Source organism: Neisseria weaveri, assembly GCF_900638685.1.
GTDB classification, from domain to species: Bacteria; Pseudomonadota; Gammaproteobacteria; order Burkholderiales; family Neisseriaceae; genus Neisseria; species Neisseria weaveri.
Window position 1 is genome coordinate 115344 of sequence record NZ_LR134533.1, and the last position, 461373, is coordinate 576716.

447 protein-coding genes, 8 tRNA genes, 1 other RNA gene, 4 pseudogenes and 1 CRISPR repeat array (1 of these 461 cut by a window edge) are annotated in these 461373 nt (G+C 49.5%); of the genes and pseudogenes, 209 read left to right on the top strand and 251 right to left on the bottom strand.

Translation table 11 applies throughout. The annotated features are described in order from the left end of the window. Together EL309_RS00605 and EL309_RS00610 are read left to right on the top strand one after the other, a co-directional pair. Window positions 1-418 carry the end of an acetylornithine/succinyldiaminopimelate transaminase gene (locus EL309_RS00605; protein WP_004284636.1) on the top strand. 770 nt of this gene lie to the left of the window's left edge, so 418 of the gene's 1188 nt are visible here — the last part of the coding sequence; its start codon lies off the left edge, out of view; the stop codon is at window positions 416-418. Window positions 419-533: 115 nt separating this feature from the next. Further along, window positions 534-1217: an SIR2 family NAD-dependent protein deacylase gene (locus EL309_RS00610; protein ID WP_004284634.1), complete on the top strand. Its 684-nt coding sequence runs from the start codon at window positions 534-536 to the stop codon at window positions 1215-1217. A 142-nt stretch (window positions 1218-1359) separates the two neighbouring features. Here EL309_RS00610 and EL309_RS00615 read toward each other — a convergent pair whose 3' ends face one another. The 6 genes from EL309_RS00615 to EL309_RS00640 form a co-directional block, all read right to left on the bottom strand. Then, entirely contained in the window at window positions 1360-1890 is a 531-nt protein-coding gene (locus tag EL309_RS00615) for a hypothetical protein (protein ID WP_232014423.1), read from the bottom strand. A gap of 21 nt (window positions 1891-1911) precedes the next feature. Continuing rightward, window positions 1912-3051 carry a glycerate kinase gene (locus EL309_RS00620; protein ID WP_040669963.1) on the bottom strand — a complete coding sequence of 380 codons (1140 nt, stop codon included), beginning with the start codon at window positions 3049-3051 and terminating at the stop codon, window positions 1912-1914. 9 nt (window positions 3052-3060) lie between these two features. Further along, a complete protein-coding gene (locus EL309_RS00625; protein WP_004284631.1) occupies window positions 3061-4323 on the bottom strand; it encodes a GntP family permease in 1263 nt (420 codons plus the stop codon). A gap of 78 nt (window positions 4324-4401) precedes the next feature. Continuing rightward, window positions 4402-4989, bottom strand: a complete 588-nt coding sequence (locus tag EL309_RS00630; RefSeq protein ID WP_004284630.1) for an RICIN domain-containing protein — start codon at window positions 4987-4989, stop codon at window positions 4402-4404. Window positions 4990-5080: 91 nt separating this feature from the next. Then, complete coding sequence (locus EL309_RS00635) at window positions 5081-5299, bottom strand: hypothetical protein (RefSeq protein ID WP_004284629.1); 219 nt, start codon at window positions 5297-5299, stop codon at window positions 5081-5083. Window positions 5300-5339: 40 nt separating this feature from the next. Further along, window positions 5340-6287, bottom strand: a complete 948-nt coding sequence (locus EL309_RS00640; RefSeq protein WP_004284628.1) for a class I SAM-dependent methyltransferase — start codon at window positions 6285-6287, stop codon at window positions 5340-5342. Between the two features lie 335 nt (window positions 6288-6622). Between EL309_RS00640 and EL309_RS00645 the strand changes: the two genes are divergently transcribed. Further along, window positions 6623-7978 (top strand): DEAD/DEAH box helicase, encoded by a 1356-nt coding sequence (locus EL309_RS00645; RefSeq protein ID WP_004284627.1) that lies wholly within the window; start codon window positions 6623-6625, stop codon window positions 7976-7978. A 106-nt stretch (window positions 7979-8084) separates the two neighbouring features. On the opposite strand, the gene EL309_RS00650 is transcribed toward EL309_RS00645, so the two are convergent. Next, window positions 8085-10517, bottom strand: coding sequence for a right-handed parallel beta-helix repeat-containing protein (locus EL309_RS00650; protein WP_232014424.1), 2433 nt, complete (start codon window positions 10515-10517; stop codon window positions 8085-8087). Window positions 10518-11340: 823 nt separating this feature from the next. On the opposite strand from EL309_RS00650, the gene EL309_RS00655 reads away from it, so the two are divergent. The 27 genes from EL309_RS00655 to EL309_RS00785 all read left to right on the top strand — a co-directional run bounded on the left by EL309_RS00655 (window position 11341) and on the right by EL309_RS00785 (window position 33199). Then, the gene (locus tag EL309_RS00655) at window positions 11341-12861 is read left to right on the top strand and encodes a helicase HerA-like domain-containing protein (protein WP_036494142.1); all 1521 of its coding nucleotides are present in this window, start codon (window positions 11341-11343) and stop codon (window positions 12859-12861) included. A 387-nt stretch (window positions 12862-13248) separates the two neighbouring features. Continuing rightward, window positions 13249-13533 carry a PBECR3 domain-containing polyvalent protein gene (locus tag EL309_RS00660; protein ID WP_004284620.1) on the top strand — a complete coding sequence of 95 codons (285 nt, stop codon included), beginning with the start codon at window positions 13249-13251 and terminating at the stop codon, window positions 13531-13533. 102 nt (window positions 13534-13635) lie between these two features. Continuing rightward, entirely contained in the window at window positions 13636-14052 is a 417-nt protein-coding gene (locus EL309_RS00665) for a phage virion morphogenesis protein (RefSeq protein WP_004284618.1), read from the top strand. 197 nt (window positions 14053-14249) lie between these two features. After that, complete coding sequence (locus tag EL309_RS00670) at window positions 14250-15308, top strand: phage protease (RefSeq protein ID WP_004285300.1); 1059 nt, start codon at window positions 14250-14252, stop codon at window positions 15306-15308. A gap of 102 nt (window positions 15309-15410) precedes the next feature. Further along, window positions 15411-16220: a Mu-like prophage major head subunit gpT family protein gene (locus EL309_RS00675; protein ID WP_004284616.1), complete on the top strand. Its 810-nt coding sequence runs from the start codon at window positions 15411-15413 to the stop codon at window positions 16218-16220. 66 nt (window positions 16221-16286) lie between these two features. After that, entirely contained in the window at window positions 16287-16667 is a 381-nt protein-coding gene (locus tag EL309_RS00680; protein ID WP_004284615.1) for a hypothetical protein, read from the top strand. Window positions 16668-16670: 3 nt separating this feature from the next. Continuing rightward, a complete protein-coding gene (locus tag EL309_RS00685; RefSeq protein WP_004284614.1) occupies window positions 16671-17099 on the top strand; it encodes a gp436 family protein in 429 nt (142 codons plus the stop codon). Next, complete coding sequence (locus EL309_RS00690) at window positions 17083-17733, top strand: DUF1834 family protein (RefSeq protein WP_004284613.1); 651 nt, start codon at window positions 17083-17085, stop codon at window positions 17731-17733. Before EL309_RS00685 ends, EL309_RS00690 begins: the two co-directional genes overlap by 17 nt. Then, window positions 17730-17927 (top strand): DUF2635 domain-containing protein, encoded by a 198-nt coding sequence (locus EL309_RS00695; protein ID WP_004284612.1) that lies wholly within the window; start codon window positions 17730-17732, stop codon window positions 17925-17927. The genes EL309_RS00690 and EL309_RS00695 overlap by 4 nt, the downstream gene beginning before the upstream one ends. Window positions 17928-17929: 2 nt before the next feature. After that, window positions 17930-19339: a phage tail sheath subtilisin-like domain-containing protein gene (locus EL309_RS00700; RefSeq protein WP_004284611.1), complete on the top strand. Its 1410-nt coding sequence runs from the start codon at window positions 17930-17932 to the stop codon at window positions 19337-19339. Window positions 19340-19403: 64 nt separating this feature from the next. After that, on the top strand, window positions 19404-19781 hold the full coding sequence (locus EL309_RS00705) for a hypothetical protein (RefSeq protein WP_004284610.1): 378 nt from the start codon (window positions 19404-19406) through the stop codon (window positions 19779-19781). A gap of 6 nt (window positions 19782-19787) precedes the next feature. Next, window positions 19788-20216, top strand: coding sequence for a hypothetical protein (locus tag EL309_RS00710; protein ID WP_004284609.1), 429 nt, complete (start codon window positions 19788-19790; stop codon window positions 20214-20216). Beyond that, window positions 20216-20371 (top strand): hypothetical protein, encoded by a 156-nt coding sequence (locus EL309_RS10750; protein WP_004284608.1) that lies wholly within the window; start codon window positions 20216-20218, stop codon window positions 20369-20371. Before EL309_RS00710 ends, EL309_RS10750 begins: the two co-directional genes overlap by 1 nt. Window positions 20372-20428: 57 nt before the next feature. Continuing rightward, on the top strand, window positions 20429-21016 hold the full coding sequence (locus tag EL309_RS00720) for a hypothetical protein (protein WP_004284607.1): 588 nt from the start codon (window positions 20429-20431) through the stop codon (window positions 21014-21016). A 92-nt stretch (window positions 21017-21108) separates the two neighbouring features. Further along, entirely contained in the window at window positions 21109-23205 is a 2097-nt protein-coding gene (locus EL309_RS00725; protein WP_004284606.1) for a phage tail tape measure protein, read from the top strand. After that, window positions 23202-24533 (top strand): DNA circularization protein, encoded by a 1332-nt coding sequence (locus EL309_RS00730; RefSeq protein ID WP_004284605.1) that lies wholly within the window; start codon window positions 23202-23204, stop codon window positions 24531-24533. The genes EL309_RS00725 and EL309_RS00730 overlap by 4 nt, the downstream gene beginning before the upstream one ends. Then, on the top strand, window positions 24523-25668 hold the full coding sequence (locus EL309_RS00735; RefSeq protein WP_004284604.1) for a phage baseplate assembly protein: 1146 nt from the start codon (window positions 24523-24525) through the stop codon (window positions 25666-25668). Before EL309_RS00730 ends, EL309_RS00735 begins: the two co-directional genes overlap by 11 nt. Continuing rightward, complete coding sequence (locus EL309_RS00740; protein WP_004284603.1) at window positions 25665-26333, top strand: phage baseplate assembly protein V; 669 nt, start codon at window positions 25665-25667, stop codon at window positions 26331-26333. Before EL309_RS00735 ends, EL309_RS00740 begins: the two co-directional genes overlap by 4 nt. Before the next feature lie 101 nt (window positions 26334-26434). Continuing rightward, window positions 26435-26782 carry a phage GP46 family protein gene (locus EL309_RS00745; RefSeq protein ID WP_004284602.1) on the top strand — a complete coding sequence of 116 codons (348 nt, stop codon included), beginning with the start codon at window positions 26435-26437 and terminating at the stop codon, window positions 26780-26782. Window positions 26783-26795: 13 nt separating this feature from the next. After that, entirely contained in the window at window positions 26796-27851 is a 1056-nt protein-coding gene (locus EL309_RS00750) for a baseplate J/gp47 family protein (RefSeq protein ID WP_004284601.1), read from the top strand. Then, window positions 27848-28411: a YmfQ family protein gene (locus EL309_RS00755; RefSeq protein WP_004284600.1), complete on the top strand. Its 564-nt coding sequence runs from the start codon at window positions 27848-27850 to the stop codon at window positions 28409-28411. Before EL309_RS00750 ends, EL309_RS00755 begins: the two co-directional genes overlap by 4 nt. A 3-nt stretch (window positions 28412-28414) precedes the next feature. Next, complete coding sequence (locus EL309_RS00760) at window positions 28415-29713, top strand: tail fiber protein (protein WP_004284599.1); 1299 nt, start codon at window positions 28415-28417, stop codon at window positions 29711-29713. A 12-nt stretch (window positions 29714-29725) separates the two neighbouring features. Further along, window positions 29726-30463, top strand: coding sequence for a hypothetical protein (locus EL309_RS00765; protein ID WP_004284598.1), 738 nt, complete (start codon window positions 29726-29728; stop codon window positions 30461-30463). 1 nt (window position 30464) lies between these two features. Beyond that, on the top strand, window positions 30465-30737 hold the full coding sequence (locus tag EL309_RS00770) for a hypothetical protein (protein ID WP_004284597.1): 273 nt from the start codon (window positions 30465-30467) through the stop codon (window positions 30735-30737). A 2-nt stretch (window positions 30738-30739) separates the two neighbouring features. Then, window positions 30740-32035, top strand: a complete 1296-nt coding sequence (locus EL309_RS00775) for a hypothetical protein (RefSeq protein ID WP_004284596.1) — start codon at window positions 30740-30742, stop codon at window positions 32033-32035. A gap of 142 nt (window positions 32036-32177) precedes the next feature. Continuing rightward, window positions 32178-32291: a Com family DNA-binding transcriptional regulator gene (locus EL309_RS00780; protein ID WP_004284595.1), complete on the top strand. Its 114-nt coding sequence runs from the start codon at window positions 32178-32180 to the stop codon at window positions 32289-32291. A 71-nt stretch (window positions 32292-32362) separates the two neighbouring features. Then, window positions 32363-33199 carry a hypothetical protein gene (locus tag EL309_RS00785; RefSeq protein ID WP_004284594.1) on the top strand — a complete coding sequence of 279 codons (837 nt, stop codon included), beginning with the start codon at window positions 32363-32365 and terminating at the stop codon, window positions 33197-33199. 145 nt (window positions 33200-33344) lie between these two features. Beyond that, window positions 33345-37522: a CRISPR direct-repeat array (repeat unit 32 nt; unit sequence GTTTCAACACACAGCCGCCCGAAGGCGGCTGT). Between the two features lie 190 nt (window positions 37523-37712). Here EL309_RS00785 and cas2 read toward each other — a convergent pair. From cas2 to EL309_RS00865, 16 genes are all read right to left on the bottom strand, one after another. Then, complete coding sequence (gene cas2 / locus EL309_RS00790; RefSeq protein WP_004284045.1) at window positions 37713-38006, bottom strand: CRISPR-associated endonuclease Cas2; 294 nt, start codon at window positions 38004-38006, stop codon at window positions 37713-37715. A gap of 78 nt (window positions 38007-38084) precedes the next feature. Further along, window positions 38085-39098: a type I-C CRISPR-associated endonuclease Cas1c gene (gene cas1c, locus EL309_RS00795; RefSeq protein ID WP_004284046.1), complete on the bottom strand. Its 1014-nt coding sequence runs from the start codon at window positions 39096-39098 to the stop codon at window positions 38085-38087. Between the two features lie 175 nt (window positions 39099-39273). Beyond that, window positions 39274-40065 (bottom strand): hypothetical protein, encoded by a 792-nt coding sequence (locus EL309_RS00800; RefSeq protein ID WP_004284048.1) that lies wholly within the window; start codon window positions 40063-40065, stop codon window positions 39274-39276. 36 nt (window positions 40066-40101) lie between these two features. Continuing rightward, a complete protein-coding gene (cas4, locus tag EL309_RS00805) occupies window positions 40102-40710 on the bottom strand; it encodes a CRISPR-associated protein Cas4 (RefSeq protein ID WP_050793676.1) in 609 nt (202 codons plus the stop codon). Between the two features lie 108 nt (window positions 40711-40818). Next, the gene (cas7c, locus tag EL309_RS00810) at window positions 40819-41682 is read right to left on the bottom strand and encodes a type I-C CRISPR-associated protein Cas7/Csd2 (protein WP_004284050.1); all 864 of its coding nucleotides are present in this window, start codon (window positions 41680-41682) and stop codon (window positions 40819-40821) included. Between the two features lie 18 nt (window positions 41683-41700). Beyond that, window positions 41701-43584 (bottom strand): type I-C CRISPR-associated protein Cas8c/Csd1, encoded by a 1884-nt coding sequence (gene cas8c / locus EL309_RS00815; RefSeq protein ID WP_004284051.1) that lies wholly within the window; start codon window positions 43582-43584, stop codon window positions 41701-41703. Beyond that, window positions 43581-44255, bottom strand: coding sequence for a type I-C CRISPR-associated protein Cas5c (cas5c, locus tag EL309_RS00820; protein ID WP_040669839.1), 675 nt, complete (start codon window positions 44253-44255; stop codon window positions 43581-43583). The genes cas8c and cas5c overlap by 4 nt, the downstream gene beginning before the upstream one ends. Window positions 44256-44363: 108 nt before the next feature. Next, window positions 44364-47057, bottom strand: coding sequence for a DEAD/DEAH box helicase family protein (locus tag EL309_RS00825; RefSeq protein WP_004284054.1), 2694 nt, complete (start codon window positions 47055-47057; stop codon window positions 44364-44366). After that, window positions 47054-47215 carry a hypothetical protein gene (locus EL309_RS10630; protein WP_004284056.1) on the bottom strand — a complete coding sequence of 54 codons (162 nt, stop codon included), beginning with the start codon at window positions 47213-47215 and terminating at the stop codon, window positions 47054-47056. The genes EL309_RS00825 and EL309_RS10630 overlap by 4 nt, the downstream gene beginning before the upstream one ends. Beyond that, on the bottom strand, window positions 47205-48281 hold the full coding sequence (locus EL309_RS00830; RefSeq protein WP_004284057.1) for a virulence RhuM family protein: 1077 nt from the start codon (window positions 48279-48281) through the stop codon (window positions 47205-47207). Before EL309_RS00830 ends, EL309_RS10630 begins: the two co-directional genes overlap by 11 nt. Then, window positions 48278-49978 carry a site-specific DNA-methyltransferase gene (locus tag EL309_RS00835; protein WP_004284058.1) on the bottom strand — a complete coding sequence of 567 codons (1701 nt, stop codon included), beginning with the start codon at window positions 49976-49978 and terminating at the stop codon, window positions 48278-48280. Before EL309_RS00835 ends, EL309_RS00830 begins: the two co-directional genes overlap by 4 nt. 5 nt (window positions 49979-49983) lie before the next feature. Further along, window positions 49984-52293 (bottom strand): AAA family ATPase, encoded by a 2310-nt coding sequence (locus tag EL309_RS00840; RefSeq protein WP_004284059.1) that lies wholly within the window; start codon window positions 52291-52293, stop codon window positions 49984-49986. Between the two features lie 2 nt (window positions 52294-52295). Next, window positions 52296-52481 carry a hypothetical protein gene (locus tag EL309_RS00845; RefSeq protein ID WP_081463199.1) on the bottom strand — a complete coding sequence of 62 codons (186 nt, stop codon included), beginning with the start codon at window positions 52479-52481 and terminating at the stop codon, window positions 52296-52298. Between the two features lie 229 nt (window positions 52482-52710). Then, entirely contained in the window at window positions 52711-55605 is a 2895-nt protein-coding gene (locus EL309_RS00855; RefSeq protein WP_004284062.1) for an SNF2-related protein, read from the bottom strand. Window positions 55606-55694: 89 nt separating this feature from the next. Beyond that, window positions 55695-57989 (bottom strand): CRISPR-associated helicase/endonuclease Cas3, encoded by a 2295-nt coding sequence (locus EL309_RS00860; RefSeq protein WP_004284063.1) that lies wholly within the window; start codon window positions 57987-57989, stop codon window positions 55695-55697. Window positions 57990-58017: 28 nt separating this feature from the next. Then, the gene (locus EL309_RS00865; protein WP_004284064.1) at window positions 58018-58287 is read right to left on the bottom strand and encodes a hypothetical protein; all 270 of its coding nucleotides are present in this window, start codon (window positions 58285-58287) and stop codon (window positions 58018-58020) included. A 42-nt stretch (window positions 58288-58329) separates the two neighbouring features. On the opposite strand from EL309_RS00865, the gene EL309_RS00870 reads away from it, so the two are divergent. After that, window positions 58330-58524, top strand: coding sequence for a hypothetical protein (locus tag EL309_RS00870; RefSeq protein WP_036494370.1), 195 nt, complete (start codon window positions 58330-58332; stop codon window positions 58522-58524). A 321-nt stretch (window positions 58525-58845) separates the two neighbouring features. Here the strand turns inward: EL309_RS00870 and EL309_RS00875 are convergent, their stop codons facing one another. Both EL309_RS00875 and EL309_RS00880 read right to left on the bottom strand, forming a co-directional pair. Continuing rightward, window positions 58846-59325, bottom strand: a complete 480-nt coding sequence (locus EL309_RS00875; RefSeq protein ID WP_004284067.1) for a DUF3465 domain-containing protein — start codon at window positions 59323-59325, stop codon at window positions 58846-58848. 50 nt (window positions 59326-59375) lie between these two features. Then, window positions 59376-60176, bottom strand: coding sequence for a hypothetical protein (locus EL309_RS00880; protein WP_004284068.1), 801 nt, complete (start codon window positions 60174-60176; stop codon window positions 59376-59378). A gap of 105 nt (window positions 60177-60281) precedes the next feature. On the opposite strand from EL309_RS00880, the gene EL309_RS00885 reads away from it, so the two are divergent. From EL309_RS00885 to EL309_RS00895, 3 genes are all read left to right on the top strand, one after another. Continuing rightward, window positions 60282-60533 (top strand): NGO1151 family protein, encoded by a 252-nt coding sequence (locus EL309_RS00885; RefSeq protein WP_004284069.1) that lies wholly within the window; start codon window positions 60282-60284, stop codon window positions 60531-60533. Window positions 60534-60635: 102 nt separating this feature from the next. After that, entirely contained in the window at window positions 60636-61424 is a 789-nt protein-coding gene (locus EL309_RS00890; RefSeq protein WP_004285521.1) for a basic amino acid ABC transporter substrate-binding protein, read from the top strand. 213 nt (window positions 61425-61637) lie between these two features. Continuing rightward, entirely contained in the window at window positions 61638-62591 is a 954-nt protein-coding gene (locus EL309_RS00895; protein ID WP_004284072.1) for a nucleoside hydrolase, read from the top strand. A 109-nt stretch (window positions 62592-62700) separates the two neighbouring features. Here the strand turns inward: EL309_RS00895 and recC are convergent, their stop codons facing one another. Together recC and rpe are read right to left on the bottom strand one after the other, a co-directional pair. Further along, window positions 62701-65901 carry an exodeoxyribonuclease V subunit gamma gene (gene recC, locus EL309_RS00900; protein ID WP_050793677.1) on the bottom strand — a complete coding sequence of 1067 codons (3201 nt, stop codon included), beginning with the start codon at window positions 65899-65901 and terminating at the stop codon, window positions 62701-62703. Between the two features lie 138 nt (window positions 65902-66039). Next, the gene (gene rpe / locus EL309_RS00905; RefSeq protein ID WP_172795931.1) at window positions 66040-66723 is read right to left on the bottom strand and encodes a ribulose-phosphate 3-epimerase; all 684 of its coding nucleotides are present in this window, start codon (window positions 66721-66723) and stop codon (window positions 66040-66042) included. A 230-nt stretch (window positions 66724-66953) separates the two neighbouring features. Between rpe and EL309_RS10755 the strand changes: the two genes are divergently transcribed. The 4 genes from EL309_RS10755 to ygfZ all read left to right on the top strand — a co-directional run bounded on the left by EL309_RS10755 (window position 66954) and on the right by ygfZ (window position 70886). Next, window positions 66954-67415: a Spy/CpxP family protein refolding chaperone gene (locus tag EL309_RS10755; RefSeq protein WP_232014425.1), complete on the top strand. Its 462-nt coding sequence runs from the start codon at window positions 66954-66956 to the stop codon at window positions 67413-67415. A 137-nt stretch (window positions 67416-67552) separates the two neighbouring features. Next, the gene (locus tag EL309_RS00915; RefSeq protein WP_004284078.1) at window positions 67553-69178 is read left to right on the top strand and encodes a CTP synthase; all 1626 of its coding nucleotides are present in this window, start codon (window positions 67553-67555) and stop codon (window positions 69176-69178) included. A 342-nt stretch (window positions 69179-69520) separates the two neighbouring features. After that, a complete protein-coding gene (locus EL309_RS00920) occupies window positions 69521-69886 on the top strand; it encodes a YkvA family protein (RefSeq protein ID WP_004284080.1) in 366 nt (121 codons plus the stop codon). A gap of 139 nt (window positions 69887-70025) precedes the next feature. Continuing rightward, entirely contained in the window at window positions 70026-70886 is an 861-nt protein-coding gene (gene ygfZ, locus EL309_RS00925) for a CAF17-like 4Fe-4S cluster assembly/insertion protein YgfZ (RefSeq protein WP_004284081.1), read from the top strand. A gap of 137 nt (window positions 70887-71023) precedes the next feature. On the opposite strand, the gene EL309_RS00930 is transcribed toward ygfZ, so the two are convergent. The 9 genes from EL309_RS00930 to dapF form a co-directional block, all read right to left on the bottom strand. Next, a complete protein-coding gene (locus EL309_RS00930) occupies window positions 71024-71284 on the bottom strand; it encodes a GNAT family N-acetyltransferase (RefSeq protein ID WP_004284082.1) in 261 nt (86 codons plus the stop codon). 77 nt (window positions 71285-71361) lie between these two features. Further along, on the bottom strand, window positions 71362-72108 hold the full coding sequence (gloB, locus tag EL309_RS00935) for a hydroxyacylglutathione hydrolase (protein WP_004284083.1): 747 nt from the start codon (window positions 72106-72108) through the stop codon (window positions 71362-71364). Window positions 72109-72148: 40 nt separating this feature from the next. After that, window positions 72149-72685, bottom strand: coding sequence for an NUDIX hydrolase (locus EL309_RS00940; protein ID WP_040669842.1), 537 nt, complete (start codon window positions 72683-72685; stop codon window positions 72149-72151). A 79-nt stretch (window positions 72686-72764) separates the two neighbouring features. Next, complete coding sequence (gene bioA / locus EL309_RS00945) at window positions 72765-74057, bottom strand: adenosylmethionine--8-amino-7-oxononanoate transaminase (RefSeq protein WP_004284086.1); 1293 nt, start codon at window positions 74055-74057, stop codon at window positions 72765-72767. A 122-nt stretch (window positions 74058-74179) separates the two neighbouring features. Then, complete coding sequence (gene radC, locus EL309_RS00950; protein WP_004284087.1) at window positions 74180-74854, bottom strand: RadC family protein; 675 nt, start codon at window positions 74852-74854, stop codon at window positions 74180-74182. Between the two features lie 150 nt (window positions 74855-75004). After that, window positions 75005-75487 (bottom strand): hypothetical protein, encoded by a 483-nt coding sequence (locus EL309_RS00955; RefSeq protein WP_004284088.1) that lies wholly within the window; start codon window positions 75485-75487, stop codon window positions 75005-75007. A 168-nt stretch (window positions 75488-75655) separates the two neighbouring features. After that, on the bottom strand, window positions 75656-76588 hold the full coding sequence (gene cysK / locus EL309_RS00960) for a cysteine synthase A (RefSeq protein WP_004284089.1): 933 nt from the start codon (window positions 76586-76588) through the stop codon (window positions 75656-75658). 110 nt (window positions 76589-76698) lie between these two features. Next, window positions 76699-77298, bottom strand: a complete 600-nt coding sequence (locus EL309_RS00965; RefSeq protein ID WP_231987951.1) for a hypothetical protein — start codon at window positions 77296-77298, stop codon at window positions 76699-76701. 125 nt (window positions 77299-77423) lie between these two features. Next, window positions 77424-78275, bottom strand: a complete 852-nt coding sequence (gene dapF, locus EL309_RS00970; RefSeq protein ID WP_004284091.1) for a diaminopimelate epimerase — start codon at window positions 78273-78275, stop codon at window positions 77424-77426. A gap of 559 nt (window positions 78276-78834) precedes the next feature. Here dapF and EL309_RS00975 point away from each other — a divergent pair. Both EL309_RS00975 and EL309_RS00980 read left to right on the top strand, forming a co-directional pair. Then, the gene (locus EL309_RS00975) at window positions 78835-79158 is read left to right on the top strand and encodes an energy transducer TonB (protein ID WP_004284093.1); all 324 of its coding nucleotides are present in this window, start codon (window positions 78835-78837) and stop codon (window positions 79156-79158) included. Window positions 79159-79335: 177 nt separating this feature from the next. Then, complete coding sequence (locus EL309_RS00980) at window positions 79336-79818, top strand: hypothetical protein (protein ID WP_004285532.1); 483 nt, start codon at window positions 79336-79338, stop codon at window positions 79816-79818. Between the two features lie 236 nt (window positions 79819-80054). Here EL309_RS00980 and EL309_RS00985 read toward each other — a convergent pair whose 3' ends face one another. The 16 genes from EL309_RS00985 to sdhC form a co-directional block, all read right to left on the bottom strand. Then, a complete protein-coding gene (locus EL309_RS00985; protein WP_004284096.1) occupies window positions 80055-80795 on the bottom strand; it encodes a toxin-antitoxin system YwqK family antitoxin in 741 nt (246 codons plus the stop codon). A 1-nt stretch (window position 80796) separates the two neighbouring features. Then, window positions 80797-82140 (bottom strand): aldehyde dehydrogenase family protein, encoded by a 1344-nt coding sequence (locus EL309_RS00990; protein ID WP_004284097.1) that lies wholly within the window; start codon window positions 82138-82140, stop codon window positions 80797-80799. Window positions 82141-82366: 226 nt separating this feature from the next. Beyond that, on the bottom strand, window positions 82367-82627 hold the full coding sequence (locus EL309_RS00995; RefSeq protein ID WP_231987952.1) for a hypothetical protein: 261 nt from the start codon (window positions 82625-82627) through the stop codon (window positions 82367-82369). A 2-nt stretch (window positions 82628-82629) separates the two neighbouring features. Next, window positions 82630-83040: a phage holin family protein gene (locus EL309_RS01000; protein WP_004284099.1), complete on the bottom strand. Its 411-nt coding sequence runs from the start codon at window positions 83038-83040 to the stop codon at window positions 82630-82632. A gap of 236 nt (window positions 83041-83276) precedes the next feature. After that, entirely contained in the window at window positions 83277-83588 is a 312-nt protein-coding gene (locus EL309_RS01005; protein ID WP_004284100.1) for a DUF883 family protein, read from the bottom strand. Window positions 83589-83839: 251 nt separating this feature from the next. Continuing rightward, window positions 83840-85363 (bottom strand): acetyl-CoA hydrolase/transferase family protein, encoded by a 1524-nt coding sequence (locus tag EL309_RS01010; RefSeq protein WP_004284101.1) that lies wholly within the window; start codon window positions 85361-85363, stop codon window positions 83840-83842. Between the two features lie 279 nt (window positions 85364-85642). Beyond that, entirely contained in the window at window positions 85643-85930 is a 288-nt protein-coding gene (locus EL309_RS01015; protein ID WP_004284103.1) for a hypothetical protein, read from the bottom strand. A gap of 95 nt (window positions 85931-86025) precedes the next feature. Next, entirely contained in the window at window positions 86026-87459 is a 1434-nt protein-coding gene (lpdA, locus tag EL309_RS01020) for a dihydrolipoyl dehydrogenase (RefSeq protein WP_004284105.1), read from the bottom strand. 130 nt (window positions 87460-87589) lie between these two features. Then, window positions 87590-88777 carry a 2-oxoglutarate dehydrogenase complex dihydrolipoyllysine-residue succinyltransferase gene (gene odhB, locus EL309_RS01025; protein WP_004284106.1) on the bottom strand — a complete coding sequence of 396 codons (1188 nt, stop codon included), beginning with the start codon at window positions 88775-88777 and terminating at the stop codon, window positions 87590-87592. Between the two features lie 62 nt (window positions 88778-88839). Then, window positions 88840-91671, bottom strand: coding sequence for a 2-oxoglutarate dehydrogenase E1 component (locus EL309_RS01030; RefSeq protein ID WP_004284107.1), 2832 nt, complete (start codon window positions 91669-91671; stop codon window positions 88840-88842). A 224-nt stretch (window positions 91672-91895) separates the two neighbouring features. Continuing rightward, window positions 91896-93179, bottom strand: coding sequence for a citrate synthase (gene gltA, locus EL309_RS01035; protein WP_004284109.1), 1284 nt, complete (start codon window positions 93177-93179; stop codon window positions 91896-91898). Between the two features lie 112 nt (window positions 93180-93291). Then, the gene (locus EL309_RS01040; protein WP_004284110.1) at window positions 93292-93540 is read right to left on the bottom strand and encodes an FAD assembly factor SdhE; all 249 of its coding nucleotides are present in this window, start codon (window positions 93538-93540) and stop codon (window positions 93292-93294) included. Window positions 93541-93542: 2 nt separating this feature from the next. Next, window positions 93543-94250 (bottom strand): succinate dehydrogenase iron-sulfur subunit, encoded by a 708-nt coding sequence (locus EL309_RS01045; RefSeq protein WP_004284112.1) that lies wholly within the window; start codon window positions 94248-94250, stop codon window positions 93543-93545. Window positions 94251-94263: 13 nt separating this feature from the next. Further along, the gene (sdhA, locus tag EL309_RS01050) at window positions 94264-96027 is read right to left on the bottom strand and encodes a succinate dehydrogenase flavoprotein subunit (protein WP_004284113.1); all 1764 of its coding nucleotides are present in this window, start codon (window positions 96025-96027) and stop codon (window positions 94264-94266) included. Continuing rightward, window positions 96024-96371 carry a succinate dehydrogenase, hydrophobic membrane anchor protein gene (sdhD, locus tag EL309_RS01055; protein ID WP_004284115.1) on the bottom strand — a complete coding sequence of 116 codons (348 nt, stop codon included), beginning with the start codon at window positions 96369-96371 and terminating at the stop codon, window positions 96024-96026. The genes sdhA and sdhD overlap by 4 nt, the downstream gene beginning before the upstream one ends. After that, window positions 96365-96742, bottom strand: a complete 378-nt coding sequence (gene sdhC, locus EL309_RS01060) for a succinate dehydrogenase, cytochrome b556 subunit (protein ID WP_036494297.1) — start codon at window positions 96740-96742, stop codon at window positions 96365-96367. Before sdhC ends, sdhD begins: the two co-directional genes overlap by 7 nt. A 767-nt stretch (window positions 96743-97509) precedes the next feature. Between sdhC and EL309_RS01065 the strand changes: the two genes are divergently transcribed. The 3 genes from EL309_RS01065 (at window position 97510) to EL309_RS01075 (ending at window position 101094) form a co-directional block, all read left to right on the top strand. Beyond that, window positions 97510-98487 (top strand): malate dehydrogenase, encoded by a 978-nt coding sequence (locus EL309_RS01065; protein WP_004284118.1) that lies wholly within the window; start codon window positions 97510-97512, stop codon window positions 98485-98487. Window positions 98488-98832: 345 nt separating this feature from the next. Further along, window positions 98833-100500: an FMN-binding glutamate synthase family protein gene (locus tag EL309_RS01070; RefSeq protein ID WP_004284120.1), complete on the top strand. Its 1668-nt coding sequence runs from the start codon at window positions 98833-98835 to the stop codon at window positions 100498-100500. 102 nt (window positions 100501-100602) lie between these two features. Next, a complete protein-coding gene (locus EL309_RS01075; protein ID WP_004284121.1) occupies window positions 100603-101094 on the top strand; it encodes a peptidylprolyl isomerase in 492 nt (163 codons plus the stop codon). A 107-nt stretch (window positions 101095-101201) separates the two neighbouring features. Here EL309_RS01075 and trmA read toward each other — a convergent pair whose 3' ends face one another. Beyond that, the gene (trmA, locus tag EL309_RS01080; RefSeq protein WP_004284122.1) at window positions 101202-102302 is read right to left on the bottom strand and encodes a tRNA (uridine(54)-C5)-methyltransferase TrmA; all 1101 of its coding nucleotides are present in this window, start codon (window positions 102300-102302) and stop codon (window positions 101202-101204) included. 197 nt (window positions 102303-102499) lie between these two features. Between trmA and dut the strand changes: the two genes are divergently transcribed. The 7 genes from dut to EL309_RS01115 all read left to right on the top strand — a co-directional run bounded on the left by dut (window position 102500) and on the right by EL309_RS01115 (window position 108979). After that, window positions 102500-102952: a dUTP diphosphatase gene (gene dut / locus EL309_RS01085; protein WP_004285445.1), complete on the top strand. Its 453-nt coding sequence runs from the start codon at window positions 102500-102502 to the stop codon at window positions 102950-102952. A gap of 269 nt (window positions 102953-103221) precedes the next feature. After that, window positions 103222-104346 (top strand): ABC transporter substrate-binding protein, encoded by a 1125-nt coding sequence (locus EL309_RS01090; RefSeq protein WP_004284127.1) that lies wholly within the window; start codon window positions 103222-103224, stop codon window positions 104344-104346. Between the two features lie 123 nt (window positions 104347-104469). Continuing rightward, window positions 104470-105543, top strand: a complete 1074-nt coding sequence (locus tag EL309_RS01095) for a FecCD family ABC transporter permease (protein WP_004284129.1) — start codon at window positions 104470-104472, stop codon at window positions 105541-105543. Window positions 105544-105554: 11 nt separating this feature from the next. Continuing rightward, the gene (locus tag EL309_RS01100; RefSeq protein ID WP_004284130.1) at window positions 105555-106787 is read left to right on the top strand and encodes an ABC transporter substrate-binding protein; all 1233 of its coding nucleotides are present in this window, start codon (window positions 105555-105557) and stop codon (window positions 106785-106787) included. Window positions 106788-106799: 12 nt separating this feature from the next. Continuing rightward, window positions 106800-107567, top strand: coding sequence for an ABC transporter ATP-binding protein (locus tag EL309_RS01105; RefSeq protein ID WP_004284131.1), 768 nt, complete (start codon window positions 106800-106802; stop codon window positions 107565-107567). A 71-nt stretch (window positions 107568-107638) separates the two neighbouring features. Beyond that, window positions 107639-108067, top strand: coding sequence for a pseudoazurin (locus tag EL309_RS01110; RefSeq protein ID WP_004284132.1), 429 nt, complete (start codon window positions 107639-107641; stop codon window positions 108065-108067). Between the two features lie 69 nt (window positions 108068-108136). Then, a complete protein-coding gene (locus tag EL309_RS01115) occupies window positions 108137-108979 on the top strand; it encodes an ATP-grasp domain-containing protein (protein ID WP_004284133.1) in 843 nt (280 codons plus the stop codon). Window positions 108980-109055: 76 nt separating this feature from the next. Here EL309_RS01115 and EL309_RS01120 read toward each other — a convergent pair whose 3' ends face one another. The 12 genes from EL309_RS01120 to hppD form a co-directional block, all read right to left on the bottom strand. Further along, the gene (locus EL309_RS01120; protein ID WP_004284134.1) at window positions 109056-109820 is read right to left on the bottom strand and encodes an ABC transporter ATP-binding protein; all 765 of its coding nucleotides are present in this window, start codon (window positions 109818-109820) and stop codon (window positions 109056-109058) included. Further along, window positions 109817-110818 carry a FecCD family ABC transporter permease gene (locus EL309_RS01125; RefSeq protein WP_004284135.1) on the bottom strand — a complete coding sequence of 334 codons (1002 nt, stop codon included), beginning with the start codon at window positions 110816-110818 and terminating at the stop codon, window positions 109817-109819. Before EL309_RS01125 ends, EL309_RS01120 begins: the two co-directional genes overlap by 4 nt. A gap of 17 nt (window positions 110819-110835) precedes the next feature. Then, the gene (locus EL309_RS01130) at window positions 110836-111636 is read right to left on the bottom strand and encodes a heme/hemin ABC transporter substrate-binding protein (RefSeq protein WP_004284136.1); all 801 of its coding nucleotides are present in this window, start codon (window positions 111634-111636) and stop codon (window positions 110836-110838) included. 13 nt (window positions 111637-111649) lie between these two features. Beyond that, the gene (locus tag EL309_RS01135; protein ID WP_004284137.1) at window positions 111650-112684 is read right to left on the bottom strand and encodes a hemin-degrading factor; all 1035 of its coding nucleotides are present in this window, start codon (window positions 112682-112684) and stop codon (window positions 111650-111652) included. A 464-nt stretch (window positions 112685-113148) separates the two neighbouring features. Next, complete coding sequence (locus EL309_RS01140; RefSeq protein ID WP_004284139.1) at window positions 113149-114330, bottom strand: acetyl-CoA C-acetyltransferase; 1182 nt, start codon at window positions 114328-114330, stop codon at window positions 113149-113151. Between the two features lie 88 nt (window positions 114331-114418). Then, window positions 114419-115048 carry a 3-oxoacid CoA-transferase subunit B gene (locus EL309_RS01145; protein ID WP_004284140.1) on the bottom strand — a complete coding sequence of 210 codons (630 nt, stop codon included), beginning with the start codon at window positions 115046-115048 and terminating at the stop codon, window positions 114419-114421. A gap of 2 nt (window positions 115049-115050) precedes the next feature. Further along, window positions 115051-115749, bottom strand: a complete 699-nt coding sequence (locus tag EL309_RS01150) for a CoA transferase subunit A (RefSeq protein ID WP_004284141.1) — start codon at window positions 115747-115749, stop codon at window positions 115051-115053. 62 nt (window positions 115750-115811) lie between these two features. Continuing rightward, complete coding sequence (maiA, locus tag EL309_RS01155; RefSeq protein ID WP_004284142.1) at window positions 115812-116453, bottom strand: maleylacetoacetate isomerase; 642 nt, start codon at window positions 116451-116453, stop codon at window positions 115812-115814. Between the two features lie 49 nt (window positions 116454-116502). Beyond that, window positions 116503-117891, bottom strand: a complete 1389-nt coding sequence (nhaC, locus tag EL309_RS01160; RefSeq protein ID WP_004284143.1) for a Na+/H+ antiporter NhaC — start codon at window positions 117889-117891, stop codon at window positions 116503-116505. 153 nt (window positions 117892-118044) lie between these two features. Beyond that, entirely contained in the window at window positions 118045-119046 is a 1002-nt protein-coding gene (locus tag EL309_RS01165) for a fumarylacetoacetate hydrolase family protein (RefSeq protein WP_004284145.1), read from the bottom strand. Window positions 119047-119133: 87 nt separating this feature from the next. Next, window positions 119134-119679 carry a VOC family protein gene (locus tag EL309_RS01170; protein WP_004284146.1) on the bottom strand — a complete coding sequence of 182 codons (546 nt, stop codon included), beginning with the start codon at window positions 119677-119679 and terminating at the stop codon, window positions 119134-119136. Window positions 119680-119788: 109 nt separating this feature from the next. Further along, window positions 119789-120874 carry a 4-hydroxyphenylpyruvate dioxygenase gene (gene hppD / locus EL309_RS01175; RefSeq protein WP_004284147.1) on the bottom strand — a complete coding sequence of 362 codons (1086 nt, stop codon included), beginning with the start codon at window positions 120872-120874 and terminating at the stop codon, window positions 119789-119791. Between the two features lie 170 nt (window positions 120875-121044). Between hppD and EL309_RS01180 the strand changes: the two genes are divergently transcribed. Continuing rightward, on the top strand, window positions 121045-121971 hold the full coding sequence (locus EL309_RS01180) for a LysR family transcriptional regulator (protein ID WP_004284148.1): 927 nt from the start codon (window positions 121045-121047) through the stop codon (window positions 121969-121971). Window positions 121972-122212: 241 nt separating this feature from the next. Here EL309_RS01180 and EL309_RS01190 read toward each other — a convergent pair whose 3' ends face one another. The 4 genes from EL309_RS01190 to cmk form a co-directional block, all read right to left on the bottom strand. Beyond that, complete coding sequence (locus EL309_RS01190) at window positions 122213-123220, bottom strand: IS5 family transposase (RefSeq protein ID WP_126382060.1); 1008 nt, start codon at window positions 123218-123220, stop codon at window positions 122213-122215. Between the two features lie 248 nt (window positions 123221-123468). Next, the gene (locus EL309_RS01195; RefSeq protein ID WP_004284360.1) at window positions 123469-123780 is read right to left on the bottom strand and encodes an integration host factor subunit beta; all 312 of its coding nucleotides are present in this window, start codon (window positions 123778-123780) and stop codon (window positions 123469-123471) included. A 10-nt stretch (window positions 123781-123790) separates the two neighbouring features. Then, window positions 123791-125476, bottom strand: a complete 1686-nt coding sequence (rpsA, locus tag EL309_RS01200; RefSeq protein ID WP_107727273.1) for a 30S ribosomal protein S1 — start codon at window positions 125474-125476, stop codon at window positions 123791-123793. A gap of 161 nt (window positions 125477-125637) precedes the next feature. Beyond that, window positions 125638-126297, bottom strand: a complete 660-nt coding sequence (gene cmk / locus EL309_RS01205) for a (d)CMP kinase (RefSeq protein WP_004284356.1) — start codon at window positions 126295-126297, stop codon at window positions 125638-125640. A gap of 114 nt (window positions 126298-126411) precedes the next feature. Between cmk and aroA the strand changes: the two genes are divergently transcribed. Continuing rightward, window positions 126412-127710, top strand: a complete 1299-nt coding sequence (aroA, locus tag EL309_RS01210) for a 3-phosphoshikimate 1-carboxyvinyltransferase (RefSeq protein WP_004284355.1) — start codon at window positions 126412-126414, stop codon at window positions 127708-127710. 881 nt (window positions 127711-128591) lie between these two features. Here aroA and EL309_RS01215 read toward each other — a convergent pair. Together EL309_RS01215 and EL309_RS01220 are read right to left on the bottom strand one after the other, a co-directional pair. Beyond that, window positions 128592-128891: a hypothetical protein gene (locus EL309_RS01215; RefSeq protein WP_004284354.1), complete on the bottom strand. Its 300-nt coding sequence runs from the start codon at window positions 128889-128891 to the stop codon at window positions 128592-128594. Window positions 128892-129154: 263 nt separating this feature from the next. Beyond that, window positions 129155-133642 carry a DUF4332 domain-containing protein gene (locus EL309_RS01220; protein ID WP_004284352.1) on the bottom strand — a complete coding sequence of 1496 codons (4488 nt, stop codon included), beginning with the start codon at window positions 133640-133642 and terminating at the stop codon, window positions 129155-129157. Window positions 133643-134403: 761 nt separating this feature from the next. On the opposite strand from EL309_RS01220, the gene EL309_RS01225 reads away from it, so the two are divergent. Next, entirely contained in the window at window positions 134404-134679 is a 276-nt protein-coding gene (locus tag EL309_RS01225; protein ID WP_036494799.1) for a helix-turn-helix domain-containing protein, read from the top strand. A gap of 294 nt (window positions 134680-134973) precedes the next feature. Here EL309_RS01225 and panC read toward each other — a convergent pair whose 3' ends face one another. The 15 genes from panC to lon all read right to left on the bottom strand — a co-directional run bounded on the left by panC (window position 134974) and on the right by lon (window position 150228). Continuing rightward, window positions 134974-135810: a pantoate--beta-alanine ligase gene (gene panC, locus EL309_RS01230; protein WP_004284347.1), complete on the bottom strand. Its 837-nt coding sequence runs from the start codon at window positions 135808-135810 to the stop codon at window positions 134974-134976. Window positions 135811-135897: 87 nt separating this feature from the next. Further along, window positions 135898-136689, bottom strand: a complete 792-nt coding sequence (gene panB / locus EL309_RS01235) for a 3-methyl-2-oxobutanoate hydroxymethyltransferase (protein WP_004284345.1) — start codon at window positions 136687-136689, stop codon at window positions 135898-135900. Window positions 136690-136925: 236 nt separating this feature from the next. Beyond that, window positions 136926-137570: a deoxynucleoside kinase gene (locus tag EL309_RS01240; protein WP_004284344.1), complete on the bottom strand. Its 645-nt coding sequence runs from the start codon at window positions 137568-137570 to the stop codon at window positions 136926-136928. Beyond that, window positions 137567-138097 (bottom strand): 2-amino-4-hydroxy-6-hydroxymethyldihydropteridine diphosphokinase, encoded by a 531-nt coding sequence (gene folK / locus EL309_RS01245; RefSeq protein WP_004284343.1) that lies wholly within the window; start codon window positions 138095-138097, stop codon window positions 137567-137569. Before folK ends, EL309_RS01240 begins: the two co-directional genes overlap by 4 nt. A 14-nt stretch (window positions 138098-138111) precedes the next feature. Continuing rightward, entirely contained in the window at window positions 138112-138483 is a 372-nt protein-coding gene (locus tag EL309_RS01250; RefSeq protein ID WP_004284342.1) for a SirB2 family protein, read from the bottom strand. 57 nt (window positions 138484-138540) lie between these two features. Then, a complete protein-coding gene (locus tag EL309_RS01255; protein WP_004284341.1) occupies window positions 138541-139107 on the bottom strand; it encodes a tRNA (mnm(5)s(2)U34)-methyltransferase in 567 nt (188 codons plus the stop codon). A gap of 18 nt (window positions 139108-139125) precedes the next feature. After that, window positions 139126-139683 (bottom strand): nitroreductase family protein, encoded by a 558-nt coding sequence (locus EL309_RS01260; protein ID WP_036494803.1) that lies wholly within the window; start codon window positions 139681-139683, stop codon window positions 139126-139128. 114 nt (window positions 139684-139797) lie between these two features. After that, on the bottom strand, window positions 139798-140139 hold the full coding sequence (locus EL309_RS01265; protein WP_004284339.1) for a DUF4298 domain-containing protein: 342 nt from the start codon (window positions 140137-140139) through the stop codon (window positions 139798-139800). Window positions 140140-140175: 36 nt separating this feature from the next. After that, complete coding sequence (era, locus tag EL309_RS01270; protein ID WP_004284337.1) at window positions 140176-141099, bottom strand: GTPase Era; 924 nt, start codon at window positions 141097-141099, stop codon at window positions 140176-140178. A 78-nt stretch (window positions 141100-141177) separates the two neighbouring features. Continuing rightward, entirely contained in the window at window positions 141178-141897 is a 720-nt protein-coding gene (gene rnc, locus EL309_RS01275) for a ribonuclease III (protein ID WP_004284334.1), read from the bottom strand. A 343-nt stretch (window positions 141898-142240) separates the two neighbouring features. Beyond that, window positions 142241-143224 (bottom strand): signal peptidase I, encoded by a 984-nt coding sequence (lepB, locus tag EL309_RS01280; RefSeq protein ID WP_004284332.1) that lies wholly within the window; start codon window positions 143222-143224, stop codon window positions 142241-142243. Further along, window positions 143224-145017 (bottom strand): translation elongation factor 4, encoded by a 1794-nt coding sequence (gene lepA, locus EL309_RS01285; RefSeq protein ID WP_004284331.1) that lies wholly within the window; start codon window positions 145015-145017, stop codon window positions 143224-143226. The genes lepB and lepA overlap by 1 nt, the downstream gene beginning before the upstream one ends. A 298-nt stretch (window positions 145018-145315) precedes the next feature. Further along, the gene (locus EL309_RS01290; protein WP_004286083.1) at window positions 145316-147157 is read right to left on the bottom strand and encodes a SurA N-terminal domain-containing protein; all 1842 of its coding nucleotides are present in this window, start codon (window positions 147155-147157) and stop codon (window positions 145316-145318) included. Window positions 147158-147322: 165 nt separating this feature from the next. After that, window positions 147323-147592 (bottom strand): HU family DNA-binding protein, encoded by a 270-nt coding sequence (locus tag EL309_RS01295; RefSeq protein ID WP_004284329.1) that lies wholly within the window; start codon window positions 147590-147592, stop codon window positions 147323-147325. Between the two features lie 188 nt (window positions 147593-147780). Next, window positions 147781-150228 (bottom strand): endopeptidase La, encoded by a 2448-nt coding sequence (gene lon, locus EL309_RS01300; RefSeq protein ID WP_004284328.1) that lies wholly within the window; start codon window positions 150226-150228, stop codon window positions 147781-147783. 214 nt (window positions 150229-150442) lie between these two features. On the opposite strand from lon, the gene EL309_RS01305 reads away from it, so the two are divergent. The 12 genes from EL309_RS01305 to fghA all read left to right on the top strand — a co-directional run bounded on the left by EL309_RS01305 (window position 150443) and on the right by fghA (window position 161059). Beyond that, window positions 150443-150712 carry an HP0495 family protein gene (locus EL309_RS01305; RefSeq protein ID WP_036494805.1) on the top strand — a complete coding sequence of 90 codons (270 nt, stop codon included), beginning with the start codon at window positions 150443-150445 and terminating at the stop codon, window positions 150710-150712. Window positions 150713-150714: 2 nt separating this feature from the next. After that, window positions 150715-151338 carry a lipoyl(octanoyl) transferase LipB gene (lipB, locus tag EL309_RS01310; RefSeq protein ID WP_004284326.1) on the top strand — a complete coding sequence of 208 codons (624 nt, stop codon included), beginning with the start codon at window positions 150715-150717 and terminating at the stop codon, window positions 151336-151338. An 80-nt stretch (window positions 151339-151418) separates the two neighbouring features. Continuing rightward, window positions 151419-152204 carry a metallophosphoesterase family protein gene (locus tag EL309_RS01315; protein ID WP_004284325.1) on the top strand — a complete coding sequence of 262 codons (786 nt, stop codon included), beginning with the start codon at window positions 151419-151421 and terminating at the stop codon, window positions 152202-152204. After that, window positions 152201-153187 carry a lipoyl synthase gene (gene lipA, locus EL309_RS01320; protein ID WP_004284324.1) on the top strand — a complete coding sequence of 329 codons (987 nt, stop codon included), beginning with the start codon at window positions 152201-152203 and terminating at the stop codon, window positions 153185-153187. Before EL309_RS01315 ends, lipA begins: the two co-directional genes overlap by 4 nt. A 114-nt stretch (window positions 153188-153301) precedes the next feature. Continuing rightward, on the top strand, window positions 153302-154348 hold the full coding sequence (gene recA, locus EL309_RS01325) for a recombinase RecA (RefSeq protein ID WP_004284322.1): 1047 nt from the start codon (window positions 153302-153304) through the stop codon (window positions 154346-154348). 133 nt (window positions 154349-154481) lie between these two features. Then, window positions 154482-155957, top strand: a complete 1476-nt coding sequence (trpE, locus tag EL309_RS01330; RefSeq protein ID WP_004284321.1) for an anthranilate synthase component I — start codon at window positions 154482-154484, stop codon at window positions 155955-155957. Between the two features lie 113 nt (window positions 155958-156070). Further along, the gene (locus tag EL309_RS01335) at window positions 156071-157216 is read left to right on the top strand and encodes a 5-(carboxyamino)imidazole ribonucleotide synthase (RefSeq protein ID WP_004284320.1); all 1146 of its coding nucleotides are present in this window, start codon (window positions 156071-156073) and stop codon (window positions 157214-157216) included. Between the two features lie 208 nt (window positions 157217-157424). Further along, a complete protein-coding gene (locus tag EL309_RS01340) occupies window positions 157425-157907 on the top strand; it encodes a GNAT family N-acetyltransferase (protein WP_004284318.1) in 483 nt (160 codons plus the stop codon). A gap of 113 nt (window positions 157908-158020) precedes the next feature. Then, entirely contained in the window at window positions 158021-158647 is a 627-nt protein-coding gene (gene upp, locus EL309_RS01345) for a uracil phosphoribosyltransferase (RefSeq protein WP_004286090.1), read from the top strand. Window positions 158648-158773: 126 nt separating this feature from the next. Further along, window positions 158774-159091, top strand: coding sequence for a DUF2322 family protein (locus EL309_RS01350; protein WP_004284316.1), 318 nt, complete (start codon window positions 158774-158776; stop codon window positions 159089-159091). Window positions 159092-159269: 178 nt separating this feature from the next. Further along, complete coding sequence (locus tag EL309_RS01355; RefSeq protein WP_372513002.1) at window positions 159270-160061, top strand: DUF4198 domain-containing protein; 792 nt, start codon at window positions 159270-159272, stop codon at window positions 160059-160061. Between the two features lie 164 nt (window positions 160062-160225). Continuing rightward, window positions 160226-161059, top strand: coding sequence for an S-formylglutathione hydrolase (fghA, locus tag EL309_RS01360; protein ID WP_004284314.1), 834 nt, complete (start codon window positions 160226-160228; stop codon window positions 161057-161059). Window positions 161060-161261: 202 nt separating this feature from the next. Here the strand turns inward: fghA and EL309_RS10635 are convergent, their stop codons facing one another. From EL309_RS10635 to EL309_RS01370, 3 genes are all read right to left on the bottom strand, one after another. After that, the gene (locus EL309_RS10635; RefSeq protein WP_004284313.1) at window positions 161262-161438 is read right to left on the bottom strand and encodes a protein MIGRI; all 177 of its coding nucleotides are present in this window, start codon (window positions 161436-161438) and stop codon (window positions 161262-161264) included. 77 nt (window positions 161439-161515) lie between these two features. Further along, window positions 161516-162052 carry an NADPH-dependent FMN reductase gene (locus EL309_RS01365; RefSeq protein WP_004284312.1) on the bottom strand — a complete coding sequence of 179 codons (537 nt, stop codon included), beginning with the start codon at window positions 162050-162052 and terminating at the stop codon, window positions 161516-161518. A gap of 152 nt (window positions 162053-162204) precedes the next feature. Beyond that, window positions 162205-162744 (bottom strand): DUF924 family protein, encoded by a 540-nt coding sequence (locus tag EL309_RS01370; RefSeq protein WP_193777298.1) that lies wholly within the window; start codon window positions 162742-162744, stop codon window positions 162205-162207. Between the two features lie 227 nt (window positions 162745-162971). Here EL309_RS01370 and EL309_RS01375 point away from each other — a divergent pair, with 227 nt between their 5' ends. After that, complete coding sequence (locus tag EL309_RS01375; RefSeq protein ID WP_004284309.1) at window positions 162972-163166, top strand: hypothetical protein; 195 nt, start codon at window positions 162972-162974, stop codon at window positions 163164-163166. Window positions 163167-163209: 43 nt separating this feature from the next. On the opposite strand, the gene trpS is transcribed toward EL309_RS01375, so the two are convergent. Further along, window positions 163210-164220 carry a tryptophan--tRNA ligase gene (gene trpS / locus EL309_RS01380; protein WP_040669893.1) on the bottom strand — a complete coding sequence of 337 codons (1011 nt, stop codon included), beginning with the start codon at window positions 164218-164220 and terminating at the stop codon, window positions 163210-163212. 272 nt (window positions 164221-164492) lie between these two features. Here trpS and clpB point away from each other — a divergent pair, with 272 nt between their 5' ends. From clpB to EL309_RS01395, 3 genes are all read left to right on the top strand, one after another. Then, window positions 164493-167066, top strand: a complete 2574-nt coding sequence (gene clpB, locus EL309_RS01385) for an ATP-dependent chaperone ClpB (RefSeq protein ID WP_004284307.1) — start codon at window positions 164493-164495, stop codon at window positions 167064-167066. Window positions 167067-167193: 127 nt separating this feature from the next. Then, a complete protein-coding gene (locus EL309_RS01390) occupies window positions 167194-170103 on the top strand; it encodes an NACHT domain-containing protein (protein WP_004284306.1) in 2910 nt (969 codons plus the stop codon). Further along, entirely contained in the window at window positions 170034-171209 is a 1176-nt protein-coding gene (locus EL309_RS01395) for a hypothetical protein (RefSeq protein WP_126382064.1), read from the top strand. The genes EL309_RS01390 and EL309_RS01395 overlap by 70 nt, the downstream gene beginning before the upstream one ends. A gap of 39 nt (window positions 171210-171248) precedes the next feature. Here EL309_RS01395 and EL309_RS01400 read toward each other — a convergent pair whose 3' ends face one another. Continuing rightward, on the bottom strand, window positions 171249-172136 hold the full coding sequence (locus tag EL309_RS01400; RefSeq protein WP_004284304.1) for a LysR family transcriptional regulator: 888 nt from the start codon (window positions 172134-172136) through the stop codon (window positions 171249-171251). Between the two features lie 116 nt (window positions 172137-172252). Between EL309_RS01400 and EL309_RS01405 the strand changes: the two genes are divergently transcribed. The 3 genes from EL309_RS01405 to ygiD all read left to right on the top strand — a co-directional run bounded on the left by EL309_RS01405 (window position 172253) and on the right by ygiD (window position 174207). After that, window positions 172253-172663, top strand: a complete 411-nt coding sequence (locus EL309_RS01405) for a DoxX family protein (RefSeq protein WP_004284303.1) — start codon at window positions 172253-172255, stop codon at window positions 172661-172663. Window positions 172664-172712: 49 nt separating this feature from the next. Continuing rightward, the gene (locus EL309_RS01410; protein WP_004284302.1) at window positions 172713-173318 is read left to right on the top strand and encodes a nitroreductase family protein; all 606 of its coding nucleotides are present in this window, start codon (window positions 172713-172715) and stop codon (window positions 173316-173318) included. Between the two features lie 103 nt (window positions 173319-173421). Continuing rightward, complete coding sequence (gene ygiD, locus EL309_RS01415; RefSeq protein ID WP_004284301.1) at window positions 173422-174207, top strand: 4,5-DOPA-extradiol-dioxygenase; 786 nt, start codon at window positions 173422-173424, stop codon at window positions 174205-174207. Window positions 174208-174320: 113 nt separating this feature from the next. On the opposite strand, the gene EL309_RS01420 is transcribed toward ygiD, so the two are convergent. Then, window positions 174321-174707 (bottom strand): MliC family protein, encoded by a 387-nt coding sequence (locus tag EL309_RS01420; protein WP_004284300.1) that lies wholly within the window; start codon window positions 174705-174707, stop codon window positions 174321-174323. A 109-nt stretch (window positions 174708-174816) separates the two neighbouring features. Here EL309_RS01420 and EL309_RS01425 point away from each other — a divergent pair, with 109 nt between their 5' ends. Continuing rightward, window positions 174817-175710 (top strand): pirin family protein, encoded by an 894-nt coding sequence (locus tag EL309_RS01425; protein ID WP_004284299.1) that lies wholly within the window; start codon window positions 174817-174819, stop codon window positions 175708-175710. Between the two features lie 174 nt (window positions 175711-175884). Here the strand turns inward: EL309_RS01425 and EL309_RS01435 are convergent, their stop codons facing one another. Further along, on the bottom strand, window positions 175885-176892 hold the full coding sequence (locus EL309_RS01435) for an IS5 family transposase (RefSeq protein WP_126382066.1): 1008 nt from the start codon (window positions 176890-176892) through the stop codon (window positions 175885-175887). 141 nt (window positions 176893-177033) lie between these two features. Continuing rightward, window positions 177034-177441 carry a Cd(II)/Pb(II)-responsive transcriptional regulator gene (gene cadR / locus EL309_RS01445; RefSeq protein WP_004364961.1) on the bottom strand — a complete coding sequence of 136 codons (408 nt, stop codon included), beginning with the start codon at window positions 177439-177441 and terminating at the stop codon, window positions 177034-177036. Between the two features lie 95 nt (window positions 177442-177536). Here cadR and EL309_RS01450 point away from each other — a divergent pair. The 5 genes and pseudogenes from EL309_RS01450 to EL309_RS01475 all read left to right on the top strand — a co-directional run bounded on the left by EL309_RS01450 (window position 177537) and on the right by EL309_RS01475 (window position 181849). Continuing rightward, a pseudogene (locus EL309_RS01450) lies at window positions 177537-178432 on the top strand (cation transporter). Window positions 178433-178435: 3 nt separating this feature from the next. Further along, window positions 178436-178948, top strand: a complete 513-nt coding sequence (gene lspA / locus EL309_RS01455) for a signal peptidase II (RefSeq protein ID WP_040669628.1) — start codon at window positions 178436-178438, stop codon at window positions 178946-178948. A 21-nt stretch (window positions 178949-178969) separates the two neighbouring features. Continuing rightward, window positions 178970-180259: an ISL3-like element ISPpu12 family transposase gene (locus EL309_RS01460; RefSeq protein ID WP_004283026.1), complete on the top strand. Its 1290-nt coding sequence runs from the start codon at window positions 178970-178972 to the stop codon at window positions 180257-180259. A 105-nt stretch (window positions 180260-180364) separates the two neighbouring features. After that, window positions 180365-180808: a GNAT family N-acetyltransferase gene (locus EL309_RS01470; protein WP_004284298.1), complete on the top strand. Its 444-nt coding sequence runs from the start codon at window positions 180365-180367 to the stop codon at window positions 180806-180808. 108 nt (window positions 180809-180916) lie between these two features. After that, window positions 180917-181849: a cation diffusion facilitator family transporter gene (locus EL309_RS01475; RefSeq protein WP_004284297.1), complete on the top strand. Its 933-nt coding sequence runs from the start codon at window positions 180917-180919 to the stop codon at window positions 181847-181849. A 126-nt stretch (window positions 181850-181975) separates the two neighbouring features. Here EL309_RS01475 and EL309_RS01480 read toward each other — a convergent pair whose 3' ends face one another. The 6 genes from EL309_RS01480 to mltB form a co-directional block, all read right to left on the bottom strand. Further along, complete coding sequence (locus EL309_RS01480) at window positions 181976-182518, bottom strand: DUF924 family protein (RefSeq protein ID WP_004284296.1); 543 nt, start codon at window positions 182516-182518, stop codon at window positions 181976-181978. 91 nt (window positions 182519-182609) lie between these two features. Continuing rightward, window positions 182610-182930, bottom strand: coding sequence for a DMT family transporter (locus tag EL309_RS01485; protein WP_004284295.1), 321 nt, complete (start codon window positions 182928-182930; stop codon window positions 182610-182612). 192 nt (window positions 182931-183122) lie between these two features. Beyond that, window positions 183123-184199: a peptide chain release factor 1 gene (gene prfA, locus EL309_RS01490; protein WP_004284294.1), complete on the bottom strand. Its 1077-nt coding sequence runs from the start codon at window positions 184197-184199 to the stop codon at window positions 183123-183125. A 273-nt stretch (window positions 184200-184472) separates the two neighbouring features. Further along, a complete protein-coding gene (locus EL309_RS01495) occupies window positions 184473-184808 on the bottom strand; it encodes a YbaB/EbfC family nucleoid-associated protein (RefSeq protein ID WP_004284292.1) in 336 nt (111 codons plus the stop codon). Window positions 184809-184938: 130 nt separating this feature from the next. Further along, window positions 184939-187245: a DNA polymerase III subunit gamma/tau gene (gene dnaX / locus EL309_RS01500; protein WP_004284291.1), complete on the bottom strand. Its 2307-nt coding sequence runs from the start codon at window positions 187243-187245 to the stop codon at window positions 184939-184941. A 213-nt stretch (window positions 187246-187458) separates the two neighbouring features. After that, window positions 187459-188532, bottom strand: coding sequence for a lytic murein transglycosylase B (gene mltB, locus EL309_RS01505; RefSeq protein ID WP_004284290.1), 1074 nt, complete (start codon window positions 188530-188532; stop codon window positions 187459-187461). 202 nt (window positions 188533-188734) lie between these two features. On the opposite strand from mltB, the gene EL309_RS01510 reads away from it, so the two are divergent. From EL309_RS01510 to trpD, 3 genes are all read left to right on the top strand, one after another. Next, on the top strand, window positions 188735-189493 hold the full coding sequence (locus EL309_RS01510; RefSeq protein WP_004284289.1) for an endonuclease/exonuclease/phosphatase family protein: 759 nt from the start codon (window positions 188735-188737) through the stop codon (window positions 189491-189493). A gap of 143 nt (window positions 189494-189636) precedes the next feature. After that, a complete protein-coding gene (locus EL309_RS01515) occupies window positions 189637-190221 on the top strand; it encodes an aminodeoxychorismate/anthranilate synthase component II (RefSeq protein WP_036494844.1) in 585 nt (194 codons plus the stop codon). A 74-nt stretch (window positions 190222-190295) separates the two neighbouring features. After that, the gene (trpD, locus tag EL309_RS01520; protein WP_004284287.1) at window positions 190296-191339 is read left to right on the top strand and encodes an anthranilate phosphoribosyltransferase; all 1044 of its coding nucleotides are present in this window, start codon (window positions 190296-190298) and stop codon (window positions 191337-191339) included. 296 nt (window positions 191340-191635) lie between these two features. Here trpD and bfr (EL309_RS01525) read toward each other — a convergent pair whose 3' ends face one another. Continuing rightward, complete coding sequence (gene bfr / locus EL309_RS01525; RefSeq protein ID WP_036494846.1) at window positions 191636-192109, bottom strand: bacterioferritin; 474 nt, start codon at window positions 192107-192109, stop codon at window positions 191636-191638. Between the two features lie 31 nt (window positions 192110-192140). After that, the gene (gene bfr, locus EL309_RS01530) at window positions 192141-192605 is read right to left on the bottom strand and encodes a bacterioferritin (protein ID WP_004284285.1); all 465 of its coding nucleotides are present in this window, start codon (window positions 192603-192605) and stop codon (window positions 192141-192143) included. Window positions 192606-193066: 461 nt separating this feature from the next. On the opposite strand from bfr (EL309_RS01530), the gene typA reads away from it, so the two are divergent. The 3 genes from typA to trxB all read left to right on the top strand — a co-directional run bounded on the left by typA (window position 193067) and on the right by trxB (window position 196666). Then, window positions 193067-194878 carry a translational GTPase TypA gene (typA, locus tag EL309_RS01535; protein WP_004284284.1) on the top strand — a complete coding sequence of 604 codons (1812 nt, stop codon included), beginning with the start codon at window positions 193067-193069 and terminating at the stop codon, window positions 194876-194878. A 124-nt stretch (window positions 194879-195002) separates the two neighbouring features. Further along, window positions 195003-195569, top strand: a complete 567-nt coding sequence (locus EL309_RS01540; protein ID WP_004284283.1) for a hypothetical protein — start codon at window positions 195003-195005, stop codon at window positions 195567-195569. 149 nt (window positions 195570-195718) lie between these two features. After that, on the top strand, window positions 195719-196666 hold the full coding sequence (gene trxB, locus EL309_RS01545) for a thioredoxin-disulfide reductase (protein ID WP_004284282.1): 948 nt from the start codon (window positions 195719-195721) through the stop codon (window positions 196664-196666). Between the two features lie 128 nt (window positions 196667-196794). Here the strand turns inward: trxB and EL309_RS01550 are convergent, their stop codons facing one another. Both EL309_RS01550 and EL309_RS01555 read right to left on the bottom strand, forming a co-directional pair. Further along, entirely contained in the window at window positions 196795-197307 is a 513-nt protein-coding gene (locus EL309_RS01550; protein ID WP_232014426.1) for a hypothetical protein, read from the bottom strand. Between the two features lie 42 nt (window positions 197308-197349). Next, window positions 197350-199269: an ATP-binding cassette domain-containing protein gene (locus EL309_RS01555; RefSeq protein ID WP_004284278.1), complete on the bottom strand. Its 1920-nt coding sequence runs from the start codon at window positions 199267-199269 to the stop codon at window positions 197350-197352. Between the two features lie 277 nt (window positions 199270-199546). Between EL309_RS01555 and betT the strand changes: the two genes are divergently transcribed. From betT to cysW, 3 genes are all read left to right on the top strand, one after another. Continuing rightward, window positions 199547-201538, top strand: a complete 1992-nt coding sequence (gene betT / locus EL309_RS01560; protein WP_004284277.1) for a choline BCCT transporter BetT — start codon at window positions 199547-199549, stop codon at window positions 201536-201538. 156 nt (window positions 201539-201694) lie between these two features. Continuing rightward, window positions 201695-202531, top strand: a complete 837-nt coding sequence (gene cysT, locus EL309_RS01565; RefSeq protein ID WP_004284276.1) for a sulfate ABC transporter permease subunit CysT — start codon at window positions 201695-201697, stop codon at window positions 202529-202531. A gap of 99 nt (window positions 202532-202630) precedes the next feature. Further along, complete coding sequence (gene cysW / locus EL309_RS01570; RefSeq protein WP_004284275.1) at window positions 202631-203491, top strand: sulfate ABC transporter permease subunit CysW; 861 nt, start codon at window positions 202631-202633, stop codon at window positions 203489-203491. 49 nt (window positions 203492-203540) lie between these two features. Here the strand turns inward: cysW and EL309_RS01575 are convergent. The 4 genes and pseudogenes from EL309_RS01575 to EL309_RS01590 form a co-directional block, all read right to left on the bottom strand. Further along, window positions 203541-203732 (bottom strand): annotated as a pseudogene (locus tag EL309_RS01575) (ABC transporter six-transmembrane domain-containing protein); the annotation flags it as partial. 116 nt (window positions 203733-203848) lie between these two features. Further along, window positions 203849-205615 (bottom strand): ABC transporter ATP-binding protein/permease, encoded by a 1767-nt coding sequence (locus EL309_RS01580; protein WP_004284273.1) that lies wholly within the window; start codon window positions 205613-205615, stop codon window positions 203849-203851. Between the two features lie 151 nt (window positions 205616-205766). Next, entirely contained in the window at window positions 205767-207986 is a 2220-nt protein-coding gene (locus tag EL309_RS01585; protein ID WP_040669875.1) for a TonB-dependent siderophore receptor, read from the bottom strand. A gap of 107 nt (window positions 207987-208093) precedes the next feature. Then, entirely contained in the window at window positions 208094-208390 is a 297-nt protein-coding gene (locus tag EL309_RS01590; RefSeq protein ID WP_004284270.1) for a hypothetical protein, read from the bottom strand. A 133-nt stretch (window positions 208391-208523) separates the two neighbouring features. Between EL309_RS01590 and EL309_RS01595 the strand changes: the two genes are divergently transcribed. The 7 genes from EL309_RS01595 to EL309_RS01630 all read left to right on the top strand — a co-directional run bounded on the left by EL309_RS01595 (window position 208524) and on the right by EL309_RS01630 (window position 217878). Continuing rightward, complete coding sequence (locus EL309_RS01595; RefSeq protein WP_004286118.1) at window positions 208524-209597, top strand: sulfate/molybdate ABC transporter ATP-binding protein; 1074 nt, start codon at window positions 208524-208526, stop codon at window positions 209595-209597. Between the two features lie 451 nt (window positions 209598-210048). Beyond that, window positions 210049-211689: an ABC transporter substrate-binding protein gene (locus EL309_RS01600; protein WP_004284264.1), complete on the top strand. Its 1641-nt coding sequence runs from the start codon at window positions 210049-210051 to the stop codon at window positions 211687-211689. A gap of 405 nt (window positions 211690-212094) precedes the next feature. Next, complete coding sequence (locus tag EL309_RS01610) at window positions 212095-213108, top strand: ABC transporter permease (RefSeq protein WP_004284261.1); 1014 nt, start codon at window positions 212095-212097, stop codon at window positions 213106-213108. Window positions 213109-213130: 22 nt separating this feature from the next. After that, entirely contained in the window at window positions 213131-214036 is a 906-nt protein-coding gene (locus EL309_RS01615; RefSeq protein WP_004284259.1) for an ABC transporter permease, read from the top strand. Beyond that, a complete protein-coding gene (locus EL309_RS01620) occupies window positions 214036-215034 on the top strand; it encodes an ABC transporter ATP-binding protein (protein ID WP_004284258.1) in 999 nt (332 codons plus the stop codon). The genes EL309_RS01615 and EL309_RS01620 overlap by 1 nt, the downstream gene beginning before the upstream one ends. After that, complete coding sequence (locus EL309_RS01625; protein WP_040669871.1) at window positions 215031-216005, top strand: peptide ABC transporter ATP-binding protein; 975 nt, start codon at window positions 215031-215033, stop codon at window positions 216003-216005. Before EL309_RS01620 ends, EL309_RS01625 begins: the two co-directional genes overlap by 4 nt. Window positions 216006-216474: 469 nt before the next feature. Next, window positions 216475-217878 (top strand): SLC13 family permease, encoded by a 1404-nt coding sequence (locus EL309_RS01630; protein WP_004284254.1) that lies wholly within the window; start codon window positions 216475-216477, stop codon window positions 217876-217878. Window positions 217879-218001: 123 nt separating this feature from the next. On the opposite strand, the gene EL309_RS01635 is transcribed toward EL309_RS01630, so the two are convergent. The 3 genes from EL309_RS01635 to EL309_RS01645 all read right to left on the bottom strand — a co-directional run bounded on the left by EL309_RS01635 (window position 218002) and on the right by EL309_RS01645 (window position 221354). Next, complete coding sequence (locus EL309_RS01635; RefSeq protein WP_004284253.1) at window positions 218002-218967, bottom strand: tRNA dihydrouridine synthase; 966 nt, start codon at window positions 218965-218967, stop codon at window positions 218002-218004. Between the two features lie 107 nt (window positions 218968-219074). Then, a complete protein-coding gene (hemF, locus tag EL309_RS01640) occupies window positions 219075-219980 on the bottom strand; it encodes an oxygen-dependent coproporphyrinogen oxidase (protein WP_004284252.1) in 906 nt (301 codons plus the stop codon). A 99-nt stretch (window positions 219981-220079) separates the two neighbouring features. Beyond that, a complete protein-coding gene (locus EL309_RS01645) occupies window positions 220080-221354 on the bottom strand; it encodes a NupC/NupG family nucleoside CNT transporter (RefSeq protein WP_004284251.1) in 1275 nt (424 codons plus the stop codon). Between the two features lie 213 nt (window positions 221355-221567). Between EL309_RS01645 and EL309_RS01650 the strand changes: the two genes are divergently transcribed. From EL309_RS01650 to purE, 15 genes are all read left to right on the top strand, one after another. Continuing rightward, the gene (locus tag EL309_RS01650) at window positions 221568-222011 is read left to right on the top strand and encodes a peroxiredoxin (RefSeq protein WP_004284250.1); all 444 of its coding nucleotides are present in this window, start codon (window positions 221568-221570) and stop codon (window positions 222009-222011) included. Window positions 222012-222025: 14 nt separating this feature from the next. Further along, window positions 222026-222610, top strand: a complete 585-nt coding sequence (locus EL309_RS01655; RefSeq protein ID WP_004284249.1) for a GNAT family N-acetyltransferase — start codon at window positions 222026-222028, stop codon at window positions 222608-222610. A 21-nt stretch (window positions 222611-222631) separates the two neighbouring features. Beyond that, a complete protein-coding gene (locus tag EL309_RS01660) occupies window positions 222632-223099 on the top strand; it encodes a methylated-DNA--[protein]-cysteine S-methyltransferase (RefSeq protein WP_004284247.1) in 468 nt (155 codons plus the stop codon). Between the two features lie 81 nt (window positions 223100-223180). Further along, a complete protein-coding gene (gene xerD, locus EL309_RS01665) occupies window positions 223181-224053 on the top strand; it encodes a site-specific tyrosine recombinase XerD (RefSeq protein ID WP_004284245.1) in 873 nt (290 codons plus the stop codon). Between the two features lie 188 nt (window positions 224054-224241). Further along, window positions 224242-224985 (top strand): tRNA adenosine(34) deaminase TadA, encoded by a 744-nt coding sequence (tadA, locus tag EL309_RS01670; RefSeq protein WP_193777296.1) that lies wholly within the window; start codon window positions 224242-224244, stop codon window positions 224983-224985. Between the two features lie 173 nt (window positions 224986-225158). Next, window positions 225159-226049, top strand: coding sequence for an NAD(+) kinase (locus tag EL309_RS01675; RefSeq protein ID WP_004284241.1), 891 nt, complete (start codon window positions 225159-225161; stop codon window positions 226047-226049). A 158-nt stretch (window positions 226050-226207) separates the two neighbouring features. Next, window positions 226208-227560: a bifunctional 3,4-dihydroxy-2-butanone-4-phosphate synthase/GTP cyclohydrolase II gene (gene ribBA, locus EL309_RS01680; protein WP_004284240.1), complete on the top strand. Its 1353-nt coding sequence runs from the start codon at window positions 226208-226210 to the stop codon at window positions 227558-227560. Window positions 227561-227779: 219 nt separating this feature from the next. Further along, window positions 227780-228661 (top strand): DMT family transporter, encoded by an 882-nt coding sequence (locus EL309_RS01685; RefSeq protein ID WP_004284238.1) that lies wholly within the window; start codon window positions 227780-227782, stop codon window positions 228659-228661. A 62-nt stretch (window positions 228662-228723) separates the two neighbouring features. Then, complete coding sequence (locus EL309_RS01690) at window positions 228724-229047, top strand: DUF2185 domain-containing protein (RefSeq protein WP_004284237.1); 324 nt, start codon at window positions 228724-228726, stop codon at window positions 229045-229047. A 56-nt stretch (window positions 229048-229103) separates the two neighbouring features. Further along, window positions 229104-229574, top strand: a complete 471-nt coding sequence (gene ribH / locus EL309_RS01695) for a 6,7-dimethyl-8-ribityllumazine synthase (protein WP_004284236.1) — start codon at window positions 229104-229106, stop codon at window positions 229572-229574. A gap of 88 nt (window positions 229575-229662) precedes the next feature. Further along, window positions 229663-230100 carry a transcription antitermination factor NusB gene (gene nusB / locus EL309_RS01700; protein WP_004284234.1) on the top strand — a complete coding sequence of 146 codons (438 nt, stop codon included), beginning with the start codon at window positions 229663-229665 and terminating at the stop codon, window positions 230098-230100. Between the two features lie 93 nt (window positions 230101-230193). Continuing rightward, entirely contained in the window at window positions 230194-230379 is a 186-nt protein-coding gene (locus EL309_RS01705) for a DUF3460 family protein (protein WP_004284233.1), read from the top strand. 11 nt (window positions 230380-230390) lie between these two features. Then, window positions 230391-231059, top strand: coding sequence for a class I SAM-dependent methyltransferase (locus tag EL309_RS01710; RefSeq protein ID WP_004284231.1), 669 nt, complete (start codon window positions 230391-230393; stop codon window positions 231057-231059). Between the two features lie 14 nt (window positions 231060-231073). Then, entirely contained in the window at window positions 231074-231748 is a 675-nt protein-coding gene (locus EL309_RS01715; RefSeq protein ID WP_040669869.1) for a tetratricopeptide repeat protein, read from the top strand. A gap of 73 nt (window positions 231749-231821) precedes the next feature. Then, window positions 231822-232310 carry a 5-(carboxyamino)imidazole ribonucleotide mutase gene (gene purE / locus EL309_RS01720; protein ID WP_004284228.1) on the top strand — a complete coding sequence of 163 codons (489 nt, stop codon included), beginning with the start codon at window positions 231822-231824 and terminating at the stop codon, window positions 232308-232310. Window positions 232311-232572: 262 nt separating this feature from the next. On the opposite strand, the gene ribF is transcribed toward purE, so the two are convergent. Further along, window positions 232573-233502 carry a bifunctional riboflavin kinase/FAD synthetase gene (gene ribF / locus EL309_RS01725; protein ID WP_004284224.1) on the bottom strand — a complete coding sequence of 310 codons (930 nt, stop codon included), beginning with the start codon at window positions 233500-233502 and terminating at the stop codon, window positions 232573-232575. Window positions 233503-233813: 311 nt separating this feature from the next. On the opposite strand from ribF, the gene EL309_RS01730 reads away from it, so the two are divergent. After that, window positions 233814-234563 (top strand): amino acid ABC transporter permease, encoded by a 750-nt coding sequence (locus tag EL309_RS01730; RefSeq protein WP_036494849.1) that lies wholly within the window; start codon window positions 233814-233816, stop codon window positions 234561-234563. Window positions 234564-234629: 66 nt separating this feature from the next. On the opposite strand, the gene EL309_RS01735 is transcribed toward EL309_RS01730, so the two are convergent. The 4 genes from EL309_RS01735 to lysM all read right to left on the bottom strand — a co-directional run bounded on the left by EL309_RS01735 (window position 234630) and on the right by lysM (window position 239361). Continuing rightward, window positions 234630-235901: a tetratricopeptide repeat protein gene (locus EL309_RS01735; protein ID WP_232014427.1), complete on the bottom strand. Its 1272-nt coding sequence runs from the start codon at window positions 235899-235901 to the stop codon at window positions 234630-234632. Window positions 235902-236320: 419 nt separating this feature from the next. After that, window positions 236321-236494, bottom strand: coding sequence for a tetratricopeptide repeat protein (locus tag EL309_RS01740; RefSeq protein ID WP_004284217.1), 174 nt, complete (start codon window positions 236492-236494; stop codon window positions 236321-236323). A gap of 161 nt (window positions 236495-236655) precedes the next feature. Further along, on the bottom strand, window positions 236656-238695 hold the full coding sequence (gene recG / locus EL309_RS01745) for an ATP-dependent DNA helicase RecG (RefSeq protein WP_004284215.1): 2040 nt from the start codon (window positions 238693-238695) through the stop codon (window positions 236656-236658). A 189-nt stretch (window positions 238696-238884) separates the two neighbouring features. Continuing rightward, window positions 238885-239361 carry a peptidoglycan-binding protein LysM gene (gene lysM, locus EL309_RS01750; protein ID WP_004284214.1) on the bottom strand — a complete coding sequence of 159 codons (477 nt, stop codon included), beginning with the start codon at window positions 239359-239361 and terminating at the stop codon, window positions 238885-238887. 172 nt (window positions 239362-239533) lie between these two features. Between lysM and EL309_RS01755 the strand changes: the two genes are divergently transcribed. Then, window positions 239534-240214 carry a sulfite exporter TauE/SafE family protein gene (locus tag EL309_RS01755; RefSeq protein WP_004284213.1) on the top strand — a complete coding sequence of 227 codons (681 nt, stop codon included), beginning with the start codon at window positions 239534-239536 and terminating at the stop codon, window positions 240212-240214. Window positions 240215-240276: 62 nt separating this feature from the next. On the opposite strand, the gene EL309_RS01760 is transcribed toward EL309_RS01755, so the two are convergent. Beyond that, window positions 240277-241086 carry a sulfite exporter TauE/SafE family protein gene (locus EL309_RS01760; RefSeq protein WP_036494852.1) on the bottom strand — a complete coding sequence of 270 codons (810 nt, stop codon included), beginning with the start codon at window positions 241084-241086 and terminating at the stop codon, window positions 240277-240279. A gap of 89 nt (window positions 241087-241175) precedes the next feature. After that, window positions 241176-241922 carry a CDP-diacylglycerol--serine O-phosphatidyltransferase gene (gene pssA, locus EL309_RS01765; protein ID WP_004284211.1) on the bottom strand — a complete coding sequence of 249 codons (747 nt, stop codon included), beginning with the start codon at window positions 241920-241922 and terminating at the stop codon, window positions 241176-241178. Between the two features lie 157 nt (window positions 241923-242079). On the opposite strand from pssA, the gene EL309_RS01770 reads away from it, so the two are divergent. The 3 genes from EL309_RS01770 (at window position 242080) to rarD (ending at window position 244459) form a co-directional block, all read left to right on the top strand. Continuing rightward, the gene (locus EL309_RS01770) at window positions 242080-242928 is read left to right on the top strand and encodes a mechanosensitive ion channel family protein (RefSeq protein WP_050793678.1); all 849 of its coding nucleotides are present in this window, start codon (window positions 242080-242082) and stop codon (window positions 242926-242928) included. Window positions 242929-243042: 114 nt separating this feature from the next. Next, a complete protein-coding gene (locus EL309_RS01775; RefSeq protein ID WP_004284208.1) occupies window positions 243043-243381 on the top strand; it encodes a carbohydrate porin in 339 nt (112 codons plus the stop codon). A gap of 178 nt (window positions 243382-243559) precedes the next feature. Continuing rightward, window positions 243560-244459: an EamA family transporter RarD gene (gene rarD / locus EL309_RS01780; RefSeq protein WP_004284207.1), complete on the top strand. Its 900-nt coding sequence runs from the start codon at window positions 243560-243562 to the stop codon at window positions 244457-244459. A gap of 74 nt (window positions 244460-244533) precedes the next feature. On the opposite strand, the gene EL309_RS01785 is transcribed toward rarD, so the two are convergent. Next, window positions 244534-245421, bottom strand: a complete 888-nt coding sequence (locus EL309_RS01785) for a chorismate mutase (protein ID WP_004284206.1) — start codon at window positions 245419-245421, stop codon at window positions 244534-244536. A 219-nt stretch (window positions 245422-245640) separates the two neighbouring features. Between EL309_RS01785 and EL309_RS01790 the strand changes: the two genes are divergently transcribed. Together EL309_RS01790 and mnmC are read left to right on the top strand one after the other, a co-directional pair. Next, a complete protein-coding gene (locus tag EL309_RS01790) occupies window positions 245641-247797 on the top strand; it encodes an AsmA family protein (protein ID WP_004284204.1) in 2157 nt (718 codons plus the stop codon). 101 nt (window positions 247798-247898) lie between these two features. Continuing rightward, a complete protein-coding gene (mnmC, locus tag EL309_RS01795; RefSeq protein WP_193777295.1) occupies window positions 247899-249494 on the top strand; it encodes an FAD-dependent 5-carboxymethylaminomethyl-2-thiouridine(34) oxidoreductase MnmC in 1596 nt (531 codons plus the stop codon). A 47-nt stretch (window positions 249495-249541) separates the two neighbouring features. Here mnmC and EL309_RS01800 read toward each other — a convergent pair whose 3' ends face one another. Then, a complete protein-coding gene (locus EL309_RS01800) occupies window positions 249542-249928 on the bottom strand; it encodes a DUF4124 domain-containing protein (RefSeq protein ID WP_004284202.1) in 387 nt (128 codons plus the stop codon). A gap of 167 nt (window positions 249929-250095) precedes the next feature. Between EL309_RS01800 and guaB the strand changes: the two genes are divergently transcribed. The 4 genes from guaB (at window position 250096) to ftsB (ending at window position 253880) form a co-directional block, all read left to right on the top strand. Continuing rightward, on the top strand, window positions 250096-251559 hold the full coding sequence (gene guaB / locus EL309_RS01805) for an IMP dehydrogenase (RefSeq protein WP_036494826.1): 1464 nt from the start codon (window positions 250096-250098) through the stop codon (window positions 251557-251559). A gap of 116 nt (window positions 251560-251675) precedes the next feature. Further along, a complete protein-coding gene (locus EL309_RS10640; RefSeq protein ID WP_036494828.1) occupies window positions 251676-251954 on the top strand; it encodes a hypothetical protein in 279 nt (92 codons plus the stop codon). 354 nt (window positions 251955-252308) lie between these two features. Next, window positions 252309-253595: a phosphopyruvate hydratase gene (eno, locus tag EL309_RS01810; RefSeq protein ID WP_004284196.1), complete on the top strand. Its 1287-nt coding sequence runs from the start codon at window positions 252309-252311 to the stop codon at window positions 253593-253595. A 9-nt stretch (window positions 253596-253604) separates the two neighbouring features. Beyond that, on the top strand, window positions 253605-253880 hold the full coding sequence (gene ftsB, locus EL309_RS01815; RefSeq protein ID WP_004284194.1) for a cell division protein FtsB: 276 nt from the start codon (window positions 253605-253607) through the stop codon (window positions 253878-253880). A 391-nt stretch (window positions 253881-254271) separates the two neighbouring features. On the opposite strand, the gene EL309_RS01820 is transcribed toward ftsB, so the two are convergent. Both EL309_RS01820 and EL309_RS01825 read right to left on the bottom strand, forming a co-directional pair. Continuing rightward, window positions 254272-255984 carry a proline--tRNA ligase gene (locus EL309_RS01820; RefSeq protein WP_004284192.1) on the bottom strand — a complete coding sequence of 571 codons (1713 nt, stop codon included), beginning with the start codon at window positions 255982-255984 and terminating at the stop codon, window positions 254272-254274. Window positions 255985-256505: 521 nt separating this feature from the next. Further along, window positions 256506-257015 (bottom strand): DUF1841 family protein, encoded by a 510-nt coding sequence (locus EL309_RS01825; RefSeq protein WP_004284190.1) that lies wholly within the window; start codon window positions 257013-257015, stop codon window positions 256506-256508. A gap of 128 nt (window positions 257016-257143) precedes the next feature. Between EL309_RS01825 and ssrA the strand changes: the two genes are divergently transcribed. Then, window positions 257144-257505, top strand: a transfer-messenger RNA (tmRNA) gene (ssrA, locus tag EL309_RS01830). Window positions 257506-257701: 196 nt separating this feature from the next. Next, window positions 257702-257778: transfer RNA gene (locus EL309_RS01835), tRNA-Pro, on the top strand. Window positions 257779-257874: 96 nt separating this feature from the next. On the opposite strand, the gene EL309_RS01840 is transcribed toward EL309_RS01835, so the two are convergent. From EL309_RS01840 to thrS, 8 genes are all read right to left on the bottom strand, one after another. Beyond that, window positions 257875-258630: an ADP-ribosylglycohydrolase family protein gene (locus EL309_RS01840; protein ID WP_004284189.1), complete on the bottom strand. Its 756-nt coding sequence runs from the start codon at window positions 258628-258630 to the stop codon at window positions 257875-257877. 211 nt (window positions 258631-258841) lie between these two features. Continuing rightward, window positions 258842-259147 carry an integration host factor subunit alpha gene (locus EL309_RS01845; protein WP_004284187.1) on the bottom strand — a complete coding sequence of 102 codons (306 nt, stop codon included), beginning with the start codon at window positions 259145-259147 and terminating at the stop codon, window positions 258842-258844. A gap of 73 nt (window positions 259148-259220) precedes the next feature. Next, window positions 259221-261581, bottom strand: coding sequence for a phenylalanine--tRNA ligase subunit beta (pheT, locus tag EL309_RS01850; protein WP_004284184.1), 2361 nt, complete (start codon window positions 261579-261581; stop codon window positions 259221-259223). A 147-nt stretch (window positions 261582-261728) separates the two neighbouring features. Then, a complete protein-coding gene (gene pheS / locus EL309_RS01855; RefSeq protein ID WP_004286158.1) occupies window positions 261729-262718 on the bottom strand; it encodes a phenylalanine--tRNA ligase subunit alpha in 990 nt (329 codons plus the stop codon). A 286-nt stretch (window positions 262719-263004) separates the two neighbouring features. Beyond that, window positions 263005-263361, bottom strand: a complete 357-nt coding sequence (gene rplT, locus EL309_RS01860) for a 50S ribosomal protein L20 (RefSeq protein WP_004284179.1) — start codon at window positions 263359-263361, stop codon at window positions 263005-263007. 12 nt (window positions 263362-263373) lie between these two features. Further along, window positions 263374-263571, bottom strand: coding sequence for a 50S ribosomal protein L35 (rpmI, locus tag EL309_RS01865; protein WP_004284178.1), 198 nt, complete (start codon window positions 263569-263571; stop codon window positions 263374-263376). A gap of 139 nt (window positions 263572-263710) precedes the next feature. Then, window positions 263711-264235: a translation initiation factor IF-3 gene (gene infC / locus EL309_RS01870; protein WP_081463201.1), complete on the bottom strand. Its 525-nt coding sequence runs from the start codon at window positions 264233-264235 to the stop codon at window positions 263711-263713. Window positions 264236-264249: 14 nt separating this feature from the next. Next, entirely contained in the window at window positions 264250-266163 is a 1914-nt protein-coding gene (gene thrS, locus EL309_RS01875) for a threonine--tRNA ligase (protein WP_036494831.1), read from the bottom strand. 225 nt (window positions 266164-266388) lie between these two features. On the opposite strand from thrS, the gene tgt reads away from it, so the two are divergent. Continuing rightward, entirely contained in the window at window positions 266389-267507 is a 1119-nt protein-coding gene (gene tgt, locus EL309_RS01880) for a tRNA guanosine(34) transglycosylase Tgt (RefSeq protein ID WP_004284173.1), read from the top strand. A 75-nt stretch (window positions 267508-267582) separates the two neighbouring features. Here the strand turns inward: tgt and EL309_RS01885 are convergent, their stop codons facing one another. After that, a complete protein-coding gene (locus tag EL309_RS01885; RefSeq protein ID WP_040669865.1) occupies window positions 267583-267825 on the bottom strand; it encodes a glutaredoxin family protein in 243 nt (80 codons plus the stop codon). A 146-nt stretch (window positions 267826-267971) separates the two neighbouring features. Here EL309_RS01885 and EL309_RS01890 point away from each other — a divergent pair, with 146 nt between their 5' ends. The 5 genes from EL309_RS01890 to EL309_RS01910 all read left to right on the top strand — a co-directional run bounded on the left by EL309_RS01890 (window position 267972) and on the right by EL309_RS01910 (window position 274946). Further along, on the top strand, window positions 267972-269102 hold the full coding sequence (locus EL309_RS01890) for a M14 family metallopeptidase (RefSeq protein WP_040669862.1): 1131 nt from the start codon (window positions 267972-267974) through the stop codon (window positions 269100-269102). 325 nt (window positions 269103-269427) lie between these two features. Continuing rightward, window positions 269428-271446 (top strand): site-specific recombinase, encoded by a 2019-nt coding sequence (locus tag EL309_RS01895; protein ID WP_040669859.1) that lies wholly within the window; start codon window positions 269428-269430, stop codon window positions 271444-271446. Between the two features lie 11 nt (window positions 271447-271457). Then, window positions 271458-272750 (top strand): paraquat-inducible protein A, encoded by a 1293-nt coding sequence (locus EL309_RS01900; protein WP_004284167.1) that lies wholly within the window; start codon window positions 271458-271460, stop codon window positions 272748-272750. Between the two features lie 34 nt (window positions 272751-272784). Further along, a complete protein-coding gene (pqiB, locus tag EL309_RS01905) occupies window positions 272785-274428 on the top strand; it encodes an intermembrane transport protein PqiB (RefSeq protein ID WP_004284166.1) in 1644 nt (547 codons plus the stop codon). Continuing rightward, window positions 274428-274946, top strand: coding sequence for a PqiC family protein (locus EL309_RS01910; RefSeq protein WP_126382068.1), 519 nt, complete (start codon window positions 274428-274430; stop codon window positions 274944-274946). Before pqiB ends, EL309_RS01910 begins: the two co-directional genes overlap by 1 nt. Before the next feature lie 67 nt (window positions 274947-275013). Here the strand turns inward: EL309_RS01910 and EL309_RS01915 are convergent, their stop codons facing one another. Then, window positions 275014-276006: a Fe(3+) ABC transporter substrate-binding protein gene (locus EL309_RS01915; protein ID WP_004284163.1), complete on the bottom strand. Its 993-nt coding sequence runs from the start codon at window positions 276004-276006 to the stop codon at window positions 275014-275016. Between the two features lie 180 nt (window positions 276007-276186). Here EL309_RS01915 and EL309_RS01920 point away from each other — a divergent pair, with 180 nt between their 5' ends. Beyond that, window positions 276187-277800, top strand: coding sequence for an ABC transporter permease (locus EL309_RS01920; protein WP_004284162.1), 1614 nt, complete (start codon window positions 276187-276189; stop codon window positions 277798-277800). Beyond that, the gene (locus EL309_RS01925) at window positions 277800-278834 is read left to right on the top strand and encodes an ABC transporter ATP-binding protein (RefSeq protein WP_004284161.1); all 1035 of its coding nucleotides are present in this window, start codon (window positions 277800-277802) and stop codon (window positions 278832-278834) included. Before EL309_RS01920 ends, EL309_RS01925 begins: the two co-directional genes overlap by 1 nt. A 301-nt stretch (window positions 278835-279135) precedes the next feature. Here EL309_RS01925 and ileS read toward each other — a convergent pair whose 3' ends face one another. From ileS to EL309_RS01945, 4 genes are all read right to left on the bottom strand, one after another. Then, entirely contained in the window at window positions 279136-281916 is a 2781-nt protein-coding gene (ileS, locus tag EL309_RS01930; RefSeq protein ID WP_004284160.1) for an isoleucine--tRNA ligase, read from the bottom strand. 285 nt (window positions 281917-282201) lie between these two features. Next, window positions 282202-282615, bottom strand: coding sequence for a YidB family protein (locus tag EL309_RS01935; protein ID WP_004284157.1), 414 nt, complete (start codon window positions 282613-282615; stop codon window positions 282202-282204). 449 nt (window positions 282616-283064) lie between these two features. Then, on the bottom strand, window positions 283065-283523 hold the full coding sequence (gene ruvX, locus EL309_RS01940) for a Holliday junction resolvase RuvX (RefSeq protein ID WP_004285111.1): 459 nt from the start codon (window positions 283521-283523) through the stop codon (window positions 283065-283067). Next, the gene (locus tag EL309_RS01945; RefSeq protein WP_004285110.1) at window positions 283516-284064 is read right to left on the bottom strand and encodes a YqgE/AlgH family protein; all 549 of its coding nucleotides are present in this window, start codon (window positions 284062-284064) and stop codon (window positions 283516-283518) included. Before EL309_RS01945 ends, ruvX begins: the two co-directional genes overlap by 8 nt. A 281-nt stretch (window positions 284065-284345) precedes the next feature. Between EL309_RS01945 and EL309_RS01950 the strand changes: the two genes are divergently transcribed. From EL309_RS01950 to grxD, 6 genes are all read left to right on the top strand, one after another. Continuing rightward, a complete protein-coding gene (locus EL309_RS01950) occupies window positions 284346-285677 on the top strand; it encodes a murein hydrolase activator EnvC family protein (protein WP_004285108.1) in 1332 nt (443 codons plus the stop codon). A gap of 153 nt (window positions 285678-285830) precedes the next feature. Then, window positions 285831-287312, top strand: coding sequence for a S41 family peptidase (locus EL309_RS01955; protein WP_004285107.1), 1482 nt, complete (start codon window positions 285831-285833; stop codon window positions 287310-287312). 161 nt (window positions 287313-287473) lie between these two features. Then, complete coding sequence (gene purN, locus EL309_RS01960) at window positions 287474-288100, top strand: phosphoribosylglycinamide formyltransferase (RefSeq protein WP_004285106.1); 627 nt, start codon at window positions 287474-287476, stop codon at window positions 288098-288100. Between the two features lie 99 nt (window positions 288101-288199). Next, window positions 288200-288871, top strand: a complete 672-nt coding sequence (locus EL309_RS01965) for a DUF3108 domain-containing protein (protein ID WP_004285935.1) — start codon at window positions 288200-288202, stop codon at window positions 288869-288871. Between the two features lie 196 nt (window positions 288872-289067). Then, the gene (locus EL309_RS01970) at window positions 289068-290324 is read left to right on the top strand and encodes an RsmB/NOP family class I SAM-dependent RNA methyltransferase (RefSeq protein WP_004285103.1); all 1257 of its coding nucleotides are present in this window, start codon (window positions 289068-289070) and stop codon (window positions 290322-290324) included. A gap of 19 nt (window positions 290325-290343) precedes the next feature. Further along, complete coding sequence (gene grxD / locus EL309_RS01975; protein ID WP_004285102.1) at window positions 290344-290652, top strand: Grx4 family monothiol glutaredoxin; 309 nt, start codon at window positions 290344-290346, stop codon at window positions 290650-290652. 323 nt (window positions 290653-290975) lie between these two features. On the opposite strand, the gene EL309_RS01980 is transcribed toward grxD, so the two are convergent. Further along, window positions 290976-291051, bottom strand: a tRNA-Thr gene (locus tag EL309_RS01980). A gap of 226 nt (window positions 291052-291277) precedes the next feature. On the opposite strand from EL309_RS01980, the gene EL309_RS01985 reads away from it, so the two are divergent. Together EL309_RS01985 and EL309_RS01990 are read left to right on the top strand one after the other, a co-directional pair. Then, on the top strand, window positions 291278-292069 hold the full coding sequence (locus EL309_RS01985) for a polyamine aminopropyltransferase (RefSeq protein WP_004285101.1): 792 nt from the start codon (window positions 291278-291280) through the stop codon (window positions 292067-292069). 73 nt (window positions 292070-292142) lie between these two features. Further along, window positions 292143-292787, top strand: a complete 645-nt coding sequence (locus EL309_RS01990; protein WP_004285100.1) for an alpha/beta hydrolase — start codon at window positions 292143-292145, stop codon at window positions 292785-292787. A gap of 151 nt (window positions 292788-292938) precedes the next feature. Here the strand turns inward: EL309_RS01990 and waaF are convergent, their stop codons facing one another. Then, window positions 292939-293964 carry a lipopolysaccharide heptosyltransferase II gene (gene waaF, locus EL309_RS01995; RefSeq protein ID WP_004285098.1) on the bottom strand — a complete coding sequence of 342 codons (1026 nt, stop codon included), beginning with the start codon at window positions 293962-293964 and terminating at the stop codon, window positions 292939-292941. A gap of 142 nt (window positions 293965-294106) precedes the next feature. Here waaF and hemC point away from each other — a divergent pair, with 142 nt between their 5' ends. The 4 genes from hemC (at window position 294107) to EL309_RS02015 (ending at window position 298476) form a co-directional block, all read left to right on the top strand. Then, window positions 294107-295042, top strand: coding sequence for a hydroxymethylbilane synthase (hemC, locus tag EL309_RS02000; protein WP_004285097.1), 936 nt, complete (start codon window positions 294107-294109; stop codon window positions 295040-295042). A 67-nt stretch (window positions 295043-295109) separates the two neighbouring features. After that, window positions 295110-295829, top strand: a complete 720-nt coding sequence (locus tag EL309_RS02005) for a uroporphyrinogen-III synthase (RefSeq protein ID WP_004285096.1) — start codon at window positions 295110-295112, stop codon at window positions 295827-295829. Then, window positions 295826-297280 carry a uroporphyrinogen-III C-methyltransferase gene (locus tag EL309_RS02010; protein WP_004285095.1) on the top strand — a complete coding sequence of 485 codons (1455 nt, stop codon included), beginning with the start codon at window positions 295826-295828 and terminating at the stop codon, window positions 297278-297280. Before EL309_RS02005 ends, EL309_RS02010 begins: the two co-directional genes overlap by 4 nt. Continuing rightward, window positions 297277-298476, top strand: a complete 1200-nt coding sequence (locus EL309_RS02015) for a heme biosynthesis HemY N-terminal domain-containing protein (RefSeq protein ID WP_004285094.1) — start codon at window positions 297277-297279, stop codon at window positions 298474-298476. Before EL309_RS02010 ends, EL309_RS02015 begins: the two co-directional genes overlap by 4 nt. Before the next feature lie 82 nt (window positions 298477-298558). On the opposite strand, the gene ilvA is transcribed toward EL309_RS02015, so the two are convergent. Next, window positions 298559-300082 carry a threonine ammonia-lyase, biosynthetic gene (gene ilvA, locus EL309_RS02020; protein WP_004285093.1) on the bottom strand — a complete coding sequence of 508 codons (1524 nt, stop codon included), beginning with the start codon at window positions 300080-300082 and terminating at the stop codon, window positions 298559-298561. A gap of 473 nt (window positions 300083-300555) precedes the next feature. Between ilvA and EL309_RS02025 the strand changes: the two genes are divergently transcribed. Together EL309_RS02025 and hemA are read left to right on the top strand one after the other, a co-directional pair. After that, entirely contained in the window at window positions 300556-301785 is a 1230-nt protein-coding gene (locus tag EL309_RS02025; RefSeq protein ID WP_004285091.1) for a D-alanyl-D-alanine carboxypeptidase family protein, read from the top strand. 204 nt (window positions 301786-301989) lie between these two features. Continuing rightward, entirely contained in the window at window positions 301990-303243 is a 1254-nt protein-coding gene (hemA, locus tag EL309_RS02030) for a glutamyl-tRNA reductase (RefSeq protein ID WP_004285090.1), read from the top strand. 109 nt (window positions 303244-303352) lie between these two features. Here hemA and EL309_RS02035 read toward each other — a convergent pair whose 3' ends face one another. Then, window positions 303353-303577 (bottom strand): YdcH family protein, encoded by a 225-nt coding sequence (locus EL309_RS02035; RefSeq protein WP_004285089.1) that lies wholly within the window; start codon window positions 303575-303577, stop codon window positions 303353-303355. A 218-nt stretch (window positions 303578-303795) separates the two neighbouring features. On the opposite strand from EL309_RS02035, the gene EL309_RS02040 reads away from it, so the two are divergent. From EL309_RS02040 to EL309_RS02065, 6 genes are all read left to right on the top strand, one after another. Further along, window positions 303796-304560, top strand: coding sequence for a nitroreductase family protein (locus EL309_RS02040; RefSeq protein ID WP_004285087.1), 765 nt, complete (start codon window positions 303796-303798; stop codon window positions 304558-304560). 365 nt (window positions 304561-304925) lie between these two features. Then, window positions 304926-306176 carry a serine hydroxymethyltransferase gene (gene glyA, locus EL309_RS02045; protein WP_004285085.1) on the top strand — a complete coding sequence of 417 codons (1251 nt, stop codon included), beginning with the start codon at window positions 304926-304928 and terminating at the stop codon, window positions 306174-306176. 421 nt (window positions 306177-306597) lie between these two features. Further along, window positions 306598-307155 (top strand): transferrin-binding N-lobe domain-containing protein, encoded by a 558-nt coding sequence (locus tag EL309_RS02050; protein ID WP_004285084.1) that lies wholly within the window; start codon window positions 306598-306600, stop codon window positions 307153-307155. A 6-nt stretch (window positions 307156-307161) separates the two neighbouring features. Beyond that, the gene (locus EL309_RS02055; RefSeq protein WP_004285083.1) at window positions 307162-308352 is read left to right on the top strand and encodes a transferrin-binding protein-like solute binding protein; all 1191 of its coding nucleotides are present in this window, start codon (window positions 307162-307164) and stop codon (window positions 308350-308352) included. Window positions 308353-308392: 40 nt separating this feature from the next. Next, a complete protein-coding gene (locus EL309_RS10820; protein ID WP_050793688.1) occupies window positions 308393-309193 on the top strand; it encodes a TonB-dependent receptor plug domain-containing protein in 801 nt (266 codons plus the stop codon). Between the two features lie 17 nt (window positions 309194-309210). After that, window positions 309211-311154 (top strand): lactoferrin/transferrin family TonB-dependent receptor, encoded by a 1944-nt coding sequence (locus tag EL309_RS02065; protein WP_164717525.1) that lies wholly within the window; start codon window positions 309211-309213, stop codon window positions 311152-311154. A gap of 80 nt (window positions 311155-311234) precedes the next feature. On the opposite strand, the gene EL309_RS02070 is transcribed toward EL309_RS02065, so the two are convergent. The 6 genes from EL309_RS02070 to EL309_RS02095 form a co-directional block, all read right to left on the bottom strand. After that, window positions 311235-312776 carry an L-lactate MFS transporter gene (locus EL309_RS02070; RefSeq protein WP_004285080.1) on the bottom strand — a complete coding sequence of 514 codons (1542 nt, stop codon included), beginning with the start codon at window positions 312774-312776 and terminating at the stop codon, window positions 311235-311237. Window positions 312777-313148: 372 nt separating this feature from the next. Continuing rightward, window positions 313149-314630, bottom strand: coding sequence for an aldehyde dehydrogenase family protein (locus tag EL309_RS02075; RefSeq protein ID WP_004285078.1), 1482 nt, complete (start codon window positions 314628-314630; stop codon window positions 313149-313151). Between the two features lie 274 nt (window positions 314631-314904). After that, complete coding sequence (gene ilvC / locus EL309_RS02080) at window positions 314905-315918, bottom strand: ketol-acid reductoisomerase (RefSeq protein WP_004285075.1); 1014 nt, start codon at window positions 315916-315918, stop codon at window positions 314905-314907. Window positions 315919-316232: 314 nt separating this feature from the next. Next, a complete protein-coding gene (gene ilvN / locus EL309_RS02085) occupies window positions 316233-316724 on the bottom strand; it encodes an acetolactate synthase small subunit (protein WP_081463209.1) in 492 nt (163 codons plus the stop codon). Then, window positions 316721-318502: a biosynthetic-type acetolactate synthase large subunit gene (gene ilvB / locus EL309_RS02090; protein WP_004285070.1), complete on the bottom strand. Its 1782-nt coding sequence runs from the start codon at window positions 318500-318502 to the stop codon at window positions 316721-316723. The genes ilvN and ilvB overlap by 4 nt, the downstream gene beginning before the upstream one ends. A 382-nt stretch (window positions 318503-318884) precedes the next feature. Next, window positions 318885-318960: transfer RNA gene (locus EL309_RS02095), tRNA-Arg, on the bottom strand. A 254-nt stretch (window positions 318961-319214) separates the two neighbouring features. On the opposite strand from EL309_RS02095, the gene EL309_RS02100 reads away from it, so the two are divergent. Beyond that, a complete protein-coding gene (locus tag EL309_RS02100) occupies window positions 319215-320039 on the top strand; it encodes a c-type cytochrome (protein ID WP_004285069.1) in 825 nt (274 codons plus the stop codon). Between the two features lie 120 nt (window positions 320040-320159). Continuing rightward, on the top strand, window positions 320160-321260 hold the full coding sequence (locus tag EL309_RS02105) for an anhydro-N-acetylmuramic acid kinase (RefSeq protein ID WP_004285067.1): 1101 nt from the start codon (window positions 320160-320162) through the stop codon (window positions 321258-321260). A gap of 131 nt (window positions 321261-321391) precedes the next feature. On the opposite strand, the gene EL309_RS02110 is transcribed toward EL309_RS02105, so the two are convergent. Beyond that, on the bottom strand, window positions 321392-322768 hold the full coding sequence (locus tag EL309_RS02110; protein ID WP_004285066.1) for an FAD-binding oxidoreductase: 1377 nt from the start codon (window positions 322766-322768) through the stop codon (window positions 321392-321394). Between the two features lie 93 nt (window positions 322769-322861). Beyond that, window positions 322862-323164: a hypothetical protein gene (locus tag EL309_RS02115; RefSeq protein WP_004285065.1), complete on the bottom strand. Its 303-nt coding sequence runs from the start codon at window positions 323162-323164 to the stop codon at window positions 322862-322864. A gap of 508 nt (window positions 323165-323672) precedes the next feature. Here EL309_RS02115 and EL309_RS02120 point away from each other — a divergent pair. Further along, window positions 323673-324152, top strand: coding sequence for an FKBP-type peptidyl-prolyl cis-trans isomerase (locus EL309_RS02120; protein WP_004285061.1), 480 nt, complete (start codon window positions 323673-323675; stop codon window positions 324150-324152). Between the two features lie 102 nt (window positions 324153-324254). Here EL309_RS02120 and EL309_RS02125 read toward each other — a convergent pair whose 3' ends face one another. The 3 genes from EL309_RS02125 to EL309_RS02135 form a co-directional block, all read right to left on the bottom strand. After that, window positions 324255-324740 (bottom strand): DMP19 family protein, encoded by a 486-nt coding sequence (locus tag EL309_RS02125; protein ID WP_004285060.1) that lies wholly within the window; start codon window positions 324738-324740, stop codon window positions 324255-324257. Window positions 324741-324806: 66 nt separating this feature from the next. Then, window positions 324807-325976 carry a lipopolysaccharide assembly protein LapB gene (lapB, locus tag EL309_RS02130; RefSeq protein ID WP_004285059.1) on the bottom strand — a complete coding sequence of 390 codons (1170 nt, stop codon included), beginning with the start codon at window positions 325974-325976 and terminating at the stop codon, window positions 324807-324809. Between the two features lie 5 nt (window positions 325977-325981). Next, the gene (locus EL309_RS02135; protein WP_040670101.1) at window positions 325982-326317 is read right to left on the bottom strand and encodes a LapA family protein; all 336 of its coding nucleotides are present in this window, start codon (window positions 326315-326317) and stop codon (window positions 325982-325984) included. Between the two features lie 335 nt (window positions 326318-326652). Between EL309_RS02135 and EL309_RS02140 the strand changes: the two genes are divergently transcribed. From EL309_RS02140 to EL309_RS02155, 4 genes are all read left to right on the top strand, one after another. Then, entirely contained in the window at window positions 326653-327582 is a 930-nt protein-coding gene (locus EL309_RS02140; RefSeq protein ID WP_004285056.1) for a branched-chain amino acid transaminase, read from the top strand. Between the two features lie 194 nt (window positions 327583-327776). Further along, on the top strand, window positions 327777-327962 hold the full coding sequence (locus EL309_RS02145; protein ID WP_004285920.1) for a zinc-finger domain-containing protein: 186 nt from the start codon (window positions 327777-327779) through the stop codon (window positions 327960-327962). A gap of 67 nt (window positions 327963-328029) precedes the next feature. Then, complete coding sequence (locus EL309_RS02150; protein WP_004285055.1) at window positions 328030-328377, top strand: hypothetical protein; 348 nt, start codon at window positions 328030-328032, stop codon at window positions 328375-328377. 292 nt (window positions 328378-328669) lie between these two features. Continuing rightward, window positions 328670-329266: a transferrin-binding protein-like solute binding protein gene (locus EL309_RS02155; protein WP_004285054.1), complete on the top strand. Its 597-nt coding sequence runs from the start codon at window positions 328670-328672 to the stop codon at window positions 329264-329266. Window positions 329267-329328: 62 nt separating this feature from the next. On the opposite strand, the gene EL309_RS02160 is transcribed toward EL309_RS02155, so the two are convergent. From EL309_RS02160 to hisD, 5 genes are all read right to left on the bottom strand, one after another. Then, window positions 329329-330690 (bottom strand): PFL family protein, encoded by a 1362-nt coding sequence (locus EL309_RS02160; RefSeq protein ID WP_004285053.1) that lies wholly within the window; start codon window positions 330688-330690, stop codon window positions 329329-329331. 12 nt (window positions 330691-330702) lie between these two features. Further along, window positions 330703-330975, bottom strand: coding sequence for an ACT domain-containing protein (locus EL309_RS02165; protein WP_004285918.1), 273 nt, complete (start codon window positions 330973-330975; stop codon window positions 330703-330705). A gap of 87 nt (window positions 330976-331062) precedes the next feature. Beyond that, entirely contained in the window at window positions 331063-332265 is a 1203-nt protein-coding gene (gene trpB, locus EL309_RS02170) for a tryptophan synthase subunit beta (protein ID WP_040670098.1), read from the bottom strand. Between the two features lie 73 nt (window positions 332266-332338). Next, window positions 332339-332971 (bottom strand): phosphoribosylanthranilate isomerase, encoded by a 633-nt coding sequence (locus EL309_RS02175; RefSeq protein ID WP_004285049.1) that lies wholly within the window; start codon window positions 332969-332971, stop codon window positions 332339-332341. Window positions 332972-333254: 283 nt separating this feature from the next. Next, window positions 333255-334565, bottom strand: a complete 1311-nt coding sequence (hisD, locus tag EL309_RS02180) for a histidinol dehydrogenase (protein WP_004285048.1) — start codon at window positions 334563-334565, stop codon at window positions 333255-333257. 338 nt (window positions 334566-334903) lie between these two features. Here hisD and EL309_RS02185 point away from each other — a divergent pair, with 338 nt between their 5' ends. Further along, window positions 334904-335242, top strand: coding sequence for a hypothetical protein (locus EL309_RS02185; protein ID WP_004285046.1), 339 nt, complete (start codon window positions 334904-334906; stop codon window positions 335240-335242). A gap of 55 nt (window positions 335243-335297) precedes the next feature. On the opposite strand, the gene EL309_RS02190 is transcribed toward EL309_RS02185, so the two are convergent. The 7 genes from EL309_RS02190 to EL309_RS02220 all read right to left on the bottom strand — a co-directional run bounded on the left by EL309_RS02190 (window position 335298) and on the right by EL309_RS02220 (window position 340535). Then, complete coding sequence (locus EL309_RS02190) at window positions 335298-336560, bottom strand: NYN domain-containing protein (protein WP_004285045.1); 1263 nt, start codon at window positions 336558-336560, stop codon at window positions 335298-335300. A 54-nt stretch (window positions 336561-336614) separates the two neighbouring features. Next, complete coding sequence (gene hisG / locus EL309_RS02195) at window positions 336615-337268, bottom strand: ATP phosphoribosyltransferase (protein WP_004285044.1); 654 nt, start codon at window positions 337266-337268, stop codon at window positions 336615-336617. Between the two features lie 61 nt (window positions 337269-337329). Beyond that, on the bottom strand, window positions 337330-337995 hold the full coding sequence (locus EL309_RS02200; RefSeq protein ID WP_004285043.1) for an SCO family protein: 666 nt from the start codon (window positions 337993-337995) through the stop codon (window positions 337330-337332). 132 nt (window positions 337996-338127) lie between these two features. Beyond that, the gene (locus tag EL309_RS02205) at window positions 338128-338640 is read right to left on the bottom strand and encodes a TPM domain-containing protein (protein ID WP_004285042.1); all 513 of its coding nucleotides are present in this window, start codon (window positions 338638-338640) and stop codon (window positions 338128-338130) included. Further along, window positions 338640-339506, bottom strand: a complete 867-nt coding sequence (locus EL309_RS02210; protein ID WP_232014428.1) for a TPM domain-containing protein — start codon at window positions 339504-339506, stop codon at window positions 338640-338642. The genes EL309_RS02205 and EL309_RS02210 overlap by 1 nt, the downstream gene beginning before the upstream one ends. 54 nt (window positions 339507-339560) lie before the next feature. After that, window positions 339561-339881, bottom strand: coding sequence for a YnfA family protein (locus EL309_RS02215; RefSeq protein ID WP_004285040.1), 321 nt, complete (start codon window positions 339879-339881; stop codon window positions 339561-339563). A 63-nt stretch (window positions 339882-339944) separates the two neighbouring features. Then, window positions 339945-340535: a LemA family protein gene (locus tag EL309_RS02220; RefSeq protein ID WP_004285909.1), complete on the bottom strand. Its 591-nt coding sequence runs from the start codon at window positions 340533-340535 to the stop codon at window positions 339945-339947. Between the two features lie 484 nt (window positions 340536-341019). On the opposite strand from EL309_RS02220, the gene rfbD reads away from it, so the two are divergent. Next, window positions 341020-341880, top strand: a complete 861-nt coding sequence (gene rfbD / locus EL309_RS02230) for a dTDP-4-dehydrorhamnose reductase (RefSeq protein ID WP_004285907.1) — start codon at window positions 341020-341022, stop codon at window positions 341878-341880. Between the two features lie 76 nt (window positions 341881-341956). Here rfbD and EL309_RS02235 read toward each other — a convergent pair whose 3' ends face one another. Together EL309_RS02235 and EL309_RS02240 are read right to left on the bottom strand one after the other, a co-directional pair. Then, window positions 341957-342685: a cytochrome c biogenesis CcdA family protein gene (locus EL309_RS02235; RefSeq protein ID WP_004285036.1), complete on the bottom strand. Its 729-nt coding sequence runs from the start codon at window positions 342683-342685 to the stop codon at window positions 341957-341959. A gap of 12 nt (window positions 342686-342697) precedes the next feature. After that, on the bottom strand, window positions 342698-343078 hold the full coding sequence (locus EL309_RS02240; RefSeq protein WP_004285035.1) for a thioredoxin family protein: 381 nt from the start codon (window positions 343076-343078) through the stop codon (window positions 342698-342700). Between the two features lie 634 nt (window positions 343079-343712). On the opposite strand from EL309_RS02240, the gene EL309_RS02245 reads away from it, so the two are divergent. From EL309_RS02245 to EL309_RS02255, 3 genes and pseudogenes are all read left to right on the top strand, one after another. Beyond that, window positions 343713-345713 carry a transferrin-binding protein-like solute binding protein gene (locus tag EL309_RS02245; protein WP_193777305.1) on the top strand — a complete coding sequence of 667 codons (2001 nt, stop codon included), beginning with the start codon at window positions 343713-343715 and terminating at the stop codon, window positions 345711-345713. Window positions 345714-345834: 121 nt separating this feature from the next. Further along, a pseudogene (locus tag EL309_RS10830) lies at window positions 345835-346323 on the top strand (TonB-dependent receptor plug domain-containing protein); the annotation flags it as partial. A gap of 341 nt (window positions 346324-346664) precedes the next feature. Further along, window positions 346665-348572, top strand: coding sequence for a lactoferrin/transferrin family TonB-dependent receptor (locus EL309_RS02255; protein WP_004285032.1), 1908 nt, complete (start codon window positions 346665-346667; stop codon window positions 348570-348572). 266 nt (window positions 348573-348838) lie between these two features. On the opposite strand, the gene EL309_RS02260 is transcribed toward EL309_RS02255, so the two are convergent. From EL309_RS02260 to EL309_RS02275, 4 genes are all read right to left on the bottom strand, one after another. Next, window positions 348839-348923 (bottom strand) — tRNA-Leu (locus tag EL309_RS02260). 162 nt (window positions 348924-349085) lie between these two features. Then, window positions 349086-349170, bottom strand: a tRNA-Leu gene (locus EL309_RS02265). A 106-nt stretch (window positions 349171-349276) separates the two neighbouring features. Beyond that, window positions 349277-351490, bottom strand: a complete 2214-nt coding sequence (locus EL309_RS02270) for a RelA/SpoT family protein (RefSeq protein ID WP_004285031.1) — start codon at window positions 351488-351490, stop codon at window positions 349277-349279. 241 nt (window positions 351491-351731) lie between these two features. Then, window positions 351732-354092, bottom strand: coding sequence for a penicillin-binding protein 1A (locus EL309_RS02275; RefSeq protein WP_004285029.1), 2361 nt, complete (start codon window positions 354090-354092; stop codon window positions 351732-351734). A 180-nt stretch (window positions 354093-354272) separates the two neighbouring features. Between EL309_RS02275 and pilM the strand changes: the two genes are divergently transcribed. The 7 genes from pilM to aroB all read left to right on the top strand — a co-directional run bounded on the left by pilM (window position 354273) and on the right by aroB (window position 361010). Beyond that, window positions 354273-355355: a type IV pilus assembly protein PilM gene (pilM, locus tag EL309_RS02280; protein WP_004285028.1), complete on the top strand. Its 1083-nt coding sequence runs from the start codon at window positions 354273-354275 to the stop codon at window positions 355353-355355. 1 nt (window position 355356) lies between these two features. Then, complete coding sequence (locus tag EL309_RS02285) at window positions 355357-355938, top strand: PilN domain-containing protein (RefSeq protein WP_004285027.1); 582 nt, start codon at window positions 355357-355359, stop codon at window positions 355936-355938. A gap of 2 nt (window positions 355939-355940) precedes the next feature. Continuing rightward, window positions 355941-356576 carry a type IV pilus inner membrane component PilO gene (locus EL309_RS02290; RefSeq protein WP_004285026.1) on the top strand — a complete coding sequence of 212 codons (636 nt, stop codon included), beginning with the start codon at window positions 355941-355943 and terminating at the stop codon, window positions 356574-356576. 21 nt (window positions 356577-356597) lie between these two features. Further along, entirely contained in the window at window positions 356598-357137 is a 540-nt protein-coding gene (locus EL309_RS02295) for a pilus assembly protein PilP (protein ID WP_036494688.1), read from the top strand. A 21-nt stretch (window positions 357138-357158) separates the two neighbouring features. Next, a complete protein-coding gene (gene pilQ / locus EL309_RS02300; RefSeq protein WP_036494673.1) occupies window positions 357159-359327 on the top strand; it encodes a type IV pilus secretin PilQ in 2169 nt (722 codons plus the stop codon). A 62-nt stretch (window positions 359328-359389) separates the two neighbouring features. Further along, window positions 359390-359923, top strand: coding sequence for a shikimate kinase (locus tag EL309_RS02305; protein ID WP_004285023.1), 534 nt, complete (start codon window positions 359390-359392; stop codon window positions 359921-359923). A gap of 4 nt (window positions 359924-359927) precedes the next feature. Then, a complete protein-coding gene (aroB, locus tag EL309_RS02310; protein ID WP_004285022.1) occupies window positions 359928-361010 on the top strand; it encodes a 3-dehydroquinate synthase in 1083 nt (360 codons plus the stop codon). 107 nt (window positions 361011-361117) lie between these two features. Here aroB and EL309_RS02315 read toward each other — a convergent pair whose 3' ends face one another. Continuing rightward, window positions 361118-361876: a TatD family hydrolase gene (locus EL309_RS02315; RefSeq protein ID WP_172795974.1), complete on the bottom strand. Its 759-nt coding sequence runs from the start codon at window positions 361874-361876 to the stop codon at window positions 361118-361120. A 77-nt stretch (window positions 361877-361953) separates the two neighbouring features. Continuing rightward, window positions 361954-362865: a Dyp-type peroxidase gene (locus EL309_RS02320; RefSeq protein ID WP_004285020.1), complete on the bottom strand. Its 912-nt coding sequence runs from the start codon at window positions 362863-362865 to the stop codon at window positions 361954-361956. 483 nt (window positions 362866-363348) lie between these two features. On the opposite strand from EL309_RS02320, the gene EL309_RS02325 reads away from it, so the two are divergent. Beyond that, window positions 363349-364140: a Cof-type HAD-IIB family hydrolase gene (locus EL309_RS02325; protein ID WP_004285019.1), complete on the top strand. Its 792-nt coding sequence runs from the start codon at window positions 363349-363351 to the stop codon at window positions 364138-364140. A gap of 296 nt (window positions 364141-364436) precedes the next feature. Further along, a complete protein-coding gene (gene pta, locus EL309_RS02330; protein WP_004285018.1) occupies window positions 364437-365942 on the top strand; it encodes a phosphate acetyltransferase in 1506 nt (501 codons plus the stop codon). 438 nt (window positions 365943-366380) lie between these two features. Here pta and EL309_RS02335 read toward each other — a convergent pair whose 3' ends face one another. From EL309_RS02335 to EL309_RS02405, 15 genes are all read right to left on the bottom strand, one after another. Continuing rightward, window positions 366381-367154 (bottom strand): DNA adenine methylase, encoded by a 774-nt coding sequence (locus EL309_RS02335; RefSeq protein WP_040669604.1) that lies wholly within the window; start codon window positions 367152-367154, stop codon window positions 366381-366383. Next, window positions 367127-367312 (bottom strand): Com family DNA-binding transcriptional regulator, encoded by a 186-nt coding sequence (locus EL309_RS02340; protein ID WP_331852467.1) that lies wholly within the window; start codon window positions 367310-367312, stop codon window positions 367127-367129. Before EL309_RS02340 ends, EL309_RS02335 begins: the two co-directional genes overlap by 28 nt. 168 nt (window positions 367313-367480) lie before the next feature. Beyond that, on the bottom strand, window positions 367481-367906 hold the full coding sequence (locus EL309_RS02345; protein WP_004283006.1) for a hypothetical protein: 426 nt from the start codon (window positions 367904-367906) through the stop codon (window positions 367481-367483). A gap of 67 nt (window positions 367907-367973) precedes the next feature. Further along, a complete protein-coding gene (locus tag EL309_RS02350; protein WP_004283005.1) occupies window positions 367974-368744 on the bottom strand; it encodes a hypothetical protein in 771 nt (256 codons plus the stop codon). Between the two features lie 59 nt (window positions 368745-368803). Next, window positions 368804-370363, bottom strand: a complete 1560-nt coding sequence (locus EL309_RS10765; RefSeq protein ID WP_004283004.1) for a phage tail protein — start codon at window positions 370361-370363, stop codon at window positions 368804-368806. Then, window positions 370363-370941, bottom strand: a complete 579-nt coding sequence (locus tag EL309_RS02360) for a phage tail protein (RefSeq protein ID WP_004283003.1) — start codon at window positions 370939-370941, stop codon at window positions 370363-370365. Before EL309_RS02360 ends, EL309_RS10765 begins: the two co-directional genes overlap by 1 nt. Continuing rightward, complete coding sequence (locus EL309_RS02365) at window positions 370934-372076, bottom strand: baseplate assembly protein (protein ID WP_004283002.1); 1143 nt, start codon at window positions 372074-372076, stop codon at window positions 370934-370936. The genes EL309_RS02360 and EL309_RS02365 overlap by 8 nt, the downstream gene beginning before the upstream one ends. After that, the gene (locus tag EL309_RS02370; RefSeq protein ID WP_004283001.1) at window positions 372067-372444 is read right to left on the bottom strand and encodes a GPW/gp25 family protein; all 378 of its coding nucleotides are present in this window, start codon (window positions 372442-372444) and stop codon (window positions 372067-372069) included. The genes EL309_RS02365 and EL309_RS02370 overlap by 10 nt, the downstream gene beginning before the upstream one ends. 90 nt (window positions 372445-372534) lie before the next feature. Further along, a complete protein-coding gene (locus tag EL309_RS02375) occupies window positions 372535-372831 on the bottom strand; it encodes a hypothetical protein (protein ID WP_004283000.1) in 297 nt (98 codons plus the stop codon). 15 nt (window positions 372832-372846) lie between these two features. Next, window positions 372847-373107 (bottom strand): hypothetical protein, encoded by a 261-nt coding sequence (locus tag EL309_RS02380; RefSeq protein ID WP_004282999.1) that lies wholly within the window; start codon window positions 373105-373107, stop codon window positions 372847-372849. 70 nt (window positions 373108-373177) lie between these two features. Continuing rightward, the gene (locus EL309_RS02385; RefSeq protein ID WP_004282998.1) at window positions 373178-373780 is read right to left on the bottom strand and encodes a phage baseplate assembly protein V; all 603 of its coding nucleotides are present in this window, start codon (window positions 373778-373780) and stop codon (window positions 373178-373180) included. Further along, a complete protein-coding gene (locus tag EL309_RS02390; protein WP_004282997.1) occupies window positions 373761-374852 on the bottom strand; it encodes a phage late control D family protein in 1092 nt (363 codons plus the stop codon). Before EL309_RS02390 ends, EL309_RS02385 begins: the two co-directional genes overlap by 20 nt. A 1-nt stretch (window position 374853) precedes the next feature. Beyond that, window positions 374854-375072: a tail protein X gene (locus EL309_RS02395; RefSeq protein ID WP_004282996.1), complete on the bottom strand. Its 219-nt coding sequence runs from the start codon at window positions 375070-375072 to the stop codon at window positions 374854-374856. Next, window positions 375069-375965 carry a phage tail protein gene (locus EL309_RS02400; protein WP_004282995.1) on the bottom strand — a complete coding sequence of 299 codons (897 nt, stop codon included), beginning with the start codon at window positions 375963-375965 and terminating at the stop codon, window positions 375069-375071. The genes EL309_RS02395 and EL309_RS02400 overlap by 4 nt, the downstream gene beginning before the upstream one ends. Then, complete coding sequence (locus tag EL309_RS02405) at window positions 375965-378631, bottom strand: phage tail tape measure protein (RefSeq protein WP_004282994.1); 2667 nt, start codon at window positions 378629-378631, stop codon at window positions 375965-375967. Before EL309_RS02405 ends, EL309_RS02400 begins: the two co-directional genes overlap by 1 nt. 36 nt (window positions 378632-378667) lie before the next feature. On the opposite strand from EL309_RS02405, the gene EL309_RS02410 reads away from it, so the two are divergent. Further along, the gene (locus EL309_RS02410) at window positions 378668-378883 is read left to right on the top strand and encodes a hypothetical protein (RefSeq protein ID WP_004282993.1); all 216 of its coding nucleotides are present in this window, start codon (window positions 378668-378670) and stop codon (window positions 378881-378883) included. A 3-nt stretch (window positions 378884-378886) separates the two neighbouring features. Here the strand turns inward: EL309_RS02410 and EL309_RS10700 are convergent, their stop codons facing one another. From EL309_RS10700 to EL309_RS02535, 26 genes are all read right to left on the bottom strand, one after another. Further along, on the bottom strand, window positions 378887-379024 hold the full coding sequence (locus EL309_RS10700) for a GpE family phage tail protein (protein ID WP_004282992.1): 138 nt from the start codon (window positions 379022-379024) through the stop codon (window positions 378887-378889). A 22-nt stretch (window positions 379025-379046) separates the two neighbouring features. Then, the gene (locus EL309_RS02420) at window positions 379047-379352 is read right to left on the bottom strand and encodes a phage tail assembly protein (RefSeq protein WP_004282991.1); all 306 of its coding nucleotides are present in this window, start codon (window positions 379350-379352) and stop codon (window positions 379047-379049) included. Window positions 379353-379492: 140 nt separating this feature from the next. After that, window positions 379493-380011: a phage major tail tube protein gene (locus EL309_RS02425; protein WP_004282989.1), complete on the bottom strand. Its 519-nt coding sequence runs from the start codon at window positions 380009-380011 to the stop codon at window positions 379493-379495. 10 nt (window positions 380012-380021) lie between these two features. Further along, entirely contained in the window at window positions 380022-381419 is a 1398-nt protein-coding gene (locus EL309_RS02430; RefSeq protein ID WP_004282988.1) for a phage tail sheath family protein, read from the bottom strand. Between the two features lie 4 nt (window positions 381420-381423). Continuing rightward, window positions 381424-381924 (bottom strand): Gp37 family protein, encoded by a 501-nt coding sequence (locus tag EL309_RS02435; RefSeq protein WP_004282987.1) that lies wholly within the window; start codon window positions 381922-381924, stop codon window positions 381424-381426. After that, a complete protein-coding gene (locus EL309_RS02440) occupies window positions 381924-382373 on the bottom strand; it encodes a gp436 family protein (RefSeq protein WP_004282986.1) in 450 nt (149 codons plus the stop codon). Before EL309_RS02440 ends, EL309_RS02435 begins: the two co-directional genes overlap by 1 nt. Further along, complete coding sequence (locus tag EL309_RS02445) at window positions 382373-382672, bottom strand: hypothetical protein (protein ID WP_004282985.1); 300 nt, start codon at window positions 382670-382672, stop codon at window positions 382373-382375. Before EL309_RS02445 ends, EL309_RS02440 begins: the two co-directional genes overlap by 1 nt. 2 nt (window positions 382673-382674) lie before the next feature. After that, complete coding sequence (locus EL309_RS02450) at window positions 382675-383010, bottom strand: DUF2190 family protein (protein ID WP_004282984.1); 336 nt, start codon at window positions 383008-383010, stop codon at window positions 382675-382677. After that, a complete protein-coding gene (locus EL309_RS02455) occupies window positions 383003-383278 on the bottom strand; it encodes a Gp49 family protein (RefSeq protein ID WP_004282983.1) in 276 nt (91 codons plus the stop codon). Before EL309_RS02455 ends, EL309_RS02450 begins: the two co-directional genes overlap by 8 nt. 83 nt (window positions 383279-383361) lie before the next feature. Next, window positions 383362-384300, bottom strand: coding sequence for a hypothetical protein (locus tag EL309_RS02460; protein WP_004282982.1), 939 nt, complete (start codon window positions 384298-384300; stop codon window positions 383362-383364). A 22-nt stretch (window positions 384301-384322) separates the two neighbouring features. Continuing rightward, on the bottom strand, window positions 384323-385435 hold the full coding sequence (locus tag EL309_RS02465; protein ID WP_004282981.1) for a hypothetical protein: 1113 nt from the start codon (window positions 385433-385435) through the stop codon (window positions 384323-384325). A gap of 230 nt (window positions 385436-385665) precedes the next feature. Then, window positions 385666-386013 carry a Mor transcription activator family protein gene (locus EL309_RS02470; RefSeq protein WP_004282979.1) on the bottom strand — a complete coding sequence of 116 codons (348 nt, stop codon included), beginning with the start codon at window positions 386011-386013 and terminating at the stop codon, window positions 385666-385668. After that, window positions 386013-386483 (bottom strand): gp16 family protein, encoded by a 471-nt coding sequence (locus EL309_RS02475; protein WP_004282978.1) that lies wholly within the window; start codon window positions 386481-386483, stop codon window positions 386013-386015. The genes EL309_RS02470 and EL309_RS02475 overlap by 1 nt, the downstream gene beginning before the upstream one ends. Before the next feature lie 73 nt (window positions 386484-386556). Continuing rightward, on the bottom strand, window positions 386557-386829 hold the full coding sequence (locus EL309_RS02480) for an HU family DNA-binding protein (RefSeq protein WP_004282977.1): 273 nt from the start codon (window positions 386827-386829) through the stop codon (window positions 386557-386559). Between the two features lie 61 nt (window positions 386830-386890). Continuing rightward, on the bottom strand, window positions 386891-387061 hold the full coding sequence (locus tag EL309_RS10645) for a hypothetical protein (protein ID WP_004282976.1): 171 nt from the start codon (window positions 387059-387061) through the stop codon (window positions 386891-386893). Between the two features lie 2 nt (window positions 387062-387063). Continuing rightward, on the bottom strand, window positions 387064-387672 hold the full coding sequence (locus EL309_RS02485) for a DUF3164 family protein (protein ID WP_004282975.1): 609 nt from the start codon (window positions 387670-387672) through the stop codon (window positions 387064-387066). Then, window positions 387662-388117 carry a hypothetical protein gene (locus EL309_RS02490; RefSeq protein WP_004282974.1) on the bottom strand — a complete coding sequence of 152 codons (456 nt, stop codon included), beginning with the start codon at window positions 388115-388117 and terminating at the stop codon, window positions 387662-387664. Before EL309_RS02490 ends, EL309_RS02485 begins: the two co-directional genes overlap by 11 nt. Continuing rightward, on the bottom strand, window positions 388101-388595 hold the full coding sequence (locus EL309_RS02495) for a hypothetical protein (protein WP_040669594.1): 495 nt from the start codon (window positions 388593-388595) through the stop codon (window positions 388101-388103). The genes EL309_RS02490 and EL309_RS02495 overlap by 17 nt, the downstream gene beginning before the upstream one ends. 1 nt (window position 388596) lies before the next feature. Beyond that, a complete protein-coding gene (locus EL309_RS02500; RefSeq protein ID WP_040669593.1) occupies window positions 388597-388812 on the bottom strand; it encodes a hypothetical protein in 216 nt (71 codons plus the stop codon). Next, on the bottom strand, window positions 388800-388985 hold the full coding sequence (locus tag EL309_RS02505) for a hypothetical protein (protein ID WP_004282971.1): 186 nt from the start codon (window positions 388983-388985) through the stop codon (window positions 388800-388802). Before EL309_RS02505 ends, EL309_RS02500 begins: the two co-directional genes overlap by 13 nt. Next, window positions 388982-389233, bottom strand: coding sequence for a hypothetical protein (locus EL309_RS02510; RefSeq protein ID WP_004282970.1), 252 nt, complete (start codon window positions 389231-389233; stop codon window positions 388982-388984). The genes EL309_RS02505 and EL309_RS02510 overlap by 4 nt, the downstream gene beginning before the upstream one ends. Before the next feature lies 1 nt (window position 389234). After that, window positions 389235-390374 (bottom strand): ExeA family protein, encoded by a 1140-nt coding sequence (locus tag EL309_RS02515; RefSeq protein WP_040669609.1) that lies wholly within the window; start codon window positions 390372-390374, stop codon window positions 389235-389237. Then, window positions 390374-392152, bottom strand: a complete 1779-nt coding sequence (locus EL309_RS02520) for a DDE-type integrase/transposase/recombinase (protein ID WP_004282968.1) — start codon at window positions 392150-392152, stop codon at window positions 390374-390376. Before EL309_RS02520 ends, EL309_RS02515 begins: the two co-directional genes overlap by 1 nt. A gap of 2 nt (window positions 392153-392154) precedes the next feature. Continuing rightward, window positions 392155-393024, bottom strand: a complete 870-nt coding sequence (locus EL309_RS02525) for a DUF3102 domain-containing protein (RefSeq protein ID WP_004282967.1) — start codon at window positions 393022-393024, stop codon at window positions 392155-392157. Window positions 393025-393103: 79 nt separating this feature from the next. Continuing rightward, window positions 393104-393391 (bottom strand): helix-turn-helix domain-containing protein, encoded by a 288-nt coding sequence (locus tag EL309_RS02530; protein ID WP_040669587.1) that lies wholly within the window; start codon window positions 393389-393391, stop codon window positions 393104-393106. Beyond that, window positions 393378-393611: a DNA-binding protein gene (locus tag EL309_RS02535; protein WP_040669584.1), complete on the bottom strand. Its 234-nt coding sequence runs from the start codon at window positions 393609-393611 to the stop codon at window positions 393378-393380. Before EL309_RS02535 ends, EL309_RS02530 begins: the two co-directional genes overlap by 14 nt. Before the next feature lie 171 nt (window positions 393612-393782). On the opposite strand from EL309_RS02535, the gene EL309_RS02540 reads away from it, so the two are divergent. The 17 genes from EL309_RS02540 to EL309_RS02615 all read left to right on the top strand — a co-directional run bounded on the left by EL309_RS02540 (window position 393783) and on the right by EL309_RS02615 (window position 404040). Then, complete coding sequence (locus EL309_RS02540) at window positions 393783-394433, top strand: XRE family transcriptional regulator (protein WP_040669581.1); 651 nt, start codon at window positions 393783-393785, stop codon at window positions 394431-394433. A 124-nt stretch (window positions 394434-394557) separates the two neighbouring features. After that, window positions 394558-395352: a hypothetical protein gene (locus EL309_RS02545; RefSeq protein ID WP_004282964.1), complete on the top strand. Its 795-nt coding sequence runs from the start codon at window positions 394558-394560 to the stop codon at window positions 395350-395352. A gap of 57 nt (window positions 395353-395409) precedes the next feature. Next, window positions 395410-396432: a hypothetical protein gene (locus tag EL309_RS02550; protein ID WP_004282963.1), complete on the top strand. Its 1023-nt coding sequence runs from the start codon at window positions 395410-395412 to the stop codon at window positions 396430-396432. A gap of 85 nt (window positions 396433-396517) precedes the next feature. Beyond that, a complete protein-coding gene (locus EL309_RS02555; RefSeq protein ID WP_040669579.1) occupies window positions 396518-397018 on the top strand; it encodes a glycoside hydrolase family 108 protein in 501 nt (166 codons plus the stop codon). 3 nt (window positions 397019-397021) lie between these two features. Continuing rightward, window positions 397022-397198 (top strand): hypothetical protein, encoded by a 177-nt coding sequence (locus EL309_RS10650; protein ID WP_164717526.1) that lies wholly within the window; start codon window positions 397022-397024, stop codon window positions 397196-397198. Then, window positions 397195-397446: a hypothetical protein gene (locus tag EL309_RS02560; RefSeq protein WP_004282959.1), complete on the top strand. Its 252-nt coding sequence runs from the start codon at window positions 397195-397197 to the stop codon at window positions 397444-397446. Before EL309_RS10650 ends, EL309_RS02560 begins: the two co-directional genes overlap by 4 nt. Beyond that, window positions 397433-397843, top strand: coding sequence for a hypothetical protein (locus tag EL309_RS02565; RefSeq protein WP_050793666.1), 411 nt, complete (start codon window positions 397433-397435; stop codon window positions 397841-397843). The genes EL309_RS02560 and EL309_RS02565 overlap by 14 nt, the downstream gene beginning before the upstream one ends. Next, window positions 397824-398045 carry a hypothetical protein gene (locus EL309_RS02570; RefSeq protein WP_040669574.1) on the top strand — a complete coding sequence of 74 codons (222 nt, stop codon included), beginning with the start codon at window positions 397824-397826 and terminating at the stop codon, window positions 398043-398045. The genes EL309_RS02565 and EL309_RS02570 overlap by 20 nt, the downstream gene beginning before the upstream one ends. Continuing rightward, window positions 398042-398254, top strand: a complete 213-nt coding sequence (locus EL309_RS02575) for a TraR/DksA family transcriptional regulator (RefSeq protein WP_004282955.1) — start codon at window positions 398042-398044, stop codon at window positions 398252-398254. Before EL309_RS02570 ends, EL309_RS02575 begins: the two co-directional genes overlap by 4 nt. Window positions 398255-398257: 3 nt before the next feature. Beyond that, window positions 398258-398581 (top strand): hypothetical protein, encoded by a 324-nt coding sequence (locus EL309_RS02580; protein ID WP_004282954.1) that lies wholly within the window; start codon window positions 398258-398260, stop codon window positions 398579-398581. Continuing rightward, window positions 398578-398895, top strand: coding sequence for a hypothetical protein (locus EL309_RS02585; RefSeq protein WP_004282953.1), 318 nt, complete (start codon window positions 398578-398580; stop codon window positions 398893-398895). Before EL309_RS02580 ends, EL309_RS02585 begins: the two co-directional genes overlap by 4 nt. A 1-nt stretch (window position 398896) precedes the next feature. Further along, window positions 398897-399442, top strand: a complete 546-nt coding sequence (locus EL309_RS02590) for a DUF3486 family protein (protein ID WP_004282952.1) — start codon at window positions 398897-398899, stop codon at window positions 399440-399442. Further along, complete coding sequence (locus tag EL309_RS02595) at window positions 399439-400941, top strand: terminase large subunit domain-containing protein (protein ID WP_004282951.1); 1503 nt, start codon at window positions 399439-399441, stop codon at window positions 400939-400941. The genes EL309_RS02590 and EL309_RS02595 overlap by 4 nt, the downstream gene beginning before the upstream one ends. A gap of 1 nt (window position 400942) precedes the next feature. Further along, the gene (locus EL309_RS02600; RefSeq protein WP_004282950.1) at window positions 400943-402439 is read left to right on the top strand and encodes a DUF935 domain-containing protein; all 1497 of its coding nucleotides are present in this window, start codon (window positions 400943-400945) and stop codon (window positions 402437-402439) included. Beyond that, window positions 402436-403341 carry a phage head morphogenesis protein gene (locus EL309_RS02605; protein WP_004282949.1) on the top strand — a complete coding sequence of 302 codons (906 nt, stop codon included), beginning with the start codon at window positions 402436-402438 and terminating at the stop codon, window positions 403339-403341. Before EL309_RS02600 ends, EL309_RS02605 begins: the two co-directional genes overlap by 4 nt. Before the next feature lie 2 nt (window positions 403342-403343). Further along, complete coding sequence (locus EL309_RS02610) at window positions 403344-403553, top strand: hypothetical protein (RefSeq protein ID WP_040669567.1); 210 nt, start codon at window positions 403344-403346, stop codon at window positions 403551-403553. Next, window positions 403546-404040, top strand: coding sequence for a phage virion morphogenesis protein (locus EL309_RS02615; protein ID WP_004282947.1), 495 nt, complete (start codon window positions 403546-403548; stop codon window positions 404038-404040). The genes EL309_RS02610 and EL309_RS02615 overlap by 8 nt, the downstream gene beginning before the upstream one ends. 190 nt (window positions 404041-404230) lie before the next feature. On the opposite strand, the gene clpP is transcribed toward EL309_RS02615, so the two are convergent. The 4 genes from clpP to EL309_RS02635 form a co-directional block, all read right to left on the bottom strand. Then, a complete protein-coding gene (gene clpP, locus EL309_RS02620) occupies window positions 404231-404854 on the bottom strand; it encodes an ATP-dependent Clp endopeptidase proteolytic subunit ClpP (protein WP_004282946.1) in 624 nt (207 codons plus the stop codon). 103 nt (window positions 404855-404957) lie between these two features. Beyond that, window positions 404958-406268, bottom strand: coding sequence for a trigger factor (gene tig / locus EL309_RS02625; protein ID WP_004282945.1), 1311 nt, complete (start codon window positions 406266-406268; stop codon window positions 404958-404960). A gap of 133 nt (window positions 406269-406401) precedes the next feature. After that, window positions 406402-407298, bottom strand: coding sequence for a DUF1853 family protein (locus tag EL309_RS02630; RefSeq protein ID WP_004282944.1), 897 nt, complete (start codon window positions 407296-407298; stop codon window positions 406402-406404). A 69-nt stretch (window positions 407299-407367) separates the two neighbouring features. After that, window positions 407368-408174 carry an RNA methyltransferase gene (locus EL309_RS02635; protein WP_004282943.1) on the bottom strand — a complete coding sequence of 269 codons (807 nt, stop codon included), beginning with the start codon at window positions 408172-408174 and terminating at the stop codon, window positions 407368-407370. Between the two features lie 198 nt (window positions 408175-408372). Between EL309_RS02635 and EL309_RS02640 the strand changes: the two genes are divergently transcribed. After that, window positions 408373-409161 carry an inositol monophosphatase family protein gene (locus EL309_RS02640; RefSeq protein ID WP_040669554.1) on the top strand — a complete coding sequence of 263 codons (789 nt, stop codon included), beginning with the start codon at window positions 408373-408375 and terminating at the stop codon, window positions 409159-409161. Window positions 409162-409259: 98 nt separating this feature from the next. Here the strand turns inward: EL309_RS02640 and nadC are convergent, their stop codons facing one another. Together nadC and EL309_RS02650 are read right to left on the bottom strand one after the other, a co-directional pair. Further along, window positions 409260-410135, bottom strand: a complete 876-nt coding sequence (gene nadC, locus EL309_RS02645) for a carboxylating nicotinate-nucleotide diphosphorylase (protein WP_004282941.1) — start codon at window positions 410133-410135, stop codon at window positions 409260-409262. 21 nt (window positions 410136-410156) lie between these two features. Next, window positions 410157-411098 (bottom strand): NUDIX hydrolase, encoded by a 942-nt coding sequence (locus EL309_RS02650; RefSeq protein WP_004282940.1) that lies wholly within the window; start codon window positions 411096-411098, stop codon window positions 410157-410159. Window positions 411099-411291: 193 nt separating this feature from the next. On the opposite strand from EL309_RS02650, the gene nadA reads away from it, so the two are divergent. From nadA to EL309_RS02670, 4 genes and pseudogenes are all read left to right on the top strand, one after another. Further along, window positions 411292-412410, top strand: coding sequence for a quinolinate synthase NadA (nadA, locus tag EL309_RS02655; RefSeq protein WP_004282939.1), 1119 nt, complete (start codon window positions 411292-411294; stop codon window positions 412408-412410). Next, window positions 412410-413917: pseudogene (gene nadB / locus EL309_RS02660) on the top strand (L-aspartate oxidase). The gene nadA and the pseudogene nadB overlap by 1 nt, the downstream one beginning before the upstream one ends. Window positions 413918-414085: 168 nt before the next feature. After that, the gene (locus EL309_RS02665; RefSeq protein WP_004282938.1) at window positions 414086-415222 is read left to right on the top strand and encodes an aminotransferase class V-fold PLP-dependent enzyme; all 1137 of its coding nucleotides are present in this window, start codon (window positions 414086-414088) and stop codon (window positions 415220-415222) included. Window positions 415223-415413: 191 nt separating this feature from the next. Beyond that, window positions 415414-416094, top strand: coding sequence for an epoxyqueuosine reductase QueH (locus EL309_RS02670; RefSeq protein WP_004282936.1), 681 nt, complete (start codon window positions 415414-415416; stop codon window positions 416092-416094). Window positions 416095-416178: 84 nt separating this feature from the next. Here EL309_RS02670 and EL309_RS02675 read toward each other — a convergent pair whose 3' ends face one another. Next, entirely contained in the window at window positions 416179-417627 is a 1449-nt protein-coding gene (locus EL309_RS02675; RefSeq protein WP_004282934.1) for a phospholipase D-like domain-containing protein, read from the bottom strand. A gap of 236 nt (window positions 417628-417863) precedes the next feature. Between EL309_RS02675 and trpA the strand changes: the two genes are divergently transcribed. From trpA to EL309_RS02690, 3 genes are all read left to right on the top strand, one after another. Next, window positions 417864-418652, top strand: a complete 789-nt coding sequence (gene trpA / locus EL309_RS02680) for a tryptophan synthase subunit alpha (RefSeq protein WP_004282932.1) — start codon at window positions 417864-417866, stop codon at window positions 418650-418652. A gap of 32 nt (window positions 418653-418684) precedes the next feature. Further along, on the top strand, window positions 418685-419554 hold the full coding sequence (gene accD / locus EL309_RS02685) for an acetyl-CoA carboxylase, carboxyltransferase subunit beta (protein ID WP_004282930.1): 870 nt from the start codon (window positions 418685-418687) through the stop codon (window positions 419552-419554). A gap of 119 nt (window positions 419555-419673) precedes the next feature. Next, entirely contained in the window at window positions 419674-421020 is a 1347-nt protein-coding gene (locus EL309_RS02690) for a DUF2868 domain-containing protein (RefSeq protein ID WP_040669550.1), read from the top strand. Between the two features lie 61 nt (window positions 421021-421081). Here EL309_RS02690 and EL309_RS02695 read toward each other — a convergent pair whose 3' ends face one another. After that, window positions 421082-421333 (bottom strand): hypothetical protein, encoded by a 252-nt coding sequence (locus tag EL309_RS02695; RefSeq protein WP_126382074.1) that lies wholly within the window; start codon window positions 421331-421333, stop codon window positions 421082-421084. Between the two features lie 291 nt (window positions 421334-421624). On the opposite strand from EL309_RS02695, the gene EL309_RS02700 reads away from it, so the two are divergent. Both EL309_RS02700 and EL309_RS02705 read left to right on the top strand, forming a co-directional pair. Beyond that, on the top strand, window positions 421625-421879 hold the full coding sequence (locus EL309_RS02700) for a helix-turn-helix domain-containing protein (RefSeq protein WP_004282923.1): 255 nt from the start codon (window positions 421625-421627) through the stop codon (window positions 421877-421879). 192 nt (window positions 421880-422071) lie between these two features. Next, window positions 422072-423406, top strand: coding sequence for a DUF3482 domain-containing protein (locus EL309_RS02705; protein ID WP_004282922.1), 1335 nt, complete (start codon window positions 422072-422074; stop codon window positions 423404-423406). Window positions 423407-424424: 1018 nt separating this feature from the next. Here the strand turns inward: EL309_RS02705 and EL309_RS02710 are convergent. Next, entirely contained in the window at window positions 424425-424889 is a 465-nt protein-coding gene (locus EL309_RS02710; RefSeq protein WP_004282919.1) for a winged helix-turn-helix transcriptional regulator, read from the bottom strand. A gap of 131 nt (window positions 424890-425020) precedes the next feature. On the opposite strand from EL309_RS02710, the gene EL309_RS02715 reads away from it, so the two are divergent. The 5 genes from EL309_RS02715 (at window position 425021) to EL309_RS02735 (ending at window position 430278) form a co-directional block, all read left to right on the top strand. Then, window positions 425021-426277, top strand: coding sequence for a D-amino acid dehydrogenase (locus tag EL309_RS02715; RefSeq protein WP_004282918.1), 1257 nt, complete (start codon window positions 425021-425023; stop codon window positions 426275-426277). Window positions 426278-426503: 226 nt separating this feature from the next. Beyond that, window positions 426504-427562: an alanine racemase gene (alr, locus tag EL309_RS02720; RefSeq protein WP_004282916.1), complete on the top strand. Its 1059-nt coding sequence runs from the start codon at window positions 426504-426506 to the stop codon at window positions 427560-427562. A gap of 121 nt (window positions 427563-427683) precedes the next feature. Then, window positions 427684-428427 carry an NYN domain-containing protein gene (locus tag EL309_RS02725; protein ID WP_004282914.1) on the top strand — a complete coding sequence of 248 codons (744 nt, stop codon included), beginning with the start codon at window positions 427684-427686 and terminating at the stop codon, window positions 428425-428427. Between the two features lie 43 nt (window positions 428428-428470). Continuing rightward, window positions 428471-429607, top strand: a complete 1137-nt coding sequence (gene dapE / locus EL309_RS02730; protein ID WP_004282912.1) for a succinyl-diaminopimelate desuccinylase — start codon at window positions 428471-428473, stop codon at window positions 429605-429607. A 188-nt stretch (window positions 429608-429795) separates the two neighbouring features. Further along, on the top strand, window positions 429796-430278 hold the full coding sequence (locus tag EL309_RS02735) for a YbhB/YbcL family Raf kinase inhibitor-like protein (protein ID WP_004282910.1): 483 nt from the start codon (window positions 429796-429798) through the stop codon (window positions 430276-430278). 60 nt (window positions 430279-430338) lie between these two features. On the opposite strand, the gene EL309_RS02740 is transcribed toward EL309_RS02735, so the two are convergent. The 10 genes from EL309_RS02740 to dnaQ form a co-directional block, all read right to left on the bottom strand. Next, a complete protein-coding gene (locus EL309_RS02740; protein WP_004282909.1) occupies window positions 430339-431613 on the bottom strand; it encodes an O-acetylhomoserine aminocarboxypropyltransferase/cysteine synthase family protein in 1275 nt (424 codons plus the stop codon). A gap of 459 nt (window positions 431614-432072) precedes the next feature. Next, window positions 432073-433158 (bottom strand): beta-N-acetylhexosaminidase, encoded by a 1086-nt coding sequence (nagZ, locus tag EL309_RS02745; RefSeq protein WP_004282906.1) that lies wholly within the window; start codon window positions 433156-433158, stop codon window positions 432073-432075. A 175-nt stretch (window positions 433159-433333) separates the two neighbouring features. Beyond that, on the bottom strand, window positions 433334-433735 hold the full coding sequence (locus tag EL309_RS02750) for a VOC family protein (RefSeq protein ID WP_004282904.1): 402 nt from the start codon (window positions 433733-433735) through the stop codon (window positions 433334-433336). A 114-nt stretch (window positions 433736-433849) separates the two neighbouring features. Then, complete coding sequence (locus EL309_RS02755; protein ID WP_193777275.1) at window positions 433850-435331, bottom strand: DegQ family serine endoprotease; 1482 nt, start codon at window positions 435329-435331, stop codon at window positions 433850-433852. Between the two features lie 222 nt (window positions 435332-435553). Then, window positions 435554-436195, bottom strand: a complete 642-nt coding sequence (nth, locus tag EL309_RS02760) for an endonuclease III (protein ID WP_004282899.1) — start codon at window positions 436193-436195, stop codon at window positions 435554-435556. A gap of 138 nt (window positions 436196-436333) precedes the next feature. After that, window positions 436334-436993, bottom strand: coding sequence for a thermonuclease family protein (locus EL309_RS02765; RefSeq protein ID WP_004282895.1), 660 nt, complete (start codon window positions 436991-436993; stop codon window positions 436334-436336). Window positions 436994-437111: 118 nt separating this feature from the next. Beyond that, on the bottom strand, window positions 437112-437780 hold the full coding sequence (gene rpiA, locus EL309_RS02770; RefSeq protein ID WP_004282893.1) for a ribose-5-phosphate isomerase RpiA: 669 nt from the start codon (window positions 437778-437780) through the stop codon (window positions 437112-437114). 79 nt (window positions 437781-437859) lie between these two features. Continuing rightward, window positions 437860-438339 (bottom strand): 2-C-methyl-D-erythritol 2,4-cyclodiphosphate synthase, encoded by a 480-nt coding sequence (gene ispF, locus EL309_RS02775; protein WP_193777274.1) that lies wholly within the window; start codon window positions 438337-438339, stop codon window positions 437860-437862. 73 nt (window positions 438340-438412) lie between these two features. Further along, window positions 438413-439102, bottom strand: a complete 690-nt coding sequence (gene ispD, locus EL309_RS02780; RefSeq protein ID WP_193777273.1) for a 2-C-methyl-D-erythritol 4-phosphate cytidylyltransferase — start codon at window positions 439100-439102, stop codon at window positions 438413-438415. Further along, window positions 439093-439818, bottom strand: a complete 726-nt coding sequence (gene dnaQ, locus EL309_RS02785; protein ID WP_004282887.1) for a DNA polymerase III subunit epsilon — start codon at window positions 439816-439818, stop codon at window positions 439093-439095. The genes ispD and dnaQ overlap by 10 nt, the downstream gene beginning before the upstream one ends. A gap of 288 nt (window positions 439819-440106) precedes the next feature. Between dnaQ and EL309_RS02790 the strand changes: the two genes are divergently transcribed. The 3 genes from EL309_RS02790 to gap all read left to right on the top strand — a co-directional run bounded on the left by EL309_RS02790 (window position 440107) and on the right by gap (window position 442966). After that, window positions 440107-440577 carry a hypothetical protein gene (locus EL309_RS02790; protein WP_004282886.1) on the top strand — a complete coding sequence of 157 codons (471 nt, stop codon included), beginning with the start codon at window positions 440107-440109 and terminating at the stop codon, window positions 440575-440577. 267 nt (window positions 440578-440844) lie between these two features. After that, window positions 440845-441531, top strand: coding sequence for a pseudouridine synthase (locus EL309_RS02795; protein WP_040669558.1), 687 nt, complete (start codon window positions 440845-440847; stop codon window positions 441529-441531). 403 nt (window positions 441532-441934) lie between these two features. Beyond that, window positions 441935-442966, top strand: a complete 1032-nt coding sequence (gene gap, locus EL309_RS02800) for a type I glyceraldehyde-3-phosphate dehydrogenase (protein ID WP_004282883.1) — start codon at window positions 441935-441937, stop codon at window positions 442964-442966. Between the two features lie 133 nt (window positions 442967-443099). Here the strand turns inward: gap and EL309_RS02805 are convergent, their stop codons facing one another. The 14 genes from EL309_RS02805 to glyQ all read right to left on the bottom strand — a co-directional run bounded on the left by EL309_RS02805 (window position 443100) and on the right by glyQ (window position 455947). Continuing rightward, window positions 443100-443798 carry a M48 family metallopeptidase gene (locus EL309_RS02805; RefSeq protein WP_004282882.1) on the bottom strand — a complete coding sequence of 233 codons (699 nt, stop codon included), beginning with the start codon at window positions 443796-443798 and terminating at the stop codon, window positions 443100-443102. 14 nt (window positions 443799-443812) lie between these two features. After that, window positions 443813-444544, bottom strand: a complete 732-nt coding sequence (locus EL309_RS02810; RefSeq protein ID WP_004282880.1) for a lysophospholipid acyltransferase family protein — start codon at window positions 444542-444544, stop codon at window positions 443813-443815. 34 nt (window positions 444545-444578) lie between these two features. After that, a complete protein-coding gene (gene gmhB, locus EL309_RS02815) occupies window positions 444579-445139 on the bottom strand; it encodes a D-glycero-beta-D-manno-heptose 1,7-bisphosphate 7-phosphatase (RefSeq protein ID WP_004282878.1) in 561 nt (186 codons plus the stop codon). 29 nt (window positions 445140-445168) lie between these two features. Further along, window positions 445169-446182 (bottom strand): UDP-glucose 4-epimerase GalE, encoded by a 1014-nt coding sequence (gene galE / locus EL309_RS02820; protein ID WP_004282876.1) that lies wholly within the window; start codon window positions 446180-446182, stop codon window positions 445169-445171. A 51-nt stretch (window positions 446183-446233) separates the two neighbouring features. Beyond that, window positions 446234-446779 (bottom strand): dTDP-4-dehydrorhamnose 3,5-epimerase, encoded by a 546-nt coding sequence (rfbC, locus tag EL309_RS02825; RefSeq protein WP_004282875.1) that lies wholly within the window; start codon window positions 446777-446779, stop codon window positions 446234-446236. 21 nt (window positions 446780-446800) lie between these two features. Further along, on the bottom strand, window positions 446801-447670 hold the full coding sequence (gene rfbA / locus EL309_RS02830) for a glucose-1-phosphate thymidylyltransferase RfbA (protein WP_004282874.1): 870 nt from the start codon (window positions 447668-447670) through the stop codon (window positions 446801-446803). Further along, entirely contained in the window at window positions 447667-448737 is a 1071-nt protein-coding gene (gene rfbB, locus EL309_RS02835; protein ID WP_004282873.1) for a dTDP-glucose 4,6-dehydratase, read from the bottom strand. Before rfbB ends, rfbA begins: the two co-directional genes overlap by 4 nt. Before the next feature lie 21 nt (window positions 448738-448758). Further along, window positions 448759-449550: a glycosyltransferase family 25 protein gene (locus tag EL309_RS02840; RefSeq protein WP_004285871.1), complete on the bottom strand. Its 792-nt coding sequence runs from the start codon at window positions 449548-449550 to the stop codon at window positions 448759-448761. A gap of 18 nt (window positions 449551-449568) precedes the next feature. Continuing rightward, a complete protein-coding gene (locus EL309_RS02845) occupies window positions 449569-450489 on the bottom strand; it encodes a glycosyltransferase family 8 protein (protein WP_004282871.1) in 921 nt (306 codons plus the stop codon). A 12-nt stretch (window positions 450490-450501) separates the two neighbouring features. Then, window positions 450502-451518, bottom strand: a complete 1017-nt coding sequence (locus EL309_RS02850) for a glycosyltransferase family 2 protein (RefSeq protein WP_004282870.1) — start codon at window positions 451516-451518, stop codon at window positions 450502-450504. A gap of 31 nt (window positions 451519-451549) precedes the next feature. Beyond that, a complete protein-coding gene (locus EL309_RS02855) occupies window positions 451550-452383 on the bottom strand; it encodes a glycosyltransferase family 25 protein (protein WP_232014429.1) in 834 nt (277 codons plus the stop codon). A 95-nt stretch (window positions 452384-452478) separates the two neighbouring features. After that, complete coding sequence (gene glyS / locus EL309_RS02860; RefSeq protein ID WP_004282868.1) at window positions 452479-454539, bottom strand: glycine--tRNA ligase subunit beta; 2061 nt, start codon at window positions 454537-454539, stop codon at window positions 452479-452481. A gap of 45 nt (window positions 454540-454584) precedes the next feature. Beyond that, the gene (locus EL309_RS02865) at window positions 454585-455025 is read right to left on the bottom strand and encodes a restriction endonuclease (RefSeq protein ID WP_004282867.1); all 441 of its coding nucleotides are present in this window, start codon (window positions 455023-455025) and stop codon (window positions 454585-454587) included. Between the two features lie 16 nt (window positions 455026-455041). Beyond that, window positions 455042-455947 (bottom strand): glycine--tRNA ligase subunit alpha, encoded by a 906-nt coding sequence (gene glyQ / locus EL309_RS02870; protein ID WP_004282866.1) that lies wholly within the window; start codon window positions 455945-455947, stop codon window positions 455042-455044. 158 nt (window positions 455948-456105) lie between these two features. Between glyQ and EL309_RS02875 the strand changes: the two genes are divergently transcribed. After that, window positions 456106-456687, top strand: a complete 582-nt coding sequence (locus tag EL309_RS02875) for an OmpA family protein (RefSeq protein ID WP_004282865.1) — start codon at window positions 456106-456108, stop codon at window positions 456685-456687. Window positions 456688-456964: 277 nt separating this feature from the next. Here the strand turns inward: EL309_RS02875 and EL309_RS02880 are convergent. The 4 genes from EL309_RS02880 to EL309_RS02895 all read right to left on the bottom strand — a co-directional run bounded on the left by EL309_RS02880 (window position 456965) and on the right by EL309_RS02895 (window position 458544). Then, window positions 456965-457041 (bottom strand) — tRNA-Asp (locus EL309_RS02880). Between the two features lie 12 nt (window positions 457042-457053). Then, a tRNA-Val gene (locus tag EL309_RS02885) sits at window positions 457054-457129 on the bottom strand. 148 nt (window positions 457130-457277) lie between these two features. Then, window positions 457278-457880 (bottom strand): GTP cyclohydrolase II, encoded by a 603-nt coding sequence (gene ribA / locus EL309_RS02890; RefSeq protein ID WP_004282856.1) that lies wholly within the window; start codon window positions 457878-457880, stop codon window positions 457278-457280. After that, window positions 457873-458544, bottom strand: a complete 672-nt coding sequence (locus EL309_RS02895) for a hypothetical protein (protein WP_036494212.1) — start codon at window positions 458542-458544, stop codon at window positions 457873-457875. The genes ribA and EL309_RS02895 overlap by 8 nt, the downstream gene beginning before the upstream one ends. Before the next feature lie 167 nt (window positions 458545-458711). Between EL309_RS02895 and EL309_RS02900 the strand changes: the two genes are divergently transcribed. Next, window positions 458712-458796: transfer RNA gene (locus EL309_RS02900), tRNA-Leu, on the top strand. Window positions 458797-459270: 474 nt separating this feature from the next. Here EL309_RS02900 and fabG read toward each other — a convergent pair. Together fabG and EL309_RS02910 are read right to left on the bottom strand one after the other, a co-directional pair. After that, entirely contained in the window at window positions 459271-460032 is a 762-nt protein-coding gene (gene fabG, locus EL309_RS02905) for a 3-oxoacyl-ACP reductase FabG (RefSeq protein ID WP_004282859.1), read from the bottom strand. 173 nt (window positions 460033-460205) lie between these two features. Continuing rightward, window positions 460206-461240: a hypothetical protein gene (locus EL309_RS02910; RefSeq protein ID WP_004282860.1), complete on the bottom strand. Its 1035-nt coding sequence runs from the start codon at window positions 461238-461240 to the stop codon at window positions 460206-460208. Window positions 461241-461373: the final 133 nt, after the last annotated feature.

Here is a 461373-nt window from a genome sequence, read left to right on the forward strand (position 1 = left end):
CGACAAAATCGCGCCCAGCTTCGGACCGGGTACTCACGGCTCCACATTCGGCGGCAACCCTTTGGCTTGTGCCGTCGGCAGCCGTGCTTTCGATCTGATTCACAACGAAGCGACGTATCGGAATATCGAAAAACAAAGCGAAAAACTGCAAACCGGCTTAGCAGAACTCGGCAAAGAAACCGGCTTATTCCAAACCGTTCGCGGTAAAGGCCTGCTGATCGGCTGTGTATTAGCCGAAGGTTACGAAAATCAGGCAGCAGTGCTAACCCAAGTTGCCCTAAAACACGGATTGATGGTTCTGGTTGCCGGCAGCAATGTTTTGCGTCTTGCCCCCAGTCTGCTGCTCAACAACGAAGACGTTGAAGAAGGCTTGATACGTTTACGTGCGGCAATGACAGATTTCTTAAGCGGACATTAAATTGTGCTTAACAACAAAGGCCGTCTGAAAAAACATGATTTTTTTCAGACGGCCTTTTCCCGCATTGTCGGATTCGGAATAATATATTTGTCTTAATTTATATAGGGCTGTAGTGATGAAAACATGTGTCATATTAAGTGGAGCCGGCATCAGTGCCGACAGCGGCTTACAGACTTTCCGCGATACCGGCGGTTTGTGGGAAGGCTATCGGATTGAAGAAGTCTGCACGCCGGAAGCGTTTCAAAATCAGCCGCAAAAGGTGATTGATTTTTATAACCTCCGCCGCGAACAAGCCGAAGCTGCCGAGCCGAATGCGGCACATTTGGCTTTGGTTGAATTGGAACGGCATTACCAAGTCGAAATCGTTACACAAAACGTAGACGACCTTCACGAGCGCGCCGGCAGCAAACATGTACTGCATTTACACGGCGAATTGAACAAGCTGAGAAGCTGTACCGATGAAAGCGAAATTATCGCCTGGCGCGGCAAGCAAAACCCGACCGACACCGACAGCCGAGGAAATCCGCTGCGTCCGCATATCGTTTGGTTCGGTGAAGACGTACCGTTGTTTCCACAAGCAGTGGAAACCGTTGCCCGTGCCGATATTTTGATTATTGTCGGCACGTCTTTACAGGTTTATCCCGCCGCCTCCCTCATGCATTACGCCAAACCGATGGCAGAAATCTATTTGGTTGACCCCAAGCCGCAAACCCGGCTGCCGCATATTGAAGTGATTTCCAAAACGGCTGCCGAAGGCGTGCCGGGTCTGGTGGAATATTTAATCTCAAAAGCAGGCTAACCGACCTGCCAACACAGCAGGTAAACTTTTGGCACATTAACGCGCTTACCGTTTCAGCTGCCGTTATCCGGTACTATCCGCATCAGTGAAGCCTTTTTCAGACGGCCTTATCAACACGGCTCAAGGCCGTCTGAACATTGATTTATCTCCGTCTGAAAGCAAACAAACCCGTATTGTCGACATCCAGCACATAACGTCCGTCTTGAACGGCGGCATAAGTGTCTTTATCCGATAAAGGCTGCAACCCGGCATGGGCAAGCAGGTAGGCCGTTACCGCATCGGCATCTGCCACGACATTATCGGCCAAAGCACGGAAAGCGGTATGGCAAACACCGCCGGCAGGCCAGCCCAGTTTTTTGCCGTCGTCCGCATATTCCATACATTTGCCGCCGAGAGACTCGGCATTATCCCTGTGCTCCCCGGTCAAATCGATAAAATTTTCGTCAGACAAACCGTTGATAGCAAAGCGTACTACAGCTTTTCCGTCTTTTGAAAACTCAGACTGCAGGCTAACCGGCATACGATTCATCACCACCGCTTCATCTATATATTTGACGGTAAACGCAGGCTTGGGCGGCACCGCTTCTTGTGCCGCAGGCTCTCCGCTTTGGCCGCAGGCACACAACCAAGCCGACATTGCGACAACACCCAGTTTTTTCATTATTGCATTCATATTTCCAACCGTTTCATAACATTATTTCGATAACTTCATATCCAACAAACGTGCAATATTGCCGGCCGCGGATTGAAGATTTGCTTCCGCCTGTCGCAATGCCGTTTCCAAACCTCCGGCCGTACGGATAATCGGGAAAACCGCATCAATGCCGTGCTCGTAAACCACCGCATAATCATCGCCCAGACTGCCCACCAAAGCAATGACAGGCTTGCCAAACTGCTTGGCCGCACGGGCCACGCCCACAGGTGTTTTACCTTGAATACTCTGCGCATCCATACGCCCTTCGCCGGTTATCACCCAATCTGCATCTTTAACCTGTTCCGCCAGCCGGACGGCTTCGATAACAATCTGCACACCGGATTTCAATACCACATTCGGCAACAGTTGCAAACCTGCGCCCATGCCGCCTGCCGCCCCCGAACCGGGCGTATCGGCAATCTCCAAGCCGGTATCGCGGCGCACTACTGCGGCAAAATTCGACAAAGCCGCATCCAGCCGCGCCACCATATCAGGGGTTGCGCCTTTTTGCGGTCCGAATACCGCCGAAGCACCGTTATGACCACACAAAGGATTGCCGACATCACAAGCCACTTCAATATGCACATTTTTCAGACGGCCGTCCAAACCGTTTAAATCGATATCGGCCAACTCCGACAAAGCTGAGCCACCACATGCAATAGGCATACCGTTTTTATCCGTCAGCACCGCACCCAAAGCCTGCAACATACCTGCCCCGCCGTCATTGGTGGCACTGCCACCAATGCCTAAAATAATTTTATCGACACCCAAGTCCAAAGCCGCAGCAATCAGCTCGCCGGTTCCGTAACTGCCGGTCAGCATAGGATTGCGTTTTTCAGACGGCACCAGATGCAGCCCCGATGCGGCGGCCATTTCGATCACCGCCGTTTTACCGTCTCCTGAAACACCGAATACGGCTTTAACTTTATCACCCAACGGCGCACACACTTCAACTTCATGCAATACGCCGCCTGTGGCATCCGTCAACGACCGAACCGTGCCCTCTCCACCGTCTGCCATCGGAATTTTGACATATTCCGCGTCCGGCCACACCGTTCTCAAACCCGCTTCAACCGCATCGGCCACTTCCGCCGCGCTTAGACTTTCCTTAAACGAATCGGGCGCAATCACTATCTTCATCGCACTATCCTATCCGAACATACCGTAAATCAGTGTCGATACCGATGCCATCGTCAAACCGACCAAACTTTCATAAGGAATCAGCTTCAAACGCTCTTTCATATCCATAGACACACTGCCGCCGGTAGCATGAAAAAACGAACCGTGCGGCATATGGTCGAACACGGTTGCACCAGCGTGAATCATCGCCGCACCGGCCAATGCACCCACACCCAACTCCAATAAAGTGCCGCTGAATACCTGCGACGCCACCACCGTACCGGCAGTTGTCGAAGCTGTTGCCAGCGACATCATCGCACCCGAAACGGAAGCCAATAAATAAGCAGGCAAACCTAATGCCGTCAGCAGCTCAATCAACACATTTTTCAAACTCGAATGCGCGATTATGCCGGCCAAAGCCCCCGTACCCAGCAGCATAATGGCAACAGGTGCCATTTTTGCCAGCCCGCTTAACGCATAATGATTGGCCTGCTTCCATTTGCCCATCGCCAACACGCCAACCAATCCGCCCGCCGGCAACGCCACCAAAGGATCAATTTTAATGTCGGCCAGCGGACGCAGAGCCAGCAGCACAATAGCCGTCAACGGCGCGGCAACCGCTGCCAAAAAAGACGGCAAATCCTGCCTGTTTTGCCAAGACACTTCCCCGCTGCCGACTTTACTGCCCTTGCCCGACAAACGTCCGGCCAAAACATAGGTTACCGCCAATCCCAACAGCGCAGGCACCATGCCCGCCGCCATTACCGAAGTCAACGGCACTTGAAACGTATCCGCCGCTGCAATCGCATTCGGATTCGGCGATATCAGATTGCCTGCTTTACCGCCGCCAATCATGGCCAGCAACACAGCCTGCTTGGATAAATCGACTCTTTGCGCCAAAGCCAAAGCAATCGGTGCGGCAGTAATCACGGCAACATCGACAAACACGCCGACTGCCGTCAACATCATCGCAGCCAATGCCAACGCCAGCAGCGCGCGCTTTTCACCGAGTTGCTTCACAATCGTTTCCGCAATCACAACGGCCGCACCCGATTCAATCAGCACACCGGCCAACACGCCCGCAGCCAAAATCCTCATGACCGCCGTAGTAATGCCCTGCGCTCCCTGTATCATCAGCGCGACGGTTTCTGCCAAACCCGCTCCACCGACCAAACCGCCGACCAATGCGCCCAACATCATGCCGTAGGCAGGAGAAACTTTTTTCAATATCAGGAAAATCGCAAGAACCAGTGCGGCAACGGCACCAAATGCGGAAACGGAAATTTCAGTCATGATTGCAGTGATACGGTAACAAAATGAAAAACAAAAAACAGACGGCCTCAATCTTGAAGAGGCCGTCTGAAAAATCAATTAAGGTCTGACAATATAGAAGTCTTGGCCGCGGCTGCCGTCACAACGGTGCATACGCACTTGGCTGCCGTATTTGCCCGCATCCAAACATTTACCGTTCAAACGGCTGCGGATAGTGCGGCCCTCGCGATACCATTTCTGATTGTCGCCGCCGTGGCATTGGTAGGCAATCACTTCCGCCCCGTTATGGCCTTTGTCGCCGGCCACATCCAAGCACAAACCTTCCACACGGATGGTGTTGCCGACGATGCTGAAGCGTTGATTGCTGTCACCGTGACAAGAGTAGGCAATCAAACCTTTGTAGCCGCTGCGGCTGCGGTCGAGACATTTACCGCTGTCGGTTTCGATCAACACGGTTCTGCCCGTATTCGGCAAACGGCGTTCCGAATCACGTTCGCTGCTTCTGCGGTCTTCGTGCCTTCGTTCATCATACTTGTTGCGCTCATCGCTTTTCCTTTCAGGAAAACGGTCGCCCACATCGATACGGTAGCTGCCGTTCGGATCGACATAAATGCCGCCGTTCGGATCAACGTACACACAGCCGCCGACTAATGCCGCCGAAACCAATAAAATACTTTGCAATTTCATGATTGCTCCTTTCCTGATAAAACCTGCTGATTTTTCAGACGGCCTCCCGCTTATACAACCTTCCATACCTCCGGAAGGCCGTCTGAAAATATTAATCGCCAATGTAGCGTTGCGGATAACGCGCCGGCAAAGGCTGCGCCTCCTGATAAATTACGGTCGAGCCGGCCGGTGCATGGACAGTAATATTTTTATTGACCGTCGTTTGCCGCTGCACCGGCCAATCCACCACCGCCACACGGCCGTAAGGGCTTTCCGCATAAACGCAGCCGCCGAGCACCGCCATACCAATCACACACCAAACCATTTTCATACTTTCCCGTCTCACCGCTTTAATCAAGGCCGTCTGAAAATCAGGGCTTATGCCGTATTTCCCAACACTGATGAATCTTTTTATTGCGGAAATCGTCCGGAACCGATTGTTTGGAAACATCTTTTACCGAATATTTTTCCGCCACGCCTGCACACAATTCAAAGCTGCGCAGATTATTGGAAAAAAACAAAAGGCCGTCTGAATCCAGCAAATCCATCGCACCGTCTATCAAACGCGTATGGTCGCGTTGGATGTCGAGAATATCGAGCATTTTTTTGCTGTTGGAAAAACTCGGCGGATCCATCACAATCAAATCAAACCGTTTGCCTTGTTCATAGGCCGTCTGAAGATACTGAAACACATCCGCCCTTATGATTTGGTGCTGTTCCGTATCGATTTGGTTCAATTCAAAATTACGCTTGGCCCAATCTAAATACGTATTGGATAAGTCTACCGTTTCACTGCTTACCGCACCGCCTGTCGCCGCATAAACAGTAAAACTGCCCGTGTAGGAAAAAAGATTGAGAAAACGCTTGCCCGAAGCCGTCTCACCGACTCTTTTACGGGTATTGCGGTGATCGAGAAACAGGCCGGTATCAAGATATTTATCCAAATTCACCCAAAATTTACGGCCGTTTTCCGTCACAATAAAATCTTCGCCCTGCTTACCGGTTCTTTCATACTGCTGCGTCCCCTTTTGACGCTCGCGGCGTTTGAAATGAATTTGCTCAGGTGCGAACCCGGTTACAAACGAAACCGCTTCCAGCACTTCAGCCAACCACGCTTCGTATTCTTCAGGCTGCATCAGCCAGCCGGTATCGTATTCCTGCAAGTGAACCTGGTCGCCGTAAACATCAACGGCAAAAGGAAACTGCGGAATATCACGGTCATATATGCGCCATGCTTCGATATCGTTGCGGCGCGCCCACTTCAGATAATGCTTGATGTTTTTGCCCAAGCGGTTGGCAAACGGTGTAATGTCGGTCATGCTTTACTTTCAGACGGCCTCGGTTTAATCAAAACGCGCATTTTACCGCACTTAACACCTTTACGCTTGACCGTTTGGACACAACTCTTTATTATCCAGGCTCGTCTTTATTGAAGCCATCGTCTTCAGCCAACCCTTAAACGGTTTTCCCCGTTCTTTCTTTTAAACATCAGTTTAAATAAGTCTGACTTGCAGGTTGTCGCCGATGTTAACCACAAGCACCATGCTTGCGACAACCAACGTTATCTCCGCCGTCGCGGACTGCTTTTTCCGTTCCATTGCTTCAGGCTGCCCGATAGCGGGCAGAATGCGTTGTTGTTCCTTTCAGGAAAACCATGTCGATCAAATTTGCCGACTTAAACTTAGATAAAAACATTCTTTCCGCCCTAACAGCAGCAGGTTACGAATCCCCCACTCCCATTCAAGCCCAAGCCGTACCCCACGCTTTAAACAACCGCGATATCATGGCTTCCGCGCAAACCGGCTCCGGCAAAACCGCGGCTTTTCTACTGCCGACCCTGCAACACTTGACCAAACGCAGCGACAAACCCGGCAAAGGCCCGCGCGCGCTGGTGTTGACGCCTACACGCGAATTGGCGGCGCAAGTTGAAAAAAATGCGCAAACCTATGCCAAAAACATGAAATGGCTGCGTACCGTTACCTTAGTCGGCGGTTCATCTTTCGGCCCGCAAATCCGCGCATTGGACCGCCCGGTTGATCTGATTGTTGCCACACCGGGACGCCTGATGGACCATATGCGCAGCGGCCGTATCAGCTTCGACCGCTTGGAAGTGCTGATTTTGGACGAAGCCGACCGCATGCTGGATATGGGTTTCATCGACGACATTGAAACCATCGTCGCCGCCACACCCGAAAGCCGTCAAACCTTATTGTTTTCCGCTACTTGGGACGGAGCGGTAGGCAAGCTGGCCCGCAAATTAACCAAAAATCCGGAAATTGTCGAAATCGAACGCGTTGACGAGCAAGGCAAAATCGAAGAACAGCTGTTGTATTGCGACGATCTCCGCCACAAAAACCGCCTGCTTGACCACATCTTGCGCGATGCCAACATTGACCAATGCGTTATCTTTACTTCTACCAAAGTCATGAGCGAACAGCTGGCAGACGAGTTGTACGAAAAAGGCTTTTCCGCCAACTGTCTGCACGGTGACATGCCTCAAAGCTGGCGTAACCGTACATTGATGGATTTGCGCAAAGGCCGCTGCAAAATCTTGGTCGCCACCGATGTTGCCGCACGCGGTATCGACGTCCCCACCATCACGCATGTGATCAACTACGACTTGCCCAAACAAGCGGAAGACTACGTTCACCGTATTGGCCGTACCGGACGCGCCGGACGCACGGGCTTAGCCATCACGTTTGCCGAAGTTAACGAATACGTCAAAGTACACAAGATCGAGAAATATATCGGCCGCAAACTGCCTGAAATGACCATCGAAGGCATGGAGCCGACCCGCAAGCGCAACAAAGCCGGCGCCGGCAAACCGAAAGGTAAAGGCAACTGGGGCGGCAAAGGCAGTTACGGCGACCGCAAACCCGGCGATAAAAAATTCGGCGGCAAGCCCAAAGGCGAAGGCGGTTTCGGAAAAAAACCGGCCGGCGGATTCAAAGGCAAAAAGAAAACTTCCGGCAGCGGAAGTTTCAGCAAACCGTCCAGAGCACCTAAATAATCGGGTTTAGCGGTTTTTAATTTACCCATTAAAAACAAAGGCCGTCTGAAAATTCAGACGGCCTTTTATCAATCTCAACAACAATACAATCGAGTATTCATCCGGATTACATCAAATTGCCACTGTGCTGGTCCATCGCCGCATCATGCATTTTTCCTGCCGATACACCGCCATATTGATAAGCCTCGTTTGATGTATCCACCGCATCCGCTTTATCGACATCGACCGGTTTTTCTTTGGAAGACAACCCTAAAGAAGAAGTGACTTTTTTAAAGAATCTCGAGCCGATGGAAACTTTCGGCGGATCGACTTCTACACGGATACCTTTATTAAACTCACCGCTAGTCAGGGTTTTTACGAAAGACATCAGTTTGGATTCGTTATGGCTGTTGCCGTTGACACTCGCATCTAAGTTTTTAAAGGTGGTCCAACCGCGATACATTTTGCTGCGGTCGGTAATCAAGCTGTTGTCTTGCACAACCAAATGCGCCAATTCGCCTTTGGTTACGTCGCCGTTCACATTTAAAATCGGGTGATTCAACTTGCCATGTATCTCAAACTTATTGTTGCTGATATCGTAATGACGGGCATTGCCGTTTAAATGAAGCCCTTCCGAATATCCTTGCGAATCTTCCGAAATATTGATGTGGTTTCGCTTAAAGTTAACCGAACCGTGCAGCTTGCCGTTGTGGTTTTTCTCTTCCACATACACCGGTACCGCACCGGAATGGATACGCTCGATATTGGCTTTATTGCCGATGATGTTGATCTCGCCCGAACCGATACCGGCCGTTTTGCTGTGGCGGTTGAATGTATCGTTGATGACCGCAATCAGGTATTTGGTTCCTTTTCCGCTGATTTCATTGTCAACAATGTCCAGCTGATAATCCATTTGGTGTTCGTGGTTGCGGAATTCGATTCCATAAGTATGAATGGAATTTTTATAAACGCCCAAGCCGCTGATTTTATTGCCTTTGATAATAAAACTGCCGTCTTTGGTATCAAAGTTTCTAAATTGTGTGTTGGTTTGGATTTGAATACCTGTATAGCCGTCGTATTTATTAAGCCCCCAGTCATCGTCTTTGCTCAAACGGAAAGACGCATCCTGCTCGACCTTATTATTGAGAATTTTCACATTGTTCATCTCAAACATACGGTTATAAACGGCTATACCGTATAGTCTGTCTCCAATGGAAACATTGTTTTCAATCAGAATATCGTTGCCGTCATGTACGTCCAAGCCTTTGCGGTAGTTATGATCAGTCGTATTCTTACGGAAAACCAAGCCTTGATTGTAGGAACCTGCCATAGCTGCGATGCCATAGCCCGTACCGCCGTCGTCTTCGTGACCGTTCCACGCAAGCTTATTGCCCTCTGCCAAAAATTTACGTTGGAAAGCCAAACCCACGCCGGCAATGCGGTTATGGTGAAGGTAGCTGTTAATAACCTTATTGTTATCTCCAAACGATAAGCCGGGATAACTTTCATCAATTTCTTTAGTAGACAAACGCTCTACATAAGAAGCCTGACCGCGCACTTCGGGCTGGCCCATTTTGACCGATGTAAATAAAATTCCGGAGCCGTTGGCACCGGAAACTTCAACACCGTCAATCACAGTATTGTCCGCGTCGGTAACCAATATGCCGTTCACTTTACCGAATGAGCTTTTCCCTTTACGGTAAAAATCTTCCGGCTTACTGTGAATATATTTGAGCGACAAACCTGAAACGGCTTTATTATTTTGCCCGTCAATCAAAATACCCGCTTCTTTCCGATAATCTACGCTGTGCGAGCTAACCCGGTTTTCACCCTCTTGGCTGAAGTGGTAATTGATTTTGGCTTTATCCATCCCGTCGCCAAAAATTGCGCGGACACCGGAAGTTTCGTGATTAATAGCAATTTGTTTGGTAGTTTTGAACGTGCCGTGAAAATAAACCGCCGCCTTTAACAAATGAGCCACTTCCATGGCTTTTGCAATCGCTTCCGAGCTGTCTTGAATTCCGAAAGCATCCGCACCGAAATCACGGACATCTACATAATCACCATACTCTCTATGGTAATAAATCTTGGCTTTATCATGTTCCTCACCGGGCACGGAAACAACCCGATGATACTTTGCCGCCATACGGAAGCCTGAAAATCCTGCTGAGGGTTTATGATTAGCAGCAACCTCCGTTGCTGCTTTTACATCAACATGCTTACCCGAAGCCGGCTCTTTTCCGCTGTTACTTAAAACCGCATTCCCCTTCTCAACGGCTGATACTTTTTCAAGCACAGCCTGCTTATCAGATAAAAGTCCTTTAGAAGAAACACTTTCTTTTTGAAAATCCGACTGACTTGATACCAAACTGCCGGTGGCTTTCGGAGCAGCAGACGCATAATTTTGAGAAGGTAAAACATCTTCCATATCCAGCTCGAGCTGCTGGTAGTCTAAACTGATGTCTTTCATCTCAAAATCCAACAAACCTTTATCCGTGAGATGTTTTTTTTTCTTATCCGCCGCACTTAACAAGGTGTTTAAGTCGGTTTTTTTGTTCATGTCCAGATGAGACAGTGCATCAATATTTTTTATCACTCTGTCCGAGCGCAAAGAGTCATTGTTACTTCTAACCTCTTTTTTTAACATTATATATACCTTTCTGAATATATATCTAAATTATTATATTTAATAATATTAAAATAATATAAAAAATAATTGATTGGAGATATTGATGAGTAAGCTCATTTATAAATACTTCAAACAACCAAAAATCATTAAAAAATATCAAATTACAATAGAACAAAACTAAAATAATCAATATTTATTAATATAACTCCTTAATCATTCAAGAAAAATCATTTTAAACAACATTAATTTTTAAATAAAAATCAATATAAAACGATTAATACTAAAATTTAGTTAAGGAATCTTAACTAGACAAACATAACTTCAAAAGTTCATCAAGATGCAAAAAAATAACCCTAAAAAATATTAGGGAATACTTCAAATCAATAAAGCGGTTTTGTAATTATTCAACAGATAGAAAGATAAAAAACGGTCGTTTTTATCGATATTCCAATCGGCATGGAACCTTTGAAAAAGAGCAATTTTACCCCTCATCATTAGATTCGCCAAGAATTTTTACAATCTTCATCTATTAAATCAATAACTTGAAAATTACATATTTATTATTAAATATATATAACCATGTTTATCAAAGTTAAGATAGACACACCCGACACAAGACTGACTCTTTTTTACCCTGCAATACTTGTTTCAGATAAACAAAGGCCGTCTGAATTTTCAGACGGCCTTTGTTGCATACCCCCATAAATCATAAGAAAATAAACCCGTTTACGACCCAATGTTCGAAAGAAAAATCATGATTACATTCCCCATCGCACGCAGTCACGGCAAAGAACTTTATATACAGGGAAAAATGGCCAACCGACACGGATTGATTGCCGGCGCCACCGGCACAGGTAAAACCGTTACCCTGAGACGCATGGCCGAAGCATTCAGTAACGAAGGCATTCCGGTATTTCTCGCCGATGTCAAAGGCGACTTATCCGGCATTGCACTTGCCGGCAACAACAGCGGAAAAATCGGCGAACGTATTCAAGAATTCCAATTGGGCGATACATGGCTGCAAAGCTTTCCCGTACGCTTTTGGGATGTATTCGGCGAAACCGGCATTCCCGTACGCGTTACCATTTCGGAAATGGGTCCCATGCTGCTTGCCCGCCTGATGAATCTGAACAACACACAAGAAGGATTACTCAATCTGGTTTTCCGTGTTGCAGACGACAAAGGATGGCATCTGATTGATTTAAAAGACCTCAGAGGCATTTTGAAACATGTTTCTGAAAACGCAGCCGAATACAGAAACCAATACGGCAACGTGTCCGCAGCCAGCGTCGGCGCCATCCAACGCCAACTGCTGACGCTTGAAAACGAAGGCGCAGGCGAATTGTTCGGAGAACCCGCTCTCAATCTGGAAGATTGGCTGCAAACAGAAGGAAAACAAGGCGTAATCAACATTCTCAACTCCGAAAAACTGATGCGTTCCCCCAGAATGTATAGCGCATTCCTACTTTGGATGTTGGCCGAACTGTTTGAAACCCTACCCGAAGTCGGCGATCTCGAAAAACCCAAATTCATCATGTTTTTTGATGAAGCCCACCTACTATTCGACAATGCCCCAACCGCTCTATTGGAACAAATCGAACAAGTGGTCCGCCTGATCCGCTCAAAAGGCGTCGGCGTATACTTCGTTACCCAAAACCCCTTGGATTTACCCGACAGCATTCTCGGACAACTAGGCAACCGCGTACAGCACGCCCTCCGCGCCTTTACCCCGCGCGACCAAAAAGCCGTTAAATCCGCAGCAGAAACATTCCGCAGCAATCCGAATATCAATGTCGTAGAAGCCATCGCAGAATTAGGCGTCGGCGAAGCATTGGTTTCTTTCCTCGATGAAAAAGGCATGCCCACACCGGTAGAACGCTCATTCATTCTTCCGCCCCAATCCAACTTAACACCCTTATCCGCAGAAGAACGTAACAGCCGATACCAAAGCGATTTACTCTACCGCCACTATAAAGACATGGTAGACAACTATTCCGCCTATGAAGCCTTAATGGAACTCGAAGCCCAACAAACCGAACAGAAACTTGCAGAGCAAGCAGCCAAAGAACAAGCCAAAACCACAGCAAACACCGCCCAATCAGATAAAGACGGCGTTGTCGGCGGCTTCTTAGGCGGCCTGTTCGGCGGACGCAAAAAAGCCAATCAAGGCATCGCCTACGATCTTGCAGATTCAGTCGGAAACCAAATCAATAAACAAGTTACACGCGCTATTTCACGAAGCGTAATGGGCGTAATTAAAAATCTAATGAAATAAATTATCTTCCTGTAACAGAGGCCGTCTGAAAATTTCAGACGGCCTTAAAAATACGCTTTATCACTGAATGTCTTATCCAACGTTTTTAAGCCGCAGACACTTTGAAAAGTAATCTATTCCAACAAAAGCCTGTCCATATCAAGCCGCACCCACATCACTGTCTCCTTACCCGCTTGTCGTCATCCGCTTGACCCTCATATCCCGTTACATCATTTGAGTATTCTATCTCGCCAACCATATAAACCAATTTGAGCAGATATACCTAAATATAACAATAACCTACTCTATAAATTCAGGTATTTTAAAACCTTGTTTAACCTTAGTGTTAAAACTTTTATCATCTCGCTTGTAGCTATCTGCTGAATTTCAACACACAGCAGCCTGAAGGTGCTGTCGGATGATAGTTTGGTTAAGCAGTTTGATAGCCGTCGAGGCGAAGATTTCGGTGCGGATAAATATGAGTACCTGCCGGATATCATATACGAGCCGACCCGCATTTATAGAGATGACAAAAAACGGAAAATCTATCTGACGAAACAGATAAAAGAATCTTGGTATTTTACCGTAATCAAATACTTGGAGAAAAACAACGAACTTTATTTGGAATCTTACAGAAGAACTGATGAGAAAAAAATGAATAGCACTTTGAAAAAATACATTAGATTGAAATAAGTGTCGGGCAAGGCTCGAAATCACTTGCACACGGTCAGAAGCCTAAGCTCGCCTGCGGTATCGAGATTCACCGCTTTTCCGACACTTGAAAACCATCATACCATGATTGAAATCAAAATAGACAATATTTTCGTGGTGCAAAACCAAATCGAGCGGCTGCAAGACGGTGTGGAAAACCGTTACAGGCTGATGGAGCGGTTGGCGGGCACCATGCACTACGCCGTGCATATGAATTTCCGCGCCGGCGGCCGCCCGAAGTGGCTGGGGCTGAAATACCGCAACGGTAAACCGCTGGTGGATAGCGGGCGGTTGCGTGACAGCGTTGTTGCCTATTCAGACAACGATACCGCCCTTGTCGGCACCAATATGGTGTATGCCGCCATCCACAACTTCGGCGGCATGGCCGGACGCGGCCGCAAAGTGAACATACCGCAGCGGGAATTTTTAACGCTGACCAACCAAGACAAACAAGACTTGATGGACGATGTACAGGATTATTTTGCCAACCTGATTAAATGATTTTTCAGACGGCCTTTAAAACGCGCTTTTTAGCGCGTTTTTTATTTGGGTAATAGGTTGGGCTAAAACCAATCTGACGCGATTTTAAAAGGGGTTTAAACGGGGTTTGAAATGCGGTGCGGGATTTGAAGCGCGTCCACTCTTTTCGGCATGGCTGTTGAGCTGAAAATGACAGCATCGCAAAAAGGATGTGCAACATGCCCCAAAACAGATTAACGCTTGCCGCATGCAGTTTCGAGGTGCAGCCGCGCGACGGCCGCATCCAGTTGCTGCCTTACGGTGAGTTTAGAGCGATTGACGGCCGCCCCCACGATGTGCCCGCTTGGTATCTGACCGAAGAAAACGGCCGCGACGTGGTGGAGCTGGCCAATGCCTCGCGCAATCAGCTGGTGGTCGATTACGAGCACCAAACCCTGCACAAGGAAAAAAACGGCCAGCCCGCACCCGCCGCCGGTTGGATGCGCTGGCTGGAGTTTACCCCCAAAGGCTTGTTTGCCGATGTGGAGTGGACGGATAAAGCGGCAGCGGCCATTGCCGCCAAAGAATACCGTTATATCTCGGCGGTGTTTAGCTACGACACCAAGGGCTATGTGCGCAAGATTTTCCACGCCGCGCTGACCAATTACCCCGCGTTAGACGGCATGGATGAAGTGTTGGCGGCAGCGTCGGCACAATTTTTTAAACCCCAAACGGAGCAAAACCAGATGAAAGAGTTGTTGCAACAACTGCTCGGCCTGCCGCAGGCAAGCGACGAGCAGATTACGGCGGCGTTAACCGCAATCTTGGCGGCTAAACCGCAAAATGTTGCCTTATCTGCCGATCTGTTTAAGGAGCTGGCCGACAAAGACAGCAAAATCGCCGCCTTGTCCGCCCAGCCGGCAGGCCAGCCCGACTTGACCCGATACGCGCCGGTGTCGGTGGTGCAGGATTTGCAAAGCCAAATCGCCGCGCTGACCGCCGAGCGCAACGCCGATAAAGGCAACGAGCTGATTACTGCCGCATTGGCCGCAGGCAAGCTGCTGCCCGCGCAAAAGGCATGGGCGGAAGGCGTATTGAAACAAGAAGGCGGCTTGGCCTTTTTAACCGGATTTATCGAAAACGCGCAGCCGGTAGCGGCTTTGGCCGGCACGCAAACCGCAGGCAAAGAGCCGGGCGAGAATGTGGCGGCATTGACGGCGGAAGAGCAGGCGGCCGCCAAGATGCTCGGTATGAGCCATGCCGAGTATGCCGAACAAGTTAAACAACAGGAAGGTTAAAAATGAATAAAACCGCAGTATTAACGGCGCTAACCGCCGCATTCCGCAAGGAATTTCAAAACGGATTGGAATCGGTTAAACCGTCTTATTACGGCCATTGCCATGACGGTGCCATCGAATACGGCTACCAATACTTACGCGTGGCTGGGCAAATTCCCGCAAATGCGCGAATGGGTAGGCCAACGCCAAGTTGAAAAACTGAGCAAAGAGGCCATGAGCCTGACCAACAAAAAGTTTGAAGCGACGGTTGCCGTGGAGCGTACCGACATTGAGGACGATCAGGTGGGTATGTACCGCCCGATGATGGCCGCAATGGGCGAATCTGCCGCGGCCTTGCCCGACACTTTGGTATGGGGTTTGCTCAAAAAAGGCAAAACCACCGAATGTTATGACGGCCAATACTTTTTTGATACGGATCACCCGGTATTTGAAAAAGCCGACGGCACCGGCCAAAACACGCCCGCCGCAAACATTACCACCGGCACCGATAACAATGTGCCGACATGGTATGTGATTGACGATACCCGCACGGTTAAGCCGCTGGTATTCCAAACACGCACCGAGCTGGAGTTTGAGACTAAGTTTGACCCGTCCAAGTCCGACAAAGTGTTTATGGAAGATGTGTATGTTTACGGTGCGCGCCGCCGCTGTGTGGCCGGTTTCGGTTTGTGGCAGCTGGCGCATATGGCCGAAAAAACCGCGTTGAACAGAGCCAACCTGCAAAAAATTATTACCACCATGCGCCGCCTCAAATCCAACGGCGGCTATGCCCTCAATATCAAGCCTAGCCTGCTGGTGGTGCCGCCCGAGTTGGAGGACGCGGCCCGCGAGCTGTTGGAAGCCGAAAAAATCAACGGTACGACCAACACCTTTAAAGGCCGTCTGAAACTGCACGTATCGGTGCACCTGTAAACCAACCTTGATTTTTCAGACGGCATTTAAACCTATTTTAAAGGCCGTCTGAACGGAGACCTGATTATGGCAAATCCAAAAAAAGACACCCCCGTTGCATCTGTAACCCAACCCGACCCGCAAGACTTGAGCGTCGAGGCGGCGCTCAAGCAAGAGCTGGATAAGGCGCAGGCCGAACTATCCGACTTGCAAGAACAATTGGCCGCTGCCGAATCTGCAAAAGCCGCCGCCGAGCGCGAACTGGAAGCATTGCGCAAACAGGCCGATAAGCCTGCTAAGTCCGGCAACCCGAATAAGAGACTGGTGCGCACGGCATCGGGGCGCGAATTTTGGCGCGCCGGCGAGAAATTTGACGGCGAGTGGCGCGAGATCGACCGCACCGTGATTGGCGACGAGGCGTGGCAGCGCATTATCGACGAGCCGGCCCTGCAAACCAAAGAGGCGTAAATCATGGCTTATGCGGTGATGGCGGATATGGTGGCGCGGTTTGGCGAGCTGGAGGTTATCCAGCTGACCGACCGCAACCAAGACGGCTATATCGACGAGGACGTGGCGGCAGTGGCACTGGCCGATGCCACCGCAGAAATAGATGCGTATCTGGGTCGGTTTAAACGTCCGTTTACCGATGTGCCGCCCATCCTCAAGCGCTTGTGTTGCGATATCGCCCGCTACCGCCTCACCGCCGCCAACGGTGTGCTGATTACCGAAGAAATCCGCAACCGCTACAAAATCGACGTACTCGACCTGCTGCGTGCTATGGCCAAAGGCGAAGTGCAGCTGGGCGTGGATGATAGCGGCGAAGAAGTGGCTGCGGGCGAAGACGGTATTGTGTTTATCAACGGTAAAAATAAGGTGTTCGGGCGTGATAACCGAAATTGAGCAAGCGGTAACAGACCGTCTGAAACGGGGTTTGGGGCGCATGGTGCGCACGGTTAAAAGCTACAACGGCGAGGCCGACGATTTGGCCGGGCAAATCCATACGCTGCCCGCGGTATGGGTAACGTATGGCGGCAGCAAGGTTGAGCCTGCCGGTACCGGCGGCGTGCACAGCCGCTATCAGGATACGGCGGAATTTGTAGTGATGGTTGCAGCCCGTAATCTGCGCAACGAGCAGGCACAGCGGCAAGGCGGAATCGACAGCCGTGAAATCGGCAGCAACGATTTAATCCGCGCCGTGCGCCGCCTGCTTGACGGCCAGCGGCTCGGTTTTGCCGACAGCCGCGGCTTGGTGCCCAAAGCGGTGCGCGCGATTGCCAATCATGTGTTGGTGCAAAACGCCGCGGTAAGTATATATGCGGTTGAGTATGCCATCCGCTTTAACACCTGCGGACTCGAGAATGACCGCTACCCCGAGCACACCGACAATCCCGACGACCCCGACCATATCTTTACCAAGTATCAGGGCACATTGAGTGAGCCGTGGCCTGATTTCGAGGGGGTGGACGGCAAGATTTACGACCCGCAATCCGACGGTGAAATCCCTATAAACCTAACCCTTAAGGATAAGCAATGAGCAAAATCAAAGTAACGGCGGCAGACGGCCTGCGTGTGCCGACCGAACACAACCCGCACGAATATATCGGCCAAGAGCCGGTGGAGGTGGACGGCAACAGCCTGTATTACCGCCGCATGATTGATGACGGCGATTTGGTGGTGGTTGAGGATACCGCCCCAAATACCAAAACCCGCAATGCTAAGGGAGAGTAATAATGCCCCATATTGATTTTGACACGATTCCGGGCAGCATCCGCGTGCCCGGGCAATACATCGAATTTAACACCCGCAATGCCGTGCAAGGCTTGCCGCAAAATCCGCAAAAGGTATTGATGGTTGCCCCCATGCTGACCGCGGGCAGACAGCCCGCCTTAGAGCCGGTGCAACTGTTTAGCGATGCCGAGGCGGCCGATTTGTTCGGACAAGGCTCGCTGGCGCATTTGATGGTGCGCCAAGCATTTGCCAACAACCCTTATTTGGATTTGACCGTTATCGGCATTGCCGACCACAGCGCAGGCGTGCAGGCAACCGCAACCGTTACCCTTTCCGGCACGGCCACCGCGCCGGGCGTGGTGGATATCACGATTGGCGGCAAGCAGGTCAGCACGGCTGTGAACACCGGCGAGACCGCCGCCACAGTGGCAGGCCGTCTGAAAACCGCCATCACTGCCGCCGATGTAACCGTTACCGCATCCGGCAGCGGCGCAGCCGTGACGTTGACAGCCAAACACAAAGGCGAGATCGGCAACGAGAGCGGCTTAACCGTGAGCACCGGCAATACCGGCCTGACTTATCAAGCCGATGCCTTTAGCGGCGGTGCCAAAAATGCGGACATTGCCACGGCCTTGGCCAAAGTGGCGGGCAAGCATTATCACATTATTTGCAGCCCGTTTAGCGATGACGCCAACGCCAAAGCCTTGAGCAACCATATTACCAACGTATCCAATGCCATCGAGCAGCGCGGCTGTATCGGCGTATTGGGTATGAGTGCGACCTTGAGTACGGCCACCACCGCTACCGGCAAAATCAACGACGGCCGCATTACCTGCGCTTGGTACAAAGGCGCGGTAGAGCCAAACGGCATCATTGCCGCAGGTTATGCGGCGGTGTTGGCCTTTGAAGAAGACCCTGCCAAGCCGCTGAACACGCTGGAAATCAAAGGGCTGGCCGTTACACTTGATGCGCAATGGCCGCTGTTTGCAGAGTGCAACAATGCGCTGTACAACGGCTTGACGCCTTTAACCGTGGTCAACAACCGCGTACAGATTATGCGTGCCGTATCCACCTACACCAAGTCGGCCAACAACACCGACGACCCGGCACTACTCGACATTACCACCATCCGCACGCTGGATTATGTGCGCCGCAGCGTTAAAGAGCGCATTGCCCTGCGTTTCCCGCGCGACAAATTGAGCGACCGCCTACTGCCCAAGGTTAAGAGCGAGATTTTGGACGTATTGATCAAGCTCGACCAAGCCGAAATCATCGAAAACGCTGAAGCCAATAAAGGCAAGCTGGTGGTGGCGCGTGCGCAAAACGACCCCAACCGCGTGAATGGCATCATCCCCGCCGACGTGGTCAACGGCCTGCATGTGTTTGCCGGGCGCATTGATTTGATTTTGTAACCCTTTTCAGACGGCGTTTAAACCTGTTTTAAAGGCCGTCTGAAACCTTAAAAAAGGATAAAACATGAGCGATGCAACTTATGCCGGCGCGGTGATTATGGAAGTTAACGGCCGCGATATCGAGATTGTGAGCATCAAGCCGCAAACCACCACCGGCCGCAAGCCGGTCAAAACGATGAACCGCAACGGCCGAGTCAACGGTTATTGTGACGGCGTAACCGAACACAAATTAAGCGTTACCGCCGCCATTCCGCTTGACGGCCGCGCCGTGGATTGGGACAACATTACCAAAGCCAAAATTACCATCTACCCCATCAATCAAGAAGACAAACGCACATCCTATCTCGACTGCTTTACGGTTGACACCGGCGAGCAGTACCAATCGGAAGGGGAAGCGGTTATCGATATCGAGATGGTGGCGCTGCACAAAATCACGGAGTAATACCGCATGAAACACGAGTTTGATTTGGTGTGGGGCCTGCCCTTGCCAGACGGCGGCGGTGTGGCCAAACGCGCCGTGCTGCGGCCGCTGACCATCGGCGGCGAACTGCGCGCGCAGGCGGCATTGGAAGATATGGATTTGGGCGAAGCGCAAAGCGAAAGCGGCAAAGCCCGCGCCCTGATGACTGAAACCTTGGCTTATTGGGCGGAGCAGCTTACCGTTGAGGGCATCGCACCCGAACAGCTAACCGCCGAATACCTGGCGGAAAACCTCACCGGCGAAGACTACGGCATCATCTTGGCCGCACAGGACGACCTGCGGGCAAAATACACCGCCGCTGGGGCAAACCCCGGGAACACCACGGCGGCCGCCGAAAAACCGAGTCCCGAAACTACCGCAACTGCCACCGCAATTACCGCCAATCCGTCATCTTGATGGCCAAAGCGGGTATATCCGCCGATGCCGTGGCCGGTATGTGCCACGCCGAGCTGGTGGCTTGGTTTGGAGACATCTTGGACAGCTTAGGCGTTAAAAAGCCCACGGATGACGGAGTGATTATCTCGAGGCGGTTGCCTAAGCCAAGCAAGTGATAAGATATGTTAAAATCATAGCCGTGCGATTTTGCATGGCTTTTTTATGGGGGAAATATGAGTAAACAATGGGCTGTATGTTTGGCCGTTATCCTTGCCGCTTGTGGCGGTCAAAAAACCGAACCTGCGCGACAACCGGAACAAACAAATGTAATACAGGAGCAACCCAAACAGGCGGTCAATCTTTGCCCGCAAAGTATGGGGGTTACGGCAGAAAAACTGTTGTTAAACATGGATAGCGGATTGAAAGCTACCAACGCCCCTGTGGGGATATTGAATAAAAATGTAGTGCAAAATGAATGCGGTTATCAAGTCACAATGGAAACGGAATTCGGGGCGGTGTTTATCCAATTAAACCCCAAGCAAGATGTTTTGAGCGTTAGCGCGGGGTATGAAAACAAAAGTGATTTGGCAAAAAATGCACGAAATATGTTTGCCGTTATACAGACTGTTATCTCAACCGAAGGGAGGGCAAAGCTGGGGGAGACGGAAGTTGGTAATGCATTATTTGAAGCCATAACGGACACCATGTTGGTAGCAAAAGAAAGCGGAGCGGCCAGCAAGGATATAGAGTATGGCGGCAATCGTTATACTGTAAACGTCGAAGGTAGTGCCGTTGCTGTTGTGGCGCGCAAACAATTCTGACGGACGGGCTTGAAGCCCCTTAAATCCCGATTCAAACAGCCTTTAAACCATAATTAACCGTGAGTTAATGTGAGTTTAAAGGCTGTTTTTTTATGGCAAACGGATTGTTAAAACTGGTGTTGTCGCTGACCGGACGCGATGATGGCGCAAAGCGGCTTTTGGCCGAAACCGAGCGGCAATTGCAGCGCACGGCCACATCGCGCATGAAAATGGCGCGCGCGCACAAACCTTATGAAATAGCGGGTATCCGCTCGGAAAAAGCAATACAGCGCGAAATCCGTGCAACAGAAGCGGCCTATAACAGGTTGCGTCGCAGTGGCACGGCTTCGCAAAACGATTTGGCGCGTGCCGCCCGTGCGACCAAGCAGCGCATTGCCGAATTAAATGCAGAGTTGGGTAAAAGTTCGAAACTGCAAAAAGGCGTGGCTATCGGTGGAGCCGCACTTGCTGCGGGCACGGCGGCCTATGCCGTGCTTAAGCCTGCGATGGACGACAAAATGCAGCTCAATGCCAACATCAACCAAGTAGCCCGACAAGCGTTTATCGAAGATGAAAGCAAGTCGGCTCAATGGATTGCCACAAAAGGTGCGGAGGAAGTGAAAAAACTGGCTTTGGATTTAATTAAGTCCAACGGCGGCAATGCCGATTCCGCATTAGGCATGATCAGCGCCATGATGACTAACGGCATGAGCTTTTCAGAGGTCAAAAAAGATGCCCGGACATCTTACGCAGCGATGATGGCTGCCAGCGAAAACGGCCAATACAACCCGGACGACACGGCAAAACTGATGAAAGTGCTGAAAGATGCCGGTTTTAACGGCAAAGATTTGGCATTGGCGTTTGAACATGCTTTGCAATCGGGCTTGGACGGTAATTTTGAAATCACCGATATGGTGCGCGAATTGCCCGCCCTGCTGCCGCAAGCGCAGCAGGCAGGATTAACAGGGATGCAGGGCTTGGATTACCTGTTGTCGTTACTGCAATCTGCGGCCAATAAATCAGGCACCACCAGTGAGGCCGCAACCAACGTAAGCAATATTTTAAATAAAACTTTGGCGGCGGATACCGTGAAACGGTTGTCTAAACTCGATAACCCGTCAACACCGGGCAAAGGTATCGACTGGGAAGGTTCGGTTTTACGCGGAAAAGCCAACGGCGAAAACGCGGTGCAGGTGTTAAGCCGCCTTGTCGATGCCATGCTCAAACAGGATAAAGAGTATGCCGGCTACAAGGCCAAAGCCGAAAAAGGCGACAAAACCGCCGCCGAGCAAATGAATATGATGCGCGGTTTTGTTTTATCGAAAGTAATGCCCGATTTACAGGCCAAACAAGGTTTGTTGGCTGCTGCCGACTTGGAGCAAATCAACCAATTCGTGAAAAATTTGGCCGGAGTTACCCACGAAAACGGCAAGGTGGAAAAGCTCAATCAAGCGCGTATGGCAACCGATGCGGCGCAACAGGAGCGCAATAAGGCGATAGCCTTGATTGAGGAGGGTGTTACGCAACCGTTGATTAGTTTTCAGACGGGCTTAACCAGCTTGTCCGCAGAGTTTCCCAATACGACGCTGGCCACCAAAGCGTTGGCCGCTGCCGCCACTGCCGCCGCCGGTGCTTTGGGTTTGGTGGCAATGGCAAACGGCAAGGGGTTGGGGGATTTTCTGCCGGGGAAAAAAGGCGGAGGTATCGCGCCGAAAGGTGCGGCGGGCAGCTTTTTGGGAAAATGGGGCAGCAAACTGCTTGGTGCAAAAGCAAGTGTCGGCGCAGGCTTACTGTTTTATTCCGACGGCCTCAATAAGGGTGAGGGCGAACGTATGGAAGCCATGCGTCAGGCATACCGCACGGGAAAACCTTATTTACCGGTGCAACCGCAGCCGCGTTTGCGTGCCGAACCCTTGCAACCATTGCGCCCGCTCGACCCCCTTAAACCCGCCGAACCGCTTGCGCCCGTTATCACCCAGCAGACCGCCGCTTATCAAGCCGCGATTACCCAGCAAACTGCTGCTTACCAAGCCGCGCTGAATGCCGAGACGGCGGCGGTAACGGGCGGGCTGAATCAAATTAACGGCACGCTGGCCGCGGCCAACCAAACCATCAACAACAATATGACGGTAACGCTCGACGGGCGCGTGATTGCCCACGAGGTATCGCGGTATCAAGTGGCCATGTTCGGGCGTGGAGCGGGTCAATGAGCGGATGGCATACCTTATTGCAGGACGCATCTTATAAGGGCGTCGGCTTTGATATTGAGGCGGTGGACGAGAGTAACGGCAAGGCATTGGCCGAGCATGCGCGGCCGTTTGTGCAGGGTATCGACCTTGAGGACATGGGCACGACCGGGCGGCAGGTGCAGATTAAGGCGGTGTTTTGGGGCAAGGGCTATGCAGGCCGTCTGAAAAAGCTGCTGGATGCGCTGGAGCAGCCGGGCGGCGGCGTGCTGGTGCACCCTGTTTGGGGGCGGATGCACAACATGATTGCGGCATCGTGGAGCTACCGCCATGAGGCCGATTATGTGGATTATGCCGGCATCGATATTACTTTCCGCGAGGCGGCCGAAGCGCAGGAAATCTTTGTTTTTGAAAACGCCTTTTTGGTCGAGCTTGAGGCATTGATTGCCGATATCGATACCTACCGCGAGGCGGCTATCGGCTTTATTGATGCGGTGTTGGCGGTGGATGCGGGCGTATCGGCTTTATGGGGCAGCGCGCTGGGCATTTGGAGTGCGGCATCGGGTACGTTTGGCGCGGTGCGCCGTTTGTTTGATTTGGACAAAATCGCCTTTCCCGACCGCGGCGGATACAGCGCAGCGGCGTTTAAAAGCGGCTCGGCCAAGCTGTTTGCGGATATGGCGGTCATGGTGGATACCGGCATGCGCAGTGAGGCGGGTTTGGCTGATAATGCCATGCACCATGCCGGTTGGTCGCCGCGACAGCGGTTTGACGGGGCTGCGGCTGTTGCTGACCGTGCCGCCGCTATCCCTGATAATTTGCTGACCGGCCGCTTTTCAGACGGCCTGCAAAGCCGCTTGAACCGTTTAACCGCCAAACAGGTGCAGCCGGTAGCGCAGGCGGTGCGCCTGTTGTCGACGGCATCGCTGTTGTCGGTGGCGACGGCATTAATCGAGGCGCATGGCGAAGAGATGACTGCGCCCGATTTGATTGAGGTTAACCGCGCCATGCGCCGCCGTATGCAGGCCGAGATTGCCGCCTTGCGGGCGGTGCAGACGGCTGCTGCCGAGTCGGGCACTCTGACGGCCAACGCCGTGTATACCGAGGCTTACCAAACGGCAGAATCCCTGCGCGCGGCGGCAGGCCGTCTGAATGCGTTGGTTGCGGCGGCCATCAACCAAAAGCCGCCGCTGATTGTGCGCCAAGCCCCAATCGACGGCACGATACACCAAATCGCCCATGAGTTTTACGGCGATATCGCCCGCGCGGCAGAGCTGGTGCGGCTCAATCCCCATATCCACCACCCCGCGTTTATCAAGCGCGGCACTTTGGTCAACAGCTATGCAAAATAATTCATACGGCTATGCCGTGTCGGTGCGCGTGGGCGGTAAAGAGCACCGCCACTGGGAGCGCTACGACATCGACAGCGACTTTTTAATTCCCGCCGACAGCTTCGATTTTGCCATCGGCAGGTCGGGGCCGGAAGCGGCCATACCCGATTTAAGCGGCGAAACCTGCGAAGTGGTGATAGACGGCCAAACCGTGATGACGGGCATTATCGGCAGCCAGCGCCACGGCAAAAGCAAGGGCAGCCGCGAGTTGAGCTTGAGCGGGCGTGATTTGGCCGGTTTTTTGGTGGATTGCTCCGCGCCGCAGCTCAATGTTAAGGGCATGACGGTATTGGATGCAGCCAAAAAGCTGGCCGCGCCGTGGCCGCAGATTAAAGCGGTGGTGCTCAAAGCCGAAAACAACCCCGCTTTGGACAAAATCGACATCGAGCCGGGCGAAACCGTATGGCAGGCATTAACCCATATCGCCAACTCGGTCGGGCTGCATCCGTGGCTGGAGCCGGACGGCACGTTGGTGGTGGGCGGTGCGGATTACAGCAGCCCGCCGGTGGCGACATTGTGCTGGAGCCGCACCGACAGCCGCCGCAATATCGAGCGCATGGACATTGAGTGGGATACCGACAACCGCTTTTCCGAGGTGACATTTTTGGCGCAATCGCACGGCCGCAGCGGCGACAGCGCCAAACACGATTTAAAGTGGGTGTACAAAGACCCGACCATGACGCTGCACCGCCCAAAAACGGTGGTGGTATCCGATGCCGACAATTTGGCCGCATTGCAAAAGCAGGCTAAAAAGCAGCTGGCCGACTGGCGGCTGGAGGGATTTACACTCACGATAACCGTGGGCGGCCATAAAACCCGCGACGGCGTATTGTGGCAACCCGGCCAGCGTGTGCATGTGATCGACGACGAGCACGGTATCGATGCGGTGTTTTTTCTCATGGGGCGGCGGTTTATGCTTTCGCGCATGGACGGCACGCAAACCGAGCTGCGGCTCAAAGAGGACGGCATTTGGACACCTGACGCTTACCCCAAAAAAGCCGAGGCGGCGCGCAAGCGCAAAGGTAAGCGCAAAGGCGTGAGCCATAAGGGCAAAAAAGGCGGCAGAAAGCAAACGGAAACGGCGGTGTTTGAATGAGTTTGAGTAAATTGGCAAAAAAAACGGCGCAAACTGCTAAAAACATAGGCGAAACCCTGCGCGCGGCCTTTCGGGGCAAAATCACGCTGGTGGTGTCGTCCGAGCCGATACAGCGCGTGCAGTTGAGCGGCTTGGCCCACGAAACCCTGCAAGACCTTGAACATTTGCAGGAATACGGCTTTGCCAGCCATCCGCCCGACGGCAGCGAAGCGGTAGTGATACCGCTGGGCGGCAATACGTCGCACGGTGTGATTGTGTGCAGCCAGCACGGCAGCTACCGCATCAAAAACCTTAAGCCCGGCGAGACGGCGATTTTTAATCATGAGGGTGCAAAAATCGTGATTAAGCAGGGCAAAATCATTGAGGCCGATTGCGACGTGTACCGGGTTAACTGCAAACAATACGAGGTTAATGCGGCCACGGATGCCAAATTTAACGCGCCGTTGGTGGAGACCAGTGCGGTGTTGACGGCGCAAGGCCAAATCAACGGCAACGGCGGCATGGCCGTCGAGGGCGGCAACGGCGCCACATTTAGCGGCGATGTGAGTCAAACGGGCGGCAGTTTTAACACCGACGGCGACGTGGTGGCCGGCGATATATCCTTGCGCCGGCACCCGCATACCGACAGCATGGGCGGCAAAATATCACCACCGGAACCGGCATAGACAAGCAGACCTTTGGCAGCCTTCGGGCTGCTTTTTTTTTGCGCCTCAGGCTTGAAGCCAGTGCACTCCGTAAGGCCGTCTGAACACGGCAAAATGCCGGCATGGACAAAGAGCTAAACCCCGGCACCGGCGACTATACCGGCCGCACCGTCGATACGCTGCAAAATGCCGTGTACATCCGCCTGATGACACCGTTGGGCAGCTGGTGGGCGGATAAAACGCTCGGCTCGCTGCTGCATTTGTTGCAGCGTGAAAAAGACCTGCAACGGGTCAGCCTGTTGGCCGAGCAATATGCCGAGGAGGCACTGCAACCGATTGTTAAGAGCGGGCGTGCCGACAAGATTACCGTGCGCGCAGAGCAGCCGCACGACGGCCGCCTGATCCTGCATATCCGGGTGGATACGGCGGCAGGCGGATTTGACTACCGCCACGAAGTGCCCGTGATTTAAAGAGGTTTTAAACGTGTTTGAAACGCCGACATTTGAGCAAATCCGCGAGCGTATCCTGCGCGATACCAAAAGCCTGTGGCCGGATGCCGATATCAGCCCCGACAGCGACCATTATGTGCACGCCAGTCGTTTGGCCAGCTGCGCCGAAGGGCAATATGTGCATCAAAGCTGGATTGTGCGGCAGATTTTCCCGGATACGGCCGACCGCGAGTATTTGGAGCGGCATGCCTCCATGCGCGGTTTGCGCCGCCGCAATCCGACCACAGCCAGCGGCACGCTGACTGTAAGCGGCATTGCCCAATCCGTGCTTTCAGACGGCCTGCAAGTGCGTATCGGTCAGCGTTTTTACCGCACTACCGCCCGCGCCGTTATCGGCAGCGGCGGCACGGCGGAAGTACCGGCAATCGCCGAAGAGCCGGGCGCGGCCGCCAATGTGCGCGACGGCGAGGCGCAACTGATGGCCGCTCCCGCCGGCGTGGCCACCGAATGCCGCCTTACCGTGCAAGGCGGCACCGACCGCGAAAGCGATGCCTCGCTGCTGGCGCGGCTGCTGGAAATCATCCGCCGACCGCCCGCAGGCGGCAACCGTTACGACTATAAAAACTGGGCGTTGAGTGTCGACGGCGTAACCAGCGCATATGTTTATCCGCTGCGCCGCGGCTTGGGCACGGTAGATATTGCGATTACCTCCGCCGACGGTGTGCCGTCGGAAGAAACCGTGCGCCGCGTGCAGGCTTATATCGACGAGATGCGCCCGGTAACGGCAAAAAATGCGCTGGTACTCAAGCCAACCGTAACGGCGGTGCCCGTTACCGTGCAAGTCAAGCTCGACGGCATCGACTTGGCCGAGGCCAAACGCCGCATACAGACGGCCCTAAACGAATATTTTGACACCTTGATCCCCGGCGACGGCCTGACCGTGTCGCAAATCGAGGCGGCTGTCAGCAATACGGAGGGCGTGATCGACCGCCGTCTGATCACGCCGACGGCCAACCGCGCCGCCGATACGGTTAACCGCATCGAGTGGTTTAAAGCGGGCGCGATTAATGTAACGGAGATGCCGTCATGAGCTATCAAGACATCTTGCGGGGCCTGTTGCCCCCCGTGTCGTATGCCCGCAATGCCCCGCGTGTGCGGGCGCAGGCAGAAATAGACGGCGCAGCGCTGGATGCGGTGGCGGAATCGGCTCAAAGCGTTGCCGATGCCGTCGACCCGCGCAGCGCCGGCCAAATGCTGGCCGATTGGGAGCGTGTATTAGGTTTGGACGGTACGGGCAAAAACCGCCAGCGCCGTGTGTTGGCGGTCATGGCCAAGCTAAACGAAACAGGCGGCTTAAGTATCCCTTATTTCGTGCGTTTGGCCGAGGCGGCGGGCTATCAAATCCAAATCAATGAACCGCAGCCGTTCCGCGCCGGTGTCAACCGTGCGGGCGACCGTCTTGCGCCGCAGGAAATCATGTGGGTGTGGCACGTTAACGTGCGCGGCGGCAACAACCGCATTACCCGATTCCGCGCCGGTATCTCGGCGGCGGGCGACAGGTTGACCGATTACGGCGATGCCGTGATTGAGACCGTTATCCAAGATTTAAAACCCGCACATACCGCAGTGCGATTTACTTATGAGGCATAGACAATGCACGCTATCGATACCCCCGATAAACAGTTTAAAGACGGCAACGGTACCAGCGAGCTGGGCACCATCCTGCCCGCATGGTGGCTTAATCAGGTGCAGGGCGAGATATTGGCTGTGTTGACGGCCGCAGGTATCCAGCCCAATAAAGCCAAAACCAACCAACTCGCCGAGGCAATAAACAGGTTATTTGTCGGACAAGCCGGTGATCAGGATGTAGCCGGCGAAAAAACCTTTACCAGCCTGTTAACCGCCGGACGTGCCGAGCATTGGGGGAAAATACGAATGCCCGTGCAGGGCGGCGGGCATTGGTTTTTGGAGGCCAATCCGCAATCCGTTTTGTCAGATGGCAGCACACTTAAATTTAACATTAAGTACGAGCAAACCAGCGGCCAAGTTCGGTATATACATTTCCCGGAGTTGGGTAGTGCCAACCGCACGGTTGCATATCAAGATTGGGTAATTGCCCGTATTGCAGGTGTCGAGAGCAGTGCCGTTAAGACTACGGGCAACCAAACTGTGGGCGGCAAAAAAACCTTTTCGGAAAGTGTCGACTTTGCAGGTGGTTTGCGCATATCGGGCAACAACACAGAGCAATGGGCGGAGCTGGGCTATGCCGCCAGCGCCGTCTATCTCAAAAATCCCTCCAGCAACAAATCATTGCAATTGGGCGACGACGGCACCATCAAATATCAGGGCGACAAGTTGGTGCTGTGGTCCGACCGCCGCGATGCCGTCGATTTGGCCAACAGCCAAACCGTTGCCACCTCGCAGGCCGTTAAGACGGTCAACGACAAGGCAGAGCAGGCCGCGCCGCCGGGTACGATTGTTGCTTACTCTGGCACAACTGCGCCGCCGGGCTGGCTTAAATGTAACGGTGCCAACGTCAGCCGCGCCACCTATGCCGCTCTGTTTGCCGTTATCGGCACGACATACGGCGCGGGCGACGGCAGGACGACATTTACGCTCCCCGATATCCGTAACGAGTTTATCCGCGGCCTGGATGACGGCAGGGGGTTGGACAGCAGTCGTGCATTAGGCTCCAAACAGACGGCGCGACTACCGCAACACTCGCACGGCGTCGGTTTTATGATTGGCGATGATATGAGATTTGCTAAGGCCGGTGTGAATTACAACATTGACAGCGGTAAAGATTTTTGCTTGTCGGCAGGGGCAAACAGCACTACCAGCGTGGAGCGATATAGCGGCAACGGACAGCGCGTCGAGACCATTGCCACCTATGGCATGACGGGTGATTTGGCTCCGTCAAATATCGCAGAGTTGTACATCATTAAAATTTAACGAGGTTATAAAATGACAATACAATGGAAAAAACCCGTCTGCCAATTAGATTCAGACGGCCTGTATCTCGGACAAAACGAGGCCGATTTAGACATCAACGCCCGCGACGGCAGCTACATTATCCCCGGCGGCTGCATCGACGTGGAGCCACCCGAAAACCGAGACGGCCACGCCGCACGCTGGACGGGCGAGGCGTGGGAGTATATCCCCGACCACCGAGGCAAGACGGCATACCAAACCGCCGACGGCCAAGCCGTGATAGTCGTTACCGCAGGCGGGCTTTCAGACGGCCTCACGTTTACCGCACCGCCGAGCCATTGGCACACATGGGACGGCAAGCAGTGGGCGTTGGCGGAGCAGGATGCCGCCGAGTGGCTGGCGCAGGCCAAAGCGGCCAAGCTGGCGGAGATTAACGCCGCCGCGCAAAGCTATGTATGCCATCTGTCAAAATCCAACGATGTGCCCGAATTTGAGCGGCAGACATGGCCGCTGCAAGCCAACGAGGCTTTGGCGTGGGAACAAGATCCAAGTACAGACACCCCGCTGTTGGCGCAGATTGCCGCTGCACGCGGTTGTGATTTGGACGGTTTGCGCGGCAAGGCGCTGGCCAAAGCCAAGCAGTTTGCCGCCTTGTCGGCAACGGTGGCCGGCCAGCGTCAAGCCTATGCCGACCGTTTGGACGCGGCGCAGGAGGTGGCGGCGGTAGCGGCCATCGAGCCTGTTTACCAATTGCCCCAAGAGGCCGTCTGAAATGCGTAAGCTGTCTTTGGATGTGGCGGCTTATGCCTACCAAGTCGCCATCTCTGCCGACCAGATGCTTAATGCGGTGTTGGGCGGGTTTGCCGACGAGACGCTAAGCAGCCGCATATACCGCAACAGCACTTTGGCGGACAAGCCGCGCCGACGTTGGCGCGCGGCCAAGTGCGCGGTCAATGCCCTGTTTTTTTGGCAGGCCGACCATTGCCGCGGTGCGTACAACAGCGAGCGCGTGCGGCGGCATATGCACGGGCATTTTAAGGAGTAATCATGCCGCCGGTTAAAAATCTCAACTTATATAGAGGCGACACCCATTATTTTGAGTTTGTGCTGTCGGGCTTGGGCGATGTGGGGGGTGCTACGGTGGTGATGGATATTGTGCCGGGCAACGGCGGCCAAGTGCTTAAGCCTAAGCTGACGGTGCGCGGTCAGGTGGTCGAGGTGTTGTTTGATTCCCGGCTTACCCATGACTTGACGTGGCAGCTGGGTAATTATGATATGCGCGCCATTTGGGGCGGCGTGGTCAAAACGATTGCCAAGGGCACGGTCACCATCAGCCAGTCTGTTACGCCGGTATCCGACCGGCTTGGCGAAGGCGGCAGCGTGCGCCGTGAGGCGGTGTTGTTGTCGGCGGGTGAGCCGCCAATCAGTATTTTGCCGGGCTTGTCGCCGGAGGATGCGGAGCAGCGTATTGCCGCCGTCGAGCGGCGGTTGGACGAGCTGGGCGCGGCCGTGGCCGATGCCGAGGAGAGTCCCGAGGTGGCAAGGTTGTTGGATACGGTGCAGCAGCTGCAGACGCAACTGCAGCAAGCCTTGTTAACCGGCAATGCCGATGTCGGCCAAATCCGCCGACAATTGGCGGCGGTCGAGACGGCCTTGGCCCAATCGGGCGGCTTGGAGGCCAGATTGCAGGCTTTGGAGAGCGGCAAGCAGCAGGCGGAAGTGCTGGCGGTCGAGCTGGCCAGCCTTAAGCAGCAGTTGGCGGATAAGGCGCAATCGAGTGCCATTGAAGAGTGCAAACAGCTGATCCGCCAAGCCCAATCCGACTTGGAGCAGCGCTTGCGGCAATTGCAGTCGGGCGGCCAAGTGAGCAGCTCGGAGATTGCCGCGCTGGATCAGCGTGTGCAGCAGCTGGAGACGCAATTGCGCGAGTTGCAGCGGGCGGCGTTGGCCGGCAACCAAGTCGGCAATCCCGAGGCGGTCGCCCAATTGCAGCAGCGTATTGAGGCGGTGGAGACGCAGCTGGCCAAGATTGCGGCGTTGGAGGCGGATATCCAGCAGCTGCGCGGCCGGCTCAACAAGCCCAAGATGGAGCGTATCCACTTGCGGCAGGATGTGTGGTCCAACGGCGGTTATCCGTGGACAACCGTACAGTTTGCTAACAGCTATACCCAGCCGGAGTTGAGCTATCAGATCGTGCACAAGTCTTTAAACGTGAGCTTTTTGGAGCTTAATTACTGTAATTTGACGGGCAGCAGCGTACAAATCCGGTCCAATTTCAAGTTTGAGAGCATTGATGTGGATTATGTGGTGCATTTGACCGTTAGAGAGGGAGCGGACGTGTAGGGATAGAGATAAGGAGGGACGGCGGCGTGCCGGTGTTCGCAGCACCGACACGCCAGCCAAAGCAGATTAAGCCTGCATTGACATCAAGGCCGCCTTGCTTGTACAAGCGGCGGGGATTATAACTTACTTAAGTAGATGCAGTATGATTTTTTATCGCGAGTTGCGCTGTCCTGCCTGCGGCAAATTGTTGGCTAAAGGCAGCGGCAGTATTCAAATCAAGTGCCATCGTTGCAAAAAGATTAGCACTTTCCGTTAGTTATCAAGCAGAGTGTCCGGAGCATCATTATTAACCGTTTGCGAGCACCTTTAAGAGTGCCGGAGGTCGATATGATGCCTAAGTACCACGCTAAGGCGCCCCTCCCTTTTGTGGGGCAAAAACGTAATTTTATTAAGCATTATTTAGGGGTCTTGGATAAGATACCCGGTAGCGGATCCGGCTGGAATATTGTTGATGTGTTCGGTGGCAGCGGGCTGTTGGCTCATGTAGCCAAGCGCATTAAGCCTGATGCCCGTGTTATCTATAATGATTTTGATAACTACGCAGCAAGGGTTAAGGCCATACCTGACATCAATCGTTTACGCCGTTTAATCTCCGGCTACCTTGCGGGCTACGTCAAAAAGCAACGTATACCCGATGACGTCAAACAAGTCATAATCGGGGAGATAGAGCGCTTTGACGGCTACAAATGCCATGTGGTTTTAGCATCTTGGTTTTTATTTAGCGGCCGCCAAGCGGCAAATTTAGAGAGGTTTTATCGCTCCGAGTGGTACTTTAATTTGCCGCTCTCCGATTATCCGGTTGCCGATGACTACTTGGACGGCTTGGAGATAATCCGCCAGTCTTACGAGACGTTGATTCCGCAGTTTTCCGACGACCCGCAAGCATTGTTGGTGCTTGATCCGCCCTATTTATCCACTACACAAGCGGCTTATGCTCAAGACGGCCGCTTCGGCTTGGTTGATTACCTCAAACTTGTCAATCTTGTACGCCCGCCATATCTGTTTTTCAGCTCTACGCGGTCGGAGTTTATCGACTATATTGATGCGGTCGTGTCTATGCAGCTGGATAATTGGCATGTATTTGATCACTCTACCCGGCTAACCGTGCAGGCTAAGGTCAGCAAATATGCCTCATACGAGGATAATCTGGTGTACAAACTTTAGGCGTTTAAAAACCCCGTTTAACCTATCTTTAAACGGGGTTTGTTTTAGCGGATTTTTTGTCACCAGTTTGTTTGTCGGGTGGTGACAAAAAAATCGCTAAATGGTGACAAAACGCGCGCGATGTTACACTGCCGTCGGTATCCGTGTTTCAACACACAGCCGCCCGAAGGCGGCTGTAAACCGTCCATAAAGGGATCGGGGGCTAAAACCTGTTTCAACACACAGCCGCCCGAAGGCGGCTGTTCTTGACTGGCGGAAATGCTGGTTCTGCAATTTCAGTTTCAACACACAGCCGCCCGAAGGCGGCTGTTAAATTGTCTCGGGTTGTATCGGGAAATTGGATGGGTTTCAACACACAGCCGCCCGAAGGCGGCTGTTGATTGCGGCCAATCCGCATCTGCCGTTGGCCGAAGTTTCAACACACAGCCGCCCGAAGGCGGCTGTCCTCCGCGGCGATGGTTAAAAAGCTGAATGAAGAGTTTCAACACACAGCCGCCCGAAGGCGGCTGTGAAGCAACAGGCACATATTACGAAGCATTAGCCGTTTCAACACACAGCCGCCCGAAGGCGGCTGTTCGTTCCAACCAATAAAAGCATATTCGTGTCCGTGTTTCAACACACAGCCGCCCGAAGGCGGCTGTAGGCACAATCGACAGCAACCCGACACCTTTTGTAGTTTCAACACACAGCCGCCCGAAGGCGGCTGTGCGTTTCAAAAATATTTACCAGCGTGCCCTTCAGAATGTTTCAACACACAGCCGCCCGAAGGCGGCTGTATGTGTTTTAAATCAATGTTCCAAATCGCTCTCGTTTCAACACACAGCCGCCCGAAGGCGGCTGTCTGTAAACGGAAAGTCTATCAACAAACCTGCACGAGTTTCAACACACAGCCGCCCGAAGGCGGCTGTACGATTTCATCTGATTCAAATCCCAAATCGACCATGTTTCAACACACAGCCGCCCGAAGGCGGCTGTTTACTCTGAAATACAAAGCCGATGTTCCAAAGCTGTCGTTTCAACACACAGCCGCCCGAAGGCGGCTGTCATAGCAGCCTGATAAAACACACTGGCTCTGCCATGTTTCAACACACAGCCGCCCGAAGGCGGCTGTACCAGAATATCAAGAAAATATCAAAGTTCCTGCCGGTTTCAACACACAGCCGCCCGAAGGCGGCTGTATGTCCGATATCGCCCGTTTCAGGGGAGAGATACAGTTTCAACACACAGCCGCCCGAAGGCGGCTGTCTTTGACGATGAGAGACACCGAAGTCCTTGACCAAGTTTCAACACACAGCCGCCCGAAGGCGGCTGTTGATTGCGGCCAATCCGCATCTGCCGTTGGCCGAAGTTTCAACACACAGCCGCCCGAAGGCGGCTGTGAAGCAACAGGCACATATTACGAAGCATTAGCCGTTTCAACACACAGCCGCCCGAAGGCGGCTGTACAGCAACGTGCAACAGAAAAAGCCAAACAACACGTTTCAACACACAGCCGCCCGAAGGCGGCTGTATTAATTACGAATGCCGATTATTTCTATGACTTTGTTTCAACACACAGCCGCCCGAAGGCGGCTGTCAATAGATTGCTGTCTCATTTCAGACGGCCAAAACCATGTTTCAACACACAGCCGCCCGAAGGCGGCTGTTTAAGCAACAATACATTCAGCGTTTATGACGACATGTTTCAACACACAGCCGCCCGAAGGCGGCTGTAACTTGCAATTTATACAAGCCTGATTCTTGCTTTGTTTCAACACACAGCCGCCCGAAGGCGGCTGTCTAAGGCTTTTGCAAAAAGTTCTTTCTGCTCTTGAGTTTCAACACACAGCCGCCCGAAGGCGGCTGTAAAACGGTCAATGTATTGTGTTCCAATTTCAGGTTTCAACACACAGCCGCCCGAAGGCGGCTGTAAGTTCCATGCTTAAGCCTTTTATGTATCTGCTGTTTGTTTCAACACACAGCCGCCCGAAGGCGGCTGTTCGTTCTGCTTATTCTTTTGTTTTACGTCAACAAAGTTTCAACACACAGCCGCCCGAAGGCGGCTGTTTGTATTTGGGATGACAATCAAGGGGAGCCTGATTATGTTTCAACACACAGCCGCCCGAAGGCGGCTGTTCAACCGCCTCATCGCGGGTTTGGATACCCACCGTGTTTCAACACACAGCCGCCCGAAGGCGGCTGTTCGTCAGAAAAATCATGGATTCGGAGTATGGAAAATGTTTCAACACACAGCCGCCCGAAGGCGGCTGTTTCTCTTTTTCCTAGCTTTATTTATCTTTATCTTTTTGTTTCAACACACAGCCGCCCGAAGGCGGCTGTTCATCCGCATGCCATCCGCCATTTATTCGGCACTGTTTCAACACACAGCCGCCCGAAGGCGGCTGTCTTCCAAGTCCGCAGCCGTCCCGTCTTGATGCAGGTTTCAACACACAGCCGCCCGAAGGCGGCTGTGGCAGCGTCGGCACAGTTTTTTAACCCCGAAACGGAGTTTCAACACACAGCCGCCCGAAGGCGGCTGTTTAAAGGCTTGGCAAAATCGCAATGCCTTGATTTTGTCGTTTCAACACACAGCCGCCCGAAGGCGGCTGTCCTCCGCGGCGATGGTTAAAAAGCTGAATGAAGAGTTTCAACACACAGCCGCCCGAAGGCGGCTGTCCTGTTGACGATATACGTTTTCAAAAAATGCTGGTTTCAACACACAGCCGCCCGAAGGCGGCTGTAAGCTCTTTTGTTTCAGCTTCTGTTAACTCAACACGTTTCAACACACAGCCGCCCGAAGGCGGCTGTCTGAATGTTGCTGAATACTCCGTTTCTTCAGTTTTGTTTCAACACACAGCCGCCCGAAGGCGGCTGTATGCCTTTTTCCTTGTTTGCAGACACGGCAGGCTCGTTTCAACACACAGCCGCCCGAAGGCGGCTGTGGGCGCATGGAAAACGAACTTTCCGACATTTCCGGTTTCAACACACAGCCGCCCGAAGGCGGCTGTACCCTATCATCGGATGCAAGCGCATCAATAAAGTGGTTTCAACACACAGCCGCCCGAAGGCGGCTGTGCGCGACAGTTGGCGGCCTGTGGTGCCGTTTGATGTTTCAACACACAGCCGCCCGAAGGCGGCTGTGGCAAACAAAGTCAGAAAATGCGTCATCGGAATGGTTTCAACACACAGCCGCCCGAAGGCGGCTGTCTTAATTTTACTAAGTTCGGCTGGAAATATGGGGTTTCAACACACAGCCGCCCGAAGGCGGCTGTCACGGCCTGCGAAGTCTTGCAAGAACCTACCTGCGGGTTTCAACACACAGCCGCCCGAAGGCGGCTGTGGCACTTCCGAAAACGTGATTTCCGTCTTATAGGGGTTTCAACACACAGCCGCCCGAAGGCGGCTGTATGAAATCCGCCGAAACACTGGCGGAGAAATACAGGTTTCAACACACAGCCGCCCGAAGGCGGCTGTGTCTTATTATACACACATGGCAAGACAACAACCAACGGTTTCAACACACAGCCGCCCGAAGGCGGCTGTAAATCTGATGAACCTGATATGCTGTTTCCGTCTGGTTTCAACACACAGCCGCCCGAAGGCGGCTGTATCGCGGTAGGGCTTGCTTCTGAAGCCTTCATGCTGTTTCAACACACAGCCGCCCGAAGGCGGCTGTTGGCATAAAGCATTGGTCAAGGCGTGGCCGAAGTGATGTTTCAACACACAGCCGCCCGAAGGCGGCTGTAATTTCCAATTGTTCATTTATGGATGTGTAAAAAATGTTTCAACACACAGCCGCCCGAAGGCGGCTGTGTGATTATTTTGTGAAACTCAATCAAAATGCACTGGTTTCAACACACAGCCGCCCGAAGGCGGCTGTCCCTGCTTCAGGGTGCGGTAAAAACGGCATCGGGGTTTCAACACACAGCCGCCCGAAGGCGGCTGTCCCTGTTGATAACCCCGAATCCGATAAAGGAAACAGTTTCAACACACAGCCGCCCGAAGGCGGCTGTTGCGCAGGACTCAAAACCGCGCTTATGCAAAAAGTTTCAACACACAGCCGCCCGAAGGCGGCTGTTCCATGCATTCTTTTTTGTTCCAAACGGCAGCACCGGTTTCAACACACAGCCGCCCGAAGGCGGCTGTACAGCTCGCAGACTGGATACGTACAAAGCGGATAAGTTTCAACACACAGCCGCCCGAAGGCGGCTGTGCAGGCGCCTTTTTAGATGGTGTCTTGACTGGCGGTTTCAACACACAGCCGCCCGAAGGCGGCTGTGAAGATTCCCGTATATCAGCAATGATTAACAGGGTTTCAACACACAGCCGCCCGAAGGCGGCTGTAGCCTTCTCGGAAACCTTTATCCATCAAGGCTTGCACGGCCCTGATTCGCTAAAGCTCTCCGAAAACGCGAAAAGCGAGTATAACACAGCCTTATTCCGCCACACCCGCTTTCCTAATGTCCTGATTGTTAAAGAACAATCCTGCATCGCTAACCACCCCGCATTTTCATGAGAACCACGGGTTAGCGATTCACACGATCAGCGTATCCTGAAACACGTCCACCGCCGCCTTCGCGCCGTGGTGTTCCACCTTGCGCCGCCATTTGCTGCCCAGATGATAAAAGCGCAGGCTGTCGGTTTCGGGCTGGTAGGTGTCGAGCAGCTTGGCTTTGAGTTTCACCCACTGATCAGGCGTTACGTCGCACTCGAATACCGAATATTGCACGCGCACGCCGTAATCCAGGCAATGCTTGGCGATGCGCCGCAGCCTCGCCTGCCCATCTGCGCCTTCCAGCGAAATATCATAAGTAATCAACATCAACACGCCATTTTCCCTTATTTCTTTTTCAGACGGCCTCAAATATAAGCGGAAAGGCCGTCTGAAGATGCCTGTCTGAAAAACTCAACGCATCAAAAACGGCGGATATTCCGCCAAATCCCCTCGCAGATGCCGCGCCAGCAGCATGGCCTGAATATGCGGCAGCAGGCCGACGGCCACTTCCTCCTGCAAAAACGGATGCACAATCTTTTCCTGCTTTTTCGCCTGCAAGGTTTGAAACAGCAGCTTGCGCGCCTCCGGCTTGATATTCACCGCCCCGCCCGCCTCGGCAACAAAATCCTGCGGCTTAATCTGCCCGCGGTTAATCAGGCTCAACACCAGCCTATCCGCCCACCACGCGCGGAACTCCTCCAGAATATCCTGCGCCAAACTGTCGCGCCCCGGGCGGTCGGCGTGCAGAAAACCCACCTGCGGGTCCAAACCCACGCCTTGCAGCGCGCCGCTGATGTCCTTGCCCAAAATGCTGTACACAAACGACAGCAGCGCATTCACCCCGTCACGCGGCGGTCGGCGGTTGCGTCCATCGAAAGCAAAACCGCTGTTTTCGCGCAGCAAATGGCGGAACACGCCGAAATAACGCGCCGCCGCATCGCCCTCAATCCCGCGAACCTTGTCCAAACACTCCGCCCGCTTCAACTGCTGCAAAGAAAAATTCAACGCCGTTACCGCCGCCAACACCTCCGCATGCTCGCCATGATTACGCAAACGCCGCTGCAACACCCGCTTGGCCGACTGAATCTTCGCCGCAATAATATGCCGCGCAATCGGCACAGGATTCTGCTCCGACTGCCGATACTGCGCCCGCCGCAACAACACATTACCACTCTGCCGCCCCTGCAAACGCCCCAAAAACCGCCCGTTCTCGGTAAAAAACGCCAAATTCACATTGTTTTCGCCGCAAAAACCCATCAAAAACGGCGACACCAGCACATTGCCGAAACAAAATATATGCCCGATCGCATGCACCGGCAACTGCGCCACCTTCTTGCGCTCCTGCTCCACCACCAGCGTTTCCCGCTCCTTATGCAGATAACTGCCTTGGGTGGTGATATAGAGCGTGTTTTGCAGTTTGCGCATGATAAAAACTCCTCGGATTTTGAGCGCACTCTTAGGGATTGATGCTTAGGCTACCTGAAACAGGGTAGGTCGGATTCTTGAATCCGACATTTTCAAATTTATCGCAATAATTTGAGACAACGAAAATATCAAACATTTGTCGGATACGAGTATCCGACCTACACCAACTACATACTTAGCTTAGAATATCAGCATTTTGTTGAGCTATATTTATAGTTTCTACAACCTGTACTGGTCTAGATAAACTTTTTAACTGCATAACGTCATTTTTTATTGCGTCAAATTCACTACCAGATTTGGATATTAAAATATGTAACGGTATTTTACCTTTCCCAGGCGAATTTCTATATAATCCAACTAGCGCTTTACTATCAGTTAATATTATTGACGATCTAAAATAACCTTTTGAGTACATATAAATTTCAAAATTATGCTTTGAATATCTATCTGAAAAATTTTTTATCTCCTTGACAGCTTGATCAATTTTATTCTTATATGAATTAATATCATCTTTACCATTAGCATGACACAGAAGTTTAGCTGCATCAGATTCCCCATCTAACAAAATAAATGTAGTGGTCATACCTTCTTTTTCAAATCTATTACATAAATTTTCAGCATTCTGCGTAATGAAAAACTTTCCATCATTCATGGCTATAATAAATACTTTTGATTCTTTAAAATCAAGTGATTCGATACTTCCATTTTCTAAAATAGAGGCAATTCCAACTTCATTAGCTTTTTGAAGAAGTGGTATTTCATTAAATATGAAATCCTTAGTTTCCTTTTGCAGAAATTTAGATATAGATAGAGCTGAAAAAAGAGCTATCCCAATATTTGACGATAAACTAGTCCACATATTATTTTCTTGAAATAACAAAGGAACAATTATAGACATCACAAGTAACGCTACTATTCCCCACAGAGACAGTTTTTCTAACCATAAATTAATAGGCTTTTTATTCATTTAATTATCCTATTTAAAATAGAAGTAACATTTACCTTATTCCACTCTAAACAACCCCGCCACATACCCCACCGACCTATCCTTCTCCACCAACTTCGGCTGGCAAACCTCAATCAACGAACAGGCTTTACAGCGTTTGCCGTATTCGGGCGGCGGGGTGGTACCGCTGTCCAGTAGTTCGCGCACATTGCGGATAACGTCCAGCGTTTCCGCCCTGAGGCCGTCTGAAAACACCACCGGCACGCGGTGGCGGGTTTGCATGTACCACAATGCGCCCTCTGCCACCGTTTGCCCGGTCATTTCCTCCAGGCACAGGGCTTGGGCGCAGAGCTGGATTTCATCGAACGGCTCGGGCTTGGGTTTGCCGCGTTTGTATTCGACGGGCTTCAGACGGCCTGTCTGAATATCGCGCTCGACCATATCCAACACGCCGTGCACACCCAATTTTTCCGCCGACACATGCACGCTGCGCTCGAAGCGCACGCCCTTGCGCGTTTCCGGCTCGCCGCCGTCCACCCGCTCATGCAAAGCGCTGCCTTGTGCGGTCAAATAGTTCTCCGCCCATACTTGTTCGTTATGAATCAAGGCACACTGGCGCGGGCAAAAGGCGTAGTGTTGCAGGGCGGAGAGCGGGATGCTTATCATGGTATTTTTTCTCATTCATAAGCGCTTATTGCGGTAAAAAACATCTATATTAAGCGCTTTATATAGTGTGTTTTTACCATTAATAAGCGCTTATTATGAGAATTTTTATCACAGAAGTTCTTCTACGGTTACCCCCTTGAGGCCGTCTGAATGCACACTAATGCGGTAATCGCTGAATGCAGCAGCGGGTGTGCCGCTTTCGCCGTGGATGCGCTCGACTTTGACGGCTTCAAACAGTTTATGCGCGGGTTCGTTGCCGAGTGCGCTGTCGTGTTTAAAAACAATGAGTTTGCGGGCGGCCATTTCACCACGGGCGGCGGAGCGGTCGTGCTCGAACATGAGCCTTAAGGCGTTCCACAGCTGTTGCAGGTCTTCATCGGAGAAGCCGGTTTTGGCGGCAAGGTTGGCGGAAACGAAGCCGTGCACACGATAGAGTGCATAGGGGACGATGTATTTGCGCCCCATGGTGCGTTCTTTTTCGAGGTCTTTTTCGTTGGTTACGGCCATGCGGGTGATGGAGACTTCCAGCGGCACGATGGGGTCGACGGATTGGGCGAAGGCGAGCTGCACGGGGCCGCGCACTTGGCCGCTGTTGACTTCAGTGGTCATCACTGCACCGAAGGTACGGATATCGAAGAAATTTTTGCACATCCATGCGGTGATGTCGCGGGCTTTGGCTTCGTCTTTGGGCAGCTTTTTGGCTTCGGATTCGATGCCGAGGGCTTCATAAGCGCGTTTGTTTTGCAGGTTGAGCACGCTTTTTTCTTTCACGTAAATCTCATAGCCCGCTTGGTTTTCGTTGGCCAGCTCCACAAAGTTGCGGATTTTGCGCTTCAGGCACACATCGGTTACCAAGCCTTTGCTGGACTCGGGGTCGAGGCGCGGCATATTGCCGGCGTCGGGGTCTCCATTGGGGTTGCCGTTGGTTACGTCGAAGAAAAACACGAATTCGTAGCGGTTTTGGATACTCATCACTTTATCTCCTTGGATTTATTCGTCTTCAGAATCAGATTCTGTCTTCAAATGATTGGCCAGCTCAATGTCTTCAGGAACATCTCCACCTTCTTGCTTGCTGTATTTTTTGAACCGCTGTTGGTAATAACCAATGACAAAACGGCCTTGTTCTTCCAGCGATAAATGGCGGGGGAACGGGGTTTCAGCATCAAAAACGCTGACAATTTCCCCAACTTTGTTTTCCAGCCAATTGGCCAGTTTTTTAGAATCTCCTGTTACCCATTTTGCTTTTTTACCTTTTCTCAAGCCGGAGATGTGGGTACGGTAATTATCCAAAAGCAAGGGGAAAGTGCTGTGCGGCGAACTGGAAGCACCGCCGTAAAATTTATCTCTCACACCGGCATTCAACTCCCCCAAAGCAGATGATTGCGCCAATTCGATAATGGCAAACAAACGCCCCAAGCGGTACGGAATGTCTTGAGTTTCTTCATTAAGCCCCATATCAAACTCCTCTTTGCATAAATTGTTACGTTTTAAAACCGATTTAATTACCGCTACCCGCAGGCCGCTAATGAAGCCGTCCGAGCGGATACGGCCAATCATGCGCGACAGCATGGTTTGCGGATAATGCCTGCCCGTTAAGATGGCACGCATGTATTCCCCTGCCAATTGCGGCGGAATGTCTTTGCTTTCCGACTTTTTCAGACGGCCGTCGGCTCCTTTGCGCTTGGGCGTGGTTTCCAGCAATATCCGCCAAACGGAAGGCGGTTTTGCACCCCATACAGGCGGGTTAATCGACAAATCATCGCGATGTTTTTTGATATTTTCCGCCAGCTTGCCAAACGTGGTATCCAGCCAAAAACGGATGGAAATGCGCGAAGCATTGGGTGCCAAACCCAAAATATAAAAACGGGTTTGGTCGTCCAAATTCGGATCGATTTCCCGAAGCGGGCGGCCTTTGACCACTTGCGCCAAAACATCGAAGATTTTCTGGTTTTCCTGCTCATCGTCGGGCGGTGTCATCGCGGCGGCAAAAAAACCTTCCGCTGCCTCAGCTTGCTCGGGCGTGGCGGCTTCTGCCCAGAAAACGGTGCTGGCATCGCCGATGGTCAGGCAATGGCCGTTTTCACGGCGCAGCAAGTAATTGAGTGCGGTGGTATAGGCAAAGGCAGACACTTCCGACACCGGCGCATTCGCACCCTGCTCTTTGCCGAAAGAAGTAAACGATTCTTTATTGAACGAGATAATCGAGCCGCCCGAACTCTGCCCACCGAACACGCCCTTAATCGCCGGATGCAGCCGCGCAATCGGTGCTTGTTCGCCGCTTACCAAACACAAACCCTGCTCCGCTTCATCGTTTTTCAGACGGCCTGCCCACAATGCCTGTGCCGCTTCGCGCTGATGGATATAGCCGCGCGTGCCGTCCAATCTGAACACCACGTTGGCATCGAGCATGTCAGGCAAACATGGCGGATGGGCAAATTGCTCGGGCTGCCAGCGTTCCAAAAAACGGCGCAAGGCCAGCAAGCCCTCGTCTTGCGTGTCTTTCAGAGCTTCCAAATGCAGCTCACGGAAAGCGGCAAAGGTTTTTTCAGACGGCACAAATGGCTGTTCTTTGGCAGTAGCCTTGTCTTTATTGGCTTCCACGCCCAGCGCATAGGCGGTTTTGTCCCACAAAAAATTGGGCTTCACGCCTGACGTTCGCTTTTCAGGACGCGGCACACTCATCAAGCGCGGCTGCGGCTTTTTGTCGCCTGTGAGATGCGGCACCACATCCACCAACAGGCCGTCTGAATCCAACACCAGCACCCAGCCGATTTTTTCTTCGCTAAACCCATAAGGCGGCACTTTCGGATTACCCGCCACATCGTTTTCAGTGGCTAAACGGCGGTAATAACGCGCAAGAGAGGTCAAAATCATTTTTTCACCTCCTCAGCAAAAAACGGCGGCACTTCAACCACCCCGTTTTTCATCTCCGCACGGAAAAAGTGCGGCAGATTGCTACCGTCGAAATCAATATCGTGCAACATCCAGCCCAAATCGCGGTCGCGCTCGTTTTCAGGTAGCGCCGACTTCGGCAGCGAATCCTCATCCACCCACGCAAAATGCGCCGGAAACTCGCGCACGCCCATGCAAGGCTGCTGGAAGCACTGCCCTTTTGCGGCGCGGCGTTTAAACATCTCGATATGCTTGGCAATCGTTTCGCCCTCGCCCGCCCGCGCAGTTAACACCGCATGTGCCTCAATCACATAGGCCACATCTTTCAACACCGTCGCCGCGCGCTGCTGACGGTCATCCTCAATCAGCGCATACAAATCTTCTACACTCTTGCGCCGCATCGCCCCGCTGACCTTACTGGCCGAAATCTTGCTGCCCAACTCATTGCGCCGCACCGACTCGAAGCGAATCGGCTTCAATACATGAATGCGGTCAATCACCCAACGAATCGCCGGCTTCCAATGCACTGCGGCCAAAATCCCTCGCGCCGCTGAGGGCGTCATCACATCGTAAGAGACACGCTCTACCTTCATCTCAGGGCGGGTAAAGCAGGCGTAGTCGCCCCAGATGTGTAAGCGTATTTTGTTTGCCATGCTGGCTCCTTTTACACACAGCCGCCCGAAGGCGGCTGACTTTCACTTTAAACTATCAACTTTAGTTTCAACCCACGCAGCCCGAAGGCTGCGATACATTAGCTATTTTCAGACGGCCTGTTTCTCAAACCGCAAAAAATCCGCCAATTTTTTGGCTTCACTCACTTCATCATGAGGAATCAACAGATAACGCCACGCTTTCGTGCCGTGTTGGCTGGCGTAATCGGATGCGTGTTGGCACCATGTGCTTGCCGCTTGGGCTTTGGCTTGCACTTCCGGCGTATTCAAATCAGCACGCGCCTTGGTTTCCGCCATCAAAATACAATCCTCCGTCTCCACCACAAAGTCAGGCAAATATTCTTTTTGCTCCATACCCAGTTTGTAATCTATTTGAAACTGCCCTTTGGCAGGTTTAAACCATTTTTGTGCGTCGCGCTCTAAAATAACGGCAAAGCGACGTTCGGTGTCGGAATCAAATTTTTGCAACGGATACAGACATTTTTTGAAATGGCCGAACAACATATGTTTGATGCGCGTTTTATCCGCCACGGTATCGCGCACCGCATGTACAGGCTCGCCTGCAACCACGGTATAGGCGCAGGGTTTGAGCGGACTAAAGCCTTGGCTAACCCTGGCTTCGTAGCCGGCGGCTTTTTCCCAAAAGTGCGCAGCCATTTGTGCATGAATTTCACGGGCAATCAGGCAACGTTCTTTGTCCAGCACATTCAGGGCTTCTTCTCCACTTAAATAACTGTGCAAATACGCCACCATCTGCCCCGCCAAGTCATATAAAAGCTCGGATTGGGTAAAGTAATCAATATCGTCAAAATCGATTAGTGCGTGAACGATATAATCTTCAGGGCGTTTTTCAGTCAGCCCCATTTCCCGTGCCAAGCTGGTTTGCTCGTTAGTGTGCAGATTGTGAATGGTGATTTCCCGTTCGCTCGGTTGTAAACGCAACCCGCTGGCATCCAAAGTGAACGGATGAAATCCCGTGCTCACCTCGCCGCTTGGCACAACGGTAATGCGCGGAATATCGATATTGTTATCCACCATCACCTTTGTGGTTTTGGCAACAATATTTGCCACATCCGGCGTATTTTCCATCGGTAATTCGCCCTGCGCCGGTTGCAGGCGTTTTTGCACCTCGGCGGTAATTTGCGCCTGTATATCTGATTGCAATAATGCTTGCGAAGTCGGCGCATCATCAGGTCTGCGGCCATATTGTGCCGCCACCTCCATCACCACGCGGGCAATTCGCTTTTCATTTTCATTGGTAAAAACGGATTGATAAGATTGTGATTCTTGTGCAGGAATAAATTCAGACGGCCCATCAGCCAGCCCCAAATGCACCTCCATGGTGCTAGCTACCCGAACACTCACCTTTTCATCATCTTGGCTGGGTGCTTCCAAAATAACCTGCTGCAAACGCAACACCGAATCGCCCTGATTGGCTTCATCAATAATTTCCTGAAAACGGTCATGGGCGATGATATTAAGCCTATCCACCGCCTCCACACCAGTACGCTTTCCATAAGGCAAACGTAAACCGCGTCCGATGGATTGCTCAATCAAAGTGCGGGCATTAGCAGCACGAAGCGGCACAATGGTATAAAGATTGGTAACATCCCAACCTTCTTTCAACATATTGACGTGAATCACAATCTCGGTTGGCTCATCCACGCTTTCCACCGCCAGCAACCGGGCAATCATTTCTTCTTCATCTTTGCCCGATTTGCTCGAATCCACCTGAATCACTTTGCCTGCATAGCGCCCGCTGTAAAAAGCTTCCGACTCTATCAAGGCAAGCAAAGCAGCCGCGTGCGTGGTATCGCGGGCAATCACCAGCATAAAAGGCTTAATCGGCTTTACACCGTTTTCGCGCGCATAAGTGAGCAGCTCTACTTTGGTGTTTTCATGCACACGCACGCCGTCTTCCAATTTGATTTTCTCAATTTCTTCGGGTGTATGGTCTTTAGCATTGAAATTGCGCTGGGTTACCACCGCCGGCACTTTCACAAAACCATCTTCTAACGCGCGCGCAAGGGGATAATCAACAATCACATTTTTAAAAGGCTGCGGTGCTTTTCCTGTTTCCACAAAAGGTGTAGCGGTCAACTCCAAACCCAATAACGGTTTCAATTCATTAATCGCCCGCATACCCGCTTGCGCCCGATAGCGGTGCGATTCGTCCATCAACAGCACCAAATCGGGCAAATTGGCCAAATAATTGAAATAACTGTCGCCCAGCACTTCGCGCATCCGCTTGATACGCGGCTCTTTACCGCCGCGCACTTCAGAGTTGATTTTGGCGATATTGAAAATGTTGATCCGTACTTCCGTTATCCAGTCGCCGGAGGCAATATCCTGCCGCTCGTAATCTTCGCCGGTAATCACCCGTGGCGGATGAAGAGCAAATTCACTAATCCCCTTAAACACATATTTGGGCGTATTGGGCGAAAAGTCGGCAATCAGCTTGTTGTAAATAGTGAGGTTGGGCGCCAGCACAAAAAAATTGTTGATGCCGTGCGCCAAATGCAGATAAGCGATAAACGCCCCCATCAAGCGGGTTTTGCCCACACCTGTTGCCAGCGCAAAACATAAAGACGGAAACTCTCGCTCAAACTCCTGCAAAGTGGCAAATTCACCCTTTAAGATTTCCAAAACTGCCGCCACATCACGTTCATGCTTGAGTATTTGCGGCGCGGCATCCAATGCTTGCTTTAACTTCGCCAAACTGTGTGCTTGCGGCGCACGCAGCGACAAGCGGCCGTTGATATGGTGTTGAATTCTTGTAGTCATGATGTCGTTCCGCACTTGGCAGTTATGCCAATATTTTGGCTAGCTGCATAGATATTGATGTCGTGAGTTACTCGCAAATTTCGAGCAACCGCTTTTTCTTGTGCAGCATGTTGCGGCACAAACAGCGTTTTCAGGCGGCCTATTTGCTTATGTTTCATTCTTTTTACCCTTATTTTTAGGCAGCACCTGTTTACGCGTACGCTCAAGCTGCTTAACCGGCTCGACAATCGCACGTTCAAAATCCTGCTCAGCCCGTGAAGGCAGCCTGCTTTGTTGCGCCCGATATTGCTCATAAACCGCTTGCGCCCGCGCCAACGCGGCATCTGCCGATACTTTGCCTGCATGGGTCAAAACCTCTTTGCGGGTCAGGCGCAAAAAGTTATCCAACTCATTTGCCCAGTCTGTCATATACATCGGCTGCCGCGCCTGTGCCTGCAACTCGGCCACTTCGATATAAGCGGTAACGATACGGTTGAGCACCTCCAGTTCTTCGGCATTCAAATAATTCTTGGCAATGCCCACATCCGCCTTACGCACCGGTTTTCCCTTGCCTTGTCCATCCCAATTGGTCAGCCCCATATAAGGTGCCTCGGCATCGGCACGCAGCATAATCAATTCGGCAGCCGTATGCCCGTGTGCCGCCCAGTGCATCTTGTTTTGCAAGGTAGCGAAAAACTGCCGTGACGTTTCCGTATTAGGATCGTAGTCGATACTGGTGGCATAAATATCCAGCACCTTGCGCCAAAATACCTTTTCCGAAGAACGAATATCACGTATTTGCGCCAACAAAGCTTCAAAATACGCTTCATCCTTGCCTGCCTTGAAGCGTTCGCTATCCAGCAGAAAACCTTTTTCCAAATAATGACCCAACTGCTCGGTTGCCCAACGACGAAACTGCATACCGCGATGCGAACGTACCCGGTAACCAACTGCCAAAACAGCATCCAAATGATAATGATCAATCAAGCGGCGAACCTGCCGACTGCCCTCGATTTGAACTATCCGGAATTTCCGGATAGTTCGTTCGGGGTCAACTTCATCTTCATCAAAAATATTGCCCAAATGCTCACTGATGGTTCTGACTGAAACCTGAAACAGCTCTGCCATCTGCGCTTGCGACAACCAAAGTCCGCCTTCCACAAACCTCACCTGAATGCGTGTTTGCGCATCTTCCGTTTGGTAAAGTAAAAATTCACCCTGTGAAACCTGTACATCCTGCGTCATTGTTCCTCCCCGTCAAACAGCCCCTCTTGCTCTTCAGGTAGCCTTTTGCCCTTTTTCGCTTTCACAGGCAGCTTCTGGTCATCCGTTTTTTCAGGCAGGGGTTCGGCTTCGGCAAAGGGCAGATTGGCAACATTCAAACTGTAATCGTCATGCCCCCATTCACAGCGCGCCAAAATCATTTTCGGAATTTTCTTTAAAGTGAGATTGGGAAAACGCTCCGCCGCCTGAGTAGCCGTCAAACCGCGCCATGCCGAACAGCAAATCAACAGGCTGCACCCTTCGCCCACTTCGTCCGACAATGCCTGCAACTGCTCGGCAGATAAACTCTGCGTGGTCACATAAATAAAATCGCACTCGCTGGAATAGCCATGCTGCCACCAATGCGTTTCAGACGGCCTATAAGTAAAGCCCTCCAACTTGGCAAGCGCTTCGGCAAGCATTTCAGGGTTGTAGTCGGGGTTGATAATCGGATTGCCCCAGCGATCATTAATAATCAGCGTTGGTGCCAAACGGTAATAACGAAAACCGCCGCCGCCCTGCCAATTGACCGCTTTGGAAATCCCACCCTGATCAGTGCCGTCAATCACCTTTTGCAGACGCGGAATAATATGGGTGTGGCAATGTTCGCCCAGTTCCACCATAATCCAGCGGCGTCCCATTTTGTGGGCAACGGCGCCAGTGGTGCCGGAACCGGCGAAGGAATCAAGGACAAGATCGCCGGGGTTGGTGGCAATGTGCATTACCCTAGAAAGTAACAGTTCTGGCTTTGGCGTATCAAAAAGATCGTTGCGATTACCAAACATCGCTCTCATTTCGGATTTTGCGCCAATGTTGTGTCCCGCAAATTCATGCTCCCAAATAGTGATAGGCACAACACCCTGTTGTACTTCAGATAAGAAAGTTTTTTTGTACGGTCTAGAGTCTCCTTTTTTACCAAAGGTAATCCTGCCATCAGCTAAAAGTTCTTCATATTTCTGTTTGGAAACAACCCATGATCGTGTTGGTGGTGGGCGAAAACTTAAACCAGCAGGAGAAATAATTTCATAGTCATTTGCTGCGGAATACGTTTTAACCGATAGATTGGTAGGATACCAAGGTCCTCTAGGGTCATTATCCCAGTTAACATATTTGCTGTTCAATTCTTCGCTTCTTGGTACTAAATTTGGTCGCCAATTATCACTTAATTTCGCATAAACCAATAAATGATCATGGACAGAACTAAATTGTTTAGAATCATTTGTAGCAGCATATTTTTTCTGCCAAACCACATTTGCAACAAAATTCCCCCGCCCAAAAATCTCATCGCAAAGCACCTTCAAATAATGCGCTTCATTGTCATCAATCGTGATCCACAGCGAACCGTCATCCGAAAGCAAGCGTTTGATAATCTCCAAACGGTCGCGCATCAGCCCCAACCAAATCGAATGCTCCAGCCCGTCGTCATAATGGGTAAAGGCACTACCGGTGTTATACGGCGGATCAATAAACACACACTTCACTTTCCCGGTAAATTCCTGCTCCAAGGCCTTAAGCGCGAGCAGGTTATCGCCAAAAATCAGACGGTTATCAAAAACATCCTTTTCCGACCGCACCTTGGCATGATAAGACTTATCTGCCTCTTCCAATAAAATACGGGCTTCCAACTTAGGACGCTTGTGCTTGCCTATCCAAGTGAGTTCTAGTTTTTGGTTTTTCATAAATATCAACTCGGTTTTTTTAATGGGTATAGTCGGCGGGTATCACCGCTGTTTTTCCAATAACTTCCTGTATCTTTATTCGGCCATCCATAATCCGGACAAATCAAGGCATCACATAATTTCTCAACTAATCGAGCAAATTTTAATCCGTCTTGTGGATGAAGATTGAAAGAAAATTCGTTGAAATGCGCTCCTAATACATTTCTGGTTTGAGCTATTTGATTTATTTCTTTCAAGATTTCACCAATTTGTACTTCTGATGAATGATGGGATTGATCACGTATTTCTACTTTTAACTCTTTCAACAACTTACCGTTTACCGCCCCTAATAAATCATTTAATACATAAGTATTTCCTATTTTTCTAGGAACAGCGCAAGAATACTTTAATGTTAAGAAATCTAATAAAGCTTCTAGAATAACACCTGATTTTCCTGTGATTGACTGAATATCAGGATCAGATTCTTCTAATAACTTTTTCAGTCTAACAACCTCTGGAATGGAACCAGATAAAGACATGCCATTATCTAATGACCAATGCTTTAACTCGACAAACTGGCAAACTTGTTCCGGCTTTAAAACGCCCCAACGAAATTTTTCTCTCCATGGTCGGTAATGTGTAGTAACAATAGCATGTTGAAATTTTTGAATCACATCATAAATCATGGTAATAACACGCTCTACATGAGGCTCATCCACACTACCTAATACATCATCTAAAACTAGAATTTTCTGTTCTGGATTTTCACGTTCAGCTAGCGCCAAAAATACGCATAACCCTAAAGTGTCTAAATGTGAATCGCTAAAATAAACTTGTGGTGGCGTATTTTGTTTCCCTGCAAACTCCATAGCAATCTCCAAAGAGCCTCGTTTGGCTGCATCTAGTGCCAAGGTAATTTTATCCAGTCCTTCTTTAGGGTGTATCAACTCATAAAGCTGTCCTACTCTTACTGAAATTGACCCGAGAATATGGTCAGTATACTTTTTGCGTTCAGATTCAATGATATTTAAGATCTTTTTTAAGCTAGGTAATGTCACACCTAATTCTTTAGCAACATTCTCACTGCCCTTTAAATCATCCAATGATCTACGTAATGTTTCTATAAAATTTTTGTTATCTACACATTTATCTGATTCTTGCCTCCAGGCATCTTTTTTACCTTGATTCTCTACAATCCAACTTTGCCATTCGTTTGGATTATCTGGAATAGGAAAAGATGGAAGATCAAGATCTTGAATTTCAAGTGTATTAAAGCAGTAACCTTCCAATTGATTAAAGCTATCTTTAATATCTTTTAGAAAATCGTCTAGCCGTTGTTGTTGACTTTTTACTAGATCTTCATTTTTTAAAACAGATTGCTTAGCTATATTTAATTGCGACAACAAACCATTTAATTCAATTCGCTTATTGACTTCTTCTACTAAATTTTCCGCATTTTCAGCACTTTCACAAAGTGGGCACACATTTACATTATCATGTTTGTGAAAGTATTTTTTTGCTGCTTGAAGAATATCCATTACTTCCAAATAATCTTCAGACGCCTTTTCTTTTATATCTCTTAGAATGGATTCAGCTTGTGATAGCTTGAGTGTAGCTTCCTTTAACTCATTAGAGAGAAATAGAAATTTATCATAACCCCCTTCAATTTTATTCCAACATGATATTAAACCGTCAATATCATTTTTTCTCTTCTCAAAATGTACTGAATCCTTTTTAGCTTCACTTTCTGCCCACAAAATAGCAGCGGGAAATGGACGATTTACTTGTTCCCAAAAATTTTCAATATTCTTTCTATTTGTGCTTACACGTGTTATTGCATTCTCAAAATCTTTAGTCTTATCGTTAATTAATTTTCTTAAACTTGCTTCTGACGCCTCAATTCCAGATACATCAATAAAACGACTAATTTCTTTATAACGATCGGCTGGCTGTGCCGTAACCAATCTTAGAATTTCACTACGGCGTAATACCGATACTTTCGGCTTCAACTCTTCTTGATTAAGAAATACATTTTTCTTATCTAGAGATAACACACATGTTCCGTTTGAAGTTTCTAGTGTTACTTTAACATCTGTATAAGCTTTTCCCAATGAAGGCCAATATACTCTAGTAGAAGCACCAACTCCTCTTTTTTCCAATGAACCAATTTTACTGTTCCCAAGCAAATCAAAAGCATCTGAAATTGTAGATTTCCCTGTACCATTTTCTCCATAAATAATCATCAGCTTTTTACCCTTTTCAAACTTCAAAACAAAAGGCGTTACCGATCCTCTAAGATTTTCAATTGATAAGCTTTTCAATAAAACGGTTGACATTTTTACTCCCCTGCTTCTGCTTTTTCTTTATCAATAGCTTTTTCAACTGCCAATAACCAATCCTCTGGCTTCATGACTCCTGCAATTATTTTTTCTTTGTACTGCTCTAGGTCAGAAGCTAAAAATAATTTTTTCTCAAATAAAACAGGGGAAATCAACTCGATTAATTCTTCACTTGGTGATTTCATTTTTACCATTTCCTTTCATAATTATTTTTCACTACAGATGAAATATAAGAATTAAGGCCTATGCCTTGTATTGCTAAATTTTTCATATGATCTACCATATATCTACCCGGTCTTATATATGTATATAAATAATTTCTACATCGACCATTCTTGAATACAACATGAATTGAATCCTCAAATATCTGATAAGAAACGACATTAGAATTACCAGAACGATTTTGATAAAGCTTCATCGTATTATCTCCCACTCAATAAAAAACATTTCTTCTTCCTCCACTTGCTGTTGCAAATTTTGTTCTAGCTCTTCAATCAGTTCATTCCGCTGATTTTCAATGTCATCCTGCCTGTCAAACAATTCACGCCGCTGTTTAGTGCGCTTACTTTCCAATTCCCGCTTTTTTTTCTGCCAAGCGAGTTTTTCTTCCAATGTGGCGGCAGTAGTGGCGGTCCGGCGGATTTCTTTGATTTGCCGGTCGGTTTCTTTGATTTCTTGTTCCAATCCATGTTTAAGATCATCTGCCCAATCGTCCAGCTTTTGTACTTCTTGTTCAAAGTAATCAAGATTACGTTGTTGCGCTTCATTCAGTACGTCTTGACGGCGTGCGGCGATGTCTTGGGATAAGGCCGTCTGAATCCGTGGCGGCTGGGTGATGAGTGTTTGACTGGCAGGTAAACCAAGCAGCTTTTCCGGGTCGGCTTCTTGCAAGATTTCACCGTTATCGGTGATAGCGGCAATCAGCAAATACTGTTCTTGGTTGTTAAAAGCACGAATGGTAACGAGCTTGGCAATTAACTGCCCGCTTTGCCCGATATAAGGCTCCAAGGTGCTGATTCTGCCGTGTTGTTTCTGATATTCACCGTAATCAAATACCAATTTGGCTGGCGGGCAATGGCAGGACTTGGCTTGTTCAAGCAGGACTTGCGCTAGCGGATGGCTGATGCGATAGAGATATGCAGTTCCACTTTGGCGGGGCAGCTCATAACGGCCTGTGGGAATATGGCCCAGGCCGTCTGAAAGGTTTTCAGGTAGCCCGTTCAAGGTAAAACCCTGTGCATCAAAGGTGGCGTGTTCGCCCAGTGCGCTTCGGGTAAAGTTGAGCAGCAATTTTTCGTATTTGCTGCGGGTGCGCTCGCTATCATCAGCTCGGATTTTGAGTTTTGCTTGCACTTCTTCGTCGAAATTTTCCAGCAGGGTTTGGCGGGTTTGGGTCATGGCCGCGCTGATCTCGCCGGAGAGTTCTTGTTGCAGTGCATCAAAACTGGTTTTAATTTCATCGGGCTGACGGCAGTGGCGGTAGATATCGGCAATGCGGCGTTCGATATCCACACCTGAACCGATAGCACCAAGCACTTCGTCGCTGGCACCGAATACGCCTTCAAAAAGCTGGAACTTTTCTGACAGCAGTTCGTAAACACGGGCGTCGGCTTCGTTGCTTTTATCCAAAAAGTTCACCACAACCACATCGTGTTTTTGCCCGTAGCGGTGACAACGCCCGATACGCTGTTCGATACGTTGCGGGTTCCACGGCAAATCATAGTTGATGACCAACGAGCAAAATTGCAGGTTGATGCCTTCGGCACCGGCTTCGGTGGCAATCATGATGGTGGCGTGTTCTTTAAAATGCTCGACAAGAGCGGCGCGGGTATCGGCGGTTTTGGAACCTGTGATTTTGTCGCTGCCTTCGTGTTTTTTGAGCCAGTTTTTGTAGATGGTTTGGGCTTGCGGCCCACTGTTGGTGCCATTAAAGAGTACGATACCGTCGCCGTTTTCACCTGCATAGGTACTTTTGGATAAGCATTCAAGCAGGTATTCTTGGGTGCGTTTCGATTCGGTAAAGATAATGGCTTTTTGTGCCGCACCTAAGCGTTTAAGCTCGGCAAAGGCTTTTTCTAACGCACCAAACAATGCTTTGCCTTTGGCATCTTCACGGATATTTTGTGCCAAGGTTTTAAAATAATTGAGTTCTTCGATTTCTTCGGTTATGGCTTGGTATTGGTCGCGAGTTAAGCTGGGTGTGTCACCATTTTCGTTTTCCCATTCTTCTGCAGTTTCATCCAAGCTTTCATAATCTTCATCCAGCGTTTCGACGAGATCCGTTGTATCTGCCTCATTCAATACGCCTTGCAAACGTTTGCTCATGGTATCCAAGGCACCGGCGATGGCACGGCTGCTCGAAGCCAATAATTTCCATAGCACCAGTGAAATCAGTTGTCTTTGTCCTTGCGGCATGGCTTGCAGATTAGGACGGCGCAAATACTCTGCTACCAATGCAGAAAGTGCTTTCTCTTCATCTGATGGTGTGAATTCCTGAACAATCGCAAGACGTGCGGTATAAGGAACATAGGCTTGTACTTGACGGCGCAACGTGCGTTTGCAAACCGCTTGTAAACGCTGACGTAGGTTTTGCAGGCTTTGCTTCGAAGGTTTTGTGCCGAACTGACTGCGAAAGCTGTCCAAATCGCCAAATACATGCTGATCAATGATGCTAACCAAGCCATACAGTTCCAAAAGCGAGTTTTGCAGCGGTGTGGCAGTCAAAAGCACTTTGGCATGTACATTAATAAGCGCTTCTTGCAAGGTTTTGGCAATCACATTGCCTTTTTTATAGACATTGCGCAGGCGGTGTGCCTCGTCAAGCACCACCAAATCCCAATCAACAGCTTTCAAGTCATCGGCTTTAGACTTGGCAAATTGATAAGAACAAATAATCGGTGCGTTTTGACGAAAAGGATTTTTACCTTGTTTTTTGATGGCGTTATAACTCTTGGCCTCCAAAATCATGCCTTGCAAGCCGAATTTTTCTTGTAACTCTTGGTGCCATTGTTTGCGTAAATTGGCGGGCGTGATGATGAGAAGATTACGTTTGCGCTCCGCCCAATGCTGCAAAATCACTAAGCCGGCTTCAATCGTTTTACCCAATCCCACCTCATCCGCCAAAATTACGCCTTTGGACAATGGGTTTCGACAGGCAAACAAGGCGGCATCGACTTGATGCGGGTTTAAGTCCACCTGAGAATCTACCAAAGTAGAGGCAAGAGATTCTATAGTGCCGTTTTGTGCCTGCCTGGTCAGTTGCCAAGCAAAATATTTAGACTGATGGGGGGTAAATTTGCTTTGCTGCATAAGTTTTCCAAAATTTTATTTTTAAAATTAGCCTTATAGTAAAATTCAGTTCATTTCTTGTCAATATTTATATTTTAAAGATGATAATTTTAAAAAACCAGCGTTTCTGCTTTCAAAAATTCCACATCCTCCCACCACAACCCCGCCACTTCATCATACAAATCCAACCCAATCAGGCTGTAAAACTGTTTCCCAAACCGATTTTCGTTAACCGTTTCTATCCGCCCTGCTTTGAACAGGGCTCGCAAAGCTTTTTCGGGGATTTGCACGGTGTAATATTGAAGTTCACGCAAAATGCTGCCGATTTGGTCGGCATGGCGCAGGCTGTCGATCAGGCGTTCGGCTTCTTGGTCGAACGGGATAATCAGCGGCTGCATATGGGTTTCGATCATGCGGAATTTTTGGGCGATGGTTTGGAAGGGGAAATTGAGGCTGTTGCCTGCCTTCTTGTGCATTTCAAGAATGCCTTTGCTATCTAATTCTTTGCCTTTTTCTTCGTAAACGCGCTGGAAATAGCGGCGGATGGCTTGCGGCGACAATAGGTCGTCCGCGTGGTGGCGCACGACTTCGCGCATGGAGGCGGAGAGCAAGCCGAGTTCGGACGGGGCTTTCCATTGTTCTTCGGGTTTGAACACCCAGACGAAGCTGCTTTCAGACGGCCTTTTGCCTTCGCGGTTGCAGCGTCCGGCGGCTTGGGCAACGCTGTCCAATCCGGCTTCGGCGCGCATGACTAAGGGGAAATCGACATCTACGCCTGCTTCGATAAGCGATGTGGCGATCACGCGGCAGGGTTCGCTGTTTTTCAGACGGCCTCGGATGGTTTCTAACACTTGGCTGCGGTGTTTGGCGCACATCAAGGTGGTAAGGTGGAAAACGCCCTCAAGCTGTTTGGCGCTGTCGTACAGGCTGCGGGCGTGGCGGCGGTTGTTGACGATAATGAGGATTTGCTTGTGCTGTGTGAGCTTTTCGAGCAAATCGGCATCGGTTTGGAGGCCGATATGCTGCACGGTGGTGCGGCGCAGTTTGTCGAACAATTCGGCGGGATTGGGGGCCAGCTCGCGTGTGTTTTCGAAGCCGCGATAAAAGCCGTGTTCAGCTTGAGTGGCGGGCTGGGTGGCGGTACACATAACGACGGAGCAGTGATAATTACGCGCCAACTCTTTAATGACCTGCATGATGGGCAGCAACAGTTTGAGCGGCAGCATTTGTGCCTCGTCAAGAATAATCACGCTGCCGGAGATGTTGTGCAGCTTGCGGCAGCGTGAAGAGCGATCGGCAAACAGGGATTCGAAAAACTGCACGGCGGTGGTAACGACAACGGGCATATCCCAGTTTTCGGAGGCTTGCCGCAGTTTGTCTTTGCTGTGCTGGTCTTTGAGTTTGCTGTCGTCAAATGTGCTGTGGTGCTCCAGCACGGCGGCCTCGCCCAGATCGCCGAAGGCTTTGCGGAACTCGGCGGCGTTTTGCTCGATGATGCTGGTAAAGGGAATCACATAAATCACGCGGCGCATGCCGTGCCGCTTGGCATGTTCGAGGGCGAAGGCCATCGAAGTGAAGGTTTTGCCGCCACCGGTTGGCACGGTGAGGGTAAACAGCCCCGGCGCTTGCTCCGCCTGCCTCACGGCGTGGTCGAGAATATCGCTGCGCAGGCGGTTTAGGGCGGCATTGCGCTTTTCTTCTTCTGTGTGCTGCGGCTTTTCGGCAATATGCCGTCTGAAATCGCCGATAAAGCGGTTAAAGCGTTGTTGCAGCTGCAATAAATCGGGATGACCGCCGCGCTGCACGGTTTTATCTTCCAAGCCCGCATAAAAGGCTTCGGTGTCGAGATAATCGGCATCGACCAAGCAGGAATACAGCATGCGGGTAAAGAAGGCGTAAGAGAAAAAGGGATGGTGTTTGTCAGCCTGCAAGGGGGACGCGGGCAAAGTTTGCGGCAGGCTGATGTCCTGCTGCCACACCTCATCCGGCTCGGGAATATCGTGAATGCCTTTGCCGAATGGCACGGCCAAGCGTTGGGTTAAGGTGCGGCGGTTATCGCCCTCGCTGTTTCCGTTTGCCAAGCCTGCGTGATGGCCGGCAATGCAAAACGCCATCAACTTGCCCTGCAACCCCCAACGCTCGAAAGCGATTTTTGCGCCAGCCGTGGCATGGTCAACCGATGGCCCACCATGCAGGCGGCGGTTAAATTCCGGCGTGTATTTGCCCAAATCGTGCAATTGGCCGGTATAACGCGCCATTTCCTCCGCACCAAAAAAAGCGGCAAACCTTGCAGCCGCCTCACCCACATTGTGGGCATGGCTGCGCATGGTTTGCCAGTATTCGTAAGGTTGGTTTTCGGCGGAATGGGCGTAGTAAGTTCGGATAAGCCGAGTATCCACAGACATTCTCCAATGTATTTTTATTATTTCTGCATTAACTAACAAGTGAGAAATATATCATATTTTTCAGCTTTTCAATGGAAACACCGATTTTGTCGTATTCCCGCCATAATTGTTTGGCAGATGCAACGCCCAAACGGTTTTTATTTCGCTCTAAAGCCTTTCCGAGTTCTTGTTGTCGCGAATTAAGAGTGTCCGTTGCCAACTTCACTGTATTCATGGCCTTTCCGACATTAGTCAGGCCGGATAATGCACCGCCTACAGCCGCAAAAACCGTTATCGAAACACCTAAATCGGTCGCCATGTGTTAATATCCTAGAAATACTTATATAGAAGGAAAATAGCTATGAACGTTGGAGCAGCTATTGCAGCAATAGCTTTTGGTTTATTCACAACCGGCGGATTTCCATTGCTTCTAATTGTACTGGTACCGGCTATTATTTGGATTTTATGGCCTATATTCCAAAAAGAACCCGAATCAAACGGCTGGTGCAGAGACCTTCAACGGGAAATCGAAGAAAAACGCCGCCAGCAGTCCTAACCGTCAAATACCTTTCCTGTAACCCGCCTTAATTTGGCGGGTTGCTTCTTTTTTGAAACCCTCAAAATCGTCCAAAGACAAATCTTCTATGGCCGGCCAACAACGGCCAACCAAACCACCACGCCATATCGGCATCAGCCGACAGCAGACGTTGGTTCATTTCCGCTCTGCTCACCGGCGTATAATTTTGCTTATTTCGATACGGCGCGAAAAAATTCTTGATATTTAAAAGTTAATATGTATATATTTAAAATAAATATATAGGCCGTCTGGAAAATACCACTTTCAGACGGCCTATATATAAACCAAGATTAAAATTTCTTATTCGTATAATTTGCCATTGTGTTTTAGCCAACCACCTATATGCCTGCCTTGAGGATCATGATGAGTCCAATGTATTACGCCTCCCCTTTCGGACCATTCGTATTCCCCGTAAAAATCAACCATATCGCCCTTTTTCAATCCTTTAATTTTAGGAGCCAAATCAATATTGTGTGCAACCAATAAAGTTTGGCCGCTATTTAATTTTAAAATAAAGCGTTGGTGGCGCGAACCTTTATTGTCGTCGGGAAGTGTTTTGATAACCCGGCCGCGTCCTTCAATTTGAAGATTGCTGATCTGCTGTTCATAAGCAGTTTGCAACTGTTTTTCGAAATTTGACGGACGATTGTTTTTTTCTATTTGAACCGTATTTTCGCTATTAGGGATATTGGAATCGAGAGAATGGCTGCCGGGTTTGCCAATCCAATATCCCAACCCCAATGCAGCGGCCAAACCCACTATCAAAATGCCTTGTTTCATTTTTTACTCGCAAAAAAACAATGCCCGTTTCATCGAGCATTTAAGGTAATTTAGCGTTTGAATTTTAATTCGTAACGGATTTCCGATAACACCATTTTCAGATTGTGTTCCAGAACTTCTTGAACCAGATCCGGCGTTTCTTCACTTAATGCCTGCTGCAGTTCGCGGGTCAGTACGGCTATTTGTTTTTGCATGGCAACGCGCACCATTCCATTGACCGCATCGGTCAGATGTGGCAGCAGTCTCTGCTCCAAGCGCATTAATAATTCTCGCTCCGATAAGCACAAAACCGGTTTGCCTGTAACAACTTCCGGTTTTAATACTTGAACAACCACCGGTACTTCAGTGGGAATATCAAAAACTTTCTCTCCGCTTTCATCTGCGGCTTTATCTGTTTCTTCGGTCGCCTGCTTGGCTTGGCAGTTGGATGATTTCAGCCAAACCGTCTGATTTTTAAGAATATCGGCTTCCGCAACATCTCCTTGCAAAGAAGCTTGCGCGCTTAACCAATCATCTTGTAATAATACGGTTGCGTCCAATTCGTCGATATTCTGATTTTTTTCGGACAATCCGACATTGTGTTCGCGCTGCCAGTGCCATAAATATTGGCGCAATGCTTCATCCCGTGCATCCCCGTCCAAGCGGCCGGCTTCCTGCTTTCTTTCTGCAGTCTTACGGTTTAGATCTTGGGTGGGCACTGTTAGATGGGGATCATTTTTCTCAGATGTGGAAGCAGCTTGACGGTTTTGGCGCAATTGCCTCAAACCTTGTTCCCAAGCAGACATTTCTTTTTCATTACCGACGTTTCCGTCTGCCGTCATCATTTTTTCAGAGCGCTTGTCGTTATTCATAGTTTCATATTCCGTGTCAATTCGGGCAGTCTCGTTTCCCGATATCACTCAAAACTTTTGCGATATAATGTTTATATTCTAACAGATTATTTAAGGAAATATCCTATGAGCAGCATTGAACAGCGTTTGGACTATTTAGAAGAATCCAATGAAGCATTACGTATGCAAAACCATGTTTTAGCCACCGCCCTTAAAGGCATGATCCGCGCCCTTCCGGCAGAAACGGCTCAAGATGTGGTCGAATCTATCCAATTAGCATTTGAAGATGCTTTGGCCGAATTGGACTACGAAGACAGCCCAAACATTGATCTTTTCCATGATGTGACTTACGCGTTTTTCAGAGAAAAACAGCGTTAATTTCTATAAACCCCTATATCAATTCGAGCACATATCCGAATTAACTTATGCTAGAATCAATAGGTTTAGTTAATTTATTTAATAACCTAAGGATATTTAAACATGAACATGAAAAAATGGATTGCAGCAGCTTTGGCCTGCTCGGCTTTGGCTTTAGGCGCTTGCGGCGGTCAAAGCGGCACTGACAAAGCTGCCGCGACACAAACCGATGCCAAAGTTTACCGCGTTTCAATGAACGCCGAATTTGCTCCGTTTGAATCTCAAGACGCCAACAACAACGTTGAGGGCTTTGATGTAGACTTGATGAATGCCCTGTCTCAAGCCGGAAACTTCAAAGTCGAGTATAAACACCAACCTTGGGATAGCCTGTTTCCCGCTCTGAAAAACGGCGATACCGATATTGTTATCTCAGCCGTAACCATTACCGATGAGCGCAAACAAACCATGGACTTCACCGAGCCTTACTTTGAAATCACACAAGTTATCTTGGTACCTGAAGGCAAAGGCGTAAAATCCGTTGAAGACCTGAAAAAAGTCAACCGTGTCGGCGTGGTAACCGGTCAAACCGGCGATTTTGCCGCTTCAAAAATCTTAGGTAACGACAGCCCCAAAGTTGCACGCTTCGAAACCCTGCCTTTAGTTATCAAAGAATTGGAAAACGGCGGCTTGGATGCCGTAATCAGTGACAGCGCCGTTATCGGCAACTACCTGAAACACAACAGCAACAAAGGCTTCACTATGGTAGAAGTACCCGATTTCGAAACCGAGCACTACGGTATTGCCGTACGCAAAGGAGACGAAGCGGCCCTCAACATGCTGAACGACGCCTTGAAAAAAGTTCGTGAAAACGGCGAATACGACAAGATTCACGACCAATACTTTGCAAAATAAATTTCCGGCCAAGCTAACACTTTGCTAACACTTTAAGGAAATTCAAGACCCATATAAACACTTATATGGGTCTTGTTTTATAAGCACAACCCATGACAACCTTCTCAATCCGCCCCATATTTTCACTGCCATTCCGCATAAATTTCCACGCCATACCCACTTTGCTTCTTTGCCTGATACAATGACTCAATTTCCCCCGAAGGACGATACATCATGCCAGAAAAAATCCGCCTCATTATCGATACCGACCCCGGCCAAGATGACGCAGCCGCCATTTTAATGGCACACGGCCTAGCCAAACGCGGCCTGATCGAATTTCTCGCCCTGACCGTTGTAGCCGGCAATGTCGGCTTACACCACACCGCCAACAACGCTCGCATTATCTGCGATTGGGCCGGCGAAAAAGACTTCCCCGTTTACGCCGGAGCCACCCAACCTTTAGTCAGAAAACTGGTAACAGCAGAAGAAGTTCACGGTAAAAACGGTTTGGACGGTGCCGAACTGCACGACCCCGTCTGCCCCCTGCAGCCTGTCCATGCCGTTCCCTACCTAATCGACACCTTGCGCAAAGCAGATGACTCAAGCATTACCATCTGCCCTATCGGCCCCCTGACCAATATCGCCCAAGCCATTACCTTAGCCCCCGACATTACCCGCGCCATTAAAAAAATCGTCATGATGGGCGGCAACTATTTCGAAGCCGGCAACATCACCCCCGCTGCCGAATTCAACTTCTATGTCGACCCCCATGCCGCGCAAATCGTCATGCAGAGCGGCGTGCCCATTGCCGTATTACCGCTGGACGTCACACATAAAGCCACCATCACTACCGCCCGCATGGACGCCCTGCGCCAACTGGGCAACATCAACGGCAACCGCTTGGCCGGCATTCTGCAAAGTTACGAGCGTTACGATACCCAAAAATTCGGTTTGGAAGGCGGCCCCCTACACGATCCCTGTGCCGTCGCCTATGCGGTTTTCCCCGAATTTTTCAACGGTAAAGACTGCCACGTCGAAATAGAAACCCAAAGCGAACTGTCTATGGGCTCGAGCGTAGTCGATTGGTGGGGAACAACCGGCAAGCCTGTCAACGCCCATTGGGTTACCGAGGTCAATGCCAATAAATTGTTCCACGAACTGGCAGAGTCCATTAAACAACTGCCTTAATACTTGCTGTCAAAAGCTTCAAGGCCGTCTGAAAATTTAAGGCCGTCTGAAAAATTTTCAGACGGCCTTAAACTTCATACACACTATCGTTCAAGCCACCGAAACTGAACTACAACCCAATCAGCTTCACAAGAGTAACCAGCAGGTCATCAATCATATTCCAAAATAACGGCGTCGAGACCGGCAAGATTTTGTCTCTGCCGAACACCAGCTTAACTTCGTCATATTCGCAAGGTGCTTTACCGCTCTGACCGTTTTGATACTCAAACACTATGCCTTCCCGTGCTTTTTTCTCGTCTTTGATTTTGGTTTTCGCGGCCTCGATACTCAATTTGGCAAAAAACGGCAACGGACGCGCTTGCCCCCAAACATAATACTCAAGCCACTTTTGCAGGATTGCCTCAGCCTGGTCTTTGTCGATTTCCGGATAATCCGATACTTTGCAATCGGCCTGAACAATATGTGTTGCATACGTTTGAATTTCAGACGGCCTGACGGCGCAGAAAATCAAGTGTTCCAACATCAACTCTATGGTTTGCGGTGCATTTAAATTCTGATACAGATAAATGATTTGGCCGTTTTCATATACATTTTCCAAACTGCCTTCCAAACAGAAACGGCCTATTTGCAGACGGTATGCGCGTGCCGGAATTTTTTTGCTGCCAACCAATGCGGCATCGAGCGATAAAGCCGAAAGACGAAAACTTTCCTGCCACAATCCGCCCAATTTATCGGCCGGAAAAAAGCTCTCTGCCTCAAGCTTTTCAGCAACATCCGTAAAATCGGCATGATTTTTTCGAGCATCTATGTAACGGGCCATAATTTTCGCATTACAGTTCGGCTTAAAAGGCTCTTCCGCTTCCCATACCTGCTCGGTATACATTCCGCTCCAACCGAGCGTCCGCCGCAGCCAGGCTTTTACCGGGTTGCGCCAGAAAGACAAAAACTCGGATTGGGTAATATTCATTTGCTCTTCAATCGGCTCCGGCTTTGGAAATGAATCCGGATTGAAGAAAGCCGGTATTTCTCCCGACGGCCGGTTCAAAGCTTCGGCATAATCCTGACGTATGCTTCTTTGGGTAGCTTTATTATCGGCTTCTTTTGAAAAATAGTTTCTCGAAAACGGCTGCAAATAATGGTTTTCCACCCACGATTCCGACAAAACCGACGCTTCCTGCCCGGTCATTTCGGCAATCGTATCAATCAACTCTGCCAATAAAGCAGAAGGGGCTTTGTCATTATTGTTTTCAATATTCTTGCCTAAGTAAGACAAATACAGAATTTCCCTTGCGCTAATAATGGCTTCCAAAAACAGATAGCGATCGTCATCACGGCGTGAACGGTCGCCTTTTTGCGGATACTTGGCAATCAGGTCAAAAGCCGCGGCCTTGGTGTTTCTTGGAAAATCGCCGTCATTCAGTCCCAACAGGCAAATCATCTTAAACGGCAGGTTGCGCATCGGTACCATGCTGCAAAACGTGATGCCACCACGCAAAAAACCGGCTTGAGACTCGCTACCTAAAAAATGTTCCACATGACGGATAACTGTTTCCTGAGACAATATGCCGGTAAAGCCTGCCAATACCGTTTCTTCCTGCCAGCGCGCCAAAGACTGTTCCAGCTGCTGAACGGCATATTGGCTGTCCGCATCCGGCATCGTTAAATCTTGGATCAGCTTGCGTATACGCTCTATCCAAACCGGCACTTCTGCAGGCTGCGCCCATTCTTTAAAGGTATCCGATAAAACCCGGATAAACTCTGCAAAGCCTTCAAACACAGCCAAATGGTTGACATCGCCATGCCATGCACTGATGCCCTGCCACAAACCGTTTCCGTTTTCAGGCAGCATCCAACCAAGAATCAGCCGATCCAAACCCTGCTGCCAGGTAAACAAAGCATCGCTGCCGCGCATGGCTTTATCTACACCCCAATGAATATTTAACTGCGTCACCGTATCCATCAGCAGCGGCAAGTCTTCACGCGAAAGATTAAAACGTGCCAACACCAGATGGCTATCCAGTAAAGGCAGTAGCTTATCCGCTTCAAAACGGCTTTGCAGCAGATCGAATACCTGCTCCAACACATAAAACAAAGGCTGCCGCCTGCTGACTTTAACATCCGAAACCGAATAAGGCAGCTTCTGCGCCCCGTCCTGCTCCTGTCCGAACACCACTTCGATATAAGGCATATAGGGCTGGATATCCGGCATCAAAACGGCGATATCATGCGGTTGCCAGTCAGGATGTTCGTTTAACACCCTCAATAATTTTGTTTTCAAAACCTGCAATTCACGCAAAGGGCTGTGCGCCGAACAAACTTGAATCGAGCCGTCCTCCAACCCGTTTTCCGTCAAATTTTCAGACGGCATCTGTAATGTTTGAATCTGATACTGTAAGCGGCGAAGCAGACTCCCGCTCTCTACATCGTCATAATATCCGCGTTCCTCCACATCCGGCATCTCGGACAGCGCATCAAAAAAATCCCGCCCCTGCTTACCCAAAGAAGCCAAAAGCGGATGACCACTCTGACTCAAGTCTATATCGCCTTTGTTTTTTAAAATCTGTGCCGCATCAATTACATCCCCCCAATAACCACTACTGGGATTCAATGCCAAAATATGCACATCGCAATGCTGCGCCACCGCCTGCAACAACTGCAGATACATCGGTGCCATTGCCGCCACACCGAAAACAAAAAAACGCTCCGGCAACTTATCGGCAGACAATGACCCCAACAACTGTTGCCACAACGCCACACGGTGCGGCACACCCTGCATACCGTCACCCAAAAACCGCCACAAAGCCGCCTGCCAAGCCTCATCCTCCCCCAAGCCTACCAATTTTCCCTGCTGCCAAGCATCAATCCACTGCGGACGGTAAACCAAATATTGGTCAAACACATCCGCCAGCTGTGCTGCCAGCTGGTAGGCCGCGGCATCTCCGTTGCCGAGATACTCCGACAACGCCGCCCTAACCGGTTCGAATTGCGCATCGTCTTTAAACCTGCTGCTACCAAATAAATCCAGCAAGCGCCAAACCACCACATCTGCCGAAAACGGACTCAACGCCGGCACACCCGGAATAAAATCACGCATCAAGCGCCAGGCCAACCCTGCAGGCAAACTGAATTTCAAATTCGCCGCCACCCCCAAACGGCGGGCCAAATACGCATTCAAATACCGGCGCATTCCCTGACTCTGAACAACCACCTCCTCCGAAGCAAAAGGATCGTCTAAAGGAAGCAGCGACTGCAGTTGCGCAAAAATACCGGCCAATACTTCGAGTCGGTTGGATTGGTGCAGATAAAGCATAAAAATAACAGCCGTAAAAATAATTCCAATACCGGGATTATCCGCCAATTCACCGTTTACGTCACGGTTGCCGGAAACACAAAAGCCGTCTGAAATTTCAGACGGCCTCTGTCATACGCAGCACCCGGTATCTCAAAATCAAACTTTTACCGCAGCCAGTTCTTCCCGCATCTGATCGATTACTGCTTTATAATCAGGCTTACCGAAAATCGCCGACCCGGCAACAAACGTATCCGCCCCGGCAGCCGCAATTTCGGCAATATTGTCCACTTTCACACCGCCGTCCACTTCCAAGGCAATACGTCTGCCGCTCTCACCTTCATACATATCCAACAAATCCCGAACCTGGCGGATTTTGACCAAAGTTTGCGGAATAAAGCTCTGGCCGCCGAATCCGGGATTGACAGACATCAACAATACCATATCTAACTTGTCCAACACATTTTCCAATAAATATACCGGTGTTGCCGGATTCAAAACCAAACCGGCCCGGCAACCCGCATCACGAATCAAACCCAAGCTGCGGTCGACATGTCTGCTGGCTTCGGGATGGAAAGTAATGATATCCGCCCCCGCATCGGAAAACGAACGGATCAAATCATCTACCGGCTCCACCATCAAATGCACATCAATAGGCACCGTCGCATACGGTTTCAAAGCCGAACAAACCATAGGACCGAAAGTCAGGTTCGGCACATAATGATTATCCATCACATCAAAATGGATCAAATCCGCTCCTGCCTCAATAACGGCAGACACCTCATCGCCCAAGCGGGCAAAATCCGCAGATAAAATACTGGGAGCAATACGGAATTTATGCAAAACAACCTCTCCAATCACAATAGCTCAAAACAAGTCTTCAAAATAAAATTTAAAATGAATATAATAAACAATTAGCAGGCAGCATCATATTTACCTTTACCGGTTGACCGCATAATACCTACAAAACGAAAAAGACAAAAATTTTACAGCAAAACCGCCTGTTAACGTAAATTAACTATGATTATACCTCGTTGACAAAATTATCAGTTATATTTGCTGCCATTTCATTCATGCCTTTTATCACCGCAATCAAGGGGGAAGCCTTGAAAAACCACATGAAAATCAAAACCATAAAAACATATCTCATCGCTTCGTTTATGCTGTCGGCCAGCTTGCCTGCTTGGAGCGGGCCGCTTCCCCTACACCTTGACGATTTTCACCGTAATTGTGACATACGGGCACTTTCCTTGTCACAAGAACAACACCAAGAATTGAAAAAAATCCGCAACGAATACCGCAGGCTCATGAGCAATGCTGCCAAACGAAATAAAAATTCCAGCAGCAACCGCAACGAAATCATCCGGATTCTTTCCGCAGTCAATTTCGATATAGAAGCAGCCAAAAACTATATCGTACGCCGAGATTTGGCCAATATCGATGCGTCCATCTACGAACTGCGCGGCCAACACCAGTTTTTCCAACTGCTTACCCCGTCGCAACGCACCAAATGGCTCAACACCTGCCTGAAATGATTCTTATCCGATGCCGTCCGAACCATATTTCAGACGGCATACTTCATTCAATCCACTCCTTTTTTCCATACATTTCCCGTTTGCCAGTCTGAGCGCTTCACGGTAAAATTACGGATTCCAATAGAGTGACAAACATCATGACCAAGTTTATCTTCGTAACCGGCGGCGTCGTATCTTCATTAGGTAAAGGTATCGCCGCCGCTTCTATTGCAACCATTCTCGAATCCCGCGGCCTCAACGTAACCATGCTTAAGCTGGATCCCTACATCAATGTAGACCCCGGCACCATGAGTCCGTTCCAGCACGGCGAAGTTTTCGTTACCGAAGACGGCGCGGAAACCGACCTTGATCTCGGCCACTACGAACGTTTCATCAACGCCACCATGACCCGTAAAAACAGCTTCAGCGCAGGTCAGGTTTACGAACAAGTCATCGCCAAAGAAAGACGCGGCGACTACCTGGGCGGTACCGTACAGGTGATCCCCCACATTACCGACGAAATCAAACGTAAAATCCACGAAGGTGCCGAAGGTAAAGACGTTGCCATCGTAGAAATCGGCGGTACGGTCGGCGATATCGAATCCCTGCCTTTTTTGGAAGCCATCCGTCAAATGCGCAGCCAATTGGGGCGCAGCAACTCCCTGTTCGTACACTTAAGCTATGTACCCTACATTGCCGCCGCAGGCGAAATCAAAACCAAACCGACTCAACATTCCGTTAAAGAACTGCGCGAAATCGGTATCCAACCCGACGTGTTAATCTGCCGTATGGACCGTATCCTGCCGGAAGACGAAAAACGCAAGATTGCCTTATTCTGCAATGTTGAAGAACGTGCAGTTGCAGGCAGCTATGATGCAGGCAGCATTTACGAAATTCCCGAAATGCTGCACAACCAAGGCATCGACAACATCATCTGCGAGCAGTTGCAATTAAACGTCCGCCAAGCAGACCTAACCGAATGGAAAAAAATCGTTTACGCCATTCAAAACCCCAAGCACACCGCTAAAATCGCAATGGTCGGCAAATATGTGGATCTGACCGAGTCTTATAAATCGCTGACCGAAGCCCTGAAACATGCCGGCATCCATACCAATACCGATGTACAGATTACCTATATCGACAGCGAAGATATCGAAAAAGACGGTGCGGAAAGTCTGAAAGGTTTTGATGCCATTCTGGTTCCGGGCGGCTTCGGCTCACGCGGCGTAGAAGGAAAAATTGCAGCGGCACGTTATGCCCGTGAAAACAAAATTCCATATTTAGGCATCTGCCTGGGCATGCAAATCGCCCTGATTGCCTACGCCCGCGACAAAGCCGGCATGGAAGGCGCCAACTCCACCGAATTTGACTTAAAAGCCCCCTATCCCGTTGTCGCCTTAATTGACGAATGGCAAACGGCAGACGGCAGCGTTGAGACCCGCGACGAAAATGCCGATTTAGGCGGCACCATGCGCTTGGGTGCTCAAGAAGTGGAATTGCAACCCGACAGTTTGGCCGCAAAAATTTACGGCAGCACCACCATCCGTGAACGCCACCGCCACCGCTATGAAGTCAACAACAACTTCGTACCGCAACTGGAAAAAGCCGGCTTGGTTATCGGCGGCGTTTCCGCAGGTCGCGAACGCTTGGTAGAAACCATCGAACTGCCCGACCATCCTTGGTACTTCGCCTGCCAATTCCATCCGGAATTTACATCCACACCGCGTCGCGGCCATCCATTGTTTACCGCTTTCATTAAAGCCGCTTTGGCCAACAAAGCATAATCCGGCAGTTTGGCTTATTATTGAATCAAAGGCCGTCTGAATTTTCAGACGGCCTTTTTCATTGCACTTTCCAAACATTTTTTTGCACTTTAATGCCTTATCCTACCGCTTGAAACGTGCCGTCAGCCACCCCATTTTCCCAACTAACGCAAACCAACTTTATTTCTTGATTTTGCCAAGCCACCACACGGCCTACTGAAACATGACTCCGTTTCAATACGTCTTTCAACTGAGAACAAAGCGGCAAAATACAAAAACAGGTTTGCCGCCGAACCGTAGCAAGTTGGGTTGATTTGCGATATCCGGTTTTCCCTGTATCACACACCACACAAGGACACCCTTATGAAAACCACACCACCCGAAGATTTTATTCCATCGTTCCGCCGCAAAAAACTGGACGAACCCGGTTTTTTCCGCAAAATAGGACGCTTTGCCGGAAGGTTGGGCGAACCGGTTATCCGCCAGCTTTATGCCCTTTATTATCTGTTTAAAGATCCCGGCACGCCGAAAAAAACCAAAGCCATCATTCTCGGCGCCCTGGTATATTTTCTCAGCCCGATAGACAGCATTCCCGACCTGCTCGGTCCTTTGGGTTTTAGTGACGACATCGCCGTTATCACACTGGTTTATGCCCAAATGAAACGCCACATGACCGAAAGCATTTTGGAAAAAGCGCGTATCGCCACCCAAAAATTACTCAACAAATAAACGAAAAACACATAAGGCCGTCTGAAAATTCAGACGGCCTTGTCTCTCTGAAAAACAAACCCGTCCGGCATCAGGGCTTTAATCCGCAGCCTATCGGCGTTACAATTCCCCACTGTCTACACATACACAGAGAACCATCATGCCTACTTCATCACGTCTGCCCTTTTTCGGCATTGTCCGCGTCAGCGGCGAAGACCGTGCGTCTTTTCTGCACAGCCAACTGTCCAACCACATCGAAGCCTTATCGGAACACCAAGCCTGCTACGCCACTTATAACACGCCCAAAGGCCGCGTTATCGCCAATATGCTGGTGATCAACCGGGGCGAAGATTTGCTGCTGGTGATGGCAGCCGATTTGACCGAAAAAACCGTCAAACGCCTGAAGATGTTTGTCTTGCGTGCGAAAGTCCAATTCGAAGTTTTGACCGCTTTTGCCGCAGCAGGCACGCTTCCCGACGGCATTCAGCCCATCTCCGCCGACACCCCTGCTTTAGCTTTTGCCTGCAATACCGATAACGGCATAACCGAAATTACGCTTCCCCATCAAGGCCGTCTGCAAATCGGTTTGGCGCAATCGCTGCCCGAATACGATGCAGAACACGAAAACGCCTGGAACGCACACGAAATCCGCAGCGGTTATCCATGGATTTCCGAAGCCACCAGCGAAGCTGCCGTCGCCCAAATGCTGAACCAACACATCATCGGCGGTGTGCACTTTAAAAAAGGCTGTTATCCCGGCCAAGAAATCATCGCACGCGCGCAATATCGCGGACAAGTCAAACGCGGCTTGGCGGTATTAAGTTCTCCCGAACCCGAAGCAGCAGGCGCGGGCGTACAACTGGGAGGTGAAGAAGCAGGCATCATCATCAACAGCGCGGCAGACCCATCGGGCAACATCCATCTTGCCGTCATCAAGTTTTCCGCCGCCGAAGCGCAATTAAGTGGCACAAACGGCAATCCGCTGACACAACGACAGCTATTCTTTACCGTTGAAGCCTAAATTGCCCGCAATCTCTGTCGATTTACATTCTTCATAATGAAAAGGCCGTCTGAAAATTTCAGACGGCCTTTTCAACCGACATATTACCGACATTGAATCAAGGCCTTGAAAACTGCAAACCGTCTCCAATCGGAAAATCACGCTTTCCGCTTTGCCAATACCGCTGCCGCATAATCACATGATGCCGTCAAACCCACCTGATGTTTTTTTGCCTCTTCAATTGCAGCCTCAACCAAAACCTTAGCCAAACCCTGCCCGCGAAAAGCCGGATCAACTACGGTATGGGTGATATTCCAAATGCCGTCTGAAATTTCATAATTTAAATGGCCTGCTTGTTCCCGACCGACCGATAAAATAAAGGTCCGGGTTTCAGGAAAATGTTGCACCGCGTTTGTCATCCGTATCTCCTTAAAAAGTCTTGTGTTCGAGGATTAGTTGAGGCCGTCTGAAATTTTCAGACGGCCTCGCTCTATGCTTAAAAACGGTTTTTTAATTCACGCATCGCTGCAAACACCTCTAAGTCGTTATGCAAGGCTTTGCCCGACAAGGCTTCAACACGCCGGGCAATCGCCAGCACATGCACCCGCAAGAAAGGATTAACCTTACACTCGTGCTCCAAACGCACCGGCAATGTAGGCATTTTTTCAGACGCAGCGGCACGTGCGATGTCTTGGTTTTCCGGCTCGATATGTGCGGCAAAGCGCAAATTGGCCGCCGTATATTCGTGCGCCGGATAAAACAGGGTTGCTTCATGCAAGGTCAGGTAACGCTGCAAACTGGCAAACATCTGCTGCGCCGTTCCGGTGAAAATCCGGCCGCAACCCGCGCTGAATAAGGTATCGCCGCAGAATACATGTTTATTGTCGGAAACAGAAACAATATAGCTGAGATGGGAATCGGTATGGCCGTATGTTTCCCACACCTCTACGCTGCAATTTTCCCACTGCCAACGGCTTCCTTCGGCAACTTGATTGTCCGCCGCACCAATATCGTGGTTGCCGAATATACGGCATTGCGGAAAAGACTCCAGCAACCCGGCAATGCCGCCGATATGGTCATGATGATGATGGGTAATCCAGATCTGCTCCAACGCCAAGCCGTGCTGTTTCAGATAAGCCAATACAGGCCCGGCCTCTCCGGGATCGACGCAAACCGCTTTACCGCCTTCTTGCAGCAACCAAATATAATTGTCTTGAAATGCCCGAACCGGCACAATCTTCATGTTTGTCTCCGACATATTCTCATTGAGGCCGTCTGAAAAATCAGCTGTTCAACAACCAATATTGCAGGCCGACCAGTGTTTTTCCGTCTTCGATTTCATTATTGAGAATGGCCGCTTTGATTTCTTCGCGACTCATCAATACGGTTTCGGTAAATTCGTCTTCATCGTTTTCCAAGCTGCTGCCTTCGCTGATACCTTCGGCCAAATAGAGATACATTTTTTCATCACAGAAACCGGGCGCAGTATAGAAAGTGTGCACCAATTTTGCCCGCTCGGCACGGTAACAGGTTTCCTCTTCCAGCTCGCGCAAAGCGCAGGCTTCAGTGTCTTCCCCGTCCACATCCAACTTCCCTGCCGGCAATTCCAGCAACGGTTTGCCCAAAGCGTAACGCCATTGGCGCACTAAAATTACTTTGTCGTCATCGGTTACCGCCAGCACGCAAGTCGCTCCGGGATGGCGGGCAACCAAGCGGCTGCTTTCCTTGCCGTTGGGCAGGCGGATTTTATCGCGGCTGATGGTTAAAAAAGTTCCTTCGAAAATCGGCTCGGAGCTGATTTTGGTTTCCGTTAAATCCATAATTACTTTTCCTTTGCTCTCAATCGACAAACCGGATTCCAACTGCCATGCAATACGGTTTATCTGTAATTTCGTTCATTCAAACAGCAAACAAATCAGGTCGTTGGACCGCTTGTTCGACTGCATCGGTTAATGTTTTCAATTCGTCGGGTTGAATGATATACGGCGGCATCAAATAGACCAATTTGCCAAACGGCCGTATCCATACGCCCTGCTCGACAAAAAACGCCTGCATGGCCGCCATATCTACCGGCCTTCGCGTTTCCACTACGCCGACTGCGCCGATAATACGCACATCAGCCACTTCCGGATAAGCCGAAAATTTGGGTAAAACCGTCTGAAAATGCTGTTCGATGGCCGCAACTTGTTGCTGCCAGTGTCCGCGTTTCAAAATCTTCAAATTGGCTGCGGCTACCGCACAGGCTAAAGGATTACCCATAAATGTCGGACCGTGCATAAACACGCCTGCCTCGCCGCCGCATAAGGTTTCCGCCACATGACGGCGGGTAATGGTGGCCGACAGCGTCATCATACCGCCGGTCAATGCCTTGCCAATACACATAATATCCGGCACCACATCGGCATGCTCACAGGCAAACAATTTGCCCGTACGTCCGAATCCTGTGGCAATTTCATCTAAAATCAGCAAAATGCCGTACTCATCGCACAGTTTCTTAACTTGACGGAGATATTCGGGATGATAAGCGCGCATACCGCCGGCACCCTGCAAAACCGGCTCCAAAATAACGGCGGCGATATTGTGATGCCCGGCTTCCAAGGCCGTCTGAAAAGGCAGGATATCTTCCGGCTGCCACACACCGCCGAAACGGCTTTGCGGCGCGGCTGCAAAAATATGTTCGGGAAGAAAACGCTTATAAAGCGTGTGCATAGAATTAATCGGATCGCAAACACTCATTGCGCCGAACGTATCGCCGTGATAGCCGCAGGAAACGGTTAGAAAACGGCTTCTCGGCTCACCCCGCGCATGCCAATACTGCAAAGCCATTTTTAATGCGGCTTCCACCGCAACAGAACCGGAATCCGCCAAAAAAATACATTCCAAACCTTGCGGCAAAACCGCTAATAATTCCCGGCACAATTCAACCGCAGGCTCATGTGTGATACCGCCAAACATCACATGCGGCATAATGTCCAACTGTTTTTTGGCCGCTTCGACCAATTCCGGGTGATTGTATCCATGTTGCGCACACCACCAAGAAGACATGCCGTCTATCAGCCTGCGCCCGTCAGCCAAGGTCAAGTACATCCCGTTACTGGAGGCAACCGGATACACCGGCAAAGGGCGAATCATCGAAGTGTAAGGATGCCAAATATGTTTCCTGTCAAAATCCAAGTGTTCCAAAGTCAGCATATACGTCAAAGGCCGTCTGAAAACGCCATTATATAGTCAATCAAATGACATTCATACTCGACGGCCCGCTTGAAACCCCATTCTGCAAAAACACAAACAGCCAAACTTCAATGCTTTAACCACTACAGCAAGCCGCGTTCGGCAAACGAAACCGCCCGTTGCGCGGTAACAATAAAATGATCCAGCAACCGCACATCCACCAATTCCAACGCCTGCCGCAAACGCTTGGTAAAAGCAACATCTTCCGGCGACGGCTCGGGAGAACCGCCCGGATGATTATGCGCTAAAATAATCGAAGCCGCATGTTGATCCAAAGCAAGCTTCACGACCTCCCGAACATAAACCGTATTTTCCGATACCGTACCCCGGCTAAGCTCCCGTTCTGCAATCAACTGGTTTTGCTGATTCAGGAACAACACCATACTGACTTCAACCTTCTCCAAACCCAACTGCAAACGCAAAAAATCCAACACATTTTCAGGCGAAGTAAACACAGGCTGCTGCCGTAATTCCTCACTCAAAACCCGCCTTCCTATTTCACGGACTACGGCAAACTGCGTATAACCGGCCAGCCCCATTCCCTTATAACGCGATAATACTTTTGCCTCCGCACTCAACAAGTTCCCCAAACTGCCAAATTCATTCAGCAAATAACGTGCTAAATCCACCGCACTCATGCCGCGCGTCCCGACCCGCAATAAAACCGCCAGCAATTCGGCATCACTCAAAGCAGCAGCACCCCGCTCCAACAATTTCTCACGCGGGCGCTCACCTTCCGGCCATTGTTTGATACTCATTTGACACCTATAAATAATTAAAGTAACTATACATTTAATAATAATGTCAAATATAATCTATGTTTAATTATCTGTACAACAAACAATAAAAAAAGGCCGTCTGAATTTCAGACGGCCTTTTTACCGTAATCAAATACACAAGCCTTTTACTTATTGCAAAGGTTTCATATGCATCACTTCCATCAAGAAGTTGGTGAATGCAGGGTTAGAAGGCTTGGCACTCATATTAGGCCAACGCTGCTGCCAGCCTTTGAGTGCATTTTGAATGTATAGTTTGGATTGCGCAGTCGTAATCGCTCCTCTTTGACTGTCAACCGCAGAACGCAGATAAACCTCATACATACTGTCATCCACGCTGTTGCGCCCCACCAAACGGATACGGAAACGGTTCAAATACTGAGCCGCCTGCACTTTGGTAATCTCGCCTTGGCTGACCTGATAGCTTAAGCGCGTTGCCTCGTCACGGATTTTGGAAACGTCCGCCCAATGCGTTTGAGACAATCGGTAAGCACGGGGCTTCTCAATCTGACTGTCGCTTTGGTATACAGGAACCTGCTTCAGCGTCGGAAGGTAAACCGTTTCACAACCTGCCAAAGCAGCCAATAAGATAAGTAAAGGAATTTGCTTTTTCATACGGGCTATTATAATCAGATTTAAACCTTAATCCAAATTCTTGCGAATAAACGGATGAAAAATCAGCTTAATTGCAACATTTGAAACCGCCTACACCTGCCACTCCGACACCGGCAAGCGCCGTGTAAAACACGGCGTATCGCTTATTTTTCTTTGTATTAAGGCAATTTAAGCCAAATCTGCAAAAAGCGGCGTAGACAAATAACGTTCGCCATAAGAAGGAATCAAAACCACAATCAATTTGCCTTCGTTTTCAGGTTTTGCAGCCAACTGCAATGCACTCCACACTGCCGCACCGGAAGAAATACCCACCAAGATACCTTCTTTTTCAGCCATCAGGCGCGCAGTTTGAAACGCTGCCTCATTCGGCACTTGGATCACTTCATCGTAAACACCGGTATTCAAAACACTCGGAACAAACCCTGCGCCGATACCTTGAATCGGATGAGGACCTTTCTCGCCGCCACTCAAAACCGGAGAGGCTTGAGGCTCCACAGCCACAATTTGAACCGACTCTTTACGTGATTTCAAAACTTCGCCCACACCGGTTACCGTACCTCCGGTACCGACACCGGCTACAAAAATATCCACTTGTCCGTCGGTATCGCGCCAAATTTCCTCTGCGGTCGTCTCACGGTGGATTTTCGGATTGGCCTCATTATCAAATTGGCGCGGCATAAAATAAGTGTTCGGATTTTCATCTACCAAAGCCTGAGCCTTGGCAATTGCACCACCCATACCCTCTGCCGCAGGCGTCAAAATCAATTCTGCTCCGAAAGCCCGCAACAACATACGCCGCTCTTTACTCATGCTTTCCGGCATGGTAATTGCCAGCTTGTATCCTTTGGCAGCACAAACCATAGCCAAACCGATACCGGTATTACCACTGGTTGCCTCGACAATCACGGTATTTTTATTGATCTTACCTTCCTGTTCGGCAGCCTCGATCATAGACGCGGCAATACGGTCTTTCACGCTGTTGCCGGGATTAAAAAACTCCAGTTTTGCCACTACGCGTCCGGGCAAACCTTCAGTCAGGCGGTTCAATTGTACCAAAGGGGTATTGCCGATTAAATCCGTAATACTGTTTGCGATATTCATCGTGTCGGGCTCCATAAAATAAAATCAGATACAGCCTGAATCATAACCTGTAAAAAAACAAAAAACCAATAGCACTTGTCTCTTTACTTATAACTTTTGGTTTTAAATGCTCAATAACGTACTTCCAATAAATTCAATACGATTGAGGCCGTCTGAAAAAGTGCGGCTAACATCAAACCCGCATTCAACTGTTTACTGCTGAAATAATGCGGCGACTGCTTCATAATAACCGAGCGGTGCAGATAAAACACAGACATCAAAACCGCTTGTGCAATAAACCAATACCCCGGCTTTAAAACATAAATATTCAACATCGCCGCAGCAATATAGGCCGTAATACCGTTTGGAAACTGATACCAAACCATCACACCAAATAATAAAAACACCAAACTGAGCAATACATTGCTAACGGCAAACAGGCTTAAAAACACCGACCCGCCTTCAAAATGCCAGCCACCCGGCTGTTCCGTTTTTTTCCAGCGGTTTAAAAAGAAAAACAGGCTGCCCAGCGTAACATACAAATGGGGAAGATAAAGCGGACTCAAGCGAGTAATTCCCCAAATGCCTGGCAACAACTTTGCGCCGATAATGCCAACACCTAGCCACAGCAACACCGAAGCCCACAACCACTGGAACTCTCCTGCACGGAATGCCGCCGCTAAAAAGACCACGATATACAAGCCGGCCAGCCAGAAATTTAAATCCATCATCAACATCAACCCGATACTGCTACAAATTACCGATATTGCATAATAAAGCAGCCGCAAAACCGCCCGACCGCCGCCACTTCCAACATCCGTCTGCAAGCCCGCTACCTAACGGTTTGCACACAGCTTCAATATAAGATTTCACCCTCAAAGACCGTTTCTGCCGGCCCCGTCATCATAACATCTTGACCCGGAGCCCATTCAATAAACAGCTCCCCTCCCGGAAGGCTGACCTGTACAGGTACGCCGGCTGACAACAGACCCAAACGTACGCCTGCAACAACAGCCGCACACGCTCCTGTACCGCAAGCCTGAGTTTCACCGACACCGCGCTCATAAACACGCAAGCGGATGTGCTCCTTATCCACCACCTGCATAAATCCGACATTTACCCGTTGAGGGAACTGAATATGAGGCTCGATTTGAGCACCAAGCCTGTCTACGGGTGCAGAGGCAACATCGTCGACCACCAATACAGCATGCGGATTGCCCATATTCACACAGGAAACGCCAACCTTATCCGAACCAAGAACTACCTGATAAACCAACGCGTCATCAGGCTCTTCCGCCATAGCCGCAAAGGGAATTTCAGACGGCCTCAACTTCGGCTGCCCCATATTCACGATAACCAATCCCGAATCGGCAAGCTTAGGGAAAATAATACCTTTCGCAGTTTCGACCACAATCTCTTTTTTATCGGTCAAATGTTTATCTGCCACGAAACGTACAAAACAGCGTGCACCATTGCCGCACTGTTCCACCTCGCTGCCGTCGGCATTGAATATACGGTAGCGGAAATCCACTGCTTCAGAAGAAGCTTTCTCTACCAAAAGCAACTGGTCAAAACCGATTCCGGTATGCCTGTTCGACCACTTGGTTAAAGGAGCTGCCAAAGGATCAAAAACTTGGCTGATACCGTCCACCACCATAAAGTCATTGCCCAAGCCATGCATTTTTGTAAATTTAAGTTTCTTTTTCATCTTCGCTCCGTATGCCGTATCCCGAAACTTAACCGATAACTATCGTCATTTAGTGGATATAAAGACTGACATTATAATATAGATATTCAGGCAATCCAGACTTCCAAACAAAACCTTATTTTTCCCAAACAATTAATTTATATGCAAATTAATTAATTTACCTTTTTACTGTAACATTAAAACAACATTGATAAAATATCCAAAATTCATAAAAAAAACGTAAAGATAGCTTAATAAAAGTTAAAACACAAAATGCATAAATATATAAACCATTAATTTCAACAATTTATCAAACTATTCATATTCAAAATGCCGTTTTACCGCTATCAAAAAACAAACCGCTTATCTAAAAAATAATCCTTTTGTCGAAGTATTTTTAATAGAAACTATTGCAACCAAAAAAAATTAATCACAAAATAGCCAAAAATAATTAACGGAAGTATTCCAAAATTAATTATTTCAAAAACCAAAAAATAAAATATACCAAATCAATAATATTAACCTTTGCCGCAGCATATTAAAAACCTGCATTTCAGGATTTAACTTTAGGAGCGAAACGATGAAATTCCGCCACATTATCTCTACTGCCGTTGCTTTAACTGTATTGGGTTTATCTCAAACCACATTGGCTAAAGATATCGTTTTTTATCAAAAAGCTTCGGAAGCAACCAGCCCGGTCAGTGGCAATTTGGCTATGCGTTTTACCATTAAAGAAGACGGTTCTGTAAATAACATCCGCATTACCCGCAGCAGCGGTTCTCAGGAAGTTGACTCTCAAGCGGTGTCATGGATGCAGACCCAGTCCATGTCTCCGGCTACCAAAAACGGTCAAGCTATTGAACTGAGCATCGTAAAAGAAATTAAATTCTCCAAAACTATCTAACTAACTAAATATAACAAAACCTTACCCGCTTAGAGCATCTTTACTGATGCTCTTTTTTTATTTGCTTTTCCGGCATAGACCGATATGTCAAAATGCCGATATACTTTAAAAACAAGCACTAAAACTGCTAAAAAATTCGGCCGTAGCACTATCCCTATACCCATGTCAGGAGAGATTATGAAATACCTTACCCTCAGTACCATCACCGTTATGCTTTGCGCATGTACAGCCGGAACGCCCGGCGTATCCGTAGGTTTGGGGCTCGGCACCAACATCGGCAGTCATGTCGGCTTGGGAACATCCATTAATATTCCTGTAGGCCTGAAAAACAAACCCGCCGGCTCGGACAACAGTGGCATTAATGTGATTGAAGAACAAATCATCACCTATTTCGATGCCAAAGGCGGCACCAGCGACCTGGCCGTTAAAGGAGGATTTTACCGTCAGTTGATAAAAAAACGTGGCAATGAATATATCGTCCAAGACTTTTACGGCGACAACAGCAAAAAACGGACCGATCCCTATATCCTGCCACGCGAACGTTTGATGACATTTAAAACCCACCCGATCAACGGGACATTAACCACTTACGCCTATAACGGCAATATTATGCAGCAGCAAACCTATCAAAACGATAAATTAATCAAAGCCAGCTATTAATGTTACTTATCAGGCCGTCTGAAAATTTCAGACGGCCTTTTTACACCCAACCTACTCTTTCGGCAGCCGGCTTAAACATTATCCGGTTTTATCGTTTGACCCTGCTCCAACGATAGACAGCCTTACCGCTTTATACAAAAGCCGAGTTTACTCAAGTTAAAACATACCCAATATCGAAAGGCCGTCTGAAATTTTCAGACGGCCTCATTGCAAAACACTACACTATTCAATCATGATTATTCTTCAGACAGCACACCACCGTCTTCATTCCAGACCGTGCGTTTGATCAACTCGTCATTCTGGTAAATCGCTTCCATGCGTTTCGCACCGCTTTCATACCAATCCAACATAATCCCGCTCCGTCGGCCTTCATGGATCGCAATATCAGAAAGCAGACGGCCATCATTATTCCAACTGACAATACTGACCGGCTTGTCATTCACCATCATCATTTCGGTGCGCGGTCTGCCGTCCGAATACCATTGGCGCCAATAACCGTTAGCCCTATCCTGCTTAAAATGAATTTCGCTTTCTTTTTTACCGTTTCGATAATAACGCGAACCGACTCCGTCGCTTTTACCGTTTTTATACGGCATAGACGCAGATTTCTGACCGTTTGGATACCAATTGGTCCATTCCCCGTCCGGCTTGCCGTTACGATACGGACCCACCATTTTTTTCTGCCCGTTGAAATGCCAAAGAGTCAACACCCCATCATCCAAAACCGGAACAAACCGCTTAACTTGTTCCAAATGTATTTGATAAGGATCGGAATATTTTTTTAACGAAGGATAATAAAAATCCTGTGCGTATACACGGCTACCGTCGACCTTATATTGTCTGACATAAGCCGCAGCCGAAGTCTTTGCCGTAGGCTGGCCTTTCTGGTTGAAATACACTTCCTGCTGCTGTGCATAAACGGATACGGCAGATACTGCCAAACCGAATCCAACAATCCAACTGTGTAATGTTGTCATTTTATTTTTGCCAATAAGACTTTACATTTACAAATTCATACAGGCCGAATTCCGACAGCTCACGCCCATAACCCGAAGCTTTGACCCCACCGAAAGGCAGACGTAAATCGCTGCTGGTATGGCGGTTGATAAATACCGCACCGGTCTGCAGCTGCTCCGCCCAATACCAAGCTTGGGTAACGTCTGCAGAATAAATACTCGCACCGAGACCAAACGGATTGTCGTTGGCCAACTCAACCGCATGCTGTCTGTCGCGTGCGCGCAGCAAAACGGCCACCGGCCCGAAAACTTCCTCATGATAAACCCTGCACTTTGGACTCACATTATCCAAAACAGTTGCAGGATAAAAACAACCCTTTTCTTCGGGTAAATAACCTCCACACAAAGCAACCGCACCATTTTCCAAAGCATCTTCAACTTGACTATGCACTTTGTCGCGGAGATCCGGCCTATGCAACGGTGCCAAAGTCGTTTCGGCAGCCATCGGATTACCCATTTTTAATTTCGCACACTCAGCCAAAAATAAGGCAACAAATTCTTCGGCAATCTCATCCGTAACAATAATTCTCTTGGCAGCATTACAAGACTGGCCCGCATCACGAAAACGCGAATAACAGGCATCTTTGGCAGCTTGAACCAAATCGGCATCCGGCATTACGATAAAAGCATTGCTACCGCCCAACTCCAAAACCGTTTTCTTTAAATGCAATCCCGCATGCGCCGCAAGTATTCTGCCGGTACGGGTTGAGCCCGTGAAAGCGATAGCATCAGTGTGTTCAATCGCTTTCAAAACATCCGCATCGTCCAGCCAAGCAGGAATAAAAGGCAAATCATCCCCCACCAATTCAAACAAAGCTGCCGTAACACCGGCAACACTGGGAGCCGGCTTGACCGCACACGCATTTCCCGTGCATAAAGCCGGCACGGCAAAACGCAACACCTGCCATACAGGATAATTCCACGGCATGACGGCCAAGACCGTTCCCAAAGGCTCGAAACGAACCTGACTCAAACTGGCTTGGGTGGCAATAGTCTTGTGGGCAAGCAACTCAGGAGCCAAGCGCGCATAATAACGGATCAATTCAACCGATTTATCCAATTCTGCTTTGCATTCGCGCAAACATCGCCCTACTTCGGCGCAAACCATTTCCGCCAAACGGTCGCGGTTCTGTTCCAACTTATCGGCAAACACCTGTAATAAAGCCGTTCTCGCTGTAACATGCTGCCCGGCAAAATGCTGTTGTCGGATTTTGAGCTTATCCAAATCCTTACTGAACGCATGCCAAGATTGTGGTTCTTTATCAAATAAAACGCGCCCGTCTATGATGTGGATACTGCGGAACATAATTAACCTTAATTTGTTTGTATTTGTTTTTTAAATTGTAAATAATTTTCAGACGGCCTCAAATTTTCAGACGGCCTAACAGAATAATAATGATATGATTTTAAACTTTAAAACCGCGTCAGCAAATTTAATACAGCCGAAACAAACAAATATCAAGACCGTCAGCCATAGGCCGTCTAGTCTTGATATCGTCTAAGGCACATAGTTAATTGCATGGATATTTCTGTTACTTCTTCAAAAAACGCTGAAACAGAAACCACCCCGTACCCAATAATGCACGGTTTTTCCAGCTCAACGGCAAAGCCAACACTTTAAGCAGTACATTATCAGGCAAGCTGAAATTGCTTAACGAAAGCATATTGGTAATATTTCCGGATTGTTCCGCCTGCTTCTTCGCCCGTAAATGCTCGGTCGATATTTTCAAACGCACCAATCGTGCCTGCAGTTGCAGCAACTCCCTTTGTTCTTTTACGGTCATCTTCGTCATAATTACATTTCCTCCGGCCGGTTCAGCTTACGTTGCTGGCTATCGGTGCTTCTCAAAGAAACAATATCCTGTTTCAAATCATCCAAAGTTTCCAACAATTGGTTGCGGGCATTGCCCCACGAACGCCAAGCGTAAATCCAAGCAAGCAGCAAAACCAAAAGACAAACCGCAGGCACACTGAAAAACACCCACAATTTTGCCTCTTCACTTAAAACCTGATTGAGACCGAACAACAAACTGATCATGGCAGTCAATCCCAAAACCGAACTTAAAGCGATAACTGCCAACAAACGAATCAAACTGCCCATCTGTCCGGTAAGATCCAAACCCAGAATCTGCAAGCGCAACGCAATTAAATCCAAACCGTGGTTGGCAATGGCTTTCAAATGACTTATTTTTCTGTCCAAGCTCATATAATCCAATCCCTTATTAAATGATGCTGTGTGTGTTCCTATGCAAGATTTATATTGTATGACCAAAAACTTAAATTTCCCGTGCTTTGCGTACCGATGCTAACAATAGATACCGAACATAAAAATCGATGATCCGGAAACACTCTTCAATTTAAATCCTTACCCTATTCCAATATATTTATGCATATATAAAAATAAAGCCGCCTTATTCAGACGGCCTCTGTTTATCGCAGAGATTATCTGCGGTTCAACAATACACCGACTACCAAACCTGCCAATGCGGCAAAGCCCATTGCATAGTAGGGTTTGTCTTGAACCAATTGATCAGCCTGCTTGGCAGCATGTTTTACACGGCAGCTGGTTGCTTCTTCAAAATCCAGCATTTTGGCTTTTGCCGAGCTTAATTTTTCCTGCAAACGGGCTTTCAACTCTTTTGCTTCTTCAGTACCGTTTTCTACACCTTTATTGAATAAAGTTTCAGCTTCATCCAATACCGAACGTACTTCACGCATCAAAACTTCTTTTTGAGCTTCAAAATCTTGTTTCATAGCAGCCTCCTGAATATTGTATTAAATAATATCATTTAAGTGGTGTGTTCATCACAGCTCCACATTGAATAAGCAATGTGAAATCATAATAATTCTATACCACTACTTTTTTATATAAGACCAAATCTTACATATTCAATATCATCTTAATACGTTAAAGACATAAAAATTGTTAATATGAGTAAACTTTATAAAACACCCCCAAACGGAAAACCGGTTGGGGGTGTTTTCATTATTTAAAAGATAACGAATTATTTAACACGCATGTCACCGGTTTCAACAAAACGCTGGTGCCAAGACAAAGCTTCATTCAACAAATGGGGCGTATGCAGGCCACCTGCTTTTTCCGCACGTGCATAGTAGTCTTTCAACATATCGCGATAGTCAGGGTGTGCGCAGTTTTCAATAATCAGTTTAGCGCGTTGACGCGGAGATTTACCACGCAAATCAGCCAAACCTTGCTCCGTTACCAACACCATCACATCATGCTCGGTATGATCATGGTGAGAAACCATCGGAACGATACAAGAAATTGCACCACCTTTGGCCACTGAAGGCGTTACAAAGAATGACAAGAATGCGTTACGGGCAAAGTCGCCGGAGCCGCCGATACCGTTCATCATCTTAGTACCCATAACATGAGTGGAGTTTACGTTACCGTAGATATCGCACTCAATCATCGCATTCATGGCAATTACACCCAAGCGGCGTGAAACTTCAGGATGATTGGTTACTTCTTGCGGACGCAAAATAATTTTTGAACGCAGTTTTTCGATGTTGTTGTTGAAACGGTCTAACGCATCCGGGCTGAATGACAACGCGGTAGCTGAAGCAGAAAGCATTTTTCCGCTCAAAATCAAATCCAACATACCGTCTTGCAATACTTCGGTATAGCCGGTCAAGTTATCGAAAGGACCATCTTGCAAACCGGCCAATACGGCATTGGCAACGTTACCTACACCGGATTGCAAAGGCAGCAAGTTGGACGGTAAACGACCCATTTTTACTTCATGCGAGAAGAAATCGATAATTTGTGCAGCAATACGCTTGGAATTATCGTCCGGCTCGGCAAATTTTGTATTACGGTCAGGCAAATCGGTAACCACGACGGCAACAACTTTGCTCAAGTCCACATCAAAATAAGGACTACCGATACGCTCATCTGGCGCAGTCAGTGCAATCGGTTTACGGTGCGGAGGAACGCCGATATCCGGATGAATATCATGCATGCCTTCCAATAAAATATTTTGACGGCTATTCACTTCCAAAATGATTTTGTCAGCCGATTTCAACCATTGGTTATTAGTACCTACACCCATAGAAGGGATCACACGACCGTCAGACAAGATTCCGGTTACTTCAATTACCGCAACATCCATCTTACCGTAGAAGCCGAAACGTACTTGTTGCTCCAAGTGAGACAAATGAACATCTACATAATCCACCGCACCTGCATTGATTTGGTTGCGCAAAGTAGGATCAGACTGGAAAGGCGTACGGAAAGCAATGCCGTTTGCGCGCGCTAAAACACCATCGCAATCGTCTGCTGTTGACGCACCGGTCAGCATACCGATAGTAAAATCTTCACCGCGTGCATGGGCAGCCTCCATGAGTTGAGCCAAAGCAGCAGGAACTGCTTTAGGATAACCGGCACCGGTAAAGCCGCTGATGCCGACATTCATACCGTGGCGGATAAATTCAGCAGCTTGCTCGGCCGGCATAATTTTGGCACGCAAGCCTTCATGTTGTACGCGTTCTGCTACGTTGGCAGTCATGAAAATCTCCTCTTGGAAATCCGGCAACCGCCATCAACAAACAAGTTTGGCGACACCGTAAAATTTGATGTTGGAACACTACGGCTCTCATGTAACATGAAGTAGCCGACTCCTGCACAATATATCTTAAAGGTTTTACTATGTAAAGGCAGCCTATAATCGTGAAAGCCCACACTTATCCAGGCATTTATTGTTTTCAATCAAAAAATATTAAAAATCAAAATAATAGGATTCAAATTTAAACCAGTTAGGCCGTCTGAAAATTAAAGCAGTCCGCTTTTACTTGCTGAAAGGCAACCATATTCGAGCCAGAACATACATCAATAGGCCGCCACCACCCAACAGAATAAAAACGATGCCTTTTTTTCTCGCATTGGGACAAAACCAATATACAGCTGTACTGAAACTGAAAAATAACGCCGCAACCACCCACACCAACTGCTTATCTTTATACCGGTTCAAAGTATGGCTTTCACTGATCATGACATACATCTGCCACAAACCTGCCATACACATGCTGATTACACCCGCCGGTAAAAATAAAATACCCAGTAATTCTTTATTCATTATCGTAATTTCTTACATTGAGAGGCCGTCTGAAAAATAAAAACCGCCCTGCACCATTTTACAAGCGCAAAGCGGTTTGCCTTTAAGCGGTCAAATTAACCGTGCAATGCACGTTTGTCCACCGCTAGAGATGCTTCATGCAATACTTCAGACAAAGTAGGATGGGCATGAACGATGCGTGCGATGTCTTCGCTACTTGCAGAGAATTCCATACTCATCACGCCTTCGGCCACCAACTCGGAAACCATCGGGCCGATCATGTGAACACCCAATACGCGGTCGGTTTTGGCACAGGCCAACACTTTTACCGTACCTTTGGCTTTGCCCAAACCTAAAGCGCGACCGTTGGCAGCAAAGCCGGAAGTACCTTTTTTATATTCCACGCCTTCGGCTTTCAGTTGCTCTTCGGTTTTACCTACCCATGCGATTTCGGGGTCGGTGTAAATCACAAACGGGATAGTGTTGAAATCCAAATGCGGTTTTTGACCGGCAATGCGCTCGGCTACTGCAACGCCTTCATCGCTGGCTTTGTGTGCCAACATCGGGCCGCGTACCACATCGCCGATTGCCCATACGTTAGGCAGATTGGTGCGGCATTCTCCGTCCACTTTAATGAAACCGCGCTCGTCTTTTTCCAAACCTACAGCTTCTACATTCAAGCCGTTTGTATTTGGAACACGGCCGATAGAAACAATCAGCTTATCAAAAATCTCTGTTTTGGCTTCACCTTTGGCTGTTTCATAATTCACGGTTACATTGTTGTCACCTTTAACGATATCACCGATTTTTACGCCCAGCTCAATTTCCAAACCTTGTTCTTTAGTGAACACCTTGAATGCTTCTTTAGCAATCTGCTGATCTGCGGCGGCCAAGAAAGTTGGAGCGGCTTCCAAGATCGTTACTTCGGCACCTACGCGCTTCCATACCGAGCCCATCTCCAAGCCAATCACGCCGGAACCGATCACGCCTAATTTGGCCGGAACAGCTGTCAGATTCAACGCGCCTTCATTATCCAACACGTTAACATTGTCGATTTCCACTTGAGGCAGAGGACGGGGTACGGAGCCTGTAGCCACAATTACATGCTTGGCTTCTACAACGGATTTCTCGCCATTGTTGTCCACTTCAATTTGATAAAGGTCACCGTTTTTACCTTTGAAAGAACCTTTACCAAACAAACTTTCCACTTTGTTTTTTTGGAACAGAAATTTAATACCGCCTGTCAATTTAGTAACAATCGCGTCTTTACGCTCAATCATTTTAGCCGCATCAAACTTCACATCGCCGACAGTAATACCGTGTTCGGCAAAATCATGTTGTGCTGCATGAAAATGCTCCGAAGATTGCAACAGTGCTTTTGAAGGGATACAACCCACATTTAAGCAGGTTCCGCCCAAAGCAGGTGCATCACCGGCCTTATTTACGCCAGCATCGATACAGGCAGTTTTAAAACCCAATTGAGCCGAACGAATAGCAGCAATGTAACCGCCGGGACCGGCTCCGATGACTACTACGTCAAACTGAGACATTTTTAATCCTTTGCGTTTTTTTTTAAATATGAGGCCGTCTGAGCATATAGACCTTTCAGACGGCCTGTTCATAGAGTAATAAATATTTCAGACGGCCATCTTAAAAAGAGAGGCCGTCTGAAATTGTGGATTACAAATCCAACAACAAGCGTGCTGGATCTTCCAACGCGTCTTTAATGGCAACCAAAGTCAATACGGCTTCGCGACCGTCAATGATGCGGTGGTCGTAAGACAAAGCCAGATACATCATCGGACGCACTACAACTTGACCGTTTTCAACCACTGCACGTTCTTTAGTGGCGTGCATACCCAAAATCGCAGATTGGGGCGGATTAATAATCGGAGTAGACATCATTGAACCGAAAGTACCGCCATTAGTAATGCTGAAAGTACCGCCGGTCAAATCTTCCAAAGCAATCTTACCGTCTTTGGCTTTTACCGCATAATCAACAATGGCTTTTTCAATGTCGGCAATGCTCATTTGATCCGCATCACGCAAAATTGGTACAACCAAACCTCGCGGGCTGCCGATTGCGATACCGATATCGAAGTAACCATGGTAAACAATATCGTTGCCGTCAACAGAGGCATTCAATACCGGATATTTCTTCAAAGCAGCAACAGCAGCTTTAACGAAGAAAGACATAAAGCCCAATTTAACGCCATGCTCTTTTTCAAATTTGTCTTTGTATTTGGCACGCAGATCCATAACCGGTTTCATGTTTACTTCGTTAAACGTGGTCAAAATCGCATTTTCTTGTTGGGAAGCCAACAGACGCTCCGCAACACGCGCACGCAGACGGCTCATCGGAACACGCTGCTCAGGACGGGCGCCTGCTGGAACGGAAACGGCAGGTGCAGCAGCTTTAGGTGTAGCGGCAGCATTTTGAACATCTTCTTTCAATACACGTCCATCACGCCCTGAACCTTGAACACCGGCAATATCTACGCCTTTTTCAGCAGCCAATTTGGCAGCAGCAGGCATAGCTACTCCGGCTTGAGCATTAGATGCTGCAGGAGCTGCAGCAGGAGCTTCAGTCGGTTTGGCTTCAGCGGCAGGTGCTGAAGCTTCTGCTTTAGCTTCGGTATCAATCTTGGCCAACAGTTGTTCAGCCACTACGGTTTCGCCGTCTTGTGCAATAATTTCAACCAATACACCTGCTTGCGGTGAAGGAACTTCCAAAACCACTTTGTCGGTTTCTACATCAATCAGAATTTCATCGCGCTCAACATATTCGCCGACTTTTTTATGCCAGCTCATCAATGTGCCTTCTGAAACGCTTTCAGATAAAACAGGTACTTTTACTTCAACAATCATTTTATTCTCCAGTGGTGGTAAGGCCATCTGAAAATTTATATTTTCAGACGGCATCATACTAATTAGTTCAAATTCATTGCATCTTCAACCAACTGCTTCAACTGAGCCACATGTTTGCTCATGTAGCCTACGGCAGGAGAAGCACTTGCAGGACGACCTGCATAGCTCAGTTTTTGCTGTTCACCCAAGATTTTCTCAATGCGGTGACGCAATTGGTGGAATGCACCTTGGTTGCGCGGTTCTTCCTGTGCCCAAACGATATCGTTAGCATTCGGATATTTCTGCAACTCTGCTTGAACTTCGGCATATGGGAAAGGATACAGCTGTTCAACACGTACAATTGCGATTTCTTCAGTCAAATTACGTTCAGCACGACCGGCAACCAGATCATAATAAACTTGACCTGCACACAGAATAACGCGTTTCACTTTGCTGTTGTCACGCTCTGCATCATCACTGATAACCGAACGGAAAGTTGAGCCTTCGGTAAAGTCTTTCAAATCACTCATAGAGTCTTTGAAACGCAGTAAACGTTTAGACATAAAGATAACCAACGGCTTACGGTATGAGCGCAAGGCTTGACGGCGCAGAATATGGAACATTTGCGAAGCTTCAGACGGCATCACAATCTGCATATTCTCTTCCGAACATAACTGCAACCAACGCTCCAAACGCGCCGAAGAGTGTTCAGGGCCTTGGCCATCATAACCATGCGGTAAGATAGTAGTTAAACCGCACAGGCGTCCCCATTTGGTTTCACCGGAAGAAATAAATTGGTCAATCACCACTTGGGCACCATTGGCAAAGTCACCGAATTGAGCTTCCCAAATCGTCAATTTATCCGGAGCTGAGCAAGCAAAGCCGTATTCGTAAGCCATCACAGCTTCTTCATTCAAGATAGAATCGATAACGATAAATGGAGCTTGGCCTTCAGACATATGGCGCAACGGAATATAAGCACCGTCATCATTTTTCTCACGTTTTTGATCGTGCAATACCGCATGGCGGTGTGAGAAAGTGCCGCGGCCTGAATCTTCACCAGAAATACGCACGCCTGTACCATTGGTTACCAGACTTGCGTAGGCAATAGTTTCAGCCATACCCCAATCGATAGGTTGAGTTCCTGCTGCCATTGCTTTACGCGCTTCTAAAACACGTTTAGCCGTATTGTGCAACGCAAAACCTTCGGGAACGGCAGTAAACTTATCGGCCAATCGCTGAATATCTGCCGCCGGCAAACCGCTTTCTACTTTTTCACGCCAATCTTGACCTTGATACTTAGACCAATCGACACGGTGTTTGCTTGCATAATCCGTTAAGCGGGTTTGCTCAACATGCTCGCCTTTATCCAAAGCTGCGCGATATTCTTGGATATAAGATTCAGCCTCTTCGGCTTTAATAACGCCTTCTTTCACTAACTTTTCAGCATATAAAGCACGGGTTCCCGGATGCTGTGCAACTCTTTTATACATCATCGGCTGAGTCAACGTAGGATCGTCGCCCTCATTGTGACCCAATTTGCGGAAGCATACCAAATCGATGACTACGTCTTTACCAAATTGCTTGCGGTAATCCAAAGCAGCTTGAACCACAAAGCACACGGCTTCAGGATCATCACCATTTACATGGAACACCGGGGCTTCAACCATTTTTGCGATATCGGTACAGTAAACGGTTGAGCGTACATCGCGCGTATCAGAAGTTGTAAAACCGATTTGGTTGTTAATAACAATATGAATAGTGCCACCCGTGGTGTAACCACGTGTTTTGGATAGGTTGAATGTCGCCTGATTGACACCTAAACCAATAAAGGCCGAATCACCATGAATCAAAACAGGCAAAACTTGATCGTAACCTTCTTCACCGCGACGGCGTTGTTTGGCTCTTGCAGAACCCTGAACAACAGGATTCACAATTTCCAAGTGTGAAGGGTTAAAAGCCAAAGTTACATGCATCGGGCCGTTCGGTGTAGCAATATCAGAGCTGAAACCCATGTGATACTTAACATCACCACTCGGCAAAGTTGCGGCAGCTCGGCCTTCAAATTCAGCAAATAAATCGCCTGGTTTTTTACCTAAAGTATTAACCAAAACATTCAGACGGCCTCGGTGAGCCATCCCGATAATCACTTCTTCAACACCATCTTTACCGGCATTTTGAATCAAGTAATTTAAACCTGCGATGGAGCTTTCACCACCTTCAACAGAAAAACGTTTCTGACCCACATATTTGGTATGCAGATAACGCTCCATCGTCTCAGCTGCTGTAATTTGCTTGAGAATATAGCGTTTTTGTTCTGCATTAAAATTAGGAGTAGACAAAGAACCTTCAAAATAATTGCGAATCCAACGACGCTCGTCAGTATTGGCGATATACATATATTCCACACCAATATGGCCGCAATACGTTTGTTTCAATTTACTCACAATGTCAGACAAAGTCATTTTATCTTTGCCTGAAAAATCTCCCTCTCCTACGCTGAATTGCACAGCCATATCAGCATCGGTCAAACCATGGAATTTAGGATCCAATGCATCTAAATTACGAGGAGGCATACGTTTTAAAGGATCTAACTGTGCAGCACCCACACCTTGGATACGATACGCAGAAATCATGCGCAATACGCCAACCTGCTTTTTCAACATGGACTCATCCAAAGCCCCAGAAATCGCAGCGGTTGCACGAGTTTTTGCCAAGTTTGCAAAAGACTCCTGAATCGGACGATGCGCAACATCGCGGTCAACAAAGCCAGGCTGTGCTGCCAAGTCGGTAAAATAGTTTCTCCAGCGTTCGTCTACTGATTGAGGATCATTTAAATAATTTTCGTATAATTCTTCAATATAAGGTGCATTGGACCCAAATAAATAAGAAAAATTTAGTTTTTCGTCCATCATGGCTTTTGCCCTTTGTTGGTATAAATAGAAAGTAGCTTTTCGAAAATGAAAGTATCCATTTTTGAATATGTATATTCTACTCTTGGTATATCAGGTTTGCTAATATTTTCTCCATTGATTTAAAAGTAATTTAACTACAATGAGGAAATAAAAATGCCCAATAAAAAATAACAATAAAATGGCGGAAATTAGTTTCCGCCATTTTGTGCTTCAAATAAATAATTTTATCGCTTATCAACCGAAACGTAGTCTCTACGCGGAGAGCCTGTATACAGTTGACGAGGACGACCAATCTTCTGATTAGGATCTGCGATCATTTCATGCCAATGTGAAATCCAACCTACAGTACGTGCCAATGCAAAGATTACTGTAAACATTGAAACAGGAATACCCAATGCAGACAATACGATACCTGAATAGAAGTCTACATTCGGGTACAATTTACGTTCTACGAAATATGAATCATTCAATGCAATTTGTTCCAACTCCATTGCCAACTTGAATTTAGGATCATTTTCTAACCCCAACTCTTTCAATACTTCATAGCAAGTCTCACGCATGATACTTGCACGCGGATCCATGTTACGGTATACGCGGTGACCAAAGCCCATCAAGCGGTATTTACGTTCTTTAACACCCTCCATGAAAGATGCAACATTGGAAACATCACCAATTTCATCCAACATTTTCAACACAGCTTCGTTAGCACCACCATGTGCAGGCCCCCACAGGCTGGCAATACCTGCTGCAATACATGCAAACGGATTCGCACCGGAAGAACCTGCCAAACGAACAGTAGAAGTAGACGCATTTTGCTCATGATCAGCATGCAAAATGAAAATACGATCCAAAGCACGTACTAACACAGGATTTGGCTTGTACTCTTCGCAAGGAGTCGCAAACATCATATGCATGAAGTTTGCAGTGTAAGATAAATCATTACGTGGGTAATTAAATGGCAAGCCATTAGAATAACGATAACACATTGCTGCAATCGTAGGAATCTTGGAAATCAAACGATATTCAGCAATGCGGCGATGGTCTGCATTTGAAATGTCTAAACTGTCTTGATAGAAAGCAGCCAATGCACCAACAACACCAACCATCATCGCCATAGGGTGAGCATCACGACGGAAACCGCGGAAGAACCAGGTTAATTGTTCATGAAGCATAGTATGACGAGATACTGTGTGCTCAAACTCCGCTTTCTGTTGTGCAGTCGGCAACTCTCCGTAAATCAACAAATAGCATGTTTCCAAATAGTCGCTACTTTCAGCAAGCTGCTCAATTGGATAGCCACGATAATAAAGTTGACCTTTATCACCATCAATAAAGGTAATTTTAGATTCACAGCTTGCAGTAGAAACAAAACCCGGATCGAATGTAAACATACCGGTACCTTTTGTGAAAGCACGGATATCTACTACATCATTACCTAAAGTACCTTCCAAAACTGGCAGCTCTAAAACCTCTTGACCTTCGGCATGTAATTTAACCGTTTTAGACATCTCTTACTCCTTTATTTTTCTGATTGGGAATCTAAAGTACTACTTTATATTTACTGAAACTATCAGCAAATAAATCAACAATCATAAAAACCACATTAATTTCTGCTCGAATTTATGCTTGTCTTATTTTTTCCAGTAGTGGTGTGAAATGAAGCTTATCTGTTTCTTCTTTTTGATTAACTAGGGCAAGAAACTCTTGATCTGGTAAATCCAAAATTTCCACAAATATAGTCAGTTCATCATCACTAAGACGATGGAACTCTTTTTCCATAAACCGCCCGAGCAGGATGTCCAACTCGAGCAGTCCACGACGGGTTTGGAAACGAATTCTGCGCTTAGCAGTTTCGTCAAAAGTTTTCATCGTCAAATAGCCCGTTTTAACATTATTTCTTTAATCTTACCAATCGCTCTAGTAGGATTCAAGTGTTTAGGACATACATCAACGCAGTTCATAATAGTATGGCAGCGAAACAACCTATACGGGTCATTCAAATTATCCAAACGCTCGTTCGTAATGGTATCACGACTATCCGCAATAAACCGATAAGCATTCAACAAACCAGATGGACCAACAAACTTATCAGGGTTCCACCAGAAAGACGGACAAGCTGTAGAACAACAAGCGCATAAAATACACTCATACAGACCATCCAATTCTTTTCTGTCTTCTTGGCTTTGTAAACGCTCTTTATCAGGATCTGCCGGGGTATCATTTACCACGTAAGGTTTAATGGAATGATATTGTTTGAAGAATTGTGTCATATCGACAATTAAATCTCGAATAACCGGCAAGCCAGGTAAAGGGCGTAATTTAATTGGCTGTTTCAAACTACGAATATCTGTCAAACAAGCCAATCCGTTCTTACCGTTAATATTCATACCATCTGAACCGCAAATACCCTCACGGCATGAACGACGGAAAGATAGACTATCATCCAACGCTTTTAATTTAACTAAAGCATCAAGTAATTTTACATCTGTAGGTTCAATTTCAAGCTCATAATCCTGCATATACGGCTTTGCATCCACATCGGGATTATAGCGATATACTTGAAAACGTACTTTTTCCATGGTGTTGTGTTCCTTAGTAAACTCGTTTCGCCGGTTCGATATAATCTACTGTTAATGGTTTTGTATGAACCGGTTTGTAAGTCAAACGATTATCAGCCGAATAGAACAATGTATGTTTCATCCAATTCTCGTCATCTCGCTCAGGATGGTCATCCGAAGCATGTGCTCCACGAGATTCTTTACGAGCCTCTGCTGAAACCAAAGTAGCTTTTGCTACTTCCATTAAATTATCTAACTCCAGCGCTTCAATACGAGCAGTATTCCATACTTGGCTCTTATCTTTAATTTCTGTAAATTTGGCACGCTCATATAAAGCCAATACCTTATCAACACCTTCTTTTAGAATAGCATCTGTACGGAATACACCTGCATGCAATTGAACTGTGCGCTGCAATTCACGGCGTAAGTCATCAACATTCTCACCACCAGTTTGATTATTCAAACGTTCCAAACGCTGTTCTGTCAGCTTACCGGCATTGCTTGGCAACGGTTTCCAATCATTTTGCTGATTGATATATTCAATCATGCTATCGCCGGCAGACTTACCGAATACTACCAAATCCAATAAAGAGTTGGTGCCTAAGCGGTTTGCACCATGAACAGAAGCGCAAGCACATTCCCCTGCTGCATAGAGACCTTTAACTACAACTTCAGGATTATCACCCTCTGGAACAATGACTTCACCTAAATAATTGGTAGGAATACCACCCATCATATAGTGAGTTGTAGGAACAACAGGAATTGGGTCTTTAATGGGGTCAATGCCGGCAAATTGAATAGAAATTTCACGAATACCGGGCAATTTTTCCATAATTTTTTCTGCACCGATATGATCGATTTTCAGCAACACATGGTCTTTGTTTTTACCGCAGCCACGGCCTTCGTAAATTTCCATCGCCATAGCACGCGAGACAACATCACGAGAAGCCAAATCTTTTACCGTAGGAGCATATCGTTCCATAAAACGCTCACCATTGCAGTTGAGCAAAATACCCCCCTCACCGCGAACACCTTCTGTAATCAAAACACCTGCACCAGCCACACCAGTAGGATGGAATTGCCAGAATTCCATATCTTCTAATGGAATACCAGCACGTGCACAAATACCCAAGCCGTCACCTGTATTCATGAAGGCATTGGTTGATGAAGCATAAATACGGCCAGCTCCGCCTGTAGCAAACAATACTGCTTTAGCATGGAAAATGTAAACATCTCCGGTTTCCATTTCCATAGCGGTTACGCCAACAACATCACCGTTGTCATCACGAATCAAATCCAATGCAGTCCACTCAACAAAAAATTGCGTGTTAGCACGCACATTTTGTTGATACAGCGTGTGCAGCATAGCATGGCCGGTACGGTCTGCTACTGCACAAGCACGCTCTACAGCACGTTTACCATGTTCTGCCGTGTGCCCACCAAAAGGACGTTGATAAATTTTGCCACTCTCTACACGGTCAAAAGGCATACCCATATGCTCTAATTCAATAACAGCTTCAGGAGCACGACGAGTCATAAACTCAATTGCATCTTGATCACCCAGCCAGTCCGAACCTTTTACGGTATCGTACATATGCCAAGTCCAATGATCTTCCTGTACGTTACCCAAAGAAGCAGAAATACCACCTTGCGCAGCAACAGTATGTGAACGCGTCGGAAATACTTTAGATAAAACAGCAGTATTCAAACCAGACTTAGACAATTGCAAAGCCGCTCTCAAGCCAGCACCACCACCACCAACAATTACTGCATCAAAACGACGAACAGGAAAACTCATACCAACCCCCAAATTACTTTAACCGAATAAACCAGGCAGCCAACCAACCAAACGATTGTGGCCACTTGTAAAAACAGGCGTAAACCAAATGGCTTAATGTAGTCCATCCACAAATCACGGATACCTACCCAAGCGTGAAGCAATAACGCCACAAAAGTAACCTGAGTGAATACTTTGACCCACGTTTGAGCAAAAAATGCTTGCCATGAATCATAATCGCCCGGCAAAGCGAACAAAAACAAAATAAAAGCAACAGTATAAACCAACATGATTACTGCTGTTGCCCGCTGCATTGCCCAGTCACGCAAGCCGTAATGTGCACCGGCCAATTTACGATCTACCATAACCATGCTCCTAAAATAACAGTCAATACCAAAGCTGTAACAAAAACGATTTTTGCGGTACCGCGTGCTGTTTGCAGCTCCAAGCCTTTATGCGCATCCAAAAACAGGAAACGGATACCGGCACAAAAATGATGCAAATAAGCCCACAACAAACCGATTAAAACCAGCTTGACAAACGGATTGGACACGATAGAACGGTAGGTTTCAAAAGCCTCTTCACGGCTTAACGTACCGGCCAACAGGCACAACAACAACGGCAGGCTCACAAATAAAAGGACCCCGCTGATGCGGTGCAGAATAGAAACAATCCCCGGTATCGGCAATCTGATATTGGGGAGTTCTAGAAACACTGGGCGTTGTTTCGTCTGCATTATCAATTCCTCTTCACAAACATCATACTTTTTCTAAAAAATTCAAAACCGACGCAGGTACCCGTTAATAAAATAACCAATATATCAGGTTACTACACGGGACTACGCTAGCATATAACTTACAACATTTAACTGTTGTTGAACAGTACTTTTTCAGATTTTTTTGATAAAACTTAACAACAAAATTATAAATAAAAATAATTATCTACTGTAAAAAATACCTATCATTTTAAAAAAGCATTATCCGGCAAATAGATAGCTTCGATTAATTTTAGTAATACCCTTCTTTACAAAACAAAAAATTACTACTAGGCAAGCATTTAAAAATTTATCGCTACATATGACTTTATTGCCTTGATAAGCTATTTCACAATTTTTCAAGCTCATTCTTGTCTTTCAGTACTGTTCTTACAAACCAAACTGGCAAACCAAACTGGCGACACTTTTAACAATTAATCAACTCTCTATTTTATTCAAATCAAGTATCAGAAAAAGGATTGCCATACTCTGCAAATTTGGTATGATAAATATCGTTGCTATTCGGTTTATTCGAATACTTCAAACTTAGTACAAACTGTTTAGCAGTTAATATTGTTGAAATATTTTCAATTCAATATGTATGCTTCGAATAATCTCATACAGAATATTCAAAGGAACAGGCACACGGCATTGTCGATTTATTGCCTGCTATCATCTGTTATTAATAGTGAAACTAAGCTTTTAAGAAAATTTTTTCGTAATCTACAGCCACTCAGGAGAGTTTTGGTATGAAATCACCCGTTCGTGTTGCCGTTACCGGTGCTGCCGGCCAAATTGGTTATGCTTTATTATTCCGTATTGCCAGCGGTGAAATGCTGGGCAAAGACCAACCGGTTATTCTGCAACTTTTAGACTTGCCTCAAGCACAAAATGCGGTTAAAGGCGTAATGATGGAATTGCAAGACTGCGCATTCCCATTGTTGGCAGATATGTTTACTACCGACAACCCTGAAGAAGCGTTTAAAGACGCGGAAATCGCTATCTTGGTAGGCTCACGCCCACGCAGCAAAGGCATGGAACGCGCCGACTTACTGCAAGCAAACGCCGAAATCTTTACTGTTCAAGGTGCAGCTTTGAACAAAGTTGCAAACCGCAATGTAAAAGTATTGGTTGTAGGCAACCCGGCTAACACCAATGCTTATATCGCCATGAAGTCTGCCCCTGACCTGCCAGCGAAAAACTTTACTGCCATGCTGCGTCTCGACCACAACCGTGCGTTGAGCCAAATCGCTGAAAAAACAGGCAAAAAAGTTGCAGACATCGAAAAATTATGCGTATGGGGCAACCACTCTCCCACCATGTATGCCGATTACCGTTTTGCCACCATCAACGGCGAAAGCGTAAAAGACATGATCAACGATCAAGAGTGGAACGCCAATGTATTCCTGCCGACCGTAGGCAAACGCGGTGCTGCCATTATTGAAGCGCGCGGCCTGTCTTCTGCTGCTTCTGCCGCCAACGCCGCTATCGACCATATCCGCGACTGGGTGTTGGGCACCAACGGCAAATGGGTAACCATGGGTATTCCTTCCGACGGCTCTTACGGCATTCCCGAAGGCACTATGTTCGGTTTCCCGGTAACTTGCGAAAATGGCGAATACAAACTGGTTGAAGGTTTGGAAATTGACGAATTCAGCCAAGAGCGCATCAATGTTACTTTGAAAGAATTGGAAGAAGAAAAAGCCGGTGTAGCTCATCTGCTGTAAGATTCTTTATTAAGCAAACAGGCCGTTTGAAAATTTCAGACGGCCTGTTTGCTTAATAAAGAATCTTACTTTATTTAAACAAATTTAAAACCATCCTTCGATATTACCGTTCTCTACGCTTTGCCGTATAATCTGTTTTATTTACAGAAAATAATAAATATTTCATGCGCAAAGCAGAAATATCAAAGCTGTGCCAACCAATCCCAATATACTCCGAATAAGCTGTTGCAACTATTATCCCACCCAACCGATTAAATAAGAATTCTCATCAACCAGCAAACTTTTTCAAACCTGCTTGATGCTGACTTACAAAACAAAATTGATTTAATTTTTAGGAACTACCCTATGTCCAAAGATAATCCTAAACCGACCAACACACGTTCTGCCAATTACGGCTTTTTGATTATGCCCCGCTACGGCTTACTGTGGATTTTCGGAACATTAACCGTTGTCTGCCTCTTGCTTAAAATCTGGTGGCTGTTTGTTATTTCCCTATTACTGACCCTATTAGGCATACACGACATTACCCAAAGACGCCATGCGATTCTGCGCAACTATCCCATCGGCGGACACATCCGTTTTCTGCTGGAAAACTTCCGCCCCGAAATCCGCCAGTATTTCTTGGAAGACGATCAGGAGCAGGTGCCGTTTTCGCGTCAACAGCGTTCGCTGGTTTATCAACGGGCAAAAAATCTCGACAGCACAACGGCTTTCGGCAGCATCAACGATTTGAACAAAACCGGCAGCGAGTGGTTTTTGCACTCGGGCAACAGCCACAAAATCGACAACCACGATTTCCGCGTGCGTGTCGGCAACGAGCGCTGTCTGCAACCTTACGACTTATCCGTATTCAACATTTCCGCCATGAGTTTCGGCGCACTTTCCGCCGCCGCCATCGAAGCGCTCAACTGCGGCGCGAAGATGGGCGGTTTTGCCCACGATACCGGCGAAGGCAGCATCAGCCCTTATCATAAAAAACACGGCGGCGACCTGATTTGGGAGCTGGGTACGGGCTATTTCGGCTGCCGCGACGAGCACGGCAATTTCAATCCTAAAACCTTCGCCGAACGCGCTTCGCTTGAGCAAGTAAAAATGATTGAAATCAAGCTGTCCCAAGGCGCGAAGCCAGGCAAAGGCGGCGTGTTGCCCGCATCTAAAATCACCGAAGAAATCGCACGCACGCGCGACATTCCCATCGGTGTGGATTGTATTTCTCCGGCCAGCCATCCCGCTTTTTCCACACCGCGCGAGTTGGTGAAATTCTGGCAGCAGCTGCGTGAATTGTCCGGCGGCAAGCCCGTAGGCTTCAAACTCTGCATCGGTATGCCGTGGGAGTTTATGGCGATTGTTAAAGCCATGATTGAAGAAGACAACTATCCCGACTTTATCGTGGTGGACGGCGCGGAAGGCGGCACCGGCGCGGCACCCGTTGAGTTTATGGACTCCATCGGTATGCCTTTGGTTGATGCCTTGATTTTCGTGCAAAATACATTGGTCGGCGCCGGCATCCGCGACAAAATCAAAGTCGGCGTGAGCGGCAAGTTGGTGAGCGGTTTCGATATCGCCAAAATGATGAGCTTGGGTGCCGACTGGTGTAACAGCGCGCGCGGCTTCATGTTTGCGGTCGGCTGTATCCAATCGCGTTCCTGCCATACCAATAAATGCCCCACCGGCGTGGCCACGCAAGATCCGTCGCGTCAGAAAGCTTTGGACGTGCCGGACAAATCCCAACGCGTGAAAAACTTCCACGCCAACACTTTGAAAGCCCTCGCCGATATCGTCGGCAGCGCGGGGTTGGATCATCCGCAGCAGCTGAAACCTCACCACATCGTGCGCCGTCAACCCGACGGTTGGATCAAACTGTTGTCAGAGCATTATCAATTCATCCAATCCGGCTCGCTGTTGAGCGGAAACAGCGAACGGCCTATTTTGGAAAGAATGTGGAATTTGGCTGACCCGGACAGTTTCCAAGCAATGGGCATTGCCGACGAAATCATCAAGGGCGAAAATTAATCTGACAAGGCCGTCTGAAAAATTTTCAGACGGCCTTGAAATCAATCTTCCCTACCCCATTTAAACCGAGTTATCGATAACCCAAACAAAAGGAATTCCCTCATGATTAAACTGCACACCAATTTCGGCACCATCAGCTTGGAGCTTAATCACGAAGCTGCGCCGGTTACTTCTGCCAACTTCGAACAATATGTTAAAGACGGTTTTTACGACGGCGTTATTTTTCATCGTGTTATCAAAGGCTTCATGATTCAAGGCGGCGGTATGGATCAGGATATGAACGAAAAAGAAACCCGTGATCCTATCCAAAACGAAGCGCAAAACGGTTTGGCTAACGATAAATACACCATTGCCATGGCCCGCACCCAAGCGCCGCACAGCGCTTCTGCACAATTCTTCATCAACACCAAAGACAACACTTTCCTAAACCACACCGAACCAAGTCTGCACGGTTGGGGCTATGCCGTATTCGGTAAAGTTGTTGACGGTTTTGATGTAGTTGATGCCATCGAAGATGTAAAAACCACCCGCCACGGCTATCACTCAGATGTCCCCGTCGATGCTGTTGTGATTACCAAAGCGGAAATCGTGTAAATTCCCATTCATTATCAAAAGGCCGTCTGAAATTTTCAGACGGCCTTTTTAATAGCAAAAAAGTTATTTTATTTGCAATCCTTTCAAAAAACACAAGCCATTCGGCTTTAACGCTTTTTCAGCAGCACGCCGCTTTCGATATGGTGTGTAAACGGAAATTGGTCAAATAAAGCCATACGGCAGATTTCATGCGTTTGTGCCAACATATCCAAGTTAGAACGCAAAGTTTCCGGATTGCAGGAAATGTAAATCACATTATCAAACTGTGCTACCAATTTCAGCGTTTCATCATCCACACCCGCTCTCGGCGGATCGACAAAAATGGTGGAAAAGCGATAATCCGCCAACACCACGCCCTGTTCCTGCAAACGGCGGAATTCACGGTTTCCGGTATAAGCTTCGGTAAACTCTTCAGCCGACAAACGCACAATAGCCACATTGTTGCTGCTGTTTGCTTCAATATTCCATAATGCCGCATTGACCGAAGTTTTAGATACCTCCGTTGCCAAAACACGGTCGAAACGCGTAGCTAAAGGCAGAGTAAAATTTCCGTTGCCGCAATAGAGTTCCAACATATCGCCGCCCAAACCTTCGGCACAATCGCAGGCCCATGCCAACATTTTTTCGCATACGCGTGCATTCGGTTGGGTAAAACTGCCTTCGATTTGGCGGTAAACAAACTGTTGATTACCGACAGCCAGCTTTTCCGTCACAAAATCACGGCTTAATACCAACTTCTGCCCACGGCTGCGCCCGATAATGACGATATCCAATTCGGTTTGCAACTGCTCTGCAGCAGCCTGCCATTCTTCATCCAACTTTTTGTGGTAGATCATACTAACCAGCATTTCACCACTCAAAGTCGATAAAAATTCCACAGCATACCAGCGGTTTTTCAAAACAGGCTTGCCGTCAACCGCCGCAATCAGTTTCGGCATCAACGCATTAATCGCAACGTAAGCAGGTGCAAATTGATCGCAGCGGATCAGCGACGCCCCGCCCGCTTTTTTACCAGGCTCGAACATCGCATAAAAAATTTCATCGCCCTCATGCCAAATACGGAATTCCGCGCGCATACGGTAATGCTCTTCCGGCGACTCGAACACCTCCAATTCAGGCGTGGTCAAACCTTGAAACAGATTGCGGATATAGGCTTTTTTATCATCCAATTGCTTTCGGTAAGCCGGGCTGCTCATGCGTTGCTCCATAAAATCAAACAGGCCGGATTATACAGGATTCATTCATAAGGCCGTCTGAAAATTTTACTGCCAACTTGTTGTAAGCTAAATCGTTATTGCTTTAAACCATGCTGCTTGCCGGCTTGATATACACGGAAAACACGGCCCGATTCACGCTTTTTAACGCTTCGGTTATAATGCCGTCTGAAAAACCATAGGGAAACATCATGCAAATCGAAGTCGAATTAAAAGTATTAAACAGCAAAATGGCCGGGCAGCTGCCTGCCTATGCTACCCCTGGCTCAGCAGGCTTGGATCTGCGCGCCTGCTTGGATGAGGCTGTAACGCTTCAACCCGGCGAAACTTTCTTAATTCCCACAGGCTTGGCTGTTTATTTAGGCAATCCCGCCTACGCCGCCGTATTGCTCCCCCGCTCCGGTCTGGGGCATAAGCACGGCATCGTATTGGGTAATCTGGTCGGCCTGATTGATTCGGATTATCAAGGCGAATTGAAAGTATCGGTTTGGAACCGCAGCCAAACTGCTTTTACCATCGAACCGATGGAGCGCATTGCCCAAATGGTTATCGTTCCCGTTGCTCAAGCCGCATTCAAAATCGTTAATGAATTTGCCGCCAGCGAACGCGGCGAAGGAGGCTTCGGCAGCACCGGAAAAGCCTGATCACTGCCCTAACACATGCTGTATTAAATCATTTGGCAGTCTCAGCCTATATGTTTGTAACAATGCCTATTCGCTATGGCAATCCGATAGCAGGTTGGCTCCTAAAAATATATTTTCGGTTTCAATCCAACATAATGGAACTTTCAAGAATATGTCTTGTCTTAGCCATCAACAAAAGATTCAGGCCGTCTGAAACTTTTCAGACGGCCTTTATAGCATCCTAGATATGATAATTAAAATCATTAAGATTTATGTATAAGGATTATTAAATGAAATTTAATTTTATACCTCAAATCGGTATGCTGGCCTGTGCGTCGGCTTTGATGTTTTCTCCGTTGGCCGCCAGTGCAAAGCCTGTCGAAATCACCGATACGGCAGGGCGTAAGGTGAAGCTTGATTTGCCGGCCAAGCGCATCGTGCTGGGTTTTTATTATCAAGACTATATGGCTGTGGGCGGCAAGAATGCTTTGGATAATGTGGTGGGTTTTTCCAAGGCGGTGTGGTCTGATTGGGCGCCTCCGAGCTGGGCGGCATTCAGTAAGGCTGTGCCTAAGTTGAAACAGCTGGCCGATGTGGGCGAAGTGGAAGTGGGTACTTTTTCGGTGGAGAAAGTGCTGTCGCTGAAGCCGGATTTGCTGATTTTGGCCGACTGGCAATATCAAGGCTTGGGTTCGGATTTAGACAAAATCAAGAAGGCGGGCATTCCGATTGTGGTAATTGACTACAACGCCCAATCGGTTGCCAAGCATATCAAATCAACGGAAATCATCGGCACGATTACAGGGCAGCAGGCGAAAGCGAAAAAGCTGGCGGCCGACTATAAAGCTATTGCCGACAATATTCAGGCAAGAGTGAAAAAAGCCAATCTGCCCAAGCCGAAAGTGTATGTAGAGTTTGGCAACAAAGGCCCGGCCGAACACAGCTTTACGTTTGGCAAGGCTATGTGGGGGCCGATGATTACTTTGGTCGGGGGGAACAATATTTCTGCTTCGGCGGTGGATTTTTATGCGCCTATCAATCCTGAAAAGGTATTGGCGGCCAAGCCCGACGTCATTGTGATTACCGGACGGGAAACCGAACTGAACAAAAACAAAGATGCGTTTGTGTTGGGTTGGAATATTCCGAAAGCCGAAGCGGAACGCCGTTTGAAAGGTTTTGAAAAACGCGCGGGCTGGGCCAGCCTTCCGGCAGTCAAAAACAACCGGGTATACGGTGCTTACCATGCCAATTCGAGAACGCTTTCAGACGGCGCTTCCCTTCAGTTTATGGCCAAAGCGGTTTACCCGCAGCTTTTTGCCGATTTGAATCCGGACAAGACCTATATGGATTTCTACCGCAATAATCTGCCGGTAGTGCCGACCGGGACGTTTTATCTTTATCCCAAAGCAAAATAAGGCCGTCTGAAAAACGACAGTTTCAAACCGAACGGTTTGCCTCCCCTTCCCGTGCGCCTGCGGGTGCATGAGGGAGGGGGTAAATTTATCTTCAAACAACAATATACATAAACGGTTTTCATCATGACCGGAGAAATACCTTCTACAAATCCTTCCCGTGCCGATGCCGGTACGGTTGCCGATATTGTGAGAAACCAGCGTGCCTTGGAGCGCAGGCGCTGGTTGGCGATATTGGCTTTTTTAACCGTCGGCCTTATCGGGTTGGTTCTCGATATTGCCACGGGGCCTTCCATGCTGCCGGTCGGCGAAGTGGTCAAATCTTTGCTGAATATGGAAAGCGCGGACGAAATGAGTAAAGTCATTGTGTACGACCTGCGCCTGCCGATAGCATTGATGGCATTAGTCGTGGGGGCGGCATTGGGTGTCGGTGGTGCAGAAATCCAAACCCTGCTCAACAATCCGATGGCCAGCCCTTATACCTTGGGCTTGGCCGCTGCAGCTGGCTTGGGCGCATCGCTGGTCATCGCTTTCGGCAGTTTCGGCCTGCCTTCGTCGGTGGCCGTGCCGATAGGTGCTTTTGCGATGACTATGTTGGCGGCAACGATATTGTTTCTGTTTGCGTCTATGCGCCGTTTCAATTCCGCCATGTTGGTGTTGGTCGGGATTGCTTTGCTGTTTTTATTCCAGTCGGTGCTTTCGCTGATCCAATACATCGCGGCGCCGGAGATTTCGCAGCAAATCCTGTTTTGGCTGTTTGGCAGTCTGACGAAGGCGACTTGGGAAAACCTTGGCGTAACGGTGTTGGTTACGGCGGTATGTGTGGCTTTGCTTGCCAAAGATGTGTGGAAGCTGACCGCTTTGCGTTTGGGCGAAGAGCGGGCGGCCAGTTTGGGCATCAACCTGCAACGCCTGCGTATCCAAACTTTGGTGCTGGTTGCGGTGATGACGGCAACCGCCATCAGTTTTGTGGGCATCATCGGTTTTATCGGCTTGGTGGCGCCTCATGTGGCACGGCTGTTGTTGGGCGAAGACCAACGGTTTTTCCTGCCCGGTGCCATGTTGGTCGGAGCGGCGTTTTTGTCGATTGCGTCCGTGCTGTCGAAAGTCATTATTCCCGGAGCGCTGTTTCCGGTCGGCATTGTTACTTCTTTTGTAGGTGTGCCGTTTTTCTTTTGGATTGTATTAACGAAACGATAGGCCGTCTGAATATGAACAAATTGTTTTTGAAACCTTTATTGGCGGGTTTGCTGCTGTGCGCTTCTTTTGCCGCACAGGCGCAAGTGCAGACCATTACCGATGTGCGCGGGCGCGAAGTGAAAGTCGATGTGCCGGCCAAGCGCGTGGTTTTGGGTTTTTATTACCCTGATTATATTGCTGTAACGGGTGCGGAAAATTTCGCCAACGTAGTCGGTATTTCCCGTGAATTTTGGGAGAAGTTCAATCCCGGAAGTTGGGCGCTGTACAGCAGTAAGATGCCGGAATTGAAAAACATCGGCGATATAGGCAATGTGAGCACCGGCACGTTTTCTTTTGAAAAAACGCTGGCATTGAAACCCGATGTAGTGGTGTTGGCCGACTGGCAATATGAAGCGCTTGCCAATGAAATTCCCCGTTTCGAGCAGGCGGGCATTCCCGTGGTTGTGGTGGACTTTAATGCGCAAACCGTTGAAAAACACGTGGAAAGCGCAAAAGTTTTCGGTGCGATTGCCGATACGCCGGAGCGTGCGCAACGTGTGGCCGGCGAGTATGCGGCGGGAATCGCCGACATTCGGCGCAGAATCAGCGAAGCCGGGCAGCCCAAGCCGAAGATTTATATAGAATTCGGCGACAAAGGCCCGAAAGAACACAGCTACACTTTCGGAAAAAATATGTGGGGCGCGATTGCCGATATTGCCGGGGGCGATAATGTGAGCGCGCCGTTTGTGAAAGACTGGGGGCCGATCAACCCCGAACAGCTTTTGGTGGCCAAACCCGAAGTGGTGGTGATTTCCGGCACGGAAGTAGGCTTGGGGCAGCCGGATGCCATGGCTATGGGTATCGGCATCAAAGCGGAAGATGCTTTGCAGAGGCTTGCCGGCTTTACCCGGCGTGCCGGATGGGGAGACTTTCCCGCTGTGCAAAACCGGCGCGTGTACGGCATTTACCATACCGCCTCACGTTCCCTCTCCGACTTGGCATCCGCGCAATTCATCGCTAAAACACTCTATCCGGAAGCGTTTGCCGACATCCGCCCCGAGCAAACCTATCTGGATTTCCACCGTAAATATCTGCCGGTAACGCCGGAAGGCACATTTTTCGTCCGCTTGGGTTGTGCAACGCCCGACAGTTGTGCGGATGAGGGCGGCAAAGGAGCCGGCGGCGCGGAGCCGGCGGATTCTTCTGCAAACAAACCGCAATCATTTTTTGCCCGCATCAAAGCGTGGTTTCTCGGATTGTTTTAAAGGCCGTCTGAAATGCTGCAACTGGAAAATCTGACCATTAGGCGCGGCAGTCTTACCGTAGCCGACCATATCAGCCTGAATTTGGAACAGGGCAAAGTTTATACCGTGCTGGGCCCCAACGGCGCGGGTAAATCGTCGCTCATCAAAACCGTGTTCGGCGATATACCTTACAGCGGAAGTATCCGTTATAAAAACGATACTTTAAGCAAAGCCCACGTACTCAATTGGCGCAAGCGCATCGGCTATATGCCGCAGGACACAGCCGTAGAAGCCTCGCTGACGGCTTTGGAAGTCGTTTTGCTCGGGCGCATGGACGCCCTGCATATGCACATCGGCGACGATTTGCTCGCCGAAGCCGCCGCCATGATGCAGCAGCTCGGCATTGCCCATTTGGCCCACCGCGACGTGATGCTGCTCAGCGGCGGCCAACGGCAGCTGGTGATGTTTGCCCAAGTATTGATGCGCAATCCGGAAATCCTGATGCTTGACGAGCCGGTCAGCGCGCTGGATATGCACCACCAGCTCAACCTGCTCGAACACGTATGCGACCACACGCGCAACAAGGGCTTGGTTACATTGATGGTTTTACACGATTTGAGTTTGGCCGCCCAGTTTTCAGACGGCCTGATCTTATTGGGCGAAGGCAAAGTGCAAGGACAAGGCGGGCCGGCCGACGTTTTGCGGGCGGATATCCTCAGCCGCCTTTACCGCGTTGATGTCGAACTGCTTTACGACAGCCGGGGCGCTCCGGTTATCCGGCCGATGCGGAAGGCCGTCTGAAAAGCCTTTACGCCAACCGGATTCTGAATTGCCCCGACAAACATCCCGAAAACATCCCGAAAGGATTCACCATGAAAAAATACCTCTTTCTCTTACTCTTTGCCGCCGGCAGCGCATTTGCCGCCAATCATGAAGTCAAGATGCTGGATAACGGCGCAGACGGCAGCATGGTGTTCGAGCCGGGCTTCTTAAAAGTACAGCCCGGCGATACCGTAACCTTCAAACCCACCAATAAAGGACATTGGGTGCAAAGCAAAGCCCTTCCCAAAGGAGCGAAAGAATTTTTATCCGCCGAGGATAAAGAATTTACCGTCAAACTTGATAAAGAAGGCGTATATGTCTATACCTGCCCGCCCCACCGCACCATGAACATGAACGGCATCATCCAAGTGGGCAAAGCCGCCAACAAAGCCGAGGCGCAGGCCATGGTAGACGAAATGGAACGGCGCTCCATGCAAAACAAAGGCCGTCTGAAAAAATATATGCAGCAAGTAAAATAAACCCGTACCGCACGGCAACCGCCGTGCCGCACACCCTCCGATACTTTTTAGCCGGGGTCGTCTGAATATATGCTCGTTATTACCACCTGCCGCAGCTATCCCCAACCGCCTGAGAGCCTTCTCAAACTCATACCCGAGCTGCGCGGACGCGGCGTATCCGCCCATTTCGACTGCTGGCAAAACCGGCCCGACAGTCCGTTTTTACTGCCTTTGTGCGCATGGGACTATGCCGCCGAGCCACAGCGGTTCCGCCGATGGCTGCAACAGGCGCAAAGCTCGGGCAGCCGGTTTGTCAATCCGCCGGAGCTGATGCTTTGGAACATGAACAAACATTATTTGTGCGACTTGGCCGCCGCCGGCGCAGACGTTATCCCGACCGAAACCGCCGCGCCGGATGCCGGAGCCGTAACCCGCATCATGCAGCGGCACGGCTGGCATGAAGCCGTATTGAAACCCGCCGTCGGCCAAAGCGGCAAATATGTGGTCAGAATCCGCAGCAGCAGCGAAATCAGAGACTGGCTGCCCTACCGCGAAGGCGTGATCGTACAGCCGTTTATTGCCGACATTGAAACGGCGGGCGAAACCGCTTTAATCTTTTTCAACGGCCGCTTCAGCCACGCAGTGCACCGCCGACCGCCTGCGGGCGAATGGCGCGCCAACTCCGCCTACGGCGTCCTCATCCTGCCTGCCGAACCGCCGCCGTTTGCCGTAACCGCCGCCGCCCGCGTATTGGCAAGCCTGCCCCAAATGCCGGTTTACGCACGGGTGGACGGTACATTGCTGCCCGAACGCTTCCTGTTGAACGAATTAGAACTCATCGAACCTGCCCTGTATCTCGACACCCGCCCCGAAGCCGTAGCGCATTTTGCCGATGTACTTGCCGCCGTATGCCTGAATGCCGGCACGGCCTGAACCGCGCAAGAACTTAGGATAAAGCAAAGGCCGTCTGAAAATTTCAGACGGCCTACTTCATTTACCAATCTAATTATCAGGCAACCATATCCATACGGAAATGCAGTTTGCCGTCTTCTTCAGTACGGCGCACCGGCCAACGGTATACCCCGCTCAGCCTTTCCGCCGTCATCACTTCTTCCGGCGTACCGGCAGCGACCAACCTGCCTTGATCCAAGAGCACGATATAATCGGCATAATGCGCGGCCATATTTAAATCATGCAGTACCATCACCGCGCTAAATGACTGTTTGTTCTGCTTCAAATACTGCATCAATCCGTGCTGGTGGCGGATATCCAAATGATTGCACGGCTCGTCCAACAACAACACCGGTGCCTGCTGCAGCAAAGCGCGCACCAAATTGGCACGCTGCTGTTCACCGCCCGACAAACTGCCGATACGCTGTTCCGCCAAATGGCTCAAATCGAATGCTGCCAGTAAAGGCTCTACTTCGGGAATATGTTGCGACGACGGCATATCAAACCAACCGCCGTGCGGATAGCGTCCCAACAACACATAATCGCGAACCGTTAGCGGCAGCGTATATTGTCCGTGCTGCCCCACCCAAGCAAGGCTGCCTGCTTTTAAAGCTTCCGCAATCGGCATGCCTTGCAAGCGTATATCGCCGCCCCATGCGCCCAACAATCCGCGCAACAGCGTAGACTTTCCGGCACCGTTCGGACCGATCACCGCCGTATGGCAGCCTTTAGGCAGATCCAGTTGCGGCACGTCCAAAATCAGACGGCCTTTTTTGTTCAACACTACCCTACGTACGGAAAACAAGGTATCAGCCTGCATCATAACGACCGCTCACGCAAAGGTTTCAGAAAAATCCAAAGGAAAAACGGCCCGCCGAGCAAAGCAATCACTATACCGACCGGCACATCGACCGGATAGGTTACCCAACGCGAAGCGCTGTCGACCACCACCAAAAACACCGCCCCCAACCAGGCCGAAATCAGCATAATACCGCGACGTCCGCCGCCGATACTGCGTGCCACGGCATTCGGCACCATCATGCCCAAAAAGCCGATCACACCGGCTTGGGAAACCGCCGCACCGGTAAGCAATGCTGCACCGATTACGGTCAACAAACGGGTTTGTGATGGTGAAACGCCCATAGTTACCGCTGTTTCATGCCCCAACATCAAAATATCCAAACGGCGGCCGACGGAAAGCAGCAACAGCAATCCGGCCAACATTACCGCTACTGCATATTGCGGAGAAGCAAAACCGGCTTCGGCCAAACTGCCGGCCAACCAAATGGTGGCGCTACGCAAAACCAAATCATCGGACAAAAACAGAATCAAGCTCACAAACGCGCCGCTGAATGCGCTGATCACAAAACCCAGAATCAACAAACCCAACGTGCCGCCGCCGAGCAATCTGTGTGCCGACAAAATCAGCAGACACACTGCCAACGCACCGAGAAAAGCGGCCAAAGGAATACTGATACCGCCCCAACCCAATGCCAAAATCAGCACTACACCCAATGCCGCACCGCCCGAGGTACCGATCAAACTCGGATCGGCCAACGGATTATCAAACAAAGCCTGCAAAGCCGCGCCGGCCGCCGACAACGATGCGCCGACAATCAGTGCCACCGCCAAACGGGGCAGGCGGATATTCAGCGTAATTTCGTCCAATTCATGCGGCCACTGCCAACCGCCCAATCCGATACCCAGGCAAAACCACACGACAACGACACTGGATACCGCCGCAAACAGCCAAGCCAGAATCTTTTTGGTACTCAGGCCGTCTGAATATTCAGGCTGTGCGACATCAACCGCATGATTCATACCGACACACTCCGCACTTACTTAGCCAAACCGTTCAAACGCTGTACCACTTGCGGCGTATCCAAGCCGTAGCGGAAAATATCGTTGGCCGGCCAAAAGTGGATATTGCGCTTTTTAGCAGCAGGAGAAGCAGCCAGTTCGGGGCGTTTCAACATGCCGTCCACATGACCGACATCTTTGCTGTGATGCTCGGAAACAATCACCACATCCGGTTTCGCAGCCGCCCATGCTTCACGGGTCAGCGGCTTCAGGCCTTCGATACCTGCTGCGGCATTCACACCTCCGGCACGGCGGATTAATTCATCGGCTGCCGTATTGCGTCCGGCAACGATACGGCCGTCATAAGTAATCAGATAACGTTTGCCGGTCGAAGGCATAGGCTTCATACGGGCCTGCCAGTCTTTGGCCAACGCTTCCGCTTTTGCCGTTTTGCCCAACAGCTTGCCGATTTCCCGAATACTCTTCGGATAATCGTTCAAATCGTCTTTCGGCGCGACGTTAACCGCACGGATACCGATACTGTTCAGGCTGGAATAAATGCTTTGCGGCTGTGCCATCCACGAACCGATAGCCACATCAGGCTTCTGCGCCGCAATTGTTTCCATGCTCAACTGCCGGAACACGCCGATACTCGGTTTGTTTTTCAAAGCAGGATTGGTTGTGGTCAAATCACGCGCCACCACTTCTTCCTCCGCACCCAAAGCCACCACCACATCGGCGACATCCGGTGTCAAAGTAACGATACGTTGCGCAAAAGCAGCGGGCAATACAGCCAGTAAAACCGGCAACAATAATAAAGAATGTTTATGCTGTTTCATTTTTCAGACGGCCTCATCCGTTTAATAAATCATCAGTAATCTGCTGCCAAACCGCCAATTCGCTTTGACCTTCCTTGCGACGGCCGAAAAATTGGACAACGGTTTTACGGCGCGAATCAAATCCTTCCAAACAGGTGACGAAGCCGCCTTCCACCGGCCGGCGCACCACCCATGTTTCTTCAATGCCATCATCTTTCAAATGCATACTGAATTTCTCGGTTTCACTGTCGAGAATATTCAGGTAACCGCGTGCACGAACCACTTTGTGTACCGCACCTGTCTGAATCTGCACCACCCCGCGGTTGCCGATAAAAATCATCATCTCCATGCCGCTGTCGCGCACTTTTTCCAATACTTTTTCCCAAACGCCGTTATCCAGACGCTTGGCCGCGCCTTGCGGCGCATGACGGTAAGCCGCCTGCCTGTCCAAACCGAACGAAGCGATCATATCGCCGAAATCGTGTACGTCTTTCAAAGCCGACCACGCTTGTCGGAATGCTTCCGTCTTATCGGCAGGCAAATCGTTAGGAACGGCAACGGGCGGCTTTTCGGCCGTCTTAAACTCAGGCGCACCTTCGCGGCGGAATTCAGCCAGCAAGGCCTCCCACGTATCGAGTTTGCTCTCGTCGCGCATAAACACTTTCTGAACGGCCACGCCAAATTCGTCATAAAACTGAATCGAGCGCGACATTTTGCCGTGCGACATGCCGGTTACCGCAATTGCATGATGCCAGTGCTTGGTAAAAATCCGCAGATCCAAACCGCCGACATTAACCGCAATACCGCCTTTGTCCGACCACTTCACATTTTCATACACGCCCTGCTTTTCGTGCACCGCCAAGCTGTTACGCACAATGCCTTCGACTGCACCCAGCGTGTGCAGCTTCAACACCAGCTCGCCGATACGCGTACCCAAATATACCGCATCGGGCGAAGCCGCCATCAAACAGCCTTCGCTGACACCCAAAGCCTCTGCGCCTTCACGCGGGAAATACGGCCCTTTTGCCGCTTCTTTCGCCGCTTGATACTGCTGCCACAACGGATTCATACCTGCTCCTGTCACCGTTTACAGGCCGTCTGAACATTCAGACGGCCTGTAAAACATTAAAATTTTAATTAACTATACAAATCGAAGCCTGCGCCGGCATATGCCTCACAGTCTCCACTTTTACCTATCGCAATAAAACGGCAAATTAAAACGGCTTGTTCACGCCGTCTCCGCATACCGCCCGATTTCCAACATCTTCAACAACACTATGATAAAAAATGGAATTTGCCTATCCGAAACCTTCCGATCCGCAACCTGCAAACACACATTTCCTTTAATACATATGATAAGAGTTATCATATACAAATTTTCAATTTAAAACAATTGTTATCAAATAGAATGATAATTTTTTCAATAAAACAGGCCGTCTGAAAATTTCAGACGGCCTCAAAACCGGCTTGCCTGCCCGACGCTTTATTACCCATTCCGGCAAGTAAAGCCGAATCCGTACACGGTTATGCGGTTTACTCCCTTTCTACCGCCAATGCCAATCCCATACCGCCGCCGACACATAATGCCGCCACGCCTTTACGCTTATTGCTGCGGCGCATCTCGTGCAGCAACGTCACCAAAATACGGCAGCCCGAAGCACCGATAGGATGACCTATGGCAATCGCACCGCCGTTGACATTGATTTTTTCAGACGGCAATCCTGCCTGCTGCATGACACCCAACGCTTGGGCGGCAAACGCTTCATTGGCTTCAAACAAATCGACATCGCCAACTGTCCAACCGGCTTTCTGCAAAGTCTTGCCGATGGCCGCCACCGGCCCCAAACCCATCATTTCAGGCTCGATACCGGTGGCCGCATAGGCGCGGATAAAGGCCAGCGGCTTTAATCCGAGCGCTTCGGCTTTTTCCAAACTCATCACCATTACCGCTGCCGCACCGTCGTTCAAACCCGAAGCATTGCCTGCCGTTACCGTTCCGTCTTTTTTAAATGCGGGACGCAAGGCCGCCAGTTTCTCCGCCGAAGCATCGGCTTTAATGTATTCGTCTTGATCAAACCACACCGCTTCGCCCCGACGCTGCGGCACGGCAACGGCAGTGATTTCCTCGGCAAATTTGCCGCTGCTTCGGGCTTGCACCGCTTTTTGTTGCGACTGCAAGGCAAAAATGTCTTGTGCTTCCCGGGAAATATGCAGACGCTCTGCGATATTTTCCGCCGTAATACCCATATGGTATTGATGGTACACATCGGTCAGGCCGTCTGAAACCATGCTGTCGGTCAAGCCGGCATCGCCCATTTTGATACCGCTGCGCATACGGACAAAGTGCGGACTTTGCGACATCGACTCCTGCCCGCCGGCAATCACGATTTCCGCATCGCCGCAGGCCACGGCCTGGGCAGCCATCTGCACTGCTTTCAAACCGGAACCGCATACCACATTCACCGTTGTTGCCGGAATTTCCACCGGCAATCCGGCCAACATCGCAGCCTGACGGGCAGGATTCTGACCGACACCGGCCGTCAGCACATGGCCCATCACCACTTCGTCCACTTCATCTGCCGCTACGCCTGTCTGCAACAGCAAATCCCGAATCACCGCCGCACCCAATTCCGGCGCACGCAAAGCAGACAAACCGCCCATAAAACTGCCGACCGCCGTTCTTTTGGCGGCAACAATCACCACATCGCGTATCATGTTATCTTCCTCCCGGCCAAAGGCCGTCTGAAAATATCGGCACAAACGCTACGGTTATGCCGTTTTTTTTTCAGACGGCCTCACTGCCTTATCTCAATATCTCCACGCCGGTCTCCGCCTGTAACGTATCGAAATCCACGCCGTCCGCCAACTCCACCAATTTCAGGCCGTCTGAAACCACATCCAACACCCCTAAATCGGTGATGATGCGGTGAACGACTTTTTTACCTGTTAACGGCAGTTCGCATCGGGGTTTGATTTTGAATGCGCCGTTTTTCGCCGTATGCTCCATCAGCACAATCACACGCTGTACGCCGGCCACCAAATCCATCGCACCGCCCATGCCTTTGACTATTTTTCCCGGAATCATCCAGTTGGCCAAATCGCCCTGTCCCGACACTTCCATCGCCCCCAAAATCGCCAGATTCACTTTACCGCCGCGTATCATTGCAAACGATTGCGAACTGGAAAAAAAGCTGGCACCGGGCTGAGCCGTTACCGTCTGCTTACCGGCATTGATTAAATCCGCGTCGATTTCCGCCTCGGTCGGAAACGCCCCGATACCGAGCAGGCCGTTTTCCGATTGCAGCATCACATTCACGCCTGCCGGAATATAATTCGCCACCAAAGTCGGCAGGCCGATACCCAAATTGACATAAAAACCGTCTTGCAGCTCTTGTGCCGCACGTTGCGCCATCTGTTCGCGAGTCCAAGCCATGTTTACGCCCCTTTTGTCGTACGTTGTTCGATACGTTTCTCCGGCTCCGCATTGACCACAATTCGGTGGACATAAATGCCAGGCAGATGAATATGGTCGGGATCCAATTCCCCCGTTTCCACCAGTTCCTCCACCTCGACTATCGTCAGCTTGCCCGCCGTCGCCACATCCGGATTAAAATTACGCGCCGTTTTACGGAATACCAGATTGCCGGTTTTATCCGCTTTCCAAGCCTTGACCAAAGCGATATCGGCAGTGAGCGAACGCTCCATCACGTATTCTCTGCCGTCAAACTCCCTGATTTCTTTGCCTTCGGCCACCTGAGTACCCACACCGGTTTTAGTGAAAAATGCCGGAATACCCGCACCGCCGGCACGCAGTTTCTCGGCCAAAGTACCCTGCGGCGTCAACTCCACTTCCAACTCTCCCGATAAAAACTGGCGTTCAAACTCTTTGTTTTCACCGACATAAGACGCAATCATTTTCTTCACTTGACGCGTTTGCAGCAGCAAACCCAAACCGAAATCGTCCACTCCGGCATTGTTGCTGATACAGGTCAGATTTTTCACACCGCTGTCGCGCAAAGCGGCAATCAAGGCTTCCGGAATACCGCACAAACCGAAGCCGCCAACAGCCACCGTCTGCCCGTCCGCCACCACGTCCTGCAAAGCCGCCGCCGCACTAGGGTAAAGTTTGTTCATGTTTTCTCCTCATATGCTTATTCGATATCCGAACATACAGAAACAATTTTCAGACGGCCTATTTATTCCGCATCCGGCTGATTCTCCGGAGCCGCTGCCTGAAACTCAGGCAAAGATACGCACTCGGCAACAATTCGCAAAATTGTCGGATAGGCAGACAAATCCACTTGGAAGCGGCGGGCGTTGTAGACCTGCGGAATCAGACAACAGTCGGCCAAGGTTGGGGTGTTTCCATGACAGAAGCGGCCGGTTTGCCCGCTTTGCAACATCTGTTCCAATGCTGCAAAACCCTCATGAATCCAATGTGCATACCACTCGTTTTTTGCCTCTTCCGACAGACCTGCCCGATTTTGCAGATACTGCAATACGCGCAAATTGTTGAGCGGGTGGATGTCGCAGGCAACCAGTTGCGCCATGGCCCGCACGCGCGCGCGTTCCGTAATGTTTTCCGGCAGTAAAGGATATTCGGGATAGGCCTCGTCCAAATATTCGACAACCGCCATAGACTGGGTCAGAATTTGTCCGTCGTCTTCCAATGCCGGCACAAGCTTTTGCGGATTAACGGCTTGATAGACTGCCGATTTTTGTTCACCTCCGTTTCTCATCAAATGGACAAACTCGGTGTCATATGGCAGTTTTTTCAAATTAAGGGCAATCCGCACACGGTAAGCGGCCGAACTGCGGTAATAGGAATAAAGTTTCATGGATACATCCTTGTTTTGCTGAACCAATAGGCCGTCTGAAAATAGCGGTTTAAATACTTTTATCAGCCTTACTCAAGGTTAATCCAGTAAATCCGAACACTAATGTCAACACCAAGCATAAATAGCAGAAGAATGCATAAGGCAGATAATCGATCACCGATACTTCTAAGACATTGCTGATAAACACACCGCACACGCTCCACGGCACTAGCGGATTGATTACCGTGCCGGCATCCTCCACCGTGCGTGCGATGTTACGCGGATGCAGGTTCAATCGTTCGTATACGGGCTTGAAGGTGTTACCGGCCAGCAGCAGGCTTAGATATTGTTCGCCGATCAAAACGTTCACGCCTAAAGAGGTGGCAGCGACAGTCAGCGTTGCCCGTCCTGCGCTGGTGAGCAGATGGCTGATACCCGCCATTAATGCCGGCAAAATTCCCAATGCATTCAGCAAACCGCCCAAACTTAACGCCAAAATCACAATGGTTTGGGTAAAAAACATGCTGTTGATACCGCCTCGCGAGACGATTCGTCCGACTTCTCCCAAATCCACACCTTCAGCCGGTTTGTAACCGGTAAAGAAATAACCGCCAAGCTGCCCGACAGAAGGCGTGCTATGAATAAAAGTAACCGCCAAAGCCGTAATAATCGTGGCGATGATTGTGTAAATGGCGTTGACTTTCCGTACCGCCAACACCACCAAAACCAAAAACGGCAGCAGCGCATAACCGTGAATCAAACCGCTGGCGGCGAGCTGACGGCGGAAAGCTTCCACGCCGGCCAAGTCGGCCTGACCGATACCGCTTGAAAAAAACCAGAAAATCAAAGCCGTCATCAACCAAGCGGGGACGGTCGTATACATCATGTTGCGGATGTGCTCGAACAAATCGATGTCGACAATCGATGCGGCGATACTGGTCGTATCCGACAAGGGCGACATTTTGTCTCCGAAAAATGCGCCCGATACCACCGCGCCGGCCACCACCGCGGGATTGGCATCAAATGCCGTGCCCATGCCGATAAATGCCACACCCAAAGTGGCACAAGTCGTCAGGCTGCTGCCAATGGCAACGCCGATAACCGAAGTCAGAATAAAAGCGGATAAATAAAAGGTTTGCGGCGAAATCAGCTCGAAACCGTAATAAATCAAAGTGGGAATCGACCCTGTCATCATCAGTGCAGACACCAGCAAGCCGATAAAGAAAAACAGATAAATCGCACCGATACCCGACATCACACCCGAAGCCATACCGTTTTGCATGGCTTTGAAACTCAAACCTCTGAACCTGCCCAACACCAACAGGCCGCATAAAACCAAAATAACCGACAGATGCGGAACCCACTCGAAACCGATCATGGTGATACCCATCACCGCCACAATCAGCCCGGCAATCGGCACGGCCTCTCTCGGTTTCATACTCAGCAACGCTTCGTTCATGTTTCTCTCCTCCGGGATTGTGCCTTCATACGGCCAACCTTGTTTTTATTTTCAGACGGCCTGACTGCTCGGCAAACCGATTGGATTTTTTAATGTTTTTAATCTTTAAGGCCGTCTGAAAAAAGCGCAAATTTTCAGACGGCCTGTTGTGTATCAATACTGCGTATTCACTTTATTGATGATGCTGCCGAAAATATTGTTGCCGTCTTTATCCAGCATTTCGATTTTCACCACATCGCCGTGCTGCATAAACGGCGTTTGCGGTTTACCCGTTTCAATGGTTTCATACATGCGGGCTTCGGCCAAACAGCAATAGCCCACACCGCCGTTTTCCACCGACGAACCGTAAAGATTGTCCTGCTTGTTCGATACCGTACCAGAGCCGACAATCGTGCCGGCTTCCGCATCGCGGGTTTGGGTAACATGCGAAAGCAAACGGCCGAAATTAAAGGTCATATCCTGACCGGCATTCGGAAAGCCGAACAGTTTGCCGTTTAAAGTAACGCGCAAAGGCAAATGCACTTTACTGTCTTGCCACGCATCGCCCAATTCGTCGGGCGTTACCGCCACCGGGCTGAATGCGCTGGCGGGTTTGCTTTGAAAAAAGCCGAAACCTTTGGCCAATTCGGCGGGAATCAAACCGCGCAGGGAAACATCGTTCACCAACATGATCAAACGGATGGCTTTGGCGGCTTCTTCAGGTGTAGCCCCCTGCTTCAAATCTCCGCTGACCACCACCACTTCCGCTTCGAAATCAATGCCCCACTCTGGTTTTGCCAAAATTTCGTCTCTCGGGCCGATAAAGCTGTCCGAACCGCCCTGATACATCAGCGGATCATCATAAAACGACTCCGGCACTTCTGAATTGCGGGCTTTGCGTACCAATTCCACATGGTTGAGATACGCCGAGCCGTCGGCCCATTGATAGGCGCGCGGCAAAGGAGAATGGCACTGCTCGGGATCAAACGCTTCGCCCTGCTCGGGGTTTGCGTTTAATTCGTCATAAATATTTTTCAGACGGCCTTCCGCCTGTTCCCAGTCATCCAAAGCAGCCTGCAAAGTCGGGATTTCCGGCAGAACATAGCGGCTCAAATCGCGGCTGACCACAGCCAAACGGCCGTCCCGACCGCCTTGTTTCAAGGTTGCTAATTTCATGTGTTTTCCTTATCGGTATATTCGGATTTCCATTTCCGAAATGCGGTTTGTATCGTTGCTTTACGGTAAGCGGTCTGCGTTGCCTGCTCATACTTCCGGCGGCTCGGTACCGTCATGAATCCAACGTGCATGCTGGGGCGCGCGCTTGGTTTCCGCCCACTGGTTGAGCATATCCCATTTCACTTTATCCAAAGCACGGCTCATTTTCTCCGTTGCCACATCGCAGGCCAGTTCGATACGGTGGCCGCTTGGGTCGAAAAAATAAATAGATTGAAACAGGGTATGGTTTACAGGGCCGAGCACATCGATACCTTCTGCAATCAGTTTGTCTTTGGTTGCTAATAGCTTTTCCATGCTTTCCACTTTAAACGCGATATGTTGCGTCCATACCGGCGTATTCGGATCACGCCCCATTTCCGGCTTGGTCGGCAACTCGAAAAAAGCCAGAATATTGCCACCGCCGGCATCTAAAAAAATATGCATATAGGGGTCAGGCTCGCCGGTGGAAGGTACTTTGTCTTCGGCAATCGCCAATACAAAACCCATCTCCAAATGTTTCTGATACCACTCAACGGTTTCTTTCGCGTCTTTGCAACGGTAAGCCGCATGATGAACGCCCTGGGTGACAGCCATAATGTTTCTCCTATTGAATAGCGCAACACCTAACGGTTGGATTGTCGATTGGGGTATGAAGGCCGTCTGAAAATTTTAACTGCTTTTTTTCAGACGGCCTCAACCGCCCTTATTCTTCAACCGTCAGTGCGCCGCGACGGATTTGATCTCTTTCCAAAGATTCGAATAAGGCTTTGAAGTTGCCTTCTCCGAAACCTTCGCGGTAGTCGCCTTTACGCTGGATAAATTCAAAAAATACCGGCCCTAATAATGTCTCGGAAAAAATCTGCAACAACAAGCGCGGATGACCGCCCTCGGTCGTCCCGTCAAGCAAAATGCCGCGTGCACGCAATGCATCGACAGGCTCGCCGTGCCCCGGCAGTCTTTCGTCCAACATTTCATAATAAGTGGCAGGCGGCGCCGTCATTAAAGGAATACCTGCAGCACGAAGCTGGTCGATGGTTTCCAAAAGATTGTCGCTCAGCAAGGCGATATGCTGAATGCCCTCTCCGCCAAACTGCATCAAATATTCTTCAATCTGCCCGCCTCCCTGTTTTGCTTCTTCGTTTAACGGAATGCGGATCAAACCGTCCGGCGCCGTCATTGCGCGACTGGTTAAGCCGGTATATTCACCTTTGATATCGAAATAACGGATTTCTTTGAAATTAAAAAGTTTTTCGTAAAAACCCGCCCAATAATCCATACGGCCGCGGTAAACGTTGTGGGTCAGATGATCTACGATTTTTAAACCGTAACCGAAAGGATTACGGTCGACATCCGGCAAAAATTTAAAATCGATATCGTAGATGGACTTGCCGTCTTCAAAACGGTCAATCAAATACAGCGGCGCACCGCCGATGCCTTTGATAGCCGGCAAACGCAGTTCCATCACCGAAGTCGGAATATCGATAGGCTGCGCACCCAATGCCAAAGCTCGCTGGTAAGCCTGATGTGCATCACGTACCCTAAACGCCATACCGCAAGCACTCGGCCCGTGTTCCGCAGCAAAATAAGCCGCCTGACTGCCCGGCTCCCGGTTCACAATAAAATTGATACCGCCCTGACGATAAAGCAAAACATCTTTAGAACGGTGTTTCGCCACCAAAGCAAACCCCATTTTTTCAAACAAAGGCTCCAAAATACCGGGTTCGGGAGAAGCAAACTCTACAAATTCAAAACCGCACAGACCCATCGGATTATCAAACAAGTCAGCCATAATCTTTTTCCTGATTTATTAAATTTAATTGATTATTCTAAAAATAAAAAACCGATTCATATAAACAGATAAAAATCTACCAAATCAGCCTATTTCTGTTCAAACCATCATAAAACGGCTATTATTTATCATACAATCAGTTTTTTATTATTTATTTATCAGAAATTCTTATGAATATTACTTTAAGGCAATTAAAAGCATTTATCACCGTTGCCCAATTCGGCAGCTTCACCCGTGCGGCCGAAGCCCTTCATCTGACCCAATCGGCACTCAGCGGCTTGATAAAAGAACTGGAACAAAATCTGGATGTTAAATTATTCGACCGAACCACCAGACAACTACACCTGTCCGCATTCGGCAGCGCCCTGCTGCCACAAGTGCAACGCATTTTGAATGAAGTATCCTCTCTGAATATCGAATTGCATAATTTAAAAAACCACCAGCAAGGCCAGGTGCACATTGCCGTATCGCAACAGCTCGCTGCTTCCGCCCTTCCCGCACTGATTGCCGCTTTCCAAAAACAGTACCCCGATATCCAAGCCAATTTGATAGATTGCAGCGTAGAACAGGTTTTGCAGCGGGTTGAAGACAATGAAGCCGACTTCGGCATCGGCCCCGAACGCAGTTGCGGCAGCGACATCGAACGCGAACTTCTGTTCACCCTGCCTTTTTATCTGGTCGTGCCCGACAGCCATCGCTTAGCCCGGCAAACCGCCGTACAATGGTCGGCGTTATCGGAAGAATCCCTGATTACTCTCAGCAGCCCGTTCACAGACCGCCTCGCTTCATCACTCCCCCCGCATATGGCCGGATACATCCAACAACCACGCTACCGCGTCAATTTCCTTTCTACCGCACTCGGCATGACTAAAGCCGGTCTCGGCATTACCATCTGCCTTCCCTACGCCTCCGACTGGGTGCGCCAACACGGCTTGGTGATGAGAAAACTGGATAATCCGGTTATCAACCGCAGCTTTTATCTTTACCGCCGCAGCAACCGTTCACTTTCTCCTGCGGCAGAAGCATTAAAAGCATTTACCCACCAATACACCCGATCAAACTTCTTTTCAGCGGCTCAAGATTCAGACAGTCAGTAAAAAGGCCGTCTGAAAAATGACAACAATCACAATACCGGCAATCCTCATTTTCACCAATTACTCTCCATATCCAGTCTCTCTTCTCCTTATAAACCTGATAAATAAATAAGGCCGAGACCTTTACAAAATAGCCCCTATACCCAACAGCCGAAACCCAAACACAGGATTTCGGCTGTTTTCCGTTCTAAATATCCCCTTTATTCCCCTCAAATACCCGATAATCGGGTATCTGAGCTGCCTTTCAGATGGCAACAGGCGCACGTAGCCTGTTGGCTGCTTTCAGCAGGTTCAAACACATCGCCTTCAGATGGCTTTGCGCACTCACTTTGCTCAGACCAAAATAAGTTGCCCGGGCATGGCGGAATTTACGGTGCAGCGTACCAAAGCTTTGTTCGACCACATAACGGGTTTTCGATAAGTGTCGGTTACGTTTGGTTTGAGCTTCCGTCAACGGCCGGTTGCGGTGGGATTTGCACATGATGCCGTCCCGCAACTGATGTTCTTCCAGATGTTGCCGGTTTTCCATACTGTCGTAGCCTTTATCGGCATAGACAGTCGTGTCTTGGGCTAGGCCTTCCAACAAAGGCAGCAGGTGTTTGCACTCATGGGCATTGGCGGCAGTGATGTGCAGTTTCTCAATATAGCCTTCCGCATCGGTGCGGGTGTGTTGTTTGTAGCCCAGCCTGTATCGCCCGTCTTTCTTCACCCAACGGGCACCGCTGTCTTTACTCGGTGTGGTTTGGCTGTTGACTTGCCCTTCGTCATCCACTTCTATGGCCTGACGTTGTTTGCCGCCGGCCGTCTGAATAATGGTAGCGTCAACGATGGCGGCGGATGCTTTCTCTACTTTTAAACCCTTGTCAGTCAGTTGGCGGTTAATCAGATCCAGTAATTCGGCCAAGGTGTTGTCTTGCGCCGGCCGGTTGCGGTAGCGGCATAAGGTGCTGTGATCGGGGATGCTCAGTTCGTCAAAACGGCAAAACAGATGGAAATCGATGCGGGTAATGAGGCTGTGTTCGAGTTCGGGATCGGAAAGGCTGTGCCATTGGCCGAGTAAAACGGCTTTGAACATGGACAGCAGGGGATAGGCGGGACGGCCGCGGTGGTCTCGAAGGTAACGGGTTCTTTGATGGTTGAGGTAATGTTCGATCGGTTGCCAATCAATCACCTGCTCCAGCTTCAGTAGAGGAAAGCGGTCGATGTGTTTGGCAATCATGGCTTGTGCGGTTTGCTGAAAGAAGGTGCTCATGAAAAATTCCCTAAATGTCTTGGGAGGGAATTTAGGGGATTGGGAGGAATTTTGCAAAGGTCTCAGGCCTATTTCATCTCATCAATAATATAAAAATAAATGTATCAATAAACTTTGCTTCTAAGTACCTATTTCACCATACAGAGTCTCCGCAATAAATTTTTTATCATACATTCATTACCTAAATACATAGTAAAAGCCGCATAAAAAAACGCCGCTATAAAAGCGGCGTTTGATGTTAGTTGGTTTTATTTGGCATTACCCAACGCTTGGTCTACACGTTCGCGCAATTCTTTACCCGGTTTGAAGTGAGGAACATACTTCTCAGGAACCTCTACTTTCTCTCCCGTTTTAGGATTACGGCCGACACGTGCGGGACGGTGGTTTAAGTCGAAACTGCCAAAACCACGTATCTCGATACGTTGGCCTTTAGCCAGCGCTCTGGTCATGGTATCAACCAAAACTTTCACGCTATATTCCACGTCCTTAGCGACCAATTGAGTACCGTTTTTCTCGGCAAATGCTTCAGCCAAACGAACCATTAACTCAGATTTGGTCATTGACTACACCTTACTCTTGGTTACCGGACAATTTGGCTTTCAACAAATCGCCCAAGCTGGTGGTACCTGCGTTAGCAGATGCAGACGCATTTACAGAGTTCAAAGCATCGCGGTTTTCTTTAGCATCTTTTGCTTTAACAGACAGTTTGATGCTGCGGTTTTTGCGGTCAACGGTAGAAATAACGGCTTCTACTTCTTCGCCTTCTTTCAATACGTTGCGCAGATCTTCAACGCGCTCGCTAGACCATTCGGAAGCAGGCAGGTAAGCTTCAACATCGTCAGCCAGGGCTACAACCGCACCTTTGGCATCGATTGACTTAACAGTACCTTTAACCAAAGAACCTTTGTCGTTTACGCTAACGAAGTTACCGAAAGGATCGCCTTCCAATTGTTTGATACCCAAAGAAATACGCTCTTTTTCAACATCGATGGCCAATACAACGGCTTCCACTTCTTCGCCTTTTTTGTATTTGCGTACGGCTTCTTCACCAGACTCGGTCCAAGACAGGTCAGACAAGTGAACCAAACCGTCGATGCCGCCGGGCAAGCCAACGAATACACCGAAATCGGTAATAGATTTAACCGCACCTGAAAGTTTGTCGCCTTTATTGTGATTAGCGGCAAAATCTTCCCACGGATTAGCTTGACATTGTTTCATGCCCAAGCTGATACGGCGGCGGTCTTCGTCGATTTCCAAGATCATCACTTCTACTTCGTCACCCAATTGAACCACTTTGCTCGGGTGTACGTTTTTGTTGGTCCAATCCATTTCGGAAACGTGTACCAGACCTTCGATACCTTGTTCGATTTCCACGAATGCACCGTAGTCGGTCAGGTTAGACACTTTACCGAACAGACGGGTGCCTTGCGGATAGCGACGGGCCAAACCGTTCCAAGGATCTTCGCCCAATTGTTTCATACCCAAAGATACGCGTTGTTTGTCTTGGTCGAATTTCAATACTTTGGCTTCGACTTCTTGACCAACTTCCAGAACTTCGCTCGGGTGTTTCACACGACGCCATGCCAAGTCGGTGATGTGCAACAGGCCGTCGATACCGCCCAAGTCAACGAATGCACCGTAGTCGGTAATGTTTTTAACGATACCTTTAACCACTGAACCTTCTTGCAGATTTTCCAGCAACGCTTTGCGCTCTTCGCCCAAAGTCACTTCCAGAACTGCGCGGCGTGATACCACAACGTTGTTGCGTTTTTTATCCAATTTGATCACTTTGAATTCGATCTCTTTACCTTCAAAGTGAGAAGTGTCTTTAACCGGACGTACGTCAACCAAAGAACCCGGCAGGAAGGCGCGGATGCTGTTGATCATAACGGTCAGGCCGCCTTTTACTTTGCCGTTGATTACGCCGGACAGGATGTCGCCGTTTTCCATGGCTTCTTCCAAAGCAATCCAGTCGGCAGCACGTTTGGCTTTTTCACGTGACAATTTGGTTTCACCGAAACCGTTTTCAACTGATTCGATGGTTACGGTAACGAAGTCACCGACTTTTACTTCAATCTCGCCCTGAGCGTTTTTGAATTCAGCTACATCAATCAGAGATTCTGATTTCAAACCGGCATTTACGGTAACGAAGTTGTTGTCGATTGCCACTACTTCAGCGGTAATCACTTCACCGGGATTCATCTCTTGAAGGGTAAAGCTTTCTTCCAACAGTTGGGCAAAATTTTCCATAGTCATATATAACTCTTTTCGGTACACCGCCAAGGAGTGTGAGGTTGGTTTAGAAAAAACCTGCCGCCCCTGGCACGGCAAGTTTGATATTTATACTATTGATTATTCAGAATATTATTCAACCTCCAAGAGGCCGTCTGAAAATCAGGCGTCATTATACAGTAGAGCTAGATTTTTGCATACCAATCAATGACTTTTTTTACTGCTTCCTCTATCCCCATGTCCGACGTATCCAATAATAACGCTTCGGGTAGCTGCTGAAGCGGCGCAACTGCACGGCGGCGGTCCGCTTCGTCTCTTGCTTCGATGTCGGACAAAATCCGATCAAACTCTATGCCTTCACAGGCAATGCCTATTTGCTTGGCGCGGCGCTCTGCCCGAACTTGTGCGGAAGCAGTCAGAAATACTTTTAATCCTGCCTCCGGAAACACAACCGAGCCCATATCCCTGCCGTCCGCAACCAAGCCCTTTTCAGTTAGGAAACTGCGTTGTCTGTTCAGCAATGCTTCCCGAACTTTCGGGAAACGTGCAATCGCAGAAGCACCCATACCGATCCGCTCGGTACGGATTTCGCTGCCGGCATCTTGCCCGTCCAACAAAATTTTTTGCGCTTCAAATATAACCGGAAGCACCCGGGCCAATGCTGCAACCGATTCTTCATCTTCCCACGACACACCTTTCCGCTGCGCATAAAGTGCCGTCAACCTATATAAAGCGCCCGAATCCAAATAATCAAATCCCAACTGCTCAGCCACACGCGAGGCCACCGTACCCTTTCCCGAAGCACTCGGGCCGTCAATGGCAATAATTTTTCTACTCAAATCCATAATCTTCTCTTAATTGGGTTATGCTATTTTCGCTAAAATGATTTGTTGGCATAATAACAATTCTTATCTGTTTTCTCCAACACCGTTGCTATATTTCACACTGCAAAGACCAAAATGACCGATTTCATCCATTTACAGCCTGTTTCTCTGAAACCTTCAACCGTGGCCTTGCCAGGCTCAAAAAGCATCAGTAATCGTACCTTATTGCTGGCCGCACTGTCCGACAATGCATGCGAAATCCGCTCTCTGCTGAAATCCGACGATACCGACCGCATGTTGGAAGCACTGACCGCATTGGGCATACGTTTGGAAAACATCGAAGAAGGCCGTCTGAAAGTATACGGTTGTGGCGGACGTTTTCCAAAACAAGAAGCCGATTTATTTTTAGGTAATGCCGGCACGGCTTTCCGACCATTAACAGCTGTTCTCGCCATCCTAGGCGGCAACTTCCACCTACACGGCATTCCCCGTATGCACGAACGCCCCATCGGCGACCTGGTTGACGCGCTGCGCATTGCCGGCGCCCGTATCGACTATTTAGACAATGACGGCTTCCCTCCTTTGCAAATCGGCAACTATACCGATACAAATCAACGTATTATTCCAATCAAAGGCAACGTTTCCAGCCAATTCCTAACCGCTTTACTGATGGCTCTACCCTTGACCGGCAAAGCTTTTGAAATCCACGTCGAAGGAGAACTGATTTCCAAACCTTATATAGATATCACCTTAAAGCTGATGGCTCAATTCGGCGTTACGGTCGAACATTACGATTACTGTATTTTCAAAATCCCGGCCAACTCTCACTATCATGCCCCCGAATACTTGCATGTTGAAGGCGATGCTTCCAGCGCATCTTACTTTTTAGCAGCAGGATTGCTGTCCGGGCAACCAATCCGTGTCACGGGTATCGGCGGCAACAGTATTCAAGGCGACATTGCCTTTGCCCATGAATTGGAAAAAATCGGTGGCACTGTCGTATGGGGAGAAAACTTTATCGAAGTATCCCGCCCGGAAGGCCAAACCGTTTTACCGTTTGACTTGGATGCCAACCACATTCCCGATGCTGCCATGACATTAGCCATTGTTGCCCTAGCCAGTGGAGAAACCTGCACACTGCGCAATATCGGCTCCTGGCGAGTTAAAGAAACCGACCGTATTGCCGCCATGGCCACCGAGTTAAGAAAGCTTGGTGCTACCGTAATTGAAGAAGCGGAAGCGATACACATTACTCCTCCTGCAACCTTAATTGCCAATGCCGAAATCGACACCTACGACGACCACCGCATGGCCATGTGTTTCGCGCTGGTATCACTCTTAAAAACACCTGTTATCATCAAAGATCCTAAATGCACGTATAAAACCTTCCCCACTTATTTCGAGGTACTGGCCTCATTAAGTACCGACAATTGAGAAAGCAGTATCAATATACCGTTAGAAAAGGCCGTCTGAAAATTTCAGACGGCCTTATTACTTTGGTATTTAGAAAATGAAGCTTAGCAAAAGTCATTAGGTCCTTAATAGTTAAGACAAATACCATAATGATTCCGTTCTTTCACTTTATATACAAATATAAAATAAAAAACCGCGCCGAATACGGCGCGGTTCTAGGAATCACCCGAAGGTGAATTCCTGGATTCCAGTGCTTTAGGAGTAAAGTTCATCTAACAAAATCAACTTAAGTTGACTTGCTTAAGCCCATCCCCATCATTCTTATTTTTCGAAATAAGAACACCACAAACGGGGCATATCTAGCAATGCGTATAGCCGCTACTGTTCTCCAGTAGCTGAAACTGTCGTTCCTTAATCCCAAGATGTCCGTCTTGACTCAATCCCTCCCACCACTGTCACCTTACCTTCAAACATCCAAGAAAACCGCTCTTCCACTTGCTTTGTCCACAATCTAATAAGCGCCCCTTATAAGCGTTTTCAACCGCCCATAAGGACATTCTCCATCAGTCTGCTTTCATCACTTACAGTTAAACGCTCTCCTTTTCCATTTTCCGGCTCAACTCGAGTGGCTTCAGTTCAATTGCCGTTTTAATCACAGGATGATTTTTTTCCTCGGCCCATAACCCGGCTACAAGCTAGATTAAGAGCCGATTCTTACTACTTTTCGCACTACCGATAACACTATTAGTGATATGCTTCACCCATTGCAGGCGGTGCTCGCGCACCCTAAGTTCAAGGCTGCGGATATCTTATTATTTTTCTGTAAACGTTTGCTGCTTACAAAACAATGTTTCATAAAACAACATTCACCTACTATCCAAATAACGTGATACCAAAACTATCTACTCTTTCGACGTTTGCACTGGAAGACCAAGAACTGAAGTTAACATTTGCTCCAACATAAGCTGATATTCAGTTTTCTGTTGTTTCATCTCTAAAACTCTTTGCTGCTCTTGCTTATCCAACTTCATCAGCAAGTTAACATAACCGCCAATTTGAGTAATATTTAACGGCGCCGGAATCCGAGATGCCTTAGTATCGCTCTCTGTTGCAATCCTTCTTAAAATCAATTTTTTTAATTCCTGCACTTCCGGCGAAGTTTCTTGCTCTAAGATTTTTTGCACAACATCATCGATATTCATTCCAACCTCCTCTTTTTTTGAAAATCTGAAATGATTTTTTCCATTACTAAAATAGCAATTCCTTTTTATCTACCTCTCTTTTCAAACAATAGAATAGGCATCTCATTCATGTTGGGTTATAACCACCAACTCACTTTCAACCTTTCTTTGTCTGCTGTTTCCATAGTTTGTTATTTAATATGAATATACAAAAGTAAGCATCTCAACCATCTATAGAAACACAAAGAGAGTTTCCGATTTATTACGAATTATTATTTATTCGGCTATTTTGATTCTCCTCCTTGAGCTTGCTTAAGCTTTTCATTGTCTTCTTTCAACTTTGCATTATCCTCTTTGAACTTTTTATTTTCATCTTTTAGTTTTTCATTGTCTTTCTTAAGATTTTCATTCTCTTCCTTCCGGAATTTAAGCTCTGAAACATAACTTAAGGCCGACTTAGCAAGATCTGCAGAAGCATCAATTACTTTGTCACGTCCCGCTTGTGCGCTTGCCGTACCTGCATTCAACACATCTTTTAAATGCGCCTGCCCTGTAATATCCGAAAAGCTAGGGGCATTTTTACCAATCAGTGCAGAAAGAACATCCATATCCATCGTTACTTTAGGCGCATCCGCACTTTTCAGATTCAAAGCAGAAATATCTTTTGTTGATTTTCCTGACAAATAATCATTGCTATTCAGATACTTATTATTAATCTCCATTTTATCAATCGGAGAATCCTGCCAGTTCCAGAAACGGGTCAAATCAATTTCCTCACTTACATTGGTTTCACCTAACACGGCCTCACCAATCATACCGTCTGTCGGCAAAGAGATAACCGTTGTCGGTACACGAAAATTGTTTGTATGGTACCGGTAAAGAGCATCCTGTATTTCACCTGATGTTTTACCCAATTTTTTGGCAAGGCTTAAAGGATAGGTAAAAGGCAACAACATACAGTTACCATAAAAACCGAGCGGTTTCATAATATTGACGCAATTCAACAGAGGAATATTTATCTCCTTGGAAACCGTCGCGGCCGAAGTAGCAGCAGATCCTGGAATTTCCTCGAAATTCATATCTATCGTGTACGGTTCCAACAACATTGCACGCTCCCCGCTACTCAACGATTGCCATACAACCTGTGAATAGCGCAAAGTCTCTGAAGCCACATGCTGCAATGTTTCTTCCATTAACTGGAGCTCAGAATAACGCAAGGTTTTATTGTCCGCCGACAATCTGACAGAAACCGCATTATTCAACTCATTACGCAATAGCATTGCGTGTATTCCCCTAGTTTTTTCTTGTTCTACCTTATTTTCTCCTTGTTTTCTTTCTACCGTAGCCTCCCCTTGTTTTACTTCTATGGTATGAATAGTCGGATTGCCTAATGACTTCAAACGGCACGCGGCCAATGTAATATTTGGTGTAATAAAAGCCTCAGGTAAAAGTGATTTATAATGTTCAATATTCGCCCTATCTGTATCACTTTTTATATTATCTTCGGCTAAATGTTTTAAATAGTCCTTCAGATTTTTTTTAACTTCAGTTTCAGCCTCTTCCAATTCTCTATGAAGTTTTAAAGTATAATTTAACGGTTCTACCGAATGCTTGATGCGGATATAGTCTAAATCATCATTTACTAGATCTGACGGCAGGTGAAAACTACAAGTTACTTTTACTTCACCACGTTTATTTCTCGCATCCCGAATCGCTTGCAACACTTCATTGGTTGAACTGCAATCCCTATACTTCCCATCGTCAAAGTACTGAATCTTAGCACGTTCATATTTCTCTATTTCTCCTGCAATACTTCCACGCCCATTTTTCAAATACAATGTTACTGATAAATCATCAAAAGTCAGAAAATTACCATAGAAAGTTAGACTTAATTTTGTTGAGCTATCATTTATATTTTCCATTGTCCAATTCGGATAAGCTGCATATTTTTGAATCAAGCGTAATCCGTTACGATAGCGGCGTGGCAAGGCATAACGTAATACATCCTCATATTTCAATAATGTTTTATAGCGTTGATCAAACTGGGTTTTGTCAAATTCAGATCCTTTACTTTTATTTGTCGTATTAGTCTGTTGCTGCTGTTCATCCGGCAAAAATTTAACTAACTCTAAAGGCACAAATAATACCAAATCAACACTATCGATACAGGTCTCCAACTTATAGCGTCTCATCACTTCCCAATACTGGACAGTCATCGTATGGGAATGGTTGTGATTGGCAATAATTTTGGTTGCTACGGAGTCTGAAGTTTCAGCCGATCCCATCGACATACTGATGCGCTTAGCTTGCGAAATACGATTTGACGCACTTTTAATACTGCGTTGAAAACTCTGAGCCGCATTAGAAGCCTCATTATGGAAATTATGCTGACTGGCGGAAGCAGACCCCGTCCCTTTAGCCTTAGAGCTACCACCTGCCAAACCGAGCGCCCCAGCAAATCCACTATAAAATCCTCCAATACCGAATCCTAAGCCCCAAGAACTAGTTGAAGCACTATAATCATAATTAGACTGTGCATTTGACATTTGGTTAACAGCATAATTAAATGCGGCAGTGGTATCATCGGACTGATCTTGCAAGTAATCCTCCCTTACCATATCCGAACCTGCACCCTGATTGATAACGCTATAGCGCTGCTTATTTTCACGAACTACCAAACGCTGTTCTTCCCCCGGAGCCAGAATTAACGAATAAAGTAACGATCCTAATGCAAAACCGTCCGGCACCCATGCCTGATGCATATTGAGAACATAGCCCACACCAAGCGAACTTGCACGTATACAATCCTGAGGACTGGTACGGATTTTTTCTTTAAAATCCGTAACATTAACAGGTTTAGTTAATTTCTTCCGACTTTCTTGTGAAGAAACATTTGGCTCAACCAATCTTTGCAACATGCTATAACTATAAGTTTTTGATGGGGCCGTATCGGTAGAAAGACGGATCACATGATCATCATTGCCCATCAATTTAACTTTGGGCAGAGTTTTTTCCAAATCCTCAGGTTCACTGCGAAACAGCTCTTCAATAATGACAAACCCGTCATTTTCCCGTTCGTTATAATTTGCACCTTCTAAATTAGCGTTCAAAGAATTACAAGCGGCCAAGAGCTTACCAAATGCCATCTTCACACTTGACGCATTAAATTCTTTTAAAATCCATCCTTCAATCTCATCATATTTAGCCAGCAACTCTTGCATTTTCCATTTGTAACCACCAGGCCTATTGCTTGCTGGATCATCGTTAAGTAATTTATTTAATTTATCAATCTGATGTTGAATCCGAATATTTTGTGCATGCTGTCCGCCATTAGCGTTGTAGCCTTTTCGTTCTTCAAGTGAAATAATTTCTTTCTCAGTACGTTCAATCAACAACTCTAAGTTATCAATTTCATCGCCTAGAGCATCTAATTCATAAAAACCTTCTAATTTTTTACGTTCTTGTACTGCATTTAAAATTTCACTCGCGTTTTTAACAAACTCTTGTCTTCTTCCCCCTTGGGAAATTGAAATGGTTACAACTTCTTTAATACTGTATTTATCCGGCAGAGTAATAATAAACTTACCCTGGCTGTCTGTTACAGCAGCAAGCTTTTTGTTTAAATCCTTCAAATCTTCAGCGGGACTCACAATACCGCTAATCTCTACCTCAACCCCGGGAAAAACTCTTTTATCGGCACTGTCTTTACTTCGGATATACACTACTCCGCTCAATGTATTGGGCAACGGCAAGGTGTATTGGATTTCATCAAGAAAGTCCAATCCTTTTTTGATGACCTTACCACTGGCCACATACTCTACTTCTGGAATCTTAATATCGTTTTTAAAGAGATGCAGCGGTGTTTCACCCAATTGCTCATACCACACTCCTCCGCCTACTTTTGACAAAGAAGTGAGCATATCTCTTTGAATAAACTCGACAATGCCTTGCATATCCATTCTATCGGCATCACCACCTGCCTTAATAGCCTTAGACAAAGCTTTAGGCAATGAACGCAATCTTAAATGATCACTACGGATTGAATAAATAAGCAAATCTTGTGCATTTGTAATTAAGCTGTTGATTTCACCTTCCGAAGATGGTGGCCGGAAATCGATTTCTATTGAACAAATTCCTTTGATAATCGGAAAGATTTTCTTAGCATCGACTCTTGCCAAATCTTCTACACAACGCACCCCTGCAATAGCAAGTAAATACGCAATATCCGTCGTCATACCGGAAACACGCCACAGATCAGCCTGCTTCACCCATGATTCCACCAACTGAACATCAATCTTTAATTTCGCAGCAATACTATTTCGACCTGCCTGCGTTCTTCCACGCGACAACAATGCAGCTACATCGTAAATATATAATTCGCGCAGCCGGGCTTGTAATACTTTACTTATCCCTTTTATAGGGATGAGCGATGATTTAGGCGTAGTCTGTTTATCATATTCTTTTATCAGGTTATCTATTGTTTTTTCTAAGTCTTTTATCAAATCTTTAAACAAAGGAGCACCTGTAGATAAACGAGCAAGATCAGCTGGCGTTCCTTTTTTCAGTTCTTCAAAATATGCAACAATTAAATTTAGCTCTTTACGGGTAAGTTTTTGTGCCGGATCTTTTACTTTTTTATCCAATACCCTTGGCTTTAAATCAGACTCAGTAAGTATATTCTTTTCTTTTTCCCGCCAACTATCTATTTTTTGATGCAAATTAACCAATTGCGAGTTATCCAATGTAGTTTTTTGATCCGCCTGCTGATTCATTTTATGCTCCAATTCTTTATGACATATATAGAAGATAACGGTCTCAAGACAACAATAAGCACACCAAGCTTTTATAAAAAAGCCAAACAACGGTTACTCAATCACACCCCGGCAAAGATTGTTACTGTTTTAAAGCAATCTGTGTTAAGGCCAAATAAATCAAATAATCGAGAAAATTCTTAATTTAGATTAAATATATAGAGACAATAAATCGGTTTACTTTCCACACATTTTGTCAAGTAGACGCCACCATTACAGCATCACCCCTTTTTTGTGAAACCCGTTTATTTTAGAGTGAGTAGAGAATTTTAATGTTTGGTTATTAGATTTTATGTATTTCTACATCATCCAACCAAGCTAATTTTTAATTTTTCAAATCAAAGTTAATAAAACAATAGAAAAACAGAATAAATAATCATTTTTCAATCAATAATTTAATTTTTACTTAAAATACTATTATCTCTGTTTGTTTTAAATTATCCATTTAAAATAAAGTTGTCAATTAATTTAATTGATAATTTTTTGTCATTAATCAATTATTTTCTGCAACTTTAATTATATTTACAATTTCAACAGACAAAATCAGATAGGATTTTATTGGTGACTATATCAATAAAATACTTAATTTTCGGCCATGTCATCCATAGTTACATTATCGATTTGCTACGAATCTGATGAACGATAAACTTTTCCTAACTTTACACTTTGAAATTTCAAAAATGTGAAGTAAAATCCGTTAAAGCAAATACAAAAGAACTACTATGTCGAACAAACTCACTGCTCCCACAGAACTTCCCGATGAAAATGATCTGCGTGCCGTACTTGCCTACAACATGCGCCTATTCCGCGTTAACAAAGGCTGGTCGCAGGAAGAGTTGGCACGCCAATGCGGGCTGGATAGAACCTATGTTTCCGCTGTTGAGCGCAAACGTTGGAATATTGCTTTATCCAACATTGAAAAAATGGCCGTAGCATTAGGCATTCCGCCTTATGAGTTGCTGCTGCCGCCTCAAGCACGACTGGATTTGATGAAATAACGATAAAGTTTGTTGTATCGGGCTGTAACTACAATGGCAAAAAGCACCATAACAATGCATTACAACCCCGTTTTCATGACACACGAAGAAAGGTGATAATGCTGCTGTGTTATATATCTTTTTAATCTGGATTATTGTTTTAAACGTCATGATATATTTTTGGCTGCTTTTAAAACCCAATGCATCATTAGGCTCGATACGGCAGCACAACCGCCCTCAAATAAAATAAGCAGCTTAAAAAACAACAGGCCGTCTGAAAATTCAGACGGCCTCATCTTTATAGTATCGGTTCAATCAATTCAAACTGATTTCCAAATTATCAATCAAACGTGTCGTGCCTAAACGTGCAGCTGCCAAAACAACCAATTCTTTGTCGCCGGCACGAGCTACTTCCAAGCTGCCCGCATGTCGGATTTCAACATAATCGACTACCCACCCATTGTCTTCCAAATGCTTGCGGGCTTGGTTTTCCAGCTCTGCATAAGCGACACTGCCTGCTTTTACAGCTTGTGCAACCGCCTGAAGCTCTCTGTATAGACGCGGAGCTTCCGCCCGTTCAGCTTGATTCAGATATTGGTTTCTACTCGATAAAGCCAATCCATCATCGGCACGCCCGGTATCTACCGGTACAATTTCGATATCAAAATTCAAATCTTCGACAAACCCTTTGATAATCGCCAATTGCTGATAATCTTTCTTGCCGAAACAAGCCGTATCCGGTTTGACGATATTAAACAGCTTGCTGACCACCGTAGCCACACCGCGGAAATGCCCCGGACGGAATTTTCCGCACAATTCGTTTTGCAGATGTGGCGGCTCTACGTTAAAACGCTGCTCTACATTCGGATACAGTTCTTTTTCATCGGGCGCAAATACAACCGACACCCCCTCACCGGCCAATTTATCGGCATCTTGTTGCAATGTGCGCGGATATTTATCGAAGTCCTCGCCTTGTCCGAATTGCAAGCGGTTAACAAAAATGCTCACCACCACATGATCCGCACGTTTTTTCGCCTCACGCACCAAAGCCAGATGACCTTCGTGCAGATTGCCCATAGTCGGCACAAAAGCCACGGTTCCTGCCGTTTTCCGCCATTGGCGCAATGCCTCAACGGTATGAATAATTTGCATAGTTCTTCCAAACCTTTAAAAATTTCAGACGGCCTCTCTGCTCCAAGCAGGCCGTCTGAATATATTATTAACTGTTTAACAACCGTATTATGCACCAAATGTATGTTCGGGTGCAGGGAAAGTTTTGGTTTTCACCGCATCTACATACGCTTTCACCGCAGCTTGGATGCTGGTTTGCCCTTCCATAAAGTTTTTAACAAACTTGGCGGTTTTGCCCGGGAAAATACCCAACATATCGTGCATAACCAAAACCTGCCCGTCGCAATCGACTCCAGCACCAATACCGATGGTAGGGCAAGAGACTGTTTCGGTAACCTGTTTGCCCAATTCGGCAGGTACGCATTCCATCAAAACAATAGCTGCACCGGCTTGGTCGTGGGCCTTTGCATCACTCAATAAAGCTTGTGCTTTATCGCCTTTGCCCTGCACTTTATAACCGCCGAAAGCGTGTACCGATTGCGGCGTCAATCCGATATGCGCGCAAACGGGAATACCGCGCAACTGTAAAAACTCGGTAGTTTCGGCCATCCACACGCCACCTTCGAGCTTCACCATATGCGCACCGGCAGCCATCAATTCCGCTGCTGCGGCAAAAGCCTGCTCTTTGCTTTGCTGATAAGCACCGAACGGCAAATCAGTGACAATCATGGCGTTTCTTGCACCGCGGGCAACAGCCGAAGTGTGGTAGCACATATCCTGCAGCGTTACCGGCAAGGTTGAAGATTGTCCCTGAACAACCATACCGAGCGAATCGCCTACCAATAAAACATCCACGCCTGCATCGTCCATCAATGCGGCAAAGCTGGATTCATAACAGGTCAGCATGGCGATTTTATCGCCGGCCGCTTTCATTTTTTGTAAGGTGTTAACCGTGATCATATTGTTTTAAAGCTTTCTGATTTGGGCTTTCGCCAAGATGGGCGGAATATGGCTGCATATGCAGAGATTTCAAGTTTGATATCTATCTTGCTCACGCTCCGGGCTGCACAAGCCGGTGAAATTTACCGAACCTGCAAGCTAAACAATTGCATAAACGGCTGAATTTTAAACCGCTCTACCACAGGCCGTCTGAAAAAACAGCAGGATTTTACGCAACTTTATGGTTTATGCAAAAATCATTCGCTCAGATTCAAATAATGGCGGCTGCCCTGCATATTGTCCATCGCCTGGAGCAACATGGAAAAATGCTCGTCGTTTTGGGCAAAATCCATATCGTCCGCATTGGCAATCAATAGCGGCGCATTTTGATAAAGATGGAAGAATCGGCGGTATTCGTCTTGAATTACGCTCAAATAACCGCTCGGGAACAGGTTGTATTTGCTGTCCGGCCGCTTTTGCAGGCGTTTTTGCGCAACTTCGTCGGAAGTTTGCAAATAAATTACCAAATCAGGCAAAGGGTATTCGGGCATGATTTTCCGTTTTACTTCCCAAAAAAGCGTCTGCTCGTTGCCGTTTTCATTGGCTTTCAATAATGTAGGAACAAAAATCTGATCTTTTTCCAACAAGAAATCGGAAACGATATAGCCGCTTTTGTCTTCTTCTTCCAAAATCCGTTCAACCGCTTCGGCACGACGCATCAGAAAATACAGTTCGGTTGCCAAACCGTGATTGGCCGCATTCAGGTAAAACTGTTCTAGAAACGGATTGTGTTCGGGGTTTTCCGACAACAGCAAAGCACCGAAATGCTCTGCCAAGCGTTTGCTCAAGGCGGATTTTCCGCTGCCTATCGAGCCTTCCACCACGATATAACGGTATTTCATTGGTTTTCCTTTGTACCGGCCTCTATTTCTCCTGCTTTCAACAAACGGATGCCTTCGTTACCCAACCCTGCTGCCAATACGGTCGCTACGCCCCGTTGCGGCAATTCAAAATCCGGCGCGATTTCCGCTAAAGGCAACATCACGAAACTGCGCTCGTGCGCACGCGGATGCGGCAGGGTCAAATGCGGATCATCGCTGCATATGCCTTCATAAGCAACAATATCCAAGTCCAATGTGCGCGGAGCATTTCGGAAGCTTCGCTCACGGCCGAACTGTGCTTCAATTGTATTCAATTCTGCCAATAAGGTTTTCGGCGACAGAGAAGTCGAAACCATACAAACGGCATTAACGAAATCAGGCTGGTCGGCATAGCCCACCGGTTCGCTTAAATACAGGGAAGATGCTTTTTCCACCTTGATTTCCGGATGCAAATTTATCGCGTCCAATGCGGACAATACCTGCTTTGCAGGGTTCTCCAAATTGCTTCCCAAGGCAATCACCGCTATCCGGCCCGGCTTGTTCATCATCACATTTCCTGTGTTTAAATCGGCTTATACAAAGCCATATAGGCAATAATCGCAATACAGGCTGTGGCAGCCGCATAACCGGAAACCGCTTTAACCGAACGGGCCTGCGCTTTCAATGCCAGCGCACCTAAAAAGATATAAGCAATCAGTAATACAATCTTCATACCTAGCCAATTGGCATTTCCGAAGGGCATAAAGCCGGTAATTTTCATCAGCCACAATCCGGTAAACAGCAGCATCGTATCGTTCAAATGAGGCAAAACTTTCAAAATACCCGGCAAAGGCTTATCCGGACGGGCAGCTTTCAGCCAAAACCGCAGATTAAACAAAACAACGGTTACCACCACAAAAAAAACATGACTGTGCTTAACCATTAAATATTGCATGATATTCCATTCAATCGGTAATTTTTCAGACGGCCTCTATTTTACCCCAAACATTCATCACATATGCAGCTTTTCAACCGCTAAAATGTAAGGCGGCCGGTTTTTCTGATTGATAAAACCGTATTTGAGTACGGCATATTCACGTTGTGGCAGAGCCACCGCCCAAGTCTCCACTGCGGCCGCTTCTTCCCTACCCGCTTCGTGGCCTGGATAAAGCACGGCAACCAGCAATCCGCCTGACTTCAGCATGGCAACAGCTGAATCCAAAGCCGCTATACTGGTTTGTGCCTGCGTGGTGCAGCTTTTATCGCTGCCGGGCAGCCAGCCGAAATTGAATACGGCGGCGGCAAGCGGCTGATCGACATACTCGGCGGCATGTTGGTGGCCGTCCAAAATTAAAGCCACCTGCCGTTCCATGCCTTCATTTTTCAGACGGCCTAATGTTGCCTGCAATGCCTGCTCTTGAACATCGAAAGCCCAAACTTTTCCTTCGATACCGACCAACTTCGCCAACAACAGCGTGTCGTGACCGTTGCCTGCCGTACCGTCCATAACCGCATCTCCAACGGATACCGTGTCGGACAACAACCGATGAGCAAAACGTAAAACCGGAGTCAGATACATCTTTTAGGCCGTCTGAAATTACCAATATTGTACAAACTCGGCCAAATCGGTGTTTTTTTCACCGGAAGCAGGTTCCGCCGCCGTGCCGACCATGAGCAGCCCGATAATTTTGTCTTTGTCCCGGCAACCCAATGCCTCACGCAACAGTGGGCTGTTGCTCCACATACCGGTAATCCAAACATTGTCGAAACCTTGCGCGCTAGCGGCCAACTGCAGACCGTAAGCGGCACAGCCTGCACTGATCATCTGTTCCCACTCCGGTTTCGGGCGGGCCACTTCGGTATTGGGACGGAACATTACCGCAATCACCATGGGTGCCATATTGCCGACTTTTTCTGCTTTTTGCAGAATTTCATCGCCGAAATTCAACTGAACAACCGTATCCTTCAACAACTGGCGGAAACGCTGCAAACCCTCTTCGCTTTGGATAACGGCAAAACGAAACGGACGCATATTGCCGTGATCAGGCACCTGCGTTGCCGACTGCAACATCATTTCCAGCTGTTCTGCATTCGGTGCGGGCGCGGCAAGCTGCTTGTTCGAGCGGCGGGTAGTCAATAATTGCAAGGCATCCATTTCTGTTTTACTCCTCATCGTTTGGTTTTGTCTGGCCGCCGAATTTTCAGACGGCCTCTGTTCCGACAATTTCACACGCTGCCCGTTCCCATTACGGCGGCAGGCATTCCGGCATTATTCCGTTTCGGATTCGGGATCCAATACTTTCACCGCCATCCGCATCCAGCCCCAAGCCAAGTGGTATTGGTCGCCGATGGCGTCATACAAAGCATCTTCGCTCATTACGCTGTATTCGCCTTCGGTTTTCAACGACACGGGCAAACCTTCTTCCAGCGCTTCGTAAAGCGGCAGATACTCCTTGTCATAAAAAGCGCGTATCGCCTGCATGACTTCCATACTCCGCCGCCAATCCTGCTGCGCTTCCGTCAGTTTGGGCTGCAAAGCCAGCCATTCCCGGTAGAGCGATTGGACTTCGGCTATTCTGGCCTGCGCCTGTTCCGTACTGATTTTACTCATCGCCGCTTACCCTTTCCCTCATTTTTTCAGACGGCCTCACAGACCCAATTCGTTTAAGAAACGGATATCGTCCGCCCAACCGGATTTCACTTTGACCCAAACTTTCAAAAACACTTTGCAGTCAAACAGTTTTTCCATGTCCAAGCGCGCTTCAGTGGAAATTTTCTTCAGCTTTTCCCCACCTTTACCGATGACAATCGGCTTTTGGTTTTCTTTATCCACCAAAACCGCGATATAGATGTGAAACATGCCGTTTTCTTCTTTAAACTGCTCTACTTCGACATTCATTGCATAAGGCAGCTCCTCGCCCAAATAGCGGAACAGTTTTTCGCGCACGATTTCCATCGCAAGAAAACGGCTGGATTTGTCGGTAACCATATCTTCCGGATACAGCGGAATTCCCTCCGGCAGATAAGGTTTCAAGGTTTCCAGCAAGTTGGCAATACGCAGCCCGTGCTTGGCGCTGACCACTTCGTGTCCGGCAAACTCGAATTCCTGCTTCACGCTGTCGATAAACGCCTGCAGAGCCAATTTGTCTTTGGCTTTTTCTTTATCGATTTTATTCACCACCAGCAATACGGGCGTGCGCTTGGGCAACTGCTTGATCACCGTTCTGTCTGCTTCGGTAAAACGCATGGCTTCCAATACAAACACCACTACATCCACACCGCTCATCGCTTCGGTTACATTCAGGTTCAGACGGTCATTCAAAGCATTACGGTGATCAGTTTGAAAACCCGGCGTATCCACAAAAACAAATTGCGCCGTATCGTCGGTATAAATACCGGTAACCTTATGGCGCGTGGTTTGGGCTTTTTTACTGGTAATGCTGATTTTTTGGCCGATTAAATGATTCATTAAGGTCGATTTGCCGACATTCGGCCGGCCTACAATCGCCACAAAACCGCAACGGTAGCCTTCCGCAGCCGGCTGTTGTGCCAAAAAGGTTTCAATATCCATACGTATCATTCTTTCAAAATATTCAGACGGCCTTTCTTTACCGGTTGTTTGCCTGTCACCCAAAGGCCGTCTGAAAAATTATCTTTTCGCTTTGCGCTGCGGATAATGTTTTTCCACCCAAACAATCGCTTCTTTGGCTGCTTCCTGCTCCGCACTCTTTCTGCTACCGCCGGTTGCACGGCAAATAAAACCCAACTCGCCCAAGTCGCAGGAAACGGTAAATTTCACGTCTTGAGCATCCGTGGTTTGTTCTTCAATACGGTATTTGGGCAGATCAAAACGCCTCGCCTGCAAGGCCTCCTGCAACAGCGTTTTGCTGTCCTTACCCTGGTTTTTGAAATCGACGGTTTTCACTCTGCCTGAAAATAAACGGCGGACAACGCTTTCGGCTTCCGAAAAATCCGCATCCAAGCTGACAGCGGCAAACAAGGCTTCAACAGCATCGGCCAAGATAGAAGGCCGTCTGAAACCGCCGCTTTTCAACTCGCCCGTTCCGAGAAACAAAGCTTCACCGATGTTCATTTCGATTGCGATGTCGGCCAACACCGCTTCATTGACCAGATTGGAACGCAAGCGCGAGAGCTCGCCTTCACTTAATTTAGGAAAAGCGTCAAACAGCATTTTCGCTACTGTATAGTCCAAAACGGCATCGCCGATAAATTCCAAGCGTTCGTTGTTTTTGGCCGAATAACTGCGGTGCGTCAACGCCTGCACCAGCAGCTCCGTATTTCGGAAAGAATAACCCAGTTTTTTTTGAATATGCGCCAGGGCATTTTGTTTGATCAAATCTTGCTTCATCACTGTCTTTCGCAACAGCCTGAATGCTTTTCAATACTGCAGGCCAATATTGAAAAGGCTTGAGGCTGGAAAACTTTCATATTAAAGGCCGTCTGAAATTTTCAGACGGCCGGGCTATTGTACCTTATTCGCCTCACTCTATGGAAACAGTATTACCCTTATGGCAAGCAGGTTTTATCGGCAATATGCTTTAATTTCCAAAATCAGGCAATCCGGCCATGGTCGGACTTTACCTTCTCCAACACAAAAAGATGAATTTACATCAACAGTATTTAATACACGGTTAAAACCGTTAAAAAGGCCGTCTGAAATTTCAGACGGCCTTATCCGGTGTCATTTCTCTTTATTGGATTTTCGTGCCGATTCGGCTGAAATCGCCGAAGTTCATCCAAACAAAGAAAGCCTTGCCGACAATCAACCGGTCGCTGACAAAACCCCAATAGCGCGAATCTTCGCTATTGTCACGGTTATCGCCCATCATAAAATAATGACCTTCGGGAACGGTACATTTGAATGCGGAGCCGTCTTCCGCATAAGTACAGTTGCCCCTAAACGCAAAATCGCTACGCACGCCTTGCGGCAGAAAAGCAGGCTGGTTCGGCATTTTCAACACTTGAAACACTCGGCCGCCGAGCTTTTCCTCAAACGCTTCCGCTTCGATATTCACCATACCGTATTGACGGGTATTTTCCTGATAACCGTACATACCGACAGGATGTTCCCCAACCGCCTCGCCGTTGATGCGTAAAACCTTGTCGTTATATTCGACCACATCGCCCGGCACACCTACCGCGCGCTTGATGTAATTGATTTTTTCATCTTCAGGATAGTTGAACACCACCACGTCGCCGCGTTCCACCGTACCGGTCGGAACCAATACATTATTGATTACCGGCGTACGGATACCGTATGAAAACTTGTTGACCAAAATAAAATCGCCAACCACCAAACCCGGACGCATCGAGCTGGAAGGAATCTGAAACGGCTCGGCAATAAAAGTACGCACCACAAACACAATCAAAATAATCGGAAAAAATCCGCTCATGTAATCGGTAAAGTGGTTATCGTCATGACTGCCGTTTTTTTTCAGACGGCCTTTATGGATAAACCAAACAATGCCGGTAAACAAAACAAAAATCAGCAAGACCGCGGTAAAACTCATAAATACCGACAGCATTCCGAATACGCCGACCATCATCAGCAGGTAACCCCACTGCAGGCCGCCGTGCCATTCGCCGTTCTCCTCACGCTGCTTGCTGCTTCGGAAAAACAGCACCAAACCGGCAATAAAAACCGCAACCGCACCCCAAGTTAAGGTGTTTCCCATTATTTGTCCCCCACCTGCAAAATAGCCAAGAACGCGCTCTGCGGAATTTCCACATTGCCGACCTGTTTCATACGGCGTTTACCGGCTTTTTGTTTTTCAAGAAGTTTTTTCTTACGCGTGATATCGCCGCCGTAACATTTGGCCAATACGTTTTTACGCAGCGCTTTCACGGTTTCGCGGGCGATAATCTGGCTGCCGATCGCCGCTTGCACGGCAATATCGAACATCTGGCGCGGAATCAGTTCGCGCATTTTCGCCGCCAGTTCGCGACCGCGGAACACGGCATTGGAGCGGTGGACAATCAGGCTCAAGGCATCGACTTTTTCGCCGTTGACCATAATATCCAGCTTAATCAGATCGGCAGCTTGAAATTCTTTGAATTCGTAGTCCAACGAAGCATAGCCGCGCGAAGTGGATTTCAGTTTGTCGAAGAAATCCATCACAACTTCGTTCATGGGCAGATCATAAGTCAGCATCACTTGCCGACCCATGTATTGCATGTTTCTCTGCACACCGCGTTTTTGGTTACACAAAGTCATCACAGCACCCACATATTCTTGCGGCACCAAAATAGTAGCGGTAATAATCGGCTCGAAAATGGTATCAATCAAACCGACATCCGGCAGTTTGGACGGGTTTTCCACTTCGATTTTTTCGCCGTTTTTCAGCAATACTTCATATACCACCGTCGGCGCAGTGGTAATCAAGTCCATATCGAATTCGCGCTCCAAGCGCTCCTGCACGATTTCCAAATGCAACAGCCCCAAGAAGCCGCAGCGGAAACCGAAACCCAAGGCTTGGGAAACTTCCGGCTCGAATTTCAGCGAAGCGTCGTTTAATTGCAGTTTTTCCAAAGCATCGCGTAAGGCTTCGTAATCGTGGCTTTCCACCGGATACAAACCGGCAAATACCTGCGATTGAACCTCTTGGAAACCGGGCAAAGCTTTTTCGGCGGGATTAGCCGCCAAGGTAATGGTGTCGCCAACTTTGGCAGCATTCAATTCTTTAATACCGGTAATCAGGAAGCCTACTTCGCCGGCTTTTAATTCTTGTTTTTGCACCGACTTCGGCGTAAACACACCTAGTTGCTCCGCCTGCGTTTCAGCTTTGGTGCTCATAAACAACAGCTTGTCTTTCAGTTTCAGACGGCCTTCTTTAACACGGATAAGCATCACCACACCAACGTAATTATCAAACCACGAATCGATAATCATAGCTTGCAAGGGCGCATCTTCATCACCTTCGGGAGCGGGAATTTTGGCTACGATTTCTTCCAACACGTCTTCCACGCCCAAGCCGCTTTTGGCCGAGCAGGTTACCGCGCCGACGGCATCGATGCCGATGATGTCTTCAATTTCCTGCGCCACGCGGTCGGGGTCGGCAGCGGGCAAATCGATTTTGTTCAGCACGGGCACCACTTCCACGCCCAAATCAATCGCGGTATAGCAGTTGGCCACGGTTTGCGCTTCCACGCCTTGCGAAGCGTCCACAACCAAGATCGCGCCTTCGCAAGCAGATAACGAGCGGGAAACTTCGTAGGAAAAGTCGACGTGCCCCGGGGTGTCGATCAGATTGAGCTGATAGGTTTGCCCGTCGCGCGCTTTGTAGTTCAGGGCGGCGGTTTGCGCTTTGATGGTAATGCCGCGCTCTTTTTCGATATCCATCGAATCCAGCACCTGCGTGCTCATTTCGCGCATTTCCAAGCCGCCGCAATATTGGATAAAGCGGTCGGCCAGTGTGGATTTGCCGTGGTCGATGTGGGCGATAATGGAGAAATTTCTTATATTTTTCATAAAATCAGCAATATTACTTTAAATTAGGGATAGCGGCTGTTTTCACATGGTCGACAGCCTGCAAAAATCTGAGGCAAATAGGTTGCTATTCTAGCGGAAAAACGCCTTTTCGGCTAACACAGAATCGAAGCAAACCCATAGAAAACACACTTTATTTCGCTTTCGCCAACCTGTTTGACAGCTGCAATAATATTGCCGAATTCCGATTAAACAGGACAAGCCTGTTTACCACAGGTAGGCCGTCTGAATTTTCAAAAAGTTCTGAAAATTCAGACGGCCTCTTAATCACCGATCAAAATCAGTTTGCGGCATTGTCGCCTTCAGCCAGCTTTTGCGCCCCTTGTTTCTGCTTGATGTTGCCACGCAGATAATCCAACAAACCGACAAAAACCCGGTTAACCTGATTATTGGTCAATGCCTGCTTAGACGGCGGCAACGCTTCTTTCACATTTTCAGGTGCTTTAACCGATTGAACTTCAACCAACACCGGCGCCGGCAATCCTTCGAGTAAAACGTAAGCAGGCTTGTCTTTACCCGGCTTGGCTTTCAATAATTGGTTATACGCTTCAGGCGGTAAAGAAGTACGCGCCTGTTCTGCCGTCATATTGGAAACAGGAGACCACTGAACCTGTACTGTTTTGCCTGACTGCAAACTTTCCAAAGACTGCTTAGCCTGTGTTTGAGCCAGTTTACTTGCTTCCGCACGCCAATAAGCCATTCTGACATGCTCTTTAACCGCGTCGAAAGACTCGCTCTTTTCTTCCCGGACTTCTTTGGCCCTCACCACCCAAACCGTATCGTCATTGGCGTTAACCGGCTCCGAATTATGTTTTTTCTTTAAAACATCATCGCTGAAAATAGCGTTAACCAACTCTGCAGGCATGCCTGAAGATTCTGCTTGCGCCTTAGTCAGCCACTCGTCGGGAGATTCGACTTTCAGGCCGGTTTGCTTGGCCACTTCCTCTAAACTTTCCGGATAGTTAAACGCAGCATCGGCCAATTTCTCTCTTGCCTGCGCAAATGAGGCCGCTGCCTTTTTCTGTTTCAATTCAGCTTCCAAGCGGGATTTTTCTTTTTCAAAATCAGGCTCATCCTGAGTATTCAAAACCGTAATGATATGGTAGCCGTATTCGGTTTGAACCACTCCGCTGATTTCGCCCTTTTTCAATGAGAACGCGCTGTCTTCAAATTCCTTGCCCAATCCTCCGTCTTTAGGCAGCATACCTAAATTACCGCCGTTTGGTGCGGAATTTACGTCTTGAGAATGCTTTTTGGCCAGCGCTGCAAAGTTTGAAGGATTAGACTTCACTTCAGCTAACACTTTTTCAGCTTCAGCCTTAGACTTTTGCCGCTCTTCTTCCGAAGCATCCTTTGCCACCTGAAACAGAATGTGGGCAATCTCTCGCATGGGTTTAGCTGTAGCGGCATACTGATCAAATGCTTTACGCAATTCTGCATCTTCAATTTTTTCTTTTTCTGCCAATGCTTTCGAATTTAGAGCAACAAATTGCAGTTTGACAGCTTGAGACACCACATAATCTTTTTTGTGCTCTTCGTAATAAGCCCGTAAATCTTTTTCATCTATTTTCACCTTGTCGGCAAATGTTTCCGGGCTGAATGTTGCTGAACGGATCACACGCTCGGATTGGGTAAGTGCAACCAATTGCTCAGCCTGGGCATCGCTAACCAATGTCCCGTTACGAACAAGATTCAGCAAATTCTGCAAAGCAAACTGTTCGCGGATTTCTTCGACAAATTGGTCTTCTGACATATGGCGTTGACTCAAATACCGGTTAAACGCCTCCTGGCTAAACTTTCCGCCTGCATCGTGAAAATCAGGGTTATCGACAATAATCTGTTTGACCTGCTCTTGAGAAACACTGATTCCCATGTCTTTCGCACCCTGCATCAAATAGGCACGCTCAACCAATTCACGAAACACAGCATCACGGCTCTGCCCCTGCGCATCCTGCATAATATTGTTTACATCGTGTTCGCTCACTTTGCGCTCACCGACTTTTACAATGTAGTCTGCCCCCGGAGCGGTAACAGAATGGGCGGTAAAACCAACGAATGTGATAGCAATCAATCCCAAAATGATCTTGGCGGGACCACTGTACTTTTCTACGGTTGCAAACATAATTCCCTTGATATTTCTATAAAATAAAAGCAAAGCGGATATTGTAGCGCGTTTTACATAAATCCGCATCTGCATACTAAAGTTTCGCAGCTTCTATGAGCATGAAGCCCAAAAGCAAAAAAGCAGACTGAAAGTCTGCTTTTCATTAATTCGACACGCTACAGATTACAGTGCATCTTTCAATGCTTTACCAGCACGGAATTTCGGAGTTTTAGCAGCAGCAATAGTCAAAGGCTCGCCGGTTTTCGGATTGCGACCTTGACGCTCTGCACGTTCGCCAACATAGAAAGTACCGAAACCAACCAAAGTTACGGTATCGCCTTTTTTCAAAGCATTGGTTACAGCATTCATCATACCGTCCAAAGCTTTAGCGGCAGCAGCTTTAGAAATGTCGGCTTCTTGAGCAATAGCTTCAATCAATTCAGACTTGTTCACGATTAAGTCCCTTTCTATCGTTTACAGTAATGAAAGCCACGAAAATCGGGCAATTTAGTAAAAATGTACATCTGATGCCTTTATATCAAGGCTAAAATCTTGGTGTCAAGTGAAAAGATACGGAATAACAGGCTTTCCGGCACACCTGCAGCCATCCCGTATCTTTATACAACACATCAACAGCAATATCAGTGTTTTGTGGCTTTAGCCCTTGACTTCCTGACCGTACCGGATAATGTCTCGGCGGAATCCGCTTCTTGCCACGGCTCAGGCTGATACTCCAAACCCAATGACAAGACCTCGTCAATCCATTTCACAGGATGGATAGTCAACCCTTCTTTAACATTATCAGGGATTTCTTCCAAGTCTTTCACGTTGTCGTTAGGTATCAATACATGCTTGATGCCACCTCTCAGCGCCGCTAAAAGTTTCTCTTTCAAGCCCCCAATCGCCAATACTTCTCCGCGCAGTGTAATCTCACCGGTCATGGCTACGTCTGCACGCACCGGAATTTTCGTAAAAGCGGATACCATCGCCAAAGTCATCGCAATACCTGCACTCGGGCCGTCTTTAGGTGTTGCACCCTCCGGAACATGGACATGGATATCCCGTTTTTCATAAAAATCAGGAGCCAAACCGACTGCTTGTGCACGAGAACGAACCACACTCCAAGCTGCAGACACAGACTCTTTCATCACATCGCCCAATTGGCCTGTACATTGGATCGTACCTTTACCCTGCAAAGCCACCGCTTCGACAGTGAGCAATTCACCGCCCACTTCCGTCCAAGCCAAACCGGTAACTTGGCCGATACGGTTTTCATCTTCGGCCACGCCGTAATCAAATCGGCGAACACCCAGATAGTCATGCAGATTATCAGCATCAACTTTGATAACATGCGTTTTTTTCAGACGGCCTCTTGCAGGTGCAGCAGCTTTTTTATCTTGTTCCAAAGTAATCTTCATCACTACTTTGCGACAGATTTTGGCAATTTCACGGTCAAGCGAGCGCACACCGGCTTCTCGGGTGTAGTAGCGGATAATGCCGCGTACCGCACTTTCGTCAATCACCAGTTCGCCTTCTTTCACGCCGTTGCGCTTCATTTGCTTGGGTACGAGGTATTGCATGGCAATGTTGATTTTCTCGTCTTCGGTATAACCCGACAGGCGGATGATCTCCATACGGTCAAGCAGCGCAGGCGGAATGTTCAGGCTGTTGGACGTAGCGATAAACATCACGTCGCTCAAGTCGTAATCGACTTCTGCGTAATGATCCGAGAACGAATTGTTTTGCTCGGGATCAAGCACTTCCAACAATGCGCTTGCAGGATCGCCACGGAAATCGCTGCCGAGTTTGTCGATTTCATCAAGCAGGAACAAGGGGTTTTTCACACCGGCTTTGGCCATATTCTGCAAAATCTTGCCCGGCATAGAACCGATGTAAGTGCGTCTGTGGCCGCGGATTTCGCTTTCATCGCGCACACCGCCCAAAGCCATGCGCACATATTTGCGGCCTGTTGCTTTGGCGATAGACTCTCCCAGCGAAGTTTTACCTACGCCCGGAGGGCCTACCAAACACAAAATCGGGCCTTTGATTTTATCCATGCGTTTTTGCACGGCTAAATATTCCAAAATGCGCTCTTTGACTTTTTCCAAGCCGTAGTGATCGGCATCCAATACCAAATCGGCTTTTGCCAAGTCTTTGCTGACGCGTGATTTTTTCTTCCACGGCAGTTCAAGCAAGGTGTCGATGTAGTTGCGCACGACGGTAGATTCTGCCGACATTGGCGGCATCATTTTCAGCTTTTTCAGTTCGGACAAACATTTTTCTTCAGCCTCTTTGCTCATACCGGCTTCTTTGATTTGTTTTTCCAAAGCTTCGAGTTCGCCGCGCTCGTCTTCCTCGCCCAATTCTTTTTGAATCGCTTTCACTTGCTCGTTGAGGTAATACTCGCGCTGCGATTTTTCCATCTGGCGTTTTACACGGCCACGGATACGCTTCTCGACTTGCATGATGTCAAGTTCGGCTTCCAAACGGGCCAACAAGCACTCGATACGTTCGGCAATATCGGTAGTTTCCAAAATTTCCTGACGCTGCTCGAGCTTCAATTGCAAATGAGCGGCAACCGTGTCTGCCAACCTGCCGTTCTCGGTAATACCATGAATCGTGTTGACCACTTCCGTGGGAATTTTCTTATTCAATTTGGCAAACTGCTCGAATTGCGACAACAAGGTTCTGCGTAACGCTTCCATGTCTGCGCCATCGAAATCGCCCTCTTGTACAGTCTCGGTATCAGCAACAAACAACTCACCTGTATCTTCAACCGAAACTGCACGTGCGCGACGTATACCCTCAACCAAAACTTTTACCGTACCGTCAGGCAATTTCAATACCTGCAATACTCGGGCTACCGTACCCATAGTATGCAGGTCTGTAATTTCCGGCTCTTCAATGCCCGCATCTTTTTGGGCCAACAGGAAAACCAGCTCGTCGTTTTCCATCGCCATATCCAAAGCGGCAATCGATTTGGCACGTCCTACAAACAACGGCAGTACCATATGCGGATACACAACCACATCTCTCAAAGGCAGTGTTGCCAATGTGCCGTATTCCTCTAAATGCTTATCTGTTGCCATAATTTTCTAGTCTCAAAAAGTTTGTATAAAATTGATTGATTGCAAAATTGGGGGCTCATATGCAGATTTCAAGCCTTGAAAAACAGGTTTGCTGCGTCTATTTTCACACAAACCTTTTTTAATAGCTTGCTTATTTTGTTTGCGTTAAAATACCCGTCAATAATTTAAGCAGCCGTCTGAAATTTTCAGACGGCCTCAAATTTAAGGAAACAATATGTCTGACGACAAAACTTCATTAATCGAGTTCCCTTGCGTTTTTCCGCTCAAAGTCATGGGACAACAACATCCTGATTTTTCCCTAGCAGTCTTGGAAACCGTACGTATACATGCTCCCGATACACACGAAGGCCATATCAGCACCCGTCCGAGCAGCAAAGGCAACTATATCAGCGCAACCGTAAAAGTCAGTGTTAACAACCAAGAACAACTGGACAACATTTACCGCGCGCTCACCTCCCACGAGCTTGTCAAAGTAGTGCTGTAAACATGAAAACCGTACAACTGGGGCTTACCGACTACCAACCGGTATTCGAAGCCATGAAAACCTTCAATGCCGAACGTACCGACACCACCGAAGACGAATTGTGGGTAGTCGAACACCCGCCCGTGTTCACACAAGGCTTGGCAGGCAAACCCGAGCATCTATTGCTGCACAGCGATATCCCCGTCGTACAAATCGACCGCGGCGGCCAAATCACCTACCACGGCCCCGGCCAGCTGGTTGTTTACACCCTGATCGACTTCAAACGCCGTAAAACCAGCGTGCGCAACATCGTTACCGCGCTCGAAAACAGCATCATCGACACCTTAAACGAATACGGCATCCGCGCCGCAGCCGACCCGCAACGCCCCGGCGTATATGTCGGCGGGCGTAAAATCGCTTCTTTAGGGCTGCGGATTAAAAACGGCTCGGTATATCACGGTTTGGCTTTGAACATCGATATGGATTTGTCGCCGTTTCGATATATCAATCCCTGCGGCTATGCCGGTATGGAGATGGTTCAGATGGCCGATTTCATCAACCCTTGCCCACCGTTTGCCGAGGTGGCCGAAAAACTGACCGCCCATTTGCAGCAAAAATTGGAACCTCCGCCAGCAGAGGCCGTCTGAAAACCATTGCCTATATATGTAACAGTAACAGGCATATCCGGCCTCTTCCCGCCACTGCTCCGAATATTTTTGAACCCGCCATGCGTTTAGCCTTGATTTCCGACATACACGGCAACCTGCCGGCCTTGGAAGCCGTTGCCACCGACATCCGTCGGCGCGGCTGCGATGTCGTGTCCAATTTGGGTGACAGCCTTTCCGGCCCGTTGTGGCCTAAGGAAACAGCACAATTTCTCATGGCCGAAAACTGGCCGACGGTTGCAGGCAACCACGAACGCCAGCTGCTCACCCAGTCTACCGCCAAACAAAGCCTTTCCGACCGTTTCGCCTCCCTGCAACTGGGGCAGCCTGAATGGGCGTGGCTCGCCGCCCTGCCTGCCATTCTGCCGTTAACCGAAGATATCCTGCTCTGCCACGGTAGCCCGCACGGCGATAAGGTTTATTTGATGGAATCCATCGTCAACGGCCGGACGGTTTTATCTGCTGAAAAAGAAATCCGCCAACGCTTGGGCGATACCCGTGCCGCCGTTATAGCTTGCGGCCACACCCACATACCGCGCAGCCTCCATATCGACGATATGTTGCTGATTAACCCCGGCAGCGTCGGCCTGCAAGCCTATGAGGACGACCAACCTCCCCATGTGGTGGAAAACGGCTCGCCCCACGCGCGCTATGCCGTGATTGAAAAGCGGCAAAACACTTGGACAACCGAACATTTCGCCATACCCTACCCCTACGGCGTGGCAGTTGCCAAAGCACAAAAAGAACACCGCACCGATTGGGCTTATGCTTTACAATACGGCCGTACACCGCCGGCGCATACCCTGCCGGCCAGCACCCTAACCGTTAACCCGGAATATCAGCCATGAACAACGAAACCGTCAAATTAAACAACGCTCAAGGCGTGAAGCATAAAGGTGCCGCCAAAACCGCGCGCATCCCCATCAAAGTCGTACCGCTGGAAGAAAAACTCAAAAAACCCGAATGGATCCGCGCCAAGCTGCCTACCGGTAAAAAGTTTTTCGAAATCAAAAATATCTTGCGCGACCAAAAAATGCATACCGTTTGCGAAGAAGCCAGCTGCCCCAATATCGGCGAATGTTTCAGCAAAGGTACTGCCACCTTTATGATTATGGGTGATATTTGCACCCGCCGTTGCCCGTTTTGCGACGTCGGCCACGGACGCCCCAATCCGCTCGACCCCGAAGAACCCAAGAACCTTGCGGAGTCGGTAGCCGCCATGAATTTACGTTATGTGGTGATTACTTCGGTTGACCGCGACGACTTGCGCGACGGCGGCGCACAGCATTTTGCCGACTGTATCAGCGCCATCCGTGAAAAAAGCCCCAACACCAAAATCGAAATTCTTGTACCGGACTTCCGCGGCCGTTTGGATATCGCTCTGGAGATTCTCTCGCGCACGCCGCCCGATGTGATGAACCACAATCTCGAAACCCATCCGCGTTTGTATAAACAGGCGCGCCCCGGTTCCGATTACAAACACTCGCTCGAACTGCTGCGCCGCTACAAAGAAATGCAGCCCGACATCCCCACCAAATCCGGCATCATGGTCGGCTTGGGCGAAACCGACGAAGAAGTGCGCGAAATCATGCGCGATATGCGTGAACACAACATCGAAATGATTACCGTCGGCCAATACCTGCAACCTTCAGACGGCCACCTGCCCGTTTTGCGCTATGTAACGCCCGCGCAATTCAAAGAGTTTGAAAAAGAAGCCTACGAAATGGGCTTTACCAACGCCGCCATCGGCGCCATGGTCCGCTCAAGCTACCATGCCGACGAACAGGCTTCATTGGCATTGCGCAAAGATGTTACCAACAAACAACCTTAATCACAGTGGTTAATTAAACACACAAATTAAATAAAAAATAATTTTTTATATACTTTTTCTTAATATATGCCATAATAACTAAGAAAATTCTTAGTTTAAAAGACGGAAAGCATCATGTCAGACGAAAAAAGCAAAGCATTAGCCGCCGCGCTCGCGCAAATCGAAAAAAACTTCGGCAAAGGCTCCATCATGAAGATGGACGGCAGCCATAAAGACGAAAATTTAGAAGTCATCTCCACCGGCTCGCTCGGTTTGGACTTGGCTCTCGGCGTGGGCGGTTTGCCGCGCGGCCGTATCGTCGAAATCTTCGGCCCCGAATCATCCGGTAAAACCACCCTGTGTTTGGAAGCCATCGCCCAATGCCAGAAAAACGGCGGCACCTGCGCCTTTATCGATGCCGAGAACGCATTCGACCCCATCTACGCCCGCAAACTCGGCGTAAAAGTGGAAGAGCTGCTGGTTTCCCAACCCGACACCGGCGAGCAGGCGCTTGAAATCTGCGACATGCTGGTACGCTCCGGCGGCGTGGATATGGTCGTGGTCGATTCCGTTGCCGCACTCGTGCCCAAAGCCGAAATCGAAGGCGAAATGGGCGACAGCCACGTCGGCCTGCAAGCCCGCCTGATGAGCCAAGCCTTGCGCAAACTCACCGGCCACATCAAAAAAACCAATACCTTAGTCGTATTCATCAACCAAATCCGCATGAAAATCGGCGTGATGTTCGGCAGCCCCGAAACCACCACCGGCGGTAACGCGCTGAAATTCTACGCCTCCGTGCGCCTCGACATCCGCCGCACCGGTTCCATCAAAAAAGGCGACGACGTTTTGGGTAACGAAACCAAAGTCAAAGTCATCAAAAACAAAGTCGCCCCGCCCTTCCGTCAAGCCGAATTCGACATCCTTTACGGCGAAGGCATCAGCTGGGAAGGCGAACTGGTCGATTTGGGCGTGAAATACGATATCGTTGAAAAATCAGGCGCATGGTACAGCTATAACGGAGCTAAAATCGGCCAAGGCAAAGACAACGTGCGCGTATGGCTGAAAGAAAATCCCGAAGTAGCCAACGAAATCGACGCCAAAATCCGTGCCAAAGTCGGTGTAAGCGTTCAAATCACCGAAGGCACGCTGGACGATACCGACGGCGAACAGCCTGAAGAATAAGAAGAATAATCGGATTTAAACCTTTCAAAGGCCGTCTGAAATAATTTTCAGACGGCCTTCTACATCACAAAATCTCTCCGGAACTGCTATACTTACGCACTCAATCTATCACCCGCTTCAGGCCGTCTGAAACATGATTACCAAACAAGAATACCAAGCCCAAGCCGCCGCAGGTTACAACCGCATTCCGCTGGTTCAAGAGCTGCTGGCCGACCTCGACACCCCGCTTTCCCTCTACCTCAAACTCGCCAACCAGCCCTACACCTACCTGCTCGAATCCGTGGTCGGCGGCGAACGCTTCGGGCGGTATTCCTTCATCGGCCTGCCCTGTCGCACTTATCTGAAAGCATCGGGCAAACACGTCGATGTGTACCAAGACGGCCAAATCATCGAACAATACGAAGGCAACCCGCTGCATTTCATCGAAACCTTCCACCAACGGTTCAAAACACCCGAAATCCCCGGCCTGCCCCGCTTCACCGGCGGCTTGGTCGGCTACTTCGGCTACGAAACCATCTACCATTTCGAGCACTTCGCCCACCGCTTCCAAAACAGCAACAAACCCGACACCATCGGCACGCCCGACATCCTGCTGATGCTCTCGCAAGAACTCGCCGTCGTCGATAACCTCAGCGGCAAAATCTACCTCATCGTCTATGCCGACCCCACCGTTTCAGACGGCTACGAACAAGCCCGCGAACGGCTGGAAGACCTGCGCACCCGCCTGCGCCAAAGCTGCGCCATCCCCCTTTCGCTCGGCAGCCTCAAAACCGAACCGGAACACGAAACCGGCGAAGCACGCTACAAAGAATACGTGCGCAAAATCCGCGAATACATTCTCGACGGCGACTGCATGCAAGTCGTGCCCAGCCAGCGCATGAAGCAGAAATTTACCGACAACCCGCTCAGCCTCTACCGCGCCCTGCGCACGCTCAACCCCTCGCCGTATATGTTTTACTACGACTTCGGCGATTTCCACGTCGTCGGCTCGTCTCCCGAAATCCTCGTGCGCCGCGAACGCGACAATATCATCGTCCGCCCCATCGCCGGCACCCGCCTGCGCGGCAAAACCCCCGCCGAAGATTTGGCCAACGAACAAGATTTGCTGGGCGACGCCAAAGAAATCGCCGAACATGTGATGCTGATTGATTTAGGCAGAAACGACGTCGGCCGCGTCAGCGAAACCGGCGAAGTCAAAGTAACCGACAAAATGATCATCGAACGCTATTCGCACGTGATGCACATCGTTTCCAACGTAGAAGGCCGTCTGAAAAACAATATCGACAACATGCAGATACTCGCCGCCACCTTCCCTGCCGGCACCCTGTCCGGCGCTCCCAAAGTGCGTGCGCTCGAAATCATCGAAGAACTCGAACCCAACAAACGCTGCATCTACGGCGGTGCCGTCGGCTGCTGGAGCTTCAACAACGACATGGACTTAGCCATCGCCATCCGCACCGCCGTGATTAAAGACCAAACCCTGTATGTGCAAAGCGGCGGCGGCATCGTGGCCGATTCCGACGAAGAAGCCGAATGGCAGGAAACCCAAAACAAAGCCCGCGCGGTATTGCGGGCGGCACAGATGGTGCAGGAAGGGTTGGATAGATAAGGCCGTCTGAAAATTTTCGTTTAACTGCTGCAGCAAGGCTGACCGTCATAACCGATTCATACGGATTATTATTTTTAAATAACGCTTTTAAAACAGAATCTTTGAAATAAAAAATGAAAACTCTACCAATTCTCCCCCCCGCCAACCTCGGTATTCTCGGCGGCGGTCAGCTCGGCCGTATGTTCGCCGTAGCCGCCAAAACCATGGGCTACCGAGTTACCGTGCTCGACCCCGATCCCAACGCGCCGGCCGCCGCCTTTGCCGACCGCCATTTGTGCGCCGATTTCGACGACGAGGCCGCCTTAAACGAGTTGGCCAAATGCGCCGCCGTTACCACCGAATTTGAAAACGTCAACGCCGATGCCATGCGTTTTTTGGCACAACATACTGTGGTTTCGCCCAGCGGCGACTGCGTGGCCATCGCACAAAACCGCATTCAGGAAAAAGCATGGATTCAAAAAGCCGGCCTGCAAACCGCACCATATCAGGCCGTCTGCAAACCTGAAGACATCACCGAAGCCAGCGCTGCCTTTCTGCCCGGCATCCTCAAAACCGCCACATTGGGCTACGACGGCAAAGGCCAAATCCGCGTCAAAACCTTGAGCGAACTGAAAGCCGCGTTTGCCGAACACGGCGGCGTAGATTGCGTGTTGGAAAAAATGGTGGACTTACGCGGCGAAATTTCCGTGATCGTATGCCGTCTGAACAGCGACAACGTGCAAACCTTCGACCCCGCCGAAAACATCCACGAAAACGGCATTCTCGCCTACTCCATCGTTCCCGCCCGCTTGAGCGCGGATGTCCAACAGCAAGCGCAACAGATGGCGCGCCGCTTGGCAGACGAACTGGATTACGTCGGCGTATTGGCGGTGGAAATGTTTGTAGTCGGCGATACAAACGAATTGATCGTCAACGAAATCGCCCCGCGCCCGCATAACAGTGGCCACCACACCCTTGATGCCTGCGCCGCCGACCAATTTCAGCAACAAGTACGCATCATGTGCGGCCTGCCGCCCGCCGACACCCGTTTATTGTCAAGCTGCTGCATGGCCAATATTCTGGGCGGCATGTGGGGCGAAGGCGGCAGCGAGCCAAATTGGCTGCCGCTGCAAAACCACCCGCGCGCGCACTTGCATCTATACGGCAAAAAATCTGCCCGCGTCGGCAGAAAAATGGGGCATTTCACCGTACTGGCTGCCGATGCCGAGCAGGCATTCGAAGCGGCAACCCGGCTGCACCAAAGTTTACCGGACACATAAACGGCTTTAAATCTGTCCATTCCCCCGATTTTTCAGACGGCCTCATCAATAGGCCGTCTGAAAAATATTATGCCGGTCAGTCTTATTTCTACTGCGGCGTTTCCTCACCTGATATCAAAAATAAGTTTATTTGCGGCAAAAGGTTCACAACAAATTGTTTTTGCAGTATCTTTAAATCATTAATATCTTTTTCGAGTGATATGCAACCATGAGCCTGATTACCGTACTCCGTCCCGCTACCGCCGATGATTGCGAGCATATCTACAATGCACACTGCTATTCGGTGCAATATACCTGTGCACGCAGCTACGACAACCGTATTTTAGAAGCATGGCGCGAGCTGCTCAGACCGGACAGCTATCTCGAAACCTTGGCTGATCCCAATAAAACCCTATGGATTATCGAATACAAAGGGCATATTCAAGGTTTTTTCCAATTGGACTATAAAACCGCCGAATTGGATGCTTTGTATGTCCACCCGTTTGTCCATAATCAAGGCTTGGGCACGGCGCTGCTCCACCGCGCGGAAGAGCTGGCCGCCGAAGCAGGTTTGTGTTTCTTAAAACTTTATGCCTCGCTGAATTCCATTGCCTTTTACAAACTCAACGGCTACGAATCCTTGGGCGAAGCGATTTTGCCGCTCAATCCCGAAGTGACCGTCGAATGCCAGTTGATGCGCAAGTATTTATAAAACCGGATCGAATGAGGCCGTCTGAAACAACAACTGTTCGGGCGGTCTTTTAATACCGGCGGTAAACGCCTTATAATATAGGCCGCTATCAAGATGTCACAGAAAGAAAACAGATGAACATTACCATCATCGATCATCCCCTGGTCAAACACAAACTTACCTTAATGCGCGAAGCCGAGTGCAGCACATACAAATTCCGCACCCTCACCACCGAGCTGGCACGACTGATGGCCTACGAAGCAAGCCGTGATTTTGCTACCGAAAAATATATTATCGACGGCTGGTGCGGCGAAATCGAAGGTGAACGCATCAAAGGCAAAACGTTGACCGTCGTACCGATTCTGCGCGCCGGCTTAGGCATGCTGGACGGCGTATTGGATTTGATTCCGACTGCAAAAATCAGCGTTGTCGGCCTGCAGCGCGACGAAGAAACATTAAAACCCGTTTCTTATTTCGAAAAATTCGTCGACAGCATGGAAGAACGTCCTGCCCTGATTATCGACCCCATGCTTGCTACCGGCGGCTCAATGGTTGCAACCATCGACCTTTTGAAAGAAAAAGGCTGCCGCCACATCAAAGCTTTGGTTTTGGTTGCCGCTCCCGAAGGCGTGAAACTGGTTAACGAAGCCCACCCCGACGTAACCATCTACACCGCTGCGCTGGACAGCCACCTCAACGAACACGGCTATATCATTCCCGGCCTCGGCGATGCCGGCGACAAAATTTTCGGCACCCGTTAACCGAAATAGGCCGTCTGAAATTTCAGACGGCCTTTTCAAAAGCTTGGATAAAAACCGACCGGTTAAAAAACAAACATTCCCGTTTAGCGGTTTATCCCGACAACCCCGACCCCAAAAGGAAATACCATGAACTTTCAAGACAATCTCGCCGCCATGCCCGATATCGGCCACTTGAGCGGCTTGGACGTATGCAGTTCAGACGGCCAAACCATCCACCATATTCCCGCCGCGCCCGGCAAATTAGGCTCGCTCAAACTGTATAACGCGCTGGCCCAAGAATTTGACGGCCGACTCGATGCCGCAGCCGCTGCCAAAGGCATCGATCTGTTTGCCGAACATGTTGCCGATGCCCGAGCCAATCCCGGCAAACATCCGAATATCGATTTACTGTTCCGTGTCCAAAACGAAAACATGAATCTGAAGCTGGTTCCAATCCAACACTAATCCGCACACAGCCTACCGCTTTGACGCGCAGGCTTTTCTTTTACATCTTATTGTTATAGTATAACGTTTATGCAATAAACATAGCGGTACACGCTGCAATACCCATGTATCAAAAAACGCAGCCTCTACCGTTTTTCTACACATCTTCAATCAGGAAGCCATCATGAACACATTTAAAATGCTGATGTTAACCGGCACACTCATGCTCTCAACCGCCGCCCACGCACACCGCGTTTGGGTCGAAACCGGCCACACCCACGGCGGAGAAATTCTCAAAGCCGAATTGGGTTACGGCGAATTTCCCGATATGGAACCCATCGCCGCCGACCGTCTCAACATCTTCAAGCCCCTGCAATTGGTTACCGCCGAAGGTAAACAAGATTTACAGCAAAAAGGCGAACACAACTACCAGTACCAATCCAAGCGCCCCGTCCGCGACGGCAGCTATCTGGTCATTGCCGAATATCTGCCGACTTTCTGGTCTAAAAATGCCGCCGGCTGGAAACGGGTGGATATGAAAGCCATGCCCGACGCAACTTATTGCGAACAAACCAGAATGTACGGCAAAAACATCGTCAACGTCGGCCATGAAAGCGCCGATACCGCCATTATTACCAAGCCCGTCGGCCACAAACTCGAAATCGTTCCGCTCGACAATCCGGCCAATATTCATGTCGGCGAGCGCTTCAAAGTCAAAGTTTTGTTCAACGGCGAACCGCTGCCCAATGCTACCCTGACCGCCACATTTGACGGCTTCGACACCAGCGACCGCAGTAAAACCCACAAAGTAGAAGCCCAAGCCTTCTCCGACAAAACCGGCGCGGACGGCACAGTCGACATCATTCCTCTGCGCCAAGGCTTCTGGAAAGCCAACGTCGAACATTCGACCGCTTATTCCGATCCTGCCGTCTGTCAAAAACAAGCCAATTACAGCACGCTGACATTCGAAATCGGCCACGCCCACCATTAACCCCGATACAGCAAAAAGGCCGTCTGAAAATTTCAGACGGCCTTTTTCCCATTATCCCCACCCCAACCGCTTCTATTACAATCACACACTGACCCAACATACCGGCATAGAAGAAACAAACTTAATTTGCTATATTGAAACCTTTTCCCGATTTCCCAACCGTCATGCTTACCCTGATTTCCCGACAAAAACTGTTTAACGGCAGCCAGCAGCGCTACCGCCACTTTTCGCAAACCACGCAAACGGAAATGACTTTTTCCGTCTATCTTCCGCCGCAAGCCCTCGCCGGCTACCCCGTACCCGTTTTATATTGGCTCTCCGGCCTGACCTGCACCGATGAAAACTTCAGCACCAAATCCGGCGCACAACGCTACGCCGCCCAATGGGGCATAGCTTTGGTCATTCCCGACACTTCGCCGCGCGGCACAAACATTCCCGATTCAAAAGAATACAATCTCGGACAAGGTGCAGGATTCTATCTGAATGCTACCGCCGAACCGTGGAATAAGCATTACCATATGTACGACTACATCGTTTCGGAATTGCCGCAGCTTATCGAACAACACTTTCCCGTTACCGACCAGCGCAGTATCGCCGGACACAGTATGGGCGGACACGGTGCCCTAATCATCGCACTGAGAAATCCCGAACGCTACGCCGCCGTCTCCGCATTCGCCCCCATCGTCAATCCGACCGAAACCCCACTCGGTCAAGCCGCATTTGCCGCCTATCTGCAAAACGGCAGCGAAGCCGAACAATACGACGCCGCCCTGCTTGTCCGAACTTCTGCCAAAACCATACCCGTCTTAATCGATCAAGGCAGCACCGACGAATTTTACCCGGTCGAGCTGCAACCCGAAGCCTTTGTTTCAGCCGCAAGGAGCCGCGGCCTGCCGGTAAAATTCAATCTGCGTCCCGGCTATGACCACAGCTATTATTTTGTTGCCAGCTTTATCGATAGCCACATCGAATTCCACGCCGACGCCATGGGCTTGTAAAGCATATTAAACCGAAACCTTTGCATCGCCATTTGCAGCACATTTCTAAGTTGTAACATGGCCTGACATGTCTGCACCCGCTGCGCTGCCACGCCTTGACCTTCATACGTATCAGAGTTTTTTTAAAGATCTCAGCATATAAAAAAGGCCGTCTGAACATTTCAGACGGCCTCAATATATTCCGCTTCCATTTCCTTCTCTGCTATTGCGCAAACCACATATACCAACCCAAAGCCAGTGCAGACGCCGCCAGCAACACCCAAGCACTTGTGCGCACCACATCATGTATGCCCTGCTTGCGTTGGCGGCCAAGCAAACGGTTTACGATCAATACGATTAAAGCAACGAAAAAAGCAATGCGTAGAATACGGCCTATCATGGTTCAGCTGTTCCGCCCGCAAAGTAAAGCAACCCGTAAAACACCGATGCCCGCCGTTACCGGCGGTGTTTTCGGTTTTATTTTGCCGCCCAAGCATAAAACGCAGCGGCGAATTTATTTAAGAAGCCTGCCGTGCGTTCGTCTGCCACTTTGCCGTTATCCAAAGCAGCGGATGCACGGCTGAGAAATACTTCTGGCGCAATCAACACATCCGCGCCCATCGCCTGCAAACTTTGGCGGATGTGCAAGGCCGCATTGATGCCGCCGTAACTGCCGGGCGAAGCGGTGGCAACAGCCACTTTTTTGCCTGCCCATACGCTTTGACCGCTGGGGCGCGAAGCGATGTCGATGAGGTTTTTCAGAGCCGCCGGCATGGTGCGGTTATGTTCGGGGCTGACCATCAGCACGGCATCGGCGGCTTTCAGCTGCGCACGCACGCGTTCGTAAGCCGGTACGTTCTCGCCGTCGAGGTCTTGGGTATAAAGCGGCAGATCACCGATGTTTACTTCTTCGATTTCCACACCTTCGGGCACTTGGGCGGTAATGTGTTCTGCAACTGCGCGGTTGATGGATTTGCGGCTCAAACTGCCGATAACGAGAGCGATTTTAGTCATGAATACTCCTGATAAATTGCTGGTTGACGGTTTATCCTGCCCGCACATTTCATCATGCGGAACAGCCGGAAACCTTTACAAAGCCCCTCTGCGCAACGTTTCTGCTCGGTGCGCTGCAAACGGGGGATGGCAAAGGTCTCAATTAATTGTAGTTAAAACGATGATCCCGGCTCTTGCAGAAAGGCGATTTCTTCTTCGGTGCTTTCCCGACCTAAAACGGCATTGCGGTGCGGGTAGCGGCCGAAACGGTCGATAATCACTTTATGTTTGATTTCAAATTCAAGCGCATGGGGTGTAGTATAGCGTTCAAACCATGCCAACGCCTGTTCGTGAATTGCACGGCTTTCGCTGTGCATCAGCGGCATCAGCATAAAGTGGCGTTCGGAAGGCTCCATTTCTTCAAAACCGGGCTGGCGTACGGCTTCCTGAGCCAATGCCACCGCCATATTGTCTTGTGCGAAAGCAATCGGGCTGTTGCGGAACAGATTGCGCGAAAACTGGTCGAGCACAATGATTTCGGCCAGCCGTCCGTGCAGAGTTTCCCGCCAGCCGTCCAATTCAGAATACACGGCTTGCTGCCAAATATCGGCAAAGCGGCTGCGGATTTGCGCGTCGAATTCATCGTTTCCACTAAACCAATAAGGCCGGTTTTGTTCGTCGAACCAAAAATCGAGCACGGTTTGAGGCTTCATCATCATTCCTTCTTTAAAAAACTTTTTGAAAAACAAACACACATTCAAACGGCTGCCGGTGTTACCGGAAACGGTTATAAACCCATTCCAACCTTATTTAAAACAATATATCAGCGGTAAAACAACATCAAAATGCGATAAATGTTTTTTCAGACGGCCTGATACGGTTTAGAATGAAGCCGTCTGAACACTTACCCACCCAAACGAACCGCAAGAAAGGAATCCATATGAAACCTACCCAACAAGACAGCACATTCGACCTCACGCCTGCGGAAGAAATGGAAGCCGAAGAACGCGAACTGATTATCGAAGATTCGGTAGATGATTTGGTTACTTATTCCGACCATCCCTTAAGCGACTGTGAAATCGAAAACAAAAGGCTGCATTTGGAAGACATCAAACCCGAGCCTGAAGACGAATAATCCCTTCGCCAAACTCAGGTTCAACGCCTTTTCGTTTCAAACCTTATTTTAAAGCCCGGATACCCACGGCATCGCGCACTTGATCAAGCAGCACGCGCGCCTGTTTCCGGGCTTTTTGTGCGCCTGCCTGCAAAATATCTTCGATTTGCGCGGGGTTGTCGGTTAAGGCGCTGTAGCGTTCGCGCGGTTCGGCCAATTCGGCGTTGATTTTCGCGGCAAGCATTTTTTTGGCTTCGCCCCATGCCAAGCCTTCGGCCAGCATTTGCGTGAATTCGGCGGTTTCGGCAGGCGTGGCAAAGGCTTTGTAAATCTCAAACAACGGGCTTTCGTCGGGCTGTTTCGGTTCGCCCGGTTCTTTTAAGTTGGTAATGATTTTATTCACCGATTTTTGGGTTTTCTTATCGTTTTCCCACAGCGGAATGGTGTTGCCGTAGCTCTTACTCATCTTGCGGCCGTCCAAGCCCACCAGCAATTCTACGTTTTCGTCGATTTTCACTTCGGGCAGCGTAAACACTTCTTTAAAGCGGTGGTTGAAACGGCCTGCAATATCGCGCGCCATTTCAACGTGTTGGATTTGGTCACGGCCCACCGGCACTTCTTGCGCGTTAAACATCAAAATGTCGGCGGTCATCAGAATCGGGTAGCTGTACAAACCCATCTCGATTTGGTGGTCTTGGTCTTCCTGCCCTTTATCCAGATTTTCCTGCACCGCCGCTTTGTAGGCATGGGCGCGGTTCATCAGGCCTTTGGCGGTGATGCAGGTCAGAATCCAGTTCAATTCCATGATTTCGGGAATGTCGCTCTGGCGGTAAAACGTGGTTTTTTCGGGGTCTAAACCGCAAGCCAGCCAAGTGGCGGCAACGGCTTGAGTGGATTCGTGAATCATCTCGGGATCATGGCATTTGATGATGCCGTGGTAATCGGCGAGAAACAGGAAAGATTCGGTATCCGGCGCATGTGAGGCCGCAATCGCAGGGCGGATGGCACCGACGTAGTTGCCCAAGTGCGGAATGCCGGTGGTGGTTACTCCGGTTAAAACACGTTTTTTAGTCATATTGATGCTTTCTTGATTAACGAGGCCGTCTGAAATAATTATCGGCACAAAGCCTGAATTATACATCAAACCATTTTCACTTTACCGCCCGCTTTTTTCAGACGGCCTTTTCTCTGCACCAACAACTTATCCACAGAAAAATAAAAACAATAAACATAAAAATCAATAAATTAAAATAAATTTAACTTATAAGATAAATTCAATATTGAATTATCCACAAGCAGCACCATATACCTGACATCACAAAATCATTCCAATAAAAAGGAAGCAATATGAGATTCGATAAATTAACCGCAAAATTCCAACAAGCTCTGGCCGATGCCCAGAGCTTGGCTTTAGCTGCCGACAACAGTTATCTCGAAGCAGGCCATGTATTGAAAGCCCTGCTCGACGATGCCGAAGGCGGCACCGCAGCCCTGCTTTCACACGCCGGTGTAAACGTACCCCAAGTAAAACAACAGCTTACCCAAACTTTGAACAGCTTGCCCAAAGTATCCGGCACCGGCGGCGAAATCCTGCCCAGCCGCGAATTGCAGGCCGTCTTAAACCTGATGGACAAAGCCGCCGTGAAGCGCGGCGATGCCTATATCGCCAGCGAACTGTTCCCGCTTGCCTTGGTACAGCAAAACGACAACACCGGCCGCATTCTGAAAAACGCCGGAGCCACCGAACAAAACATCAACGCCGCCATTGACGCGGTACGCGGAGGAGCCGCTGTGGATAACCCTAATGCCGAAGACCAACGTCAAGCCCTGAAAAAATACACGCTCGATTTAACCCAACGCGCCCGCGAAGGCAAGCTCGATCCGGTTATCGGCCGCGACGACGAAATCCGCCGCGCCATCCAAGTCTTGCAACGCCGCACCAAAAACAACCCCGTGTTAATCGGCGAACCCGGCGTGGGTAAAACCGCCATTGTGGAAGGCTTGGCGCAACGCATCGTCGATGGCGAAGTGCCCGATTCGCTGCGCAACAAACGCCTGCTGGTGCTTGATTTGGCCGCATTGATTGCCGGTGCCAAATACCGCGGCGAGTTTGAAGAACGCCTGAAGGCCGTCTTAAACGATTTGGCTAAAGACGACGGCAACACTTTGATTTTCATTGATGAAATCCACACGCTTGTCGGCGCGGGCAAGGCAGATGGCGCAATGGATGCAGGCAATATGCTCAAACCCGCTTTGGCACGCGGCGAGTTGCACTGTATCGGTGCCACCACTTTGGACGAATACCGCCAATACATTGAAAAAGATGCCGCGCTGGAGCGCCGCTTCCAAAAAGTATTGGTGGGCGAGCCGAGCGTGGAAGACACCATCGCCATTCTGCGCGGCTTGCAGGAGCGTTACGAAATCCACCACGGCATCGACATCACCGACCCGGCCATCGTTGCCGCCGCAGAGTTGAGCAACCGCTACATTACCGACCGTTTCCTGCCCGATAAAGCCATTGACTTGATTGACGAAGCCGCCAGCCGCATCAAAATGGAATTGGATTCCAAACCCGAGCAGATGGACAAACTCGACCGCCGCATCATCCAACTTAAAATGGAAAGAATGCACGTTGAGAAAGAAAGCGACGATGCCAGCAAAAAACGCCTCGATTTAATCGACGAAGAAATCGCCGGACTGCAAAAAGAATACGCCGATTTGGACGAAATCTGGAAAGCCGAAAAAGCCGCTTCCGCCGGCACTGCCGACATCAAAAAACAAATCGACGACATCAAAGTCAAAATCGAGCAGGCCAAACGCCAAGGCGACTTCGCCCGCGCATCCGAGCTGGAATACGGCGAACTGCCCAAACTCAGCCAACAGCTGCAAGCGCTGGAAAACAATCCGCAAGAGCAGCAGGCCAACAAACTCTTCCGCACCAAAGTGGGCGCGGACGAAGTGGCCGAAATCGTATCGCGCATGACCGGCATTCCGGTGAGCAAAATGATGGAAGGCGAACGCGACAAGCTCTTGAAAATGGAAGAAGTATTGCACAACCGTGTGGTGGGACAAAACGAGGCCGTGCGCGCCGTATCCAATGCCATCCGCCGCTCACGCTCCGGCTTGGCCGATCCCAACAAGCCCTACGGCAGCTTCCTTTTCTTAGGCCCGACCGGTGTCGGCAAAACCGAGCTGTGCAAAGCATTGGCGAGCTTCCTGTTTGACAGCGAAGACCATTTAATCCGCATCGATATGTCGGAATACATGGAAAAACACGCCGTTGCCCGCTTAATCGGCGCACCTCCCGGCTACGTCGGCTACGAAGAAGGCGGCTACCTAACCGAACAAGTCCGCCGCAAACCTTACAGCGTGATCCTGCTCGACGAAGTGGAGAAAGCCCACCCCGACGTGTTCAACATCCTGCTGCAAGTGCTGGACGACGGCCGCTTGACCGACGGTCAAGGCCGCACGGTAGACTTTAAAAACACCGTGATCGTGATGACTTCCAACATCGGCAGCCACCACATCCAGCAAATGGGCACATCGGATTACGAGGCCGTGAAAGAAGTGGTCATGGAAGACGTAAAAGAACACTTCCGCCCCGAAATGATTAACCGTATCGACGAAGTGGTCGTGTTCCACGGCTTGGATCAGGCCAATATCCGCAGCATCGCCAAAATCCAGCTCAAAGGCTTGGAAAAACGCCTTGCCGCCCAAAACCTGCACCTCAAAGTCGACGATGCCGCACTGGATCTAATCGCCAAAGCAGGCTTCGACCCCGTGTACGGCGCACGTCCGCTCAAACGCGCCATCCAAGCGGAAATCGAAAACCCGCTGGCTCTGGCTCTGCTCGAAGGCAAATATCAGCCTGAAAGTGTTATTCATGTGAAAGCGGATGGGGATAAGCTGGCGTTTGATTGATTCGTTAATAACAATAGGCCGTCTGAAAATTTTCAGACGGCCTATTACCTATTATTATGATGATTTCAATGAACTAAGAAATAAACCTTGATAAAATTCATTACATTATCTTCATTAAACACAGAAAATGTCTCACGAAAACTTTTACCTACCTCGCAGACTACAAACACCTGTCGGCAAAATTTATCAGCAATCTGAGCTTCTCGGCCTAAATCATAAGCTGATTATCATATTGGCTGAACCGGGTGCTGGAAAAACATCTTTATTAGACAGCCTAGCCAAGCAATTAAGTACACAAAAATTTACTGCCAATACTTTTATTTATCAAACTGTTTCTAGTAATACCGATTTAGTGATAGATGCTTTTGATGAATTGGCAAGAATAGATGATTCCGGCATTTTCAAAATCATCGGTCAAGTTAAAAGTGCCCAACCGAATAGACTAATCTTATCCAGCCGTTCGGGTGAATGGTATGAAAGCTATACTCAATTCTGCAAAGAGATCTTTGGAGAAGAACCATTGGTCGTTTATCTCAATGCTTTTAATGAAAAAGAACAAAAAGCATTATTTGAACATTATTGTCCTACTGAAAATTTTAGTGTCTTCCAGCGAGAAGCAGAGCGAATTGAACTCACTCCCTTATTGATTAATCCCCTTTTCTTAAGAATTTTCTCCGGTGCATATTTAGAAAGTGGAAAAACATTTACCAACCGACGTACTGCATTTCAAAAAGCAATAGAAAATCTAGCTAAAGAAAATAACCCATGTATTTCAGCAAGAAACACCCTGCCATCTGAACAAAAAATAGCACTTGCTGAAGATATCTTCGCTAAATTATTGCTATCAGGTTCGGAAGGTGTAAGCGTTAGTGATCAAGCCACAACCCGATTTTATCCGCATATCAGCACCCTGCATGACAATCCGCAAATCAAAGAAATTTTAGCGACCCAACTTTTTCATCCGGCAGAGCAAACCGAGCAACATAAGCCCGCACACAGAATTATTGCAGAATATTGTGCCGCGCAATATTTGGCAAAACGCTTGCAGTCAGCTACTGATCCGCTATCACTCCGCCAATGCTTATCTATTATTGCCCCCAATGGCACAACTCGTGACGAATTAAGGGGATTAATAGCTTGGCTTGCCGCCTTAACTGAAAATCAGAACATTCAAGAAACTCTAATTGATTTAGACCCTTATGCTGTCTTAGCAAACGGAGATCCTTCTTTATTATTACCATCATCTAAAATGAAGCTCTTACACCGATTAAAAGATTTGAATGAGCAAAATCCTCTTTTCCGTCGTAGCGACAGATGGAGGAGCTTTAGCGTATTCGGTTTTTTTACTTCGGATACGGTTCTTGAAATTAAAGGATTATTACAAGAAAAAAACAGCACCGGACACCTACAAGATTTGCTATTGGAATTATTGGAAGATTCGTTAATTTTGCCGCAATTGACCAACGAGCTTAAATACATTCTGCGTAATGTAGGAACTGGACGCAGTGAGCGGTATATCCGTAATACAGCAAGCCGCTGTTTATTAAAAGTTACGGATTATGATCACAAAAGCAATTTTAATTTTTTGCTTGATGAAGCTGGAGAAACATCTCTGCAAATTGCAGCAGAAATGGTAATGACTTTGCCAACCGGTATTTTTGAAAAAACAGATCTTCTACGTCTACTCCGAGCTTGTGAGAAATTATATTCTGTCAGCTACCTCCAGCCCCGCATTTTTGGCACAAGATTTTTTATTAGAGAGCTTATTCAAAAATTAGATTTGGAAACTGTCGAATATTTGCTAAATAAGCTTTCTGCCAATTTATCATGCACCTGCAATGTAGAATATAACTGTCAATGCCGTATCGGTATCAGCAAAATTATCGGCAGGTTATTAGATCGTTATTTTGAATTGGCTACCCAACCCTATTGTCCTGAACAAGTTTGGCAATGGATTGGTAACCTATATTTTCAAAACTGCATCACAAAAGAAAAAAGTCTTTCTGTGCAAATCTTGCAAGAAGACGATAAGTTAAGGCAAAGCATTTTCAAGCTTTTATTTGAGCATGAAACTGAGTATGAAAAAATAAATGAGATCAAATGGAAGAAACTTGAGTGGCATGGACATGCGGGCTTGTTTTTCCAACAACAAGATTATTGGTATATCGTTAATTTAGCTTTTAAAATAGGTAATACAGGACTATGGGAATTCTTCATCCCTCGATATCATCCATATAATAAAGAAAAACTCCCCAACCCACTACGAAAACATATGCGTGAGCAAGCATTACAAAAACCGAAATTATTACGCATATGGGCAAAAGATAACCGAAATGTCAAATCATGTTTTAAAAAATCCGCTTGTAACTTCAAAATCGGTAGAAGACGGAAAAAATATGATCATAGACAAAAAATGATCCGTGAAAAGAATATCCAATATATACAGGAAAACAGAGAATTAGTAGAAAGTGGTAGACACTGGCGGTGTTTACAAAGGTTTTCTTCCTTAACTTTAATGAACCCACAAAAAATCATTGAAGAATTCGGTGACGAAAACCTCGTTAGAAATGCTTTATGCAATTGCCTTGAATTTATTGCGCCACATGTCCCCGACTTGGCAGAACTAGCACAGCTTCAATGTAAATCCGAATTTCTTAATGTAGTGCAAGTTTTATATGCTGCTTGTTTAGAAATATTTAGACGGGACAAAAATCTAAACAGAGTTTCGTTTGAGTTTTTAACTGCGTTAAGAACTCATTTAAATACGCACTACCCTGCAATATTGACAGAAGAACGAGATGGATTAAAGCAAGAAATTGACCGCTTGATCTTTAAAACGCCGCAGCAAGTAGAAAATTTTTTACGCAACTATATCGAACCCCAATTAACAGATAGCAGTTGCCAACATCCGCAAGTAAGCTGGTTAAGGGATGAAAAATACTTCCAACCTTTAGAGAAATCCTATCTTTGGAATGGCTTGTCCGTTTTCCAAACATATTTGGATACGCGCAAAAAGAACTGTTTGAGCAAGCAATAGAATTTGATACCAATCGAGAACAACTCAAAGATTTGATTACCAATAGATGTCAAACATTACTGAACAACTACCCTGAGAAAACAAATGACGAGCAACTGGAAAATAGCCGTAACTTCTGGTTTATCCATGCTTTCTATTTGTTAGAAACAGGATATGAACCATATTGGCAATGGCTGGCTCAAGATAAAGATACTATTTTTATCTTAGATGAACATATCGGCAGTTTTGGAGATTATAGAGAGTGGCTAACACTTTCAGCCGAAAAAATAGAAGCCGTTTTAAACGCTTTTATAGATAAATGGCCTAAAGTAGATTTACCTAATATGTATGGTTCAGATAGCCCCAAGCCGGAAAAAGCTTACCGCTTCTTGAGCGATTTAATTTGGAAAATCGATAACGACAAATCCTGCAATCCGGTTCCTGTTATTGACCGCTTGCTGAATAATGACAAATATGAAGTGTTTCATACAGGTCTGAAAAGCATTCGTTTTACTTATTTACAGAAAACCGCACTACAAAACTTTCAAGCGCCGGAAGCCCTGCAAATAAAAGCCATGCTGGAGCAAAATGAAATTATCAGCATTGAACATTTCCGTACAGTATTGTTAGAAGAATTGCAACGCTATCAAGCTGATTTGAACGGACATGATATTACCTCCAAAGATATTTTCTACGACGGAGGCCAACGGGTCGATGAAAATAGGGCAACACAAATCATTGCCGATCGTTTGAGACTTCGCCTTGAATCAAGAAGAGTTACAGTTACCTTGGAACATCAAATGCATGATACCAACCGCTGTGATTTTACCTGTTCTAAAATAGTTAATAATCAAAGGTTGTTATTGGTTACCGAAGTAAAAGGGCAATGGCATCGTGCACTTTATTCGGCAGCAGAAGAGCAATTATACGAGCGCTACGCCAACCACCCTAATACCCATCAGCAAGGCATTTACTTGGTTTTATGGTTTGGTGCGCAAGAAGAAGTAGCCGGTAGAACTAAACATGAATTTTCAAATGCAACAGACTTAAAAATCAGTATTGAGCAAAAAATTCCTGAAAATTTGAAAAAGCAGATTGATGTTTTTGTTTTGGATGTTTCAAGATAATGATTAAGGCCGTCTGAAATTTCAGACGGCCTTTACCAATCACTCCTTAACCTTCTCACTCAAAAAATCAATAAAACTTCTCACCTTCGCACTTAAAAACGCACGATCCACATAAGCGGCATAAAGTTTTGCTGTCAGGAAATGATAATCGGGCAGCAGGCGCACTACTCTGCCGGCGGTTAGGTCTTCGCAGGCGCACCATTCGGGTTGGAAGCCGATGCCGGCGCCGGCTCGGATCAAGCTGCCGACCATGAGGGTGCTGTCGCTGTGTATGGCTGCGTTGAGTTCGAGCAGGCTGCGTTGGCCGTTGTGTTTGTGTTGGATTTCGAGGCGGCTCATGTCGGTGTAGGAAGGCAGCACTGCGGGGTGCTGCGCGGCTTCTTCGGGGGTTTGCGGTACGCCGTTGCGCCGTAGATAATCGGGTGAGGCTAAGAGGAAAAACTGAATATCGGCCAAGGGTTTGACAATCAGTGAGGGGCCGGGGTCGTTGGAGACGCGTAAGGCGAGGTCAAAACCGTCGGCGATGAGGTCGGTGTGGCGGTTGCTGAGTACCAAGTTGAGGGATACTTCGGGATAGCGTTGTTTGTATTCGCTGATCCAGCGGCTGACGCGCGGACTGGCAAACCATTGCGGCATGGTGATGCGTAGGATGCCTTGCGGTTTTTCGGTAACGCCTGCGGCTTTTTGGGCGGCGGTTTCAAGGGTTTCGAGGGCGTGGCAGCATTGGCGGTAGTATTCTTCGCCGGTTTCGGTGAGGTGGAGGTTGCGGCTGTTGCGGTGTAAGAGTTTGGCTTGTAAGGTATTTTCTAAATGGCTGACGTGTTTGCTGGCCATGGCGTTGGAAATGCCGAGATGGTCGGCGGCGCGGGTGAAGCTGCCGTTTTCGACCACTTGGCGGAACACTTTGAGGCTGAACAGGGTATCCATGATTTCTTATTGAGAAATGATTGTTAAACAAAAAGAGTATATATCCACAAAAGGGAAATATCTATACTGTGCTCATCTTTCCACTATATGAGTAATCATCATGATGAGTAATCATCATGACGAATACCCATTCAAATTTGAGCCGTTTCCAACCCATATTATTGTCTGTTTTGCGCATCGTTTCGGCTTATATGTTTATGCTGCACGGCACGGCGAAGCTGTTTGCGTTGCCGCATATTGAGATGTTCGACGGCTTGCAGCTGATGTCGATTTACGGTTTGGCCGGCATTCTCGAAGTTGTGGGCGGCGTGTTATTGCTGTTGGGTTTGTTTACCCGTCCGGTGGCGTTCGTGTTGTCCGGCCAGATGGCGGTTGCCTATTTTATGTCGCACGCGGCCAAAGCGCCTTTGTTGCCACTGCTAAACGGCGGCGAAGCGGCGGCGCTGTTCTGCTTTATTTTCCTGTATATCGCAACGGCGGGCGGCGGCGCTTGGGCTTTGGATAATAAGTTGGGCAAAAAGCTATAATGCCGTCTGAAACCGCTCTTTCTTTTCACCATCCTTTAAGGAAACCATCATGACTTACACCGTACTCCAACAAGCCGCGGAAACCCGCCGCTCTGTTTACGTTTTAAACAAAAACCTGCCTCTGCCTGCTGCCGAAGTCGCCGAGATGGTGAAACATGCCGTGCTGCACACGCCTTCGTCATTCAATTCGCAATCTACCCGTGTGGTGGTGCTGTTCGGTGCGGAACACGAAAAGCTGTGGCAATTTGCCGAAGATGCCCTGCGCGCCATCGTGCCTGCCGAGAAATTCGAGCCAACCCAGCAAAAGCTGGATATGTTTAAAGCCGCGGCCGGTTCGGTGCTGTTTTTTGAAGACCAAAACGTCGTAAAAGGCTTGCAGGAACGCTTCCCCAGCTATGCCGACAATTTCCCCATCTGGGCGGAACACGCCGATGCCATGCACCAATACGCAGTATGGACCACGCTGGCCGCAGCCGGTATCGGCGCCAACCTGCAACACTACAATCCGCTGATTGACAACGCCGTTGCCCAAGAATGGTCGGTTCCCGCCAATTGGACATTGCGTGCGCAAATGGTGTTCGGCGGCATTGATGCGCCTGCGGGTGAGAAAACATTCGAGCCGCTGGAAGGCCGTCTGAAAGTATTCGGCTTGTAAACCGTTTGATTGATTATGCCTGTCTGAAACGGGTTAAGGGTTGGCTGCACAAAAACCTGCGTTATCCGTTTTCAGACAGGCATCGTTACATTTCAATAGTCCTATGAACAAAACCCCCGCCCTATTTCTCGGCCACGGCAGCCCGATGAACGTTATCGAAGCGGATAATCCGTTTACCCGGGGCTTCAGGCAGGTTGCGGCGCAGTTTCCCAAGCCCCGCGCCATACTGATGATTTCCGCTCACTGGTACGGCGATGCTTTGCAAGTATCCGGCAGCGCGGCTCCGGCCATGATTTATGATTTTTACGGCTTTCCCGAAGAGCTGAACCAAGTGCAGTATCCTGCTTCGGGCAGCCCCGAACTTACCGCCGAAGTGCAGCGTTTGCTCGCGCCCGAACCGGTATCCGTCGATATGCTTCGGGGGTTCGACCACGGCACATGGGGTGTACTCAAGCATCTTTATCCCGAAGCCGACATTCCCGTCGTACAACTGAGCCTGAACCGAAATCAACCCGCCGAATGGCATTTCGCACTGGCGCAAAAGCTCAAGCCATTGCGCGAACAAGGCGTGTTGGTTATCGGCAGCGGCAATATCGTTCACAACCTGCGCACCATCAGCTTTACCCATATCCGCCAAGCGGGTGCGGCTTACGAATGGGCAGAAACCTTCCGCCGCGACATCAACCAAGCCATTTTGAATCGGGACAACGAAACCTTGATCCACTACTTGCGCTTGGGCGAGGCTGCCGCTTTATCTGTGCCCACGCCCGAACATTACCTGCCCCTGCTCTACATCATGGCGTTGCGCGATGAAGAAGATGAAGTCAAGCTGTTCAACGACGAGATTGTCGGCGGTTCGTTAAGCATGACTTCGGTGTTGATTCGATAAAGTAATTTGCCTGATGATTTAATCGACAGCTTATATGTTCAGACGGCCTCCGCTAAAACAATCAGGCTGCACGGAAACCCTTTCCGTGCAGCCTGAACATTAAAGCCGACCGATTAACGGGGGCGGCAAACCGTATCCCACAGTTTTTTATTCGTTCGGTATTGGCTGTCAGGATAAGTCAGCACCGCCGTACCGCCTTGCTCATGCCATCTTAAGGTGTTTTCATCGTTCACAAAATAATCGCCTGAAGCAGAACGGGTGCGGCGGGTAGGAACCATAAAAACATCCTTGCCGTTGCTGAAGCTGACCACGGCATGATCGGCTGATCGGTGGTTGACCGAAACCTTATAGCCGTTGTCGCAACGGAACTTGCCGATATTGCTTGAAGAACCGCTTGACGCGCCGTTATCCAGCCCGCCGATTTCAACACCCTCAAGGCTTACGCAGGCGCTTGCCAGCAAAACCAAAGCCATAGGAGCCAACTTTTTGAAAATGCTCATAGAAAATCCTTAAATCAGGTATATTTTAAATATGCTTCACAGCGAAACCATTATTAAGAGATGATTTTGTCAGCAACAATCCGCACCACGAAAACAAGGAACACACAACATGAACCCTCAAAAATTAAGTGCCAAAACCAAAGACGTCGGCGGCATTCCCGTTGCCCGCCTGATACCGCAGGCAGGCCGCCGCACCATCGGCGCATGGTGTTTTCTCGACCATGCAGGCCCGGCCGAATTTAACGCTTTTTCAGACGGCCTCCAAATCGGTTTGCATCCGCATACCAACCTGCAAACCTTCACTTGGATGCTTGAAGGCGAATTATGGCACCAAGACAGCTTGGGCCACCGCCAGCTTATCCGCCCCAAACAAGTCAATTTGATGACGGCCGGCACGGGCGACACACACGGCATTGCCCATACCGAACAAACGCCCGAAGGCGTAAAAAATCTGCACGCCGTACAACTGTGGATTGCCTTGCCGATGAATCAAGACATCAAGCCCGATTTCCAACACTACCCCGAGCTGCCCGAATGGGAAGACAACGGCGTGCGCTACATCCTCACCACCGGCCGCTATCAAGGCCGCACCGCACCCACCGCCCAACACAGCCCCTTGCTCGGCGTGGACATCCAATGCCCGAACGCCGCAAAACTCGATATTCCGGCAAACCCGTCTTGGGAATACGGCGTATTGGTGATTGCAGGCAAAGTCCGCATCAACGGCGAAACATTCGGCGCGGACGAACTGGCCTTCATCGCCGCCGGCCAAGCCGAATCGTTTTCTTTGCAAGCCGAAGCGGGCAGCCACTTTATGCTGCTGGGCGGCGAACTGCTGCCGCGTCCCACTTTGATTTGGTGGAACTTCGTCGCCGACAGCCGCGAAGCCCTACGCCGCGCTATCGAAGATTGGAACAACGGCAGTGCGCGTTTCGGCTCCGAAATAGATCTAAACGGCACCCGCCTCACTCGCCTCCCTGCCCCTGAAATGCCGGGCAAATAGCGTATAGGCCGTCTGAACTTAGGCCGTCTGAAATTTTCAGACGGCCTGAGACCTTTGCAAAATAGCCCCTATACCCAACAGCCGAAACCCAAACACAGGATTTCGGCTGTTTTCCGTTCTAAATATCCCTTCATTCCCCTCAAATACCCGATAATCGGGTATCTGAGCTGCCTTTCAGACGGCAACAGGCGCACGTAGCCTGTTGGCTGCTTTCAGCAGGTTCAAACACATCGCCTTCAGATGGCTTTGCGCACTCACTTTGCTCAGACCAAAATAAGTTGCCCGGGCATGGCGGAATTTACGGTGCAGCGTACCAAAGCTTTGTTCGACCACATAACGGGTTTTCGATAAGTGTCGGTTACGTTTGGTTTGCGCTTCCGTCAGCGGCCGGTTGCGGTGGGATTTGCACATGATGCCGTCCCGCAACTGATGTTCTTCCAGATGTTGCCGGTTTTCCATACTGTCGTAGCCTTTATCGGCATAGACAGTCGTGCCTTTGGCTAGGCCTTCCAACAAAGGCAGCAGGTGTTTGCACTCATGGGCATTGGCGGCAGTGATGTGCAGTTTCTCAATGTAGCCTTCCGCATCGGTACGGGTATGTTGTTTGTAACCCGGATGGAAGCGGCCGTCTTTCTTTACCCAACGGGCATCGCTGTCTTTACTCGGTGTGGTTTGGCTGTTGACCCGCCCTTCGTCATCCACTTCTATGGCCTGACACTGTTTGCCGCCGGCCGTCTGAATAATGGTGGCGTCAACGATGGCGACGGATGCTTTCTCTACTTTTAAACCCTTGTCAGTCAGTTGGCGGTTAATCAGATCCAGTAATTCGGCCAAGGTGTTGTCTTGTGCCAGCCGGTTGCGGAAACGGCAAAGGGTGCTGTGGTCGGGAATGCAAAAGTCGTCGAAGCGGCAGAAGAGTTGGAAATCGATACGGGTGATGAGGCTGTGTTCGAGTTCGGGGTCGGAGAGGCTGTGCCATTGGCCGAGCAGGATGGCTTTGAACATGGACAGCAGGGGATAGGCGGGACGGCCGCGGTGGTCTCGAAGGTAACGGGTTCTTTGATGGTTGAGGTAATGCTCGATCGGTTGCCAATCAATCACCTGCTCCAGCTTCAGTAGAGGAAAGCGGTCGATGTGTTTGGCAATCATGGCTTGTGCGGTTTGCTGAAAGAAGGTGCTCATGAAAAATCCCCTAAATGTCTTGGGAGGGAATTTAGGGGATTGGGAGGAATTTTGGGGTAAGCGGATTAAATGGTTGATCTTACCTTTGCATGAGAGTGAGACAGACCGGCATCTCATCGGATTATCTGGTTGATGCTTCACCTACTGCTGGTGCATGTTTCCTTCGCTAATTCCAGCAAGAACCCCACACGCCTCAACTTCCCGGTCATCGTTGCAACTCGCTCTCAGTGAAACGAGTTGTTTCTCAAGCGCTTGCAGAGCGGTTATCTGCGACCGCACATGAGAGATGTGATCATCGAGCAAGGCGTTGACGGCGGTACAAGGCTGATGAGGGTCATCCTGATAGCTCTGTAGTTCGTGAATCTCAGCCAGTGACAGGCCTAGGATTCTGCAGCGACGGATGAAGGCCAGCCCCTCACCATGCTTCTCGGTATAGACACGGTAACCGTTGTCCTGCCGATCAGGCGGCGGCAACAAGCCCTGCTGTTCATAGAAGCGGATCGTCTGTGTTTCGACCCCTACCAACTGCGCCAACTGACCAATGCGCATCAGCCTCCTCCCCAACGGATTCTTTACTCTATTGACCTTATAGTAGCTTTATAGTTTAAAATGGTACCACAACATTGTTCAAGTGGAGTCGTATCATGAGCAAATCCTGTGGTGGCGCCTGTGGCGGTGATGCAATGTCCGCAGCGGATACCGATATACAGGCCTCCTCCGAGGCGCTAGGGAAATGGGTCAGTGTTTATGCCGTGCCGAAGATGGACTGTCCATCAGAAGAGCGAATGATTCGCCTAGCCCTGAACGGCTTTGAGGAGGTTCGGGCGCTGTCCTTCGACTTGTCGAACCGCCGGCTGAAGGTCGTGCATGACGGCGAGGTCGAGCCCGTCACCTCGAAACTGAAGACCTTGGGGCTAGGCGCCTCGCTTCAGGAAACCGTCGCTGCAAATCCGGAGACCATCAAGGCCGCCGAGTTTTCGGCAGCTTCTGCTAAGCAAGAATCCGGGACCCTGCGCTGGTTGCTCGGCATCAATGCACTTCTGTTCGTGGTGGAAATGACTGCCGGTCTGATCGCCCGGTCCACCGGCCTGATTGGAGAATCCCTGGACAATTTTGCCGATGCGGCGGTGTACGGGCTTGCCCTTTATGCGGTTGGACATAGCGTGAAAATGCAGGTACGTGCCGCGCATCTTGCTGGTGTACTGCAACTGATCTTGGCTGTGGGCGTGCTCGTAGAGGTGGTGAGACGCTTTGTATTCGGTAGTGAGCCTGAATCGCTGGTGATGATGGCTATCGCATTCGTCGCATTGATTGCCAATACCAGTTGTCTGCTGCTCATATCCAAACATCGGGAAGGTGGGGCGCACATGAAGGCAAGCTGGATATTCTCGGCCAACGACGTGGTGATCAACCTGGGGGTCATCACCGCCGGCGCCCTGGTCGCGTGGACCGGTTCCAATTATCCGGATCTGATTATCGGCACCATCGCGGGGGCATTGTACTTAACGGTGCCAGACGCATTTTGGCGTTGAAGGGTTAAATAATGCTCATTATTGGCAAAAAGCTCTCGCCGTATGCCCTATTGTCCATATCGGGCCTGCTGGCAGCGTCTGATCAGGCTGTAAAGTGGCTGGTGCAGCAATCAATGGCCTATGGCGAGTATGTTTCGGTGACCCCGTTCTTTAACTGGGTGCACCTATGGAACACCGGTGCCGTATTCAGTCTTTTTGCGAATGGTGGAGGCTGGCAGCGCTACTTTTTTATCGGAATCACGGTAGTGGTCTCGATTTTTCTGATCAAGCTGATCCTTGAAAATCGTCATAAAGGAGAAGCCATCGCTTACAGTCTTATCCTCGGTGGCGCCATGGGTAACCTGATTGACCGGGTCTTTCGCGGCTATGTTGTGGATTCCTTTGATTTCTATTGGCGAGACTGGCATTGGCCGGCCTTCAACCTGGCTGATATTGCAATTGTCCTCGGTGCCTTACTTTTCGTTTCCAGCAGCTTGTTGGGTAAAAAAGCAAACACCAATGCCGAGTCGGATGGATCTGACTGACACCTACGCCTATACAACACCATGACCGAACTTCCCGACAACATCCTTCACCTGCCGCAATACCAAGTACTGGGCTGCAAATCAACCGACGACGAAATGCACTTCCAGGTGGACGTGCCCGATCCCATCGCCTGCGAGGAATGCGGCGTGCAGGGTGAGTTCGTACGGTTCGGCAAGCGTGACGTTCCCTATCGTGATCTGCCCATCCACGGCAAACGGGTCACTCTCTGGGTGGTCCGCCGCCGATACACCTGCCGGGCCTGCAAGACAACATTCAGGCCCCAGCTACCGGAGATGGTGGACGGATTCCGTATGACACTGCGGCTGCATGAGTACGTGGAGAAGGAATCCTTCAACCACCCCTACACCTTTGTGGCGGCACAGACCGGCCTGGACGAGAAGACGGTGCGCGACATCTTCAACGCCCGCGCCGAGTTCCTGGGGCGCTGGCACCGCTTCGAGACGCCCCGCATCCTGGGCATTGACGAGCTATACCTGAACAAGCGCTACCGCTGCATTCTGACCAACATTGAGGAGCGAACCCTGCTCGACCTGCTGGCCACCCGCCGCCAGGACGTGGTGACCAACTACCTGATGAAGCTGAAAGACCGGCAGAAGGTCGAGATCGTCAGCATGGACATGTGGAACCCCTACCGGGCAGCGGTCAAGGCTGTGCTGCCCCAGGCCCGTATCGTGGTCGATAAGTTCCATGTGGTGCGCATGGTCAACGATGCCCTAGAGAGAGTGCGCAAGGGCCTCAGAAAGGAGCTGAAACCGTCCCAGAGCCGGACTCTCAAGGGAGACCGGAAAATCCTGCTGAAACGCGCTCACGAAGTCTCAGACCGGGAGCGCCTCATCATGGAGACCTGGACAGGCGCGTTCCCGCAACTGCTGGCCGCCTACGAGCACAAGGAGCGCTTCTACGGCATCTGGGACGCCACCACACGGCTCCAGGCAGAAGCCGCCCTGGACGAGTGGATAGCCACCATCCCGAAGGGCCAAAAGGAAGTCTGGAGCGATCTGGTCAGGGCAGTGGGAAACTGGCGCGAAGAGACCATGACCTACTTCGAGACGGACATGCCCGTCACCAACGCTTACACGGAGTCCATCAACCGACTGGCCAAGGACAAGAACCGTGAAGGGCGCGGTTACTCCTTCGAGGTGATGCGGGCACGAATGCTCTACACCACGAAGCACAAGAAGAAGGCACCGACTGCGAAGGTCTCTCCTTTCTACAAGAAAACCATCGGTTACGGACTGCCGGACTTCGCAGAGGAACTCAACTACGGAGTCGATCTATCAACCATCTGAGGGTGGTATCAGATTGATGGGGTGAAGGTGCCCCATCAACCATTAAATCCGTATACCCGAATTTTGCAAAGGTCTCAGGCCTGTTTAACAAAACAAGGAAACATCATGAACGTCTCCATCCGCCCGCTTACTCCAGAAAACGCCGAAGCATGGCAAATACTGTGGCAGGAATATTTGGCTTGCTGTCAAACCGAGTTGGCCGCCGGCGTTACCGTGCATACATGGCAGCAGATTGTCCGCAGCCGCAACATCAAAGGCTTGGCCGCGTTTGACCGACAAGGGCGGATGTTGGGTTTCGCCCACATTGTTCTGCACCCCAACACTTGGCACACCACCGATTGCTGCTGTCTCGAAGATTTGTTTGTCGGCAGCACATACCGCCGACTCGGCATCGCCCGGCTGCTGATCGAAGCAGTTTACCGTCTGGCGGAACAACAAAACTGCAACCGCGTCTATTGGGTAACGGCTCAAGACAATCACGCCGCCCAAGCCCTGTACCGGCAAGTAGCGCGTCCGACCGGCATGATCCAATACCGCAAGGATTTTTAAACAGCACCCGATTTTCAGACTGCCTCAAGCCCCGTTGAGTACCGCCGACGGCATAAAAAACCGCCCGCTTGCCGTCATCACCGCACCAGCCATTCGGAGAGAACCGCCATGCCTTCCCACCGACACCACGCCCACCACAACAACCTGCGCACGCTGGCGGTCAGCTTCGGCCTGATCGGCGGATTTATGTTGGTGGAATTTATCGGCGGTTTATGGTCGAACAGCTTGGCCTTACTCTCCGACGCCGGGCATATGCTCAGCGACGCCGCTTCGCTGCTGCTGGCCTTACTGGCCGTTGCTTGGGGCAGAAAAAACAGCACCGCACGGCACACATTCGGCTTTAAGCGGCTGGAAATTCTGGCCGCCCTGTTCAACGGCCTGACCCTGCTCGCCATCGCCGCCTACATCTGCTACGAAGCCGTTTCCCGACTCATGTCGCCCCAGAGCGTCGCCTCAACCGAAATGCTGGTCATCGCCGCCATCGGCTTGGGCATTAATCTATTTGTTGCTTGGTATATGCACCGCGGCGGCGATATCGAACACAACCTGAATATGAAAGCGGCCTACCTGCATGTGCTGGGCGACTTACTCGGCTCGCTCGCCGCCATAACCGCCGCCCTGCTGATCATGGCTTTCGGCTGGCTTTGGGCCGACCCGCTAACCAGCCTGATCGTGGCCGTTTTGATTGTACGCGGCGGCTGGTCTACCGCCCGGCAAGCCTGGCATATCTTGATGGAGGCCAGCCCCGAAATCGATTTGGAAGCAGTATTGGCGCTGTTGAAATCCGACCACCGCGTCCAATCCGTACACGACGTACATCTCTGGAGCATCGCCAGCGGCATCCATGCCCTATCCTGCCATTTGGTCGTTGACGGCAGTTTGACTGTCGCGGAAATCACCGATTTGCAGCACGTACTCGAACACAAACTGCACACACTCGGCATCCACCACACCAGCATACAAATCGAAAGCACGGCACACGGACACGACGAAAGCATCTTATGCCGCCCCCAAGCCGAAAACCGTCACCATCACCATTAAACACCCTAATTTTCCGATTGCCGCAAACCGTCAAGCCGGGCAATTTGTTTTTTGCAATTTTTATCAGGCCGTCTGAAAATTAAGGCCGTCTGAAAAGACGGCCTGCCGTTCAACCATTTCAGCGGTTTAAAACGATGATCCCGGCTGCTGCAGAAATGCCTGTTCTTCCGTGCTGCTTTCACGCCCCAGCACTTCGTTGCGGTGCGGATAACGTCCGAAACGGTCGATGATGACTTTATGCTTGATTTCAAAGTCCAAAGCATAAGGCGTGGTGTATTCGGCAAACAGCTTTTCCGCCTGCGCATGAATGGCACGGCTTTCGCTGTGCATCAGCGGCATCAGCATAAAGTGGCGTTCGGACGGTTGCATATCGGCAAAGCCGCTTTGGCGCACGGCTTCCTGAGCCAAGGCCACCGCCATATTGTCTTGCGCGAAAGCCAGCGGGCTGTTGCGGTGTAAATTGCGTGAAAACTGATCAAGTACGATAATTTCCGCCAAGCAGCCGTGCAGCGTTTCACGCCAGCCGTCCAGCTCCGAATATACGGCCTGTTGCCAAAGCGGGTAGAAACGGCTGCGGATCTTTGCATCGAATTCATCGCTTTTTTGAAACCAATACGGTTGGTTGGCTTCGTCAAACCAAAAATCCAAAACATCTTTCGGACTCATCATATTGCTCCTTGTCGAATAAAAGTGTGCTGTTTGCCTGCCGAATTGCGGCAGGTGCAGGTTAGGCCGTCTGAATCATTTTGGGCTTCCACCATTATGTACTGCTTAATTTCATCACCACCACGCCGGAAATAATCAGCAATGCGCCCAACCAACGGCCGAAAGTGGCGGCGTCGTTGAAAAACACCACACCCACCAAAAACGCGCCGGCCGCCCCTATGCCCGTCCAAACGGCATAAGCCGTGCCCATGGGTATGTTTTTTTGTGCCAAAAACAGGCAGAAACCGCTTGCCGCCATAAACGCAACAGCCAGCAACAGGCCGTGCCAACGGTAACCTTCCTGCTGTGCAAGCTTCAAGCCCAACGGCCAGCCGATTTCCAACAAGCCTGCCGTAATCAGATATACCCAACTCATTCATTATCCTTATTTTTACAATTTTTACGTTATCAGCCGCGCAGCTGTCTGCCGCTCGATATCGGTGCCGGACATTTCTCAAACACCGCAGCGCACACAATACAGGCCGTCTGAAAATTCAGACGGCCTGATTTTGCGGTCTTTCAAATCAAACGGGCGGCACGGTTGAAACGCCAAACCGGCCGAAACACGTCAATCGCCCATATTGGCCAACAGCTCGGCCTGATGTTCGGCAATCAAGGCGCCGGTCAGCTCGTCCAAATCGCCGTCCATAATGAAATCAAGCTTGTGCAGGGTTAAATTGATGCGGTGGTCGGTAACGCGGCCTTGCGGATAGTTGTATGTGCGGATACGTTCACTGCGGTCGCCGCTGCCGATGAGGCTTTTACGTTCAGCCGCTTCTTTGGCTTGAGCTTCGCGTTTTTGCGCATCATTCAAACGCGCGGCCAATACTTTCATGGCTTGCGCTTTGTTGCTGTGCTGTGAGCGCCCGTCTTGGCATTCCACCACCATGCCGGTCGGCAGGTGGGTAATGCGCACGGCAGAATCCGTTTTGTTGATGTGCTGGCCGCCGGCACCGGATGCGCGGAAGGTATCGATGCGCAAATCGGCAGGATTGAGCTGGATTTCTTCCAATTCGTCGGCTTCGGGCATCACGGCTACGGTACAGGCCGAAGTGTGGATGCGCCCTTGGCTTTCTGTGGCGGGAACGCGTTGTACGCGGTGGCCGCCCGATTCAAACTTCAGCTGGCTGTATGCACCCAAGCCGACGATACGCGCAATCACTTCTTTATAGCCGCCCAAATCGCTTTCGTTGGCGGATACGATTTCGACCTGCCAGCGGTTGCGTTCGGCAAAGCGGCTGTACATCCTCAATAAGTCGCCGGCAAACAGCGCGGCTTCATCACCGCCGGTGCCTGCGCGGACTTCAATGAAGATGTTTTTATCGTCGTCGGCATCTTTGGGCAACAGCAGTTTCTGCAATTCACCGTCCAACATTTCGATTTTTTCGTTGGCCGCTTCGATTTCTTCCGCCGCAAAATCTTTCATTTCGGGATCGGCAAGCATTTCCTGCGCTTCCGCCAAATCGTTTTGCGCCTGGCGGTATTTTTGGAAGGTCTCTACAACGGGCGTGATTTCCGAGTGTTCCCGCGTTAATTTGCGGTAATTGTCCATATCGTCGGTTGCTTCGGGAGAACCCAGCAAATGGGTCACTTCTTCCAATCGGTCGGCCAACTGCTGTAATTTTTCTAAAATAGACGGTTTCATTCATTCTTCCAGTGAATTAAGGCCATCTGAAAATTCAGACGGCCTATCCCAATAGCCCGTTATTTTACAGTTATCAAAAAACGGACTCAACAAAATTTTTCAGCCGCCGCCGGCACTGCGCACCGGCCAAACGCCGTAAAACAAGCCGTATCCCGACAGTGCGGCATACGGCTTGATATGTTGCATGCAAAGCATTCTGCCAACGCCGCAAAGCTTGTTCAATGCGGCCCGGCGGTTTGCATACAAGCAAATTCCGACTCGAAGGTCTTGGTTTTAACGGAAAAAGTCGCCCATTCCGGCAGGCAGGCCTTGGGTGAACGCGCCCATGGTTTTGTTGGTGGTTTCTTCGGCTTTATTGCCTGCGTCGTTGATGGCGGCCAGCACCAAATCTTCGAGCATTTCTTTGTCGTCGGCCGCTTCTTTGATCAAATCTTCGCTGATGTCGATTTTGCGGACAACATGGTTGCAGGTCATGGTTACTTTAACCAAGCCGTTGCCTGCTTCGCCGTTCACTTCGGTTTCAGCCAGCTTGGCTTGTGCTTTTTTCATGTTTTCCTGCATTTGTTGAGCCTGCTTCATCAGGCCGCCTAATCCGGCTTTTCCGAACATGGTTTTACTCCTGGTTAAAAAGGGTTTGATGATACCTATTGAATAGTAAATCGGCAATATAAACGATTGATTTTCCGATAAGGCCGTCTGAAAAACAGGCTTGCTTTTTTTCAGACGGCTTTTCTACGCATTAAGAGTCCGACTGTTCAAACAGCTCCAGCGTGTCGGGCAGCCATTCGGCTTCGAAAAGCTCGAGAATCTGCCGTGCGGCGGGGTCGGCTTCAAGCAGTTGCTGTGCTTTTTGGCGGCCTTCGAGTTGCAGGCGTTTGCGGCGCATGGTCGGGGTTTCCCAGCCTGCGTCGTTGCGCCACGCTTCGGTTTGCAGCTTTAAGGTCAGGCCGTATGCGTCGGCGAGGGTGTTTTGGATTTTATCCAAACGCTCTTTGGTAGTGGTGGCGCGGGCTTCGTCGGTGAGGGCGAGCATCATCAGGCCGGTTTCGGGCTGATAGCTTGTCCAAACGGCGTGTTGCGCCAGCATTTGTGCCGCGCCGAGTTTGGGGGCGAGGCGTTTGACGATGGCCGCCCAGTTTTCGGGGGCGAACTCGGGCAGCGGGGCGAAACCTGTCTGCTCTTCGGCCTCGGCCTGATCATCGTCTTCGCTATCCGCTGCGTTTTCAGACGGCATCGGCGGCTCGTATGTTTGATATTCGGGGTAGTCGTATTCTTCGGGGAAATACAGCGGCGCGTCCGTATCAAACGGGGCTTCGGCATATTCGGGCGGATAATCCGATGCCGTCTGAAAGGCGGTTTCGGCGGTTTCAGACGGCATGCTTTGCGGACTTTGAACTTCGCTTAACGGAGAGGCCGTCTGAATGTCTGCCGTGCTTGCTGGTGGGGTTGCCGCTGCGGTCTGAAGGCTTTCCATACTTTCAGACGGCATGGTGGCAGCTTCGGGTTGGCCGGTTTGAAGCATTTCAGGTGCGGCTTGTTTTTGCACGGCAACTTGCTCACCTGCGGTTTCAGACGGCCTTGCTATCGGTGTTGAGGCCGTCTGAAAATGCTCTGCTGCCACGGCGGGCGTTTCCTGCGTGTGATTCTGCAAAGATGCTTCTGCCGCCTGAACCGCTGTTTGCGTCTCAACTTTTTCAGACGGCCTTATGGGTTCGGAGGCCGTCTCAAAACCGTCCGCTGCCGCAGCGGGCGTTTCCGGTACATCTTCCCACGGCGGTGTATCTTCTGCCTGTGCAACAGCCTGTTCAGACGGCCTTGCTGCGGTTTCGGAGGCCGTCTGAACAGGTTTCGGTTCGGCCGGCGGCTCAGGCAGAACCAGCGGCTTTTTTGCGGCAGGCTCCGCCGCTTCGGGGTTGTGCAGTTGCGTGCCTTCTATCACGCCGTCGGGGTCGTGCGCTTTGGCGGCAATCGGGGCGAACGCGAGCATACGCAACAGCGTCATCACGAAACCGGCGTATTCGTCGGGCGCGAGGCTCAGGTCTTGTTTGCCGTGGATGGCGCATTGGTAGTAGAGCTGGATTTGTTCGCCGCTTAAATATTGCGATAAGCGCAGCAGGGTTTCGTGTTCGGGGTCGTCGGCAATGGCGGCGGGAACGGTTTTGGCAAGCGCCAGCCGTTGCAGCAGCATGGCCAACTCGCTCAAGGCGTTGTCGAAACCGATGGCGCGAGCGGCCATTTCCTGAGCTTTGCGCAGCAGTTCTTCGCCGTCTTGGTTCACGATGCCTTGCAGCAGTTCGTAAAGATAGCGTTTGTCGACCGCGCCGATCATCTGGCGGACATCATACTCGGTAACGCTGCCCGAACCCATCGCAATCGCTTGGTCGAGCAGGCTCAAGGCATCGCGCATCGAACCCATGGCAGCGCGTCCGAGCAGTTGCAGCGCGGGCGGCTCGAACGGAATCTGCTCTACCGTCAGCACATGCGCCAAGTGGTCGGCCACTTGCTGCGTGGTCATGTTGCGCAGTACGAATTGCAGACAGCGGCTCAATACGGTGATCGGCACTTTGTGCGGGTCGGTAGTGGCGAGAATGAATTTCACATGCTCGGGCGGTTCTTCCAGCGTTTTCAGCATGGCATTGAACGCGCTTTTGGAAAGCATGTGCACTTCGTCGATGATATAGACTTTGTATTTGCCGGCGGTGGGCGCGTATTGGGCGTTTTCGAGCACTTCGCGGATGTTGTCGATGCCGGTATTGGAAGCCGCGTCGATTTCGAGCAGGTCAACGTAACGCCCCGCGTCGATCTGGGTGCAGCTTTGGCACACGCCGCAAGGCTCGCCGTGGTTGGCGTTTTCGCAGTTGAGGCTTTTCGCCAAAATGCGGGCGATGGTGGTTTTGCCCACCCCGCGCGTGCCGGTAAGCAGATAGGCATGGTGCAGGCGGCCTTCGTCGAGCGCGTTGCGCAATGCTTTGACAACATGCTCCTGTCCGACCAAATCGGCAAAGGTTTTAGGCCGCCACTTACGGGCGAGAACTTGATAAGCCATAGATTCTCTTTTGTTTGAATTCGGTAAAGGAAGGCTGGTATGCGGCCGCGCGGCAGGTAAGGATGCACGCGCTGTTTTTATAATCGGGCCGCCGGTTTCATGCCTTGAAGATTCGGTATTCTAACATTTTTTACCTGCCGCCAAACACATGAAAACCGCCGCCGTTATCGCACGGGCAGCGGTTTTCTTATGCACGGCGGCAATATCGGGCCGTTATAAACGGTAGTTGCCGCCCACACCGTTGGCAATATCGCGAACAGCGGTTACATACATGCGGCTGTGGTTGTATTGCCATACGGCATAGAAGTTATTCAGGCCGATATAGTATTCATACACGCCCGGCGCGGTTTCGAGGCGGTAGAGTACGGCTTTTTCGTTGTCGTCCACCACATCCTGCGGCATCACGCCCAAGCGTTTGAGTTCGCCCACGGTGCGGGTGAGCGCGGTTTTTTCGTCGATGATGTTTTGCAGCTCTTGCGTGATGGTAAGCGTAACCGGCACCACCATTTTGCCGTTGGTCTGCCAGCCGTGCGCTTTCATGTAGTTCGCCACCGAAGCTGCCACGTCGCCGACGTTGTTCCAAATATCGCGCAAGCCGTCGCCGTCGTAATCGACTGCATATTTGCGGAAGCTCGAAGGCATAAACTGCGGCATGCCCATCGCGCCGGCGTAGCTGCCTTTAAAACCGAATACGTCGCGCTTCTCTTCTTTCGCCATCAGCAGAAATTCGTTTAATTCTTTTTGGAAAAATTCGGCGCGGCGCGGATAGTCGAACGCCAGTGTGCTCAGAGAATCCGCCAAGCGGAAGCTGCCCATATTGTTGCCGTAGTTGGTTTCGATGCCGATGATGGCCACGATCAGTTCGGCCGGTACGCCGTAGCTGCGCGCTACGGCATCGATGGTGGTTTTGTGTTGCGCGTAGAAACGCTTGCCGTTATTGATTTTTGAGGCGCCGGAATTGCCGGTGCGGAATTCATACCACGGGCGGGATGTGCCGGGGCGGTTCATGATGTTGATGATATTGCCTTTATATACCACGCCGCCAAAGAAATTTTCCAGCTCTCTTTGCGAAAAACGGCCGCTCTTGGCTTGATATTGAATAAAATTCTGCACATTACCGTTGCCGTTGAAACCGGTTAACGCAACAGAATCCGCCGCTTGATTAAATACAGGCTGCTTGGACAACGGAGGCACCGCAACCGGCTTGCCTCCCGTGACCTTACCGGACTGGCTGCTGCAAGCCACCAATATCAAAGCCGTTGTTAATACAGCTGCAATTTTTTTCATGAGCGATCCGTTCGAAAAAATAAAATATGTTGCCAGAGTGTATCAAAAATGCCGACGGCGTTAAAGAGCGCGCCTGCCCCGCCGTTCTTATCGGTTAAACAACGGCTTGCCAAAGATTGCCGTTATTCCGACTTTTATACTTGAATTCTTCTTTGCCACCCTTATTATCTGAAAAGACGGAATATTTTCGGAATAGACATACATGAAACCCCGCCCCATTACGGTTACCACTTACAATATGCACAAAGGTATGTCGGCACTAAACCGCAAAGTCCGCATCCGCACCATGACCAAAGCGTTGCAAGATTTAAAATCGGATGTTTTATTTTTGCAGGAAGTCCAAGGAGAAAACCTGCAACGCCGCACCAAGCTGTCCGCATTCCCCGAAAAACCGCACCACGACTTAATCGGCGGTTATCTGGAATACAACAGCAGCTACGGCAAAAATGCCGTGTATCCGGAAAAACACCACGGCAATGCCATCTTAAGCCATCTGCCTATCGAAACCCACCACAACCTGAATATTACCGTCAACAAGTTGGAACAACGCGGCCTACTGCATTGCGAGGTTCAACCCGAAGGCTGGGATATGCCTTTAGTATGTTTGTGCACCCACCTTAATTTATTGGAATCCGACAGGGCCAAGCAGTACAGCACCATTTTCGAATATGTCAGCCAACATATCGACCCGCTCAGCCCGTTGGTTATTGCCGGAGATTTTAACGACTGGCGTCAAAAATCACAGCTGTCGCTGGGGCGCGCTTTAAACCTTGAAGAAGTATTCATCAGCAACGGTCAACTTCCCAAGACTTTCCCCGCCCGTATGCCTATACTCAGCCTAGACAGAATTTACACGCGCAATCTCGACGTGTTAAATACGCAAGTTCACAACAGCGAACGCTGGAAAAACCTTTCCGACCACCTGCCTTTAAGCGCCAAAATTCTGCCCCGCCTTCCTTGAAACAAACCGTTATTCATATCTAAAGTACTTAATGTTCTAAAACAGCAGGCCGTCCGTACTTTCAGACGGCCTCAATAACTGTTATATTCAATCCCCCTATGCGGTTGCCCGTCCAACCGAGAATACAAGACCAAGGTTACAACATGCTTCTGATGATCGACAATTACGACAGCTTCACCTACAACATCGTGCAGTATTTTGCCGAACTGGGCCAGGAAGTGGTTGTCAGACGAAACGACGACATTACGCTTCAGGAAATCGAAGCTTTAAACCCAAATTATCTGGTTATCGGCCCCGGTCCCTGCTCGCCCAAAGAAGCCGGAATTTCCATTGCCGCCATGACCCATTTTGCAGGCAAACTGCCGATTATGGGCATCTGTCTCGGCCACCAAACCATAGGCGAAGCATTCGGCGGCAACATTATCCGCGCCCAAACCTTAATGCACGGCAAAGTGTCGCCGGTCAGCCATCACGGCACGGGAATGTTTAAAAACCTGCCCAACCCGGTTACCTGCACCCGCTACCACAGCTTGGTTATCGAACGTTCCAGCCTGCCGGAATGCCTGGAAATCACCGCATGGACGGAAGATGGAGAAATTATGGGCGTGCGCCATAAAACCTACCCCATCGAAGGCGTTCAATTCCACCCCGAAGCCCTGCTGACCGAGCACGGCCACGATATGCTGGATAACTTCCTCAAAGAATTTTCAGCATTCCAACCTTCCTAAACACACTCGAGAGGCCGTCTGAAAATACCCGGAATTTTCAGACGGCCTCTTCATAAAATAAAGGCTCTTTTTCAATGATTACGCCCCAACAAGCACTATTAAGACTGATCGACAACAACGAACTGTTTTATGACGAAATGACCGACCTGATGCGTCAAATCATGCGCGGCGAAGTTGCACCCGAATTAATTGCCGCCATCCTGACCGGCTTGCGCATCAAAGTCGAAAGCGTTTCAGAAATTGCCGCCGCAGCCGCCGTCATGCGCGAATTTGCCGTCAAAGTCCCCGTTGCCGACACCCGCAACCTGGTCGATATCGTCGGCACCGGCGGCGACAACGCACATACTTTCAATATCTCCAGCACAGCCATGTTTGTTGCCGCCGCAGCCGGTGCCAAAATCGCCAAACACGGCGGGCGTTCCGTCTCTTCTTCGAGCGGTTCCGCAGACATCATCGAACAAATGGGCGCGTCGCTTACCTTATCGCCCGAACAAGTCGGCACCTGCATCGACCAAGTCGGTATCGGCTTTATGTTTGCCCCCAACCACCACAGCAGCATGCGCTATGTCGCTCCGGTCAGACGCGCACTCGGCTTCCGCTCCATTTTCAATATTCTCGGCCCGATGACCAATCCTGCTTCCGCGCCCAACCAAGTGCTCGGCGTCTTCCATATCGACTTGTGCGGCATTCTCTCGCGCGTTTTACAGCAGCTCGGCTCCAAACACGTTTTGGTCGTACACGGTAGCGACGGCCTCGATGAAATTACCGTTACCGGCAGCAGCCGCATTGCCGAGCTGAAAGACGGACGCATTACCGAATACGACATCCACCCCGAAAATTTCGGCTTGCCTGTTTACAAAGACCTCTCAGGCATCAAAGCGGCCAATACGCAAGAATCGCTCACCATCATGAACCAAGTATTAAACGGCCAACACGGTCCTGCCAGAGATATTGTCGTACTCAATGCGGCTGCCACTATTTATGCCGGCGGAAAAGCCGACTCGTTGGCAGACGGCATTGCCGCCGCACAAGAAGCATTGGATTCAGGCAAAGCCAAAGCCAAACAGGCCGAATTTATCCGCTTAAGCACGCAACTGGCAGAAAGTCAGGCTCAATAGCAAACACGACATCCTTTATCTGCTTGCAGTAAAAAACCGTTTATCAACCGAAATCGCAACCAAATAAAACACCATTCCGGTTTCTGTCAATGAATAAACGGCGAATAATCGGCAAACAGATTCAATTCAAGAAAATAAACGGTTTCAATCGATTAAGGCCGTCTGAAAAATTCAGACGGCCTCAAATCATCAAAATAATAAAACATAAATAAAAACGGCATACCTTAAAAGATATACCGTTTTTTTCCGGAACAGTCAGCTAAGAGAACTGCTTATATTTTGGCAGTGGTTTGTGTTTAGTCCTCTTGCGCCCCGGTTTGCAGATAATTTGCCAAACCGAGCGTGGCAACCAGTTCCTGTTGGTTACCCAGCCAGTCCATGTGTTCTTCGTTGGTGTCTTTCTGTTTTTCCAACAAAGCACGGCTGACATAATCCTGCTGCGCTTCGCAAACGGCAATGGCTGCAATCAACGCATCATGTTTTTCCTGCTCTTTGTTTAAGTCGCATTTGATGATTTCTTCAACATTTTCACCAATCAGCAACTTACCCAGCTCTTGAAGGTTAGGCAGGCCTTCCAACAACAAGATGCGTTCGATCAAGTCGTCGGCAGCTTTCATTTCCACAATAGACTGCTTGTAAAAATGATGACCCAACTCTTCAAAGCCCCAGTTTTTCAAAATGCGGGCATGCAGAAAATATTGGTTGATGGTCACCAACAGCAAGCCCAGATTTTTATTTAATTCGCGCAATACCAAACGGTCGCCTTGCATCATTTATCTCCTACAATTTGACGGATTCAAATTACAGCTGGCTTTGCAGATAATTTTGGATACCCACCAACTCGATCAGACGCAATTGCTGTTCCAACCAATGAGCGTGGTCTTCTTCGGTATCTTTCAACTGTGCAACCAACAAATCACGGGTTACGTAATCCTGTTTTTCTTCGCACAGCTTGATACCTTTTTTCAAAGCTTCGCGAACTTCATATTCGGTATTCAAATCCGCTTTCAACATAGAAACCACATCGCTGCCCACATTAATGGCAGCAGGAACCATGTTCGGCGTACCGCCCAACATCAAAATACGGCGGATAAATCCCTCGGCGTGCAGCGTTTCGTCCTCAGCTTCATGACCGATGCGTTCAAACAACTTATTGTAGCCCCACTCGGAATACATACGTGAATGAATAAAATACTGATCGCGCGCAGCTAATTCACCTGCCAACAATTCGTTCATATAATCAACAACTGCTTTATCACCTTGCATGATTTTTTCCTTTTTATGCTATTTCGACAGAACCCCGTCCTGCCCTAATTGATTGATGAAGCTATTTTATGAAATTCCCTTATCCATTTCAAACTTTCCATTTAAAATACAAATAATTATCAAAAAGAACAACTATCACAAAAATCCATAAAAAAATTCAAGTATATGTTTTTTATAAAAAATTAATGCATTTAAAACTAATAACCTGTATCAACAATAAAATTAATTTACAAAAATTAACCTTGTAAGGTTGTCTTTTTTATTTAAAACATCTCCAAACCACATCAATGATGTCTTAAAAACTGTCTAATCTTTTGCTTTTAAATAATAATTCAAATCATTTATTTTTTAACCAACCGCCTAAACTGCCGCAATATCCGATAGAGAAAATTGCCGTGGCACCTTAAAAAATCATGTTATAATACACGGTTATTTTTTAGTGATAAGACGTAAATCAACCCATGAAACAAATCAGAAATATCGCCATCATCGCACACGTCGACCACGGCAAAACCACGCTGGTAGACCAGCTTCTGCGCCAATCCGGCACCTTCCGCGCCAACCAGCAGGTTGACGAACGCGTGATGGACAGCAACGACATCGAAAAAGAACGCGGCATTACCATTCTTGCCAAAAATACCGCCATCGAATATGAAGGCTACCACATCAACATCGTCGATACACCCGGACACGCCGACTTCGGCGGCGAAGTGGAACGCGTATTGGGCATGGTCGATTGCGTGGTTTTGCTGGTGGACGCTCAAGAAGGCCCGATGCCGCAAACCCGTTTCGTTACCAAAAAAGCCTTGGCATTAGGCTTGCGCCCGATTGTGGTCATCAACAAAATCGACAAACCGAGCGCGCGCCCGAGCTGGGTGATTGACCAAACCTTCGAGCTGTTCGACAGCCTCGGCGCCACCGACGAGCAGTTGGATTTCCCCATCGTTTACGCTTCGGGCTTGAGCGGTTTTGCCAAGCTGGAAGAAGACGACGAAAGCCAAGACATGCGCCCGTTGTTCGACACCATCCTCAAACACACCCCGCCCCCCAGCGGCAGCGCAGATGAAACCCTGCAACTGCAAATTTCCCAACTCGACTACGACAACTACACCGGCCGCTTGGGCATCGGCCGCATCTTGAACGGCCGCATCAAACCCGGCCAAGTGGTTGCCGTAATGAACCACGAAAAACAAGTCGCACAAGGCCGCATCAACCAACTTTTAGGCTTCAAAGGCTTGGAACGCGTGCCGTTGGAAGAGGCGGAAGCCGGCGACATTGTGATTATTTCCGGTATTGAAGACATCGGCATCGGCGTCACCATCACCGACAAAGACAATCCTAAAGGTCTGCCCATGTTGAGCGTGGACGAGCCGACCTTAACCATGGACTTCATGGTCAACACCTCTCCGCTGGCCGGCACCGAAGGCAAATTCGTTACCTCGCGCCAAATCCGCGACCGTCTGCAAAAAGAATTGCTGACCAACGTCGCCCTGCGCGTGGAAGACACCGAAGATGCCGACATCTTCCGCGTATCCGGCCGCGGCGAACTGCACTTAACCATTCTGTTGGAAAACATGCGCCGCGAAGGCTACGAATTGGCCGTCGGCAAACCGCGCGTGGTTTACCGTGAAATCGACGGCCAAAAATGCGAGCCGTATGAAAACCTCACCGTTGACGTGCCCGACGACAACCAAGGCGCGGTAATGGAAGAGCTTGGCCGCCGCCGCGGTGAACTCACCAATATGGAAAGCGACGGCAACGGCCGCACCCGCTTGGAATACCATATCCCCGCCCGCGGCCTGATCGGTTTCCAAGGCGAGTTTATGACCTTAACCCGCGGTGTCGGCTTGATGAGCCACGTTTTCGATGATTACGCACCGGTGAAACCCGATATGCCCGGCCGCCACAACGGCGTGTTGATTTCCCAAGAGCAAGGCGAAGCGGTGGCTTACGCATTGTGGAACTTGGAAGACCGCGGCCGCATGTTCGTATCGCCCGGCGAAAAACTCTACGAAGGCATGATTATCGGCATCCACAGCCGCGACAACGATTTGGTGGTTAACCCCTTAAAAGGTAAAAAACTCACCAACGTGCGCGCCAGCGGCACCGACGAAGCCGTGCGCCTGACTACTCCGATCAAGCTGACTTTGGAAAGCGCAGTTGAGTTTATCGACGACGACGAACTGGTGGAAATCACACCGCAATCCATCCGCTTGCGCAAGCGTTACCTGCAAGAGCACGAGCGCCGCAAGCACTTCAAAAAATTAGACTGATTCATTGATGTCTAACCCAAAGAGGCCGTCTGAATTTTCAGACGGCCTCTTGACATACCCTTACCCTTGATAATTCACCTGATTCCCCCTATATTGTTGCAACACACTTTTTTCAGGAAAAGAAATGAAACATACCGTTATTCTGACCGTTTTATCCGCGCTTGCCCTGAGCGCTTGTAAAGACGACACCCAAGCCAAATTGGATGCGCAGCAAAAACAAATCGAAGCCTTGCAGCAGCAGTTGGCTCAACAAAATGCCAACCCGGCCGAACAAGACAATACCGTTTACCAACTGGCAGCCGATGCAGTTAAAGACACCATTCCTGCCGAATTCCAAAACGGCAACAACGGCGAGCCCGTTACCGGCACAGACGGCCAGCAATATATTTATGACGAATCTACCGGCAGCTGGCTGCTGCAAAGCCTGATCGGTGCTGCCGCAGGTGCCTTCATCGGCAGCGCTTTGGCCAACAAATTCCAAAAAGCCAACCCCAACAGCCCGGCAGTACAACGTGCGCAAGCGAATTACTACCAATCCGCCAAACCGCAACAACGTACCACCCAGCAACTGAACACCAAGTCCGTACCGGCACAGAAAGGGGCGGCGTCTCCGCAATACCGCCAAACCAATCAAGCACAGCCTAACCACAAACGACCGGTAAAACGCGGCGGTTTCGGCCGCAGAAGATAATGCTTAGCCGTCTGAAAACGCTGATTTTTCAGACGGCCTCACAATAACGGCGTATATCTTATTTATAAAATTATAAAAATTTATAAAATTATAAAAAGGTTGTGATTTATATCCATGCCGTCTGAAAATTCATTCACAAGGAAAACACCATGAGCAGCAAACACAGCAAACTGATTATTTTAGGTTCGGGCCCTGCCGGCTATACCGCCGCCGTTTATGCAGCCCGCGCCAATCTCAGCCCGACTCTGATTACCGGTATCCAACAAGGCGGCCAATTAATGACTACCACCGAAGTCGACAACTGGCCCGCCGATGCCGAAGGCGTGCAAGGCCCGGAATTGATGGCACGCTTTCAAGCACATGCCGAGCGTTTCGGTACGGAAATGATTTTTGACCAAATTCATACCGTAGACCTGCAAAACCGCCCGTTTACCTTAACCGGCGACATGGGCAGCTATACTTGCGACGCCCTCATCGTGGCAACCGGTGCTTCCGCCAAATACTTAGGTTTGCCCAGCGAAGAAAAATTCGCAGGCAAAGGCGTTTCCGCTTGCGCCACATGCGATGGCTTCTTCTACAAACAGCAAGACGTTGCCGTTATCGGCGGCGGCAATACCGCAGTTGAAGAAGCACTGTATCTGGCCAATATCGCCAACACCGTTACTCTTATCCACCGCCGCGACTCTTTCCGTGCCGAAAAAATCATGGTCGACAAACTGATGAAACGCGTGGAAGAAGGCAAAATCATCCTGAAACTGAACGCTAATCTGGACGAGGTCTTGGGCGACGACGGCGGCGTAACCGGCTTACGCCTGAAAAACAATGACGGTTCCACCGAAGAAATCGTAGTGAAAGGCGTATTCGTTGCCATCGGTCACAAACCGAATACCGATATCTTCAAAGGCCAGCTCGATATGGATGAAACCGGCTATCTGAAAACCAAAGGCGGTAGCGGCGACAATGTCGGCGCAACCAATATCGAAGGCGTTTGGGCTGCAGGCGACGTTAAAGACCACACCTACCGCCAAGCCATTACCAGTGCAGCTTCAGGCTGCCAAGCAGCTTTGGATGCGGAACGCTGGTTGGATAAACTGTAACCCTTGCTCCAAAGTTTAGGACAAAGCGGCAAACCAAACAGAAATACTGATGGTTTGCCTAAAAAAACACCGGTAGCTTTCCAGTTACCGGTCGGTGTTTTTACTGCTTCAAATACTATTCAAATCTACTACATTCTACCCAACTCACGCTGCAAAGCCTGAATATTCTGCTGCCTGTCCAATACGCTGCTTTGCAGCTGATGAATCAACTCGCGGTTAACCGTACCGTCTTTCGCCGCCCGTGCATTTTGCAAAGACTGCTCGGCACTCTTCAAGGCCTGACGCTCATTGGAAAGCTCTTGCTCCAAAATCACTTTGCGCCCGCCTGCATTTTTTACCGGCACCACAGGTGCCGCCTGCACTCCGGCAGGCTGGCTTGCTTTCGCTGCCGCTTGATTTGCCGTTTTGTTTTTAGGCTTTTCCGTCTTAGGCTGATGGCTTTCTTTTACGGCATAATCGTTACTGCTGCTGTAACTCCCGATAGACGGCAAATCGGCAGAACGGCAGTTGCCGCTCAATTTAGAGGTGTAAACCGTCCGGCCATTCACTGTGCACTCATAAATTTTCGAAGCATAAACAGATGTGCCTACCGATATTGAAAGCACGGCAGCGGCAATCCAATTTAGCGGATGTATTTTCATTTTTGATATTTTCCCCATTTACCAAAATCGGCAACAGCAGCATTATAAAGCAAATTCCATTTCAATATCTTGATAAACCTGCTCCAATTCTTCCTGCCATGCCAACCATTGCTCTTCCAGCGCGGCAAGCTTGGCTTTGGTTTGGGCAAGTTCGTTAAGTGTTTGTTGGAGTTTGGCTTTATTCTCTTCCAAATAAGCGTCTTCTTGTGACAAAAATGTTTCACATGCCGTCTGAATCCCGCTTAATTCGGCCATTTCCTTTTCAGCCTTGTCGATTTTTTGCTGCACGGGCTTGGTGCGTTTGGCTTTTTCCTGCCTGATTTGCGCTTCGAGGCGTTTGGTGTCTTTGCGGCTTTGGGTTTGTGCCGAAGCGGCGGGCGCTGCGGCGGCATTTTCCTGTGCCAAACGCCATTGGCGGTAATCGTTCAAATCGCCGTCGAAGTTTTTCAGACGGCCTTTGTCGATCTGCAGAAAGCTGTCGGTTGTGGCTTCGAGCAGGCTGCGGTCGTGCGACACTACGATCAATGCGCCCTGAAAACTCTGCAATGCCACGGTAAGTGCGTGGCGCATGTCCAAATCGAGGTGGTTGGTCGGTTCGTCGAGCAGCAGCAGATTGGGCTTTTGCCACACAATCATCGCCAATGCCAGCCGTGCTTTTTCGCCGCCGGAAAAAGGCTCGATTTTCTGCAAAGCCATATCGCCGACAAAGTTGAAGCCGCCGAGAAAATTGCGGATTTCCTGCTCGCGCACCTCGGGAGAAAGCTGCTGGATGTGCCAAACGGGGCTTTGGTCGTCGCGCAGGGTGTCAAGCTGGTGCTGGGCGAAATAGCCGATGTTGAGCTTTTCGGATTTCACTATCTGGCCGGACAATAAAGCCAATTCTCCGGCCAAGGCTTTGATGAAGGTGGATTTTCCGCTGCCGTTCACACCCAGCAATCCGTAGCGTGCACCGCTTTCCAGCGATAAAGTAATGTCGTGCAGCACTACCGTATCGCCGTAGCCCAAATCGGCTTTATCCATTTTTAACAAAGGGTTGGGCAAATGTGCAGGCGTTTCGAATTCAAATGAAAATTCGCTGTCGAGATGCGCGGGGGCGATGCGCTCCAGTTTGGCCAACGCTTTCATGCGGCTTTGCGCTTGGGTGGCTTTGGTGGCTTTGGCTTTGAAGCGGTCGATAAACGATTGCAAATGCTTGATCTGCGTTTGCTGTTTTACATATGCGGCCTGCTGTTGCGCCAAACGCTGGGCGCGTTCGGTTTGGTAAAAATCGTAGTTGCCGCCGTATTGGGTGAGCTTCTGATTCGATAATTCAACGGTTTGCGTGGTGGTGGCATTCAGAAAATCGCGGTCGTGCGAAATGATGATTTGGGTGCACGGCAGACTTGCGAGGTGGTTTTCCAACCACAGCACGGTTTCCAAATCCAAGTGGTTGGTCGGTTCGTCGAGCAGCAGCAAATCGGCACGGCACATCAGGGCTTGAGCCAAATTCAAACGCATACGCCAGCCGCCTGAAAAGGCTTTCACGGGCTTGCTGTGTTCTTCCTGAGCAAAACCCAATCCGCTCAACAGTTTGGCGGCACGGGCGGGCGCGGTGTAGGCATCGATTTCTTCGAGCTTGGCATGCCATTCGGCGATTTTGATGCCGTCGTTTTGTACTTCGGCTTCTGCTAAGGCCGTCTGAAATTGCTGCAACTCGGCATCGCCCTGCAAAACGTAGTCCAAAGCCGAAGTATCCAATGCGGGCGTTTCCTGCGCCACCGCCGCCATTTTCCAATGCTTGGGAATCTGCACATCGCCCGTATCCTGTGTGATTTCGCCTTTAATCAGGGCAAACAGGCTCGATTTGCCGGTGCCGTTTTTGCCGATTAAGCCGACGCGTTGGTTGGGATTGATAGTAAGGTTGGCTTGGTTGAGCAACACTTTCAGGCCGCGCTGGAGGGTGAGGTTTTTGAGTTCGATCATGGGAAAACGGGGCGTAAGGTAAAAAACAGGCATTTTAACCGATTTGGCGGCGCAAGCGGGACAAGCCGCTTTTCACACCCGGACAGCATACTTTTTCAGCCAAAATTATTAGCATTTAAATCTAAAAATAACAAAAATCAACCAATAAAATATTTAAAATGGCATTTATTTATCGATTTTTTGCAGAAAAGGTTTTCTCATCTCCATTGTTTTGTTAAGGTGTTTTCACTCCAATCCATTTTCGGCATTGTGCTGTCAACCGAATAGAAAGGAAGTTATGACCACAAAACAAAATCCACTCACTCATCAAGGGAAAATCAACCCGGCTGTTTTTTACAGCTCTTCAGCCATCATTTTTTCCATCATACTGTTTGCCGTTATTGCTCCCCAAACTGCAGACTCAACCTTCAAAGCCATTCAGACGGCCATCATTTCCAACGCCAGTTGGTATTACGTTTTAACCGTTGCCGTGATTTTGTTGGCATCTGTTTACTTGGGCCTGTCGCGCTACGGCACCATTAAGCTCGGCCCCGATCACGCCCGCCCCGATTACAGCAACCGTTCTTGGTTTGCCATGCTTTTTTCCGCAGGCATGGGTATCGGCTTGATGTTTTTCGGTATTGCCGAGCCGGTCATGCATTTCTTGTCTCCGCCCGTCGGCGACAGCAACACGGTCGAAGCCGCCCGACAAGCCATGCGGCTGACTTTTTTCCATTGGGGCCTGCACGCATGGGCGATTTACGCGATTGTGGCGCTGATTTTGGCGTTTTTTGCCTACCGCCACAATCTGCCGCTAACGCTGCGCTCTGCGCTCTACCCTTTAATCGGCAATAAAATTTACGGCCCGATCGGCCATACGGTAGATGTTTTTGCCGTAGTCGGCACTTTATTTGGCGTTGCCACTTCATTGGGCTACGGTGTGTTGCAGGTTAACGCCGGTTTGAACCACCTTTTTCCGGCTGTTCCGGTCGGCACTTCTACACAAATCATCTTGATTATCGCCATCACCGCTTTAGCAACGGTTTCGGTAGCCACAGGCTTGGATAAAGGCGTTAAGTTTCTCTCCGAATTGAATTTGGGCTTGGCGGTGGTCTTGCTGCTGTTTGTATTGCTCGGCGGTTCTACCGTGTTTCTGCTGCAGGCGTTGGTACAGAACATCGGCCACTACACATCCAATATCGTCAGCATGACGTTCAATCTTTTTGCCTACCAAAAAACCGACTGGATCGGCGGTTGGACTATTCTTTATTGGGGCTGGTGGCTGAGTTGGGCGCCTTTTGTCGGCCTGTTTATCGCCCGCGTTTCGCGCGGACGCACCATCCGTGAATTTGTTATCGGCGTATTGTTGGTACCGACAGGCTTCACCTTTATGTGGATGACCTTTTTCGGCAATTCCGCCATCGATATGATTCTGAACCAAAATATCGCATCGCTCGGAACAGTGGTATCGCAAGACGTTTCTCTGGCTTTGTTTGCCTTTTTGGAACACCTGCCTTTCTCCACCCTCTTTACCTATATTGCCCTGTTGATGGTGGTGGTATTTTTCGTTACATCCGCCGACTCCGGTGCATTGGTCATGGATATGTTGTGTGCTTACGGCGAAGGCAGCAAAGGCGTGGCTTACCGCATCTATTGGTCGGTCGGTGCCGGTGTAGTGGCCATCGTGCTGTTGTTGGCCGGCGGACTCGGTGCGCTGCAAACCATGGCGATTGCCAGCGCGCTGCCTTTTGTAACCGTTTTGATGATTGCCATGTACGGCTTGTTTAAAGCCCTGAATATCGACATTCAAAAACAGATGGTGCAGCAAGTGTCTCCGCCCACCGTTGCGCCGATGCTGCGCTCCAAAGGTGCTTGGCGCGAACGTCTTAAAGTGATTATGGATTTTCCGGATAAAAAAACCGTTCATCACTTTGTTGATACTACCGTATCGGAAGCCTGCCACGAAGTCGGCCAAGAACTGCGGCAGCTGGGTGTGAGCATTCAAATCCGACAACCTGCTTCGGGAGAAATCGTGTTGGTTGCCGACCACGAAGCGGAAATCAACTTTACCTACCAAGTGATCGCCACACCGCATGTCCAGCCTGCATTCGTACAGTCCGACCATGCAGAACAAGCCGTGAGCGACGAGCAGCAGTATTACCGCGCCGAAGTGCATTTGGGCGAAGGCGGTCAAGATTACGATATTATGGGTTGGAGCAAAGAAGGCGTAATCAACGACATCATCGACCAATACCACAAACATATGCACTTCCTGCACAGTTTGCGCTAAGTCATTCTAAAGGTATTGAACAAGGCCGTCTGAAAAATTCAGACGGCCTTTTCTTCTTTTATAACAAAATCATCTTTAATTAAAACCAACCATTCTTTCCTTTTTTCAGACGGCCTCTATACAGTTACACACAACCCATTCTCCACAGTACCCGTCATGTTATTACTGAAAACCCCCAGCGTGTTACCCGGTTTCAAAATCAGCCTCGGCCTCACCGTATTGTGCCTGTCGCTTTTGGTGGTGCTACCGTTTGCCATGATGGCCGTTAAGGCGGGCGAAATCGGTTGGACGGCTTTTTGGCAAACCATTTCCGAGCCGAACGTGCTGGCGGCGGTGTGGCTCACGTTGCGGATGTCGTTTTACGCCATGCTCACCAATATCGTGTTCGGCACTTTGGTGGCGTGGGTGCTGGTGCGCTATGAGTTTCCCGGCAAAAGCATCGCCAATGCGCTGGTGGACTTGCCGTTTGCGCTGCCGACGGCGGTAACCGGCATTGCGCTGGCCACGCTGTATGCGCCCAACGGCTGGCTGGGGCGGTGGTTTGAACCGCTGGGCATCAAAATCGCGTTCACACCCATCGGCATTTGGATTGCGCTGGTGGTGGTGAGCCTGCCGTTTATCGTGCGGGCGGTGCAGCCGGTGTTGGAAGAATTGTCGGGCGAATACGAAGAAGCGGCGGCCACTTTGGGCGCAAACCGCTTTACTACGTTCCGCCGCGTGCTGCTGCCTGAAATCGCTCCCGCCCTGATTACCGGTGCGGGCATGATGTTCGCACGGGCAACGGGCGAATACGGCTCGGTGATTTTTATCGCGGGCAATATCCCGATGGTTTCCGAAATTCTGCCGCTGGTGATTACCGGCAAGCTGGAGCAGTTCGACGTGCAGGGCGCATCGGCCGTGGCTTTGTTTATGCTGATGATTTCGTTTGTGATTCTGTTTTTGCTGAACATCGGCCAATGGGCTTTGAGCAAACGGGCGGGCGCGAAAGTTTGAGGATTGAGGCCGTCTGAAAAGTTTTAGCGAAACTCGCACCGCTCGCTTTCAGACGGCCTCTAAAAGTAAACCGATAAAAAAGACCAAACCTAAAAAACCATGAAAACCAATCCACCCAATCCCAACCTTACCGAACCGCGCTGGCTGCGGCTGACGCTGATTGCCGTTGCGCTGACGTTTCTGCTGCTGATGCTGGTAGTGCCGCTGGCCGCCGTGTTCTACGAAGCCTTGAAAGGCGGCTGGACTCTGTATCTGCAATCCATTACCGACCCCGAAGCATGGTCTGCCATCAAGCTCACGCTGATTACCGCTGCGGTGGTGGTGCCGGTGAATGCCGTGCTGGGCGTGGCGATGGCTTGGCTGCTCACCCGCTTCGACTTCCGCGGCAAGCAGTTGCTCACCACCCTGCTCGATTTGCCGTTTTCCGTGTCGCCCGTGGTGGCCGGTTTGATGTTTGTGCTGCTATTCGGCGCGCACACCGCCTTCGGCGGCTGGCTCGAAGCGCAAAGCATTCAGATTATTTTCGCCATTCCCGGCATTATCCTTGCCACGCTGTTCGTTACCTTTCCGTTTGTCGCCCGCGAACTGATTCCGCTGATGCAGGCACAGGGCGACAGCGAAGAACAGGCCGCCCTCATTCTCGGCGCAAGCGGCCGGCAGATGTTTTGGCGCGTAACCCTGCCCAACATCAAATGGGCGCTGCTCTACGGCATCATCCTCACCAACGCCCGCGCGATGGGCGAATTCGGCGCGGTGAGTGTGGTTTCGGGGCATATCCGCGGCGAAACCAACACCATTCCGCTGCTGGTGGAAATTTTCTACAACGAATACAACTTCACCGGCGCATTCGCCCTCTCCGGCGTGCTGGCCCTGCTCGCACTGGCCACCCTCGCCCTGCAAAACATCATTACCCGCATTCAAGAACGCAAACTCGCCGCTGCCGAAAGGAACGTCGCATGAGCATCACCATTCAAAAACTCAACAAACACTTCGGCTCATTCCGCGCCCTCAAAAACATCAACAACACCCAAAGCGCGTAAGTCAGCGCCTGCCATACCTTGCCCTGCATGACCGCGTTGACGGCAAAACCGCCGAACACGGGGTAAATCAGAAACAGCAGGTTTTCCAAAGCCACGATGCTGAACGTGAGCAGCAGCTTTTTGCGGTGTGCGGTGCCGATATTTTTTAAAGTATTCCACATGGTTAAACTTCATTTCCCATCATCGGTGCAGTCATACCGTTTATAAAAAATTCAACTGCGTTGCCGTTATAGTGTATTTGCCGCATCTGCGGCATCCCGCCAAGAGGTTTCACTTTTCAAACGGCCATCGATCCGCTTATCTGCATGGTTTTGTTATGGAATGCATAGAGCGTATTGCGGTGGCCGATACTGACGATGATGCTGTCGGGCAGCTTTTGGCGGATAAGCATGTAAAGTGCTGCTTCGGTGCTTTCGTCTAGTGCGGAGGTGGCTTCGTCAAGCAAAATCAATTTGGGCCGTGCCAGCAGAATACGGGCGAAAGCGATACGTTGCAGCTCTCCCGGAGAAAGGCGGTGCTGCCAGTCGTCGGCTTTGTCTAAACATCCGGCGAGATAATGCAAGCGGCAGTCTGCCAATACCAGCCGCAGTTCTTCGGGCGAAGGGTTGAGATCAGGATAACATATGGCTTCGTAAAGCGTGCCTTGCGGCACATAAGGGCGCTGCGGTACAAACAGGGTTTCGTGATGGGGCAGCCTTCTTACCGTACCGCTGCTGCCGAATGGCCACAGTCCGGCCAAAACACGCATCAATGTAGTCTTGCCACAGCCGCTCGGGCCTTGAATCAGCAAAGCGTCTCCGCATTCCGCTTTTAAAGCGACATGATTGAGCAATACCGTGCCATCGGTGCGGTAAACGGCAACATTCTCCAATTCAAGCCTGTCTGAAACAACGTCAATGCCGTTTGAGCCGTAGTCGGCGTTTTGCAAGTTGGAAAGAAAACCGCTTAAACGCTCCAAGCGGGCGCGGTAGGCGGTGAAAGATTCATAAAAATTACGGAAAAACGACAAGGCGCGTTGCAGGCGGTTGAATGCCTGCACGGTTTGATGCATATCGCCGATTTTGATTTGCCCTGCAAAAAAGCGCGGGGCTTGCAGCATCAAAGGCAGCAATTGGACGCTTTGGGTCAAGAGGTCGTTGAATCCGCCCAAGACTACGCTTTGCCGGGTGATTTTCCAGCGGTTGCGGATGACGGCGCGGAAACGGTCGCCCAGTTGCTGTTGTTCTTTCCATTCGCCCCGGTAAAAGGCAATGCTTTCGGCGTGATCCCGGATGCGGATAAGAGAATAACGGTAGTCGCCGTTGAGCTTTTCATTGTCGTAATGGTAACGGATGAGCGGCTTACCTATCCACATCGCTGCGGCAGTGGAAAGCAGCACAAAAATAAACACGAAAAACACAATGCCGCGCGGAATGTTCAGGCCGAATAAGGATAAAACGCCGGACAACCCCCATAGCACGACGGTAAATTCAATGGCCGACAAAACGGAATTAAGCATCCCGCGTATAAATTCGATGGTATTGGCGATAAATTCCTGCGCATCTTGCTGGATGCGTTGGTCTATATTATCCGGTTCATGGCGCAGCATATGCAGCCGGTAATAATTCTTATCGGCAAACCAGCGTGAAACCAGCACGCCGTTCAGTTTTTCAGACCATTTAATTGCAAGAGACTGGTCTAAAAAGTCGTTAACAATGCCGTTGAGCGTGCGCATAATCACCACGCCGGCATTGATTAAAGCGAAAAACCAGAAAGCCGCTGCTTTTTTGTCTTGCAATGCGCTGTATAAGCCGTTGTAAAAAAATGTGTTCAAAACATTCAGGCGGATTTCGGTCAGCAGCAGCATTACCATAGCCGCCAGCAACAGCAGAATTTTCAGACGGCCTGCTTTATCCAAGCACGGTGAAAGGATTTGCCGGAACTGTCTGCCGAAACGGGTTTTGCCGATAATATAAACTATTGCAACAAGAGAAACAGATACGCCTATAAAAGTCTGTAGAAACCAGAGCGGCGTGGCATTTAATTCGATTTGCCATTTTTCCATAATGAGCAGTAATTAGGATGCCTGTCTGAAAAAATTCAGACAGGCATAGGGTAAATAAAATGAACAATAATGATATTGCCGCCTAAGACGGGCAAACCCAAATAGAGGGATACCTTCTTTAAAAACCAGATGCAAAGGCGGCGGCAAGGTATCAGAAGCTTAATTTGGCGCCCAAAGTTACCGTGCGCGGCTCACCGATAGACAAATGTTCCATGGTGGCGGTAGTGTGCGACACAAAGTATTGCTTGTTGCCCAGATTTTTACCGGTCAGACGCACATTCAACGGTTTGCCGCCGACTTTTGTGTCATAAGAAACAAACGCGCTGTATGTGGTTGCCGAAGGCAGTTTGAACCATTGGGCTTGGTTGTTCCGCACATAATTAAAGCCCCATGTGCCGCGGTAGTCCAAACCCGCCCCTGCGCGCCAGTTGCCGCCCGCCGCCCGGCCGAAGTCGTAAAACAGCGTCAGGCCGGCGGTGTGTTTGGGAATGCTGTCGAATTGCGTGCCTTCGTTGAGCGGTTCGTTTTTATCTTCAATCACTTTTGTGTCTGTGAAAGTGTAATTGGCAGAAATACCCAATTTGTCGGTAATTTTGCCGTTGACATCCACTTCCATACCCTGCGAGCGGTTTTTTTCGATAACGCGCGTTTCCACTTCACCGTTGTCCAAAGTTACGGGGCGTGCAACATTGCTTTTTTTGATATGGAATAAAGCCAGATTCGCGCTAAGGTTTTCCCCGTTGTATTTGCTGCCGACCTCAAACTGGCGGCTTTTTTCCAGCGGGATTTTTTTGCCGCCGTAATCAATGTTGCGCGAAGCATTGGGTTTGGCCGATGTGCCGAAATTGCCGTAAACCGACCATCTCGGGTTAATCAGGTAAACCGCGCCGATTTGCGGCAGAAGGTCGAAACCGCTGCTGCGGTTGCGGAAGCGTGCCGGACGGCCTTGCCCGGATTCTATTTTGTGCCACTGTCCGCGCACGCCGCCGGAAACAATCCAACGCTCGCCGATATAGGTGGAATCTTGCAACAGCAAAGCGGCGGTTTTGTAATGCTCGAGCGTATCGCTGGTACGCGCGTCTGCCGTCGGATTGGTCGATTCAATCCAGTTTTGCCCGTAAACAGGATTGTCCACGCTCATGGTATGGCGGGCGGAACTGCGGCGCAAATCGCCCAATTTCAGTTTGTAGTCCTGCAATTGCACAGATGCCCGCAATTTATGCGTAATGTTTTCGCCTTGGTCTATCAGACCGTTGGCAGAGAGGTTGAGGCTGTGCGTGCTTACATCGGAAGGTCTGGTGCCGTCGATGCGGCGGCTCACTTCCCGCTTGGCGGCGTTATAGCTCATCACGCGTGCCTGCCAATCGTTGTAATGATTTTTGCTGAACCCGTACTCTGCCTGCAACCGCCAATCGGCATTCAGCTTGTGTTCGCCGCTTAATTGGAAAGTGTGCGAATAACCTTTGGTCACGTTAATCGGGTCGTCCAAACGACGTTTTAAAGGGATGTCCAACGCCTTGCCATAATTGGGATTATTTGCGGCCGTGCCACTAACGTCTAAAAAAGTACCCCGGTCGAACACGCCTTCGTAATTCTGATATTCGTAGCCCGCCGAAACCTTAGTTTTATCGTTTTTCCAAGAAAGAGAAGGAGCTATAACGTATTCGGTATTGCTGCCGAAATTCCGCCAATAATTCTTGGTTTGGTAGTCGGCAACAAAGCGGTAGGCAATGCCGCTGTTGCCGATAGGCCCGGTGGTATCGACACCGATATTCCTTGCCGCACGGCTGCCGTATCCCGCATTGACGGTCGTGCTGCTTTTCACGTGGTCAGGCTTTTTGGTTACCACATTAATCACGCCGCCGGGATTCTGCATTCCGTAGAGCATTGACGCCGGGCCTTTCAATACTTCCACTCTTTCTACATTGGCCGTGAAATTGCGCGCCATCGAGCTGGCCAAACCGTTGCGCATAATCGAGCCGTCGCGGTTGCTTCCGTAACCTCTGCGCATAACCGTATCCAAGGTGCCCGCTAAATTGTTGCCTTGCGTAAGGCCGCTGATGCCTTTTACCGACTCTTCCAAAGTTTGCGGCTGTTTATCCTGCAACTGCTCTTGAGTGACCACATCAATGCTGTAAGGCGTGTCAAGAATGGATGTGTTGACACCGGTAATGTTGCTGCGTTCGGCTTTATAACCTTTTTCCATGGTAATGCGTTTACCGCGCACGGTTACCGTATCTATTTCAACCTCTTGCAGCGGCGGGGATTGCTGTGCCGAATCCGACAACGGAGGCTCATTTTCCGCCCATGCCGACGCTCCGGCTCCCATTGCCGTTACGGTTAGAACCACTGAAGTGAAGCATGTTTTCATCTCAAAATATCCTGTTACCTGTAAAAATAATATCGGTTCAAAATTTTTATTATATTAATACATTTAAAAATTATTATCATTTATATTTATAAATATTTTTATGCTTCTTATGTAATGGTTCTCAGCATGAAAATACCCAACTGAAAACAGCTTTCAGACGGCCACGCCTGCGCAGCATCGGTGCGCACATAGCCGTTGCCCGTCATACCGCCTTTGAGCAGGTGGTTGTAGCGGGACGCGGTTGCCGGCGCGAGTTTCAGTTTGACTTTAAACACCGGCTTTTCACGCCCGTTGTCGGTTTCCACCGATTTTTGGGTAAGCCGGGCTTCGGTGGTGATAAAGCTGATTTTGTCGGGGAAAACAGCCTCCACGCTGTCGAGCACAATCTGCGCCCCACCATCCACTTTCAGACGGCCTTTTCTTCTTTTATAACAAAATCATCTTTGATTAAAACCAACCATTCTTTCCCTTTTTCAGACGGCCTCGATACAGTTGCATACAACGAATTGACAAAGCCGCCGCCGAAAGGAACGCCGCATGAGCATTACCATTCAAAAACTCAACAAACACTTCGGCCCATTTCACGCCCTCAACAACATCAACCTCAACGTGCCCACCGGCAAACTCGTGTCGCTGCTCGGCCCGTCCGGCTGCGGCAAAACCACCCTGCTGCGCATCATCGCCGGTTTGGAAAACGCCGACAGCGGCAGCATTCTGTTCGACGGCCAAGACGTTACCCGCAAACATGTGCGCGAGCGCAAAGTCGGCTTCGTATTCCAACACTACGCCCTGTTCCGCCACATGAACGTGTTCGACAACATCGCCTTCGGCCTTACCGTGCTGCCCAAATCCGAACGCCCGAGCAAAGAGCGCATCCGCGCCAAAGTGGAAGAATTATTACAACTCGTGCAACTTTCGCACTTGGCCAAAGCCTATCCGCACCAGCTTTCAGGCGGCCAACGCCAACGCATCGCCCTCGCCCGCGCATTAGCCGTCGAACCCAAACTGCTGCTGCTCGACGAACCCTTCGGCGCGCTCGATGCCAAAGTGCGCAAAGAGCTGCGTAAATGGCTGCGCGACATCCATCACGAACTCGGCGTAACCAGCATCCTCGTTACCCACGACCAAGAAGAAGCCCTTGAAGTATCAGACGAAATCGTCGTGATGAACCACGGCCGAATCGAGCAGACCGGCACCGCAGAAAGCCTCTACCGCCAGCCCGAAAACGCCTTCGTCACCGAATTTCTCGGCGAAACCGACGCCTTCGAAGGCCGCATCGAAAAAGGCGCATGGCACTACAACGGTTTCAGACGGCCTCTCGACCTTTCCGGCACATGGCAGGAACAAACCGCCACCGCCTACGTGCGCCCGCACGAATGGACGGTTGCCGACGGCAACGAAACGCCGATGCTCAACGGCCGCATCCACACCATCCGCTCCGCCGGCGCACTCACCCATCTGACCGTAGCGGAAAACAGCCGCGACATACACATCACCTTTGCCGACAGCGACGCCGTCCGCCTCGGGCTGGCGGTCGGGCAGAATATCGCGCTGGTGCCGAAGCAGATTTATGTGTTCTCTCAAAACGAGTTGATTGACTACACCATCTAAGCACCCATACTGTTTATCACTTCAAGCCAAGCAAACTCCCATTGCATTCCGTTTTTCAGACGGCCTGTTTAAGAAAGGCCGTCTGAAAAATAACGGTTCCAAACGGCTTTGCATACTTAATTCCGCCTAAACCACCCTGTTGATTTACGCGTCCATTTTTTCAGACGACCTCCTAACCTTGCCGTTCAAACGCCCCGGATTTTCCTTTAATAAAAAATACTTGCTTAAAAAATCGTGAATCGTTATATTCACAAAACATCTGTTTTGTAAACAAATGTGCTGTTTTTGTTATGCTTCGGTAAGTTAGCAGCTAAAACCGGGCACTTTTATGAGAAACAATGACCAATCCATATACGGCTGTCACGGCGTACTGCAATCGCACACGCATCTCCGCCTTACCGCGCGGCAACGGTTGTATCGGTTAACCACAGAGGATGAAAGGAAAATAATTATGCAGAAACCCTTATTCAAGCTTACCGCGCTGGCTTCAGTCGTTTTAGGCCTGGCCGCCTGCGGTGGCGAAAGCAAACAAGCAACATCTGCAAGCAGCGGAGACGCCGCCAACCCGTCAACTTTCGTGTACTGCTCCGAAGGCAGCCCCAGCGGCTTCGACCCCGGCCAATACACCGACGGTGCCACATTCGACGCTTCAGCCCACACCCTGTATAACGGCTTGGTACAGTTCACCATCGGCACAACCGACGTAGAGCCTGCGCTGGCCGAGAGCTGGGAAGTATCCGAAGACGGCAAAGTCTACACTTTCAAACTGCGTCAAGGCGTCAAATTCCATACGACCGACTTCTTCACGCCGACCCGCGATTTCAATGCAGACGACGTTGTCTTTACCCTGCAACGCATGCTGAACAAAGACCATCCGTACAACAAAGCCTATCCGGCCGAATACCACTACGCCAGCGACATGGGCATGACCGAAGACGTAGGTTCGGTTGAAAAAGTGGACGATTACACCGTTAAAATCACGCTGAAAAACGTCAGCGCACCGTTTGTTCAAAACTTGGCAATGCCGTTTGCCTACATTCTGTCTGCCGAATATGCAGACAAATTGGCGGCTGCCAACAAACATGCCGACATCAACACCCAACCTGTCGGCACCGGCCCGTTTGTGCTGAAGTCTTACCAAAAAGACCAGCAAATCCGCTATGTTAAAAACCCGGATTACTGGAACAAAGACAATGTGAAAATCGACAATCTGATTTTCGCCATTACTAAAGACTCCGGCGTACGCGCACAAAAAGTCGAAGCCGGCGAATGCAGCCTGTCGCGCTACAACAAAGTAGCCGAAGTAGAAGCCGCGAAAAAATCCGACAAAGTTACCGTTCAATCCCGTGAAGGCTACAACACCGGCTACTTGAGCTTAAACAGCCGCGAAGGCCGCATCGGTTCGGACGTACGCGTACGCGAGGCTTTGGACTTGGCCATTGACAAAGATGCCATCATCAAAGCAGTGTTTGCCGGTGCGGGCACCCGCGCAACCGGTCTGCTGCCGCCAAGCCAATGGGGGATGGACACCAACCTGAAACCTTCTTCTTACGATCCCGAACGCGCCAAAGCATTGTTGAAAGAAGCCGGTAAAGAAAACGCCACCATCGAATTGTGGTATATGCCTGTTCAACGCCCGTACAACCCGAACGCCAAGCTGATGGCCGAGATGATTCAGGCCGACTGGGCTAAAGTAGGCTTGAATGCCAAACTGGTTACTTATGAATGGGGCGAGTACCTGACCCGCGGTAAAAAAGGCGAGGCGGATTCCATGCTGATCGGCTGGACCGGCGACAACGGCGACCCCGACAACTGGTTCGGCAACCTGTTGAGCTGCTCTGCGGTAGGCGGTTCCAACTACGGCGGCTTCTGCGATAAAGACTTCGAGAAAGTCATCATGGATGCCCGAGGCACTACCGATAAAGACAAACGTACCGAGCTTTACCTGCAGGCCCAACAAATGTTGACCGAGAAAAAACCGGCCGTTTACCTGGCGCACTCTGTAACCGACGCCCTGTTGGCTAAGAATGTAAAAGGTTATGTACTTGAACCTCTGGGCAGCACCCGCTTCGAAGGCGTAAGCGTAGAATAATACGCCGCATACACACCGTTTTGTCCGAGCCGTCGGGCAAAGCGGTGTTTCAACAAATAAACCGGACCGGCTGCGTTGTTACGAAACAGGCCGTGCAAATTTCACCGCCCGATAGGTTTAACGCATCGATATTCCGGTTTACCGGCTGTCGTATTTTTTCAGACGGCCTCTGTCTTTGATTTGAGTAAGAGGCCGTCTGAAAAAATCACCGTATCGCAAACAGACTTTCTTTTGATAAACGGCGGCAAACCGCAAGCCCGCCGATACCGGCAAACCGCTTCTCCGGCCTCGCCGACGGCTTACCTGATTGCCCTTTTTCCGGCTGCCGTAAAGCCGTGCCGCAGCAGAAACAAAGTTTATTTGCCATAACAACAACCTACATCAAACCATACCAGAGTAAGGCTTATGTTTTCTTATATTTTGCGTCGGGTATTGCTGATGATTCCGATCTATATCGGATTGACCATCACCACATTTACCCTGATCCGCTTAGTGCCGGGCGATCCGGTTTTAGTTATGATGGGTGAACGGAGTGTCGATCCGGCAGTACGCGAAGCCATGCTGCACCGTCTCGGGCTGGACAAACCCATCGTCGTCCAATATTGGGATTACCTCACCAAAATTCTCAGCGGCGATTTCGGCGAAACATTCCGCACCCGCACACCCGTATTACAGGATTTCTTCCACCATTTCATTCCCACGCTCGAATTGGCTGTTTGCGCCATCATCATTGCCACCGTTGTCGGCGTGATTTTGGGCATTGTCGCCGCCCTGAAACGCGGAACCTGGCTCGACTATCTGCTGATGAGCGGCGCCCTGGCCGGCTATTCCATGCCGATCTATCTGCTCGGACCGATTCTGACCGGCATTTTCTCCCATTATTTCGGCTTGTTGCCGGTATCGGGCGTGATCAACGTCATCAAATTCATCGACATCCAACCGTGGCACGGTTCTTGGCTGCTCGGCGCATTATTCTCGGGCAACGGCGCAGCTTTATGGGACGTCATCAAACATTTCATGCTGCCTTCCATCGCGCTTTCCACCATTCCTTTGGCCATGATTGCCCGGATGACCCGTTCGGCCATGCTTGAAGTGTTGGGCGAAGATTATGTGCGCACTGCCAAAGCCAAAGGCCTGTCTCCGACCCGTATTATTTTCGTACACGTTTTACGCAATACCATGATTACCGTAGTCACGGTTGTCGGCCTGCAAATGGCCACTTTAATGGCCGGTGCGATTCTGACCGAAACCATTTTCAGCTGGCCGGGCGTCGGCACATGGCTGTTGGACGGCTTCTTCAGCCGCGACTATCCGATTGTTCAAAACGGTATTCTGTTGGTAGCGACCATGTTGATGTTTATCAGCCTGCTGGTTGATATTACTTACGGCCTGATCAATCCGCGTATCCGCCACACCTGATTATTGAAAAGAAGGATTCACGATGTCCTCACAAACCACTTCTCCCTTATCGGCACAAATCTCGCCACCGTCCGAATGGCAGCAGTTTGTGTCTGCATTCTTAAAAAACAAAGGGGCAACCGTCGGCCTGATTGTATTGTTGTTAATGGTTGTTTCTTCCGCACTCGCGCCATGGATTGCTCCATATGATCCGAATATCCTGCATTCCGGCAAAGAGCAGCTTCCGCCGATGTTTTTCGGCGGCACTTCCGAATTTATTTTCGGTACGGACGATGCCGGCCGCGATACTTTATCCCGTATTCTGCACGGCAGCCGCTATTCGCTTTTAATCGGACTGGCCGCCACCGTTACCGCCATGATCGCAGGCGTTACCTTGGGCATGATGGCCGCTTTCTGGCCGAAAACACTGGGTAAATTCATTATGCTGATTAACGATATTCTGATGTCGTATCCCGGCTTGCTGCTGGCCATCATCATTGCCGCCATTCTCGGCCCCTCGATGACCAATACCGTTTTGGCGATTTCGCTGGTGTGTATGCCGCCGTTTATCCGCATTACCCGGGCAACGGCTCTGGTTGAACTGCAAAAAGATTACGTTACCGCCGCCCGCGTGATGGGGGCAGGCCTGCCGCGCTTGATGCTGATTACCGTATTGCCCAACTGCATGGGGCCGTTGATTGTTCAAGCCACCATGATTTTCTCTACCGCCATTTTAGAAGCCGGCGCCATCGGTTTCTTAGGCTTGGGCGTACAGCCGCCTTCCGCCGAATGGGGGGCGATGTTGGGTAACGCACGCCAATATATCCAAAGCAACGTATGGATGGCCGTTTTCCCGGGCATGGCTATTTTTATTGCCGCCTTGTCGATCAACCTAACGGGCGACGGCCTGCGTGACGCGCTCGATCCGAAACTGAAACAGGTGTCGTAATGGAAAACAAACAAGCTTTATTAACTATCGAAAACCTGCAGGTTACTTTCGGTCAGGGTGCGCGTGCTTTCCGGGCAGTCGACTCCGTCAGCTTGGAAGTGTCTTCCGGCGAAGTATTGGCCGTTGTCGGCGAATCCGGCTCGGGAAAATCCGTATCTATGATGGCTCTGATGGGATTACTGCCGAACACGGCTTCCATCAAAGCAGACAAAATGCTGTTTAACGGTCAGGACATGCTCAAACTCTCTGCCAAAGAGAAACGCAAAATCATCGGCAAAGACATTTCGATGATTTTCCAAGATGCCATGACCAGCCTTAATCCCAGTTTCACCATCGAAATGCAGATTACAGAAGTGCTGAAAGCCCACTTGGGATTAAAAGGCGCGGCAGCCAAAGCACGAGCGGTAGAACTGTTGGAGCTGGTAGAGATTCCCGACGCCAAAGGCCGTCTGAAAAGCTATCCGCACCAATTGTCCGGCGGCATGAGCCAGCGTGTCATGATTGCCATGGCACTGGCTTGCGAACCGAAACTGCTGATTGCCGACGAACCGACAACCGCACTCGACGTAACCGTTCAGGCACAAATCATGGATCTGCTGCACCGCCTGCAACAAGAGCGCGAAATGGCGATGATTCTGATCACCCACGATTTAGGCTTGGTTGCACAACACGCCAAACACGTCTCCGTGATGTATGCCGGCCAAGTCGTCGAGCAAAGCAGCGTTCCCTACGTCTTCGAAGAGCCTGCCCACCCCTATACCGAAGCCCTGCTGCAGGCCATTCCCGAATTTTCACGCGGCCGAACCCGCTTGAAATCCTTGCCGGGCGTCGTTCCCAGCCAATACGACCGCCCTGCCGGCTGCCTGTTGTCGCCACGCTGCCCCTACACACGCAAAGCCTGCCACACACCGCCTCCCGTGTTGGACAGCCCCCACGGTAAAGTACGCTGCATTTCCGGCAGCCTGACCGAACTTCAAGCAAAAGGAGCCGCCCGATGAGCGAATCCAAAATCGTTTTAGAAGCCCGCAACCTCACACGCCACTACCCCGTAAGCAGCGGTTGGGGCAAAGACAAAAAAGTCGTCAAAGCCCTAAACGGCGTATCTTTCCGGCTTCAAGCCGGCAAAACGCTGGCCATTGTAGGCGAATCCGGCTCGGGCAAATCCACCTTAGCGCGCCAACTCACCCTGATTGAAGAACCCACATCAGGCACACTGGCCATCAACGGCACCGAAACCGCCAAACTGTCTTCACGCCGTCTGAAAGAAATGCGCACCGAGATTCAAATGGTCTTCCAAAACCCCTACGCCAGCCTGAATCCCCGACAAACCATTGCCTTCCAGCTGATGGAACCATTAGCCATCCACACCAAACTGAGCAAAAAAGAACGCTACGACCGTGCTATGGAAATGATGAAAACCGTCGGCCTGCGTCCCGAGCATTCCTCACGCTATCCGCATATGTTTTCAGGCGGCCAGCGCCAACGTATCGCCCTCGCACGCGCCATGATGCTCAACCCCAAAATCGTGGTGGCTGACGAACCGACTTCCGCACTCGACGTATCCATTCAGGCACAAGTGCTCAACCTGTTTATGGATTTGCAGGAGCAATACCATACCGCCTACGTCTTCATCTCCCACAACCTGTCCGTAGTAGAACACGTGGCGGACGACATTATCGTGATGTATCTCGGCCGGGTGGTCGAACACGGCAACAGCCAAACCATTTTTGACAAACCCCTGCACCCCTACACCCAAGCCCTACTCTCCGCCGCCCCCAGCCTGCACGAACAGAAAGTACAGCTCAAACTTTCAGGCGAATTGCCCAGCCCGCTGAATCCCCCAAGCGGCTGCGCCCTACACCAACGCTGCCCGCATGCACAGGCACGTTGCGCCCAAGAAGTACCGGAGCTGAGAGAATGGCAAGGCCGGCAGGTTGCCTGTCTGCGCATCGAAGAAATCGCCGCTTAACAACCCGTTAGGATCAGGCCGTCTGAAAAAATAAAGGCTTCCGGACAACACAAAACCGTATTCGATTGAGAATACGGTTTTTTCTTTCATTGAAACGCCATGCCCTAAAATTTTCAGACGGCCTTAATTTTCAGACGGCCTGACTCCAAACCGCTTGATATCCACACTCCTCAACGGCTTTCCTCAACGGCGCAATCACTTTACACATCCTCACACAAAATCTTAAATCTGCCCGCCAACCTAAGTATCTGGATTCAGACGGCCTTTCGGTACAAGGCTGTCTGAATATGAATGACGCATCATTGCGCAGAAATATTCCAATTAACAGAATCTTTACAACTACGCGCGATTACAATTATACTGATTCACGCAATTTTATTAATCCATCGCGGCTTTTCTGCGGCCTGTTACAACAAAAACAAAAGGCCGGTCGGGATCGCCGTGCCGTTTTTTTACAAAGGACTGATTCATGAGTACAAACAGCCCTCGTCCCGACAACGTCGAGCTGCTGAGTGCGCAGGCGCCGATTACCGACTTCAAAGGCCTGATTACCACCATCATCGCGGCGGTTATCTGCTTCGGTATCTACCATATCCTGCCCTACGAAGCCAATGCCAACAAAGGTATTGCCGTTCTGCTGTTCGTTGCCATCCTCTGGTTTACGGAAGCGGTACACATTACCGTTACCGCATTGATGGTGCCGATTTTGGCGGCCGTGCTCGGCTTCCCCGACATGAACATCAAAAAAGCATTGGCAGGTTTCTCCGATCCCATCATCTATATTTTCTTCGGCGGCTTTGCTTTGGCCACTGCCCTGCATATGCAGCGTCTCGACCGCAAAATCGCCGTATGGCTGCTGTCGCTGTCGCGAGGCAATATGAAAGTGGCGATCTTGCTGATGTTTGCCGCCACTTCGTTCCTGTCTATGTGGATCAGCAACACCGCAACCGCCGCCATGATGCTGCCGCTGGCTATGGGTATGATGAGCCATCTGGATAAAGAAAAAGAGCGTAAAACTTTCGTATTCGTTTTGCTCGGTATCGCCTACTGTGCCAGTATCGGCGGTTTGGGCACCATTGTCGGCTCGCCGCCCAACGCCATTGCCGCCAAAGCTTTGGATTTGGACTTTACCGGCTGGATGAAAATGGGTCTGCCGATGATGCTGCTGATTTTGCCGCTGATGCTGTTTGCCCTCTACGTTATCCTGCGTCCTAATCTGAACGAGCGTGTAACCGTTCAATCAGAAGACATTCCTTGGACGCTGCACCGCGTGATTGCCATGTTGATTTTCATTGCGGCGGCCGGTTCTTGGGTATTCAGTTCGAAAATCAAAGAAGCTTTCGGCATTGCCAGCCCGGACAGCGTGATTGCCCTGATTGCCGCCGTTGCCGTGGTCGTGTTCGGCGTGGCACGCTGGAGGGAAGTGGCACGCAATACCGACTGGGGTGTGTTGATGCTGTTCGGTGGCGGTATTTCGTTGAGCAACTTGTTGCAGGCATCCGGTGCTTCTTTGGCACTGGGCGAACAAATGGCCACTACTTTCGTTTTGGCTCATCCGCTGGTTGTGATTTTGGCGGTTGCCACCTTCATTATCTTCCTGACCGAGTTCACCAGCAATACCGCTTCTGCGGCTCTGTTGGTACCGATTTTTGCCAGCATTGCCACCCAAATGGGCTTGCCGAAAGAAGTGCTGGTGTTCGTGATCGGTATCGGTGCGTCGTGTGCGTTTATGCTGCCGGTTGCCACGCCGCCGAACGCCATCGTATTCGGTACCGGTTTGATTAAGCAGAAAGAAATGATGCGTGTCGGCATTCTGCTGAACATTTTGTGCATCGTACTGGTCGGCTTCTGGGCTTATGTGTTCTACGCCTAAACCTGATTCAATCTGTAAACAGCCTGTATATCTGCAGGCTGTTTTTTTATTTGACCTTTGTTTTTAGAAAAAGGTTGAAAGCGAGAGGCCGCCTGAAATTTTCAGACGGCCTCTTAGCCATAGTTAAACAGCCAAAACCGCTTGAATCCCTTCCGTATCTTTTACCGTTCGGATACGTTCGAATAAAGTATCCGCTTCGGGATAAACCCGCTTCATCATGCCGAGCCATTGCTTTAACCGTGCAATCGGATATTTGTTGTTGGCTTCTTTTTGCAGACATAAGTCAAAAAACAGCCGTATCCAATCCATCACTTCATCAAAACCGGCTTCTTCGGCCTGTTCTCCTCGCTCATGCTGCTTAATCTGACGTGCCAAATCGGGGCGCATCACCGCTCCCCTGCCCAACATAATACTGTCGCAACCGCTCACCTGCTTGATATCCAAATAATCCTGCAAGGTAAACACATCGCCGTTGGCGGTAACGGGAACAGCCACGCTTTCTCTGATTTTGCGGACCCAATCCCAATGCGCCGGCGGTTCATAACCTTCCACTTTGGTTCTGGCATGAACGGTCAAGCCGCAGGCTCCGCCTTCTGCAATCGCGGCGGCACACTCCAATGCCAGCGTTTTGTCTTCATAACCCAGCCGCATTTTTCCGGTCAGCGGAATATGGTCCGGCAAGCGTTCGCGCAAGGTTTTCACAATATGGAAAATCAGCTCCGGCTCTTTCAACAGCACCGCACCGCCTTTATGCTTATTTACGGTCGGAGCAGGACAGCCGAAATTCAGGTCGATTTTATCCGCGCCGAAACGCACGGCTTCCAGCGCATTAACCGCCATATTGTCGGCATCGCTGCCCAACAGCTGCACCACACACGGCACACCGGCATAGGTTTTATTGCCGTTGGTTATTTCCGGCACATGCTTCAACCAAGTCGGACGGGAATGCACGGTATGGGTAATGCGGACAAACTCGCTGACGCATTCGTCAAATCCGCCGATACGGGTCAAAAGATCGCGCATGACGGGATCGACCAAGCCCTGCATCGGTGCAAGAATCAGCCTGCACTCTGTTTTTAATTCAGTCATTTATCGTTTTACGTTTCCGTTTTAAGCACAATGCAGTAAGCAATAGTTGAGGCCGTCTGAAAAAACAGCAGATTTTTCAGACGGCCTGTTGGATATGCAGAACAATGTCAGCCCGGCTCGGCAAGCCAGTCGCGCGGTTTTAAAAAGTCGTTCAAGCGTGCTTCCGCCGAACCTTCTTGCGGCTCGTAACGGTATTCGAAACGCACCAGCGGCGGCATCGACATCAAAATACTTTCCGTGCGTCCGCCGCTTTGCAGACCGAACAGCGTTCCCCTGTCCCACACCAAATTAAATTCGACATAGCGTCCGCGCCGGTACAGTTGAAAATCGCGTTCGCGCTCACCGTATTCCGTATGCTTGCGTTTGGCCACAATCGGCACATACGCCTCGATATACCCTTCGCCCACCTGCCTGATAAAATTCAGGCAGGTTTCAAAATCCCAACGGTTTAAATCATCGAAAAACAAACCGCCCACGCCCCGCGTTTCGCCGCGGTGTTTCAAATAAAAATACTCGTCGCACCATTGTTTGTATTCCGCATAAACCGTTTCGCCGAAAGGCGCGCACACATCACGTGCGGTTTTGTGCCAATGCAAGATATCTTCTTCAAACGGATAAAAAGGCGTCAAATCAAAGCCGCCGCCAAACCACCAAACCGGCTCTTTACCTTCTGGATAAGCCACAAAAAAACGGACATTGGCATGGCTGGTCGGCACATACGGATTGCGCGGATGAATCACCAGCGATACACCCATCGCTTCAAACGGCGCTCCGGCCAATTCCGGACGGTGCGCCGTCGCCGAAGCCGGCATGGCGTTGCCTTTCACATGCGAAAAATTCACTCCGGCCTGCTCGAAAACCGCACCCTGTTTCAAAACACGGCTTTCGCCCGTACCCAATTTACTCTGCCAGACATCGGCTTCAAACACCGCCGCGCCGTCTTGGCTTTCCAATGCGGCACAGATTTTGCGCTGCAATTCTTTCAATACCGCCAATACCGATTCCGTGTACATACCGAACCTCATCATCTGTTAAAAGCGACGTTTATTATAAAGAAAAACAGGCCGTCTGAAACGGAATTTTCAGACGGCCTCTCCATCAATTTACCAATATCAGCCGATCAATGCCGCGCCCGACAGCCCGATAAACAAACCGGCGATTACCGCGCTCATCAGGTTGGACAACGAGCCTGCAATCACAGCCTTAATACCCAAGCGCGCCACATCTTTTCTGCGGTTCGGCGCCATAATGCTCAAACCGCCCACCAACACCGCAATCGAACCCAGGTTGGCAAAACCGCACAAAGCAAAAGCAATAATCGCCTGCGTGGTTTCACCCAGCTTCACCGCCGATTCCGGCGACAGATATTTCACAAATTCCGAATAAGCCACAAATTCGTTGACCACGATTTTCTGACCGATCAGCGACCCGGCAATTCCCGCTTCGTGCCACGGCACACCCACCAACCAAGCCAACGGTGCAAACAACCAGCCCAAAATCAACTGCAGTGTGATGTTTTCAAAACCGAACCATCCGGCCACGCCGCCGATAATACCGTTAATCATCGCAATCAACGCCACAAACGCCAACAATGTCGCACCGACACAAATCGCAATCTGCGAGCCGGTAATCGCCCCGCTTGCCGCCGCATCGATAATATTGACCGGCTTGGCCGATTCTTCCTCGTCTTCCAACACATCGGCACGCACGGTTTCCGTTTCCGGAACCAACAACTTGGCAAACAGCAAACCGCCCGGCGCCGCCATAAACGAAGCGGCAATCAGATAAGGCAGCGGCACACCCATTTGCGCATAACCGCCCAACACCGTACCGGCCACCGAAGCCAAACCGCCGCTCATCACGGCAAACAGCTCAGAACGGGTCATATTATTGATATAAGGACGAACCACCAAAGGCGCTTCCGTCTGCCCTACAAAAATATTGGCCGCCGCCGACATCGATTCCGCTTTCGACGTACCCAAGAGCTTCTGCAAACCGCCGCCGATAAAGCGGATCAACCAGTGCATAATGCCCAAATAATACAACACCGACACCAGCGCCGAGAAAAACACAATCATCGGCAACACACGGAACGCAAACACAAAACCGCCGCCGCCGAATACTTCAAACATCTTGTCGGAAACCATACCGCCGAACAAAAAGCCGATACCCTCGTTACCGTAAGAAATCACCTTGCCCACGCCGTCCGACATCGCCGCCAATACCTTACGGCCGGCCGGCACATACAGCACCAACGCACCCAATGCCACCTGAATCAGAAACGCACCCGCTACCGTGCGGATATTGATCGCGCGGCGGTTGCTCGACAACAGTACGGCAATGGCAATCAGCACCGCCATACCGAGCAAACTGTTCAATGCACCCATGTTTTATCCTTAAAAGTGAAAGCGTCTGTTTAAAGTTGTTACAGCCGATAAACCGATTTGCGATAACCGACCGCAGCACCGCAACAAGCATAAAATCCATCTGCCGTATTTTTACGCCATTATAAATAAAACCCACCCCGCCTGAAACGCTTGGCACAAATAAAAAGAATCCCTTAAGATAAGGCCGTCTGAAATTTTTCACGGAGCCGCACCATGTCTGCCTACCATTTCACCCTTCCCTCATCTTCCGGCGAAAACTTTGTTTCTGCCGAACACCTGCCGCTGGTGGTTTATTTCTACCCCAAAGACAGCACGCCCGGCTGCACCACCGAGGGCTTGGACTTCAACGCCCGCTTGGAGCAATTCAAAGCCCTCGGCTACACCGTGGTCGGCATCTCGCGCGACGGCGTGAAATCGCATCAGAACTTTTGCGCCAAACAAGGCTTCCAATTCGAACTGCTCAGCGACAAAGACGAAACCGTGTGCAAGCTGTTTGACGTGATCAAGTTGAAAAAACTCTACGGCAAAGAATCGCTCGGTATCGAACGCAGCACCTTCGTGCTCAACAAACAAGGCGGAATCGAGCACGAATGGCGCAAAGTCAAAGTAGCGGGGCACGCGCAGGAAGTGTTGGAAACCGTCAGTAAGGCCGTCTGAAAAAAGGTGGAATCATGAACACGCCGCAACCGATTACCCTCAGCTTAAACGGCATCCGCTTGGAGCCGTTGGGTATGCAGCACGAAGAAGGTTTGCGCGAAGCCGCGGCCGACGGCGAACTGTGGCAGCTGGTGTTTGCCTCCGTGCCCGAGCCGCACAATACCGCCGCCTATATTCAGACGGCCCTAAACATGCCCAACCGCTTAGCCTTCGCCGTGATTGACGAGCGCAACGGCAAAGTGATCGGCAGCACCAGCTATCACGATATCGTCCCCGCCGCCGCGCGGTTGGAAATCGGCTATACCTGGTATGCCCGCAGCTACTGGCGCAGCCATGTGAACACCACCTGCAAATACCTGCTGTTGCGCCATGCCTTTGAAACGCTGGCCGTACAAACCGTGGGTTGGCGCACCGATATTCTGAACACCCGTTCGCAGCAAGCCATCGAACGCTTGGGCGCGAAAAAAGACGGCGTTTTGCGCGGCCACCAAGCCCGGCGCGACGGCAGCGTGCGCGATACCGTGATGTACAGCATGATCCGCGCAGAATGGCCGCAAGCTGAAGCCAAGCTGGCGGCGCGAGTGCATGTGCAGCCATAATTTTTCAGACGGCCTCAAACCATGAACTATCCTTGTCTTTATTCCGCCCCGTTCGGCGACATCACCTTAATTTTCGACGCAGAAGAAAACCTCGTCGAACTGAATCTGCACGGCCGCCCCGAATATGCGCCTTACCCTTTGCCTGAAGCATGGAAAAAGAAACTGGACGACTACTTCTCAGGCCGTCTGAAAAACTTTCATCACCCGATTTCCACGCAAGGCACGGCGTTTCAGCAGAAAGTTTGGCAGGCGATTGCCGAAATCCCCGTCGGAGAAGTGCTCACTTACCAAGACATCGCCCGCAAAATCGGCAGCCATCCCCGCGCAGTCGGCGGTGCATGCGGCAAAAACCCGCTGGCCTTAGTGGTACCGTGCCACCGCGTCGTCGCCAAACAAGGCTTGGGCGGATTTTCCAGCGGAGAAGGCGACGCGCTGGCGATTAAACGCTGGCTGCTGCAACATGAAGGTGTTGAAATAAATAGCAAATAAATTTATTGCAGCAAGTCGTATCAGAAATAAAGTTTATTTACTGCTAAGGCCGTCTGAAAACCAACCGGTATACAAACATCTATGAATGACCTAATCGACCGCCTGCTCGAACACCTCTGGCTCAACGACCGCCTCAGCCAAAACACACTCGACAGCTACCGGCGCGATCTGCAAAAAGTCGCCGCGCGCTTGGCCGAACACGGCCTCAATTGGCAAAACGCACAAAGCAGCGACTTATCCGCCGCCATTTACCATCCCGACGAGAAAACCCGTTCGCAAGCCCGCGCCCTTTCCGCCTGCAAACGCCTCTACGGTTGGCTGCTCGAAACCGAACGGCGCAGCGATAATCCCACCCGCCACCTCACCACGCCCAAACAGCCCAAAACCCTGCCCAAGCTGATTACCGAAACACAAATCGACGCGCTGCTGAATGCGCCCGACACCGAAAGCACACACGGCTTACGCGATAAAGCCCTGTTGGAACTTATCTACGCCACCGGTCTGCGCGTCAGCGAAGCGGTCAAACTCAAAATCGGCGAAGCCAATCTGCACAAAGGCATCATCAACACCATCGGCAAAGGCAACAAACAGCGCATCGTGCCGCTCGGCGAAGAAGCCGCTTACTGGATAGAACGCTACCTTGCCGAAGCCCGCCCGCTGCTGTTGAAAAACAAAGCCTGCGACGAATTATTCGTCAGCCAGAAACGCACCGGCATCAGCCGCCAGCTCGCTTGGATGATTGTCGAAAAATACGCCCAAGAAGCCGGCATCCACCGCATCAGCCCGCACGGACTGCGCCACGCCTTCGCCACCCATCTCGTCAACCACGGCGCCGACCTGCGCGTGGTGCAACTGCTGCTCGGCCACGCCGACATCAGCACTACCCAGATTTACACCCATGTTGCCAACGAGAGGTTGAAAAACATCGTGCAGGAACACCATCCGCGCGGTTAAGTTAGCGGTTAAGTTATTGGTGCAGAAGTGAAAACAGGCCGTCTGAAAATATTTCAGACGGCCTGTTTCTTAACTGTCAAAATCAGATCGTTCAAAATGTTAATCGAACAACATACGCCCAACCGTCCATTATCATTTCTTCATTTTCCGCTACAATAAAACCTTTCAGATTAATCCGCTTATCCATGCTGCTCACCACACCGCCCATCGCCCCCAAAACCCTGCAAACCCTGCAGCAATTGGGCATACACACACTGCAAGACCTGCAACAGCTCGGAGCCGCCCAAACTTTTCTGCTCTTGAAAGCAGCCGGGCAAACCGTTACCCGCAGCACACTTTGGCAGCTGGCCGCCTTAATCGAAGGATCGGCACCGCAAGACTTGTCGGAACACTGCAAACAACAACTGTTGCAAAGCATACGCCGTCATCCGCCCGTTGCCGTTTTCCCTAGCGAATCCGACATGGAATATTTTATGCGTCATGCACTGGCGGCAGCGGCAAAAGCGGCAGAATCGGGCGAAGTGCCGGTCGGCTCGGTTATCGTCCATCAAAACCGCATTATCGCCACTGCCTACAACCGGTGCATTCAAGACTGCAATATCAGCCACCATGCCGAAATCATGGCTTTAACCCAAGCCGGACAAACGCTGCAAAACTACCGTTTGGAAGACTGCGACATCTACATTACCCTCGAACCCTGTGCCATGTGCGCCGGAGCCTTGATCCAAGCCAGAGTCCGACGCGTGGTATACGGTGCGCCCGAAAGCAAAACCGGTGCGGCCGGCAGCGTTACCAACCTATTTGCCAACACCATCCTCAACAAACATACCGCCGTCAAAGGCGGCGTTTTGGCAGACGAAAGCCGAAACCTGCTGCAGCAGTTCTTCCAAAACAAACGCCGTTCCAACCCGGCCGGATACACATCGGATTAATTTCCGCCGCCGTTTTTCAGACGGCCTGAATGCCGTGAAAAACCGATAAACCGCTTTACAATCCCCAATCTCGAACAACAAACCGTCCGGCCAGCCGTCAAGGCGCGCAATGCCATAGCAGAAACAAAGTTTATTTGCGATAATACTTTTTTACCCGTTTACCGAGCTGTGCCATGATCAGCCAATTCAAGCATATCGGCATCGTTACCCGCCCCCAAACACCGCATATTCAAGAAACCCTCAAAGTTTTGATGGATTTCCTGATCGGGCTGGATTTGAATGTTTATCTGGATGAAGCCAGTATCGAACACGGTGCGGCCACCCTGGAAGATTGCGCAAAATGCCACATCACCGATAAAGACCATCTCGGCAAAAAATGCGATTTGGTGATTGTGCTCGGCGGCGACGGTACTTTTCTCTCCGTGGCTCGGAAAATCGCTCCCTACCGCGTTCCCATTATCGGCGTGAATCAAGGCCATCTCGGCTTCCTGACCCAAGTTCCCCGCAACAAAATGGAAAAAACCCTCTCGGGCATGCTGACCGGCAAATACCTGCCTGAAGAACGCATTCTGCTGGAAACCCAAGTGATCCGCGACGGCTATCCGCTCACCGGCGCACTGGCGCTCAACGACGTAGTGCTTTCACGAGGCGGTGCGGGGCAAATGATTGAATTCGAAGTATTCATCAATAAAGAATTTGTTTATACCCAACGCTCCGACGGCCTGATTGTCTCCACGCCGACAGGCTCTACCGCCTATTCTTTGGCCGCAGGCGGCCCGATTCTGCAAGCCAGCCTAAGGGCTTTTACCTTGGTACCGATTTGCCCCCAATCCATGACCAACCGCCCGATTGCCATTTCCGACACTTGCGAAATCGATATTCTGGTGACGCAAGGCGGCGATGCGCGCGTGCATTTCGACGGGCAGTCGTTTGTCGACATCCAAACTTTCGACCGCATTCAAATCCACCGCTACCGCCATCCCCTGCGTGTTTTGCATCCGACCGACTATCAATACTACAAAACCCTGCGCCAAAAACTGCATTGGGGCGAACAGCTGGTTTAAACCGTTTTACATAGGCCGTCTGAAAATTCAGACGGCCTTAAAAATTCCGGCTGAAATTTACTTTTAAGTAAATTTCAAATCCTATATTTTGATATTTACTTAAAAAAACAAGGCGCGTACAATCGCAGCATCTTTTTTCACTCCGAGCACATCCGCTTATGGACATCACCGAGCTTCGCAGACACAACCTGCGCCGCTGGATAGAACGCCTGTACAACGGTCAACAGTCCCTGTTTGCCGCCGAAACCGGTATCAATCAAGGCGAGCTTTCCTCCCTGCTTAAAAACAAAGCATTCGGCGAACGCAAAGCACGCAAAATCGAACAATCCGCCGGTATGCCCTCATGCTGGCTGGATCAAGACCACAACGGCCATCCAAACGAAGCCTATTCCACACCAACCACAACATCAAAGAGCCGCTCCATGCACATTTCCACCATTCCAGAAATTTTAGCCGACATCAAAGCCGGCAAAATGGTCATCATTACCGACGCCGAAGACCGCGAAAACGAAGGCGATTTAATCATGGCTGCCCAATTTGTAACGCCGCAAGCCATTAATTTTATGATCAAACATGCCCGCGGATTGGTGTGCCTGCCGATGAACGACGAGCTGGTCGACCGCTTAAACCTGCCTCAGATGACGCAGAAAAACGGCGCACAATACGGCACCAACTTCACCGTATCCATCGAAGCCGCCCACGGCATTTCCACCGGCATTTCCGCCGCAGACCGCGCCTTAACGATTCAGACGGCCGTGTCGCCGACGGTTAAAGCCGAAGACATCGTCCAGCCCGGCCACATTTTCCCGCTGCGTTCGCAAAAAGGCGGCGTATTGGTGCGCGCCGGACACACCGAAGCCGCCGTCGATCTAGCACAAATGAGCGGCCTGATTCCCGCCGGTGTCATCTGCGAAATTCTCAACGACGACGGTACCATGGCGCGTATGCCTGAGCTGATGAAGTTTGCCGAAGAACACAATCTGAAAATCGGTACCATCGCCGATTTGATCGAATACCGCAGCCGCACCGAAAGCCTGCTCGAAGAAATGGGCGACACCACCGTGAACACCCCTTGGGGCGAGTTTCAGCAGCATGTGTATGTCGATAAACTTTCCGGCGAAACCCATTTGGCTTTGGTAAAAGGCGAATTGTCGCCCGAAAAAGAAACCTTGGTGCGCGTACACGAGCCGTTTAGCGTGATGGACTTTATCCAAGCCGACCCCAACCATTCTTGGTCTTTACCCAAAGCGCTGGAGCATATCCAACAAGCCGAAGCAGGCGTGATTATCCTGTTGCACCGCACTGAAGACGGCGCGGCATTATTAGACAGAACCTTGCCGAAAAACAGCTTCCAAGTACGCAAATGGGACAGAAAAACCTACGGCATCGGCGCACAGATTCTAGCCTGCTTAAACGTGCAAAAAATGCGCGTGATGGGCAAACCCTCATCCATGAACGGCCTAACCGGCTTCGGTTTGGAAGTGGTTGGCTTTGAAGAAGCGCCGGTTTGAAAGTAAAAACAAAACCGGTTCAAATTTCTTTGACTTAAGGCCGTCTGAAATTTTCAGACGGCCTTTGCTTTAACGGCTGCTTTTCCGGCTTCCGGGCATTTCCAACAAAGAGCTTCCTGCATACCGTCTATCTAAACCGCTGCGTTTCACATACAATGCTTCACGGCTCGCAAGGCCGTCTGAATCATTCAACCCCCACACATAAAAAGAAGAATCCTTATGAGCGACAACGCCAACCGACATGCCGCACCTTTACTCGTCATCGGCTGTATCGTTTTCGGCATGGGCAGCCTGATTGTCAAATTCGTCCCCGTCGGCGCTTACGCCATTGCCTTTTGGCGTTTGGCAGTGGCTGCCGTTATCTTCTGGCTGCTGATGCGCTTTTTCGGACAACGCTTTCCTTCGCAACGCAAAGCCATACGCAACGCCTTGCTGGCAGGTGCGTTTTTGGGTATCGACTTGGGACTGTGGCACGAAAGCGTACACGCCGTCGGCCCCGGCATTTCCACCCTGCTCAACAGCCTGCAGATTTTTTTCCTTTCCGCCATCGGTTTCTTTTTTTTCGGCGAACGCCTCAGCAAACTGCAAATCTTCAGCCTATTAATGGCCGTAACCGGTGTCGCCATGATCGGCAGCCCCGAATTCCACCACAACACCGATGCCGTCTGGGGATTCATCAGCGGCATCGTATCCGGCGCCATGCTCGCACTGTCGATGGTATTCGTACGCAAAACCCATCAAGTCCAACAAACACCCCTTTTCCCCATGATGTTACTGGTCAGCTTCGGCGGCATGCTGGCCCTGCTCCCGCCGATGCTGGCTTTCGATTTCCACCAACTTTACCCTACCACCTTGCGCGATGTCGGCTTGATACTCATCTACGGCGCCGTCATGCAGTGCTTTGCCTGGGGCTTGATTGCCTATGCGATTCCGCTGCTGTCTTTATCGCTAACCGGCCTGCTTTTATTGAGCGAACCCGTTGCCGCGCTGGTATTCGACTATTTCCTGCTCGACAAACCCATCAACGCGGTACAGTGGGGCGGCGCATTCCTTACCTTGGCCGCCATTTATCTCGGTTCGCTGAAAAACAAACACGATTAATCTTCTGCGAAAAACAAGTAAATCGTGTAAAATTCCAACTTTAAACACAACACCTCCGGAACATGAACAAATTTGCCAATGCACTTTCAACCGCGCTGGGGCGCTGTATCGCCGCCAAAACCGTCAGCGAACAAGGACAGCCGGTCGGCTTCATGTACCGCGAAGTCCCTGTTTTTGAAAACGACAGCGGTTGGCGCTTTTTCAACGGCAACGAAACTGACGAATACACCGACAATCCGGACAACTTTACCGTGTACGGCATCAGCCATATCAGCAAAAACAACCCTGCCATAGAAGCCTTTCTCAACCAACCCGAAGGCACGGCATGGGAGCTGGGCGAAAACGGCACGTTCCAAGCCGTTGCCGACTGGCAACCCAAAGACTGAACCGCAAGCCGTTTGAATTTTCAGACGGCCTCGCTTTTTTATTTCCGAAAGAAAACATGAACATCATCGAACCCAACATTAACGGCAAAGACCTGCGGATCGGTATCGTACAGGCACGCTTCAGCAACGAAATCGGCAGCGCCATGGTCGAAGTCTGCACCCGAAAACTGCAGGAATTGGGCGTTAAAGACAAAAACATCACGCTCGCCACCGTGCCCGGCGCATTGGAAGTCCCCATCGTTCTGCAAAACATGGCTTCCAGCGAACGTTTCGACGCCCTGATTGCCATCGGTGCCGTCATCCGCGGCGAAACCTACCACTTCGAACTGGTAGCCAACGAATCAGGCGCAGGCGTCACCCGTGTCAGCTTGGATTACAACATCCCCATCGCCAACGCCATTCTAACCACCGAAAACGACGAACAGGCACACGCGCGCATTGAAGAAAAAGCCGCCGATGCCGCCGTAGTAGCCGTGGAATGCGGCAACTTGGTAAACTATCTGTTGGCCGACCAGCTCGACGACTAAACCGCACGACCCGTATTTTTCAGACGGCCTCAGTCTTATTTCTGCATCAAAAGGCCGTCTGAAATCCAAGCAAGAAAAAGGAAACATCATGAGAACACCCCGTCGCCGCGCACGCGAATTTGCCGTCAGAGCCTTATACCAAGCCACACTCAACGAAAGCCCGGCACCGGAAATCGTTAAAAATATTCAGGAAGATACCGAGTTGCAGGCCGAATTTGCCAAAGCGGATCAGGAGCTGTTTACCAAACTGTTTTACGGTGCCTATTCCAACCGCGCCGAATATCTCGAAATTATCCGCCCTTTACTGGACAGAGATGAAAACGAACTCAGCCCTATCGAACGTGCCGTATTGCTGATGGCTTGCCACGAATTATCGGCCATACCGGAAACCCCTTATCCCGTTATCATCAACGAAGCCATCGAAGTCACCAAAACTTACGGCAGCACCGACGGTCATAAGTTTGTAAACGGCATTCTCGACAAATTGGCTTCAAGATTGCGCCCCAACGATCCCAAGCGCAAATAACAAACAGTTGAAACCCGGCCGCCCGTTCAAACCGCAACCATGAGGCCGTCTGAAAACAACCGTTCCACACTTGCTACTACTAAGGAAAAAATCATGTACCACTATAAATCCGATGCCACCCAATTTTTAGACGACTACATCGAAAAACATCCCGAAGAAGCCGCACAACGCCTGAAAAACCGCGGCCTGCTGTGGGATGTAGAACTCAACCCCGAAGAACAGGCCGGTTTCGAAGCAGCCAAACTGCCCAAAAAACCCTACGCCTACCAGCCCGACTAAAACAGGCTGCCATGACCACAAACACACGCAATATCGATCCCGGGCTTACCGCCTATTTGCGGCAAATCAGCGAAGTTGAACATCCCGCACTTGTCCGTCTCAGACAACGCACCGAAGGACACCGCTTAGGCAAAATGGCCATTGCCCCCGAACAGGCCGCCCTGCTCACCTGGCTGGCACGCTTGATGAAAGCCGAACGCTATTTGGAAATCGGCGTTTTTACCGGTTACAGCAGCACCGCCATGGCTTTGGCTTTGCCCGATCAGGCCCGCATTACCGCCTGCGATATCAATGTCAGCTTTACCGATATTGCGCATGAAACCTGGCAGGCTGCAGGTGTGGCGCACAAAATCACCCTGCATCTCCAACCCGCTCTGCTGACTTTGGACGAACTCATCGAAAACGGCGAATCCGAAAGCTACGACATCGCCTTTATCGATGCCGACAAACCGCCCACACCGCAATACTTCGAACGCTGCCTGCAATTGGTACGCAGCGGCGGCATGATTGCGATCGACAACGTATTGCTCAACGGCAGGGTCATTTCACCGCCCAACGAAAACAGCCCGCCCAGTCTGCCTATTCTGCAAGCCTTCAACGCCTCGCTACCCCGCGACAACCGTATTATTCCGATTACCCTTCCCGTCGGCGACGGCTTGACCCTGCTGCTGAAGAAATAACCGGAGAAACCCTAATGAACCGAATCGGCACATTACTGCTTTCCACCGTTTTTCTACTGAACGCCTGCGCAAGCGCAGCATCCCAAGCGGCCGAACCGCCAAACGCAACCGAGCAGCCTGCCGCCAACGGCATCCCCTACCCCGAGCCCGATTTACACAGCCAAATCAACCATCTCGGCATTCGGGTCGCACGCTTGGAAAACCAAATCGAACGGCTCCAGCAGCAAATCGAACAACTGGAACACAGAAAACGGCAAGCCCTGCCCGCCCCCGTTCCCTATCACTTTCCGACGCAGCACACACCGGCGGACAGCGTCCAGCCCCAAGCCGTACAAACCCTTAGGGAAGCCCAACAGCAATACCGCCAAGGCAACTATGCCGCTGCCGCTGCCCTATTGAAAACCGCAGACGGCGGTAACGGCGACGAAACCGCACGTCTGAGCCTGTATCTGCTGTTTCAAAGCCACTTCCGTTTAGGCAATTGCGAATCCGCCATTCAAACCGGCCTGCGCTACGCCAACCGCTTCCGCGGCAACGACGAAGCACCCGAAGCCTTATACCGTGTTGCCGAGTGCCAAGCCAAAATGCAGCAGAAAGACATTGCCCGCGACACATGGAGCAAGCTGATCCAAACCTACCCCGAAAGCAAAGCCGCCAAACAGGCATACAAAAAACTAAACGTACGTTAACAATAAGGCCGTCTGAAAAATATCGATTTTCAGACGGCCTGCGTATTCAACCCCAATTTTAAAGGAAATTCTTATGGTACAAGTCGGTATCATCATGGGCAGCAACAGCGATTGGCCCGTTATGCAGCACGCCGCCCAATTCTTAAAACAATTCGGCGTCGAATTCGAAGCGCGCGTCGTCTCCGCCCACCGCACCCCCGATTTGATGTTCGAATACGCCGAAACCGCCCGCGAACGCGGCATTAAAGCCATTATCGCAGGTGCAGGAGGCGCCGCACATCTGCCCGGCATGGTTGCCGCCAAAACCACCGTACCCGTTTTAGGCGTGCCCGTTCCCAGCAAATACCTGCGCGGAGAAGATTCCCTGCTCTCTATCGTGCAAATGCCCAAAGGCGTACCCGTCGCCACCTTCGCCATAGGTGAAGCCGGCGCCGCCAATGCCGCCCTGTTTGCCGTGTCTCTGCTGGCAAACGAAAACCCCGATTTGGCGCAAAAACTGGCACACTTCCGCGCCAAACAGGCACAAACTGTTTTAGAAATGACGTTGCCGGAAGCGGAATAAACTTAATTAGCCAACAAAAAAGCCGTCTGCAAACCCTTCAGTTTACAGGCGGCTTTTTTGCTGCCGCTAAAATATGAAATAAAAATACCGCATTCCCCGCTGGAACGACGGCCGGATGAAAAAAGTCAGTCAGCGCAAACCGGATATTGATACTCAAATTTCCATCCGAAACCAAACTGCTTAATAGGTCTCCACAATCCAAGACTGCTACAAAACCGAACCTAAAACAACGATTTTCCTAACCTGAGGCCGCCTGAAAATTTTAAGCGCAAACCCAGTTTCGGGCTGCGTCCATATCTGCCCAAATCTGCTGTTTCAACTCATCGATACTGTCAAACTTTACTTCGTCGCGCAGCTTATGCAAAAAACGTACTTCTATTCTCTGACCGTATAAATCGCCTCCGAAATCAAAAATATGCACTTCCAATTTCTGCCGGCTGTTGGAAGAAACAGTGGGATTGTATCCGAAGCTGGCAACGCCGCGCCGCTTGCCGAACTGCCCTTCCACCTCGACCACAAATACGCCGCTCAATGCGTAATGATGATTGGGCAGCTGCACATTCGCCGTCGGACAACCGATGGTACGGCCTAGCTTTGCGCCGTGTTTTACCCTGCCGCCCAAGCTGTAATAATCGCCCAAAAGTTTTTTAGCATAATCCATCAGGCCGTCTGAAAGTGCTTTTCGGACAGCGGTGCTGCTGGTCCGGATATTTTCGGTAATCACCGAAGGTGTACGCTCGGTTACCATATCCTGCTGTTTTTGCAGCAAATCGAAATCGCCGACACGGCCTGCACCGAAACGAAAATCGTCGCCGATCAGCAGATATTTGGTATTGAGCGTATCGCGCAGCAGGCTGCTGATAAAAGTTTGCGCTTCCATATCGGCAAATGCCTGATTAAAGCGCAAAATCCACACCGCATCCACGCAGCCGGTTTCTTTCAAAAGCTTGAGTTTGCGGCGCAACGGGCTTAAACGGTAAGGCAGAGGGCGGCCGCTTTTGGCGGCGAAAAATTCCTGAGGTTGCGGCTCGAATATGACTACGACAACCGGCAGATTCCTGCTCTTTGCTTCTTCGCGCAAACGGCGCAGGATATGCCGGTGTCCGATATGGACGCCGTCGAAATTACCGATTGTCACAGCCGCACCTTGCGGAAAATCAGGACTACATCCCTGACCGAACCAGATTTTCATAACTTTTTGGCAGTTCAAACAAAAGACAATCCGGCATTGTAAACCTTATTAACCCTTTTATAAACCTTGCAAGGTTTGAAAAACATCTGCAAACCTGCGGTAAAACACCGTTATTTTCTGCTTGAAGATAAAAACTTTGAATAAAAAAATTTCAATTGGGGTATTTTCTTGTAAAATATCGGGTTCGCCGGCTTGCCCTGCAGGCTTCGGCACATCTTTTTATCATTTCCGTGCGTGCAGCCATTGCCCGTGTTTCCAATACCAGCAACCAAACCGCAAAATTTGGTTTTTCCGGACAGCAAGACAAACATATGGATTTTCGTTTCGACATAATTTATGAATATCGCGAGATGTTCTTATACGGTGCATTAACTACCCTCGGCCTGACCGTCGTTGCCACTTTGGGCGGCACCATACTCGGCCTGATCGGCGCACTGGCACGGATTATCCGCTTTGAAAAAGGCAATCCGCTACTGAAAGCGTTGGCTTGGCTTATCCGCACGCTTTCCTCGATTTACGTTACCCTGTTTCGCGGCACGCCGTTGTTCGTACAAATCTTTATTTGGTATTTCGTGTGGGCGGTAGCCTTAATCCACCCTGCCGACGGCCTGCTGGTGAGCGGTGAAGCCGCCGTTGAGCTGCGCCGCGATTACGGCGCGCTGATTGCCGGCTTGCTGGCATTGACTGCCAACGCCGGCGCCTACATTACCGAGATTTTCCGCGCCGGTATCCAATCCATCGACCGCGGCCAACTCGAAGCCGCCCGTTCTTTGGGTTTGTCGTATCCGCAAGCCATGCGCTACGTGATCATTCCGCAAGCCTTGCGCCGCATGCTGCCGCCGTTGGCCAACGAATTCATCACCCTGCTGAAAGACAGCTCGCTGTTGTCCGCCATTGCCGTAGCCGAGCTGGCTTATGTACAAAAAACCATTTCCGGCCGCTTCGGCGTTTACGAAGAACCTTTATACACCATCGCCTTGATCTATTTGGTGATGACCATGTGCTTAAGCTGGTTCTTCTCATGGATGGAAAAACGCTACAACACCGCCGGCCACCGCTAAAAGGCCGTCTGAAAAAACACCTGCCAAACAAACGGCAGGTGTTTTTTTATCCCAATCCTCAAAATTTCAGACGGCCTCCACCGTCATCCTGCTCAAACCTTTTTCAAAACCCCGGGCATAACGGCGCGGTATCTGGCCGCTGATCATACCGTTTTGCACCGTTGTTTCATATTCGCACACCAAACGCTCCTCCGGCAGCTCGTTATAAGAATAATCCTCGTTAACCAACGGCGACACTTTGCTGAACAAACGCCACTTCACACGGCTGCCGTCCGGCAAAGCATAGGCCGCCTGAAAACCCGAATTACCCTCATTGCAGCCGACATGGAAGCGGAAATCGTCGAAATCGTCCGGCGCAGGTAGAGGCAACGCATCCATAAAACCGAAAATACGGTCGTGCGCACACAAACTCTGACGCACATAAGGCCAAACCTGCTCGCGCAAAAACCATTGATCGGCAAAATGGCGGGAAGCCAACGGCTTGGCCACATACGCCTCAACCTTGCCGCGCATATCCGGCACCGCACCGGCTACCGCACCCCACAAACCCGCCAAAATCAATTCCGTATGCGTTCCCGCATCACGCAGCGTATGAAACAGCTTGCCGCTTGTCACCCACTCGTTGACCGCTTTTGCTTCACGCTGTGAAATCACCGAATCCGCATCACGGAAAATCACACGGCCGGCCTCTTTATCGTCCATCGCCAAAAAACGCCACATCGTACCCGGCCACTGCTCCGCCGCTTCGTCCACGCGCACCACTTCCGCGCCGTATTGGCGCAAACGCCGCAAAGCCTGCTCCGGCACACTGCCGTCCACATAAAAACGGCACACCCAGCCCGGATAAACCTCCCCGGCCAATTCCGCATTCATGACCGCCGGCTCGATATATTCCGAACTGCCGCCAAACAGCGAAAACGCAATAACATTCTTACCGCCGGCCGCAACCGTTTCCGGCAAAGCAGGCACGACACACGCCGCCGACACCGCCTCATCGCGCAGCGTCAAAGCCTGCAGGCCGTACACCGCACAACGCTCCCAATCCTTCTTACCGCCATAAGCATGCGCCAGCGCATCCAAAGAATTCATATGCCGCGCATCACGCTGCAACGCCTTTTTCGCATACACAATCCCCTCGTCCCACAAACTGCCCTTCACCGCCGCCGTTGCCGCATCGCTCAACGGCACCACCGACTTCGGAATCAGCTTATGCGCCTTGACCGCCTCCAACACCGCCTCGCGGTATTGCTGCCTATCCATATATTGTCGGAATGCAGCCGAAATCACATCCAGCTTTTTCTGTATTTTCTGCAACTGCGGCGAAAGCTTCGGTTTCATATTGTTATTTTCCCCATAATTTTTAATATCGAAAAACAAGGCCGTCTGAAAAATCCGCCGCTTCCGTGTTAGGAAACCCCGTTTTTTCAGACGGCCTCAATCATAACCTTGTCTATTGTATTTTTTCAAATGCAGCAGGTCACGCCGCGCCGTTCACAACATATTTACCACTACGGCTTGCGGACAACCTGCGCCGCATTAATCGGCAAAGAAGAATGCGACACTTTAATGTGCGGCAGTTTCTGCTTCAACAGATAGCGGAATGCTTCCACTTTTTGCTCTCCTCCTGCCCGCTCTTAATTGGTGCCTAGAATGACTTCATCTAATTTGTCGCAAATATCAGCGTATTCCACTTTAAAGTGTTCGATGGTTTGGCCAAACCTTTGGTCAGCCTGCCGGGCATCCGAAGCTTTGATGGCTTACTCCATATAACACTGCCCTAGCCAAGACTGAGCATTCACTTGGTTTTGAATGTCTTGTGTTTTATCCGGAATGCTTGCTAATGCCTCATTCAGCTTTTGAATAGCTTCATCATATTTTCCAGCTTTGAATAGTTCGTATCCTTCATTTATCAATTTAGCAGCATCCATCATTTATCCCTTGATTAAATCCATAAGTAACCATTGCGTATTTTAATAAATTTTGAAGTGAAATTGTTTCCAAATCCTTCACTATCCATTTCATACCAACAGCTTGCAGTTGAGGCCGTCTGAAAATCTTTTTTCAGACGGCCTCTAATGTTTCCCAACAACCTTCAAACTCCCAAATAACTTTCCCTGCTCGCCAGCCAGCGGTTGAGATGGGCTTCGACGATGTCGGGGTTCTCTTCAATCAGTTGGGGGGCGATTTCGCGGGCTTTTTCTAAAAGGTGCAGGTCTTCTTCGAGGTTGGCGAAGCGGAGCATGGGTACGCCGCTTTGGCGTGCGCCGAGAAATTCGCCGGGGCCGCGGATGTTGAGGTCTTGGCGGGCGATTTCGAAGCCGTCGGTGTGTTCGTAGATGACTTTGAGGCGGGCTTTGGCCAGCTCGCTCAGGGGTTCGGCGAAGAGTAAGACGCAGGTGCTGGCGGCGGCTCCGCGGCCTACGCGTCCGCGCAGTTGGTGCAGTTGTGCCAAGCCCATGCGTTCGGCGTGTTCGATAACCATGAGGCTGGCGTTGGGTACGTCTACGCCGACTTCGATAACGGTGGTGGCGACGAGTACGTTCAGACGGCCTGCGGCAAATTCGGCCATCACTTGGGCTTTTTCGGTGGCTTTCATGCGGCCGTGGACGAGGCCGATGCTGAGTTCGGGTAGGGCCGCTTGAAGGGCGGCTTGGGTTTCGGTGGCGGTTTGTAGTTGCAGGGTTTCGCTTTCTTCGATGAGGGGGCAGACCCAGTAAACCTGCCGCCCTTTGCGGCAGGTGTTGAGTACGAAGCCTTCGACTTCGGGGCGGCGCAGGCTGTTGACGAGGCGGGTTTGGATGGGGGTGCGGTTGGGCGGCAGTTCGTCGATGACGGAAACGTCGAGGTCGGCGAAAAAGCTCATGGCCAGCGTGCGGGGGATGGGGGTGGCGGACATCATGAGCTGGTGTACGTCTTGGCCTTTGTTTTTGAGGGCGAGGCGTTGGGCGACGCCGAAGCGGTGCTGTTCGTCGACGATGACGAGGCCGAGGTTGTGGAACTGTACGTCTTCTTGAAAGAGGGCGTGGGTGCCGACGGCGATGGGGGCGAGGCCGTCTGAAAGGGCGGCTTTGTTTTGTTCTTTGGCTTTTTTGCGCTGGCTGCCGGAAAGCCATGCAACGCTGAGGTCGAGCGGCTCGAACCATTGTTTGAATTTGAGGTAGTGCTGTTCGGCGAGGATTTCGGTGGGCGCCATCACGGCAACTTGGCTGCCGGCTTCGATGGCGGTGAGGGCGGCCAGGGCGGCAACGATGGTTTTGCCGCTGCCTACGTCGCCTTGCAGCAGGCGGTGCATGGGGTGGGTTTGGCGCATGTCGGCGCGGATTTCGGCCAGCACGCGCTGTTGGGCTTGGGTGAGGGAAAAGGGCAGGGCGTTGAGCAGTTTGCCCGACCATTCGCCGGTGCCGTGCAGGGGGGCGGCCTGCCCGCTGATGCGTTTTTGCCGTGCGAGCCGCATGGAAAGCTGTTGGGCGAGCAGTTCGTCGAATTTGAGCCGCTGCCATGCGGGGAGGGTGCCGTCTGAAAGTTGGCGGATGCTGTAATCGGGCGGCGGGGCGTGCAGGAGGCGCAGGCTTTCGGCCAAGTGCGGCAGTTTCAGACGGCCTAAGAGTTCGTCGGGCAGGGTGTCGTGCAGGGGCAGGGCTTCTAAGGCCGTCTGAACGATGCGGCGCAAGGTGGGCTGGTTGAGGCCGTTGACGGTGGGGTAAACGGGGGTGAGGCTTTCGGCGAGGCTGCTGTTGTCGGCATCGCGGATTTTGGGGTGGATCATTTCGTCGCCGTAAAAACCGTGTTTGATTTCGCCCACGGCGCGGATGCGTTTGCCTTGCGCCATTTGTTTTTGATGGCTGGGGTAGAAGTGGATGAAGCGCAGAAACAGCACGCTGCCGGAATCGTCTTGAATCTGCACGATGAGCTGCTTGCGCGGTTTGAACTGCACTTCTTGCAAAGTTACGACGCCTTCGACTTGGCACGGCACGCCGATAGGTGCGTCTTTTATCGGCATGATGTGGGTTTCGTCTTCGTAGCGCAGCGGCAGGTGCAGGGCAACGTCCCACGGGGTGTGCAGGTTGAGCTTTTCGAGCTTTTTGGCGGCGGTGTCGGTGATTTTGAGCAGCTTTTGGTGTTCAGGTGTCATGGCGGCTGGGGCGGGTTGGATGATCAATAATGGCGGCACGGTACCGCTCCGCCCTATTATAGGGAGAAAGGATGGAAAACTGAAATCGACGCTGCCCCGCCCTACTCTGTTTCTTTAACAAAAAAGAATAGCAAAAGGCCGTCTGAATTTTCAGACGGCCTTTTGAAGATGGAAAACAGGCAGTTCGGATTATTCCGGAATGCGCAGTTTTTGTCCCGGATAGATTTTGTTCGGGTCGCTCAACATGGGTTTGTTGGCTTCGAAAATTTTCATGTATTTGTTGGCATCGCCGTAGTATTTTTTGGCAATGGCAGACAGCGTGTCGCCGCTGACTACGTCGTGATATTGCGCCGCTGCGGCAGCCGGGAAGTCGAGCAGGTTGTCGACGTCGGATACCCCGGTTACGTTGCCTGCCGCCAAAACGGCTTTCTCGGCGGCTTCTTGCGAAGGCGCGGAACCTTTCAGGGTAACCTTGCCGCTTGCGCCGTCAAAACTCACTGCCAAGCCGGTTAAGCCCAGGTTTTGGGTTTCGATGTATTTTTGAATGGCGGCGGAAGCTTTTTGGTTTAAGTCTTCTACGTTGGCCGCAGCGGCTGCCGCTACTTCTTTTTCGTCTTTACCGAAAAGTTTCTCGCCTGCATTTTTAATAAAGCTGAATAAGCCCATGTGTTTGCTCCTGTGTGTATCAATAATCGGCCAACCTTTGTCGACCCCCGCTATCTTGTGGCTTCACACCGTATTTTTCAAGCGCGCGGGCTTAGGATTACTTTGTTTTACATAATCCGACAGAAGCCTTAGGATTGTTGCTACAATACGTTTTTTATTTTTTCAGACGGCCATGGGCAGCGAAATCAGCTACTTCACTCTGTTTCTTATCGGTTTTTTCGGCGGCGGACACTGTATCGGCATGTGCGGCGGCTTATCCGGCGCATTTGCCCTGCAGTTGCCGCCGCATATCAACCGCTTCGGTCTGATCCTGCTGCTGAATCTCGGCCGCATCAGCAGCTATATCCTTATCGGCACATTGTTGGGCGCGCTCGGGCAAATCGGTATTTCTTTAGACGAAACCCGCCAGCTGCAAAATATTCTGTTTATTGCCGCCAATGCTCTGCTGTTTTTATTGGGACTGTATTTGGCCGGAATTTCTGCCGCGGCTTCAAAAATCGAAAGCCTGGGCAAGCCGGTTTGGAAACGCCTGAATCCGATTTTAAATAAGCTGCTGCCGATCCAAAGCATTCCCGCCTGCTTCGGCGTCGGCCTGTTGTGGGGCTGGCTGCCCTGCGGTTTGGTGTATAGTGCCTCGCTTTACGCGCTCGGCGGCGGCAGCGCGGTTCAAGGCGGTATGCTGATGGCGGCGTTTGCTTTGGGAACACTGCCGAATCTGTTGGCCGCCGGTCTGTTTGCCACCCAATTGAAAAGCCTGCTGCAAAACAAAAACGTGCGCCGGATTGCCGGGCTTTCGGTTTCCGCTTGGGCAATTTGGCAGCTTGGGATTTTTCTGGGCTTTATCCGATTATGAATATCAACAGGCCGTCTGAAATTTCAGACGGCCTGTTTCACCAATCTACCGCAAATCCGATCTTAAGCAATAATTTTCCAAGCCATACGGACGGCAATCAACAGCAGCAGCAGACCGAAACCTTTTTTCAGCTTGTCTGCCGGCAGTTTGTGCGACAACTTTACGCCGGTGGGCGCGGCAATGATGGTGGCAAACGCCAGCACCAAAACGGCAGGCAGGTAAATAAAGCCCGATGCGCTTTCCGGCAAGCCTTCCGCATTCAAACCTGCCAACCAATAACCGATGGCGCCGGCAACGGCAATCGGCCACCCCAAAGCGGCCGACGTGCCGACCGCACGGTGTACCGGCACATTGCAGAATGTCAGATAAGGCACGGTTAACGAACCGCCGCCGATACCGATCCAGCTCGACAATACGCCAAACAGCCCGCCGATGCCGAACAAGCCTTTTTTGCCGGGCAGCTGGCGCGACGGTTTCGGCTTGACGCCCATCAGCGCGCGGACGGCCAAAATAAAAATAAACACGGTAAAGAAAATCTGCAGGCCGGTTTTCGGCAGATATTGGGCAACCACCGCACCGCCCGCCACACCGAGCAGCGTTCCCGGAATCATGCTTTTCAATATTTCCCAATCAACCGCCTGCTTTTTATGCTGGGAATACATGCTCGAAAACGACGTGAACACCATCACGGCAAAAGTTGTACCGATGGCTAAATGTTGGGCATAGGCGATGCCGTCCAAACCCTGCATCTGCAAAATCCACAACACCAGCGGCACCAGAATCGTGCCGCCGCCGACGCCGAAAATTCCGGCAATCAGGCCGGTCAGATAGCCGACCGCCAACATCATGATAATGGTTTCCCAAGCCCACATGGTTTCGCTCCTATTAATCTTGTTTATTTTGTTTTTGTTCGACATAAGGCCGTCTGAAAATTTCAGACGGCCTTATGATAAATACGGTTTTAGTGTTTGCGCGATTTAAACCATTTCATGGCAAACACCACATAGCCCGACAAGCTGTATCCCAAGAAAAACAGGAACAACACCAGCGAAGGCTCCCACGCCACCACCAGCAGGCCGAGCATGGCCAGAATCATCACGAAAAACGGCACTTTGCGGCGGACGTTGATTTCTTTGAAACTCCAAAACGGAATCTGCGCCACCATAGACAAACCGGCAAACAGGGTAATAATCAGCGCCCACCATTCTACCGCCGGAAACACTTCATAACTGTGGTCAACCCAAATCAGGCCGACAATCAAAGCCGCCGCCGTCGGGCTGGGGATACCGATAAACCAACGCTTGTCCACCTTGCCGATCAAGGTGTTGAACAAAGCCAAACGCAACGCCGCACAAGCGCAATAAATAAAGGCCACGGAATAGCCGACCTTACCAAACTGCCACAGCTGCCATTTATACACGATCAACGCCGGTGCGACACCGAAGCTCACCATGTCCGCCAAGCTGTCGAGCTGCTCGCCGAACGCGCTTTGGCTGTTCGTCCAACGCGCCACCCGGCCGTCCATACCGTCCAGCAACATCGAAATAAACACCGCAATCGCCGCCGTTTCATAATGGCTGTGCATGGCCTGGGTAATGGCAAAAAAGGCGGAAAACAAAGCGGCGATCGTAAAGGAATTCGGCAGCAGGTAAATACTGTTCTGGCGCAGAGAAAGCCGGTTTGTACGGTTTGGTGCAGGTGTTTCCATAATTTTCGATATCCGGCCGCGTTCAGACGGCCTCTGTCTAAAAAAGCCCATTATACCGCATAGGCAGGCAAAACCCTATTCCCCCGCCCTGCTTAATCGCAGATTGGAAATCGGTTATACTGTTTCGGTTAAATCCGTAAAAAATACCAATCTGACGATGAACCAGGAATCTTTCACCCAATGGCAGCAATGGGAGCTGCTAAGCGAAAAAGCCGTTAACTTCGGCATGAATCTGGCCGCCGCGCTGGCCATCTTTTTAATCGGAAAATGGCTGGCCGGAAAAATCGTCCGACTGCTGCGTTTGGCGATGAACCGCGCCAAAGTCGATATTACGCTGGTCAGCTTTTTATGCAATGTGGCTTATGTATTGCTGCTGGTTTTGGTAATCATGACCGCACTCAACCAAGTGGGTGTACCGACCACGTCCGCTGCCGCACTCATCGGCGGTGCCGGCTTGGCCGTAGGTTTATCGCTGAAAGACCAGCTGTCGAACTTTGCCGCCGGCGCGCTGATTATCTTCTTCCGCCCGTTTAAAGTCGGCGACTACATCAAATCTTCCGGTTTTGAAGGCTATGTGCGGGAAATCAAAATCGCCCAAACTTCGCTGCGCACTTATGCCAACGAAGAAGTGGTGATTCCGAACAGCCTGATTATGGGCGGTACGATTATCAATAAATCTTCACTGCCTTTATGGCGTGCGCAAGTAAAAGTCGGCGTGGATTATGCCTGCGATCTGAAAGTTGCCAAAGCCGCGATTCTCGCTGCGGCAACCGAACACCCGAAGTGCCTGCAAACGGAAAAGCAGGCCAGCGTACAGATCACCAACCTTGCCGACAGCGCTATCGAAATTACGCTGTGGGCGTGGACAACCGAAGCCGATTGGTGGGGCTTCCAATGTGATTTATACGAACAGGTCGTCGAAAACCTGCGTGCCGTCAATATCAATATTCCGTTCCCGCAACAAGACGTACACATCACCGGGTTTACACCCGATTCGTCCAAATAAAAACGGCAAGGCCGTCTGAAAAATCCGGATATTTTCAGACGGCCTCTTCCGTTTGCCGCTGATTCCCAAACCATTCAATCTGCGTTTTAATGTTTAATTAATAAGGAAAACGATATGAACAAAACCCTACTCCTGCTGCTTGCTGCCTTGTCCGCTCCCGCTTTTGCCCATAGCGACGCCCGTTTGAACGCTTTGGAAGCGCGTATCGACTATCTGGAAAAACGCATCGCCCTTTTAGAGCAAAACCAAAACCGCCACCAAAATATCATTATCGAACACCGCTCTCCGTCCAATCGGGTTTATATCTGCAAATTGTCGGTGTTCGGTAAAGATTACGAAGCCTCCGATAAAAACGAAGGTCTTGCCCGTTTGGCGGTCAAGAAAGCCTGCAGGAAAACCAACGACGGCATCTTCTGCCAAGAACACGATATCCGCTGTAAAAAATTCGATTAAACATCAGCCGTTTTGCGCTGACCGCAACTTTATTGCCCAAAAAGGCCGTCTGAAAATTCAGACGGCCTTTTTGCCATATTTGACCCGATAACCACAATCAACCGGGCGGCTCTTGCCCCTGTTTCGCAAACTGCTGTTATCGCCTACAATAACCGGCTTATCCCACTTCGAGACGGTTATGAGCGAACTTCAAAAAGGCGTTATTGCAGCCATTTTGTCCAACATCTTGTTCGGCGTGCTGTATCTTTACGGCCGCTGGATGTCGCCCATGAGCGGCACCGAAGTTTTCGCTTGGCGCATGGTCAGCATGTTGCTGCTTTGGCTGATTCTGCTGTTTAACCGCCGCACCGCCGAAGTGACCGCCTATATACGCAGTATCGGCACCGACTGGAAAAAGTGGCTGGCAATTCTGCTGCCGACGCCGATATTGGCCAGCCAACTGTGGCTGTTTATGTGGGGGCCGCTAAACGGCTACGGCGTCGATGTGGCCATGGGCTATTTTCTGTTTCCTTTGATGATGGTGTTGTGCGGCCGGATTTTTCTGGCCGAATATGTCAACCGCCTGCAATGGCTGGCCGTCGGCTTTGCCGCGCTCGGCGTTATGCACGAATTGTGGCAAACCCATGCTTTTTCATGGGCAACGCTTTGGATTTTCGCCACTTATCCGCTCTACTATATCCCTCGCCGTACCCTGCGCGTTCCCGTATTCACCGGCCTGCTGATTGATTTGACTTTTATCACGCCCGCATCGCTCGCTTATTTGTTGATGCAGCCTCACGGCATGGACGTATGGTCGGAGCCGTCGAAATATTGGCTGCTGATTCCGCTGCTGGGCTGCGTCAGCACGGCGGCCATGCAGCTGAACTTACAAGCCAGCCGTCTGCTGCCGGTTACACTGTTCGGCATGCTCAGTTATCTCGAACCGGTTTTACTGTTTGCTTTGGCCGTTATGGTGCTCAAAGCACCCGTATCGGCACAGTCGCTGATTACTTACGCTTTAATATGGACGGGCTTGGGACTCAGCCTACTGGACGGTTGGCTGAAAATGCGCAAACCGAAACATACTTTGATACCGTAATGCCAAGGCCGTCTGAAATTTCAGACGGCCTTTATACTGATCAAGCAAATCGGTTTGGAATCAAACCGTATGAATTAAGGCAAGCTGCTGATGACGCCGTTTGCTCCGGCAGCCTGCGCCAAACGGTACAACACTTCCTGCGGCATATCGCCGTGCCACAGGCGGGTAATATTGGCAATCACGGGCAAGTGGCTGACTTTGCGTGCACGCACCACCGCATCGACATCCAAGCGGTAGGTATGCTCGGGCTCGAAACTCAATGTGCCTGCTTCGCCCAAAATAATATGGTGGTTGCCGCGCAAAGCAATGTGTTCGGCCGCAATCAGCCACTCGTCTACACGGTGGTGTTTGTCTTTGCACAACACCACCGGCGTATTCAGCCGGCCTACTTCGTCCTGCAAAGCACGGTTGCTCATCAGCTCGCCGCCCAAATACAGAATATCGGCCTCCGCCGCCAATGCCGGCTCAATCTGGCGCACATCGCGTATCCGCACCATAATCGGCTTGCCTGTCGCATGTACGTTGCGGACAAGGGTCTGCATTTCCCGTATCTGCACCGATTCGCTGCTTGCTGCCTGACCATGGCAATCGGCATAAGGCCGCGAAGGCAGGTAAAACGGATCGGTCAGCACCGCATCGGCACGATCCAAACGCACCGTATCGGTTGCAATGTCCAACATTTTGCCTCCGCCGAACACCACACCGCGCACGGCAATCATGCTGTCTTCCGGCTGGGTTTCACGGCTGATGATCCGCCAGTCGCTCAATACCCGTATTGCCCGCTCTACTTGCGGCAGGTTTTCGATCTCATGCGGGTGAAACACCCTTTCATCGCCAACCGCGCCGATAATCGTCCGTTCTTCTCCGCGGGAAACGTGTTCCTGCAAACCGCGGCTGCGGATTACCTTAATCACATTTTCAACTGCCGACTCATCGGCATGCTTCTGCATCACGATAATCATGAACCACTCCTTTATCCTGAATCAACGCATACTATAGCAAATCCGACAAATTGACCATGACACCGCCTGACCGCCTGCCGGATTCAAACGCAATCCGGGCATATCCGCCGCAAAATAATCCGCCCTATTTCCAATCAAATCAAGCGGCCGTGTACTCCGGGTTTTCAGACGGCCTTCGTGTGATATACTCAACGCTCGTTTTCCATTACAGCGTCCGACATGACCCGCCTTTTCCAATCCGGTAAATTCTGGCTTAAGTTCATCAGTTTTTGCGGCATGGCCGTATTAATCGGTATCCTGAGCCTGCATCTGCTTCTACAACAGATTTTCAGCACGGAACGTCTCAGCGGACTGGCCGGAGAAATTGTCGGCAACACCAACCGGACCCTCAGCTTCAACCACAGCAACATCCAACGCAGCTGGCTGCCCCGCCCTACCGTTACCCTAAACCAAATCAGCATCAGCCGCCCCGACTCCCCCAATGCGGCCGTACAAATCCAAAGCATGAAGATAGGCTTGGCCTGGCAGAGCCTGTTTGGCGGCACGCCCGCAATTGAAAAATGGGTGGTCAACGGTTTGGACGCCGAGTTGTCGGAAACACCCGAAGGCAGCTGGAGTTTGGCAGACTTGCTACAAAACCGCAGCAGAAACACGCTCAAGGTCAACCGTTTTATCGTTGAAAACAGCCGTCTCGATATCCATAGACAAGAACAAAGCTACCGCGTCCGCGACCTTTCCCTCAAAGTGCTTAAAGACAATGATGCCTACCGCATCGAAAACCAAGGCAGTATCCAATATCGCGGCAATACCGCCCAATGGACGGGCAGCGGCAGGCTGACCGGTACGCAAAAAGGCTGGTACATTCCGCATCTCGATTTATCGACGGAATCACAAATCCGAAACCGCCCGGTCAAACTCTCGATTCAAAGCAATTTGGAATGGCATGCCGCGACCCGGCAATTGACGCTCAACAACACCCATGTCAGCGGCAACAGCCCCTTTGCCGACCTGCATTTCAACGCCGAAGCACCGGTTGCCCAATGGCAGAACAACGTACTCAACATCGGCAAAATCAGCGGCCTGTTTACAGCAAAATACGAACAGGATTTAACCGTCAACAGCTCTTTCATGTTGGCCAAACTCAATCTGCGCCGCAATATTGCCACTACCGAAGAATTCGAATTGAGCAACAGCCTGCAAACGCCCCGCTACCAAACCACCGTCAATCTTTCCGGCGACCTGCTGTGGGAACGCGGCCGCGCCCCCACTTCGCACAATCTCAAAGTAACCACCCTGCAAGACAAGCAAGGCAGCGCGGCACAACCCCGTTTCTCCGGCCTGCTGAACGGCACTTTGCAAGGCACTTCCCCGCAAAACTGGCAACTGGATTTGAAAGGCATGTTCGACCGCCACCCGGCTTCCCTGTCCCTAAACTACACCGCAGGCGAAAACGGCAGCAAACCGGTTTTAGGCGGGAAAATCAACCTGCAGAAATTGATATTGACCCCATATTTGGAAGGCTTCGATGCCCAAACCGAGTTGGTTTACCCCAAGCTCCTCGGCTATGCCTGGATGCCCGAACTTCAAACAGAACTCGCAATCGGCAGCATGATCATGCCCGGCTTATTGCTCAACAACCTGAATACACAGCTTGCTGCCGACGAAAACCACATTTCCTTATCCCAAGCCAAAGCCGACCTCTACGGCGGCAAAGTCGAAGCCGGACTGACCGTGCGCAACACTACCCCCCTTTCCTACCATTTGCAGCAAAAAGGCAGAAACATCAACATCCGCCCGCTCCTGCAGGATATTCTCAACTACCACAACATCAGCGGCAACGGCCACACTGCTATCGACCTGACCGCACAAGGCAGCAACCGTGCCGATTTAACCCGCTCATTAAAAGGCAGCCTCAAACTCAATGTTTCCAACGGTGCCTGGCTGGGTATAGACATCAGCAATGTCCTGCAAAATGTCCGTAACAATACCAAGCTCAAAGACATCGATACGGAGATCCATACCCCTTTCCGCCAATTGTCGCTCAGCAGCACCATAGAAGAAGGCATCAACCGTCACAACGACACCGAACTGATTGCGGAAAATTTCATTATCCGCAGCAACGGCCAAACCAATCTGAACGACCAAACCATCGAAGAAAACCTGACCATTTACAATGCCGCCAACCCCAAAGCCAAACCCATTCCCCTGAAAATCAGCGGACCGCTCGACAACCCTTCCGTAACCGTTGACTTCCAACGCCTAACCTCCGGTCTGCAAACACCGGAAGAACGGAAAAAAGCCTTAACCGACGCCCTCAAAGAACAATGGCAATGGCTCAAGCCGCGTAATAACACTGCGCCACTCTCCGGCAAATAATGTTTTAACCGCAAACAGAAAACAATAAATAAACGATACGGCAATACAAAATCCATATTGATAAAAGATATTTGCTGAATATTTTTCAGACGGCCTCAACCATGACCTACCTAGCTTGGAACGGAATTCCCCCGTTGACAGATCTCGTTAAAACCTATCGGCAGCACCCCGCGCCGCAATATTGGATTATCTGCCTGCAAAATGATACCTTTCCGACTTGGAGGCCGTCTGAAAATCCAAATGCCACAGAAACCCTATTGCATCAAAACCTGATCAAACAACAGCAATGCCTGCAATTCAACAGCGCCAACGTATTTGAAAACATCCTGCCCGGTGTTTATTTGTGGATACTGCCGCCGGCCCATGCCGGCCGCATTCACGAATATTTTCCAACCACCCCCGTTTGGCAAAACGAACCGGTAGCACAAAGCCTGCCCGAACCGCAAAAACCATGGTTTGACATTCCCCGCCCCCGGCAGCCCGAACATGTTTTAATCATCGGAGCCGGTATAGCCGGCGCTTCGACCGCATACGAATTGGCCAAACACGGCGTATCCGTCACCGTTATCGAATCAGGCAAACCCGCACAGGCCGCTTCAGGCAACCACCAAGGGCTGCTGTATACCAAAATTTCTCCGCACGATACCGAGCAGACCGAACTGCTGCTCAGCGGCTACGGCTATACCCGCCGCTTGTTGCAACATATACTGCCCGACCAAAACGGCTGGGGCGGCAACGGCATACTGCATCTTGATTACAGCGAAGAAGAAAGCCTGCGCAATCACACATTGGGGCAACAAACCCGACACCGCCACCTCTATCGCCACCTGTCGGCACACGAAGCCGGAGAAATTTCCGGCATTCCCCTGCGGCACAGTGCCCTATATTGGCCGCAAGGCGTATGGCTGAATCCGGAACGCCTGATTCAAGCCCTGCTCGATCATCCGCTTATCAAAGTCAGTACACACAATCCGCTGGTCTCATGCGGACATGACGGCAAAAACTGGTTGGCACACACAGCCAAACACACTATCCGAGGCAGCCATATCGTCTATTGCACAGGCGCACAAAGCAAACAGATGCCCGATCCCAACGTTTCCCTCCTCCCCTTCCGCCAAATTCGCGGCCAAACCGATCTGCTTCCCGAAAATTCCTTTTCCCGCCAGCTGAAATGCGCCATTTCCGCCAACGGCTATATCAGCCCGGCATGGCGCGGCTACCATTGCTTCGGTGCGACATTTGTACAACACAGTCAAGACACAACCTGGCAGCCAAGCGATTTACAAACCAATATCGACCAACTCAATATGCTCAATGCCGCATTCACCGATAACCCCCAATTATTTTCAGACGGCCTCTCCCATATAGGCCACGCCGCCTTACGCTGCGACAGCGCCGACCACCTTCCCATTGTCGGCCCGCTTGCCGACATCTCCGAAATGCAGCAAACCTATGCCAAACTGGCATTAGACAAAAACTACCGCTTAACCACCCCTTGCCCCTACCTGCCCGACGCCTACATCAACACCGCACACGGCACACGCGGGCTGACTACAGCCCCCATCTGTTCCGCCATGATCGCCGCACACATTCTCGGCCTGCCCCAACCGCTTTCACAACGCATCCGCACGGCAATCCATCCGAACCGCACCATCATCCGTGCCATCGCACGGCAAAAACCGCTACTGCAAAAATAAACAACCGGCTTAAAAAGCCGGTTGTTTATTTATAAAAAATCAAACTGTCAATCACAGAATTTTTTGATGTCGTTGTTGTATCGTCGAACCAATTCCACCTTATTTTCCGAGCGGGCAAACTCGGCAAACTGCCTGTTCATTTTAGCCGTTTTGCAGTCTTCTTCACGGTGCAGCCTACTCAACTCCTCCGCCTGCTTGCTCATTAAAGCCGCTTTTTGCGCTTCATCTTGGCTGCCGGAAGTGTCACTTTGCGAAGCGGTAACGCGGTGCGTACGCACATTCACCGTTCCCGTCCTCGAAGGCTGCAGATTCCAAGGCTCGTCCGAATAAGTTGTTTTACCCTTTTCATCCCAGGTGAAAACGCCTTTTGCAGGGAGAACAGACAGACTCAATCCGCCCACCAATCCCCATACCACCCAGTTAATGTGTTTCATTTTATTGTTTTCCGTTTTACATTAATTATTACAGCAAAAATCAATTGTACTGTTTTCTCCATCTGATGTCATGCAGAGCCTGTAAATTATTTAACAGCCTCCTTACCAAATATTGGTAAGTTTGTTACAATATCGTGCATCTTGCACAAACTGAAAGCCCGAGCATCATGCGTATCGTAGAAAAAGCTTATACTTTTGACGATGTTTTATTGGTTCCCGCACATTCCCAAGTGCTGCCCAGAGACGTCAAGCTCCAAACTCCCCTCACCCGAGAAATCACCCTGAATCTTCCCCTGCTTTCTGCCGCAATGGATACCGTAACCGAAGCCAAACTGGCCATCTCTATGGCTCAAGAGGGCGGTATCGGTATCATTCATAAAAACATGACGCCCGAAATGCAGGCCAATGCCGTTTCCAAAGTAAAACGCCACGAAAGCGGTATCGTTAAAGATCCGGTAACCATCGGCCCGAATATGCTGATTCGCGATTTGTTGGCCATGTTGTCGCAACGCAAGCGCAAAATGTCCGGCCTGCCTGTGGTAGAAGACGGCAAAGTCGTCGGTCTGGTTACCAACCGCGACCTGCGTTTCGAAAAACGCCTGGATCAACCCGTTTCCGCCATCATGACGCCGCGCGACAAACTGGTTACCGTACCGGAAGGCACCAGCGTTGAAGATGCACGCGATGTAATGCACGACCACAAAGTCGAGCGCGTATTGGTTGTCAACGACGCGTGGGAACTGAAAGGCCTGATTACCGTTAAAGATATTCTGAAAACTACCGAATTTCCCAATGCCAACAAAGATTCAGACGGCCGCTTACGCGTCGGTGCCGCTGTCGGCGTAGGAGCCGATACCGATGAACGCGTCAAAGCGTTGGTAGAGGCCGGTGTAGACGTGATTGTCGTCGATACCGCACACGGCCACAGCCAAGGCGTATTGGACCGCGTAAAATGGGTTAAAGAAAACTACCCGCAAGTTCAAGTCATCGGCGGTAATATTGCTACAGCCAAAGCCGCTTTGGATTTGGTAGCTGCCGGTGCAGATGCCGTTAAAGTCGGTATCGGCCCCGGCTCCATCTGTACAACCCGTATCGTTGCGGGTGTCGGCGTTCCCCAACTGACTGCCATCCACAACGTAGCCGAAGCGTTGAAAGGTACAGGTGTTCCCCTGATTGCCGACGGCGGCATCCGCTTCTCCGGCGACATTGCCAAAGCTTTGGCGGCCGGCGCTTCCTGCGTGATGTTGGGCGGCATGTTTGCCGGTACCGAAGAAGCACCGGGCGAAATCGAACTTTACCAAGGCCGCTCGTATAAATCCTACCGCGGCATGGGTTCTTTAGGCGCTATGAGTCAAGGCTCGAACGACCGTTATTTCCAAGACAAGCAGGACAGCACCGATAAATATGTACCCGAAGGCATCGAAGGCCGCGTTCCTTACAAAGGCCCGATCGTACAGATTATCCACCAACTGACCGGCGGCTTGCGTTCCAGCATGGGTTATTTGGGTTGTGCAACCATTGCCGAAATGCACGAAAAAGCCGAATTTGTAGAAATCACTTCGGCCGGCATGAGCGAATCACACGTTCACGACGTACAAATTACCAAAGAAGCACCGAACTATCACCGTTAAAGATATTGAGGCCGTCTGAAATTTCAGACGGCCTTTTATCAGACAAGCACTCATTATCCAATAATCCCCATCAAACCGTTTTGACTACTTCAACACATTCCAAACAGCCCGATACAATGAATAACTATTCTCTCGAAACCCTGATATCCGCACACGCTTACTGCACCGAAAATTTCAGCACACTCTCCCAACCCCAAATATGCGGCTGTTTCCACTGCCAAAAACTCTTTCCGTCTACCGATTTAACGGAAGAAGACTTTATCGAAGAAGATTCCGGCAAAAAAACGGCTTTCTGCCCCCACTGCGGCATCGACGCCGTAATCGGCTCAAACGATCATGAGCTTAACCCCGAATTCCTAAGCGCCATGCATCACTATTGGTTTAACTACCGCTGAACCAACTTGCCCATAGCGGATACCGAACACCAGAAAATCAAGTTTACCAGCCAAACAAAACCTAAATAAAATCGACTGTTTTGCGAACAAATTGCCAAAAAAACCGTCTTACTCGAGTTTAATCCGGAAGCATGCAGACCCGCTTTCCCAACAATATTCCGTTTATTCCGCATAACTTTCCGATTCGGTTTCCGCATCTGCATTAAGCGAAAAAATTTCTCACAAAATCACCCGGCACATACTCGTTTCAAATCATGTTAAACGGTATAATCATAGGGATTTTTGTTTGTCGGCAACCGACTTTTGCGGAAACTGCCTACAACCCGAAACTTTCATTATATTAGGAGCGTTTAGATGAGCACTATTATCGACATTTTTGCCCGTGAAATCTTAGACTCGCGCGGCAACCCCACTGTTGAATGCGACGTTTTACTGGAAAGCGGCGTAATGGGACGCGCAGCCGTACCCAGCGGTGCATCTACCGGCCAAAAAGAAGCTTTGGAATTGCGCGACGGCGATAAAAGCCGCTATTTAGGCAAAGGCGTATTGCAGGCTGTCGAACATGTAAACAACGAAATCGCCCAAGCCCTGATCGGCTTGGATGCCAACGAGCAATCCTATATCGACCAAACCATGATCGAGCTGGACGGCACCGACAACAAAGGCCGTTTGGGCGCCAACGCCACTTTGGCCGTATCCATGGCCGTTGCCCGTGCCGCCGCAGAAGATGCCGGCCTGCCCTTATACCGCTACTTGGGCGGCGCAGGGCCGATGGCTATGCCCGTACCGATGATGAACGTCATCAACGGTGGCGCACATGCCAACAACAGCTTGGATATTCAAGAATTCATGATTATGCCCGTTGGCGCAAAAAGCTTCCGCGAAGCCTTGCGTTGCGGTGCCGAAGTATTCCACGCCCTGAAAAAACTGTGTGACGACAAAGGCTTCCCCACCACCGTTGGCGATGAAGGTGGCTTCGCCCCCAACCTGAACAGCCACGAAGAAGCCCTGCAACTAATGCAGGAAGCCGTTAAAGCAGCCGGTTACGTTCCGGGCGACGATGTAGTCTACGCTTTGGATTGCGCCTCCAGCGAATTCTACAAAGACGGCAAATACCACCTGAGCGCCGAAAGTTTGGCATTGAGCAGCGAAGAATTTGCCGACTATCTGGCCAAACTCGTTGACGCTTATCCGATTATCTCCATCGAAGACGGCATGGACGAAAACGACTGGAACGGCTGGAAACACCTGACCGAAAAACTGGGCAAAAAAGTACAGCTGGTCGGAGACGACTTATTCGTTACCAACCCGAAAATCCTGGCAGAAGGCATTGAAGCCGGCGTTGCCAACGCCTTGTTGGTAAAAGTGAACCAAATCGGCACATTGAGCGAAACATTGAAAGCCGTAGAATTGGCCAAACGCAACCGCTACACCAGCGTAATGAGCCACCGTTCGGGCGAAACCGAAGACAGCACCATCGCCGACTTGGCCGTTGCCACCAACTGCATGCAGATCAAAACCGGCTCCCTGAGCCGTTCCGACCGCATGGCCAAATACAACCAATTGCTGCGTATCGAAGAAGAATTGGCCGAAGCCGCCTACTACCCCGGCAAAGCCGCATTCTACCAATTAGGCAAATAAGGCATCATCATGAAGTGGGTTACCCTGGTTTTAACTTTCTTTCTTGCCCTGTTCCAATACAACCTTTGGCTCTCCAAAGGCGGTTGGTACGATATGTGGGAATTGCAAAGCCAAGCCAAAGAACAGGAAGAAAAAAACCGGGCACTCACTTTGCGCAATGAAACACTGGCAGCCGAAATACACGACCTTACCCACGGTCAGGAAGCCATTGCCGAGATTGCACGGGTAGACTTGGGTTACATCCAATCCGGCGAAACTTATTACCGTTTGGTACGTAAACAATAATACCCTTTCCCAAAACAAGGCCGTCTGAAAATTCAGACGGCCTTTCTCTTTATGATGAAGTTGTTTTTGTCAGCCTTAAGTCGGATAACCCTACCCGACACCTTAACCTGTCATTAAAAAGGCCGTCTGAATTTTCAGACGGCCTGTGGTTTTGTTTTTCAAGGCGGAAGCGGTTTATAAAGGCGGTATGTTTGCCGTGCCGCTGTATTTTGCCGGATTCGGGAATCTATGCAATAAGTAGGGCGGGCATCCTTGCCCGCCGATATGCCAAACGGTAACTGTGTTGGATACGGGACGATGGCGGGCAGCAGGGATGCCCGCCCTACCGGGTTTACTGTTCAAAGGCCGTCTGAATTTTCAGACGGCCTCATTTAACATCACTCAATCAGTTTTATTTACCCAAAGCACTCAACACGTTGCCAACCACTTCATCAACAGCCACGCTTTGCGCTTCGTTGTCGGTACGCTTGGCGTATTCGACGTTGCCTTCTTTCAGAGCGCGGTCGCCGATGACGATGCGGTGCGGAATGCCCAAAAGCTCGGAATCGTTCAGCAACACGCCGGCGCGTTCGTCGCGGTCGTCGAGCAGTACATCCGCGCCTTTTGCCTGCAATTCGGCGTAGAGTTTGTCGGCTGCTTCGCGCACGGTGTCGGATTTTTTGTAGTTCATCGGCACAATCACCACTTCAAACGGCGCCATTGCATCTGTCCAGATGATGCCACGTTCGTCGTTGTTTTGTTCGATGGCGGCGGCCACGATGCGGCTGATGCCGATGCCGTAGCAGCCCATTTCCATGATTTGCGCTTTGCCGTTGTTGTCCAAGAAGCTGGCATTTAAGGCTTTCGAGTATTTGTCGCGCAGTTGGAACACATGGCCGACTTCGATGCCGCGCGCCAATTTCAGACGGCCTTTACCGTCGGGGCTGGGGTCGCCTGCGATGACGTTGCGTAAATCGACAAACTCAGGCTCGGGGCAATCGCGACCGAAGTTGAAGCCGGTGTAGTGGTGGTCGTCTTCGTTGGCACCGATCACGGTGTCGGCCAGTTTTTCAACGGCGAAATCGGCATACACTTTGCCTGTGAAGCCGACGGGGCCGAGTGAGCCGCCGCCGGCGCCGAAGGCCGTCTGAATGGCGGCCGGGGTAGCCATGGCCAAAGGTGATTTTACGCCGGCGAGTTTTTCGGCTTTGATGTCGTTGAATTCGTGATCGCCGCGCAACAGCAGCAACACCAATTCGCCTTCTTCTTCGCCTTCCACCACGATGGATTTGAGCGTTTTTTCAATCGGCACATTCAAAAATGCCACCAAGTCGGCAATGGTTTTCACATTGGGCGTGTGGACTTTGGTTAAGGTCGCAGTAGCGGCGGCACGTTCGCCTGGTTGCGGCAGGGTCGGTGCCAGCTCGACGTTGGCGGCGAAATCGGATTCGTCGCTGTATGCAATCACGTCTTCGCCGCTTTCGGCCAACACTTGGAATTCATGCGAACCGGTGCCGCCGATGCTGCCGGTGTCGGCGGCGACGGGGCGGTAGTTCAAACCCAAGCGGTTGAAAATTCGGCAATAAGCGTCGTACATGGCGTTGTAGCCTTCCACCAGCGATTCGTAATCGGTGTGGAAGGAATAAGCGTCTTTCATCACAAACTCGCGTGCGCGCATTACGCCGAAGCGGGGGCGGACTTCGTCGCGGAATTTGGTTTGGATGTGGTAGAAGTTTTTCGGCAGCTGTTTATAGCTGGTGATTTCTTTGCGCACGATGTCGGTAATCACTTCTTCGCAGGTCGGCGCCATGCAGAAATCGCGTTCGTGGCGGTCTTTCAGGCGCAGCAGTTCTTTGCCGTAAAACTCCCAGCGGCCGCTTTCCTGCCACAGTTCGGCAGGCTGGACTACGGGCATCAGCAGCTCCACCGCACCGGCGCGGTTCATCTCTTCGCGCACGATGTTTTCCACTTTGCGCAGCACGCGCAAACCCATCGGCATCCATGTGTACAAACCCGAAGCATTGGCTTTGATCAGGCCTGCGCGCAGCATTAATTTGTGGCTGACGAGGGAGGCTTCGGCAGGGGCTTCTTTTAAGGTGGAAATGAAAAATTGACTGGCTTTCATGATATTGTCTTTTTAATAAAATAAGAAATCGGCAAAATATGCGTGATTGTACCGCGAAATGCCCGTGATTTGCAGCATTGAGTGTACCACTGAAAAGTTAATCGACCACTTTTTATGCAATGCCTACCCCATCTCAAGCAATACAGACAACAGCTGTAAATACAAAAAAACAGCAGCATCATAAACATGCCTGCTGGTTTCTTTTATTGCCTCTATTCCAATATTTCCAATGACTTTTCCGGGAAATTTTGTTTATTTTTTAGTCACAAATATTATGACTATTGCTTCAATTAGTTTTTTTTGAATTCCATAGACCTTATTCACAATGTTATCCACAAAAACTGTGTATGAATTCCTAAAAATAATATTGCGCCTTTCTCTACCATCGAAAAGCGCAATAGAAATTATTTCAATATTATGAAGCAGCTTGCAGTTTGTTTAACCCAATATCAGCAAAAACGGCTAATTTACTTTGATATAGGCCGTCTGAAAACCCCAAAACCTAATCAACACAGCCCGATTTACGATTCACGTCGCTCACTAATCTTATCCGACACTTCCACTTCATGCGGATTGATCCTGGCATTATCCTCCTGCCCCAAACCTATCAGCCTGCGCAAACTGGTCATATAAGCATTTACATCCAAACCTTTTCCATAACGCTGTGCCGACCAAATCGTTTCTGCCAACGCTTCCATCATGTCGTGCTCCGCCCTAACCCAATCACCGTTATATTTACCGCATAGCGTTTCATGAATAAATCGAATGCCCGGAGGCTGATCTATCGCCACCTGTTCTTGTATCGACAAATGCAGCGACATATGCAGGAAAGGATTGCTCTCCCCATCTTCAGGAGTCCAATTCTTATCTAAATAATCTTCAATATTGGCCAAATAACGCTCATATTCAGGATGAGCTTCTATAATTCTTAACGCCTTTTGCTGTAAAGCATCAAGCTGCAAAGGCAACAACCTGTTCTGCCAAACATATGCAAAAAAACGCCGTACATCATGCGTATTTACATCATACATAATCTAAAATCCACCTAATTTTGCTACCAAGCATTATCCCAAAGGCCGTCTGAAAAATCAAAAGCCCCGCCTTACTTAATAAACTGGCAATTTACTATCAATACACGTATAATCAAAAATTCCTATCTGGGGGCGATCTTGGTTTCGACGGGGGTTGCGAAGCAGATGCGGGCATACCGGGGTCTCAGATTCCCGTAAAACACTGAACGAAAATAGTCGCAAACGACGAAACTTACGCTTTAGCCGCTTAAGGCTAGCCGTTGCAACAGTTGGTCAATGGGCTGTGTAGCGCAAGCTACGGCAACGTCATTTTACATTGACTGGTTTTCTGTCGGGTTACTTGGCAGGAAATAAGATTTAAGGTGACTGGTTTCCAAACAGCCTGTCTGTCGGCGGAATGGGAACGAGATTCTAAGTAGGCAAGACTAAGTATGTAGAACGCTTTGTAGAGGACTTTCGGACGGGGGTTCAATTCCCCCCGCCTCCACCAAATTTATCTTTTTGAAAAATCTAATATATCTAATTCATTTCTTAAAAAATCATGTAAATAGACTTCTAAATCTGACTTTGCTCTAAATAATTTCATATTTATAAATCAATATCTTATTTTAACAGAGTAAGCTAAACAACATACAATACTTGTCAATCTTACTCAGTAAGTCTATAATTATTTTTCTAAATTCAGTCGGAGTGTGGCGCAGTCTGGTAGCGCACTTGCATGGGGTGCAAGGGGTCGAAGGTTCGAATCCTTTCACTCCGACCAAAAAATTCCAAGAGTTGGTAAAATATTTACCAACTCTTTTTTATTTACCTTAATACCAGATGTCTAATTGCCTTAATTTAGAAAAGACATATTAAGTTATATCTCTAATAAAACTTTTCCTAATTCGTATGGAATGTATCTTAATATGGATTGTTTCATATATTGAGGGATTCCATAGTAGGCTTCTGCGATACTACCGGTAATAGCAGCTAGTGTATCACTATCCCCTCCCAATGAAACTGCTAAACGGATGGAATCCTCAAAATCCTTGCCTTCCAAAAAAGCAATAATAGCTTCAGGCACCGTTTCCATACAGCTTTCATTAAACTGGTAGCCAGGGCGAATCATATCGCAAGTTCTGTCTAAATTGTACTGAAACTTCTCTTCAATATAACGACGTATTTTTTCTTTTTCGATACCCTGTCTTGCTAGAAAAATCGCTGCGGCAGTAGCTTGAGCACCCTTAACCCCCTCCGGGTGATCATGAGTAATGTAAGCTGATTCTTCTGCTCTAAATAGAGTTTCTTCCAATGTATCAAACCGCCAGCCAACTGCCGACACACGCATAGCTGAACCATTACCCCAACTGTTGTACGGTCTTGGCATATCGGAATGTATCCATTCAGCAAAGTTAACGCCATAACTTGCCTGAGGATAGCGGCGACACCATTTCTGCATAATATTATTCAAATTACCGCGACAATCTCCTAAAACCCATTCTGCAACCGCAACAGTACAAACTGTATCATCCGTATAAAAAGATTCATGAGTAAATAATTCAAATTGCTTACATTTGATATTATTAAACTCAAAACGCGAACCTACTACATCACCAATGGCAGCACCTAACATATTTTATCCCCTTCAAATACCATCACTAAATATTTATTGATTCCTACTACAACCTTAACAGTCGCTCTTAGTCAATTACTTTCAAATTCTACATTAAAATAATAAATAAAGTAATTATAAAATTAAGAAAACCGGATTCTAAGCCTCTCCTAAAATAAGGAAAAGTTAAGAATCCGGCTAGTAAATAAATCAGCCTAAATAATGGCTCTACTTAACCACGCTGTTTATCATAATAATGCTCAACCATACCTTTCAGCTTCTGGCTAGCATGAAAAGTAACCACTCTACGCGCTGAAATAGGAACTTCCTCACCTGTTTTTGGATTGCGACCAGGTCGCTGTGGTTTGTCGCGTAATTGAAAATTGCCGAAACCTGATATTTTGATTTCTTCACCTCGAGCCAAAGTAGTACGGATTTCTTCAAAGAATAATTCCACAATTTCTTTAGCATCGTTTTTGGTTACATTGCTTACTTTTTCAACCAAAATATCGGCTAACTCTGCTTTAGTTAATGTCATTTAATTACCTTCTTTTTTAATAGACACGGATTATTACTAATTTTTGCTTATTTTTCAAGGAAATATTTAATTATCAGCGCAATTTCGCACCGATTTTTGCTGCAGCATCCAATAATTTATTTATTAAAGGTTCCACAACATCATCTGTTAAAGTTGCTTCGTTATCCTGCAAAATCACTTTCACAGCCATACTCTTCATGCCTTCAGGCAATCCCGTACCTTTATATACATCAAATACACTGATTTCCTGAATTAACTTATTATCAACTTGCTTTAAAGCATCCAATAATTCGTTATGAGTTGTTGGCTCAGACAAAACAAATGCCAAATCACGGCGAACAGGTTGGAATTTTGAAACATTTTGATAAACTGTTTTTTCTTTGCCTAACACGGCAGGCATATCCAATTCAAACACCAAAGCCGACTGAGGTAAGTCGTATTTTTGCACCCATTGCGGATGTAACTCGCCTAAAAAGCCCACGACAACATCATCGATAACGACTTCAGCAGTTCTCCCCGGATGCAAAGCCGGATGGCAAGCTTTTACAAAACGGACATTTCTTCCTAACAGTAAACTTTCAACATCCGCCTTCAGATCATAAAAATCCACATTTCTAGCCTGCGACGCCCATTGTTCCGGAACTGCCGTTCCATACAGTAACCCACCGATACGCTCATTTTGAATGAAATAACCGTCTTCACCTTTTTGGAATACTCTGGCTATCTCAAATAAACGCACCCTATTATTTTTACGGTTAAGATTGTTCTGCAAGATCTCAACCAAACCACCGATTAAAGTTGAGCGCATAACACTAAATTGAGCAGCCAGAGGATTTTGAATCCGAATAGGGTCTGCATTATTAGCAAAATCTTTTTCCCACTCTTCGTCGACAAAAGCATAGCTGACCACTTCTTGATAACCGCGCTTGGCCATATGGTCGTATATAGAAAAACGTGTCTTTTGAGTTTCGGGCAACCTGAGCATTTTCAGACGGCCTTCGGTGCTATCGGCCGGAATATTTTCATAGCCATAAACCCGCCCGATTTCTTCAATTAAATCTGCTTCGATTTCAATATCAAAACGGAAACTTGGGGCAGTAACAGAAAAACCATCTTCAATCTGTACAGGATTCAAACCCAAATGGCTTAAGATTGATTGAATATGCCCTACCGGAATGTATACACCCAACATTTTTTCAACACGGGCAAGACGTACATTAACCTGTTTTTGCTCCGGCAATTCCCCAATTGCTTCAACAATTTTTCCGGCACGACCGCCACAAATCTTCAATACCAGCTCCGCTGCTCTTTCTATTGCATCATTTTGCAAATTCCAATCCACCCCGCGCTCAAACCGGAATGAAGAATCAGAGCCAAAACCATACTGACGGGATTTTCCTGCAATGATTTCAGGCTCAAAAAAAGCCGATTCTAATACAATATTTTTCGTATTGTCGGATACCGCACTGGCTTCTCCGCCCATCAAGCCGGCAATACTTAAAGCGCCGCTTTCATCCGCTACAACCAAAGTATTGTCAGATAAAGTAACCGTCTTGCCATTCAAACATGCCAATACTTCGCCTTCCCTTGCACGTCTGATAACGATATCACCTTGCAGTTTTTCTGCATCAAAAACATGCATAGGCTGCCCTAACTCCAACATAACATAGTTACCGATGTCTACTAAAGCGGATACAGAGCGGATACCGCTACGCTCCAATCTTTGTTTCATCCAAGCGGGAGTTACAGCTGTGGAATCAACACCTTCAATAACCCGACTGACAAACCTGCCGCAATTTGCTAATGCTTCAATGCGTACAGGCTGGATCTTATCACTGTTAACTTCAACCGAAGGAATCTCTACGACCTGTTTAACGCAACCAGTCAACGCAGCAACTTCACGCGCAATTCCCTTAATACTCAAACAATCGGTTCGATTTGGCGTAATTTTCAATGTAAATACAGAATCATCCAAATCCAAATACTCTCTAATATCTTTACCGATAGGTGCATCATTTGGAAGAACCAACAAACCATCTACACCATCTTCCGGCAAACCCAATTCTTTAGCCGAGCACAACATACCGTTTGAAACCACACCGCGCATCTTTGTCGGTTTGATTTTAAATTCACCCGGCAATACTGCCCCAGGTAAAGAGCAAGGTACTTTAATACCTACTTTCACATTGGGCGCACCACAAACGATTTGTACCAGCTCTCCTGTTCCCACATCAACTTGCGTAACATTCAACCGGTCTGCATCAGGATGTTTCTCAACCGACTTAACTTCTGCAATGACCACTCCGCTAAATTTAGGAGCTGCAGTATTGATTTCTTCAACCTCCAAGCCCGCCATAGTCAGCACATATGCCAACTCATCAGCAGAAAGATTAGGATCGGCTTGCGTCTTCAGCCATGAATAAGAAAATTGCATTTTATTTTTCTCTAAACCTATCGATGCCTGTAATGGCATTATCACAATCAGAAATGAAACAGCAGCAATATCCGCAAAATCAGTTTCTCAATAAAACGAATATTTTCAGACGGCCTTTTATTAAAAGGCCGTCTGAAATACGGAAAATTATCTAAACTGCTTCAAAAAACTTAAGTCGTTATCAAAGAATAAACGGAGATCATGGACATTGTAACGAAGCATGGCAAAGCGATCCAAACCTATTCCGAAAGCAAATCCAGTGTATTTTTCAGAATCAATATTCACATTTCTCAACACATTGGGATGAACCATACCGCAGCCGCCTACTTCCAACCACTTTCCATTTTCACCCATGATATCTATTTCTGCAGACGGTTCAGTAAATGGGAAAAACGAAGGACGGAAACGAACCTGTAAATCATCTCGCTCAAAAAAACGACGGATAAAATCTGTAAATACCGCTTTCAAATCAGCAAAATTCACTCCTTCTTCCACCCACAAACCTTCAGCCTGATGGAACATGGGAGAATGCGTAGCATCTGAATCTACACGGTATACACGGCCGGGAGCGATAATACGGATCGGCGGTTCCTTTTTATCCAACATATAGCGAATCTGTATTGGAGAAGTATGCGTACGCAACACATCACCGTTTTCAACATAAAAAGTATCCTGCATGGCTCGTGCCGGATGGTTTTGAGGAATATTCAAAGCTTGGAAGTTATAAAAATCTTCCTCAATCTCAGGGCCGTCCGCAACTTCAAACCCCATACCGTGGAAAAGTTCTACTACACGCTGTAAAGTTAAAGTAACAGGATGCAAGCCTCCGACATCGATTACCCTACCCGGTAAAGTCACATCCAAAGCTTCTGCAGCCAATTGAGCCTGTAATTTCGCTTCATTTAAAGCGTCACGCTTTGCATTGTATGCTGCCTGAAAGCTATTTTTACATTCATTAATATGGGCCCCGATAGTTTTCCGCTCTTCTGGCGACATTTGCCCCAACTGCTTCAATAATGCATTTAACTCACCGGTTTTGCCCATATACTGAGCCTTAACCAGCTCCAATGCATTAAAATCTGAAGCCGCTTCTACGGCAGCAATACCTGCTGCCACTATTTGATCGACATTTTGCATAGTATTTATACTAATTCGCTTAGTTGATTGATTTAAAAACGCTCTCTACTGATTTTTCGTTTTTTAAAAACGAATTTAAATAAAGCAACACGAGAAAAGCCGGATATTTTAACTCAAATTACATCTTAAAAAAACCATTAATATTACTGATTTTTAAAAAGATTCTCCACAATCAAACAAATTACCTTTCAAAACACTGCAGACAACTATGTTATACAATGCCACTTTAAAAGTGGAAATAAAAAAAGGAAACCGAAGTTTCCTTTTTAAAACTTAAACAAAAGTATTAAGCCAAAGCAGTTTTTGCTTTTTCAACCAATTGGGCAAATGCGGCTTTATCGAAAACAGCCAAATCAGCCAATACCTTACGGTCAATTTCAATTGCAGCACGTTTCAAACCGTTCATGAATTTGCTGTAAGACAAACCGTTTTCACGTGCACCTGCGTTAATACGCACGATCCACAATTGACGGAATTGACGTTTGCGTTGACGACGGTCACGATAAGCGTACTGACCGGCTTTCATTACCGCTTGCTTGGCAACACGGTAGACATTTTTACGACGACCACGATAGCCTTTGGCTAACGCTAATACTTTTTTATGACGGGCACGTGCGGTTACACCGCGTTTTACGCGTGGCATATTCTAAACTCCTTAAGCGTACGGTAACATTTTAGCAACAGAAGCCAAATCACGTTCGTTCACCATAGAGGTGCCACGCAATTGACGTTTGTTCTTGGTGGTTTTCTTAGTCAAAATATGACGTTTGAACGCATGTGCGCGCTTCACGCCACCATTACCCAGTACTTTAAAGCGTTTTTTAGCGCCCGACTTGGTTTTCATTTTAGGCATGGGAGATACTCCATATCATTTATTAGATAAGACATAAGGGGGTTTTAGACAAACACTTGAAACCCCTATATCACGGTTTTTTTGCCGCCCGATAAAACCTACCCTGCGCGGCAATCAGGGCAAGTATTCTATTATAGCTTTACTTTTTTTTAGGCGCAATCATCATAACCATTTGACGGCCTTCCATTTTAGGAAACTGTTCAACAGTACCCACTTCGGCCAAATCTTCTTTTACACGCTCCAAAAGCTGGGCACCCAACTGCTGGTGAGCCATTTCCCGACCACGGAAGCGCAAAGTTACTTTCACCTTGTCTCCGTCTTCTAAGAAACGGTTGATATTACGCATTTTAATTTGGTAATCACCTTCATCCGTACCAGGACGGAATTTGATTTCCTTAATCTGCACCTGCTTTTGTTTTTTCTTGGCCTCGTCACGTTTTTTCGATTGCTCGTATTTATACTTGCCGAAGTCCATAAGTTTACATACAGGCGGCTTAGCTGTTGGAGAAATCTCTACCAAATCCACGTCCTGTTCTTCAGCCATAGCCAAAGCTTCACGGACAGATACGACACCAAGCTGTTCGCCTGAACCACTGATTAATCGCACTTCTTTAGCGGTAATTTCACCGTTGATTCGTGCTTCGCGTTCTTGAGCGATGACAATACTCCTTATAAAAATTAATGATTAACTAAGGCTTCTGCAATTTCTTGCTTCAAATGTTTGATGAAATCATCAACATTTATTGAACCTAAGTCTTCTGCTTTGCGGCGGACCGCCACTTTATTTTCTTGTTTTTCTTTTTCACCGACAACCACCTGATACGGGAAGCGATATTGACTGTTATCGCGAATCTTGTAACCGATTTTTTCGTTACGTAAATCCAATTCGACACGGAAACCTTCGTTACGCAGTCTTTCAACCACTTGGCGACAATAATCGGCTTGATTTTCGGTAATATTCATGACAACCATTTGCACCGGAGCCAACCATAATGGGAAAGAGCCGGCATGGTTTTCAATCAAAATCCCGATAAAACGCTCCAATGAGCCTAAAATTGCCCTATGGAGCATAACAGGACGGGCACGGTCATTATTTTCCGTCACATACTCCGCATCCAACCGTTCAGGCAATACAAAGTCGAGCTGCAAAGTGCCACACTGCCAAGAACGTCCGATTGCGTCTTTAACATGATATTCGATTTTCGGACCATAAAACGCACCCTCTCCCGGCAACTCTTCCCATTCTACACCACAAGCACGCAGAGCTTCGCGCAAACCATCTTCAGCTTTATCCCAAATTTCATCAGAGCCTGCACGCTGTTCCGGACGCAGTGAAAGTTTTACGGCAACATCATGGAAACCGAATTGCTTGTAAATACGCATCAGCAGTTCGTTAAACGCTTGTGACTCCGCTACAATCTGATCCTCGGTACAAAAGATATGTGCATCATCTTGTACAAAACCACGAACACGCATCAAACCATGTAATGCTCCGCTTGGCTCGTTTCGATGACAAGAGCCAAACTCAGCCAAACGCATAGGCAAGTCACGATACGAACGCAAACCATGATTAAAGATTTGAACATGCCCAGGACAATTCATCGGCTTAACCGCATATTCGCGCTTTTCCGACTGTGTGGTGAACATATTGTCTTTATAGTTTTCCCAATGACCTGAACGCTCCCAAAAAGTTTTATCCATAATTTGAGGTGTTTTAACCTCTTTATAACCGGCAGCATCCAATTCTTTTCGCATATGTTGTTCAATGGTTTGCCACAAAGCCCAACCTTTAGGATGCCAAAATACCATACCAGGTGCTTCATCTTGCAGATGAAACAAATCCAATTGCTTGCCAAGCTTGCGGTGGTCGCGTTTTTCCGCTTCTTCCATACGGGTAATATAGGCTTTTAAATCATCTTTAGTCGACCAAGCCGTACCATAAATACGTTGCAGCATCTCGTTATTGCTGTCGCCACGCCAATACGCACCCGCAAGCTTGGTCAATTTAAAGTTTTTCAAAAATCGGGTATTTGGAACGTGCGGCCCACGGCACATATCGACATATTCTTGATGATGATACAAACCCATAGCTTCTACCTCAGGCATATCATCAATCAAGCGCAATTTATATTCTTCTTCCCGCTCTTTAAATGTATTAATGGTTTCCGATCGAGGAGTCATGACCTTGATGACATCATAGTCTTGTGCGATCAGTTCCTTCATGCGGGCTTCGATTTTTGCCACATCCTCGGGGGTGAACGGCTTTTCAGTTGCAATATCGTAATAAAAACCGTCTTCGATAACCGGGCCGATTACCATCTTGGCTTCCGGATACAGTTGTTTAACAGCGTGGCCTATCAAGTGCGCACACGAATGGCGGATAATTTCTACCCCTTCCGGATCCTTTGGCGTAATAATTTGAAGATCAGCATCTTCCGTAATCAAATCACAAGCATCCACCAGCTTGCCGTTTACCTTGCCCGCAACCGTGGCTTTAGCCAAGCCCGCTCCGATAGAGGCTGCAACTTGCGCTACAGACACAGGGGCTTCAAACTGACGGACAGAACCATCGGGCAACGTAATATTCAACATCAAAAACTCCAAAACCGGTAAATGCAAAGAAACAACAAATTATTTTTTGTTATTTATTGAGAATTTTTTATCGGGCATCTTACAAACAATGATAAAAATACCCAAAAATAAGCTTTAAATTTTAGCTGATTGCCAAGAAGCTTGGCAAGCCATACCGCTATCTTTCAGACGGCCTCACGGTAATTCGGCTATAATTCAAACAGTCTGAATCCACTTTACAACATTATGCTGAAATTTACCTTACACAAAAAAGACGGCCTCGCACGCCGGGGTACTCTGGAGCTCAACCACGGCAAAATCGAAACGCCGGTTTTTATGCCCGTAGGGACCTACGGCTCCGTAAAAGCCATGACCCCGCAGAACCTACACGACATCAAAGCGCAAATCATTTTGGGCAACACCTATCATTTGTGGCTTCGTCCCGGTTTGGAAGTAATCGAACAATTCGGCGGTCTGCATCAATTTATCGGTTGGGACAAACCGATTTTGACCGACTCCGGTGGTTTTCAAGTGTTTTCTCTTTCCGATATGCGCAAGCTCACCGAAGAAGGATGTACGTTTAAAAGCCCTTTAAACGGTGACAAATTATTTCTTTCTCCGGAAATATCCATGAAAATCCAAACCGTCTTAAATTCGGATATCGTCATGCAGTTGGATGAGTGCACGCCCGGAGAAGCCTCCCACGATCAAGCCCGAAAATCACTGCAAATGAGCCTGCGCTGGGCGGAACGCTCTAAAAAAGCATTTGAAGATTTGAAAAACCCGAATGCGCTGTTCGGCATCGTACAAGGCGCGATGTATGAAGACTTGCGCGAAGAATCATTAAAAGGTTTGGAACAATTCGACTTTCCCGGTTTAGCCATCGGCGGCTTATCCGTAGGCGAACCCAAGCCGGAAATGTACCGTATGCTGCGCGCTGTCGGCCCGATGCTGCCCGAACATAAACCGCACTACCTAATGGGGGTCGGCACGCCTGAAGATTTAGTGTACGGCGTTGCGCACGGCATGGATATGTTCGACTGCGTAATGCCCACGCGCAATGCCCGTAACGGCTGGCTGTTTACCCGCTTCGGCGATTTAAAAATCAAAAACGCCAAACACAAACTAGACACACGCCCGGTCGATGAAAGCTGCACTTGTTATGCTTGCCAGAATTTCAGCCGCGCCTATCTGCAGCATCTGCACCGCACCGGAGAAATCTTAGGGGCACAACTGAACACCATTCACAATCTGCATTTCTATCAAGCCATTATGGCAGAAATGCGTGAAGCCATCGAACAAGGCACATTCAGCGATTGGCAAGCCAAATTCCATGAAAACCGCTCGCGAGGCGTCGATGCTTAACTTCTGATTTATCGGAAAAACAAATAAGGCCGTCTGAAATTTCAGACGGCCTATTGTATTCTCACAGTACTTCAATCAAATGTTTTTACTTTCCAAATATGTCTCAAGCTGCACCTCATCCAAGTGCCAATGACAAATTTGTACTTCACCATGCAGCAACACCGGAACCAATTCGTTATATTTTTCTTCCAAATCCGGATTCTCGTCAACATCTACAATTTCTAACTCAAAACCATAGCGTTCCTGATAAGGCCCCAACGCATCACGCATTTTATGACACAACGAACAATACTCCCGAAACATCAAAGTCAACTTCATTTTCCACCTTTCAGATACTGCAAAACCGACATCCGCCTTATTTTTCAGACGGCCTCCATAACCACAAATTCATAGCGACAATCCAAAAAAAAGCAGTACAATAGCGACATTATTTTGCCCTTTAAACCGCATTTTAAAGAATTCCGATTATGAAAATCAGCACCCAATTCGATGCCGGTTCGGTTATCGTAACCGATTTGACCGACCCTTCCAATATCCGCCTGAAAATCCGTGCGGACAACGCTTCCGAATTTGCCCAATGGTTTTATTTCCGTCTACAAGGTGCAGCGTATCAGAATTGCGTCATGCATTTTGAAAACGCAGCCGAAGCAGCCTATCCTGCCGGTTGGGAAGAGTACCAAGCTGTTGCCTCATACGACCGCCAAAATTGGTTCCGCGTACCGACACGCTACGAAAACGGCGTATTGACCATTGAACATACGCCCTTGTCAAACAGCGTATATTACGCCTATTTCGAGCCCTATTCTTACGAACAGCATCTGAATCTGCTGGGCGAAGCGCAAGGAAGCGGCCTGTGCCAAATCGATGACTTGGGCAGCACCATTCAAGGCCGCGACATCAACCTGCTTACCATCGGCAACCAAGCCGCCAGCGACTTGAAAATCTGGATAACCGCCCGCCAACACCCCGGCGAAACCATGGCAGAATGGTTTATAGAAGGCTTTTTGGGAAGGCTGCTTGATCCCCAAGATCCCACCGCGCGTACCCTGCTCGACCGCGCAACATTCTATATCGTACCAAACATGAATCCGGACGGCTCGGTACTGGGCAATCTGCGTACCAATGCCGCAGGAGCGAACTTAAACCGAGAATGGCTGGAACCGACTGTCGAATACAGCCCCGAAGTTTATTACGTCCGCGAAAAAATGCAGCAAACCGGCGTAGACATGTTTCTGGATATTCACGGCGACGAAGCCATTCCGTTTGTTTTTGTTGCCGGCACCGAAGGCGTTCCTTCATACAACGAACGCATTGCCAATCTCGAAAGCCAATTTAAAGAAGCCCTTGCCACGGCCAGCCCGGACTTCCAAGACGAATACGGCTACGACAAAGACGCACCGGGGCAAGCGAATCTGAGCATGGCAACAGCATGGGTCGGCGAGAACTTCAAATGCTTGGCTTACACATTGGAAATGCCGTTTAAAGATAACAACAATCTGCCGGATGATGACTTCGGCTGGAACGGACAACGTTCGCTGCGTTTGGGCGAGGCCATGCTCTCTGCCGTTTTGGCCGTCTTGCCGAAGTTGCGCTAAACACGAACGGCAACCAAACTGAAACACCCGTATTAAATAAGGCCGTCTGAAAATCCTGCCAATTTTCAGACGGCCTCCTGCTTTCTCTCCAATACCTTGTGCAACAACGATATTACACTTATATAAATTTATCTTTTACAATACCGACACGACTTTCCGATAAACTTAAAATAACGAATCAAGGTACAATACAGTTCCGGCACAACCGGCACCGTACAAAAGCGGCCGACACGGACAATAAACGAACGGAGTTGCCGAAAACTATGCCGGATCAGCCGTTTCACTTGCGCCTTGAAGCCTGTCAAACAAACCGCACAACACACTGATGATTAAAATTACCCCGCAAAATTTACACTCGACACTCACCACACACTTGGAAAGCACCAATTTTGTTTCCATTCTCGACGCACTTGCCCAATTTTTAAGAAAAGGCGGAGAGCGTCGCGCCCCCGAGCGTTTCAACCAACTGATCAATATCTTGAAACGTGACGAAGCTTTGTGCAGAGTATTCAGTACGCGGTTTTATCTGTGGCTGTCCAAAGTACACGTCTACCCCGCTTTGGTCGGTTTGGGCATTTTTTCCCGAAGCGGTTTCAGCCGAGAAATCGGCATCCGTATTTACGAACGTTTCCTGCCTTCATTCAAAGATTTCAACAATTTAAAAGATGTTTTCCTGCATATTTTCCGTTCCAAACACGATGAAAAATGGCTGCAGACCATCAGCATGCGCCAATGGTTGACTCTTCATCAATTATTGTCTACCCGCGCGGAAAGTCAAAGCATGGAAACGGCCTCCCGCCAAATATTCCAAGCCCGTCTGCACGCACTAGAAATGCTTTCCGTCTGGATTGCGGCGGAAGAGCTGGAGCCTGATTTAGTCAAAATCGAACCCCGCTTGCTTCAGGTCGATTCCGATTTTGTCGCCTTACAGCGTGAAACCGCAAAACTGGTTGAGTTTTACCAGCACAATCCCAATACCGGAAAACACTACGATACGGCTCATATCGAAGTGATACTCGAACAATGCCGTGCCCAAGTCGAATACATCCGCCGCAAGGGTACCGGCGTCGGTGCCGGCTCGTCGGTGAAAGTCGCACACTTGCTCGAACGCTTATCGCAAACTTTGGACAGATTGGATATCCTTTTGGAAATTCAGACGGCCTCTAATTCCGCAATCGCACACCGAAAAACCATAGAACTGCTCAAATCCATCACTTTGGCTGCCATCGAGCAGCACAGCACGCATTTGCTGCGTCGCCAAAGTATCAAAATGCTGGCCAAAAGTATCAGTGAAAACACCAGCGACCACGGTGAACACTATATCACCCGCAACAAATCCGAATATCTGGGCATGCTGTGGTCTGCGGTCGGCGGCGGCGCACTGATTGCTTTAATGGCGCTGAACAAAATCCATATCGGCAATATGGGCTTCGGGCCTTTTTGGACTTCATTACTCTCCGGCTTCAACTACGGCTTCGGCTTTATGCTGATCCATATGCTGCACTTTACCGTTGCCACCAAGCAGCCTGCAATGACTGCCGCACGCTTTGCCGAACAGGTCGAACAAAATGAAAAAGGCCGTGCGGTAGAAATCAAATTGGCCAAATTGATGATTGACGTGGTTCGCTCGCAAAGCGTGGCGGTTTTCGGCAATGTGAGCGTAGCCATCCTTTTGTCCGCGCTTATTGCATACGGCTTTGCCGCTTATGCCCAACAGCCTTTATTGGCCGCCGATAATGTCGCCTATCAGCTGAAATCGATGGACGCAGTAACACAGCCTACGCTTTGGTATGCCGCCATTGCCGGCCTATGGTTGTTTTGCTCGGGCATTATTTCCGGCTTTTTCGACAATCGTGCAAACTATCTCGATTTGCGCCGCCGTTTGGCTATCCATCCGCTATTTAAAAAATTTCTGCCGCCCGTCTTCCGACTGCGCGTTGCCGACTACTTCCACCGCCACTACGGCTCGCTGGCAGGTAACTTTATTTTCGGTATGTTATTGGGATTGACCGGATATTTCGGCCATCTGTTGGGGCTTCCGCTCGATATCCGCCATGTTGCCTTCTCCTCCGCCAATCTGGGCTATGCCGCCGTCAGCGGCGATATCGGCTTTTTCATGTTTTTATTCAGTTTGTTCGGTGTCTTTATGATTGGCTTGGTAAATCTGGTTGTCAGCTTCAGTCTGGCTTTAACGGTCGCCTTACGCTCGCGGGACAGCCGTATCGACAGTATTCCGAAACTGATCAGCAGTATATGGCAGCAGGCAAAAGCCAATCCGCTGAGTTTGTTTTTTCCGGTTCAGACGCAAAATGCGGCTAAAAACGGTAAAAACGATTCCAAATAAGCCGTTTGCCTATGAAACCGATTTCGCAAACACGATACAGGGAATACCGTGGCAACCGCTATGAAGGTATGCTTCCGGCTCATGTCGTAGATTGCCCCGAATGCGGGCAGCGCGTTTCGATTCCCGACCTGCATCAAGGGAAAAAAGCGCACTGCCCAAACTGCAACCGCTATTTGGTCAGAGTTGAAAAAAATCCTTATCAAGCGCCATTGGCCTATTCGGCTGCTTCCTTAATTTTGATGCTGTTTACTTACAGTATGCTGTTCATAACGGTTTCCATGCCGGGCGTAACGTCTATTTTGACGCTGCCGTCGATGTTTGCTTCACTGCTGCAGTCGGATTTCAATTTCCTGGCGGTTACCCTGCTGATTTTGGTATTCGGTACGCCGCTGTTGTTTCTGCTGCTGTGCGTTTATGTTTATACGGCATTAATCAGAAACCGCAATTATCCGGGCTTACTTTACGCAACGCGCGTTATGGTGCGACTCAAACATTGGATTATGGTGGACGTTTTTTTTATTTCCACTTTGGTTGCCTACATTAAGCTCTCTTCCGTTTCAATGACGCAGTTCGGTGCCGCTTTTTGGCTGATGTTTGCATTGGCCGTTATGCTGATCCGTACGTCTTCTTCCATTCCTGCGCACTGGCTGTATCATAAAATTCATTTGATACGGCATAAAAACGCTATTCAGAGGCCGTCTGAAAATACCGGCTGCTGCAGCCGCTGTCTCTACTTCCGCAATCATGATGAAAAAACCTGCGGTGTATGCGGTGCCGATTTGTTTAACCGCCGTCCGCACAGCTTAAAAATCTCGCTCGCCTTTCTGATTGCCGCGGTATTACTGTATATTCCTGCAAACATATTGCCGATTATGATCTCCTCCAATCCGTTCAACGAGCAGATCAATACCATCTTCAACGGTATTGTGTATATGTGGAAAGACGGCGATAAACTGATTGCAGTCATTATTTTCAGCGCCAGCATTTTGGTGCCGGTAGCCAAAATCATTGCCATGCTGTTTTTACTGGTTTCCGCTCACTACAAGCTGCCGATGCCGGCCGCGAAAATGTCTTTGCTGTACAGGATTACCGATTCGGTAGGAAGGTGGTCTATGGTGGATATTTTTGTCATCATCATTTTGATGAGCGCGTTTCACACACCCATTGCGCGTGTACTACCGGGGCCGGCTGCCGTATATTTCTGCCTGGTGGTTATCCTAACTATGCTGTCCGCCTATTTTTTTGACCCCAGACTGCTGTGGGATAAAGAAAAACAACAGTTAGCCCAAGATAAGGCCGTCTGAAAAAACAAAACCTTGCCCATAAGGCGAAAACGATATGACACACAATGATATGGAAACATTAAAGCCGGTACCGGCCAAAACCAAAAACACCAACACCTTTGCTTCGGTCGTCTGGCTGATTCCGCTGATCGCCCTGATAGCAGGCTTATGGCTGTTGGTTCAAAACATACGCAATACCGGCCCGGACATTACTTTGTTAATGGATAGCGCAGACGGCATTGAAATCAACAATACCGTCATCAAAGTATTGAGCGTCGAAGTCGGCCGCGTCACCGCCATAAAATTGAGAGAAGATAAAAAAGGCGTTGCCGTTACCGCACGCCTTACCGCCGATGCCAAGGACATGATGCGCAAAGACACACAATTTTGGGTGGTCAAACCCCGTATCGACCAAAGCGGCATCACCGGCCTGAACACGCTGGTTTCCGGCTCATATATTTCGTTTACACCTGGAAAAATGGAAGAAAGCGAACACACTTTCACCGTATTGGACATTCCGCCGATTGCCGCCATCGGTCAAAGCGGCTTGAGATTAAACCTTGTCGGCAACAACGACAAAATGCTCAGCATAGGCAGCCCGGTAGTCTATGAAAATTTTACTGTCGGCCAAATCGAAAACGCCGTCTTCAATCCTGAAGACCAAACCGTCCGCTATACCGTGTTCATCCAAAGCCCGAACGACAAACTCATCAACGGCAACAGCCAATTTTGGCTGGAAAGCGGTCTCCATATCCAAGCGAAAGGCGACGGCATACGTATTGATACCGCCCCCATTCCCGCCCTACTGTCGGGAGCGATTGCCTTCTCCTCCCCCACCGGCAACGATCAAGGCAAACCGGTTGAAAACAATGCTGTTTTCCAACTGTACAACAACCACAGTCAAATCGAAAACCTGCCCGGAGAACGCGCCCTGTACTACATCGCATTCTTCAAGCAAAGCATACGCGGCCTTACCGAAGGCTCGCCCGTCGAATACAAAGGCATCAATATCGGCGTAGTAGCCGAAGCACCTTACTTCGACAAAAACGACAGCACCCGGATTTTGGCAAACGGCTTGATTCCGGTCAGAATCCGCATCGAACCTTCACGTTTGGAAATCAATGCCGAACGCCAAAGCAAAGAATTTTGGGCACAAGAAATTCAGACGGCCTTAAACAAAGGCCTGACCGCCACCCTTACTGCAAACAATCTCATTACAGGCAGCAAAATGATCGAGTTGACCGACAGGCCGTCTGAAAATCCGAAGCTCAAACCACATAACCATTACGCAGGCAGTCCCGTTATCGCATCTCAGGAAGGAGGCTTGGACGCCATACAGGCACAACTGAACAATCTGCTCGGCAAGTTAAACAAATTGCCGTTGGATAAAACCGTTAACCAAGTTAATGCAACATTGGCCGAATTACAAAACACACTCAAATCCGCCAATGCACTGGTTAATCGTCCGCAAACTAAAGCGCTTCCGCAAGAAATCAATAAAACCCTGACGGAGTTGCGCCAAACCCTGCAAGGCGTCTCTCCGCAATCACCGCTTTATCACGATGTCCAATCTACATTGCAGAATATCGACAAAACCCTGCGGGACATGCGCCCCGTAATCAACAATTTGAAAGAAAAACCGAATTCTTTGATTTTCCAAAGCAATATCAAAGACCCGATACCTAAAGGAAATCAATAATGTACCGTTACGCCTTTATCACTTCCCTGCTACTGCTCGCCGCATGCAGCCATACGCCGCCCCAATACTTCGTATTGCCCGACAGCCAATACCAACGCCCCAACCGTGTTGCGGAAGAAATATCCGTACACGTTATTTTGGCCGAGCCGCTCAACCACAGCGGCTTGGTATACCAAACCGATGCCTATAAGATCAATTTTGCCCGCCAACATCTTTGGGCTTCACCATTAGAACAAATGCTATCGGCAAAATTAAGTAATCTGCTCAACCGCAACCACAGCCGTTACATCTTTGTTCCAAAAACGCACAGTAACAGCAATAAGATATTGAAAATCCACATCGAATCGTTTCAAGGCAGTTATTTAGGCAATACGGTCATCAAAGGTTATGCTTATTGGCCGGACGGCAGAAGCGTACCGTTTGATATCAGCACACCACAACAAGGCGACGGCTACAATGCGATGGTTTCAGCTTTAGACAACGGTTTGGAGCAAGCCGCCATCATGCTGGCACAATAAACACCCAAATAAAAACAGCCTTAAAGCATAATGCTTTAAGGCTGTCTTCTCAGATACTTACCGGATATTATTTATAACCGGCACGCTTCATCAACATTACTGCTTTCGCCTGATTTCTGCCGGCCACAGATACGTTAATCACGTCTTGTTTGAACATACCCCATTTAGCCACTTTAGCATCAGGTTTCACTTTCGGATTGGCAGGATATTCGTGGTTCAAGTCGGCAAACAGGTTTTGTGCTTCATTGCTGGACAGCCACTCAATGAATTTTTGCGCTTCGGCAGGCTGTTTGCTGTATTTGGCTACACCCGCACCGGAAACATTCACATGCGTTCCTTTGCCTTTCTGGTCTGCAAAGAATACACCCACTTTCAAATCAGGTTTTTTATCCAACAGACGGCCATAGTAATAAGTATTGGCAATACCTACATCGCAACGGCCTGCATCAATGGCTTCCAACATAGCGGTATCGTTACCGAACGGATCGGCAGCCAAGTTGTTTACCCAGCCTTTAACTACGGCTGCGGTTTTTTTCTCGCCGTGGTTGGCCATCATTGTACCCACCAATGATTGGTTGTACACATTGTTAGACGTGCGCAGACACAGACGGCCTTTCCACTTCGGATCAGCCAAATCGGCATAAGAAGACAAGTCGGCAGGTTTTACTTTGTCGGTATTGAAGAAAATGGTACGTGCGCGCACGGATAAACCGAACCAATGGTTTTTCGGATCGCGCAAATGAGAAGGAATATTGGCTTTCAAAGTAGCTGAGTTAACCGGACGCAGCAAACCCATTTGCGTTGCTTGCCACAAGTTGCCGCCGTCAACGGTAATAAATACGTCGGCAGGGCTGTTTTGGCCTTCCGCTTTCAATTTTTCCATCAAAGGACCGGCTTTGTCGCTTACCAATTTAATTTGAGTGCCGGTCTTCTTGGTATATGCTTCAGCAATCGGACGCAACAAATTGTCGGCGCGCGATGTGTACACAACCAATTCGGAAGCCAAAGCAGGCATAGCAGCCAACATGGCGGCTGATAATACGGTTAGTTTTTTCAACATTCTCAATTCCTCTACATTTAAGATTTCGATAGTAAGATACTGACTTGCATTCTCAATTTTAAAAGAAAAGCAACATATAAACAAGATTAATTCTTATTTATATAAAAAATTCGGATAAAAATATTGATATAATGTCTAAGCATCTGCCCTTAACGACATTAATAAACTGTTCCTTACAACATGAAAAAATTTTCATTAACCGGCCTGCCCGCAAAACTTTGGCTGATTTTATGTATCAGCCTCATCCTGATTCCGCTCGGCGTCATTCTTTCTTCATTCGGAGAGTTTGATGCCGAAATTTGGAATTTCCTGTTGGAATACCAGCTTCCCGAATTGGTAAAAAATACAGTGTGGTTGATGTTGAGCGTCGGCTTCGGCGTTACCCTGCTGGGAACGTCCTGCGCTTGGCTCACAGCCATGTACCGCTTTCCCGGACAACGCTTTTTCTTTTGGGCGCTGATGTTGCCTCTTGCGGTTCCGGCTTATGTCTTGGCATTTACGCAGTTGGGCATTTTTGATTATTCCGGCCCGGTTAATACGTTTTTACAGGAAAAGCTGGGCTGGGACGGCAGGCTGCCGGATATTCGTAACGGTATCGGTTTGTCTATTGTGATGAGCTTAACGCTTTATCCTTATGTTTATCTGCTTGCCCGCAACGCTTTTTCCAGTATGGGACAACGGGCTTTGGAAGCCGGTGCTTCTTTAGGCTTTTCACCGTTGCGTTCATTCATCAAAATCGCCGTACCTATGGCCAGACCGTGGATCGGCGGCGGTCTGATTTTAGCTTTGATGGAAACTCTGGCCGATTTCGGAACGGTGTCTATCTTCAGCTACGACACATTTACCACCGCCATTTACCAAGCATGGTTTGACTTTTTCTCCATCGAAACCGCCAAACAGTTGGCTTCATTACTGATTATCGCCGTGTTTGTCCTACTGGTTTTAGAACAATATTCACGCGGTTCACGCAAATTCACTGCCCCCGGTAAAAGCGCATACCACCGCCGCCAGCCTTTGCACGGAGCGGCCAAATGGAGCGCAGCCGTTTATTGCAGCCTCATCCTGATTTTTGCTTTTGCCATGCCGATTATCCAATTAAGCGTTTGGGCCTACCAAAGCTGGCACGACCGTTTCAATACGCAATTATGGGAACAGGCGTTCAGCTCTTTGGCCGTTTCCCTTGCCGCTGCCGCATTGGTCGCTTCCGTAGCCCTGCTGCTTGCCTTATCGAAACGGAACGAAAAAAACCGCTTTGCCGCCGTTTCCGCCCGCATTGCCACGCTCGGTTACGCCATTCCCGGTTCCGTATTGGCTGTCGGCGTTTTTATTCCCGTTGCTTGGCTGGATAACCGCCTGCTGGAAACTTTTCATTTCCCCGAAGGCACCACTGCCGTTTTCAAAGGAACGCTTTTAGTCATGCTGATGGCTTATCTTATCCGCTTTCTGGCAGTCGGCTATTCCGCAGTCGAAGCCGGACTGGAACGTATCAGTGCCTCACAAACCGAAGCGGCACGCTCATTGGGACACACCAATGCAAGCATCTTGCGGCGTATTTATCTGCCGTTGCTGAAAGGTTCGGTCGGCACGGCCGTCTTAATGACTTTTGTCGACACCATGAAAGAAATCCCTATCACTCTCATGACCCGCCCCTATGATTGGGACACACTCGCCATCCGTATTTACGCCTTTACCATCGAAGGCCAATATATGAACGCCGCCCTACCCGCCCTGTTTATCGTTTTAACCGGCTTAATACCGGTAATTCTGTTTTCCCGTACGGAGTCCGACCGCTAATGCTTACCGTAACCGATCTCAATTTATCTTATCCGCCCAAAACCGTGCTCAACCGCTTCAGCCTGCATGTTGAAGCCGACGAAATCATCTGCCTGCTCGGTCAGTCCGGTTGCGGAAAAACCACCGCCCTGCGCACCATTGCCGGATTCGAGCAGCCCGAAAACGGCAGCATCGCATTCAACGGCCAAACCCTGTTTGACAGCCACACTTACATTCCGGCACACAAGCGCGAAATCGGTATGGTTTTCCAAGATTACGCCCTATTCCCTCATCTTTCCGCAGCCGAAAACATTGCTTTCGGCCTGCAAAAGTCAGGCAAAGAAGCCAAGCAGAAGCGGATAAAAGAAATGCTGGCTTTAATAGATATGACCGATTATGCCGACCGCTATCCGCACCAGCTTTCAGGCGGCCAGCAACAGCGTATCGCTTTGGCGCGCGCCCTCGCTCCCAGCCCGAAACTGATTCTTTTGGACGAACCGTTTTCCAATCTTGATGCCGACCTGCGTACCCGTTTGTCGAAAGACATCCGCCATATGCTGAAGCAAACCCACACCGCGGCCATCTTGGTAACGCACGACCGTCAAGAAGCATTTACCATGGCCGACAAAGTAGGCATGATGGTCGAAGGCCGTCTGAAACAATTCGACACACCGCGCCAAATCTACCACGCACCGGCAGACGAATACATTGCCTCATTCTGTGATGCCGGCTCTATCATCAGCGGCCGCATCGTATCGCCCATGCAAATCGGAACCGCCTTAGGCATAATCGACTTAACCGCTCCTTGCAGCTACCCTGCCGGCCAATCTATTAAAATCCTTCTGAGAAACAACAATATCGTCCACAATCCTCAAGCCGCGGTACAAGCAACCGTAGCCGAACAGAATTTCCGCGGCTGCCATACGGTATACACATTGCAGTTGGATAACGGCGAAACCGTTGCACTGGAAACCGACAGCTTTCAAAATTTCCCCATCGGCACACGCCTGCCCGTGCAAGTCCGGCCTGAAAACTTGGTGCTGTTTCCTGCCTAAACCGAATACATTGCGTTACGGCATACCTATCCGAAGGAAAAACCACACATCAAAAGGCCGTCTGAAATTTTCAGACGGCCTTTCCCAATGCAAACTTATCCATACGCACTTTTCTACCCAAGCCCAACACATAACAGATAAAGTAAGAAAATTCCAACCCTGCATACAGGTTTGACACTTAATCCGCCGAAGCCCTATCTCACTGTGCATACGCCCACATAACCTATCCAAAATAACAATCCGTTAAAAAACAAAAGGCCGTCTGAAAATTCAGACGGCCTCTCAAACATTCATTCAATGCTTATGCATAATAACGCTCTTCACCCGCTCCGCTTACGTTGTCGGCACAACGCTTACAAATGGTCGGATGTTGGGCAACCGCACCGATATCGTCGGTGTAATGCCAGCAGCGTTCACACTTCTGACCATTGCTTACTTGGGCAGTTACAGACAATTCGTCGCCTTTAGCCACTTCCACACCGGACACCAGCAGCACAAAGCGCAGCTCATCACCCAAAGCTTTCAAGTAACCGGCCGTTTCTTCCGGCGCAACAATCTTCACCTCTGCCTGCAAAGAAGAACCGACGGTTTTATCCGTACGCAGCGGTTCGATGGCAGCTGTTACCGCTTCGCGAACCGAACGCACCACCTGCCATTTTTTCAGCAGCTCGGCTTCACTCTTCTCGTTGATATTCGGGAATTCGTGCCAAGTATGGAACAATACGCTGTCTTCCTCACCGCCGCCGATAATGTCCCAAGCTTCTTCCGCCGTGAAGCACAGAATCGGAGAAATCATCAATACCAAACTGCGGGTAATGTGATACAAAGCCGTTTGTGCGCTGCGACGGGCATGACTGTCGGTTTTAGTGGTATACAGACGGTCTTTCAACACGTCCAAATAGAACGCGCCCAACTCTTCGGAACAGAAATTCACAATGTCTTTTACCGCAAAGTGGAACGCATAGCGCGGATAATAATCACCGGCCAAACGCTCTTGCAGCTGACGGGTCAGAACCATAGCATAACGGTCCAACTCAACCATCTGGTCTTGAGGAACGGCATGCTCGATCGGGCGGAAATCGCTCAAGTTCGCAAACAGGAAGCTCAAGGTATTGCGGATACGGCGGTAGCTCTCGGTTACCCGTTTCAAAATTTCTTTGGAAATTGCCAATTCGCCGCTATAGTCGGTCGAAGCCGTCCACAAACGCAGAATATCGGCACCGAATTCGTTGTAAACCTCTTGCGGCGCAACCACATTACCCAAAGATTTGGACATCTTGCGGCCGTTTTGATCCACCACGAAACCGTGGGTCAGCAATTGTTTGTACGGCGCACGCCCCATAGCCGAACAGCCGGTCAGCATGGAAGACTGGAACCAACCGCGGTGTTGGTCGCTGCCTTCCAAATACAGGTCGGCAGGCCATGCCAATTCTTCGCGCTGTTTCAAAACCGAAAAATGGGTAGAGCCGGAATCGAACCACACATCCATAGTGTCGGACAGTTTTTCGTAGTCTTTAGCCTCTTCACCCAACAACTCTTCGGCTTTCAGCTCAAACCAGGCTTCGATCCCTTTTTGTTCGATGCGCTTGGCCACTTCTTCCAGCAGCTCTGCCGAACGCGGATGCAGTTCGCCGGTTTCTTTATGAATAAAGAACGTCATCGGCGTACCCCAGTTGCGTTGGCGCGATACACACCAATCCGGGCGGCCTTCAATCATCGCCTCCAAACGCGCACGGCCCCAAGCCGGGAAGAATTCGGTATCGTCTACCGCTTTCATCGCATTGTTGCGCAGGGTTTTACCGTCCGCACCGGGCTTGTCCATACCGATAAACCATTGGCCGGTCGCACGGTAAATCAACGGTGTTTTATGACGCCAGCAATGCGCATAACTGTGCTCGATTTTGGTGTTCGACAGCAGACGGCCTTCCTCTTCCAACCATTCCAAAATCACAGGATTGGCGTCCCATACCGTCAAACCGGCAACGCGCGGTACATCGCTGCGGTAGCGGCCTTCACCATTAACCGGGTTGTCCAACTCGATGCCGTATTTAATGCAAACGAAATAGTCTTCCAAACCGTGTGCCGGCGCGGTGTGTACCAAACCGGTACCGGCATCGGTAGTAACGTGCTCGCCGACCAAAACAGGAATATCCCGATCCAGGAAAGGATGCTGCAAATGCAGGTTTTCCAGTTTCGCGCCGGTGGTTTCGGCCAATACTGTCGTATTTTCAAAGCCGTAACGCTTCATGGCCTCTTCAGCCAAATCTTTCGCCAAAACCAACTTGCCTTTAGGCGTATCGATCAATTGATACACCACATCCGCACCCACACTCATCGCTTGGCTGGCCGGCAGCGTCCAAGGCGTGGTTGTCCAAATCACACCGAAAGCCGCACCCTCAATTTCATTCAAACCGAAAGCCTGAGCCAAAGCGGCGTTGTTTTTGAAAGGATAAGCAACATCAATCGCCGGTGAAACCTTATCCTTATACTCCACTTCCGCTTCCGCCAAAGACGAGCCGCAATCCAAGCAGAATTGAACCGGCTTTTCGCCGCGATACAGATAGCCCGCTTTATAAATTTCGCCCAAAGCACGAACGGTATCCGCTTCGGTTTTATAGTTCATGGTCAGATAAGGATTATCCCAATCGCCCATCACGCCCAAACGGATAAAGTCTTTTTTCTGACGCGCAATCTGCTCGGTGGCATAAGCACGGCACAATTCACGGAACTTCGCCGCCGGAATGTCTTTACCATGCAGCTTTTCCACCATCAGCTCAATCGGCAGGCCGTGGCAGTCCCAACCCGGCACATAAGGCGCATCGAAGCCGGCCAATGTTTTACTGCGGACAATAATGTCTTTCAGAATTTTATTGGCAGCATGACCGATATGGATATCGCCGTTGGCATAAGGAGGGCCGTCGTGCAGAATGAATTTAGGACGGCCTTTGGCGATTTCGCGCAGTTTTTGGTAGCGTTTTTGCTCATACCAGCTTTTTAGCCAACCGCCCTCGCGCTTGGCCAGATTGCCGCGCATTGGAAACGGACTTTCAAGCAAGTTTACGGTTTTGCTGTAATCGGTCATGTTGGTTCTCGTGTCATTTTGGTAAAACAATATTTTCAGACGGCCTCACGGCTGATAAATCCAATGAAAAAGCCGCCATTTGAAATCGATAAAATAGTGTTGCGTATTGTAACGGAATTGTGTTGTTTTTTTAAGCTATTTCCCAACAGCCCGCCCGAAATCCCTTTCACGCTTCAGCAAACCGGAATCGGCATACGGCAAAACATCAAAACACACCGACTTTTATTCATTAAAAAAACCGGATGCGGTATATCGGAAAACCGCACCCGGCTTTGAAGACAAACCTTATTTCATCAGATTTTTCAACACCAGCGCCGCCAAATCGTCCAAACCGAAACCATCGGCATCTTCAGCCGAACCGTTCGGCGTCGCGCTGTCTACGAAATTCGGCAGGTATTGGGCCAACAAATCGCCCGCCTGCTGACCGTCCATGCCGAATTTGGAAGCAATCTGACTGATCAAATCGCTGCCCAAAGCCGACTGCAACTCATTGCCTGAAACGCTTTGGTTCGCACCGCTGGAAATCCAGCTTTGCAGCGCCGCAGCCAAACCGCCCTGCTGCAGCATATTGATCAGGCTGCCCAAGCCGCCGCTTTTTTGAACCAAATCCAAAACCATTTGAATAGCAGTATTCTGACTGTTGTTACCGCCGCTCAAAGCCGACACAGCCGCACCCAACAAATTATCCATCAAAGCCATAATTTTTCCTTTAATTTACGATTTATCCGACAAACGCCAGACAATACAACAAATCGGCACCGCCACAAACCGTTTTTTAAACAATCTGGCCAAACCGTCAAATAAAACAACACTATTCTGTTTTTTCAGACGGCCTTATTTTTCAGACGGCCTTATTTTTCAGACGGCCTTATTTTTCAGACGGCCTTATTTTTCAGACGGCCTTATTTTTCAGACGGCCTTATTTTTCAGACGGCCTTATTTTTCAGACGGCCTTATTTTTCAGACGGCCTTATTTTTCAGACGGCCTTATTTTTCAGACGGCCTTATTTTTCAGACGGCCTTATTTTTCAGACGGCCTTATTTTTCAGACGGCCTTATTTTTCAGACGGCCTTATTTTTCAGACGGCCTGCAGGCAGTTATAAAAACTGCCTGCAGGCCGTCTGAAAAATCCGCCCACTGCTTACGTTTATTTCTCTTGTTTGCCGTCAAAAAATTCTGCGGCACCGCCGTCAAAAAAGCCCTGCAAAATCGCCTGTGCCGCCACTTGGTCAAGCACCTGCTTCTGCTTCCTTCCGAACACCTGCGCCTCGGCCAACAAGCTTTCCGCGTACAGCGACGACATCCGCTCGTCCACCCAAAACACGGGCAAACCGAAACGCCCGTTTAAACGCCGACCGAACTTTCTGCTCAAGCGCGTCAGCTCATGTTCCGCTCCGTCGGCATGAACCGGCAGGCCGACCACCAGCTGTACCGGCTGCCATTCCTTAATCAGCTTGGCAATCGCTTCAAACTTGACGTCATTACCTTCACCTGAAACCGTCGCCAACGGGTGGGTAATCCCCAATTCGCCGTCTCCCTGCGCCACGCCGATACGCGCTTCGCCGAAATCAAATGCCAGCGTTGTTCCTTTCAACGGCTCAAGCATGGCCTGCCTCACGCATCAGGCTTTCCGAGCCGACGCCCAGTTTCGCCAACGCCGCACCGTATTTCTTGGCATACGGCAAATCAAACACAATGTATTCGTCCGCCGGCACGGTCAGCCAGGTATTTTCGCCCAATTCGCGCTCCAGCTGCCCTGCGGTCCAGCTGGCATAGCCGATACTGATCATGGCTTTGTCCACCGTTTCTCCGTTGGCCAAACTCTCGATGATGTCGCGCGAAGTCGTCAAAGCCGTATTGTCGTTTACCACCAAGCTGCTTTGCCAATTGCCGACGGGACGGTGTAAAACATATCCTCTGTCGAGCTGAACCGGACCGCCTATCATCACCGGATCATCTTCAAACCGCTCCGGCAGGTTCACATCTACCGCACCGAACACCACACCCATTTTCAAAGGCGACGGCTTATTGATCACAAGGCCGACTGCACCGTCGGCATTATGCTCGCAAATATAAACTACGCTTTTCTCGAAAAAAGGATCGTCTACATCAGGCATGGCCAGCAATAAATGGTTTGTCAAATCCATATAAACAGTCTCTTAACCAATCCAACACAATCAAACCGCAGACCAAACGTCCCGGCAGTCCAGGCTTTAACGGTTGCAAAAATTCCAAAGCAATATCTAATTTTACCCTGCTTCCGGCCTTTCCCATAGACAATCCGTCAAAAATAAAGCACCCCCGCACTTAATTAATCAGGTAAGTAACAAGAAACATGTTGATTTTAAAAGAACAAGTCCGTTATTTTCAGACAGCCGCCCAATCCAGTATAATCCGCTTTACTGTTCCCTATTAAAAACACCTTGAAATGATACCTTTAAAGCCACTGCTGATAACCCTCCTGCTCGGCCTCGCCCATACCGCGGCCGCCAATCCCGGCAATTCAGCCGAAATTTCCGACGACTTGAAGGAAATCAAACAAGCCATCCAATCCGCACAAAACGATCTGCAGCAAAAACAAAGCGCGCAGAAAAGCACGCGCGCCAACCTCAACCGTACACAATCCGCCCTCAAGCAGGCAAAACAAGAACTCGACAATATCAACCGCCGCCAACGCGACGCTTGGGCCAAACTGCAAAAACTGCAAAACGAATTAGGCCGTCTGAAAACCGAAACCGCCGCCACCAAAGCCCAAATCGCACGCTTATTGGCAGGCAACTATAAAAACCGCCAACCCAACGCCGTTATGCTGTTTTTAAAAAATGCCGAGCCCGGACAAAAAAACCGCTATCTCGAATACAGCCGCCACATCAACGCGGCCAATGAAAAAGTCATCAACAGCCTGATTCAGCAGCAAGAAGAGCTGGACAGACAGGAAAAAGCCATTGATGCCGAACTAGCGCGCCTCAACCAAATCAAACAACAAAAACAAGCGGCCTTGAAAAAACTCGGTCAAGCCAATTCGTCAGCCTTAGCCGAAAGCAACCGTCTTTCCGCACAAATCGACAAACAAACGCGCCAGCTTGCCAACCTGCGCGAAAACGAACAAAAACTAAACCGCCTACTGGCTGAAATTGCCCGCAAAAACGAAGAAAAACGCAAAAAAGCCGCCATCGAACGTAAAAAAGCAGCGGAAGCCCGCCTGGCCGCAGCCAAAGCACAAAAAGAATCCGGCAAAAAAACCAACAAAAACGAAGCCCGTAAACAAGACAAACCCACCAAACAGACCGCCACGGCACAACGCCGTCCGAAATCCACACTGACCGCCGAAGACATGGCCCTGCAAGCACCTTCTGCCGACACCCAAAACAGAAACAGTTTCGGCAATATGCAAGGCCGTCTGAAACGTCCGGTCGGCGGCAGCATTACCGGCAGGTTCGGCCAACCCCGCCCAAGCGGCGGCACTTGGCGCGGCACATTCTTTTCTACCGCGCCCACCGGCGTACGCAGCATCGCAGACGGCAACGTTGCCTACACCACCCATTTGGGCGGCTACGGCAACGTGGTCATCATTGATCACGGCGATACTTACATGAGCGTTTACGCAGGGCTGAACAGCATCAACGTCAGCAACGGCAGCCGCGTCAAAGCCGGCCAAACACTCGGCACCAGCGGCAGCCTGCCCGGCGGCGAACAAGGCCTGTATCTCGAAATCCGTTACCGCAACCAAGCACTCAACCCCTTGTCTTGGATACTGTAACCGTTTTTCAGACGGCCCCCAGCCTTAAAACGCACGACATTAACACTTTTTTAAACAGGCAGCCTTGCCCGTACCGCACAAATCACATAAAGTTGGACAAAATCAAAATCAGAGCGGCACGCATCTGAAACCTAGAAAGAGAAAGCAGACACAATGGCAAACTCCACTTTGAAAAAAATCGCCCTTTACACATTAGGCGCATTCAGCGGAATCGTCCTTACCGTAAGCGTTCAGAGTTACGCATCAAACAAGAGCGGCAATGAAGCCCTGCCCGTGCAGTCCATCCGCACCATGGCCGAAGTTTACGGGCAAATCAAAGCCAACTATTACCAAGACAAAGCAGACACAGAGTTGCTTGAAGGCGCAATGAAAGGCATGGTCAGCGGCTTGGATCCCCATTCCGAATACATGACCAAAAAAGACTATGCCGACCTGAAAGAATCCACCAGCGGCGAATTCGGCGGCCTGGGCATGGAAATCGGCTCCGAAGACGGCTTTGTCAAAGTCATCGCACCGATTGAAGATACGCCGGCCGAACGCGCAGGCGTAAAAAGCGGTGACTTTATCGTTAAAATCAACGGCGTTTCCACACGCGGCATGACTGTACACGAAGCCGTAAAAAAAATGCGTGGCAAACCCGGCACCGACATTACCCTGACCTTATCGAGAAAAAATGCCGACAAACCGATTACGGTTAAACTGACCCGTGCCATCATCAAAGTGAAGAGCGTCCGCCACCACCTGCTCGAACCCGGCTACGGCTACATCCGCATCAGCCAATTCCAAGAGCGCACCGTTCAGGCCTTAAACGACTCGGCGAAAGCTTTGGTTAAAGAAAACAAAGCGCCGCTGCAAGGTTTGGTGCTTGACCTTCGCGACGACCCCGGCGGCCTGCTCAACGGCGCCGTCGGCGTTTCCTCTGCCTTCCTGCCGCACAACGTACCGGTAGTCAGCACCAAAGGCCGCGACGGCAAAGACGGGATGAGCCTGAACGCCACACCTGAAGACTATATGCTTTCGCACGGCAACGACCCGCTCAAAGGCCTGCCTGCCGAACTCAAAACCATTCCTTTAACCGTATTGATCAATTCGGGTTCGGCCTCGGCTTCCGAAATCGTCGCCGGCGCACTGCAAGATCACAAACGCGCAGTCATTGTCGGCACACAAAGCTTCGGCAAAGGCTCGGTTCAAACCGTATTGCCACTGTCCAACGGCAGCGCCATCAAACTCACCACCGCCCTGTACTACACGCCCAAAGACCGCTCAATTCAAGCTCAAGGCATCGTACCGGACGTAGAAGTGAAAGACAAAGACCGTCTGTTTGAAAGCCGCGAAGCCGACCTCATCGGCCACATCGGCAATCCGCTCGGCGGCGAGGAAGTCAACGGCAATACCTTGATTGAAGATAAGCCGTCTGAAAATCAGGAAGCCGAAAAAGCCAAAGAACAAGCGGATAAAAACAAAAAACAAGACGATAAAGAAGACATTGCTTCACGCCGTATCCCGAATCCGGAAAAAGACGACCAACTGCGCAAAGCGCTGAATCTGGTTAAAACGCCGGACGATTGGAAAAAATCTTTGGGCTTGGCCGCCACCAAACCGGCACCGAAAAAAGACAAAGAAAAATCCGAGTAATCCAAGAGTAATAAAATAAGCAAACCCGCGCTTCGGGTTTCAGCCGAATATTGCACAGCCGGTCTTCCTGCTGTGCAATATGCAATCTGAAACAAGCTTTGCCGAACGGATTCCGGCTGCTTTAAAAACCCGTTTTTATTAACCTACCCCGTCAAACCATCATGAAAAACATCGTTATCCTCATCTCAGGCCGCGGCAGCAATATGCAGGCCATCGTCAATGCCGCCGTTCCGAACGCCAACATTGCCGCCGTGTTAAGCAACGACGAAAACGCAGCCGGACTGGCATGGGCTGCCGAGTGCGGCATCCAAACCGACAGCCTCAACCATAAAAACTTCGCCAACCGCTTGGACTTCGACCGCGCCATGATGGAAAAAATCGATGCCTATCAGCCCGATTTAGTGGTATTGGCCGGATTTATGCGTATCCTCACCCCCGAATTCTGCCGCCATTACGAAAACCGCCTCATCAACATCCACCCCTCTTTACTGCCCTCGTTTACAGGTCTGCACACCCACCAAAGAGCCATTGAAGCAGGCTGCCGCTTAGCCGGCTGCACGATTCATTTCGTAACGGCAGAGTTAGATTGCGGACCGGTGATTGCACAAGGTGCCGTTCCCGTTTTCGACAACGACACCGCCGACACCCTTGCCGCACGGGTATTGAAAGTTGAGCACACACTCTTCCCGCAAGCCGTGGCAGATTTTGTAGCAGGCCGTCTGAAAATCGAAGGTAACCGCGTACTCAACACCGAACGCCAGCCCGAAAACGTCCAACTGCTTAACTAAGCCTGATAAATCTTTCTATTTGCCAACATTTCTTAACCCGAAAACCATGCAAACTAGCCTTCAGGCAAACTTCAAGTAAAGAACCCCAATCCGATGAACATGAAACCGACACACATCATCCTATCCGGCACACTGGCTGTCCTTCTGGCAAGCACCGCCTTTTCGGCGGAGCTGCCGCAATCAGCCGAACTCAATTACTCAGGCAGTTACGGCATTCCCGCCACCATGACGTTTACCAAAAGCGGCAACAGCTACAAAGTCGTTGCCAACATCAAAGTGCCTCTATATCGGATCCGTTTCGAATCCGGCGGCACCATAGCCGGCAATACGCTGAAACCGTCCTACTATAAAGACATCCGTGGCGGAAAAACCTATGCCGAAGCCAAGTTCAGCGGCAACAGCGTAACCTACGGCAAAGCCGGTTCGCCCAAAACCGAAAACGCTTCAGGCACCACCATGGATCTGTTTACCTTGGCATGGCATTTGGCCGCCAACGAAGGCAAACTGCCCTCCGGCCTGAAAATCACCAACGGCAAAAAACTGTATCCGGTCAGCGGCATGAAAAAAACCGGCAGTGGCGAATATAAATTCAGCGGCGGCAACACGCCCGTCAACCACTACCGCGTCCACCGCGGCGACAGCACCATCAACTACTCGTTCGCTCCGGCTTTGAACAACATTCCTGCTCAAATCAGCTATACCGACGACGGCAAAACCTACAACCTGAAACTGACCGGCATCAAAATCAACGGCCAAACGGTTCAACCTTAACCCACCGCCGTTGCCCGATACAGCACCCAAGCAGTATCAAAACAGTAATAGGCCGTCTGAAAACCGCAGGCTTCTTTCATAAAAGCAAACTGCCCATTTTCAGACGGCCTAAAATTTTCAGACGGCCTCAAACATCAAGCCATCAAGAAATCGCGTATAATTCCGACATTTCACTTATCTATCCCTTCCAACCGATATGACACCGACACAACTCGAACACACCGCATCCCTGCTGGAAAATATGCTGACGTTCAAACAACCCGCAGATGCCGTGTTATCCGCCTATTTCCGCGAACACAAAAAACTCGGCCGGCAAGACCGTCACGAAATCGCCGAAACCGCTTTCGCCGCCTTACGCCATTACCAAAAAATCTCCGCCGCCCTTCGCCGCCCGCATGCCCAAGCGCGTAAAGCCGCATTAGCGGCTTTGGTACTCGGCCGCAGCGTAAATATCGGCAGCCTGAAAGACCTGATTAACGAAGAAGAAACAGAATTTCTCAGCCAGCTCAAAGCCAGAAAAGCCGAATTTTCAGACGGCCTCAACACAGCTGCCGAACTGCCGGAATGGTTGATCCGACAACTGCACAACCATTACTCCGAAACCGAAATCCTACAATTCGGCCGCAGCATCAACCAACCCGCCCCGTTGGACGTGCGCGTCAACACCTTAAACGGCAAGCGCGACAAAATTCTGGCCGAACTGCAAACCGAAGGACTGCAAGCCGAAGCCACACCTTATTCCCCGTGGGGCATCCGTTTCAAAGACAAAATCGCCCTCAACAAACACCCCCGCTTCCTTGACGGCACGCTCGAAGTACAAGACGAAGGCAGCCAGCTGCTGGCCTTGTTATTGGGTGCGAAACGCGGCGAAATCGTTGTTGATTTCTGCGCCGGTGCAGGCGGAAAAACCTTAGCGGTCGGCGCCATGATGGCCAATAAAGGCCGTATCTACGCTTTCGACATTGCCGAAAAACGTTTGGCCAATCTCAAACCGCGCATGACACGCGCAGGCCTGACCAATATCCACCCCGAGCGCATCAGCAGCGAAACCGATCCGCGCATCGCCCGACTCAACGGCAAAGCAGACCGGGTATTGGTCGACGCCCCCTGTTCGGGCTTAGGCACGCTGCGCCGCAACCCCGATTTGAAATACCGCCAATCCCCCGAAACACTCGCTTCCCTGCAGGCCCAACAAGTCTCGATTTTGTCCGAAGCCGCCAAACTGGTCGCCCCAAAAGGGCGTCTGGTTTATGCCACATGCAGCATACTTCCCGAAGAAAACGAGTTGCAGGTACGCCGTTTTCTCGACACCCATCCCGAATGGCATGCTGTTGATTGTGCAGAACTATTAAGTAACGCTAAAATTAACCTCGATACAGGTGTATACTTACGCCTGGATTCCGCCCAACACCAAACAGACGGCTTCTTTGCCGCCGTATTTGAACGTAATTAACACGAATATAGGAAATCAAATGAGCATTCAAGAACAAATCAAAGAAGTGGTGACCACCCACCGCGTGGTGCTGTTTATGAAAGGTACCAAACAATTCCCGCAATGCGGCTTCTCATCCCGTGCCGTACAATTGCTGCAAGCCGCAGGCTGCGAAGATTTTGTTACCGTCAACGTACTGGAAAACGACGAAGTCCGCCAAGGCATCAAAGAATACAGCAACTGGCCAACCATTCCCCAACTGTATGTAAACGGTGAATTTTTAGGCGGCTCCGACATCATGATGGAAATGTATGAAGCCGGCGAGCTGCAAGAAGTCTTGAAAGCCTGATTTTAGTCCGACAACACCTTCCTGCCTGCCGATTGTAAATAGCCAAGCAGCATGGTTTGATCTGACATAAACTGTTTCACAGCAAAAGGCCGTCTGAAAATTTCAGACGGCCTTTTGCTGTCGCAGAAAAAATCATCGGAAAGAAAAAAACCATTAAAACGACATTTTCGAAATCTTATCCATTGTCTTCATTTATACCGCTTGCCGCCCGGCAGGAAAAGCCGTCTGCTTAACCGCAAAACATCAAAACCGCATCCCGTTAATATCCGCACGGCAAATACAAATAAAAAAACAGCAGCTATAAAAGCTGCTGTTTTTTTATTTGGTGCCGGCACCAAGAGTCGAACTCGGGACCTTCTGATTACAAGTCAGCTGCTCTACCAACTGAGCTATACCGGCTGAAGAAGTCGCTATTATGCAGATGTTTCCAAATCATAGCAAGCGTTATTTTCAAAAAAGTTCATAAAAGAAATTAAATATTTGTTTTCTATGTTAATTAAATTACAAAAAACTTATTCGTATATTTGCATACTGCCCGTTTTTTTCCCAAACCGGCGGGATAACTGCTGCGCAAAGCGGCCAACTGTATTAAAATAACCTCCTTTTTTCAATCAAAAGCCGCTATATGCACCGCCACCCCTACCGCCGTCTTCGTTCGTCCAAATTCCATCTGCCCGAGGTCGGCATTTCCGAAGAAAACAATATCCGTTCACTTCATTTGGGCAGCGAAACCATTCAGAGCTCCATGAATTTGGACAAGCCGGAAGAATTGGTTTTGTCTTACAGCCGGGCCATGATGGGTTGGCTGCTGTTTGCCGAAGCCCAACCGGCACACATTACCCAAATCGGTTTGGGAGGCGGTTCTTTTGCGCGCTGGTTCGATTTTCATCTGCCCGAAACCCGCCAGACAGCCATCGACATCAATCCGCAAGTCATCAATGTTGCCCGCAGCCTGTTCGAGCTGCCTTTTGAAGACGAACGGTTTGAAATCATCGAAGCGGACGGCGCGGAATACATTAAAACCCTCAGGCACAGCACCGATGTGATTTTGGTGGACGGTTTTGACGGAGAGCAGATTATCGATGCGTTGGTCGGCGAAGCATTTTTTGAAGACTGCCGCCACGCCTTATCCGACAACGGCATTTTCGTGACCAACTGGTGGAGCGGCGATAAACGCTATCAGCGTTTTGTCGAACGCCTGCTGAATATATTCGACGGCCGTGTATTGGAATTGCCGGCAGAAAGCCACGGCAATATGGCGGTCATGGCATTTCAACAATCACCAAAAGAGCAGAATATCGACAATCTGAAAAAACGCGCCGAAAAATTAAGCACGCAATACGGATTGGACTTCAAACGCATGTTGTGTGATTTGAAAGCCAATAATCAAAACAACGGTAAACATTTTTATTTATAACTTTATTTCATTTCAGGCCGTCTGAAAAAAACCATACTTTTTCAGACGGCCTCCCATTCGGAACGAACACACTATGCTGAAAGCCAATCTTCTCCATTCCGTTCCCGGTCCTGCCGGTTTGTTGGAAACCATCTATATTCCCGCGCAAGGTGCAGAACAAGGTGTTGCCGTTATTAACCACCCCAATCCCCTGCAAGGCGGCACCAATACCAACAAAGTCATCCAAACCGCCGCCAAAGCTTTGGCTTCGTTGGGTTTCCACTGTTACCTCCCCAATCTGCGCGGCGTAGGCAACAGCGAAGGTTCGCACGATTACGGACGCGGCGAAACCGAAGACTGCATCGCCGTTATCGACTATGCCCGCGCCCAACATCCCGAAGCCAAACAGTTCGTACTCAGCGGCTTTTCGTTTGGCGGCTATGTTTCCCTATTCGCCGCCCAACAACGCCAACCCGACCTATTGCTGCTGCTCGCCCCCGCCGTCAAACACTACACGCGCACGCCCGAACCCGACGCGCCCGACATTAGCCAAACCCTGCTGATACACGGCGAACAAGACGAAGTCGTCGAATTGGACAAAGCCCTGCGCTGGGCGGCACCGCAAAACTTGCCTGTGACGGTGCTTCCCGAAGCCTCCCACTTTTTCCACGGCAAGCTGATTGCGCTGAAAGACACCATTCTGCAATTTGCACCGGCTATTCTGAACCGCAAAGCCTGAATGCGAATCCCCAAATAAAACACAGCCCTCAGCAAACATTTGCCAAGGGCTGTTCCGTATTCTTCACCCAAACTTTAAACGGCAAAATTTTCAGACGGCCTCGCAATACCCGGCGGACAGACGAACTGCTTTTACCGTAACGCAACCGAAGCTATCTGCCAAACTTCTCCGCCATATTTTCTGCCGCCTGCTCAACCATATCGGGCGTCAGCTTATTCAGGCAATCAGTATGCCCCAACGGACATTCGCGCTTAAAGCAAGGCGAACATTCGAGATTGAGGCTGACAATCTCGGCCTTGTCACTCAAAGGCGGCGTATGGTCGGCGCTTGACGAGCCGTACACCGCCACTACTTTCCGACCCAACGCAGCCGCCAAGTGCATCAAGCCGCTGTCGTTGCATACCACAGTTTCCGCACAGGCCAACAAGTCGACCGCTTCGGATAAAGAAGTTTTACCGCACAAATTGACACAAAGGCCGTCTGAAAAATGATTGATTTCTTCAGCAATGTCGAAGTCCTTTTGCGAACCGAACAGCCAAACCTGCCAGCCTTTACGGATATAGCGGCGTGCCAACTCGGCAAAGTGGGCCGCCGGCCAGCGTTTGGCCGGGCCGTATTCCGCACCTGGACAAAACGCCAAAACCAGCTTATCGGTTTTCAGACTGTGTTTTTCCAGTGCGGCCCTCTGGCTTTGCGGATCGATTTTAAACAAAGGATAGCCCGAATAACCGTTAAACTCGGCCTGCGACGGATAAGCCAGCGCCGTATATCTGTCCACCATCAACGGCAACGCGGCTTTGTCGAGTTTGCGGATGTCGTTCAACAACAAATAACGCGATTCGCCGACATATCCCGTCCGCTGCTTAATGCCGGTGGCCAGCGCGATAACGGCCGATTTCAGCGAGCCGGGCAACACGATAACCTGATCGTAACCGTTTCTGCCCAGCTCCCTGCCCGCCTGCCAGCGTTTTTTCAATTCCAACGCACCGTGTCCGAAAGGATTTTCAAAAATGCGGTTGATTTCGGGCATACGTTCAAAGACGGCCATCGACCACTTCGGCGCAAAAACATCAATTACCGAACCCGGGTAAAGCTCGTGCAAACGGCGGTAAAGCGGCTGCGTCATCACGCAATCGCCGATCCAACTGGGGGAAATAATCAGAATTTTTTTAGACATAATTTCGGCAGGGTTATTATTTGCCGGTTATTGTATCGGAAAAGGCCGTCTGAAAACACAAACCGGTTTTTTCGCGCCAACAGAAACAGCAAACATGATAGACTTGCAACGTTTATCTGATTCCTATTTGCGACAAAACCTTATGACGACACCGAAACAACTCGTTATTGCCAGTCGTGAAAGCGCATTGGCAATGTGGCAGGCCGAACATATCAAAAGCCGTCTGCAAACCCTTTACCCCGAATGCAAAATCGAAATTCTGGGCATGACCACGCGCGGCGACCAGATTTTGGATAAAACCTTGTCGAAAATCGGCGGCAAGGGTCTGTTTATCAAAGAACTGGAACAAGCCCTGCAGGACGGGCGTGCCGACTTGGCCGTCCATTCCATCAAAGACGTACCGATGATTCTGCCCGAAGGATTTACTTTGGCGGCCATCAGCGAACGCGCCAACCCGTTTGACGCGTTTGTTTCCAATCAATACCACAACTTGGACGAACTGCCGCAAGGCGCGGTAGTCGGTACATCCAGCCTGCGCCGCGAAGCCCAACTGCGTGCACGTTACCCCCATTTGAACATCCGTCCGCTGCGCGGCAATGTGCAAACCCGTCTGTCCAAACTGGATAACGGCGAATATGATGCCGTTATTTTGGCGGCCGCCGGTTTGCAGCGGCTGGGATTAGAAAAGCGGATACGCGTGATTTTATCGCCGTTCGACAGCCTGCCGGCCGCCGGTCAAGGCGCGTTGGGCATCGAAATCGCTTCCCACAGACTGGATTTGCTGGAAACGCTCAATCCGCTCAACCACGCCGTTACCAATGCCTGCGTTACTGCCGAACGTGCGTTGGCACGTGCGTTGGACGGCAGCTGCCAAGTGCCGCTTGCCGCTTACTGCACCGAAGAACAAGGCATGTTGACCTTACGCGGCTTGGTCGGCCACCCCGACGGCTCCGTTATCCTGCAAGCACAAGCACAAGCCCCGATTGCCTACGCCGACGCTTTAGGGCGCGCCGTTGCCAAAAAGCTGATTGACGACGGCGCTATGGAAGTCATCCAAGCCGTATTGAACGAACAATAAAACCTTAAAATTTTCAGACGGCCTCTTGTCCATTGAAAACTAAAGAGGCCGTCTGAAAAAACAGCGTATGCCCACCATTCTGATTGTCCGTCCGCCCAACCAAACTCTCGAAGACATTGCCGTCTGCCGACAAGCCGGCTGGCATGCCGTTCCTTTCAGCCCCATTGTTTTGCAACCGCATCTCGAAACCTTAACCGCACTCAAACAACACAGCATGAATATGGATGCCGTCTTTTGGGTCAGTCCCGGCGCCATAGAAATTGCTGCGCCTTACTTCGATTTTTCAGACGGCCTCATGCACCATATTGCCGTCGGCCAAGCCAGCCGCCGCAAGCTTGAACCATTCTGCGCAAACCCTGTCCACGCACCGCAAGACGGCAACGACAGCGAAGCCGTTTTACGCCTGCCTATTTGGCAGCAACTCCAACCCAGAGCCGATATTCTGATTGTCCGCGGCACAGGCGGCCGTAATTATCTGGCCGAAAATCTGAAAAAACAGGGATTCAACGTCCACATTACCGAAGTCTATTCCCGCCAACGTCAAATGCCCGATTGGTCGGTATTCGCACAAAGTCCGCCGCAAGCCGCTTACATCACGTCCGCAGAAGCCGCACGTGCCTTATTTGAACTCGCGCCGCCAAAATTAGCCCAACCGTTAAGAACCTTGTTATACTTAACCCATCATCCACGCATAGCCGAAACCTTGCGTACTATGGGCGTTCAACGAATCGAGATAGTACGGAAACTGGATATGCAGACTTTAACGCGTTGTACGGAGTTTTTATGAGCAAACCCGAAAACACCCTGTCCGAAAACGGCCAGGACACTACGCCATCTACACCCATCATTACCGTATCTTCAGACGGCACAGCACACACAGCGGCAGAACCGGAAAAAACGACTGAACAGCCCGTCCGCACACAGCCGGAAAACAAACCTGCCGACAAACCCCAACAGGGTTCCCCCCGATCCACTCCAGCAATAGAAAAACCCATGACTGAAAAACACAACGTCCCCACCAATGCTCCGGTAGTCATCAAACAATCATCAGGCAAAGGCCTGGCGGCCGGTGCTTTGGTTTTGGCTATTTTAGGCCTGGGCGCCAGCGGCTTCTTATTTGTTCAAGGGCAAAATACCTTGAAAACTCAAGAGCTGGCATTCAACCAACGTTTGGATAAGGCCGCGTTAGGCGAATCGCAAAACGCTTCGCTACTGCAGGACACCCTGCGTAAAAACGCCGAAATAGAAAGCACCTTGTCGCAACTTTCCACTGCAAGCAAGCTTCAGGCCGACCAAATTTCCGCCACCCGAAAAGCCTACGGCGAACTGCTCAAAAGCCGCACCAATTGGGCGGTTGACGAAGCCGAAGTAATGCTGAATCTGGCTTCGCAGCAACTGCTCCTGTCGGGCAACGTATCCGCCGCGGTTATCGCTTTGGAAAACATCGAAAACCGCTTAAGCCGCTTCGACCAACCCGAGCTGCTGCCGATCAAGCAAGCCATCAGCAACGACTTAACCGGACTGAAAAACCGTCCTTATCTGGATATTTCCGGCACATCTTTACGTCTCGACCGTTTGGAAACTGCAGTCGCCGGTCTGCCGCTGGTTGTCGATGCCACACTGAATCCGGGTAAACAAGCCGTTCAGGAAAACGCTGCCGCCGCCAATCTGCCTTGGTGGGAGGCCGCTTGGAACAAAGCTTTGTCTTCCCTCAAAGGCATGGTCGAATTGCGCCGTTTGGACAATAACGATGCCATGCTGATTGCGCCCGAACAGATTTACTTTATCCGCGAAAACCTGCGGCTCAGACTGCTGGATGCACGTACCGCACTGATGCAGCACAACGGCGAAGTGTATCAAAGCGACTTGAACAGCGTTGAAGCAAGCGTCAAACAATATTTCGATCTGCGTTCGCCCGCCACCCAATCATGGCTGAAAGAATTGGCGGAGTTGAAAACCTTAAACGTCCACATGATTTCCGATGATGCCTTAAAAGCATCGCAAACCGCCGTGCGTACGTATCAAGACACGGTAAGAACCTCGCAAACGGCCCCTGCCGCCATTGCACCTGATGCAGCCTCATCAGAAGCAGCTTCTGCTGCAGTTCCGGCAAATACGCCCGCATCCGAACCCGTACCGGCAGCAACAACCGCCGCCCCTGCACAAACCGACAAACCGGCCGAACCAGCCGATAACAAACCGGCATCGGAACCTGCCGTGAAAGGGGAAACCGCATGAGAGGCTTGATTTGGATTATTGTCCTGTTTGCAGCGGCCGTCGGCTTGGCCGTAGCGGCAGGCACTTACAGCGGAAACGTTTACATTGTTGCCGAACAGACCATGTTGCGTATCAACCTTCACGCTTTTATTCTGGGTCTGATTCTGTCCGTTGTCGCACTTTATATTCTGATCCGCCTGATTGCCGGCATTCTCAATATCCCCGGCAGACTCCAACGTTTGGGCACCAAACGCAAAGGCCGTCAGGCATCCGCACATTTAAACAGTGCCGGTTTGGCTTTTTTTGAAGGCAAATTCCAAAAAGCCGGCCAAGAAGTCGAAAAAGTATTGGGCAACCAAGAAGCCGGAGACAACCGGATTTTGGCTTTAATGTTGGGAGCGCACGCCGCCGACCAAATGAACGATATGGAATTGCGCGACCGTTATCTGAAAGACATCGGCATTCTTCCGACCAAACAGCAATTGTCGCGCTATCTCTTGCTGGCTGAATCGGCCTTAAACCGCCGCGACTACCCCGAAGCAGAAAGCAACTTGATTGCTGCGGCACAAATCAACCCGAGTCTGACCAGACTGGTCCGCCTTCAACTCCGTTATGCTTTCGATCACGGCAACGCTTTGGATGTTTTGGACAAAACCGACAAGCTGAGCAAAGCCGGCGCTTTAAATGATTACGAAGCCGCACAATACCAAGAATGGGCGTACCGCCGCCTGCTGGCTCTCGCTTCCGACCCCGAAGGAATGAAAGCATGCATGAAGCGGATTCCCGATAACTTCAAAGCCGGTGAATTGTGTATTGAAATCGCAGAAAAATACGACCGCTTGGGCATGTATAAACAGGCTGTAAAGTGGGTGAAACAGCATTATCCGCAAAACCGCAGTACCGAGCTGCTCGAGCCGTTTATGCGCAGTCTCCAATATCTGAACAGCAACGAGCAGAAAAAACTGCTGGACGAAGCCGACGAGTGGCTGAAAGCCCATCCCGACGACGAACAACTGCTGCGCCACTTAGGCGAAATGTCGTATCAGAAACAGTTATGGGGTAAAGCCCAAGGTTATTTGGAAGCCAGTCTTTCGGTGAAACCGACCGTACAGGCACGGCTTGCGCTGGCAAAAGTATTTGATGAAACCGAGCAGCCTGCAAAAGCCGAAGAACAGCGTATGCTGGCTTTAGAAGGCATGGTTCACGAAGAAGAATAAGCTGCCTTGATAACCAAAGGCCGTCTGAAAATTCAGACGGCCTTTTTATTCAATATGACTCACCAACCGATTTTAAATCGTCTTAACCCAAGAACAATTTATACGCTTGGTTATCCGTTTCATCTTGATGAACATAACCCAAGTTTTCCAAAAACTCGGCAAAAGCCGCATCATCTTGAGGCGGAACATCAATGCCCACCAGCGTTCGACCGTAATCGGCGCCATGATTGCGGTAATGGAACAAAGTAATATTCCAATCCGTCTGCATATGGCTTAAAAAACGTGCCAATGCCCCCGGTCTTTCCGGAAACTCAAAGCTTACCAGACGTTCATTTTGCACCTTATGCGAACGTCCGCCGACCATATAACGGATGTGGATTTTCGCTACCTCGTCATTGGTCAGATCTGCGTTGGGCAGGCCTGCCTCGGTCAGTTTTTCACGGATATCGACCAAATCACGCGCACCGGCGGTTTGCACACCGACAAAAATATGGGCAACTTCGTCATCACCATAACGGTAATTGAATTCCGTAATATTGCGGTTGCCCAACGCATTCACAAACGCCAGGAAGCTGCCCGGACGTTCCGGAATCGATACCGCCAAAATACCTTCATTACCTTCACTCAATTCACTCCGTTCGGACACATGGCGCAAACGGTGGAAATTCATATTGGCACCGCTGGTAACCGCAATCAAGGTCTGCCCCTCCACGCCGTTTCGGGAAATATAAGCCTTCAAACCGGCCAATGCCAAAGCTCCGGCAGGTTCGGTAATGCTGCGTGTATCATCGAAAATATCTTTAATCGCACCACAAATCGCATCGGTATCGACCGTAATAATCTCATCCAACAAATCTCGGCAAATACGGAAAGTTTCTTCTCCTACCAGCTTAACTGCCGTGCCGTCTGAAAACAGCCCGACATCTTTCAACTCCACCCGTTTACCTTGCTCAATCGACACCTTCATGGCACAAGAGTCGTCTGTTTGAACGCCGATTACTTTCACTTCCGGACGAACCTGCTTCAAAAAAGCCGCTACGCCCGCAGCCAAACCGCCGCCGCCGATCGGCACAAACACCGCATCGATATCGGCAGGGTTTTGCCGCAAAATCTCCAACGCAACCGTACCCTGCCCGGCAATCACATCAGGATCGTCAAACGGCGCAATATAAGTCAGCCCGCTCTCGGCAACCAACTTCATAGCATGGTCGTAAGCATCGTTGAAAGACACCCCCTCCAACACCACTTCCGCACCACGGTTTCTAACCGCATCCACTTTGATTTTCGGAGTGGTTTTCGGCATAACAATCGTTGCTTTGCAACCTAATTTTTGCGCAGACAAAGCAACGCCCTGCGCATGATTGCCCGCGCTGGCCGTAATCACTCCTTTTTCCAACAATTCTTTAGGCAGCTTGGCCATCTTGTTGTAAGCACCGCGAATCTTAAAAGAAAATACCGGCTGCAGATCTTCACGCTTCAATAACACATTATTGTTCACACGGCGCGACAAAATCCGCGCCGTGTCCAAAGGCGTTTCTACGGCAACATCATAAACGGAAGCAGTCAAAGTACGGATCAGGTAGTCGGAATAAGGTTTGACGTTCATAAAATTTTCTGGCAGTTAATCAACAAAATAATATATTGGTTATTTAAAGCTGATATTACCCATTCAACCCACAGACAACATCAGCAACACCGAAAACAACCCAACGGAAAACAAAGTTTGTTTACGACAAACCCCGGCCGGCTGCTCGGTAAATAAAGGTAAACCATACCCCTGAGGCCGTCTGAAATCAAGAAAAATGTTAGCATTGCAAGTAATTATCGGTATAATTATTCCCTTTGCAGAAAGCATATAAACGTAGCATGCGCCTCGTTTTACAGCCGAATATCCTGGCTTGAATATCCAATCAGAATAATTCTGGCGTTTTCAGCCAAGCAGTTTGAAGACGGCCATTTATCTCAAAACTTCGGTTTCCCCTGCTTGCTGCCCTTATATAGAAATATAGAACGACTACAGGCCGTCTGAAAATGACGGCCTCAACAATAATAATTTATTTATCCGCAAAGCTTTAAACCATGAAAAAACACCTAATTGCATTAACCGTTAGCTCTTTAATAATCGGCTCGGCCGTTGCCTCCCCCCAACCGGCCGCACCTGCAGCTGCTCCATCTACCGCTGCGGCTCCTGCCCCGGCAGCTTCTCAACCGGCAATTTCACCCCTGCAGGCCGGCGTTCCTGAAATTGCCGCGACGGCTTACGTAATCAAAGACGTTCAAAGCGGCCAGATTCTGGCCCAAAAAGAATTAAACACACAAATCGAACCGGCTTCGCTAACCAAACTGATGACCGCTTATTTGGCTTTTAAAGCACTGGATAACGGCACACTGAAACCCGAACAAATGCTGACCGTTTCTGAGCGTGGTTGGAAAGCTGAAGGTTCACGCATGTTTCTCGATGTCCGCAAACCGGCCAGCGTCAGCGATTTGCTGAAAGGCTTGATCGTACAATCCGGAAACGATGCCGCCATTACATTGGCCGAAGCCATCGGCGGCAGTGAAGAAGGCTTTGCCGACCTAATGAATGCGGAAGCCAAGCGTTTGGGCATGAACCAAACCGTTTTCCATAACAGCACAGGCTTAACTTCAGACGGCCATTTAACCAGTGTCAACGATTTGGTGATTTTGGCCGAAGCCATCATCAAAGATTTCCCCAAATACTATCCCATTTATTCCATCAAATCGTTTAAATACAACAATATCGAACAGCCCAACCGCAACCTGCTGCTTTACCGCGATGCCGATGTCGACGGTCTGAAAACCGGCCATACCAGCAGTGCCGGTTACAATCTGGTTGCCTCCAGCAAACGCAACGGCCGCCGCGTCATCTCCGTTGTGGTCGGAACCGGCAGCACTGAAGCACGCGCAGCCGAAAGCAGCAAACTGTTAAACTGGGCACTCCAGTCTTTCGATACGCCCAAACTTTACGAAGCCAACCAAACCATTTCTCAAGTCAAAGTATATAAAGGTGCATCGAACGCCGTAAACGTCGGCTTTATTGATGCGGCCTATATCACTTTGCCACGCGGAGAGGGCAAAAACATCAAGCCGATTTTAGAAACCGTTCAGCCTGTTTTAGCACCGGTTCATAAAGGTCAGGTATTGGGTAAACTCAAAATCATGAACGGCGATAAAGTATTGGCTGAAAAAGAAGTCACGGCTCTGAATGCCGTTGAAGAAGCCGGTTGGTTCGGACGTTTGTACGACGGCATCGTGCTTTGGTTTAAGAATCTGTTTGCAGACGAATAAAACAGGCCGTCTGAAAAAACAAACGCCCATTAGCTTTTAATGGGCGTTTTACTTCTGCTTGAGCTTGGCCAACCCTCCGCAGCCGGTTTATGAACCTTGTATTTATCCGCCTGATTATTAAAAAAATCTATGCGTATCAAGCATTTTTTTCAATCCCAACTTAAGCTATAATGCGTAGTTGGTTATTCCCTGTCACTCGAAGCAATGCAACTTACCGTTATCGGACTCAACCATCAAACCGCCCCTTTAAGCATCCGCGAAAAACTCGCTTTTGCCGCTGCCGGGTTGCCCGAAGCAGTGCAGGCCTTGTCGTCTCTTGATGCCGTCCGCGAAGCCGTTATTCTTTCCACCTGTAACCGTACCGAACTCTATTGCTTTGGCGACAGCGAAACCATTATCGAATGGTGGGCGAAACACCATCATTTGTCCGTAGAAGAAATCAGTCCGTATCTCTATATTTACGGCAACCGCGAAACCGTCCGCCACGCTTTCCGTGTATCTTGCGGTTTAGACTCCATGGTCTTGGGCGAACCCCAAATTCTCGGCCAGCTCAAAGATGCCGTACGCACTTCCCAAGAGCAGCAAAGTCTCGGCTCCTCTCTCAATGCCCTATTTCAAAAAACCTTTTCCGTTGCCAAAGAAGTCCGCAGCGGCACGGCCGTAGGCGAAAATTCGGTATCCATGGCCGCCGCTTCCGTTAAAATGGCGGAACAGATTTTTCCCAACATCCAAGACCTGAATATTCTCTTTATCGGCGCAGGTGAAATGATTGAATTGGTGGCCACTTATTTTGCCGCCAAACACCCCAAATTGATGACCGTAGCCAACCGCTCCCTGCCGCGCGCCCAAGAACTGTGCGAAAAATTAGGCGTGCAGGCCGAGCCGCAACTGCTGTCCGCCCTGCCCGACATTTTGCATGAATACGATGTTGTGATTTCTTCCACCGCCAGCGAATTGCCTTTAGTCGGCAAAGGCATGGTTGAACGCGCCTTGAAGCTGCGTCAAAACATGCCTGTGTTTATGCTTGATCTGGCTGTTCCTCGAGACATCGAAGCCGAAGTTGCCGAGCTTGACGATGCCTTCCTATACACGGTCGACGATATGGCACGCATTGTTCAAAGCAGCCAAGAAGCGCGGAAAAAAGCAGCGGCCGAAGCGGAAGAAATCGTCAACCGCAAAGTAGAAGAGTTTTTAGAATGGCAGCAAAGCCGCGAAAGCGTCCCCCTAATCCGTGCTTTGCGCGATGAAGGCGAACGCGCACGACTGTATGTTCTGGAAAATGCCATGAAACAATTGGCTAAAGGCACACCGCCGGAAGAAGTGCTTGAACGCCTTTCCGTACAGTTAACCAATAAGCTCCTGCACTCTCCAACGCGCACGCTCAATAAAGCTTCCGCCCAAGACAGCAATCTGATTGATGCGGTTACCCAAATCTATCATTTGGACAATTCCAAATAAACCATCCGGTTTTATCGGTCAAACAGACATTTCAATACTTTAAATCCTTTCTTTACATACAAAAGGCCGTCTGAAATTTCAGACGGCCTTTTAAAATCAGGAGCAGCGATTATTTGCCTTCGGCTTCTGCTTTTTTCAACAATACGTACAACTGATCTTTCAGGTGCAGTTTTTGTTTTTTCAATTCTTCGATTTCATCCAAACCGCTGGTTACCGGGTTGTTGGTCAAACCGGTAATTTTGTCGTCCAATTCGTTGTGCTCGTCAAACAAACGGGCGAAGTGTGCGTCTTCCTGCTTTAATTTTGAAATTAATTCGCGGTATTCTGGGAACATAATTTATCCTCTTTGAGAAAAGTAAAATAAGCAACTTATCCAATGCTGCTTTCTAAATCCAGCTTCATTATAACAAAGCCGCCATGTTTATCCAGTCTTTCTCTTGATTTTCACCGGCGACTTTCAGACTTTTTTGACAAAAAACAAACACGGCCGGACTGGACGGAAAATATTGCGGCACATACAATCAAGCCATCTTTCAGAATGAGGAAGCCTCCATGAAAAGCGCTGTCGAAACCATCAAAAACCACCGCACCTACCGTCATTTCAAAGAAAACATCCAATTACCCGCAGAAGACCTGCAAACCATCATCGATTGCGCCCGTCAGGCTCCGTCTTGGATGAACGGCCAACACTATACGATTTTAAATATCAGCTCCCCCGAACTGCGCCAGCAAATTGCAGAACAGCAACCTGCCAACCCTCAAATTGCCACATGCAGCACCTATCTGATTTTTATCGCCGACTTACACCGCGCCGATTTATCCGGCCAAGCCTACAACGGCACGTTTACCGCAGCCGGCGATCCCGACAGCCTGATTACGGCGGTAACCGACACGGCGCTTGCCGCACAAAACGCCGTTATCGCTGCCGAAAGCTTGGGATACGCCACCTGTTATACAGGCGGCATCCGCAACATCGCACCGGAATTGGTCGAGCTGCTGAAGCTGCCGAAAAACACTTTCCCTATCGTCGGCCTGTGCATCGGCGTGCCCGATATTGAAATGAACCTCAAACCGCGCCTGCCCGAAGAAGCGGTTTATGCGGAAAACCGTTATCCCGACGACCAAATTATTTCAGACGGCCTCGCACAATATGAGCAAACCATGACCGCTTTCGGCGAAGCACGTGAAAAATTCCCGTTCCGTGAAAAATTTGCCCGTTATTACAGCAATACCTACGCACCGCGCAACCACGCCCTGCTGCCGAAGCAAGGCTGGCTGTGCACGGATTGGAATACAGAAAAACCGCAGCAGGATTAATGTTTACGTTTTCTGAAAAACGGTAACGGCAGCCTGACCGCTGCCGTTTTTATCCGCCATCCGTTTTACCATACAAGATTAGGCCGTCTGAATTCCGGGGCAGACAAGCTGTTTCGTACTGTAAAAAAATCATCGTACCAAGCAAAATTCAATACGACCGCATTGCCGTTGCAACGGCTTTCCATGCCGCATCCGAACGCCTTCCATTAGCAAACTTTGTTGACAATCTGACAATTTTTCATCTACATCACATGAAAATTCAGTTACAATAACCGCACTCAAATTATCCCGTTTACAGGCCGCCGAGAGCATTTGAGGCCGTCTGAAAATTTTCTGTTATGCAACTTCCCAAAGGAATTTAAAGCATGTTTTCAAAAAGCATCACCATTGAAAAATACGATCCCGAATTAGCTGCCGCCATCGCTGACGAAGTACAGCGCCAGCAAGACCACATCGAGCTGATTGCATCGGAAAACTATGTAAGCTGCGCCGTCATGGAAGCACAAGGCAGCCAGTTGACCAACAAATATGCGGAAGGCTATCCCGGCAAACGTTATTATGGTGGTTGCGAATATGTGGACGTCGCCGAACAACTGGCCATCGACCGCGTAAAACAACTGTTCGGTGCTGCCTATGCCAACGTGCAACCGCATTCCGGTTCTCAAGCCAACCAAGCCGTTTATGCTTCCGTATTGAAACCCGGCGACACCATTTTGGGCATGTCTTTAGCGCACGGCGGCCACCTGACTCACGGCGCGTCAGTCAACATTTCCGGCAAACTGTATAACGCCATCACTTACGGCTTGGACGAAAACGAAGTACTGGATTATGCAGAAGTCGAACGTTTGGCCTTGGAACACAAACCGAAAATGATCGTTGCCGGTGCTTCTGCTTATGCTTTGGAAATCGACTGGGCGAAATTCCGCGAAATCGCCGATAAAGTCGGTGCTTACCTGTTTGTCGACATGGCACACTATGCCGGCTTGATTGCCGCCGGCGAATACCCGAATCCGGTTCCTTTTGCCGACTTCGTTACCACCACAACCCACAAGACCTTGCGCGGCCCGCGCGGCGGCGTGATTTTGTGCCGCAACGAAGACCATGCAAAAGCCCTGAATTCGGCTATTTTCCCAAGCCTGCAAGGCGGTCCTTTAATGCACGTGATTGCGGCCAAAGCCGTAGCATTTAAAGAAGCATTGCAGCCTGAATTCAAAGAATACGCAAAACAAGTGAAAATCAACGCCGCTGCTATGGCTGAAGAGCTGGTAAAACGCGGTTTGCGCATTATTTCCGGCCGTACCGAAAGCCACGTTTTCCTGGTAGACCTGCGCGCGAAAAATATTACCGGCAAAGCTGCGGAAGAAGCCTTAGGCAAAGCACATATCACCATCAACAAAAATGCTATCCCGAACGATCCTGAAAAACCATTTGTCACTTCAGGTATCCGCGTAGGTACGGCAGCCATCACCACCCGCGGTTTCAAAGAAGCCGAGGCACGCGAACTGGCAAATTTAGTGGCCGATGTTTTGGAAAATCCGGAAGATGCAGCTACTTTGGAGCGCGTTGCCAAAGCAGCGACCGCACTGTGTGAAAAACTGCCTGTTTACGGTGCCTAATCTTTCCTTTCCGGCTTAAAAGCCGTCTGAATCATTTTGAAGCCGTATTCCCCAATAACGGAATACGGCTTTTCTTATACACTTATCTTTTATGCTTACCTGAAGACAGAGGCCGTCTGAAAATTTCAGACGGCCTTTTTATCACATTCACTTTCTAAAACAGCCTGTCCAAATACCAACGATGCACCTTAACAACCGTACAGCCGGTGGTTATTAAGCGCGCCATAATAAAAATTACAGCCGACTTCCTACACTTCATATCTTCCCCTTCCCATTTAATTCCCAAGTTTATTATTTAAAAATCATAATCAAACAACATAATTTATTTACAAAATACTTACTTTTGATAAAATATAATAATTTTCATTAACATCAAAAATAGGATACCTATTATGTATTTCAATAAAAAATGGGAATCTTAATGTGCCTCCCTTTTATTCTTAGCGCCTGTGCTACCAATAAGGGCGATTTCGGTTTGGAAGATGTCCATGCGCCGCAGTCCGAACCGCAAAAACCTAAGTTTCAAGACGAGAAAACCCAGCCGCGCACAGAAGAAGAAGTGTCTGCCTTCATGCAGCCGGGTTTGGGCGCTTCGATAGAAATCCCGCGTCGAGGTACGGGCTTGGCCGGCACGTTGTCGGAAGAGCGGGTGGCGTTGACGCCTGAAAACATCAAACGTATCGGCGGCGATTTGGATATTCCTTACGTTAAAGACATTAAAAATCACAATAAATACACCGGTTCGCTCATCCATTCGCACGACAACAGTGCGGGCGATCACCGCAAGCGCGATTTGGAGTATGTGCGCTCGGGATGGGTGGCCGATGCCAATGTGGGCTTGGATTTTGTGAACGGCGATTTCGGTAACGGCATTACCAGAAAAGTGCTGTTCGGCAGCATCGGCCACGTTTATTACAAAGGTGTTCAGCCTGCGCAGGCATTTCCGGCGTCAGTCAAAGCGACTTACAAAGGTACATGAGATTTCGTGACCGATGCGCGCCAAGGCAGAGCCGGCACCGGCTTTACCGGCACGGCTGCAAATGTGGGCAGCAATTACGGCGCAGTTTCGTTTAATGAATACGACTCGATTCATACCGATAAAAACACAGGCGAAGTCGGCCACAGCAGCGAATTGGAAGTCGATTTTGCCAACAAGAGCCTGACGGGCACACTGTATAAAAACCATAAGAAACTTGCCGATAAAGCACAAGAACGCACGCCTCGTTACAAAGTTAAAGCCGATATCAAAGGCAACCGCTTTCAAGGCCGCGTAGAGGCGGGCAACAAGGACGACCTTTATTTCGGTAAAGACGGCAATTTGGAAGGCGGCTTCTTCGGCCCGGCTGCGGAAGAATTGGCCGGTAAGTTTTTAGCCGACGACAATTCGCTGTTCGGCGTGTTGGCGGGTAAGCGTGAGAAAGCGGCCGACGAGAAAACCGACAAAATCATCGATGCCTACCATATCGACTTCCAAAACCTGAACCTCACTCAAGCCGACAATTTCGGCGACGCCCGCAAATTCGTGTTTAAAGGCCAAACCTTTTCGTTGCTGCCCGCCGCAGGTACGGACACGAAATCGTTTTTGGAGACCTTGAAATACGTCTTAGACGGCAACCGCACGCTGAATCTGTTTTCATGTTGCAGCAATCTCGACTATCTCAAGTTCGGTACTTTTCAGACGGCCGCAGGAGAGGATAAAGACGGTGCGTCGTTCTTCTTCCAAGGCGAGCGTACACCCGTTAAAGATATTCCCACCGGCACCGCGCATTACAAAGGCAGTTGGCAGGCACACATCATCAGTAAAACAGGTCATGTTTGGAGCAAATCTCCCAACAACAAAGAAGGCGGCAGCCGCGCAGAGTTCGACGTGGACTTCGGTGCCAAAACGCTCCAAGGCAAGCTGACCGCGCAAGACCGTGCGTTGCCGACCTTCAATATCCTGACCCAAATTGAAGGCAACGGCTTTACCGGCCGCGCCAAAACCAGAGACCAAGGCTTTATCTTGGATCCGGGCAGCACGGCCAACTCGGTAAGTGTCCATCTGGATGCCGAAGTCAAAGGCGGTTTTTACGGCCCCAAAGCAGCAGAGCTGGGCGGCGTATTCCACAGCAACGAAGAAGGCAAAGACAAAGTGGGCGGCAGTTTCGGTGCCAAACGGCAAGTATCCGTGCAATAAACCGAACGCATGACACATTCAGATATTATTGGGAGAAAACATGAATACCGCAAAACACATCCATAACCACACCTTCCCCTCGCGCCTGACCGCCGTATGCTTGGCCGTGCTGTCTTGCACGGCAGCCGCCCCGGCCTTCGCCGATACCGACGTAACGGAAACCGTGCAGTTGAACGAAGTGGTGGTCAAAGGCAAGAAAAAAGCGCGCCGTAAAGACACCGAAGTTACCGGCTTGGGCAAAGTCGTTAAAAATTCAGACGGCCTCGATAAAGAACAAGTATTGGGCATCCGCGACTTAACCCGTTACGACCCGAGCATCGCCGTTGTCGAGCAAGGGCGCGGCGCAAGCAGCGGCTACTCGATGCGCGGGGCGGATAAAAACCGCGTGAGCCTAACGGTGGACGGCCTGCCGCAAATCCAGTCTTATACCGTTGACAACACATCGGCCACCAGCGGCGCGATTAACGAAATCGAATATGAAAACATTACCGCCATCGAAATCAACAAAGGCGCCAACTCTGCCGAACAAGGCAGCGGTTCGTTGGGCGGTTCGCTGGCTTTCCGCACCAAAGAAGCGGACGACATCATCAAAGAAGGCCAAAACTGGGGCTTGGATACCAAAACCGCATACAGCGGCAAAAACAAACTATTTACCCAATCAATAGCCGCAGCAGGCCGTCTGAACGGCTTTGAAGGCTTGGCAATTTATACTCACCGCCAAGGCCACGAAACCCAAGCGCACAAAGATGCGGGCAATCAGCCGCAAACCATATCGCGCTTAGACGGCTACGTTTATGAAGGCGATGACGCCCGATACGATTGGTTTGCTTTAGAAGGCTAGTGTGCCGATATAGCCAATTGCGACAAACTGCGCCCGCTCTCCCACACCTCTCCGGCAGAAAATACCTCACAACCGAAACCATCCCCGCTGCACAATACACCGGCAACAAACGCGCCCTGCCCAATCCGATGGACTACGGCAGCCGGTCGTGGCTGGTTCGCGGCGGCTACCGTTTCACACCGCGCCATTACCTCGGCGGCATTTTTGAAAATACACGCCAGCGTTACGACATCCGCGACATGGCCTTCGAGCAATATTGGAACCCTAAAACCCGCATCGCGTCCGGCAAATCGCAAGGGGTTTACCGCTTCGGCGAAAATATCGACAACGGCCAAACCATCCAACGCGGTTTGACCGACCAATGGAGCTACATCGGCTTGGGCTACTCGCGCTTGCGCTATTTCGACGAACACCACCGCAAAACCCGCAACGGCTTGGAATACCGTTATGACAACCCCGACAAAAACACCTTTGTCGATCAAGCCAAAATCAGCCTCGACCGCCAAAATATCACGCTCGACACACTCCGCAGCGACGTGAATTGCTCGGTTTATCCCGCAGTCGATAAAAACTGCCGCCCCGGTACAGACAAACCGTGGTCGTTTTACGAATCGGAACGCAGCATTTACGGCGAAAAACACAACGCATTGAATCTCGAAGCAGAGAAAAAACTCTCGTTTGCCCATACCTCGCACAAACTGCATCTGAACGCAGGCTTCGACCGTTTCCAATCCAAGCTCGACCGCAAAGATTTTTACGCCCTCAACAGCCAACAAGATGTTGTGTATGTGAACGACCAAGCCGACGGCTCAAAAAGCAACCCCTATATTTACCGTTTGGAAAACCCCAGAGTCGAAAAATTCAACCTGTGCCGTTACAACAATTTCGTCGGCGTCAGCAGCTGCCATTCGCGCATCATCAACGGTCACAGCTATCACATCGGCCTGCGCGACCACATGAGCTTGGGTAAATATGTCGATTGGGGCGTGGGCGCACGTTACGATTACCACAAAATGACCACCGACGATTCATGGACGGCTTCAGGCACTTTCCGTAACGGCTCATGGAACAGCGGTTTCGTATTCAAACCCAATTCCAATCTGAGCTTCTTACACCGCATCTCCAGCGGCTTCCGCGTACCCAGCTTCCAAGAACTGTTCGGCTACCGCGTATCGGGCTTTGAAAAAGGCATAAACGACAAGGCGCACTATGTCGGAAAATTCAAACCCGAAAAAGCCTTAAACAACGAATTCGGCGTCCATGTCAAAGGCGGCTTCGGCCATCTGGAAGCCAGCTATTTCCGCAACCGGTACAAAGGCTTGATCGGGTTGACCCACATCGACCCCAACGTTGCCGGTTTGACCAACGCCGAAAAAGCCCGCGGCTACCGCAATATGTATAACGCCACCACCGACGGCATCAATATCGTCGGCAAGGTCGATTGGCACGGCATTACCGACAAACTGCCCGAAGGCCTGTACAGCACCGTAGCCTACAACCATGTGAAGCTCAAAAAAGCCTCGCTGACCAAAGACTATTTCGTACATTCCTGCGGTATGTTGTTTGATGCCATCCAACCTTCCCGCTATGTATTGGGCTTGGGCTACGATGCGCCGAGCGGCAAATGGGGCGTAAACGGCATGATGACGTATTCCAAAGCCAAAAACCCCAACGAGTTGCAAACCGTATGTAAAACCGGCTACCTCGTCCACAACGAATCCGCCACCAAGAAAGCCACCAAACCTTGGTATGTTTTCGATGTCAGCGGTTATGTGAACCTGAAAGACAAAATGACTTTGCGCGCCGGTATCTACAATTTGGCCAACCGCCGTTACAGCCAATGGGAAAACGTGCGCCAATCGGCCATGGGTGCGGTAAACCAACAAACCAAAGTGGAAAACTACGCGCGCTACGCCGCGCCGGGCAGAAACGTAACGGTTTCGATGGAGATGAAGTTCTAACCAGCTCAAATATCCACATAGATAAATAAAAGAGGCCGTCTGAAAATTTCAGACGGCCTCTTCCGATGTTCGCCAAGCAGTTATTTAAACAAATCAAATACCTTGGCAAAAACCATAATCACACCGTAGCTCAGCGGCACAATCGCCACCAGCCAATACAGCCATACCCTGCCGCCGCCGTGCGATACTTTATCCACCACCAAATACGCATCGGACAAAGTGGTTTCATCTTCGGGGTTTCTACTTTCGGCAGACTGCTTAACCGTTTTGTCGTGATGCTTTTCATGCACAGGTTTAACCAGCAAATTGCACAGCAAACCTACCACCAACAAACCCGCCATAATATACATCGTTACACTGTATGCCTGCGCCGCAGGTACGCCGCTTTCAATCTGACTTTGACGGATATAGTTGACCAACACCGGTCCCAATACCGCAGCCGTAGACCAAGCCAACAGCAATCGGCCGTGAATCGCCCCCACTTGAAAAGTACCGAACAAATCGCGCAAATAAGCAGGAATCGCCGCAAAACCGCCGCCATACATCGACATAATCACGCAGAAACCAATAACAAACAAAGCCTTATTACCGCTCTCGCCGATGGAAGGAACCATAAAATACAACAACGAACCCAAAATAAAGAAAATCGTGTATGTATTCTTACGGCCTATTTTGTCCGAAATGCTGGACCAGAAAAACCGTCCGCCCATATTAAACAAGCTCAACAAACCGACGAATCCGGCCGCCGCCGCCACGCTGACAGCAGCTTCTTTGCCTACGGATACTTCAGAAAACAGCTCCTGAATCATCACCGAAGCCTGACCCAGCACTCCGATTCCCGCCGTCACATTCAGACATAAAATCCAAAACAGCAGCCAAAATTGCGGTGTTTTGATTGCTTGCGCCGCGCTGACATGATTCTGGCTGACCATTTTTTTCGATTTTGCCGGAGCAGTAAAACCTTTCGGCTTCCAATTATCAGCAGGAACACGAATGGTAAACACACCGAACATCATGAATATAAAATAAAAAATCCCCAAGGCCACATACGTCTCCGCCACACCGACCGAAGTAGGACTACTGAAGAAATTAATCAAAGCCACCGATAAGGGAGAAGCCAGCATCGCACCGCCGCCGAAACCCATAATCGCCAAGCCGGTTGCCATACCCGGTTTGTCCGGAAACCATTTCATCAAAGTCGACACCGGACCGATATAGCCCAAACCCAAACCGATACCGCCCAATACGCCGTTACCCAAATAAAACAGCCACAAATTATGCATCCACACGCCGATTGCGGAAATAATAAATCCCAAGCTGAAGCAGCATGCGGAAACAAACATCGCTTTTCTCGGCCCTACCCTTTCCAGCCAAGTACCAAACAAAGCAGCCGAAGCCCCCAGCATGGCCAACGCGATACTGAATACCCAGCCGACTGTCGTCAATTTCCAATCTCCGGCAGCCGATTCAGTAATACCGATGATTTTGGTCAGCGGATCATTAAACACCGAATAAGCATAAATCTGCCCGATAGACAAATGCACGGCCAACGCGGCGGGCGGAACCAGCCAGCGGTTGAAATCTGCTGGGGCAATGGTGTTTTTTCTGTCTAAAAAAGACATATTTTTCCTTCTCAAGCATGAAAGTAACAAAATACCGCGAAATTTTATCAAATTTTCGTCTTATGCCTTAAGGTTTTTTAGCCGTAAAACCGATTTATCCGTTGGCTGCGAAAAATCCGTTTCAAACAAACAGGCTTTAAATCTTCAATAAAATGCAGTAAACCGAAAAGCCAATACAGTCCCGACATGACACACCCGCTGCGGTTCTCTGCAACCGTTACCCGCCTGCATGGCTTAACGGCATTTTCCTTTCCAACATATTCGCTATATGTTTTCACTCTCCTTAAAACCAATTTGATTAACAATCCAAACCTGAAAAAACAGAGAGGCCGTCTGAAAATTTCAGACGGCCTCTGTTCAGCTAATTAACGATTAATACATACCTTCACGTTCTTCACGTGTGCTGATATAAATATTTTTCACCTGCGTATAAGCGGCCAACATCATCTTGTGCGTTTCACGGCCGATACCGGAAGTTTTATAACCGCCGAACGGCGCACCGGCAGGCAGACGGTTGTAACAGTTCACCCACATACGGCCGGCTTCGATGGCTTTGGCAACACGCAATGCACGGTTGATATTGGTAGTCCAAACCGCACCGGCCAAGCCGTATTCGCTGTCATTGGCCATTTCGATTACTTCTTCTTCGGTCTTGAATTTGATTACCGTTGCAACCGGGCCGAAAATTTCTTGTTGCGATATCGTCGCATCGTTGCCTTCAGCCGCAATCAAAGTCGGCTCTACGAATGCACCTTTACCCAGTTCGCCTTCCATTTTCTTACCGCCGGTAATAATGCGGCAGCCTTCTTGTTCGCCGATTTTCACATATTTTAAAATAGTTTCCATTTGACCGGCATTCACTTGAGAACCCATTTGGGTATCGTCTTCCCAAGGTAAACCGACTTTCACTTTCTTAAATTCTTCAGCCAAGGCATTCACAAATTTATCGTAAATGCCTTCCTGAACGAAAATACGCGAACCGGCACAACATACTTGGCCTTGGTTGAACAAAATACCTTTTTGCGCACCTTCGATTGCCTTGTCAAACGGCATATCGTCAAAGAAGATATTGGCTGATTTACCACCCAATTCCAGTGTTGCCGGAATCAGCATTTCAGCAGCGGCAATACCGATATGACGGCCGATTTCCGTCGAACCGGTAAAGGCCAATTTGTTAAAGCCCTTGTGATGCAGCATATATTCGCCCGATTTAGAACCGCGGCCGGTAATAATGTTCAACACACCTTTAGGCAGAACATGATTAACCTTTTGAGCAAAGGACAACAGACTTAGAGAAGTGCTGCTGGACGGGTGAATCACAACGGTACAGCCGGCAGCCAACGCAGGAGCGATTTTCCAAGCCGCCATCAGGAACGGGAAGTTCCACGGAATAATTTGGCCTACCACACCGATGGGTTCGCGCAACACGATAGACAAATCTTCTTCGTCCAACTGGTTGCAAGTACCTTCTTCGCCACGGATAACACCGGCAAAGTAACGGAAATGATCTGAAGCCAAAGGAATGTCCGCAGCGCGCGTTTCACGGATAGGTTTACCGTTGTCTAATGTTTCCTGCAGTGCAAACAATTCGGCATTTTCATCAATAATGTCGGCAATCTTGTTCAAAATTGCAGCACGCTCGACAACGGTTGTTTTACGCCAGGTCTTTAAGGCTTCCTGTGCTGCCTTAACAGCAGCATCAACGTCTTCGTTGGTTGCATCGATAAAAGTTGCCAGTGGTTCGTTGTTCGCCGGGTTATACGATGTTAATGTTTCACCTTTGGTACCATTGGTCCACTCCCCGTTGATCAGCAGTCCGTAAGCTTTATCAAAAACATTTAAATTCTTAGACATCTTCTCTACTCCTTGCTTATGTGTTTATACAGGCCGTCTGAAAAACGGCTTGGTTTCAGAATATCTGTTTATTTTCTTTTTTTCAATAGCAGATGTACATGATTTTTAAAATATTTTTTCTTAAAATCTGCAAACAAACAATTAATCCTATTCGCTATGCCGCAAAAGCACAAGCCCCTTTCGAAAACAAAAAACAAAATGACCTATAAAAAATCAGAAACAAAAAAAACTGCCCCGTTTATAAAACGGAGCAGTTTTTTATTTCATTAACAAATTAGTTTTTGTCCAAGTCAACCAGTTTGTTTTTAGAAATCCACGGCATCATACTGCGTAATTGCGCGCCGACTTTTTCGATTTGGTGGTCGGCATTCAAACGGCGGCGGGCAGTCATGCTGGCGTAGTTTGTATTACCCTCTTGGATAAACATTTTCGCGTATTCGCCTGATTGAATACGGTACAAGGCTTTTTTCATGGCTTCTTTGGTTGCCGGAGTAATCACTTCAGGGCCGGTAACGTATTCGCCGTATTCGGCATTGTTGGAAATTGAGTAGTTCATGTTGGCAATACCGCCTTCGTACATCAAATCCACAATCAGTTTCAATTCGTGCAGGCACTCGAAGTAAGCCATTTCGGGTGCGTAACCGGCTTCTACTAATGTTTCAAAACCGCATTTCACCAGCTCTACCGCACCGCCGCACAATACGGCTTGCTCACCGAACAAGTCGGTTTCGGTTTCTTCGCGGAAGTTGGTTTCAATCACACCGCCTTTGGTACCGCCGTTTGCAGCAGCATAAGACAAGGCGATATCGCGAGCTTTACCTGAGTTGTCTTGGTAAACAGCAATCAGAGTCGGCACGCCGCCGCCTTTGAGGTATTCGCTGCGTACGGTATGGCCGGGGCCTTTAGGCGCAACCATAATAACGTCAACGTTTTTGGCCGGTACGATTTGGTTGTAATGCACGTTAAAGCCGTGTGCAAATGCCAATACGGCACCGTCTTTCAGATTGTTGTGGATTTCGGCATTGTAAACGGCAGGCGCGGTTTCATCAGGCAACAGAATCATCACCACATCGGCAGCTTTGGTGGCTTCGGCTACGGAGCGCACGTCGTGGCCGGCGGCTACGGCTTTGTTCCAAGAACCGCCTTGGCGCAAACCGATAACTACGTTTACACCGGAATCTTTCAAGTTGGCCGCGTGGGCATGGCCTTGTGAGCCGTAACCGATGATGGCTACGGTTTTACCTTTGATCAATGACAGGTCTGCGTCTTTATCGTAAAAAACTTGCATTTCTATTCCTTTTTCAACTTAAGTGTTTGTCTTTTTTATCACTGGATTTAATTTTCCTGCCCATCTCCGCCTGTTCGCATAATCTCATTGTTTACAGCCTTTACCTGAATCCAAGATGCAAAATAACCGGCAGAAGTATTTTTGGACAAATTCGCTTTTCATCATACCTGATTTTTCCGATTTGCCAACAAAAATTTATATATTTTGTACAAAAAATCAAAACCACGGTTAAAATACGATGAAAATAGAAATTAAATAGACTTTATGTCTAATTTCAGACGGCCTAATCATCATAAGGCCGTCTGAAAATTAGATCAGATTCTCAAAATACGCTCACCACGGCCGATTCCTGCAGCCCCTGTGCGGACAGTTTCTAAAATCAAAGCCTTACCGACTGTTTCCAAGAAAGAATCCAACTTATCGCTGGTTCCGGTAACTTCAACAGTATAGGTCTTGTCGGTTACATCCACGACTTGACCACGATAAATTTCGGTTAAGCGTAACATTTCATCCCGGTCTTTACCCAAAGCTCGGATTTTTACCAACATCAATTCACGTTCAACGAAACGGCTTTCGTTCAGATCGACGACTTTGACCACTTCAATCAATTTATTCAATTGCTTGGTAATTTGCTCGATAACATCGTCATCTCCGTGCGTGACGATAGTCATACGTGACAAAGTCCGATCTTCCGTCGCTGCAACCGACAAAGAATCGATATTGTAATCACGCGCTGAAAACAAACCGACTACACGGCTCATTGCACCCGATTCATTTTCCATCAGAATAGATAAAATATGTCTCACGGCACACTCCTTGTATCATAGTCTCTGTCGGTTACATCATTTACGTCACTGTCTGCTTTGGTTTCACGCATGTGTGGCGGCAATACCATCTCATCCAAACCTTTGCCGTTACCCACCATAGGGAACACGTTTTGTTTTTTGTCGGTAATGAAATCCAAGAAAACGAATCGATCTTTCAAAGCCAATGCTTCACGCAACGCACCTTCCACATCAGAAGCTTTTTCGATTCTCATACCCACATGACCGTATGCTTCCGCCAATTTCACAAAGTCGGGCAACGAATCAAAATAGGTTTCGGATTCACGGTTGCTGTAGTAAAGCTCCTGCCACTGGCGAACCATACCTAAATAGCCGTTATTCAAGCAGATAGTCTTAATCGGCAATTTATACTGTAAACAAGTAGAAAGTTCTTGAATATTCATTTGAATAGAACCCTCACCGGTAATGCAGCATACGTCTTTTGTCGGATCGGCCAAATAAGCACCCATGGCATAAGGCAAGCCCACCCCCATCGTACCGAGACCGCCTGAATTTAACCATTGGCGCGGTCTTTGAAACGGATAATATTGGGCGGCAAACATTTGATGTTGGCCGACATCGGAAGTAATAATGGCATCATTATTTGTGACTTCTGCCAATGTTCTAATCACCATCTGCGGCAAAATAACATCGCTTTCGGTTTCAGGAATGCGCAAACAATCCCTGCCGCGCCATTGCTCAACGGTAGTCCACCATTTTCCTAAAGCCGCTTCGTTTAAAGACAGCTCCTGCTTCTTCCAAATGCCGATCATTTCTTTCAAAACATTCTTAACATCGCCAACAATCGGCACATCTGCTTTAACACGTTTTGAAATACTGGAAGGATCGATATCGATATGAATGATTTTCTTCGGTTTTTCAAAAAATTTGCTTGGAACCGATACGACACGGTCATCAAACCTTGCACCGACCGCCAATACTACATCGGCGCTATTCATAGCCAAGTTCGCTTCATATGTACCGTGCATACCCAACATACCCAGATACTGTTTGTGGGTAGAAGGATAAGCTCCCAAACCCATCAAAGTACCCGTACAGGGGGCGCCGGTCAGTTGCACGAACTCAATCAGTTCTTGCGAAGCATTACTGAGAACCACGCCACCGCCAAAATAAATAATCGGGCGTTTGGCAGCACTCAACATCTGCATAGCTTTTTTAATTTGTCCGGTATGGCCGTTGGTTACCGGCTGATAAGAACGGATAAAGATATCTTCCTGAGGATAACTGAATTTGGCCGTAGCCTGCGTCACATCTTTCGCAATATCGACTACTACCGGACCAGGACGGCCGCTACGGGCGATTTGGAAAGCCTTTTTGATGGTGTCCGTCAAATCATTGATATTGGTTACTAAAAAGTTATGCTTCACACAAGGGCGCGAAACACCAACCATATCGATTTCCTGGAAAGCATCACTACCGATAGCCGGCGTACCAACCTGCCCTGAAATCACTACCAAAGGAATAGAATCCGTATAAGCCGTAGCAATACCGGTAATCGCATTCGTCGCTCCGGGGCCTGATGTCACCAAAGCCACGCCTACTTTTCCGCTGGTACGCGCATAAGCATCTGCAGCATGCACTGCTGCCTGCTCGTGTCTGACCAAAATATGCTTGAATTTGTTTAATTGGAACAATGCGTCATAAATTTCAAGAACCGCACCGCCGGGATAACCGAAAACGTACTCAACATTCTCAGCTTTGAGACTCTGTACGAGTATTTGTGCACCTGATAATTGCATGAAGACCTCTTTTGTATCACATGTAAACCAATAGGAATTGCCGGCTTCGCCACTGCACCTTTAATGCTGTTTTCATGAGCAACGATTTAGGGTACGCGCATCACAAAAACCCGGCGACAACATGAGCAATTCAATCAATTGATTCAGATGTCTGAGAGTTTATCGAAGAATAATAAAGAAATGACAAGATAACGCAATCCCAGCTGCCAAAGCAAGCAGGAAAAGGCCTTTTTTGAAAAAAACAGTTAAAATTTAGTATTAGTATATGATTTTTATAGAATAAAATTGTTAACAATATTCATAACAAATAAAAAATAAAGGATAAAACACAGTCTGCAATTTTAGCAAACAACCGCTTTATCCTTTATTTTCATATTTTCTTTGGCGCACCCAACAGGGATCGAACCTGTGACCTCCAGCTTCGGAAACTGACACTCTTCCAACTGAGCTATGGGTGCGGAAAGAGAAAGATTAACCTAAAAAAATAAAAATGGCAAAATTTTTTTGTCGTAAATGCACACACTTTCGTTCTCTGAAAGTCCAATTAAATTGTCCTCCCTCAAAAAATTACATTTTATTTGACATAAAGAAGGCATTAAAGATTGGAAAGCCCTTGCGAATTCAGTATAATCCAGCAAATTATTGTTAATATGAATTAACAAAATTCAATAACATTTTCGTCACAACTACCAAAAACGGCGAGGCCAACCAAATGAATCAACTTAACAACCATAAAGCCCAAGGGTCGGCATTAACCACCCTGCTTGGCGGTATCGTTATTTTACTTGCAGTATTGTTTTTCCTGGTAAAACTAGCCAGCAGCGGTTACTACAGCGATGTAGAAGCAAGCACGCCTTCTGCTACTGAAACACGTATTATGCCTGTCGGCAATATCGTCATGGGCGACGGAACACCTATCGGCGAGCGTACCGGCGAGCAAATTTTCAATAAAGTATGTATTCAATGCCACGCTTCCGACAGCATTGTTGCCAATGCGCCCCGCCTAACCAACAACGGAGATTGGGCTCCCCGTATTGCACAAGGTTTCGACACCCTGTTCAAACATGCCTTGGAAGGTTTCAACACTATGCCCGCCAAAGGCGGCGCGTCTGACCTGACTGACGACGAATTGAAACGTGCCATCGTTTACATGACCAACCAATCAGGCGGTAATTTTGCCGAACCTGCCGCAGGTGCTGCCGCAGCCGAAAGTACCGAAGGCCAACAAGAAGCTGCGCCTGCAGCAGAAGAAAGCTCCGCCGTCAGCGCCGACGGTCAAAAAGTATTCGAAACAGCTTGCTTTGCCTGCCATAATGCCAACTCAGCCATTCCCAATGCTCCCCGATTAACCAATAAAGACGATTGGGCTCCACGCATCAAACAAGGCAAAGAAACTTTATTCAAACATGCCTTGGAAGGCTTTACCGGTCCTAAAGGCGGCGTAATGCCACCTAAAGGCGGCAATACCAGCCTGAGCGATGATGAAGTTAAAGCTGCTGTGCTGTACATGGTTAACCAGTCAGGCGGCAAACTCTAATCTGCTTTTGTTCTAAAAATAAAGTGCACTATTTTAAGATAGTGCACTTTTTTATTTATTACTCAAGAGAAAAATAACGCTAAAATACTTTCTTAATTTTTCAGACGGCCTCTATCAATCATGGACAAACAGCGCTATATCGGATTAATGTCGGGAACCAGTATGGACGGCGTCGATGCCGTACTCGTTAGCATGAAAGGTTCTCAATGGCACCGGGCAGAGGCACACAGCTTCTTACCTTATTCAGGCCGTCTGAAACAAGAATTGCTGAATCTTCAAAATACCGGAATTAACGAACTGCACCGAAGCATGATATTGGCTCAAGAATTAAGCCTACTGTATGCAGAAGCCGTTGACCTATTGCTTCAACAGACCCATCTCCAACCCGCAAACATTACAGCATTAGGCTGCCACGGCCAGACCATCCGCCATGCCCCTGAAAACGGCTACAGCATCCAACTGGTCAATCTTCCGCTTCTTGCCGAAAAAACCGGTATTTTTACTATTGGCGATTTCCGTAGCCGCGATATCGCTTCAGGTGGACAAGGCGCTCCTTTAGTACCCGCCTTCCATCAAGCCGTTTTCCAACACCCTGATGAAACTAGAGTATTACTGAATATCGGCGGCATTGCCAACATCAGCATTCTACCGCCATCACAACCGGCTTTCGGTTTTGATACCGGACCCGGGAATATGTTAATGGATGCTTGGGTGCAATATCATTTCCAACAGCCTTATGATAAAAACGGTACAGTTGCCCAAAAAGGCAATCTGATACCAAGCTTATTAAATAAACTGCTGTCTCATCCCTATTTCGCACTCCCCCACCCTAAAAGTACGGGAAGAGAACTTTTTTCTCTCAATTGGCTACAAACGCATTTATCAGGCAGTGAAAATATTTATGATGTACAACGCACACTGTTGGAATACACAGCCATTACCATTACCGATGCTATCCAACGCACAGCGCCCTCAGCAGGCAACGTCTATGTCTGCGGCGGTGGCGTATACAACCCTCCTTTAATCAACCGCCTCAGTAATCTATTACCTGAACATACAGCCCTACAAAGTACCGACTCCCTGCACTTGAATCCTCAATGGGTGGAAGCCGCCGCTTTTGCCTGGCTGGCCGCTTGCTGGATAACCCGAACCCCATCCGCTCCCCATCATGCCACAGGTGCCGACAAACCCTGTATTCTCGGTGCAGGCCATTATGCCTAATCATGTTTATCCATTGCACTGAAAACCTGTCCCACATGATATATACCGTTAAATCAAATTCTCCCTATTACCCATGCTAAAACAATAGGCCGTCTGAATTTTCAGACGGCCTATTATCCAAGCAAACCAAATCAAACCAATAATTTACCAGGGTTCATTATCCCTTTCGGATCTATCTGCTGCTTAATCGCTTTCATTAAATCCAATTCAGCTTCAGACCGATAAGATGCCAACCAATGCGGCTTGACAATACCGATACCGTGTTCGGCAGCAATCGTTCCCGAACAGGCCAAAACATGTTTATATACGATTGTATTAACCGCATCCTCATACCCGTAAGCGTGTTTATCCAAAACATCGGGCAAGAAAGTATTGTAATGCAAACTGCCATCACCCAAATGTCCGAATATCACGATCTTTATGCCCTCAAACTCAGCGGCTAAGGCTCTGCTGCTCTCTTCGACAAACTTCGCAACATAAGCTATCGGCACAGCAATATCATGCTTAATGCTGACACCGAGATTTTTTTGCGAAGCCGAAATATTTTCCCTAAGTGCCCACAATCTCGCACGCTCTTCTTCCGAATGCGCCAATACCGCATTGTCAAAACCATGATTCAACAAATATTGCACCAGCAAATCTGACAAATCTTCACGAGGTAAAGAATCGGTTAACTCCAATAAAACGTGCCATTCAGCTTCCACCGGCTTTGCAATATTGCTAAATTCCGATGTCAAATTCAAAGCAAAATCACTAACCAGTTCAAAACTGCACAGCCGCTCCGCAAAATGCCCTTGTACCAAAGTTAACAGCGCAACAGCCTGCTCAATAGACGAAACACCTACCCAAGCAGTTTCGGTACAAACCGGCTTAGCAAATAATTTCAAAGTTGCTCCCGTAATCACACCCAGCGTACCCTCGCTTCCGATAAACAGATGCTTCAAATCATAGCCGGTCGTATTTTTATGCAAAGGCTGCAAATGGGAAATCAGCGTACCGTCCGGCAAAACCACTTCCAAGCCTACAACCAAATCACGCATAGGGCCGTAACGCAGCACGTTTAAACCGCCTGCATTGCATGCAATATTACCGCCAATCTGACAAGATCCCTCACTAGCCAGACTCAAAGGAAATAAACGGCCTGCCTCTTCTGCCGCTTCCTGAAGCTGTTTCAATACCACCCCGGCATCAGCCACAATCACATTGTCAGACAGATTCACCATTCTTACCCGATTCAGCCGGCTCAAATTCAGCAATACCCCGCCAAACGGAACAGCTGCACCGCACAAACCCGTATTGCCGCCTTGCGGAGTAACGGGAATATCGTGCTGAAAGCACAGTTTCATCACTTTTTGAACCTGCTCTACACGATCCGGGAACACAATCACTTCGGCTTGTCCGCGATAACGACGGCGCTGGTCTACAAGAAATGCCTCATCGTCTCCGACAATAATCTGATTTTCCGACATAAAAGCCGTCAATTCATTTTTCAATTTCACCCAATCCATAGCCTCATCCCAGACTTAACCGACATCCGAAAATAAAAAAGCAGGATACTCAAGTATCCTGCTTTTAAATCGATATACTTAACGTATATGAAATTATTTAGCTTCAGAAGCAGCAGCTTCAGCGGCAGAAGCGGCAGCAGTAGCAGCTTCGGCAGCGGCGTCAGCAGCAGATGCAGCGGCATCAGCAGCAGTTTCGGTAGCAGAAGCAGCAACGGCTTCAGCAGTTTCAGCAGCAGAAGCGGCAGCAGTTTCAACAGCAGAAGCGGCAACTTCAGCAGCAGAAGCAGCAGCTTCGGCAGCAGATGCAGCTGCTTCAACAGCTTGCTCGGTTTTTTGACCGCCGCAAGCAGCCAAAACCAAAGACATCAACGCAGCAGCAAACAGAGATTTTTTCATTTCAAATACCTTTTATGTTCAATTTGATTTAACAACTTTTTGACTTCAGTCAGAATATTGGCAACACCATCTTCCGGCTATAAATAGAAATTCATAAATGAATTTGGTGTCAATTATGCCTTACGGTATAAACCAATGCAACGCCCGCACATACCTATCATGTATGCCTTAACAAAAGCACTGCTGAGAAATCGCAATCCAAGAAAATATCACTTAATCATCAATATTGTCAATCGACAAAAATCATAAGGATTTTGATTATTTTTCATCTACTTAAAACAACAACAAGGACAAACAGCCTCAATTCGCCGTTTTTTCATCTGCAGGCATTCTTTTCAAACAGGTTGTAAAAAAACAACATTTCTCTGCTGTTTTTACTATAAAAAAATGATATAAATTTTCAAAAACGTAACAAGCAAAAATTCAGGCACCGCCAAGCGCCCTATGCTACAATGCTCTTCCGCTGCTTTGAAGTTGATGCAGCTTAACAATATTAAAGGATTTACAGATGAGCATCGTAAAAAATTCGGTCGTAACTTTGCACTACGAAATGTTTGACAGCAACGACCAGCTGATTGATAAAACCGAGCAACCTATTGCTTATCTGCACGGCGGATACGACGGAATTTTCCCCTTGGTGGAAGAAGCGCTGCACGGCAAAGCGAAAGGCGATGTGGTAGATGTGGTTCTCTCTCCCGACGACGCTTTCGGCGAGCAAGACCCCGAATTGGTACGTATCGAAGATGTTAATGTTTTCCCTGTCGAAGTCGAAGTCGGCATGATGTTTGAAGCCGATGATCCCGAAACCGGCGATGTATTCATTTACCGTGTAACCGATATTGCGGACGGTAAAGCCGTTGTGGACGGCAACCATCCTTTGGCCGGCATGAAAATCCGCTTTAAAGCAACTGTTGAAGATGTACGCCCTGCTTCCGATGAAGAAATTGCACACGGTCATGCACACGGCGAACACGGTCATCACCATTAATTAATAATTAATTATTAATGAAAAAGGCCGTCTGAAAATTTTCAGACGGCCTTTTTCATATTCATACAATCATTCTAACCGGTTATTGCTTCTCTTTTAAGATTACCCAATATTCATAAATTTATCCGGATTTGCTTCAATATATTCCGCAGCAGCGGCCAAATCATCATCGGCAACATCATAATAATCGCCGTCTGTCTCTTCAAAATCGGTAAACTGTTTGCGCACTTCTTCCAAAGGCGTGTCATTCTCGGCCATTGTCTCAATCTCTTGGCCGTATTTTTCATATAATTTTTTCGCTTGTTCCAAAATCTTCGGAGTCTGCTTAATACGCCAACGGCGCAAGCTGTCGGCCACAGGATTCATAAAAATATATTCCCCATAGCCTGCTGAAATCAATTGGATAAAACCGCCTTCTTGAACTTGGCTGTCTAAATAAACATAAGCCATTAAGGTATGCTGTTCATCTGTAAAATCGTCCATGGCCGCGTCGCCGTGTTGCTCGAGATAATCGAAATACGCATCGGCCAATGTATAAACGAATTGATCCGGTGTTGAAAAGTCGGATTTTTTGATATTTAGTTTCATGCTTATCGTTTGCCTGTAAATTTCAGACGGCCTCAGCTTGGCAGAGGCCGTCTGAAATTTTGTTGTTTACACTTCAATTCTGTTGGAAGTGAAGGTTTCCCATTTATTACATGCCGGACAATGCCAGAAAAAGACCTGAGACTTAAAATGGCAATTGCGGCAACGGTACATCCAGCTTTTCTGCAATTGTCTTCCGATAACCGAACGTATCATATCCGCATCGGCTTTCCAGCTCGGATTCATGTCGCTCAATTTCAAACCCAGCAAACGATAGGTTCCGTTTAAATCGGGCTTTTGGCGCACCAGCTCAATAGCCAAATCTGCTGCTTCCGCTTCACCGCTCAACAACAATGATTTCTCGTAAATAACATTAATCAAATCTAATTGCGGAAAAGTTTTCATATAACCGATAAGAACATTCAGCCCTTCTTCAGCCTTGCCCAACGCATCATAAGCATCATACAAACGCTCGCCGATCATGCTCAAATACGCATAATTCTGCTTTTCGATAGCCGAATACGCTTCAATCGCCGCTCCGAAATTGCCCTGTTTCTGCTCAATATCGCCCAAAATCATATTGGCACGGGTACATTTTTTATTTGCGTCCAAGGCTTTTTGAACATTGGCACGAGCGGATTCAAAATCGGATTTAAACAAAGCCGCCTGCGCCAACTCGCAATAAAACTGTGCGATTTCAAATTGGTAGGTTTGCTCATCGTGGCTGAGCAATTGTGCGGTTTCAATCGCTTTTTCCCAATCCCTGTCCTGCTGGTAAATATTCAACAGCTTTTGGCGTGCTTCTTGGGCAAGGTTACTGTTTTGCAGATTCAGGAAAATCTGTTCCGCACGGTCAACCAAACCGGCACTCTGATAGTTTTGCCCCAACTCAAACAACACTTGCTCGCGCTTTTCCCCCACCGTATCCGGCGAGTCCAGCAAAGCACGGTGCATATTGATGGCTTTATCGTTTTCTCCGCGTTGGCGATAGAGTTTGCCCAAAGTCAGATTCAAATCATACGACTGCGGCTGCTGGTCGATAACTTCCGACAATTCTCTCGCCGCTTTGCTGCTGTTGCTGTCGACCAAAGCATCCAAGCTCTTGTAAAAACCGCCCGGAACGGTTTTGGCCTGCTTCAACACTGCTTTCATGTCCACACGCGCGGCAAACCAACCCATTGCAAAAAACACCGGCAGCAGAAAAATCAGCAGCAACAGCATCCAAATCTCATAATCCATGCAAATTATTCCTTATTTTCAGACGGCATCACGGTAGAAGGAACAGTTGGCTGAGAGGGAACGGGGGCAACAGTCAAATCCTGTTCGGTCAGGCGGACGGATTTTTTCACTTCGCTTCTCAAGCGGTTATTCTCGCCACGCAACACCAGCAAACGGCCGAACAAAGCAAACAGGCCGAAAACCGAGCCGATTAAAAAAGCGCCGAACAATACGACAATCAACGGTAACTCGACAGGCTGACCCGGCAGGTAAAAGAACTGTACGGTTTGCGTATTACTGATAGCCAAAAGCAAAAATATCAATAAAATAAAAAGCTTAATTACAGTATAAATAATTTTCATTAAATTCTCCGTTGTTTTTCCATAACCGAAAGAATACAAGCCGACATAAAATAGTACAAAGCTTACCGCCTGCAGCCGAAAAGTCTTTTCTAAGAGTGGACGATAGTTTAAACGATTTACTTTATTTAGGATACGTTGCCATCTTGCACCGATACCGGCACGCACCGCCCCTCCCCTAGTCGGATACGCAAAAAAGGTATAATATTGCTGACAATTTTCCAAACCTCTTTATCAAGCAAAACCGGCATGTCCAAGCTGTGCCCGCGCTGATTTCAGACTCACCGGCACATCCTGGAAACAAAACCCCAAACATATAAATTAAAGAAAGAAAAATCATGGCTTTAACAATGGACAACCGCGACGGAAAAATTTGGTTCAACGGCGAGCTGACCGACTGGCGCGCCGCACAAACCCACGTTTTAACCCATACCCTGCATTACGGCATGGGCGTATTCGAAGGCGTCCGCGCTTACGAAACCCCCAAAGGCCCGGCTGTTTTCCGCCTGCAGGAACACACCAAACGCCTGTTTAACTCGGCAAAAATTCTCGGCATGACCCTGCCCTTTACCCAAGAACAAATCAATCAGGCACACTTGGACGTTGTCAAAGCCAACAACTTAACTTCCTGCTATTTCCGCCCGATGGCCTATTACGGCTCGGCCAAATTGGGTATCGCCCCCAAAGCCGACGACGTACAAGTTATCCTCGCCGCTTGGGCATGGGGTGCTTATTTAGGCGAAGAAGGCATGAAACGCGGCATCCGCGTACGCGTCAGCTCGTTCACGCGCCACCATCCCAATATCCACATGATCAAAGCCAAAGCCAACGGCAATTATCTCAATTCCATCTTGGCCAACACCGAAGCCACCCGCGACGGTTACGACGAAGCCATTTTATTGGACGCGCAAGGCTATGTGGCCGAAGGTTCGGGCGAAAATATCTTTGTGGTTAAAGACGGCGTTTTATACACTCCGGCATTAGACGTCGCACTCGACGGCATCACCCGTAAGAGCGTAATCACCATTGCCGAAGAAATGGGCTTGAAAGTTGTAGAAAAACGCATTACCCGCGACGAACTTTATGTAGCCGACGAAGTATTCTTCACCGGCACCGCAGCGGAAGTTACGCCGGTAAGGGAAATCGACAACCGCGAAATCGGCATCGGTTCGCGCGGCCCGATTACCACCGAAATCCAACAACGCTATTTCGACATCGTTCAAGGCAAAAACCCGAAATACGACCACTGGCTGACTTACGTTAAATAAACCGCCGGCAGCTGCCCAACCGTAAGGCCGTCTGAAAATTTCAGACGGCCTTATCATATACACAAACAAAATCCCCCATCCCGCCGCCATCTGTTCCCCGCAGCCAATATTTATTCTCCCGAGTATGCACAATCAAACACTTATGTCGTACAATACACCCGAAAATATCAGAAAAACCTATAAAGGAACCCATTATGAGTGAACAAAACACCATCGTGATCACACCGCACGACCTGCCCTTACACTGCAGCGGCCCGCACAACGAACCCTGGAACGGCCATCCGCGCGTATTCCTACCCATTCAGTCAAACGGCACCATCGAGTGTCCCTATTGCGGTGCCACATACCGCTTAGACGGCGAAATCAAAGGCCACCACTAATAAAAATCCTACGGCCTGAATACCCTAAACCGGCATTCAGGCCGTTGGCACATTCAACGAGAAAACCATGAAACACCTGCTTACTCTTTCAATTGTTCTGGCTTGTGCAGCCTGCGGTTCAGTTAAAGCAGTACGCCCCGAAGCACCGGCTCCCGCAATTGCAGAAACCCCTTCCTATACCATCCAATACCAAACCGGAAAAGGCAAACAGCGTATCGTCGCCCACTATCTAAACGGCCACAGCCCCCTGACCGTCGAACTCAGACAAGGCAACACCGTGGAAACGCTGACACAAATCAACGCTTGGTCAAAAGGCGCGGAATACGCCAACAAAACCACCCGCTGGCATGTTCAGGAAGGCTTTGCCACGCTGACACGCAAAGGCAAAAAAACCATATTTAATGAAATCGAATAAATCATCTCTTCACCCTCCGATAAAAAAGGCCGTCTGAATTTTCAGACGGCCTTTTTATATTTCAGACTATAAACATACCTATTGCTTTACCTTAGGCGGTGTGGAAATACACGCTTATCAATTTATACGACACACCAATCAAACTCATGAAATTATGAATAAAGCATATAAAATCATACACATAAGCTTAAACAAAGTTTAACCCATTGAAAAAAAAAAAAAAAATGAAACAATGTTTACACAGCACAAAGAGAGTGCTGCATACAAAACATAGAGTAAAGGTATTATTTATATGAGAAAATTTTTATTACTTTGTATTTCTTCAGCCTTACTTTCAGCATGCGGAAGTGGTGGCGCAGGTACAGCAGCGACACCTGACGGCACAAAAATAAATCTGGATCTCGGGCCGACCGGTGCGGTAGAGGCCGCAACCGAAAGCGGCGAGTTGAAAGGCTGGAAACAAAATGCTTCATTCTACGGCGCATGGGTGGATGACAGCGGGCAATTTCAAGAAATACGCTACCAAGGCACACAAACTCCAGTAGACAACATTCCAAATTCAGGCATCGTTACTTATTACGGTAACGCCGTACGTTATGACAGCATCAATAGCGATATTCTTTTAGATGCCAAAAGCCGTATTCGGGTTGATTTAGGCCGGAAAAAAGTCAGCGGTGAAATAGATATGCCCGGATTCCGCCGCAATATCACCCTGCACGAAGGCCATTTGAATGGTGCAACTTATTCCGGCCATGCCAGCGTGCTCGGTAACAGCGGCGGCCGCTATCAAGGCGGATTATTCGGAAAACATTACGAAGAAACCGCAGGTATCGTAAAATTTGAAAACAATCCTGACCTCGATACTTCTTTCGGTGGCAAACGCTACTGATTGCTTCGGTAAAAGCAAGAGGCCGTCTGAATTTTCAGACGGCCTTTTCTTACATCAACCCATCAATTCTTCATCGACTGCACCGGAGCGGGAATGCGTCCGCCACGGTTCACAAACACTTCGCACGAGCCTTCTTTCACGGGCATGATCGGTGCGTATCCGAGCAGGCCGCCGAATTCTACGCTGTCGCCCACGTCTTTACCCGGCACGGGGATAATGCGCACGGCGGTGGTTTTGCTGTTGATCATGCCGATGGCGGCTTCGTCGGCGATGATGCCGGAAATAGTAGCGGCGGAAGTGGTGCCCGGCACGGCCACCATATCCAAGCCTACGGAGCAGACGGCGGTCATGGCTTCGAGTTTGTCCAAAGTCAGCACGCCCGATTCGGCGGCGGCAATCATGCCTTCGTCTTCGGAAACGGGGATAAATGCGCCGCTCAAGCCGCCGACTGCGCTTGAGGCCATCATGCCGCCTTTTTTCACGGCATCATTCAGCAAGGCTAAGGCGGCGGTGGTACCGTGGGTGCCGCACACGCTCAAGCCCATTTCTTCGAGAATACGGGCGACAGAATCGCCGACGGCGGGCGTGGGTGCCAGCGATAAATCGAGAATGCCGAACGGAATACCGAGCATTTTGCTGGCTTCGTGTCCGATCAATTCACCGACGCGAGTGATTTTGAAAGCGGTTTTTTTCACTACTTCGGCTACTTCGGTCAGCGTTCCGGCTTGAGAGTTTTCTAAAGCGGCTTTCACCACGCCGGGGCCTGATACGCCGACGTTGATAATCGCATCGGCTTCGCCTGCGCCGTGAAACGCACCGGCCATAAAGGGGTTGTCTTCGACGGCATTGCAGAAAACGACGATTTTGGCGCAGCCGAAACCTTCGGGCGTGATTTCGGCGGTTTCTTTAATGATTTCGCCCGCCAGTTTTACCGCATCCATGTTGATGCCTGCGCGCGTGCTGCCGATATTGACGGAACTGCACACGATATCGGTGGTTTTCATGGCTTCGGGAATGGAGCGGATCAGCACTTCGTCCGACGGCGACATGCCTTTTTGCACCAATGCGGAAAAACCGCCGATAAACGACACGCCGATGTCTTTGGCTGCTTTATCTAACGTTTGGGCGATGCTCACATACGAATCGGCGTGGGTAGCCGCGGCGATTTGGGCGATGGGCGTAACGGAAATGCGCTGGTTCACAATCGGCACGCCGTATTTGGCGGAAAGGTATTGTGCGGTCTTCACCAAATCTTTGCCGATGCGGGTGATTTTGTTGTAGATGTTTTGGTTGAGAATGTTGATGTCGGCACTGATGCAGTCGTGTAGATCGATACCGATGGTGATGGTGCGCACGTCGAAATTCTGGTCGGCCACCATGCGCACGGTTTCTAATATTTCGCCGGATTGAATGCTGGTTGTCATGGTTTCAATCCTTTAAATGCGGTGCATGGCGTTGAAAATTTCTTCGTTTTGCATACGGATGTCGAGCGCGAGTTTTTTGCTCTCTTCTGCAAACAGATCCAGCATTTCCTGACGCGTTTTCGGGCATTTTGCCGTGTCCACCAAAATAATCATGGTGAAAAAATCGTCCATCAGTTGTTGGCTGATGTTGAGGATGTTGATTTGGTTTTCGGCAAGCAGTTTAGACACGTCGTACACGATGCCGACGCGGTCTTTGCCGATTACGGTGATCACTGAATTGCTCATGTTGCGTTTCCTTCAATTTGAAAATGGAAATGATATTTTCAGACGGCCTTATTCTGTATTAATCAGCAGCAGGCCGTCTGAAAAAAATTAAAGTTCGATACCTTTCAACTTCGCTACGGTATTGATGTCTTTGTCGCCGCGGCCGGACAAATTCACCAAAATCACTTGGTCTTTGCCCATTTTCGGCGCTTCGGCCACCGCCCACGCGAGCGCGTGGCTGCTTTCCAATGCAGGGATAATGCCTTCGTATCGGCACAGCAAATCAAAGGCTTCCAGCGCGGCATCGTCGTTGGCGGCATGATATTCGACGCGGCCGATGTCGGCCAGATGGCTGTGTTCGGGGCCGATGCCCGGGTAGTCCAAACCGGCGGATACGGAATGGGTGCCGACCACTTGGCCGTGTTCGTCCTGCATCAGATAACTGCGGAAACCGTGCAGCACGCCGATCGGGGCTTTGCTGGTAATCGGCGCGGCATGTTCGTCGGTATCCACGCCTTTACCGCCCGCTTCCACGCCGACCAAACGCACGTTTTCTTCGCCGATATACGGGTGGAACAAGCCGATAGCATTGGAGCCGCCGCCCACGCAGGCCACGGCCACATCGGGCTGGCGGCCGATGGCTTCGAGCATCTGCTCTTTGGCTTCGTTGCCTATCACGCACTGGAAATCACGCACCATTTCGGGATAAGGCGCGGGGCCGGCGGCGGTGCCGATAATGTAGAACGTATCGTCCACCCGCGCCACCCACTCACGCATGGCTTCGTTCATGGCATCTTTCAACGTGCGGCTGCCGCTGTCCACGCCCACCACATTGGCGCCCAGCAACTTCATGCGGAACACGTTCGGCGCTTGGCGTTGGATGTCGTCCGCGCCCATGTAAACGTGGCACTCCATACCGAAACGCGCGGCCACCGTAGCACTCGCCACGCCGTGCTGCCCCGCGCCGGTTTCGGCAATCACGCGTTTTTTGCCCATGCGCTTGGCCAGCAAGGCCTGACCGATGGTGTTGTTCACTTTATGCGCACCGGTGTGGTTGAGGTCTTCGCGCTTGAGCCAGATTTGCGCCCCGCCGAGTTTTTCGCTCAAACGCACGGCGTGGTAAACCGGACTGGGACGGCCGACGTAATGTTTCAAATCGTGGCGGAACGCTTCCCAAAAAGCCGGATCGTTTTTGGCTTCGCGGTAGGCTTCGGCCAATTCTTGCAAGGCGGGAATCAGGGTTTCGGAAACATATACGCCGCCGTGTTCGCCGAAAAATCCCTGTGCGTCGGGAGCTTGGTAGTTTTTCATGGAAATTGCCTTATTTATTTGAAAATCGGAAAAATATACAACACTTTTAATAAGCGGATTCCAACCGCCGCGTTCAGACGGCCCCGGCCGCCTGTTTTGCATTCTTCACAAACCATGCCATTTTATCGGCATCTTTAATGCCCGGCTCACGCTCCACTCCGCCGGACACATCTACCGCCGCCGCGCCGCTGACACGCACGGCTTCGGCTACATTCTCCGGCGTGAGGCCGCCTGCCAAAACCCACGGTTTATCAAGCTGTTTCGGCAATAGCATCCAATCAAACTGCTGCCCCGTGCCACCGTATTCGGTCGGATGATACGCATCAAACAGCAAGGCGCGGGCGTTGGGGAACTGCGCGCAGGCCGTCTGAATATCTTCCGCGTTCTGCACACGCACGGCTTTCAGGTAAGGCCGTCTGAACTGCACGCAAAAGGCATCGTCTTCATCACCGTGAAACTGGATCACATCCACCGGCACCTGCCCCAAAATATCGTGAATACGCGCGGCCTCTTCGTTGACAAACAAGGCCACTACGCTCACAAACGGCGGTAACACGCGCACGATTTCGCGGGCTTGAGCCACCGATACCACGCGTTTGCTTTTTGCATAAAACACCAAACCGATAGCATCGGCTCCAAAAGCTGCCGCAGCTGCCGCATCTTCAGGCCGGGTAATGCCGCAAATCTTGGTTCGGATTGTTTGCATGTGTCGCCCTCAATATCAAAAGGCCGTCTGAAAATTCAGACGGCCTTTTATAACATTCCAATACCGAAACAGCCTGTCTTCACAATCTCAAGTAAAGCACCGCCGTTCCCACCCATTATCCGAAACTGGTCTGAGCAGTATCAGCAATCATTTATGTATAACGCTGCTAAATGTACCATAACCGGCTTTTCTTTTAAACCGCAAGCGGTAGGTTCGGACTGAAATACTTTCGAACACAGAGACTGAAAAACAGTAAAAATTTCAGACGGCCTCTTTCAACATATCAACCTACTATCAAATCAACACTTTTCAAACGCAATTCCGCCGCTCTTGCGTGTGCCGTCAGCCGCTCGCCGTGGGCCAATACGCTGGCGGTTTCGCCGAGATACTGCGCACCCCGTTCGGAAACCTGAATCAGGCTGCTGCGTTTTTGGAAATCGTACGTGCCCAGCGGCGAAGAGAAACGCGCCGTGCGGCTGGTGGGCAGCACATGGTTGGGGCCGGCGCAATAGTCGCCCAAACTCTCGCTGGTGTATTTGCCCATGAAAATCGCACCGGCGTGACGGATTTTTGGTGCCCATTCCTGCGGGTTTTCCACCGACAATTCCAAGTGCTCCGGCGCAATATAGTTGGCGACTTCGCAGGCTTCGTCCAAATCTTTGGCCAGAATCATCGCACCGCGGTTGCCCAGCGAGGCTTCGATAATCGCGCGGCGCGGCATGTCTTCGATCAGCTTGTTCATGGCCGTCTGAACTTCGTCTAGATATTGCTGCGAGGTGGCAATCAGAATGGCTTGGGCGATTTCGTCGTGTTCGGCTTGGCTGAACAAATCCATCGCCACCCAATCGGCAGGCGTGGTGCCGTCGGCAATCACCAGAATTTCAGACGGCCCCGCTACCATATCGATGCCCACCACGCCAAACACGCGGCGTTTGGCGGCGGCCACAAACGCATTGCCGGGGCCGGTGATTTTATCGACCTGCGGCACGGTTTCGGTGCCGTAAGCCAGCGCCGCCACCGCCTGCGCGCCGCCGACGGTAAACACTTTGGTTACGCCGGCCACAAATGCCGCCGCCAACACAATATCGTTGCGCTCGCCTTGGGGCGTGGGCACCACCATGATGATTTCGGGTACGCCGGCCACATGCGCGGGCATGGCGTTCATAATTACCGAGCTGGGATAAGCCGCTTTGCCGCCGGGCACATAAATGCCCACGCGGTCGAGCGGGGTAATCTGTTGGCCGAGCAAGGTGCCGTTTTCGTCGGTGTAGCTCCAAGATTCCATTTTCTGGTGTTTGTGGTAGCTTTCCACGCGGGCGGCGGCGGTTTTCAAGGCCGTCTGAACGTTTTCGGGCAGGCGTTCGAAAGCGGCCTGCAAGTCGGCTTGGGTAAGCATCAAATCGCCCATGCTTTGCGCTGCGGTGCCGTCAAAACGGTTGGTGTATTCGATAACCGCCGCGTCGCCACGTTTCTGCACGTCGGCACAGATGTCGGCAACAATTTGATCGATTTTCGGGTCTTGCGCGGTTTCAAAAGCCAGCAACGCTTTCAGCTCGGCTTGGAAGTTGGGGGATTGGGTGGAAAGGTGTTTCATAAGTATCTGCAATATATTTGAATAAAATAAAAAGAACCGTTAATACTGACAGAAATCTGCCGTTGATCCGGCCTGCGTGACGGCCGTTTGTGTACCATTGCTCAAAGGGTAACATAAAACAGGCCGCCCGAATGACGGCCTTTATATTTATGTTTAAATACAATAAGAAAATTATACCGATTTTTCAAGATAAGTCCTGCAAGGCCGTCTGAAAACATCAAAGCCGATGTTATGCTATATTAAATCAAATAACCAATAAAATCAAAAAGTTATTGACAAAACCCCAAGCTATCACCTATATTGAAACCGTTAATCCCCACAAAAACAAGGAGTCTGCCATGAGCAACTGCCATACCCACCAAAATCATGATCATGTTCACGGTGCCGATTGCGGCCATACCGCCATCAAACACGGCGACCATATCGACTATATTCACGACGGCCATCTGCATCACGAACACAACGGCCACTATGACGAGCATATTTTGGAAGTAAACGAAACCAATCCGGACAATTGCAACGAAGCCCATCATTGCGGCACGCACGTTCACGGCGAGGGTTGCGGTCATGAAGCCGTTCCGCACGGCGACCATATCGACTATATCGTCAACGGCCGCCTGCATCATCAACACGGCGACCATTGCGACGATCACGGTCCTGTGGAAATCGTTAAATAAGCAGACGGATGTCTGCATAATAGTTCAGGCGGCATAACAAGGCCGCCTGATTTTTTTATTTTTCCGAAGAATAATCTTCTTTGTCTTTGCTCACAAACCGCTTGTTCACACGCACGCGTTCGCCGCGGCCGGCTTTTTTGATTTCCAACCAGTCACTGTAAATGGCGTGAATCAGGGCGCGGTCGGTGTCAAAGCCGTAGTCGTGCGGGTTCACCGTGGGGGCAAGCTGTTTCAACACGTCGCTCAGGCGTGCCCAGCCTTGCGGGTCGGCGGTGTTGTCAACGGCTTGCTGCACCAGCGGAATCAGCTTGGTGAATTTGGCCTTGCCGTTTTTGGGCTTGGGCGCGTCTTGCGGCTCGGGCTTGGCGGTTTCGGCGACTTCTGCCGTTAGTGCGGGCGGCACGGCGGTTGGTTCCGCTTCGGATTGTTTGCGCTCTTGTTGCTGGCGTTTTTTGCCGCGTTTGCCGGCGGGTTTGACGCTGTCGGCTTCGGCGGCAGGTACTTGCGGTGCGGCTGCTTCGGCAACTTGTTTTTCTTTGCTGTCTTTATTTTCAGACGGCCTGCTGTTTTTATCGGCAGGGTTTTGGTGTCTGCGCACTTGGATTTGATTGTTGTCGGTGCGGTATTCAAACAAATCGAGCGATTTGATCAGGTCGGAAAGTTTGCCGAAGCCGTAGAGGCGCGGGTCGAAATCGGGGTTGGTTTTGTTGATGTAGCTGCCGATGGGGCCGAGGTTGGCCCAGCCGAGGTCGTCGGCATTTTCTTTTACGGCGCGGATTAGCAGCTTGGATACGTCGGTTTGCTGGGCAGAGGTTTCGGCAGGTTCGCTCTGTGTTTTGGCTTTGCCGCTGTTTTTGTTTTTCTCCGGCGCGCGTTTTTCGGGTCGGAAGATTTCGGTGTAGATGAATTTGTCGCAGGCTTTGCGGAAGGCTTCGGGGGTTTTCTTTTCGCCGAAGCCGTAAACGGTAAGGCCGCTTTCGCGCAGGCGGCTGGCGAGGCGGGTGAAGTCGCTGTCGCTGGAAACGATGCAGAAGCCGTCGAAATTGCCGCTGTACAGCAAGTCCATCGCGTCGATTACTAATGCCATGTCGGTGGCGTTTTTGCCTTTGGTGTAGGCAAACTGCTGCACGGGAATGATGGCGTGCGGCAGCAGGGCGGCTTTCCATTTGGAAAGGCCGTGGCTCCAGTCGCCGTAAATCCGTTTGACGCTGGCGATGCCGTATTTGGCGATTTCGGCCAGCAGGCGGTCGATGATGTCGGCGGGGGCGTTGTCTGCATCGATTAAGACGGCCAGTTTTTTGTCTGAAGTGATGTTCATGGGTAGGTCTAATTTAAAGGAAAACGTGTAACGGCGGCTTTTCAGACGGCCTCTTTAAGACTGCCCGGCTGCTTCGGCAAATGCGTTGATAATCGGCTGGATAAGCGCGTGTTTCACTTTCAACGCTGCTTTGTTGACCACCAAACGGCTGGAAATATCCACGATATGCTCCACCGCTTCGAGATTGTTGGCCTTCAACGTACCGCCGGTGGACACTAAATCGACGATCGCGTCGCTCAAGCCGACCAGCGGTGCAAGCTCCATCGAGCCGTAGAGTTTGATGATGTCCACATGCACGCCTTTGCCGGCGAAGTGTTCGGCGGCGATGTCGGGGTATTTGGTGGCGACGCGCAAACGGTTGCCCGGCTGTGAGGCGGCGGCGTAATCGAAACCTTTGCGCACGGCAACCATCATGCGGCATTTGGCAATCTGCAAATCCAGCGGCTGATACAGGCCGTCGCCGCCGTGCTCGATCAATACGTCTTTGCCGGCGATGCCGAAATCCGCCGCGCCGTATTGCACATAAGTGGGCACGTCGCTGGCGCGCACAATCACCAAGCGCACGTTGGGCAGGTTGGTGCCGATAATCAGTTTGCGCGATTCCTCCGGATTCTCAACAGGTTCGATGCCTGCGGCTGCCAACAAAGGCAGGGTTTCGTCAAAAATACGGCCTTTGGACAAGGCAATGGTCAATGTTTCTGCTGTCATACTCTTTCTCTTGCATAAGGCCGTCTGAAAATATTTTCAGACGGCCTTCTTCATATTCGGTTTATCGTTGTAACAATACTTTCAGATCTTGGGCAATCTGTTCCGCCGTGCTGCCGTAAGGCGAGAATACGGCGGGGTTGCCTGCTTTATCCAGCAAATACGCGCCGGCCGAATGGTCGACCAGATAGACTTTTTCCGACTGTTCGTTGGTTTTGGCGGATACCACCCGATATTGCTGCTTCACGATGGGCAGACTCTGACCTTCGGTTGCCGTTAAGCCGATAAAGTCCGGGTGGAACTGCTTGACATATTTGCCGATCAGCTCGGGAGTATCCCTTTCCGGATCCACACTGACAAACACCACCGCCACATTTTTGGCTTCATCACCCAAATGTTTCAGCACATCGCTGTATGTCAGCAATTCGGTCGGGCAGACATCCGGACAATGGGTATAGCCGAACGACAAAATAACCGCTTTACCGTTTAAAGAGCTCAAGCTAAACGGCTGACCGTTGCCGTCGGTCAAGGTGAAATCGCCACCGATATCGTCTTTACTCACATCCGTACCGTTAAGGGTCTGCTTAACAGTCGAAGAAGACTCGGATACAGCCGTTTTTTCCGCTGCCGGAGCTGCCGGAGCCTCCTGTTTCTCAGGTTGGCAGGCGGCCAGCACCAATAAAGCGGCCGTACTCAAAAAGAAGCGGGATAAACCTTTTAATTGCGCCATTTCAGTTCTCCATTGTCAAACATTGATATCTTAACGTGTTTGCGGTTTTTAATGTAGTGTTTACCGGGAAATTTTCTCGAAGCACCTTAACCATAAAGACAATTTTCCGGCTGAAAAGCTCCCTGCTCCGGATCAATACAGCACCACATCGTTCGGCAGTTCGTCGCCCGCGACGTGAGCTTCGGATTTCGGGAAAGCAGCGGTGAGAATTTCGGTTATCCGATTCAGCCCCTGCTCCAATCCGGGCACAAAATTACCTTGTTTGAAATTATCCCGCATCAAAGCGCAAATCTCCGCCCAAACTTCATCGTCAACTTTGGCCGTAATACCCCTATCCGCCACAATTTCAACCGCATGATCGGCAAACGAAACATAAACCAGCACACCGCTGTTCATTTCCGTATCCCAAACGCCCAACTCACCGAACCACTGCCAAGCACGCGCACGCGGCTGCAAGCCCGACAATACCGCATAAGCCGGATAACCGGACTCCACAACAAAACGTATCTGTCCGGCATGATCCGTTTCAGAACGTGCAATCGCGCTGCCGATATTCTGCAAACCGGTTTGCGGAAAATAACGCTCAACCCTGAAACGCGGGTGCAGCCAATGCTGTAATAAACGCTTGAATCTGTTTTGTTCCATTACCATCCTCCAGATGCACCGCCACCGCCGAAGCTGCCGCCGCCACCGCTGAATCCGCCACCGAAGCCGCCGCCGCTGCTCCAACCTCCCCCGCCGAAGCCGCCGCCTCTGCCGCCCCGGCCTCCGCCGGAAATAAATGCACCGCTGCCTGAAACCAAAGCAGCCGCCACTCCGGCAAAAGCCGCAACCACACACAGCCAAATCGCAAAGCCGAACACCAGCGCAGCCACAAACACCACGCCGCCGGTCATCAAGCTGCCCGGAATCCGTCCGAATACCGCCTTTAAAAAGCCGCCGGCAAAAAACGGCAGAATCAGCAGCAACATCAAATTCTCGCCGTAACCTTCATCGGCAAAGTCTTGCTGTCGCTCCGGCAGCTGTTCGCCCGCCACCAGCTTCTCCACCTGCGCCACCGCTGCAAAAATACCTTCATCCGCACGGCCTTCGCGCAAATATGGCCGCAATACGTCTTCCAAAATACGTTTGGCGTAAACATCGGGAATCGCCCCTTCCAGGCCGCGCCCTACTGCCAAATGCGTTTTTCTTTCGTCGCGAACCAGCAGCAACAATACGCCGTCGCTTTCTGCTTTACGCCCCAATTTCCATTCGTCCATGACGCGCGCAGCATAGTCAAACGGCGTTTCAGGCTCGATTTTCGGCACAGTCAAAACCACAATCTGACTGCCTTTTTCACGACTGTATTCCAACAGATGCCGGTTAAGCTCTTCGCGCGCCTGCGGCTGCATCATAGATGCAGTATCCATCACCGGCGCATCCAACACGGGAATCGGTGTGGCAGCATACAGGCCGACACTCGTCAACAGCATGACCACAAACATACTGAAACGCTGTACCGCAGATTGCATGGGTTTCCTTTTTTCCATTGATATTAAATTTCAGACGGCCTTTTTTCAGACGGCCTATTGGCGTACACCCGACATAATGACCAGCATACCGCACAGACACAATGCCACGCCTATCCAGTCGGTTATCTGAGGTTTGACACCGTCAACCAACCACAACCAAAGCAAGGCCGTGCTCACATAAATACCGCCGTACGCCGCATAAATCCTGCCGCTGGCCGTCGGATGCAGGGTCAGCAGCCACGCAAACAGCGCCAAACTCAACGCCGCCGGCAGCAAAAGCCACGGCGAACCGTTTTGCCGCAGCCAAACATAAGGCAGATAACAACCGACAATTTCAGCCAACGCCGTTGCCGTAAACAATAATACTGTTTTCATTTCAGCCCATAATTTTCAGACGGCCTCACCAACTGCAATGAGGCCGTCTGAAAAAATCCGACATTAAAACTCGACTTTAGGCGCAGTAGATACCGCTTTTTCGTTTTCAACGGTAAATTGCGGACGAGCCGACATACCGAAAATCTTAGCCGTAATATTTTGCGGGAATTGGCGCAACGTGGTGTTATAAGTTTGAACTGCTTTGATGTAGTTGTTGCGTGCCAAAGTGACACGGTTTTCCGTTCCCTCCAATTGAGCCTGCAAATCACGGAAGTTTTGGTCGGCTTTCAATTGAGGATAGTTTTCCGACACCACCAGCAAACGCGACAAAGCACTGCTCAACTCGCCTTGCGCTTGGGAAAACTGCTTCAGTTTTTCTTCATTGGTCGCATCATCGGCCGTCATCTGGATGCTGCCTACCTTACTGCGCGCTTCCGTAACTTCCGTCAGCACTTTTTCTTCATGCGATGCATAACCCTTCACTGTATTGACCAAATTAGGAATCAAATCCGCACGGCGCTGATATTGGTTCAACACTTCCGACCAAGCCGCATTCGCCGCTTCATCCTGCGTCTGCATCGTGTTATACCCGCAACCGCTCAAAGAAAACAGCGAAAACAATACTGCAAACGCAGCCAACCATTTTTTAAACATAAGACTACTCCATTGAATCGTATAATAAATATTTTCAGACGGCCTCATACGGCCGCATACCCGCATCAAACCGATACAGTATATAGATAAAGATGCCGTCTGAAAAATCCATTGCGATAATCGTAGCGCAACCCGTCCCGAATACACCGCCGCCTTAACTTAAAATACCGAAATTAAACATTCCAACATTCTGAAGTTGCTTTATAATCAGGAAACCCCGACGTTTTTACAAAAAAATGTAAACATGTTGTGAAATCCAAATCCGGAGCCCGATTTAACCCGTCCGCATATCGATTTCACCATATAACCAACCGACAAACCCACTTCCGCTTCCAAGCAAAACACGACAGACAACAAAGCAAACGACTCCGGATAACGCAGCCTGCCGCCCGGAAGCACAACCGACACAACCATTTCTATAAACCAAAGCAGAAACGGCAAACCGAAACCCCTTTCCGCCGCCGCTTCTGGAGGAACTGTTAATATGAGAATCTTACTGACCGGATCCAAAGGCCAACTGGGCCGCTGCTTTAAAGACAGACTGCCCGAAAACTGGGAATTGATTGCCGCTGATTCCGCCACCTTAGACATTACCGATGCAGAGGCCGTCTTAAATATGGCCAGAAGTTTCCAACCCGACGCCATCGTCAATGCCGCCGCCTATACTGCGGTTGACCGCGCAGAACAGGAATCCGACACCGCCTTTGCGGTAAACGGCAGCGCCGTCCACAATCTGGCCTCAGCCGCCCGCGCAGTTCACGCACGTTTCATCCACATTTCCACCGATTACATTTTCGACGGCAAGGCCAAAACACCCTATACCGAAAGCGGCCTGCCCAATCCCCTGAATGTTTACGGCCGCTCCAAACTGGCAGGAGAACTGCTGGCTTTATCGACCAATCCCAACAGCCTGATTATCCGTACTTCATGGGTATTCAGCGAACACGGCAACAACTTCGTTAAAACCATGTTAGACGCCGCTGCAGCCAACCGCGAACTGAGTATCGCCGACGACCAAACCGGCACCCCCACCTATGCCGGCGATTTGGCACAAATCCTGATCGACCTGCTGAACAAACCTGCCTTGCCGCGCGGCATTTACCACTATTGCGGCAGCAATCCCGTTACCTGGCACGGTTTCGCGCAAAACATTTTCCAAGCAGCCGCACGCCACAACCCGGAATTCAAAACGCCCGCCATCCGCCCCTGCGCCGACACCTCCTCAAATACGCCGCGTCCGGGATACAGCGTTTTAGACTGCCACAAAATACAGACCGAATTGGGTATTTCCCAACCCGATTGGCATAAAGCATTGGCCCAAGTCATTGCCAAACTGAATCCTTAAATACCGGATGAACATTTAACCCATAAACAAAGGCCGTCTGAAAATTTCAAACGGCCTTACTACTATCATCATAATATTAAAAACGTGTTGTCAAATCAGTCAGCCATTCGGGACTCCACTGAACCAACAGGATCTCCAGCTGCTTGTCCCAGCCCGTCAACACCAGCAATCCGACCGCCAGCAAACTCCAGCCCATCACCTTGCGGCCTTTTTGGCTGACCTCCGCCAACCTTTCGCGCTTGCTGCGGAAAAACTGGCGCGACAGCAAACCGATAGCTATCAGCGGCACCACTGCTCCCAAGCTAAACACGGACATCACCAAAGCCACCGAAGCCAATGCCTCACCCTGACTCGCCAGAGCAATCGCCGCGCCTAAGGTCGGGCCGATACACGGTGCCCAAACCATACCCAGCAGCAAACCGACGCCCAACTGACCGAGAACCGATTCCGGATTAAACCCGCTCAACCAGGCCTCACCGCGTCCGCTCAAAGCAGAAGTATAACGCCCCAAAGCCTGCTGCAAACGGCTGCTCAACAACCAAACCGCCACCAACAACATCAATACGGCAGCGATATAACGCAGATATTCACCGTCCAAGCCGAAAACCAAGCCGACAGAAGCCACCAACGTCCCGACCAAAGTGAATGAAACCGCCATACCGAAAGCAAGTGCAAACAAACCGACTTTCTGTTTAGCCATTGCCGATGTCGCCACTACCGGTAAAATCGGCAACACGCAAGGAGACAAAGTGGTCAGCAAGCCTGCCAGTAGACTCAAAGCCAAAACCGTAATACCGATTTCCATTCAGGCTCCCACTCAACGCGGCAAAGTCATAAATTGACGCAAACGCTGCGGATCGGTTTCACCTACCACACGGCGTACTTCTTTGCCTTTATTAAACAGAATCAATGTACTGCGGTTGTTTACCTTAAATGCCGGCAATTCCTGCTTTTGCGCATCAAAATCCAACTTCAACGCGGTTACCTGCTTAAATTGCGGCTCTTGTAAAATAATTTTCAGCTCTTTTTCCTGACGGCGGCATACCGTACACCAATCCGCATACACATCCACCAAAACCGGCTTACCCGCTTTCTGTAAAGCATCAAATTCGGCTCTGGAAAAAGGCTTGAATTCCGCTGCCGCTACTTGTCCCACCGCCAGCAACATCAATCCTGCCGCAATCAATTTCTTCATCATTCATCCTTTCAAAAACACATTAAAAACAATCTTTACCGTTTTAAAATCCAGCAACGCACACTGTCTTGATGATATTGACGAGGCCGTCTGAATTTTCTTACACCTATTGGGAATTTATTTTCCCCAACCTCTTACCCAAAGCGAATCCCGTCAATCTCAAGGTCGAAACCAATCGCCGACTTACCCAATATATATCATTAATAAACAGCAATCTTGATTAGCAAAACAATTTTAAAATTTGATTCAAAATGCCAACCTGAGTCGTCGGCAAACTCTAATCACAAAAACAAAATTTAACAAAATTTAAAACAAAACACTAGCTAAAACCGTCCAGACACTATAGATAATAAGTAAATAATTACCTATTTAAGAACAAAATGCCAAGGAAATACAGAAATATCAAATTTCACATCAAACAATAAAATTCTAAATTTAAACATTCAAGCCGTTCAATATTTACAAAATTTATCCATTCTTTTAAAATTAAAATGATAACAATTCTTATTATTTTAATTTTTCAAATAATTGTTTTTATTTATTTCCATATAATCAAATTAATTTCATTATTTTTAGGTATAGACTTACGAGCCATACAATACGCAACCACTTAAGCTACTGCATACTGGCGGCACTCTTGAGCGCATGCGCCGGCGGGGGAAGTTTCGATACATTGGAAGTCAGTCCCGAGCCTCCTCCCCTGCCCGAACCACCCAAAGTCAACAAAGTTCCCGAACCGCGACAAAGCCCCGAAGAACAAGCCGAATTGAAAAAACCGGCTTTAGGTTACGTTATCAAAGGCCTGCGCCGAAATACTGCCAGATTCGACAAAGAAGGCAACGAGCTGCTGGATAAAGACGGCCAACCGACCCAAGCAGAGCTGGAAGCCAAACTGAATATTCCTAAAGGTATTGAAGAAGTAACCGACAATGAATTGAGTATTCCCAAACTGGCAGAAATGCAATCTGATCCTAACAACGGAGGAAAAAGAGTCTACACGCCCGAGCGTAAACAAAAAGACAAATATCATTACATCCGCTTTGGCCACACCTCTGTCGAATACCCCAAGATAATTATGAACGGTGTACCATACCGTCAGCATGAATACCGTACCGGCCACAATGTCTATACCTTTTATCGCGGTATCCATTCGGCACCAACCCTGCCCTCAGGCAATAATGTCGAATATATTGGAGAATGGGCCTTTTTATCTGATGTGAAGAAAAACAAAGGTAAATTTTCTGTCCGTCCCGATCAAATACCCGGCAACAGTTTTAATGATTCAATAGGTGACGGAGATATTGCCAGTGCCACCGATGAGAATCTCCAAGGCGCATTACGCCCTCAATTCACCTCCAAATTCAACGTCAACTTTGCCGACAAAACCCTCACCGGCGAACTAAATTACCGCTCAGACAGCTCAGAAGCCGAACGTAAAGGCCGCAAACTTTACGATATCAGCGCCGACATCAACGGAAACCGTTTTACCGGAGAAGCCAGAACGGCAGTCAATGATCAATCTTCAATTGAAGACAAAGCGTTTTACGGTGTCGACTCGGGTAATTTGGAAGGTGGTTTTTACGGGCCGAACGGCGAGGAGCTCGCAGGTAAATTCATTGCCAACGACAATTCCCTTTTCGGCGTGTTCGGTGCCAAACGTGACAGCAGCAATCCTGATCAGGAAAAACAAAACAATACTTTATTTGATGCCGTTTACATCAAACATTCCAAACGCACGCAAGTAGAACTTGAGGAAGAGCTGTCCGAGGATGAGTTCGCCTCTGACGAAGTGGTCAGCAACGAGAATGCTGATGAAGAAAACGCGGACCACGAAGACGAAACAGAGTACCAGCCAATCATGCGTGACAGCCTAAGCCGGATTGCCCTGAAACCTTTAGCAAATTTCGGCTTTGCAATGAATTTGCGTTTCGGAGCCAACAAAGTAGATTTAAGTAAAGCGGACTGGGGCGCAGACAGTAAAACCGGCACCATCAACATACTGTCTGCCGACGGCAACAGCGTGAAAGGCTCCGTTCATCTCTGCTGCAGCAATCTGAGTTATCTCTGCTTCGGCAGTTTCTCGCTTGAAGAAAAAGCCGGAGAGCCGGCGAAAGCTTTGTTCCTGCAAGGAGAGCGCACACCTAAAGATGATATGCCGGCCTCCGGAAAAGCCAAATATGTCGGAACATGGTCCGGTTTTATTCAGACGGCCTCACCCAATCACACTGCACTGCAAGGCAACCAAGAATACTTCCAAACAGCGGATATGAGCGTCTTGAAAACCGGACGTGCCGCCAGCCGTGCGGAATTTGATGTGGACTTTGCCGGTAAAAGCTTAACCGGCGACTTAACCGCCCATAACGGTCACACTGTATTCAAAATCCAAGCCGGTATCGAAGGCAGCAGTTTTAAAGGATACGCCCATACACCTCGCGGAGGTTTTGCCTTCGATCCGGGTAACCAAAGTGGCAGTCGGAAAGTGGAAATTAGCAATGCCGAAGTCAAAGGCGGATTCTACGGCTCGGATGCCAGAGAACTCGGAGGATCAATAAGCTACAACAGTGAAGCAGACGGTACCCGTGATCTGGGCGTACGTGCCGCCGCCGTATTTGGTGCTGTGCGCGAAGATGAAAAATAATCTTAATAAATATCAGCAAACAAAAATTGCAAAAATGGATAAGACTATGCGTATCAATAATCCGAAACATCCGAAAAAAATTCTGGTTAGCGCTCTGGGGCTATGCTTTACCACCCTGCATATGCCTGCATGGGCCGCAGAAAATACTGCAGAACTGGAAACAATCCGCGTTACCGCACCCAAAAAAATAAATAGAAAAACCCAAGAGGTAACCGGTTTGGGCAAAGTAGTAAAAAATGCTGAACAGCTAGAAAAAGAACAGGTTTTAAATATCCGAGACTTAGTGCGCTACGACCCGGGCATCTCCATCGTAGAACAGGGACGCGGCGGTAGCAGCGGCTTCTCCATCCGAGGCGTAGATAAAAACCGTGTACAAGTATCGGTAGACGGTATCGCCCAATTACAATCTTATGCCGACACAACTTCACGCAGCGGAGGCAGCGGTTCGATGAACGAAATCGAATACGAAAACGTTTCAGCCGTCGAAATCAATAAAGGCAGCAACAGCGTAGAATCAGGCAGCGGAAGTCTGGGCGGTTCAGTAAGCTACCACACCAAAAACGTAGGAGACTTTATACCCGAAGGAAAAAAATTGGGGCTTAACCAGCAAATCGGTATATAGCAGTAAAGACCGCCGTCTTGCTCAAACCATAGGCGGCGCATTCAACCATAAAGGCTTTGAAGGGTTGTTGCAGTATACATACCGAAAAGGCCACGAGATCGGTATTCATAAAGATGCCGGCAACACCTCTCAATCTTTTTATCGCCGCAATGCCTATGAAGATAAATACGATCTCCGTTTCGAACCCGGCAGGTTAAGTAACAACTTATTCCGATTCGAAGACTGCACGGGCAACGATTGCGTCAAACACAAAGCCGCATTAACCCGCGCCGAGTTATGGCAGCCTGGCAGCCGAACCGAACCTTATACGCCAACAGCGCCGGGAATCCATGCGCCATCCGAAAGAAACGGTAGCAGCAGATAAATACACCGGTATAAACCGCATCAAGCCCAACCCTATGGAATATCAAAGCGGTTCTTGGCTCGCACGTCTCGGCTACCATTTTTCTCCCGAGCATTATGTAGGCTGGGTAATGGAAAAAACCCAACAAAAATACGACAGCAGGGATATGCGTCATCCCGGTTACTACACTACCGATATTAATCTAGATACTTTGGGCAAAACACCAAACTATATCGGCAACCTTCCCCCAGGCTTCAAAATCGGTAATAACAGCAACGGCATTTGGCACAACGATCCCCGTGAAGGCTACGCCAATTTATTATGGGCACGTGCTCGCTTTCTTGAAGAAAAACACCAAAAACTCCGCAACGGTTTAAGCTACCGCTTCAAACCGGCAGATGCCCATTGGGCAGACAGCATCGATATCAATCTTGACCGACAAAATATCAATCTGGATAGCGCCACTTTATATGCAGCCTGCGCACCATACGGCGACACCAGTACAACGCTCAACTGCTCTCCCGCTTTAGACAAACCCGGCTCTTACATAAACCAAGAGCAAATCAAATATAAAGAAAACCATCTGCTATTTAATACGAAATGGAATAAAAAATGGCAGTGGGGGTGGAGCAAACACGATGTACAGTTTGCAGCCGGCTACGACCGTTTCGACTCCCAATTCGACAAATATCTGGAGAATACAGCCGTCTATAAAAACCAAGAAGCTACAGGCAGAAAAGAAAATGTGGTCATAAACGGCAAAACGCATCAAGTAGAAATATGGCGCGATTTAGGCAACATACGTAATGTAGAGCGCCCATGCACAGATTGGGAAATCGATACCTGCACACGCTTACCAATTACAGGCAAAAGCCACTATTTCGCACTACGCAACAATATGTCTTTCGGCAAATATATTGACCTGGGACTCGGTATTCGTCTGGATCGTCACTCCTTTAAAACAGACGACCAGGCAATACGCAATAAAAACTACCTAAACCGCTCTTGGAATATAGGATTAGTCCTCAAACCCCATCATCAGTGGGCCGTATCCTATCGCACGTCAAACGGTTTCCGTGTACCGAGTTTCCAAGAACTATACGGATACAATGTACCCGGGCTGCCTCGCCACAGCAAATACCACTACATCGCAGACCTGGAGCCTGAAAAATCATTCAACCGCGAAATCGGCCTTACCTTTAAAGGCGATTTCGGGAATGTCGAAGTCAGTGCATTCAACAGCAAATACCGTGATCTGATTGCCTATGCAGTTACCCAAGCGGATCGAAACAACGTAGCCAAACTTGGCAATTTCAATCTCCAAAATGCGGATTTACAAGGTATAAACCTACGTTCAACCATAGATTTAAATAGTTTATGGCAAGATTTTCCCGAAGGACTGTCTCTAAATTTGGCTTACAACCAGATTAAAGCCAAGCGTTTGTTCAACAACAAACACGAGCAATTTGCTTACGTATCCGATTACCCTTTAGAAACCATTCAACCGTCGCGTTACGTTATCGGCCTAAATTACGATGCTCCTTCGGAAAAATGGGGAATCTCGGCCAACTGGATTCATTCTCGCGGCAAAAATCCTCAAGAACTTATCAGCAAACTCGATCACGGCAACGGAAAAATTTACAAAGGTGCAGCAACAAAAGCAGCAACGAAACCTTGGACTACACTAGATCTCATAGGCTATTGGAAGCCTTGGAAAACAGCGACTTTGAGAATTGGCGCATACAACGTACTTAACCACCGCTATCTAATGTGGGAAACAGTAAGGCAAAACTCAAGAAATTCTTTAGCCCAACAAAGTGTACCGGGAGGTGATTATGCACAATTTGCCGCACCTGGACGTAACTTTACGCTTGGCTTTGAAATGAAGTTCTAAAATCAACATTAACCTAAACAAAAGCTGCTTAAAAAGCCAATCTTTAAGCAGCTTTTTTTGCCTTTAGATCAAATCTGTCTGTTTTTATACAAATAAAATTTCAGACGGCCTCAAACATAGATACGATTAAAAGCAAAAGATAATAAACTTGTATATCCTAAAATACTCGAATACTCAACATATGATATAAGCCAAGATTTTATTGATAAAATTCAGTTTGTTTAAAATAAAAAAACAGCAGCTGATTTAGCTGCTGTTTTTTTATTTGGTGCCCAGGGTCGGACTCGAACCGACACACCTTGCGGCGGGGGATTTTGAGTCCCCTGCGTCTACCAATTTCGCCACCTGGGCTAGCGAAGAATCGTAATTATACTCTGATGCAAAAAAGAGTCAAGCACTTTATTAACAAATTTTCCCACAATGAAATGAATATTACCTTATGGTCAATAAATAAAAAATAAAGTTAAAACAATAAAGCCGACTTTAATTAAAGTCGGCTTTATTGTTTTAACTTGGTGCCCAGGGTCGGACTCGAACCGACACACCTTGCGGCGGGGGATTTTGAGTCCCCTGCGTCTACCAATTTCGCCACCTGGGCTAGCGAATAGGCTGTTATTATAGCAATAAAATAAAATCTGTAAACACGATGTAAACAATATTTTTACAGCAGAAAATTAAATATATGAAATTAAATATAATTTAAATCACAACCTCGCCACACTCAAAACGCCTTTCACTTCCGACAAACTTGCCAAGACTCTAGGTAAATCATTCACCTGCTTAACTTCCAAAGTAAAACGCATGCTGGCTTCTAAGTCTCTGGACTGCGTCTGCACCGCTGTAACATTAAGCTTATGCCTTGCTAATGTATCAGAAACATCTCTCAGTAATCCTCCACGATCTTGAGCGCGTATCTCAATATCAACCGCAAAAACCTGACCGTCTTGAATACTTTCCCAGCTGGCTGGCAACACCTTATCAGGGGCATGCTCGGCCAAATGTTTAAATGCTGCACAATTCATACGGTGTATGGAAATTCCTCTTTCACGAGTAACAAAACCTATAATGTCATCTGGCGGAGCTGGTTTGCAACATTTGGCCAATGTTGTCAACAAGCCTCCTTCGCCGTCAATCAAAATACCATTTTTACTGTTTTTTTTGATTTTAGATTTTCTAACTATGGTTTCTTCATTAACTGGAGCAGGTGCTTCCTCATTTAAATTACCACATGCTTTTTGAATAGCACGGGCTGATATTTCACCTTGACCTATAGCCGTATATAAGTCTTCGATTTTTTTAAATCCCAGCTTTTCTGATAACTCCGTTAGATTTGGCTTCGGGAATACTTTCACCAGTTGTTTGTCTAACTGCGCCCTACCATTTTCACGCACGGCATCTGCATTTTGCTGACGAATAAAAGCTCGGATTTTATTAATTGCCTTAGAACTCTTAACCCATCCTTCATACAACCAGTTAACTGAAGGACTTCCTTCTTTAGCAGTAATAATCTCAACACGTTGGCCATTTTCCAAGGGCGTGGATAAAGGAACAATCTGCCCTTCCACTTTGGCTCCCCGACAACGGTCTCCGATGCTGCTGTGCAACGCATAAGCAAAATCAATAGGTGTAGCACCCGCCAGCAAAGACAATACTTTTCCATGTGGCGTTAACACATAAATGGTATCGTTAAACAGCTCCGTCCTAAACGCACTAGCCAAATCCTCTCTATCATTATCGGCCATATTTTCACGCCAATCGAGAAGCTGGCGCAACCAAGCAATTTTTTGCTCGTAAATACTGTCTCCCTTGCCTCCTTCTTTATAGCGCCAGTGTGCAGCGACACCAAATTCATTAAATTGATGCATATCAAAGGTACGGATTTGAACTTCAACACCTTTATCCTCAGGTCCAACTACCACAGTATGAAGACTCTTATAACCATTTCCCTTAGGCTGGGCGATATAGTCATCAAATTCACCGGGAATAGGTTGCCACAAACTATGAACCAAACCTAATGTCGTATAACACTCAGGTACTGTATCTACCAAAATACGCACCGCCCTGATATCGTACAGGCCGCTGAAATCCAATTTCTTCTTAACCATTTTTCGGTAAATCGAATAGATATGCTTAGGCCTTCCTGCAACATCATAATGAATACCGTATTTGTCTAATTCACTTCGCAGGTTATTTAAGAAATTTTCAATGTATTCAAGCCTCTCAGGGCGTTTCTCATCGAGCAATGCAGCAATTTCTTTATATTTTTCGGGATTTTGATGCCTAAAGCCCAAATCCTCCAACTGCCATTTAAGTTGCCATACGCCTAGACGGTTCGCCAACGGAGCAAAAATATCCAATGTCTCTTTAGCCAACAAACGCTTATCTTCACTATCAGGCAAAGTACCGATAAACTGCATTGTCCGAGTTCTGAGTGCTAATTTAATTAAAACCACTCGAATATCAGAAACCATTGCAAGCAGCATTTTTCTCATTGTTTCAGCTTGATTAGACCGCTCTTCAGGTGTTGCAAAGCTTTCCACCTTGGCAAATTGAGTCAATTTTTGTACCTCATCTATGCCTTTTACCAAACCGCATACGGTTTCATTACACTTTTCGGTAACTTTTTCTTGCCAATTATCACAAAAGCGGGGAATGTCTGTCAGCAATGTAGCCGCAATAGCATCTGGCAAAAGATCCATATCTGCCACCATTTCCGCAGCACCAAATAAACTTGCCAACAAGGGCTCTCCACTAGGTGTCCTGGCATTTTCAGGATAATATGCTTCAGCAAGCTGTTTGGCACGTCCTAACAGTGCAACATCTTCATCAGGAAGCTTTTTCAAATACTCATCAAACCATTGGCGATAATTGTGTAAATCCGGAGCAATACTGCTAGGTGCTTGTTGAATATTAGCCATAATTTTCCCAATAAATATAATTCATGTAATGAAAGCATCATTGTAACAAATTTATGCCAATCTTAACTTTGGCATTCCAACTAATAAAATATCGACCGCCATATAAATAAGTAATACATTTGCTGATATAGTACCCGATATTTTTCAGACGGCCTCTTGCCGCCAATTCAGCTGTTTTATTTGAAAAAACAGCCGGAATCCCAAACCCCGATTCCGGCTGTATTACATAATGCGGCTAGATTTAAAATAAAGAGTCCAAATTATTGGGCTTCGGAGCCGGTTCTTGATTAACTGGAGGCACAACTGTCTCCCCATCATTGGAAGGAGAAGTCACAGGAGCTGTTTTCTTACTTTCTCCAGAGGTTACCGCCCCTCCATTATCCAAAGATAAAGAACTACTCGTTACCTGTTGCTCCTTCAAATAAACATTACCGTCCTTACCCACCATACCTGGCGGCATATCCATGCCTTTGCTTGAAACACCATTTAATGCATAACGCATATAATCGATCCAAACAGGCAGTGCAATCGTACCGCCGTAACCAGCCTTGCCCATGCTCCGTGGTTTATCGTAGCCAATATATACTGCAGTCACTATGTTGGGATTGAATCCAACAAACCATGCATCCTTATTGTCATTGGTTGTCCCTGTTTTTCCTGCTATATCAGATCTACCCAACGCTTTGGCCTTAGTAGCCGTGCCAATTCTCACCACATCCTGCATCATTTTATACATAATATATGCATTTCTTGGATCAATAACCTGAGGTGCATTTTCTTTAGCAACCAAAGGCTGCATTTGTGCTCTCAAACGCCCTTGGCTATCATAAATACGATCGATTACATAAGACGATACTTTGTATCCCCCATTGGCAAATACTGCGTAACCCTCCGCCATTTTTAACGGAGTGGTTACACCTGAGCCCAATGCCATAGACAAGCTAGGCGGAATTTCATCAGCACTAAAACCAAACTTTTGAATATACTGTTGCGCATAATTAACGCCCACAGACATTAAAATACGTATGGAAACCATATTTTTAGAATAAGCCAATGCATGTCTTAACGTAATCGGACCCGAATAACGGCCGTCTGAATTTTTCGGATTCCAAGTACTACCTCTCGGTCCTTTTCCCGGTAAAGATAAGGGAGCATCGTTAATAACTGTAGAGATCGTCATCCCTTTTGCAAGGCCGGCAGAATAAACAAACGGCTTGAATGATGACCCGGGCTGACGCTGAGCTTGTGTCGCCCTATTAAATGTCTTGCTGTGGAAGTCATATCCTCCTACCAAAGCTTTAACAGCTCCGGTTTTTGCGTCCAGCGCTACCAGTGCACCTTGAAGCAATGGCTCCTGCACTACGTACCATTGCTTAGCACCTCTTTTCACCCTAATAACAGCACCTCTTTGAATTTGTGCATCCCCCATCTTTTTATTATTGACTGCTCTGGCTGCGAAGCCCAAGGACGCATTATTCAACAACACATTCTTACCATCCGGCAATTGAACTTCCACACCTTTTTTAGACGTAGAAAGCACAACAGCAGGAAGCATTCCATCTACTGCATAAATACCGTCTAAATAACGACTGATAGATTCCTCAATATTTTCAGATTCACTTAAGTCAAGGTAATGCTCTGCACCACGATAACGACTTCCTTTATCAAAATTACGCAAAGCTTTTCTCAAGGCTTCAGTTGCAACACGCTGATTACCTGTATCGACGGTCGTATAAACTTTAAATCCTTGTGTATAAGCATCTTCGCCATACTTTTCATATAGCTCTTGCCGCACCATTTCTGCAACATATAATGCATTTTGATCTATATCTTCTGTATACCGCTTGTATTGCAATTTTTCTGCCAACGCGCTCTCCCTTTGCGCAGGCGCAATCATGCCCAATTCAACCATATTGTTCAAAATATAGTTTTGCCTTAATACTGCACGTTCAGGGTTTACAATAGGATTAAAAGCAGAAGGTGCTTTAGGCAAGCCTGCTAAAATAGAAGACTCAGCTAAAGTTAAATCTTTCACTTTTTTATTGAAATAAATTTGTGCCGCAGCGGTGAAACCATAAGCTCGCTGACCTAAGTAAATCTGATTGAAATATAATTCTAAAATTTGGTCTTTAGTCAAAGATTGCTCAATTTTGTAAGCCAACAATGCCTCATTAAATTTTCTGGTAAAAGTACGCTCATTCGTCAGATAAAAATTTTTAGCCACTTGTTGAGTAATGGTACTGGCTCCTGACTGCACACTACCGGAAGCTACGTTCCCGGCAACAGCCCTCAAAACCCCCATAACATCAACCCCCCAATGTTCATAAAAACGCTTATCTTCAGCTGCGATAACTGCATCTTTTAAAACTTGGGGAAAATCACTAATTTTAGTAAAGGATCTTCTTTCTTCTCCATATATGCCGATAAGTTTCCCGTCCGAAGAATAAACCATCAGAGGCATCTTTGGCTGATAATGCTGCACAGAATCCAATGACGGCAGTTTAGGGTAAGTAACCATAATCGCTATAGCTATCAACCCCACTGCAAAAAACAGCAATCCCAACAGTAATCCAATACAAGTTGTTATAATTTTTTTAATCATGACCAAACAATAATCGCCATAAGTAGTAATAAATAGTAAAATAACGTATCCAATAGAAAATTGAAGTTAACACCTTAAATCAATTCAACTAAAAACCAATCAATAAACAAGGTGTTACCAACATACGTTACGGTTATTAAGTTAATTTACCCACCCAAACACTTAAGAAAGCTCTGAATTATGCAAATAATTACTCACGCAAAAAATCAAAAAAGCATAAAAAACCATTATTCAATCGGTGTTGATATCAACCAGCACTCTATCCGAATTGTTCAGCTTTCAGGTAGCAGTTTAAACCAAATCCAGCTAGAAAAATACAACATCACTAAATTACCTGCAAATATTGTCAAAGGTAATAAAATCCAAGATTACGGTCAATTAGTTGCATATTTACAACATGCATTTTCACAGTCTGGCATTCCAAAAAAAAACATTGTCGCATCTTTGCCACAAAATACAGCCACTATTGAAAATTTGGTTTATAACAATAAAGAAACCGATTTAACAATAGAGGAGTTTGTCGAGTCAGAAGTTTCGCAAATTTCCCCTTTGGAAGAAATGAATTACGACTTCCAAATCACAGGACCATCATTAGCTCCTCCCGGTCAAAAGGTTTTACTCGTTATTTCCAGAAAGGATGAAGTAGATCCAAGAATCGAATTATTTGAAAATGCCTCCTTACCACTTTCAGCATTGGATATAGACATTTTTGCACAAAGTAATGCTTTCAACTATTGGATCAATAATTACGCCACGGAATTCACCAACGATAAAATCGCTATTTTTGGCATATATGCGACACAAATGTACGCATTAATTATTCAAAATGGCCAAATTTTATATAAACAAGAAACACCTGTAAGTGACGAACAGCTAAACCAATTAATCCAAAGAACCTATCAGGTTACTGAAGAAAAAGCCGATAATATGATGTACACCGGCAATAGACCTTCAGATTACCAAACATTGGTTGCAGATCGCTTCAACGCCCAAGTTGCACAAGAAATTCAACGTGTTTTACAGTTTTACTATACAACCCAACCTAATGATCAATACTCAAGCGTTAAACATATCTTTTTAACTGGTATTGCATCTCAACAAACAGGATTGGCAGAAGCTGTTTTTTCTCAAACGAACACCGCAACACAATGTATTAACCCTATTACTTATATTAAGAGTGGAAATCAAATAGAGTTATCAAAACTTCAAATTGATGCACCTTCACTAACTATCGCTTTTGGTTTGGCTTTAAGGGGACTGTAAAATGATTGAATTAATTAAAATCAATCTGCTTCCATATAGGGAAGAAATCAAAAATAAACAAAAACAAAAATTCAAGCTCATGATTTTGGCAGCTCTTGCAGGGGGTTTAGTTGTCTCTACTTTTATATATTTTGCAATCAATCAAACTATCCGTTCACAAGAAAACAGGAATACTTTTTTAAGTAATGAAATTAACCGCATCGATAAAAAATTAGAGGAAATCAAAAAGCTGAAAGAAGAAAAGGAAATTTTTATTTCGAGAAAGAAAAAAGTTGAAGAATTACAAGAAAAGCGCTTCCAAGCTGCGTATATTTTAGACACGTTAAATGTACTTATTCCTGAAGGAACTTATTTAACTGCCATTAATGCAGAGGATGCAAATACCTATATCATTACAGGGCATGCATTAAGTGATAATAGAATTGCCATGTTTATGCGCTCCATCCCAAGCACTGGCATCTTCCAGCAACCTGAGCTACTAAGCATCAAAAAAGTTGAGAATATTCAGGAATTTACTTTAAAAATTACATTAAACTTCAAAAATAATTCTAATGAAGTAATGCATGATGACCAAGGGAAATAAAAATGTCTGCTCAAAATTTAAAAGATCTTGATCTTCAAAATCTATATAAACTGAACTTACTGGGAAAAATTATTATTGCATGCTTAGTAACACTACTTGTCATTGTTTTGGCTTATTTTGCAATCTTTAAATCCCAATTGGAAGAGCTCTCTACTACACAAGAAAAAGAATTGGAGCTAAAAAAAATATACACCCAAAAAAGCATTCAAGCAGCTAGCTTAAATAATCTGAAAGCTGAACTCACTGCAATCAGAATGTCCTTTAACGTGCTATTAAAACAACTGCCATCTGAAACCGAGATACCCAACTTAATTCAAGAGCTTCACCAAGCCGGCTCTAAAAATGGATTACGCATGGACAGCCTAACTCCTCAAGCACCGGTAACAGACGGTCCAATACAAGTTTTGCCACATGATATTGCCATTACAGGAAAATATAGCCAAATTAGTGAATTTACTCGTGATGTTGGCTCTTTATCCCGAATTATTACGTTGGAATCCTTAAAAATTAATAAACACAAGGATGACAAAAATAATTTACTGACTATGATTGCGACAGCCAATACCTATAAAGCACGTACTTCTGAAGAAATTACTGCAGATATTGCTGCTGCAAGTGCAGCAGCTGAAGAACAATAATTCGGGGACAACACCAAAATGATAAAAAAAATACTTATTCTAACGGGTTTAACCCTACTTAGCGCCTGCTCTTCTGAACATGAAGATCTTCAAGAATGGATGCAAAATACACAGAAACAAGCTCGTGCAAATATCAAACCGTTCGAAGCGCCATCTGTAAAACCTATGCCGCCTTATATTCCTCCTAATCAAAATGGTTTAAATGCATTTGACCCTAAACGGTTAAATATGATTCACAGAGGCGCCAACGCTCCAAATTTAAACCGCCCTAAAGAAGTCTTGGAAAACTTTAGTTTAGAGAATCTAAAATACGTCGGCCTATTGGAAAACGGCAAACAAACTTCTGGATTTATTGAAGCTGAAAACCATATTTACACAGTTGCAGAAGGTAACTATATCGGGCAAAATTTTGGGCTTATTAAAAGTATCACTGCCGATAAAATTTTACTACGTGAAGTAGTGGAAGATAGTCAAGGAAACTGGGTTTTCCGTGAGGCAGAACTACTGCTGAGTAGCGGTGAAACAAATCAAGATAAAACAACGCCTACAGGCAATAAATAATTTACGGGGGTATTAATCATCATGAAACCAGGAAATTTTCAAGCTCTTTCAGCAATAGGTTTAATGTTTACTGCCATGCATTCCGCTATGGCTGGCAATATTACAGATATTAACGTATCCAGTTTGCCTAATAACCAAAAAATTATCAAAATTACTTTTGATAAAGATCCTATTAATCCAAGCGGTTTTGTTACTTCAACACCTGCCCGTATTGCTTTAGATTTTGCCGGTACGGATATCAAGCTAGCGAACCCTGTATTGGAGTATGCAGATCCCTTGCTAAATCAAATCACAAGTGCCCAAAATAATAATCGTGCACGGCTTCTGTTAGGCTTAAATAAAGCCGGGCAATACAATACCGAAATCAAAGGTAATGAAGTTTGGGTTTATATTAAAGAAGCCCCCAGCTCAACTCAGTCTAAAGCCGCACCAATTCAAACCAATGCATATATAAATGAGCAAAATCATAAGGCCCGTAAGCCATCTGAGCAAATTATCGCGACAGCTAATATAGATTTCAGAAAAGGCGCACAAAATTCCGGTATTGTCGAATTTAACGCACCTGCATTCTCCGGACAGCCGGATATTAAACAACAGCAAGACCGATTAATCGTTACTTTAAAGAATTATCCGATTACGGCCCAATCTCAAAGAAGTATCGATGTTCGTGACTTCAATACGCCTGTACATAATGTAACCATGAAACGACTGGGTAATAACACTCAGCTTGTCATCAAAAACCAAGGAAGCTGGGCTTTCAAAACGCAAAATGCCAATGGCCGCTTCCAATTTGAGATTACTCAGAAGAGTAATCTCTCTACCCAAGGCGTACCCGGAAATGTCAATAAAGCATTTAACGGTAGAAAAATTTCTTTAGACTTCCAAAATGTTGAAGTTAGAACAATTTTGCAGATTTTGGCAAAAGAATCCGGTACCAATATCGTAGCGAGCGATAGCGTTAACGGAAAAATGACTTTAACTTTAAAAGATGTGCCTTGGGATCAGGCCTTAGATTTGGTTATGCAGGCCCGCAATTTAGATATGCGCAAACAAGGCAATATCATTAATATTGCTCCTAGAGAAGAGCTGTTGGCAAAAGATAAGTCGACACTGCAAGCTCAAAAAGAAATTGAAGAGCTGGGTCCACTATTTTCTCAAACATTCCAATTAAAATATAAAAACGTAGAAGAATTCAGAAAAATTTTACGTTTGGATGAGAAAAGCAGCAGTCAAAATAATAATTCCAATACATTATTGAGCAGCCGTGGCAGTGCTTTAATTGATCCAAGCACGAACACTTTGATCTTAACGGACAACAGCAATGTTATCCGGAAATTCCAAAAACTGATTGACGAACTGGATGTACCTACCCGTCAAGTGATGGTAGAGGCTCGTATTGTTGAAGCTAAAGACGGTTTCTCACGCAGTTTGGGGGCTAAATTTGGTTACACTGCCAATACTTCCCGTAACAGCTGGGGATCCAATTGGAGTAATGCCGTTAATAATCAAGGAACACACGTTACCAACCAATATAACCGCGCTAGGGATCAAATTAACGGCACATTGACGAATCCCGAACCTTTCTCCATGAATCCTAATGTGAATCTACCGGCAGCAGCGGCAACCAGCAGTATCGCTTTGGTACGTTCTATCGCTTCAGGCGCTTTGGGATTGGAATTATCCGCAATGCAAGAACAAAACCGCGGGAAAATTATTTCTAATCCAAGAGTGTTAACTCAGGATAGAAAAGAAGCAACCATCGAATCCGGTACCGAAATTCCTTATCAGCAATCCACGTCGAGTGGTGCCACTTCGGTATCGTTCAAAAAAGCCGTATTGGGTTTAACCGTTACACCCAACATCACTCCGGACGGTCAGGTTATTATGAATATCAAAATCAACAAAGATAACCCCAATGAGTGTGGCATTGTCGATGGCCAACAAACCTTGTGTGTCAGCACCAAGCGCCTGGAAACCCAAGCCATGGTTGAGGATGGCGGTACATTAATCGTCGGAGGTATTTATGAAGAAGAAAATACCAACACTGTCAACCAAGTTCCTTTATTGGGCGATATCCCGGTTTTAGGCAATCTGTTTAAAACCAGATCGCGCAATGAAGCTCGCAAGGAATTGCTGATTTTCATCACACCCCGCATCATGGATAATCAAGGCAGCAATCTTCGTTATTAATAGATTCAAGCCCGAATTGATTAACCGATAAATTAAACACTTAATATTATTTTTCGTTTAAAATGCCTGCTATGAATACCATAGCAGGCAATTTATTTTTAATCGGTTTGATGGGAGCCGGAAAAACCACTTTGGGAAAGCAGCTTGCCCAAAGGCTTAACCGTTGCTTTTTTGATAGTGATCATGAAATATGTCAAAGAACCGGCGTATCCATACCTACCATATTCGAATTAGAAGGCGAACAGGGATTTCGCGACCGTGAAAGCAACGTGATAAACGAACTTACCCACATGGAAAATATTGTATTGGCAACCGGTGGCGGTGCAGTTTTACGTCCGGAAAACCAATCTTTTCTCAAAAAGCGCGGTACCGTTATTTATCTGCATGCTTCTCCCGAAGTTCTTCTTAAGCGTACCCAGCACGACACTAACCGTCCCCTGCTTCAGGTGGATAATCCTTTAGCCAAGCTGCAAGAACTTTATAACGCAAGAGACCATATTTACCGCTCCCTTGCCGATGTTGTAGTCGAATCAGACCAACCCAACTGCTATAAAACACTCGAGCATTTGCTGAATATCCTTCCCCAGAGCAAATAATCCTATGCGTACCCTTAATGTAAATACCCCGTCCCACAGTTATCCGATTTTTATCGGCGAACATCTGCTTGATAATGCTGCCGATCTGCTCCAACCTTACTTAAGCAAACAGGCTGCCATCATTACTAATGAAACCATCGCCCCACTTTACTTAGACAAACTTTCTGCGAACCTTAACCATGCCGGCATACGGAATTTCAGTATCATCCTGCCTGACGGTGAGCAGTATAAAGACTGGCAAACCCTAAATCTGATTTTTGACGGTCTGATGCAAAACCGCGCCGAAAGAAAAACGACATTAATCGCATTGGGAGGCGGCGTCATTGGAGATATGGTAGGGTTTGCCGCTGCCACTTACCAACGCGGCGCGCCTTTTATTCAAATTCCTACCACCCTGCTCAGTCAGGTTGATTCGTCTGTGGGCGGCAAAACGGCTATCAACCACCCTTTGGGGAAAAATATGATTGGTGCATTTTACCAACCTCAAGCCGTACTGGCCGATTTGAATACCTTATCCACACTGCCTGCCCGCGAATTATCAGCAGGTTTGGCCGAAGTCATCAAATACGGTGCATTAGGAGATGAACATTTCCTTGAATGGTTAGAAAAAAATATTCATCTGCTTGTAGCAAAAGACAGCCCTACCCTAATCGAAGCCGTTTATCATTGCTGTCATATGAAAGCCGAAATCGTTTCCCAAGATGAAACCGAACAGGGCATCCGCGCTTGGTTGAATTTAGGGCACACTTTCGGCCATGCGATTGAAGCAGAACAAGGTTACGGAAACTGGCTGCATGGAGAAGCAGTCGCAGCAGGCATGATTTTAGCCTGCCGTTTGTCGGAAGAACTAGGTTGTATCAATGCCCAAGATACGCAAAAAATACGCAATCTGCTTGATGCCGCCCATCTTCCTGTCGAACCGCCCTGCTTTGATTTCGAACGCTGGATCGAGCATATGAAACATGATAAAAAAGTCAGCAGCGGTATTATGCGTTTTATCGGCTTGGATAAATTAGGCAAAGCAAACATTACTGAAATTACCGATATGGAAATTTTAAGAAGAACACTCCAGCCGTATCTTCCCTGATTCACCCTGAAATTTCAGACGGCCAATAGCAAATAAACTTATTTTTATGTCCCGGCAATATCAAAAATACAGTTTATTTGCTATAAAACTTTATAGATTATATAAATTCAAAAATCCAATAATTGCGCCACATTACGCTCGGTCTGTTCTGCAATCTCGTCCACAGATATGCCGCGGATTTCTGCAATTATTTCCGCAATCGCAGCCACATTGGCAGGTTCGTTGACCGAATCCTTCAACATAAAAGGGCTGTCTGTTTCCAATACCATCTTATCCAACGGCAATCTTTCCGCTGCCAATCTGACTTTTTTAGCAGTCGGATTCAACAACAGCGAGCCGATACCGATCTTCAAGCCGCACCGTATAAACCCTTGAGCTTCTTCAAGACTTCCCGAAAAAGCATGCACAATCCCACCCCTACTGAAACCCGATTCTTTCAATACCGCCAACATCACGGCAGACGACTTCAAATTATGCAGAATCACCGGGCGGATTAATTTTTCCGCCAGCAGCAATTGGGCTTGAAACCAATCAATCTGGATCCGTTTCTGCTCCTCCGTTAATGCCTTATCATAAAAATCCAAACCGATTTCACCCACCCATGCCCGAGGAAACGCCAACAATTTCTTTTCCACTTCAACCAAATCATCGGCGCATGCCTGCCCTGCAAACCACGGATGAATGCCAAATGCAATATGTATACCGTTTGTATCCGACAATGCGGACACTTTATCAAAATCGGCCGCAGAAGCAGAAGGCACAATAAAACGGCTCACGCCCGCCTCCGTCGCACGGTTTAAAACATCGGACAAGTTCCCTGTAAAAGCCTTATCGGCAAGATGGCAATGGGTATCGGTAAACATAATTTCACACAAATAACATCATTCAGAAACAGAAGGCCGTCTGAAAATTTCAGACGGCCTCAAGCTCAACCCTCAAGCAATCAAAGTGCTTTCAAACGGTCAACGGAAGGCGCATAGTAATACGCTCCGGAAACCGGCAAGGTAACATATTTCAACAGCAAATCGGTTTTCCCGTCCGCCTCGCCGAACATACTCAGCAGTTGCGCTTCGATATTGTGCAAGGTCCGGCAATAAGCGATAAACATCAAACCATGCTCACCCGAGGCTTTACCAAACGGCAGACTACGGCGGACAATCTTCAAACCCACGCCGTTTTCCTTGATGTTTACCCGACCTAAATGAGAATCCGCACGACGCACTTCCTTGCTAAACTCCTCATTCTCCACTTTGGATCTGCCTACCGACGCTTCCTGTTCTTCCAAAGGCACCTGTTTCCATTTATGCAAATCATGACGGTACTTCTGAACCATCACATAACTGCCGCCTTCATCTTCCCGGTCGCCGGGAATCAGCGCCACGTTGGCAACATTCTCATCGCCTTGCGGATTTTCCGTACCGTCGACAAAACCGTCCAAGCCACGGTCTTCAATCCAGCGGAAGCCGTGCGTTTCATCACGCACATCAATGATACCTTCAAAAATCTCCACCAGCTTCATCGCCAAAGCAAAATTCACATCCGGGCGCATAGACTGGATATGAAACAGCACATCATGTTGGGTTGCCGGTGCCAAACCGCCTCCCAAAGCACGGAACGGCTTAATTTCCGCGCCTTCCCCGGTATGCCCGAAAGCCTTCCAAAGTTCGCTGCCGAAGCCGATGGTCAAACCCAAAACGCTGTCGGGAAATTGGGTTTGCATTTCTGACAACGCCGCCAAAGCAGCTGAACATGCACGGGGGATGTCCGAGCGTTTTTCTAGGGCAACATTGGCTTCAATAAAAATAGCGGCCTTACAATGATCCGGAATAATTGCGGTTTGTGGTTGTTTCATCATTTTTCCTGCAAGGTTTGTATAATGTTTGATTATAAACGATAACAAGATGATTTCTAATTATTTTCCAATAAAATCATCTATTCGGAAGATTAAGTCGGGCAATCCGCCCCCTTTATTATCCGACCGCCAGGATACCGTATATTTATAGAAACCCAAGCCGGTCGCCAGCACATATATTACTATACCGCAGAGTGAAAGAATACAGCTAAATTACCTTCAAGCTCGAACCTTTATGATTCATATTTTCAGACGGCCTTCATCATGCTCAACAAACTTTAAAACAGGCCGTCTGAAAATTTGCGCGATACCTCCTGATTTTCAGACGGCCTTACCGACAAAGCACCACATCAAAAACCGCTTCACTATTACCGTATTTTTTTCACTGCCCTGACACGCACGAAAAATTCCGAGACAGCCGGACCGGATATCGACAGCCGGTTTATTTGTTATACTGCTGTCCGGTTCACTACTCCGCACACCATCATGCTTACCCCTAAAATCATTTTCTTTGATATCGACGATACGATTTACCAAAAATCCGGCGATATTTTACGCCCGTCGGTATTACAGGCCATGTTGGCATTAAAACAGCAAGGTATCTTAACCGCCATTTCCACCGGTCGTCCTTTTGCGGCCATTCCGCCCAAAGTGCACGACGTTATCCGCCAAGCAGGAATCGATCTGATCATGACAACCAACGGACAGATCATCCGTCATCGCGGCGAAATTCTCGACAAACAGCCGTTAGATAAGGCAAAAATCGAAAAAATGTGTGTATTTTTGGAAAACCGCAAAATTCCCTACGCTTTTGTCGCCGACCACACCATCGCCGTTTCAGAGTCGGTACCATTGGTTGAAGATGCGCTAACCGGCATTATTCCCGATTATCCGACTGACAAATATTTTTACCGCAACCACGACGTGTTTCAAATGCTGGTTTTCTATCCGGAACATCAAGATATCGTCAGCAGCGAAGCCGCAAAATACGGTTACAAAACCGTCCGCTGGCACCCGAATGCCGTCGATATGCTCGATATTTCCAGCTCCAAAGCCCGAGGCATCCGCCACGCCCTATCGCTGTTGGCCATCAAACCCGAACAAACAATGGCTTTCGGCGACGGATTGAACGACATAGAAATGATGCAGGCCGTCGGTTTCGGCGTTGCGATGGGCAACGGACATCCTGAATTGAAAGCCGCTGCCGACTATATTTGCCCGGCAGTCGGTGAAGACGGCATTTTCAAAGGCTTGCAGGCTTTAAAACTGATTGCCTGAACCGCTGTTATGCTTGATACCGAACACCGACAACCTCGGTACAAGCCTGCCTGCCGATACCAACTCGACCCGATATTTTTCAGACGGCCTCAAAACACCCGCCCCCCCCCCGCAGCCGCATTCAAATATTTTTCAAAAATTTAATACAAGGCATTAATTTTATTGTATATTTATTCGGTCTAAAAACCGGAAGACACGTTTTTCAGATATTTTTCAGACGGCCTTTTGATATAAAATGCCGATTGTAATGCTATAATCACAACAATTTTTCCCTCTTGGTTAATAAAGGATAATTTATGGCTAATGTATTAGTTGTACCTGTTTCCGGCCGTATCGACAGCTACGCAGCCGTCGAAGCGGTTTCAAAGGCTCTGCCAAACGCCACCGCATTCCGTGCGTTTGACGATGCAGGTCAAGCCGAATTATTGATTTGCACAGGCAAAGGCGACGACTGGCTGGACAAACTGGTTTCCGACATCGCCGCCCTGAATACTGAAAATGTCGTTATCGAAGGTGCCAAACCCGATTTGGAATGCTCGGTTTTACCGACTAAAAACTTGGAAATCGCCTTATCCGTAGATGCCAACGTCGTTTTCGTCGCCAAAGCAGACGACGATGCCCAAAGCGTCGCCAAACGCCTGAACATGGTTAAACAAATCTATACGACCGCCGCAGGCATTCTCGCCGGCTTCGTATTGGAACAAGAAAACGACGCATTGGGCGCCGCCATTTCCGAACATACCGGCTTAGCCTATCTCGGCTCCGTAAACAACATCAAAGATACTGCCGCCGTATTGAAAGTTACCAACCGCATGTCTCCGGCACAATTCCGTGTCAGCATGATGGAAGCCGCGCGCAAAGCCAACAAACGGATCGTCTTGCCGGAAGGCGCCGAACCGCGCACCGTACAGGCCGCCGCCATCTGCCATGAAAAAGGCATTGCCCGTTGCGTATTGCTGGCACCGCGTGCCGAAGTGGAAGCAGTTGCCAAAGAACGCGGCATTACCTTGCCCGATTCTTTGGAAATCATCGATCCGGCCACATTAATCGAACAATATGTAGAGCCCATGTGCGAACTGCGTAAGAGCAAAGGCTTAACACCCGAGCAAGCACGCGAACAGCTGCAAGATACCGTAGTTTTGGGCACCATGATGATGGCTCAAAACGATGTAGACGGCTTGGTATCAGGCGCGGTTCACACCACCGCCAACACCATCCGCCCTGCTTTGCAGTTGATTAAAACCGCCCCTGGCGCCAGCTTGGTATCGAGCGTATTCTTCATGCTGCTGCCGAATCAAGTTTTGGTTTATGGCGACTGCGCCGTCAATCCCGACCCGACCGCAGAACAATTGGCCGATATCGCCATCCAATCTGCAGACTCGGCCAAAGCATTCGGCATCGAGCCCAAAGTAGCCATGATTTCTTACTCTACCGGCACGTCAGGCGCAGGCCCAGCAGTAGAAAAAGTAGCCCAAGCGACCGAAATCGCCAAAGCCAAACGCCCGGATTTGGACATCGACGGCCCGCTGCAATACGACGCGGCAACCGTACCGAGCGTGGCAAAATCCAAAGCCCCCGGCAGCACCGTTGCAGGCCAAGCTACCGTATTGGTATTCCCGGATTTGAACACCGGCAACTGTACATACAAAGCAGTACAGCGCAATGCCAACGTATTGAGCGTAGGCCCGATGCTGCAAGGCCTGCGTAAACCTGTAAACGACCTGTCCCGCGGCGCCCTGGTAGACGACATCGTTTACACCGTTGCATTGACCGCGATTCAAGCTGTTCAAATGGCTCAATAATCCTTTATTGAACTGAGGAAACGACAGAAAGCCCGATTTTTTAATCGGGCTTTTTAATTAGCTGTAAAAGAAAATAAACCGTTTCCGACAACAACAAATCCAAACTTAAAATCCGTTTGAAAAATTAAGGCCGTTTGAAAAATTAAGGCCGTTTGAAAAATTAAGGCCGTCTGAAATTTAAGGCCGTCTGAAATTTAGGCCGTCTGAAAATTTTCAGACGGCCTTTTCCGTGCCCTAACACCAATGGTAGCAGCACTCGGTTTCATAGCCATATCGGATGCAAAAGCCCGGTAATTGAAGCCGCGCGCGAAAAATCGGCGCGTTTTTTGAGATAAACCGGATTTAAATTTGTTGCACTCTGTGAAATACTTTTGCAAATTATACCGAACTCGGGAAAGCAGAATGACAAAAGCGACGATGTAGTCGCTTTTGTTTTATCTACCAGTTGCAGATGACCAGCTCGCCGCTGGTCTTTTGCGTTTTATCACGGCAGATTGAATAGGCAAGCTCGAGGCGGTGGATGCGGAAGTTTTTAAACAGCTCGAGAATATCCGGGTGGTCGTTGATGGACAGCATGACCTTGCCTTTACACTCCCCCATCATCTTGGCCAGTAGTTCGTACTGTGCCCAATCAAAGGCGCGGTCGTAGCCGGCAAGCTGCCAATAAGGCGGGTCGGCGTAGAAGAAGGTGTGTTCGCGGTCATAGCGTTTGAAGCACTTTTCCCACGGTTCGTTCTCTATATATACACCGCTCAGGCGTTGCTGCGCTGCTTTCAGACGGCCTGCTATGTCGGCGGCTTTAAAGCCTGCACCTGTAGTGGCCGTGCCGAAATGTTGGTCGATGGTTTTGCCGCCGAAGGCGGTGTGTTGCAGGTAGAAGAAACGTGCCGCCCGCTGGATGTCGGTCATGCACTCAGGCGGGGTGGATTGCAGACGGGCGAACACTTCGCGGCTGGTCAATGTCCATTCAAACTGGCGCACGAACTCGTCGAAGTGGTGCTGTACAACTCTATATAAGTTGATGAGTTGGCCGTTGAGGTCGTTAAGCACTTCACACTTGGCGGGCTGAGGCCGCAGAAAAAACAGAGCAGCACCGCCTGCGAACAACTCCACGTAGCATTGGTGCTCGGGAAACATAGGGAGCAGGTGTTTGGCCAAGCGGCGTTTGCCGCCCATCCACGGAACTAACGGCGCGGGTTTGTTGGTGGGCATATACTTTCCTTTGGGATTGGATGCTCACCGGCATTCTGAGTTGTTAAAGAGCTTATGTTGTTGAGCGTATGGCAACGCGGACACTTGATTTCAAAGCGGCCGATGCCGATTGCCAACAGCTTGTTACAATTTTTGCAACGATGTTTCATTTTTTGCATTCATCCTATGCGTTAGTGATAAAATGCCGCTGCCTCGCGAGGTGGCGGCTTCGAAGCTAACGCAGGGGGCATCTGCTTGGCTGGCGTGTCGGTGTTGCCGCACCGGCACGTCGCCGTCTTTTAATATTTCTTCATATTTGGGCCGTCTGGGATTTCAGACGACTTCTTTTATTTGCGTATCAAAAACAACGCGGCCAGCATATTGGGGCTGATGCGCCAAGCCTCGCTGATACCCAAAGAGGCGGCAACGGCCTCGCTGCAAAACCAACGATTTTGACGTTGGCGGAATGGGCGGAACACCACACCCAAACTGCCCGGCAAGTCGTAGCGGAAGCCTGTGCGTTGCTCGAACCAATCTTTGACCAGTGTTTCAGACGGCCACCCGGAGCCGATGTCGATAAAATCCCAATGATCAGGGTTGAATTTGATTTTTTTGAACCGCACGCCACCGTCAAGCCAGCTGGCCGAGGCACACATGCCGTCTGAAAACACCACTTCGCAGTGGCTGTACGGGCCGCTGTCGGCGAAACGCACCAAGCGGCTAATCCAGCCGCGCCATCCGGGCAAAGTACCTTTATATAACGCTATTTTCATAAAAAAATCCCCACATAAAGATGCAGGGATATTAAGGCGGGAGTCTACTGCGGGCTATTAAACGGGTTTAAAGATTATCTACATCAGATGATGCCTGTACGGGATGGGTGGGCAAATGATAAACAGGGCTGATGGCCTCAACCTTGTCGACATCTTGAGCCTGCTCCAGCCGGTCGGCATAAGCTTGACGCTGCCCGGCCACCGTCGCCGACAAGGCGGCAAACTGCTTGGCTTTTTGCAGCGCCTTTGCACGGAGGCCTTCTAAATCACACCCACGGTCGGCGGCAATTTGTGCCAATAGCGGTGTAGGGGCAGACGGGTTTTGTTCCCATGCCAACGCCTCGGCCGCCTGCATTGACCATGTTTGGCGTTCAAATTCCGGTACTTCGTAAGCTTTAGATACTTGCCAAACAAACTCTTGAGCTTTGCCATTGATTTCATCTAATTTGACAGCTTTGACTTGATTCAGCTGCTCAACCTTAGATTCCTCGCTAATCATCCATTTTTTGCCGTCCCATGTGTGCCACAAGCTCGGGCGCTCTTCAAATGTGAGGCCGTCTGAAAGCTCGCCCACAGCATCTACAATCACGGCTTGGCCGTCTGCAGTACGGTAGGCTATTTGTCCGCGATGGTCGGGTATGTACTCCCACGCCTCGCCCGTCCAACGCGCGGCGTGGCCGTCTCGGGTTTCGGGCGGGGCGGTGTCGATGCAGCCGCCGGGGATAATGTAGCTGCCGTCGCGGGCGTTGATGTCTAAATCGGCCTCGGTTTGTCCGAGATACAGGCCGTCTGAATCTAATTGGCAGACGGGTTTTGTCCATTGGATGTTTTGGGTCATTGCTGCTTCCTTGTTTGATGCGGCGGGCAGGGATGCCCGCCCTACGGTTTATGCCGGCCTTAAATCTTGATGCAGGCCAGTAATGCGATATTGCGGGGGCGGGCAACGCCGCTAAAGTGGCCGTTGCTGTCGGGGTTGGCCGCTTGCAATCCTGATTGCCTGCCGCCCGACCAAACCAAGCGCGCATTGGAGTAATCCGACATATCAACGGTATCCATACCCAATGATCCTGCCGTTTGGGCGTAATTACTCTTGATGCCCGCGATGGCTACGCCTATTGTTGCCGCGCCATCTTGGCTGTCGGCGCCGACAACCGTACCGATCTGACGGCTGCCCAACGCACGGCCACTATCAATCCCGCGCCCGTCGTCCAAGCCGCGGACAAACTCGCCGCGCAAGTCGGGCAGATTAAAGGTAGTGCGCCCGTCGCCTGCGCCGTAGGTTGTGCCGATGGCGGCAAACAGGGCGGCATAGGTAGTGCGGGATACGGCTGCGCCGTTGGCTTTGAGCCAGCCCGGCGGCGGGTTGGCTCCGGCAAAGTAAGCCACCATGCCCGACGGCGTGGCGTTGGCAATTTTGTCGTTAACCGCGCCTGTTGCAGCATTGATTTTGGTTGTCACCCAATCTTGATATGCAACCATGTGGTTATTGTTGCCCAACTCGGGGAAATGTATATACCGAACTTGCCCGCTTTCTTGTTCATATTTGATGTTGAACTTTAAGGTTGCGCCGTCGGCAAGGTTGGATTGTGGATTAGCTTCGAGAAACCAATGCCCGCCACTCTGCACGGGCATACGCATCTTGCTCCAATGTTCGGCGCGGCCTGCCGTCAAAAGTCCGGCGAAAGTTTTAACACCGTTGACGGTTTGATTGCCTGTAAGCATCACGCCGTTTTCTTCGGTCAGGATTTCTTTATATCCTCGGTAGTTACCTGTCCCGTCCCAAGCGGTTGTGTAGATGCCCCAGCTCGTCCCGTAGGCAAACCCGATACCGCGCGAGTGTGCACCATGGGCATAGCCGGGATGACCGATATGTATCTCCATGCTGGGTAGAATATTACCGTTCAAGCTACCCCCGTTTGTACGGACAAATCCGCTTTTACCGGGATTAAACTCGCCCAATGTACGCATAAAGTCTTGTGTGGTATTTGGTATTTTTTCTTCGGCTAATTTTTTTCCCATTGCGGCCGACAATGCACTATCGGCATCGTCCGTAGTCAGGTTATTAATCAACTTAGCCACACCCGCCACGGTCGGCGATGCGGCGGCAAGCTGATGGGTATGGGTGTCGCTACCTGCCCAGTTGGTCGTGTTGCCGCTGCATGTGCCCGGCGTGCCGAGTGCAAATTGGACATTGCCGCCCAACGTGCCGCCACCCGTTAAACCGGCTCCGGCGGTTAGGTTTGTGGTTTTGCGGGCAAACATATTCTCGCCGTCGGTTTTGTTTTTGCCGATGCTGGCTACGGCTTTGGCAATTTCGGTTTTCAGCCATAGCGTGCGGTTGGCCAACTGACGGGTAGGCTTATTGTCGATACCGTTTGGGCCGCCCTGTACCGGGTCTGAGGTTTCCCACTGGTAGATTCCAGCTTCCCAAGTAGCGGTTTCGTTTAGGTTTGCCATTATGCGGTTCCTCGATTAAATCTGCCGTCGCGTAAAGCGCGGCCGTTGTGTCTCAATGCGCTGGCTTGGTAATCCAACGCAGCCAATATGCAGCGGGCGGGCGCAAATGCTCTTAGGGTATGGCGCAGTAGTGCTGCCTGATCATTGGTAATGACGTTATTCATGATGATGCGGTAGTGCGCCCAACGGTCGCTGTGGCCGTGGCTGTAAGTGCCGTCGCGGGTAATCTCGCCGTTGTGGTGTTTGTTACCCATGCCTTCGATAATCTGCACTTCGCCGAACCCGAGCCGCCGCACGATTTCGCGGACTGCCCACGGCGTGCCTTTGTAGCGGTGCAGCTCGTAGGCACCTTTAATCAGGCGGCGGCGCATTTGGTCGCTTTCGGCCAGCCAATAGCCGTCCGCGCCTAATATGCTGCGGCTCTCGGCGAGCAGCTCGAGATGTTCGGGAGCAACCAGCTCGACCAAACGCGGCATAAGTTTCACGGTATCGATACCGTTGAAGCGCAAACCCAAATCGGCCAGCATTTTGTAATGCTGATCCCTCTCAATGATGTCGGCGTAGGTTAATTTAGCCATCGGCGTACTCCGCGGCAGCGGTAATGCTTACCGATGTACAGCGTGACCACTGATTGGCCTTAACCACGCGCAGCGGCAGATTCTTCAGCACTACGTTGTAAACACCGGGCACTTTCAAGGCCGTCTGAATATCCAAAGGCACAATGTCCAGCCCGAGTTTTTCGCGGCGGGCGGACTCGTAGGCCGACCATGCCGCTTTGGCGGCCGCTACCGCTTCATCCGCGTGCACACCGTTAAACAGCACCAGTTCGGCATCCAGCGCATAATCCACGGCCGTGGGAGCGGCAACCGTAACGGTGTCGCACAACGGGCGTACACGCTCGTCCGACAAGGCGCGGGTCACTTCGTTAATCAGTTCGGACGACGGCTGGCCGCCGGTAGTCAGTACGGTTACCTCGACTTGGCCTCCAATCGGCTCTCCGGCAGGGGTGCGCTTATGGTCGACATGCACATCGCAAATCGTCGGATTCACACGGCGGGCGAAGTATTCATACGCGCCCACCGGCCCGGCTACCGAAAAGCTCTCCGGCGCCAGCAAAATACGCACGCGGTAGGCATCGTCCGATTCCACGTCCGCCCCGCCCGCAGGCACGGTGGTGTTGGCGGCTTTAACCTCAATGCCTGCCACCGGCTGATTGGCCAAGCGGCTAATCTGCCCAGCAGACCAGCCGTTGCCGACCGCTCCGTTCTGCGTGCAGACGGCCTGCAAATCAAGCGTGCTACGGTTGGCCGATAAAGTGCCTGATTCGGTGGTTTCAAATGACACATCATCTACCGAGACGAGCGTACCGACGGGGATAAAGACCGTCTGAATGCCGCTTAGGGCGGCAGTAAAACGGATGGTGCAGCGCGCGGCCGATGCCTGCAGGCGCGGCGTGTTGACATCATCGCCGCACAAATCCAGCATCAATCCCGTAGCAAAACGGGGATGCTGCTGGCGGTAGGCTTCGTTTACGGCCTTACGCACCAGCATTTCGCGGTAGGCATAGGTGTTAATCAGCAGCCGCTCGATATGGGCGGGCTGCAACACTTTGCCGCTGCGTGATTCGTAGTCGGCAATGGTTTCGGCCAACACTTTGGCCAAATCGTCATCAACCGCTTTAACGTCTTCGCGCCTGAGTTTGCTCAAATCCATGATGCCCGCTCCAAGTTGACCGATGTGGCGTAAATCTCGCCCGATACGTCATCCGTTACCCGCCAAAATACCGTCATCGTCAGATGCGGGGCATGGCCGCCGAAGTCGATTTTTTCAACCACCGCGCGTTTTTCCCACGTGTTGATAGCGAGCATGACTTCGCGCACGGCGTTGGGGATAAACACGTCTTCAGGGGTATCTAGATAATCAAAATGATTGCTGCCGAAATCAGGGCGGGTAACATCCGACCCTTTGCGGGTCGCCAAAATGTTGTGGATACACAGGTCGATATCGTCCGCACCCTGCGCCAAGCCGTTGCCCTCGCGGGCAAGCTGCCAATGCTTGGATATCGGTGTGGCGTATTGCATGAAAAAATCCCTGTATCGCTTGATAAATAGATACAGGGATTTTGGCTGAAGGCCGTCTGAAACGCTTTTAAACGGGTTTAAAAATAACCATTAACTGAATTTCTTTTGTAATGCTTGTAGTGCTGAATTTAAACAATCTTCCGCAGAAAGTGTGGAAGTATCCCCGAGTTCAGGAACGGTATGTAAATCCAGTACATATTGTGCTTCATCTGCGAGTATGTCTTGGGTAAAAGATGGTTTTACTTTGTATGTTTCCAATCTGAACAAACGTGCGTAAAACTTTCCGTTACCGTTTTTCAAAATTTCAAGCTTAAAATTCAATTCATCATCTAGCAGAGCAATCGGATTTAAAACAATCGTTTTCACTACTTCTGAATATTGCAGCATTCTTAATCTCCCAATTTAAGCAGGTTTACATTGACAATGTCTGGCATAAGTTCCAGCCGGTGCTTTTTGTGTCGCATCTTTTTTTGCAGCCGCACAAGCAGCATCCGCTGTTTTACCTGTTCCCGTGCCGGTAACACGAGCAGGCGGATTGGGGGCTTTTTTCGGATCAATAACCTGAATATTGCATTGGGCTGTGTAAGTCAACGTTTTGGCAAAAACAGGTGCTGTCAGAAATAAACCCAATAAAACCAAAAACGCGCCTTTTACTTTTTTCATACCAATTCTCCTTCTTGTTTATTACAGAGTTAATTTGGACATTGCTGGAATAAAAAAAATTCCCCATTTATTAATTAGGAGTACCGGTCGCACCACCTGAGTCGCCGGTATGGGTGTGGCCGGTCAGGCTGATGCCGTTAGCTGTCACGTCGCTATCCGAACTGATTACGCCGGTTGCCTGAACGGCACCGTCAATTACGGCGGCTGCGCCTGCACCACCCGAGCCGGACATACCACCCTGATAGGTCAGCAACCCCATTACGGTGGTATTGCCGGTAATAATGGTATCGGGGGCGGCGATGGTTACCGTACCTTGCGTCTGAACGTCGATATTGCCCGTTTTACGGTCATGCTTGATCACCGTGCCGTTTTTAAAACGGCGCATCCACACATCTTTACTGGCCGCGGGCGGTTTGTCGGCCGTATTGTAAGTCGCACCCAGCACCACGCCGTTTTCGCCACGGGCATCGAGCAGGCAGACTACTTGCTCTCCCTCATCCGGCAGGCTGTAAAACCGATTGCCGCCCGCCGCGGGCGTAATCATCGGCAGCCAGTCGGTTTCCATATTCTCTAACGAGGGCAGCCGCACACGCAGATTGTGGGCGGCTTCGTCAACGGCCGAGACGATGCCGAATTGCAGCGTGGCAGTAAAATCATGATTGGGCAGCATCATCGGTTTCTTTCTCTTCCGGGATATATTCCAGCATTTTGATGTCGAGGTCGGTGGTGTAGCCGCTGCGGCGGTCGTATCGGTGCCGTGCCTGCTTAACCAGATAACGGCCGCTGAATTTGCCGTGGTTTTCCAGCAATATCACTTGCCCGGCCACTAACTTTGCATGGCCGAACACGGTCACGTTCCCTGCGCATTGCTCGTCTTGGGCGGCAGCCAATGCGGCATCTGCCCGGGCGTTAACCTGAGCTTGGCTTTCGCCTTTATTGGCAATGATTTTGAGGGTATCGCCGGATGTGGTGTGTTTGGCCTTTTTGCGGCGCGGTTTGGCCTTGCGTGTCGTGGTGCGGTTGGTTTTGGTTTTGGGGTCATACCCCGATACCACCGCTTTATCAGGCACGCCCTTAATCAGGTCGCGCAGGCGGATATCAATAATGTCTGCCGGATTCAAAGCCGCCACCGGCTCACGTTCGGCCAGTTTCTTGTTACTCATAAATACCAGCGTATCGCCGACGATCTTAAAGGTGTGGCCGTACTGTTTGGCCAAGCGCGTCAGAAACTCGATATCACGCTCTTGATATTGGGTAACGCGCTCGATATCAATGGCTTCCACATCGCCGGTTACCTTCAATTTCAGACGGCCTGCCACGATGCGCACGATTTTGGCCAGCGTGGTTTTTTCATACGGCTTGGCCTGCAAAGTGCGGTTAGCCTTGGTAATGCCGGTGGCCAACGCTTTCAGCGATACCGTACTCGGCGGGTGGTTGTATTCGATTTCGGCGATTTGAAAGCTCCCCAAAGCCACCAAGCCGGTGAATTGGTCGCCCAAGCTCAGCGACAGGCTGTCTCCCTGCTCGGGATACCAAGCACGCAGCCAGCGGCCGTCGGTATCTTCAAACGTTACTTCCAGCTCGTCCGATTGCTCGCCCAAGTAATCGGTATAGGTAATCGACAACAGGTAAGGCTCGATATCGCCGGTGATGTCTTTTTGCTCGTATTTGAGCGTGAAATCCGGCTTGGTAACGGGGTGGGTACGGCTGCTGCCGTCTTTTTGAAAAAGCGTTGCAAAATACATGTTATCGCATCCAAGGCGGCATATCCGCCTGACTGTTTTTCGGTTTAGTGGCCAGCACCGGCACAAACACGGTCAAACCGCTTTTAAATTCTTCTGTTAAAGGCAGATGCGGATTGGCCGCAATCAGCCCGTCAACCATCAGCGCATTGCCGTAGTGCTTATGGGCAATCAAGTCCCAACGGTCGCCGTCTATCGTGGTATAGCGCAATACGGCACTCATTTATCCCTCCTTACGGCCAGCCAGCCGGTTAAGGTTTCGACCGCGGCCGCGCCGTCCTGTAAAGAGGCCGACGCACTGTCAACGGCATTCACGGCTGCATCCAACCAGCCGCCGATCGAGCCGTTTTCCGTTCCCGACCGCAGACTGCCGACGGCACTACCGAGCTGATGCGCCGCCTGACCGGCTTGGGCGGCAAACGCCGCCGCACCCTGCAAATCGCCCAACACCGCAGTCACATCGGGCAGAGCCGACAATTTATCCAATGTGCCGCTGCCGATTTGCAGGGCATCGCCCACCAAACCGAGCACACCGGCGGGGTCGTTTTTGATGTCTTTGGCCGCATAAACCAAACGCTGCATTTGTTCGATGCCGTCTTCGGCCGCACGGTAAATCTGTACGCCTTTTTCCACCGCCTGCATGATGTCGGATGCCTGCGCCTGTACCGACTCGGGCAACAAGGCCAACAGCGGGTTTTTACCGCCGCTCATCACGCCCGGTGTCGGCAGCGGGTTATTGGGGTCGCCCACAAACTCGGCCAGCTCCACGTCCAATTCACGCGCGGCCGTGCGGCCTTGTGCGTCCTGTATCAGCGTGCGCTCGGCCAACCGCTCGATCACAAACCAGCCGACAAAGCGGCCGCTGCCGTACACCAATGCCTGAGCCTGTTGGCTCTCTTTGGCGGCCAGCAAGCCTTTGTAGGCCGTATCGGGATTCCCCAGTTTCCAATGCAGCTTCAACGAAAACCGCATAGTGGTCAGGTCATTGCCCATTGCCTGCAGTCTCGGACGGCCCTGCAATACATCATGCTTGGCAAACTTGGCCGCGTGGGTGGATTCAAGGTTGCTGAAACTTTGCAGCAGCTCGAAGCGCACATCACCTAATTGTGCATACATCAGTAAGCCCTCCGTTCGCGGTCGGCTATCATGCGGTTAAACAGTGCCTCAAATTCGCGCAAGCCCATTTGCAAGGCCGCCTGAATTTGGGTGGGGTCGCCGCCCGGGGCATGGATGGTCGGGTTGAAATTCACGGTAATGCCGCCGGCTCCCGCAGCCGCCTGCGCCTGTTGTTCGCGCGCCGAGGCAAAATCTGCGACGCTGCTTGAAATGCGTGCGGCCAAATCGGCACGCAGACTGCCCACACGGCTGCCGAAACGCTCTTTCAGACGGCCTGCCCACGCGCCGACGGCCTGTACGGGACGTGCCGCCGTGCGCTTGATGCCCAATGCCAAACCTTCTGTCATAAAGCCGCCGTAGCCTGCAAACACACGGCTGGGCGAATGGATGCCCATACCTTTGCGGTCAGAGGTAAATGCCGACTTAACCGCCGATACCACACCTTGCACAGCAGCCACCGCACGGCCGATGCCCGCCTTGATGCCGTTGACCAAGCCGTCAATCATCATGCTGCCGTAACCCATGAAAGTCGCGCCCAAGCCCGACAACCAAGTCCACACCGCTTGGAAAGCCGTCATAAAGGCGGTTACCGGCGAGAAGGTCAGGATCAGGTTTAAGAGCGCGGCAATGCCGGTTGAGAAAAAGACCTTGATACTTTCCCACGCGGTCGATACCGTGGTTTTGATGCTCTCCCACACCGCCGACAGCAGCGTTGTGATGTTGAGCCAAACCACCGAAAACCATGTGGTCAGACCGCTCCATGCCGTCTGAAATGCAGTCGTAACCGATGTCCACAGACTGCCGAAGAAGTTGCCCAAATCCTGCCACAGTGCCTTGGCTCCGCCGACCACGCCTTCCCAGTTGGTGTAAAGCAGATAAGCGGCTGCGGCCAGCAAACCGAGTGCAAGGAAAATGGGGTTGGCCATCAGAGCCATACCGAGCTTGAGGAAGCCTGATGCCAGCATGGGCAGGAAGCGGATGATTCCGCCTGCAAACGAACGCATGGCCATCATGCCGAGTTTGGCCATACCGATAAAACCACCGACCAAACCGTGAGTAAACGCCTTGGCCAACGGCAGAGCGGCACGCAGACCGCCCAGTGCGGTTTTAATCAGGCTGACGCTGCGAAAGACTACACCCGTGCCGGATTGAAATTTCAACACGCCCAGCAGCCATGAGGCAGACACCTTTGCAAACATCGCCGGAATAAACGACCAGCCCGTCATTAAGACATTGGCGGCAAACAATGTGCCGAGTGCCGTAACCTTAAATAAAGCCAGCCCTGCGACAAAGCCCAAGATTGATTTGGTTACGGCAGGATTGGCAGCTGCCCAGTCTGCAATACCATGAATGACGGGCTTGACGGCATCCAGCAGGCTGTTGACGGCCGGCAGCAGGGTTGCTCCGACGGTAATCGCCAGTTCGACTATACTGTTTTTAAACAGCTCCCAGTTTTTGGCAGTTGTTTCGGACTGAGCCTTAAACTCCTTTTCCATGCTGCCTTCAAACAAAGGTTTGCCGTCTTTCCCGGATTGCTTTAAACCATCAATGGACTTTTTATAGGTATCCAAACCACCAACCAGCGCGGCCACATCGTCGGCGTATTCCAAGCCAAACAAATCCACCAGCGCACCCATCTGGTTTTCTTTCGGCAGCTTTTTAATCTGCTTCAAGAAATCCATCAGAGCCTGTTCACCGTTCTCCTTAATGGCTTTTTTCAGGGTTTTGCTGTCGGTGCCGATGGCTTTTAAGGCATCTTGGAATTTTTTTCCCTGTTTGTCCGCCGTCCCCAGTTTGGTCAGCATACCGTTGACGGCAGTGCCGGCTACTTCGGGCGTTTTGCCCAAGCTGATAAAAGCATTGGCAAGTGAGGCCGTCTGAAGTTCGGTCAGACCGAACTGTTTGGCCACGCCGCCGACCCGCCCGAGCGTATTGACAATGTCCGAAGCCTTAGCCGGACTGTTGTTGGATAAATGGTTGACGGCATCGCCGAGTTTGCCGATTTGGGCTATCGGGATGTTGTAGACGTTGGCCAGCTTCGCCATGCTGTCGCCCGCCTGTTCGGCGGTCATATCAAAAGCCACCGACATCTTGGCGACGGTTTCGGTAAAACCGACAATGTCCTTGCGTGCCACACCGAGCTGGCCGCCTGAAGCAGCAATGCCAGCCAAATCTTTAGCCGCCATCGGAATGCTGCGTGTCAACGCCAGAATGTCCTTGTTCATCTGCTGAAACTGCTGCGGACTGTCAAACTCAACCGTCTTCTTCACTCCTGCCATTGCCGACTCAAAGTCCATCGCCAGTTTGACAGGGATAACGGCAGTGGTTGCGATCGAAGCGGTGGAAGCTACCTGTCCCAACAACTCCTGCCTTTGGCCGGCAAGATTCTGCCGCCTGAGTTGGATTGCCCCCAATTGTGTCGATTTGTTGCGCAGTTTATCAATGGTAATGCCCAATTGAGCATATTCGCGTTTCAATTCCCCGACGCGTTCTTTCGACATTCTCAGCGGGTCGGACAAAAGATTGCCGAGCATACGCTGGCGTGCAGAAAACCTTTGCGTTTCCGCCTGAAGTGCAACCATCGATTTTCGCACCGACCCCAAACCGGCAATCGCAGCCCCTGCGCTGAAACCGACTTTGACACCGATTGCCAAATCTGCAGACATGGTTTATTATCCTTTCATCATTCAAAGGGGTGGAACATGAACAAATATTGGAACTTTGCCTTAAATGCAGACCGCGCAGAAACGATGGTTAAATTCCTGATTGTTTCCGGATTTGTCATTGGTTGTCTGGTGGAAAATTGGGCAACCGGCATTGTGTACGGCCTGATTGCCCCGTTCCTTTTGATTCCTGTCGGTGCCGCTGCTTTACTGCTTGGTGCAATTACCGAATTACTTCCAAAAAAGACCGGTTAAAAATCACATTCCCTTTCGATAGCCCGCCTTAATCTGGCGGGTTGCTTCGTTTAACCAGTCTTCAAATTCATCCAGCGGCAGCACATACACATCCTGCACGCTCCAACCGAACCACCAAGCCACGTCTGCCGCTGCATTCAAGAGTCGAGCGTCGGCTTCCTGCCTACTCAGCGGAGGCTGATTCGGATTTACCTTCTTGCGAGCGGCGAAACCAGTCTTGCACCTGTTTGTAATCGGCCAAATCAAGCTCGTCCAAGTCTTCAGGCACCAAGCCTGAAATACGTGCCATAATCGCCAACTCTTGCTCGGCATCGGTCGCAAGACCGGCAACAGCACGGATATCGCCCACTTTCGGGCGTCGCAGGGTCAGTTTCTCCAACATTTCGCCGGTAGCCAAACGCACCGGATATTTCAGTTTGATTTCCTTGCTGACACCCAATTGCTCCTGCATCTGTTTTGCCTCATTCATTTTTGCAATCCTTTTTCAAAAAAAACGGCCTGTGGGCACGGCCAAAAAAGAAACCCACCTTTAACTTGTCGAAAGGTGGGTCTAGTTTAAAAGTAAGCCGCTTAGATGGAATCTAAACGGCTTTAGCATTTTCAGACGGCCTATGCGCCGATGTTTTTACGCATCTGAGTCAGCACGTCTTCGCCGTTCACGCGGTAGATGTTTTTCAACGCGTTGTAGTACAACACTTCGCGCCCGTCAACCACTTGGCGGATTTCCGTAGCCTGATAAGTGGTGCTGTGTTCGGATTTTTCCTTGTGTTTGAAGTTGCCCAAACCCATTTTGCTCATGGTCGCCGTAATCGTGGTGACCACCGACACCTCCTTAACCAAACCTCGTGCATCGTGAATCTGCTGGTTGGCACGAATCATCAGCTGGGCGGCGCGGAAGGGGTGGTAGGCTTTGGCCGCCACGTCGGGATACAGGCTATTCCAAGTGATTTCGCCCTCCATCGCTTCGGCACCCGACGGCAGTTTGACCGTACCCCATAATCCCAAGCCCTTAAATTCGTCTTGGGTAATCTCGAAATCAGGCAGTTTGACTTCCGAAGCCTTGCCCAAGTGGTTGTTGCCGTCGATATAGACGTTGGCGTTGTAAATCGCGCGGATGTAATTGCTCATTTATGACTCCTTATTTGCTGCCGGATGTGAGGTTGACCAGATACTTGCGGGTCATTCCCGATGTGTGGGTGATGCGCTCAGCAGGCAGTTTGGGGGTGAAATCGTATTTAATCGGCACTTGGCCTTTGCTGAAGGCATCAACCAAATCGTAGTCATAATCCAAGCCCACTTCGAAGCCGACAATGCTTTGTAGCGTACCCAAGTAAGTGCGTACGGTCTCCACCAAGCTGTCAATCAATGCGTCATCAATCGGGCGGTCGACATATTGCAGCGATGCGCGGCGGATGCTTTCGTCGATGATGTCGCCGGTGCGTTGTGCCACTTCAAAGTTTTTGATATGGCTTACCGTCGGGAAGCAGGCCAAACGGTTACCCCATGCGCGGTAGCCTGTGCCGTAGCTGTTGAATACGGTGGTAATGCCTTTCTCGTTCAGGCGGTTGGTTTCGCTCTGCGGGTCGTCCGCACGCGCGGTCAAGCCCACTTCGGTATCGGTTACGCCCAGCAAATCCTTGTTGGAAATGCTCCACCAGTAGCCTTTTTCCACATCGGTCTTCATACGCAGGCCGGCCGCGTGCGTGGCCAAACTCTCGATGCCCAGAATGCCGACAACGTGCGGGAAGAACAGCTGCACGCGGTCGGAAGACGTTTTGAAGTTGATGCTGCCGTTGGGGCCGCGGCCTTCCATCGCCTTGCTCAACGACGTGCCTTTGGGTGCATCGATATAGGCAATGGCCTTGAGCTTCTCGGCCAGCACCGTCAGCGCGGCGGCGCAGGTGGCGGTTTTGTCGTAGCTGGGGGCAATCAGGATTTTGGCATCGGCACCGAAACGGTTGAAGCCTTCCGTCAACAGCTCCATACCGGTGCGCTTGCCGGTAGAGGCTACATACGCGCCGATAATGTCTGCCTCGGATACTTTGGTCGGGTCGGTGTAGGTATAAGTGATTTTGGGAGCGGTGGGCTTGCTTTTATACACAATCTCACCCGTGAGCGTATCGATGGTGTAATGCGTACCTTCAGTTAACGGGCTGCTGCCGTCAACCAAAGCATAGCCTGCCTGCAAAGCGGGCTTGGCCGTGCGGGCGGTCAGTGTGTCCGGGTCAACCGTCAGCACTTCGTTGCTAACGGTGGTTTTGTGCTTGGCCGGGTCGCACACATTGACCACATAAGCCACGCCGCTGCCGTAGCGCGTCCAGATATGGGCGGCATCAGGCAGGGTAAAACCCGCGCCGGTCAATTCGCCGCCCAACGCTGTAAAGTCTTTTTTGGTTTGGCACACGGTCAGCTCGTTGACCGCGCCGACGGGGGCGGTGCCGATGATGGCCGTAATCGCACCGTCAACGGTATAAACGGGTACGGAGCCGCCATCGATTTTGATGGTCTCCGTGCCGTGATGGAAGGCTGCTGCCATAGGTTTACTCCTTTTTGGGTTTTAAATCGGGTTCGGTAGGGTCGCCGTTTTGTCGGTAACGGGCGGCAACAAACAACGGCTGTTTCTCTTCGCGGCATTGCTGCACTTGGTGGGTTTCGGTTTGCACTAAAAGCTGATACTGCCAAGCACCGCCGTCCTCGCTTAAAAACTGCTCGCTAATCAGGTGGCAGGGCAAACAGGCGGGCGGTTGATAGCCCACCACGGCCAAGCGCAGGCGGTCGAGCAAATCCAATGCGGCACCGTCGTTATGCAGGCCGCGCCCGAATACGGTCAGGTGCAGGGTCATCACACGTTGTTGCGAGATGGCACCCAGCTGCTCGATGCTGCCGAATTTACTTCCCTGATAGCCCACCAACACCGCGCCTCTTGGGTGGATAAAACGGTAGGTAGCCGGATTGTCGGGAAACAGGCGCACTTCGGCATCGGGGAGCTGCTCTTGCAGCCATTCTGTAACTGCCTGCAGAATCGGCACGGTAGCGGCCATCAGTAGCCCTCCGTATTCAGCTTCTTACCCGCCCGCACGCGGTATGCGCCGCGCTCGGGTTGCAGTTGGCCGGCAGGTTCTTCCATATTCCGGATACCGAGATGGATTTTGCCGTCGCGGATGGCCGCCAGCATTTTGAGGGCGTTGTCGTAGGCGGCTTGCACTGCCTTCGGGAAGTCCGCCCCGTTGACGCGCCGCTGGTGCAGCCAAAACCGCGCAATATCTGTAGCCAGCTGGGGCAAGATGCCCGGCACCGGCTCCAACGGCAGTGTGTAGCGGCCGCTGATATGGCCGTCTATCAGTTCGGCCGCATAGACGATGGCACGGTCAACCACAGCCCAGTCCGGCTGTTCCGCGCTGCCGTAATGGCTTATTTGGTCATTGCTCAACTGCACCAGCTCGGTCATGCTGACTGCGGCCGCCAAGTCATCGCGGGTAATGTAGCGCATTACGCTTCTTTCGCTTTGCGGCCTCGGCCGGATTTGGTGTCGCCTTCCTGCTGAACAGCAGGCGGGTTTTCCTGTTTTTCGGCAGGCGGCGGTGGCGGGTCTTCCTGCAGCGGCGTGCCGTCAGGTTGGTAACCGGCCGCCGCCAAATCTTCGTCTGAAATTTCGCCGGGGATCACATGGGCGGCAACATCCTGATACTGCTCCGGTGTCAGTTGCACCACTTCGTTTACCTCCACGCGGAAGTCCTCGCCTGCTTCATCCTGCAAAATCAGCGGGGTTTTTGCGACATATACTTTCATGATTAACCTTTCAGCAAGATACGGATAACATCACCGGCACCGGATGCCGCCGTTAAAGCCGTACCGGCATTATTTTGAGTGCCGGTTACGGCACAGCCTTGGGCATCGGCCGATACTTTCGCACCTACGGTTACCGCGCCGCCTGCTTCAACCAGCGCAATGCCGATTACATCGACGGCCAGCAAATCGTTCTCGTCGGCATCACGGACTGCAACACCTAAAACAGCCTCATTGGCCTTGGCCTGTTTGCCTGCAAAAGTCACAAAACGGTTTTCCACCACTTTGCCGGTGGTGCGCATGGTGGTGGTCAATGCCACCTGTTTGGTTTGTTTAGCCATTTTGGGTCTCCTTTTCTGCCGCGAAGGCGTTTTCTTTAACACGGTAGGCTTCCAGCTCCCACAGCTTACGCATGGCATCTTGGTGAGCCAATTCGATACCGGCCTGCTCATCAAATACATCGGGATTGATACACGATGCTTGGCCGATAACCACAAAACCCGATGGCAGCGTCAGCGAGCAAACAATGGTCGTTGTCTCGCCAATACGGTGGTATTCCGCTACCGCACCTTTTGCTTCAAGGTCTTCAAATTTCACTTGTAAAGTCATTGTTCTCTCCAAAGGCCGTCTGAAACTACTCGCCGCTGCATGGCAGACCGGTGTACTCCTTCATTTCAGACGGCCTCATATAGTTAAGCAATCGGTTTTTGGAACAAATAACCGCACGCACCGCCGACTACCGCAGCTTTGCGGATATCGGTATAGCGCACATACTCGACCTTGCCGCCCACACCGTCGAAGCGGTCGACAATCGGCATACCGCGGCGGCGGAAGGTGTAGGCAAACGCCGTTTCGCCCTCGTCGTTACCTTCGCCCACAATGGTCGGGCGCACAATCAAACTGGCAAAATTGCCCCATACATCTTGTGTTGCCTTTTTACCGTCTGCCGAATACACCGCTTCGCCGACAATGATGTCTTCCACATCCAGCAGGTTTTTCAGCATCTCGATATTGAGCAAAGTTTTGTCGTGGCCGCTGCCCAAACTGTCGCGCAGACTTTTGTTCATACGCAGCTTGCTCAACACGGCCGGGCCTACCACCAACACGTTCGGGCGGATACCGCAGGCGGCACGCACGGTTTCTTTTGCTTCTTCCAACGCTTTCTGTACGTCTGAAGAAGCATGGCTCCACTGTTTTTCAGCCGTGGACGATAAGTCGACGGTATGGCCGGATTGATATGCAGATTTATCCTGAATCAAGCGGGCGATTTCCAATTCCTGCTTCAGCTGGATACCTGCGGTAACACGACGGGTAGCCTTGGCTTTTTCATCGTGGCGGCTTTCGTGCTGTTCGCGGTAATCCACACCGGCGGCCAAATCATGTTCTTCCAGCACCACCGGCATGGTTTTAGCTTGATCCAGCGTAATCACATTGCTGTCCGCACCTACCGCACGTTCGGTTTCATACTCAATAAACGAGCCTTTACCGTACACCGGCACTTTGATACCTTCCTTCTCGGCGTACACCATCGGTGCGATTTTTTCGCCGACAAAGCCCGCTTGTCGGTAACCGACCGCCAAATGGGTCAGCACCTCGTCTTTTTCGCGCAGGGTGGCTAAATGTTTGCTCATGTTTTTTCCTTTTCGATACGGATTAATCTTGCGCCGTGCGGCTTGCCGCTTCGGCATAGGTGCAGCCGTGCGCCTTTTGGTAAGCCAGCGCACGTTCGTGGTGGCTCATGCCTTCGGCAAATTCAACAGGCTGGCCTTTGGCCATTTCACCTGTAGGCAGCTGCTTGGGCAGCACCGCGCTTAAAAACGCGCGCAAAGCTTCGCTGAGCGGCTTTTTATTGCCGCCTTCGCCGAAATCGACGCTGGTATGCTCCGGGTATTCGGCAAAGTCCAGCACTTGGACAACCAAGTCTTTGTCGGCAGGTTTCAGACGGCCGTCTTTAACCAAGCCTTCGGCAAATTCGGTGTTTTGTTGGTGCGCACCATCGCGCAGGGCCTTGTCCTGCTCGTCTTGCAGCTTTTTCAATTCCGCCTTGGCTTGAGCGGCGTCAGCCTCGGCTTTTTCACGGGCTGCCTTTTCGGCCGCCAGTTGTTCTTCGGTCGCCATATCGGTCTCCTTAATCGATTCATGGGTTTCGGGGTTGGGTTGGGGTTGAGGGTCGGCAAATGCCGGCGATAATGATTCGGGCGGATTGCCCCATGCAGAGGTTTCTTCGATGTCGTGGATTTCCCAATCGGAAACGACCTTGTCGGCGGTGGCGATATCGTACTGCTCGATCAGCCAGTCGCGCAGGCGGCGGAAAATCGATGCCGCGCGGCGGTGGGCAACCTCCGAAAACTCGACATACACATCGTCTTCGGCAAAGTTGATGGCGGATAAGCCTTTTACCGCAGGCGGCTGTGCGCCGAGAAAACCGACATGGCGCAGATACCAAGAGCCGGGCTTCGGGTTGCTCGGGCTGCCGGGCGGATAAAAGCTGGCCGATACTTTTTTGTAGCGGCCTGCCTTTACCAAACCGGCAAAAGCGTCGTCCACTTGGGCAAAATCCGCAGACAGCACGCCGTCTGAAACGGTTAAGCCGCCCACCCATCCGTAGGCGGGGTCGTCGGTTTTAGGGTGACCGACCACTACCGGTGCTTCGTGCAGCTTCGGGTCGTAACACGCCGCCGCCTCGGCAAGGTCGGCAGCCGTAATGGTGACCTTGTTGCCGTTGTTGTCGGTGTGCGTGCCTGCCCTAAAAATCTCGTAAGCCATAAAAAAATCCCTGCATTTGCTGTTGCAGGGATTGTCGCTTGAGGCCGATTTCAAATCTTTTAAACGGGTTTAAAAATCACGATTCCAAAGGCCGTCTGAAAATACCGCCAAAAACGCGTTTTAAGCGCATTTTACCTTTCAGACAGGCAAACCCCCGACCGCATGCCGAAACGGCGTAAAAAAGCGGTCAAAACCGATTTGACCGCTATATTTAATTAGACAGCAGATTATCAACCGCAGCCGCTGAATAAATCCGCTTGGTTTTCTTTGATTTTGGCTTGCCGCACGCGCTCGACGATGCGGTAAATCCATTGCTCCGAAAACCCGTATTCTTTCGCCAGCTCCCGTTGGTTGGTACCGTCGAATTTTTCAAAAATCTCCAGATCACGTTCGTCTATGCCCCACAAGATACCTTGCGGGATATAAATGTTTTGTCCGCCCCATTCGCGGGCCATGCGCTTGGCCACACTGTCGCCCACCGCTTTGGCCGCCGCTTTATCCACTCCGCGCTGCAATACTTCCTCGCTCACTTTTGCCGCCAAGTCCGACAGCAATTCCGGTATTCGTGCATCAGCCATTATTTACCTCCGTTTTCAACCCGTTTTTTCCATTCCTTCAGATGCTCAATCACTTTTGACGCATCATCCACACCCAACCAATTCTGATAATCCACCCCCGTCATACGTTTTACAAACTTGGCCAACGCCAGCTCAGAAGGATTACGCACTGCGCCGAGCTTGTGCAGCTCAAGCCACAATGCCCTGATTTTTTTAATCTGCGCATCCACCGCCACATGTGCATCATGTACCGGTATATCCGGCTTAGCCTGTTTGGCTTGCGCTTTGGTCGTTACTACAAAACCTTGCGCCTTCAATTGCCGCAGCACCCACTCCAATTCATCGACCGACAAAGCCTTGCTGCTGGTCTTGCCGCGCGAGGCATTGGCCAACAAAGTGCGGTATGCCGCGTCATCCATCATCAGTTGGCCTTTGGCCACATGGATAAGCTTAATCAGCCGTGCCTTCTTCTGTGCTTTGGTTTCTTTCATTTTGTTTTCTTTCCGTAACCGTTTACAGAGGCCGTCTGTAAAATTCAGACGGCCTGAATAAAAGGCTTCGGCCTTAGTTGACCGCATCCTTCAGTGCTTTCCCCGGTTTGAATTTAGGGGTCTTGTGTGCTGTGATGGTCAGCGGCTCACCGGTTTTTGGGTTGCGGCCTTGGCGTTCCGGCTTGTCGGCAACGGTAAATGTACCGAAGCCCGGCAGCGTTACATCTTCGCCTTTGGCCAGCGCGGTTTCGATAATCTCCAGCACGCCGTCCAATGCCATCTGCGCCTTGCTCTTCGGCCAAACCCACTTCTCGGCCAATTGTGCTACTAACTCGGATTTATTCATGTTTCACTCCTGTTGGTTGGTTTGCGGCAAACCGTGCCGCGCGGGTTGGTAAACTGTGTTTTTATAAATCCTTACGATGCAAAATTTCACTGATATATTTCCATTGTTTGGGGCTGATACGTTGATTCAACAAAGAACAACGGTATCCGCTGTCGGCACGCAACTCAATGTCAATAGTGGCAGATTTCTCAGTAGATAATTCTGCTTTGTCATCGCTGTTTTTTATATCCATATTCACACCTTCGCAATATCCAAGTTAACCAACTGATAATCGCCTGCATCATCGCGGCGGTACACCCGTACAAACGGCTTGCTGATATGCACTTTCAGGCTGTCCGAGAGTGCGTCCATTGCACGTTTCCACTTGTCGTCGCTGATTTGCAGGCGGCGCAGGCCGAGTACGCGGGTGGTGGAGATGTTGCCCTGACTGTCGACTTGGAATGCCGCATTAATCAGCGTTTTCAATTCGGTGCGGCTGCCTTCCGTCCACTCGTTGATGCACTCGTCAATCAGGGCTTTGGCCGCAATCAAGCCTTCATCGAATACCAGCGTATCCTGCATCGCCAGTTGCACGCGGTATGAGCCGTCGAAGCTGTGCAGGCTGATGTTGCCTTTCTTGCCTCCCACTTTTACATCGTAGCGGTCAGCACTCAACTGTACGAATGCGGCAATATCGTCCATTGCTTCGCGTTTGAAATCCGAGATGTGCTGTTGCACTTCGGCTGCCTTGCCTGCCAACTCCATCACCAGCTCGTCCCGGAGCAGGTCGATTTCGCGGATATTGGCCACCGGCACCAAATTGCCTTTGGCATCTTCGCGGTATTGGGATTTATCAATGTTCATTTTGCTTGCCTTTCTGCCTTGCGGCGTAAATCTGTTTACATTCTTCCACCGTGCGGTGGCGGGGGCCGTGTATCCAATCCCGGTTCATTACCGGAGCATCTTTCAGACGGCCTTTCATTTCTTCCAGCATGGCTTTGCCGTATTCCGTCGGTTTGTGCTTCTTCTCTATTCTCGGCACCATCTTTACTTCAGGCTCGGGCAGGTGCCGCTTTAAATCCGCAGGATTCGGCCATTCCGTCGATGTAGCCGCAATGCTTTGAAACGCCTCCCTGATGCGGGGAGTATCGCGTTGCGGCTGCCATTCCTCCTTGAGCAGCAGGCCGTACCATATTTGAGCTACTGCCTTCAAATCGGACGCGGCCGGACGTCCTTTCAAATTCAAGGCCGAGAGCAGCGCAAAGCCGGCGCCGATTTCCTTTTTCAGCCAATCAACCTCCTTCTCCATTTGCCCACTCCATCAAATCGCCCACGCCTTGTCTGAGCTTGCTTTCGGGCGCGGGGCGTTCCCCGCTTAACGGCACCGCCACCGCCATACCCGCCGTTTTATCAGGTGTCCAAAACGTGATGTTTTCCAATAAAAACCCGTGGCTGGTCAGCGGGGTTTGCAACTTGCCCATATCGCGGGCTTCGAGGCAGCGGCCAAATGCCCAAATCCAAGCCTCGCGGGGCGCGGGGTAGGCTTTCCTGTTGCGGCTGATTTCGCCTGCCCGAATCATCGGAGCAATCTCACCCACCAGTTTGGCCACACGGGCGAAGGTCAAATCTTTTTCAGACGGCCTGAACAAAGTCAGGTACTTCAGGCAGCTTTTCACCAGCTCGTCTGATATGCCGGTAAGCTCCACTAAAGCATTGCGGGCTTCATCATGGGCAACCAGCACATCAAGGCTCATACTTGCCCCGCAGCTGGGGCATTTCACTTTCATTTCAGACGGCCTCCCGATTGGCCAACTGCATATCGCTCACGCTTAACAGCCTCAAGGCCGTCTGAACAAGTGATGTCTCATCTTCTTCAGGATTGCCCGATACCATTGTCAGGATAAATTCATCGCGCACCGTCAAAAGTGTGCACCACAAACTTCCTCTGTAGTCCCGACTCACTTTGGCTTTGATATTGCTGTAATCCCATTCTATGCGGCACATTGTTCTTCCCCTTCTCTGTTTTTAACGGTATAAACCACGGTCTTTTTGATTTTGCCCTTGCGCTCCAGCTTGGTCAGCTCGGCTTTCACTGCTGCTTCGTCAACACGCATCACATCGGCCAAAAACGCGGCGGAGCACGGATACTGCATCAATTCGAGTAATCGTTTTTTCATCTGTATGCCTCCGCATCGCCGCGTATCCAATCGAAGTCTTCCTGCTCGTAGGCTTTAAGCATTTCGCGCACCGCATCGTCTGCTTCGCGTTGTTTCTGCGCCATCAGCGCGGCGGTGTCGTTGCTGCCTTGATATTCCGATGCCGCATAATGCGCGGGCGGGCTGTAAGGCTGTTCGATATGGCTTTGGCAGCTTAAAAGTATCGCGCAAGCAAATCCCCATACTGTTTTTTCAATGATGTCCGCCATCTCACACCCCCTTAACCACATCGGCATCGACAATATCAAAACCCAACTCCGCCGCCTGATTCATAGCCGCAGCCACTAAATTGTTAACCGCCAGCGGATACAGCAGGCTGTGCTGCTCTGCGCCTTTTGCCGTGCGGCTGCGTACCGTCAGGCGTTCGGCAATCGCATCAATGGCACTCTCGTCCATCACTTTGGCGATATCGCCGCCTGCACGCTCAAACTTGTGTTTCAGATAGCCTGCCAGCTTGCCGTCGGTCAGCGGCAGCAGGGTCACCAGCTCGCAGCGTTGCACCACTTCGCGCACATTCGGGTTGTTTTCCGCCAGCTTTTGCGCCAGCTCTGTTTGGCCGATTAATACGATGCCGAGCAGTCGTTCAAAGCCGCTTTTCAACTCAAAAAAGCGTTTCAGGTGTTTAAGCGTCGGCACCGGCATGCCGTGGGCTTCTTCGATTATCAGCACATGCTTGTTGCCTGCGCGTGCACTTTCCTGCAGGGCGCGGTGCACTTGGCGGAAACGCGCCTCGGCGTCGCGGTAGGGCTTCACGCCCGGGGCAACGGCTTCCAAAATCGCGGCGGCGATATGCGCGGCTTTCAGGGTTTTGCCCTTGATGTCGTTGTCTTCCATCGCCAACACATACGGCTCGATCATGATGATCTGTTTGCCTTCGCGGTTGATGCGGTCTTGCAGGTCTTCACGCAGGGTGGATTTGCCCGCGCCGCTCTCGCCGACCACCGCCACAAAGCCGCCGTGGCAGGCCGTCTGAAACATCGCCTCGCGCACATAACGCACATCGGGCGTTAAAAATACGTCGGCAGCTTCGCGGATTTCGTCGTTAAACGGATCGCGCGGTAAGCCGAAATGCTGCTTGGCGGCTTGTGTTAATGTGGCTTTTCGTAATAACATCTCTTTGTCCTCGCTTTCATTAGGGTGGGCAGGTGCGGTTTCCGGGTTTCTCAGGCCAGCAGGAATATCCGCACCATTTGTTTCAAAATACTGTCTTAACTTCTCACGCAGCCGGTCTGCGTCTTTTTTCGGCCATTTGCCGTGTACCACCGCATTCACTAAAGCGGTTTTGCTGCATCCGATTTCAGCGGCAGCGGCGGTATACGATTTGCCGAGCTGTTTAAATTCTTCCTTCATCATGCCCCTTTAACCAATTTCAACTTGCCCGCCGTTTTCAGACGGCCTGCCACTTCATCCAACTGGCTGGCCAACACACCGTCGGGATAATTGGCCTTGATAAACGCCACCGCCTGTTTCCAGTCTCCGCCAGCGGCTTCGATACGCGGTTTCAGCAGCTTGGCCATTTCTACCTTGTTCAACACCTGCTCGGTTACTTCCATGCGGTTGTAATCCATTTGGGTGCCTTGCCGCTCGATGTAGAGCGTATTGCGTGCGGCCAGCGTATCTTCCTGATGCTTGTAGGGGTCGATACGTCCGCCAAAGGGTAAGGCTTTCGCCTTGCGTTTGGCGACGGCTTCTTCCAGCGTGTCTGCTTCCATCGCCAGCTTCTCTTGCGCCTTCTTGGCTTGCTGGGCGGGAGTATCGGCTGCGGGCTTGTATTCCTTACCCATCAGCGCCGCATCCTGACGGAAGCCGTAATCGTCAAACTCTATGGCCGTTACCGCCTGCCATACCTCGTTACCTTCCGCATCCCATGTCGCTACCCGTGCGCCGGTTTCATCCCAAGGGTTTTTGGCAACCAGCACCTTTTGCCCCACAATCACACCCGCTATCTCTTTCACGCTGTAATAGCGGCCGCCGAAGCGTATTTCCAATTCGGGCGACACCTTGGCTTCTTTCGGTGCGCTGATGGCCAACTCTCTGCAATATTCCGCAGGCGGCGGCAGTATCAGCTGCTCGGCCTTGATTTTGTTCCATGCTTGGTAGCGCGTCATACCGTGGCGGCTGTGTTCTTTGGTGCCGTTGTAGTAGCGCATCCAGCGTTCGGCCAAGCCGTTAAGCTCGTCAATGCTTTCCACTTCCACCAGTTTCAAGCTGCTTTCAAACGCCGTTTCTACGATGTCGTTGGCTTTTTCCACTTGCCCTTTGGCTCTCGGATTACCCGGTTTGTTTATCTGCACATGCACATCCAGCGCTTTGCAGAGGTTTTTAAATGCTGCCGAGGTATTCGCGCTGCCCGGGTCGAGCATCACGTTTTTCGGCACGCCCCGGAAAGGGTCTTTGGCTATGTCCTGTTTGGCCTGCATCATGTAGATAAAAAAGTCGCACAGGTTGGCGCTGGTCTCGCCGCCGAAGTAGTAGCGCACGCAGATGGTGCCGCTGGTATGGTCGGTGCCGGTATAACGCCACACTCTATCCAGCTCGATTTTTTTCAGATTACCGGGCTTGTTTTTATAAAACTCTTCATAACCGGCCACTCGCAAGCCCGTATCTTTGCCGTTGCGCGGCAGGTAGTAGAGCACACACAAGCTCGGGTCAATCTCCCACCATTGGTTGGGGTGTTCCGATTTCATCCGCGTTACCGGCTCCGGCTGTAACAGCTGGTCGGGGTGCAGCTTGTATTCCCGCAATGCCCGCACAATGGTGCTGTCTGATAGTTTGCTTACTTCGCCGGTGGCTTCGTCCACCTTCTCGGCGGCAATCTCGCCATTAGCTCTTAACATTTCTACCGCTGCCGATACCGTAGTGAGCCGTTTGCCGTTTTTACGCATCGTTTCCATCACCAAAGTGCTGATGGCCTGCGCTTCTTCATAGGTCAAGGCCGATTTGCCTGCATCGGCGCGGCGTTTGCGGGTCGGCTTCAATACCACCTCACCCAATTTCCGGTGCAACGTTGCCAAGCTGATACCCAACGCTTCGGCCTGCTCTTTCAGATAGGCCGTCTTGCCGCCGCGCCCGCACTTTTCGGCTTCGCGGGCGATTTCACTTAAACGCTCCGTCATTGCCGCATTCATGATTAATCCCCATTGCCTTGCTCAGGATCGTAATCTTTCAACCATTCCGGCACTTCGTCCGTGGGTGCTTCTTCGGGCAGGGCAAACAGCTCGCGCAGCATTTCCGCATCCCGTCTCACCTGATTGATGCTGCCCACCATCTGTGCGCGGTGGTCAAAGCCGTGCGCTTCGCCGTGGGCAACCAGTTGCTCGAATAAATCGCGCAGGCGGCTGATATCCGAGCGCACACCGATTACCGCCGTACTCAATCGCATGGTCAGCTCGCTGGCCACATCCTGCGGCTTCGGCTCTTTAACCTGCTTCTTAGCCAGTTTTTCCGCCAGCTCGTCTACCTTTTTGTTTTTGTCGGCAATCACTTTATCTTTGGCTTCGGCAGTTTCGCGGCTTTCGCGTAAAGCGGCGCGCAGTTCTCGCACTGTCATTCTGTCCACATCGTCAAAGGTATGGCCGTTGATATCGCCGCCTTCAGCAAGCTCAACCAGCGTCACATCGTCTTCCACCAGCAATTCAAGCAGCTTCGACTTGCCTAAATCCATCAACTTAGGTGCTGCTTTCTGCATCTGTGGCGTTGAAAATCGTTTTGTTGCAGACATTAGGCGAGATGTCTCAGCAATACCCAGTCCAAACTGACTCTTTACAATTTCCATAAAACGGCCATGCTCGGTATGCTCTTTCAAAACAATCAAGGCTCTGCCTAACTCGAACATACCTTCCATCGTTTGGCGCACGGCATGGCGGCCGCGTTCAATCCACCGCTCCTCGTTATATGTTTCGCCACCGCCCCATTGCTCCATGACCATAATGCTGTGCATGGCTGCATGGTTTTGTGTTTTTTCCACATCTAAAACTTCAATTTCCTTGTTACTGCTCATTTGTATCTCCCAATCTCTCCCGACGTCGGGAAAGATTTAACCGACCAAAGTTTCCGACGTCGGAAACTTTCAACTTCAATTAATCCACATCAGCCCGCGCGCCGATTTCCGCAATCTTGCTTTGCAGCCGCTCCTGCTGCCGTCTGAACCGCTCGGCGATTTGCAGCGTTTTGATGCCGTAAGCAAAATTGCCGTTATCCAGCTTTACCACCAATCCCGCCGCTATCAGGTCTTCCAAATCCCGGCTCACATGCGCCGGCGAGATGTCGAGGCCGTCTGAAATCTCTTTATTGCTGACCCCGATAATCGGGTGTGCTTCGAGCGACTTAAATACACTTAAGAGCCGCTGTCCTTTAACGCTCGCCATCAGGATTCTCCTTCAAGCCCAATTTGATTGCCGCTTCGTGCGCCTGTCCCCGTCTGCCTTTCAACTTTCCACCAAGCAGATGTTCCACTATCGTGCGCTCGAAACCGAAATATCTCGCCCATTCGCTTTTATTAATGCCTCGCTTAATAAAATATTTCTGTGCCGACTTCGGCGTTTGCGGATAAGGGAGTGGCGAAAATTGATTAATCTGCTTACTCATTTCATATCCATGTGTGATAATCTGTGTTTAAATCTGAACCTAACTCAATCGACACTATCCAATACCTTGCATCTATATTTGCGTCCGTTTGTGTGTCTAAATGAGTATTGGTGCGTCCATATGTGTATATTATACGAAAGAATGTACATAATCAACAGGATTTTTGAACAAATGAGTATTTCAGAGCGATTAAATTTAGTCCTAAAAGATATGAATTTGAAAATTAAAGAATTTTCAGATAAATCTACTGTTGCTTATAGAAGCCTGCAAAACTATCTGAGCGGAGAGAGGGAGCCAAATACGGAAAGCCTGATCAAATTAAGCACTCAAATGGGTATAAATTTAAACTGGCTACTGACAGGCAGTGGAAATATGTATATTGCAGACGTTCAAGAATCTGATGAATATGCCTACATTCCTGTTTATGATGTGGAAGTCTCTGCCGGTCACGGCACTACTGCTTACGGAGTCACTGAACCTGACAGTCGGTTGGCATTCCGCAAAGACTGGTTGACCTCACGAGGACTGAAACCTGTATGTTTACATGCTGTTATTGCCCGTGGCGATAGCATGGAGCCCACTATCGGCAACAAAGATACGCTATTGGTTGATACCGAGCGTAACACCCCACGAGACGGCCATATTTATGTTATTCGTGCAGGAGATACGTTGTGGGTGAAAAGAATCCAACAACAACCCGATAACAGCTTACTGCTGATTTCCGATAACCACACTTATCCACCCATGCCGCTACGACTAGAAGATCATCCTGATATAGAAATCATTGGCAGAGTAGTGAATGTGTCAAAAGAATTAAATTGAACGATGCAAAATAAAATACCCGATATTACTATCGGGTATTTTATTTTTCTGAATATGTGATAATTTGTGATATATTTTCATTTCTTACCAATTAATGCTCACTACTTTTTAATAGGGAAAACAAATGGGAATGTTTTTATTTTTAACTTCTTTTCCTGCTGCAATTATTGTATGGATTTTATTGGCTAGAAAATTGAAAGAATCAGGAAAAAGTAAAGCAGTCAGACACTTTACTGGTGCTGCTACCGGTTTTGCATCATGGGTTGTATTAATTATACTCGGCATTACCATTGACCCGCCCAAAACGACAGATAATATTGAACCTACACCTCATAACCAACCAGCTAACTCTACCAAAATAGAAAAAGCAACCGATTCCGAAACCATACAGAAAAAAGTACCAGAAACAGAAAAATCGCCAGTTGCCACATTGGATTTAGACTGGGACACATTCCGAAAACGCGTTGATGAAGATTTTGAAACGGCCGGTTTCGGCTTTGCCAAAATTCCTGACAGCATGAAGCCCGAAGGCGATGCCAACGCAATGCGATTGACGGCCATGCTGCCTATTAATGACAACTTAGTCGGCAATATCGCCACTGACCCAGCTACCGGCAAACTGACCAGCATTACAGCAACAGTAGGCGCAAATAGTGATGCAGCCGAAAACCTGAAAAATTTCAGCTCTGCCGCACTAATGTTGAGCGCAGCAGCAGGTGATCACGGCAATAGAACCGTTGGTGGGAAAATCCTCAAAATGGCTGGTGATGCCGTGAATGAATTCACCAAGCAATCCAAAAAAGACAGTACCGCCAGCGTCAATAAAAACTTTGTCGAAGATGGCGTTAAATATAGCATTCTTGTCAGCGGCATCATGCCGGTGATGATGTTTGCAGAGCCTGCCGAGAATAACCGATAAAACAAAGGCCGTCTGAAAGGGTTTCAGACGGCCTTTGTGGGAAACAGAAAGAGAAATATGGCAACTGTAATTATTAGAAATGAAGCCGATATTTATCAGATTTTAGAAAATTATCTCAATGATGAAAATTATTTTTTCAATAAGAATATTAAAGTAAAATCGCTCCCTAAGTTGGAGCTAAAATTAGAAGGAGAGGAATTTCACTCTAGTATCACACCTACGGTCATGAAGGCATTTATTGAGTTACAAAGTGGCCTTAACCGAGCTTATGCGGTAGCCAAATATGGTGAAGCGAATGCCAATCGATTGACTCAAGAAGAAAAGAAAGAACTGGAATTTGTTGTAAGAGTTGAAAAAGGCAGTTCTCTTTTTTCATTAGATTTTACATCAGGCTTTACCAAGCTATTGGAACAAGGAATGACGCAGATGAACGGGACACATATGACCGTTGCATTGATTTCTATGGCGGCAATGTGGTTTGGTTCCAGTGCGTTCAAGAACTACTTGGATTACCGTAAAGAGCGCCGAACAGCAGAAGCCAAAGAAACACAAGATATTGAGCTTATACAACAGTTAAGGTTCGTTTCAGAACAAGAAACCGAGCGAGCGCGCATCTTGGCACAGGTTGCAGCTAAAGAACCATTGGTTAAATCTGTCAAAGAATTATCAGATGAATCAAAAGCTGAAGCAGTTAAACGTTTTGCGCAGGCTGAGAAAATTTCTCTTGGTGATGATACCGAATTTACAGGCGAGCAGGCTGAAGAACTCACTAAAAATACTCGTAAAAAACCAATTGAAGCAAGAATGGACGGTATATATCGTATTTTGGCAGTCGATTCCAGTCTTCCTGATGAATTTAAAGTAACCATTCAAGCTAAAGGTAGTGGTATTAAATTTACCGCAGTTGTTCAAGAAGACTCCATTGAACAAAAATATAAGAAAATTTTACAGAAAAATGAGTGGGCTAGAACTCCTTTATTTCTACAAGTAAATGCAGTAAAACGAATTTCCGATGACTCCGTTATTCATGCCACAATTACAAAAGCAGAAAATTTGCCCGATGATGAAGAGGAAAACTAAAATTCTTTAAACCCGTTTAAAAGCCCAAAAGCATAAATCCCTTCAAAATCCCTGTAACGAAACAACTGTTACAGGGATTTTTCTTATGCCTAAATTCAACCAATTTATCAATCGTGTCCTCTCTCACGAAGGAGGGCATGTCAACCACCCCAAAGACCCCGGTGGGGAGACAAACTGGGGCATTACCAAACGCACGGCAACGGCCAACGGCTACACCGGCTCAATGCGTAACATGACCCGCAACCAAGCCATTGAAATCTACCGTAAAGCATTTTGGGAACGCTACCACGCCGACAAAATGCCCGATGCAGTGGCTTACCAATTTTTCGACTCTTGCATCAATCACGGATATGGCAATGCGGCACGCATGCTGCAACGTGCAGCGGGTGTGGCTGATGACGGCGTAATCGGACAAATCAGTCTCAATGCCATCAATGCCATGCCGGAAAACGACTTGCTGTTGCGCTTCAATGCTGAGCGTTTGAGTTTCTACACCAAATTAAGCACTTTCGGCACTTTCGGCAAAGGGTGGGTAAGACGTGTTGCCGAGAATCTGCTGCACGCGTCAAAAGACAACAAGGAATAAGCGATGAAAAAAACATTGTTTGCTGCTGCTTTATCTTTGCTTGCCGCACCGCCTGTACAAATACCTACCCGTATCCGCGTAGCAGACAAGCTGTCGGTTAATTTCCCCTGTGGCAAGCGCGGCAAATCGGGTGTAGCTGCTGCCCGCCGTGCCGCCAAACGCAGAAAGGCACGGAAATGAAAATCCTCAAATGGTTAGGCGGCCTGATCACCAACCCGGCCACGGGTCATATCAGCCACACCAAACTGTGGGCGAATATTGCTGCCGCTGTTATGACGGCTAAATTCGCACTAACCGCCGATACGCCCGAATGGTTATGGTGGGCATACGGCTCGATGGTAGGCGGTTACGCCCTAATCAAGCGCGGTATGGCGGTCATCCCGCAGGTAGCACAAATCAACAAAGGAACAAACGATGTGGCCGAATAACGTGGTGTTGCGAACTTTAATCTCAACAGTCGTGCTGGTGGCAGCGGTGTTGGCTCTGTATTTCGCCGGCCGCGCCAACGGCTACCGCACCGCCCAAGAGGAAGCGGAGCAGGAAAAGCAGGAAATTATCGGCATTTATCAGGGCGCGGCTTTGGCGGCCGAGATTCAATACAGCGAGAAGCTGGCCGAGGCGGCCGCTGAAAAACAAAAGTGGTTTGACTTCGCTCAGGCACAAAGCGTGAAACTGGCCGCAGCCAATCGTGCGCTGGATGTCAAAACCGCCCAACTACAGGAGCAAATCTCTCATGCAATTAAAAAAGACGGTGATGCTTTTAGCGGTATCGGCCCTGACAGCCTGCGCGAATACAACCGCGCCTTTGGCTACTCCGATCATTAAAGTGGTCGAGCAGCCCGTGCTGCCGCCCGTGTCTTCCGAGCTGCTGGTCACTCACGAACGCCCCGAGCGTCCGACCGGCGGTTCACCCGAACAACTGTTAAATCATGCCGTCCGCTACGGCGCATACTGCCAGCGCATCGACTGGCAGGTTAAAGGATGGCAAGAATGGTATCAAACCGGTAAGCAGAAAGAACAAAAATGACCGACATTGCCGACAAAGCGTCTGAAAGCGAAGACTTATTCTTGGCCGAAGCCCTCTATAAAGCAGGCAGGCCGTCTGAATACCAAGGCGCAAGCAACTACGAATGCGACGACTGCGGCGACCCGATTCCCGAAGCCCGCCGCCAAGCCGTCCCCGGATGTACGCGATGCGTGTATTGCCAAGAATATTTTGAACACGGATACCCCTAAAAAATGGATAACAAAACCTTTATCAGCATCGAATTTTGGCAACTGGTCGGCTTTTTGTTGTCCTTTCTGGGGGTGTGCTGGGGCTTCGGCAAAATGTTGTTGGCCCAGTTCCAATCCCAGCAAGACGAACGCCAAAAGCAGCAGGAAAAGCTGCAAAACAAAGTGGAAAGCATGGAAAAACAGCTTGGTGAGTTCTCTGCCCAATTGCCCATGACTTATGTTTTACGCGAAGACTACATCCGCAACCAAGTCGTACTGGAAGCCAAAATCGACAACATCGCCGAGAAACTGACCGACCTATACAAAATGGAAAGCTCCCGAAAATGATTAGCGAAGAATTGATTGCCAAACAACGCCGAGAAGGCATGCGCTGGAACATCATCAACACGCTTAATAAAGCAAGGCCGCATACCACTTGCGAAACCTTTCTCCTCGACATCATGAATGCGATTTACCCGCAAACCACTGCGTTGGAACTGCGTCAGCAGCTCGATTATCTGGCCGACAGAAAAATGATCGAACTCAACAAGGCACCACACGGCCTATGGTTCGCCGATTTAACCAGTTTGGGTGTGGATATCGCCGAATACACGGTCGATTGCCGCCCGGGCATCGCCCGCCCTGAAAAGGTATGGAGCTGATATGGCCAAGCGCAGCACCATAGACCAACTTCCCGAAGCCGTCCGCCACGAGTTCGAACGCAAGCTCGTGGAAAACGGCTTTTGCGATTACGCGGCAATGGCCGAATGGCTGCAGGAGCAGGGCTACGAAATCAGCCGCTCTGCGGCGCACCGTTACGGCCAAAAAGTGCAGCGCCGTTTTGCCGCCATCAAATCCAGCACCGAAGCGGCGCGCCTGATTGCCGAAGGCGCGGCAGACGAAGGCGACACCCGCTCCGAAGCATTGATGGCCATGCTGCAAACCGAGCTGTTTGATGCACTGGTGCAAATCGGCGAGATGAGCAACGAAGAACTAAACGCGCTCGACCGTTTCGACGTGATGGCCGAGGGCGCAAAGAAAATCAGCGGCCTGATTTCCGCCAGCACGCGGCTGAAAGAGTATCAGGCCAAAGTTAAGGCCAAAGTGGCAGCGGCAGCCGAAGATGTGGCCAAGCAGGCCAAAAAAGGCGGCTTGTCCGATGCAGCAGCGGAAGCCATCCGTAAACAGATATTGGGTATTGCAACATGAAGCCGTCTGAAACCAAAACCGAAGACCGCACACCGATGGCGCTGCTGCCATACCAGCAGGCATGGTGCGCCGACCAGTCACCGGTCAAACTGTGCGAAAAATCGCGCCGTATCGGCTTAAGCTGGGGCGAAGCCGCCGACACCGCGCTGTTGGCGGCTTCGTCCAAAGGCATGGATGCTTGGTATATCGGCTATAACAAAGATATGGCCTTAGAGTTCATACGCGATTGCGCGGGCTGGGCGAAGCATTACCAGTTGGCAGCCGGCGAAATCGAAGAAACCGAAGAAGTGTTTGTCGAGGGCGACGACCGCCAATCCGTACTGGCTTTCGTTATCCGTTTTGCTTCGGGCTGGCGGGTTACCGCCTTATCCAGCCGCCCGTCAAACCTTCGCGGTAAGCAGGGGCGCGTGATTATTGATGAGGCAGCGTTCCACGACCAGCTTTCCGAGCTGCTCAAAGCGGCAATGGCGTTGCTGATGTGGGGCGGGCAGGTACACATCATCTCCACCCATGACGGCGTGGACAATCCGTTTAACGAACTGATTAATGATGTTCGCGCAGGCAAGAAGCCGTATTCCATTCATCGTATTACTTTTGATGAAGCAGTAGAGCAAGGCTTGTACCGCCGTATTTGCCTGCGTTTGGGTAAAGAGTGGACGCCCGAAGGCGAAGCCGCATGGTGCAAAGAAATCCGCGACTTTTACGGCGAAGATGCCAGCGAAGAGTTGGACTGTATCCCGAAAAACGGCGGCGGAAAATGGCTCAACCGCGCCTTAATCGAAAGCCGCATGGATGCCTATACTCCCGTTATCCGTTACGACCAAACCGATGCTTTCGGCTTGTTGCCCGAGCATAAACGGGCAGCCGAAGTGTCCGACTGGATAGCCGACACCCTGCAACCCTTGTTAGACGGCCTCGACAAAACCCGCGTCAGCTTTGTCGGCGAAGACTTCGCCCGCTCCGGCGACCGCACCGTGATCGTGCCGCTGTTGCAGCAGCAGAACCTGATGCTCAAACCACCGTTTGTATTGGAGCTGGGTAATATGCCGTTTAAGCAGCAGGAGCAAATCCTTGCCCACCTGATGCACCGCTTGCCCAATCTGCGCGGCGCGGCACTCGATGCACGAGGCAACGGCCAATCGCTGGCCGAGGCCATGCAGGATGAGTTCGGAGCCAATGTAGTAGAGGCAGTGATGCTGTCTGAAAACTGGTACCGCCTGCATACCGCCCCGTTTAAAGCCGCACTGGAAGACGGCACACTGGATAAATTGCCTAAAGACGAGGACATCCTCAACGATTTAAGAGCGTTCGAACTGATTAACGGCGTGCCGCGTATCCCTGCCACCCGTACCAAAGGCTCAGACGGCCAAAAACGCCACGGCGACGCGGGCATTGCTTTTGTATTGGCCCACTATGCCAGCCGCGAACTCAATATCGGCCCGGTCAAAGTAGCCAGCCGAAAAGGCCGACGCCGCAGCCGTTTCACTCAAGGATATTAAGATGGCCAAACCCCATTTGAAACTGAAAACCACCCAAGGCAGCGTGTCTGTCCAATCCGATAATCTCACAGCCCACCTTGCCGTTATGCACAAGTTTTGGGGTGCGGGCGGTTTCGGCGGGCTGCTTCCGAATCCCGACACAGTGCTGCGTAAGCTCGGCCGCAATATCGAGGTGTACCGCGAATTATTGGGCGATGCCATTGTTGCCGGTCATGTCCGCCGCCGCAAAGCGGCAGTCACCAGCATGGAATGGCGGCTCGAAGACGACGGCGTGCCACCCGAAGCCTTAAGCCTGATTGACGGTTTTCTTAACGAGATCGACATTTACCAACTCATCAACAACATCCTTGATGCCGCGCTCTTTGGCTACCAACCGATTGAGGTGGTTTGGCACGCAGGCAAACAATGGCTGCCTGCAAAAATCGTCGCCAAGCCGCAAAAATGGTTTGAGTTCGATTCAGACGGCCAACTGTATTTCACAGCGGGCAACAGTTTTGAGCAACGCGAGCCGGTGCCTGACTATAAATTCCTATGCCCGACCCACAATGCCAGCTACACCAACCCCTACGGCACGGGCGATTTGTCGTGTGTGTATTGGCCGACGGTTTTTAAGCGTGGCGGCCTTAAATTCTGGGCTGAATTTTCGGAGAAGTTCGGCGCACCGTGGATTATCGGCAAAGAGCCGCGCAGCAACACCGATGCCGACACCGACAAACTGCTCGATGCGCTTGAGCAGCTGATTGGCAATGCCGTTGCGACTATCCCGAACGATTCAAGTGTGGAAATCAAAGAAGCAGCAGGCAAACAGGGTAGCGCCGATGTGTACGACCGCTTTATCCGTTACTGCCGCTCCGAAATCGCCATTGCTTTGCTTGGCCAAGACCAAACCACCGAAAAAGACACGACCCACGCCAGCGCAACGGCAGGATTGGAAGTCACCGAAGACATCCGCGACAGCGACTGCCGTATCGTTGAAGGCTGCTTTAACCAGTTAATCGGTTGGATTATCGAACTGAACTACGGCGAGCACACCGCCCGCCCGAAATTCGTGCTGTATGCCCAAAACGAAGGCGGCCGGGAATTGGCCGAACGAGACCAAATCCTTGTCAGCTGTGGGGTACAACTTAGCGAAGGCTATTGGAAACGTGCCTACAACCTATCAGATGATGACGTTGTTTCCGTTACCGTTGAACAGAACACAGAACAGCCCGAAACCGCAGCCGAATTTGCCGAAGGCGAACCGAAACATGCCGATGCAGGCATGTTGATTGACACCCTTGCACCCGACGCAGGCCGTCTGAATGCCCAAGGCCAAGCCCTGACCGATGCGTTAGTAGCTGAACTACAAAAAGGCGAAACCGCCGACAATCTGCTCGACCGCCTGACCGCCGCTTACCCGGATATGGACGACAAAGCCCTGCAAAATGAGCTGGCACGGCTGATATTTTTATCGGGCTTGGTCGGCAGGATTGAAGCCGCGGAGGAAATGAGCCGATGACCCCCGAAGACATCAAAGCCGTATTCGGTATGCAGCCCGAAGCCGCCGTGGCCTATCTGAAACAGAAAGGCCATCAAGTGTCTTGGGATTGGCAGGATATGTTGGATGATGCCCATGCCACCGCTTTTACCGTAGCCAAAACTGCCAAAATGGATGTATTGGACGATATATATAGTGCGGCACTCAAAGCATTGGAAAACGGCCAAACGTTAGAAGAGTTCAGCCGCGAACTGACGCCGGTGCTGCAGGCCAAAGGCTGGTGGGGGCGTAAAGACGTAGCCAATCCTGACACGGGCGAACTGCAAAACGTACAACTCGGCAGCCCGCACCGGCTCAAGACCATCTACTTAACCAATATGCAGTCCGCCTACATGGCAGGCCGCTATGCCGAGATGATGGAGAGCATCGATACACACCCGTATTGGGAGTATGTCGCCATCAACGACAGCCGCACGAGAGAAAGCCACCGCTTGATGCACGGTCGGGTGTACGAAGCCACCGACCCGATTTGGAACACTATGTATCCGCCGCTCGACTACCGCTGCCGATGCCGCGTCAAACCGTTGTCTGAAGCACGCGGTGCGGCCAAAGTGCTGCCCAGCCCGCCGCTCGAAACCGTTACCGTCGATATCGGCACCAATGAGTACACCGGCGAGGCACGCTACGGACAGCGCACCGGTATCCGCATCAACGGCACCTTCGTCGCCCCCAATGTCGGCTTCAATGCCAACCAAGGCCAAGCCATGCTCAACCGCATGGCACGGGTTGCGGCAGACAAAGCCCAAGCCGTCCATCCCGACATTGCCCGCGTTGCCATGCAAGAGATGACGGCGGACAAACGCGTTAAAAACAGCCTAACCAAAGCCGCCTTATCGTGGGTGTTGGATTTGTTGAAAGGATAGAAATGGCGGAATTAGACCTAAGCCGCACCGTTCATTGCGAATCATATTATGATGAAAACAGCGTTACCGTTTATAGAAATTCTAAGGACGACCACACAATGGTACTTGGATTTGAAGGCATAGACGTCATTATTGATGACATTCAAGCAATCGATATCATGAACAAACTGGCACACTTTTTTAATTATGAATTGGTGGACTTAGATGCTTGAAATCAGCCTAGACGACAAACAACTGCAGAAAGGCCTCGGTCAACTGCTGAAAAACGCCACCGACACCCGCCCCATGATGCGTGCCATCGCCACCGATATGGTCTCTCTTACGGAAGATAACTTTGAAAGTGAAAGCTGGGGCGGCCAAAAATGGCCACGCAGTAAGCGCGCAGCGAGCGGCAGAGGTAAAACCCTACAACTAAGCGGCCAGCTCGCCGCCAGCATCAGTACCAAAGTCGGCAACGATTTCGCCCGCATCGGCAGTAATAAGAAGTATGCCGCCATCCACCACCTCGGCGGAACCATTAAAGCCAAGAACAAACCTTATTTGGTTTTTCCTGTTGCAGGTGGCGGTTTGCGTAAGGTAAAATCTGTAAACATTCCAGCCCGCCCCTACCTGCCCATCAACGGAACAGGTCAGCTCCAAAACGGAGCCGAACGCTCCTTATTGGATATCGCCCTCAAATCCCTAAGCAAAGGATTGTGAGCATCAAAAAACGGGCTAAATAAGCCCGTTCATTTTATTTCACTCTGTGCAACAATGTTTCAAATCCACCATCCCACACAAACCCATTAAAACCCACCTAATCCCATTTATCTCACAGACCCCTATATATTTATCTCACTTGGTTTCAGGTAATCTTCCGATAAACCGCCCGCCTATGCCGGCTCGGTACTTACAGTTTGATGCTCTCGCGGTTAACCAAAACCTGATCGATCAAACCGTACTCTTGCGCTTCATCGGCAGACATATAGTTATCGCGATCGGTATCGCGCTCTACTTTGGCCAAATCCTGACCACTGTGTTCGGCGAGCAAACGGTTCAGCTTTTCCTTAATCTTAATCAGCTCGCGCGCATGGATTTCGATATCCGAAGCCTGACCGCCCAAACCGCCGCTGATCAAAGGCTGATGAATCATAATGCGGCTGTTCGGCAAGGCAAAACGCTTGCCTTTCGTGCCGGCAGAGAGTAAAAAAGCACCCATACTTGCCGCTTGACCCAAGCACAAAGTCGATACATCGGGTTTGATAAATTTCATCGTATCGTAAATCGACATGCCTGCCGTTACCGAACCGCCCGGCGAATTGATATACAGGAAAATATCTTTATCCGGATTTTCGCTTTCCAAAAACAGCAGTTGGGCCACGACCAGATTGGCCGTCTGGTCATTCACAGGACCGACCAAAAAGATAATACGCTCTTTCAACAGGCGCGAATAAATGTCAAAAGCACGCTCGCCCCGACCGCTCTGCTCGATAACGGTCGGAACCAGATAACTGTTGTTGATTTCAGGAGTCATCAGCGTTTCCTTTCCAAAATGTGATTAAAAAGCACCAAAGCGCAATCTCGGCCGCTTCGGTGCTTTTATCCGTATCAGACAGTCTTTTCAGACGGCCTCGTCATTAGGCTTGTGCGCCCATCACTTCGTCAAAAGACAAAGCTTTTTCGGTTACTTTGGCTTTGCTCAATACGAAGTCTACAACATTGGCTTCAACGGCCAAAGAAGTCGGGCCTTGCAAACGTTGTTTGTCGGCAAAGTACCAATCGATCACTTCTTGCGGATCTTCGTAGCTTTCTGCAAAGTCGTTCACGATGGCTTTGATTTGCTCTTCTGTCGGCTCCAATTTGTTGTCGTCAACCAATTTAGCCAAAATCAAACCCAAAGCAACGCGGCGTTCGGCTTGTTCTTTAAACATATCGGCAGGCAGGTTCAAGTTAGCCGCATCGGCCATACCTTGGTTAACGAAGTTTTGTTTCATTTCTTCAGCCAAGCGCGCAGACTCTTCGGCAACCAAAGCGTTCGGCAATTGGATTTCGGTTGCTTTCAACAAAGCTTCCATCACGGCTTCTTTGGTTTGGTCTTTGGTGCGGCGGCTTACTTCGCGCGCTACGTTTTTACGCACTTCTTCGCGCATTTTCGCTACGTCGCCGTCTTCAATGCCCAATGCTTTGGCGAATTGCTCGTCTACTTCGGGCAGGGTGGCTTCGGAAACATTTTTCAGCGTGATGGTAAATACGGCGGTTTTACCGGCAACGTCTTTACCGTGGTAGTCTTCCGGGAAGTTGACTTCAACGTCTTTGCTTTCGCCTTCTTTCAAGCCCAATACGCCGGCTTCGAATTCAGGCAGCATCTGGCCGTTACCCAATACGAACGGATAGTTTTGAGAAGCGCCGCCTTCAAACAGTTCGCCGTCGATTTTGCCTTCGAAATCGATGATAACGCGGTCGCCGTTTTGGGCTTCGCGTTCAACATGGTTGAAACGGGTGCGCTGTTTGCGCAGGATTTCGATGGTTTTTTCTACTTCTTCGTCGCCCACGGAAGCGGTTACTTTTTCGATTTCCTGTGCAGACAAATCGCCTACGGTTACTTCGGGGAATACTTCGAAAATGGCGGCAACTTGGAAAGATTCTTGATCGTCTTGGCCTTCAACGGCTTCGAAACGGGGGAAACCGGCTACTTTCAATTTTTCGTTTACGGCAACATCGTAGAAAGCTTTTTGAACTTTTTCGTTCATCACGTCGTTTTGTACACTTGCACCATACATAGATGCAACCATTTTCAACGGTGCTTTGCCCGGACGGAAACCGTCGATTTTCACGCGGCGTTGGGTTTGTTTCAAACGTTTGTCGGTTTCTTCGTTGATCTCTGCCCAAGGCAAAGACAATACAATTTTACGTTCCAGGTTTTCCAAAGTTTCTACAGTTACGCTCATCGTAAGCCCTTAAATTTCTTGTTAATTAATTGAAAGCAGGTTTTTTGACCTGCTTTTGGAATGAATATTCCGCAAAATAGGTGCGGAAACTGAAATTGCAAGTGTATCACAATGTCACGATAAAATATATTTTTCAATCATGGCTGTTTGCGTCTGCAGCTCCGGTTCCGCTTCTTTTCATCAGCCTTGCCGTTTCATGCCAAAAACCATCGGGGCGGCGTTCTAAAACGGCAATCAAGCCCTGCTCCGCCGACACGATTTCTGCATGGCCGACCGCCCTGTTTTCGGGGACTCTGGCGGGAGCGAGGTAATCCGTGTTTTGCAATAGGCAATAGCGTTTGTTTTCAGACGGCTGTTCTTTATATCCGGCCCAATCGGCCATATACAGGCCGCTCCATCCGTAAGGATTCAGCAAGGTATCGCGTTGCGGCCGGCCTGTTGCGGAAAAGCCGATGCCGCGTATGATTGAGGCCGTCTGAAAATCCGAATGCGTGATGCCTGTCTGCTTCAATGCGGCCTGCCCTTGCGGCGTTTTCAACAATTCAAGCTGACGGACCAGTTTTTCGGCTTTGTCCGTCAGGCGGTCACGGGTGTTTAATCCGGCCATATCTTCGGGCTTGCCCGAATGGCTGCCGTAATATTTGCAGGTCAACTCCACATGGTAAGGTTTGCCGTTAATCAGGGCGAAAAAATCGGCGGCGCCGAGCGTTCGTCCGTCTTCGCTGCAAACTTGCAGGTTTTGCGCCGACAAGCGGCAATGCGGGGCATGCCTAAACCAAAATGCAGCCAGGCTTTCCGCGTAAAAACCCAAACGGTGTCCGAAAGGAGATTTGGCGGCAAGATAAGAATGCAGGGCTTCGGGCTGCTTGTCCAAAGCCAGAAGGAAGCGGAAACCGGTTTCGCCCAATAATGTGCGCACGGGCAATTCGTGCCGGTTTTGCCATAAAGGCGGCGCGGTCAGAATGGCAGCCAAATCCCGCACGGACGGGTCAGTCAAACGCCACCACAAGGCATCCAAAGCATAATTCATCGTTTATCGTCCTTTTGTTCAGACTGGATATATGGAGGCCGTCTGAAAATTCAGACGGCCTTCTGCTGCTTAATCTTTCAAATTGCGTTTTACGGTATTTAAAAAACCGCGCAGGATATCGATGTCTTCGGTTTGCGTGTTGGCCCGCATAAACAGGCTCTGCATACGGCGCATCAGGCGGTCGCTGTTACGGCGGTTGAAAAAACCGATATCGTTCATCACGCTTTCAAAATGGCCGACCATGCCGTTGATTTGCTCGTGCGTTGCCGGATGTTCTTCCTGAACCAGATGGGTCATGGCGGTATCGGTTTGGCTGAACAGCTCGTAACACACGACCTGCACGGCTTGTGCCAAGTTCAATGAAAAATAATCGGGATTGCCGCTGATGGTCATTAGGCGGTTGCAGCTTTGCACTTCTTCTATGCTGAGTCCGAAGGTTTCATTGCCGAACACCAGCGCCACCTGCCGCCCTGACGCCGCTTCCTGCAACAGCTCGGGAACCAGTTGGCGCGGTGTCTGCAACGGTGCTGTCAACTCGCGCTTGCGGCTGGTCAGAGCACAGCTGAGCGTGGTATCGGCCAGTGCTTCGTCCAATGTGGCTGCGATACGGGCTTGGTGCAGCACATCGGCCGCACCGGAAGCCAATACGAAGCTTTCTTCAGGCAACTTAAAGTGTTGCAGGTGTTCGGGATCGAAAACCGGCGGCGTTTCCGTCATCGGTGTTGCGATAAGCTGCGGCGCAACCAACGTGAGACTGCTCAAGCCCATGGTTTTCATGGCTCTCGCTGCCGAGCCGATATTGGCCGGATGGCTGGTTCGCGCCAGAATAATGTGGACGTTGTTTAAATAATCGGGAACGGTGGGAATGGAATTCATCGTGTTTTTATTTTCTGAATACAGGTATAATATACGGCATTATTTTTCAGACGGCCTCAATACTTTGGTTTCAAGGCCGTCTGAATGTTCTTTAACATTGGAAACCCGAAATACCGCTTCGAAGCGGTGTTTCCTCATTTAACGTTCTGCCTGTCTGCCCAATGCAGCAGGCGCATTGTACCCGATAGAAAGTATGCCATGAACCCGATTTTAAATACCGCATTCAAAGCCGCCCGCAAAGCCGGTCAAATGATGATCCGCGCGTCTGCCAATTTGGAAGGCGTAAAAATAGACAGTAAAGCGTTTAACGATTTTGTTTCCGATGTCGACCGTACTGCCGAAGCCATTTTGGTTGACGCAATCAAAGAATCTTATCCCCATCACAAAATTACCTGCGAAGAAAGCGGTTCGCACGGCAAAAGCAATGCCGAATACGAATGGCTGATCGACCCTCTGGACGGCACCACCAACTATCTGCACGGCCATCCGCAATACGCGATTTCCATGGCCCTGCTGCACAAAGGCCAGCTTCAGGAAGCGCTGGTTTACGCGCCAGAACGCAACGATTTATACATGGCTTCACGCGGCAAAGGGGCATTGTTGAACGACCGCCGTATCCGCGTTTCCAACCGCATCGAATTGAACCACTGCCTGATCGGCACCGGCTTTCCCGTTGTCGACCAAAGCCGCATGGATACTTATTTGAACATTCTGCGCTCGTTTTTGGAAAAAACCGCCGGTGCGCGCCGCGAAGGTGCGGCTTCTTTGGACTTATGCGCCTTGGCTGCCGGCCGCTTCGACGGCTTTTTCGAATTCAACCTGCATCCTTGGGATATTGCCGCCGGTGCATTGATTGCCAAAGAAGCCGGCGCGTTGGTAACCGATTTGAAAGGCGAACAAACTTGGTTGGAAACCGGCGATATCGTTGCCGCCAATCCTAAAGTGTTGGCGCAAATGCTGAAATTGATCTCAACTCATATCGAATAAGATTTTGCCGCTGCATTTGCAACAGGCCGTCTGAAATTTTCAGACGGCCTGTTTTATTCATATTTGATAAAGCTTGCCTACACCCTATTGCTTTCCGTTTATCCGGCAATAAAGTCCAAACCGATATCCAAAGCACGGCTGCTGTGCGTCAGATAACCCAGCGCGATAAAGTCCACACCGGTGGCCGCCACTTCGCGCAAACGGTTGAATTTAATCCCGCCCGACGCTTCGCAGCGCGCTTTACCGCAGCACATGGCTACGGCTTGTTTCAACGTTTCATTGTCCATATTGTCGAGCAGCACCAAATCCGCACCGCCCGCCAAGGCCTGCTCCAGCTGGGCTAAAGTGTCCACTTCCACCTCAACGGGAATCAGATGCCCGGCCAACTGTTTGGCACGTTGTACGGTTTCTTTCAGGCCGTCTGAATAGACTAAGTGGTTGTCTTTAATCAGAATCGCATCGTCCAAGCCCATGCGGTGGTTGCAGCCGCCGCCCGCGCGCACGGCGTATTTTTGCAGCGTGCGCAGTCCGGGAATGGTTTTGCGGCTGCAGGTGATGCGCGTCGGGTAATCTTTGATTTCGGCAACGGCAGCGGCGGTCATACTGGCAATGCCGCTCAGATGAGTCAGATAATTGAGCGCGGTACGTTCGGCGGTAAGCAAAGCATGCGCCGAACCTTTCACTTTAGCCAACATTTGGCCTGCCCGAATATCGGCACCGTCTGCCGCCAAAGCCTGAAACTCGATTGACGAATCGGTTTCCGCAAACGCCAGCCGGGCCAAATCCATACCGGCCAACACGCCGTTTTCACGGCTTACCACCGCCAACTCAGCCTGCACGCCGGCGGGAATCGCCACCGCAGACGTTACGTCGCCGCGCCGCCCCAAATCTTCCAACAAAGCCTGTTGGACAAATGATTTCAACACTACATCGGGCAAGGGAAACAATAAAGGCGAAGTGCCAGCTTGCTGCATAAGGTTCTCCATAAAGTCTGTTTATTTGCGCAACGGCAGCTTGATGTCGGAAATCAGGCTTTCCAGCAGCACATTGTCTTTAAACTTATAAAGCTGGGCCGGGCGGCCGACGCCGCTTACGGTATTGCCCGGCACAGGCTCTATCAAATCCTGATGCTTGATCTGGCGGCGGAAATTCTGCTTGTGCAACCTTAATCCGATTAAGGCTTCAATACTTTGCTGCAATTGCAGCAGGGTAAATTGCGGCGGCAGCAATTCGTAAATAATCGGGCGGTATTTGATTTTCGAACGCAAACGCGACATGGCGGTGGCCAACACGCGCCGGTGGTCGTGCGCCATAAACTTGCCGGTCAAAGCACAATCAAACCCTGCCGCCTGCTCGGGCGACTCGTGAATCAGCCCCGCTTCATACAGCAATTCGTAGCGCAACAGCACATATTCTTCCGACCATTCATAAGGCTCCAGCCCCCAACACAAATTCATGCGGTTCAACCGCTCTTGCCGTCTGGCTTCTGTATCGGCGGTGTTTGCCCAGCGGCGGATGTGCTGCACGATATGGGCAACGGTTTGGCCGTGCGCTTCATGGCAAGTATCTTCCCACGGAAAATAAACATACCAATCGCACCATCTGGCCGTATCGCTCAAGATATGCTCGTTTGCTTCGCGTACCAAACCCAAATAACTCACATACAGCACCGGCAAGCCCTGTTCGTTTTTGCGCCCTGCATCAATAAAAGTATACAGCTGCTCCACATAACCCATCGGCTGGCCGGTTTTCTTCGCCACCCACACGCGCACGCCCGCCTGAAGCGAACGGTGTACCGGCAGCAGAGGGCCGTTGAGCAGCAGGCTGCCGTCTTCAACCGTCAGCACGCGCGGTCGGCCGTCGGTAACCGCAATCAAAACCGCCACCAGCTCTACCAAGCCTTCAACACTGCCGTCTGCTTCAGGAAACGAATCCATCTGTTCTGCACCCGATTATTGGTTAAAACCTTATTTTAGCGCATATTACAGTGCAATTTTTATTGCATATTTGCCGTGCCGCATTTCAAAGTACCCGCAACTGTCACTCAAAATAAGGATTTCTCCTTGCCCATTATACTCAATATGAGCATAATGTAAAAAAGAAATTTATCCTATAAGGAGAAACCATGCCATGCAAACCACCCAATACCGCGCTTTCGACTACGATGCACCGTTGTCGAACCAGCCCACTTCCGCCTGCCAAATCCGCCAAGCATGGGCGCGTGTGCCCGAGCCTTTGTCCCATGGAGCCACAGGCCGTCTGAAAAACGAAATCCGCGATTTATTGGAGCGGCACAATGCCGTGTTGGTCGCGCATTATTATGTTGACCCGCTGATTCAGGATTTGGCTTTGGAAACAGGCGGCTGTGTAGGCGATTCGTTGGAAATGGCGCGTTTCAGTGCGGAACATCCTGCGCAAACGCTGGTGGTGGCCGGCGTACGTTTCATGGGCGAGAGCGCCAAAATTCTCAGCCCTGAAAAAACCGTGTTGATGCCGGATTTGGAAGCGGAGTGCTCTTTGGATTTGGGCTGCCCGGCCGATGAATTTGCCGCATTTTGCGATCAGCATCCCGACCGCACGGTGGTGGTGTATGCCAATACTTCCGCAGCCGTTAAAGCGCGCGCCGATTGGGTGGTTACTTCTTCGATTGCCTTGGAAATTGCTACGCATCTGCATCAACAAGGCAAAAAGCTGATTTGGGGCCCCGACCGCCATTTGGGCGAATACATCCGCAAAGAAACCGGCGCGGACATGCTGCTGTGGCAAGGTTCGTGCATTGTGCACAACGAATTTAAAACGTCCGAACTGGCCGCCCTCAAAGCCAAACATCCCGAAGCCGTGGTATTGGTGCACCCCGAATCTCCGGCGGGCGTTACCGAATTGGGCGATGTAGTCGGTTCGACCAGCAAGCTGCTGAAAGCGGCCATTGAGCGGCCGGAACAGACCTTTATCGTGGCCACCGACTTGGGCATTCTGCATGAAATGCGCAAGCATGCGCCGCACAAAACCTTTATCGCCGCGCCCACCGCAGGCAACAGCGCCACCTGCAAAAGCTGCGCGTTTTGCCCGTGGATGGCGATGAACTCGCTGCAAGGTATCCGCAACACGCTGGAAAACAAAACAGGCGAAATCCTGCTGGACGAGCAACTAGGCAAAGCCGCCAAACTGCCGCTCGACCGCATGCTGAAGTTTGCCGCTGCCTTAAAACAACCCAAACAAAATGTTTTCAACGGAATCGGGCCGGCATAATGAATACCGAATGGGACGTTATCATCGCCGGCAACGGCTTGGCCGCCTTAACGTTGGCACTCTCGCTACCTGAAAGCTGCCGTATTGCCGTTTTGTGCAAAAACCGCCTGCCACACAGCGCCAGCAGCCATGCACAGGGCGGCATTGCAGCGGTTTTGTATGATCCCGACACGCTGGAAAAGCATGTGGCCGACACCTTAACTGCCGGAGCGGGTTTGTGCGATGAAACGGCGGTGCGTGACATTTTGGCGCAAGGCGGGCAAGCGATTGAATGGCTGCTGCAATTTGGCGTGCCGTTCGACCGAAATTCAGACGGCCTGCTGCATTTAACCCGCGAAGGCGGCCACAGCATGCGCCGCATCGCCCATATTGCCGACCACACCGGCAAAGCGGTGATGGAAAACCTGCATCAAGCCTTACTCAACCGAGCCAATATCCATGTGTTTGAACACCATATGGCGCTGGATGTGTTGAAAAATCCCGAAGGCTCGGCTTGCGGCTTGCGCGTGTTATCTCAAGAAAACGGCCAGACAGCCGAATGGCATGCCCGCTATACCGTGCTGGCCGGCGGCGGCTTGGGGCAGATTTATCCGCACACCACCACCCCGCCGGAATGCACGGCGACAGCATCGCGATGGCTTTGCGGGCGGGCTGCGCCGTCGAAAACGCCGAGTTTATCCAATTCCACCCCACCAGCTTGGCCTTGCCGCATAAAACAGACGGGCGGACTTTTCTGATTTCCGAAGCCGTCCGCGGCGAAGGCGGCGTATTGCGCAACCAGCAAGGCGAACGTTTTATGTTGGGTCAACATCCTTTGGCCGAACTGGCACCGCGCGATATCGTCGCCCGCGCCATTGCCCGAGAAATCGCCAAGCAAAGCGAACCGTTTGTGCGGCTCGACATCAGCCACCGACCGGCAGAATTTGTCCGCAGCCATTTCCCCTGCATTTACGCTCACTGCTTGGCCAACGGCATCGACATCACCCGCGAGGCCATGCCCGTTTGCCCCGTGCAACATTACACCTGCGGCGGCGTGGCCACCGACACTTGCGGCAGATCCCAAATCGCCAACCTGTTCTGCTTGGGCGAAGCCGCCTGCACCGGCCTGCACGGAGCCAACCGCTTGGCCAGCAATTCGCTGCTGGAATGCGTAGTCATGGCGCGTAAAGCGGCGGAACGGATAGAGAAGGGCGGGAAACAGATTTTGTTGAAACGCACCGAACCAAGCGTTCACACACCGGCGAATCCGCCCTCAAACCTGCCCGTATTCAGCCGCGAAAATCTGCACCGCCTGACTGCATCCTGCTTGGGCATTTTGCTCAATCATAAAGGCTTGGCTGAAGCACAGGCCGTCTTAAACGCTTGGCTGAACACTTTACCCGAACCGCAAACCGCGCGGGAATACGAAGACCGCAATCTGCTGCTGTGCGCCAAAGCCGTAGCCGATGCCGCCGTATCACGAAGCCATAATGTCGGCGCCCATTTCAACACCGACTTACCAAGCTGAAAATACATTTTCCTTATGCCGAAGGCCGTCTGAAAATTTCAGACGGCATCCACAACACAACCCGATACCATAAACAGCATCTTCGGCAAGCCATCAATGGAACTTCATTCTTAACTTCAATAATGTTAATATCGCCATGACAATCAATAACAAAGGAGGAAGCCCCAAATGTCAGCCACACAACTGCCCCGCCCTGAAATCGACGAAAACGGCCTGTTGGAATATTCCGTTGTCTATACCGACCGTGCCTTAAACCATATGTCGCAAAAATTTCAGACGGCCTTACGCTATATTTCCGCCACCCTGAAACAAGTTTACCGCGCACAACACGCCGCCGTGATTCCCGGCAGCGGCTCATCCGGCATGGAAGCGGTTGCCCGCCAACTGGCACGCAATGAAAAATGCCTGATTGTGCGCAACGGCTTTTTCAGCTTCCGCTGGACTCAGATTCTGGAAAAAGGCGCGATTGCTTCAGACACCAAAGTGTTAACCGCCCGCCAAAACGATGCGCCGCAAGCACCGTTTGCACCCGCGCCGATTGACGAAGTGTGCGCCGAAATCGCCGCTTACCGCCCTGCCGTCGTGTTCGCCCCCCACGTTGAAACCGCGTCGGGCATTATGCTGCCCGACGACTACATCGCCCGCTTGGCCGAAGCCGTGCATGCCGTCGGCGGTTTGCTGGTGATTGACTGCATTGCTTCCGGCTGCATGTGGCTGGACATGGAAAAACTCGGTATCGACGTTTTGATCAGCGCCCCGCAAAAAGGCTGGAGCGGTTCGCCCTGCTGCGGACTGGTGATGTTGAACCAAGCCGCCTACGACAAAGTGCAGCAAACCGAGTCCGACAGCTTCACCCTGGATCTGAAAAAATGGCTGCAAATCATGGAAGCCTTTGAAAACGGCGGCCATGCCTACCACGCCACACCGCCGACCGACGCACTGCTGCAACTGCACGACGTGATGAAAGAAGCGGAAACCATCGGTTTCGAAAAGCTGCGTGAGGCACAAATCGAGTTAGGCCGAAAAATCCGCACGCTGCTGGCAGAACAAGGCTTCCCAAGCGTAGCCGCCCAAGGCTTCGAAGCCCCCGGCGTGGTGGTTTCCTACACCGGCAATCCAGAAATCCAAAGCGGCAAAGCCTTTATCGGACACGGTATGCAGATTGCTTCCGGCGTACCGCTGCAATGCGGCGAACGCAACGATTTCTCAACTTTCCGCTTAGGTCTGTTCGGCTTGGACAAACTGCAAAACATCGACCGTACCGTTCAGAGCTTTGCCGGCGTTTTATCCAAGGTAAACCGATAAAACCGGTACAGCCGAAATCACAGAGGCCGTCTGAAAATTTCAGACGGCCTTTTTTACGGTATCCCAAGCCCGATGCTTCTGATAAAATGCGCATCAAATCAACACCATTCCCGGACAGTCCGATTCTTTCCGCCTATCTTTGCCGGCAAAATAAGGCCGTCTGAAATTTTTTACAAAACACAGAACACATCATGAACGACAAACCCGAAGTTACTCCCATCGACCGCCCCGTGCTGAACCCGCCCGGCGGCGAGAAAAAAGTGCTGCTGCATTCCTGCTGCGCCCCCTGTTCCGGCGAAGTGATGGAAGCCATGCTCGCCAGCGGCATTGATTTCACCATCTTTTTCTACAACCCCAACATCCATCCGAAAAAAGAATACGAAATCCGCAAAAACGAAAACATCGCCTTTGCCGAAAAACACAATATTCCCTTTATCGACGCGGATTACGATGTGGACAACTGGTTCGAGCGCGCCAAAGGCATGGAAATGGATCCCGAACGCGGCCGCCGCTGCACCATGTGTTTCGACATGCGTTTCGAGCGCGCCGCCCTTTATGCCCACGAACACGGCTTTCCCGTGCTTACCAGCTCTTTAGGCATCTCGCGCTGGAAAAACATGAACCAAATCAACGACTGCGGCCACCGCGCCGTCGCCCCTTACGATGATGTGGTGTATTGGGATTTCAACTGGCGCAAAGGCGGCGGCAGCGCACGCATGATCGAAATCAGCAAGCGCGAACATTTCTACCAGCAGGAATACTGCGGCTGTGCGTATTCGCTGCGCGATACCAACCATTGGCGTAAATCGCAAGGCCGTCCGCCGATTAAAATCGGTGTGAAATATTACGGCGACGACGAAGAAGCCGAGTAATCCGTCTTTATACCAATCACAAGAAACAAAAGGCCGTCTGAAAATTTCAGACGGCCTTGTTTGATATCAATACACAAGCAAACTTCAATTCTTGAGATGCTTACCCGCTTTAAACCGCCGAAGCTGGCGTACAGCCTGAAAAGTCGTACCCAGGCCGCCAATGGCCAACAGCAGCATCAACGGCCAGGTCACCACTTGCGGCACAAACCAAAGCAGCACGGCCAACAGCAAAATAAAAATGCCGATACTCAAATACGACCAGGCCTCGGATTCGTCCACCAGCCGCGTTCCTGAAAAAGTCGAATCAAAAGCATAACTCATCTGAATCACCTGTCTGACCACACTTTTGGCCTGCGCTTTATTCAGATTCGCCATGCCCTGAAACATTTTCTCGCGGCGCTCTTTTAATTCCGCGTGTTTTTCATCGGTCAGAATCACTTCGGTGGAACGGTTCAAATCGTTCAAAAATACCCGTTCCAGCTGATACACCGTTTCGGGGTCTTCAATCGAAATATCCAATTCGCGGTTGGCATACCAGCTCGACAGATTGAGATTGGTGCTGCCGACTCTGGCCCATTGGCCGTCCACAATTGCCGTTTTCGCATGAATCATCGTGCCGTCCCACTCGAAAACGCGCACGCCGGCTTCCAGCAACGGACGATATTGCGTGCGCGAAACCGTGCCGATCCAGCGTATGTCCGAGGTGCGCGGCACCAAAATCCGAACATCGACACCTGCCTGCGCCGCATTGATCAAAGCCTGAACATACATTCTGGTCGGCATAAAATAAGCATCGGTAATCCAAAGGTTTTGCGTTGCCAAACCGATGGTATTCAAATCCACGCGCATGGTATTGATGTTTGCCGGCGTCGTAGCCAATACCCGCGCCTTCGCGTTGCCTGCCGGCGAGACATCGGCCGCATCGTAGCGGTTTAACAAAGGCATGACCGCACCTTGGGATTTTACCGTATCGACAAACGCATCCAGCACATCCTGAACCGCCGGCCCCGACACTTTCAAACCCGTATCGCGCCAAGCCTCCACACCTTTAGCCGGATTGCCTTCCCATGCGGAAGAAATACACAAACCGCTGACAAATGCCGTCTGCTCATCGATAATCAGGGATTTCCGATGGTTTCTCGACAAAACTCCGATTCCCACACCCAAGCTGAGCGGATTGTAAGCCGCCACCACCGCCCCGGCTTCCGCCAAAGGCCTGAAAAAGCCGCGCAAATGCGCATGAATGCTGCCCAACCAATCGTACACCAGCACAACTTTCACGCCTTGTGCCAGTTTATCCAGTAAAATCGCGCGTATCCGTTTTCCATATTCGTTAGGCGCGAAAATATACATTTCGATGCAGATCGACTCATTTGCGCTTTGCAGCGCCGCCTCCCAAGCCGGAAAATTTTCCGTGCTGTCCAGCAGCAGCTCGATTTGATTGCCGTAACGCGCTTCCGCGCCCGAAGCGCGGTACATCATCTGCTCTATTAAAGCATGCCCGGTTTTTGCCGTTCCCTGTTTCATGTTCATACATCAGCCCGAATACTTTATCCGCACATTATAGTCAATCCGGTTTGTTGTTAACACAAGCCGAACCGGCAGGCATTGCGCCACCGCCCGCATACCGGCTGCAAAACAAAAAACCGAATATATGTAAATTACTGTTTAGGCCGTCTGAAAGCAATGCTATACTGCATATCTTTACGAATCCATACATAATATGCCTTATTTGCAGGCCGTCTGAAAAACCGCCGCGAGAGCAAGCAATGAGCAGAATACAACAAACCTTCCAATCGCTTGACGGCGCCAAAGCCCTGATTCCCTATATCACGGCCGGCGATCCCGACCTGAAAACCACGTTGGCGCTGATGCACAGCATGGTTGAAAACGGTGCCGACATTCTGGAATTGGGCGTTCCTTTTTCCGACCCGATGGCCGACGGCCCCACCATCCAACGCGCGGCCGAACGTGCTTTGGCCAACGGCGTATCACTCAGCGATGTGCTGTCGCTGGTAAAAGCATTCCGCCAAACCGATAACCGCACTCCGGTAATGCTGATGGGTTATCTCAACCCGATTCACAAAATGGGTTATGAAACTTTCGCCCGTGCCGCCGCCGAAGCCGGCGTGGACGGCGTACTCACGGTTGATTCGCCCATCGAAACCATTACCCCGCTCTACCAAGCCTTGAAGCAAAATCAAATCGACTGCATCTTCCTGATTGCGCCGACAACGTCTGAAGCCCGTATGCAGACGATTGCACAACACGCAGGCGGTTTCGTATATTATGTTTCGCTCAAAGGCGTAACCGGCTCCGCCCGGTTGGATACCGATGAGGTTTCACGTAAAATAGAGCTTTTGCGCAAATACATCAACATCCCTATCGGCGTGGGTTTCGGCATCAACAATGCCGAGAGCGCCCAAAAGATTGCTACGGTTGCCGATGCCGTTATCGTCGGCAGCCGCCTGATTCAGGAAATCGAAAACAATGCAGGACGCGAAGCCGAAGCCGTTGGCGTTCTGATTAAAACACTCAAAGACGCCATCCGCGGATAAGGCCGTCTGAAAATTTCAAAAAGGAGCAGCAAATGAGCTGGTTAGACAAGATTCTCCCCCCGAAAATCAAACGCGAAGACAAAAACGCTTCCGTCGTACCCGAAGGTTTATGGTCCAAATGCCCGTCGTGCGCGGCCACCTTATACGCCACCGACCTGCAGCAAAACAACCACGTCTGCCCCAAATGCGACCACCACAATCCCCTGTCCGCCCGCGAGCGCTTAAACCTGCTGCTGGACGAACACGGCCGTGAAGAAATCGGTTCGCACGTCAAACCGACCGATATTCTGAAATTTAAGGACAGCAAAAAATATCCCGACCGCTTAAGTGCCGCCCGTAAATCCACAGGTGAAGACGACGCTTTGGTTGTGATGAAGGGTACGATGAACGGCTTGCCCGTTGTCATCGCCGCTTTTGAATTCCGCTTTATCGGCGGCTCCATGGGTTCGGTAGTCGGCGAGCGTTTCGTACAAGGCGTGCGCCGTGCCGTTGCCGACAATTGCAGCTTTATCTGCGTTGCCGCTTCCGGCGGTGCGCGTATGCAGGAAGGTTTGAACTCTTTGATGCAGATGACCAAAACCAGCGCTTCCCTGCACCTGCTAACCGAAAAAGGCCTGCCTTTCATTTCCGTATTGACCGACCCGACGATGGGCGGCGTATCGGCCAGTTTCGCCTTCCTCGGTGATGTCGTATTGGCCGAACCCAATGCCCTGATCGGCTTTGCCGGCCCCCGCGTGATCGAACAAACCGTACGCGAAACCCTGCCTGAAGGCTTCCAACGCGCCGAGTTTCTGCTGGAAAAAGGCGCAATCGACCAAATCGTCGACCGCCGCGAAATGAAGCAGCGCATCAGCAGCCTGATTACCCTTTTGCGCCGCCAAGACGCTGTCGGCAACGCATAACTGATCTTTTCATTACAAGAGGCCGTCTGAAATTTCAGACGGCCTTTGGTTTTATCTTTATGCTTAATTCATAACACCCTTGTGCTAGAATAAAATCCTTTCATATTTAACAAACCACTATGCTCAACCCACACCGCCAGCTTACCGAACTCGTGCGCCTGCTTCAGGAACGCAGCTACATTTTCCCTGCCGACCCGCAACCCATCACCGAAGCCTTGCGCCACGCCGACGGCAATCCCGAAACCAAACTCAACCGCCGCGCCGAAATGATCGACAGCGACCACAAGCTGCAAGACAGCCTCGCCCGCGTCCGCAGCCTGTTTGCATGGCTGCTGCTGGCGGCTACCGTGTTTTGGCTGGTGAGCGGGTTTGCCGGCACCGTTACCCTGATGCAGCAATCGGGGCTGAACTTCTTTTTCGTGTTGGCAGGCGTACTCGGTTTGCACACCCTGATGCTGCTGGTGTGGCTTGCCGCCGTAGGCATGCGCTTCAAACCCAACGGCTTTTTCGCCAATCCCGCCATGTGGATACGCGGCAAAGACCCCGTCAACCAAGCCATCCTGCGCCTGTATAGCGACGAATGGAGCAAACCCGCCACCCGCTGGCTGATCGGCCAAACCACCCACCGCCTGTGGCTGGCGACCCTGCTCGGCATGCTCGCCGCCGTCGTGCTGCTGCTTACCGTGCGCCAATACACCTTCAATTGGGAAAGCACCCTGTTGAGCGACGGCACCTTTGTCAAAGCCGTGCAGGTTTTATCATGGCTGCCCGCCAAACTCGGCTTTCCCGTGCCCGATACCGAGGCCGTCTTAAACAGCCGTCTGAACAACGACATCACCGCCTCCCGACAATGGGGCGGCCTCTTAATCGGCAGTATCATCTGCTATGGTCTGCTGCCGCGCTTCGCCGCATGGCTCGTATGCAAAATCCTTTCCCGCCGCACCCAAAGCCCGCTGCCGCTTGAAAAACCTTATTACCAACAAATCATCCAACAATGGCAGCAGCGCGTTGTCGATGCCGACACCCAAAGCGAAACCGTTACCGCTGTCGCCCCCAAAATCAGCCTCAACCAATCCCCCAAATGGGCCGTGATGCTCGATGCCGAATGGCCCGACAAAACATGGTTCAAACACATCTTAGGACAAGATTGGCTCGACAAAGGCACCGCCGACAGCCGCGATGCCGTGGCCGTCTTAAAAAACGAATTGCAGACACAGCCCGCACAACTGCTGATCGGCATCCGCGCCCGCAGCGTGCCCGACCGCGGCATCATGCGCCAAATCACCGCTCTGGCCGAAGCCGCGCAAGGCGGAGCAGTAGTGCAGTTGCTGGCGGAAAAAGACTTTTCAGACGGCCTCGAAGACTATTTAAGCCAATGGCACGCAGCTCTAACCGAACGCAGTTTGCCGTGGTTGGATCCGGCTAGGGTTAGCCAGCGGGAGCGGTTGGAGCGGGAGGCCGTCTGAAAATAAAAAAAGCCGTCTGATATTCATTTTCAGACGGCTTATTGTTTGATTGGCGAATAGGTTAACGGTAGCCTGTCATAACAATATAACCTTTAGCGCGCATACAATATCCAATTAATTTGGCAGCCTGTTCGCGGGATAAGTCGCTGGCTCTAACCTCATGGCGGCAATGACCTACTTGATCTGCGGTTGCTTCTTGGGATACCCCTTCTTTAAACCAATAACGGTATGGTTGTAATTGTCGGGGAGAACCGCACGCTGAAACTAAGACAGCCAAGGCACAACAAGAAAGAATAATTTTCATGGTTTTCATCGCAATTTAATTGAAAAAAAGATATTACTTTTTGTTAGAACCGCCTTGACCGGAAGGCGGATTATTTCCTCTGCCGCCACCCGAAGGATTACCTGTTTTGCTCGGCCAGTTGGGATTGTTGCCGTTATTTGCGTACATTCATTGTCTCCTTAATATTAATTATTGGGTTGAATAATCTCCTGAAAAGGAAAAATAAATATAAATTAAAATTTAATAAAGTTCAATTATAGTTGAAAAATATACCATTATAATTAATTGTTTGGGCAGTCGGGTTTTCCCATACTCTATTAAATGGAAAAACAGAACAACCCACACCCTTACCGCTTAGTTTTTGCACAAAACATGCGCCAAGTCCGCCGTTTGAGGGAAATCTCCCAAGAAGAATTGGCATTTGAAGCAGGAATCAGTAAAACTTATATTTGCGAAATAGAACGGGGCAGCAGAGCAGTGTCGATTGATATAATGGGGCGGATTGCAGATGCGCTGGAATTGCCCTTAGAAGAATTGTTACAGCGTGATTTGGCAAAACTAGGCCGTCTGAAATAAGCAGGATTTATTTTAGACGGCTTAATTTTATGAATATATTTGATGGGATTGTATAAATCTAAAAATATTCAAAAAAACAGCCGTCAATCCTATGTGAATTAGCATTTATACTTTTACATTAACGAGAATACCTTGTCGGTACAACACGTGCAGCCTAAAATGCAGGCTGTTAATTCAATGTAAGCTTTTGCCATGCAAAATCCCCTATCCCTAGCCGTAGTCGGCCACACCAACACCGGTAAAACCTCTCTGCTGCGTACCTTGCTGCGCGACAGTCAGTTCGGAGAAGTCAAAAACGCGCCCTCCACCACGCGCCATGTGGAAGAGGCGGCGATTAGCGACGGCAGCAATACGCTGGTTTACCTCTACGACACGCCCGGTTTGGAAGATGCGGGCGGTGTGTTGGATTGGTTGGAAGCCAATACTTCCAGCCGTTCAGACGGCATCGAGCGTTTGCAGCAGTTTCTCGACAGCCCCGAAGCGGCAGGCGATTTCAATCAGGAAGCCAAAGTATTGCGCCAGCTTTTGCAGAGCGATATGGCTTTGTATGTGGTGGACGCGCGCGAACCGGTGTTGAACAAATATAAAGACGAGCTGACCGTGCTTTCGTGGTGCGCCAAACCCGTGATGCCTGTGTTCAACTTTATCGAAGGGCAGGATTTAAGCGAATGGACAACCATGCTGGCACGGCGCGGGCTGCATGTTTACAGCGGTTTTGATACCGTTGCCTTTGATTTTGAGGGAGAAATCCGCTTGTGGGACAACCTCGCCACCATGCTGCCGGAGCGCGATACACTCGACCGTTTGATGGGGATGCGCCGTCGTGAATGGCAAAAGCTCGACAGCGATGCCAAACACGATATCGCCCATTTTCTGCTCGATGTCGCCGCGTATAAACAGGAAATCGACGAAGACGATAACCCCGAGCCGGTATTGCAAACCATGCAGGCCGCTGTGCGCCAGTTGGAACGCCAGCTTCAGCAGCAGTTATTCCAAACCTACCGTTTTTACCACAGCGAAATCGACACGGGCGAATGGGCATTGAAAGAATTCCGCCAAGACCCGTTTGATGCGGATTTGCTCAAAGAATACGGTATCCGCACCGGCACGGGCGCGGCCACGGGCGCGTTAATCGGCTTAGGTGTGGACATGGTAACGCTGGGCGGTTCGCTCGGTTTGGGTACGGCCATCGGTGGTGTGCTCGGCGGTGTGCTGCCGAATATGCAAACCATCAGCGATAAATTATCCGGGATCCAAACGCTGCATATCGACCCTGAAACCATCACATTACTGGCCGCCCGCGCTTTGGATTTGCTCAATGCGCTGCAAAAACGCGGCCATGCGGCGCAAGCCCAGATTCAGATGCTGAGCGGCAAAACGCCGTGGCAGCCTTCCAAACTGCCGTCTGAATTGAACAAAGCCAGAAGCCAGCCGAAATGGTCTGCTTTGAACACGCATTTGCCGGAGCAAAGCAGGCGCGAGCGGGCGGAAGCCGTTTCGGGATTACTGCGCCATTTACAGAAATAGCACCCATCGGATATGCCGAAGGCCGTCTGAAAATTTCAGACGGCCTTTGAGTCTTCCAAATCGATTTCTAATGCCAAACTACCAACACGGTACACAACGCATACCAATTTATCCGAATTATTTGCTGAAAAACTGTCTACTCAAAACCACACTGTTTCCTGTTATTAAAAAACAACATTTAAGGCTGCTGCACCTGTCCATATCATGACAACTTAATTACCATGTTTATTAAAATATTTTCAAAAGTTCCAACTGAAAAACCAACTCTTTATTTTTAAAAGATATTCTATAAATTTAATGATGAAATAAATTTAACAGCCAATATCAACAAATTCATCACATATCGAACAAATACGAAAAAATACGAACATAAAAATTCAAATAAATTCTTTTTATTGTTGCTTTCACAAAAAAAGCAGAAAAAATTTACCGATAATGTTTGACACAGCAAATAAAAAAATGCACAATAGCACCCGTTGAGTTGCTTGATGCAGCTTGATTTTTCTCCTCTATTTCTCCTTTGTAGACTTGGCACACATTCTTACGGATGTGTGCATTTTTTTATCCTCAATATTCAATTGAGATTCATTTTCAAACAAAAACGAATCTCAAAACAACAATTGGCTATGGTACAAATTGATTTTCCGGTCATGCCGCTTATCTCTACCCATTACCTGAAACTGCCTGATTTACACCAGGCGGCAACATCAGTCCGATTTGGAAAAATGCCGGAACGGCAGGCAAGGATATTATGAAGTCCAACTCTTTTTAACAGTTTTTATTGAAATAAAGTTACAAATATTAAATTGATTACAAAAATTTAAGTAATAAAACAAGTAAAATTGTTGACGGAATCCGTGTAAATAGGCATAATCGGTTTCGTTATTTGGTCTCAACGATCAATTAATAGTTTCTCCTCTATTTCTCCTTTGTAGACTTGGCACACATTCTAACGGATGTGTGCATTTTTTTATTCATTTTTAATCATTGTTATAATATTTCAAAAAATTTTAAGAAACTACTCCAAGTCCAGCAGCATTTCTTCTTTTACTTCTTCCATGACTACATAACTTCTGCTTTCTGCAGCTGCAGGCAACTGCAGCAGAATATTGCCCAGCATATCCCGATAAGCCGACATATCGGGCAAACGGACTTTAATCAGGTAATCGTATTCTCCGGAAACCAAATGACATTCCATAATTTGGGGAATCATAGCCACTTCGCGACGGAAATCTTCAAAAATATTGCCGGATTTTGAGCGCAGCTTCAGTTCGACAAAAACCAAAAGGCTTTTACCTAAAGCATGCGGATTAAGGCGCGCATGATATCCGCTGATCACTCCCTCTCTTTCCAAACGCCGCACGCGCTCGGTAACCGGGGTGGTCGACAAGCCTACTTTATCGGCTAATTCCGTCATCGGAATACGGGCATTCTGCTGCAAAAGCTTTAAAATTTTGCGGTCTGTTTTGTCTAATTCTTTCAATTTGGTTTTTCACTTTTTATCCGAATAAAAAAACATAATAACCATTTTTATAGGCTAAATAAAGTGAAACCCACTGTAAGATTTTAATTAGACTTCTCTATTTCACTATGATTACAAACAGGGGCAGGTAAATGGATGTTATTGTGTTGGGTTCGGGCGTAGCCGGCGTTTCCACCGCTTGGTTTTTGGCTAAAGCAGGCCATCGGGTTACCGTTATCGACCGCGCGGATGCCGCCGCGATGGAGACCAGCTTTGCGAATGCCGGACAGCTCTCTTACGGCTATACCACACCGTGGGCCGCACCGGGCATACCTGCCAAAGCAGCCAAATGGATGTTGAAGAAACACTCTCCGCTGATTTTCCGCCCCGACGGCAGCCTGTGGCAGCTGCAATGGCTGCGTCAAATGCTGTCCAACTGCAATAACGAAAAATACCACATCAATAAAGAACGGATGGTACGCATTTCCGAATACAGCCGCGAAATGTTCCGCTGTTTCGAAGCCGAAACCGGCATCACCTTCGAAGGCCGCAATAAAGGTACGCTGCAGATTTTCCGTTCACAATACGAAGTACAGGCTGCAGCCAAAGACATTGCCGTCTTACAGGAATACGGCGTGCCCTACCAAATGCTGACGCCGGAGCAATGTCTCGCATTCGAACCTGCATTAAAAAACGCGCTGCACAAAATTGCCGGCGCGCTACATCTCCCCAACGATGGCACGGGTGACTGCCATCTGCTTACCCAACGTTTGGCCGGATTATGCGAAAAAAACGGCGTATCGTTTGAATTTAACCGCCCTATCGAGCGTTTTGAAACCAACGGCAACACCTTGCGCGCGGTTTACGCTGGCGGGCAACGCTTTGAAGCCGACGTATTCGTGTGTGCCTTGGGCAGCTTCAGCCGTCCCGTTATGCAGCAGTTGGGGTTAAACCTGCCGATTTATCCGGTGAAAGGCTATTCATTAACCGTACCGATTACCGACGAATCGGCCGCACCGGTTTCCACCATTATCGATGAAACCTATAAAGTCGCCATTACCCGCTTCGACCAACGCATCCGCATCGGCGGCATGGCGGAACTGTCGGGCTATGAAATCAAGCTGTTACCGCAACACCGCGAAACACTTGAGCTGGTGGTTAACGATTTATATCCCCGCAGCGGTGATTTGACGCAAGCCTCTTTCTGGAGCGGTTTGCGCCCGATGACGCCTGACAGCACGCCGATTGTCGGTGGCGGCACCCGCTTTGACAATTTGTTTATGAACACCGGACACGGCACATTGGGCTGGACCATGTCGCTCGGCTCGGCCAAAATCGCCGCCGACTTAGCCTGTGGTTTAACACCCGAAGTCCGTAGCGACGATTTGAACCTTTCCCGCTATAACTGATAAATCCCCAGACTGTTTCACTGTTTTACGATACGGCAAACAGACGGCTTCAATATCGGGCTGCTGTTTTTCAGACGGCCTCGATAACAAGCGCGGACTTCACATAACCGCAACCGGCCGATTGCCCTATCCGACAATCAACATCGGTTTTACAATAACGGCTTAAACAGATACCGTTTGGCCGTCTGAAAATTTCAGACGGCCTCCTGAAGACCCAAGGAACCTTATGCGCCCTTTAAACGCCCAAATCCGATTGGATTATTTACGCGAAAACTATCAAACGCTCAAAGCCATTCACGGCAACAAATTACTCGCTGTCGTTAAAGCCGACGCTTACGGACACGGCGCCGTGCGTTGCGCACATGCATTGGCAGACCTTGCCGACGGTTTTGCCGTCGCCACCATTCACGAAGCCGTAGAACTGCGTGAAAACGGCATTACCCAACCCATCCTGCTGCTTGAAGGCGTTTTCGAAGCCGCCGAATATGCTTTGGTAGACCGACACCGCCTCTGGCCGGCCGTGTGCAGCCAATGGCAGCTTGAAGCATTGGCCGCCCACAATTGGCAAAATCCGGTCAAAGTATGGCTCAAAATGGACTCAGGCATGCACCGCGCCGGCTTCTTTCCGCACAACTACGCTGCCGCCTATACCGCACTGAAACAGCAAAAAGCCGTCGACAGCATTGTCAAATTCACCCACTTCGCCTGCGCCGACGAAACCGACAACGGCATGACGGAAATGCAGATCGAAGCCTTTGATCTCGGCTGCGAAGGCTTGGCAGGCGAAGAAAGCATGGCCAACTCCGCCGCCATCCTTGCCCACCCTGCCGCACGGCGTGATTGGGGGCGAGCCGGCATCGCCCTGTACGGTGTCGACCCGTTCGGCAAAACCGACCCGCGCCTGAAGCCGGTCATGCGGCTCAGCACACGCGTGTTCGGGGAACGCGTTTTGCAGCAGCACTCACCCGTCGGCTACGGCGCTGCGTTTTACACCAGCAAATCCACACGCGTCGGCCTGCTTGCCTGCGGCTATGCCGACGGCTACCCGCGCCGTGCCGAAACCGGTACGCCCGTTGCCATTAACGGACACCGCAGCCGCGTCATCGGCCGTATCTCTATGGACATGATGACGGTCGAACTCGACCCTTCGCACGAGGGCTTGGGTAACGAAGTGGAACTGTGGGGCGACACCGTCAATATCAACGAAGTGGCCGCCGCCGCAGGCACGATTGCCTATGAAATATTGTGCAACGTGAAGCGCGCCAAATTTACTTACTACGAATAATCTCAAGGCCGTCTGAAAGTGAGTCGTGCGAGTTTCGCTAAAACTCGTGTGACTCACTTTCAGACGGCCTTTACTGATAATTTTTGCTTTTTGAATAATCACAATACAAAGGGGAAACGGAATGAAAAACCACACAGAACAATCAACGGTTGCATTATTCATTGATGCCGACAATGCTCCAGCTAAAAAAATTGAATTTATAATTAATGAATTAGCGAGCTATGGCTCGGTGATGGTCAGAAAGATTTATGGCAACTGGAAAAAAGAAAGTTTAAAAGGATGGGAAGGGATATTATTAGATTACGCTTTAGCTCCCGTACAACAATTTGATTACACATCAGGAAAAAATGCTACTGATATGGCAATGACAATCGATGTTATGGATTTACTGTTCCAAGGAAAAATAGATGTGTTTTGTATTGCTTCTTCAGATAGTGATTTCACACCGTTAGCTATGCGTATCAAGATGGAGGGTAAACAAGTAATTGGTTTTGGCGAGAGAAATAAATCGTCCAAGGCTTTGGTTGCTGCATGTAACAAATTTTTATTTCTAGATGACAGTCATGAATTAACACAAGAAGCAGGAATCCGTAGGAAAACAGGAGCAGAATTAAAAAGCAATACTTCATTAATGAACCTATTACGCGATGCCATTGCCCATTGTCGCGATGAAGATGGCTGGGCAGGTTTGAATGAAGTAGGAAAAATTATCAATAATCAGTCATCATTTGATAGTAAAAACTATGGGTATTCCAAGTTAAGTGATCTTGTCAAAGCGATTGATATATTTGAAACAAAGCTAGCTGAAAACCGCTCACAAATATTTGTACGCAATAAAAGAGATAAATCCCCCAAGGTAATTTAACCGCATATTCACAAAAATACACAAAGAGGAAAGAGCAAAAATTATGAACGAAAACCAATCCCTCACCTTAGCAAAACAACTGATTGCCGAAGCTTCGGTAACGCCCGACGATAAAAACTGCCAACGTATTCTGGCAGAACGCCTGCAAAAAATCGGTTTTACCGTTGAAGAAATGCACTTCGGCGACACCAAAAACATCTGGGCGCGCCGCGGCAGCGAAGCACCGTTGATCTGCTTTGCCGGACACACCGACGTCGTGCCCGCCGGTCCGTTGGAGCGTTGGACTTCACCGCCGTTTGAACCGACCGAACGCGAAGGCCGTTTATACGGGCGCGGCGCAGCCGACATGAAAACCAGCATCGCCTGCTTTGTTACCGCTTGCGAACGTTTTATAGCCGCCAACCCCGACCACAGCGGCAGCCTGGCCTTTCTCATCACCTCCGACGAAGAAGGCGACGCGCACGACGGCACGACCAAAGTCGTTGATGTCCTGAAAGCACGCGGCGAATTAATCGATTACTGCATCGTCGGCGAGCCGACCGCCGTCAACGGATTGGGCGACACCCTGAAAAACGGCCGCCGCGGTTCGCTGTCGGGCAATCTGACTGTTAAAGGCAAGCAGGGCCACATCGCCTATCCGCATTTGGCCATCAATCCCGTTCATACCGTTGCTGCGGCATTGGCCGAATTGACCGCCACCGAGTGGGACAAGGGCAACGATTATTTCCCGCCGACCGGCTTCCAAATTTCCAATATCAACGGCGGCACCGGTGCCACCAATGTGATTCCCGGCCTTTTAAACATCAAATTCAATTTCCGTTTCTCCACCGAATCCAGCGAAAGCGGCTTGAAACAGCGCGTGCATGATATTCTCGACAAACACAATGTTACCTACGATTTGGAATGGTCATGCTCCGGCCAACCGTTTCTCACCCAAGCCGGTGTGCTGACCGACGTAGCCAGAGCCGCCATTGCCGAAGTGTGTGGTATCGAATCCGAACTTTCCACCAGCGGCGGCACGTCGGACGGCCGTTTTATCAAAGCCATTGCCACCGAGCTGATCGAGTTGGGCCCCAGCAACGAGAGCATCCACCAAATCGATGAAAATGTTTTGTTGGACGATATTCCCAAGCTTTCCTCCATTTACGAAGGCATTATCCGACGCCTGCTCAACGCTTAAACCCCAGAGGCCGTCTGAAAATTTCAGACGGCCTCTGTCTTGAAAAGATAAAACATTGTGGCACAATCGCGATATATGACAAATAAAACGGTTTGCCTGTACAAAAGCAGTAATCTCAAACCCAAGCCGTTTGTTTGCATAACCATCGCAATCCCGCGTTTCTCCAACCCGATATAAGGAGTTTTATCATGAGCTTTATTCTGACCAGCCCCGAATTCAAAGACGGTGATCTGCTTGATGTCTCCTATCAGGCCGACAAAGAAAACCAATCTCCGGCGCTGAATTGGACCGAACCGCCGGCAGGCACCAAAAGCTTTGCCGTCGCCATGCACGATCCTGATGCACCGACCGGCGGCGCAGGTTGGTGGCACTGGTTTGCCGTAGGCATTCCCGCTTCTTTCCGCGGCTTGGAGCGTAACGCAGGCAAAGTCGGAGGCGGCAACCTCCCCGAAGGTGTGCGCCAACTGCCGAACGATTGCAGCGATTTGGGCTACATGGGCTGCTATCCGCCAGTCGGCGACCCGCCACACCGCTACATCTTCACCGTTTACGCGCTCGATTGCGAAATGCCGGAGATTCCGGAAAACGCCACCACCGGCATGGCCGGCTTTGTGATTCACAGCCATGTATTGGGCAAAGCCCAGCTTACCGCACGCTACCAAAGAACCTGATTCTTCCCGAAAACAAAAATGCCGTCTGATTCAGACGGCATTTTTTCTATACGGCAAACCTTATTTGGCAGCTTCCAAAGCTTGGCTCAAATCAGCCAGCAAATCGTCGATGTGCTCGATACCGATACTGAGGCGGACCATGTCTTCGCCCACACCGGCCGCCGCCAATTCGTTCGCATCCAACTGACGGTGCGTGGTTGTCGCAGGATGGCAGGCCAAAGATTTTGCATCGCCGATATTCACCAAACGCAGGAACAGCTTCAAAGCGTCGATAAATTTCGCACCGGCTTCGCGGCCGCCTTTAATACCGAAGCTGAGCAGGCCGGAAGCTTTACCGTTGTAATCACGGTCGATCAGGGCTTTGTACGGACTATTGTCCAAAGCCGGATAGTTTACCCAAGCCACTTGCGGATGGTTTTGCAGGAATTGCGCCACTTTCAACGCGTTTTCGCAATGACGCTCCATACGCAGCGCCAACGTTTCCAAGCCTTGCAGCAACAGGAACACATTCATCGGGCTGATGGCCGCGCCGGTATTGCGCAAAGGCACTACGCGCGCACGGGCGATATAGGCTGCCGGGCCGAAATGTTCGCAATAGTTTACTCCGTGGTAAGACGGATCAGGTTGGTTGAACACTTTATCAAAACGCGGATTGCCCGCCCATTGGAACTTACCGCCGTCGATAATCGCACCGCCGATGCTGGTACCGTGTCCGCCGATATATTTGGTCAAAGATTGAACCACAATATCCGCACCATGTTCGATCGGACGGAACAGAGCCGGAGAAGGCACGGTATTGTCCACCATCAACGGCAAGCCTTGTGCATGCGCCGCTTCGGCAAAAGCCTTGATGTCGATCACGTTAATCGCCGGATTGCCGATGGATTCGCAATAAACCAAACGCGTACGCTCGTCGGTATTCGCCGCAATCTGCTCAGGCTTGTCCGGATCAACAAAACGCACTTCAATACCTTGACGCGGCAGGCTGTGGGCAAACAGATTATATGTGCCGCCATACAGCGTTTTGGTCGCGATAATGTTGTCGCCCGCTTCCACCAAAGTCTGCACGGCATAAGTAATCGCCGCCATACCGCTGGCCACGCACAATGCCGCAATACCGCCTTCCAATTGCGCGACGCGCGCTTCCAAAACGGCAGTGGTCGGATTCATGATGCGGGTATAGATATTACCGGCCACATTCAGGTTAAACAGATCGGCACCGTGCTGGGTATTGTCGAAGGTGTAACTGGTGGTTTGATAAATCGGCACGGCTGCCGCTTTGGTGGTCTGCTCCGGTTCGTAACCGGCGTGCAGGGCGATGGTTTCGGGTTTCATGATTTCTCCTGTTTCGCAATCTTGCTTCAAAGCCCGTATTATATAGCGAATAAGGCGGTTTTTGATATACGCTGCAAATACACTTAAGCAGGCAAAAATGGATCAGGCCGTCTGAAAAAACCGATTATTTTTCAGACGGCCTGATCTATAAAAGCTGACTAATCCCTTTATGACACTTCAATCCGAATCACGCGACAAGCCGCCTCCAACTCCCGTTTCATCTACCTCTGCGATATGAAAAGGCCATCTGAATTTTCAGACGGCCTCACCTGATCAATCAAACTGCAATCCGAATATAAAATTCAGCTTCTACTTTTGTATTTATCAAACCGTTTTCATATCCAACAGGCCGTCTGAATTTTCAGACGGCCTTTACGTCAATATATGCGGTTTGTTATCAACACAAACATTTAACTGTGAATGCACCGCTTATCAAGCAGATTCCCGAAAACGGTGTGTTTAAAACGCCTCGCCCACTTTCACGCCGCCGGCAGTATCTTTCGGCGTGGCCAGTTTGGCCGTCGCGGCTTGAGCTGCTTTGAATTCGGGCGTTTCCATCACGGCGGCGGCTTGTTCGGCGGGCAGGGTATTGGCCATGTATTGCCAGCGGTCGGCCAATGCGGGGTTAGCCGGAATCACAAAGCCTTCGCGCAATTCGTCGACCAAATCGGGGCGGTTGCACACCAGCACGATGTCGCAGCCGGCATCAAACGATAATTTTGCCCGCTCTTTGATGCCGCCCGCTCCGCACGCGCCTTCCATAGTGAGGTCGTCTGAAAAAATCACGCCGTTGAAGCCGATGTCTTCACGCAGAATATCTTTCAGCCATTTGGCCGAAAAGCCCGCCGGTTGGCTGTCGACTTGCGGGTAAACCACATGAGCGGGCATCACGGCCGCCATGCCTGCCGCGCTCATGCGGCGAAAGGGCACGATGTCGGCGGCTTCCAATTCGTTCAAACTGCGGTCGTCTTGTGGCAAAACGTGGTGGCTGTCGCCTTCGACGAAACCGTGGCCGGGGAAGTGTTTGCCACACGATTTCATGCCGCCTTTGTTTAAGCCTTTCTGCAAAGCCAGCGCCAGCTCGGTAACGATTTCAGCCTTGCCGTGGAAACTGCGGTTGCCGATTACGGCGCATTGACCCCAGTTTAAATCCAGCACGGGTGTGAACGACAAATCCACGCCGCACGCGCTCAATTCGGTTGCCAACACCCAGCCCACCTGCTCGGCCTGCGCTTTGGCCACTTCGGGGCTTTGCGTATCCCAAATTTCGCCGAGCACATTCATGGCGGGCAAGCGGGTAAAGCCGTCGATAAACCGCTGCACGCGCCCGCCTTCATGATCGACCGCGATAATCAGTTCGGGAGAGCGCAATGCTTTGATTTCGCTTACAAGCTCTTTAAGTTGGGCAACGTTTTCAAAATTGCGGCGGAACAAAATCACGCCGCCGACGGCAGGGTCGAGCAGGCGTTGTTTTTCTTCGTCGGTGAGACGGAAGGCGTGGACATCGGCCATCACGGGGCCGCGCGGGATAATGGGTTTGGTCATAAGTTTTCTCAACAAATAGGGAAGGTGGTGCGGAAAAGAAAAGATTATACAAGACTGAAACGGCAGGCAGTAGGCGTATGTTGCCGATGCGGTTAGGTTTATATAGTTTGCGTTTATATAGATAGGCCGTCTGAAAAGCAGGTTTTCAGACGGCCTCAATTAAGCATCAGCCGTTTTACTCGGCCAGCCAAGCCATGGCTTCGATTTTGTGGCCGTCCAAATCGCGCACAAAGCAGCCGTAATATTCTTTGCCGTAATGCGGGCGCGGGCCGGGTGCGCCGTCGTCTTTCGCGCCTGCGGCCAAAGCCGCTTGATAAAAGGCATCGACTTCTTCGCGGGTTTCGGCATAAAACGCGATGTGTACGCCGTTGGCGGTTTGCGCGGGCTGGCCGTCGCATGGCGCCTGAATCCAAAATTCAGGATAGGCGCGACCGTAAGCCACGGCTTGATGTTCGCTTAAATCCAAAGTCCGTCCGATGCCGAGGGAAGCCAGCACTTTGTCGTAAAACGCCACCGCTTCTTCAAAACGGTTGGTACCGAGCGATACGTGGGAAAGAATGCTGGGATTGGCAGACATGATTGTGTTCCTTTCTAAAGGTCTAAAAGGTTGTGCCAAAAGATTTCAGATGGCCTCTTGAGGCCGTCTGAAAATCATGCGCATAAACAACACGGTCAATATGACAATATTCGTTTACTGTAAGTTCAGGGCCAAAAATACCGTGTCGTTTCCGCGCTGAACCAATAACGGAATATTTTTACCGGCACTTTCCATTGCTGCACGGAATGTGGCTTCGTCTTCAACATTGATTCTGCCGACCGACAAAATCAAATCGCCGCGACGCAAACCTGCACGCGCGGCCGCACCTTCCGCCCTCAACACCACCAAACGGCGACCGCCCGATGTTTCGCGCGTATGCAGCGTCAAGCCGGTATTTTCAATCGAAAACGACTGAATATTTTGCGGATTGGTCTGACTTTGCGGATTGGCTTGACCCTCGTTTACGGTGGCGGTAGTCGAACCCAAACGGACCTTAGCCTCCAAATCTTTACCTTTACGCCAAATACCCAAAGTCACTTCTTTGCCCGGCTGCATCGATCCGACCATCACCGGCAGATCGCTGGAAGCGCGCACCACTTCGCCATCCACGCTGCGTACAATATCGCCGACCTGCAAACCTGCCTGCGCGGCCGGACTGCCCGGCAACACTTTGGCGATCAGCGCACCGGTCGCTGCGTCCAAGCCGAACGACTTGGCCAAGTCGTAAGAAACTTCCTGAATTACCACGCCCAATTGGCCGCGTTGTACTTTACCGGTAGTCTTCAGCTGATCGGCCACGTTCATGGCCACATCAATCGGAATGGCAAAGGAAATGCCCATAAATCCGCCGCTGCGGCTGTAAATCTGCGAGTTGATACCGACCACTTGGCCTTTCAGGTTAAACAGCGGGCCGCCGGAGTTGCCTGGGTTGATGGCGACGTCGGTTTGGATAAACGGCGTGTAGTTTTCGTTCGGCAGGCTGCGGCCTTTGGCGGATACGATGCCTGCGGTCACGCTGTTATCAAAGCCGAACGGCGCACCGATGGCGGCCACCCATTCGCCCGGTTTCAAATCTTTGGCGTTGCCCACTTTGATCACAGGCAGGTTTTCTGCTTCGATTTTCAACAATGCAACATCAGACTGCTGATCCGAACCGATCAGTTTGGCCATGTATTCGTGTTTGTCGTTCAGCATTACCTTGATTTGGTTCATGCCCGCAACCACGTGCGTGTTGGTCAGAATATAGCCGTCGGGGCTGATGATAAAGCCCGAACCGAAGTTCAATTCGCCATCGTCTTCCTGCTGCGGCATTTCGGGCATATTCGGCACTAAGCGTTTGAAAAACTCGTAAAACGGATCATTATCGGAAAATTGGTTCAAATCAATGCCGTCTTCCTGCTCGGCAACGCTGGTCGGATATTTGATTGCCTGGATGTTGACCACCGTACGGCCTTCCTGCTCCACCAGCTTGGTAAAATCAGGCAGCAACATGCTGATTTTACCGTTATCGGTTTCGGCTTCCACCGATTTGACCAAAGTGCTTTCCTGCTTTTTGCTCAAAATTTCGGCTTTATCACAACCGCTCAAACCGGCCGCTACAACGGCAGCTGTCAATACAGCGATATATTTAGGCATTTTGTTCACAGGGGTTTTCCTTAATGAAATGATAATATAATGACGTTATTCTTAAGCAGAGGGAATTGTAAAAGAAAAAATCGTTTTATGCACGAAAACCGAAAAATTAAATGCTTGCCAAACAACATCTTTACATTTTTTTAAATAGATTTTCAGACGGCCTGTCATCAATCGGCGCAAGCGTTTTTCCGTCTGACCGCCCATAAAACATACCCCAGCTCATTAAACAGTTAATATTGTTTTGGCAGGGTATTCGCACAGATCGTTAATCAGGCAGCGTTCGCACAACGGCTTCTGTGCTTTGCAGGTGTAGCGTCCGTGCAGAATCAGCCAGTGGTGGGCATCCATCAGAAATTCTTTCGGTACGAATTTCATCAGCTTATCTTCAACTTCGCGCACATTTTTACCCGGGGCGATTCTGGTTCGGTTCGACACGCGGAAAATGTGCGTATCCACCGCCATCACCGGATGTCTGAACGCCGTATTCAACACCACATTCGCCGTTTTTCTGCCCACGCCGGGCAAGGCTTCCAAGGCTTCACGGCTTTCCGGCACTTCGCCGTTGTGCCGTTCCAAAAGAATACGGCAGGTTTCGATAACGTGTTTGGATTTGGTTTTATACAAACCGATGGTCTTGGTGTATTCCATCACGCCTTCCAAGCCTAAATCCAGCATGGCCTGCGGATTGTCCGCAACGGGAAACAGTTTGGCGGTGGCTTTGTTCACGCCCACGTCCGTGGCTTGCGCCGACAGCAACACGGCAATCAGCAGCTCGAAAGGGCTGTTGAAATTCAATTCGGTGGTCGGATGCGGATTGGCCTCGCGCAAACGCTCGAAGATTTCTTGACGGATTTGTTTGTTCATAATGAATGGCGGAATTAAATTTTCAGACGGCCTCAAATTCTAAAATATCCGCCGGAAAAAACAATAAAACTTTTTTATCCGGCAGTTTGACTGCGGCAGGCCGTCTGAAATAATGAATAAGCGGGCTGTCCAAGAGTGTTACCACCATCCTTCAAACCAGCCTGTTTCTTTGGGTCTGCCGCCGGATGTGCCGTGTTGTTGCCCGCGCATCTTGCGGCGGTAATCCCACGGTGCTTCGGGCGCATGGCTTTTCCACAAGCCCAACTTTTTCGCTCTGGCCTGCGATTCGGCATAAGCATATTCGGCAAACACGGCTTTGCCCTGTTTCTTTTTGGCAATGGAAACATAATGCCAGGCATGGCCTTTTTTAATCATGGCCAAATTTACGTCATAGCCGCGCAAAACGATACGCGCCACTTCGCGCTGATAACGGTCTTTTTCATAAACGGTTACGTCTACGGTTTTGCCCTGCACTGCCGAACGCAAAACATTGCGCGACTCCGTACCGTATTTTTGCTGCAATTCCGGCGCATCGACATACGCCAAGCGCACTTTGTGTTTGCGTCCGTTGCCGTCCCTGATCTGCACGGTATCGCCGTCATGCACCGCCACGACTTTACCGCTGTATTGAACGGCTTGTTCTGCCGTCGGCGGCCGCTCGCCGGTATATTGTTCCCACACATATTCCGCCACCTGTTCGGCAATATACGAACCTATTTCCAGCCATTCCGGTTTTTCGGCCGCACTGAACGCAGGCAGCAGGGCAATCGGCAATACGGTCAATATCCGCTTTTTCATACGTTTCCAAAATCAGAAAGGCCGTCTGAAAACCGTTTCAGACGGCCTGTTTGGCTGCCAGCCCTATGCAGTTTATTAAACCACGCAAGGCTGAAGCTGCTTATCGTCCAAGCAAACCTCAGTCGCCCGGGTAAATGACTTTCGCACCGTCTTCCGTGCCCAAAACCAATACATCGGCGGCGTTTCGGGCAAAAATGCCGTTTTCCACCACGCCGGTCAGCTTGTTAATTTCGTCTTCCATCGTCAGCGGCAAATTGATGTCCAAACCGTGTACATCGACAATCTGGTTGCCGTTAAACGTGGTAAAACCGACACGCAGCTCAGGCTGCCCGCCCATGGCCAACAGTTTGCGCGAAACCATCGAACGCGCCATCGGCACCACTTCCACAGGCAGCGGGAATTTACCCAAACGCGATACATACTTGCTCGCATCGGCAATACAGATAAATTTCTCGGAAGCGTTGGCAACGATTTTTTCATTCAAGTGCGCACCGCCGCCACCTTTGACCATTTGCAGGGAATGGTTCACTTCGTCCGCACCGTCCACATAAACCGCCAAGCCCATTACATCGTTCAGCGATACTTCGGGAATTTCGTAACGCGCGAGCAGATCGGAAGATGCTTTGGAAGTCGATACCGCACCTTTGATTTTCTTGCCGCTTTTACCCAAAGCTTCGATAAAGAAATTTACTGTCGAACCTGTGCCGATGCCGATATATTCGTTTTCAGGCACAAATTCCACCGCTTTTTCAGCGGCAATACGTTTTAAATCGTCTTGAGATGCCATTTATCTATTCTCCGTAAACCTAATGATGAATCGCCGTATGCTAACACTTTTCAACTGCAAACGCAGCTGCCGCCATTTTTCAGACGGCCTCCAACAACACCACCGCCTGTGCTTCGATGCCCTCTTGCCGGCCTAAATAACCCAAGCCTTCGTTGGTTTTACCTTTAATGTTGACAGAAGATTCCGGCAAACCCAAGTCTGCGGCGATATTCGCACGCATGGCGGGAATGTGCGGTGCCAATTTCGGTTTTTGCGCCACCACCGTCGTATCGACATTCACCACCCGCCAGCCTTCAGCCTGAACACTTTCATAAGCCTTCCGCAACAAAACGCGGCTGTCCGCATCTTTAAACTCTGCCGCCGTGTCCGGAAAATGGCTGCCAATGTCGCCCAAACCTGCCGCCCCGAGCAACGCATCCGTCAGCGCATGCAAAAGCGCATCGGCATCCGAATGCCCCAACAAACCTTTTTCAAACGGAATGGTTACACCGCCCAAAATCAACGGGCGGTTTTCCACCAACTGGTGAACATCGTATCCCTGACCCACGCGAATTTTCATCATCTAAATCCTAAATATCAAATCAAACCGGAAAGGCCGTCTGAAATTTTCAGACGGCTGCCTCATCTTTATTTCAAGCATTCTGCGCCAACAGCAAGCGTACAATCAATTCGTCTTGCGGCAAAGTCAGCTTCAAATTGCGGCTGTCGCCCAACACCAGCAAAGGACGGACTCCCAAAACCTCCACAGCCGACGCTTCATCGGTTACCGACGATAAATCAGGCACAGCCAAGGCGCGTCTCAATAAACCGGCCGGAAACAGCTGCGGCGTTTGCGCCTGCCACAGAGCTTGCCGGGAAACCGTCATTTCCACACACCCTGCCGAATCGGCACGTTTCAACGTATCGGCAACAGGCACGGCCAAAACCGCACCATCAACCGATTCAGAGGCAACAGCCAATAAACGGTCCAATGCTTCTGAGGGCAAACAGCAACGCGCGGCATCGTGTACCAAAATACGGTCGCCCTCTTCAACCAAACCGGCTGCAAACAGAGCATCTATACCGTTGCGTACCGTTTCCGCACGCGTCTCGCCGCCACATTTCAAAATACTGGTTTTTTCAATGGAGGCCGTCTGAAAAAATGCGTCTTCCGGCGACAATACAACCGCAATATGGTCAATCGAACGGTGACGCAGAAAAATATCCAACGTATGCTGCAAAACCGTTTTACCGCCGATTTCCACATATTGCTTGGGCTTTCCCGCACCAAAACGCGCACCGACGCCGGCTGCAGGAATCAATACGATATTTTTCAAACCGATTCTCCCTGCATACCCATACGCCAAGCACATTGACCGTCTGAAGCTTTATCCAAAGCGTCCAAATATGCTTCGTGCAAGGCCAACTCTCCTTCATCGGCGCAAAGGACTTTCAAATATTCGGGTCTCTGCGTTTTCTGCGCCTCCTCACCGGCAGATACTTCATCCTGCAAATTATCCACCAAGCTGAACTGGCCGCGCGTCATCGCCAAATAAACTTCACCCAACAACTCGCAGTCAATTAGCGCACCATGAAAAACACGCTTGCTGCGGTCGATTTCAAAACGGGTACACAATGCATCCAAGCTCGCCTTCTGACCGGGAAACATTTCTTTGGCCATAGCCAACGTATCGGTTACCGTACAGCCCAGTTCCTCAACTGTCGGCAAGCCCATACGGGTAAACTCCATATTCAAAAAGCCCACGTCAAACTTGGCATTGTGGATAATCAGTTCCGCGCCGCGCAGGAAATCGGCAATCCTCCTCCCTACTTCGGCGAAAACCGGTGCATTTTTTTCCTCCAATACTTCGATTGTCAAACCGTGTACGGCTGCGGCTTCTTCCGGCATATCACGCTCGGGATGCACATATAAATGCAAATTATTTGCGGTGAACTGCCTGTTCACCATTTCCAAACCGGCAAACTCTACCAAGCGGTCATCGTTGTTGGCATAAAGTCCGGTTGTTTCCGTATCTAGAATAATCTGACGGTTGCTCATTTCAATTTCATTTTCTACTGGCCAATTCGAACAGAATCATACTAAAAGCCAAAGCCAAAGTAAAAACACACCTGAAAAATCCCTTTCCTCCCCGATATTTCCCATCCGACCCGACTTGATAAACATCAAATTCTTTTATGAAATAAAAATATCTAAAACTTTTTTTATTTTAAAAACATTAGCTTAAATAACATTTCACAAATAATAACAATTATCATTTGCATTATTTTGTTTTTTTCCGTAATATACGCCCAACAGTTACAGACATGCAGTCACAAGGAGACCGAAATGCCTGAAAACATTTTTAAGCAGATTTCCTCCGACATACTCAAACTGCACCAACAAACTGCACACCTGTTCATCGCCATGCAAAGCGGTAAACAACCGGTAATCGAAAAAACAGAATACGTTACTTTCGACGGCAAATACTATATGTTGACGCCGCAAAACCTGCCGGAACAGCAAGCCATCGTATTAATCGAGGCAGAGCAAGAACAAACGCGGCTCAGTTGGATAACCACCAACAAAATTTTAAGCAGACAGGACAACCGCTACAACAACGTCGTCCACTCCCTGCAACGCCGCATAAAACAAACAAAAAAGAATTTACAGCAGTCAGTCGACATGCACCTTTTGGAGCTGACCCCTCAACTCGGAAGACTGATGCTTGATACAGAAAGAGATTTTACGCTTTCACCTTCCGATTTGGTTAAAGCACTCTATCCGGCAGACAATCAAATAAAACACTTAGCCGGTTAAAAAGTTTTGGTAGTGGTTTGTGTTCCTTTTGCGCCCCTTAAATGGGGCGATTTTTTTGCCTAAACGACATGATGGCCGGTACAGTATCGTATCAAGCAGTAATGCCTTTCCTGCACACACATATATAAAGTATATAAACCAGCAATCCGGATAGCATCGATTAATTCGGCACATCTGATCTATCAAGTTTAAAGCGTAAAGAAAGACAAAACCAACTCGTGTACAATGATGCCGTCTGAAAATTTCATACCTCCCCAACACTATTCCATGCAACTACTCAAATATATCCAATCTCAAGGTCTCGGCAGCCGTAAACAATGCAGCCGCTTAATCGAAAACGGCTACATCGCCATCAACGGACAAACCGCCGACAACCCTAAAAGCGAGATTGACCCTGCAACCGTCCTCACCCTGACTGTCGATGACGAACCCATTACCGTTGTTCCCATGCCCTATTTCTATATTCTGCTCAATAAACCGGCAGACTACGAAACCTCGCACAAACCCCAACACTATCCCAGTATTTTCAGTCTTTTTCCCGACCATATGCGGCAAATAGATATGCAGGCGGTAGGCAGACTGGATGCAGACACAACCGGCGTTATCCTGATTACTAATGACGGACAGTTCAACCATCGGGTTACGTCACCGAAACACAAAATACCCAAACTCTATCGCGTCACCCTAAAACACCCTGCTGATGACAGCCTATGCCACATTCTGAAAAATGGAGTATTACTACATGATGACGAAGAAACCGTTTACGCAGCAGAAGCCGTTTTAGAAAATCCGATTACCCTGTTAATGACTATAACAGAAGGTAAATATCACCAAGTAAAACGAATGATTGCCGCCGTAGGTAACCGCGTCGAACAGCTGCATAGAGAGCGTTTCGACACTTGGGATACACACGGATTAAAGCCCGGAGAATGGACGTTTATTCAACCAGCATAAAAAAATCATTTTTTATTTATTAAAATCATAAAGTTATTTAAATAAATAATTTATTTACTAAAATTAACACAAATAATCGGGAACTATTATATAATTCGACCTGTCAGAGCAATACTTACTCTGAAAAGAGTAGGTAGTGAGTAAGACGTTTTCCCCGTAATGTGTTTGGCCATCTATACTTTCCCCTTAGTATAGATGGTTTTTTTTATCTGCAAAAACCGTTTATGTGCTAACAATCATCCCGATTTATTCCGTCGCAAACCGCAAAACCGGCCCGGAAGTCACAAAAACGATTGTTTCTTGACTACACAATACTACATTGCGATATAATCTGGCTTACCATTTTGGACAATACCGTCCGCATTTCCCGATTAACGCTAAACAGATATAAAAGGACCAAATTATGGGCATTAAGGTTGCCATCAACGGTTATGGACGTATCGGTCGCCAAGTATTGCGCGCGATTTATGATTATAAACTGGAAGATCAATTGGAAATTGTAGCCGTCAACGCCAGCGGCAGCATCGAAACCAATGCCCATCTGACCAAATTCGATACCGTTCACGGTCGCTTTGCATCGGATGTCGCCCATGATGAAAAAAACCTGATTATCAACGGCAAAGCCATTCCGTTCTTCTCTACACGCAACCCTGCCGAATTGCCTTGGGCTGATTTGGGCGTGGATTTGGTGATGGAATGTACCGGTGCGTTTACCAGCAAAGCTGCGGCAAAAGTTCACTTGGAAGCAGGTGCCAAAAAAGTTTTGATTTCCGCACCCGGCGGCGATGATGTTGACGCTACCGTTGTTTACGGCGTAAACCACAATGTGCTGACTCCTGAAATGACCGTGGTTTCCAATGCTTCATGCACCACCAACTGCTTGGCTCCTGTTGCCAAAGCATTGAATGACGGCATCGGTATCAGCAAAGGCGTGATGACCACCATCCACGCTTTGACCAACGACCAAACCGTAACCGATGTTCGCCACAAGGATTTGCGTCGTGCGCGCAGCGGTATGGAAAACATGATTCCGACCAAAACCGGTGCGGCAAAAGCCGTAGGTTTGGTACTGCCTGAATTGAAAGGCAAACTGGACGGCCTGGCCATCCGTGTTCCGACCATCAACGTATCTTTGGTTGACTTGAGTTTTGAAGCCAGCCGCGACACTACTGCCGAAGAAATCAACAGCATTGTTAAAGCTGCCTCCGAAGGCGCTATGAAAGGCGTTCTGCACTACAACACCTTGCCTTTGGTTTCTATGGACTTCAACCACACTACCCAAGCCAGCTCTTTTGACAGCACGCTGACCAAAGTAACCAGCGGCAATATGGTTAAAGTATTTGCTTGGTATGACAACGAATGGGGCTTCAGCTGCCAAATGTTGAACACGGCCCGCGCGATGTTCGGTTTGGAAGTACGTCCTTTCAACGCATAAATTTCAGACGACCTAATGCCGTCTGAAAAAAGCCGCGCTATTTCAGCGCGGCTTTTTATTTAAAGACATATCACAGCTCACTGTTCAGCAGTCAGTCCTTAACCCGTCTTTCATTTTGTATGCTGACTTCCTACTAACCCAACACAAACAGCTCCGAACCATATTGTTTCAGCCATTGTTTTGCCGCCAACGTATACGGCGTCGATTGGTTGACTTTATTCCAGAAATCCCTGCTGTGGTCGGGATGCTCCAAATGGCACAATTCATGCACGCAAACGTAGTCGGTCACGAACTCCGGCGCACCAATCAAACGCCAATTCAAACGGATACCGGTCCGACTGCGGCACACGCCCCAAAATGTTTTTGCCGAACTCAACGCCGTTGCCGCCGGATAAAGCCGCAAAGCATCGGCATGAAACTCTAATCTGGGTAACAACTCTTTTTCTGCCTGATCCATCAAAAAACGGCACAACAGCAACTTTTGTTTCGGCCAAGGCAAATCGGGCACATAAATCGCCGAATCCCGATAGGCAATGTGCGGATATTCATGTAATGCCAAAGCACAACGTTGGCCTTTATACCAAATAAATGACGGCATCTGCCCGATTAATTCACGGCTCGGGCAACGCAGTAAAACCCGACGCAAAACATCTTCGTTTTGCCCCAACCAAGATTTCAACTGGGCTTCACTCATGGTTTTCGGTATGCCGACAGACAACCGGTTTGCGGCATGCGGGCGAATAATAATATTTTTCTTGGTATTGCGCTTAAGCAGCAAATCTACCGATTGGCCGTCTGAAAATAAATAAGTGATTATCGACAAAACCGCCACCCTATCGCAAATTTTCAGACGGCCTTTGCCGCTTTCGGCCCGATACCGCTGATCTGCTTCTGCTGCTCTTCAATCCAATGCCCACACTTGGCCATCAACTCTTCCGCCGAACCGGAATCGTGGGCAATTGGTTCTCCGATCACCACAGTAATCTCACCCGGATATTTGAAAAAAGAATTACGCGGCCAAAACTCTCCGCTGTTCAATGCAATCGGCACCATGTCCATCTCAAACATTTTGGCCATACGCGCCGCACCCAGCTTGTATTTGCCACGCTCGCCCGGCGCAACACGCGTACCTTCCGGGAAAATAGCAATCCAAAAACCTTCTTTTTTGCGCGCCAAGCCTTGCTCCATCAGCTGTTTGTTTGCTTCCCTGCGGTTACTTCTGTCGATGCCTATGGTTTTCGCCAGCTTCAATCCCCAGCCGAAAAACGGAATCTTAAACAACTCGCGTTTGGCCACAAAAACATGCAGCGGAAACAGCTCCTGCAAAGCCAATGTTTCCCAGCCCGATTGGTGCTTGCTGCAAATAATGGAAGGCCGGGTAGGAATATTTTCCACACCGATCACGCGGTATTTCAAACCGACTACATTTTTCAGCAGCCACATCAGCAGCAAAGCCCAACAGCGCCCCACTCGGTTTGCGCCTTTGGGTATCAATGAAAACGGAATAATCAGCGTAAATAAAACCAATGTTGCCACCACCAACACCAGCCAATAAATCAAATTTCTGATCAGCAGCATTATGTCTTCCTTTATTTTTCAGACGGCCTTCCGGCTATTCTTCAGAGTCTGATTTATCCTGTACCAAATATTGGGCAAACATCAGCAGGTTTTCAAACACTTCGGTATGTTCGGGCAGTTCGTGACCGTTTTGGTTTAAAGTTTTCGTGCCTTTGCCGGTCAGCACCAGCGCCGGCTTTCCGCCGACTGCCGCAATCGCCTGCAAATCGCGCAAGCTGTCTCCGACCAGCCAAGTCGATTCCGCATCTGCATTAAAACGCTCTAAAATATCGACCACCATACCGGGCTTAGGCTTGCGGCAATCGCATTTATCATCGGCCAAATGCGGGCAAAACCAAATGCCGTCGATGCGTCCGCCGGCCTGCTGAACCAGACGGTGCATTTTGGCATGCATTTCGTTTAAGTCCTGCATGGTGAAATATTTTCTGCCAATTCCCGATTGGTTGGTGGCAACGGCAACCGTGTATCCGGCTTCGGTCAGGAAAGCAATCGCATCCATGCTTCCCTCAATCGGCACCCATTCGTCGACCGATTTCACAAAATCATCGCGGTCATGGTTAATCACGCCGTCTCGGTCCAAGATAATCAGTTTCATCTTATCCGGTCTTCCTTCAACAATTGGTTTTATTCATATCCGTTCGGATTTTTGCTCTGCCAGTTCCAAGCATCGCGCATAATTTCATGCAAATCACGCTTGGCCGTCCAACCCAATTCGGCGGTGGCTTTCACGGTATCGGCATAATAGCTGGCAATATCGCCGTCACGTCTCGGGGAAATAACATAAGGAATATGCACGCCGGAAGCCTGCTCGAAAGCGGACACCACTTCCAAAACCGAACAGCCTATGCCTCTGCCTAAATTATAAACATGCAGACCGCATTGCCCTGACTTGACCTGTAAAGCTTTCAGATGGCCTTCTGCCAAATCCATCACATGAATATAATCGCGAACGCCCGTACCGTCTTGAGTCGGGTAATCACCGCCGAATACGTTTAAATGTTTGAGCTTGCCGACTGCAACTTGGCAGATATACGGCAAAAGATTATTGGGTATACCGTTTGGATTCTCGCCTATCATACCGCTCGCATGAGCGCCGACCGGATTGAAATAACGCAAAATAATCATATTCCAGCGCGTGTCTGCCGTAACGGCATCGGCCAGCATGCGCTCGACCATATATTTTGATGTCGCATAAGGATTGGTAGTCGCACCCGTCGGCATTTGTTCCGTCATCGGCACGGTCTCGGGCAAACCGTAAACTGTGGCAGACGAACTGAATACGAAAGTAAACACGCCGGCACGCTTCATTTCTTCCAGCAGAATCAAGCTGCCCATTACATTATTATCGTAATATTCCAAAGGTTCGCGCACGCTCTCGCCTACTGCCTTCAAACCTGCGAAATGGATAACCGCTTCAATCCGGTGCTCTGCAAATACAGTTTGCAACAGCATTCTGTCGCGCACATCACCACGGTAAAATGCCAAACGCCTGTCCAGCATTTGCTCCAAACGAGGCAGCGCTTTTTCCGAAGCATTGGATAAATTATCCAAAATCACGACTTCGTATCCTGCCTCATGCAACGATACCACCGTATGCGAACCGATAAATCCCAATCCGCCTGTCACCAATATTGCCATTTTATTATTCCGTATCCTGCTCGAACCTATATCAGGCCGTCTGAAAAAATACTAATCAAAACAAACGGCATCAGCCAATGCCCGGCCTGCCTTGTCTTTATCCGATAATATCCGTGCGCACGCCGAAGGCCAGTTTATGCCGACCGTTTCATCATCCCAACGCAGCACCTGTTCCGATTGGGGATGGTAATAATCCGTACACTTATAAACCAACTCCGCCGGCCCGCTACCGATCACGCAAAAACCGTGCGCGAAGCCTTCCGGTATCCACATTTGGCAGCCGTTTTCCGCCGACAACACACCGCCTGCCCACTTACCGAAATACGGCGAAGAGCGGCGCATATCCACTGCCACATCAAACACACTGCCCGAAACCGCCCGCACCAATTTGCCCTGCGGCTGCGTCATCTGATAATGCAGACCGCGCAACACACCTGACTCAGAACGGGAATGGTTTTCCTGTACAAAACGCGACCGGCCGACATATTGCTCAAACCACGCTTCACGAAAGGTTTCCATAAAACAACCGCGTTCATCGGTAAATATTTCGGGACGGAGAATTTTAACATCAGGAATACAAGTATCGATAATCTTCATAGGCAAAATTTTCAGACGGCCTCATTGCGATTTCAGCAAACGCATTAAATATTGTCCGTATTCTTCTCTCAACATCGGCTGCGCCAACTCGGCCAAACGGCCGTCTGAAAGCCAGCCTTTGCGCCACGCGATTTCTTCCAAGCAGGCAATCTGCAGATTTTGCAAACCCTCCACCGCTTTCACAAAAGCCGCCGCCTCATGCAAACGCTCGTGCGTACCGGTATCCAGCCAGGCAAAACCGCGCCCCAAACGCTGTACATGCAGCAAACCCGCTTCCAAATACATCCGGTTGATGTCGGTAATTTCCAGCTCGCCTCGTTCAGACGGCCTGACTTTTTCAGCGAAATCCAACACACGGTTATCATAAAAATACAGACCGGTTACCGCCCAATCAGACTGAGGACAAAGCGGTTTTTCTTCAATGGATACCGCCTTACCCTCGGCATCAAACGACACCACACCGAAACGCTCCGGGTCTTTAACCTGATACGCAAATACCGTCGCCCCCGCCTGACGCGCCGCCGCCTGCTGTAACGTTTGGGTAAACGACCGGCCGTAAAAAATATTGTCGCCCAACACCAAACACACATTATCGTTGCCGACAAACTCCCGCCCGATCAAAAAAGCCTGCGCCAAGCCTTCGGGACGCGGTTGCACGGCATACTCAATATGGATGCCGAAATCCGAACCGTCTCCCAGCAAACGGCGGAAAGCAGCATTGTCCTGCGGCGTCGTAATCACCAAAATCTCGCGGATATCCGCCAACATCAACACCGACAAGGGATAATAAATCATCGGCTTATTGTAAACAGGCAGCAGCTGTTTCGACACGCCGCGCGTTACCGGATACAGCCTCGTTCCCGAGCCGCCTGCCAATACGATACCTTTCATACCCCATCCTTTTCACCGGATCTGCCCTCACGGTATGATCCGTCCAAAACCGACTGCCACCACCATCGGTTATCCAAATACCATTGAACCGTTTTACGGATACCCGACTCAAAATTTTCAGACGGCCTCCAACCCAATTCGCATGAAATTTTAGATATATCCACGGCATAACGCACATCATGCCCCGGCCTGTCTTCGACAAATTCAATCAAATCCGCATACCGATGCACGCCCGCCGGTTTGTCGGGTGCCAACTCCTCCAGCAAAGCACACACTGTCTCCACCACTTCCAAATTGGTTTTCTCGCAACAACCGCCGATATTATAAGTTTCCCCGGACTGCCCCGACTTCAATACCGCATACAAAGCGCGCACATGATCTTCAACATACAGCCAGTCGCGAATCTGCAAACCGTCGCCGTAAACAGGCAGCGGCTTGCCTGCCAGCGCATTCAAAATCATCAACGGAATCAGCTTTTCCGGAAACTGGCACGGCCCGTAATTATTGGAACAATTGGTGATAACCGCCGGCAGCCCGTATGTTCGGCACCATGCGCGTACCAAATGATCGCCCGAAGCCTTTGAAGCCGAATAAGGACTGCTGGGCCGGTAAGGAGAAAGCTCGGTAAACAGCCCGCCGCCATCCGATAAATCCCCATAAACTTCATCGGTGGAAACATGATGGAAACGGAAAACCGCTTTTTTTTCAGACGGCCTCCTGCACCAATACCGGTATACCGCTTCCAGCAAAGTATACGTTCCCACAATATTGGTTTGAATAAATGTCGCCGCTCCCTCAATCGAGCGGTCGACATGGCTCTCCGCCGCCAAATGGACAACGGCATCCGGCTCGTATTCGAACAGTATTTTTTCCACCGCCGGATAATCACAGACATCCGCCTGTACAAACGCATAACGCGGGCTATCCGAAACCGTCGCCAGCGATTCCAAATTGCCCGCATAAGTCAGCTTATCCAAATTCAACACATCATCGCCAGTCTGCGAAACCAGGTATCGGATAAGCGCAGAACCGATAAAACCGGCACCGCCGGTTACCAAAATCTTCATCCGTCAAACACACTCCGGCCGCTACCTAAAGCCCAAATAATTCATTGCAAAATACCGCCAATACCCTTTCAAGCTCCGTATTACCGCGCTGGAAAACTTCGGCTTTAACGAATCCAAACTGTCATTGCGGATCGAGCTGTCAAACCGCAACACATCTTCCAATACAAAAACCGGACGGCTGTGCAAAATACGCAAACCGCAATGCCGGACAAAATATTTCCAATCGTCGGCAGTCACACACGGCCGGGCCGTCATATCCAACAACTTACGCGCACCTTCCAAAGTAATCACATAAGCCACCGTACCGCAGCTGTATTCGTCCCACAAAGTCCCAAACTCAGCCTTGCCGTCCGGCAATTGAAGCACCGCTTTTTTCTTAATCGGCAAACGGCGGTAATGATAAGGCAGCTGCTCTTCCAAAGTCTTCACATAGCCTAAAATCAGCACATCAAAAGGACTCTGCACCATAAGCGATTGCAGCCGTTTTTCATCCAGCATCAAACCGGGATTGCGGAGAAATTTGGCATCGTCTTCCAACACCAAAGCATAATCCAGCCCCTGCTCCGCCATTTCCCGATAAACATGATGATGGCTCAAAGCACAGCCTACTTCTCCGGCAGACAAGCTACGCCGTTTACGCGGTTTTTTATAAACCGGTATTGCAGACAACTTCTCCAATTCCTCCGCCGCCGCGCCACGCATATCCACCGCGTCAACAAAAACCGCGTCTATACCGTGCTCACGGCACAAAGTCTCCATATGCGCGCGTCTGGCGGTCTCGGAAGCAAGGGAAATAATGAAAGTACGTATCATATAGATAACAAGAAAATATTAATAAATAGAATAAAAATACTTATCTTTGATGGAATGGAAAATCTTTTCCCATCTGTTTTTCATACCGACACGGCAAACCGACTTCGTCCAACCGTGCGGAACATGTTCCAGCTTCCGGAAAATGTCTGCAAACAAATAGGCATTCGTATGTACGCAGTCTGCATGCCATGCTTTTTCTTTACCGCAATAATGGGTAATCACAACAGGCACGGTCGCTTTTTCCAAAGGATGCAATTCAAAACCGCTTTGCTTTTTAGCCCGTTTCATCCTGCTTCTCTCGAAAGGCATGAAATTAAAACGACAATCCAAAAACTTAACTTTATCTTTAAAAATCCCGTTCAAAATATCTTGATCTTGATATTGGATTACATCTCGATACCCGCCCAGCCACGCCAAGGTTTTGGCAAATACATCATAGTCACGCCATTTGCCCAAATCCATTAACAGCACTCCGGCATTGAAATAATAATCCTGCTCCTGCAAGCCTATTTTATTTTTATAGCCCGGCAATTCGAATTCGACATAAGGATCAAAACACGCTCCGACATATCTGCCCTCTAAATCCGTTTCCCACAACGGCTGCAGGCTGCCGGTTACCAAAATATCCACGTCCAGATAAAGTGCCCGATCTATATCCTGTAAATATTCGGCCACTTTCAGCCTTGCATAACTCGCAATCGAAATATAATCAATGGTTTGAGGCATTTGAATAAAGTCATTTTTATCTACCTGAACAAAGCTGACCGAACAACCGCGGCTGCCTACCAATTGGGAAACCGCTTCCCGGCTTTCTGCGGAAATCCCCAAATCCAATATATAAAAATCAATTTCGGCATTTTGATTGTGCATCAAAATACTGAATATGGTAACGCCCAAATAGGAGGCATAATTGTCGTCGCTTGCAAATACGATATTCATGTCTGCACCTGCTTAAATAATCTTTTTATATTTCCACGGCCGTAAAAATTTTTTACAAATCTTACTGAATTGCTTGCTGCTTAAAAACGGATGTTTCCTTATCCCAAAATCAAATAAGTCAACCAGCCTGTATCGGGGCAACGACATATATATTACATATAGGATGTTTTGAAACAGCTTGTCTTTTTCTTCTGAAAAACCTGCCATGCGGTTTATTTCCAATTCCAAATGTTTTACATCATGATAGGCAGGTACGGCAGGTAGAACGCAACGGACATTTTCCGACACTAAAAAATTGGCGATACACTCTTTCCTGATTTTGCTGGCAGTTTCAAACTGCTTATCAAAAAACTGCGACGATGTTTGGGTTGAATGCAACCGGTAATAAGCCAAAGGGCTGTGATAGTTGTGAAGTTTGCCTACCTTACTGATATCAACCCAAAGCTTGAAATCTTCCGCGCACTGATAGTTTTCGTTATATCTAATCGCAAATTCGGAAAAAACTGTCCTTCTGATCAAAGCCGAAGTATGCGACATCACATTGCCGGAAGAAATCATCGCTTTGATAATATCTTCATGCAAAATCGGCATATCATTCCAACCCAACCAACCGTTTCTCTTAAATACTTCGGCCAATTTTCCATCTTGAGCCATACAGATCAAAGGGCTGCTGACCGCTAAAATATCAGGTGAAGCCTCCATGATTCCCAATAATGTTTCAATCCATTCCGGCATCGTAATATCGTCTGAATCGGTACGGGCGACATATTCTCCGTTTACATGCGCCAAACCGATATTGGCAGACTTAATGATGCCCAGATTGGTAGGATTATGAATCACTTTCAACCTGCGGTCTTTTTGTGCCAAGCCGTCTAATAATTTGCCTGTTTGGTCTGTTGAGCCGTCATCAACAACAATAATCTCCAATTCGGGATAAGTCTGGTTCAAAACAGCCGTAACCGATTCTTCGATATAAGCCTCAACATTGTATGCCGTGATCAACACGGAAACTAACGGCATCCGCTTCATGGTATCGATACCTTTTCCATTAAATAAATGCTTACTTGAATAAGACTGTTTTACTGTTTCGACTTATCCGGTAGTGATTTAATCTACGCTTAAATCTCTGAAATTCTTTAACAATCTTGATAAAAATATTTTTGCGCTTTTTAACGGTACCCTCGCTTGCCAAACTTGCCTCGAATTCTTTATGCCTTACGGCTCTGTCTGCTTCCAAACCGCTGTTTAAAATGCTGTTTTCCTGATGATATTGCAATTCTTGGACACATAAACCGGGATCTGTTTGGTAAACATTTACCGACTCCTGCTTCATCAATTCGGAAAACAGAATTTCATCTATGGCATTTAACTGTTCCGCCGGCAACAAAGGCAGCCATTCCAATAAATATCGGGCTGTGTTGTGAGGCAATATATATCCGGCCGTTCCATATGTGTTGGACTTCAATATGGGAAAGCACCTACCTTGAAACGCCTGAATGTTTGTTTTCTTCAGCTGCACCGAATGCAGGAAAGTTTCCAACCGAACAACAGCAAGCTGCCTGGCGAATCTCGAATCCAGCCACTCGCTGCCGTTTAGAAAACCACCGGCATTTTCCCCCAATAAAATATCGTCTTCACATATGCAGATATAATCCAAATCGGTTTCGGCACATTTTTTCCACAGCAAAAAATGGCTCATAAAACAGGCTTTTTCGCCTCCCGTCAAATTCGCCGAAGCAAGATTAGGGAGATATTGCTTAATGCAGTTATCCAAATACTCTCCCGGAGTTACCGCATCATAAAATTCAAACGAAATATCATGTTTTGCAAATTCTTTTCGAATGTGCGCCCTTCTCATGTCCGCATTGCCGAGACTTACTACATAAACATTCAAGATTTTCCTACCCTTCCAACCAATCCGACACATTGTTTTACAAATGTGTATAAGGCCGTCTGAAAAATTCAGACGGCCTTATACAAGGTGCAAACTTACTCACCCAGCTTGGCAATGTCCGCCACAGCATTCATCAAATCCGCCAGTTGTTTCAACAGATTCAGGCGGTTTTGTTTTACGGCGGCATCGTCGGCCATGACCATCACATTGTCGAAGAAGGCATCTACTTGCGGCTTCACCGAAGCCAAGGCGGATAAGGCCGTCTGAAAATCTTGGGTGGCTAAGGCGGCTTCGATTTTCGGTTGCAGGGCTTGTGCGGCGGTGAACAGGGCTTTCTCTTCGTCTTGCTGCAACAGGCTTTCGTTTACCGCGCCCAATTCGGCATCGGCCTTTTTGAGCAGGTTTTGCACGCGCTTGTTGGCGGCGGCAAGGGCGGCGGCTTCGGGCAGTTGTTTGAACGCGGCCACGGCTTGCAGTTTGGCGGAAAGATCGTTCAGGCGGCTGGGCTGTTTGGCCAATACGGCGGCGACGATGTCTTGCGGATGGTCGTTTTGCAGCAGCACAGCCAAACGCGCCTGCATGAATTCGGCGACTTCGGCAACGGTGTTGTCGGCGAGTTTGCCTTGCGGGAAGCTGTTGTAGGCCGTCTGAAGCAGGTCGTTGATGTCCAAATCGTGCTGCATCAACATGCGCAAGATGCCCAGTGCGGAACGGCGCAGGGCGTAGGGGTCTTTGTCGCCGGTGGGAATCAGGCCGATGCCCCAAATGCCGACGAGGGTCTCCAGTTTGTCGGCCAGCGCCACGGCGGTGGCGGTTGTGCTTTGCGGCAAGTCGTCGCCGGCGAAACGGGGTTGGTAATGCGCCTCGATGGCTTGGGCGATTTCTTCGCTTTCGCCGTCCAAGCGGGCGTAGTATTTGCCCATGGTACCTTGCAGTTCGGGGAATTCGCCGACCATTTCGGTAACGAGGTCGGCTTTGGCCAAGCGGGCGGCGCGTTCGGTAACGGCAACGTCGGCGCCCAATGCTTTGGCGATGTGGCCGCTGATGCTCATCAGGCGGCTGATGCGCTCGGCTTGGTTGCCCAGTTTGTTGTGGTACACCACGTTTTCCAGTTTGGGCAAGCGGCTTTCGAGCGTGGCTTTTTGGTCTTGCTTATAGAAGAATTCGGCATCGGCAAGGCGGGCGCGCAATACGCGTTCGTTGCCGTGGATGATGTGGCTCGGGTCTTCGGCCTGCAGGTTGGAAACGAGCAGGAAGCGGTTCATCAGCTTGCCGTTTTGATCGAGCAGCGGGAAGTATTTTTGGTTTTGCTGCATGGTAAGAATCAGGCATTCCTGCGGCACGGCGAGGAAGTGTTCTTCAAACTGCGCTTCCAATACCACCGGCCATTCCACCAGTGCGGTTACTTCGTCGAGCAGGGCTTCGTCGGCGGCAACGGTGGCATTCAGACGGCCTGCTTGTTCGTTTAAGGCCGTCTGAATGGCGGCTTTGCGTTCGGCAAACGAAGGAATCACTTTTCCTTCATGGCGCATTTTTTCGGCATAGCTGTCGGCATTTGGGAATACGATGTCGCCGCTGCTCAAGAAACGGTGGCCGAGGGTGTGGCTGCGGCTGTTCAAACCCAATACCGAAGCCGGTACGGTGTCTGCGCTGTGCATGACCACCAAACCGTGTACCGGACGCACAAAGGTATGTGTGCTGCTGCCCCAGCGCATCACTTTGGGAATCGGCAGCTTTTTCACGGCTTGCGCCAAAATGTCGCTGATCAAGGCCGCTAAAGGCTGGCCTTGTTGGGTGAATTCGTAGGCATACACATCTTGTTTGCCGTCGTTGTCGATTTTCAGGCCGGCAATATCGGTACCGCAAGAGCGGGCGAAGCCTTCCAACGCTTTGGTGGGCATGCCGTCTTTCATACCCGCGGCAACGCTCGGGCCTTTTTTCACCACCAAGCGGTCGGCTTGTGCAGCTTTAACGTTTTTCACTTGCACGGCCAAGCGGCGGGGCGAGGCGTAGGCGGTATATTCGGCTGTGCCTTCGATTAATTGTTCTTTTTCCAAGCCTTCGACGATAGAAGCGGCAAGGCTGTTGCCCAAGTTGTTGAGGGCTTTGGGGGGAAGCTCTTCGGTGAGGAGTTCGATTAACAGGGTTTGGGTCATTTGGGATGCTTTCAAGTTTAATTTTTTGCTTTAGGCCGTCTGAAATTATTTCAGTTTGTTTAAATGAAATATGAACACATTTCGTTTGGGGCCATTGTTAGTGCTATGTTCTTGTTTGACTGAATAAGGTTTTAGCTCGTCAATTTGAAACTCACCAATATAACGAACATAGCCTGTTTTTTCAGTGTGCTGAAAAACATATAAAGCACGATTATCACTTTTGTGTTGAAAGATGGCTTTATTGCCACGTTTCATTTCTTGGTCGCCAGTTTGACCTTCGCCTGAATAATGAAATACTTGGCCATTTTTATCCCAGCTATCATAGTAACCGTGCTCTTCACCATGTTCAGGATTAGTGAAAATAAAAACGCTATTAGACTTTAAAGATGGAGAAATGCCACTTTGACGGCTTCCACCAAATTTATCATGTAATTCTGAACGTTTAATAATGTCATTTGGTTTCAAATCAAAAGGTACTTTATTCATAGTCTTAAAGCCTGTTTTAAACAGTTTTATCCTTAATCAACGGAAAACCCAATTTCTCGCGGCTCTCCACAAACTTCTGCGCCACAATCCGGCTTAAAGCGCGGATGCGGCCGATGTAGGTGGCGCGTTCGGTTACGGAAATGGCGCCGCGGGCATCGAGCAGGTTAAAGGTGTGGCCGGCTTTGAGTACCATTTCGTAGGCGGGCAGTGCCAGAGAGGTGTCTTCCACTTCGAGCAAACGCTTGGCTTCGGCTTCGAAGTTGTTGAAGTTTTGCAGCAGGAGTTCGACGTTGGCGTATTCAAAATTGTAGGTGGATTGTTCCACTTCGTTTTGGTGGTAAACGTCGCCGTAAGTGATGGTTTGGCCGTCGGGAGTTTTGGACCAAACCAAGTCATATACGTTTTCCACGCCTTGCAGATACATGGCGAGGCGTTCGATGCCGTAGGTGATTTCGCCTAAAACGGGTGTGCAGTCGATGCCGCCGACTTGTTGGAAATAGGTAAATTGGGTCACTTCCATGCCGTTGAGCCATACTTCCCAGCCCAAACCCCAAGCGCCGAGGGTGGGGTTTTCCCAGTCGTCTTCGACAAAGCGGATATCGTGTACTTGCGGGTCGATGCCCAGTTCGCGCAGTGAATCAAGGTATTGTTCTTGAATGTCGGCCGGGGCGGGTTTTAAGGCTACCTGAAATTGGTAATAGTGTTGCAGGCGGTTGGGGTTGTCGCCGTAGCGGCCGTCTTTGGGGCGGCGGCTGGGTTGTACGTAAGCGGCATACCACGGCTCGGGGCCTAATGCGCGCAGGCAGGTGGCGGGGTGGCTGGTGCCGGCGCCGACTTCCATATCGAAGGGTTGTAAAACGGTGCAGCCGCGTTCGGCCCAGAAATTTTGCAGTTTAAAAATAATTTGCTGAAAAGTTAACATAACTGGCTTGGATATACGGATAAAATCGATATTTTACTGTTTTAACAGACGTTTGAATACCGTTTCTTAACCCTAAGACAACACAAATATGCATCGGTATAGTACAATGTCGTTGAATTTTGTTTTTATTTTACTTTTTATCACAGAGGAAATATCAGATGTCTGACAATAACGACCACAAAGAACAACGCATCGGATTATGGTTAACAGGCGGCGTTGCCGCATTATCTGTTTTGTCTATCCTGTTTTACTCCATCTGGGGATGGGAAAACGGTAAAATCGAAGGTTCGCCCAATTACCAAGTTGCAGCAGCCTCCGAAGTTATTGCCGACAATGAAGCAGTAACCGCTGCCGACACAACGGCATCGGAAACCGTTGTCGTAGCCGACGGCATCACTACAGAAACCGAAGACGCAGCTAAAGTGATTGTCGAAAACGGTGTGGTTAAATTCTACTTCGCATCAAGCAAAGCGGATTTGGCTGAAAATGCCAACGACGCCCTGAAAGATGTTCTGAGCGGCGTTCAAGAAGGCAAAAAAGCCGTTATTTCAGGTTTCCACGACAAAACAGGAAACCAAGCTTTTAACGAAGAATTATCCAAACAACGCGCTTTTGCCGTACGTGACGCATTAATCGCCTTGGGTGTACCTGAAGCGCAAATCGAATTGCGCAAGCCTGAAAATACAGAAGGCGATGGCGACAAAGCCGAAGCACGTCGTGTAGAAGTTGTTTTAGAATAAGCGTATTCAATACAGACAAAAAATAAAAAACGGTATAAGCTCATCACTTATACCGTTTTTTCTTGGTTTTTATTTTTGACTGCCATTATCTTCATGATTTTTTCAGACGGCCTCCATAACTTTTAAAGCCTTCTCCATCATCATATCTAAATACATAATGCAAAATAAAAAATGCGGTATATCTACCGTATAAATATAACTGACCAGTTCTTATTAAGAGGCCAAGTATCAAAAATAAAAAAGCACCGATTTTATTCGGTGCTTTTCAGAAAATATTTGGCGGAGTGGACGGGGCTCGAACCCGCGACCCCCGGCGTGACAGGCCGGTATTCTAACCAACTGAACTACCACTCCGCACAAGAAACTTGGTGGGTGATGACGGAGTCGAACCGCCGACATTCTGCTTGTAAGGCAGACGCTCTACCAACTGAGCTAATCACCCTTTAATTCGTTCTCTGCATTGCAGCGAGAACGTTATTAAACCAAATTTGCTTCACTCTTGCAAGCATTCTATTTAAAAAATAATAGAATAAATTATAATTATTTGTAATTTAATAGAATTAAATTTACACAATCTCTCATCTTAAAGATTACAAAGTATACTTATGACCAAGCTTCTCAGCTTTCACGTTTAAATAATGGCTGTTTTCCGGATTAAGCCCTACCACAATAGGCAGGCGTTCGACAACATTAATTCCGGCCGCAACCAACACTCCGACTTTCTGCGGATTATTCGTCAGCAATTTAATATCCTTAACGCCCAAATGGTCCAAAATATCTTTAGCCAATCTAAAATCCCGGGCATCCACAGGCAAACCCAACGCAACATTAGCTTCAACAGTATCCATGCCCTGATCTTGCAATCGATATGCCTTAATTTTATTAATCAGCCCGATACCCCGTCCTTCTTGACGCAAATAAATTATCACACCCCTTCCCTCTTGCCGGACAGCCATCATTGCAGCTTGAAGTTGCGGACCACAATCACACTTCTGGGAAAACAACGCATCACCTGTTAAACATTCCGAATGCACCCTAACCAAAACCGGCTCGCCGTTGGATATGTCACCCATACTCAGCGCCACATGCTCTTGACCGGTTCCCGCATCCTCAAATCCATGCAGCGTAAACTCTCCCAATTCGGTAGGCAGTCTGCACTCGGCAACAAATTTCAGTCTTTGGGTATCAGTCATTTTCTTTCTCCACAGCCTCGTAACCCAACAAAGCACACAAAGGCTCAGCCAAAGCTAAAGCCAAACCCGCCCATTCCGTTTGCTTTTCCTCAGTAAAAGCGCCGGTCTCGTCCTCCTCGACATACACGACACCCAATACCGCCCCACGCTCATGACAAATCGGCAAAGCCATCTGGCTTCTGCTTCGGGTATGATGTCCGCCAACCAGCTCTCCCAATTCCAACCAATACGCGACATCATCAACCAAGTTCAGCCACCCTGTTTGCGCCGTTCGTACCGGTAAAAAACAATTTCCGTTTTGCTCCCCTAAAAGCAGCCTCTGCTCAAGCACATCATTCTGCTGGCTCAAACGAATCAACTGCCTGTCTGAATTTTCAGACGGCATCAAAGCATAAACAACCGCACTCTTAGGCATTCCGACACGACTGCATACCGAATCGAGCGCCATAAATATTTGCCTCAACAGAGCTTCATTTTCATCCGTCTGCTCTAAATATTCCGACAACACAACATCATCGTTCTCATACCATAAAATATTACGGTCAATAGACGCCGTTCCCATATTCATTACAGCTTGAGCTGCCAACAACGACATCCGCACATTGTCCGCAGGCAAACGCAATCCCTGCGTCTGCAGATAATCTTCGATCAACGAGACCGACATAATTTTTCCCACCTTTCCAGCTTGACTTTATTTATTTGTATCAAAATCAAAAAATTTTTCATTTTAGGAATTTGGGGGCAACACACCTTATTTACAAGCCAACCTGCTATATAATCTTTGACACGACGGATTAATAACAGGTATAATCCACGCCTTAATCCTGACAAGCGGAAGTGGCGAAATTGGTAGACGCACTGGATTTAGGTTCCAGCGCCGCAAGGTGTGAGAGTTCGAGCCTCTCCTTCCGCACCAAAAGTTATATAAAAATCAATAATTTAACCTTGAAACAGGACAATTTGGGAGCCATACCCAAGCAAAAAACAAACAAACCGCCTGAACTTGTAATGGTTGATTACAGGTTCAGGCGGTTTTTACATTGATATAACCCGCGTCTTTCAGCTTGCCTATGTCTTGCAAACTGTAGGAAAGTCGTCATCCAGCTATCCGCTTTACCGCCGATATGCAATTTGATAAAAACTTTTCCATATTGCTCAGCTATCCAACTATGCCGTCTGAAAAATATAGGCATAAAATATTGCCGGTTAACCATTCACAACGGTTTTTTATCCCATTTCAATATCGCCTGTATATCGGCTGATCAAGTAACAAAAAAACCGGGGATTTTTGCTTATCACCCCGGTTTTAAGGCCGTTTGAATAATCTTAAGAAAACCCAATCAGACCAAGGCTGCTTTTCAGACGGCCTCACTCAGCTGCTTCAAGCCTATTACAACAAAGCCTCGGGCGACTCCGGCAGAATCTGCCCGCCGTCCACAATCAGTGTTTGGCCGGTAATATAAGCAGCTTCACGGCTGGCTAAAAAACAGGCTGCGTAGCCGATGTCTTGCGGTTTACCGAGAGTGTGTGTCGGAATGGCCGCACGCATTTGCGCCAGATAAGTTTCGCCCTGCGCTTCCAAACCTTCGGTCAAAATATTGCCCGGCATCACGGCATTAACGGTAATGCCGAAGCGTGCATATTCAAGCGCTGCACTGCGCATAAAGCCGAGCTGTCCGGCTTTGCTGGCGCCGTAATGGCTCCACCCTGGAAAACCGGTTACCGGGCCGGTAATCGACGAGGTAATCACAATCCGCCCGTAATTCTGCGGCTGCATCACGTTTAAGGCCGCCTGAACGATAAAAAACGTGCCTTTCAGGTTGATGCTGTGGGTGTTGTCCCAATCGGCTTCGCTCATTTCGGCTAAGTTTTTTTGCGGGAAAATGCCGGTGTTCGAACACAAAATATCGATTTTGCCGTGTTGCTTCACCACTTGCTCGACCGCTTCCCGGCAACTTTGTTGAGAACGCACATCCAAATATTGATAATGCCCGCCCAATGCCGCCGCCGTTTTCTCTCCGTTTTCACGGTCGATATCGGCGATAACGACATTGGCTCCGGCTTTTTTCAGCACTTCGGCAATGCCTTTGCCGATGCCTTTGGCGCTGCCGGTTACTAAAGCGGTTTGGCCGTTGAGGGAAAATAGATTCATGGCTTCTCCTTTAGGTTGTGGGTTTATTGGCTATCTGCTTTTTAAAGCGGACCATATCTTCTGCTTATATTTTACGCGCTTCCTGACAGGGCTTAAACCCGTCCGATTCAATTTATCTGTATGTTTTGTAAAACTTTAAGGCCGTCTGAAATTTTCAGACGGCCTCATGCACGTTACGGTTTATTGGTATTGCTTTTCTCTGCAACCGCGCCAATCACACCTTTCCAACCGCCTTTATTGTTTTCAAAAGTGGCATGCCCGGTCAATACGCTGCCGTTTTCACCGTAAAAACCGCCGGTAAAGTTTCCATTATATTTTGGGGTATTGTTCTCTTTATCATGGAAAAACAGATAACCCGAAACTGCGCCCGTATCTTCTACGCCGACTAATTCATGCTTACGCGACCATCTGTCTTTACGCAAATCCCATTTACCGCCCGCACGGTCATGAATATCCATACTCACTCGTTTGGTATCCGCGTAATAAATAGCCGAAACATCTGCTTCTAAAAGATTCGGTTGCTCTGCATATTCGTATAACATTTTACCTTTATATGCAATCTGCCCTACGCCGACAGGCTGCTTCTGCAAGCCGTCTACAACATCATGTATATACAAACCGCGTAAGTCGGTACGTTTTTCTTCCCGAAGCAAGTCTTCTTTTTGCTCGGATACCCGAACATAACCGTAATAACCTACCAAATTACCTGCCTGATCACGCAGTGTTTCCACTTTTTCATTGACCAAATAATAAGGCTCCAACACCTGCAAATTAATTTTTTTATCCTGACCACTCAAAGCCAGGTTAATCAAACCGCCACCGAATACACCATTACTAACATCATGAAACGACAATTGTTTTAACGCTTGTTCATCAGTAAATTTCGGCAGCGTAGGTGCCTCCGGCGCGGCAACTTTCGGTTTTTCCAATGCAGGCTTACTGGATTCAAGTTCTGCCATAGGCACAACCAACTTCGGCGCTTGTGCTTGGTTATCTTTCTTTTCCTCTGCCTTCGGCACGTTTACCGATGCTTCGGATGACGGCGAAACCGTCGCTTTTCCATTGTCTGCTTTCGCCCCGTCGTTAACGTGCGGCTCATGTTTCGACGGCAGTGCCTCCGGAGCTTTGCCTCCGCCGCTTCCGCAAGCGGACAAGCCTAAAATACTTAATAGGGTAAGTGTACTGTTTAATAACATTTTTTTATTCATTATTATTCCCGAATATGAAAATTGACTTAGTTAAAAAATTCTTTTCTTTCATCGTAATTAAAATTTTATTCCATATAAAATAAATAAGTTAAAATTTCAATGCAGAAATCAAGATAAAACACCATTTTTCAGC

Bases quoted from the DNA above. Each gene is read 5' to 3' on its own strand.
- EL309_RS00610 (WP_004284634.1), top strand. From the start codon at position 534: ATGAAAACATGTGTCATATTAAGTGGAGCCGGCATCAGTGCCGACAGC.
- EL309_RS00615 (WP_232014423.1), bottom strand. From the start codon at position 1,890: ATGAATGCAATAATGAAAAAACTGGGTGTTGTCGCAATGTCGGCTTGG.
- EL309_RS00620 (WP_040669963.1), bottom strand. From the start codon at position 3,051: ATGAAGATAGTGATTGCGCCCGATTCGTTTAAGGAAAGTCTAAGCGCG.
- EL309_RS00625 (WP_004284631.1), bottom strand. From the start codon at position 4,323: ATGACTGAAATTTCCGTTTCCGCATTTGGTGCCGTTGCCGCACTGGTT.
- EL309_RS00630 (WP_004284630.1), bottom strand. From the start codon at position 4,989: ATGAAATTGCAAAGTATTTTATTGGTTTCGGCGGCATTAGTCGGCGGC.
- EL309_RS00635 (WP_004284629.1), bottom strand. From the start codon at position 5,299: ATGAAAATGGTTTGGTGTGTGATTGGTATGGCGGTGCTCGGCGGCTGC.
- EL309_RS00640 (WP_004284628.1), bottom strand. From the start codon at position 6,287: ATGACCGACATTACACCGTTTGCCAACCGCTTGGGCAAAAACATCAAG.
- EL309_RS00645 (WP_004284627.1), top strand. From the start codon at position 6,623: ATGTCGATCAAATTTGCCGACTTAAACTTAGATAAAAACATTCTTTCC.
- EL309_RS00650 (WP_232014424.1), bottom strand. From the start codon at position 10,517: ATGAACAAAAAAACCGACTTAAACACCTTGTTAAGTGCGGCGGATAAG.
- EL309_RS00655 (WP_036494142.1), top strand. From the start codon at position 11,341: ATGATTACATTCCCCATCGCACGCAGTCACGGCAAAGAACTTTATATA.
- EL309_RS00665 (WP_004284618.1), top strand. From the start codon at position 13,636: ATGATTGAAATCAAAATAGACAATATTTTCGTGGTGCAAAACCAAATC.
- EL309_RS00670 (WP_004285300.1), top strand. From the start codon at position 14,250: ATGCCCCAAAACAGATTAACGCTTGCCGCATGCAGTTTCGAGGTGCAG.
- EL309_RS00675 (WP_004284616.1), top strand. From the start codon at position 15,411: ATGACGGTGCCATCGAATACGGCTACCAATACTTACGCGTGGCTGGGC.
- EL309_RS00680 (WP_004284615.1), top strand. From the start codon at position 16,287: ATGGCAAATCCAAAAAAAGACACCCCCGTTGCATCTGTAACCCAACCC.
- EL309_RS00685 (WP_004284614.1), top strand. From the start codon at position 16,671: ATGGCTTATGCGGTGATGGCGGATATGGTGGCGCGGTTTGGCGAGCTG.
- EL309_RS00695 (WP_004284612.1), top strand. From the start codon at position 17,730: ATGAGCAAAATCAAAGTAACGGCGGCAGACGGCCTGCGTGTGCCGACC.
- EL309_RS00700 (WP_004284611.1), top strand. From the start codon at position 17,930: ATGCCCCATATTGATTTTGACACGATTCCGGGCAGCATCCGCGTGCCC.
- EL309_RS00705 (WP_004284610.1), top strand. From the start codon at position 19,404: ATGAGCGATGCAACTTATGCCGGCGCGGTGATTATGGAAGTTAACGGC.
- EL309_RS00710 (WP_004284609.1), top strand. From the start codon at position 19,788: ATGAAACACGAGTTTGATTTGGTGTGGGGCCTGCCCTTGCCAGACGGC.
- EL309_RS10750 (WP_004284608.1), top strand. From the start codon at position 20,216: ATGGCCAAAGCGGGTATATCCGCCGATGCCGTGGCCGGTATGTGCCAC.
- EL309_RS00720 (WP_004284607.1), top strand. From the start codon at position 20,429: ATGAGTAAACAATGGGCTGTATGTTTGGCCGTTATCCTTGCCGCTTGT.
- EL309_RS00725 (WP_004284606.1), top strand. From the start codon at position 21,109: ATGGCAAACGGATTGTTAAAACTGGTGTTGTCGCTGACCGGACGCGAT.
- EL309_RS00730 (WP_004284605.1), top strand. From the start codon at position 23,202: ATGAGCGGATGGCATACCTTATTGCAGGACGCATCTTATAAGGGCGTC.
- EL309_RS00735 (WP_004284604.1), top strand. From the start codon at position 24,523: ATGCAAAATAATTCATACGGCTATGCCGTGTCGGTGCGCGTGGGCGGT.
- EL309_RS00740 (WP_004284603.1), top strand. From the start codon at position 25,665: ATGAGTTTGAGTAAATTGGCAAAAAAAACGGCGCAAACTGCTAAAAAC.
- EL309_RS00745 (WP_004284602.1), top strand. From the start codon at position 26,435: ATGGACAAAGAGCTAAACCCCGGCACCGGCGACTATACCGGCCGCACC.
- EL309_RS00755 (WP_004284600.1), top strand. From the start codon at position 27,848: ATGAGCTATCAAGACATCTTGCGGGGCCTGTTGCCCCCCGTGTCGTAT.
- EL309_RS00760 (WP_004284599.1), top strand. From the start codon at position 28,415: ATGCACGCTATCGATACCCCCGATAAACAGTTTAAAGACGGCAACGGT.
- EL309_RS00765 (WP_004284598.1), top strand. From the start codon at position 29,726: ATGACAATACAATGGAAAAAACCCGTCTGCCAATTAGATTCAGACGGC.
- EL309_RS00770 (WP_004284597.1), top strand. From the start codon at position 30,465: ATGCGTAAGCTGTCTTTGGATGTGGCGGCTTATGCCTACCAAGTCGCC.
- EL309_RS00775 (WP_004284596.1), top strand. From the start codon at position 30,740: ATGCCGCCGGTTAAAAATCTCAACTTATATAGAGGCGACACCCATTAT.
- EL309_RS00780 (WP_004284595.1), top strand. From the start codon at position 32,178: ATGATTTTTTATCGCGAGTTGCGCTGTCCTGCCTGCGGCAAATTGTTG.
- EL309_RS00785 (WP_004284594.1), top strand. From the start codon at position 32,363: ATGATGCCTAAGTACCACGCTAAGGCGCCCCTCCCTTTTGTGGGGCAA.
- cas1c (WP_004284046.1), bottom strand. From the start codon at position 39,098: ATGCGCAAACTGCAAAACACGCTCTATATCACCACCCAAGGCAGTTAT.
- EL309_RS00800 (WP_004284048.1), bottom strand. From the start codon at position 40,065: ATGAATAAAAAGCCTATTAATTTATGGTTAGAAAAACTGTCTCTGTGG.
- cas4 (WP_050793676.1), bottom strand. From the start codon at position 40,710: ATGATAAGCATCCCGCTCTCCGCCCTGCAACACTACGCCTTTTGCCCG.
- cas7c (WP_004284050.1), bottom strand. From the start codon at position 41,682: ATGAGTATCCAAAACCGCTACGAATTCGTGTTTTTCTTCGACGTAACC.
- cas8c (WP_004284051.1), bottom strand. From the start codon at position 43,584: ATGATTTTGACCTCTCTTGCGCGTTATTACCGCCGTTTAGCCACTGAA.
- cas5c (WP_040669839.1), bottom strand. From the start codon at position 44,255: ATGGCAAACAAAATACGCTTACACATCTGGGGCGACTACGCCTGCTTT.
- EL309_RS00825 (WP_004284054.1), bottom strand. From the start codon at position 47,057: ATGACTACAAGAATTCAACACCATATCAACGGCCGCTTGTCGCTGCGT.
- EL309_RS10630 (WP_004284056.1), bottom strand. From the start codon at position 47,215: ATGAAACATAAGCAAATAGGCCGCCTGAAAACGCTGTTTGTGCCGCAA.
- EL309_RS00830 (WP_004284057.1), bottom strand. From the start codon at position 48,281: ATGACGCAGGATGTACAGGTTTCACAGGGTGAATTTTTACTTTACCAA.
- EL309_RS00835 (WP_004284058.1), bottom strand. From the start codon at position 49,978: ATGAAAAACCAAAAACTAGAACTCACTTGGATAGGCAAGCACAAGCGT.
- EL309_RS00840 (WP_004284059.1), bottom strand. From the start codon at position 52,293: ATGTCAACCGTTTTATTGAAAAGCTTATCAATTGAAAATCTTAGAGGA.
- EL309_RS00845 (WP_081463199.1), bottom strand. From the start codon at position 52,481: ATGAAATCACCAAGTGAAGAATTAATCGAGTTGATTTCCCCTGTTTTA.
- EL309_RS00855 (WP_004284062.1), bottom strand. From the start codon at position 55,605: ATGCAGCAAAGCAAATTTACCCCCCATCAGTCTAAATATTTTGCTTGG.
- EL309_RS00860 (WP_004284063.1), bottom strand. From the start codon at position 57,989: ATGTCTGTGGATACTCGGCTTATCCGAACTTACTACGCCCATTCCGCC.
- EL309_RS00865 (WP_004284064.1), bottom strand. From the start codon at position 58,287: ATGGCGACCGATTTAGGTGTTTCGATAACGGTTTTTGCGGCTGTAGGC.
- EL309_RS00870 (WP_036494370.1), top strand. From the start codon at position 58,330: ATGAACGTTGGAGCAGCTATTGCAGCAATAGCTTTTGGTTTATTCACA.
- EL309_RS00875 (WP_004284067.1), bottom strand. From the start codon at position 59,325: ATGAAACAAGGCATTTTGATAGTGGGTTTGGCCGCTGCATTGGGGTTG.
- EL309_RS00880 (WP_004284068.1), bottom strand. From the start codon at position 60,176: ATGAATAACGACAAGCGCTCTGAAAAAATGATGACGGCAGACGGAAAC.
- EL309_RS00885 (WP_004284069.1), top strand. From the start codon at position 60,282: ATGAGCAGCATTGAACAGCGTTTGGACTATTTAGAAGAATCCAATGAA.
- EL309_RS00890 (WP_004285521.1), top strand. From the start codon at position 60,636: ATGAACATGAAAAAATGGATTGCAGCAGCTTTGGCCTGCTCGGCTTTG.
- EL309_RS00895 (WP_004284072.1), top strand. From the start codon at position 61,638: ATGCCAGAAAAAATCCGCCTCATTATCGATACCGACCCCGGCCAAGAT.
- recC (WP_050793677.1), bottom strand. From the start codon at position 65,901: ATGCTTTATCTGCACCAATCCAACCGACTCGAAGTATTGGCCGGTATT.
- EL309_RS10755 (WP_232014425.1), top strand. From the start codon at position 66,954: ATGCCTTTTATCACCGCAATCAAGGGGGAAGCCTTGAAAAACCACATG.
- EL309_RS00915 (WP_004284078.1), top strand. From the start codon at position 67,553: ATGACCAAGTTTATCTTCGTAACCGGCGGCGTCGTATCTTCATTAGGT.
- EL309_RS00920 (WP_004284080.1), top strand. From the start codon at position 69,521: ATGAAAACCACACCACCCGAAGATTTTATTCCATCGTTCCGCCGCAAA.
- ygfZ (WP_004284081.1), top strand. From the start codon at position 70,026: ATGCCTACTTCATCACGTCTGCCCTTTTTCGGCATTGTCCGCGTCAGC.
- EL309_RS00930 (WP_004284082.1), bottom strand. From the start codon at position 71,284: ATGACAAACGCGGTGCAACATTTTCCTGAAACCCGGACCTTTATTTTA.
- gloB (WP_004284083.1), bottom strand. From the start codon at position 72,108: ATGAAGATTGTGCCGGTTCGGGCATTTCAAGACAATTATATTTGGTTG.
- EL309_RS00940 (WP_040669842.1), bottom strand. From the start codon at position 72,685: ATGGATTTAACGGAAACCAAAATCAGCTCCGAGCCGATTTTCGAAGGA.
- bioA (WP_004284086.1), bottom strand. From the start codon at position 74,057: ATGCTGACTTTGGAACACTTGGATTTTGACAGGAAACATATTTGGCAT.
- radC (WP_004284087.1), bottom strand. From the start codon at position 74,854: ATGAGTATCAAACAATGGCCGGAAGGTGAGCGCCCGCGTGAGAAATTG.
- EL309_RS00955 (WP_004284088.1), bottom strand. From the start codon at position 75,487: ATGAAAAAGCAAATTCCTTTACTTATCTTATTGGCTGCTTTGGCAGGT.
- cysK (WP_004284089.1), bottom strand. From the start codon at position 76,588: ATGAATATCGCAAACAGTATTACGGATTTAATCGGCAATACCCCTTTG.
- EL309_RS00965 (WP_231987951.1), bottom strand. From the start codon at position 77,298: ATGATGGATTTAAATTTCTGGCTGGCCGGCTTGTATATCGTGGTCTTT.
- dapF (WP_004284091.1), bottom strand. From the start codon at position 78,275: ATGAAAAAGAAACTTAAATTTACAAAAATGCATGGCTTGGGCAATGAC.
- EL309_RS00975 (WP_004284093.1), top strand. From the start codon at position 78,835: ATGAAATTCCGCCACATTATCTCTACTGCCGTTGCTTTAACTGTATTG.
- EL309_RS00980 (WP_004285532.1), top strand. From the start codon at position 79,336: ATGAAATACCTTACCCTCAGTACCATCACCGTTATGCTTTGCGCATGT.
- EL309_RS00985 (WP_004284096.1), bottom strand. From the start codon at position 80,795: ATGACAACATTACACAGTTGGATTGTTGGATTCGGTTTGGCAGTATCT.
- EL309_RS00990 (WP_004284097.1), bottom strand. From the start codon at position 82,140: ATGTTCCGCAGTATCCACATCATAGACGGGCGCGTTTTATTTGATAAA.
- EL309_RS00995 (WP_231987952.1), bottom strand. From the start codon at position 82,627: ATGACGAAGATGACCGTAAAAGAACAAAGGGAGTTGCTGCAACTGCAG.
- EL309_RS01000 (WP_004284099.1), bottom strand. From the start codon at position 83,040: ATGAGCTTGGACAGAAAAATAAGTCATTTGAAAGCCATTGCCAACCAC.
- EL309_RS01005 (WP_004284100.1), bottom strand. From the start codon at position 83,588: ATGAAACAAGATTTTGAAGCTCAAAAAGAAGTTTTGATGCGTGAAGTA.
- EL309_RS01010 (WP_004284101.1), bottom strand. From the start codon at position 85,363: ATGACTGCCAACGTAGCAGAACGCGTACAACATGAAGGCTTGCGTGCC.
- EL309_RS01015 (WP_004284103.1), bottom strand. From the start codon at position 85,930: ATGAATAAAGAATTACTGGGTATTTTATTTTTACCGGCGGGTGTAATC.
- lpdA (WP_004284105.1), bottom strand. From the start codon at position 87,459: ATGTCTCAGTTTGACGTAGTAGTCATCGGAGCCGGTCCCGGCGGTTAC.
- odhB (WP_004284106.1), bottom strand. From the start codon at position 88,777: ATGATTGTTGAAGTAAAAGTACCTGTTTTATCTGAAAGCGTTTCAGAA.
- EL309_RS01030 (WP_004284107.1), bottom strand. From the start codon at position 91,671: ATGATGGACGAAAAACTAAATTTTTCTTATTTATTTGGGTCCAATGCA.
- gltA (WP_004284109.1), bottom strand. From the start codon at position 93,179: ATGTCTAAAACGGTTAAATTACATGCCGAAGGTCAAGAGGTTTTAGAG.
- EL309_RS01040 (WP_004284110.1), bottom strand. From the start codon at position 93,540: ATGAAAACTTTTGACGAAACTGCTAAGCGCAGAATTCGTTTCCAAACC.
- EL309_RS01045 (WP_004284112.1), bottom strand. From the start codon at position 94,250: ATGGAAAAAGTACGTTTTCAAGTATATCGCTATAATCCCGATGTGGAT.
- sdhA (WP_004284113.1), bottom strand. From the start codon at position 96,027: ATGAGTTTTCCTGTTCGTCGTTTTGATGCAGTAATTGTTGGTGGTGGT.
- sdhD (WP_004284115.1), bottom strand. From the start codon at position 96,371: ATGGTAGATCGTAAATTGGCCGGTGCACATTACGGCTTGCGTGACTGG.
- sdhC (WP_036494297.1), bottom strand. From the start codon at position 96,742: ATGCAGACGAAACAACGCCCAGTGTTTCTAGAACTCCCCAATATCAGA.
- EL309_RS01065 (WP_004284118.1), top strand. From the start codon at position 97,510: ATGAAATCACCCGTTCGTGTTGCCGTTACCGGTGCTGCCGGCCAAATT.
- EL309_RS01070 (WP_004284120.1), top strand. From the start codon at position 98,833: ATGTCCAAAGATAATCCTAAACCGACCAACACACGTTCTGCCAATTAC.
- EL309_RS01075 (WP_004284121.1), top strand. From the start codon at position 100,603: ATGATTAAACTGCACACCAATTTCGGCACCATCAGCTTGGAGCTTAAT.
- trmA (WP_004284122.1), bottom strand. From the start codon at position 102,302: ATGGAGCAACGCATGAGCAGCCCGGCTTACCGAAAGCAATTGGATGAT.
- dut (WP_004285445.1), top strand. From the start codon at position 102,500: ATGCAAATCGAAGTCGAATTAAAAGTATTAAACAGCAAAATGGCCGGG.
- EL309_RS01090 (WP_004284127.1), top strand. From the start codon at position 103,222: ATGAAATTTAATTTTATACCTCAAATCGGTATGCTGGCCTGTGCGTCG.
- EL309_RS01095 (WP_004284129.1), top strand. From the start codon at position 104,470: ATGACCGGAGAAATACCTTCTACAAATCCTTCCCGTGCCGATGCCGGT.
- EL309_RS01100 (WP_004284130.1), top strand. From the start codon at position 105,555: ATGAACAAATTGTTTTTGAAACCTTTATTGGCGGGTTTGCTGCTGTGC.
- EL309_RS01105 (WP_004284131.1), top strand. From the start codon at position 106,800: ATGCTGCAACTGGAAAATCTGACCATTAGGCGCGGCAGTCTTACCGTA.
- EL309_RS01110 (WP_004284132.1), top strand. From the start codon at position 107,639: ATGAAAAAATACCTCTTTCTCTTACTCTTTGCCGCCGGCAGCGCATTT.
- EL309_RS01115 (WP_004284133.1), top strand. From the start codon at position 108,137: ATGCTCGTTATTACCACCTGCCGCAGCTATCCCCAACCGCCTGAGAGC.
- EL309_RS01120 (WP_004284134.1), bottom strand. From the start codon at position 109,820: ATGATGCAGGCTGATACCTTGTTTTCCGTACGTAGGGTAGTGTTGAAC.
- EL309_RS01125 (WP_004284135.1), bottom strand. From the start codon at position 110,818: ATGAATCATGCGGTTGATGTCGCACAGCCTGAATATTCAGACGGCCTG.
- EL309_RS01130 (WP_004284136.1), bottom strand. From the start codon at position 111,636: ATGAAACAGCATAAACATTCTTTATTATTGTTGCCGGTTTTACTGGCT.
- EL309_RS01135 (WP_004284137.1), bottom strand. From the start codon at position 112,684: ATGAATCCGTTGTGGCAGCAGTATCAAGCGGCGAAAGAAGCGGCAAAA.
- EL309_RS01140 (WP_004284139.1), bottom strand. From the start codon at position 114,330: ATGATACGCGATGTGGTGATTGTTGCCGCCAAAAGAACGGCGGTCGGC.
- EL309_RS01145 (WP_004284140.1), bottom strand. From the start codon at position 115,048: ATGGCTTGGACTCGCGAACAGATGGCGCAACGTGCGGCACAAGAGCTG.
- EL309_RS01150 (WP_004284141.1), bottom strand. From the start codon at position 115,749: ATGAACAAACTTTACCCTAGTGCGGCGGCGGCTTTGCAGGACGTGGTG.
- maiA (WP_004284142.1), bottom strand. From the start codon at position 116,453: ATGAAACTTTATTCCTATTACCGCAGTTCGGCCGCTTACCGTGTGCGG.
- nhaC (WP_004284143.1), bottom strand. From the start codon at position 117,891: ATGAACGAAGCGTTGCTGAGTATGAAACCGAGAGAGGCCGTGCCGATT.
- EL309_RS01165 (WP_004284145.1), bottom strand. From the start codon at position 119,046: ATGAAATTAGCAACCTTGAAACAAGGCGGTCGGGACGGCCGTTTGGCT.
- EL309_RS01170 (WP_004284146.1), bottom strand. From the start codon at position 119,679: ATGGCTGTCACCCAGGGCGTTCATCATGCGGCTTACCGTTGCAAAGAC.
- hppD (WP_004284147.1), bottom strand. From the start codon at position 120,874: ATGGCTGACTTGTTTGATAATCCGATGGGTCTGTGCGGTTTTGAATTT.
- EL309_RS01180 (WP_004284148.1), top strand. From the start codon at position 121,045: ATGAATATTACTTTAAGGCAATTAAAAGCATTTATCACCGTTGCCCAA.
- EL309_RS01190 (WP_126382060.1), bottom strand. From the start codon at position 123,220: ATGAGCACCTTCTTTCAGCAAACCGCACAAGCCATGATTGCCAAACAC.
- EL309_RS01195 (WP_004284360.1), bottom strand. From the start codon at position 123,780: ATGACCAAATCTGAGTTAATGGTTCGTTTGGCTGAAGCATTTGCCGAG.
- rpsA (WP_107727273.1), bottom strand. From the start codon at position 125,476: ATGACTATGGAAAATTTTGCCCAACTGTTGGAAGAAAGCTTTACCCTT.
- cmk (WP_004284356.1), bottom strand. From the start codon at position 126,297: ATGGATTTGAGTAGAAAAATTATTGCCATTGACGGCCCGAGTGCTTCG.
- aroA (WP_004284355.1), top strand. From the start codon at position 126,412: ATGACCGATTTCATCCATTTACAGCCTGTTTCTCTGAAACCTTCAACC.
- EL309_RS01215 (WP_004284354.1), bottom strand. From the start codon at position 128,891: ATGAATATCGATGATGTTGTGCAAAAAATCTTAGAGCAAGAAACTTCG.
- EL309_RS01220 (WP_004284352.1), bottom strand. From the start codon at position 133,642: ATGAATCAGCAGGCGGATCAAAAAACTACATTGGATAACTCGCAATTG.
- EL309_RS01225 (WP_036494799.1), top strand. From the start codon at position 134,404: ATGTCGAACAAACTCACTGCTCCCACAGAACTTCCCGATGAAAATGAT.
- panC (WP_004284347.1), bottom strand. From the start codon at position 135,810: ATGCAAATTATTCATACCGTTGAGGCATTGCGCCAATGGCGGAAAACG.
- panB (WP_004284345.1), bottom strand. From the start codon at position 136,689: ATGATCACGGTTAACACCTTACAAAAAATGAAAGCGGCCGGCGATAAA.
- EL309_RS01240 (WP_004284344.1), bottom strand. From the start codon at position 137,570: ATGAAATACCGTTATATCGTGGTGGAAGGCTCGATAGGCAGCGGAAAA.
- folK (WP_004284343.1), bottom strand. From the start codon at position 138,097: ATGATGAACAAGCCGGGCCGGATAGCGGTGATTGCCTTGGGAAGCAAT.
- EL309_RS01250 (WP_004284342.1), bottom strand. From the start codon at position 138,483: ATGCAATATTTAATGGTTAAGCACAGTCATGTTTTTTTTGTGGTGGTA.
- EL309_RS01255 (WP_004284341.1), bottom strand. From the start codon at position 139,107: ATGTATCTGACTCCGGTTTTACGTTTTGCTCATCGGTTGTTGTCCGAC.
- EL309_RS01260 (WP_036494803.1), bottom strand. From the start codon at position 139,683: ATGGATGCCTTGCAATTATTGACTACCCGCCGCTCGAACAAGCAGCTT.
- EL309_RS01265 (WP_004284339.1), bottom strand. From the start codon at position 140,139: ATGAGTAAAATCAGTACGGAACAGGCGCAGGCCAGAATAGCCGAAGTC.
- era (WP_004284337.1), bottom strand. From the start codon at position 141,099: ATGGATATTGAAACCTTTTTGGCACAACAGCCGGCTGCGGAAGGCTAC.
- rnc (WP_004284334.1), bottom strand. From the start codon at position 141,897: ATGAAGCAAGATTTGATCAAACAAAATGCCCTGGCGCATATTCAAAAA.
- lepB (WP_004284332.1), bottom strand. From the start codon at position 143,224: ATGGGAAACACCTTAACTTGGGGTGCGGTTGCGGTTTTTATTGCCGGT.
- lepA (WP_004284331.1), bottom strand. From the start codon at position 145,017: ATGAAAAATATAAGAAATTTCTCCATTATCGCCCACATCGACCACGGC.
- EL309_RS01290 (WP_004286083.1), bottom strand. From the start codon at position 147,157: ATGTTTGCAACCGTAGAAAAGTACAGTGGTCCCGCCAAGATCATTTTG.
- lon (WP_004284328.1), bottom strand. From the start codon at position 150,228: ATGGCAACAGATAAGCATTTAGAGGAATACGGCACATTGGCAACACTG.
- EL309_RS01305 (WP_036494805.1), top strand. From the start codon at position 150,443: ATGTCTGACGACAAAACTTCATTAATCGAGTTCCCTTGCGTTTTTCCG.
- lipB (WP_004284326.1), top strand. From the start codon at position 150,715: ATGAAAACCGTACAACTGGGGCTTACCGACTACCAACCGGTATTCGAA.
- EL309_RS01315 (WP_004284325.1), top strand. From the start codon at position 151,419: ATGCGTTTAGCCTTGATTTCCGACATACACGGCAACCTGCCGGCCTTG.
- lipA (WP_004284324.1), top strand. From the start codon at position 152,201: ATGAACAACGAAACCGTCAAATTAAACAACGCTCAAGGCGTGAAGCAT.
- recA (WP_004284322.1), top strand. From the start codon at position 153,302: ATGTCAGACGAAAAAAGCAAAGCATTAGCCGCCGCGCTCGCGCAAATC.
- trpE (WP_004284321.1), top strand. From the start codon at position 154,482: ATGATTACCAAACAAGAATACCAAGCCCAAGCCGCCGCAGGTTACAAC.
- EL309_RS01335 (WP_004284320.1), top strand. From the start codon at position 156,071: ATGAAAACTCTACCAATTCTCCCCCCCGCCAACCTCGGTATTCTCGGC.
- EL309_RS01340 (WP_004284318.1), top strand. From the start codon at position 157,425: ATGAGCCTGATTACCGTACTCCGTCCCGCTACCGCCGATGATTGCGAG.
- upp (WP_004286090.1), top strand. From the start codon at position 158,021: ATGAACATTACCATCATCGATCATCCCCTGGTCAAACACAAACTTACC.
- EL309_RS01350 (WP_004284316.1), top strand. From the start codon at position 158,774: ATGAACTTTCAAGACAATCTCGCCGCCATGCCCGATATCGGCCACTTG.
- EL309_RS01355 (WP_372513002.1), top strand. From the start codon at position 159,270: ATGCTGATGTTAACCGGCACACTCATGCTCTCAACCGCCGCCCACGCA.
- fghA (WP_004284314.1), top strand. From the start codon at position 160,226: ATGCTTACCCTGATTTCCCGACAAAAACTGTTTAACGGCAGCCAGCAG.
- EL309_RS10635 (WP_004284313.1), bottom strand. From the start codon at position 161,438: ATGATAGGCCGTATTCTACGCATTGCTTTTTTCGTTGCTTTAATCGTA.
- EL309_RS01365 (WP_004284312.1), bottom strand. From the start codon at position 162,052: ATGACTAAAATCGCTCTCGTTATCGGCAGTTTGAGCCGCAAATCCATC.
- EL309_RS01370 (WP_193777298.1), bottom strand. From the start codon at position 162,744: ATGAAGCCTCAAACCGTGCTCGATTTTTGGTTCGACGAACAAAACCGG.
- EL309_RS01375 (WP_004284309.1), top strand. From the start codon at position 162,972: ATGAAACCTACCCAACAAGACAGCACATTCGACCTCACGCCTGCGGAA.
- trpS (WP_040669893.1), bottom strand. From the start codon at position 164,220: ATGACTAAAAAACGTGTTTTAACCGGAGTAACCACCACCGGCATTCCG.
- clpB (WP_004284307.1), top strand. From the start codon at position 164,493: ATGAGATTCGATAAATTAACCGCAAAATTCCAACAAGCTCTGGCCGAT.
- EL309_RS01390 (WP_004284306.1), top strand. From the start codon at position 167,194: ATGTCTCACGAAAACTTTTACCTACCTCGCAGACTACAAACACCTGTC.
- EL309_RS01400 (WP_004284304.1), bottom strand. From the start codon at position 172,136: ATGGATACCCTGTTCAGCCTCAAAGTGTTCCGCCAAGTGGTCGAAAAC.
- EL309_RS01405 (WP_004284303.1), top strand. From the start codon at position 172,253: ATGACGAATACCCATTCAAATTTGAGCCGTTTCCAACCCATATTATTG.
- EL309_RS01410 (WP_004284302.1), top strand. From the start codon at position 172,713: ATGACTTACACCGTACTCCAACAAGCCGCGGAAACCCGCCGCTCTGTT.
- ygiD (WP_004284301.1), top strand. From the start codon at position 173,422: ATGAACAAAACCCCCGCCCTATTTCTCGGCCACGGCAGCCCGATGAAC.
- EL309_RS01420 (WP_004284300.1), bottom strand. From the start codon at position 174,707: ATGAGCATTTTCAAAAAGTTGGCTCCTATGGCTTTGGTTTTGCTGGCA.
- EL309_RS01425 (WP_004284299.1), top strand. From the start codon at position 174,817: ATGAACCCTCAAAAATTAAGTGCCAAAACCAAAGACGTCGGCGGCATT.
- EL309_RS01435 (WP_126382066.1), bottom strand. From the start codon at position 176,892: ATGAGCACCTTCTTTCAGCAAACCGCACAAGCCATGATTGCCAAACAC.
- cadR (WP_004364961.1), bottom strand. From the start codon at position 177,441: ATGCGCATTGGTCAGTTGGCGCAGTTGGTAGGGGTCGAAACACAGACG.
- lspA (WP_040669628.1), top strand. From the start codon at position 178,436: ATGCTCATTATTGGCAAAAAGCTCTCGCCGTATGCCCTATTGTCCATA.
- EL309_RS01460 (WP_004283026.1), top strand. From the start codon at position 178,970: ATGACCGAACTTCCCGACAACATCCTTCACCTGCCGCAATACCAAGTA.
- EL309_RS01470 (WP_004284298.1), top strand. From the start codon at position 180,365: ATGAACGTCTCCATCCGCCCGCTTACTCCAGAAAACGCCGAAGCATGG.
- EL309_RS01475 (WP_004284297.1), top strand. From the start codon at position 180,917: ATGCCTTCCCACCGACACCACGCCCACCACAACAACCTGCGCACGCTG.
- EL309_RS01480 (WP_004284296.1), bottom strand. From the start codon at position 182,518: ATGATGAGTCCGAAAGATGTTTTGGATTTTTGGTTTGACGAAGCCAAC.
- EL309_RS01485 (WP_004284295.1), bottom strand. From the start codon at position 182,930: ATGAGTTGGGTATATCTGATTACGGCAGGCTTGTTGGAAATCGGCTGG.
- prfA (WP_004284294.1), bottom strand. From the start codon at position 184,199: ATGAAACCGTCTATTTTAGAAAAATTACAGCAGTTGGCCGACCGATTG.
- EL309_RS01495 (WP_004284292.1), bottom strand. From the start codon at position 184,808: ATGTTCGGAAAAGCCGGATTAGGCGGCCTGATGAAGCAGGCTCAACAA.
- dnaX (WP_004284291.1), bottom strand. From the start codon at position 187,245: ATGGCTTATCAAGTTCTCGCCCGTAAGTGGCGGCCTAAAACCTTTGCC.
- mltB (WP_004284290.1), bottom strand. From the start codon at position 188,532: ATGAAAAAAATTGCAGCTGTATTAACAACGGCTTTGATATTGGTGGCT.
- EL309_RS01510 (WP_004284289.1), top strand. From the start codon at position 188,735: ATGAAACCCCGCCCCATTACGGTTACCACTTACAATATGCACAAAGGT.
- EL309_RS01515 (WP_036494844.1), top strand. From the start codon at position 189,637: ATGCTTCTGATGATCGACAATTACGACAGCTTCACCTACAACATCGTG.
- trpD (WP_004284287.1), top strand. From the start codon at position 190,296: ATGATTACGCCCCAACAAGCACTATTAAGACTGATCGACAACAACGAA.
- bfr (WP_036494846.1), bottom strand. From the start codon at position 192,109: ATGCAAGGCGACCGTTTGGTATTGCGCGAATTAAATAAAAATCTGGGC.
- bfr (WP_004284285.1), bottom strand. From the start codon at position 192,605: ATGCAAGGTGATAAAGCAGTTGTTGATTATATGAACGAATTGTTGGCA.
- typA (WP_004284284.1), top strand. From the start codon at position 193,067: ATGAAACAAATCAGAAATATCGCCATCATCGCACACGTCGACCACGGC.
- EL309_RS01540 (WP_004284283.1), top strand. From the start codon at position 195,003: ATGAAACATACCGTTATTCTGACCGTTTTATCCGCGCTTGCCCTGAGC.
- trxB (WP_004284282.1), top strand. From the start codon at position 195,719: ATGAGCAGCAAACACAGCAAACTGATTATTTTAGGTTCGGGCCCTGCC.
- EL309_RS01550 (WP_232014426.1), bottom strand. From the start codon at position 197,307: ATGAAAATACATCCGCTAAATTGGATTGCCGCTGCCGTGCTTTCAATA.
- EL309_RS01555 (WP_004284278.1), bottom strand. From the start codon at position 199,269: ATGATCGAACTCAAAAACCTCACCCTCCAGCGCGGCCTGAAAGTGTTG.
- betT (WP_004284277.1), top strand. From the start codon at position 199,547: ATGACCACAAAACAAAATCCACTCACTCATCAAGGGAAAATCAACCCG.
- cysT (WP_004284276.1), top strand. From the start codon at position 201,695: ATGTTATTACTGAAAACCCCCAGCGTGTTACCCGGTTTCAAAATCAGC.
- cysW (WP_004284275.1), top strand. From the start codon at position 202,631: ATGAAAACCAATCCACCCAATCCCAACCTTACCGAACCGCGCTGGCTG.
- EL309_RS01580 (WP_004284273.1), bottom strand. From the start codon at position 205,615: ATGGAAAAATGGCAAATCGAATTAAATGCCACGCCGCTCTGGTTTCTA.
- EL309_RS01585 (WP_040669875.1), bottom strand. From the start codon at position 207,986: ATGAAAACATGCTTCACTTCAGTGGTTCTAACCGTAACGGCAATGGGA.
- EL309_RS01595 (WP_004286118.1), top strand. From the start codon at position 208,524: ATGAGCATTACCATTCAAAAACTCAACAAACACTTCGGCCCATTTCAC.
- EL309_RS01600 (WP_004284264.1), top strand. From the start codon at position 210,049: ATGCAGAAACCCTTATTCAAGCTTACCGCGCTGGCTTCAGTCGTTTTA.
- EL309_RS01610 (WP_004284261.1), top strand. From the start codon at position 212,095: ATGTTTTCTTATATTTTGCGTCGGGTATTGCTGATGATTCCGATCTAT.
- EL309_RS01615 (WP_004284259.1), top strand. From the start codon at position 213,131: ATGTCCTCACAAACCACTTCTCCCTTATCGGCACAAATCTCGCCACCG.
- EL309_RS01620 (WP_004284258.1), top strand. From the start codon at position 214,036: ATGGAAAACAAACAAGCTTTATTAACTATCGAAAACCTGCAGGTTACT.
- EL309_RS01625 (WP_040669871.1), top strand. From the start codon at position 215,031: ATGAGCGAATCCAAAATCGTTTTAGAAGCCCGCAACCTCACACGCCAC.
- EL309_RS01630 (WP_004284254.1), top strand. From the start codon at position 216,475: ATGAGTACAAACAGCCCTCGTCCCGACAACGTCGAGCTGCTGAGTGCG.
- EL309_RS01635 (WP_004284253.1), bottom strand. From the start codon at position 218,967: ATGACTGAATTAAAAACAGAGTGCAGGCTGATTCTTGCACCGATGCAG.
- hemF (WP_004284252.1), bottom strand. From the start codon at position 219,980: ATGTACACGGAATCGGTATTGGCGGTATTGAAAGAATTGCAGCGCAAA.
- EL309_RS01645 (WP_004284251.1), bottom strand. From the start codon at position 221,354: ATGGGTGCATTGAACAGTTTGCTCGGTATGGCGGTGCTGATTGCCATT.
- EL309_RS01650 (WP_004284250.1), top strand. From the start codon at position 221,568: ATGTCTGCCTACCATTTCACCCTTCCCTCATCTTCCGGCGAAAACTTT.
- EL309_RS01655 (WP_004284249.1), top strand. From the start codon at position 222,026: ATGAACACGCCGCAACCGATTACCCTCAGCTTAAACGGCATCCGCTTG.
- EL309_RS01660 (WP_004284247.1), top strand. From the start codon at position 222,632: ATGAACTATCCTTGTCTTTATTCCGCCCCGTTCGGCGACATCACCTTA.
- xerD (WP_004284245.1), top strand. From the start codon at position 223,181: ATGAATGACCTAATCGACCGCCTGCTCGAACACCTCTGGCTCAACGAC.
- EL309_RS01675 (WP_004284241.1), top strand. From the start codon at position 225,159: ATGATCAGCCAATTCAAGCATATCGGCATCGTTACCCGCCCCCAAACA.
- ribBA (WP_004284240.1), top strand. From the start codon at position 226,208: ATGGACATCACCGAGCTTCGCAGACACAACCTGCGCCGCTGGATAGAA.
- EL309_RS01685 (WP_004284238.1), top strand. From the start codon at position 227,780: ATGAGCGACAACGCCAACCGACATGCCGCACCTTTACTCGTCATCGGC.
- EL309_RS01690 (WP_004284237.1), top strand. From the start codon at position 228,724: ATGAACAAATTTGCCAATGCACTTTCAACCGCGCTGGGGCGCTGTATC.
- ribH (WP_004284236.1), top strand. From the start codon at position 229,104: ATGAACATCATCGAACCCAACATTAACGGCAAAGACCTGCGGATCGGT.
- nusB (WP_004284234.1), top strand. From the start codon at position 229,663: ATGAGAACACCCCGTCGCCGCGCACGCGAATTTGCCGTCAGAGCCTTA.
- EL309_RS01705 (WP_004284233.1), top strand. From the start codon at position 230,194: ATGTACCACTATAAATCCGATGCCACCCAATTTTTAGACGACTACATC.
- EL309_RS01710 (WP_004284231.1), top strand. From the start codon at position 230,391: ATGACCACAAACACACGCAATATCGATCCCGGGCTTACCGCCTATTTG.
- EL309_RS01715 (WP_040669869.1), top strand. From the start codon at position 231,074: ATGAACCGAATCGGCACATTACTGCTTTCCACCGTTTTTCTACTGAAC.
- purE (WP_004284228.1), top strand. From the start codon at position 231,822: ATGGTACAAGTCGGTATCATCATGGGCAGCAACAGCGATTGGCCCGTT.
- ribF (WP_004284224.1), bottom strand. From the start codon at position 233,502: ATGAAAATCTGGTTCGGTCAGGGATGTAGTCCTGATTTTCCGCAAGGT.
- EL309_RS01730 (WP_036494849.1), top strand. From the start codon at position 233,814: ATGGATTTTCGTTTCGACATAATTTATGAATATCGCGAGATGTTCTTA.
- EL309_RS01735 (WP_232014427.1), bottom strand. From the start codon at position 235,901: ATGAAACCGAAGCTTTCGCCGCAGTTGCAGAAAATACAGAAAAAGCTG.
- EL309_RS01740 (WP_004284217.1), bottom strand. From the start codon at position 236,494: ATGATGGATGCTGCTAAATTGATAAATGAAGGATACGAACTATTCAAA.
- recG (WP_004284215.1), bottom strand. From the start codon at position 238,695: ATGACACCTGAACACCAAAAGCTGCTCAAAATCACCGACACCGCCGCC.
- lysM (WP_004284214.1), bottom strand. From the start codon at position 239,361: ATGGGCTTATTCAGCTTTATTAAAAATGCAGGCGAGAAACTTTTCGGT.
- EL309_RS01755 (WP_004284213.1), top strand. From the start codon at position 239,534: ATGGGCAGCGAAATCAGCTACTTCACTCTGTTTCTTATCGGTTTTTTC.
- EL309_RS01760 (WP_036494852.1), bottom strand. From the start codon at position 241,086: ATGTGGGCTTGGGAAACCATTATCATGATGTTGGCGGTCGGCTATCTG.
- pssA (WP_004284211.1), bottom strand. From the start codon at position 241,922: ATGGAAACACCTGCACCAAACCGTACAAACCGGCTTTCTCTGCGCCAG.
- EL309_RS01770 (WP_050793678.1), top strand. From the start codon at position 242,080: ATGAACCAGGAATCTTTCACCCAATGGCAGCAATGGGAGCTGCTAAGC.
- EL309_RS01775 (WP_004284208.1), top strand. From the start codon at position 243,043: ATGAACAAAACCCTACTCCTGCTGCTTGCTGCCTTGTCCGCTCCCGCT.
- rarD (WP_004284207.1), top strand. From the start codon at position 243,560: ATGAGCGAACTTCAAAAAGGCGTTATTGCAGCCATTTTGTCCAACATC.
- EL309_RS01785 (WP_004284206.1), bottom strand. From the start codon at position 245,421: ATGATTATCGTGATGCAGAAGCATGCCGATGAGTCGGCAGTTGAAAAT.
- EL309_RS01790 (WP_004284204.1), top strand. From the start codon at position 245,641: ATGACCCGCCTTTTCCAATCCGGTAAATTCTGGCTTAAGTTCATCAGT.
- mnmC (WP_193777295.1), top strand. From the start codon at position 247,899: ATGACCTACCTAGCTTGGAACGGAATTCCCCCGTTGACAGATCTCGTT.
- EL309_RS01800 (WP_004284202.1), bottom strand. From the start codon at position 249,928: ATGAAACACATTAACTGGGTGGTATGGGGATTGGTGGGCGGATTGAGT.
- guaB (WP_036494826.1), top strand. From the start codon at position 250,096: ATGCGTATCGTAGAAAAAGCTTATACTTTTGACGATGTTTTATTGGTT.
- EL309_RS10640 (WP_036494828.1), top strand. From the start codon at position 251,676: ATGAATAACTATTCTCTCGAAACCCTGATATCCGCACACGCTTACTGC.
- eno (WP_004284196.1), top strand. From the start codon at position 252,309: ATGAGCACTATTATCGACATTTTTGCCCGTGAAATCTTAGACTCGCGC.
- ftsB (WP_004284194.1), top strand. From the start codon at position 253,605: ATGAAGTGGGTTACCCTGGTTTTAACTTTCTTTCTTGCCCTGTTCCAA.
- EL309_RS01820 (WP_004284192.1), bottom strand. From the start codon at position 255,984: ATGAAAGCCAGTCAATTTTTCATTTCCACCTTAAAAGAAGCCCCTGCC.
- EL309_RS01825 (WP_004284190.1), bottom strand. From the start codon at position 257,015: ATGTATGATGTAAATACGCATGATGTACGGCGTTTTTTTGCATATGTT.
- EL309_RS01840 (WP_004284189.1), bottom strand. From the start codon at position 258,630: ATGTTAGGTGCTGCCATTGGTGATGTAGTAGGTTCGCGTTTTGAGTTT.
- EL309_RS01845 (WP_004284187.1), bottom strand. From the start codon at position 259,147: ATGACATTAACTAAAGCAGAGTTAGCCGATATTTTGGTTGAAAAAGTA.
- pheT (WP_004284184.1), bottom strand. From the start codon at position 261,581: ATGCAATTTTCTTATTCATGGCTGAAGACGCAAGCCGATCCTAATCTT.
- pheS (WP_004286158.1), bottom strand. From the start codon at position 262,718: ATGCAAAATGTCGATCAAATAGTGGCAGCAGGTATTGCTGCCGTAGAA.
- rplT (WP_004284179.1), bottom strand. From the start codon at position 263,361: ATGCCACGCGTAAAACGCGGTGTAACCGCACGTGCCCGTCATAAAAAA.
- rpmI (WP_004284178.1), bottom strand. From the start codon at position 263,571: ATGCCTAAAATGAAAACCAAGTCGGGCGCTAAAAAACGCTTTAAAGTA.
- thrS (WP_036494831.1), bottom strand. From the start codon at position 266,163: ATGTTGAATATTACGTTGCCCGATGGTTCTGTCCGTCAGTTTGAAGCC.
- tgt (WP_004284173.1), top strand. From the start codon at position 266,389: ATGCTGAAATTTACCTTACACAAAAAAGACGGCCTCGCACGCCGGGGT.
- EL309_RS01885 (WP_040669865.1), bottom strand. From the start codon at position 267,825: ATGAAGTTGACTTTGATGTTTCGGGAGTATTGTTCGTTGTGTCATAAA.
- EL309_RS01895 (WP_040669859.1), top strand. From the start codon at position 269,428: ATGATTAAAATTACCCCGCAAAATTTACACTCGACACTCACCACACAC.
- EL309_RS01900 (WP_004284167.1), top strand. From the start codon at position 271,458: ATGAAACCGATTTCGCAAACACGATACAGGGAATACCGTGGCAACCGC.
- pqiB (WP_004284166.1), top strand. From the start codon at position 272,785: ATGACACACAATGATATGGAAACATTAAAGCCGGTACCGGCCAAAACC.
- EL309_RS01910 (WP_126382068.1), top strand. From the start codon at position 274,428: ATGTACCGTTACGCCTTTATCACTTCCCTGCTACTGCTCGCCGCATGC.
- EL309_RS01915 (WP_004284163.1), bottom strand. From the start codon at position 276,006: ATGTTGAAAAAACTAACCGTATTATCAGCCGCCATGTTGGCTGCTATG.
- EL309_RS01920 (WP_004284162.1), top strand. From the start codon at position 276,187: ATGAAAAAATTTTCATTAACCGGCCTGCCCGCAAAACTTTGGCTGATT.
- EL309_RS01925 (WP_004284161.1), top strand. From the start codon at position 277,800: ATGCTTACCGTAACCGATCTCAATTTATCTTATCCGCCCAAAACCGTG.
- ileS (WP_004284160.1), bottom strand. From the start codon at position 281,916: ATGACCGATTACAGCAAAACCGTAAACTTGCTTGAAAGTCCGTTTCCA.
- EL309_RS01935 (WP_004284157.1), bottom strand. From the start codon at position 282,615: ATGGCTTTGATGGATAATTTGTTGGGTGCGGCTGTGTCGGCTTTGAGC.
- ruvX (WP_004285111.1), bottom strand. From the start codon at position 283,523: ATGCTTGAGCCGTTGAAAGGAACAACGCTGGCATTTGATTTCGGCGAA.
- EL309_RS01945 (WP_004285110.1), bottom strand. From the start codon at position 284,064: ATGGATTTGACAAACCATTTATTGCTGGCCATGCCTGATGTAGACGAT.
- EL309_RS01950 (WP_004285108.1), top strand. From the start codon at position 284,346: ATGATACCTTTAAAGCCACTGCTGATAACCCTCCTGCTCGGCCTCGCC.
- EL309_RS01955 (WP_004285107.1), top strand. From the start codon at position 285,831: ATGGCAAACTCCACTTTGAAAAAAATCGCCCTTTACACATTAGGCGCA.
- purN (WP_004285106.1), top strand. From the start codon at position 287,474: ATGAAAAACATCGTTATCCTCATCTCAGGCCGCGGCAGCAATATGCAG.
- EL309_RS01965 (WP_004285935.1), top strand. From the start codon at position 288,200: ATGAAACCGACACACATCATCCTATCCGGCACACTGGCTGTCCTTCTG.
- EL309_RS01970 (WP_004285103.1), top strand. From the start codon at position 289,068: ATGACACCGACACAACTCGAACACACCGCATCCCTGCTGGAAAATATG.
- grxD (WP_004285102.1), top strand. From the start codon at position 290,344: ATGAGCATTCAAGAACAAATCAAAGAAGTGGTGACCACCCACCGCGTG.
- EL309_RS01985 (WP_004285101.1), top strand. From the start codon at position 291,278: ATGCACCGCCACCCCTACCGCCGTCTTCGTTCGTCCAAATTCCATCTG.
- EL309_RS01990 (WP_004285100.1), top strand. From the start codon at position 292,143: ATGCTGAAAGCCAATCTTCTCCATTCCGTTCCCGGTCCTGCCGGTTTG.
- waaF (WP_004285098.1), bottom strand. From the start codon at position 293,964: ATGTCTAAAAAAATTCTGATTATTTCCCCCAGTTGGATCGGCGATTGC.
- hemC (WP_004285097.1), top strand. From the start codon at position 294,107: ATGACGACACCGAAACAACTCGTTATTGCCAGTCGTGAAAGCGCATTG.
- EL309_RS02005 (WP_004285096.1), top strand. From the start codon at position 295,110: ATGCCCACCATTCTGATTGTCCGTCCGCCCAACCAAACTCTCGAAGAC.
- EL309_RS02010 (WP_004285095.1), top strand. From the start codon at position 295,826: ATGAGCAAACCCGAAAACACCCTGTCCGAAAACGGCCAGGACACTACG.
- EL309_RS02015 (WP_004285094.1), top strand. From the start codon at position 297,277: ATGAGAGGCTTGATTTGGATTATTGTCCTGTTTGCAGCGGCCGTCGGC.
- ilvA (WP_004285093.1), bottom strand. From the start codon at position 300,082: ATGAACGTCAAACCTTATTCCGACTACCTGATCCGTACTTTGACTGCT.
- EL309_RS02025 (WP_004285091.1), top strand. From the start codon at position 300,556: ATGAAAAAACACCTAATTGCATTAACCGTTAGCTCTTTAATAATCGGC.
- hemA (WP_004285090.1), top strand. From the start codon at position 301,990: ATGCAACTTACCGTTATCGGACTCAACCATCAAACCGCCCCTTTAAGC.
- EL309_RS02035 (WP_004285089.1), bottom strand. From the start codon at position 303,577: ATGTTCCCAGAATACCGCGAATTAATTTCAAAATTAAAGCAGGAAGAC.
- EL309_RS02040 (WP_004285087.1), top strand. From the start codon at position 303,796: ATGAAAAGCGCTGTCGAAACCATCAAAAACCACCGCACCTACCGTCAT.
- glyA (WP_004285085.1), top strand. From the start codon at position 304,926: ATGTTTTCAAAAAGCATCACCATTGAAAAATACGATCCCGAATTAGCT.
- EL309_RS02050 (WP_004285084.1), top strand. From the start codon at position 306,598: ATGTGCCTCCCTTTTATTCTTAGCGCCTGTGCTACCAATAAGGGCGAT.
- EL309_RS10820 (WP_050793688.1), top strand. From the start codon at position 308,393: ATGAATACCGCAAAACACATCCATAACCACACCTTCCCCTCGCGCCTG.
- EL309_RS02070 (WP_004285080.1), bottom strand. From the start codon at position 312,776: ATGTCTTTTTTAGACAGAAAAAACACCATTGCCCCAGCAGATTTCAAC.
- EL309_RS02075 (WP_004285078.1), bottom strand. From the start codon at position 314,630: ATGTCTAAGAATTTAAATGTTTTTGATAAAGCTTACGGACTGCTGATC.
- ilvC (WP_004285075.1), bottom strand. From the start codon at position 315,918: ATGCAAGTTTTTTACGATAAAGACGCAGACCTGTCATTGATCAAAGGT.
- ilvB (WP_004285070.1), bottom strand. From the start codon at position 318,502: ATGCAATTATCAGGTGCACAAATACTCGTACAGAGTCTCAAAGCTGAG.
- EL309_RS02100 (WP_004285069.1), top strand. From the start codon at position 319,215: ATGAATCAACTTAACAACCATAAAGCCCAAGGGTCGGCATTAACCACC.
- EL309_RS02105 (WP_004285067.1), top strand. From the start codon at position 320,160: ATGGACAAACAGCGCTATATCGGATTAATGTCGGGAACCAGTATGGAC.
- EL309_RS02110 (WP_004285066.1), bottom strand. From the start codon at position 322,768: ATGGATTGGGTGAAATTGAAAAATGAATTGACGGCTTTTATGTCGGAA.
- EL309_RS02115 (WP_004285065.1), bottom strand. From the start codon at position 323,164: ATGAAAAAATCTCTGTTTGCTGCTGCGTTGATGTCTTTGGTTTTGGCT.
- EL309_RS02120 (WP_004285061.1), top strand. From the start codon at position 323,673: ATGAGCATCGTAAAAAATTCGGTCGTAACTTTGCACTACGAAATGTTT.
- EL309_RS02125 (WP_004285060.1), bottom strand. From the start codon at position 324,740: ATGAAACTAAATATCAAAAAATCCGACTTTTCAACACCGGATCAATTC.
- lapB (WP_004285059.1), bottom strand. From the start codon at position 325,976: ATGGATTATGAGATTTGGATGCTGTTGCTGCTGATTTTTCTGCTGCCG.
- EL309_RS02135 (WP_040670101.1), bottom strand. From the start codon at position 326,317: ATGAAAATTATTTATACTGTAATTAAGCTTTTTATTTTATTGATATTT.
- EL309_RS02140 (WP_004285056.1), top strand. From the start codon at position 326,653: ATGGCTTTAACAATGGACAACCGCGACGGAAAAATTTGGTTCAACGGC.
- EL309_RS02145 (WP_004285920.1), top strand. From the start codon at position 327,777: ATGAGTGAACAAAACACCATCGTGATCACACCGCACGACCTGCCCTTA.
- EL309_RS02150 (WP_004285055.1), top strand. From the start codon at position 328,030: ATGAAACACCTGCTTACTCTTTCAATTGTTCTGGCTTGTGCAGCCTGC.
- EL309_RS02155 (WP_004285054.1), top strand. From the start codon at position 328,670: ATGAGAAAATTTTTATTACTTTGTATTTCTTCAGCCTTACTTTCAGCA.
- EL309_RS02160 (WP_004285053.1), bottom strand. From the start codon at position 330,690: ATGACAACCAGCATTCAATCCGGCGAAATATTAGAAACCGTGCGCATG.
- EL309_RS02165 (WP_004285918.1), bottom strand. From the start codon at position 330,975: ATGAGCAATTCAGTGATCACCGTAATCGGCAAAGACCGCGTCGGCATC.
- trpB (WP_040670098.1), bottom strand. From the start codon at position 332,265: ATGAAAAACTACCAAGCTCCCGACGCACAGGGATTTTTCGGCGAACAC.
- EL309_RS02175 (WP_004285049.1), bottom strand. From the start codon at position 332,971: ATGCAAACAATCCGAACCAAGATTTGCGGCATTACCCGGCCTGAAGAT.
- hisD (WP_004285048.1), bottom strand. From the start codon at position 334,565: ATGAAACACCTTTCCACCCAATCCCCCAACTTCCAAGCCGAGCTGAAA.
- EL309_RS02185 (WP_004285046.1), top strand. From the start codon at position 334,904: ATGAGCAACTGCCATACCCACCAAAATCATGATCATGTTCACGGTGCC.
- EL309_RS02190 (WP_004285045.1), bottom strand. From the start codon at position 336,560: ATGAACATCACTTCAGACAAAAAACTGGCCGTCTTAATCGATGCAGAC.
- hisG (WP_004285044.1), bottom strand. From the start codon at position 337,268: ATGACAGCAGAAACATTGACCATTGCCTTGTCCAAAGGCCGTATTTTT.
- EL309_RS02200 (WP_004285043.1), bottom strand. From the start codon at position 337,995: ATGGCGCAATTAAAAGGTTTATCCCGCTTCTTTTTGAGTACGGCCGCT.
- EL309_RS02205 (WP_004285042.1), bottom strand. From the start codon at position 338,640: ATGGAACAAAACAGATTCAAGCGTTTATTACAGCATTGGCTGCACCCG.
- EL309_RS02210 (WP_232014428.1), bottom strand. From the start codon at position 339,506: ATGCAATCTGCGGTACAGCGTTTCAGTATGTTTGTGGTCATGCTGTTG.
- EL309_RS02215 (WP_004285040.1), bottom strand. From the start codon at position 339,881: ATGAAAACAGTATTATTGTTTACGGCAACGGCGTTGGCTGAAATTGTC.
- EL309_RS02220 (WP_004285909.1), bottom strand. From the start codon at position 340,535: ATGTTTAAAAAATGGTTGGCTGCGTTTGCAGTATTGTTTTCGCTGTTT.
- rfbD (WP_004285907.1), top strand. From the start codon at position 341,020: ATGAGAATCTTACTGACCGGATCCAAAGGCCAACTGGGCCGCTGCTTT.
- EL309_RS02235 (WP_004285036.1), bottom strand. From the start codon at position 342,685: ATGGAAATCGGTATTACGGTTTTGGCTTTGAGTCTACTGGCAGGCTTG.
- EL309_RS02240 (WP_004285035.1), bottom strand. From the start codon at position 343,078: ATGATGAAGAAATTGATTGCGGCAGGATTGATGTTGCTGGCGGTGGGA.
- EL309_RS02255 (WP_004285032.1), top strand. From the start codon at position 346,665: ATGCGCCATCCGAAAGAAACGGTAGCAGCAGATAAATACACCGGTATA.
- EL309_RS02270 (WP_004285031.1), bottom strand. From the start codon at position 351,490: ATGGCTAATATTCAACAAGCACCTAGCAGTATTGCTCCGGATTTACAC.
- EL309_RS02275 (WP_004285029.1), bottom strand. From the start codon at position 354,092: ATGATTAAAAAAATTATAACAACTTGTATTGGATTACTGTTGGGATTG.
- pilM (WP_004285028.1), top strand. From the start codon at position 354,273: ATGCAAATAATTACTCACGCAAAAAATCAAAAAAGCATAAAAAACCAT.
- EL309_RS02285 (WP_004285027.1), top strand. From the start codon at position 355,357: ATGATTGAATTAATTAAAATCAATCTGCTTCCATATAGGGAAGAAATC.
- EL309_RS02290 (WP_004285026.1), top strand. From the start codon at position 355,941: ATGTCTGCTCAAAATTTAAAAGATCTTGATCTTCAAAATCTATATAAA.
- pilQ (WP_036494673.1), top strand. From the start codon at position 357,159: ATGAAACCAGGAAATTTTCAAGCTCTTTCAGCAATAGGTTTAATGTTT.
- EL309_RS02305 (WP_004285023.1), top strand. From the start codon at position 359,390: ATGCCTGCTATGAATACCATAGCAGGCAATTTATTTTTAATCGGTTTG.
- aroB (WP_004285022.1), top strand. From the start codon at position 359,928: ATGCGTACCCTTAATGTAAATACCCCGTCCCACAGTTATCCGATTTTT.
- EL309_RS02320 (WP_004285020.1), bottom strand. From the start codon at position 362,865: ATGATGAAACAACCACAAACCGCAATTATTCCGGATCATTGTAAGGCC.
- EL309_RS02325 (WP_004285019.1), top strand. From the start codon at position 363,349: ATGCTTACCCCTAAAATCATTTTCTTTGATATCGACGATACGATTTAC.
- pta (WP_004285018.1), top strand. From the start codon at position 364,437: ATGGCTAATGTATTAGTTGTACCTGTTTCCGGCCGTATCGACAGCTAC.
- EL309_RS02335 (WP_040669604.1), bottom strand. From the start codon at position 367,154: ATGCCCACCAACAAACCCGCGCCGTTAGTTCCGTGGATGGGCGGCAAA.
- EL309_RS02340 (WP_331852467.1), bottom strand. From the start codon at position 367,312: ATGCAAAAAATGAAACATCGTTGCAAAAATTGTAACAAGCTGTTGGCA.
- EL309_RS02345 (WP_004283006.1), bottom strand. From the start codon at position 367,906: ATGAAAATAGCGTTATATAAAGGTACTTTGCCCGGATGGCGCGGCTGG.
- EL309_RS02350 (WP_004283005.1), bottom strand. From the start codon at position 368,744: ATGACCCAAAACATCCAATGGACAAAACCCGTCTGCCAATTAGATTCA.
- EL309_RS10765 (WP_004283004.1), bottom strand. From the start codon at position 370,363: ATGGCAAACCTAAACGAAACCGCTACTTGGGAAGCTGGAATCTACCAG.
- EL309_RS02360 (WP_004283003.1), bottom strand. From the start codon at position 370,941: ATGGCTAAATTAACCTACGCCGACATCATTGAGAGGGATCAGCATTAC.
- EL309_RS02365 (WP_004283002.1), bottom strand. From the start codon at position 372,076: ATGGATTTGAGCAAACTCAGGCGCGAAGACGTTAAAGCGGTTGATGAC.
- EL309_RS02370 (WP_004283001.1), bottom strand. From the start codon at position 372,444: ATGCAATACGCCACACCGATATCCAAGCATTGGCAGCTTGCCCGCGAG.
- EL309_RS02375 (WP_004283000.1), bottom strand. From the start codon at position 372,831: ATGCTGCAATATTCAGAAGTAGTGAAAACGATTGTTTTAAATCCGATT.
- EL309_RS02380 (WP_004282999.1), bottom strand. From the start codon at position 373,107: ATGAAAAAAGTAAAAGGCGCGTTTTTGGTTTTATTGGGTTTATTTCTG.
- EL309_RS02385 (WP_004282998.1), bottom strand. From the start codon at position 373,780: ATGATGCTGCCCAATCATGATTTTACTGCCACGCTGCAATTCGGCATC.
- EL309_RS02390 (WP_004282997.1), bottom strand. From the start codon at position 374,852: ATGTATTTTGCAACGCTTTTTCAAAAAGACGGCAGCAGCCGTACCCAC.
- EL309_RS02395 (WP_004282996.1), bottom strand. From the start codon at position 375,072: ATGAGTGCCGTATTGCGCTATACCACGATAGACGGCGACCGTTGGGAC.
- EL309_RS02400 (WP_004282995.1), bottom strand. From the start codon at position 375,965: ATGTATGCACAATTAGGTGATGTGCGCTTCGAGCTGCTGCAAAGTTTC.
- EL309_RS02405 (WP_004282994.1), bottom strand. From the start codon at position 378,631: ATGTCTGCAGATTTGGCAATCGGTGTCAAAGTCGGTTTCAGCGCAGGG.
- EL309_RS02410 (WP_004282993.1), top strand. From the start codon at position 378,668: ATGAACAAATATTGGAACTTTGCCTTAAATGCAGACCGCGCAGAAACG.
- EL309_RS02420 (WP_004282991.1), bottom strand. From the start codon at position 379,352: ATGAATGAGGCAAAACAGATGCAGGAGCAATTGGGTGTCAGCAAGGAA.
- EL309_RS02425 (WP_004282989.1), bottom strand. From the start codon at position 380,011: ATGAGCAATTACATCCGCGCGATTTACAACGCCAACGTCTATATCGAC.
- EL309_RS02430 (WP_004282988.1), bottom strand. From the start codon at position 381,419: ATGGCAGCAGCCTTCCATCACGGCACGGAGACCATCAAAATCGATGGC.
- EL309_RS02435 (WP_004282987.1), bottom strand. From the start codon at position 381,924: ATGGCCGCTACCGTGCCGATTCTGCAGGCAGTTACAGAATGGCTGCAA.
- EL309_RS02440 (WP_004282986.1), bottom strand. From the start codon at position 382,373: ATGCGCTACATTACCCGCGATGACTTGGCGGCCGCAGTCAGCATGACC.
- EL309_RS02445 (WP_004282985.1), bottom strand. From the start codon at position 382,672: ATGAAAGTATATGTCGCAAAAACCCCGCTGATTTTGCAGGATGAAGCA.
- EL309_RS02450 (WP_004282984.1), bottom strand. From the start codon at position 383,010: ATGGCTAAACAAACCAAACAGGTGGCATTGACCACCACCATGCGCACC.
- EL309_RS02455 (WP_004282983.1), bottom strand. From the start codon at position 383,278: ATGACTTTACAAGTGAAATTTGAAGACCTTGAAGCAAAAGGTGCGGTA.
- EL309_RS02460 (WP_004282982.1), bottom strand. From the start codon at position 384,300: ATGAGCAAACATTTAGCCACCCTGCGCGAAAAAGACGAGGTGCTGACC.
- EL309_RS02465 (WP_004282981.1), bottom strand. From the start codon at position 385,435: ATGGCTTACGAGATTTTTAGGGCAGGCACGCACACCGACAACAACGGC.
- EL309_RS02470 (WP_004282979.1), bottom strand. From the start codon at position 386,013: ATGGCTGATGCACGAATACCGGAATTGCTGTCGGACTTGGCGGCAAAA.
- EL309_RS02475 (WP_004282978.1), bottom strand. From the start codon at position 386,483: ATGAAAGAAACCAAAGCACAGAAGAAGGCACGGCTGATTAAGCTTATC.
- EL309_RS02480 (WP_004282977.1), bottom strand. From the start codon at position 386,829: ATGAATAAATCCGAGTTAGTAGCACAATTGGCCGAGAAGTGGGTTTGG.
- EL309_RS10645 (WP_004282976.1), bottom strand. From the start codon at position 387,061: ATGGATATAAAAAACAGCGATGACAAAGCAGAATTATCTACTGAGAAA.
- EL309_RS02485 (WP_004282975.1), bottom strand. From the start codon at position 387,672: ATGAACATTGATAAATCCCAATACCGCGAAGATGCCAAAGGCAATTTG.
- EL309_RS02490 (WP_004282974.1), bottom strand. From the start codon at position 388,117: ATGGAGAAGGAGGTTGATTGGCTGAAAAAGGAAATCGGCGCCGGCTTT.
- EL309_RS02495 (WP_040669594.1), bottom strand. From the start codon at position 388,595: ATGAAAGTGAAATGCCCCAGCTGCGGGGCAAGTATGAGCCTTGATGTG.
- EL309_RS02500 (WP_040669593.1), bottom strand. From the start codon at position 388,812: ATGTGCCGCATAGAATGGGATTACAGCAATATCAAAGCCAAAGTGAGT.
- EL309_RS02505 (WP_004282971.1), bottom strand. From the start codon at position 388,985: ATGAAAAAACGATTACTCGAATTGATGCAGTATCCGTGCTCCGCCGCG.
- EL309_RS02510 (WP_004282970.1), bottom strand. From the start codon at position 389,233: ATGGCGGACATCATTGAAAAAACAGTATGGGGATTTGCTTGCGCGATA.
- EL309_RS02515 (WP_040669609.1), bottom strand. From the start codon at position 390,374: ATGAAGGAAGAATTTAAACAGCTCGGCAAATCGTATACCGCCGCTGCC.
- EL309_RS02520 (WP_004282968.1), bottom strand. From the start codon at position 392,152: ATGAATGCGGCAATGACGGAGCGTTTAAGTGAAATCGCCCGCGAAGCC.
- EL309_RS02525 (WP_004282967.1), bottom strand. From the start codon at position 393,024: ATGAGCAGTAACAAGGAAATTGAAGTTTTAGATGTGGAAAAAACACAA.
- EL309_RS02530 (WP_040669587.1), bottom strand. From the start codon at position 393,391: ATGGCGAGCGTTAAAGGACAGCGGCTCTTAAGTGTATTTAAGTCGCTC.
- EL309_RS02535 (WP_040669584.1), bottom strand. From the start codon at position 393,611: ATGAGTAAGCAGATTAATCAATTTTCGCCACTCCCTTATCCGCAAACG.
- EL309_RS02540 (WP_040669581.1), top strand. From the start codon at position 393,783: ATGAGTATTTCAGAGCGATTAAATTTAGTCCTAAAAGATATGAATTTG.
- EL309_RS02545 (WP_004282964.1), top strand. From the start codon at position 394,558: ATGGGAATGTTTTTATTTTTAACTTCTTTTCCTGCTGCAATTATTGTA.
- EL309_RS02550 (WP_004282963.1), top strand. From the start codon at position 395,410: ATGGCAACTGTAATTATTAGAAATGAAGCCGATATTTATCAGATTTTA.
- EL309_RS02555 (WP_040669579.1), top strand. From the start codon at position 396,518: ATGCCTAAATTCAACCAATTTATCAATCGTGTCCTCTCTCACGAAGGA.
- EL309_RS10650 (WP_164717526.1), top strand. From the start codon at position 397,022: ATGAAAAAAACATTGTTTGCTGCTGCTTTATCTTTGCTTGCCGCACCG.
- EL309_RS02560 (WP_004282959.1), top strand. From the start codon at position 397,195: ATGAAAATCCTCAAATGGTTAGGCGGCCTGATCACCAACCCGGCCACG.
- EL309_RS02565 (WP_050793666.1), top strand. From the start codon at position 397,433: ATGTGGCCGAATAACGTGGTGTTGCGAACTTTAATCTCAACAGTCGTG.
- EL309_RS02575 (WP_004282955.1), top strand. From the start codon at position 398,042: ATGACCGACATTGCCGACAAAGCGTCTGAAAGCGAAGACTTATTCTTG.
- EL309_RS02580 (WP_004282954.1), top strand. From the start codon at position 398,258: ATGGATAACAAAACCTTTATCAGCATCGAATTTTGGCAACTGGTCGGC.
- EL309_RS02585 (WP_004282953.1), top strand. From the start codon at position 398,578: ATGATTAGCGAAGAATTGATTGCCAAACAACGCCGAGAAGGCATGCGC.
- EL309_RS02590 (WP_004282952.1), top strand. From the start codon at position 398,897: ATGGCCAAGCGCAGCACCATAGACCAACTTCCCGAAGCCGTCCGCCAC.
- EL309_RS02595 (WP_004282951.1), top strand. From the start codon at position 399,439: ATGAAGCCGTCTGAAACCAAAACCGAAGACCGCACACCGATGGCGCTG.
- EL309_RS02600 (WP_004282950.1), top strand. From the start codon at position 400,943: ATGGCCAAACCCCATTTGAAACTGAAAACCACCCAAGGCAGCGTGTCT.
- EL309_RS02605 (WP_004282949.1), top strand. From the start codon at position 402,436: ATGACCCCCGAAGACATCAAAGCCGTATTCGGTATGCAGCCCGAAGCC.
- EL309_RS02610 (WP_040669567.1), top strand. From the start codon at position 403,344: ATGGCGGAATTAGACCTAAGCCGCACCGTTCATTGCGAATCATATTAT.
- EL309_RS02615 (WP_004282947.1), top strand. From the start codon at position 403,546: ATGCTTGAAATCAGCCTAGACGACAAACAACTGCAGAAAGGCCTCGGT.
- clpP (WP_004282946.1), bottom strand. From the start codon at position 404,854: ATGACTCCTGAAATCAACAACAGTTATCTGGTTCCGACCGTTATCGAG.
- tig (WP_004282945.1), bottom strand. From the start codon at position 406,268: ATGAGCGTAACTGTAGAAACTTTGGAAAACCTGGAACGTAAAATTGTA.
- EL309_RS02630 (WP_004282944.1), bottom strand. From the start codon at position 407,298: ATGAATTATGCTTTGGATGCCTTGTGGTGGCGTTTGACTGACCCGTCC.
- EL309_RS02635 (WP_004282943.1), bottom strand. From the start codon at position 408,174: ATGAATTCCATTCCCACCGTTCCCGATTATTTAAACAACGTCCACATT.
- EL309_RS02640 (WP_040669554.1), top strand. From the start codon at position 408,373: ATGAACCCGATTTTAAATACCGCATTCAAAGCCGCCCGCAAAGCCGGT.
- nadC (WP_004282941.1), bottom strand. From the start codon at position 410,135: ATGCAGCAAGCTGGCACTTCGCCTTTATTGTTTCCCTTGCCCGATGTA.
- EL309_RS02650 (WP_004282940.1), bottom strand. From the start codon at position 411,098: ATGGATTCGTTTCCTGAAGCAGACGGCAGTGTTGAAGGCTTGGTAGAG.
- nadA (WP_004282939.1), top strand. From the start codon at position 411,292: ATGCAAACCACCCAATACCGCGCTTTCGACTACGATGCACCGTTGTCG.
- EL309_RS02665 (WP_004282938.1), top strand. From the start codon at position 414,086: ATGTCAGCCACACAACTGCCCCGCCCTGAAATCGACGAAAACGGCCTG.
- EL309_RS02670 (WP_004282936.1), top strand. From the start codon at position 415,414: ATGAACGACAAACCCGAAGTTACTCCCATCGACCGCCCCGTGCTGAAC.
- EL309_RS02675 (WP_004282934.1), bottom strand. From the start codon at position 417,627: ATGAACATGAAACAGGGAACGGCAAAAACCGGGCATGCTTTAATAGAG.
- trpA (WP_004282932.1), top strand. From the start codon at position 417,864: ATGAGCAGAATACAACAAACCTTCCAATCGCTTGACGGCGCCAAAGCC.
- accD (WP_004282930.1), top strand. From the start codon at position 418,685: ATGAGCTGGTTAGACAAGATTCTCCCCCCGAAAATCAAACGCGAAGAC.
- EL309_RS02690 (WP_040669550.1), top strand. From the start codon at position 419,674: ATGCTCAACCCACACCGCCAGCTTACCGAACTCGTGCGCCTGCTTCAG.
- EL309_RS02695 (WP_126382074.1), bottom strand. From the start codon at position 421,333: ATGAAAACCATGAAAATTATTCTTTCTTGTTGTGCCTTGGCTGTCTTA.
- EL309_RS02700 (WP_004282923.1), top strand. From the start codon at position 421,625: ATGGAAAAACAGAACAACCCACACCCTTACCGCTTAGTTTTTGCACAA.
- EL309_RS02705 (WP_004282922.1), top strand. From the start codon at position 422,072: ATGCAAAATCCCCTATCCCTAGCCGTAGTCGGCCACACCAACACCGGT.
- EL309_RS02715 (WP_004282918.1), top strand. From the start codon at position 425,021: ATGGATGTTATTGTGTTGGGTTCGGGCGTAGCCGGCGTTTCCACCGCT.
- alr (WP_004282916.1), top strand. From the start codon at position 426,504: ATGCGCCCTTTAAACGCCCAAATCCGATTGGATTATTTACGCGAAAAC.
- EL309_RS02725 (WP_004282914.1), top strand. From the start codon at position 427,684: ATGAAAAACCACACAGAACAATCAACGGTTGCATTATTCATTGATGCC.
- dapE (WP_004282912.1), top strand. From the start codon at position 428,471: ATGAACGAAAACCAATCCCTCACCTTAGCAAAACAACTGATTGCCGAA.
- EL309_RS02735 (WP_004282910.1), top strand. From the start codon at position 429,796: ATGAGCTTTATTCTGACCAGCCCCGAATTCAAAGACGGTGATCTGCTT.
- EL309_RS02740 (WP_004282909.1), bottom strand. From the start codon at position 431,613: ATGAAACCCGAAACCATCGCCCTGCACGCCGGTTACGAACCGGAGCAG.
- nagZ (WP_004282906.1), bottom strand. From the start codon at position 433,158: ATGACCAAACCCATTATCCCGCGCGGCCCCGTGATGGCCGATGTCCAC.
- EL309_RS02750 (WP_004282904.1), bottom strand. From the start codon at position 433,735: ATGTCTGCCAATCCCAGCATTCTTTCCCACGTATCGCTCGGTACCAAC.
- EL309_RS02755 (WP_193777275.1), bottom strand. From the start codon at position 435,331: ATGCCTAAATATATCGCTGTATTGACAGCTGCCGTTGTAGCGGCCGGT.
- nth (WP_004282899.1), bottom strand. From the start codon at position 436,195: ATGAACAAACAAATCCGTCAAGAAATCTTCGAGCGTTTGCGCGAGGCC.
- EL309_RS02765 (WP_004282895.1), bottom strand. From the start codon at position 436,993: ATGAAAAAGCGGATATTGACCGTATTGCCGATTGCCCTGCTGCCTGCG.
- rpiA (WP_004282893.1), bottom strand. From the start codon at position 437,780: ATGGCATCTCAAGACGATTTAAAACGTATTGCCGCTGAAAAAGCGGTG.
- ispF (WP_193777274.1), bottom strand. From the start codon at position 438,339: ATGAAAATTCGCGTGGGTCAGGGATACGATGTTCACCAGTTGGTGGAA.
- dnaQ (WP_004282887.1), bottom strand. From the start codon at position 439,818: ATGAGCAACCGTCAGATTATTCTAGATACGGAAACAACCGGACTTTAT.
- EL309_RS02790 (WP_004282886.1), top strand. From the start codon at position 440,107: ATGCCTGAAAACATTTTTAAGCAGATTTCCTCCGACATACTCAAACTG.
- EL309_RS02795 (WP_040669558.1), top strand. From the start codon at position 440,845: ATGCAACTACTCAAATATATCCAATCTCAAGGTCTCGGCAGCCGTAAA.
- gap (WP_004282883.1), top strand. From the start codon at position 441,935: ATGGGCATTAAGGTTGCCATCAACGGTTATGGACGTATCGGTCGCCAA.
- EL309_RS02810 (WP_004282880.1), bottom strand. From the start codon at position 444,544: ATGCTGCTGATCAGAAATTTGATTTATTGGCTGGTGTTGGTGGTGGCA.
- gmhB (WP_004282878.1), bottom strand. From the start codon at position 445,139: ATGAAACTGATTATCTTGGACCGAGACGGCGTGATTAACCATGACCGC.
- galE (WP_004282876.1), bottom strand. From the start codon at position 446,182: ATGGCAATATTGGTGACAGGCGGATTGGGATTTATCGGTTCGCATACG.
- rfbC (WP_004282875.1), bottom strand. From the start codon at position 446,779: ATGAAGATTATCGATACTTGTATTCCTGATGTTAAAATTCTCCGTCCC.
- rfbA (WP_004282874.1), bottom strand. From the start codon at position 447,670: ATGAAAGGTATCGTATTGGCAGGCGGCTCGGGAACGAGGCTGTATCCG.
- rfbB (WP_004282873.1), bottom strand. From the start codon at position 448,737: ATGAAGATTTTGGTAACCGGCGGTGCCGGTTTTATCGGTTCTGCGCTT.
- EL309_RS02840 (WP_004285871.1), bottom strand. From the start codon at position 449,550: ATGATACGTACTTTCATTATTTCCCTTGCTTCCGAGACCGCCAGACGC.
- EL309_RS02845 (WP_004282871.1), bottom strand. From the start codon at position 450,489: ATGAATATCGTATTTGCAAGCGACGACAATTATGCCTCCTATTTGGGC.
- EL309_RS02850 (WP_004282870.1), bottom strand. From the start codon at position 451,518: ATGAAGCGGATGCCGTTAGTTTCCGTGTTGATCACGGCATACAATGTT.
- glyS (WP_004282868.1), bottom strand. From the start codon at position 454,539: ATGACCCAAACCCTGTTAATCGAACTCCTCACCGAAGAGCTTCCCCCC.
- EL309_RS02865 (WP_004282867.1), bottom strand. From the start codon at position 455,025: ATGAATAAAGTACCTTTTGATTTGAAACCAAATGACATTATTAAACGT.
- glyQ (WP_004282866.1), bottom strand. From the start codon at position 455,947: ATGTTAACTTTTCAGCAAATTATTTTTAAACTGCAAAATTTCTGGGCC.
- EL309_RS02875 (WP_004282865.1), top strand. From the start codon at position 456,106: ATGTCTGACAATAACGACCACAAAGAACAACGCATCGGATTATGGTTA.
- ribA (WP_004282856.1), bottom strand. From the start codon at position 457,880: ATGACTGATACCCAAAGACTGAAATTTGTTGCCGAGTGCAGACTGCCT.
- EL309_RS02895 (WP_036494212.1), bottom strand. From the start codon at position 458,544: ATGTCGGTCTCGTTGATCGAAGATTATCTGCAGACGCAGGGATTGCGT.
- fabG (WP_004282859.1), bottom strand. From the start codon at position 460,032: ATGAATCTATTTTCCCTCAACGGCCAAACCGCTTTAGTAACCGGCAGC.
- EL309_RS02910 (WP_004282860.1), bottom strand. From the start codon at position 461,240: ATGAATAAAAAAATGTTATTAAACAGTACACTTACCCTATTAAGTATT.